Genomic DNA, 442772 nt, shown 5'->3' on the forward strand with positions numbered 1-442772 from the left:
CCCATTGGCTGGCGAGCATCACCGTGCCCGTCACCGCAGCCAGCGCGAAGCCGGCCAGCGCCACCCCCAGCGCGAGCTTCGCGAGTGGCCGCACTGGCAGGCTCGGCTGTGCGCCCCACACCCGCATCTCGAAGAGCACGAGGTTGCCCAGGAGCAGCGCGACACCGACGAGGTGCAGCGTCTCCAGCGCGGGGTACGCCCAGGGGTGTGTGGCGATCCAGTTCATGCCCGGGCATTGTGAGGTCGACGTGACCCCGACTCCTAGAATCGCGCCCATGCACATTCACATCCTCGGCATCTGCGGCACCTTCATGGGCGGACTCGCCGCCCTCGCGCGCGAAGCCGGCCACACCGTCACCGGCTGCGATGCCGGCGTGTACCCCCCGATGAGCGACCAGCTGCGCGCCCTCGGCATCGAGCTCATCGAGGGCTACGGTGCCGACCAGCTCAAGCTCAACCCCGACCTCTACGTGATCGGCAACGTGGTCTCGCGCGGCAACCCGCTTGTCGAAGCCATCCTCGATGCCGGCGCGCGCTACACGAGCGGCCCGCAATGGCTGTCCGACAACGTGCTGCAAGGCCGCCACGTGCTGGCCGTGGCCGGCACGCACGGCAAGACCACCACCACCTCGATGCTCGCGTGGATGCTCGACAAGGCCGGCCTCGAACCCGGCTTCCTCGTCGGCGGCGTGCCGCAGAACTTCGGCGTGTCTGCCCGACTGGGCCAAGGCAAGACCTTCGTCATCGAGGCCGACGAGTACGACACCGCCTTCTTCGACAAGCGCAGCAAGTTCGTCCACTACCGCCCGCGCACCGCGATCCTCAACAACCTCGAGTACGACCACGCCGACATCTTCCCCGACGTGGCCGCCATCGAGACCCAGTTCCACCACCTCGTGCGCACCGTGCCGCCCTCGGGCCGGCTCGTCGTCAACGCGCGTGAAGAGTCGCTGCAGCGTGTGCTGGAGCGCGGCTGCTGGAGCGAGGTGGTGCGCTTCGGCACCCGCAAGGAAACGCCGGGCGCCTTGCGTGCGCGCGGTGAGCCGCACGCCTTCGACGTGCTGCGCGGCAGCCTGAAGATCGCGCGCGTCGACTGGCAACTGCTGGGCGAGCACAACCAGCTCAACGCGCTCGCCGCCATCGCCGCCGCCGAACACGTCGGCGTGTCACCCGAGGTCGCGGGTGCTGCGCTCGCAAGCTTCGAAAACGTGCGCCGCCGCCTCGAGCTGCGTGGCGAAGCGGGCAATGTGAAGGTCTACGACGACTTCGCCCACCACCCCACCGCCATCCGCACCACCATCAACGGCCTGCGCCGCAAGGTGGGTGCCGACCGCATCCTCGCCGTCTTCGAGCCGCGCTCGAACACGATGAAGCTCGGCGCGATGAAGGCGCAGCTGCCGTGGGCGCTGGAAGAGGCCGACCTCTCGTTCTGCCACCAGGCCAACTTGGGCTGGGACGCGCGCGAAGCCCTGGCGCCGATGGGCGACAAGGCCATCGTGGCCGACACCATCGAGGCGCTCGTCACCGCCGTGCGGCGCGCCGCGAAGCCCGGCGATCACGTGCTCTGCATGAGCAACGGCGGCTTCGGCGGCATCCACCAGAAACTGCTGACGGCTCTCAGCTCCTGATCATCGAGGCGCGCAGCGCTTCGGTGAGTTGCGACAACGAATCCTGCAAGTGCGCACGGCTCTCGACGGACAGTTTGCCGTTGCCCGACGCCCGCTTGATCTGTGTCTGCAGCTCCACCGCTTGCATCCGCATCAGGCTCAGCGCATCGGGCGGCAGCGATGCCGAGCCGCGCACCAGCAGATTCTGCACACGCTTCAAGTGCTCGCGCTGCAGGTTGCGGCGCAGGCGGTCGATCTCGCGGCCGGTCTTGAGTTCGCTCCACACCGCGCCTTGCAGGGTGTCGTACACCTCGGCGAGCGAGATGATGTTGCGCTTGTTCGCGTTGGGCACGTAGGACGGCAGGTCGAGCAGGCGCGAGGCCGTGCCCGGGTTGAGCAGCCGGTCCATCGCCACCGTCTGCACCTGCAGAACGGCGGCGGGGATGTTCACCGGGCCGCCACGGTCCCACTCGTTGTAGTCGGGCGAGAGGCTCGCCACGAACTCGGGCTTGAAGCGGAAGCTGTCGGCATTGAACACCCCATCGGCGAGGAACTTGAGCGCCTCGCGCTGCTTGGCCGGCTCCACCGGCACGTAGGCGGCGCGGCGCGTGGTGCCCGGCAGGTCGCGCACGGTGTACATCCCGCCCACGTACTTGCCGACGAGTTCGCTTGCCCGGCTCAGCTGGCGGAAGCCACTCAGGAGGATGCGCCGCTGCCGCACCGCCTCGTCGCCCGGCTGCGCGCCGCGCTCCTGCACCCGCTGCCACAGCTCGCGCGAGAGCTGCAGCCGCCGCACGTAGTACGCCAGCGGGTCGTCGCCGAGGTCGAAGCGGTTGACGAGCGGGTCGATGCCGTCATTGCCGGGCAGGCCGCCGGCATCGGCATCGTCGGCATAGGCGAGCAGCGGGTCGGTGCTGCGCGACGCGATGCGGGCCAGCTCGGCCGCTTCATCGGCCGGCGCGATCGGCTTGTAGGCGTATTCGATCGCCCAGTAGTCGTAGGGCCCGAGCGTGGTGTTGTTGAGTGCGCCCTGCTTCTCTCCGCGCAGCGCCACGTTGTAGGCGTTGTAGTCCATCACCGAGCCCGAGATACCGTTCTTCTCGGTGAAGTCCTTGTCCTGCAGCTTGTCGCGCGGCACGACCGTCGAGCCCTTGAAGTTGTGCTTGAGGCCGAGCGTGTGGCCGACCTCGTGCATCACGGTGTCCTTGATGACGGCCTGCACGAAGGCCTCGGCCTCGGGGCTGTCGGGGGCGATGTCGCCGCGCGCCTCGAGCACGTCGAGCGCGAAATTCATCTCCGCGGCGTTCTCGCGGGCGTAGTCGCAATAGGCGTCGTGGGCGTGGCCCGCTGCACCCGCACCCGCGCCCCCACCCGTGCCCACGTCTTCGACGACGAAGCGCCGCGCGCCGCGGCCGAACACGTCGCTCATGCCAATGTCGGCATCGATGATCTCGCCGGTGCGCGGGTCGGCGTGGTGCGGGCCGACGGCGAAGCCCACGTCGGCACCGACGAACCAGCGGATGGACGCGTGCCGCGCGTCCATGTTGTCCCACTCGGCATCGTCGGGCTGGTGGCGAACGACAATGGCGTCCTTGAAGCCGATCTTCTCGAAGGCCTTGTTCCACTCGAGCACACCAGCCTCGACCGCCTTGCGGTACTTGGGCGGGATGTTCTTGTCGAGCCAGTAGACGATGGGCTGCTTGGGATCCGACAGCGCGGCGCTCGGGTCACGCTTCTCCAGGCGCCAGCGGCTCAGGTGGTGCACCCGCGGGTTGGCCTTGAGGTCGTTGCCGAGGTCGGTGACGCCGGTGAAGAAGTGGCCCAGGCGTGGGTCGGTCCTGCGTGCCGGCATCGGCTCTTGCGGCAGCTTGGTGAAGCTGTAGACGAAGGCCACGAACATGCTGCGCGCATCGGGCACGGTCGATGGCGGGTTGGGCCCAGGCGTGGGGCTGGGCAGGGCCGGCGGCGCCGGGATGCGCGGGGTGGCGAAATGCACGCGGGCGTTGACCGTGGTCATCTCGTCGCTCACGCGCGTCTTCTCGAAGAAGGAATTGCCGCGGTCGAGCGAATACGGCAGGCGGAACGCCGACTCGATGCGCGTCGAATAACCGGGGATGTCGGTCAGCAGGAAGCCGGCATCGATCAGCACCGACTTGCGCTGCGGATGCGGGGCGCTCACGATCGCGGCCGAGCCGAGCAGGCTGTGCGAGAAGCCCTGCTCCACCGCCGGCTTCATGGCGGTGGTGCTGCTGACGAAGGCGGTGTTGAGCGCGATCAGCTGCATCTGGCTGGTGCCGATCTTGCGGAAGGTGGCCAGCCACGATGGGCCCATCTGGCTCGCATACAAACCACGCTCGCCGACCGAGCCGGCCACGTTCACCGAGAGCAAGAAGGGCTGGTCGAGCCGCTCGGCAGGGATCTCGAGCCAGATCTTGTCGTCCTTGCGCCAGATGGGCACGAAGCCCGACTGTTGCGTGGCGCCCTTGATCACCTCGTCAAAGGGCTTGGGCGCGCCAGGCTCGGGCCGTGCGGCCGGTGCACCGGCCACGCCGGAGGCCGCCCCCGATGCGGCCGCCGCGGCGGCTGGCGCTGCAGGCGCCGCGCCGGCCACGGGCGCCGGGACGGCACGGGTGTTGGCTTTCTCCGGCGACGTGGGCTTGCCGGTGCCGTTGGCCGAGGGGGCGGGCGTGGCGCAGGCCTGCAGCATCAATGAAATCGCGAGAACGAGCCCGAGCGGGCGAACGGCAAGACCGGCAGGAGAAACGTTCACGAAGAATCCTTGCGAAACGAAGTCGGGAAGCGAAATCGGGAAAGGCAATCCAGCACAGGGCAGGCGCGGGTCAGTTTAGGCGTGCCAAGCACCCGCGGCACCGGGTGAGATTGCGGAGTCGGGCACACTGCGGGGCCCCTTCTTGTGTCCGTCGTCTCACTCTCGCGACTCGCTTCGAGCAGCCCGACGAGGCCTGGTTCCCATGACCCCGACCCATCTGTTGTATCTGCACGGTTTTCGCTCGTCGCCGCAGTCGGCCAAGGCCACGCGCATGGCGGCCTGGGTGCGCGAACACGCACCGCGCCTGACCTGGTGGTGCCCGCAACTGCCGCCCTCGCCACACGAAGCAGTGCGCATGCTCGAGCACGGCGTGAGCCGCTGGCCGCGCGAGCGCATGGCCGTCGTCGGCAGCTCGCTGGGCGGCTTCTACGCCACGGTGATGGCCGAACGCCTGGGCTGCAAGGCCGTGCTCCTCAACCCAGCCGTCGACCCGGCACGCGACCTCGCCCGCCACATCGGCGAGACCACCGCCTGGCACAGCGACGATCGCTTCTTCTTCCGCCCTGAGTACGTCGACGAATTGCGAGACATGACGCCCGGCCGGCTCGCCGACCCGACGCGCTATTTCGCCGTCATCGCCACCGGCGACGAGGTGCTGAGCTGGCGCGAGATGAGCGAGCGTTACCGCGGCGGCCACCTGCGCATCGTCGAGGGCAGCGACCATGCGCTGTCGGATTTCGACGAGCACCTGCCGCATCTACTGCACTTCCTCGAACTCGGCCCCTCCCCTTGACCGACGACAATCCAGGCCATGTACGCACTGTTTGATGACGCCGGGAAGTTCCACGCCGGCCGCGTGATGTCCGAAGCCGACACCTCGATGCAGATCGAGCTCGACTCCGGCAAGCGCGTGAAAGTGAAATCCGCCAACGTGCTGCTCAAGTTCGAGCAGCCGTCTCCGGCCGAGCTGCTGGCCGAAGGGCAGCGCCTCGCGCAGGACATCGACCTCGACCTCGCCTGGGAATTCGCACCCGACAGCGACTTCGGCTTCGCCGACCTGGCACGCGACTACTTCAACGACAAGGCGAGCGCGGCGCAGCAGGCCGCGGCACTCTTCCGCCTGTTCGAAGCGCCGCACTACTTCCGCCGCCTCGGCAAGGGCCAGTTCAAGAAGGCGCCGGAAGAAATCGTGAAAGCCGCGCTGCTCGGCATCGAGCGCAAGAAGCAGCTGGCTGCGCAGATCGACGCCTGGGCGCAGGAGCTCGTGGCCGGCCAGTGCCCGGCGCCGGTGCGCGAGCAGCTCTACAAGATCCTGTTCAAGCCCGACAAGAACGCGGCCGAGTACAAGGCGGTGGTCGAAGCGGCAAAGCTCTCGCACACCGCCCCGCTCGACCTGCTGAAGGCCGCGGGCGCCATCGACTCCCCGTACCAGTTCCACTGGAAGCGCTTCCTGTTCGAGAACTTCCCGAAGGGCACCGCCTTCCCCGCGCTCAGCGCGCCGGAGATCAAGGACAAGCTGCCCGTGGCCGGCGTGCAGGCCTTCTCGATCGACGACTCGCAGACCACCGAGATCGACGATGCCCTCTCGGTGCAGGGCCTGGGCACCGGCACCGTGGTGTTCGGCATCCACATCGCCGCGCCGGGCCTTGCGATCACGCCCGAAGGCGCGGTCGACAAGGTGGCGCGCGACCGCCTGTCGACCGTCTACATGCCGGGCTACAAGCTCACGATGCTGCCCGACGACGTGGTGCAGGCCTACACGCTCCTGGAAGGGCGCGAGTGCCCGGCGGTGTCGCTCTATGTGAGCTATGACGAGGTCACGCTCGCGGTGAAAGGCAGCGAGACGAAGCTGGAGCGTGTGCCCATCGTGACCAACCTGCGCCACGACCAGCTCGACGCAGTGATCACCGAAGCCTCGCTCACCGGGGAGGCACCGGCCGACTACGCGCACGCGGCGGAGCTGGCCTTCGCCTTCCGCCTCGCGCGGCACCTGAAGGCCGCACGCGAGGTGGTGCGCGGCAAGCCTGAAAACTTCAATCGCCCCGACTACAACTTCCGCCTTCAGGGCAACGACGGCCGCGAGCCGCAGGGCGACGAGACCGTGCTGATCAGCACCCGCACCCGCGGCGCTCCGCTCGACCTGATCGTGGCCGAGGCCATGATCCTCGCCAACAGCACCTGGGGCGGCTGGCTCCACGAGCTGGGCGTGCCCGGCATCTACCGCAGCCAGGCCAGCATGGCGCCGGGGGTCAAGGTGCGCATGGGCACCAAGGCCGCACCGCACGCTGGCATGGGTGTCGCGCAATACACCTGGGCGACCTCGCCGCTGCGCCGCTATGTCGACCTCGTGAACCAGTGGCAGATCATCGCGTGCGCCCGCCACGGCCGCACCGCCGCACTCGCCGCGCCGTTCAAGCCGAAGGATGCGGCGCTCTTTTCCATCATCTCGAGCTTCGACGCCGCCTACACCGCCTACAACGGCTTCCAGTCGGGCCTCGAGCGCTACTGGACGTTGCGCTACCTGGCCCAGCACGACCTGCAGGAACTCGACGCCGCGGTCATGAAAGACGGCCTGGTGCGCGCCGAGACGCTGCCGCTCGTCTTCAAGGCCGTGGGCGCCGAGCGGCTGCCGCGTGGCGCGCTGGTGCGCGTGCGCATCACCGGCACCGACCTGCTCACGCTCGACGTGCATGCGAGCGTGCTGCAGCGCCTCGACGACCCGTCGACCACGGCCGATGACGCGGTGGTCGAAGACGCCGAGATCGAGGAAGCCGAAACCGCCGGCCCGCTCACCCTGGCGATCGATGTGCAAGGGGATGCAACCGAGGAAGCAGCCGGCGCCAGCGCGGTAGCATCGTCGCCCTCGGTTTAACGGTTCTTCATGGCCAAGTTTTCGGTCCTCCAGGTTTCACTCGGTGTCTCGGTCGTCGTGCACGTCGGGTTGCTGGCGTGGCCGGCTGTCGACCCGGAAGGTTTCACCCGCGCGTTCCAGGACACGCCGCTCGAGGTGATCCTCGTCAACTCGCGCTCGACTGAAGCGCCGACCAAGGCGCAGGCCCTCGCACAGCGCAACCTGGCCGGCGGTGGCGACGTCGACCGTGGCCGCGCCACCTCGCCGCTGCCGAGCGCGGCCGTGACCGAGATCGGCGATGCCGCCGAAGACACCCGCAAGCAGATCGAGCAGCTGCAGGAAGAACAGCAGCAGCGCCTGGCCATGGTGCGGCGCGAGCTGGCGGCCATGCCCCAGCCCGACCCCAAGCGTGCCGGCACCCCGCAGGAGCGTTCGCAGGAAGAGCACCGCAAGCAGCTGCTGCAGTTGCTGGCCGAGATCGAAAAGCGCATCAACGAAGAAAACGCCCGGCCGAGAAAGCGCTACATCAGCCCCTCGACCCGCGAAGAGGTCTACGCGATCTACTACGACCAGCTGCGCCGCAAGATCGAAGACCGTGGCACGCGCAACTTCCCGGAGCACCAGGGCAAGAAGCTGTACGGCGAGCTGGTGATGATCATCACCGTCGACTCGGCCGGCCGCATCGTCGAGACCGAGGTCGTGCGCAGCTCGCAGAACAAGCTGCTCGACAAACGCGCCATCTCCATCGTGCAGGCCGCCGCGCCCTTCGGTTCCTTCACGACGGCGATGAAGAAGCAGGCCGACCAGCTGGTGGTGCACACCCGTTTCCGCTTCTCGCGCGAAGACGGTTTTGAAACCTCGGTCGCCGCACCCGTCAAGCAGTGAGCCCTCCAGATCGTTACGTCGTCGCCGGCAACCCGGTCGAACACAGCCAGTCGCCCTTCATCCACGCCCAGTTCGCCCAGGCGACCGGGCAAGCCGTGGCCTACGACCGGCTGCTGTGCCCGCTCGATGGCTTCGAGGCCACGGTGCAGGCCTTTGCCGAAAGCGGCGGGCGCGGCTGCAACGTGACGGTGCCGTTCAAGATCGACGCCTACCGCCTGGCCGCGCGCCGAAGCCGGCGCGCCACGCTGGCCCAGGCCGCCAACGTGCTGCGCTTCGACGCCGAGGGCTGGTACGCCGACAACAGCGACGGCATCGGCCTCGTGCGCGACATCGAGCGCAACGCCGGCATCGTCCTGAAGGGCCGACGTGTGCTGCTGGTCGGCGCGGGTGGGGCCGCCGCGGGCGCGCTCGGGCCGCTGATCGAAGCCGGCCCGCAGGAGATCGTGGTCGCCAACCGCAGTGTCGACAAGGCCGAGGCGCTGGTGCAGCGGCATGCCGAGCTGGCGCATGCCCACGGCGTGACGCTCTTCGCCCGCTCCCTGCAGGCGGCCGGCAAGGCTTTCGATGTCGTGATCAACGCCACCGCGACCAGCCTGAATGGCGCGGCCATCCCGGTTCCTGCCAGCGTGCTGAGCCGCGGCGGCCTGGCGCTCGACATGATGTACGGCCCGGCCACCCAGGGCTTTCTGCAATGGGCCGAGCAGCACGGCGCCAAGGCGCGCGACGGCCTGGGCATGCTGGTCGAGCAGGCGGCCGAAGCCTTCCACATCTGGCGCGGCATCAACCCCGAGACAGCGCCGGTGCTCGCGGCGCTGCGCGCCCGACTGGCGTCCTCATGAGCGGCGTCGTGCGGCATCTGTTGCGTGTGATCGGCCTGGTGGTGGTGTGCGGCGTGTCGCTGCAGGTCTACTTTCTCGCGCGCATCGGGATGATGAGCGTCGTCGATCCGCAGTCCACCACCTTCCAGCGCTCGGAGATTCGCCGCATCGTGGCCACGCAGCACCAGCTGCTGTGGAGCCAGCGGTGGGTGGATGACGAGCGCATCTCCGACCACCTCAAGCGTGCGGTGATCGCCTCGGAAGACGCAGGCTTCACCGAGCACAGCGGCGTCGAATGGGAGGCGCTGGAAAAGGCGTGGGAGAAAAACCTGCGCGCCGAAGCGCAGGCCGAGCGTGTCAATGAACGCCAGGCGAAGCAGGCGGCGCGCAGCAACCGCCCGCCACCCGAGAAGCCCAAGGCCACGCCCAAGATCGTCGGCGGCTCCACCATCACCCAGCAGCTGGCGAAGAACCTCTTCCTCAGTGGCGAGCGCAACTTCCTGCGCAAGGGCCAGGAGTTCGTCATCACCTTCATGCTCGAAGGCACGCTCTCCAAGCGGCGCATCCTCGAGATCTATCTCAACAACGTGGAGTGGGGCGAAGGCCTCTTCGGCGCGCATGCCGCGGCGCGCCACTACTTCCACGTCGATGCCGACAAGCTCGGCGCCTACCCTGCGGCGCGGCTTGCGGTCATGCTGCCCGCACCCAAACGCTTCGAGAAACGGCCCAACTCGGCCTATGTGATGGGCCGCGCCAGCACCGTCGTCGCCCGCATGGGCGCAGTGGAATTGCCCTGAGCCCGCGGGCCCCGGCTTCCTAGAATCCCGCACATGGGCTCCCAACTCAGCGCCGAAGTGGCCAGCACGGCCGCGCGCCTCATCGTCGAAGAAGGCATGGAGTACGGCCCGGCCAAGCGCCGCGCGGCCAAGCTGCTCGGCCGAGGCAGCGTGCGCTCGGTCGACCTTCCGGGCAACGACGAGGTGGAAGACGAGGTGCGCTCGTACATCGAACTCTTCTGCGCCGACACCCAGCCGGGCGAGCTGCTCGCGCTGCGCAAGGTTGCGCTCCTGTGGATGGAGCGCCTGCAGGACATGCGGCCCTATTTGACCGGCGCCGTCTGGCGCGGCACGGCCACCCGGCTCTCCAGCGTGCACCTGCAACTCTATTGCGACGACTCCAAGCAGGCCGAGCTGACGCTCATCGACAAGCGGGTCGACTACGACGTGGGCACGATCGGCGGCCCGCGGGGCGAGCCGATCGACGTGCTGACCGTCAGCACCATGAGCCCCGAGTTGGGCGAAGCCGTGACCGTGCACATGAGCATCCTTGACCACGACGACGTGCGCGGCGCGCTGAAGTCCGATGCGCGAGGCCAGTCCGAGCGGGGCGACCTGGCGGCGCTGCGCCGCCTGCTGGAAGCGAGCGCGCCATGAACCGACGCCATGCCCTTCTGACCGGCGGTGTGGCATTGGCCGGTGCGGCGGCCGGCGCCGGCTGGGCCTGGTGGCGCCACCGCGAGACCGCGGCCGACGCAGGCGCCGAGCAAGCCCTCTGGCAAGAGCGCTTCGAGCGCCCGGAAGGCGGCGAGCTGATGATGTCGGCCCTGCGCGGCCAGCCCTTGGTGCTGAACTTCTGGGCCACCTGGTGCGCACCGTGCGTCAAGGAAATGCCTCTGCTCGACGCTTTCTACAAAGAGCACAAAGCCAAAGGCTGGCAGGTGGTCGGTCTCGCGATCGACAGCCCGACCCCGGTCCGCGAGTTTCTGGGCAAGCTGCCGATCACCTTTCCGATCGGCTTGGCCGGGCTGAACGGCGTGGACCTGAATCGAGCCCTGGGCAACCCGAGCGGTGCGTTGCCGTTCAGCGTGGCGTTCGACCGCCAGGGAATGGTCATCTTCCGCAAACTGGGCCTGCTCAAGCCCGAAGACCTGGCGCAATGGGCCGAAAAGTTCGCCTCCGGGCAATAAATTGCCTTCGTGCGCGGATCAGCACTCAAAAACGCGTAAAGTTCGGCCTTCGCTTTTGAAGCGAGCCCGGCTTCATGCAAATCCTCGTCCTTCACGGCCCGAATCTCAACCTGCTCGGCACGCGCGAGCCGGCGGTCTATGGCTCAACGACTTTGGATCAGATCAACGCAGAACTTGCGAAGATCGCCGCCGATGCTGGCGCCAAGCTGGAAAGCTTCCAGAGCAACCACGAAGGCGCCCTGATCGACCGTGTGCAAGCCGCGCGGCTCGACGGCACTGACTTCGTGATCATCAACCCCGGCGCCTTCACGCACACGAGCGTGGCGCTGCGTGATGCGTTCGCGGGTGTCGCCATCCCGTTCATCGAAGTGCACCTGTCGAATGTGCACCGTCGCGAGCCGTTCCGCCACCATTCTTATTTTTCCGATCTCGCTGAAGGCGTGATCGTCGGGCTGGGCGCCGATGGATACCGCCTGGCCCTGGGCCATGCGCTCAAGCGCGGCCCGAAGGCCTAGACCAAGGCCCACACCGGCGCGTCGCCCTCGACGGTGACCGACGCCGCCTCATAACGACAGGAGTTGGAGAACACATGGACCTGCGCAAACTGAAGACGCTGATCGACCTGGTGTCTGAATCGAACATCTCCGAGCTTGAGATCACCGAAGCCGACGGCAAGGTGCGCATCGTCAAGAGCGACCCGGCCGCTGCCGTGGCCGCTCAGCCGGTGGTCTACCAGGCCGCGCCGCCGCAAGTGGCTGCCGCGCCTGTGGCGACCCCGGCGGCACCTGTGGTGGCTGCCGCGCCCGAAGCCCCGGCCGCACCGACCGGCCACATCGTCAAGTCGCCGATGGTCGGCACCTTCTACGGGGCGGCCAGCCCAGGCGCCAAGCCCTTCGCCACCGTCGGCACGGTGGTCAAGGAAGGCGACCCGATTTGCATCATCGAAGCGATGAAGATCATGAACGAGATCGAAGCCGACAAGGCCGGCACGGTCACGCAGGTGCTGGCGCAGAACGGCCAGGCCGTGGAATTCGGGCAGCCCTTGTTCGTCATCGAATAAGGCGCGGCTCATGTTCAAGAAAATTCTCATCGCCAACCGGGGCGAGATCGCACTGCGAATCCAGCGCGCGTGCCGCGAGATGGGCGTCAAGTCGGTCGTCGTCTATTCCGAAGCCGACCGCGACGCCAAGTACGTGAAGCTCGCCGACGAGGCCGTGTGCATCGGCCCGGCCGCGTCATCCCACAGTTATCTCAACATGCCGGCGATCATCTCGACGGCCGAAGTGACCGACGCCGAGGCCATCCACCCCGGCTACGGCTTCCTGTCGGAGAACGCCGACTTCGCCGAGCGCGTGGAGCAAAGCGGCTTCACTTTCATCGGCCCGACGCCCGAGTCCATCCGCATCATGGGCGACAAGGTCTCGGCCAAGCAGGCCATGATCAAGTCGGGCGTGCCGTGCGTGCCCGGCTCCGAAGGTGCACTGCCCGATGACCCGAAGGAGATCGTGAAGATCGGCCGCGCGGTCGGTTACCCGGTGATCATCAAGGCCGCCGGTGGCGGCGGTGGCCGCGGCATGCGCGTGGTGCACACCGAAGCCGCGCTGCTGCACGCGGTGCAGACCACCAAGGCCGAAGCGGGTGCCGCCTTCGGCAACCCGGCGGTCTACATGGAGAAGTTCCTAGAGAACCCGCGCCACATCGAGATCCAGGTGCTCGCCGACGAGCACAAGAACGCCGTGTGGCTCGGCGAGCGCGACTGCTCCATGCAGCGCCGCCACCAGAAGATCATCGAGGAAGCGCCGGCGCCGGGCATCCCGCGTCGCGTGATCGAGCGCATCGGCGAGCGCTGCGCTGCCGCCTGCAAGAAGATCGGCTACCGCGGTGCCGGCACCTTCGAGTTCCTCTACGAGAACGGCGAGTTCTACTTCATCGAGATGAACACCCGCGTGCAGGTGGAGCACCCGGTGACCGAACTCGTGACCGGCGTCGACATCGTGCAGATGCAGATCCGCGTGGCGGCCGGCGAGAAGCTGCCCTTCACGCAACGCCAGATCGAGATGCGCGGCCACGCCATCGAGTGCCGCGTGAACGCCGAGGACCCGTACAAGTTCACCCCGTCGCCAGGACGCATCACGACCTGGCACGCGCCGGGCGGGCCTGGCGTGCGCGTGGACTCGCATGCGTACACCAACTACTTCGTGCCGCCCAACTACGACTCGATGATCGGCAAGATCATCACGCACGGCGACACGCGCGACCAGGCCTTGGCGCGCATGCGCATTGCGCTGTCGGAGACGGTGGTCGAAGGCATCCTCACCAACATTCCGCTTCACCGTGAGTTGATGGCCGATGCCAAGTTCATCGAGGGTGGAACCAGCATCCATTACCTCGAGGGCTGGATGGCTCAACACAAGCGCTGAGCCATGCTGGAGCTGTTGCTCGTCGTGCCTGAAGCGCTGGTGGAGCCGGTTTCCGATGCGCTGATGGACGAACTCGAGGCGCTCTCGGTGTCGGTGGAAGACGCCGACGCCGACACCGCCCTCGAGCAGGCACTCTTCGGCGAGCCTGGCATGCCGGCGCCGCGCGGTGGCTGGCAACGCTCGGTGGTGAAGGCGCTGTTCGAGCGCGAAGAGACCGCCACCGAAGCGGCCACGCTGCTGCTCGCACAAGAGTGGGCACAAGACGTCCACGTGCAGTCGCTGCAGGCCGTGCCTGACCAGGACTGGGTGCGCCTGACGCAATCGCAATTCGCCCCCGTTCCGATCACGCCGGACTTCTGGATCGTGCCGAGCTGGCACGAGCCTCCCGCGCAGGCGACGACGCTCATCCGCCTCGACCCCGGCCTCGCCTTCGGCACCGGCACGCACCCCACCACCCGCATGTGCCTGCGCTGGACCGCACAGCACGCCGCACCCTGGCCACGCGTGCTCGACTACGGCTGCGGCTCGGGCATCCTCGCCATCGGTGCGGCACTTCACGGCGCACAGCAGGTCGACGCGGTCGACATTGATCCGGCCGCCGTGGTGTCGACGAAGGCCAACGCGAGCGCCAACAGCGTGACGGTCAACGCCGGTCTGCCCGAGGCGGCGAGCGGCGAGTACGAGCTCGTGCTCGCCAACATCCTCGCCACGCCCCTCAAGCTGCTGGCCCCGTTGCTGTGTGGCCATGTGCGGCCCGGCGGCCACCTCGTGCTGGCCGGCATCCTCGAGCGGCAGGCCGACGAGTTGAAAGAGGCCTATGCCCCCTGGTGCGCACTCGAGGTCAGTGACACCGAGGATGGGTGGATCCTGATGACGGCCCAACGGCGCGTGTGATGCGGCATGGCATGATTTCGCCATGAGCCTGGCCACGCGTTGCATCTCCTGCGGCACCGTCTTTAGAGTCGTTCAAGACCAGCTCAAGGTTTCCGAAGGCTGGGTGCGCTGCGGCCGCTGCAACGAGGTCTTCAACGCGATAGAAGGCTTGTTCGACCTGGAGCGCGACGCGCCGCCCAACTGGAAGCCGCCCCCTGCTCCGCCTGCCCCACCGGCCGCCTCCGTCGCCGCCTCGTACGACCCGCAGTCCGAGCCGCCCGACGACGACGATGTCTTTCAGCTGAGTGACAACGACCGCATCCACTCGCGCTTCTTCCAGCCCGAGCAGGCCGATGTCGACCTGACTCCGGCGCAAGCGGTCAAGCGCCGCGACAAGCGCGACTTCGCCGAAGCACGCTTCAACGAAGCCCTGCTCGACGAGCAACCGCTCGAGTCCGAGACCCGGCGCAAAGGCGGCGGCACCGGCATTCCACGTTCGTCGGTGAAGGCGGCGCGTGCGCAGCTCGAAGCCGCACGCCGTGGGCCGGGCTTCGTGCAACAGGCCAAGCAGCGCGCGCGCTGGCGCAGCCCGGGCATGCGCGCGCTGCTGGGCCTGCTGTTCCTATTGCTGGCCGCCACGCTGGTCGGCCAGGCCGGCTACCACTTCCGCGACCTTTGGGCGGCACGTTGGCCTGCCACCCGGCCCGCCTTGGCGCTCGGCTGCCAATGGCTCGACTGCCAGTTGCAGCCGCCGCGCCGCATCGACGACGTGGTGGTCGAGAGCAGCACCTTGTCGCCGGCCCCCGGGGGCAACGGCTACCGGCTGTCGCTCGTGTTGCGCAACCGCGGCGCGATGACGCTTGCCATGCCCTCGATCGACCTCAAGCTCACCGACTCGACGGAGCAGCTGCTCGCGCGCAGAGCGCTTGCGCCCAGCGACTTCCGCGTCAACCCGCCGGTGCTGGCACCGGGCAGCGAGTCCAACCTGCAGCTGATCTTTTCCTCATCGGACCCGCGCCGCGTCAACGGCTACACCGTCGAAGCCTTCTACCCCTGACGGCGACTGGGCCCGCATCATTCCTTCCACGGAGTTCTTCCATGTCTGCACTCATCTGCGGTTCGCTCGCCTTCGACACCATCACAACCTTCCCGGGGCGCTTTGCCGAGCAGATCCTGCCGGAGCAGGTGCACATCCTGAACGTGTCGTTCCTCGTGCCCACACTGCGCCGCGAGTTCGGTGGCTGCGCCGGCAACATCGCCTACACGCTGCGCCAGCTCGGCGGTGAGCCGCTCGTGATGGCCGCCGTGGGCGCCGACGGGCAGGACTATTTGGCGCGTCTCAAGACCTGGGGTGCAAGCACGGAGTTCGTTTGCACAGTGACGGAGACCTACACCGCGCAGGCCATCATCATCACCGACCAGGACAACAACCAGATCACCGCCTTTCACCCGGGTGCAATGCAGTCGGCCCACCTCACTGCGGTGCCTGCGGGGCGCCCGGACATCGCCATCGGCATCGTCGCACCTGACGGGCGCGACGCAATGCTGCAGCACGCCGAGCAGTTCTCGAAGGCCGGTGTGCCCTTCATCTTCGATCCGGGCCAGGGCCTGCCGATGTTCAACGGCGAAGAACTCAACGCCTTCGTGCAGCAGGCCACCTGGGTGGCCGTCAACGACTATGAAGGCCGCATGCTGTGCGAGCGCACCGGCAAGTCGCTCGAGGCGCTGTCGAACTCGCATCTGAAAGGCGTGATCGTGACCCTCGGTGCCGACGGCTGCGAGGTCTGGCAGAAGGGCCAGCGCACGCACGTGGCCGGCGTGAAGGCATCCGAGGTCGTCGACCCGACGGGCTGCGGCGACGCCTTCCGCGGCGCCCTGCTCTACGGCCTGGAGCGCGGCTGGGAACTCACCCGCTGCGTCGAACTCGGCAACCGCATCGGTGCGCTGAAGATCGCCTGCCGCGGTGGGCAGAACCACGTCATCGACCGGGCAGCGCTCGGCCTCTGACGCAGCGAAGCGTCTCTCACTCGCGGCGCTGGCCTTCGGTCAGTGTGTCGAGCTGGAAGCGGCCGCTGCCGTCCATCAGCCACACGTCCAGATAACGCACACCGCCGCTGATGCGCGCAGGCACCGGCAAGGGCTGCGCGCGCTTGATCATCTCGCGCACAGCGGCCGTGACATCCGGGGCATGCGACGGCTCGCGGATCATGTTGACCTCCACCACCTGGCCTTGCCCGTCGATCACCGTCTCGACCACGGCCACTGCATGCAGCAGCGGAGGCAGCTTGCCGCGGTAGATGCGGTCGGGGTAGGCGTCATAGAGGTGGCGCGCGCCGTCCTGGCGATAGGTCTTGGCATCGGCCGCTTGAGAGGGCTTCACCGCTGCGACCTGCACCGGCTCCGACATGAAGGCGTTCTGAGCCTGCGCCGAGAACGCGACCACCAGCGCCGCGAGCGCGGCCACTGCATGGGTTGGCTGGATCGACTTCATCACTCACCTCCGAACGAAGCTGTCGTTCAAAAAGTGTAGGAAGCCGGTCTGGCGGCGTGCTGTGAGGAAATCACATTGCTGCGCCGCGTCTCATCTCGGTGGATGAAGGTTCGTGACGCAAGTCTCGGCCATAAAAAAACCCGGCCGGAGCCGGGTTTCGTCGAGAGACCTAGTCGCCTCAGGGCTTGGCGCCCGTCGGGAAAGGCCATGCAGCAGCGGGGCTGAGCGCAGTCTTGGCCGCCGGTGCTGCAGCGGGCTTCGCAGCAGCAGGGGCAGCAGGTGCGGCAGCGGCCTTCTTCGCAGCAGGCTTCTTCGCAGCCTTCTTCGCAGCAGGCTTCTTGGCCGCAGGCTTCTTCGCAGCCTTCTTCGCAGCAGGCTTCTTGGCAGCGGCCTTCTTGGCAGCCGGCTTCTTCGCAGCAGCCTTCTTGGCAGCCGGCTTCTTCGCAGCAGCCTTCTTGGCAGCCGGCTTCTTCGCCGCGGCCTTCTTGGCTGCCGGCTTCTTGGCGGCGACCTTCTTGGCTGCCGGCTTCTTGGCGGCGGCCTTCTTGGCTGCCGGCTTCTTCGCTGCAGCCTTCTTCGCTGCCGGCTTCTTCGCTGCGGCCTTCTTCGCCGCGGGCTTCTTGGCTGCGGCCTTTTTGGCGGCAGGTTTCTTTGCAGTTGCCATTACATTTCTCCTTGATCAAGTTGAAAAAGCACTGCGTTGCCCCGACGACGTGTCGACACTCCGCAGCTATTCACCGTCCGAAAGTCTGCCCAGGAGGGGCGCCCCGATCCGGTGAATGGGGTTGCGACGCACTGCTCACCGCTTCTGTGTCGGTGAATCGAATGCATCGCGAATCTTGATCTGCCACAAACGACCTGCTGCGCTTTGCCGCTCAGTGAAACGTCAATCCCACGAGAGCGCGCCACCCGATTGGTACTCGATGACGCGCGTCTCGAAGAAGTTGCGTTCCTTCTTCAGGTCAATCATTTCGCTCATCCATGGGAACGGGTTTTCCTCGTTCGGGAAGAGCTCTTCCAAACCGATCTGCGTTGCACGCCGGTTGGCGATGTAGCGCAGATAACCTTTGAACATCGATGCGTTGAGGCCAAGCACGCCGCGCGGCATGGTGTCTTCAGCGTAGCGATATTCCAACTCAACTGCTTTCATGAAAAGAGCCCGGATTTCCGCCTTGAATTCGGCCGTCCACAAATGCGGGTTCTCCAACTTGATCTGGTTGATGAGGTCGATGCCGAAGTTGCAGTGCATCGACTCGTCTCGCAGGATGTACTGGTACTGCTCGGCGGCGCCGGTCATCTTGTTCTGGCGGCCGAGCGCGAGGATCTGCGTGAAGCCGACGTAGAAGAAGAGGCCTTCCATCAGGCAGGCGAAGACGATCAGCGACTTGAGCAGCGTCTGGTCGTTGGCCGGCGTGCCGGTGTGGAAGTTGGCGTCCATGATCGCGTTGATGAACGGGATCAGGAACTCGTCCTTGTCGCGGATCGACTTGACTTCGTTGTAGGCGTTGAAGATCTCGCTCTCGTCGAGACCCAGCGACTCCACGATGTATTGATACGCGTGGGTGTGGATCGCCTCTTCGAAGGCCTGGCGCAGCAGGAACTGGCGGCACTCGGGCGCCGTGATGTGCCGGTAGGTGCCGAGCACGATGTTGTTGGCGGCCAGCGAATCGGCGGTGACGAAGAAGCCGAGGTTGCGCTTGATGATGCGACGCTCGTCTTCGGTCAGGCCGTTCGGGTCTTTCCAGGTCGCGATGTCGCGCGACATGTTCACTTCCTGCGGCATCCAGTGATTGGCGCAGGTGGCGAGGTACTTCTCCCAGGCCCACTTGTACTTGAAGGGGACGAGCTGGTTGACGTCGGTCTTGCCGTTGATGATGCGCTTGTCGGCGGCCTTCACCCGATGGGTGTCGGTGGTGCTCGTCGAAGCGGTGGAGACAGGTGCAATGGACTCTGCGAAGACCGGAGACGACACGGCCGCACGCGCTTGAACGGGGAGGCTCTGCGCGGGGTTCGTCTTGTGATTGCTCGAGGGCTTAAGGTCTTCTTCCCAAACCAACATGGTGGATTTCCTGTGCGGTTGAATTATCGGAGTGTTGTGTCTAAACACCAAGCACTTATTGACATTGCGGCCGCTTCGCTGTTGCTGTGTCGCATCGAAATTCGATGCTGCACAGCAACTCGCAAAGCGTTGATGAACTCGACGCGAGATGCATCGCGTCGCTCATCACGTCACTGACAAGCCTCGCACGTCGGGTCATCGATCGCACAGAACTTCACGTCGGTCGCGGGCTCCGCATCGACGCTCAATGCAGCCGGCATTGCAGCGACTGGTGCCGCAATCATCGACGACGAAGCACCACTCGACACCGCATTCAGCTGGCCCGCCTTCACCGTCGACTTCTCGGTCTGCGAAGCGCTGATCGTGCGCAGGTAGTAGGTGGTCTTGAGGCCACGCACCCAGGCGAGCTTGTAGGTCTCGTCGAGCTTCTTGCCCGAAGCGCCGGCCATGTAGATGTTGAGCGACTGGGCCTGGTCGATCCACTTCTGGCGGCGTGCCGCAGCTTCCACCAGCCACTGCGTCTCGACCTCGAAGGCGGTGGCGTAGAGGTCCTTCAGATCCTCAGGCACGCGGTCGATGCGGCGCAGCGAACCGTCGAAGTGCTTGAGGTCCATGACCATCACGTCGTCCCAGAGGTTGAGCTTCTTCAGGTCGCGCACGAGGTACTCGTTGACGACGGTGAACTCGCCCGACAGGTTGGACTTGACCGAGAGGTTGCCGAAGCTCGGCTCGATCGAGGCGCTGACGCCGATGATGTTGGAGATGGTCGCGGTCGGGGCGATGGCCACGCAGTTGGAGTTGCGCATGCCGTGCTCGCTGATGCGGCCGCGCAGCAGGCTCCAGTCGAGGCTGGTGCTGCGGTCGACGTCGACGTAGCCACCGCGTTGCTCGGCCAGCAGTTCGAGCGAGTCGATCGGCAGGATGCCGCGGTCCCACAGCGAGCCGCGGTAGCTGGAGTAGCGGCCCCGCTCCTGCGCCAGCTCGGTCGAGGCCCAGTAGGCGTAGTAGCAGACGGCTTCCATCGAACGGTCGGCGAACTCCACCGCCTCTTGCGAGGCGTAGGGCGTGCGCAACTCGTACAGCGCGTCCTGGAAGCCCATGATCCCCAGGCCCACCGGGCGGTGGCGCAGGTTGGAGTCGCGGGCCTTCTTGACGGCGTAGTAGTTGATGTCGATCACGTTGTCGAGCATGCGCATCGCGGTCGCGACCGTCTTCTTCAGCTTGGCGTGGTCGATGACCTTGCGACCGTCAGGCCCGTCCTTCAGGTGATGGACGAGGTTGACCGATCCCAGGTTGCAGACGGCGATCTCGCTCTCGTTGGTGTTGAGCGTGATCTCGGTGCAAAGGTTGCTGCTGTGCACCACGCCCACATGCTGCTGAGGCGAGCGCACGTTGCAGGCGTCCTTGAAGGTGATCCAGGGATGGCCCGTCTCGAACAGCATCGAGAGCATGCGGCGCCACAGGTCCTTGGCAGGCATCTTCTTGAAGAGCTTGATCTCGCCACGCGCAGCCTTGGCCTCGTAGGCGGTGTAGGCCTCTTCGAAGGCCTTGCCGAACTTGTCGTGCAGGTCGGGGCAGGTGGACGGCGAGAAGAGCGTCCAGTCGCCACCTTCCATCACGCGGCGCATGAACAGGTCGGGAATCCAGTTCGCCGTGTTCATGTCGTGGGTGCGGCGGCGGTCGTCGCCGGTGTTCTTGCGCAGCTCCAGGAACTCCTCGATGTCGAGGTGCCAGCTTTCGAGATACGCGCAGACGGCGCCCTTGCGCTTGCCGCCCTGGTTCACCGCCACGGCGGTGTCGTTGACCACCTTCAGGAAGGGCACGACGCCCTGGCTCTTGCCGTTGGTGCCCTTGATGTGCGAGCCGAGCGCGCGCACGTTGGTCCAGTCGTTGCCCAGGCCGCCGGCGAACTTGGAGAGCAGCGCGTTTTCTTTCAGCGCTTCATAGATGCCGTCGAGGTCGTCGGCCACGGTCGTGAGGTAGCAGCTTGACAGCTGCGAGCGGTGCGTGCCCGAGTTGAAGAGCGTCGGCGTGCTCGACATGAAGTCGAAGGTCGACAGCACTTCGTAGAACTCGATGGCGCGGGCTTCGCGGTCGATCTCGTTCAGCGCCAGGCCCATCGCGACGCGCATGTAGAACGCCTGCGGCATCTCGATGCGCATATCGTTCACGTGCAAGAAGTAGCGGTCGTACAGAGTCTGCAGGCCGAGGTAGTCGAACTGCAGGTCGCGGTCGGCCTTGAGCGCAGCACCCAGCTTGGCCAGGTCGTACTGCATCAGCTTCTCGTCGAGCAGCTCGGCCTGCACGCCCTTCTTGATGAAGGTCGGGAAGTACTCGGCGTAACGGGTCTGCATTTCGGACTGCAGCAGCTCCTCGCCGATGATTTCCTTGCGGATGGTGTGCAGCAGCAGGCGCGCGGTGGCGCGGGTGTAGCCGGGGTCCTTCTCGATCAGGGTGCGGGCGGCCAGGATGGCGGCCTTGTGCACTTCGTCCATCGGCACGCCGTCGTACAGGTTGCGCTTGGTCTCGGCCAGGATGGGGTCGGGCTTCACGTCGGCACCGAGGCCTTCGCAGGCGGACTCGACCAGCGTCTGCAGGCGGCCCATGTCGAGCGGCACACGCTGGCCGCCGTCGGTCACGAAGAGCGCGGGCTCGGCGGCCACGGCCGGCACGCCCTGCTTGGCACGCTCCTGCGAACGGCGCTCGCGGTACAGCACGTAGGCACGCGCCACTTCATGGTGTCCGCCGCGCATGAGACCGAGTTCGACGTGGTCTTGCACGTCTTCAATATGGAAGGTGCCACCACCCGGACGCGAACGCAGCAGCGCACGCACCACCGACTCGGTCAGTCCGTCGACCGTCTCGCGCACGCTGGCCGAGGCCGCGCCCTGCGTGCCATGCACCGCCAGGAAGGCCTTCATCAGCGCCACCGCGATCTTGTTGGGCTCGAACGAGACCACAGCGCCATTGCGGCGAATGATCTGGTAGCCCTGGTAAGCCGACACCGGCGCGCCCGCGGTCGCGGTGCCGGTGCGGGGTGCGGAGGGGGTGCTGGCCGATGGGGTGGAGACGGTTTGCATGGTGTTTCCTGTCGTCATGTCGGTTCGATGGAGTTCGGTCTCATTCGTGCGCTCGGCGCAGGCTTGTGGCCTCAGCAGCAAAAGCTGCGGCCGACCTCGTGGAGACGGGGGCGCGGGAACGTGGAACGAGAAGAGCAGGTAAGAACGAGGTGCGCTACTTCGAGCGCCTTGCATTGCTGGCCCTTGCACTTTGCCGGTCGTGATGCACCGCTGCGTTGCGCAGCAGGCCCTGTGAACGGGGCAATGGTGGTGGGCATGGAGCGTGTGTTTCTGGAACAGAAGGATAACACGAAGGGACACTATATCTAGGGCTCCGACCACCTTCAAGCACTAGGGATAGCGTCTTACCCTAAGAGGGGAAACACAGCTGTTCGGGGCATCCGGCAGGCCTCGCGCCGCGATTGCGCGCAAGCGCCCATGCCTGCACCTTCTGCGATTGCGCATCGCGCATTGATGCGGCATGCAGGCGTGTTTGGTCGTGCATGGCGCGCAGCGCAAGGCTGCGCTTCACGCACCTCCTCAAATCGAAGGAGACGTGTCGTCGGGAAAGTACGGAGCGGGCCAGCCGAGCTGCGACTTCAGACGCGCCCAGTCGAAACCCGGCCCCGGATCCTGCTTGCGGCCAGGTGCCACGTGCTCGTGGCCGACCACCCACCGCAGCGGGTAGTCGCGCGCCAGCCGCTGCAAGAGCATGGCCAGCACGTCGTACTGCGCCGGCTCGAACGTCTCGCCTTCCAGCCCTTCGAGCTCAATGCCGATCGAGTAGTCGTTGCAGTTCTCGCGCCCGCGCCACACCGAGCGGCCGGCATGCCAGGCGCGGTCTTCGCACGAGACGAACTGCAGCAGTTCACCATCGCGGCGCAGCACGAAATGCGACGACACCTCCAGGCCACGGATCTGCTGAAAGTACGGGTGGGCGTCCCAGTCGAGTCGGTTGGTGAAGAGGCGCTCGATCTCGTCGCCGCCATAGACCCCCGGCGGCAGGCTGATCGAATGGATCAACGCCAGGTCGATGTCGACACCCGCTGGCCGCGGGCCGAAGTTGGGGGACGGGCAAGCCCGGGCCTCGCCGAGCCAACCCTTGCGGGCGGGCTGCGAGGGCGTCGTCATGTGTCGTCGCCGCGCTCGGTCTCGGGCGCTTCGGGCTCGCCACCGACGTGCACACCGAGGCGCGCCATGCGATAGCGCATCTGCCGCAGCGACAGACCCAGGCTTGCGCCCGCAGCGGTGCGGTTGTAGCGGTAGCGCTCGAGCGCGCGCTCGAGCACGTCGCGCTCGACCTCGTCGAGGTAGGCCGCCAGGTCGGTGGGGAGCGGCGCGGGTGCGGGCGCCTGCGCCGGCATCGGCGCGGCTGGCGCAGCGGCGATGGACGCGACCGCCGACGACGACACCGCATCCGGCATGTCCAGCGACAGGTCGAGCACGCCGAGATCGGACACGTCGATGTCTTCGCCCCCCGAGAAAGCCACGGCGCGGTGCAGCAGGTTCTCGAGCTCCCGCACGTTGCCGGGGAAGCTGTACCGCGCGAGCTGGGCGAGCGCCTCGCGCGTGAGCCGCGGCGGCGGCCACACCCCGGCGTCGCGCGAGATGCGCTCGAGCACACGATCGCAGATCGCGGGCAGGTCTTCGAGCCGCTCGCGCAGTGGCGGCACACGGATCTGGATGACGTTGAGACGGTAGTAAAGATCTTGCCGGAAGCGGCTGGCCTGCACCTCCGCGCCCAGGTCCTTGTGGGTGGCGCTCAGCAGCCGCACGTTGACGGCCTGCTCGCTGACCGCGCCGACAGGGCGCACCGAGCGCTCCTGAATCGCGCGCAGAAGCTTGCTCTGCATCGCCAGCGGCAGGTCGCCGATCTCGTCGAGGAAGAGCGTGCCGCCGTTTGCAGCCTGGAAGAAGCCTTCACGGTCGTCGGCCGCGCCGGTGAAAGCGCCTTTGCGGTAGCCGAAGAACTCGGCTTCCAGCAGATGCTCGGGGATGGCGCTGCAGTTGACGGCGATGAAGGGCTGCGCCGCACGCGGGCTGACCTCGTGGATGGACCGTGCCACCAGTTCCTTGCCGGTGCCCGACTCGCCGCTGACCAGCACCGGCGCCATGCTGCGGGCCACCTTGTCGACCAGCGCGCGCACCTGCTGCATCGCTGCCGACTGCCCGGCCATCCGGTTCATGGCCTGGCTCGCGGGAGGCGCTGGCGGCGCAGCCTCGAGCGCCACGGCGCGCGGCTCGCCCCCAGAGGCGGCACCGTGGCTCGACGGCAGGCTCGACGGCACCACGGTCGGTGACGCGGCCGGTGAACGCCCCAGCGCCGACGCGACGACAGCGCGAAACTGCTTCAAGTCGACCGGCTTCGTGAGGTAGTCATAGGCGCCAGCCTTGAGCGCCTCGACCGCGTTCTCGGCGGAGCCGTACGCGGTGATCACGATCGCCTTCTCGCGCCGGCCGGCCTCTTCCAGGCGGCGCAGCAGATCGAGCCCGGTGCCATCGGGCAGGCGCATGTCGGTGATGACGGCGCTGTAGGTGCGGTCCTTCAGGTGCAGCCAGGCGTCTTCGACCGTGCCCGCGGTTTCGACGTCATACCCCTCGCGCAGCAAGGTCAGCTCGTACAGCGTGCGCAAGTCCGGCTCGTCGTCGACGACCAGCAGGCTGAAATGCGAAGGGGATGATGTCATGAGGACAATTGCAATCGTGCTTCGGCGGCAACGTTCTCTGGCAGGGCTTGGCGGCGCATCGCGACGGAGAACTCGTTGCGGTTGCTTTCGACGGCGCTGCGCAGCCGGTAGTCGATGCGGGCGCCGTAGCGCTCGCACAGTTCGCGGCAAATATACAAGCCCAGCCCGGTGCCTCGGCTGCGTGTGGAGAAGAAGGGCTCGAAGAGATAGCGTTCGACTTCGGGCGGGATGGGGTCGCCGTCGCTGGCGACGCTCAGGACGGCATGGGTTTCATCGCGCACGTACAGCCGCAGCATCACCGCCCCCGGCCGCTTGGTGGCGTGCCGGCAGCCGTTGTCGAGCAGGTTGACCAGCACGCGCCGCAGATGGTCGGCATCGAACACCACGCCCACCGGCTCGTCGGGCAGCTTGACCTGCAGCACGCTCTGGTCGCCCAGCACCACCCCATTGGTGCGCGCCCATTCCGAGCACACCGAGGCGATCAGCGACACGGCATCGATCGGGCCGGTGGCGTGCACGTCGCTCGGCGCCACTTCCATCACGTCGTCGACGATGCGTTTGAGCCGCTCGACGTTGTCGGTCACCATGCGGGTGAGCTGGCGCTGCGACGGCGTCGTGGCGTCTTCGGCCATCAAGGCATTGGCCTGAGAGATGGCCGCCAACGGGTTGCGGATCTCGTGTGCGATGCCGGCGGAAATACGGCCCATCGCCGCGAGCTTCTCCTGCCGGGTGCGGGCCTGCATGCTGCGCACGTCTTCGAGGAACAGCACGCACAGCTCCTCGCTGGCCTGAGGCTCGCGGCGGCGGGTGAAGCGCATGCGCACGCGCAGGGTGCGCGCGAGAGCACTTTCGAAGCCGAGCACCACGTCGCGGCCAGCCTCCGGCCAGGCGGCTTCGGCGAACGCCCGCTCCACCGCTTCGACAAGGCTGCGCCAGGCTTCGACATTGCGCAGCTGGAACGGCGCTTCGCGACACATGCCTTCTGGGGCCAGCAACAGCCGGGCCGCCGGGTTGGCAGCGCGCACGCGTCCGCGCCGGTCGACCACCAGCACGCCTTCCTGCATCTCCTCGATCACCAAGCGGTTGAGCTGCGCCTGCTGGCGCGCGAGTTCCAGGCTGCCCTTGGCCGTCAACTCTTCGCGCGCGAGGCGGCCTGCAAGCTCACCGGCCAAGAGGGTGATGACGAAGAAGCCACTGCCAGCCAGGCCGGCTTGCGTCATCAGCAGCGTGACCTCGCCACCCGACACCACGCCCCATGCGGCGATCCCGAGCAGCGCGAGCGTCACGATCGACGCCGTCGCCAGCGCCATCGTGCGCGGGGTGAGCACGCCGGCCATCAGCACCGGCAGCACGAGGAGCGCGACGTAGTTCAGCGTGGCCGCGGGCGACAGCACATGCAGCGCGATGAAGCACACGATGTCGACACCGATGGTCGCGAGCCACTGCGGGCTGCCCATCTTCGACAGCGCCTTGGGCGCCGCAGACCGCCGCAGCCGCGGCAGCAACCAGGTCGTCACCGACAGCGCCGCATACAGGATGCTCACCGCCAGAACGGCGAGCGACGGCCGCACCGCGAAGAACCCCGTCACCGCCACCGTGGCGATCAGCGCCAGGCCGAGGGCCGCACGCGCCGCAATGAACGCGCCATAGATGCGCTGGAACGCCGTCTGGCCCGAGCCGATGATGCGCCGGGCCTGGCGGGTCAGGAAGCGGGAATCGCCTTCGTTGCCGCGCATCGCGGCCCAGTTGCCGTCGTAGCGCGATTCATCCTCGGCCGACGGGACCTCACCGCGCATCTGCGTGTCGCCATCGACGCCGAGCGCGCCGAACCACGACTCGTCCACCGGCCTTGGCTTGGGTGTGCTCGCCATGCGGCGCCGCTCGGCAGCTCGCCGTTCGCCACTGCGCGAGGTGTTGGCCATCAGTCGCCCCGTGATCGCTCGAACAGGCTGCGGTGGGCCTCGCTGCAAAACACGCCACCGCGCCCGGGAAGCGACTCGCTGCGCGGCAGGTGCACGCCACACTGTGCGCAGCTGACCATGTCTTCAGGGATGGCGGGAGGCGGCGGGGCGGCATCGGGCCGCGGCGGCAGCTTCGGCTTGCGCAGGGAGCGCATCAACCAGATGGTTCCGAGCACCACGGCCAGCAGCAGGATGAATTTCATGGGCGCCTCAGGCGACAGGCCGTTTCAACAGCACTTCGAGCACGAAGCGCGACCCGGCATAGGCCAGCAGCAGCAGCACCACACCCGCATACAAACCCCTCACGGCCCGGCGCCCGCGCCAGCCGAACGCCTGCCGGCCCGTCAGCAGGCCGGCGAACACGAGCCAGGCAAGCACCGAGAAGACCGATTTGTGGTCCCAGCGCCAGGGGCTCGAGAACCACCAACCGAGCACCAAGGTCGCCGTCAGGAGAGCAAAGCCTGCCGTGACGAACTGGAATGTGAGGCGCTCCAGGCGCAGCAGTGGCATGCCCGCACCGGCCACGGTCTTGAGCCGCAGCTGCCGCTCGGCCCGGTCGAGCATGGCCGCATGCAGCACCGCCGCGCCGAAAAGGCCATACGAGGCGATGCCCAGCACCCAGTGCAAGGGCGCCCAGTTCGACGCCGCCTGCGGCCGGAATTCCCCCGGGAACACCATCGCCAGCGCCACCGCGATCAGGCCGAGGCCGGCAAGCGTGCGCCGCACACCCGGCAGCGGCACCCATCGACTCTCGACTGCGTAGACCGCCACCACGAGCCATAGCGTGGCCGACAGCGCCGGCGCAAACCCGAAGCGAGCGCCCGACACCGTGCTGCCGATCCCGGCCATGTCGACGGCGGTCGCCACGCCGTGCGCAAGCCAACCCACGAACAGCAGGCGGTGCGCCCACGGGCCGGTCGACTCGTCGCGCCACAGCACTGCGGCGGCGTACGCCGCGAGGGCCAAGACACTCGGCACCCACAACACGAACATGGCTGGAACGTTGGCCGCTTCCGAGGAGCCCGACGATAAAATCATCGGCACAGTGTACTTTCGGGTGCCCGGTTCTCGCGTACCCAACTCCCCCATGGCATCAGCCCTCACCGACCGCCTGAGTCGTCTTGTCAAGACGATGCGCGGACAGGCCCGCATCACCGAAAGCAACGTGCAGGACATGCTGCGCGAAGTGCGCATGGCCCTGCTCGAGGCCGACGTCGCCCTGCCCGTGGTGCGCGATTTCATCGCCCGCGTGAAGGAGAAGGCGCTCGGCGCCGAGGTCGTGGGCTCGCTCACGCCGGGGCAGGCGCTGGTGGGCATCGTCAACAAGGAACTCGCCGCCACGATGGGCGAGGTCGACCCGGCGACGGGCGCGGTGAAGCCCCCCGCCGACATCAACCTCGCGGCTCAGCCGCCCGCGGTGATCCTGATGGCCGGCCTGCAAGGTGCGGGCAAGACCACCACGACGGCCAAGCTGGCCAAGCACCTGATCGAGAAGCGCAAGAAGAAGGTGCTGACCGTCTCGGCCGACGTCTACCGCCCCGCCGCCATCGAGCAGCTCAAGACGGTGAGCAAGCAGGCGGGCGCCGAGTGGTTCCCGTCCACCGCCACCGACAAGCCGGTGGCCATCGCCACCGCCGCGCTCGATCACGCGCGCCGGCACTACTTCGACGTGCTGCTGGTCGACACCGCCGGCCGGCTGGCGATCGACGAAGCACTGATGAAGGAGATCGCCGAGTTGCATGCCGCGGTGAAGCCGGTCGAGACGCTCTTCGTCGTCGACGCCATGCAGGGCCAGGACGCAATCAATACCGCGAAAGCCTTCAAGGAGGCGCTGCCGCTCACCGGCATCGTGCTCACCAAGACCGACGGCGACTCGCGCGGTGGCGCGGCCCTCTCGGTGCGGCAGATCACGGGGGCGCCGATCAAGTTCGCCGGGGTCAGCGAGAAGATCGACGGCCTCGAAGTCTTCGACGCACAGCGCCACGCCGGCCGCGTGCTCGGCATGGGCGACATCGTGGCGCTCGTCGAAGAAGTGCAGAAGGGCGTCGACGTCGCTGCCGCCCAGAAGCTTGCTGACAAGCTCAAGTCGGGCGACAACTTCGACCTCAATGACTTCCTCGCCCAGATCAGCCAGATGAAGAAGATGGGCGGCCTCTCCGGCCTCATGGACAAGCTGCCCACCCAGATGACCGGCGGCAAGGCCGCCAACATCGGCCAGGCCGACATGGACCGTGCCGAGCGCGACGTGCGCCGCATGGAAGGCATCATCAATTCCATGACACCGCTCGAGCGCCGCAAGCCTGAGCTGCTCAAGGCCACCCGCAAGCGCCGTATCGCCGCCGGTGCCGGCGTGCAGGTGCAAGACGTCAACCGCCTGCTCAATCAGTTCGACCAGATGCAGGGGATGATGAAGAAGATGAAGGGCGGCGGCCTCATGAAGATGATGAAGCGCATGGGCGGCATGAAGGGCATGGGCGGCCCCGGCGGCCTGCGCTGATCCTTCGCGGCCCGTGGCAGCGCTGGTGCGGCGCAGCATCGGCGAGTTGACCGCTTCCGGCCGGCCAGATATGGTCAGTGTTCGCGAACACGGGTTAGTGATGACATGGACATGCTGTTGATCGTCGGCGGGCTGCTGTTGCTTGCAGCGCTGGGGTGGGTGTTGTGGCAGAAGCGCGCCAAGCGCGCTGACGACAACAAGTCCCGCCGCAACAACAAGGTGCGCTCGATGGAAGGCTTGGACACCCTGATGTCCTGGCATCCGCAGGCCACCCGCGTGATGACCACACCTGAGCGCAAGGCCTATGCCGCGCTGAGGGCCGGGCTGCCCGAGCACATCATCCTGGCGCAGGTGCCACTGGCCCGCTTTCTCAAGGTGCCGACACGGCACTCCTATTCCGAATGGCTGCGCCGCGTGGGCGTGCTGTGCGGCGATCTGGTGGTGTGCGACAGCGTCTCTCAGGTGATCGCGATCGTCGACATCCGTGCCCCGGAAGCCCAGGAGAACGAAAGCACCCGTCAGCGCCACGCGCGCATGGACCGCGTGCTGAAGGCCGCCGAGATTCCGCTGCATGTGTGGCGCGAAGATGCGATCCCCAACGCGACCGGGGCTCGCAACGCGATTCTCGGCATGCCGGTCGAAGCGCCCACCACGGCACCGGCGGCCGCTGCAACGATGCGGCCCGTGGCCGTCGCCCCGAGCCGCGCGCCTGCCGTCGAACGCATCCCGGCGGCAGCGGTCGTCGACGACGACGGCATGGAGCAGCACGATCCGCCGTCGTCGACCTGGTTTGATGAAATGGACTCCGCAGCGGCACCGCTGCCGCCCACGCCGCAGCGCGGCGGTGGGCCCTCGATCCGCTGATCAGTTCAAGGATCAGCTCAACAGAGCCTGCGCGAACTCGCGCGCGTCGAAGGTCTGCAGGTCTTCGAGCTTCTCGCCCACACCGATGAAGTAGACCGGAATCGGCCGCTCGCGCGCAATCGCGGCGAGCACGCCGCCCTTGGCCGTGCCGTCGAGCTTGGTGACGATGAGGCCGGTGAGTTGCAAGGCGTCGTCAAAGGCCTTCACCTGCGAGAGGGCGTTCTGGCCCGTGTTGCCGTCGACCACGAGCAGCACCTCGTGCGGCGCATCGGCCTGCGCCTTGCCGATCACCCGCTTGATCTTCTTGAGCTCGTCCATCAGATGGGCCTGGGTGGTGAGGCGGCCGGCGGTGTCGGCGATCACCACGTCGCAGCCACGCGACTTGCCGGCGACCACGGCATCGAAGCTCACGGCGGCCGGGTCGCCGCTCTCCTGGCTCACGATGTCGACGGCCCGCCGCGCGCCGGGCAGGTCGGCCCGCTGGGCCCACACGGCGAGCTGCTCGCGCGCCGCGGCGCGAAAGGTGTCGGCCGCCGCGAGCAGCACCTTCTGCCCGCTGTCAGCCAGGTGGCGCGTGAGCTTGCCGATGCTGGTGGTCTTGCCGGCGCCGTTCACGCCCACGACCATCATCACGGTCGGCTGGTGGCGGCCGACCTCGAGGCCCTTCTCCAGCGGCTTGAGCAGATCGGAGATGGCATCGGCGAGCAGCCCCTTGACCTCCGAAGGGTCGGTGGCGCGCTCGTCTTTCACACGGCGCTTGAGGTCGTTCAACAGGAACTCTGTCGCTTTGACGCCGGCATCGGCCATCAGCAGGGCCTCTTCAAGATCGTCGTAGAGCGCGTCGTCGATCTGCGTGCCGGTGAAGACGCGGGTGATGCTCGTGCCGGTCTTGCGCAAGCCGCCGCGCAGCTTGTCGAGCCAGCTGGCGCGCTCTTCTGGCGCAGGCGCTGGAGGCACCGCGGGCGCGACAGCAGGAGGCTCGGCAACGGGAGCAGGTGCAGGCGCCGTGCCGCGCAGCCTGTCGAGCCAGCTCGCGCGTTCTGCGGCAGGAGGCGTCTCGATCGCAGGGGCGGCGGGTGCAGGCGACGGTTCCTCCGCAGCCGGCGGCTTTTTCTTGAAGAAGCTGAACATGGGGTGGGAGTGTGCGCAGGTGACAGAGGCCCTGCGAGTGATGGCTATAATGCGCGGCTCAGGCGCTTTAGCTCAGTCGGTTAGAGCGACGGAATCATAATCCGCAGGTCCGGGGTTCGAATCCCTGAAGCGCCACCAAATCAGTTCTACCCTGCGGCTCCCGGTCATGACGGCCTGGAGCCGTTGTCTTTGGTGGGCCTGGCTCCCACAATCCACTTCTCCACAGCCACTGGATCTACACCATGTACCGCTGTCTTGCCGTTGCCACTGCTGCAATCGCCTTCGCCCTGCCCGCTGCCGCACAAGTGCAGCGCAATTTCCCTCAGAACGCCTTGCGCGGCGTCATCACCTTCGGCGCGCCGCCGCAGGTCCTGCTCAACGGCAAGCCGGCCCAGCTGGCGCCGGGCGCGCGCATCCGCGGTCTCGACAACATGCTGGTCATGTCGGGCGGGGCGATGAACTTGAAGGCGACGGTCAACTACACCTTCGAGAACACCACCGGCCTCATCAAAGACGTGTGGCTGCTGCGCCCCGAAGAAATCGCGCGCAAGCCCTGGCCCGAGACGCTGGCCGAGGCGCAAACATGGCAGTTTGACCCGGCCGCGCAGGCCTGGGTCAAGCCCTGAGGGAGGCTCGCCATGCAGGGCCCAACCCCGAAGAAGGTTTTCATCAAGACCTTCGGCTGCCAGATGAACGAGTACGACTCGGACAAGATGGCCGACGTGCTGCACGCCGCCGAAGGCTACGAGTCGACGGATGACGTCGAGCAGGCCGATCTCATCCTCTTCAACACCTGCTCGGTGCGCGAGAAGGCGCAGGAGAAGGTGTTCAGCGACCTCGGTCGCGTGAAACACCTGAAAGCCAAGGGCACGCTGATCGGCGTGGGAGGCTGTGTCGCCAGCCAGGAAGGTGCGGCCATCATCGAGCGCGCGCCCTACGTCGACGTGGTGTTCGGCCCGCAGACGCTGCACCGCCTGCCGCAGATGCTCGCGCAGCGCCGGCACGAACGCCGCCCGCAGGTCGACATCAGCTTCCCCGAGATCGAGAAGTTCGACAACCTGCCGCCGGCGCGTGTCGAGGGTGCGACCGCCTTCGTCTCGATCATGGAAGGCTGCTCCAAGTACTGCAGCTACTGCGTGGTGCCCTACACCCGCGGCGAAGAAGTGTCGCGCCCGTTCGACGACGTGCTGGTCGAAGTGGCCGGCCTCGCCGACCAGGGCGTGAAGGAAGTGACGCTGCTCGGCCAGAACGTCAATGCCTACCGCGGCAAGATGGGCGACACCAGCGAGATCGCCGACTTCGCGCTGCTCATCGAGTACGTGGCCGAAATCCCCGGCATCGAGCGCATCCGCTACACCACGAGCCATCCCAACGAGTTCTCGCAGCGCCTGATCGACGCCTATGGCCGCGTGCCGCAGCTCGTGAACCATGTGCACCTGCCGGTGCAGCACGGCAGCGACCGCATCCTGATGGCGATGAAGCGCGGCTACACCGCGATGGAGTTCAAGAGCACGGTGCGCAAGCTGCGCGCGGTGCGGCCGAACATCAGCCTGTCGAGCGACTTCATCGTCGGCTTCCCTGGCGAGACCGAAGACGACTTCGCCAAGATGATGAAGTTGATCGACGACATCGGCTTCGACAGCAGCTTCAGCTTCGTCTTCAGCCCGCGCCCCGGCACGCCGGCCGCCGCGCTGCACGACGACACGCCGCAAGAGGTCAAGCTCAAACGCCTGCAGCACCTACAGGCGGTGATCGAAGCCAACCAGCGCCGCATCGGGCAAGCCATGGTCGGAACGGTGCAGAAGATCCTGGTCGAAGGCCCATCGCGCAAAGATGCGAATGAACTGATGGGCCGCACCGAGTGCAACCGCATCGTCAACTTCAAGGGCCAGCCGCGCCTGATCGGACAGCTGATCGACGTCACCATCACCGAGGCCTACCCGCACTCGCTGCGGGCCGAAGTGGCCACGCGTGAGAGCGCGGCGCTGGCTGGAAGTCTGAGCGAAGCCTAGCGGTGCTCCTTCCAGCCGGCCCACCACAGGGCCAGGGCGCAGACGATCACCATCGCGCCGTAGGTGCTCATCTTGCCGTCCTGCCCGTGCCACAGCAGCCCGGCAACGAGGACCAGTGCTGAGGCTGGCACTGCCCACGCCGCCATGCGCCAGCCGGACACGCCTTTGAGCTCTCGCCACCAGAAGACCTTGGCTGCCCATGCCGCCACGATGCCCACCCCCACCGCCGGTGCGAGGAAGTTCAAGAAATGCCACAGCGCGTCCAAGGCGCCCATTGCGTCACGCTCCAGGTCTGACGGGCGACAACCCGCGAAATTGACCGGAATTTTATAATTCGACAACATGAGCGTTTTCACCCTCGGCCTGAACCACACCACGGCCCCGCTTGACTTGCGGGGCCGGTTTGCGTTCACGCTCGAGCAGCTCGCGCCCACGCTGCAGGAGTTCCGACAGCGCGTCACGGGCAAAACCGGCGGCCCCGAGGTCGCCTTGCTCTCCACCTGCAACCGCACCGAGCTGTACTGCGCAGCCGAAACTGGCCTCGTCACCTCGGCGGTGGATTGGCTGGCCGCGCGCGGCGGCGTGGCCAGCCAGGAGCTGATGCATCACGCCTACGTGCTCGAAGGTGGCGCGGCGGCGCGCCATGCCTTCCGCGTGGCCAGCGGCCTCGATTCGATGGTGCTCGGCGAGCCGCAGATCCTTGGCCAGATGAAGCAGGCAGTGCGCGAAGCGAGCACGGCCGGCACGCTGGGCACCACGCTGCACCAGATGTTCCAGCGCTCCTTCGCCGTCGCGAAGGACGTGCGCACCTCCACCGAGATCGGCGCCCACTCCATCAGCATGGCCGCCGCCGCGGTGCGCCTGGCCTCGCAGCTCTTCGAAGACCTGCGCGACACGAAGGTGCTGTTCGTCGGCGCCGGCGAAATGATCGAACTCGTGGCGACGCATTTCGCGGCCCGCCAGCCCAAGGCGATGGCAGTGGCCAACCGCACGCTCGAGCGTGGCGAGAAGCTCGCCGGCCGCTTCGGCGCCGAGGCGCTGCGACTGGCCGATCTGCCCTCGCGCCTGGCGGAATTCGACGCCGTGATTTCCTGCACTGCGAGTTCGCTGCCCATCATCGGCCTGGGTGCCGTCGAGCGCGCGCTGAAGGCCCGCAAGCACCGCCCGATGTTCATGGTCGACCTGGCCGTGCCGCGTGACGTGGAGCCCGAAGTCTCGCGCCTGTCCGACGTCTACCTCTACACCGTCGACGACCTCTCGGCGCTGGTGCAAAGCGCGGGCGAGAAACGCCAGGCTGCGGTGCAGCAGGCCGAGGCCATCATCGAAAGCGGCGTGCAGAGCTTCGTGCATTGGCTCGGCCAGCGGGATGCCGTGCCGCTGATCCAGGCACTCCACGCGCAGGCCAACGACTGGCGTGCCGCCGAGATCGCCCGAGCGCGCAAGCTGCTCGCCAAGGGCGAAGACATCGACGCCGTCCTGGAGGCACTCTCCCGCGGCCTCACCCAGAAGATGCTGCACGGCGCGCTCGCTGAACTGCATGCGGCCGACGACACGCACCGCCCTGCCCTCGCGCAGACGGTGTCGCGCCTCTTCCTGCGCGGCAGCAGCCACGACCCGCTCGACGACAACAAGCGTTAGCGACGCTGCGCCCACCGCCCTGGTGGAGCGCCTGCCTGCCCGCGCATGCCGGGCGCACCGCTCCGACCACCCCCGTATCCGGAGCCTCCATGAAAGACACCCTGCGCCAGCAATTCGAACGCCTCGCGATGCGGCTCGCCGAGTTGAACGCCACGCTGGCCGACCCGACGATCGCGAGCGACATGAATCGCTTTCGCAGCCTCACGCGCGAGCATGCCGAGGTCGAATCGCTGGTGCAGCGCTTCCGCCACTACGAGCAGCGCGAGCGCGATCTCGCGTCTGCGCGCGAGATGCTCGCAGACCCCGAGATGGCCGAGATGGCGCAGGAAGAAATCGCCGGCGCCGAAGCCGACCTGACTCGCTTGCACGGCGAGCTGCAGACGGCACTGCTGCCGCGCGACCCGGACGATGGCCGCAATGCGTTCATCGAAATCCGCGCCGGCACCGGCGGCGACGAGTCGGCGCTCTTCGCGGCCGATCTGCTGCGCATGTACCTGCGCTATGCCGAGCGGCAAGGGTGGCGCAGCGAGGTGATGTCGCAGAACACTTCCGACCTCGGCGGCTACAAGGAAGTCGTGCTGCGCATGGAAGGCGACGATGTCTATGCCAGGCTCAAATTCGAATCAGGCGGACACCGCGTGCAGCGCGTGCCGGCCACCGAAGCGCAGGGTCGCATCCACACGAGCGCCTGCACGGTCGCGGTGATGCCCGAGGCCGACGCGGCCGAAGAGATCCAGCTCAACCCGGCCGACCTGCGCATCGACACCTTCCGGGCCAGCGGTGCAGGGGGCCAGCACGTGAACAAGACCGACAGCGCGATCCGCGTCACTCACCTACCCACCGGCTTGGTCGCCGAATGCCAGGACGACCGCTCTCAGCACCGCAACAAGGCCAAGGCATTGGCCGTGCTCGCCGCGCGCCTGCGCGAGAAGGACCGCAGCGAACGTGCCGCCAAGGAAGCCGCCACCCGCAAGGGCCTGATCGGCAGCGGCGACCGCAGCGACCGCATCCGCACCTACAACTTCCCGCAGGGCCGGCTCACCGACCACCGCATCAACCTCACGCTCTACAAGCTCGGCGCCATCATGGAAGGTGAGCTCGACGACGTGATCGGCGCGCTGCAGGCCGCCCGCGCCGCCGAGCAGCTGGCCGAGCTGGAAGGGCGCAGCCTGTGAGCCGAATCGCCGCCGCACTGACCCGTGCCCGCGAGATGGGACTCGATCGTCTCGACGCGCAGCTGCTCGTCGGGCACGTGTTGCAGCGCCCGCGCAGTTGGCTGCTGGCACACGACGACACCCTGCTGACCGAGGCGGAACAGACGCATGTCGAGCACCTGATGCAACGCCGCGCAGCCGGCGAACCGCTCGCCTACCTGACGGGCGAAAAGGAGTTCCACGGTCTGACGCTGCAGGTCACCCCGGCCGTGTTGATCCCACGGCCCGACACCGAAACCTTGGTGGACTGGGCGCTGTCTGTCTTGAACTCGGGCCCGCAAGTGCCCCGGGTGCTTGATCTGGGCACGGGCAGCGGTGCCATCGCCTTGGCGCTCAAGCACCGGCACCCAGCGGCCATCGTCACGGCCGTCGATGCCAGCGAGGACGCGCTGCGCGTGGCGGCAGGCAATGCGCAACGCCTGGGCCTCGACATCCGCTTTCGGCTCGGCGACTGGTGGCAAGGCCTCGAAGGCGAGCGTTTCGACCTCGTCGTGAGCAACCCGCCCTACATCGCGCTCGGCGACGAGCACCTCCCGGCACTGCGCCACGAGCCCACGCTGGCGCTCACCTCCGGCGCCGACGGCCTGGACGCCCTGCGCACGATCGTCGACGGAGCTCCTCATCACCTGACGAGCGCCGGCTGGCTGCTGGTGGAGCACGGGCACGACCAAGCGCAGGCCATGGGTGAGCTGCTGCTGGCTGCCGGTTTTGGCGACGTCCAGACATGCAAAGACCTTGCCGGCATCGGCCGTTGCAGCGGTGGACAGTGGCCCCAACGAGACACTCCCTGACCCACTGTTGCGGCATTGCTGCACACCCCCCAGCCTGAGCCTCCACCAAAAGGCGTAAGAGGCTACCAAGCCTCCAGCAACGGGCGTAGCATGACTTTCATTCCAGCCTGTTCGTCTCTCGACCTCATGCGCTCGCCCCACTTCCACTGGCTCGCCATGTTGACCCTGTGCCTCGGGGCGGCAGGCGCGCACGCCAGTGACGCGACACCGCAAAGCCAGGCGCAAGCCTGGGAAGGGCTCAAGGCCCGCCTGGCCATCGGCACCGCCGCGCCAGCACGCAATGACCCGAGCGTCAGCGATGCGGAGCCGCACAAGATCAACACCCTCAGCCTGATGGGCGACTACTACCTGAGTCGCCCCTGGCTCGGCAAGACTGGCGGGTGGCGCGCGACCAGCGGGGTGCTGCTGGGCGCACGCAGTTCCGTCTGGAGCAGCCCTTCACTGCTCGACCGGCGCATTGCCGGTGACGGCAACGACGCCGGCACCCAGCCCTACCTGGGGTTGGGTTACACCGGCTGGTCAAGCAAGGGAGGCTGGGGCCTGTCGGCCGACGTGGGCCTCATGGGGCTGTCGCGCTCGACCACACGTTTCGGCAGATCCGCCCCCTCGTCGAGCCTCGACGACACGGTGCGCGACCTGCGGTTTGCGCCGCTCCTGCAACTCGGCGTTTCCTATTCGTTCTGAGTGGCGTGGGCTTGTGGGCCCGCAGGCTCCGAGCCGAGCGGTTTGCCGTATAACCTCGCCTATCCCCATTTGATTTCCCCGGCAGCCTGCCGGCACACCACCACCATGAGCGACGTTCAACAACGCATCGACGACCTCGTCAAATCCAACCGCGTGGTGCTCTTCATGAAGGGCACGGCGCAATTTCCCCAGTGCGGTTTCTCGGGCCGCGCAGTGCAGATCCTCAAGTCCTGCGGCGTCAACGACCTCAAGACCTTCAACGTGCTGGAAGACGAGGGCGTGCGCCAGGGCATCAAGGAATACGCCAACTGGCCGACCATTCCGCAGCTGTACGTCAACGGCGAATTCGTCGGCGGCTCCGACATCATGATGGAGATGTACCAGGCCGGCGAACTGCAGCAGGTCCTGGGTACCCAGGCCTGAGCTTGGCCACATCTCCTGCCCCCGGACGTGTGGTCGTCGCCATCACCGGCGCCACCGGCGCGGTGTATGGGCAGAGGCTTCTGCAGCGCCTGAAGGCTGCTGGCCGCGAGACACACCTCGTCGTCAGCCCGGCCGGCGTCTTGAACGCCCACCACGAGCTGGGCCTGGACCGCAAGGCGCTCGAGGCGCTCGCCCACACCGCCTACAACCCGGCCGACGTGGGTGCGGCCATCGCAAGCGGCTCGTTCCCGGTGGAGAGCATGGTGGTGGCGCCGTGCTCGATGAAGACGCTCGCCTCCATCGCGCACGGCCTGTCGGACAACCTCATCAGCCGCGCCGCCGACGTCACGCTCAAGGAGCGGCGCCGCCTGGTGCTGCTGGCCCGCGAGACGCCGTACAACCTGGCGCACCTGCGCAACATGACGGCCGTGACCGAGATGGGCGGCATCGTGTTCCCGCCGCTGCCGGCGTTCTATCACCGGCCCGCGACGCTCGATGACGTGGTCGACGACTCGGTGGAGCGCGTGCTGGCCCTGCTCGGCGTCACCGAAGCGCAACCCAAGGCGTGGGCCGGGCTTTGAGCGGCGGCGTCAGGCCGGCTTGAAGGCCCAGGCCTTGCGGGCGCCGAAGACGAGGTTCGGATACTCCGGCCGCCCGCGGCTGCCGTTGTAGCGGCCAAGCGCCATGTAGAGGTCGCCGCGCTCGCGGTCGAGATAGTGGCGCAGGATCACGCAGCCGAATCGCAGGTTGGTCTGCATGTGGAAGAGGCGCGCCGCGTCGCCGTCACCGATCAGCCGCGCCCAGAAGGGCATCACCTGCATGTAGCCGCGTGCGCCAACGCGGCTGATCGCGTACTTTCGAAAGCCGCTTTCGACCTGGATCACGCCGAGCACCAACGACGCCTCGAGGCCCGCGCGGATGCTCTCGTACCAGACGGTCTCCAGAAACTCGACGCGCGCCACATGCTCGGCCTTGCGCTTCTTCAGCCGGTTGCTCATCTCGCCCAGCCACTTCAGGTAGGCAAGACGATCTTCGATGTTGTCGAACACCGGCTTGGGCGGCGCGCTGTTGGCGATCGCCGCCGACAAGGCGGAGCGCACGGCGTCGGCCATCGGCTCCTCGACCTGCGCGCCGGCCCGCGCCACGGGAGGAATGAGCGCCAGTGCCGGCAAGGCTGCTGCGGCGAGCAGCTGCCGCCGGCACAGCCCATGCGTCACGCTCATGCCGCGAGCCGGCCTTTCAAGAAGGCACCCACATCGGCGGCCGCGACAACCGTGGCCTGCGCGTCGCGACGGCCCTGGTATTCCACCTTGCCTTCCTTCAGGCCACGGTCGGACAGCACCACGCGATGCGGCACGCCGATCAGTTCCCAGTCGGCAAACATCGCGCCCGGGCGCTCGCCGCGGTCGTCGAGCATCACATCGACACCCTGCGCTTGCAGTTCGTCGTGCAGACGATCGGCGGCGGCCTTGACCTCGGCCGAGCGGTCGTAGCCGATGGGGCAAAGCACCACGCTGAACGGCGCCATCGACACCGGCCAGACGATTCCGCGCTCATCGTGGCTTTGCTCGATGGCAGCACCCAGCAGGCGCGTGACGCCGATGCCGTAGCAGCCCATCTCGAGCAGTTGCGGCTTGCCGTTCTCGTCGAGGTAGCTGGCGTTCATCGCCTTCGAATACTTGGTGCCAAGGTAGAACACGTGGCCGACCTCGATGCCGCGCTGCATGGCGAGCTTGCCCTTGCCGTCGGGCGAGGGGTCGCCTTCGACCACGTTGCGGATGTCGGCCACCACAGCGGGCTCGGGCAGATCGCGGCCCCAGTTGGCGCCGGTGTAGTGGAAGTCCGCTTCGTTGGCCCCGCAAACGAAGTCACTCATCGCGGCCACCGTGCGGTCGGCGATCACGCGCACCGGCTTCTTCAGGCCGATCGGCCCCAGGTAGCCGGGCTTGCAGCCGAAGTGATCGTCGATCTCGGCGGCCGTCGCAAAGCGATAACCTTCCTTCAGGCCCTCGATCTTGCCGGCCTTCACCTCGTTGAGGCTGTGGTCGCCGCGTACCAGCAGCAGCCAGACGGTGGTCTTCAGCGTTTCGCCGTGCTCGTTCTTCTCGTCGGTGGCAAGCACCAGCGATTTCACCGTTTGCGAGAGTGGGAGCTTGAGCAGCGCGGCCACGTCTTCGCAGGTGCTCTTGCCCGGCGTCGGCGTCTTCGTCAGCGCCTGCGTCGCCGCACCGCGCTGAGCGATCAGCGGCAGGGCTTCGGCCAGTTCGACGTTGGCGGCGTAGTCGGAATCGGGGCAGTAGGCGATGGCGTCTTCGCCGGTGTCGGCAATCACCTGGAATTCATGCGATCGGTCTCCGCCGATGGCCCCGGTGTCGGCGGCCACAGCGCGGAAGACCAGGCCCATGCGCTCGAAGATGCGCACGTAGGCGGCGTACATAGCCTCATAGCTCTTGCCCGCGGCTTCGACGTCCCGGTCGAAGGAATACGCGTCCTTCATCGTGAACTCGCGCCCGCGCATCACGCCGAAGCGCGGGCGGCGCTCGTCGCGGAACTTCGTCTGGATGTGATAAAAATTCTTCGGCAGCATGCGGTAGCTGCGCAGCTCCTGGCGAGCGATGTCGGTGATGACCTCTTCGGAGGTCGGCTGGATGATGAAGTCGCGCTCATGCCGGTCTTTCACCCGCAGCAGCTCGGGGCCCATCTTCTGGAAGCGGCCGGTTTCTTCCCACAACTCGGCGGGTTGCACGACCGGCATCAGAAGCTCGACGGCACCGGCCCGGTTCATTTCCTCGCGGATGATGTTTTCCACTTTGCGGATGACCCGCAAACCCATCGGCATGTAGTTGTAGATACCCGCGCCAAGCCGTTTGATCAGGCCGGCGCGCATCATCAGCTTGTGGCTCGTGACCTCGGCGTCGGCGGGCGCTTCCTTGAGCGTGGAAATGAAAAACTGAGAAGCTTTCATGAGCGGGGAGAACCGGGGGAGAAGGAGAGGTTTGCACGGCAGGGCTGGGGAAACCCGCGGGGTCACTTCCCGCAACGCCAGTGCAATAATGAATTCAATTAAAGAATTTGAGGTTGATTATGCTCGACCGAGAAGGGTTCAGACCCAACGTCGGCATCATCCTGCTCAATACGAAGAACCAGGTTTTCTGGGGCAAGCGCATCCGCACCCACTCCTGGCAGTTCCCGCAAGGGGGCATCAAATACGGCGAGACGCCTGAGCAGGCGATGTTCCGCGAGCTCCACGAAGAAGTGGGGCTGACGCCCGAGCACGTTCGCATCGTTGCACGCACCCGCGACTGGCTTCGCTACGAAGTCCCGGAGCACTTCATCCGCCGCGACGCCCGCGGGCACTATCGCGGGCAGAAGCAGATCTGGTTCCTGTTGCAGCTGATGGGCCGCGACAGCGACATGAACCTGCGCGCCACCGATCACCCCGAATTCGACGCCTGGCGCTGGAACGACTATTGGGTGCCGCTCGATCTGGTGATCGAGTTCAAGCGCGACGTCTATCAGATGGCGTTGACGGAGCTTGCGCGTTTTCTGCCTCGCAACAACCACCACAACCGCTACTTGCGCTCGGGCATGCGCCCGCATCATCGCGACGATGCGGGCAATACCAACACGGCACCACTCGACGAGAACGGGCCGCCGGAGCCGGCGTCTTCCTGACGTTCAGGCCAGGACCAGGTTGTCGCGGTGGATCATCTCGGGTTCGCCGGTGAACCCGAGCAGACGCTCGAACTCGCTCGACGGCTTGCGTGCGATCAGGCGGGCTTCTGAGCTGGCGTAGTTCGCCAAGCCGCGGGCGACCTCGTTTCCCGACTTGTCGCGCACGGCGATTACGTCGCCCCGCACGAACTCACCCTGCACCTCGACCATGCCGATCGGCAACAGGCTCTTGCCCTCATCGCGCAGCTTGGCGACCGCACCATCGTCGATCACGACAGCACCGCGGAATTGCAGGTGGTCGGCCATCCATTGCTTGCGCGCCGCCAGCTTGGCGGTTGATGCCGTGAGCGCGGTGCCAATGGCTTCACCAGCAGCGAGACGCACCAGCACATCGGGCTCACGCCCCCATGCGATGACGGTCGACGCACCACTGCTCGCGGCCCGTTTGGCGGCGAGCACCTTGGTGATCATGCCACCGCGTCCGATGCTCGAACCCGCACCTCCGGCCATTCGCTCAAGCTCCGGCGTGCCGGCTTCAGCCTCATGGATGAAGCGCGCGTTGGGGTCTTTGCGCGGGTCGGCCGAATACAGGCCCTTTTGGTCGGTGAGGATGATCAGTGCATCAGCCTCTACGAGGTTGGCCACCAGTGCGCCCAGGGTGTCGTTGTCGCCGAACTTGATCTCGTCGTTGACGACCGTGTCGTTCTCGTTGATGACCGGCACGACCTTCAAGCGCAGCAGCGTCAGCAACGTCGAACGTGCATTGAGGTAGCGCTCGCGGTCGGCGAGGTCGGCATGCGTGAGCAGCACCTGCGCACTGCCCATGTCGTAGTGGCGCAGCTGGGTTTCGTAGATCTGGGCCAGTCCCATCTGCCCAACGGCCGCCGCCGCCTGCAACTCGTGGATCTCCTTGGGGCGCGCAGACCAGCCCAGGCGCTTCATGCCTTCGGCGACCGCACCGCTGGACACCATCACCACTTCGCGCCCCTGGGCCGCGAGCGCGGCCATCTGACGGCACCAGTTGCCGATGGCCTGCGCATCCAGACCGCGACCTTCGTTGGTCACCAGACTGGAGCCGACCTTGATGACGATGCGCTTGGCGTTCTTCAGGGCGTCTGTCATGGCGATGGCTCGAGGTCGCGCGTGGGATCGGCGAAACGTGGGTCCGGATCGTCCGGCACCACGTTCTTCAGCTTGGACACATGCTGATAGACAGCCTGCACCAGATGCTCGCAACCTTCACGCGTCAAGGCAGAGATCTGGAATACCGGACCCTTCCACTTGAAGCGCTTCACGAAGTCCTTGACCCGCTGCTCGCGCTCTTCGGTGGGCACCATGTCGAGCTTGTTGAGCACCAGCCAGCGTGGCTTCTCGTAGAGCGCTTGGTCGTACTTCTTGAGTTCGGCCACGATGCTCTTGGCCTGAGCAACCGGGTCGATGCTGTCATCGAAGGGAGCCATGTCGACCACGTGCAGCAGCAGGTGCGTGCGCTGCAAATGGCGAAGGAACAGGTGGCCAAGACCCGCACCTTCCGACGCTCCTTCGATCAACCCCGGCACATCGGCCACCACGAAGCTTTGCTCAGCGGCCACTCGCACCACGCCGAGGTTGGGATGCAGGGTGGTGAACGGGTAGTCGGCAATCTTGGGCCGCGCGTTGGAGACGGCCGCAATCAGCGTCGACTTGCCGGCGTTCGGCATGCCCAAGAGGCCCACGTCCGCCAGCACCCGCAACTCGAGCTTGAGCTTGCGATGCTCGCCGGGCCAGCCGGGCGTCTTTTGTCGCGGGGCGCGGTTGGTGCTGGTCTTGAAATGAAGGTTGCCGAAGCCGCCGTCGCCGCCTTTGGCCAACAGGACCTTTTCGTCCGGCACCAGCAACTCGGCGATCACGTTCCCCGTGTCGAGGTCGGTGATGATGGTGCCCATTGGCATGCGCAGCACGATGTCTTCTGCTGCGGCGCCGTATTGGTCGGATCCTCGACCGTTTTCCCCGTTACGAGCCTCGTGACGACGCGCGTAACGAAAGTCGATCAGCGTGTTGAGGTTGCGATCGCCAACGGCGAAAACGCTGCCGCCACGTCCTCCGTCACCGCCATTCGGCCCGCCGAAGGGGAGGAACTTCTCTCGGCGGAAGCTCATGCAGCCATTGCCGCCATTGCCGGCCGCCACGTCGATGGTGGCTTCGTCAACGAATTTCATGACTGAACGATCTCGGTCTATCTACACAGGCACCGAAGGTAACGGAGCGCTGCGACGGGCGCAAAGTTGCGCAAAAACAAAAGCCCCGGCGAACCGGGGCTCATGTGAGCCTAGCCTGACGGAGAGGTCTCAGCCCAACTCTTTCACGCTCACCGTCTGGCGGTTGCGCGGGCCTTTGACGGCGAAGCTGACCTCGCCATCGACCAGCGCGAAAAGCGTATGGTCCTTGCCGGTGCCAACGTTCGCGCCGGCGTGGAACTTGGTGCCGCGCTGACGAACGATGATCGAGCCGGCCGGAACCGCTTGGCCCCCAAACACCTTGACGCCGAGCATCTTCGGCTGGGAATCACGGCCGTTCCGGGTGGAACCGCCGCCTTTTTTCTGTGCCATGGTTCGACTCCTTTCAGGCGTTCACTGCACTGATCTCAAGCTCGGTGAAGGTCTGGCGATGACCTTGCCGCTTTTGATAGTGCTTGCGGCGACGCATCTTGAAGATGCGCACCTTGTCGTGTTTGCCTTGTGCCACAACGGTGGCCTTGACGCTCGCGCCGGAAACCAAGGGAGTCCCGACCTTCAGATCCGCGCCGCTGCCGACTGCAAGAACTTGGTCGATCGTGATCTCTTGGCCAACGTCCGCAGCAATCTGTTCTACCTTGATCTTTTCGCCCGCAGCAACCTTGTATTGTTTGCCGCCGGTTTTTATGACCGCGTACATATCAGCCCTTTCATGAATTGCCCGGCACACAACGCAGGGCACCTCACGCAAAACGTGAAGCCTTCTAGTGTACCACTTTCCGGGGCGGTCATCGACTCGGCGTGACATCGAAGGCAGGCAGTAGCAACGCGCAAGCCGGCGGCCGGCCGACAAAGCGGTCTTTCTATAATCGCGGCACATTCTGAGCGCCGCTGTGCAACCCAATCTTCTAACCGCTTCGACTCCGGTCACCGACCCCATCCGCCTGATGGCGCCCGAGATGAAAGAGGTCGACGAGGTCATCCAGCAGCGGCTGGCCTCGGACGTTGTGCTCGTCAACCAGATCTCTCACTACATCATCAGCGCGGGAGGCAAGCGCATCCGCCCCATGTTGGTGTTGCTCTTCGCCAACGCACTGGGATTCTGCGGGAGGGAGCGGTTTGAACTGGCCGCCGTGGTCGAGTTCATCCACACGGCAACCTTGTTGCATGACGACGTGGTCGACGAATCCGCGCTGCGCCGGGGGCGCGCAACCGCCAATGCGCTGTTCGGCAACTCTGCCAGCGTTTTGGTGGGTGACTTCCTCTATTCGAGGGCGTTCCAGATGATGGTGTCGGTCGATCGTCTGCGCGTGCTGGACGTCCTGGCGGATGCCACCAATATCATTGCAGAAGGGGAAGTCCTGCAACTGATGAACATGCACGACCCGGATCTTGCGGTGGACGACTACCTCAAGGTCATTCGCTTCAAGACGGCCAAGTTGTTTGAGGCCAGTGCGCGGCTCGGCGCCGTTCTCGCCGACGCAGATCCCACAACCGAAGAAGCTTGTGCCGCATATGGGCGCCATCTCGGCACCGCATTCCAACTGGTCGACGATCTGCTCGACTACGAGGGCTCCACCAGCGAACTTGGCAAAAACGTCGGCGACGATCTGCGCGAGGGCAAGCCGACTCTCCCGTTGTTGATTGCCATGGAACGGGCTTCTGACACAGACCGACTCCTTATCCGCCATGCAATCGAGCAAGGAGAGGTAAGCCGTTTGCCACAGATCGTGGCAATCGTTCGCGCAACAGGAGCGCTCGACGCGACGCGGGACGCCGCACGTTCAGAAGCAGAGAAGGCGCGCCTCAACTTGTCGTCACTGCCCAAGACGAACTACCGAGAAGCTCTGCTAGAATTTTGTGCTCGGTCGGTTGAGCGTTCGTCTTGATCCGACCGAACCAAGTGGGCCTTCTCGAGGCCCTTTCTTCGGGGTGTAGCTTAGCCTGGTAGAGCGCTACGTTCGGGACGTAGAGGCCGGAGGTTCGAATCCTCTCACCCCGACCAGATCTCACGGCTCGGAAGCAAATTGTTGCAGCGCTCATCGCAGCGACTCGTGACTTCTTGCCGCAGCTTCGTAGCACTCAGGTTTACAGCCCCAGGTAGATCGGCGATCATCAATTGATGTTGCCATCGTGACGTAACGCACACCTCTACTTGTGGATACCCTTGCCGAAGCTCCTCAATCCGCACTGTCTGGTGTCGCGCGGGTGCTTGTGCATGCGGGCAAGCTGAATGCCAAGGCCGCAGAAGACCTCGTCAAGTCGTCCAAGGAGAAGAAGTCCAGCTTTTTGTCGGCAGTCCTGGCTGCGGGCGCGCTGACCCCGGCTGAGCTTGCGCATACCCTTTCCAGTGCTCTGGCCCTGCCGCTGCTGGACCTCAATGCGGTCGATCCGCAGCGCCTTCCACGCGCGATCATCGATGCGAAGTTGGCTGCGCAGTACCAGATCGTGGTTCTGGGAAAGCGCGGCAACCGCCTCTTCATCGGCGGTGCCGACCCGACGGATCAGGAAGCCGGCGAACGCATCAAGTTCGCCACTCAACTGTCCCCTGAGTGGGTCATCGTCGAGCACGACAAACTTTCGAAGATCCTGGAGGGCGCAGGGGTCAGTGCCACCGAGTCCCTCGATAACATCGTCGGCGGGGATTTCGAGTTCGACGTATCCGATGACGACGTCACCGCGAGCACCGAAACCCAAGAGGTCACGGCGGACGTCGAAGATGCACCTGTCGTGCGCTTCCTGCAGAAGATGCTGATCGATGCGATCAATGCCCGCGCGTCCGACCTGCATTTCGAGCCCTACGAGTATCACTATCGCGTTCGCTTTCGTATTGACGGTGAACTGCGCGAGATCACCCAGCCACCGATCGCCATCAAGGACAAGTTGGCCTCACGCATCAAAGTGATCTCGAGGCTCGACATTGCGGAGAAACGCGTCCCTCAAGACGGGCGCATGAAGCTGAAGTTCGGCAACAAGGCGATCGACTTCCGCGTCAGCACCCTGCCCACCCTCTTTGGCGAGAAGATCGTCATCCGTATCCTGGATCCGTCGAGCGCGAAACTTGGCATCGAAGCGCTGGGTTACGAAAAGATCGAGAAAGAGCGGCTGCTGGCGTGCATTTCACGGCCCTACGGCATGATTCTCGTGACGGGCCCGACCGGCAGCGGCAAGACCGTTTCGCTCTATACCTGCCTCAACATCCTCAACCAGCCTGGTGTCAACATTTCGACGGTCGAAGATCCGGCGGAAATCAACCTGCCTGGTATTAACCAGGTGAACGTCAACGACAAGGCCGGTTTGACCTTCTCGGCTGCCTTGAAGTCCTTTTTGCGCCAGGATCCGGACATCATCATGGTCGGCGAAATTCGTGACCTTGAGACCGCCGACATCGCGATCAAGGCGGCACAAACTGGACACATGGTGATGTCGACGTTGCATACCAACGACGCTCCGACGACCCTGACCCGCTTGCTGAACATGGGCGTGGCACCGTTCAACATTGCATCCAGCGTGCTTCTGATCACAGCGCAGCGCCTGGCCAGGCGCCTGTGCGAGGCGTGCAAGGCACCGGCCGAATACCCTCGCGAAGCGTTGCTCAAAGCGGGCTACACGGAAGATGCGTTGGATGGCAGCTGGCGACCCTATCGCGCGGTCGGGTGTTCAGCCTGTAGCAACGGCTACAAGGGTCGGGTCGGCATTTACCAAGTGATGCCGGTCAGTGAAGAAATTCAGCGCATCATCCTGTCAGAAGGAACTGCGATGGACATTGCGCAACAAGCTGCGAGTGACGGCGTTCGCGATCTGCGACAGTCCGGGCTGGTCAAGGTGCGCGCAGGCTTCACGACACTCGAAGAGGTCATCTCAGTGACCAACGAATAAGCCGCACGCGTCACGCTTTCGGCAACCGATCACTTTTCAAAGGGACGAGGACTGAAGTCTCCTCGCAAGAACCATGGCAACTGCAGCAGCAACCGCGGCACGCAACGTCAAGGAATTTGTCTTCGAATGGGAAGGCAAGGACAAGAACGGCAAGGTGGTCCGTGGTGAGATCCGCGCGGGCGGTGAGGCGATGGTCAGCGCAAGCCTGCGCCGCCAGGGAATCCTGATCACCAAGGTCAAGAAGCGCCGCACGACCGGCGGCAAGGCGATCAAGCAGAAGGACATCGCCATCTTCACGCGCCAGCTGTCGACCATGATGCGTGCGGGTGTACCGCTCCTGCAGGCCTTCGACATCGTCGCACGGGGCAGCACCAACGCGAAGTTGACCAAGCTGCTCATCGACATCCGCAGCGATGTCGAGACCGGCACGAGCCTGTCGTCGGCGTTCCGCAAGCATCCGCTGTACTTCGACGCGCTGTACTGCAACCTCGTCGAGGCTGGCGAAGCTGGCGGTATTCTCGACACGCTGCTGGATCGCTTGGCCATCTATCAAGAGAAGACGATGGCCATCAAGAACAAGATCAAGTCCGCCTTGATCTATCCGGTGGCCGTGATGGTCGTGGCCTTCGTCGTGCTGGCGATCATCATGCTGTTCGTGATTCCCGTGTTCAAGGACGTCTTCAAGTCTTTCGGCGCAGATCTGCCAGCTCCAACGCTGTTCGTGATCGGCATGTCGGAAATATTTACCAAGTACTGGTGGGCCATCTTCGGTTTCCTGGGCGGTGGCATCTACTTCTTCCTCGAGTCCTGGAAACGTTCTGAGAAGATGCAGCGCACCATGGATCGTCTTCTGCTGAAGGTCCCGGTGTTCGGCGACTTGGTCAACAAATCCTCGGTGGCCCGTTGGACCCGAACGCTCTCCACGATGTTCGCGGCCGGCGTTCCACTGGTGGAGGCGCTGGATTCCGTTGGAGGCGCTTCCGGCAACGCCGTCTTCAAGGATGCGACTGACCAGATCCAAAAGGACGTGTCCACCGGCGCCAGCCTGACGGCATCGATGCAAACCACTGGCGTGTTCCCCACCATGGTGATCCAGATGTGCGCAATTGGCGAGGAATCCGGTTCGCTGGATGCCATGCTGGGCAAGGCCGCAGAGTTCTACGAGGATGAAGTCGATGAGGCCGTCAAAGGTCTGTCGTCGCTGATGGAGCCCTTCATCATCGTCATCCTGGGCGCTTTAATTGGCGGGATCGTGGTGTCCATGTACCTGCCCATCTTCAAGCTCGGTGCAGTGGTCTGACGGCGTGACCGCCCCTGCTTTCGACGCTGGACTCATCCTTTCGCCATGGGTGCTCGGGCTCCTGGGCCTGTGCATCGGCAGCTTTCTGAACGTCGTCATCCACCGGCTGCCGATCATGCTGGATCGAAGCTGGTGGCGCGACATCGCCGACCAGCTCACTGATCCGGAGGCCTATCAGCGAGTCTTTGGCGCGAAGGCTCCATCCGAAAAGGAGCATTTCGGGAAATCGCTTACCGAGGCATTGGCAGCACAGCCGGCCCTCAAGCTGACCCACCCTCGCTCACGCTGCCCGGCATGCGGCCACCAGATCGCCTGGTACGAGAACCTTCCGGTGCTGAGCTACCTCGTCTTGAAAGGCCGCTGCGCCGCCTGCAAGACAAGCATCTCCCCACGCTACCCCTTCGTCGAATGCCTCACCGCAGCGCTCTTCGCGGCGGTCGCCTGGCGATTCGGCCCGACGCTCACGGCGCTCGCGTGGTGCGCCGCTGTGGCGGTTCTCGTCGCCTTGTCCGGCATCGACTGGGACACGACGCTGCTGCCCGACGTCCTCACCTACCCTCTGTTGTGGGCCGGGTTGCTGTGCAGCCTGCTTGGGTTGACCGTCCCGCTGCCGCACGCCGTGTGGGGTGCCATCGCAGGCTACCTCTCGCTGTGGTCCGTCTACTGGCTCTTCAAGCTCACCACCGGCAAGGAGGGCATGGGCTACGGGGATTTCAAGCTGCTCGCGGCCCTGGGTGCATGGCTGGGTTGGCAGATGATCCTGCCGATCGTGCTCAGCGCTTCGGTCATCGGCGCCATCGTCGGCATCGGCATGAAGCTCTCAAGCGGCCTGCGCGAGGGGCGCTACGTGCCGTTCGGGCCCTTTCTAGCAGGCGGCGGCATCGCGGTGATGCTGGCCGGCCCGCAGCGGGTGCTCGGGTGGCTGGGCTGGGCCTGAGGGCACCGCTCACCGGCAGGCACGTGAGATGCACACCCGGCGTGGCTTGCACATCGGCCTGACAGGCGGCATCGGCAGCGGCAAGAGCACCGTCGCCCGGGCCCTCGTTGCACGCGGCGCGGTGTTGATCGACACCGACGCCATCGCCCGGTCGCTCGCCTCACCCGGTGGCGCCGCCATCGAGGCCATTCGCGCCGAATTCGGCGACAGCGCCATCGATGCTTCCGGCGCCCTCGACCGCGCGCGCATGCGTGAACTGGTCTTCACCGATGCACAAGCGAAGGGTCGCCTCGAAGCGATCCTGCACCCGATGATCGGCCTCGAATGCAATCGCCAGGCTCTGGCCGCAGCAGGGAAGACCACCGTTTTCGACGTCCCCCTCCTGGTCGAGTCATCACACTGGCGCACCCGTGTCGACCGTGTGCTGGTCGTTGACTGCGCCATCGAAACGCAGGTCACCCGCGTGATGAACCGCTCCGGCTGGTCACGCGACGCGGTGCTCGCGGTCATCTCCCAGCAGGCCAGCCGTGAACGGCGCCGAGCCTGCGCCGATGCGGTCATTCACAACGACGGCCTCACCCTCGACGAACTTGCGGCGCAAGTGGACTTGCTGCTGGCGCAGTGGAGCCCTGTGGAACAATCCCGCGGGTCGAGCGGAGCGCGTCCAACTTGATCCTCTACGAGTACCCCTTCAACGAAAGCATCCGCACCATGCTGCGGCTCGAACACCTGTTCGACCGCCTGGGCCGCCTGATGCCGCGTGACGAGACCGTCGATCACCACTACGCGCTGGCCACGCTCTTCGAGATCATGGACGTCGCCTCGCGTGCCGACCTCAAGTCCGATCTGCTGAAAGACCTCGAACGGCAGAAGAGCCAGCTCAACAGCTTCCGCGGGAACCCGTCGATCTCCGATGATCGCCTCGACAAGGTCATTGCGACCATCGACCACGCCTTCAACGGCCTCAATCAGCTCCCCGGCAAGGCTGGCCACGCGCTGACCAGCAACGAATGGCTGATGAGCGTGCGCAGTCGCATCAGCATCCCTGGCGGAACTTGCGAGTTCGACCTGCCCGCCTACTACGCATGGCAGCAGCAGGAACCGGCCCGGCGCCGTGCCGACCTCAAGCAGTGGGTCACGACGCTCATGCCACTTGCAGAGGCGTTGAAGGTCCTGCTGAGCCTGCTGCGCGACGCGGGCACGCCGCACAAAGTCGTCACCCAGGGCGGCCAGTTTCAGCAAAGCCTCCCCGCGGGCCGCGTGTTCAACTTGCTGCGCCTGCGCATCGACCCGGCGGCCCAGCTGATCCCGGAGATCAGCGGCCATCGCCTGATGGTGCTCGTGCGCCTCATGCGGCAGGACGCCGAAGGCCGCTTGAAGCCCGCGGGCGTCGACACCAGTTTCGAACTCACACTCTGCTCCTGAGGTTCGAGATGAGTTCCACCCCGACGCCCCCGCCGGCGAAACGCCGCATCGTCACCTGCCCCACCTGCGGGGGCGAAAGCGTCTATGCCCCCGAGAACGCCTTCAGGCCGTTTTGCAGCGAACGCTGCAAGAACGTCGACTTCGGCGCCTGGGCCAGCGAAAGCTACCGCGTGCCCGCCAAGCCGCCCGCGCCCGGTGAATCGGCGGGCGACGCGTCAGACGACGCCCACTGAAGGCGGCTGTAGATAGCCGCTAGCTCCTGAATTCGCAGCCAAGGGGCCGCAACCACTTAGCGTGTCCGCTGCCTTGGCGCCCCGAACGCCGGTGCCGCTTACTCTCGAATTCAAGGCATTCTGCGCCGCTTCGTTTCGAACTCGATGCGTCACAGGACGTCACCGCCCACAGCGGCTACTTTTTACGCAGCCAATCCGGAAAAATCTATTCCTGGCTGCTGAAGCGAACTTAGGTGGGGAATTGAGGGGGATAGAAACAGGTTGTCCACTGAATTTCGCCATGCTTGTCCACAAAGACCTCGGATCGGTCTCAGTAGAATGGCTCGCCCAACGCAAAACGCCAAGGCTGGAACCTTGGCGTGTTGCGCCCAGAACCATTCGGCTCTAGGGGATGGGGCCTTTGCAGACCTCCGAGTCAAGCCTTGGAATTATATGCAGCGGCTGGGCAAACAGAGTCTTCTAGCTTTCCCGAAAGGCTAAGACTGTTGCTATGCCACGCATTTCCGCCAACAAGCTGGGCGAATACCTCGTCACGACCAGCCCGACTCGGCGCCGCCGAATCATCCTCGACCAAAAACAACCCAGCCAGGCCGTGGTGCCCCTTTATCGCCTGGCAGACGAGCCGCTGGCCGCTTTCTTCGCCGGCGGCGGCGATCAGACCGAGCTGGACCGCGCGGTTGTCCGGTTGAAGTCGGACACCAGTGGGACCACCTGGGCCATAGACGACCGGCGCAGAACGGCCGAAGCCCTTGAAGCCATCCTCGGCTTGGCGCACAAGCTGCCCAAGGACGGTATTGCGTACACCCCGGGGCAAGAACACCCGCCCCAGCTGCAGATCAAGGGCCTGAACATTTCGGTCGCCCCCCATTTCCTGCTGCGATTCGAGCATCGGGGCGTTCCCTGCGTCGGGGCGCTCAAGTTCCACTACCCCAAGTCCGCCGACCTCGCACTTGAGCAAAAGGGCGGTGAGTATGTCGCTACCCTGCTGCACCAGTGGTTGACCCTTCATGGCCCGCGGAACCACAAGCCGATGCCCAGCCACTGCCTGTCGATCGACGTGTTCCGGGGCGCGGTGGTGGCGGCGCCCAACGCATCGACGCGGCGTATGGCTGACATTGCCGCCGCCTGCGAAGAGATTGCTGCGCACTGGCAGCAGCTCTAGCCGGACTAGCGGCGCCACGCGCAATCGTGGCGCCTCATCATTTCCGGCCGAGTGGGCGCCACATCTTTCTTGCCACCAGTCGGCGAACGGCGTAGCACCGCTTTCTGATTCACGACTGCAAAGGCCTCGGTGAGCATCGAGCTCTCCACATGCTGGCTCGAGGAGAGGCTTTGGCTCGTCATACCGGTTGGCGCCTGATGCAGCGCCGCTCACCTCTGAACTTAATGCGACTGAAGCCGTAGTCCCTGAAATCTTGCTGCGTTGAGCAACTCCACCCGCAGGATCCACGGCCAGTCACCACGTTGCCCAATCCTTGTGCGAGATAGTCGCCTCTCGTTCGGCGAGCTTTTCCTCGGCATCGCGAAGCCTATCCTCCGCGTCTTCTAAGGCGGCACGTCGACCGTCGCTGTACCCATAAAGCTTGACCGCCGCAACGACGGCGTTGACCTGCTCTTCAGCGCCAGCAACCTCATTGGACAAGTCGCGCCAGATGGTGTCCTTCGGGAAGTCGTGTGTTTCCATCCAAATTTCTATGGAAGCGCTTCAAGAAATGCCTTCGCCTGGTTCGTATTCACGGAATGAACGTACCAAGCAATCCCGGCCTGTTGAGCAGGATTGCTTGTTGCAGCGAACGCTTCAACGAATTCGTTATACCGGGCTGATTCAACCTGCATGTCGGAATGAGCGAGGTCGATGTTGAAAGCGGTAATGCTCGCCGAAGGTCCCATGGTCTTCGCAGCGTTCAATGAGAATCCTGATTTGGCGGCAGTCACCTCAACTTGCGCGAGGCAGTCCTGAAGAAGCAGCGCATCTGTGCCCGAAATAATGATGTCGTCAACATACACGCTGACATTCAGGCCAGACGTCTTTGCAAAGCGACAGAGCAGAGTTCCGAGCGCGCTATCAAAGAGCGCAAGCGAAGCAAGAAGAGGCGACTGCACAAAGCCGTAGGGCAAGATGAATCGCTGTGGAATGGCAGTCGGATGGTTAACCACGCTGTCTCGGGCCATCTCACGCGCTCGCAAATAGCTAAACCGGGACTTCAGGCTTCTCGTCACCCGCGAACGATTCACACTGCCGAAAAAATCTTCAATATCGACTCGTGCAAAGACGGTGGCGTCAAGGTGAGCCCGAAGTGCTGCGACATGCCCGCCTGATCGCAGGTGGTAGAAAAACTTTGGCGGCTTCCATACCTCTTGGATTGCCGCCTTTATCAGAAGGCCCTTGGCTCGGGCTTCGGTCGTCGGCTCAAAGACCCATCTGCCCGCTTTGAGTTCAAAGCGGTTAGACCAAGACGGCGGGGCGACCATGATAGTTAGAAGCCATGTTCACGAGTGCAGCTACGAGGCGCATTGCTGCGCTCACGAAGTTAATGCACGCGAGAACTAGGCGGTAGTTGCGAAACTTGTTCATCAAATACCCTCCGTATTACTCGCTCTGGCTTGCCTAGCGCGATGCGCATGGAACCTTTTACCAAAACAGCATGGCCAACATATTGCGAACAATAGGTTAGCTAAATCACAGAGTGACAGAGTGACGGAGTAGACGTGCAAGCCGCCTATTGCCAGAGCGCTGTCACTGTATCACTCGACCTCCAACCGATCGACATGTTCCGTGGCGCGGTGGTGGCGGCGGCGCCAACGCATCGACGCGCCGCATGGCCGACATTTCCGCCGCCTGCGAAGAGATCGCGCGCACTGGCAGCAGCTCTAGCCTGCTTGGCGAGGCGCCGCTGGACTTCAAAGCGCCTCGCCATCCCCCCAAGACTCCCGGTGATGCCTTTCTCGCCACCAGTCGGCGAGTGGCGCAGCGCGGCCATTCCGTAGCAGCCCCAGGGCTTCGATCTGTCGAACCGCCGAGATGGGGCGAGCCTGCCCATTGATGACCGCGCCATTGCAGTAGAGCGCTGCCAGCAGGGCGCGCCCGTGGCCTAGCTGGAGCGACACCACCTCCGACACGTTCCTGAGTTCGAGAATGTTGACGGCGGGTGCGTCGCCGAGCCTCTTGGCACACAGAACGCATTGACTCAGGTACACACACTTGCCAGCACGCTCATCTGTGCGGACGAGACTCCACGGCGACTCACGCGTACTTGGACGCCGCGCTTCGTTCCCATGCTGAAGCGGCTTGCCGAGACGGCTACGCAAGGCGAACAAAGTGGCAAGTGAACGTCGTTCATGACCACCGTCGATACTGTTTAAATGTACAGTATCGTATTCCTCGGGTAACCCGAAGGCAACACCAGCAACGCCCAGTCTCAACGCTGTAGTTAGGCGAGTTCAGAAGTCAGTGGCGAAAATTCGAGAGTCAACGAACTCCGACAGCGGCGCCACCCTCTTGAAAGCGCTCCGCGCACCCCTATAATTCCGCTGCTAGCACTCGGCGGCGCTGAGTGCTAACCAGATTGCCAGCCCGGTTTGCGGCATGGCTTTCAGCAAAGTACATGAGCACAAACTTGCGTGCTCATCCCATTCAGAACTCGGCTTTGAGTCCTCAAGGAGATGCTATGAAACTTCGTCCGTTGCACGATCGCGTGATCGTCAAGCGCCTGGAAAACGAAACCAAGACCGCCTCGGGCATCGTGATCCCCGACAACGCCGCCGAGAAACCCGACCAGGGTGAAGTGCTGGCTGTCGGCCCCGGCAAGCGCAACGACAAGGGCGACTTCGTGGCCCTGAACATCAAGGTGGGCGACCGCGTCCTGTTCGGCAAGTACAGCGGCCAGACCGTCAAGGTCGACGGCGATGAGCTCCTGGTGATGCGCGAAGAAGACCTCTTCGCCGTGGTCGAGAAGTAATCACTTCTCCCTGCACCTTCCAATCAACTGAATTCGGAGAGATACAAACATGGCAGCAAAAGACGTGGTCTTCGGCGGTGAAGCCCGTGCCCGCATGGTCGAAGGCGTGAACATCCTCGCCAACGCCGTCAAGGTGACCCTGGGCCCCAAAGGCCGCAACGTGGTGCTCGAGCGCTCGTTCGGCGCCCCCACCGTGACCAAGGACGGTGTGTCGGTCGCCAAGGAAATCGAGCTGAAGGACAAGCTCCAGAACATGGGCGCCCAGATGGTCAAGGAAGTCGCTTCCAAGACCAGCGACAACGCCGGTGACGGCACCACCACCGCCACCGTGCTGGCCCAGGCCATCGTGCGCGAAGGCATGAAGTACGTGGCCGCCGGCATGAACCCGATGGACCTGAAGCGCGGCATCGACAAGGCGGTCACCGCCCTGGTCGAGCAGCTGAAGAAGGCTTCGAAGGCCACCACCACCAGCAAGGAAATCGCGCAAGTCGGCTCGATCTCGGCCAACAGCGATGAGTCGATCGGCAAGATCATCGCCGACGCGATGGACAAGGTCGGCAAGGAAGGCGTGATCACCGTCGAAGACGGCAAGTCGCTCGACAGCGAACTCGAAGTCGTCGAAGGCATGCAGTTCGACCGCGGCTACCTGTCGCCCTACTTCATCAACAACCCCGAGAAGCAGGCCGCCCTGCTCGACAACCCCTTCGTCCTGCTCTACGACAAAAAGGTCAGCAACATCCGTGACCTGCTGCCCACCCTGGAGCAAGTCGCCAAGGCTGGCCGTCCGCTGCTGATCATTGCGGAAGAAGTCGAAGGCGAAGCGCTGGCGACCCTCGTCGTCAACACCATCCGCGGCATCCTGAAGGTCGTGGCCGTGAAGGCCCCTGGCTTCGGCGACCGCCGCAAGGCCATGCTGGAAGACATCGCCATCCTGACCGGCGGCAAGGTCATCGCTGAAGAAGTCGGCCTGACGCTCGAGAAGGTCACGCTGGCCGACCTCGGCCAAGCCAAGCGCGTCGAAGTGGGCAAGGAAAACACCACCATCATCGACGGCGCCGGCGCCGCTGGCGACATCGAAGCCCGCGTCAAGCAGATCCGCGTGCAGATCGAAGAAGCCACCAGCGACTACGACCGCGAGAAGCTGCAAGAGCGCGTGGCCAAGCTGGCCGGCGGCGTGGCCGTCATCAAGGTCGGTGCTGCCACCGAAGTCGAGATGAAGGAAAAGAAGGCCCGCGTGGAAGACGCCCTGCACGCCACCCGCGCTGCAGTGGAAGAAGGCATCGTCGCCGGTGGCGGCGTGGCCCTGCTGCGTGCCCGCCAGTCGGCCGGCACCATCAAGGGTGACAACGCCGACCAGGAAGCCGGCGTCAAGCTGATCCTGAAGGCCATCGAAGCCCCGCTGCGCGAGATCGTGGCCAACGCCGGTGGCGAGCCGAGCGTGGTGATCAACGCCGTGCTGAACGGCAAGGGCAACTACGGCTTCAACGCCGCCAACGACACCTACGGCGACATGATCGAGATGGGCATTCTCGACCCGACCAAGGTGACCCGCACCGCGCTGCAAAACGCCGCGTCGGTCGCTTCGCTGATGCTGACCACCGAGTGCATGGTCGCCGAGTCCCCGAAGGACGACGCGCCGGCTGCCGGCGGTGGCATGGGCGGCATGGGTGGCATGGGCGGCATGGGCATGGACATGTAAGACGTCCAGGCTCGGCGCCTGCTCCTCAAGAGCAACGCCTCCTGCAAAGGGCTGCTTCGGCAGCCCTTTTTTCTTCGCGCTCGGGGGCCAACACCGGCTGCAAGCGCGGGCGTCGCTCAGGCACCGCGCAGGCTTCGCGCGGCACGCACAGGTCGACGCGGCGCAGGTTGGCCACACGGTCGTAGGGCGCAGTTTCGAAACAAGGCGCGCAACCCGGCGCACTGGCCTGCACCAGCAGGTCCGGCGAGACGTCGCCACGCGGCTGGCGGAAGCGGAAGAGATAGCGCCCCTGCCCGTCGGTGATCGCGTGGCCCAGTTGCTCGCGCAGCCCGGTGCCCCGATAGGCGCCCCCGGCCTCTTCGCTCGCGCTGCGGTGGTAGCGCTCGAAGTGCAGCAGCACCGACGCGGCAGGGACGGTGTCGCACGGCTGCCGCAAAAGTTGGTCGCGCAGGTGGGCGATGGCACCAAGCTCGGCGTGGGTGAGGATCGTGGCGCCCGCTTCCATCGCGTGGGCCTGGAAGGGCACGCGTCCCACCGACGCCTGCAGCATCCTGACCGCCGCCTCCTGATCGGCGCCGCAACGGTCGGCTTCGTCGAGCCGCGATTCGAAGCGCAAGCCCACCGCTGCCGTGGGCAGGCCGCTCGGCAACACCAGCGGCGTGAGGTCGCCATGCAGCCCGGCCGTCGTTCGCCAGCGCTGCGGATAGAGCTTGCCGAGCACCGCCTCCAGCGCCGGATAACGCGCGCACACCGCCGGCACGTCGACCGGTGCGTCGAGCACCAGGTAGTCGTCGCGGCGTGGGTTGAAGGGCATGGCCGCGTCATGGGCCGTCACCTCGCCATACACCACGTGCTCGCACCGGCTGATGGGCAGGGAGCAGTCGAGCACGAGGTCGTCGTACGCGTCATCGAGCCCCCCGTCGTTTGAGGCGATCTCCACCCGCAGCAGCCCCGATTCCACGCTCGGCAGGCCCAGGCGCAGCTGCGACTCGCGCCAGGCCTCGCGGGTCGGGCGGTGCTGCACGCGCAGCGTCCAGTGCGCGCCCGTCACATGCAGGCGCTGGCCCACGATGCCGTCGTGCACGCCGTTGCCCACGTCCGCCCCGTCGATGACGACACGCTGCGCGTAGGCGGCGTCGCGGGCCCGCACCTGCACCGTCCAGCTGCCTTGCATGGTGATGGCCATGTCCGAATTCTCCTGAAGTGGACTGAAGACCCGAGGGGATGCCCCGGGGCCGCCACCATGTTCCGGGCACGACGCGGCCCGTGTCCTTGAAGCGCCCTGAAACATCCTGAATCCGCGCCCCGGGGAACAGCCCGGTTTGACAAGCCCCCCTCGGGCCGCAAAATGAGCCATGTCCGTCCCCCCGCTTCTCCAGCGCTTCGTCGACGACGAACTCCACCGCTCCGCGGACCTCATCTCCAGGACCTGCAGCGCCACGCTGGAGCAGCTGCGCCAGCCGCGCGACCACCTGCTGACGAGCAGCGAGCGGCAGCACTATTTCGAGCTGGTGCAGGTGCTGCAACAGCAGCAGGGCGTCTACCAGAAGGCCTTCGTCGAAGCCCTGCGCCGCCTGGTGCTGGCCGAGATGGGCCCGGCCACGCAAGCCGAGGCGGACAGCTTCCGCATGAGCGGGCTGCAGCTGATGGACGAGACCCGGGTCGAATCCGACATCGAGATCTCACGCGCCATCCAGCAGATCGACAGCGCCGCCGAGTGGGAGCTGCGCGAGTTGCAGACCTTCACCTCCACGCTGCGCGGGCAGGGGCACGTGACGGCCGAGTCCAACCCGCTGCGGCCGCAATCGTTCGCCCGGGCCCTGTGGGAAGCCGGGTCCGCCTTGCCCATCACCGGAGTCCAGCAGAGCATCCTGCTCCGGGTGTCGGCCACCGTGATCGGCGGGCTGCTGCGCACGGCCTTCGCCGCGGCCAGCACGCGGCTCGAATCGCAAGGCATCGAGCCCGGCATCTACCGCACCGTGGTGATCGCCCCCGGTGCCGGCCGCGACGCCCCGCCCGAGATGGATGTGACGCGCCCCGGCGCGCTCGATGGCCTGATGCGCAGCATGCCCGGTGGGGGTGCCGACACCGGCAGCAGCCCGGTCACCGGCGAAGCCAAGCGGCGCGCTTTGCCCACCACCACGCCCGCGCTCGAGCAGGCCTTGATGCGTGTCGAAGAACTACTGCGCCGCATGCCCACCGGCGACGCAGCCGCCATCGCTGCCTCGCCGCCGCCCCTGCGCCTGGCCCACCACCGCGCCGCGCTGATGGCCACCGCGGGCGAGACGGTCGACCGGCAGATCATCGAGCTGCTGTCGCGCCTCTTCGAGACGATCCTCTCCGACCGCAGCCTCTCCACGCCCCTTCAGGGCGTGATCGCCCGGCTGCAGGTGTCGGCCCTGCGCATTGCACTGCTCGACCCGAGCATGCTCGACGCCTACGACCACCCGGTGTGGCAGCTGCTCGACCGCATCGTCACCGCTGCAAGCGCCTACCCGCACCCCTACGACACACGCCTCATCGCGCTGCAGGAGTTCTGCGACAAGCTCGTGCAACAGATGAGCGCCGCGCCGCAGCAAGACAGCGCCCTCTACCGCCACAGCCTGGGCCGGCTCGATGCCTTCCTCGCCGACCAGCTGCGCCGCCAACGGCGCGAGGCCGAGCCCAGCGTCGAGACCCTCATGCGCGCCGAGCAGGCCGAAGCGCTGCAGCGCACGCTGGCCGGGCGCCTGGTCGAGCAGATGGCCCACGTGCCCGCGAGCCCCACGCTGCGCCGCTTCATCACCGGCACCTGGTCGCACGTGCTCACGCAGTCGGTGCAGCAGCATGGCGACCAGAGCCCGCAGACCACCGGCTACCTGAAGACCGTCGACGAGCTGCTCTGGAGCCTGAAGCTGCCCGACCACCCCAAGAGCCGCCAGCGCCTGCTGGAGCTGCTGCCGGGGCTGCTGCAGCGCCTGCGCGACGGCATGGCGCTGGTGCAGTTGCCGCCGGCCGAGCAGCAGGCGGTGTTCGACGAGCTGATGAAGGTCCATTCCGACGCATTGCGGCCGGGAGCGCGCCCCGCGCCGGCGGGTGGCAAGTCCGACGACCAGCTCACCCCGGAAGAGATCGTCCAGCGCATGCGCGAGGAAGAGCATCCGGAAGCCCTGCCCGAGCCCGACCCGCTCGACGGCTCGGCCTTCAGTGATTCGCTGATCGACCTCGCGTCGATGGAAACCGTGCCCGCCGCGCTGATGGACAGCGCCGAGCCGGGTTCATCGGCCGACGAAGCCAAGCAGTGGGTGCAACGCATGGCCCCAGGCGAGCGCTACCGCATCTTCCTGCATGGCGCATGGACCTGTGTGCAGCTGCTGTGGCGCAGCGACCAGGGCCACTTCTTCCTTTTCGCCGGTGAGCTGCCGCAGCAGACGCATTCGGTGAGCCTGCGGGCATTGGAGCGGCTGCGCGCCGAGAAGCTGTTGCGCCCGCTGCACGAGCAACCGCTGATCCAGCGTGCGGTCGACGGCCTGCTGCTCAACCTGGCCCGGCCGGTCGGGTGAGGTTCAGGCCGCGTGCACCCAGTCGTGAAGCACGCAGGCCGCGTCGCCCACGCCTGATTTCTTGAGCGCCGAGAAGAGCGACATGCTCACATCGGCCTCGTCGGTCGACAGCTCGCCCAGCACCGACTGCGCAGTTTCGAGAGCCTCGTTCGCCTCGCGGCGGTTGAGCTTGTCGGCCTTGGTCAGGAGCACCAGCAGCTTGACCGAACCGTTGCCCACCCGCGAGGCCACGAACTCCAGCAACTGGCGATCGAGGTCGGTGAAGCCGAGTCGCGAGTCGACCATCAGCACCACGCCGGTGAGGCTGCGGCGCAGCTCCAGGTAATCGGCCATGACCTTCTGCCAGCGCCGCTTCGCATCCTTGGCCACCGCGGCGTAGCCATAGCCCGGCAAGTCGGCGAACAAGGCGTCGGGGGCCGTCTTCGGGCCCAGCTCGAAGAGGTTGATGTGCTGCGTGCGGCCCGGCGTCTTCGAGGCGAAGGCGAGCTGCTTCTGCTGCGTCAGCGTGTTGATGGCGGTCGACTTGCCGGCATTCGAGCGGCCGACGAAGGCGATCTCGGGCAGCTCGGTGGCAGGCAGCTGGTGCAGCTGGCTCGCGGTGGTGAGGAAACGCGCGGTGTGCGTCCAGGCCAGTGCGGCCTTCTCGGCGTCCTCGGGTGTGTCGACCGAAGGGTTGGAATTGTTTTGTTCGGTCATGGAGGGGCCCAAAGCCCGGCATTGTAAAATCCCTGGGTTTTGCATCAAAAGACCGAGCCCATGAAGCCCTTCGCCACCTTGACCTCCTTGCTGATTGCTTGCGCTGCGGGTGCCTTCTTCGCACCTGCGATGGCCGCCACCCCGGCCGCCCCCGCCAAGCCCGATCCCGCCAAGGGCCAAGAGCTGTCCACCAAGGTCTGTGGCGCCTGCCACACCGCCGATGGCTCGCGTGGCGCTCCTGCCAACCCCATCCTCCAGGGCCAGCACCCGGAGTACATCGTCAAGCAGCTCGCCGAGTTCAAGGAAGGCAAGCGCGCCAACCCCGTCATGCAGGGCATGGCCGCGCCGCTGTCGGACGCCGACATGAAGAACGTGGCCGCCTTCTACGCTGGCGTGCAACCCAAGCCCGGCTTCGCCAAGAGCAAGGACACCGTCGCCCTGGGCGAGAAGATCTACCGCGGCGGCATCGCCGAGCGCAACGTGCCGGCCTGTTCGGGCTGCCACGGCCCCACCGGCTCGGGCGTGCCCTCGCAGTACCCGCGCCTGCGCGGCCAGCATGCCGACTACACCGAAGCACAGCTCAAGGCCTTCCGCGACGGTGGCCGCAAGAACAGCCCCATCATGACCGGCGTGGTCGCCAAGATGAACGACAAGGAGCTGAAGGCCGTGTCGGACTACATCGCCGGCATGCGCTGAACGCAGCGTCTGCACAAGTACGAGGCCGGTCACTGACCGGCCTTTTTGTTTGCGCTGCCGATTGCCGCGCCGCAGCACCTGTGCCTATAGTGTGGCCACCGACACTCCTGTCTGCGCCATGCCCTACATCCGCCGCGGCCCCGACGGTTCCATCGAAAGCCTGCACCGCCACGACCATGGCGGCATGGAGTTCCTTCCCGAAGGCCACAGCGACCTGATGGCCTTCGTGGGGCACAACATGCAGACCAACAGCGAATTCGGCCGGCTCGACGCCGACTTCGTGCGTGTGATCGAAGACGTGATCGACACGCTCATCGTCAAGAACATCATCAACATCACCGACCTGCCGGGCGAAGCCCAAGCCAAGCTCTTCGCCCGCAAGAGCTTCCGCGAGCGGGTGTCGCGCAACTCGCTGCGCCTCTTCTCCGACACCCAGTTCGGCACCGTCATCGACGACACCAACTTCAGCGATCTCTGAGCAACCCGCCTGCCTGCACCTGATGTGAACCAGTTGTAAGCTCGACCGCTCCAAAAGCGACCGAGCTGCATCTGCACAGGAGCTGTCATGCATTTCCATCCCGATCGAGGCTTCCAACACAAGGCCGCCTCCGAGATCACCCCGCGCGACGTCTACGAGCGCCGCCGCGAGCTGCTCAAGCTGATCGCCGTCGGCGGCGGCAGCATGGCGCTGGCCGCCTGGGCGGCACGCGATGCCCAGGCTCAGACCGCGCGCCCCAACAAGCTGGCCGCCCTGCCCGCCACGCGCAGCACCATTGCCGGCGGCGTGACGATGGACAAGCTCACGCCCTACAACGACGTCATCAGCTACAACAATTTCTACGAGTTCGGCACCGGCAAGGGCGATCCGGTGCAAAACGCCGGCAAGCTCAAGACGCGCCCGTGGACGGTGGCCGTTGAAGGCGCGGTGAAGAAGCCCAAGGTCTACGACCTCGACGAGCTGCTCAAGCTCGCCCCGATGGAAGAGCGCATCTACCGCCTGCGCTGCGTCGAAGGCTGGTCGATGGTGATTCCGTGGGTGGGCTATTCGCTGTCGGAACTCATCAAGCGCGTCGAGCCCACCGGCAACGCGAAGTTCGTGGAATTCACGACGCTCGCCGACGATAAGCAGATGCCTTACCTCGGCTCGCACGTGCTCGACTGGCCCTATGTGGAAGGCCTGCGCCTCGATGAGGCGATGAACCCGCTCACCTTGATGGCCTTCGGCCTCTACGGCGAGGTGCTGCCCAACCAGAACGGTGCACCGCTGCGCATCGCCGTGCCCTGGAAGTACGGCTTCAAGAGCGGCAAGTCCATCGTCAAGATCCGCTTCACCGAGAAGCAGCCCAACACCTCGTGGAACCTCGCCGCCGCGCAGGAGTACGGCTTCTATTCCAACGTGAACCCGAAGGTCGACCACCCGCGCTGGAGCCAGGCCACCGAGCGGCGGATCGGCGAAGACGGCGTGTTCGCGAAGAAGCGGCCCACGTTGATGTTCAACGGCTACGAGCCGCAGGTGGGGCAGCTCTACGCCGGCATGAACCTGGTCAAGAACTACTGACCCGCGCATGCCGGCCAGTCGTTCCCCGTGGCTGCACCCCGCAGCCAAGCCGCTGCTGTTCGTCGTCTGCGCGCTGCCCTTCGCGTGGTTGCTCTACGGTGCGTTTGCCGACACGCTCGGCCCCAACCCCGCCGAGGCGCTGATCCGCGGCACCGGCGACTGGACGCTGCGCTTCCTCTGCCTCACGCTGGCCATCACGCCGCTGCGGGTGATGACGAAGCAACCGGCACTTGCGCGTTTTCGCCGCATGCTGGGGCTCTACGCCTTCTTCTACGCCGTGCTGCACTTCCTGTCGTATGGCTGGCTCGACATGGGCTTCGACCTCGACGCGATCGTGCGCGACATTCCCAAGCGACCGTTCGCGCTGGTCGGCTTCCTCGCGCTGCTGCTGATGGCGCCGCTGGCGGCCACCTCGTTCAACCGCGCGATCAAGGCGCTGGGCGCCAAGCGCTGGCAGTGGCTGCACAAGCTCGTCTACGCGGTCGTGCTGCTGGGCCTGCTGCACTTCTTCTGGATGCGCGCCTCGAAGAACAACCTGGCCGAAGTGTTCGTCTACGCTGTGGTCATCGCCCTGCTCCTGGGCTGGCGCATCGTGCATGCGCTCGGGCGCAAAAAAGCGGGCTGAGCCGCAGCCCCAGCCCGCAACCGCGCACTCCTCGCTTGCTCAGTACTTCCGGTTCGGGAACTCCTTGGCCGCCACCTCGGCCGGGAACACGCCCTCGATCGTCTTGATCCACCGCGGCAGCGGCTCGCCGGCCGCGGCCTTTTTCGCCGCTTCCATGAGCTGCGGGCCGAGCAGCGGGCTGCACTCCACGCTCACGTTCATCTTGCCGGCGATCATGGCCTCGAAGGCACCCTTCACGGCATCGACGCCGATGACGAGGATGTCCTTGCCTGGCTTGAGCCCGGCTTCCTCGATGGCCTGGATGGCGCCGATGGCCATGTCGTCGTTGTGCGCGTAGAGCACGTTGATCTTCTTCGCGTCGGCCTTGAGAAAGGCTTCCATCACCTCCTTGCCCTTGGCGCGGGTGAAGTCGCCGGTCTGCGAGCGGATGATCTTGTAGCGCGGGTTGGTCTTGATGACCTCCTCGAAGCCCTTCTTGCGGTCGTTGGCCGGGTCGGAGCCCACCGTGCCCTGCAGCTCGACGATGTTGACGTCGCCCTGCGTCGACTTGGTGTGGTCGAGCAGCCAGCGCGCCGCGCGCCGCCCCTCCTCCACGAAGTCGGAGCCGACGAAGGTGGTCCAGGTGGAGGTGTCTTTCACCTCCACGTTGCGGCTTTCCAGGATCACCGGGATCTTGGCGCGCTTGGCCTCCATCAGCACCGTGTCCCAGCCGGTGGTGACGAGCGGCGCGAGGATGATCACGTCGACCTTCTGCGCGATGAAGCTGCGCAGCGCCTTGATCTGGTTCTCCTGCTTCTGCTGCGCGTCCGAGAACTTGAGCTCCACGCCGGCGTCCTTGGCCGCCTGCTTGATGGACTCGGTGTTGGCCGTGCGCCATTCGCTCTCGGCCCCCGTCTGGGCGAAGCCGATCACCAGTTTCTTGGCCGCAAACGACACGCCAGGCGTGCTCAGGGCCAGGGTGGCCGCCATCGCCAGCAGCGTGCGGCGATTCGGGGTCAATGTCTCCATTCCAGTCTCCTTCTGTCGTCTTGGGGATGAACACCTCATCCGGGGTACCACACCACGCGCGGGTCGTCGGGTGAACGCTCAAAGGACCACGCCGCCTCGACCATGCGCGCGAGGTCGTATCGGGGCCGCCACTCGAGCAGCAGCCTCGCCTTGCGGTTGTCGAGCCATGTCGAGTGGTAGGGCGTGCGGATGGGCACGAGCGGCAGGCCGCGTGTGCGCGCGAGGTAGTCGCCCAGCTCGCCGTAGTCGACGGGCTCGTCCATGCACACATGCATCAGCTGCTGGTGCGCGCGTGGATTGTCGAGCGCCAGCAGCAGGGCCGACACGAGATCGTCCACGTGCACGAAGTTGCGCTTCACCGGCCGGCCTTCGGCATCGAGCATCACCGGCACCGCGCCGGTCTCCCGATAACGCAGCGCATCGGCATCGCCGACGAGCTCGCACCAGCGAGGCCCGCCGAACACGTCGTCACCGAAGGACAGTTGGTACTTGAAGTCGTCCTTCTCCATGATCCACGGCGCGCGCAGGCAGCAGCCGTTGAGGCCGTACTGAATCTGGTACTGCTCCAGCATCACCTCCTCCAGCACCTTCGAGAGCGCATAACAGCCGGGGTAGGCGCTGTGCGCGACCTCCTCGGTGACAGGGGCACTGCGGGGGTAGAAGAAGTGGCCGATGGCCGCATCGCCGCCCACCAGCACGAACTGCTTCAGGCTCGCGCTGGTGCGCGCCGCCTCCAGCAGCCAGAACATGCCCTTCACCGCCACGTCCATCACCTCGTCGGGCGTTTCCTTGGAGGTGGCGAGGTGCAGCACGTGGGTCACATCCTCCATCGCGCGGTTCACGTCGGCGCGCTCCTGCATCGCGCCCTTCACCACCTCCAGCCGCGGCTTCGGCGGCAGCGTGCGCTTGTGGCACAACGCACGCACGCGAAAGTGGGTGAAGGCCGGGTCGGCGAGCAGGCGCGCGATGAAGGCCTGGCCGACCTTGCCGGCCGCGCCGGTGACGAGCAGCAGCGATTCAGCATGCGCCATGGTTCAGATCCTCTCGCCGGTGACGCGGTCGAAGACGCTGGCCCGCGCGGTGTCGACCACCATGCGCACGGTGTCGCCCGGCAGCACCGGCGAGTTCGGGTGCGTGCGCGCGACCATGCGCACGCCGGCCCAGTCGAAGAAGAGCATGGTGTCGGTGCCGGTGGGCTCGACCACGTCGACACGGCATTCGAACTGCGCCGCATCGCCCTGCCCCGCCTCGGCCGGCGCGAGGTGCTCGGGCCGCAGCCCCAGCACCACCTCGCCGCCCAGCCGGTCGGCATGGCGTCCGTTGGCGCGCGGGAGCGGGAAGAAGGCGCGCTCACCGCCCTGCTCGCCCACGTGCACGCCCAGCGCATCGCCCTGCTGGATGAGCGTGGCCGGCAGGAAGTTCATCGCCGGCGAGCCGATGAAGTCGGCCACGAACATGTTGGCCGGCGTGTCGTAGACCGTCTTCGGGTCGGCGCATTGCTGCAGCACGCCGTCGCGCATCACCGCGATGCGGCTCGCGAGCGTCATCGCCTCGATCTGGTCGTGCGTCACGTACACGGCCGAGGTGCCCAGGCGCTGGTGCAGGCGCTTGATCTCGGTGCGCATCTCCAGGCGCAGCTTGGCGTCGAGGTTCGACAGCGGCTCGTCGAAGAGGAAGATGGAGGGGTCACGCACCATCGCGCGGCCCATCGCCACGCGCTGCCGCTGCCCGCCCGAGAGCTGGCCGGGCTTGCGGTCGAGCAGCTGCTCGATCTGCAGCAGCGAGGCCACGCGCTTGAGCGCTGCGTCGCGCTCGGCCTTGGCGGTGCCGCGCATCTTCAAGCCGAAGGTGATGTTGCGCTCGACCGTCATGTTCGGGTACAGCGCATACGACTGGAACACCATCGCGATGTCGCGGTCCTTGGGGTGCACGTCGTTGACGCTCTTGCGGTCGATGCGGATGTCACCCTCGGTGATGGGCTCCAGGCCCGCGATGAGGTTGAGCAGCGTCGACTTGCCGCAGCCCGAGGGCCCGACCAGCACGAGGAATTCGCCGTCGTCGACGGTGAGCGACACGTCTTTCACGATGGGCTGCCGCCCGAACGACTTCGACACGTTCACGAGTTCCAGAGACGCCACGTTCAGCCCTTCACGGCGCCCGCGGTGAGCCCGCGGACGAAATACTTGCCAGCCAGGAAATAGACCACCAGCGTGGGCAGCCCGGTGATCACCGCCGCGGCCATGTCGACGTCGTAGCGCTTGGTGGCCTGCGAGGTCTTCACGAGGTTGTTGAGCGCGACCGTGATGGTCTGGCCCGGCCCGTCGGTGAGCGTGGCGGCGAAGAGGAAGTCGTTCCAGATCTGCGTGAACTGCCAGATCACCGTCACCACGAAGATGGGTGCCGAGATCGGCAGCAGGATGTGCCAGAACACGCCGAAGAAGCCCGCGCCGTCGATGGTCGCGGCCTTCACGAGTTCGCGCGGCAGCGTCACGTAGTAGTTGCGGAAGAAGAGCGTGGTGAACCCGAGCCCGTAAACGATGTAGGCCGTCATCACGCCCCAGCCGGTGCTGCTGCCCATGCCCACCGCACCCAGCAGTTGCGCGAGCGGCAGGATCACCGCCTGGAACGGGATGAAGCAGCTGAAGAGCAGGAGGCCGAAGAGCAGATTGGCGCCGCGGAAGGGCCACATCGTGAGCGCGTAGCCGTTGATGGCGCCGATGAGCGTGGAGATCACCACCGCCGGCAGCACCACCGCAAGCGAGTTGGCGAAGTAGGGCTTCATGCCGCCGCAGTTGACGCTGATGCACACCTCACTCCAGGTCATGCGCCAGGTGTCCCACTGCAGCATCCTCGGCAGCGCGAAGAGGGAACTCTCGCGCATTTCCTCGGGCGGCTTGAACGAGGTGGCGAGCATCACGTAGAGCGGCGCCAGGTAGTAGGCGGCGAAGAGCAGCAGCAGTGCGTAGAGGCCATAGCGGCCGAGCCGGCCCGAAGCTGTCGCGGCGTAGGCGGAGCGGAACTCAGTCATGGCGCCTCCCCGGCCGCAGCTCCGAGTAGAGGTAGGGCACCACGATGGCCATCACCGTGCACAGCATCATCACCGCCGTGGCCGAGCCCACCGCGATGTTGTTGCGCTGGAAGCTCATCGCATACATGAAGATCGACGGCAGGTCGGTCGCGTAGCCCGGGCCGCCGTTGGTCATCGCGATCACGAGGTCGAAGCTCTTCACCGCCAGGTGCGCGAGCACCACGATGGCCGAGAAGAACGCCGGCCGGATCGACGGGATGATGATGCCCCAGTAGATCTGCGGCATGGAGGCGCCGTCCATGTAGGCCGCCTTCACCACGTCTTGATCCACACCGCGCAGCGCCGCGAGGAACATCGCCATGATGAGCCCCGAGGTCTGCCACACACCGGCGATGACGATGGTGTAGATCGCGTAGTCGGGGTCGATGATCCAGTCGAACTTGAAGCTCGTGAAGCCGAGCAGGTGCACCGAGCGTTCGAGCCCGAGGCCGGGGTTGAGCATCCACTTCCACACCGTGCCGGTGACGATGAAGCTGAGCGCCATCGGGTACAGGAAGATCGCGCGCAGCGTGCCCTCGAAGCGGATGCGCTGGTCGAGCAGCACCGCGAGCAGGAGGCCGAGCGCCAGGTTGAGCACCATGAAGAGCCCGCCGAAGATCAGCAGGTTGCGGATCGACACGCCCCAGCGCTCCATCTGCCACAGCCGCGTGTAGGCATCGAAGCCGATCAGCTCGTAGACCGGCATCATGCGAGAGCCGGTGAACGACATGTAGACCGTCCACGCGATGAAGCCGTAGACGAAGACGAGCGTCACCGCCGCGGTGGGCGCCATGATCAGCGCCGACAGGTTGTGCTGCAGCCAGCGGCGTGCGGGCGCCATGCCCGGCCGCTGCCGGGCGCCGACCTCGCCCGCGGCCAGCGGCCGGTGCCGGCTCACGCTCCACGGTGGTGTCGACACGGCGTGTGTCACTCCCGCGCGAGCTTGACCGCATCGGCGAGGCGACGAGCCGCTTCAGCCGAACTCATGTCGGAGTTGAAGTGCTTGGTGACCACATCGGTCATCGCACCCTTCACCGCCATCGGCACCGCCATGTCGTGGATGGCCGAGGGCGCAAACCCGCCCGACTTCACCGTCTTGGCCATGTGCTCGCTCGCGGCGAGCGCGCAGCTGTCGAACTTGTCGAGCTTCATGTCGGTGCGCACCGGGATCGAACCCTTGGCGAGGTTGAAGTTCTCCTGGAAGCGCGGCTCCATCAAGAGCCTGGCAAAGAGCTTCTGGCCGGCCAGGCGCTCGGCGTCCTTGCTCTTGAACATCGCGAAGCTGTCGACGATGAAGAGGAAGGCGTTGTCGGTGCCGGGCGGGTTGGCGCAGACGTAGTCCTTCCCCGCCTGCTTGCCGGCCGCCGTCATGTCGCCCTTGACCCAGTCGCCCATGATCTGGAAGCCGGCCGTGCCGTTCATGATCATCGCGGTGGCGAGGTTCCAGTCGCGGCCTGAGAAGTTGGGGTCGACGTAGCCGCGCAGCTTGCGCATGCGATCGAACACCTTCTGCATCGTCTCGCCGCCGAGCGCCTTCGGGTCGAGCTCGACCAGCGCCTTCTGGTGGAAGGCCGGGCCGCCCACGCTGATGACGATCACCTCCCACAGCGACGCGTCCTGCCAAGCCTGGCCGCCGTGCGCGAGCGGCGTGATGCCGGCGGCCTTCAGCTTGGCCGCGGCGGTGTCGAACTGCTCCCAGGTGGCGGGCATCGTGATGCCCACCTTCTTCAGCACCGCCGGGTTGGCGTACATCCAGTCGAGCCGGTGCACGTTGACCGGTGCCGCCACCCACTGGCCCTTGTACTTCATGGTCGCCGCCACCGACTTCGGCAGCGCCTGCTCCCACTTGCCGGCCGCGGCCACGTCGTCGATCGGCTGCAGCACACCGAGCGCGCCCCACTCCTGGATCAGCGGGCCCTTGAGCTGCACCGACGACGGTGCATCGCCACCCAGCACACGCGCGCGCAGCTTGGTCAGCGCCTCTTCGCTGCTGCCGCCGCCCACCGGCGTGTCGATCCACTTGCCGCCTTGCGATTCCATGTCGTCCTTGAGCGACTTCATCGCCTTGGCCTGGCCGCCGGAGGTCATCCAGTGCAGCACTTCCACCGTGGGCGCGGCCTGTGCGGCAGTGCCGCTCAGGCACAGGCCCACGGCGCATGCCACACCCCGGAGCAGATTGCTTGCTTGCCTCATCGTGTTGTCTCCTCGCGCTTGTTGACGCGTCCAGTGGCTGGACTTAATGTGCGCGGCGCCGATGGTGCATTCGCACGGCGACGGTGTGAGCGTGGCGATGTAACGCCACTGGCGCGCCAGCCCGCGTTGCTACCCAGCGTTACAAAACCACGACGAGACGAGACAAGCCCGATGGAGCGCACGCCCCACATCCTGGTCGTCGACGACGACGTCGAGATCCAGAAGCTCACCAAGCGTCACCTGCAGGAGTTCGGCTTCCTCGTCACCGTGGCCGGCAACGGGCGCGAGATGTTCAAGGCGCTGAAGGAGTGGCGCATCGACCTCGTCGTGCTGGACGTGCTGATGCCCGGGCAGGACGGCTTTGCGCTGTGCCGCGAGCTGCGCACCACGACGCAGCTGCCGGTGATCATGGTGACGGCGCTGCGCGACGAGGCCGACCGCGTGATCGGCCTCGAGCTCGGCGCCGACGACTACCTCGTGAAGCCCTTCGGCCCGCGTGAACTGATGGCGCGCATCAAGGCCGTGCTGCGGCGCACGCAGAGCCCAAGCAAGAGCGCCACCGAGGGCGACGCGGCCATCATCGCCTACAGCTTCGCGGGCTGGCGGCTCCACATGGTCGAGCGCGAGCTGCAATCGCGAGACGGCACGGTGGTGCCGCTGTCCACGCGCGAGTTCGCGCTGCTCACCACCTTTGTCGAACACCCGCAGCGCCCGCTGAGCCGCGAGCAGCTCGCCGACATGGTGGCCGGCCGCGACAGCGGCCCCTTCGACCGCAGCATCGACATCCTCGTCTCGCGCCTGCGCCGCAAGGTGGAAGACGGCGGCAAGGAGCCCTCGCTCATCAAGACCGTGCGCGGCGAGGGCTACCAGCTTTGCGCCGAGGTGCAGCGCCACCACCGCCATGGGCAACCCGACACGGCGCTGGGCTGAGCTGCTGCCCGCCTCGCTGGGCGGGCGCATCCTCGCGCTGCAATTCGCGGGCGCGGCGGCCATCCTGGGTGTGGGCTCGCTGTGCGCCATCGAATGGGCCGCGCGCGAACGCGACGCTGCACGCGCCGACCTCGCCGGCTGGGCGGTGCACGACGCGATGATGCAGGCCCTCGATGGCCGCGCACCCTCGGGCGAGTTCGGCAGCTCGTCGGTCGTCGTGCGGCACGGCCCCGGGCCGCTGCCCGCCGACTTCACGGTGCAGCAGCGCCTGCCGGCGCCGCCCTCGCCACCGGCCACGCTCGTGCCGAGCGACGTGACCCTGTGGCTCAAAGCGGGGAGCCTCTCCGACCGGTCACGCGCGACGCTCGACGAAGCCCCCACCACACGCACCTACTTCACGCTGCTCTCGCGAGAGCTGGTCGCGCTCAACCGCGAGAGCCTGCTCGTCGTCACGCTGCCGCAAGGCCCCGGCGTGCTGCGCCGCGAGGTGTCGACGCTGCGCTTCGAGAGCCCGTCGCTGTGGCGCGACCGCCTGCCGCCGGTGAGCGTGCTGCTGAGCGCACTCGCGGCGCTCGGCGCGGTGTTCGTCGCACTCGGCGTGGCCTCGCGTGCGCTGGCACGACCCATCCACACACTCGCCAGTTCCATCGACGCGCGCGGCGAAGAGGTGCAGGTGCCGCCGCTGCCCGAGACCGGCCCGGTGGAGGCCCGCGCGATGGCCCGCGCCGACAACCGCCTGCGCACCCGCCTGGCCACGGTGCTGGCCGACCAGACGCGCATGCTCGCCGCCGTGTCGCACGACCTGCGCACGCCCAGCACGCGGCTGCGCCTGCGCGTCGAGCTGGTGGCCGAAGCCGAGTTGCGCGAGGCGCTGCTGCGCGACCTCGACGAGATGGACGAGATGCTCACCGAGGTGCTGGAGTTCCTCTCGCACGAGGTGCGCGAGGAAGCGGTGAAGTCGGTCGACCTCACCGCGCTGCTGCAATCGGTGTGCGACGACTACGCCGACCTCGGCCGCCCGGTCACCTTCTCCGAGCCGCCGCCGCTCACCTTCCACGGCGTGCCCACGCTCTTCGCGTCGACCCAGCAGACGCACGTGTTCCAGCATGCACGCAAGGTGCGCCAGAGCTGCCGGCCCACCGCGCTGCGGCGGGCGCTGTGCAACCTGATCGACAACGCGCTCAAGTACGGCCACCGCGCCGACGTGCAGCTCGATGCCGGCGGCGACGCGGTGCGCATCGCGGTGCACGACAACGGGCCGGGCATCCCGGAGGACGAGATGGAGAAGGTCTTCCTGCCGCTGTACCGGCTGGAGTCGTCGCGCCAGCGCAGCACCGGCGGCATCGGCCTGGGCCTGGCGATCGTCAAGGCGGTCGTCGCGGCGCACCACGGGCGCATCGAGCTGCGTAACCGGCCCGAGGGCGGGCTGGTCGTGAGCGTGGAGCTGCCGCGCTCGCTGGCCTGAGGTGTCGCGTCAGACGCCTTCCCAGGCGCCAGACTTTTCGGAGCGGAACATCGCGTCGATGATGCGCATGTTCTGCACGGCGTCGTCCACGCCGTAGGGCAGCGCCAGCTCGCCGCGGATCACCTTCGAGAACGCGTCGCCCTGCAGCGCGTACTGGTCGCAGGGCGGCAGCGTCTCGGGCTGCGCGGCGGCATCGGCGAGCCGGCTGCCGTCGTCGAGAAAGATCTGCACCGACTCGCCCTGCGGCGCGTTGAACGGGATGCGTAGCTCCAGGCGCTTCTTCGAGCCGAAGAGCTGCAGGCGCTGGAACGGCACGCTCTGCGTCGAGACCGAGAAGCTGAGCTGGCGCCCCGCACCGAAGTCGGCCAGCGCGCTCACGCTGCGGTCGACGCCGAAACGCGGGTCGCGGTCCACCAGCGCCATCACGCGCATGGGCTCGGCCTCGAAGAAGAAGCGACCCGCCACGATGGGGTAGCAGCCGATGTCGAGCAGCGCACCCCCGCCGATGTCGGGCAGGTTGCGGATGTTGGACGGGTCCTCGTTGAAGTACGAGAACGCGCCCTGCACCGAGCGCAGCTCACCCAGCACGCCGCTCCTCACGATCTCGCGCGCCCGCAGCCACTGCGGGTGGAAGCGCACCATGAAGGCTTCCATCACGTGCACATGGCCCGCCACCTCGCGCAGTTGCGCGGCCTCGTCGGCCGTGATGGCGATGGGCTTCTCGCACAGCACATGCTTGCCCGCACGCGCCGCGGCCAGCGTGAGCGGCACGTGCAGGTGGTTGGGCAAGGGGTTGTAGACGGCCTCGATCGACGGATCTTCCAGCAGCGCCTCGTAGCTGCCATAGGCGAGCGGGATGCCCAGCTCGTCGGCGGCGGCGCGGGCGGCGGCGTCGCTGCGCGACGCGATGGCGCGCACTTCGCACCACTGGCTTTTCTGAAGGCCGGGGATCACCTTGGCGGTGCCGATGCGTGCCGTGCTCAGCACGCCCCACTGGACTTTCTTCATGCGCCTGTCTCCGTCTGTGTTTTCGACGGCGCGCAGTATGCGCCCCGGCCGGTTTCAGGCCGGGTACGAAATCGTGACGGGAAGGGAGATCAGCGGCGACGGCCGCGGGCGGCAGCCCGCACGCTCGGCCGCGGCACGGCCGGCAGCGGCGTCATCGCCTCGGCGTTCATCTGCCACTCGGGCAGCAGGTGCTCGAGGTTGCGGGCCACGCGGGCGCTGGCTTCCACCAGCAGCATGTCGGGGGCGTCGTCGATGACCTTGGCACCGGCACGCACCACCACCTCGGCCGTGTCCACCCCCGACTCGGCGTGGCGAGGCGTGGTGCCGGCATAGCGCAAGACGTAGCGGCTCATGGGGTGGAGATGGGGTCGTGGGAGCGAAAGAAAACAGCCTGGCCATGATACGCGCCGACCCCTTTGCGCAGCATGACGCAGGGCAAAGCGGCGCGTCGACTATTGCGCAAGCCCCGCCCCCTGCGCGAGCGGCGGCAGGCCCATGTCGCGCGCCACGGCCAGGGCCAGCCTGACGATCGCGTCCGCCCGGTCGGCGTCGCGCGGCATCCCAAGTGTCGCCGTATCGGCCGCCAGCCGGCGAGCGAGCGCTCCCGTCACCGCCGGGCAGGCCATCGAGGTGCCGTCCATCACGCCGAAGCGGTCATGCGGAATGCACGAGATCACGCCGACGCCTGGCCCGGTGAGGTCGATCTCCGGGCCGGTGTTGGAGAAGTCGGCAATGAAACTCTGCTCCTTGCCGGTGGGCTCGGTGACCGTCTGCACCTGCATCGCGCCGGCCGGCCAGGCGCCCTTGAAGCCCAGCGCCGAGATCGACACCGCCAGCGGGTGCCGCGCCGGCCAGGCCACCGGCCCGCCCTCGTTGCCCGAGGCGATCACGCAGACCACGCCCTTGGCGCGCGCGGCCTTGATCGCCTCGCTCGTGGTCGGGTCGTCGGGGCCGCCGCCCAGGCTCAGGTTGAGCAGGTCGCAGCCATCGGCCACCGCACGGTCGATGGCCTTGGCGATGGCGAAGCTCGACGCGCCCTCGGCGCCCTTGCCGAACACGCGGTAGGCGCGCAGCGTGACTGCAGGCGAGACGCCGAGAAAGCCCCCCGCATTGCCATTCGCCGCGATGATGCCGGCCACGTGCGTGCCGTGCACATGGCTGTCGGACCAGTCGGCCGCGTCTTCGCCCGTCACCGCGTTCATGCCGCCCGCCACCGTGAGCGCCGCATGCGGGCCCACGCCGGTGTCGATCACGCCCACCGTCACGCCGCGGCCGTCGGCCGGCGCGCGCCGCGGGTAGGCCTTGGCCCGCGAGTCGATGAAGTCGAGCGCGATCGCCGGCACCTCGATCGTGCCGGCGCGCAGCGGCCAGTTGTGCAGCAGCACCGGCCAGCCGCTGTGGGCCGGGTACACGTAGACCCGCTCCAGCACCTTCACCGAGCGTGGGAACTCCAGGTTCAACTGGCCCCGCGCATTCGTCGTGCCCTGCGCGCCCCTGCCGGCGGCGAAGTCGCTGAAGGCGATCACGTCGACGTCGCGCAGCGCCTGCCCGGTCTCCTTCAGCACGACCTTGAGCGTGTGGCGCTCCAGCACGGTGCGCGTCGCAAACATCTGCACGGTCTCGATGAGGCGTGGCCGCGGCGCGCGGGCCTTGCGGTAGAACACCTCGGGCACCACGCGCAGCCCCGGCTGCTCGCGCTTGAGGCGCATCAGCGCCACGTCGGACATGGCCACCAGCTTCGCGCCATTGGCATGGATCGAATCGAGCACGGTGAAGCGGGCCACCCTCGGCGGCGGCGGCACCTCGAGGCGGCGCGGGCCATGCGCGGCCATCGTGGTGAGGAAGGTTTCGATGGCCGCGGTGTTGTGCGGCTCGTCGGTGGTGAAGCCGCGAGTGGGAAGCAAGACAAAACGCAGCATCAGGCTCATCCCTGCTCCTTGAACTGCAGGCCCTCGGCCGCCATCCATTCCTCGGCGGCACGAAACGCCGCCGACGTCACCGGCACGCCCGCATACGGCGCCACATGCAGCAGCACCTCGCGCAGCTCGGCCAGCGTGGCGCCGTTGTTCATCGCACCGCGCAAGTGGCCCTTGAGCTCATGCGTGTGGCCGAGCGCGGCGAGCATCGCGACCGTGCACAGGCTGCGCTCCTTGAGGGTGAGGCCCTCGCGCAGCCAGGTCGAGCCCCAAGCCTGGTCGTTGACGTGGTCTTGCAGCGGCCGTGTGAAGGCGGAAGCCTGCGAGAGCGCGCGGTCGACGAACGCGTCGCCCATCACTTCGCGGCGGCGCTGCTCGCCGGGCGATCGGGTCGAAGAGTGCATGAGTGTGGTCCCTGTGCAGTGTGCGAATGGCGGCATTGTGATCGCGCTTGTCATCCTCACGATGGACAAGCGAATGCGAGGGCGCGGCCTAGCATGGGTTTCACCCTGCCGAGCATGTGCAGGGGTCCTCACAAGCGTCACAGGAGACTCGCCGTGTACCCACCCACACATCCACGTTCGCGGGCGTCGCTCGCGCTGCCCTTCGTCCTGCCGGTCGCCATCGCCGTGCTCGCCGCCTGCGGTGGCGGCGGTGACGACCCCGCCCCCACCGCGCAGGAGCGTTGCGACGCCGTCGGCCGCACCGCGCTCACCGCCACCACGCTCACCACGGCCTATCGCGTGAGCGGCGCCGCGTCGGCCGGCAGCATCGGGCTGCCGGCGCACTGCGTCGTCACGGGCAGCACCAACGCACGCGTCGGCGTCGACGGCAAGAACTACGCGATCGGCTACCGCCTCACCCTGCCCGATGACTGGAATGGCCGCTTCCTCTTCATGGGCGGCGGCGGCAACGACGGCTCCATCGGCGCGGCCACCGGCACCAACGTCGGCCCGCTCGACGACCTGCGCCCCGCACTTGCCCGCGGCTACGCGGTGGTCAACACCGATGGCGGCCACACGGGCGGCTCGGCGGCCGACTTCGCCACCGACCCGCTGGCCAAGATCGACCACGCCTACAACGCCTTCGACAAGACCGCCGTCAACGCCAAGGCGCTGATCGCCGCGCGCTACGGTCGCGGGCCCGACAAGTCGTACTTCGTGGGCTGCTCCGGCGGCGGCCGGCAGGGGATGATGTTCACGCAGCGTTTCCCAAGCTACTTCGACGGCGTGGTGGTGCATGCACCGGCCATGCGCGTGTCGAGCGGCGCCACCGTGGCCGCGATGTGGAACAACCAGCAGCTCACCGCCATCGCCCCCGTCGAAGGCGGCTCGCCCATCCTCAGCAAGGCCTACAGCTCGGCCGACATGGCGCTCGTGTCGAACGCCATCCTCGCGCAGTGCGACACGCTCGACGGCGCCGCCGATGGCATGGTGCAGAACTGGAAGGCCTGCAACTTCAACCCCGCGGTGCTGCAATGCCCGGGCGCGAAAGACGCCACCTGCCTGTCGGCCCCGCAGGTGACCGCCCTGCAACGCCTCTTCGACGGCCCGCGCAACAGCGCCAACGTGAAGCTCTACGCCGGCCAGGTGGCCGACCCCGCGGTCGACCAGCCCGGCTGGCGCGCCTGGACACTCGGCAGCTCGACCACCGCCGTGCCCAACTCGGCCTACAACACGCTGATGGCCGACGCACTGCGCTGGGAGTTCTTCACCCCGTCGGACCCCACCTTCGTCGCGCTCAACTTCAACATCGACACCGACCCGCTGCGCATGGCGGCCTTCTCGTCGATCTACGACACCTACGCCGACGACCGCCTCACCGCCTACCAGGCACGCGGCGGCAAGCTGATGTTCGTGCACGGCCTGGCCGACCCGATCTTCAGCGCGCACGACACGGCCGACTACTTCGAGCGCCTGGCCGCCAACCACGGCGGGCTGACCGGCGTGCAGTCGTTCGCGCGCTTCTTCCCGGTGCCGGGCGAGAACCACTGCGCCGGAGGCCGCGCCACCGACCAGTTCGACGTGCTGACGCCGATGGTCAACTGGGTGGAAAACGGCGCGGCGCCCGAGTCGATCGCCGCGCGCGCCGCCGCGACGAACCCCTACTTCCCCAACCGCACGCGCCCGCTGTGCCCGTACCCGAAGTTCGCCAAGTACAGCGGCAGCGGCAGCCTTGAAGACGCCGCCAACTTCAGCTGCGCAGACTCGTGAGCCAGCGGGTGACGATGGCGAGCGTGTAGCGGCTCGCCACCTCGGCCACGAAGCGGTTGAAGTCCACGTGCGCACTGTCGTCGGCGCGGTCCGACACGGTGCGCACCACGGCGAAGGGCACGCCGAAGTCGTGGCACACCTGCGCGAGCGCGGCGCCTTCCATTTCGACCGCGAGCGCGTCGGGCAGGCGGGCACACAGCGCGTCGTTCTCGGCGCGTTCGGAGACGAAGCGGTCGCCGCTCACGACGAGACCGCGGTGCACCTGCGCCTGCGTGGCACCGAAGTCATTGAGCACCGCCCGCGAGGCGTCGGCGAGGTGATGCGACATCGCCGCATCGGTCTCGAAGCGGTCGCGCCCGTACAGCGGCACCTCGTGGCGTGGAAAGAGCGGCGAGGCGTCCATGTCGTGCTGGAGCAGCGTGTCGGCCACCACGATGTCGCCCACGTTCACGCCGGGCGCGAGGCCACCGGCCGTGCCGGTGAAGACGATGCGCGACACCTCGAACTCGCTCAAGAGCAGCGTGGCGGTCGTCGCCGCCGCCACCTTGCCGATGCGCGAGAGCACCACCACCACCTCATGGCCCGCCAGGTGCCCCACCCAGAACTCGCGGCCTGCGCGCAGCACCGGCCGCTCGTCGGGCATGGCCTCGAGCAGGGCCCGGAGTTCCTCGTGCATGGCGCCGACGATCGCGATCAGTGTCATTCAGCCATTGTCTGACACGCGTGTCGGAGAGCGCCTGCCCGCAAAGAAGCATTCGCCCGCTTAACGCTGTGCGCAGCGACGCCGAGCATGGATTCCAACTTCAGGAGCTTTCCATGCCGCATGAAAAATCTCTCTGGATCCAGCGCTTCGCGATGCGCCTGCTGGTGCTCGAGCCCACGGTGCAGACGGGGCAGCTGCCCGAGATCGCCGAGACCTTCTGGTACTACCGACGCCACCGCGAGCCGGAGGAATGCGCGCAGGCCCGCGCCGAGGGCCGCCTGCGCATGCCGGGCCGCCGCGACGCGTGGATCGAGGCGTGTGCCGCCGCCATCCGTGGGCTCGACCCCGAACTGAACTCGCAGGACACCTCTGCGCTCGCCGAGAGCCTGTGGGAAGAAGACTGGGCCCGCACCGTCGACCCCTACCTCATGGCGCAGGCGCTGTGGGAGCAGGCGCTGCTGCTGGCGAGCCAGAGCGATGGCGAGATGGCCCCGAGCCTTCACGCCGTGTTCCGCAACCCCGACCTGTGAGCCCGATGCACACGCTCTTGCACGCGCACGACGTGCCGCCCGACCCACCGGTCGCGCCGCCGCCGCCGCCGCCTCCACCGCTGGCCGACCCCCCGGTGGTCGACCCGCCCGTGCCCGGCCAGCAGTCGCCGGTGATCGACCCACCCAAGACGATCCAGTGACAATGCCCCATCGCCGCCCCCTGCGGCCGTGGAGTGCACCCGATGAGCATCGTCGTCTTCTGGCTCGAACCCGATGGCCGGCCGGCGCACCAGGAGTTTCCCGCCAAAGACCTGCTCCCTGCCCTCAAGCACAGCGAAGCCCTTCGCCGTGAAGGCAAGCGCCACGTGTGCATCTCGACCGCGCTGCCCGACAGCGTGGGCCAGGGCGGTGTGAACTCCGTCGAAGGCGGCAAGCTGCCCGACGGCCATGTGTACGACTTCAACAAGGCCCACCGCGGCGCAGGCCCAAAGCCTTCGAACTGACCGCGACATGGGTTGACGCCGCCGACACGATGCGCCCACAATCCGCCCCGCTCCGGGGTGTGCCGGGCCGCAAGGCCGAAGGCGCTGAGATGGAAAGCCAAACCCGAGAACTTGATCCGGTTCATACCGGCGTAAGAAGAGCGTAGACGAGCGGCCCGCGATGGGCCTCGAGGCCAAGTGGCTTCACCCCATCGCCCCAGGCCGCCCGCGGACCCTCCGGAGCACGACGTTCTAGTTGCTGCTGCCACCGGAGAGACCGCGATGACCTCACCCACTTTCGACCTTCATGAACGACTGGCGCTGGCGCGCCAGCCTTTCCCCGATTCACGCAAGGTCTATCTCGAAGGCCCGCTCACCGGCGTGCGCGTGCCCATGCGCGAGATCGCACTCAGCAACGGCGAGCGGGTGATCGTGCACGACACCTCCGGCCCCTGCACCGACCCGCAGGTGCCGTTCGACGTGCGCCAGGGCCTGCCCGCGCTGCGCACCGCATGGGTCGAGTCCCGTGGCGACACCGAGCCCTACGACGGCCGCTCGTATTCGGCCCGCGACGACGGCCAGCGCCACGAGCACGCCGACCCGCAGCTCGCCCGCCTGCACGCCGAAGCCGCCGCACTGCAACGCACGCCGCGGCGCGCGAAGAGCGGCGCCAACGTCACGCAGATGCACTACGCGCGCCGCGGCATCGTCACGCCCGAGATGGAGTTCGTCGCGATCCGCGAGAACGACCGCCGCGAGTGGACGCGCGAGTACCTGGGCGACCACGCCCGCGAGCAGCGCCTTGCGGGCGACCCGCTCGGCACGACCATGCCGCACGAGATCACGCCCGAGTTCGTGCGCGACGAGGTGGCACGCGGCCGCGCCATCATCCCGGCCAACATCAACCACCCGGAGCTGGAGCCGACCATCCTCGGCCGCCACTTCAAGGTGAAGGTCAACGCCAACATCGGCAACTCGGCGGTCACCTCGAGCATCGAAGAGGAAGTGGAAAAACTCGTGTGGTCGACCCGCTGGGGCGCCGACACGGTGATGGACTTGTCGACCGGCAAGAACATCCACACCACGCGCGACTGGATCCTGCGCAACTCGCCCGTGCCCATCGGCACCGTGCCGCTGTACCAGGCGCTGGAGAAGGTGGGCGGCGTGGCCGAAGAACTCTCGTGGGCCATCTTCCGCGACACACTGATCGAGCAGGCCGAGCAGGGCGTCGACTACTTCACCATCCACGCCGGCCTGCGCCTGCCCTTCATCCACCTCACGACGAAGCGCCGCACCGGCATCGTCTCGCGCGGCGGCTCCATCCTCGCCAAGTGGTGCATCACGCACCACCAGGAGAACTTCCTCTACACGCACTTCGACGAGATCTGCGAAATCATGAAGGCCTACGACGTGAGCTTCTCGCTCGGCGACGGCCTGCGCCCCGGCAGTGGGGCCGATGCGAACGACGAAGCACAGTTCGCCGAGCTGCGCACGCTCGGCGAGCTGACGCAGATCGCCTGGCAGCACGACGTGCAGACCATGATCGAAGGCCCGGGCCATGTGCCGATGCACCTCATCCAGGCCAACATGGACGAGCAGTTGAAACACTGCCACGAAGCGCCCTTCTACACGCTGGGCCCGCTCACCATCGACATCGCCCCCGGCTACGACCACATCGCCAGCGCCATCGGCGCCGCGATGATCGGCTGGATGGGCACCTCGATGCTCTGCTACGTGACGCCGAAGGAGCACCTCGGCCTGCCCGACCGCGACGATGTGAAGCAGGGTTTGATGGCGTACAAGATCGCGGCCCACGCGGCCGACGTGGCCAAGGGCCACCCGGGCGCGCGTGCACGCGACGACGCGATGAGCAAGGCGCGCTTCGAGTTCCGCTGGAACGACCAGTTCGCCCTCGGCCTCGACCCCGACACGGCGCGCGAGTACCACGACGAGACGCTGCCCAAGGACTCGTCGAAGCACGCGCACTTCTGCTCCATGTGCGGGCCGAAGTTCTGCTCGATGAAGATCACGCAGGACGTGCGTGACTACGCCGCGGCACGTGGCCTCGATGAAGGTGCTGCGCTCACACAGGGCCTCGCCGAGAAGTCGGCAGAGTTCAAGGCGAAGGGCGGCGAGATCTACATCCCGGTGCACCCGGTATGAGCCACATGCGCATTGCCATCGCCGGCGCGGGCGTGCTCGGCCGCCTGCTCGCCTGGCGGCTCGCGCGCATGGGCCACACCGTGCAGGTGGTCGACCCGGCCACGGGCCCGAATGCGCCGGCCCTCGGTGCGACGCTGTCGCAGCCAGTGGCGGCGGGCTACACCGCCGCCGGCTTGCTCAGCCCGCTGGCCGAACTCGACCACGCCGAACCGGAGCTCGCCGCGCTCGGCTGGCGCTCGATCGTGATGTGGCGCGACGTCGCCTCGTCCCTCGCGCCGCACGCCCCTCAGACGCTGCTGCGCGTGCAGGGCAGCCTGCTCGTCGCGCACAACGCCGACATGGGCTCGGCACTGCGTGTGATGGTCAAGCTGCGCAGCGCGTGCGAGGCCGACCCCAGCGCGTGGCCTGCACCCGAGATCGTGCCGGCCAGCGAGCTGCGTGTCATGGAGCCCGAGCTGCTGCCGGGCCTGAGCGCTTGGTGGCTGCCTGGCGAAGGCCAACTCGAACCGCGCCTGCTGCTCGACGCGCTGGCCGCTCAGGCGACCGGCGTGCAATGGCACTGGGGCCAGCGTGTGGCGCAAGTGCACGCGGGGTGCTTGCGACTGGACGACGACGAACGCATCGACTGCGACCTCGCCATCGACACCCGCGGCCTCGGCGCACGCGCCGATGTGCCCGGCCTGCGCGGCGTGCGCGGCGAACTCGTGTGGCTGCACGCGCCCGGCGTGCACCTGCGCCACCCGGTGCGCCTGCTGCACCCCCGCCACCGCGTGTACATCGTGCCGCGCGCCGGCCAGCACATCGTGGTGGGGGCGAGCGAGATCGAGAGCGAAGACCGCTCGCCCGTGAGCCTGCGCAGCGCGGTGGAGCTGATGGCCGCCGCGCACAGCGTGCTGCCCGGCCTCGCCGAAGCGCGCATCGTGCACCTCGACACCAACCTGCGCCCCGCCTGGCCCGACCACCAGCCACGCATCGAGGCCTCGCCCGGCCTCCTGCGCATCACCGGCCTCTACCGCCACGGCTGGCTGCTCGCGCCCGCGCTGGTCGAGGACGCGCTGTGCCAAGTGCTGCCGGAGCCCGCCCATGCCTGATCTCGTGTACCTCAACGGCGAAGCCAAGCCCTGGCGACCCGGCCTGAACCTGCTCGCGCTGCTGAAGACCGAACCGCTGGCCGCGGAGACTGGCAAGGTCGCCACCGCGCTCAACGGCGAGTTCGTGCCGCAGGCGCTACGCGCGCACACGCTGCTGCAACCGGGCGACCAGGTGACCGTCTTCACTGCCATCGTCGGAGGTTGAGGCCATGAACACCACGCCCTGGTCGGTCTACGACACCCCGCTCACCAGCCGCTTCTTCCTCGGCTCGGCCGGCTACCCGTCGCCTTCGGTGCTGCGCCGGTGCATCGAGGTCTCAGGCACGCAGGTCGTCACCGTCGGCCTGCGCCGCGCACTCGCGGGCGGTGGTGACAACGGCTTCGTCGCCGAGATCCTCGCGGCCCTGCGCGAGCGTGGCGGCCATTTGCTGCCCAACACCGCCGGCTGCCGCACCGCGCACGAAGCGATCCACCTCGCCCGCATGGCGCGCGAGTTGTACGACACGCCGTGGATCAAGCTCGAAGTGGTGGGCGACGAGCACACGCTGCAGCCCGACCCGTGGGAGCTGCTGCTCGCCGCCGAGACGCTGGCGAAGGAAGGCTTCTGCGTCTTCCCCTACTGCACCGACGACCTCGTGAGCTGCCGCCGCCTGCTCGATGCGGGCTGCCGCGTGCTCATGCCGTGGGGCGCGCCCATCGGCTCGGGCCAGGGCCTGCTCAACCCACAGGCGCTGCGCACGCTGCGCGAGCGCCTGCCCGAAGTGCCGCTGATCGTCGACGCCGGCCTCGGCACGCCGTCGCACGCCGTGCTCGCGCTCGAACTCGGGCTCGACGGCGTGCTGCTCAACTCGGCCGTCTCGCAATCGGGCGACCCGGTGCGAATGGCCGCGGCCTTCGCGCACGCGGTGCAGGCCGGCCGCCTGGCGCGCGAGGCCGGTGCGATGGCCACACAAGCGATGGCGGTCGCGACGACGCCGGTCACTGGCCGCCCCTTCCTGATCGACTGACCCCCGCATGTCAACGCCCATCGTCTGGAGCATCTCGGGGCAGGACAGCGGCGGCGGCGCAGGCCTGAGCGCCGACCAGCGCGCGGCCGACGCCGCCGAGGTGCACCTGTGCCCCATCGTCGCCCTACTCACGGCGCAGAGCAGCGTGGCCGTCGAGAGCGTGCACCCGGTGCCACCCGAGCAGCTGCATGCGCAGCTCGAAGCGCTGGCCCACGACCTGCCGCCCCGCGCCATCAAGACCGGCCTGCTCGGCAGCGTGGCCAACGTGCGCGTGGTCGCGCAATGGGTCGACCGGCTGCGCCAGCGCGGGCCGCTCGCGCTCGTCGTCGACCCGGTGCTGCGCGCGAGCACCGGCGAGAGCTTTGCCAACGTGGCGCTCGTCGAGGCCTACCGCCAGGAGCTGCTGCCGCGGGCGACCGTCGTCACGCCGAACCGGCGCGAAGCCGCGAGGCTGCTGCTGCGCCACGACCACGACGTGCCTGACCAAGCGCGTGCGCTGCGCGCGCTCGGCACCGAAGCTGCGTGCATCACAGGTGGCGATGCGGACGAGCCCATCGCGCGCGACCACTGGCACAGCGTGCACGCCACCGGCTGGCTCGCCCTGCCACGCCGCGCTGCACCGAATACGCACGGCACCGGCTGCACCTTCGCCACCGCGCTGGCCGCCGCCATCGCGCGCGGCTTCGTGCCCGCCGACGCCGCGGTGATCGCGAAGATGCTCACCACCTCGGGCCTGCGCGCCGATGCATCGAACCCCGGCCGCGGCGCCGGCCCGGTGCGCCCGCGCCACGGCTTCATCACCGACCGCAGCCTGTTGCCCACGCTCGACGACGGCGAGTTGCCGACGTTCGCGCCAGGCAGCACACCACCGGTGGAGGGCCTCTACGCGATCACCGACCACGCGGCGCACCTCGCCTCGCTGGTGAAACAAGGCGTGCGCACCGTGCAGCTGCGCCTGAAGCGCGCAGACGACGAGCCGGCAGCAGCCTGGCAAGCCCGCCTGCTCGACCAGATCACCCGCTCGCGTGCGGCAACGCTCGCGCATGGCGCCACCTTGATCGTCAACGACCACTGGCAAGAGGCCGCCGCGCTCGGCGTCGACTTCGTGCACCTGGGCCAGGAAGACCTGCTCGCGCTCGGGGCCGAAGAACGCGATTCGCTGATGCGGGCGCGCCGCGCCGGCCTGCGCCTGGGCGTCAGCTCGCACAGCCTGTGGGAGCTGGCCCGTGCGGCCGCCTGGCAACCCGACTACATCGCCTGCGGCCCGGTGTGGCCCACGCTCACCAAGGCCATGCCGTGGCGTCCGCAGGGCTTGCGCAACCTCGCCTGGTGGGCCGCCATGTCACCGGCCCCGGTGGTGGCGATCGGAGGCATGCTCGCGCCGGAGCAGCTGGCCGATGCGGCGGCCGCCGGGGCGGGCGCAGGCTGCGTCGTGCGGGGCCTGCAAGCGGGTGCGACGCACGGCGTGCACGAGTGGCTCGCGGCGTGGCAAGCCGGGTCGGCGCGCCGCACGCGGGCAGCGCCTGGCTGGCCCGCGCCGTCGTTGCCGGGGTGATCAGGCGGTCGCTCGCGACGCCGCCTCCACCTCCGCCCGCACCGCCGCTTCGCGCCCGCGGTAGCGCGGCGAGAAGTGAAACGGCACCACCTGCCTCGCCCCGAGCCATCGCGCAAACTCGCCGGCCTGGCGCGCGGTGAGGTGGTTCTTGCGCGCCGCGTGCTCACGGTCGGCGTCGAGAAAGACCGCCTCGATGTGCAACACGTCGCAGGGGCGCAGGATGCGGCCCAGGCGCTCGAGGTTGGCCTCGCTGCCCCGCAGGTCGGTCACGTAACCGATGCGGCGGCCGGGCACGGTGTCGAGCACGACCGAACGCAGCTCGCCCACGCTGCGCTGTGCACGGTGTTCGCCCGCGCGGTCGCGCCACAGCAGGTCGATCGGTGTGTCATCCGGTGCTCCGCCCAGCACCGCCTGCTTGAGCTCGCGCAGCCACGGGCCGGTCGTGAGCCCCATTGCGGCGATGCGGTCGGCTGCCACGCGCACCTGCGCCTTCTCGTCGAGCGCGAAGGCCAGCACCGGCATCTCGTGGTCGACGATCGCCGCGCGCACGCTGAAGAGCGGCTCGTCGACCAGCAGTGCCGGATCGCCGTGCGACGTGGCCGGCAGGTCCTCGCGCGCGAAACTCTGCCGGCTGTCGAAGCGCGCATGGCGGTGGCTGCCGTCTTCGTGCAGCGCATGCGCCTCGATCACCATCGGCACCTCGTAGCGGTGCACCACGTTCCAGGTGTAGGCCTGCAGCTTGTGGTGCACGCGGTCGACGAAACCCGGCCCGCCCCACAGCACCAGCCGCGGCATGCGGCCGAGGCCGAGCGCGAGCAGGTGGTCGAAGCCGGCGAAGTGGTCCATGTGCGCATGGCTCACGAAGGCACGCGACACGCGCAGCAGCACGCGCGGCGCGAGGCGCTCGATCTCGCCCAGGTCGAAGAGGAGCGCACGCCGGTGGTCGCGCAGGTCGGCCACCAGCCCCGGCTCGACGGCACTCGGGTCGACGAGCCGCAGGTCGAAGGTCGTGCGCATGACCCTCAGCTGAGGGCCATGCGCACCGGGATGCGCCGGCGCCCGAATCCCTTCCCGAGGCCGCCGGCAAAGCGCCCGGCGATCGGCGTGGCGCAGTGCGGGCAGGCGCCATCGGCCGTGAGCTCGTAGCGCGTGATGGCGTGCCAGTCGCGCTCGATCAGCGCGGCGTGGCAGCCCGGGCAGTGCGTGGTGCCGCCTGCGGTGTCGTGCACGTTGCCGGTGTAGACGTGGTGCAGGCCGTTGGCGAGCGCAATCTCCCGTGAGCGGGTCAGCGTCGCCTTGGGCGTGGGGCCGATGTCACCCATCTTGTAGTCGGGGTGGAAGGCGGTGAAGTGCAGCGGCACGTCAGGGCCCAGGTGATCGGCGATCCAGCGCGTCATCTGCTCGATCTCTTGCACGCTGTCGTTGAGGCCGGGGATCAAGAGCGTGGTGATCTCGAGCCAGCAATCGGTCTCGTGGTGGAGGTACTGCAGCGTGTCGAGCACCGGCGCGAGGTGCGAGCCGGTCTGCTGCTGGTAGAAGCTTTCGGTAAAGGCCTTGAGGTCGACGTTGGCCGCGTCCATCTTCGCGTAGAACTCGCGGCGCGGCTCGGCGTGCATGTAGCCCGCCGTCACGGCGACCGTCTTCACGCCCTGCGCGTGGCAGGCGTCGGCCGTGTCCATCGCGTACTCGGCAAAGATCACCGGGTCGTTGTAGGTGAAGGCGACGCTCAGCGCGCCGCTGTCTTTCGCGGCCGCGGCGATGCGCTCGGGCGAGGCCGTGTCCATCAGGCGGTCCATCTCGCGGCTCTTGGAGATGTCCCAGTTCTGGCAGAACTTGCAGGCGAGGTTGCAGCCGGCGGTGCCGAACGAGAGCACGGCCGAGCCAGGGTAGAAGTGGTTGAGCGGCTTCTTCTCGATCGGGTCGATGCAGAAGCCCGAGCTGCGGCCATACGTGGTGAGCCGCATCTCGTCGCCCTCGCGCTGGCGCACGAAGCACAGGCCGCGCTGGCCTTCGTGCAGCTTGCAGTCGCGCGGGCAGAGGTCGCACTGGATGCGCCCGTCGGCGAGCGCATGCCACCAGCGGCCGGGCACGTTGCTCGGGTCGTTCATCGCGCCTCCTCGAACTTGCGCACGCGGTAGCGCGAGAGCCTCACCTCGGGCGCCCAGAAGTCGGCCGCCAGGCCCGCCTTGCGCTTGAGCGAGGCGAGGAAGCTGCGCGCATCGGGCAGCTGTTCCCACACCTGCGGCAGGTAGGTGGCGCGGTGGCCTCGCCATTCGAAGATGACGCCGTGTTCGCCGGGCTCGAGGGCAGCAAGCGCCTCGGCCTCGGTCTGCACCTCGAGCGTCTCGGGACGGTCGAGCAACGACACCTCCACCCGCACGCTCAGCCATTCGTCGACGCGAAGAGGGGGAAAGCGCGGGTCGTGGAAGGCGGCAGCGACCGCGTTGGCCCGCACGTCGTCGAGAAGGGGCCGCGCCGCTTCCAGGCGGCCGATGCAGCCGCGCAACTCGCCGTCGTCGTCGTGCAGCGTCACGAAGGTCGCGCCCGGTTGAGCGAGCGCCGCCAGGTCGGGCAAACGCCCCTGCGGCGGCTCGACACCGAGGGCCTCGGCGATGGCGCTGCGCGCGTGTGCGATCAGGGTGGGGCCCAACGCGTCGGCATGCGCGTGCGGGTCGGTGTGTGCCTGCGACGCCGGCTGGTCGAACGCCACCGCGCCATAGCCGACCACCCGGTCGCGACCGGCCAGGCCTGCCTTCGCGTCGCCCGAGTTGCGCACGCCCAGCAGGCGCGGCACCAAGCCCTTGGCCCGCGCAAGCTGCAGCGCGCCATTGAGCGGCGCGGCGCCGCAGGCCTCATCGCCTTCGAGGTCGGTCGCGAAGTGCAGGATGCGCTCCACCGTCGCCCCGTCACGCGCCTGCGCTTGCGCATACGGCAGGTAATGCGAGAGGTCGGAGCTGACGACGATGAGCGTCTCGTCGCCGCCCCACAGGCGCTCCAGCACCTGCGCCACCTCGGAAGGGCTCGCGTCGCCGACCGCCAGCGGCACGAGGCGGAAGCCCTCACCCAGCACCTGCTGCAGGAAGGGCAGCTGCACCTCGAGCGAATGCTCCATCGCATGCGGCCGGTCGGCCAGCACCACCTGTGGCAGCTCGCGCAGCGCGGCGATGGCCTCGCGGTCGAGCGCCACCTCGCCGAGCGGGGTGTCGAAACTGGCGACCGTCGGCGCCGCCAGCCCGCGCACCGGCACGCGGTGCACTGGGCCGAGCAGCACCACGCGCGTGATCCGCCCGTGCCAGCGCGCCAGCTCGGCATAGGCGAGTGCCGCCACGTCGCCCGAATACACATAACCGGCATGCGGCACGACGATCAGCTTGGGCGCGCGCGCGGCACCCGGCGCCGTGCCGGCCGCCGCGAGGTGCGCGGCCAGCGCTGAGCGCAGGCTCGCGGCATCGCCGGGGTAGAAGGTTCCGGCCACGGCGGCGGGTCGAACGGTATGCATGGGTACAGCTCCTGCAAACCTCGGATGTGGGGCTGCGGCACCCACCATCAACCCCCGGCGCGGCCCGCGCAAGGATGACCCTGCGGCCGGCAGGGAGTCGGCCGCAAAATCGCCGTTCCCGCTGTCGATGCGCGCCGGGTCCATTCGTCGTGCAAGGGTCCACCCTTTCATTCCACGGAGATTTGCGCATGTCCAAGGTCAGAGTTGCCGCGTTCACCTTGTCCCTCGACGGCTACGGCGCCGGCCCGAACCAGAGCCTCGAGCACCCGCTCGGCGAGGGCGGCGAGGCGCTGCACCAGTGGTTCCACCGCACCCGCGTCTTCACCCAGATGACGGGCCAGGGCGAGGTCGTCGAAGACCTCAACGACCGTTTCGCCACCCGCAGCTTCGAGAACGTGGGCGCCTGGGTGCTCGGGCGCAACATGTTCGGCCCGGTGCGCGGACCCTGGCCCGACGACACCTGGAAGGGCTGGTGGGGCGACAACCCGCCGTACCACGTGCCGACCTTCGTGCTCACGCACCATGCGCGGGGGCCACTGGCGATGGAGGGCGGCACCACCTTCCACTTCGTGACCGGTGGCATCCACGAAGCGCTCGATCGCGCACGCGAGGCCGCACAGGGCAAGGACGTGCGCATCGGCGGCGGTGTCTCCACCGTGCGCCAGTACCTCGAAGCGGGGCTGATCGACGAGATGCACCTCGCCATCTCGCCCGTGCTGCTCGGCCGCGGCGAGGCCTTCTTCGCCGGCCTCGACCTCCTGAAACTGGGCTTTCGCTGCACCGAACAGGTGGCCGCCGAGAAGGCCTTGCACGTGGTGTTGAGCCGAGGCTGAAGGTCGCCGCACAATCGGCGCATGCCCGCCCTCAAGCAGGATGTCCGCTTTTGCACGGCCCCCGACGGCACGCGCATCGCCGTGGCCTCCGTCGGCTCGGGGCCGCCACTGGTGCGGGCCTCGCACTGGCTCAGCCATGTCGAACATGACCTCGCCAGCCCCGTGTGGCGGCCGTGGCTCACGGCGCTCTCTCGCCATCACACCTACCACCGCTATGACCAGCGCGGCTGCGGCCTGTCGGACCGCTCCTTCGCCGGCCTGTCGCTCGACGTGTGGGTCAGCGACCTCGAAGCGGTGGTCGACCACCTCGGGCTCGAACGCTTCCCGCTGATCGGCATGTCGCAGGGCGGTGCGGTGGCGATCAGCTACGCGCATCGCCACCCCGAGCGGGTGTCGCGGCTGGTGCTGGTGGGTGCCTATGCGCAGGGTGTGCTCCGGCGCGAAGGCGCGGAGCAGGCGCGCCTCGAAGCCGAAACCATGGTCAACATGATGCGGGTCGGCTGGGGCAGCGACAACGACGCCTTCCGCCAGGTGTTCACCAACCAGTTCATCCCCGGCGGCACGCCCGAGCAGCTGCGTTGGTGGACCGAGCTGCAGCGCCGCACGGCGAGCCCCGAAGGGGCCGCGCGCACGCTGGAGGTCTTCCACGACGTGGACGTGGTGCGCCTCGCGGCGTCGCTCGACGTGCCCACGCTCGTGATGCACGCGCGTGGCGATGCACGCGTGCCCTTCGACGAAGGCCGCCGGCTGGCAGCACTGATCCCCGGTGCCCGCTTCGTGGCGCTGGAGTCCGACAACCACGTGCTGCTCGAAGGCGAACCCGCATGGCCGCAGTTTCTCGACGAGCTGCAGGGCTTCCTCGCCGAAGACACCGAGCCTGCGCCCTCGAGCGCCGCCAGCCTCACCCCCGCCGAAGCCGCCGTGCTGGAGCTGCTGGCGCATGGCCTCTCCAACCAGGCCATCGCCACCCAGCTTGGCAAGACCGAGAAGACGGTACGCAACCAGCTCTCGGTGATCTTCGACAAGCTCGGCGTGAAGAGCCGCGCCGAAGCCATCGTGCACGCGCTGCGACACCCCTAGCCCTTGGGGGGTCGTGGGACAGATGCCCCACGCCTCGCGTCCGCAGTCCCGCCGCCGGGCCCTCAAACGGGACGATCGCCTCATGCCCGCCGAGGCCCCTGCGCGAATCATCGTCGGCACGTCATGTGACGCATCCACCGATTCAGGAGGTCTTATGCAAACCCACACATCCACCACCGACCCGCGCTACGCCAAGACCATCGAAGCCTCGAAGAAGGTGCGCTGGGAGATCGAACGCGACATCATCCGCGGCCGCCGCTTCGACCTGTCGCAGAAGTTCCTGCCCGATGGCCTGTCGATGATCGACGAGCTGGCCGACGTGCTCAGCGCGGAACAGCAGCGCTTCCTCGGCCAGGTGCAGGGCCGCACCTACGCCAACATGTTCGGCCTGGTCGAGCGTTTCATCTGCGCCAAGATCCTCGAGCTGAGCCGCGAGCACTGGCTGGGTGACCAGACGGCGCTCGAAGCGCTGGTGCGCTTCAGCGACGAGGAGCTGAAGCACCAGGCGCTCTTTCGCCGCGTCGAGGGCCTGGTGGCCGACGGCATGCCCGAAGGCTACGAGTTCGCGGTGTCGCCGAACGACGTGGCGAGCTTCGTGCTCGGCAAGGGCACCTGGGCCGTGCTCGCCCTCACCTGCCACATCGAGCTCTTCTCGCAGGCGCACTACCGCCAGAGCATCGACCCGGCCGAAGGCCTGTCCGAACTCTTCAAGGACATCTTCCTCTTCCATTGGAAGGAGGAATCGCAGCACGCCATCCTCGACGAGCTGGAGTGGCTGCGTGAAGACGCCAAGCTCGGCAGCGATGCCGAGCGCGACACCGCGGTGGGCGAGCTGATCGAACTCGTCGGCGGGGTCGACGGCATCCTGCAGGCCCAGGCCCAGGCCGACACGCGCTACTTCCTGCGCACGTTGAAGCTTGCCGAGTCGGGCCCGCTTGCCGAACGCGTGGGCGCCACCGTGCTCAAGGCCTACCGCTGGCAGTACATCGTCTCGGGCGCGCTGCACCCGCACTTCCAGAAGGTGCTGGGCACGCTGGTGAACGAGCCGCAGATGGGCCGCATCCAGGCCGCGCTGGCGCCGCTGGCCTACGCGGTGCCGGGCGAGAAGATGGCGAAGGCGGCTTAAGCGGGTGGCAAGGCGCGCACCACATCGCCAAGGCGAATTGCCCCGCCGGTGAGGATGCGCGCCGTCATGCCGCCGTGCCCGCGCATCGCGGCATAGGCGCCGGGGCCGACCTCTTCTTCCATGCGCGAGCACGGCGCGCACGGGCCGACGATCTGCAGCACCGCGTCGCCCACCTGCAGCTTGGCGTTCTTGAGCGCCAGCAGGTTGATGCCCGAGACGACGAGGTTGCGGCGCAGCGTCACCGGGTCGACCTCGGCGACGCGGGCCAGCCGCGCGATCACCGGCAGGTGCTCCAGCTGGATGAGCGTGACCTGGCGGGTGGAGAGCTCGGCCTCGCCGCGCTGGCCGAGCCGGTCGTCGGCGAGGCCGATGCCGGCCAGCGCCTGCGTCGCCTCGACGCGGCGTGCCGGGGCACGCGGGTGGCCGCGCACGACGATGGCTTCGATGCGGCCTTCGACATGCGGCGGTGCGTTCAGGTCGCGGATGGTTTTCATGGCCCGGGCATTGTCGTGGCCTTGCCGGAACCTCATGCCGGCGAGGACACTCCCAGGCACATGCACACCCCCTTCGCGATCAGCCGCCGCCATGGCCTGCGCCTGCTCACCGGCACGGCCAGCGCGCTCGCCCTGCCCTCGCTCGCATGGGCCGCCTTGCCGGCAATGACCGAAGGGCCGTTCTACCCCTCGGTGGAATGGCGCGCGCGCCAGCTCGACTGGGACGCCGACCTCACACGCGTCACCCGCGCGGCCGGTGCCGACGCACCGCGCGCATCCGGCGAGTGGCTGGACCTCGGCGGTGCCGTCGTCGACGCAAAAGGCCGCCCGATCGACGGCGCCGAAATCGAGATCTGGCAGTGCGACGTGCACGGCAGCTACCGCCACCCCCACGGCGCCGGCGACAAGGTCGACGAGGCCTTCCAGGGCTTCGGCGGCACCCGCAGCGATGGCCGCGGGCTCTACCGCTTCCGCACCATCAAGCCGGTGCCCTACCCTGGCCGCACGCCGCACATCCACGTGCGGGTGCGCCATGCCAGCTTCGGCGAGCTGACCTCGCAACTCTTCGTCGCGGGCGACCCCGGCAATGCACGCGACTTCCTCTACCGCAGCCTCTCGGCGGCAGAGCGGGCAGACTCCGAGATCCGGCTGGAGCGGGCGGCGGCCGGCTCGCCCACCCGCTGGGTCGCACAGCGTTCGCTGGTGGTGGGGCGCTAGCTTCGCGAACCCTTGGCCGCCGGGCGCCCGAGGTTGGCCGCGATGAGCGCCGCCGCCAGCGTGACCAGCCACGACACGTAGACCCACAGCAGGAAGGCCGGCAACACGGCGAACGCGCCGTACACCGCCTTGTAGGTGGGCAGCTTGAGCAGGTAGGCCGTGAAGCCGCGCTTGCACAGCTCGATGGCCGCACTGCCGAGCACGCCGCCCACGATGGCCTGCGGCCAGCCGACACGTGTGTTGGGCACGACGCGGAAGAGGACCGCCAGCGCGAGCGCGCCGAGCACCGCCGGAATGAAGTTCACCAGCACCTGCACCGAGGGCGGCAAGGCCTCGAGCCAGCCCATCGACATGCCCAGCACGTACGACGAAGCCCACAGGCTGACGCCCAGCACCGGCGGGCCGAGCAGCAGCATCACGAGGTAGAGGCCCACACGCTTGAGGAAGGGCCGGTTGCGCTTCACGCCCCAGATCTGGTTGAGCGCGTTTTCCACCGTCAGCAGCAGCGCGAGCGAGGTGGCGAGCAGGAACAGCGAGCCCACCCAGGTGAGCCCGCCCGCGTTGGCGGCGAACTGGTTGAGGTAGCGCAGCACCGGCTGGGCGATGTCGGCCGGCAGCAGGTTGCGCAGGAGCAGCGCGTCGATCGCGTCCTTGAATCGCTTGAAGAGCGACGGGTAGCGGATGAAGAGCGCGAAGCAGATCGCGAGGAACGGCACCACCGAGAGCACCGTCGTGAAGGTGAGGCTGCCGGCGATCTGCGGCAGCCGCTCCTTGCGCGCGCGCTGGAAGGTCTGGCGGAAGAACTGCAGCATCAGCGTGCGCGCGTCATTTCGAGAACGACTTGCGCGAGCCGTCTTCGAACACCGCGTCGTCGCGCTGCACCTTGCCGCTCTCGTCGAGCTCGCGCTCGCGCTGGATGCGGCCTCGCTCGTCGTGGTGGCGCTCGAGCCGCAGCTTGCCGTCGGAGTCGAAGCTCTTGTGCACGCCGAGTGGCCGCTCGTCGTAGCGGCCGACCAGGAGCCAGCGCCCTTCGAACGATGCACGCCCGTTGTCGTGATAGCGCGTGTCCTGCCGCAGCAGCTGCTCGCCGTTGCGCTCGTAGGCCTGCTTCGAGCGCAACTGGCCGTTCAGGTACCACTGCTGTTCGAGCACGAGCTCGCTGCCGCGATCGCCGGGCTTCCACTGCCGCTCGCGCGTGAGCGTGCCGCTCTCGTGGTACTCGCGCTCCAGCGTGGTGACGCGGCGCTTGTCGCGCATCACCCATTGGCGCTCGCGGCGCTGGGTGCCGTTGTCGGAGAAGCTGCGCTCGATGCCGCCTTCGGCGCTGCTCTCGACCTGCTCGCTCGGCTTGCCGTTGGCATGCAGGGTTTCGCTGCGGCGGCGCTCGCCGCGCTCGTGCACCAGGCTGCCCGTCACGCGGCCGTCTTCGGCGTGCAGCGTCACCGTGCCGGGGCCGCGCGGGTGGCCGCACCAGGTGGCATCGTCGGCGAAGGGCGCGAGCTGCGGCTCGGGTGCGCAGCGAAGCTGGCGCAGCTTGCCCTGCGACGTGAATTCGGCATAGGCCTGCTCGCGGCCGTCGTCGCCGTAGAAGGTGACACGCTGCAGGCTGCCCTTCGCATCCCAGCGCCGCGAGAGGCCGGCGTTGCTGCCGTTGCGCAGGTTTTCTTCCAGCACGAGCTGCTTGCCGTTGAACTCGCGTGCCACGCCGTCGCGGTTGCCGCGCTCGTTGCGGCTGTGCTCGCGCTTGACCTCGCCTTTGTCGTCGTAGAAGCGCACGAGGCCGATGAACTTGCCGTCGCGCAGCTCCTCCTCGCGCACGAGCCGGCCGGTGTCGCGGTCGCGGCAGCGCATCACGCCGGTCTTGCCGGCGGTGGTGTGGCCGTTGTTCGGGTTGACCGACTGGCCGCCGATGTCGCAGTCTTCGACGCGGGCGAGAGCGAGGCTGGGCAGGGCGCCCAGCGCCAGGAGCATGAGGTGAAGGCGTCGCATAGGCGAATGCTACGCAAGCGGCCGGTGCCTATAGTGGGCTTTCATCACACAACAGGGAGGAGACCCCATGCCAGCCATCGATGCGGACCTGCAGACTGCCTATGCCTACACCTTTCCCTACTACGAGATGGCGCGGCAGCGGTTCATCTCGTCTGAGGTGCAGCGCACGCCCGTCAACACCTTCGGCCACCGCCGCACGCTCGCGGACCACACGGCCCGCGCCGTCACCACCCCCAACAACGACACGCTGTATTCAAGCGCCTGGCTCGACCTGTCGGCCGGCCCGATCGAGCTGACGGTGCCGCGCATTCCCGCCGGCCGCTACTGGTCGATGCAGTTCATGGACGCCAGCACGAGCACCGTGGCCCTCCTGGGCTCGCGCGACGAGGGCGACGGCGACTTCAAGGTCTGGATCGCCCGCCACGGCGACACCACCGACGCCCCGGCCGGCATGCGGGTGCTGCGCCTGGCCACGCGCGACGTGTGGATGCTCGGCCGCATCGTGGTCGACGGCACGCATGACCTGCCTGCCGTGCAGGCGCTGCAGGATGGTCTGCGGCTGCGGGCGGTGAAGGCCGGCAGCGCACCGGCCGGCCCCGTGGCGCCCGCCGCGCCGCGCGGCTCGCCCACCGACGGCGGCAACTACCTCGCCGTGGTCAACGACATGCTGCAACGCAGCGGCGTGCCGGCGGCCGACCAGGAACGACTCAAGCGCTGGTCGGCCTTCGGCATCGGTGTCGGCAGCGGGGCTCCCACGCCCGAGCAGGGCGCGGCGTTGACGGCCGCACTGCCCGAGCTCAACGCCTCGCTGCGCAACGGGGCGCAGCGCGCCATGAACGCCAGAGTGGTTCAGCAGTGGAGCTATCCCGACCCCGCGATCGGCACCTTCGGCACCGACCACGCGCTGCGCGCGACCGTCGCCCTGGTCGGCCTGGCCGCCCTGCCGCCCAGCGAAGCGATCTACCTCGGCGCCGTGCCCAGCCACAGCGACAAGCCCTTCCACGGCAGCCAGCGCTACCGCGTGCGCGTGCCGGCGCAGGGCATCGACGCGAAGGCCTTCTGGTCGCTTTCGATGTACCAGGTCGAGCCCGATGGCCGGCTCTTTTTCGTCGACAACCCGATCAGGCGCTACGCGGTGGGCAACCGCACGCCCGGCCTCGTGAAGAACGCCGACGGTTCGCTCGACCTCTACGTGCAGCAGCAGGAGCCCACAGAGGCCACGCAGAAGGCCAACTGGCTGCCGGCACCGGCCGGCCTCTTCCGCATGACGCTGCGCGCCTACCTGCCGTCGGCGGCGATGCTCAAGGGCGAGGCGCCGCTGCCGGTGGTCGAAACGCTGCCGTGAGCGAAACGCTCACGCGTCGTTCGGGTTGGTGATCGCGCGCAGGCTCATGCGCCGGTAGGCCTCGATCAGCGCCTTGGCCTCGCCGCGCTTGGCCGAGAGCGTGAGGCGCATGGTCTCTTCGCCGAGCTGCCACACGAGGAAGGCGAGCGTGCCGACCTTCTTCGCATCGGCTTTCGGGAACACCCGCATGATCGCGGCCGCCAGCAGCGCGCCGGCCGCACGGCTCTCGGTGAGTTGCAGCTCGGCCAGCAGCTTGTCGGCCAGCATGCCGGCGTGCAGGTCGCGCATCACCGGGTTGCTGTCCATCATCTGCTCGTAGAGATCGAGCAGGCGGGAGAACGCGGCCGACAGGCCGGCCTTGTCGTGCACCTCCGCCAACTCGGCCTCGATGCTCGTGCGGCACTCCAGCGCGTACTTCTCGGCCAGCGTGCGGATCACGGCCCGCTTGTCGGGGAAGTACTGGTACAGCGAGCCGATCGAAATGCCGGCCGCCTGCGCCACCTCGCTCATCTTCAGCGGCTCGCTGCCCTTCTCTGCAATCAAGGCCTCGGCCACCGCGAGGATGCGGTCGAGGCGCTCCTGGCTGCGCGCCTGCAGCGGCTGGCGGCGGGCGGCGGGCAATTCGTCGGACGGCGGTGGAGACATGGCGTGAGAGGGTTCTGAAAAACGGGCTTGACAGACAAATGTGAGTATCTATCATCTTTGAACGTGAGTATTCCTCACATTCAAGGAGCGACCCATGACCTCACCCGATACACATCCCATCCTCGTCCTCGGCGCCACCGGCAAGACCGGCAGCCGCATTGCCGCACGCCTGCGCGAGATGGGCCTGCCCGTGCGCGCCGGCTCGCGCAGTGCCACACCGGCTTTCGATTGGGAGGCCCCGGACACCTGGGGTGCCGCGCTGCATGGCGTGCGGGCGGTGTACGTGAGCTACCAGCCCGACCTGGCCGTGCCCACCGCGCTGGCCACGGTGACCGCTTTCTTCACGCTGGCGCGCGAACTGGGCGTGAAGCAACTCGTGCTGCTGTCGGGCCGCGGCGAGCGCGAGGCCGAGCAGGCCGAAGACGCGCTGCGGGCGAGCGGCGCCGACTGGACCATCCTCCGCGCCGCCTGGTTTGCGCAGAACTTCAGCGAGGGCCTGATGCTCGAGCCGCTGCTCGAAGGCGAGCTGGCTTTGCCGGTGGCCGGCGTGCGCGAGCCCTTCATCGACGTGGACGACATCGCCGAGATCGCCGTGCAGGCGCTCACCACCGATCGCCATCGCCACCAGCTGTACGAGCTGACCGGCCCGCGCAGCATCACCTTCGCGCAGGCGGTGCAGGAGATCGCCCACGCGAGCGGCCAGCCGATGCGCTACACCACCGTGCCGAACGAGGCCTATCGCGCCGCGCTGGGCGCCGCACAGACGCCACCCGAGGTGACGGCCCTGGTGATGTACCTGTTCGAGACCGTGCTCGACGGCCGCAACGAACAGGTGACCGACGGCGTGCAGCGCGCGCTCGGCCGCCCTGCGCGCGACTTCAGCGAGTTCGCGCGCCAGGCCGCGGCGGCCGGCGCGTGGCAGACGCGCCTGGCCGCCTGAGGCCGGTCACTGCACCGCTGCCGCCACGCCCGTGCGCACCGTGGCGGTGGGCGTCGGGCCGACCTCGACGAAGGTGTCGTTGGCCACCGTGTACGCCGGCCAGGTGAGGCCCGACGGCCCGGCAATGCTCGGGTTGCCGGTGCGGGCGAAGTTCGTCCACATCGTCATCAACAGGTCGACGGTCGTCGCGTCGGCCGCGCCCCATTGCATCGAGGCATAGACATCGGCCGCGTCGCCGGCCGTGCCGGTGACGCCGTTGCCGTTCAGGTCACCGATGGGCGGCTTGGTGCCGTTGGGCAGGAGCACGAGGTTGAGGCTGTAGTTGCTCACGTGGCCCATCGGGAAGTTGAAGAGGTAGGGCAACTCGCCGCCGTGCGCGCTCAGCAAGCCCATCGCGCTCCAGCCGTCGGGCACACGGCTGAACTTGTAGACGTACTGCGGCGCCTGGTAGTTCGGCCGCTGCGTGAGGAAGATCGGCAGCGCCGCACGCAGCGTGCTGTAGTCGCCCGAGGTCACGCCCACCATCAGCGGCACCTCGCTCGGCAGGCCGTCGGCCACGTTCTGCGCGTAGGTCTTGGTGAGGTAGCGGTAGTCGACGTTGGGGCGGTAGGTCTCGCGCGGAATGCCGTTGTCGATGTCGGCCTGCACGATGGCCTGCCAGGGCAGCGCACGCGCCTGCTCCAGCGTGGTCACATTGTTGCGCGCGAAGAGTGCGGTGCCGATGGCCTCGTTCGCGGCAAGCGACGAGGCCGGCGTGCCGGTGGCCGGAATGGGCGAAGCGCCGCTCTGCACCACCGCCTTGTGGAAGAGGCCGGTGGCCATGGGCGAGTTCATCAGCGAGTAGGTCTTACCCCCGCCGCCCGACTGGCCGAAGATGGTCACGTTGCCCGGGTTGCCGCCGAAGGCCGCGATGTTGTCGCGCACCCATTGCAGCGCCATCACCAGGTCCATCTGGCCGTAGTTGCCTGAGCCGTTGTAGCCGCTCTCGGCGGTGAGCAGCGGGTGCGACAGGTAGCCGAAGGCGCCGAGCCGGTGGTTCACCGTGACCAGCACCACGCCCTTGGTGGTGAGGCTGTCGGGGTTGTTGTACTGCTTGGAGTTGCTGGTGAGGATGGCGAAGGCCCCGCCGTGGAACCACACCATCACCGGCAGGTTGGCCGCATTCTTCGGCGCGGTGACGTTGAGGTAGAGCGAGTCTTCGCTCATGCCACCTTCGCCGATGGATTCGAGCCGGATGTCCTGCGCCGACTGGTCGCGCCACGCGGTGGCATGGCGCAGGCCGCTCCAGGGCTGCGCCGCCTGCGGCGGGCGCCAGCGCAGGTCGCCCACCGGCGGGCGCGCGTAGGGGATGCCGAGGTACTGCCAGGTGGTGGCATTTGCTTCGAAGCCGCTCAGCTGGCCGCCGGTGGTCGTGACCACGTTGCGCGCGCTGGTCGAGCGGGTGAAGTGTTCGAGCGCGGCGGTGGTGGTGCGCGCGGTACGCGGGCGCGGGTCGAGGTCGGTGAAGACATTCGCACCGTTGAGCGCCGTGAGCAGCGGCGCGAGGCTCGTGCGGAAAGCGGCGCTGGCCTGGTCGAAGTTGATCGACGCGGCCTGCGCCGACACCACGCTGCGAACGGCATCGGTGATCTGGATGCCGTTGTTGAGGTCGCCGTCGGCGTCGAGCGTCTGCAGCAGGATCAGCTTGTTGGCCACCCGCTGGTCGGTGGCCGCCGCGGCGCCGCTCGTGATCGACAGCGGCGTGAGCGTGGCCGCCCCGCTGGCCGAGCCGAGCACGAGGTTGCCGATCGAGAAGGTGAGCGTCTCGCCCGCCTGGTAGTTGAAGCGGCCTTGCGCATCGGTGCTGCGCGCGCCGAGCGCGTCGCCCTGCACGTTGAGGCCGGCCACCGGGCTGTCGACGAAGGTGCCGGTCTGGGTGGGGGTGCCGTCGTCGTCACCCGAGCCGCAGGCGGCGACCGACATCAGCGCCGCCAAGGCCGAAGCCAGCACCGGCAGGCGCTTGCGTGTCTGGAACATGAATCACTCCTCGTGGGGTTGGTCGTGGTCGTCATCAGGGAAAGACCGTCGAGAGGCCGCTGCGCACCTGCGGCGTGGCGGCAAGCTCGGCGAAGCTGTCGTTCGCGGTCGTGTACGCCGGCCAGGCGAAGGCGGCCGTGCTCGGGTTGCCGGTGCGGGCGAAGTTGGCCCACATCGTCATCGTGGTGTCGATGACGGTGGCGTCGGTGGCGTCGAAGCCGGCCGAGGCGAAGACGTCGGCGCCGTCGCCGGCGGTGCCGGTCACGCCATTGCCGTTCAGGTCGCCCACCACCAGCCGCGCGCCGGTGGCCGGGTCGATCACCAGGTTGAGCAGGAAATGCGTGACCACGCTCTCGGGCGCGTTGAAGACATAGGTGAGCTCGCCGCCGTGGTAGGTCGTCACCCCACGCGCGCGCCAGCCGGCCGGCATGTGGGTGAAGAGCGCGGCGTAGTGGTTCGCGTCGCTGTGTGTCTTCATCCAGGGGAAGACCGTCTTCACCGTCTGGATGGGGTCGACGGTGTCGTTGGCATTGACGACGATCAGGAACGGCACGTCGTTGTGCTGCCGCGATTCGAAGCTCACCCGCTCGGTGGTGGGCAGGTAGCGGTTGTCGACGTTGGTGTATGGCGTGAGGGCCGCCGCCGCGGTGACCACCTCCGTCCAGGGGCGCGCGCGCATCTCGGCCAGCGTCGCGGCATTGAGGTTCGTGGCCAGCTGCGTGCCGATGGCCTCGGCCGCGGCGAGGCTGCGCGTGTCGGGGTAGAGCGTGCCGCTCTGGCTGATGGCCTTGTGGAAGAGCCCGCGTGCAGCCGGCGAGGCCATCAGCGACAGCACCTTCCGGCCACCGCCCGACTCGCCGAAGATGGTCACGTTGTTGGGGTCGCCGCCGAACTGCGCGATGTTGTCGCGCACCCATTGCAGCGCGGCGATCAGGTCCATCTGGCCGTAGTTGCCCGAGCCACCGTAGCCGCTCTCGGCGCTGAGGGCCGGGTGCGCGATGTAGCCGAAGGGGCCGAGGCGGTGGTTGACCGAGACCTGCACCACGCCCTTGGTGACGAGGGCCTGCGCATTGTTGAAGGGCTTGGTGTTGCTGGTGAGCGAGGTGAATCCACCGCCGTGGAACCACACCATCACCGGCAGGTTGCTCGCGGCCTTGGGCGCGGTGACGTTGAGGTAGAGGCAGTCTTCGCTCATGCCGCCTTCGCCGAAGCGCTCGAGCGCGGTCGTCTGCGCGGCCTGGTCGGCCCAGGCGACGGCGTGGCGCACGCCGCTCCACGGCTGCGGCGCCTGCGGCGGGCGCCAGCGCAAGTCACCGACGGGCGGCCGGGCGTAGGGGATGCCGAGGAACTGCCAGACGTTCGCGCTGGCCTCGTAGCCGCTGAGCTGGCCGCCGGTGGTGCCGACGACGTGGCGCGGCCGCGTCCAGCGGACGTGGTGCTCGAGCGCCGCGGTCGCGCTGCGTGCGCTGCGCGGGCGTGGGTCGAGGTCGGTGAACGCATTGGCGCCGTTCAGGGCGGCCAGCAGCGGGGCGAGGCTCGCGCGGAAGGTGGTGGTGCTCTGGGCGAAGTTGATCGACGCGGCCTGCGTGTTCACGGCGCTGCGGATCGCGGCGGTGATCTGGATGCCGTTGTTGAGGTCACCGTCGGCATCGAGCGTCTGCAGCAGCACGAGGCGGTTGTTCATCGCCGGCTCGGCCGCGGCCGTGGCGCTCATGCCGTCGACCGCGGCCACGAGCGTGTCGACGAAGTCTGGCGGCGGCGCAGGCTCGTCGTTGCCCGAGCCGCAGGCGGCGCCGGCAAGCGACAGGAGCACGGCGAGCGGCCAGCGGCCGCGGGTTCGTCGAAGCGGAAAGGAGGTCATCGGGGTCGTCCAGGGAGATGTCTGTTTTTTGAGGAGGAAGCGCCCCGCCCTGCGTCGGGGCGGGGCGCTGCACGATCAACGCGGGATGGGCGCGGTGCTCGCCTGCTGCAGGGCCTTCGCGTGGTCGGCCGGCAGCAGGTAACCCGCTGCGAGCGCACGGTCGGCCGCGGCCTTGTACTTGTTGTAGTAGTCGGCGTGCGTCGGGTAGAGCGTGCTCAGGCGCGAAGCGGTGAACGCCTCATGGCTGCCCGAGGTGGTGCAGGCAAAGAGGTCGAGGAACTCGAACGAGCCGGTGGTCGAGTTGTCGATGCCGTAGGTGGCGATGGGCACGTCGATCTCGGGCAGGCGCAGGCCGCCGAGGGCGTTGCCGTAGCTGTCGCGCTGGATGCGGTTGAGCAGCGAGCTGCGCGTGATGCGCGGCGCGGTGGGCGGCAGCGTGCCCTGCTTCATCCACTTCACGAGGTGGCTGTAGACGGCGTTCTGCACGCGGTAGAAGGGCATGCGGTTGGCCGGCTTCTCGCACGAGGCGGGCGGACGGGTGCTCACCGAATACACACCTTCGAGCATGTACTGGTCGGAGTGCGACGAACCGGCCACTTCCCAGTAGCGGATCTTGGCGCTGTCGGTGGCCTTGGAGGTGTCGGACTGCGAGTTCACGTCCATCTCCGACTGCAGCTGGAACACCGGGTGCGATGCATCGGAGCGGATCACCGTGCTCGACGGCGTGCCGCGCAGGTCGCCCGACGAGAGCTTGATGCCCGAGTTGCCGCGGCCGTGGATCACGAAGCCGTCGAACACACGCTCCAGCGGCTGGATCGCGTTGACGTAGGTGGTGAGCCGCAGCGCCGATTGCGAGTGGCCGGTGGCGACGATCTTCTGCGGCACGAGGCCGCCGAGCAGCACCTGGTACTGGTCGCGCACGGCCTTGGCGGCCTGCGAGAGGATGTCGTAGGAGATGTCGTCGTTGGGCAGGTTGCCGGCGGCGTAGCGCGTCGGGTTCTTCTCCTTCGACCCTTCGAGCCCGGTCTTCTGGTTGGTGAGGCCGACGTAGGCGTAGCCCTGGCGCAGGAATTCCTCCTTGGCCATGATCCAGTCGATGTCGAGCACGTAGCCGGAGCTGACGTTGAGCCACTCGACGATCACGATGCCGTTGAACTTCGTCGGGTCGGCCGGGCGGCGCACCAGCAGCGGCGTGTTGTACGGCGTGTTGCTGGAGTAGACGTAGGCGCTCCACTTGCCGTCGGAGCGCAGCGTGCTCGACGCGCGGTAGGTGCGCGCCAGCCCCGAGATGAAGAACTCGCGGTCGGTGTAGCCGGCGGCCGAGATCTGCGCGCTGCGGTCGAGGAAGTGGCCGCCGACGGGCGCGGCCTGGATGGCCGCCTGCGGCACGGCGGCCCACGCCGCAACGGCGCCGATCGCGAGCAAGGCCGCGGTCGCGGCCGATTTCAGGTGCCGGGCGAGCGTGAAAGCACGCCGCGCACCCGGTGCATGGGTGAGGTGGGTCATGAGAGTCTCCTGTAGGTTTTGAGATCGAAGGCGGAGGGTCGCCACGCGCCTTTTCGCGGTGGCGCAGCGCTTGTGCACACGCGTTCGAAATAGTCTAGGACGCAGGTCCCGACCCTGTTGCAGCCATCTGCGCGTTTGCCGGGATAGTCGCTAGGCAATCGGTACAAGAAGCCGATGCCGGGCGCTCACGCGCCCGCCGTCAGGCGTGCATCGGCCGCGAGGGCATGGGGTCGACCGTCACGTACTCGTGGCCGGAGAACATGCGGTTGGGCGGCAGCCCGTAGTGCTGCTTCCACATCTTCGAAAAATGCGCCGAATCGGCGAAGCCGGCAATGGCGGCCACCTGCGTCATGCTCACGCCGCGGTTCACGAAGGCGGCGGCGGCGTGCAGCTTGATGGTCTGCTCGTACTTGCGCAGCGAGATGCCGGCCTCGCGCTGGAAGAGGTGCACCAGCCAGTCTTTCGACAGGCACACCGACTCGGCCAGCTCGTCGAGCGAGCGGCGGCGGTTCTCGTGCAGCAGCTTCATCACCTGCCGCACGCGTGGGTCGACCGGCTTGGTGGGCGGCAGACGCTGCTCGGCCAGCGCCACCACCTTCGCATAGAGCCGGTCGGCGTCAGCCGGGCTCATGCGGCCGGCGCGGAAGTCGTGCAATGCCGGCAGCAGCGGCGCGAAGTGCTCGCGCGGCCACACCTGCACCGAGGCGTTCGCCTGGGCAAACGCGGGGTAGCTCGGGTGCACCGGCGAGACGTCGATGCAGGCCACGTCGGGCCGGCCCAGCACCCGCTTGCGCACGCCGGGGCCCAGCAGCGCCGAGGTGATGTTCACCGACTGGCCCGCGGCTTCGAGGGTGAAGGGCTCGTCGCTCAGGCCGACGTACAGCAGCACCGAGTGACGCTGGCTCGGGATCTCGGCCACCATGCCCGCGTACAGAAAGCCCTCGCGCTGCATGTGCATGCGGCCGTAGGACGAGGTCGACGGAGACGAGGGTGGGCGCCCGGCATGGGGCTCGAACTGCAAGTCCATGGAGGCGGGGCGGCCGTGCGGGCCGGTGGCATCAGGCGGAGGTGGCCGATGATTCGGCAGGCCCGCCCGGTCGGTCTTGTATCGAACGGTCGCCTTGCTCCGGGTTAACCCGGCACCGGCAACCCACGCAGGAAGTCGAGCAGCAGCGTGTTGACCTCGTCGGCGCGCTCGCGCTGGATCCAGTGCCCCGCCCCCGGCAGGATGTGGCAGCCACGCAGGCCGGGCAGCGTCTTCGGGTAGGCCTCGACCTGCGCCTTCGACGCCGGGAAACGTAGCACACCGTCGCGCTCGCCGGCGATGAAGAGCGACGGCTGGCGGATCGGGCAGCCGCGCCAGGGCATGGTCAGTTCCCAGTTGCGGCGCAGGTTGCGGTACCAGTTGAGCCCGCCTCGAAAACCGGCCCGCGTGAACTCGGCGGTGTAGTGATCGAGGTCGGCCTCGGTGAGCCAGGGCAGCGGCCCTTCGGGCGGCACGGTGTTGTCGAGCATGCCCTTGCCCGGCGCGAGCACCGAGAAGCCCTTGCCCTCGGGGCCGTCGCCCGAGGCGCTGTAGTACAGGCGGCGCAGCGAGTCGCGCACGTCGCGTTCCAGCTCGGCCTCGGCCACGCCGGGCGCCTGGAAATACTGCATGTAGAAGGTCTTGATGCCGCCCTTGTCGAGCGAGGTGAGGAGGTCGGTGCGACCCGGCGGCGCATAGGGCACGCTCATCGCCGCGACCGCGCGGAACATGTCGGGCCGCAGCAGCGCGCAGTGCCACGCCACCACTGCGCCCCAATCGTGGCCGACGACCACCGCCTGCTTCTCGCCGAGGGCCAGCACCAGCTCGGTGATGTCGCCCACCAGGTGGTGGATGGTGTATTGGTCCACCTCCGCCGGCGCCTCGGTGTCGCCGTAGCCACGCATGTCGGGCGCCACGGCGCGAAACCCTGCGGCGGCGACCGCCTCGATCTGGTGGCGCCACGAGTACCAGCTCTCGGGCCAGCCGTGGGTGAAGACCACCAACGGCCCGCTGCCCTTCTCGGCCACGCGCATGCGGATGCCGTTGATCTGGCGATGAGAGAAGGCGATCGTCATGCGCGGCTCCTGTGGAATGCGCGCACTCTAGGCCAAGGGCCTTGCCCCTCTTGTCACCTTGGCGGCTGCCCGCCCGCCTCCCGCCGACTGCCCTTCACTGCGCGCCACCGGCGAAGCCGAACAGCTCGGCCATCGCCTGCCGGTACTGCGCCTGCCCCACGGCGTTGGTGTTGTGGTGCGAGCCGCCTTCCACCAGCACGAAGCGCTTGGGCTCGCGCGCCTTGTCGTAGAGGGTGTGGCCGAGCTTCGAGGGGATCAGCGAATCGTTGCTGCCGTGCACCACGAGCAAGGGCGAGCCGACCTCCGCCACGCGCGCGGCCGAATCGAAGCGCTGCGTGATGAAGGGCGACACGGGCAGCCAGCCCCAGCGGAAGGTGCTCACCACGTCGGCGATGGAGGTGAAGCTGCCCTCGACGATGAGGCCGGCTTCGTCGCGCACGTCGGCCGCGAGCTGCACCGCGATCGCCCCGCCCAGCGAGTGGCCGAAGATGAAGCGGCGCGCCTGCGGGTGCTGCGCGGCCAGCCAGTCCCATGCGGCGCGGGCGTCTTCGGCGGCCATCTGCTCCGACGGCAGGCCCTTGCTGCTGCGGCCGAAACCGCGGTAGTCGACGCCCAGCACCGAAAAGCCCAGTTCGTGCATGCGGCGCATGCGCGGGGCGCTGCCGCGCACGTCGTAGCGGGCGCCGTGGAGGTAGAGCAGCACGGGGGCATTGGCATCGTCTTGCGGCAGCCACAGGCCGTGCAGCGTCACCGGCCGGCCGGCGTCATCGATCTTCGAATCGAAGGAGATCCACACGTCGTGCATGCCTTCGGCCGCGGCCAGGCCACCGGCCCAGGTGCGGTCGCTCGGCTGGAAGATCCAGCCGCGCTGGCGCTCGTCGAGCGTGGCGCAGCCCATCTGCAGGCCGAGCGCGAGGAGCACGACCGAGGCCAGGGCGGCGAGGCGGCGGAAGGAGAAGCGTGCAGGCATGTCGAGAGGGTGTCACGGCGAGAAAGACACGGGGCAGCGCTCGGACATCGCCGGCCGCGGCCGAGTTCCACGCCCGCTCGCGGAATCAGGGCAATTTCCACACACCGCCGTCGCCGACGACGAAGACCTGCTGCCCCTCGGCACGCCCGACCTCCCAGCCACCCGTGAATTCGCCGAAGGCCGGCAGCAGCAGCTGCTGCGCCTCGAGCACGAAGCACGGCAGGCGCAGCCGGTCGCGCCCGCGGCCGTGCAGCCGTACGACGGGGTGCAGGTGGCCGGCCAGCGCGAGCGCCCCGGGCACCGGCTGCGGGTGGTGGCAGGCGGCCAGCGGGCCGAGGCGCCAGGGTTCGTCGACCACCGAGATGCCGGCCCCGGCGGGCGGATCGCCGGCACGGCGGTCGTGGTTGCCGCGCACGAGCGTCACGCGCAGCGTGGAGAACTGCGCGCGCCACGCCGCAAGCGCCGATTGCACCGAGGGCGTGAGCGCTTCGGGTGCGTGGAGGAAGTCGCCGAGCACCACCAGCGCGTCGGGCTGGTGCCGGTGCAGGAGCGTGGTGAGCCGGTCGAGGTTGCCCTGCGTGGTGCCGGCCGGCACCGGGTGGCCATGCGCCCTGAAGGTGGCGGCCTTGCCGAGGTGCAGGTCGGCGATGAAGAGCGTGCGCCGCGCGGGCCACCACAACGCGCGCTCGGGCAGCAGCGAGAGCGTCTCACCCGCGCGTTCGAGGCTCAGGTGCGACCTCATCGCCGCCCCCGCCGCCGCGCGCGCGGCTGTGCCTTTTCGGGCGCCGCGCCGCTGAAGCCCAGGCGCTCGCGCACCTCGTCGACCGGCACCGCCTCGCCGCCACCGGCCGCCTTCTCCAGCTGCGCCACCATGCGCGAGATGCGGTCGGCGACGCTCTCGTTCGAGAGCTGCTCGCGGAAGCGCTCCACCATCAGCGGAAAGGCAAACGGCGTGGGCCGCGCCGGCTGCGTCAGCACCAGACGCTGCGTCGCCATGCGCGCGAGGCTCGCGCCCAGGCGGCCGATGTCGAGTTCCTGCGCGAGCACCTCGGCCTCGGCTTGCTGCAGCAGCCGGTTCGCTGGGTCGTACTTGCGAAACACCTCCCAGAAGAGCGACGACGAGGCCTGCAGCTGTTTGGCGCTGCGCTTCTCGCCGGGATAGCTCTGGTAGATGAGGCCCGAGACGCGTGCGATCTCGCGGAAGCGGCGGCGCGCGAGTTCACTGGCATTGAGACTCGCCAGCACCTCGTGCAGCAGCGTCTCGGTGTCTTGGGCCGGCTGCAGCACCTGCGGCAGCAGCTCGTCCCACGCCACGGCGTCGGCGCACAGCAGCTCCAGGCCGTAGTCGTTGAAGGCCATCGAGAAGGTGCGCGGGCTCTGCTGCGCCACGCGCCAGGCGATCAGGCTCGCCAGGCCCAGGTGCACATGGCGGCCGGCGAAGGGGTAGAGGAAGAGGTGCGCGCCTTCGCGCGTGGCGATGCGCTCGGCCAGCAGGGTGGCAGGTGTGGGCAGCGCCGACCAGTCGTGTTGCAGGTCGAGCAGCGGTTTCGCGCAGTGCAGCTCGGGGCTGTCGAAGCGGCCGGCGTCGGCGAGCGCGAGCTGCTGCACCACCGCGTCGGCCAAGGTTGTCGACAGCGGCATGCGCCCGCCGTTCCAGCGCGGCACCGCCGGCTTGCGGCCGGTGGCGCGGCGCACGAAGGCGGTCATCTCGTGCGTGCGCACGAGTTCGAGTTGTCGACCTGCAAAGAGAAACACGTCGCCGGGCTTCAGGCGCGCGACGAAGCTCTCCTCCACGCTGCCGAGCTTGGCACCGCCGAGGTACTGCACCGTCATGCTGGCGTCGCTCACGATGGTGCCGATGTTGGCGCGGTGGCGCCGCGCGAGACGCGCCTCGGGCACATGCCACACGCCGTGCTCGTCGGGCACCGCACGGCGGTAATCAGGGTACGCAGTGAGCGACGGGCCGCCCTGTTGCACGAAGGCGAGGCACCAGCCCCAGCTCTCGGGCGAGAGCTGCGCATAGGCCGCGGTGCTGCGCACCTCGTCGTAGAGATCGTCGGCGACGAAACCGCCGCCGAGCGCCACCGTCACCAGGTGCTGCACCAGCACGTCGAGCGGTTGCTGCGGCGAGTGGCGCGCCTCGATGTGCCCGGCCGCCACCGCGGCGCGTGCGGCGGCACCTTCCACCAGTTCGATGCTGTGCGTGGGCACGAGCGTGACGCGCGACGCCCGCCCCGGCGCATGGCCCGAGCGCCCAGCGCGCTGCAGCAGGCGCGCCACGCCCTTGGGCGAGCCGATCTGCAGCACCCGCTCGACCGGCAGGAAGTCGACGCCGAGGTCGAGGCTCGCGGTGCACACCACGGCGCGCAGCTCGCCGTTCTTCAAGCCGAGCTCGACCCACTCGCGCACCTCGCGGTCGAGCGAGCCGTGGTGCAGCGCGATGAGGCCCGCCCATTCGGGCCGCGCCTCCAGGATCGCGTGGTACCAGATCTCGGCCTGCGAGCGGGTGTTGGTGAAGACGAGCGTGCTGCCGCTCGCGGCAATCTCGTCGACCACCTGCGGCAGCATCGTGAGCCCCAGATGCCCGGCCCAGGGGAAGCGGTCGGCCCGCGGCGGCAGCAGCGAGTCGATGACGAGCGGCTTGTCGATGCGGCCCTGCACCAGCCGGCCACGCGGGTGGCCGAGCAGGGTGTGCATCGCCTCGCCGAGGTTGCCGAGCGTGGCCGACATGCCCCACACGCTCAACGCGGGCGACCACCGCCTCAGGCGCGCAAGCGCGAGCTGCACCTGCACGCCGCGCTTGTTGCCGAGCAGCTCGTGCCACTCGTCGACCACCACCAAGCGCACGCTCCCGAGCACCTCGCGTGCATCGGCCCGCGCGAGCAGCAGCGAGAGGCTCTCGGGCGTGGTGACGAGCGCGGTGGGCAGGCGGCGGTTCTGCGCGCTGCGCTCGCCCGCGGTGGTGTCGCCGCTGCGCGCGCCGACGGTCCACGGGGCGATGTCGGCCAGCGCGGGCAGCGGCTGCTCCAGCGAGCGCAGGGTGTCGGCGGCGAGCGCACGCATCGGCGTGATCCACAGCACCGTGAGGGGGTCGGCCTTCTTCGCGGGCGCCAGGTAGGCCATCAAGGCGCCGAGCCACACCGCGTAAGTCTTACCGGCGCCGGTGGTGGCGTGGAGCAGGCCCGACTCGCCGGCCGCGACGGCGCGCCACACCTCGCGCTGGAACTCGAACGGCGCCCAGCCGCGTGCGGCCATCCACGCCAGGAGGGCGTCTTCGACGGGGGTGCTGCGCGCGCTGTGCTTCATCTCTTGCACCGGGCTCAGGAGCAAGAGGCAGACCCGTCAGCCCGGCTGGCGCGGCGCGCGCTCCTGCACCGCGCGCTGCAGCGCCTCGATCAGGTCGTCGAGGCCGTAGGGCTTGCGAAGCTCCTGCACGTCGGCCCGGGTCTGGCGCGTGTTGTAGCCGGTGGCGACCACCGCCGCCATCGCCGGCACGTTGGCGCGGCACCAGTCGACCAGGTCCAGGCCCGAGAGCGTGCCGGGCATGACGACGTCGGTGAAGAGCACGTCGAAATCGGTGTGGGTGCCCAGCACCTCCTTCGCCTGGTCGGCCGAGGCGCAATGCGTGACCTCGTGGCCGGCCTCGCGCAGTGCCGGCACGACCACCGACGACACGAGCGAGTCGTCTTCGATCATCAGGATGCGCAGCGTGCGGCCCGCGTGACGAGACGCCGCCTCGGGCGTGACCACCGCCTCGGCCTGGTCGGTGATGGGCAGCAGCAGCGTCACGCGCGTGCCTTCGCCGGCGGTGCTCTCCAGGCGGGCGTCGCCGTTCGACTGGCGCGCGAAGGCCAGCACCTGCGCGAGCCCGAGGCCCGTGCCGGCACCGATCGGCTTGGTGGTGAAGTACGGGTCGAAGGCGCGTTCGAGCGTCTCGGGGCTCATGCCGGCGCCGTTGTCGCTGACCTGCAGGCACACATGGCGCGGGCCGGCAAGCGTGGCGCTTTCTTCGGGCGTGGCCAGCCGCGCGGTGAGGCGGATGGCGCCACCGTCGGGCATGGCATCGCGCGCGTTGAAGATGAGGTTGAGCAGGGCAAGCTCGAGCTGCGCCGGGTCGACCAGCACCGCCGGCAGCCCCGGCTCGATCTCGGCCGTGAGCTGCACCCGCTCGCCCACCGCCTTGCGCGTGAGTTCCTGCGTCTGCAGCACGAAGTTGGGCAGGTTCACCGGCTGCGGCTTGAGCGGTTGCGCCCGGCCGAAGGTCATCATCTGCTTCACGAGATCGGCCGCCTTGCCGGTGGCGCGCATGGCCGCTTCCAGGAAACGGCGATGCGGCACGTCGGCCGCGGTCTGGCGGTCGACCACGTGCAGGCCCGTGCTGATGGTCTGCAGCAGGTTGTTGAAGTCGTGCGCGAGCCCGCCGGTCAGGCGGCCGATGGCCTCGCGCTTCTGGCCTTCGAGCAGCGCGGTCTGGGCCGCACGCGCGTCGTTCACGGCCAGCTGCACTTCCTTCTGCAGAGTGAGCGTGGCCTCGTGCGAGCGCCGGCCGGCGAGTTCGAGCGCGCGGCTCACCTCGTCGAGCTCGAAGACGCCGGTGGTGAACGCGGCGGGCACTTCGTCGCGCCCGAGCTGCACGGCCGACTCGCGCAGCGTGACGATGGGCTTGCCGATCCTGCGCGCCACGAAGATCGCCAGGCCCAGGCCGATGAGCAGCAGCGCCCCGGCCGCGGCGAGCGTCTGCGCCGTGAGGCGCCGCGCCGACTGGGCGAGCGCCTCCTGCGGCAAGGCCAGCACCACGTTCCAGCCGTGGCGGTTGGCCGGCGACACATAGGTGAGCGAGGGCACCCCGTCGAGGGTGACCGTCTCGCCGAAGCTGCCCACGCCCGCCTTCGCTCGGCGCTGGATCTCCTCGCTGGCCTGGCGACCCACCCACTTCAGCGGGTCACGGTTGCGCGCGATGATGAAGTGCTGATCGTTGAGGACGGAGGCGAGGCTGTTGAGCGGCGTGGCCTTCTCGATCAGGCTTTGCACGACCGAGGGCGAGAAGGACACGCCCACGTTGTAGCGGGCCGACGTGCCGTCGAGCAAGGGCGCATAGGCCACCAGCACCGGCTCCTGCGTCAGGAGCCCGCGTGCCGAGAAGAACACCTTGGGCGCTTCGGTCACGAACGGCGCCTCGCCCCGATCACGCGGCTCGAAGCCTTGAAACGGCACCCGTGTGTTGAGGCGCTGCCGCTGGCGGTCGACCAGCACCACCCAGTTGCCGCTGCCCTTCACCGCTGCGCTGGCCTCGTCGTGGAAGCGCGCGAGCTGGTCGTCTTGCAGCGTGCGCGAGGCGCTCAGCGTGGTCGCGATGGCCACCCGCTTGTCGAGCTGGCCCTCCACCAATGAATTGAGGCTCTGGGCGAAACGCTCGATGTCCTGGCGCACATCTTCGGCCTCGCGCAGGTAGGTCGAGCGCGCCAGCAAGGAGAAGCCCGCCACCGCCGGCAACCAGACCGCGAGCACCAACAGCAGGAGAAACGTGCGAATGCTCAAGCGACGAGGGCGTGGGTGACGTAACCCGACACGCTATCAGAGTTTTTCGCGCCCAGCGCCCGCAGGGGCTCCGGGCCGGGGGTGTCAGCGCTGCGCGGCGCACCACGCCGCCATCGTGTCGGCGAGCGAGCCCAGCACCTGCGCATCGGTGCGGCCGCTGCGCATGCGCACATGGAAGGCGTGGTCGGCGTCCTCTTCCAGCGCGAGGGTCGCGTGCGGCAGGGGTGCGAGTACCTCGCGCAGCAGTGTGAGGTCGGCCAGCGCATCGCGCGTGCCTTGCAGGAAGAGCATCGGCACCTGCACCTGCGACAGGTGTGCAGCGCGTGTGACGCTCGGCTTGCCCGCAAGGTGCAGCGGGAAGCCGACGAACATGAGCCCGCGCACGCCCTCCAGCGGCAACGCAGCCTGGGCCTGCGAGCTCATGCGTCCCCCGAACGATTTGCCACCGGCAAAGAGCGGCAGCGCAGGCCACTGGCGGCGCGCCTCGGCCACCGCCGCCCGCACGGCGGCCTGCGCGACCGCCGGCGTGTCGGGCCGCCCGCGGCCTTCCTCCATGTAGGGAAACTGGAAGCGCAGCGTGGCGACCCGGCGCTGCGCCAGCTCGCCGGACAGGGCAGACATGAAGGCGTGGTCCATGCCGGCGCCCGCGCCATGCGCGAACACGTAGCCGGCGCTCGCATCGGCGGGCGTCATGCACAGCGCGGCCACCTTGCCGCTGTCGGGCACCTCGACGCTCAGGGGTTGGGGCACGGTCATGCGGCGAGCATCGCATGCAGACAAGACCCCGATGCGGCATCGGACGCGAAGGCCCCGATACGCTGCGCTCCGGCAGCCACTCGTGCGGGCTGCGGGAACGGCCGATGCAACGACGCGCTCTCCTCATCGCCACCAGTGCCTGGCCCTGGGCTGCGCGCGCCGACGACGCGGTCGCGGCGCGGCTTGCGGCCGGTGGCGTGGTGATCGCCTTCCGCCATGCGCTCGCGCCCGGCACCTTCGACCCGCCGGGTTTTCGCCTCGACGACTGCGGCACGCAGCGCAACCTCAACGACGAAGGGCGCGCCCACGCGCAGCGCATCGGCGCGTGGCTCCGCGAGCGACGGCTGTCGCCGGCGGCGGTGCGCAGCAGCCCCTGGTGCCGCTGCGTCGACACGGCCCGCCTCGCCTTCGACCGCGCCGACCCGTGGCTCCCGCTCGGCTCGCCCCGCGCGGGCAGCGAAGCGGTCCACGACGCAGCACTGCGCGAGTTGCGTGCGTCCCTCGCCGCCGTGGCCCGGTCGGAGCGCCGCTTCGAGGTGTGGGTCACGCACCAGTTCGTGTTGACGGCGCTGGTGGGCGGTCATGTGGCGTCGGGTGAAGGCCTGGTGTTGCAGGCGGGCGCCGGGCACCAGCCCACGCTCGTCGCGCGGCTGAGCGTGGCGTAGAACTCAGGCCAGCAGCTTGTAGAGATACGAGCGCGAGATGCCGAGCTGCTCGGCCGCGCGCTTCTTGTTGCCGCCGCATTCGTCGAGCACCCGGCGGGCGGCGGCGCGTTCGTGGTCCTTGAGGCGCGGCGCCGCCGGCGGCGCGGGCAACACCGGCGAGACCGGCCGGCGCACCGTGGCATGCGGTTCGCCACGCGCCGCATCGTTGCGGGTGAAGGCGTCGAGCGTCAGCAGCTCGTGCGACGAGAACACCAGCGCTTCCTCGATGCGGTGGCGCAGCTGCCGCAGGTTGCCGGGCCAGGGCTGGTCGGCGAGGTAGCGCGCCACGCCGGGCTCGACCTTGGGCACCGGCAGGCCGTTGCGGTCGCAGAAGGCTTTCACGAAATGCGCCAGCAGCGCGGGGATATCTTCCAGGCGCTGGCGCAGCGGCGGCACACGAAGCGTCACGCCGCTGATGCGGTAGAAGAGGTCGTGGCGGAACGCGCCGCTGTCGATCAACTCGTCGATGTCGCGGTGCGTGGCCGACACGAGCCGGAAGCTCATCTTCTTGCCCGCATGGCTGCCCAGGCGTTCGACCACCCGCTCTTCCAGCACCCGCAGCAGCTTGATCTGCACGTCCATCGGGATGTCGCCCACCTCGTCGAGAAAGAGCGTGCCGTCGTTGGCCATCTCGAACTTGCCGGCGCGGCCCTGCTTGGCGCTGCCGGTGAAGGCGCCCGCGGTGTGGCCGAAGAGTTCGCTCTCGATCAGGCTCGACGGCAGCGCCGCGAGGTTGAGGCTCACCATCTCGTGTGAACCCCGGCCCAGCTTGTGGATGGCCCGGGCCACGAGTTCCTTGCCGGTGCCGCTCTCGCCGAGGATGAGCACCGGCACGTCGAGCCGCGCCACGGTGGCCACCTCGTGCCGCAGGCGCTGCATTGCCTGGCTGTCGCCCACGAGTTCGGCGGTGGCTTCGCGCGTCTCCCGCAGGCCATCGAGTTCGCGCCGGTAGAACTCGAGCTGCGAGCGCAGCTGGTTCATCTCGGCCGCCATTTTCGACACCGCCTCGGCGTCGCGGAACATCACCTGCCCCACCGCGCCCACGATCTGCCCGTTCTTGCGGATCGGCCTTCGGTTGACGACCCGCATCACGCCTTCGCCGAAGCTCTGCGGCTTGCCGATCTCGGCCTTGCCCGACTCGATCACCGCGCGCAGCCGCGAATTCGGGATCGCCTCTTCGGCCGGCTTGCCGATGCCGCCGCCATACGAGAGCCCGAGGAACTTCTCGTGCACCGGGCTGATGTAGCGGATGGTGCCGTGGTGGTCGGCCACCGTGATGCCCTGGTAGGGGTCGTTGAGGATCTGCTCGAGGATGTCGAAGGCGAAGGGCACGGCCACCACGAAGTCGAGCAAGGTGCTGCCGTCGGTGCCGTGCGTGTCGACGGGGCGGACGATGGCGATCTCGGTGTCGTCGGCATGCAGCGCCACGCCGACGACCGGGCCGGTGGGCAGATGCGCCTCGAAAAGGCTGCGGTCCGGCGCAAGGTGCATGGCCGTGACGAGGGCCTCTTGCGCCGCGGCATCGGCGGCCAGCCCGAGCGCCGCCACCACCTCGCCGCGGCGGCGGGCCAGCACGCCGAGCGACCCGTCAACGCCGGAAGAGTGTTGTTCAGACATGCACAACGACACCTTGAAAGACACCGAGTGTAGTCAGCACAGACAAAATACCACCCCTCGAGGGGCTGGGTGCTTGGCACGTTCGGTGCACTACAGGCTCGCATGACCACTGCCCTCCCCCCCGGTCTTGGCCCGTACTTCGGCATCGACGTGCCGTTCATGGAACACATCGGCCTGAAGCCGGTGTCGCTGGACGAGACCTGCTGCAAGACGCAGCTCGCCTGGAACCCCGCGCTCGTGAACAGCCGCGGCGACATCCACGGCGGCACGCTGATGAGCGCCTTCGACTTCACGCTGAGCGCTGCCGCCCGCGCGCATGACCCCCTGCGCTACGGCGCGATCACCGTCGACCTGACCACGCATTTCCTCGAAGCCTCGCGCAGCGAGCTCACGGTGATCGGGCGCTGCATCAAGCGCGGCAAGTCGATGGCCTTCTGCGAAGGCGAGATCGTGAACCCCGAAGGCACCGTCGTCGCCGTGGCGCGCGGGGTCTTCAAACTCATCCTGAGAGAAAGAGCCACCCCTTGAAAAAGCTGTTGATCGCCAACCGAGGCGAGATCGCCCTGCGTGTGCAACGCGCCGCACGCGACCTCGGCATCGCCACCGTCGCGGTGTATTCGCAAGACGACGCGAACTCGCGCCACCGCCTGCTCGCCGACGAGGCCCATGCGCTGAACGCAAGCGGCCCCGCGGCCTACATCGACATCGCCGCGGTGGTCGCCGCCGCGAAGGCCAGCGGCTGCGACGCCGTGCACCCCGGTTACGGCTTCCTGAGCGAGCGCGCCGACTTCGCGCAAGCGTGTGCCGAGGCCGGCATCACCTTCGTCGGGCCGACGGTCGAGCAGCTCGCGCTCTTCGGCGACAAGGGCCGTGCGATCAAGCTCGCCATCGACTGCCAGGTGCCGGTGATGCCCTCGACCGCGGGCAACGCCTCGCTCGACACCATCACCCGCTTCTTCGACGAGCAAAGCGAGGCCGGCATCGTCATCAAGGCGGTCGGCGGCGGTGGTGGCCGTGGCATGCGCGTGGTGCGCCAGCGCGACGACCTTGCCGAGGCCTACGCCCGCTGCCGCTCCGAGGCGGCCAGCGCCTTCGGTGTCGACGCGGTGTACGCCGAGCGTCTCGTCGCCCGCGCCCGCCACATCGAAGTGCAGATCGCGGGCGACGGGAAGCAGGTCGTCGCACTCGGCGAACGCGACTGCACGCTGCAGCGCCGCTTCCAGAAGCTGATCGAGATCGCGCCGAGCCCGATGCTCAGCGCCGAGCTGCGCGAGCGCATCCTCGGCGCCGCCCGCAAGCTCGCGCAGAAGGTCGGCTACCAGAGCCTCGGCACCTTCGAATTCCTGGTCGAAGAGACGGCGGCCGGCGAGCAGACGGGCTTCGTCTTCATCGAGGCCAACCCGCGCCTGCAGGTCGAGCACACCATCACCGAGCAGGTCACCGGCATCGACCTCGTCGCGCTGCAGCTCGGCCTGGCAAGCGGCCGCGACCTGCACGACCTCGGCCTCGACCCCGCATGGCCGCCACCCTTGCGCGGCTTCGCGATCCAGGCCCGCATCAATGCCGAGGCGATGGATGCCACCGGCTTCGCCAAGCCGGCCCACGGCCGCCTCGAACGTTTCGACCCGCCCACCGGCCCGGACGTGCGCGTGGACACCCACGGCTACACCGGCTACGCGCCCTCGCCCAACTTCGACACGCTGCTCGCCAAGCTGATCGTCACCAGCACCACGCCGCGCTTCGGCGATGCGGTGCGGCGGCTGCAACGGGCGCTCGGCGAGTTCCGCATCGTCGGCGTGCCGACCAACCTCGACGTGCTGCGCGCGCTGGTGCAGCGTGACGACTTCGCGGTGCAGGACGTGCACACCCGTCACTTCGAAGCCATCGTGCCGGCGCTCGTGGCCTCGGCCGCCGAGATCGCCGCCGCCGAACACGCCCGCGACGCCCTGCTCGGCGACACGGTGCGCCACTCGGTGCCGCAAGCCCCTCGCGCCGCCGACCTCGACGAGACGGTGGGCGAAGGCGCGGTGGCCGTGCGCACGCCGCTCGCCGGCCGTCTGGTCGAACTCTCGGTGCAGGTCGACGACCTCGTGCTGCCCGGACAAACGATCGCCGTGCTCGACTCGATGAAGATGGAGCACACCATCTCCGCCGAGCAGGGCGGGCGGGTCATCGACCTGCGCCTCGCCGCCGGCGAGCAGGTGCAGGAACACCAGATCCTCATCGTGCTGGAGCCGGCCGATGCCGACGCGGCCGCGCAGAGCGCCGCGCAGTCGCACGACCTCGATGCGATCCGCCCCGACCTGCAGCGTGTACTCGACCGCCAGGCCTTCCTCTACGACGAGAACCGGCCCGAGGCCGTGCAACGCCGCCATGCGCGGGGCCAGCGCACCGCACGCGAGAACGTGGTCGACCTGTGCGACGCCGGCACCTTCGTCGAATACGGCGGCCTCGCCATCGCCGCGCAGGCCAGCCGCCGCAGCCTCGACGACCTGATCGCCAACACGCCGGCCGACGGCCTGGTAACCGGCATCGGCAACGTCAACGGCGCGCTCGTCGGCAAGGACCGCGCGCGCAGCGCCGTGATGGCCTACGACGCGACCGTGCTCGCCGGCACACAGGGCAAGCGCAACCACGTGAAGACCGATCGCCTGGTCGACGTGGCGCTGCGCGACGAACTGCCACTGGTGCTCTTCGCCGAAGGGGGCGGCGGGCGGCCGGGCGATGTCGACATCCCGTCGATCTCGGGCCTGATCCAGCCCTCGTTCGCCGCCTTTGCCGAATTGAGCGGCGAGGTGCCGGTAGTGGGCATCGTCTCGGGCCGCTGCTTTGCCGGCAATGCCGCCTTCCTCGGCTGCTGCGACGTGATCATTTCCGACAAGACCGCCAACATCGGCATGGCCGGCCCCGCGATGATCGAAGGCGGCGGGCTCGGCGTCTTCCGCCCCGAAGACGTGGGCCCGGCCGCGGTGCAGTACGCCAATGGCGTGATCGACATCCTGGTCGACAACGAAGCGCAGGCGGTGCGGGCGGCGAAGCACTACCTCTCGATGTTCCAGGGGCCGGTGAAGGAATGGACCGCCCCCGACGTGCGCGCGCTGCGCCACGTGGTGCCCGAGAACCGGCTGCGCGTCTACGACACGCGGCGTGCCATCGAAGGCATCGCCGACGTGGGCAGCGTGTTGATGCTGCGCGGCGGCTTCGGCGCCGGCATCCACACCGCGCTCGCCCGCATCGAAGGCCAGCCGGTGGGCATCATGGCCAACAACCCGCACCACCTGGGCGGTGCCATCGATGCCGACGCCGCCGACAAGGCCGCGCGCTTCATGCAGCTGTGCGACGCGCATGCCCTGCCCATCGTCTCGCTGATCGACACCCCGGGCTTCATGGTCGGCCCAGAGGTCGAGGCCAAGGCGCAGGTGCGGCACGTCTCGCGCATGTTCCTCGCAGGCGCGAAGCTGCGCGTCTCGCTGCTCGCGGTGGCGCTGCGCAAGGGCTACGGCCTCGGCGCGATGGCGATGGCCGGCGGCGGCTTCCGCTCGGCCAGCTTCAGCGTCTCGTGGCCCACCGGCGAGTTCGGCCCGATGGGGCTGGAAGGCGCGGTGCGCCTGGGCTTCAAGAAGGAGCTCGACGCGCTGCCCGACGGGCCCGAGCGGCGTGCGCTGTACGACAAGCTCGTGGCCGAGTCCTACCAGCGCGGCCACGCCATCAGCGTGGGCCACGCGGCCGAGGTCGACGCGGTGATCGACCCGGCGCAGACCCGCCAGTGGATCGCCCAGGGCATCGCCGCGAGCGCCTTGCGCGCGCAGCGGCCGCGCCGTGGCTTCGTGGACGCCTGGTGATGGCGAAGCCCGACATGTCTCGACTCGCCCTGCACGGCCTGCGTGTGCTCGAGGTCGGCACCGGCCCCGCGCTCGCCTACGCCGGCAAGCTCTTCGCCGACTTCGGCGCCGAGGTCATCAAGGCCGAAGCGCCCGAAGGCGATGCATGGCGCCAGATGCCGCCGCTCATGGGCGGCGAGAGCGCGCTCTTCGCCTGGCTCAACACCAACAAGCGCAGCATCGTGTGCCGCCCGAGCGCCACCGACACCGCGTGGCTGGCGCAACTCGCGCGCAGCTGCGACGTGGTGCTCGATGCCCGGGCCCTCACACAAGGCGTCGGCTTGCTCGCACAGCCCGTGTGGGCCGGCGCGCCCGGCGGGCACACGCCGATCTCGGTCGACATCACCTGGTTCGGCGAGAGCGGCCCCTATGCCCAGTTCACCGGCAGCGAAGCCGTATGCCGCGCCCTCTCGGGTGCGGCCCAGGCCAGCGGCCCGCTCGAGGGCCCGCCGCACCTGCCGCACGACGTGCAGACCGGCATCGTCGCCGGGCTCATCGCCTTCTCGGCCGCGGTCGGCGCCCTCATCGGCCAGAAGGACGGCAGCCGCCGCTACACCGTGAGCCTGCACGAAGCCGCCTTCGGCACGGTGGAGATGGAAGCCGGCATCGTGCAGGACAAGCGCCACCCCGGCCGCCTGGGCGTGAACCGCTTCTGCGCCACCCACCCCACCGGCATCTTCGAGACCGCCGACGGCTGGATCGGCATCTTCAGCCACACCCTGCCGCAGTGGATCACCCTGTGCGAGACGCTCGGCCGCCCCGAGTGGGCACGCGACCCGCGCTTCGCCAACGGCCAGCTGCGCATGGCGCATGCCGACGAGATCGATGCGTGGCTCATCGAGGCCTTCCGCAAAGAGACCGCGGCGCACTGGTTCCAGGTGCTCGGTGCACAGAAGTTCCCGGCCGTCTTCGTGCCGACGATGCAAGAGCTGCTGCAGCAGGCCGTGCACCGCGAGCGCGGCGCCTTCGTGCCGGTGAGCTTCGGCCCACGCGACGGCGAGCGCACCGTCGAAGGCCCGGGGGTGCCGCTGCGGCTCGACACCGCCGGCCCGCTGCCCGGCGGCCGTGCGCCCTCGCTCGGCGAGCACGATGCGCATTACCGCGGCGCCGCCCCGCAACGCAGCCCGCGGCGGCTCACCCCCGCGCCCAGGCAGCGCCTGCCGCTCGAAGGCATCCGCATCGTCGACCTCACGATGGGCTGGGCCGGGCCGCTGGCCTCGCGTACCGCGGCCGACCTGGGCGCCGAGGTGATCAAGGTCGAGAGCACCGTCTACCCCGACTGGTGGCGAGGCACGAACTTCACCGAAGAGTTCTACCGCGACCGCCTGTACGAGAAGAACAGCAACTTCAACCTGCTCAACCGCAACAAGCTCGGCGTGACGCTGGACCTCACCCACCCGGACGGCAAGTCGCTGCTGCTGCAACTCGTGGCCGGTGCCGACGCGGTGATCGAGAACTACTCGGCCGAGGTGCTGCCCAAGCTCGGGCTCGACTACGCCGCACTCAGCGCCATCAACGAACGGCTGGTGATGGTCTCGATGCCCGCCTTCGGACTGCACAACGTGTGGAGCGACACCCGCGCCTACGGCGGCACGCTGGAACAGGCGAGCGGCCTGCCGCTCTACACCGGCCACCCCGACGGCCCGCCGGCGATGACCTCGTACGCCTACGGCGACCCGACCGGCGGCTTCAACGCCGGCGCCGCGCTGCTGCTGGCCCTGTGGGCGCAGCAACGCACCGGCCAGGGCCGTCACCTCAACCTCTCTCAGGTGGAAGCCATGCTGCCCAACACCGCGCCCTACCTGCTGGAGCAGTCGGCGCATGGCGCGGTCTCGCCGCGCGAGAACAACCGCCACCCGATGCACGCGCCGCACGGTGTCTACCGCTGCGCGGGCGACGATGCCTGGCTGCTCGTCAGCGCCACGGGCGATGCTGCGTGGCAGTCGCTGTGCCGCGTGATCGGGCGGCCGGATCTCGCGGCCGACACGACGCTCGCGCACGCCGCCGGTCGGCGCGCCGCACACGACCGGCTCGACGACGCCATCGCCACCTGGGCGCGCACCCGCGACGCACACGACGCGATGCACACGCTGCAACATGCGGGCGTGGCCGCCGGTGTCGTCGAAGCCATGGCCGACGTGCTGCGCGACCCGCACCTGCGCCAGCGCGGCTTCTTCCAGCCGGTGGAGCGTGCCCACGTGGGGAGCTACCTCGCCACCACGCCCTACTTCCGCCCCGGCCCTGACGCCCTGCCCCTGCGCCGCGTGTCGCCCACGCTCGGCGAGCACACCCGAGACGTGCTGTCGCGCACGCTCGGCGTCAAGCCCGACCGCCTCGACATGCTCGATGCCCTGGGCATCACCGGCACCGCAGCACGGCCCAAGGCCGCCAAGGCCAGCCCCGACAACACCCCTCACCCCACCCTCGACCAGAAGGAGACAAGATGAAGCCCGCATCCCTCACCCGCCGCGTCGCCCTCGCCTCGGCGCTCGCCCTCGGCGCCAGCCTCGCCGCACCCGCTGTCGCGCAAGACAACTGGCCCAGCAAGCCGATCAAGATCATCGTGCCCTTCCCGGCGGGCTCGTTCACCGACACGGTGGCGCGCGTGATCTCCGACCACATGGGCAAGGCGCTCAACCAGACCGTGATCGTGGAGAACCTGGCTGGCGCGAATGGCGTGCTGGGCCTCTCGACCGCCGCGCGCCTGCCCGGCGACGGCTACACCTTCGTCATCACCAACTCCAGCAGCATCACCATCAATCCGCAGATCTACAAGAAGATCTCGTACAAGACCAGCGACTTCACGCCGGTGACGATGGTGCTCGACGCACCCTTCATCATCGTGGCCAACCCCGAGTGGGCGCAGAAGAACAACGTGCAGTCGCTGAAGGACGTGGTGGCCTACGCCAAGAAGAACCCCGGCAAGCTCAGCTACGGCTCTGCCGGCCCCGGCAACATCGGCCACCTGTCGATGGCCATGCTGTCCAACAAGGCCGACGTGAAGACCACGCACATCCCCTACAAGAGTGCGGCCGCCGCGCAGCTGGCCACGATGAGCGGCGAGATCGACGTGCTCTTCGACACCTGGGCCGGCGTGCAGCACATCAAGGCCGGCAAGCTCAAGCCGCTGGCCGTGACCGCCACCAAGCGCATGACACAACTGCCGGAGGTGCCCACCGTGGTGGAAGCGGGCTACGCCGACGTGGTGGTCACCTTCTGGACCGGCATGCTGGCCCCTGCCGGCACGCCCGCGCCCATCGTGAAGAAGGTGCACACGATCGCGCAGGCCGTGCTGAAGGACGAGAAGGCGCTGGCCGTGCTCGCCGCCAGCGGCGACCCGCTGATGTCGGACCCGGCCACCTTCGGCAAGCGCATCGAGCGCGAAGTGGCTTCGTGGGGTGCGGTCATTCAGCGCGAGGCTGTCTCACTCGAGTGAATCGGGCTATGGTGATGTGCATGAACAAGCACATCACCCTCCCCAGCGGCGAGCGCGTGGCGGCCCTCGGGCAGGGCACCTGGAACATCGGCGACGACCCCAAGCGCCGCGCCGACGAGATCGCCAGCCTGCGCCGTGGCCTGGACCTCGGCCTCACGCTGATCGACACCGCCGAGATGTATGGCGACGGCCGCTCCGAGCAGTTGATCGGCGAGGCCATCCGGGGCCGGCGCGACGAGGTCTTCCTCGTCAGCAAGGTCTATCCGCACAACGCCTCGAAGCGCGCGATGCCGACCTCGTGCGAAGCGAGCCTGAAGCGCCTCGGCACCGACCGCATCGACCTCTACCTGCTGCACTGGCCCGGCAGCGTGCCGCTGGCCGAGACGGTGCAGGCCTTCGAAGCGCTGCAGCGCGACGGCAAGATCCGCCACTGGGGCGTGAGCAACTTCGACACGAAGAAGATGGCATCGCTGCATGCGCTTGCCGGCGGCGCGGCGGTGCAGACCAACCAGGTGCTCTACCACCTGGGCGAGCGCGGCATCGAGTGGGAGCTCGCCCCCTGGCAACGCGAGCACCACATCCCGGTGATGGCCTACTCGCCCACCGACCAGGGGCGCCTGCTGCACGACGAGGGCCTCGCGGCGTTTGCGCTGCGCACGGGCCGCACGCCGGCCCAGGTGGCGCTCGCGTGGCTGCTCGCACGAGACGCCATCGTCATCCCCAAGACCCGTCACCCGGCGCGTGTGCAGGAAAACGCCGGCGCGCTCGACAAGCCCCTCACGGCCGACGAGCTGCACGAGCTCGATGCGCTCTTCCCGCCACCCGACGGGCCGAGCGCGCTCGCGATGCTCTAGGCCATCACTGCAGGCCGATCTCGATGTAGCCGGCCGTCGGCACCGAGCTCGCGCCCACCACCACCGACAGCGGGCCGCCCTGCATCAGGTAGAGCAAGCCGTTGTCGCTGATGCGAAAGCCACCGCGAATGCCCGTGGGCTGGTTGACGCCGAGTGCCGACAAGGTGGCCGCATCGGAGAAGTTGTTGCCGCTGGCGCGCAGGCCGGCGATGTCGTAGCTGGTGTCCGTCAGCGTCGTGGTCGCCCAGTTGCCCACGGTGCTGGCGCCGATGAAGGTGCCACCGGCCAGGCCGTTGGTCTCAGGCAGGCCGATGCGGAAGCTGGGCACGCCACCCGTCGGCGTTTCCGCACGCAGGTAGATCAGGAGGTTGCCGGAGCGGGCCACGCGGAAGCGGATGGTGTCGCCGTGGGCCGCATCGACACCCGTGATCTCGCTGCCGTTGAAGCTCAGCGTGTAGGTGTAGACCGAGGCCGTGGGGCAAGTCGCGATGGTGTAGATGAAGTTGTCGGTGCAGCTCTGCAGCGTGCCCGCCGAGAAGCGCGACGAGAAGATCCGTGAGGCATTGGGCGTGGCGTTGGGCTGGGTGCTGCTGAGGTTGACGCCGAAGCCGTTGAAGGTGTGCGTCAGATCGGCCATCGAGGTGACGTAGCGCCGCGCCGCCACGAAGCTCGTGATGCCGTTGCCGAAGTTGAAGCCGCCGACCACCAGGTCGGCGGCGGTGCGGAAGCGCTCGTTGCCGGTGATGGCATAGGTGCCGCTCGCGCCACCCGTGAAGACGCCCGACGTGTTGAGCCCGTTGCCCTGCATGCGGTAGGTGCCGCTGTCGAAGTTGACGGTGAACTCATACACCCGCCCGTTGGTGGCGTAGGCCTGGTAGGTGCCGTTGCGGGGGTCACCGAAACCAGGGCCGCCCCCCGACCCGCCATCGCCACCACCCCCGCAGCCCGCCAGCGCCAGCAGCGCGCACGCTGCCACCCATGTCATCCACTTCCGCACGCTCGACTCCTGTTGGTTGATTCCCGGTCGCGGAGTCTACGGGTACGACGCTTGCCGCATCCCCACACCCCCACCGCGTGGAAGGAGCCCGCCGATGCCTGCAGCCCTCACCCCTGCCGCCCAGCTCGCCCAGCATGCAAAGACGCCCTTCCCCGGCGCATCCCCCGAATACGACGCGGCCCGGCAAAAACTGCTGGAAGAAGAGATCGAGTTCCGCCGCCACATGACGCGCCTCACCGAGCAGCGGCGCGCGCTGCCGCCGGGCCCGGTCATCGCCAAGAACTACCGATTCAAGGACGAGCAGGGCTTCGAGGTCGGCCTGCGCGAACTCTTCGGCGACAAGACCACGCTCGTCACCTACTTCTGGATGTTCGGCCCGCAGCGCGACCGCCCCTGCCCGATGTGCACCAACTGGCTCGGCGCGGTGAATGGCAACGCGGCCGACATCAAGCAGCGCGTAGCGCTCAAGATCCTCGGCCGCTCGCCGGTGAGCCGGCAGTACGCCTTCGCCCAGGAGCGCGGCTGGCGCGACCTCAATTTCGTGCAGACGGTGGGCGACGACTACGCGAAGGATCTGGGCATCCTCACCCCCGACGGCAACGAGTACCCCGCGCTCGTCGTCTTCCAGCGCGACGGCGACGAGGTGCGCCTCTTCTGGGCCAGCGAGATGACCAAGGAGATGGCCGACCCCGGCCAGGACCCGCGCGACGCGCCCGACATCGCTTCCCTCTGGTCGATCCTCGACCTCACACCAGGCGGCCGCGGCACCGACTGGTACCCGAAGCTGCAGTACTGAGCCGCACCCCCACGGAGGTTCACATGCGCAAGACTGCCACCCGCCTCGCCCTCGCCTCATCGCTGGTCACCGCGCTCGCACCGACCCACGCCGCCTGGATCGGCTTCGACGACCTGCCCGTCGACGACTACCCCGACAGCTTCTGGGACGTTTACGTCAACCCCATCGACCCGCAGTCCTACGCCGCGCAGGGCGTCATCCTCGAGGGTGGCTGGCTGTGGCCGGGCGGCCCGCCATTGGGGCACTCGGTGCGGGTCTCCGATGACACCCGCATCACCTTCGCCACCACCGCGCTGCCCACCCACGTGAGCTTCCATGCAACCTGGTTGCCGGAAGACATCCTCGACATCCGGGCCACCGGCCCCGACGGCTACACCGCCACCTTCCACAGCTGGGGCTACGAGCACGGCCCGTCGGCCCCCGCGAACTTCGGCAACCAGCGCATCAGCTTCAGCGCGGCCAGTGGCATCGCGTCGCTGTCGTTCGGCGACTCCCGCTTCATGCGTTTCCCGCCGCTCATCGACAACCTCTACTTCGGCAACGTGGCCGCCGTGCCCGAGCCCGGGCCCTTGTTGCTGGCAGGCATCGGCGGGCTGGCGCTGTGGGCGCGTCGTCGTGCCACGCGAGCTCGACCCGCGTGAAGTACGAGATCACACGGCAAGAGGGCCCGCGCGTGGAAGCGGTCGGGGCGCACAGCGGCTACCGCGTGCGCCTGTCCACCGTGGCCCACTCGCCGGTGGCGATGTGGCCGGTGAGCGTGCACGTGCGCGGCTCGGAAAGCGAAGACGAGGTGGCGGTCGACGTGCCCACCTGCCACCACGCCAGCATGAGCGCCGCGCTCGACTTCGGCTACGACTGCGCAGTGCTGTGGATCGATGCGCTGAACGACCGCCTGTCGCGCTACTGACTACGCCTTCGCGCTCGGCCGCGCCGACACACGCGCGTGCCAGGCGTGCAGGTGCGGCGTGTCGGCGGGCATGTCGAGGCCGATGAATTTCGCGAAGTCGACGGTCGTGAGGCCGATGATGTCGGCCATCGTGTAAACGCTGCCGGTCACGAACTCGCGGCCTTCGAGTTCACGGTCGAACCATTGCAGCGCCTTCGCATAGCGCTCGCGGTTGGACTCGCCGTAGTCCTTGTACTGCGTGCCCAGGCGCGAGGTGAGCGGGTGCGTGTGCACCCAGACGGCGCCCACCGGCGTCATCACCGTCAACTCGAGTCGGCGGATCCACATGTCGACGTGCGCGCGCTCCAGCGCCGTGCGGCCGAAGAGCGGCGGCGTGGGGTGCAGCTCTTCGAGGTAGCGGCAGATCGCCACGCTCTCGCTCAGGTGCGTGCCGTCGTCGAGCTCCAGCACCGGCAGCTGGCCGAGGCTGTTCTTCTGCCTGAACTCGGGCGACTTGTGCGCACGGTCGCGGATCGACACGTCTTCGAGCGGCACGCTCACGCCCTTCTCGGCGAGGAAGATGCGCACACGGCGTGGGTTGGGGGCGGGGATGGGGGCGTTGTAGAGCTTCACGTTCTGTCTCCCGGTGTTGGTGTCAGGTGTGGGGCCGGCGCATGCTTGCAGCAAGCGCGCGCCGCCGCTGTCGCCGAGGCGATGCGCGACACCCGGGCAAGCCCCTACGCGCCGGGGTCGCCGAACGCCGCGACGAAGGCCTCGACGAACCGCGGCGAGCCGGTGAGCGTGAGCGTCACGCTGTGCCACGCGCGGCCGTCAGGGCCGGCTTCGACCTGCACCTGCAGGTCGTGGTCCCAGTCCATGCCGTCGTCGGCCGCGCCATGCGTGTGCGGAAACTCGCGCCACGCCCAGGCCAGCACCTCCTGCACCTCGGCCATCACAGCGGCGTGCTGCGCGGGCCCGGTCGAGGCCAGCGCTTCGAGCGTGGTGACGCCCTCGTCGTTGTCGCTGATGTCGAAGCTCAGGTAGTGCATGGGGTGAAACAGGTGGCAGGACAAGCTCGATTGCAGCAGAACCGAAACTGCGGCATCGTCGATGCTCCCACCATGAACCCGCCTGCGCTCCCCGACCTGCCGCGCGACGACGCGCTGCGCGCCCGCATCGAACGCCATCTGCGTGCCTTCGACGTGCAGGCAGCGCCCGCGGGCGGCACGCTTCCCACCGCCGCGGTGGCGCTCGCCATCGTCGACGAAGGGCTCGGGGCCGACCTGCGCGGCCTGCCCAAGCCCGCCGCGTGGAGCACGCAGGCCGCCCTCTTGCTCACGCGCCGCTCGGCGCAGCTGCGGCGCCACGCCGGCCAGTGGGCGCTGCCCGGAGGCCGCCTCGACGCGGGTGAAACCCCCGAGCAGGCCGCGCTGCGCGAGATGGCCGAAGAGGTGAACCTGGTGCTCGACGAACGCGCGGTGCTCGGCCGGCTCGACGATTTCGTCACCCGCTCGGGCTTCGTCATCACGCCGGTGGTGGTGTGGGCCGGTGCAGCGCGCGAGCTCGTGCCCAACCCGCACGAGGTGGCCAGCGTGCACCGCATCGCCGCGGCGGAATTCCTGCGCGCCGATGCGCCGCTGCTCGACCGCATCGACGAGAGCGAGCACGCCGTGCTGCGCATGCCGGTGGGCGACGATTGGATCGCCGCACCCACCGCCGCGCTGCTCTACCAGTTCCGCGAGGTGTGCCTGGAAGGCCGCGCCACGCGGGTGGCGCATTTCGAGCAGCCGCTGTTCGCCTGGAAGTAGCGCCTCAGACCTGCATCGGCGGCTGCATCAGGTCGGCGTCGAAATCCATCAGCACGCTGGCGAGCTCGAGCCGGCGCCACAGCGCCGGGCGCATCTGCATGATGGCTTCGGGCGTCTTGGCCTGGGCCACCCAGGCGCTGATCTCGGCATGCTGGTCGGCCGTGAGCAGGTGCAGGGCCAACATCTCGTCCAGTGTCTGCATGGGTCCACCTCCTGAGTCACCTACAGCAAATCTCGCGCCTGACGCATTTTGAGGTCGGAGGTGAAGCGGTGCGGATCGCCCTTTATTCCGCGCATTGCGCCGCGGCGGCCGCGTCAAAGTGCACCGCATGGGGCTCCTCGCCCCGCCGACCACCGGAGATGTGCAGTGTTCCGCGAACAAACCCGACTTCGTGACCAGATCGTGTTCCTGGAGGTTGCCGACGGCCACCACGTCGAGATGAATGCCTGGCGCTACCTCTGGGCCGCGCGCACCGCTCGCACGATCATCGAGCGCGAGCTGGGCGAAGTGCGCATGAGCGAGTTCGCGCTCCCGCAGCTGCCCACGCTGCAGACCACCGCCGAGAACATCTACTTCGAGAGCTACGGCTGCTTCGCCGACCTCGACGGCAGCGGCCACGCCGCCCTCGCGCAGCAGCTGGCCGACCAGCTGATCAAGCGCGTGCGCACGCCGGCCTGACGGCCGCTCAGCGCTGCGCGAGCAGCGTGCGAATGGCGCCTTCCGTGCGCTCGTACTCGCCCTCGCCGAAGCGCTTGTAGCGGATGCGCCCCCGCGCATCGACGAGATAGAACGCCGGCCAGTACTGGTTGCCATAGGCCTTCCAGGTGGCCCAGTCGTTGTCTTGCGCCACCGGATGGCGGATGCCCTGGCGCTTCATCGCCGACAGGAGCTTGTCGACGGGGTGCTCGAGCGGGAACTCGGGCGTGTGCACGCCGACGATGGTCAAGCCCTGCGGGGTGTAGCGCTCGGCCCAGGCGTTCACGTAGGGCATGGTGCGCTGGCAGTTGATGCAGCCGAAGGTCCAGAAGTCGACCAGCACCACGCGGCCGCGCAGGCCACGCATCGTGAGGGGCTCCGAATTGAGCCAGCGCTCGATGCCTGCGAACTCGGGCGCGGCGCCGAGGTCGGGCAGCTGCGAATTCGAGCCCCCGGCACGCACGGGCAGCGCCGCAGCGGCCAGCGTGTGGAGCAGGTGGCGGCGAGAGAGTCGAAGGGGCATCGCGTCTTCCTTTTGGTGCCGAAGCCGGCTGCATGGGTCGTGATGGAAGCGCGCGTCTTACAAGGTGGCCGCAAGAGCAATCGGCGTTCCACGTCGCCCACATAGGAATGGCTGGGTCGAGGTGGAGCCGCGGGCTATAAACAACCGGCCCCCACCACTTCGGAGACGTTCATGCCCACACCTTCCGCATCGTCCAAGCTGCGGCAAGTCACCGCGCCGCACGCGCCTTCGTCACCCGTCGTGCGGGCCATCGACGTGGGCTTCGGGCTCGTGAAGCTCACGGTGAACGACGACGACGGCGTGAACATCATCCACTTCCCGTCAATGGCCATCCCGGCCGACGCGAGTGCGGTGCGCAGCCTCGGCACCCGCCGCCGCGACACCTACGACGTGCCGGTCAACGGCGCTCTGTTCGAAGTGGGCCGCGATGTGGGCCTCGCGCAGGCCGGTGGCAGCTTCGGCCGCGACGTGACCGACGAGTTCTACCGCGGCACCATCTACGAGGCCCTCACCAAGGGTGCGCTGCGCTACATGGCCGATGCCGGCGACACCCGCATCGACCTGCTGGTGCTCGGTCTGCCCGTCAACCAGTACAACGACGCCAACCGCCGCGACTTCCTGCGCGCCCACTACGAGGGCGAGCTCGACGTGGGCGATGGCAAGAAGGTGACCGTGGCCAAGGTGATCGTGCAGGCCCAGCCGATGGGGGGCTACGCCGCCATCGGCGAAGAGCTCGACGAACTCAACGCCGTCATCACGCAGACGGGTGGCGCGCTCGAGCCGCTGGAAAGTGCCGACGACCTCGACGATCTCTCGGTGCTGATGGTCGACCCCGGCGAGCACACGCTCGACTGGCTGCTGATCCAGCAGGGCTCGATCAACCCGCGCGCGAGCGGCGCCGCCTCCGACGCCGGCCGGCACCGCGTGGTGCGTGCAGTGCAGGAGTCGCTCGCGGCCGACGTGGGCCGCCCGCTCGGCCCGGCGGTGATGCCGCGCATCAACGAAGCGCTGCGCGCCGGCAAGCCCGTCAAGCTCTCGGGCACGGCGCATGCGCTCGACCGCTTCGAGCCGGTGGTGATGAGCGTGGTGGAAGACTCGATCAACCGCATGGTCGACGGGCTGCGCGATGCGCACGAGATCATCGACCTCGTGGTGCTCGTGGGCGGCCACCCCGAGCGCTACCGCGACGTGCTGCAAAAGCGCTTCCCGGCCATCCCGGTGTTCGTGATGCCCGAGCCGATGGCGGCCAACGTGCGGGGTTTCCAGATGATCGGCGAAGCGCTCGCCGAGAGCTGAGCCGGCCCATGCGACTGGAAATCGACATCGACAGCGAGGTCTACCCCGAGCTCCACGCCGCCCTCTCCGCCCTCAAGAGCACCCGTGCCCGCGCCGAGCGCCTGCGCCAGCTGGCCGCCACCGGGTTGGTGGGGGAAAAGGTGCGCCTGCACGGCAGCGCCGCGATGGCCGCACCCGCGGTGGACGCACCTGCCGAGATCGTGACGCGCGCCGACGTCAAACCCTTGCCGCCGCAAGAGCCCGCGCTGCGCCCGCCCGATCGCCGCCGCAAGCGGCCGAGCCGCGAAGACGTGGAGCAGGTGATGCGCGAGCTGCCGGTGCTGATGGACGTGGTGGCCGACGTGCGGCCCTTGCCCATGCCGCACGACGACGAGCCGCAGCACACCGATCCTCACGACGAGCCCGCCCCCTGGGCCGCGATGAACGCCTACCCCGACGACCTCTCCACCGACGACGACGCCCCTGACGGCACGGCCCTTCCCGACGCTGCGCTGCACGTCACCGCCCTGTCGCACAAGCCGGCCACTCGCTCGCGCCTCATGCGCATGAAGGAGCGCGGCCTCTTCAAGAACGGCTGAGCCGCCCTCTGTGGGCGAAGGCTGACAGGCACGACTCCGCATCCCCTTCACGACGACGCGCGTCGCGGCGATGGAGCGCCGAAGCACCCGCTCCTAAGCTGGTGGCTCGTTCAATGAACTGAAGGAGATGTCCATGTTGAAGTCCAACACCCCCGAGAAGAAGTCTCATCCTGCCGCGACCGGCACTGGCGCCGTGATCGGCGGCGTGGCGGGCGGCGTGGCCGGCGGTGCCGCCGCTGGTGCTGCCATCGGCGGCATGACCGGCCCGGTGGGCGCGGCCGTCGGCGCTGCTGCAGGCGCGGTGGTGGGCGCTCTCTCGGGCAAGGCCGTGGCGCGTGCCGTCGACCCGGCCGCCGAAGACACCTACTGGCGCGACAACTACGCCGACCGCCCCTACGTCGACCGGGCCCTGGGCTACGACGACTACCAGCCGGCCTACGGCTACGGCGTCGACGCGTACAGCCGCTACCCGGGCCGCACCTTCGACGAAGTGGAGCCCGAACTCAGCCGGGGCTGGAGCGCCCGCCGCGGCACCTCGGGCCTGGAGTGGGACAACGCCAAGCACGCCTCGCGCGACGCCTGGCACCGCCTGAGCAACACGGTGGAAAACGTGATCCCGGGCGACTCGGACCGCGACGGCCACTGAGCGCGTTTTCGCTTAGCCATCCAAGGGCGCCTCGAGGCGCCCTTTTTCATGCCTGCCGTTTGCGCAGCCCGTCAAGCACGTCGAGCGTGGCCTTGACGCGCGGTGGCATCAGGCGCGACGACGGCATCACCAAATTGATCGGCATCGGCGCAGGCCGGTGGGCGGGCAGCACCTCCACCACACGGCCGCTCGAGAGTTCGTCGCTCACCATGTAGTCGGGGACTTGCGCAAGGCCCAGCCCGAGCACAGCAGCAGCCACCATGCCCTCGCCGTCGTTCACCTGGGCACGCGGCTCGGGGTGCAGCACGACCGCGCGGCGGCCCTGGCGCAATTGCCAGGGCCGGCTGCGCCCGCTGCTCGGCAGACGGAAGGTGACGGCCGCGTGGCGCGCAAGGTCGTCGATGCGCCAGGGCGTGCCGTGGGCCGCCAGATAGTCTGGGCTCGCGACGATCACCAGTTGCTGCCAGTCGATGCGGCGTGCGACGAGCGTTGAATCCTGCAGAGCCCCCACGCGGACCGCCATGTCGAGCCCTTCGCGCACGAGGTCGGCGTAGCCGTCTTGCAGGCGCACATCGAGCTTGAGATCGGGGTGCTGGCGCAGCAACTGGCCCAGCAGCGGCATCACGATGCGCCGACCGTAGGTGATGGGCAGGTCGATGCGCAGCGTGCCCGACGGCGCGGCCCGCACGCCGGCCGCTTCGGCCTGCAGATCTTCCACTTCGGCCAACACCCGCTCGCAGCGGCGGTAGAGACGCTCGCCATCGTCGGTGAGGCTGACGCGGCGTGTGGTGCGGTGGAACAGCTTGACACCGAGCTCGGCTTCCAGTCGCGCGATGCTCTTGGCCACGGTGGACGGCGAGCTGCCGAGGTCGCGCGCCGCCTCGGCGAAGCTGCCGCGGCGCGCGGCCTGTGCGAACGACAGGAACTTCTGAACACCGCTCATGCGACCCCACCTCGAAGCGATTGCCGAACTTTCGTCGGCAATGATACGGCGCTGCCGCATCTTCTCTTCAGGGCTGGCCAAGCCCACACTGCCTCCTGTCCCGGCGCCGGCGGACACCTTTCAACGTCATCGCAACACAGGAGAAACCATGAACGTGATCGAACAGACGCGCCCCGAGGCGAGCCCCATCCCAGGCGTCGCGCACAGCACCTTCGCCAGCCACCATCACGGTCTCACGCAGTTGTCGGTCTGGCGGCAGACCCTCAGCCCGGGTGCTGCCACGCCGCCTCACCGCCACGAATGCGACGAGGTCGTGCTCTGCCTGGGCGGCTGGGGCGAGGTGCACAGCGAAGACCGCGTGCAGCGCTTCGGCCCCGACAGCACCGTGGTACTGCCGGCAAACCGCGACCACCAGCTCTTCAATGTGGGCCCGCTGCCGCTCGAGATCATTGGCGTCTTCGCGGCCACCCCGGTGGCCACGTGCCTGCCTGACGGAACGCCGCTCGAGCTGCCTTGGACGAGTTGAAGCACGGGCTGTTCACTGCGCGACAGCGGCCCTCGCGTTTTGTGGTCATCATGGGTTTGGCCCCTTCATCAACGTTCTGCCAGAGGCAACACCCATGACTTCTTCGAACCGTCAGGCCGTCATCGTTTCCTATGCCCGCACCGGCCTCGCGAAGGCCGCGCGCGGCGGCTTCAACATCACGCCGAGCATGACCATGCTCGGCCATGCGATCAAGCACGCAGTCGACCGCTCGAAGGTCGACCCCAAGGAAGTGGAAGACGTGATCGCGGGCCAAGTGGCCGCCTCGGGCAACGTCGCGCGCAGCGCGGGCCTGCTCGCCGGCCTGCCGGTCACGACCAGTGGCATGACGCTCAACCGCGCCTGCTCGTCGGGCCTGAACGCGATCGCGGTCGCGGCCAACTACATCCTCCACGACGGCGCCAACATCATGGTGGCCGGCGGTGTGGACTCGATCAGCCACCAGGGCGGCGGTGGCGGCGGGCAGGACCCGACGCTCACCGACCTGCACCCCGCGATCTGGATGCCGATGATTGACACCGCCGACATCGTGGCGCAGCGCTACGGCATCAGCCGCGAGTACCAGGACGAATACTCGCTGCGCTCGCAGCAGCTGATGGCCGCCGCGCAGAAGGCCGGCAAGTTCAAGGACGAGATCATTTCGGTGAAGACGAAGATGAAGCTCGTCGACAAGGTCACCAAGGCCGAGACCATCGTCGATGCGGTGGTCGACCGCGACGAGTGCAACCGCCCCGACACCACGCTCGAAGGCTTGGCGAAGCTGGAGCCGGTGCGCGGGCCCGGCAAGTTCGTCACGGCGGGCAACGCGAGCCAACTCAGCGATGGCGCGGCCGCGGTGGTGCTGATGGAAGCGAAGGAAGCCGAGAAGCGCGGCCTGCAGCCGCTGGGTGCCTTCAAGGGCTGGGCCGTCGCCGGCTGCGAGCCTGACGAGATGGGCATCGGCCCGGTCTTCGCGATTCCGCGCCTGCTGGAGCGCCACGGGTTGAAGATCGACGACATCGACCTGTGGGAGCTGAACGAGGCCTTCGCCAGTCAGTGCCTCTACAGCCGCGACAAGCTCGGCATCAACCCCGACATCTACAACGTCAACGGTGGGTCGATTGCCATCGGCCACCCCTTCGGCATGACGGGTGCGCGCCTCACCGGCCATGTGCTGATGGAGGGCAAGCGCCGTGGCGCGAAGCATGTGGTGGTGTCGATGTGCATCGGCGGCGGCATGGGCGGCGCGGGGCTGTTCGAAGTGTTCTGAGCGTCTGCTCTGACCCATTCCACACAACAGGACGGAGACAAACCCATGACGATCACTAACAACGGTGCGGTCAGCGAGACCAGTGGCGCCGGCACCTTCACGGTCGAAGGCGACATCGGCATCCTCACCATCGACTACCCGCCGGTCAACGCGCTCTCGCAGGCCACACGCCAGGGCATCGTGTCGGGCATGCAGGCCGCGGCGGCCAACCCCGACGTGAAGGCGGTGGTGCTGATCTGCGCTGGCCGGACCTTCCTCGCCGGCGCCGACATCACCGAATTCGGAAAGCCGCCGAAAGCGCCGAGCCTGCGCGAGGCGCAGGACCTGATCGAGAACTCGTCCAAGCCGGTGATTGCCGCCATCCACGGCACCGCGCTCGGTGGCGGGCTCGAAGTAGCGATGTGCTGCCACTACCGCGTGGGCGTGGAAAGCGCCAAGTGCGGCCTGCCCGAGGTGCTGATCGGCGTGCTGCCCGGCGCCGGCGGCACGCAGCGCCTGCCGCGCCTCGTGGGCGTGGAGAAGGGCCTCGACATGATCGTCAACGGCACGCATGTGCCGGCGAAGGAATGTTTGGCGATGGGCCTGCTCGACGCGCTGGTGCCCGAAGGTGAGCTGCGGTCGAGTGCCATCGCGTTCGCGAAGAAGGTGCTCGCAGAGAACCGGCCCTTGCGCAAGGTGCGAGACCTGGACGACAAGATCGCTGCCGTGCGCGGCAAGCCGGAGATCTTCGCAGCGGTGCGCAAGGCCAACGCGAAGAAGTTCCGCGGCCTGCCGGCGCCCGAGGCCTGCATCCAGTGCGTGGAAGCGGCGGTCAACGGTTCCTTCGAAGACGGCCTCGCCACCGAGCGGCGCCTCTTCCAGCAGCTCGTGACCGGCACCGAGTCGATCGCGCAGCGTTATGCCTTCTTCGCGCAACGTGAAGCCGCCAAGATCCCCGGCATCCCGGCCGACACGCCGCTCGTCGACGTGAAGAAGGTGGGCATCATCGGCGCCGGCACCATGGGCGGTGGCATCGCGATGAACTTCGCCAACGTGGGCATTCCGGTCATCCTCGTCGAGACAGCCCAGGCCGCACTCGACCGCGGCCTCGGCGTCATCCGCAAGAACTACGAGAACTCCGCGAAGAAGGGCCGCTTCACGCAGGAGGAAGTGGAAAAGCGCATGGCCCTCCTCACCGGCACGCTGGAGATGGAGCAGCTCGCCGACTGCGACCTCGTGATCGAAGCCGTGTTCGAGAACATGGCGGTGAAGAAGGAGATCTTCGGCAAGCTCGACCGCATCGTGAAGCCGGGGGCCGTGCTCGCCACCAACACCTCGGCGCTCGACGTGAACGAGATCGCCTCGGCCGCCACCTCGCGGCCCGAAGCCGTCGTCGGCATGCACTTCTTCTCACCCGCCAACGTGATGAAGCTCTTGGAAGTGGTGCGCGGCGCGAAGACCTCCGACACGGCGCTTGCGACCGCCATGCACATCGGCAAAAAGATCGGCAAGGTGGCCGCCATCTCCGGCGTGTGCCCGGGTTTCATCGGCAACCGCATCCTCAGCGCCCGCGGCGCGCAGGCGCACGCCATGCTGATGGAAGGCGCGATGCCGTGGGACATCGACCAGGTGCTCTACGACTTCGGCATGCCGATGGGCCCGTACGCGATGAGCGACCTCGCCGGCCTGGACCTCGGCTGGAGCAAGGACAAGAGCAAGAGCTCGACCATCCGCGAAGTGCTGTGCGAGATGGACCGCCGTGGCCAGAAGACCGGCGCCGGCTACTACGACTACGACGAGAACCGCAACGCCAGGCCGAGCGAGGTGACGAAGAAGGTGATCCTCGACTTCATGGCGAAGGAAGGCCGCACGCCGCGCGAGATCGGCAAGGACGAGATCCTGGAGCGGTGCATCTATGCCATGGTCAACGAGGGCGCCAAGATCCTCGAAGAAGGCATTGCGCTCAGGGCATCCGACATCGACGTGGTGTGGCTCAACGGCTATGGTTGGCCGGTGTACCGCGGCGGGCCGATGTTCTATGCCGACACCGTGGGCCTCGACAACGTGGTCGCGAAGCTGAAGGAGTACGGCCCGCGCATGGGCGCCAACTTCAAGATCTCGCCGCTGCTCGAGAAGATGGCCGCCGACGGCAAGAAATTCGTGCGCACCTGAGACCACTAGGAGACAACGCAATGGACCTGAGCTATTCCCCCGAAGAGCTGGCCTTCCGCGACGAAGTGCGAACCTGGCTCGACACGAACCTGCCCGAAGACATTCGCGAGAAGGTGCGCGAGCACCGCGAGCTGAGCAAGGACGATGTCATGCGCTGGCACCGCATCCTCGCGAAGAAGGGCTGGTCGGTGCCGCACTGGCCCGAAGAATGGGGCGGCACCGGCTGGAACATCACGCAGCGCTACCTCTACCAGGAGCAATTCGGCCTCTCGGGCGCACCCGGCCTGCCGGCCTTCGGGCCCAACATGTGCGCCTCGGTGCTGATGCGCTTCGGCACAAAGGGGCAGAAGGACTACTTCCTGCCGCGCATCCGCGATGGGGTCGACTTCTGGGTGCAGGGCTATTCCGAGCCCGGCGCCGGCTCTGACCTCGCCGCGGTGAAGACACGCGCCGAGCGCAAGGGCGACCACTACGTCGTCAACGGCCAGAAGATCTGGACCACGCTCGGCCACTGGGGCGACTGGATCTTCTGCCTGGTGCGCACCGACCCCACCGCCGAGAAGCGGCAGGAGGGCATCAGCTTCCTGCTGATCGACATGAAGACACCGGGCATCACCGTGCGCCCGCTGATCCTGATGGACGGCGGCCACGAGGTGAACGAAGTCTTCTTCGACGACGTGAAGGTGCCGGTCGAGAACCTCGTGTTCGAAGAGAACAAGGGCTGGACGGTCGCGAAATACCTGCTCGGCCACGAGCGCATGGGCTCGGGCAACGTGGGCGGCAGCAAGCGCATGCTGGTCGAGCTGAAGGAGATCGCCGCGCGCGAGCTGAAGAACGGCAAGCCCCTCGTCGAAGACCTGCGCTTCCGCGACAAGCTCAGCCGCATCGAGATCGACCTGCAGGCGCTGGAGCTCACGTCGATGCGCTTCCTCGACAAGATGCGCCGCAGCGGCCAGCCACCGGGGGCCGACGTGTCGATGCTGAAGATCCGCGGCACCGAGATCGCGCAGGCCATCACGCTGCTCACCTCCGAAGCGCTGGGCCCGAACGCGCAGCCCTTCCGGGCGATCGACGGCGAAGAGCTCGACCCCGTCGCGACCAGCGTCACGCCGCGCTACTTCAACTACCGCAAGGTCAGCATCTACGCCGGCTCGAACGAAGTGCAACGCAACATCATCGCCAAGGCCACGCTGGGCCTGTGAGGAGACGAGAACATGAACTTCGAACTCACCGACGAACAACAGCAGCTGGCCGACTCGCTGCGCAAGTACCTCGGCAACGCCTACGACTTCGAGAAGCGCAAGGCCATCCTCAACTCACCGAGCGGCGTGAATGAGAAGGTGTGGGCCACCTTCGCCGAACTCGGCCTCACCGCGATGACGCTCCCCGAGGCCGATGGTGGCTTCGGCGGCGGTGCGGTCGACCTGATGGCCGTGATGCAGGCCTGTGGTGAAGCGCTGGTGGTCGAGCCCCTGCTCGACAACATCGGCCTCGCCGGCCGTCTGCTCGCCAAGGCCGGCAACGAGGCGCAGCGCAGCGCGTGGCTGCCGGGCTTGGCCGATGGCTCGGTGCAGTTGGCCTTCGCGAGCAGCGAGCCCGGCCACCGCTACGACCTCACGCCGCAGACCACCACCGCCACCAGCACCGCCGATGGCTGGCTGCTCAACGGCGAGAAGATCGTGGTGATCGGCGCGCCGACCGCCACGCGCCTCATCGTGTCGGCGAACAACGGCAACGGCACGAGCCTCTTCCTCGTCGACCCGCAGGCCGCGGGCGTCACGCTCAAGGCCTACCGCACGGTGGATGGCATTCGCGCCGCTGACATCCACTTCAGCCACGTGAAGCTCGGCGCCGATGCCCTGCTCGGCACCGCCGGTGAAGCGCTGCCGCTGGTCGAGGAAGCCGTCGACTTCGCGACCGCCCTGCTCTGCGCCGAGGCCGTGGGCGCGATGCAGTTCGCCTGCGACGCCACGCTCGAATACCTCAAGACGCGCAAGCAGTTCGGCGTGGCGATCGGCTCGTTCCAGGCGCTGCAGCACCGCATGGTCGACATGGTGGTGGCGACCGAAGAGGCGCGCTCGATGGCCATCCTCGCGGCGGCGAAGGCCGATGACGCCAGCCTCACGCCGACCGAGCGGGCCCGCGCCATTTCGGCGGCGAAGGTGAAGATCGCCGAAGCCGCGAAACTCGTGCGGGAAGAATCAGTGCAGCTGCACGGCGGCATGGGCATGACCGAGGAACTGAAGGTATCGCACACCTTCCGCCGGCTCACGATGGCTTCGCAGCGCTTCGGCGATGCGGACCACCACCTGGAACGCTATGCGGCCCTCGCATGACGTTCGGGCGCAAAGCCATTTCGGCACCCGGCCGATGGGCGACGCATGTACGATGGGCCGGCACGTGATGTGAAATCCTGACCGTCCTGACGACGCTTGTTCGTTGAGCACCGACAACCGCGGCCTTGGTCCGCGGTTTTTTCTTCTGGGAGCCCCAATGAAGAACATGCAAGAAGCAAGCGAGAAGATCTGCGAACTCAAGGGCAACCTGGTCGCACTCGAAGCCCTGGTGACAGCCATGATGAAGGTCATGCCACCCGAGGCGCAGGAAGAACTCAAGGGCGTGTTCGAGCAGCACGCCGAGGTCGCGCGCACGGTGCTGCTGCACGTGCCGATCTCGGAGCACTCGATCACCGCCTTCGAGGCCGACGTGGGTCGCACGGGGCGCTTCATCGACCGTGCCGAGGCCGCGGCACACACCGACTCGCCCGCAGGGTGCGACACGGTGCTGCTCACCGTGGCGCGTGTGCACACCTTCTCGGGCGCCACGCCACTCACGGCCGCCACCGGCTTCTTCTTCGAAGCGGCGGGCCGCCTCTACCTCGTGACCTGCCGGCACGTCTTCATCGACCCTGCCAGCGGCCACCACCCCGACCGGCTGGAGATCGAGCTGCACACCGACCGCTCCAACCTCACACAGGTGGCGCAGCTCTCGATGCCGCTCTATCGGAACGGTGTCGCGACCTGGCGCGAAACGCAAGACAGCGCCGGCATGGTCGACGTGGCCGCGCTCGAAATCGACCCGAGCACGCTGCCCGCCAACTGCGTGCTGCAGGCGTGGACACCCGCGCACATCGAGGCCAAGCCGTCGAACGTGCCAGTCGGCGCGTCGCTCGTGGTGATGGGGTTTCCGCTGGGCTTTCACGACACGCTGCACCATCTGCCGGTGATCCGGCAAGGGCAGGTCGCGTCATCGTTCGGCTTGCGCTTCCAGGGGCAGGGCTACTTCCTGACGGACGCACGAACGCACCGGGGCACCAGTGGCGCGCCAGTGTTGAGTCACCAGCACGGGGGCTGGAAGCTGCTGGGGGTTCACGCTGCGCGGCTCGACATGTCGGCACGCAGCCACAGCGACGACGAGTCGCTCGGGTTGAATTCGGCGTGGTACGCCGACGTGCTGGCCCGGTTGACGACGCACTGAGCGTGCGCCACGGGGATGGTCAGTCCATCCCCGCCGTCAACTGCTTGCACATGTTGAGCCCCACCTCCGTCAATCGGAGGCTGCCACCATTCCACTCCAGCCAGTTCAGCGCGACATAGTCTTCGATGTCGCCGTCGGGCACCTCGGCCGCCCGGCACCTGCGCAGCAGGTCCACGGTGGCGAGCAAGGTGTCTCTCAGGGCTTCACGGCGTGAGGGCGAGGGCAACGCACGAGGCGCATCCACGATGGCGTCCGTTCGTCGGGGCGAGGGTGGGCAGGGTCAGATGCCGCGGATGCGCGAGGCTTGCGGGCCCTTCTGGCCTTGGGTCACTTCGAATTCAACGCGCTGGTTCTCGAGCAGCGTCTTGAAGCCAGTGCCCTGGATTTCCTTGAAGTGGGCAAAGAGGTCTTTGCCGCCGTTGTCGGGGGCGATGAAGCCAAAGCCCTTGCTTTCGTTGAACCATTTCACGGTGCCGGTTTCGGTGGTCATGTCGTATTCCTTCAGTGGGGGAGAAAAGAGGCACCAGCTGTTGCTGGTGCGGGTGAGCAGAGTCTGGATCTGGGCGCTGAATTCTTGAGTCGTCATTCAGCCCGATCAGCGGCGCCCGAAACGGGCGGCGCCCGCGCCCGGCGGGGGTGCGCCCCGGCGGTCGAGGTGGCGGAACGTGATGCGGCCCTTGCTCAGGTCATAGGGCGACAACTCAAGCGACACGCTGTCGCCCGCGAGGATGCGGATGTGATGCTTGCGCATCTTGCCGCCGGTGTAGGCGATGAGCTGGTGTCCGTTTTCCAGCGTCACGCGAAAGCGCGAGTCCGGCAGGATTTCGTTCACGGTGCCGTTCATTTCAATCAGTTCTTCCTTGGCCATGTATTCCCTGTGCAAGGTTTCGAAGTGGTCGCACCACGGGCCGGGGCGCCGCGATACATCGGAGAGTGGCGTGCCCTCGAAGCGAGGACGGCCGGTGGTAGTGGAGGGGAGCGTGCGAGGCACGCCAGCGGCGGGTGAACTCGATCCCGCGGGTGGCTGGCAGGGGTAGATGCTGCGAGCCAGGGCTGCCAGAGGAGCCTGGGTTGCGCTGGGCAACGGGCTTGGCCAAGGAGGAAGATCACTCGGATCTCAGCGCTGCCCAGAGAACTCTTGGGGGGAGGGGCCTGGGCGCGTCGAGCCCGCATGTTACCTCGTATGGCCCTCGAGCGGTTGGCCGGGTCATTCCGGCCGCGATCGAAGCCGCAAGACCTGGGCGACTCGGCCACCAGTACATTGCCGCCATGAGACACAGCGAAAGACACAGGACGCACCGCACAGGCTGGCTGCGGGCCGCGGTATTGGGCGCCAATGACGGGATCGTCTCCACGGCAAGCCTCATCCTCGGCGTGGCCGCCACAGGTGCCGGCACCAAGGCCATCCTGGTGGCGGGCGTGGCGAGCCTCGTGGCCGGCGCCATGTCGATGGCGGCGGGTGAATACGTCTCGGTGAGTTCGCAGGCAGACACCGAGAACGCCGACCTGGCCCGTGAACGAACCGAGCTGGCCGAAGACCCCAAGCAGGAACACGCGGAGCTCACCAACATCTACCGCCAGCGCGGCCTCAGCGAAGCCCTCGCGTCAAGTGTTGCGACACAGTTGATGGCCCACGACGCACTGGGAGCGCATGCCCGTGACGAACTCGGAATTTCCGACACGCTCACGGCCAAACCCGTACAAGCCGCACTCGCTTCGGCAGCCACCTTCGCTGCGGGTGCACTGCTGCCCTTGCTCGTGGTGCTGCTGCTGCCGGCACCCGCGCTCATGTGGGGTGTCGCAACGAGCTCGCTTGTCTTTCTCGCCGGCCTCGGTGCCATTGCGGCGCGCGCTGGAGGCTCACCTGTCTTGCTGTCCGCGGGGCGTGTCACGTTCTGGGGGGCGCTCGCGATGGCGCTGACGGCGGGTGTCGGCGCCCTTTTCGGCGTCGCAGCCTGAGTTCTCGGGTCGCGCAGACAACGGCACGCCGATTGCTCAGACGGCCTCAACCAAGGAGACCATCACATGCTCAAGTGGGCCATCATCTTCTTCATCATCTCGCTCGTGGCCGGCCTGTTCGGCTTCACGGGTGTCGCCTCGGGGTCGCGCAAGATCGCCAAAGTGCTTTTCGCGATCGCGCTCGTCATCTTCCTGATCGTGCTGGTTTTCGGCGTGCTCCTCGGCACCCTGGTGTTCTAGGCTGCGAACTTGTGCACAGCCTCTGACGAGGCTGGGCTACGGAAGCCCGCGCGACGGCCGATAACGGATCTTGCGCAGTACCGATCCGCCCCATGTCCATCGTCCAGGTCTTCTACATCAGCCGTTGCGGCCCGACCGTCACACCCACCGACGTGCATCGCATCGTGGGGAGTTCGCAGGTGCGCAACCGGCGCCGGCAGGTGACGGGCCTGCTCGCCTACAGCGGGCGGCATTTCGTTCAGGTGGTGGAAGGCAGCGCGGCCGAGGTCGATGGCCTGCTCAACAGCCTCGTGGAAGATCCGCGGCATGAAGGCATGCGGGTGCTGCAGCGGCTCGACGGCGTGCCACGCCGGTTTGGCCATTGGGCGATGCACCTCGTCGACAGCGCCGCCCGTGCAGACGAGATCGAGCGGCTGTTTTCCGCGCCGCAGCCTCCCGACGAGGCCGACGCCCGCAACCTGCTCGACGCCCTCACCGCCGACGTGAGCTGGCAACGCGCCGACGACCTCGCGCCCTGCTGAGCGCCCGCACGCGCCTCGCGGCGCGCGGCGGCTCACAGCAGGTCGTAGCGGTCGAGGTTCATCACCTTGACCCACGCCCGCGCGAAGTCGCGCACCAGCACCTGCTGACCATCGTCAGCCGACGCATACACCTCCGACAACGCACGCAGCTGCGCGTTGGAGCCGAACACGAGGTCGACGGCGGTGGCCGTCCACTTCAGCTGACCACTCTTGCGGTCGCGGCCTTCGAGCACGCCGTCGCCGCTCTCGGCACGGGCCCACTGGGTGCGCATGTCGAGCAGGTTGACGAAGAAGTCGTTGCTCAGTGTGTCGCCCTTGGTGGTGAAGACGCCGTGCTTCGTGTGGCCGTGGTTGGCACCGAGCACACGCAGGCCGCCGATGAGCGCCGTCATCTCGGGGGCGCTCAGCGTGAGCAACTGCGCCTTGTCGATCAGCAGCTCGGCCACCGAGCCTTCGAGGCCCTGGCCCTTCTTCACGTAGTTGCGGAAACCGTCGGCGATGGGCTCCAGGTACTGCATGGCGTCGACATCGGTCTGGTCTTGCGACGCATCGGTGCGGCCTGGTGAGAACGGCACGGTGAGGTCGACACCGGCCTTCTTCGCGGCGGCTTCGACGGCCGCGGTGCCGGCCAGCACGATCATGTCGGCCATCGAGATCTTCTTGCCGCCCGTCTGGGCGTCATTGAACGCCTTGCGCACATCGTCAAGCTTGGCGAGCACACGGCCAAGCTCGGCGGGCTGGTTCACCTCCCACTCCTTCTGCGGCGCAAGGCGGATGCGTGCGCCGTTGGCGCCGCCGCGCTTGTCGCCACCGCGGAAGGTGGAGGCCGAGGCCCACGCCGTCGTCACGAGCTGCGAGATGCTGAGGCCGGAGGCGAGCACCTTGGCCTTGAGCTCAGTCACGTCTTCGTCGCTGACCAGCGGGTGGTCGACCTCGGGCACCGGGTCTTGCCACAGCAGCACTTCGTCCGGCACGAGCTTGCCGAGGTAGCGCGAGCGCGGTCCCATGTCACGGTGGGTCAGCTTGTACCAGGCGCGGGCGAAGGCGTCGGCGAGCTGGTCGGGGTTCTGCAGGAAGCGGCGCGAGATCTTCTCGTAGGCTGGGTCGACCCTGAGCGCCAGGTCGGCGGTGGTCATCATCGGCGCGTGGCGCTTCTTCGGGTCGTGTGCGTCGGGCACGGTGCCCGCACCGGCGCCGCCCTTGGGGCGCCACTGGTGGGCGCCGGCCGGGCTCTTGGTCAGCTCCCACTCATAGCCGAAGAGGGTCTCGAAGTAGCTGTTGTCCCACTTGGTCGGCGTGGGCGTCCACGCGCCTTCGATGCCGCTCGTGATGGTGTAGACGCCCATGCCGTTGCCGAAGGCGTTCTTCCAGCCGAGACCCATGTCTTCGATGGGCGCCGCTTCGGGGTCGTGAGCCACGTGCTTGGCCTCGCCGGCACCGTGCGCCTTGCCGAAGGTGTGGCCACCGGCGACGAGCGCGACCGTCTCTTCGTCGTTCATCGCCATGCGCTTGAAGGTCTCGCGGATGTCGCGGGCCGAGGCCAGCGGGTCGGGCTTGCCGTTGGGGCCTTCGGGGTTGACGTAGATGAGGCCCATCTGCACCGCGGCCAGCGGGTTGGCGAGGTCGCGGTCACCGGCGTAGCGCTCGTCGCCGAGCCAGGTGGTTTCGGGGCCCCAGTAGATGTCGGTCTCGGGCTCCCAGATGTCGGCGCGGCCGCCGGCGAAGCCGAAGGTCTTGAAGCCCATCGATTCGAGGGCGACGTTGCCGGCGAGGATCATCAGGTCGGCCCACGAGAGCTTCTTGCCGTACTTCTGCTTGATGGGCCACAGGAGGCGGCGCGCCTTGTCGAGGTTGCCGTTGTCGGGCCAGCTGTTGAGCGGGGCGAAGCGTTGCGCGCCGGTGCCGGCGCCGCCGCGTCCGTCTTGCACGCGGTAGGTGCCGGCCGAGTGCCAGGCCATGCGGATGAAGAAGGGGCCGTAGTGGCCGTAGTCGGCGGGCCACCAGTCCTGCGAGTCGGTCATCAGGGCGTTGAGGTCCTTGACGACGGCGTCGAGGTCGAGCGTCTTGAACTCGCGCGCGTACTTGAAGTCCTCGCCCATCGGGTTGGCCTTGGCCGAATGCAGGTGGAGGATGGCAAGGTTCAACTGATCGGGCCACCAGTCACGGTTGCCCTTGGCACCGGCGGCGGTGTGCTTGCGTGGCGGTTGTTGTGCAGCGCCCGAGAACGGGCATTTGGCTTCGGTCGACATGCTTGCCTCCTGTGTGAATGACGACTGCGGGGAGTGCGGGTGATGGTCGGCGCCCAGCCCGCAGTCGGTCAATTTGGAGAACGCAATGGCTTCCATAGGCCGTGGGTCAATGGCACCGATAGGTCGGTGTAGGCTTGCGCGCCATGCAGCCCACCCGCTCCTACCCCTTCCTGCTCATCACCCTGCTGGCGGCGCTCGCTGGCCCGTCGACGGCGGCCGAGCCGCCCGCCACATTTGCCGGGCTGTGGGAAGACTGCACCAGCTTCCCCGGCACCTGCTACGGCTACCGCCTGGCGCAGGACGGAGCGCGCGTCTGCGGATCGCTGACGGAGGCGCCGGCCGCCGGCAACGGTCCACGCAAGCACGGCCACATCCGCGGCGTGGTGCAAGGCAACCTGCTGACGCAGGTGGCGGTGTGCGGTGTCGAGTCGCGCAGCGCGTGCCCGACGGTGCTCATCGCCAACCGGCGCGGCCTGCTGCGCTGCGGCGAAGGCCTGGCCGAGACGGGTGGGCGGCGCTACACGTGTGAAGAGTGGGCCGGCCTCAAGCAGCCGAGCCCCTACCGGCCGGTGAGTGCGGAGGCGTTCGACCAGCGCTTCGGCGCGCCGCCGCCTTCGCTGTGCGACGTGCCGGTGACCCCGGAGGCCAACGCGCCAGCGCCGTCGAAGCAGTGAGCGGCGCGGCGGCGACTTCGTGCCAGCCGCTCAGGGGCCGGGCGCGGCGGCGAGGGCCTCGTCGAGCAGCTCAAGTGCGGCCATCGCAAAGCTCACCATGTTGGTCGCGCGGTCCGCGGTGCCGGTGCGCAGGAGCCGGTCGAGCATGACCGGGCCATCGACGGCCAGGCAGCTGTGGCCGGCCGGGTCGCCATACGGGTTGCCCTCTGGGCCGGCCGCGCCGGTTTCGGCGAGGCCCCAGCTGGCACGAAAGCGCTCGCGCTGGTGGCGCGCCATGAGCCTGGCATAGGGCACGGTGGACGAGCGCAGCCCGGCCATGTCGTCCGCCGTCAGCGTGGTGAAGCGGCGAAAGGCGCGGCGCGTGTAGACGACCGCGCCGCCGAGGTAGTAGCTGGAGGCGCCCGCCCGCGACAGCAGCGCCGCGGAGATGAGCCCACCGGCCGACGACTCGGCGATGGCGATGGTCTCGCCGCGTGCGACGAGCCGATCGCCGATGCGTTCGCCCAGGGCGAAGAGTTCGGCGAGGCCCATCGTGCGGGCAGAGACCTTACTTGGACGCCGCCGAAGCTGCAGGTGCGGCAGCCGCCGGGGCCGACGCCGCCGATGCCAGCTCGATCTTGGCAGCGGCCTTCAGCGCGTCGATCTGCTTGCGCATGTTCTGCTGCTGCAGCTGCTGGCTGAGCTGCGGCTTGACGGTCTCGAGCGCGGGCGCTTCGATCGGGCGCGAGTCGTCGAGCTGGATCACGTGGTAGCCGAACTGCGTCTTCACCGGCTCCTCGGTGATCTTGCCCTTCTCGAGCTTGGACAGCGCGGCGCTGAACTCGGGCACCATCTGCTGCGGGTTGAACCAGCCGAGGTCACCGCCGGTGGCCTTGGAGCCGGTGTCCTTGCTCTTTTCCTTGGCGAGCTTCTCGAAGGCCGCGGGCGTCTTCTTGAGCGTGGCGATGATGGCCTTCGCATCGGCCTCCTTCTCGACCAGGATGTGGCGCGCCTTGTATTCGGTGCCGGCCGTCGAGGCCTTGAGGCGGTCGTACTCGGCCTTCAGGGCTTCGTCGGTGACGGGGTTCTTCTTGATCCAGTCTTCGACGTAGGCGTTGGCCAGCGCCGACTGGCGCACGGTTTCCATCTGGTTCAGGTACTCGGGCGATTTGTCGAGGCCCTGCTTCACGGCCTCTTGCGCCACCACGGCCTGCAGCACGAGGCTGTCGACCAGGGCCTTGCGGGCTTCGGGCGGCACGGGCTGGCCGTTGGCGCGCTGCTTGATGACCTGGTCGACCTGCCCTTGCGAGATGGCGACACCGTTGACGGTGGCTTCGGCCGGGCCGGTGTCGGCAGCGGCGGGCTTGTCGTCTTTGCGGGCATTGCAGGCGCCGAGCGCCAGGAGGGAGGCAGCGCCGATCAGCAGGAGGCCGGATTTGAGGTTACGCATGGAAATGTCTCGGTCGTTGTAATGACCGCGGAGTATCGCAACTGTTGAAGGCGGCCGTTTCGGTGGGCCCGGCGGAACTCGCTTTCGGGTTTTCCGTCTGAAACGTGTCACGCTTCGGCACTTCTTCTTCACCCCACCCCATGAGAACCCCCATGAAACATTTCCTGCTGAGCACGCTGATCGCCGTGTCGGGCCTCGGCCTCGTGGCCGAAGGTGTGGAGGCCAAGCGGCTCGGCGGAGGCTCCACCTCGGGCTTCAAGCGGCAGACGCCCCCGCCGCAGCAGCCGAACCCTGCAACGCCCGCCACGCCCGCTGCCACGCCCAACGCCGCCGCGCCGGCGGCTGCCGCAGGCCCTGCCGCCGCCGCTGCCGCCGCACCCAAGCGCTCGTGGATGGGCCCGATCGCCGGGCTGGCCGCAGGCCTCGGCCTGGCCGCGCTCTTCAGCCACCTGGGCCTGGGCGCCGAGATGGCCAATTTCCTCATGATCGCCTTGCTGGCCGTCGCGGCCTTCTTCCTCATCCGCTTCCTGATGCGGCGGTTCGGGCCGGCACCGGCGCGCACACCAGCCCTCGCCACGCCGGGCGGCATGCAGTTCGCCGGCCACGGCGCCCCGGCCTTCGGCTCCGGCTCGGGAGCAGGTGCGCCCGTCCAGGCGGCGGTGCCGCAAGCCGCCGCAATGGGAAGCCTGCCGGCCGGGTTCGACGCACCCGCCTTCGTGCGCGTCGCCAAGCTGATCTTCATCCGCATGCAGGCGGCCAACGATGCGGCCAATCTCGACGACCTGCGCCAGTTCTCCACGCCGGAGATGTTTGCGGTGTTCCGTCTCGAGTTGCAGGACCGCAAGGGCGCCCCGCAGAAGACCGACGTGGTGCAGCTCGACGCCGAGGTGGTCGACTACGCCGAAGAGCGCGACCAGTACATCGTGAGCGTGCGATTCCACGGCATGGTCCGCGAAGAAGCGGAGCACGCGGCCGAACCCTTCGACGAGGTCTGGCACCTCGTCAAGCCGACCGACGGCAGCCGCGAGTGGGCCATCGCCGGCATCGCGCAGAGCACGGCCGCCGCTTGACGTTCTCCTCGGCCACCGGCGCCGTCCGCGGCCCCGGCAGCTGAGGTCGTCGTCGGCCGTTCAGGCTTCGACCGCGTCCTGCGCCGAAGCGGCCGACGCCAGACCGGCCGCGGAGGGCACTGCTGCCGCCCGCACGCAGTTGCGCCCGTCGTGCTTGGCCTGGTAGAGCGCGGCGTCAGCGCGTGCCAGCAAGGCTTCGAGGTGCTCGTCGTGCGGGCTCAGGCTCGCGATGCCAATGCTCGTGGTGACGGGGATCGGCAAGCCGTCGTCGCCGGCCACGTTCGAGCTCGCAATGGCCTCGCGCACCCGCTCGGCGACAACGAGCGCCCCGTCGAGATCGGTCTCGGGCAGCAGCACGATGAACTCTTCGCCACCCCATCGGCCGAAGCGGTCGATCTCGCGCAATTGCGTGCCGCACGCCGCGGCCACCTGCTGCAGCACACGGTCGCCAGCCTGGTGGCCGTGGGTGTCGTTCACGCGCTTGAAGTGGTCGATGTCGAGCAGCAGGGCGGCGATTGGCTTGCCGTGCCGGCGCGCGCGGCGCAGCTCCGCCTGCGCAGCCTCGCTCACCGCGCGGCGGTTCAGTGCCCCGGTCAGCGGGTCGGTCGTGGCCAGGGCTTCGAGCTGGTCGCGGGTCTGCTTGAGCGCACTCACGTCGGTCAGGCTGCACAGCCACGCCGGCTCTTCCTCGTGCACCACGGGCACGCAGCGCACCAGCAGCCACAGCGGCGAGCCGTCGGCGCGCAGCAGCGGGCGGTTGGCCATGGTGTCGACGTTGCTCAGCGTCTGCTCGGTGAGCGACTGGATCAGCTCACGCAACTGGCGATGGGCGCTTTCGGCCACGGTCTCGGGGTCGCCGTGCGCGGGAGCGTCGAACAGATGCATCAGCGCCTCGTTGGCCACGAGGATGGACATGTCGGACTGACGCATCACCGCCACCGGCGCGGGCGCGGCCTGCAGCACTTCTTCGGCGGCCTTGCGGCGCAGCTCGACCACGGCATGGCGGCGGCGCGACTCGGCGTAGGCCAGCAGACACAGCAGCACCACTACACCGCAGCCTTCCACCCACATGCCGCGCAGGGCCGTGAGACGCAGTTCGGCGCGGTCGACCATGAGGACGTAGCGCCAGGGTGTGGCCTCGATGTCGAACACGGCCGCCTCTTCGGCGCCCAGGTGGAGCCGGTTGTTGGCCGGCGCGGTGCTCAGCAAGGCCCAGCGCCCGGGCGCAGCGCCACGTGACTGGGCCACGTCGTCGAGCGTGGGCGCCTGGGGTGTCGACACGCCCACCAGCGTGGGATGGGCGATGACCCGCTCGTCCTCGTTCAGGATGAAGGCGGTGGCGATGCCGAGCGCGGGCCGCCGCAGGTATTGCGAGAGGTTGTCGAGCTGGAAGTCCATCGCGGCCACGCCGCGGTAGTGGCCGTCGGCATCGTCGATGGGAACGGCCAGCGTGCTGATGAGGCCGTTGCCCTTCGGGTCGTCGTAGGCCGCCGACCACGCGGGCAGGCGCCCCGGGTTGGAGGCGACAAGCCCGCTGCGGTAGGCCACGCCCTGCAGCATGTCCGTCGTGAAGAGCTGCAGGTCGTCCTGCGCGGGCGGATAGACGAGGTGAAAGCCCTGGCCCGAGAGGTAGTACACCGCCACCGCGGCCGCCTGCGTCGTCTTCGCGCGGATGAGCGCTGGGCTGAGCGAGAGTGAAATCTCGATCTCGCGCGCCAGATCGCTCCCGCGTGCGGGCATGGCGCCCACCAGGCTGAAGGCCGGCCAGTCGCGGTAGATGGAGTTGTTGAGGCGCGTCTCGCGGTGCACGGCTTGCGCATTCGGCATGAGCACGAAGGTGCCCGGCAGGTCGAGCCGCTGGACCATCTGCGACCGCCGCGCCTCGCTCATCTGGATGCCCGGCTGGCGGAAGAGCCCGTTGGCCACGCCCTGCAGCATGTAGACCGCATCGCGCGCCGAGCGGGTCGACAGACTCACCTCGCGGGCAGCGTCGCGGCCGGCGTCGACCATGCCCCGCCACAACTGGTCCTGCCGGGACGACCACGCCGCCTCGAACGCGCCGAGGGCCGACGCCGCCACGGCGAGGTATGCGACCCACAACCAACGAGCGCTGACGGACTTGAACAAAGGGGCCTCACGGCAACCCGCACCACTGCGTTCCCCGGAATGGGGCGTGGGGCTGCGTGCACCTTATCGGCGCATGGCGCGCCAATCTGTAGCACGGCGCAGGGTGGATCGAGACTTTGTTGGCAGCGCGCCCTGCCCTGCGCTCACCTCGCCAGCACCGGCCTCAGCGCCGCCCCCGTGTGGCTGGCCTTGACCTTCACGAGCGAGGCCGGGTCGGTGGCCGAGACCACCGTGCCACCGGCCGCGCCGCCTTCGGGGCCCATGTCGATCACCCAATCGGCCTCGGCGATCACGTCGAGGTCGTGCTCGATGACGACCACGCTGTGGCCGCCGTCGACCAGGCGGTGCAGCACGCGGATGAGCTTCTCCACGTCTGCCATGTGCAGGCCGACCGTGGGCTCGTCGAGCACGTAGAGCGTGTGTGGGGCCTTCTGGCCTCGCCGCGTGACATCGTCGCGCACCTTGGTGAGTTCGGTGACGAGCTTGATGCGTTGCGCTTCGCCGCCGCTCAGCGTGGGCGAGGGTTGGCCGAGCGTGAGGTAGCCGAGGCCCACGTCCTTCATCAGCTGCAGCGGATGGGCGATGTTGGGCATGGAGGCGAAGAACTCCACCGCCTCGTCGATCTCCATCTGCAGCACATCGCCGATGCTCTTGCCGCGCCAGGTGACGGCAAGCGTCTCGGGGTTGAAACGCGCGCCGTGGCACACGTCGCAGGGCACCTTCACGTCGGGCAGGAAGCTCATCTCGATGGTGCGCATGCCCTGCCCTTCGCAGGCCGGGCAGCGGCCTTCGCCGGTGTTGAAGCTGAAGCGATTCGGCGCATAGCCGCGAGCGCGTGATTCGAGCGTGTCGGCGAAGAGCTTGCGGATCACGTCCCAGAAACCGATGTAGGTCGCCGGGCAGGAGCGCGGCGTCTTGCCGATGGGCGTCTGGTCGACTTCGAGCACACGGTCGATCTGTTGCCAGCCATCGATGCCGTCGCAGCCTTGCCACTTCGGCTTGGCGCCACGGGTGTTGATGAACTGCAGGTTGGCGAGCAGCACGTCGCGCGCGAGCGTGCTCTTGCCGCTGCCGCTCACGCCGGTCACGGCGACGAGGCGGTGCAGCGGGAACGGCACGTCGACCTGCTGCAGGTTGTGCAGCGAGGCGTTGCGCAGCAGCAGCTGCGGCTGGTCAGCGCCGATCTCGCGGCGCGTTTGCAGCGGGTGCAGCAGCGGCTTGGCAAGGAAACGGCCGGTGATGGAATCGGCCTGCGACGAGATCTCGCTCACCGTGCCTTGTGCCACCAGCCGGCCGCCGCGTTTGCCGGCGCTCGGGCCGATGTCGATGATGTGGTCGGCGCGCCGGATGGTGTCTTCGTCGTGCTCCACCACCACCAGCGTGTTGCCCTTGTCGCCGAGCTTGTGCAGCGCGTTGAGCAGCACTTGGTTGTCGCGCGGGTGCAGGCCGATGGTCGGCTCGTCGAGCACGTAGCACACACCCTGCAGGTTGCTGCCGAGTTGTGCGGCCAGGCGGATGCGTTGTGCTTCGCCACCGCTCAGCGTGGGCGCCGCGCGGTCGAGCGTGAGATAGCCGAGGCCGACTTCTTCGAGAAACTCCAGGCGGTTCTTGATTTCGATGACGACATCGCGGGCGATCTCGGCATCACGGCCGGTGAGCTTCAGGTCTTCAATCCACTCGCGGCACTGGCTCACCGACCACTGCGCAATCCAGGCGATGGAGTGCTCCTCGAAGGTCACCGCGCGCGAAATGGGGTTGAGGCGCGTGCCGGCGCAGATCTCGCACGGCGCATCGACAACGCCTTCGACCTCGGCATCCTCGGCCGGGAAGCTTTGCTCGCGGCCCTGCTCGTCACGCTCGATCACCGAGTCGTCGTACGCCTTGCGCTGCTCCTTGGTCAAGGCGAGGCCGGTGCCCACGCAGCCGGGGCACCAGCCGTGCTTGCTGTTGTAGCTGAACATGCGCGGGTCGAGCTCGGGGTAGCTCGTGCCGCAGGTCGGGCAGGCGCGCTTGGTGGAGAAGACCTTCACGCCTCCGATGCGCTTGGTGGAGCTTCCCGCCATCAATGCGCCTTTGAGCCCATCGAGCGGCGTGAGCAGGTGCATCACGCCCTTGCCGAGGTCAAGCGCCTGCGTGAGCAGCGCGCGCAGCTCGGCTTCGTTGTTGACGCTCACCACCAGGTCGCCGACCGGCAGCTCCAGCGTGTGCTCCTTGAAGCGGTCGAGGCGGGGAAACGGGTCGACGGGCAGGAACTCGCCGTCCACACGCAGGTGCGAATGGCCGCGCTGCTTGGCCCACTTCGCGAGGTCGGTGTAGACGCCCTTGCGGTTGACGACCAGCGGCGCGAGAAGGCCCACGTGCTGACCCTTGTGGTCGCGCACGATCTGCGCGGCGATGCTCTCGGCGCTCTGCGGCTTGACCGGCGAGCCGTCCTTTACGCAGTGCTGGATGCCGAGCTTCACGTACAAGAGCCGCAGGAAGTGCCACACCTCGGTGGTGGTGGCCACCGTGCTCTTGCGGCCGCCACGCGAGAGGCGCTGTTCGATGGCGACGGTCGGCGGGATGCCGTAGACCGCATCCACCTCGGGCCGCCCCGCCGGCTGCACGATGCTGCGCGCATAGGCGTTGAGCGATTCGAGGTAGCGGCGCTGGCCTTCGTTGAAGAGGATGTCGAACGCGAGCGTGCTCTTGCCGCTGCCGCTCACGCCGGTGATCACGCTGAACTTGCCGCGCGGAATGCTGACGTCCATCGACTTCAGGTTGTGCTCGCGGGCGTTGACGATGCGGATCGATTCGTCGATTGGCTGGCGCAGCACCGTCTGCAGCGGGCGGCCTTCTTCCACACGCAGCGCGCCGTTGAGGCCGAGCGCGCGGTCGTAGGCGGCCAGGGCCTTGCCGGTGTGCGAGGTCGGGTGCTGCTTCACGTCATCGGGCGAACCCACGCACACCACCTCGCCACCGCCCTCACCGCCTTCGGGGCCGAGGTCGATCAGCCAGTCACTGGCGCGGATCACGTCGAGGTTGTGTTCGATCACGACCAGCGAGTGGCCTGCTTCCAGCAGCTTGCGGAAGGCGCGCATCAGCTTGGCGATGTCGTCGAAGTGCAGGCCGGTGGTGGGCTCGTCGAACATGAAGAGCGTGCCCTTCTTGGCCACCGCCTGCTTGCTCGCCGTGGCGCTCTGCGCGGCTTCGGCCAGAAATCCGGCGAGCTTGAGACGCTGCGCTTCACCACCGCTCAAGGTCGGCACCGGCTGGCCGAGCTTCACGTACTCGAGGCCCACATCGAGGATCGGCTGCAGCACGCGCAGGACCTCGCGGTCCTGCGCGAAGAGCTGCACCGCCTCGCTCACGGTCAGCTCCAGCACGTCGGCCACGCTCAGCTCGCGCATCGCCTCGCCGGGAAGGCGGCGGTCGATCTTCACCTCCAGCGTCTCGGCGCGGTAGCGCGTGCCGTCGCAGTCGGGGCAACGCAGGTAGATGTCGGAGAGGAACTGCATCTCCACATGCTCGAAGCCCGAGCCGCCGCAGGTCGGGCACCGCCCATCGCCGGCGTTGAAGCTGAACATCGCCGCCGTGTACCCACGCTGCTGCGCGAGCGGCGATTGCGCGAAGAGCTTGCGGATCTCGTCGAAGGCGCCGACGTAGCTCGCCGGGTTGGAGCGTGCGGTCTTGCCGATGGGCGACTGGTCGACGAAGACCGCATCGCTCAGCCAGTCGCCGCCCAGCAGGCGATCGTGCTCGCCGGGCGTTTCGGTCGCCTTGCCGAAATGCCGGGCGAGCGCGGGGTAGAGCACGTCTTGCATCAAGGTGCTCTTGCCGGAGCCGGAGACACCGGTCACGCACACAAGCCGCTGCAGCGGGAACTCGACCGTCACGTTCTTCAGGTTGTGGTCGCGCGCGCCTTCGAGGATGAGGCGCGGCGTGCTGTCGGTGACCAGCCGCTTCATTCCCATGCCGACTTGCTTGCGTGCGCCGAGGTAGGCGCCGGTCAGCGTGTCGGCGTCGCGGATGGCCTCGGGCGTGCCGTCGAACACGATCTGCCCGCCCCGCTCGCCGGGGCCCGGGCCCATGTCGATCAGGCGATCGGCCGCGAGCATCACCGCCGGGTCGTGTTCGACCACGACGAGCGTGTTGCCCGCGTTGCGCAGCCGGTGCATCGCTTCGACGATGCGGTCCATGTCGCGCGGGTGCAGGCCGATGCTGGGCTCATCGAGCACGAACATGGTGTTGACCAGCGAGGTGCCGAGCGCGGTGGTGAGGTTGATGCGCTGCACCTCGCCGCCGCTCAGCGTGCGGCTCTGGCGGTCGAGCGTGAGGTAGCCGAGGCCGACGTCGCACAGGTACTTCAAGCGCGTGCGGATCTCGTCGAGCAGCAGCTTCAGCGCGTCGTCGAGCATGCTGCTGGGCAGCGAGATGCCGTCGAAGAAGCGCCGGATGCGGTCGATGGGCATCAGCATCAGGTCGTGCACTGTGAGGCCTGGCAGCGACTCCAGCTGTTCACGCGACCAGTCGACACCATTGGGCATGAAGCGCTTCTCGGGTGCCAGCACGCCGTCGGCATCGGCCTTGGTGCCCATGCGCCACAAGAGCGCCTCGGTCTTGAGCCGCGCGCCGTTGCAGGTCGGGCAGGTCGTGTAGCTGCGGTACTTCGACAAGAGCACGCGAATGTGCATCTTGTAGGCCTTCGATTCGAGGTACTCGAAGAAGCGCTTGATGCCGTACCACTGCTTGTTCCACTGGCCCTTCCAGTTCGGCGAGCCGTTGATGACCCAATCGCGCTGCGCTTCCGTGAGCTGCGACCACGCGGTGTCTCGCGGGATGCCCGCGTCGGCGGCGTGGCGCAGCAGGTCGTCCTGCGACTCCTTCCAGGCTGGCGTCTGGATGGTCTTGATCGCGCCGGCACGCAGGGTCTTGCGGTGGTCGGGGATCACCAGGCCCCAGTCGACGCCGATCACCCGGCCGAAGCCGCGGCAGGACTCGCAGGCGCCCATCGCGCTGTTGAACGAGAAGAGCGCCGGCTGCGGGTCGGCATAGCGGATGTCGCTGTCGGGGCAGTGCAGGCCGGTGGAATAGCGCCACAGTTGCGGCTCGGCCCCTTCCTCGGCGCGCAGCACGTAGACGTTCACACGGCCACTGCCGCGTTTGAGCGCCATCTCGATCGCCTCGACCGCGCGCACCTTCTCCGTGCCTTGCAGTCGGAACCGATCGGCCACCACGTCGAGCACCTTGCGCGGCCCGGTGGGCGAGGCCACCTCGCGCTCGGCCTGCACTCGCGTGAAGCCGCTGGCCGCCAGCCACTGCTCGATCTCGGCAGGCGTGGTGTTGGCCGGCAGCTCGACCGGGAAGGTGACGACCAGGCGCGGGTCGCTTTCCTTCGTGCGCGCCATCAGCTCGGCGTAGATCGTCTCCGGCGAGTCGTGCCGCACGAGCTGCGCGGTCTTCTTGTCGAACAGCTCCGAGGCACGCGCGAAGAGCAGCTTCAGGTGATCGTTCAGCTCCGTCATCGTGCCCACGGTAGAGCGCGAGGTGCGCACCGGGTTGGTCTGGTCGATGGCGATGGCAGGTGGCACACCGTCGACCCGGTCGACCGCCGGCCGGTCCATCCGGTCGAGGAACTGGCGCGCGTAGGCGCTGAAGGTCTCGACGTAGCGTCGCTGCCCCTCGGCATACAGCGTGTCGAACACCAGGCTCGACTTGCCCGAGCCGCTGGGCCCGGTCACCACCGTCATTTCGCCGGTGCGGATGTCGAGGTCGAGGTTCTTGAGGTTGTGCTGGCGGGCGCCACGGATGCGGATGAGGCCTGAGGTCATGGGGATACGGGGCGCGCGCAGACGAGGAGGGGCGGAAATTCTAGGAGCCGGTGCTCACACGCTCCTGCCACAGGGCTTTGGCAGTTGCGCGACAGCAGCGCCCGACTCCCCCGCTTGGGGGAACACAGCGCACACCCGTGCACATCGGCCAGGAGCGCCGATAGACTCGCCGAGCTGCGTGCCCAGAGGGGGCTGCAACTCCACAACACGTCTCGATCGAGGGAGGTTTTCATGAGACTTTCGAAGTCAACGATTGCGTGCGCCAGCTCGGCGCTGGTGCTGGCCCTTCTGGCCGGTTGCGGCGGCGGTGGCAAGGGCCACGGCCCCTGCAGCGCGGCAGGCGGTTGCGGCAACAACGGGGGCGGCAACGGCGGCCCCAACGCCACCACGATCTCGGCGCAGCCGCAAAACCAGTCGGTGCTGACCGGCGCCACCGCCACCTTCACCGTCACGGCCACCGGCGCCGACCTGCAATACCAATGGCTGCGCAACGGCGAGGTGATCACCGGCGCCAACGCCGCCAGCTACACCACCCCGCCCGTGACCTACCTCGACAACGCCGCGCAGTACAGCGTGGTCGTCGCCGGCAAGCACGGCACGGTGGCGAGCACTGCGGCCTCGCTCACGCTCACGCTGAGCGCCGACCAGCAGATCCTCGAAGAGACCCTGCTGGCCACGGACGATTCGTCGTACCGCGTCCGCTGGAACCTCAACTACTCCGGCCCGCAGAACGCCGGCGTCAACTTCGCCTACTCGGAACGCAGCAACGTCAGCGCTTCGCCCCTGACCGCAGGGCCGCAGGTCGCCACGCCGACCCTGCCGTTCAACATGACCGCCAGCCTGCCGGTCATCGCCGCGCGCCCCACCCGCATCCTGAAAGACGGTGTCGTGCTGGTCGTGCCCGGCGTCCAGGAAGCGCGCCGCTACACCTACGTGGGCAGCGGCATCCGCACCGAGAGCCTGGCCAGTGATGGCACCACGGTCGCCTACTCGTTCATCCTGAGCGACTTCTCCAAGGTGGCGCTGAGCGGTGCGGTGGCGTCCACCCCGGCCGAGATGGCGCAGTGGTTCAACTCCTTCTGGTCCAACGCCGCCGTCCTGACCCCGGGCGCGCAATACCTGGCTGGTGCGGCATACACCAAGTACACGTCCATCAACGAAGGCGACCGCTACGACGCCTTCGACTGCACCACCGCCACGGTGACGGCCAACATCACCCCCTGCTTCAGCAACATCACGCTGCAGGCGGCGATGACCACGGGCATCCCCTCGAACGCCGACGCCCGCACCTACTACCTGGCCGATGGCGTGCTGACCACGGTGGGCGGTGTGCCGGTGTGGGTGGCAAACGCACCGCGCCCGGTGGCGGCCACGCTGACCTCCACGGTCACGTACCGCATCTACTTCGAGCTGAACGGCAACGTCTACACCGGCGCACTCACGCGTGACGGCGCGGTGGTCGGCGGCACCTACTACGTCGCCAACCCGACGGCACCGGCCGTCGAAGACCGCCTGGTCTTCTTCCCGTACCAGATCCGCCTCAACAAGGCGGCCCACGACAGCCTGAAGAACGCGCTCGCGCTCTGATCGCCGTCCGCCCGGCCGGCGCCCACCGGGTGCCGGCCGAGGCGTATCAGGGAATCCACTTCCCTGCCGCGTGGTGCATGTCACGCGCCGCCGACCACAATACGGCTCGATTTGAACCATCGTGCCACGTGGCCCCGCGGAACATGCCTGACACCCTGCAGCAACTGCTTTCCACCGGCGCCGACGGCGCCATCGCCATCTCGGCCCCGGGCCGCACGGCCCTCAGCTACCGCGATCTGCGCGCCCTTGTGCAGACCACGCTCGCGAGCCTCAACGCCCTGGGCGTGGGTCGCAACGACCGGGTGGGCATCGTGCTCAACAACGGCCCCGAGATGGCCACCTGCTACATGGCCTGTGCCTCGGGCACGACCAGCGCACCGCTCAACCCGGCCTACCGTGCCGACGAGTTCGAGTTCTACCTCTCCGACCTGAACGCCAAGGCGCTGATCGTCGAGCAAGGCAGCACCTCGCCGGCCATCGACGTGGCCAAGAAGCTCGGCGTGCGCGTGCTCGACCTCGTGGTGCCGGCCGGCGCCCCGGCGGGCCAGTTCACGCTGCAGCCGCGCGACGCCGGCTCGGCCACGTCGACCACGAACGGCGGCTACAGCCAGCCGGAAGACGTGGGCATGGTGTTGCACACCTCGGGCACCACCTCGCGGCCGAAGATCGTGCCGCTGTCGGTGGCCAACCTGTGCGCGTCGGCGAAGAACATCCGCACCACGCTGCAGTTCACTCCGAACGACGTGGGCCTGAACATCATGCCGCTCTTCCACATCCACGGCCTCATCGCCGGGGTGCTGGCGCCGCTGTCGGCCGGCTCGCAGGTCTTCTGCACGCCGGGCTTCAACGCGCTCAAGTTCTTCGCGTGGATGGACGAGGCCAAGCCCACCTGGTACACCGCCGTGCCCACCATGCACCAGGCCATCATCGGCCGCGCCAAGGGCAACCTCGACGTGATCGCGCGCCACCCGCTGCGCTTCCTGCGCTCGAGCTCGTCGTCGATGCCGCCGCAGGTCATCAAGGAGTTGGAAGAGATCTTCAAGGCCCCGCTGATCGAGGCCTACGGCATGACCGAGGCCACGCACCAGATGGCCTCGAACCCGCTGCCGCCGCTGCCGCGCAAGCCCGGCAGCGTGGGCCTGCCCGCGGGCCCCGAGGTGCAAATCATGGGTGAAGACGGCAAGCTCGTCGGCCCGGGCGAGATCGGCGAGATCGTCATCAAGGGCCCCAACGTGACGCTCGGCTACGAGAACAACCCCAAGGCCAACGCCGAGGGTTACTTGAACGGCTGGTTCCGCACCGGCGACCAGGGCACGAAAGACGCCGACGGCTACATCAGCCTCACCGGCCGCCTGAAGGAGATCATCAACCGCGGCGGCGAGAAGGTGAGCCCGCGCGAGGTCGACGAGATCCTGATGGACCACCCGGCCGTCAACCAGGTGGTCTGCTTCGGCATGCCCCACCCCAAGCTCGGCGAAGAAGTGGCCGCGGTGGTGGTGCTGAAGGAAGGCCAGACCGCTACCGAACGTGAATTGCAGGACTTCGTGGGCACACGCGCCGCGGAGTTCAAGGTGCCGAAGAAGATCCTCTTCATGGAAGAAATTCCCAAGGGGGCGACCGGCAAGCTGCAACGCATAGGCCTGGCCCAGAAGCTCGGCCTCTGACCCACCGACGGCGCCCGGTCCACGGCGTCACTCCGACACACGAAGAGGAACGCTGTGAAGACAACACTTTGCCTGACCCTCCTGGCCGCGGCCTGTGCCGTGGCGGCCCCGCCCGCCTTCGCCTGGGAACCCACCAAGCCCATCGAGTTCGTGGTGCCCGCGGGCACCGGCGGCGGCGCCGACCAGATGGCGCGCTTCATCCAGGGTGTGGCGGCGAAGAACAAGCTCACCGCGCAGCCCATCGTCGTCGTCAACAAGGCCGGCGGTGCCGGCGCCGAAGGCTTTCTCGACGTGAAGGGCGACAAGGGCAACGCGCACAAGATCGTCATCACGCTGTCGAACCTCTTCACCACGCCGCTGGCCACCGGCGTGCCCTTCAACTGGCGCGACCTCACGCCGGTGTCGATGCTGGCGCTCGACAACTTCATCCTGTGGGTGAACGCCGAGTCGCCCTACAAGACGCCGAAGGAATACCTCGCCGCCGTGAAGGCCCAGCCCGACAAGACCTTCAAGATGGGCGGCACCGGCTCCAAGCAGGAAGACCAGATCATCACCGTGCTGATGGAGAAGACCGCCGGCAAGAAGATGACCTACATCCCGCTCAAGGGCGGTGGCGACGTGGCGGTGCAGCTCGTGGGCAAGCACATCGACTCCACCGTCAACAACCCCATCGAAGCCGAGTCGCACTGGCGCTCGGGCGCGCTGCGCCCGCTGTGCGTGATGGACAAGAAGCCGCTAGCCTACCCCGCCAAGGTCACCGCCACCCAGTCGTGGCAGGACGTGCCCACCTGCACCTCGGCCGGCCTGCCGGTCGACTACCTGATGCTGCGCGGTGTGTTCATGCCGCCCGGCGTCACGCCCGACCAGGTGAAGTACTACGTCGACCTGTTCCAGAAAGTGCGTGCCTTGCCGGAGTGGAAGACCTTCATGGAAAAAGGCGCGTTCACGCAGACCGTCATGAGCGGCCCCGAGTTCGTCGACTGGCTCGGCAAGAACGAGCAACTGCACCGCGTGTTGATGAAGGAAGCCGGGTTCCTGGCCACGAACTGATCGCAAGCGCCAGCCGGCTTGGGCGGAAAGGGAGAAAGGGAACATGGATTCAGAACACCAAAAACCCGGCCCCAGCACCCGCGGCCCCGAGCTGGCGCTGGCCGGCTTCCTCATGGTGCTGGCCGGCTTCGTGATCGTCGACAGCGTGCGCACCGGCATCGGCTGGGGCGACGACGGGCCGAAGTCGGGCTACTTCCCCTTCCGCATCGGCCTGCTCCTGCTGGGCGCGAGCGGCTGGGTGTTCGTGACCACGCTGCTCAAGTGGCGCGAGACGCACCCGCTCTTCGCCGAGCGCTCGCAACTCGCCACCGTGATGGCGATGTTGATCCCGATGGTGGTGTACGTGGGCGGCATCGCCTTCCTCGGCCTCTACGTGTCGTCGCTGGTGCTCATCGGCTACTTCATGCGCCGCTACGGCAGGTTCGGCTGGCCACTTACCGCGGCGGTGTCGGTGGGGGTGCCGCTCGTGTTCTTCCTGGTCTTCGAACGCTGGTTCCTCGTGCCGCTGCCCAAGGGCCCGATCGAACGCCTCCTGGGCTTCTGACATGGAAGAACTCTCGAACCTGCTCAACGGCTTCGCGGTCGCGATGACCGTGCCCAACCTCGGCTACATGCTGATCGGCATCACGCTCGGCGTGCTGATCGGCGTGCTGCCCGGCCTGGGCGGCGCCAACGGCATCGCCATCCTGCTGCCGCTCACCTTCAGCATGAACCCCACGTCGGCCATCATCATGCTGTCGTGCATCTACTGGGGTGCGCTCTTCGGCGGGGCGATCACCTCCATCCTCTTCAACATCCCCGGCGAACCCTGGTCGGTGGCCACCACCTTCGACGGCTACCCGATGGCGCAGAAGGGCCAGGCGGCGCAGGCGTTGACGGCAGCCTTCACCTCGTCGTTCGTCGGCGCCCTCTTCGCCGTGCTGCTCATCACCTTCCTTGCACCGCTGCTCGCCAAGTTCGCTCTGAAGTTCGGCCCTGCCGAGTTCTTCGCGGTGCAGCTGCTCACCTTCTGCAGCTTCGTCGGCATGAGCAAGGAGCCGCCCGCGAAGGTGATCGCGGCCATGATGCTCGGCTTCGCGCTCGCCGCCGTCGGCATGGACACCGTGACCGGCCAGCTGCGCATGACCTACGGCCAGCCCGAGCTGCTCAAGGGCTTCGACTTCCTGATCGCGGTGATCGGCCTCTTCGGCATCGGCGAGATCCTGCTCACGATGGAAGAAGGCCTTGCGTTCAAGGGCAAGACGGCGCGCATCAACCTCAAGGTCGTGTTCGAGACCTGGGCCACGCTGCCTCGCTACTGGCTCACCTTCCTGCGCTCCACCGCCATCGGCTGCTGGATGGGCATCACGCCGGGCGGCGCCACGCCGGCGTCGTTCATGAGCTACGGCATGGCGCGGCGCATGTCGAAAGACCCGCAGGGCTTTGGCAAGGGCAACCTCGAAGGCGTGATCGCGCCCGAAACCGCGGCGCACGCGGCCGGCACCTCGGCGCTCCTGCCCATGCTCACGCTCGGCATCCCCGGCTCGCCCACCGCGGCGGTGCTGCTGGGTGGCCTGATGATCTGGGGCCTGCAACCCGGGCCCATGCTCTTCGTCGAGCACAAGGACTTCGTCTGGGGCCTGATCGCCTCGATGTACACCGGCAACATCGTCGGCCTGCTGGTCGTGCTCACCACCGTGCCCTTCTGGGCCGGCTTCCTGCGCATCCCGTTCTCCGTCATCGCGCCGGTGATCGTGGTCATCTGCGCGATCGGCGCCTACACGGTGCACAGTTCGATGTTCGACGTGATCATGATGATGGTGTTCGGCGTGCTCGGTTATCTCTTCAAGAAACTCAAATACCCGCTGGCCCCGCTGGTGCTGGCGCTCGTGCTCGGCGACATGGCCGAAGCGAGCTTCCGCCAGGCGATGCTGCTGTCGCAGGGCAGCCTGTCGATCTTCTGGGCCAACCCGCTCGTCGGCAGCATCGCCGGCCTCGCGGTCGCCCTGCTGCTGTGGCCGCTGCTCGGTTCGGCCCGCGGCTACTTCAAGCCCAAGGAGGCGGTGGCATGAAGATCGCCATCGTCGGCGCGGGGGCCATCGGCGGCTACCTCGGCGCGAAGCTGTCGCTGGCCGGTGAAGACGTCACCTTCATCGCTCGCAACAAGAACCTCGCGGCGATCAACGCCAACGGCTTCAAGCTGATCACCGAAGACGGCAGCGAGCAGCACGCCGCCACGGTGCGTGCCGTGCAGGCGATGGCCGACGCCGGCCCGCAGGACGCGGTGCTGCTCACGGTGAAGGCGCATCAGTTGAAGGACCTGCTGCCCGAGCTGCGCGCCCTCTTCGGGCCCGAGACGATGGTCGTCACGATGATCAACGGCCTGCCGTGGTGGTACTTCCACAAGCTTGCCGGCCCCTACGAAGGCCGCCAGCTGGAAAGCGTGGACCCGGGCGGCGTGATCGCGCAGCACATCGAGCCCGAGCGCGTGATCGGCAGCGTGGTCTACCCCGCGGCCGAGCTCGTGGCGCCCGGCGTGGTGAAGGTGATCGAAGGCAACCGCTTCACCTTGGGTGAGCCCGATGGCAGCCGCAGCCCGCGCATCGAGGCGCTGTCGCAGGCGATGATGAAAGCCGGCTTCAAGGCGCCGGTCAGCAAGGACATTCGCGGAGAGATCTGGGTGAAGCTGTGGGGCAACCTGAGCTTCAACCCGATCAGCGCGCTGACGCATGCCACGCTGCAGGACATCTGCCGAGATGCGGGCACCCGGGAGCTGGCGGCGAACATGATGCGCGAGGCGCAGACGCTCGGGGAGAAGCTCGGGGTGGAGTTCAAGATCTCGCTCGACAAGCGGATCGCGGGCGCCGAAGCGGTGGGGGCGCACAAGACGTCGATGCTGCAGGACGTCGAGGCGGGGCGTGCGCTCGAGCTGGAGGCGTTGGTGGGCAGCGTGCGGGAGTTGGGGCGCATCACGGGGACGGCGACGCCGACGATCGATGCGGTCTATGCGCTTGCTCGGTTGCTTGGGAAGACGCTTGTTGAGGCGAAGGGGCGGCTGGCTGTGCAGCCTGCGGCTTGATTCGTTTTTCACTGCGTGGCGGCATGCCGGGTCTCGGCCCGGCGGCCGAGTTACTTCTTTTGCTTCGCCAAAAGAAGTAACCAAGAAAAGGCGACCCGACGGTGGCGGTCCGGCCGGAGGCCGGACTGCTCTGCGGTGCTCGGTCTTGAGGGGTCGGGCAGAACTCGCTACGCGGCCGGTGGCCGCTGCGCTCAAACAGCTGCCCGAAGTCAGTTCACGAACGCGCTGACGCGCGCCCCCTCAAGCCCTGCGCTCCTCGACGCCACCCACGGGTAGCCTTACGGCTCGCTTCGCATCGCCTCCAAGGTAGGAGCGCCTTGCGCCCCACCCATCAAGCACGAGGCGAAGCGAGCCGAGAGTACGAGGCCCGCGAAGCGGGCGAGGGTATCCCGGGGCCCTTGAGAGCCGTCGAGCAGCGCAGGGCTTGGGGTGGCGTGCGAAGCACGCTTCGTCGTCTGACTTCGGGCAGCTGTTTGAACGTAGCGAGCGAAGCTCGCGGAGTGAGTTCTGCCCGACACCCCAAGACCGAGCAGCGCAGAGAAGTCGGCCCTAGGCCGACCGGCGAACGGGGTGCCTTTTCTTTTGGTTCCTTTTCTTTGGGCAAGCAAAGAAAAGGGACTCGCCCGCCGGGGCGAAATCCCGGCAAAGCCGCCACGCAGCGATCACCCGTAGAGATTCTTCAACACCCCAATCCCCTCAATCTCCACCTCGACCTCCGTCCCCGCCTTCATCGGCAGCACCCCCAGCGAGGTCCCGCACAAGATCACGTCCCCCGGCAGCAGCGTCATGTCGAACGACAACCGAGACACCAGCTCCGCGGGCGAAAAGATCATGTCGCTCAGCGGGAAGTTCTGCCGCTCCCGCCCGCCAACACGTGTGCGCAGCACCGCCTCCCGCCAATCGAAGTCGGTCTCCACAACCGGCCCGAACGCCCCAAACCCATCAAAACTCTTCGCCCGAGCCCACTGCGGAAAGCTCGGATCACGCCCAATCAGCTCCATCGCCGTCACATCATTGGCACAGCTGTAGCCGAAGATGCACGAGGGCGCCTCCGCCACGCTGACGCCGCGCGCCGTCTTGCCGATCACGATGGCCAGCTCGCCCTCATAGGCCACTCGCCCGTCGTACCCCCTCGGCACCGGAATCCCCTGCCCATGCGCAGCCGCACTCGACACGGCCTTCAGGAAGTACAGCGGCTCGGCCGGCACCGCCCACCCGTTCTTCTCGGCCGCGGCGTGGAAGTTGTTCCACAGCCCGACGATCTTGCCCGGCACGCAGGGCGTGAGCCATTCCACCTGCGCCAGCGGCACACGCTGGCCGGTGGGCGCCGAGTCGCCGAAGAGATCGCCCTCGTGCACCAGCACCTCGTCGCCCTGCAAAACGCCGAACGCCTCGGCGCCACCCGGCCCGCGAAACCGCATCCACTTCATCGCACACGCCTTTCGTGACCGAAACCGGAGGATTCTCAGGCGGCGAGCGCCAACTTTGCACCGGCACTTTCTCTGATCGCACGGGCGTTCACCGCACAACCTGTACGTAGTTGCACTGGTGGGAGGTCGCCATCACTGCATAACATCGCCCCCACTCTTACCGGAGGGTCTGATATGAACAAGCAATGGCTGACAGCCTTGTGGATGGTGGCAGCGGCGGTGGGCATCACCCCACCCGCGTGGGCGCAGATCAGGATCGGCCAGACGGCCGGCTTCAGCGGGGCGGTGGCCGCCTCGGTGAAGGAAGCAACCGACGGCGCCAAGCTCTATTTCGACGCCGTCAACGCGCGCGGCGGCATCAACGGCCAGCCGATCGAGCTGATCTCGCTCGACGACAAGTTCGACCCGAAGCTCGCCGCCGCCAACGCGAAGGAGCTGATCGACAAGGGCGTGATCTGCCTCTTCCTCAACCGGGGCACGCCGCACACGCAGGCGATCATGCCGCTGCTCACGGAGCACAAGATCCCGCTGATCGGCCCCTCGACCGGCGCGATGGTGCTGCACCAGCCGGTGCACCCGTGGCTCTTCAACGTGCGCGCCACCTACCAGCGCGAGGCCGAGCGCGCGATCTCCCACCTGAGCCTGATCGGCGTCGACCGCATCGCCATCGTGCAGGTCGACGACACCTTCGGCGCTGACGCGGTGCAAGGTGCGCTCAAGGGCCTGAGGTCGGTCAACAAGGAACCGCTGGCGCTCGAGAAGTACGACCGCGCCAAGCCCGACTTCACGGGCATCGCGCCGCGCGTGGTGGCGAAGGAGCCACAGGCGGTGATGCTCATCGGCTCGGGCACCGCCATCATCGACGGCATGAAGGCGCTGCGCGCCGCGGGCTCGAAGGCGCAGCTCGTCACCTTGTCGAACAACGCTTCGTCGGGCTTCGTGAAGGAACTGGGCCCGATCGCGCACGGCGTGGTGGTGAGCCAGGTCTTCCCCTACGAGCGCTCGATCGCCTCGCCCGTGGTGAAGGAAGCGATGGACCTGGCCAAGGCGAAAGGCCTGGAGCTGTCGCCCATCACGCTGGAAGGTTTCGTGTCGGCCAAGGTGGTGGTCGAAGGGCTGCGCCGCGCCGGCGCCGGGGCCACGCGCGACAAGCTGCGCCGCGCGCTCGAAGGCTTCAACCGCTTCGACCTCGGCGGGCTGGAGCTGAGCTACTCGCCCACCGACCACAGCGGGCTCGACTACGCCGACCTTTCCATCATCGGCCCCGACGGGCGATTCCGGCGCTGATCAGGCGGCGAAGAAGCGCTCGACCAGCGCGAACTGCTCCGGCACGTTGAGCGCCGGGGCATGCCCGCAGCCGGCAATGGTGGCCACCACCGCGCGCGGTCCGCGCTGGCGCATCTGCTCGGCCACTTCGGCCGAGAGCAGGTCGGAGCTTTCGCCGCGCAGGCACAGCACGGGGATGTCGAGGCTGTCCCAGGCTTCCCACTGCGTGTAGTCGTCGGGGTAGTGCTCGAACTGCTTCGCCATCGCGGGGTCGTAGTGCGGGGTCACGCGGCCGTCGGGCAGGCGGCGCACCGAGGTTTCGGTGAGGCGGCGCCACTGCGCATCGCTCAGCCAGCCATAGGGCTTGTAGATGGTGCGGAAGTAGGTCTCGAGTTCGCTCACGGTGTCGAACGCCGAGGGTGAACCGGCATACGCGCGGATGCGCTCGCTCGACACGCGCGTGATCTCGGGCCCCATGTCGTTGAGCACCAGACGCCGCAGCCGTCCGCGCAAGCTGGTGGCCGCCACGCGCAGGCCGATCGCGCCGCCCATCGAGGTGCCGAGCCAGTGGAAGCGCTCCACGCCGAGCTGGTTGACGAGCGAGGTGGCCAGGCGCGCGTAGAACGCGAGGCAGTACTCCTCCTTGGGGCTCGGGCTCCACTGGCTGAGGCCGCGCCCGAGGGTGTCGGGGCAGATCACGCGGTAGCGCTGCGACAGGTGCGCGGCGATGTCGTCCATGTCGCGCCCGGTGCGCGCGAGGCCGTGCCAGGCGATCACCGTCTCGTCGTGCCCCGCCCCCCACTCGGTGTAATGCAGCTCGCGGCCTTCGCAGGTGAGATAGCGGGAGGTGAACGGAGAAGAGAGGCTCATGATCGACGGCCCTTGGATCGCAGCGCCCTCAGCCGCCCCACCACGCCGGTGGGAAAGTGGTAGACCGAGAGCACGAAAAGCAGGCCCAGCCACAACAGCCAGCGGTCGGGCGAAACGAGTTGCGAGGCGACGGGCACACCCTCGACCGCACTCGCGCCGAGCTTGAGCAGGTCTTGCAGGTAGTTCTGCGCGATGACGAAGAGCACGCTGCCCACCACCGCGCCATACACCGTGCCCATGCCGCCGATCACGACGATGAGCAGGATGTCGAGCATGATCTCGAAGCTGAGCGAGGTGTCGGGGCCGTTGTAGCGCAGCCAGATCGCGAGCAGGCAGCCCGCGAGCGTCGCGAAGAGCGCCGACAGCACGTTGCTGAGCGTGCGGTACACCACCACGCGGTAGCCGATGGCCTCGGCGCGGAAGTCGTTCTCGCGGATCGCCTGCAGCACGCGGCCGAAGGGCGAGTTGACGATGCGCAGCATCACGAGCACCAGCACCACGGTCGCGACGAAGAGCAGGTAGTAGCTCAGGAAGCGGCCATCGATGCTGGCGCCGAAGAACGGCTCTTCGAGGTACTGCGTGCCGGGCTGCAGCGCTTCAGGCACCTTGAAGTTGAGGCCGTCTTCGCCACCGGTGAATTCCGAGAGTTGTGAGGCGAGCGAGAGAAACGCCGACGCCACGGCGAGCGTGATCATCGCGAAGAAGATCGCCTTCACCCGCAGGCTGAAGAGCCCGATCACCAGCGACAGCACCAGCGCCACCACCAGCGCCACACCCACTCCGAGCGCAAGCGCACCCCAGCCGGGGCCGAGCCGTGTGCTCGCAATCGCCACGCCATAGGCACCGATGCCGAAGAACATGGTGTGCGCGAAGCTCACGATGCCGGTGTAGCCGAGCAGCAGGTCGAAGCTCGCCACGAGCACGATGAAGACGAGGATCTTCGCGCCGACGTTGAGCGCCTTGGTGCTCGGGAAGAGAAACGGCGTGAGCGCGAGGCCCAGCACGATCACGACGAGGATCGCCGCGAGCCAGCGGTTGCGCGGCAGGTCGTGGGAGAGAAGTCTGGAGATCATCGGTTTGCTACCGGATAGAGACCTTGCGGGCGCCAGAGCAAGATCGCGACCATCAAGCCGATGTTGGAGAACATCGCTGCTTTCGGTGCGAGGAAGCCCACGTAGTTGGCGAGCAGGCCCACGAGCAGCGCGCCCACGAAGCACCCGAAGGTCGAGCCCAGCCCGCCGATGATGATGACGATGAAGATGAGCGTGTTGACTTGCGCGCCGATCTGCGGGATCACGTTCTGCTGGTACAGCCCCCACAGCACGCCACCGAGGCCGGCGAGTGCCGAGCCCGCGACGAACACGCCGACGAAGAGACGGCGGATGCGGTAGCCCAGGCTCTCGACCATCTCGCGGTCCTGCACGCCGGCACGGATGAGCAGGCCGAGCTTGGTGCGGTTGAGCGTGAAGAGCATCGCGAGCAGCACCACCGCGCCGATCACGACGGCGACGAGCCTGTATTTCTCGACCACCGCGTCGCCCCACAGGAGCGAGCCGCGCAGCGTGGTGGGCAGCGGCAGCGGGACCTGCTGCGGGCCCCACACGACCTTGATCAGCTCCTCGCCGATGATCATGCCGCCCATGGTCACGAGGATCTGCTTCAGGTGCTGGCCGTAGACCGGCCGCACCATCACGCGCTCGAAGGCCCAGCCAATGGCGGCGGTGACGCTCATCGCCGCCAGCATCGCGCAGAAGAGGACGGCGAGGTTCTGCAGCAGGCTGTCGGCGTCCGACCAGCCGATCATGGCGCCGAACACGCTCGTCGCCACGAAGGCGCCGAAGGCGATGAAGACGCCGTGGCCGAAGTTCAGCACGTCCATCAGGCCGAAGACAAGCGTGAGGCCCGAGGCGATGATGAAGACGATCATGCCCATCGCAAGGCCCGCCACGGTGAGCGTGAGCCACGACGACGGCGAGCCGATGGCGGGCAGTGCGAGCAGCGCGAGCAGCGGCACGAGCGCCAGCGGGATCCAGTCGAACGCGGCCTTCGGGATCGCGTCTGCCTGCGCGGGCGCCGCCGCGGCGGTGGTGGTGGTCGTCGTGTTCATTGGTGGGCTCCCAGCGACAGGCCGAGCAGCCGGTGTTGAAGGTCTTCGTCGTCGGCCAGTGCCTGCATCGCGCCGTGGTGCACCACGCGGCCGTCGTCCATCACGGCCACCCGGTCGCCGAGGGCCTTGGCCATCGCGAAGTTCTGCTCGACGAGCAGCACGGTGGTCTGCGTGCGCTTGAGCTCGCGCAGGGCCTCGATGAGGTTCTGCACGATGGCGGGCGCAAGGCCCTTGCTTGGCTCGTCGATGAGCAGGAGGCGGCGCGGCTCGACCATCGCGCGCGCGATGGCCAGCATCTGCTTCTGCCCGCCCGAGAGCTTGCCGGCGGGGTAGAGCCAGAACTTCTTCACCGCGGGGAAGAGGCCGAAGAGCCACTCCAGGCGCTGCGTGTCCATCTGCTCGGCGGTGCCGGCGTTGCGTGCGGCGAGCAGCAGGTTTTCCTTCACCGACAGGTCGCTGAAGATGCCCATGTTCTCGGGCACGTAGGCAATGCCCCGTTGCGCGATGTCGGGCGTGGGCTTGCCCGCGATGGGCTGGCCGTCGAAGGTGACCGTGCCTTGCGATGCGGCCCACAAACCCATGATGGTGCGCAGCGTGGTCGTCTTGCCGGCCCCATTGCGGCCGAGCAGCATGGTCACCTGGCCGGTGGGCACCTCGAGGTCGACACCGTGGAGGATGTGGTACTGGCCGATGTGCGTGTGCACGCCTTGCAGCTTCAGGAGCGCGCTCATGCGGCCTCCTTCGCAGCCATGCCGAGGTAGGCCTGCTGCACGACGGGCGAGGCGATCACCGTCGCCGGCTCGCCATCGGCCACGAGCTGGCCGTTGTGCAGCACGATGATGCGGTCGGCCAACTCGCGCACCACGTCCATCTTGTGCTCCACGAGCAGGATGGTCGCGTCGCGCCGCGCCTTCAGCATGCGGATGAGGTCGAGGATCACCGGCACCTCGTCGACGCTCATGCCAGCGGTGGGCTCGTCGAACATGAAGACCTGCGGGTCGAGCGCCATCAGCATCGCCACCTCGAGCTTGCGCTGGTCGCCGTGCGGCAGGCTGCTCGCGATGGCGTCGGCCTTGTCGCCGAGCTGCACCTGCTTCACGAGCTCGTGCGCACGGGCCAGCGTCTCCTTGCGGTCGAGCCACACCGACCAGAGGTTGAGCCCCTCGTGGCGGCGCGACTGCACGACCAGGCGCACGTTTTCCACCACCGTGAGGTTGGGGAAAAGCTGCGTGAGCTGGAAGGCGCGGCCGAGGCCGCGGTGCGTGCGGGTCGAGGCGGGCTCGGCGGTGATGTCGTGCCCCCCGAGCAGCACCTGCCCTTCGGTCGCGCGCAGCTGGCCGGAGATGAGGTTGAAGTAGGTGGTCTTGCCGGCGCCATTGGGGCCGACGATGGCGGTGAGCGTGCCCGGCTGGAAGGCACAGCTCACGTGGTCCACCGCCACGTGCCCGCCGAAGCGGACCGTGAGGTTGCGGGTCTCGAGCATGTCGTGTCGGTGCGCGCTCAGCGCTTGTTGCGGATCGGCACGTTCATCTCTTCCGGCTTGATCTCGCGCACGAGCTCAGGCACGCCCCAGGTGAAGGCCGGGTCCACCTTGATCTTGAAGTGGTACATCGACTGCATCGCCTGGTGGTCTTCCTTGCGGAAGGTCATCTTGCCCTTGGGCGTCTCGAAGCTCATGCCTTCCATCGTGGTGATGAGCTTGTCGGTGTTGGTGTTGCCCTGGGTCTTCTTCAAGGCTTCGACCAGCGCGATGCCGGCGCTCATGCCGCCCGCGGTGAAGAAGTCGGGTGGGGTCTGGAACTTCTTGTAGTGGTTCGCCACGAGCCACTCGTTGGCCGGGTTCTTCGGAATGCCGAAGTAGTAGTACGCCGCGCCTTCCATGCCGGGGAACTGCTTGTAGGCGGTCATGGCCGGCAGGATGTTGCCGCCGGTCGCGATCTCGATGTTGTAGCGCTTCAAGTCGAGGTCGGCGATCTTGAACGGGTTACCCGCGCCGGCCCAGATGATGAAGATGACCTTGCGGCCGGGCGCGTCCTTCAGCTTGTCGATGATGCGCTGCGCACCGGCGGTGAAGTCGGTGGTGGCGGCGGGGAGGTATTCCTCGTGGACGACCTTGGCGGTCTTGAGCGCGTCCTTGAAGGCCTTCACGCCGTCGCGGCCGAAGGCGTAGTCCTGGGCCAGGGTGGCAATGCTCACGTTGGCCTTGTCGAGCGCCACGGCGTTGGCGATGGCGTCCTGTGAGCTGTTGCGGCCGGTGCGGAAGATGTACTTGTTCCACTTGTCGCCGGTGATCGAGTCGGCCACCGCGGGCTCGACCAGCAGGATCTTCTTGTACTCCTCGGCCACGGGCAGCATGGCGAGCGCCACGCCCGAGCCGGTGGTGCCCACCGCGATGTCGGCCTTGTCGTCGCCGTAGGCGGTGGCGAGCAGGTTCTTGCCCACGTCGGGCTTGCCCTGGTCGTCTTTCTCGATCACCACCAGCTTCTTGCCGGCCACCGTCATCGTGCCACCGGTGGCGTATTCGAGGCCCATCATCAGGCCGGTGTGCGTCTGCTTGGCATAGGCCTCGAGCGGCCCGGTCTTGCCGTAGACGTGGGCGATGCGGACCTCGTTCTTGGACTGGGCCTGGACGAGCGGCGCGGTGAGCGCGAGCGCGGCAGCGGCGGCAACGGTCGTGAGGGCAACGCGGCGGGTGGCGAAGTGCATGGTGTCTCCTGGGTTCTCAGGCGGCGCAGCTGCCGCCCGTGCGAGCCGTTCTTGCGCAAAGCCTGTGCCCACAAGCACCAGATCAGGGCAAACACTAGGTTTACCTGGGAGACGCAGGGCGGCGCTGGACCGTCTTCGCCCAGATGCCGGACACGCGGCGCGAGCGTCGTGCCTGGCGCTTGGACACTGCCCAGAGTCCAGGCAGGCCTAGAGCTTCATTTCCAGACGCACCTGCCAGCTGATGTAGGAGTTGGTATCGGTCTCAGTGGTCTCACGCACCGTGCCCCCTTCGAAGCGGCTGCCGGTGAGGTAGTCGCGCGCGGCGAGGTTGCTGCCCGAGATGCGCAGCTGCAGGCCGGGGTTGAAGGCATACAGCATGAACGCATCCACCACCGTCTTCTTGCCCTGGATGACCCACTGCGTGTCGCTGATGCGGGTGGTGTAGCCGGGCTGCCAGCTCAGGTTGCCGCCGAGCGTGAGGCCCGTGCGGCGGAAGCGGTAGTCGGCGCCGAGATTGACGACGCCCGAGGCCTGCTGGTCGATGCGGTTGTCGGGGCCGGGCGTGCCTTTCACCTTCGAGCGGAAGACGCCGCCGTTGGCGCGCAGCTCGACACCGGGCGCGTCGGCCACCAGGTCGCTGAGGCGGAACTTGGCTTCGAGCTCCAGGCCCTGGGTGGTGGCGTCGCCGACGTTCTGCATGCGCGACACGTAGCGTGTGCCCTCCAGAGACGTCACGGTGCGGATGTACTGGCTGATCTCTCGGTGGAAGACACTGGCACTCAGGATGCCGCTGCCCGGGAGGTAGCGCTCGATGGCCACGTCGAGGCCGGTGGCCAGCTCGGGCTTCAGGTCGGGGTTGCCCGCCCTGTCCGGGCGCGTCTCGGAATTGGGCTGAGACTGCCGCGTGTACGGAATCAGGTTCTGCAGCGTCGGCGAGCGGTAGCTGCGTGTGAGGCTCATCCGCACCTGGTCGCGGCTCTTGGGGTCGAACTTCCACACCGTGTGCAGCAACGGGGTCCACACGCTGCTGCGGTTGTCGAACGGGGCCGCCAGGCCGTTGGCCTCGCCTTGCGTGCGGATGCTCTCCCAGCGGAGGCCCGCGTGCACCGCCCATTGCGGCGTGAGGTTCCATTCGTCCTGCGCGAACGCGGCCAAGCGCAGCGACCTGGCCGAGAAGTCGTCGCCCGAGACATCGGCCTCGCTGTGCTGCTCGTTGCGGCGGTTGTGCTCGACTTCGGCGCCGGCCACCAGCGCGTGGTCGTTGGGCAGCAGGGTGGTGAGCTTGGAGCCAAGCGTGGCGTTGGTATCTCGGGCGCTGTTGACGTCGTCGAAGTCGCTCGGCTGGGCGAGCGTGGGAGAGCCGTCGTTGTTGCGCAGGTAGCGCTGCGCGCGGCCACTCCACCGGCCTTGGCCGAGGCCGCCCTTGAGTTCGAGGCGGCCCACGCCCTCGAGGCCTCGGTTGAACTGACTGTTCAAGCGCAGCAGTTGGTAGCGGCCGGTGTTGTGGCCGGTGCTGGTGTCGTAGGGTTTCGCGACCAGGGGGGTCTGGTCGATGCGCGAGTTGCGCGTGTTGTCGGTTTCGCTGGCAATGAGCAAGGGCATCAGCACCAGCGACGTGCCCTTGTCGCCGCGCCACTGCAGGCGCCCGGTCGCATGCAGCGCAGTGCGCTCCTCGGTGGATTGCGTCGTCTCCACGCTTTCGCTTCGAATTGCCGCTTCGCGCACGGTGGTCGTCACGCTCTCGGTGTCGCGCTTGAACTTGAAGGCCGACAGCGAGAAGTTGTAGATCAGGTTGTCCACGCTGTCGTTGCGCGTCCACGAGAAGCCGGGGTGCACATGCCCCGTCTCCACGCCGAAGCCCACGCGCAAGTCGTTGAGCCGCTTCTTGAAGCCTTCTCGCGTGACGATGTTGATGGTGCCGGCAATCGCCCGCGCGCCGGTCTCGGCGGTGGGTGCGCGCAGGATCTCGATGCGCTCGATCTGCTCGGGCGTGAGCGTATCGATGGTGAGGCCCGGCGGCACACGCTCGCCGTCGATGAGGATCTGCGTGTAGCCGCTGCCGAGCCCACGCATGCGGATCGCCCCGCCCCGCCCCGGCGCGCCTTGCAGCGTGATGCCGGGCAGGCGCTTCAAGACCTCGCCCACGGTGCTGTCGCCGAAGCGCTCGATCTCCTCGCGCCCGATCACGATCTTGGCCGCGGTGGACTGGCGGCGCTCGCTCTGGTCGTTGTTGCGCGTGCCGGTGATCTCGACACGCTCGAGTTGCTGCGGCGCAGGCGCAGGCGCAGGCGCAGGCGCAGGCGAGGGTGCGGGTGGCGGTGGCGGCGTTTGTGCGTTGGCGGCGGCAGCGGCCACCGCGAGCGCGATCAAGGTGAGCGAAGAGGGAGCGTGAAGACCGTGGGCAGGCATGGGCAGCAGAGAACGAAAAGACCCTGAAGCATGCGCGGGATCACCGGCACCCGCATCGGGGAAGCCTCGCAGCCCACATTGCTGCGAGGTAAAGAAGGTGCGCCAGGCCGAACGGCAGCTAACTCGAGCCGAGCTTCTCGTACAGCGTGGCGCGCGAGATGCCCAAGAGCCGCGATGCGGCGAGCTTGTTGCCGCCGGTCGCTTCCAGGGCTTCGCGGATCGCCCGCTGCTCCAGCTCGGCGATGGCCTGCGGCAGCGGCTTGATCGCAGCCGTGGCGGCCGCCGCATCGGCCACGGGGGCGCGCGGCGCAGCAGCGGCGGGCAGCGGTGGCGGGCTCAATTGCGGCACACCGTCGACCAGGCTGCTGAAATGCGCCGCCGTGAGCACGGTGTCGTCGGTCATCAGCGTGGCCTGCTCCAGCACGTTGCGCAACTCGCGGATGTTGCCCGGCCACGCCTGGCGCGACAGCAGCTCCAGCGCATCGGGCGACAGGCCCTTGTGCGGCAAGCCGCTTCGGCGGGCGATGTCGTCGGCCAGCGCTTCGACCAGCGCTTCGAGATCAGGCAGGCGCTCGCGCAGCGCCGGCAGCCGGATGGGCAGCACGTTGAGGCGGTAGTAGAGGTCGGCGCGGAAGCTGCCCGCGGCCACCATCGCCGGCAGGTCGCGGCTCGTGGCCGCGATGATGCGCACGTCGACCCGCTCGACCTTGTTGCTGCCGAGCGGCTCGATCTCCTGCTCCTGCAGCACACGCAGCAGCTTGCTCTGCAGGGCGACCGGCATGTCGCCGATCTCGTCGAGGAAGAGCGTGCCGCCGTCGGCGAGCTTGAACTTGCCGTCGCGCCCCTTGCGGTCGGCGCCGGTGTAGGCGCCGGGGGCCACGCCGAAGAACTCGGCTTCGAGCAGCGTGTCGGGCACGGCGGCGATGTTGACGCCGACGAAGGCGCGTGAGGCGCGGGTGCTTGCCGCGTGGATGGCGTGGGCCAGCAGCTCCTTGCCGGTGCCCGTCTCGCCGAGCAGCAGCACGGTGCTGTCGGTCTGCGCCACGCGGCGCGCCTGGCGCTTGGTTTCCATCGCGACGGGGCTCGAGCCGATGAAGCTCGCGATGGTGTACTTCGGCCGGCGCTGCGCGGCGAGCTGCTGGCGCGCGTCGTCGAGCTCGCGCTGCAGGCGGCTGAACTTGGTCATCAGCGGCTGCATCGTCGTCTCGGGGTGGTCGAGCAGCACGAGGCCCAACGCGCCGATCACGCCGCCGTCGGCATCGCGCAGCGGCATGCGGCTCACGAGAAAGGTGCCGGCCTGGTTGGTGAGCAGGTCCACCAGCATGGGCTGGCCAGTCTCGATCACGTGGGCCATCAGCGTGTTGGGCACCACCTCTTCCACGAGGCGGCCCACGAAGTCGCCCTCTTCATGGCCGAGGCCGGGCAGGAAGCGCTTGTAGCCCTCGCTGATCCACACGATGCGGTGCTGGCGGTCGACCACCATCATGCCCATGGCGGCCTGCGCCAGCGTGTCGAACATGCTTTGCGCGGCGAGCTTGAGCACGCCGTCGGCATCGGCTGGAAGAGTGGTCGTCGTCATGGGCAGTGTCCGTGTGCTGGACACTTTACGCCCCGTGCAAGCGCTCAGCCCTCAGGGACTTCCTTGTTGGCAGCCACCGGCTCGACCACTGCAAACACACCGCTGCACCGCACCACGACCTTCTCGCCGACCCGCAACTCGCACTCGGCGAACGACAGCCGCGCCCCGTGCTTGCGCACCTGCACGTGCGCTTCCAGCCAGTCGCCCACCTTGGCCGCGCCGAGGAAATCGGTCGACAGGTTGACCGACACCATCGGCGCCGAGGGCTTGCGCGTGAGGTGCATGTTGCGGCCGAGCGCGCTGTCGGCCAGCGTGACCAGCATGCCGCCATGTGCGATGCCGCGCATGTTGGTGTGCTTCTGTGCGAGGCGCAGGCCGATGACCACGCCGCCGTTGGGCGCATCCTTCTGGTACAGCGGGCCGGCGTGCGTGAGCCAGGTGCCGCCGGGCACCAGCGGCACGAAACCATCTGGGATGTTGTCGTCGGGACTCATCAGAACCAGGCGTCCTGCATCGTGAGGGTCGAATCGTTGAGGCTGCGCAGCAACTCGTGCTGCGGCTTGCAGCGTGGCAGCTCCCAGTCGAAGAACCAGGCGCAGGTGTGCAGCTTGCCACGGTAGAAGTTGATTTCGTCGTCGCCCTTCGCGTCTTTCAGCGCGCGGGTGGCAACCAAGGCTTGCCGCAGCCACTGCCACGCCACGACCGTGTGGCCGAAGGCCTCGAGGAAGACGACCGAGTTGGCCAAGGCCAGTTCACCCTTCTCCTTCAGCAACGGCGCCAGCGCCTTCACCGTCTGCACGACGTTGGACCAGGCGATGGTCAGCGCATCGGCATTCGCGCTCAGGGTCTCGTAGGCCGAGGCGTCCTTGACCGTCGCGGCGATCTCGCGGCCCAGCAACTCGAGCGCGGCACCTTGCTGCATCACCACCTTGCGGCCCAGCAGGTCGATCGACTGGATGGCGTGCGTGCCCTCGTGGATCATGTTGAGGCGGTTGTCGCGGTAGAACTGCTCGACCGGGTATTCGCGCGTGTAGCCATAACCACCGTGGATCTGGATGGCGAGGCTGTTGGCTTCCAGGCACCACTGCGAGGGCCAGCTCTTGACGATGGGTGTGAGCAGCTCCAGCAACAGGCCGGCTTCTTCACGCTTGGTCTCGTCGGGGCCGGTCTTCTGCTCGTCGACCAGGCGTGCAGCGTAGAGGCCCAAGGACAGGCCGCCTTCCACATACGCCTTCTGCGCAATCAGCATGCGGCGGATGTCGGCGTGCGCTATCAGCTTGATCTGCGGTTCGTTGGGATCTTTGCTGCCGGCGCGGCGGCCTTGCGGCCGTTCACGCGCGTACTGCAGCGAGGCCAGGTAGCCGCGGTAGCCCAGCATCACCGCGCCCATGCCGACACCGATGCGCGCCTCGTTCATCATGTGGAACATCGCGGCGAGGCCCTGGTTGGGCTGGCCGATGAGCTCGCCGTAGCACTGGCCCTTCTCGCCGAAGGACAACATGGTCGAGGTGGTGCCGCGCCAGCCCATCTTGTGGATCAGGCCGGCGAGTGCCACGTCGTTGCGCGCGCCGAGCGAGCCGTCGTCGTTGACCATGAACTTCGGCACGATGAAGAGCGAGATGCCCTTCACCCCGGCCGGTGCGCCGGGCAGGCGTGCGAGCACGAGGTGGATGATGTTTTCGCTCAGCTCGTGGTCGCCGCCCGAGATGAAGATCTTGTTGCCGGTGAGGCGGTAGCTGCCATCGCCCTGCGGCACGGCGGCGGTGGTGATGTCCGAGAGGCTGGAGCCGGCTTGCGGCTCGGTGAGGCACATGGTGCCGAAGAAGCGGCCGCTGAGCATGTGCGGCAGGTAGCGCTTCTTCTGCGACTCGGTGCCGAAGCGGTTGATGACGTTGGCGTTGGCGATCGTCAGGCCGACGTAGGAGTTGGTCGCCGCATTCGCGCTCTTGAAGATGGCCGAGAAGGCCTGGCCCATCAGCACCGGCAGTTGCATGCCGCCAAGGTCGTAGTCCTGCGTCGGCGCGATGAAGCCGGCTTCGCAGTACGCCTGCAGCGCGTCTTTCACCTGCGGAATGATCTCGACGCGCTTCCCGTCGAACTCGGGCTCCTGCTCGTCGCTCTCGCGGTTGTGGGTGAAGAACTTGTCGGCGGCGATGGCCATCGCGGCGTCGAGCGCGGCGACGAAGGTCTCGCGGCTGTGGTCGGCGTGGCGCTCGCGCTGCGTCAGCGCTTCGGCATCGTTCACCTCGAAGATCTGGAAGTCGAGGTCGCGGCGGTTGAGGATGAGTTCGGCGGTCATGTTGTTCTAAAGGCTGATTGAAGAAGGGCCCGCAGCGAGAGGCATGCGGGCCCTTGGTCGAGAGCGTGGCGCGTCAGGCTGCGAGCAGCGTGTCGCTGAACTTGCCCAGGTGGTGGTCGACGTCACCGAAGGTCTGGTTGATGACCGTCAGTCGCTTGAAGAGGTGCGCGGCCATCAGCTCGTCGGTCACGCCCATGCCGCCGTGCATCTGCACTGCGCCCTGGCCCACCGTGCGGGCCGACTGGCCGATGTAGGCCTTGGCGGCCGACACGTGGCGGCGGCGCTCGGCCGCATCCTTCGAGTCGACCTTGACTGCGGCCAGCAGCGCCATCGCGCGGCCGTATTCGGCCGCCATCGCCATGTCGGCCATGCGGTGCTGCAGCACCTGGAACTTGCCAATCGGCATGTCGAACTGCTTGCGGTTCTTCAGGTACTCAAGCGTCTGCGCGTTGAGCGTGGCCATCACACCGACCGCTTCGGCGCACAGGGCGGCGATGCCACGGTCGAGCGCCCATTCGATCGCGGGCAGGGCCTGGTTGACCTGGCCCACGAGCGCGTCGGCACCGACCTTCACGTCCTTCAGGATCACGTCGGCAGCGCGCTGGCCGTCTTGCGTGCCGTAGGGGCGCAGGGTCAGGCCTGCGGCCTTGGCGTCGACCACGAAGAGCGAGATGCCGTTGGCATCGAAAGCAGAGCCCGAGGTGCGGGCCGAGACCAGCAGCTTGTTCGCCGACGCCGCAGCCAACACGACGGCTTTGTGGCCGCTCAGCGACCAGCCGTCGCCGTCCTTCTTCGCGGTGGTGGCCACGTGGTGGGTGTTGTAGCGCGCACCCGGCTCCTGATGGGCCAGCGTGGCGATCGTCGTGCCCTGGGTGATGCCGCCCAGCAGCGTGTCCTTCTGCGCGGCGTTGCCGATGTCGGCGATCAGGCTGCCGGCGATCACGATCGACGGGATGAAAGGCTCGAGCGCGAGTGCGGTGCCCAGCGTCTCGGCGATCAGCATCGTGTCGATCGCGTTGCCGCCGAGGCCACCCACTTCTTCAGGGAACGGCAGGGCCAGCAGGCCCAGCTCGGCGTAGGTGGACCAGGCTTCGGCGCTGTGGCCGAGCTCGCTCTTGGTGAGCGCGCGGCGATGCTCGAAGCCGTAGTCCTTGGCGAGGTAGCGCTTCAGGCTGTCCTGGATCGCGGTCTGTTCTTCGCTGAGATTGAAATCCATGGTGATTCCTTTCGTGTTCTGTGTTGCTTCAGAGGCCCAGGATCATCTGGCTGATGATGTTCTTCTGGACTTCGCTGGAGCCGCCATAGATGGTCGTCTTGCGGGTGTTGAAGTACGCACCCGAGAGCAGGGTCTCACGACCGGCAAAGAACTCGGTCAGCGGCTGCGGGTTGCCCGACAGGTCCTGCTGCTCGCGCAGCCAGGGCACGCCATAGGGGCCGAGCGCCATCATCGAGAGTTCGGTCAGCATCTGCTGGATCTCGGAGCCCTTGATCTTCAGCATCGAGGCCTCGGGGCCGGGCGCGTGGGACTTGCCCTCTTGCGACACGACCTTGAGGTTGGTGATCTCGAGCGCCATCAGCTCCATCTCGACCTGCGCAAGGCGATCGCGGAAGCGCACGTCTTCGATCAGCGGCTTGCCGTTGTCGCCGGGCACCTTGCGGGCCAGCGTCTTCAGGCGCTTGATGGCGACCTTCGAGCGGCCCACACCCGCGATGCCGGTGCGCTCATGGCCCAGCAGGAACTTGGCGTAGGTCCAGCCCTTGTTCTCTTCACCGATGCGGTTCTCGACCGGCACGCGCACGTTGTCGAACCAGACTTCGTTCACCTCGTGGCCGCCGTCGAGCATGATGATCGGCTTGACGGTGATGCCCGGGGTCTTCATGTCGACCAGCAGGAAGCTGATGCCTTCCTGCTTGCGGCCTTCGGTGCTGGTGCGCACGAGCACGAAGATCCAGTCGGCGTACTGACCGAGGGTGTTCCAGGTCTTCTGGCCGTTGACGATGTAGTGCTCGCCCTTCTCGTCGGTGCCGCGCACGGCGCGGGTCTTGAGCGAGGCCAGGTCGGAGCCGGCACCCGGCTCGCTGTAGCCCTGGCACCACCAGTCTTCACCCGACAGGATGCGCGGCAGGTAGTAGGCCTTCTGCGCGGCATTGCCGAAACGCATGATCACCGGCGCGACCATCTTGATGCTGAAGGCCAGCTGCATCGGCGTGCCGGCCTCGGCGCACTCTTCGTCGAAGATGTGCTTCTGCACGGCGTTCCAGCCCGTGCCGCCGAACTCCACCGGCCAGCTCGAGCCACCCCAGCCCTTCTTGTAGAGGATGTTCTGCCACTTGGTGATGTCTTCGGCCAGGTGACGCTCGCCGGACGCGCCGCGGTTGCGGATCTCCTGCGGCAGGTTTTCAGCGATGAAGCTGCGCACCTCCTCGCGGAATTTCTGTTCTTCTGGGCTGTATTCGAGATCCATGGAAAGTCTCCTGCGGCTGAGCCGTATTGCGGATGATCAAGAAAATGGATGCAGATTCTGCATCGCAAAACGCCAAAGTATAAATTGGAACTTCTACCAACAACGTTGCCCGCAACCCATCCTAAACCCTGTCACGAGTGCGACAACCCCGGGGAACACGCTCAACTTCCGTCGGGAATCACCTTGTTTACAGGGAACCCCTCAGCGGCTACGATGGTCGCCTTTGCAAAATAGTGTTCTGCATCGCGGAACCACAAACCACGCACTGACTGACTCCTCTCCGCGAGAAGCAGCGTGCGGCCATCGCTGTCCCTCCCGTGCCTTTCAGGAGCCAATCCCAATGAGCAATCAACCGACCTCCACCCAGTACGATGTTCGCGGCTCGGTGGCCGTGGTCACGCTGAACAACCCGCCGGTCAACGGTCTGGGATACGGCCTGCGCAGCGGCATCGTCGCCGGCCTCGACAAGGCCCTGGCCGACCCCAAGGTCACCGCCATCGTGCTGATCGGCAGCGACCGTGCGTTCTCGGGTGGTGCCGACGTGAAGGAATTCGGCACGGCCAACGCCGGCAAGTCGCCCAACCTGCCCGACGTGATCAAGGCACTGGAGAACTCCCCGAAGCCCGTGGTCGCCGCGATCGGTGGCATGGCCCTCGGTGGTGGCCTGGAGCTCGCAATGGGCGCGCACTTCCGCGTGGCCAAGGGTGACGCCAACCTCGGCCTGCCCGAAGTCAAGCTGGGCCTGCTGCCCGGTGCCGGCGGCACACAGCGCCTGCCGCGACTGATCGGCCTCGAAGCCGCCCTGAACATGATCGTCTCCGGCGCGCCGGTGCCGGCCAAGAAGTTCGAAGGTTCGCCGCTCATCGACGCCATCATCGAGGGCGACCTGCTGGATGGCGCCCTCAAGTTTGCGGAGAAGGCCGTCGCCGACAAGCTGCCGCTCAAGCGCGCACGCGACCTCAAGGTGAAGCCGGTCGCCCCGGGCACCGAAGCCTTCCTGCAGTTCGCCCGCAACACCGTCGGCGCCACCTCGAAGAACTTCCCCGCGCCGCTCAAGTGCGTGGAAGCCGTGGCCGCCGCCACCACCAAGCCCTTCGACGAAGGCCTGAAGTACGAGCGCGAGCTGTTCCAGGCGCTGATGCTCACCAACGAGTCGCGGGCGCTGCGCCACATCTTCAACGCCGAGCGTGCCGCGGCCAAGATCCCCGACGTGCCGGAAGACACCAAGCTGCGCGACATCAAGAAGGTCGGCATGATCGGCGCCGGCACGATGGGCGTGGGCATCACGATGAACTTCATCAACGTCGGCATCCCCGTGGTGCTGCTCGAGATGAAGCAGGAAGCGCTCGACAAGGGCCTCAAAACCATCCGCACCAACTACGAAAACTCCGCCAAGAAGGGCAAGATCACGCCGGCGCAGATCGAAGAGCGCATGGCCCTGATCACCCCGACGCTGACCTATGACGGCTTCAAGGACGTCGACCTCGTGATCGAGGCCGTGTTCGAGAGCATGGAAGTCAAGGAGCAGGTCTTCAAGACGCTCGACGAGGTGTGCAAGCCCGGCGCCATCCTCGCGTCCAACACCTCGGCGCTCAACCTCGACAAGATCGCTGCCTTCACCAAGCGCCCGCAAGACGTGGTGGGCCTGCACTTCTTCAGCCCGGCCAACGTGATGCGCCTGCTGGAAGTGGTGCGCGGCGAGAAGACCGCCAAGGACGTGCTGGCCACCTCGATGGCGCTCGCCAAGAAGATCAAGAAGATGCCGGTCGTGTCGGGCGTGTGCGACGGCTTCATCGGCAACCGCATCGTGGCCCGCTACGGCGCCGCCGCCAACGAAGCGCTGAACGCCGGTGCCTCGCCGCAACAGATCGACAAGGCGCTGGAGAAGTTCGGCTTGGCCATGGGCATCTACCGCATGGGCGACCTGGCCGGCCTCGACATCGGCTACGCCGGCCGCAAGCGCCGCAAGGAAGCCAACCCCGAGGCCTACATCCCCATCGTCGCCGACCGCCTGGCCGAGGCCGGCCGCTTCGGCCAGAAGACGGGCGCAGGCTTCTACAAGTACGAGCCGGGCAAGCGCGACGCGATCCCCGATCCGGCGGTCGACAAGATCATCGAAGACTTCCGCAAGGAGCGTGGCATGACGGCACGCAAGGTCAGCGATGAAGAAATCATCGAGCGCTGCATCTACGCGATGGTCAACGAAGGCGCCCGCATCGTCGAGGAAGGCATCGCCGCCCGCGCCTCCGACATCGACGTGGTCTACCTCAACGGCTACGGCTTCCCCGCTCACCGCGGCGGCCCGATGCTCTACGCCGACACCGTGGGCCTGGCCAACGTGGTGCGCGCGCTGCGCCGCATCGCCGCCGAGCCGGGCGCTGACGCCAAGTTCTGGGAGCCGGCTCCCCTGCTGGTGAAGCTCGCCGAAGAAGGCAAGACCTTCTCCTGAGCCGCCGCGACCACAGAACACACAAGGACCAAGGAACCATCATGACCGAAGCCGTCATCGTCTCCACCGCCCGTACTGGCCTGGCCAAGAGCTGGAAGGGTGCTTTCAACATGACCTACGGCGCCACGCTCGCCGCCCATTCGATCGAGCACGCCGTGAAGCGCTCGGGCCTCGACCCCGCTGAAATCGAGGACGTGTTCCTCGGCGGCTCGCTGTCCGAAGGCACCACCGGCGGCAACATCGCCCGCGTGGCTGCGCTGCGTGCCGGCCTGCCCGTCACCACCGCGGGTGTGACCATCAACCGCTTCTGCTCGTCGGGCCTGCAGGCCATCGCAATGGCGGCGCACAGCATCATCGTCGACGGCGTGCAGGTCGCCATCGGCGGCGGCGTGGAGTCGATCTCGTGCGTGCAGAACGAGACCAACCGCCACATGCGCGCCGACCCCGCCATGCTGGAGAAGAAGCCCGAGATCTACTGGAGCATGCTGCAGACCGCCGAGATGGTGGCCAAGCGCTACAACATCTCGAAGGAATCGCAAGACGAATACGGCGTGCGCAGCCAGCTGCGCGCTGCCGCAGCACTCGAAGCCGGCAAGTTCAAGGACGAGATCGCCCCGATGACCACCATCATGGGCGTCGTCGACAAGGCCACCGGCCGGCTCACGACGAAGGAAGTGACGATCGCCGCCGACGAAGGCATCCGCCCCGACACCACGCTCGAAGGCGTGGCGAAGATCCGCGCCGCCCTGCCGGGTGGCGTGGTGACGGCCGGCAACGCGAGCCAGTTCTCCGACGGTTCGTCGGCCTGCGTGCTGATGAACAGCAAGCTCGCCGAGAAGCGCGGCATCAAGCCGATGGGCATCTTCCGCGGCTTCGCGGTCGCCGGCTGCGAGCCCGATGAAATGGGCATCGGCCCGGTGTTCGCGATCCCCAAGCTGCTCAAGCAGACCGGCCTCAAGATCGACGACATCGGCCTGTGGGAGCTGAACGAAGCCTTCGCCTGCCAGGTGATCTACAGCCGCGACAAGCTGGGCATTCCTGACGACCGCCTGAACGTGAACGGCGGCGCCATCGCCGTGGGTCACCCCTACGGCGTGACCGGCTCGCGCCTGACCGGCCATGCGCTGATCGAAGGCAAGCGCCGTGGCGCGAAGTACGTCGTGGTCACGATGTGCATCGGCGGCGGCCAGGGTGCCGCGGGCCTGTTCGAAGTGGTCTGATGCCGGTTGCCGATCTCTTCAGCCTGAAGGGCAAGGTTGCCCTCGTCACCGGCGGCTCGCGTGGCCTGGGTCTCCAGGCCGCCGAGGCGCTCGGCGAAGCCGGTGCCAAGCTGATCCTCACGGCCCGCAAGGCCGATGAACTGGCGGCAGCGCAGGCGCACCTGAAGAGCCTGGGCATCGAAGCCCAGGTCATCGCCAACGATCTGTCGAAGTTCGACCAGATCCCCGGCCTCGTCGACCAGGCGCTGGCCGCCTGGGGCCAGATCGACATCCTGGTCAACAACGCCGGCGCCAACTGGGCCACCCCCGCCGAGGACTACCCCGACGAGGCCTGGCACAAGGTGATGAACCTGAACGTCAACGCGCCCTTCTTCCTCACCCGGGAGGTGGGCAAGCGCGCGATGATCCCGCGCAAGCAGGGCAAGGTCATCAACATCGCCTCGGTGGCGGGCCTCAAGGGCAACAGCCCCGGCGTCACCATGGTGGCCTACAACACCTCGAAAGCCGCATCCGTCAACATGGTGCGCGCGCTGGCCTCCGAATGGGGTCAGTACAACATCAACGTCAACGCGCTGTGCCCGGGCTTCTTCCCGACGAAGATGACCCATGGCCTGCTCGACAAGATCGGTGACAGCGTGGTCGCACGCGCACCGCTGCATCGCCTGGGAGGCGAAGAAGACTTGAAGGGACCGGTCGTGTTCCTCGCAAGCGAGGCCTCGCGCCACATCACCGGGCATGCGCTGCCGGTCGATGGTGGCAGCATCATCACCTGAGTGACCTGAGACGACAGACAGCATGACGACCAGCAAAGACACGTCGGCCCTTCAATTCAGCGGCACGAAAGCTGTCGCCCCGCAGCACGCGTTCGACGTACAGAAGCTCGATGCCTACATGCGCCAGCACGTGGCCGGCTTCAGCGGCGACCTCCATGTCGAGCAGTTCAAGGGCGGGCAGTCCAACCCGACCTTCAAGCTGACCGCCGGCGGCAAGAGCTACGTGATGCGCCGCAAGCCGCCCGGCGTGCTGCTGCCTTCCGCCCACGCCGTAGACCGTGAATACAAGGTCATCAGCGCGCTCGCCAAGACCGACGTGCCCGTTGCCAAGGCCTACGCGCTGTGCGAAGACCCGTCGGTGATCGGCACCGCCTTCTACATCATGGACTGCGTGGAAGGCCGCATCCTCTGGGACCCGCTGCTGCCCGACTACAACAACGCCCAGCGCGGCGAGCTCTACAGCGAGCTCAACCGCGTGATGGCCGCGCTGCACAGCGTCGACCCGAACGCCATCGGCCTCGGCGACTACGGCAAGCCCGGCAACTACATCGAGCGCCAGGTGGCCCGCTGGACCAAGCAGTACAAGGCCGCCGAGACCGAGACGATCGAAGCCGCCGACCGGCTGATCGAGTGGCTGCCCAAGTACATCCCCCAAGGCGATGAAGTGGCCATCGTCCACGGCGACTACCGCTTCGACAACGTGATCTTCCACCCCACCGAGCCGCGCATCCTCGCGGTGCTCGACTGGGAGCTGTCGACGCTCGGCCACCCGCTGGTCGACTTCGCCTACCACTGCATGACCTGGCGCATGGGCGGCGGGCAAGGCGGGCGCGGCATGGCCGGTGCCGACATCCAATCGCTCGGCATCCCGAGCGAAGCCGAGTACGTGAAGCTCTACCTGGAGCGCACCGGCCGTGAGAACGCCGTGTCGCCCGCCGAGTGGAACTACTACATGGTGTTCAACATGTTCCGCCTCGTCGGCATCCTGCAAGGCATTGCGCACCGCGCGGTGCAAGGCAATGCGTCGAGCGAACATGCCGTCGCGTCGGGCAAGCGTGCCCGCCCGTTGGCAGAACAGGCGTGGGCGCTCGCCCAAGAAATCGACGCCTCGCGCTAAGCTCGTTGAACCCTTTTTTGAGATGAGAGCGCCGCCATGTCGGACCGCCACCTTGCCCACTGGCCGCCCGGGCTGCCCAAGCACCTGACGCTGCCCGAGACCAGCGTCTTCCACAACGCCGAGGTCTCGGCCGCCCGCTTCCCGAACAAGCCCTTCATCGTCTTCTACGACACGCCGATCACCTTCGGCGAGTTCAAGGACGAGGCCGAGCGCATCGCCGGCCACCTGCAGCAGGTCTGCGGCGTGAAGGCCGGCGACCGCGTGCTGCTTTACATGCAGAACAGCCCGCAATGGGTGCTGGCCTTCTACGGCATCCTGCGCGCGAACGCGGTCGTCGTGCCGGTCAACCCGATGAACATGACGGAGGAGCTCAAGCACTACGTCAAGGACACCGGCGCCACCACCGCCTTCGTGCCGCAGGACCTGCATGCGCAGATGCAGCCGCTCGTGGGCGATGCCGGCCTGCAGCACCTGATCGTCGTCACCTACAGCGACTACTTGAAGCGCCCCACCGACCTCACGGTGCCGCCCTTCATCGCCGAGCCGCGCAAGACGTTCACAGACAAGGGCAGCGTCGCCTGGACCGACGTGCTCGCGAAGAACCTGCGCCCGGGCCCGCTCACCGCCGGCCCGGACGACCTGTGCGTGATGCCCTACACCTCGGGCACCACCGGCCACCCCAAAGGCTGCATGCACACGCACCGCAGCACCCAGAGCACGCTGGTGGGTGGGGTGCATTGGTTCAACCGCACGCAGGACGCGGTGTTCCTCTCGGTGCTGCCCTATTTCCACGTGACCGGCATGTCGGGCAGCATGAACGGGCCGATGTACATCGGCGCCACCATCGTCATCCTGCCCCGCTGGGACCGCGACGCCGCCGCCCAGCTGATGCAGCGCTACAAGGTCACGGTGTGGCAGGTCATCTCGACCATGATGATCGACTTCCTGTCGAACCCGAAACTCTCGCAATACGACCTGTCGAGCCTGCAAGGCATCCGCGGCGGCGGCGCGGCCATGCCCGAAGCCATCGCTGCCCGGTTGAAAGAACTCACCGGCCTCGATTACGTCGAAGGCTATGGCATGAGCGAAACCCTGGCAGCCACCCACATCAACCCGCCGCACCGCCCCAAGAAGCAGTGCCTGGGCATCCCCGTGTTCGACGTGGACGCACGGGTGGTCGACCCCGAGACCCTGCGCGAGCTGGGCGTGGGTGAAACCGGCGAGATCGTGGTGCACGCCCCGCAGGTGATGCGCGGCTACTGGAACAACGACAAAGCCACCCAGGAGACCTTCGCCGAGATCGACGGCAAACGTTTCCTGCGCACCGGCGATCTGGCCCAGGTCGACGCCGATGGCTACTTCTTCATGGTCGACCGCCTGAAGCGCATGATCAACGCGGCCGGCTTCAAGGTCTGGCCCGCGGAGGTGGAAGCGCTGATGTACCACCACCCCGCCATCCACGAAGCCTGCGTGATCGGCGTGCGCGATGCGCGGCGGGGCGAAACGGTCAAGGCCTTGGTCGTTCTCAAGCCAGAATACAAAGGGAAGGTGAGCGAACAGGAGATCATTTCCTGGTCGCACGACCACATGGCGGCTTACAAGAGCCCGCGCATTGTGGAATTTGTGGAGTCGCTGCCCAAGTCCGGATCGGGCAAGGTGCAGTGGCGCGAACTTCAAGAGCAAGAGGCCGCTCGCCACGCGGCCCAAGGTTAGTCCCCTCAACTTCTACCCGGAGACATCCAGGATGACCACCCCTTTGCAACGTCTGCGACGCGCTCTCGTACTGGCCACGGCCGGCGCCGCACTGGCTGCCCCGTTCGGCACTGCCCACGCGCAGGCCTTTCCCAGCGCCAAGCCTGTCACGCTGATCGTGCCTTGGCCGGCCGGCGGTTCCACCGACCGCCATCACCGCGCGCTCGCCGAGATCGCGAGCAAGTACCTCGGCCAGCAGATCATCATCGAGAACAAGCCCGGTGCCGGCGGCACCCTCGGCCCCAGCTCGATGGCGATGACCGCCAAGCCCGACGGCTACACGATCTCGCAGTACCCGATGGGCATGCTGCGCATTCCGCACATGAACAAGGTGCAGTGGAGCCCCATCAACGACTTCACCTTCATCATCGGTGTGTCGGGCTACACCTTCGGCTTCGTCGTGAAGAGCGATTCGCCGCACAAAACCTTCAAGGACTACATCGAAGCCGCGCGCAAGCAGCCGGGCAAGATCGACTACGGCTCCACCGGTATCGGCACCAGCCCGCACCTCCTGATGGAAGAGCTGGCCGACAAGGCCGGCGTGCAGCTCAACCACATCCCCTTCAAGGGCAACGCCGACCTGATGCAGGCGCTGATCGGGGGCCACGTGATGGCCGCGAGCGATGCTTCGGGCTGGGACAAGTTTGTCGACAACAACCAGATGCGCCTGCTCGTGACCTTCGGCGAGAACCGCACCAAGCGCTGGCCGAACGTGCCCACCGCCAAGGAACTGGGCTACGGCATCGTGTCGCAGTCGCCTTACGGCCTGGTCGGCCCCAAGGGCATGGACCCGGCGGTCGTGAAAACACTGCACGACGCCTTCAAGAAGGCGATGGACGACCCCAAGCATGCTGAAGTGCTGGCCACGCTCAACCAGGACCCGTGGTACCGCACGGGCGAGCAGTACAAGTCGTGGGCCATCGCGACCTACGCGAAAGACAAGCTGCTGATCGACCGCCTGGGCCTCGCCGTCAAGTAAGCCGCAACACCCCACCCGGCGCGGGAGGTCGCGCCGGGTGGACTCTCAGTTTTTGTTTAACCCAGAAAGAGACTTCCCATGAAAGTGCTGGTAGCCGTCAAGCGAGTGGTGGACTACAACGTGAAGGTGCGTGTGAAGAGTGACGGCAGCGGTGTGGACATCGCCAACGTCAAGATGAGCATGAACCCCTTCGACGAGATTGCGGTGGAAGAAGCCGTGCGTCTGAAGGAAAAAGGCGTGGTCACCGAAGTGATCGCCGTGTCGGCCGGCCCGGCCCAGTGCCAGGAGACCCTGCGCACCGCGATGGCCATCGGCGCCGACCGCGGCATCCTGGTCGAGACCGATGCCGAACTCCAGCCGCTCGCCGTGGCGAAGCTCCTCAAGGCCCTCGTCGACAAGGAACAACCCGGCCTCGTCATCCTCGGCAAGCAGGCCATCGACGACGACTGCAACCAGACCGGCCAGATGCTGGCGGCCTTGGCCGACCTGCCCCAAGCCACCTTCGCCAGCAAGGTCGAGCTCGCCGCCGACTCGGCCACCGTCACCCGTGAAGTCGACGGCGGCCTGGAGACCCTGAAGCTCAGCCTGCCCGCCGTCGTCACCACCGACCTGCGCCTGAACGAGCCGCGCTACGTGACGCTGCCCAACATCATGAAGGCCAAGAAGAAGCCGCTGGAGACCGTCAAGCCCGACGCGCTCGGCGTCGACGTCGCCCCCCGCATCAAGACCCTGAAGGTTGCCGAGCCCCCCAAGCGCAGCGCCGGCATCAAGGTGCCCGACGTCGCCACGCTGGTCGACAAGCTCAAGAACGTCTCCAAGGTCCTCTGAGAACAGGCAAGGAACTCACAACATGACCACCCTCGTCATTGCTGAACACGACAACAAGACCGTCAAGGGCGCGACCCTGAACACCGTCACCGCCGCCGCCGCCATTGGCGGCGACGTGCACGTGCTCATCGCCGGCAACGCCGCCGCCGACGCCGCCAAGGCCGCGGCCCAGATCGCCGGCGTCGCCAAGGTGATCCACGCCGACGGCGCCCAGCTCGACCACGGCCTGGCCGAGAACGTCGCGGCCCAAGTCCTCGCCATCGCGGGCAACTACAGCCACATCCTCTTCCCCGCCACCGCCAGCGGCAAGAACGTAGCCCCGCGCGTGGCCGCCAAACTCGACGTCGGCCAGATCAGCGACATCACCAAGGTCGTCGCCCCCGACACCTTCGAGCGCCCCATCTACGCCGGCAACGCCATTGCCACCGTGCAGAGCGCCGACAAGGTCAAGGTCATCACCGTGCGCACCACCGGCTTCGATGCCGCCGCCGCCACGGGGGGCAGCGCCCAGGTCGAAACCGCCGCCGCTGCCGCCGACTCCGGCAAGAGCAGCTTCCAGGGCAGCGAGATCGCCAAGAACGACCGGCCCGAGCTCACCGCCGCCAAGATCATCGTCTCCGGTGGCCGGGCGCTCGGCTCCAGCGACAAGTTCACCGAAGTGCTCACGCCGCTGGCCGACAAGCTCGGCGCCGCGCTGGGCGCGAGCCGCGCCGCGGTCGATGCGGGCTACGCCCCCAACGACTGGCAGGTCGGCCAGACCGGCAAGATCGTGGCGCCGCAGCTGTACATCGCCGCCGGCATCTCGGGGGCCATCCAGCACCTGGCCGGCATGAAGGACAGCAAGGTGATCGTGGCCATCAACAAAGACCCCGAGGCGCCGATCTTCTCGGTGGCTGACTACAGTCTCGAAGCCGACCTCTTCACCGCCGTGCCCGAGCTGGTGAAGGCGCTTTAAGCAGCGCGGCAATCACCAAAGCGACACGACGGAGCAAGCGATGCGAGCGCACCAGCGTCCACTTCGACAAGCTCCGTCTCTGTCGCTATAAAACCGGGTTCCACCCCACAGGAGACACGACATGAATGCACCGCTTGAATTTGCGTCACTCAAGAACCAGGTCTCCGAAGCAGAGTGGCAAACACGGGTGGACCTGGCCGCCGCCTACCGGCTGGTGGCCTTGTTCGGGTGGGACGACCTCGTCTTCACGCACATCTCGGCCCGCGTGCCCGGCGAGCCCGACAACTTCCTGATCAACCCCTACGGTCTCTTCTTCGAGGAGATCACCGCTTCCAGCCTGGTGAAGGTCGACCACCACGGCGAGAAGGTCAGCCCCTCGAAGTTCGACATCAACCCGGCCGGCTTCGTGATCCACAGCGCGATCCACGAGGCTCGCCCCGAGGTCAACTGCGTGCTGCACACGCACACGCTGCACGGCGTGGCGGTGTCGGCGCAGAAGCGCGGCCTTCTGCCGCTGTCGCAACACTCCACGCTGCCGCTGAACCAGATCGCGTACCACGACTACGAAGGCATCGCGCTGCGCGACGACGAGAAGCCGCGTCTGTGCGCGAATCTCGGCAAGGCCAACTGCCTGATCCTGCGCAACCACGGCCTCCTGACCTGCGGCCGCTCGGTGGCCGAAGCCTTCCAGGGCATGTACATGCTCGAAGCCGCATGCCGCATGCAGATCCTGGCGCAGTCGGGGGGCGTGGAGCTCAACCACATCCCGCAAGACGTGGTCGAGTTGAACATGCAGCAAGCACGCGATGCCTCGCGCGGCCAGGGCTCCAACCTCGTGTGGCCGGGCCTCCTGCGCCGGCTCGACCGCCGCAACCCGGGTTATGACGCGTAAAGAAGGCGACGCATAAAGGGAACAGAAAGAGTCCATGGCCATCCTGGTGCTGTCGAACCCTCTTCCGTCGGCACCGTTCGCCGCCGCTCTGCGCCAAGCCTCCGGGGGCATCCCGGTCTGGACCGAACAAGACAGTCCGCCGCCTGAAGCGGTGGAAGCCATCCTCGCGTGGCGCATGCGGCCGGGCATCCTGCCGCAGTACCCCAACCTGCGCGTGCTGTGCTCCACCGGCGCCGGTGCCGAGAAGCTGCTCGTCGACGACCTGCCCGAGCATGTGCCGGTCACGCGCGTGGTCGACCCGATGCAAGGCGTCGAGATCGCGCAGTACGTGGTCGCGACCACACTGCAGTTCACGCGCGACCTCAAGCTCTACGCCGAACAGCAGGCGCGCGCCGAATGGAAGCGCCACCCGGTGCGCACGGCGGTGCGCTGCCGTGTCGGGGTGATGGGCCTCGGCGCCGTGGGCCAAGCCATCGCGCGGGCCTTCCTGCCGCTCGGCTACCCGGTGGGGGGCTGGAGCCGCACGCCGCGTGAGGTGCCGGGCGTGGCCACCTTCGCAGGGATGGACGAGCTGCCCGAGTTCCTCTCGCAGGCCGACATCCTCGTCTGCGCACTGCCGCTCACCGACGAGACGCGCGGACTGCTGAACCACCACACGCTCGCGCAACTGCCGCGCGGCGCCTTCTTCGTCAACATCGGCCGGGGCGAGCAGGTGGTCGAGCCCGACCTGCGTGCGCTGCTCGACGGCGGCTACCTCGCCGGGGCCGCGCTCGACGTGTTCGAACGCGAGCCACCGCCACCCGACAACTGGGTGTGGTCGCACCCGCAGGTGGTGGCCACGCCGCACATCGCCGCGCAGGCCTCGTTCGACACCGTGGCCCAGCAGTGCGTCGATGCGCTGCGCCGCGCACGCGACGGGCTGCCCCAGCCGCTCGCCGTCGACCGACAACGCGGTTACTGACGCTCAACCCCACGACAAGACAGGAGACAAAGCCGATGACGATTTCCCACTCGACCTTGCGACGCACCCTCCTGGCCACCTTCGCCACGAGCGCCATGCTGGTGGCCGGCTGCGCCACCCCGGGCGCCAGCGACGGTGGCAAGACCCCCGGCACGATGAACGCCGCCGCGCTGCAGAAGCTCGACGAGCTCGTGACCCGCGACGCCGCCGCCGGCCGACTGCCGGGCGCGGTGATCGTGCTCTACCGCGACGGCAAGGTCGTGCACGAGCGCGCCATCGGCGTGCGCAACCCGCAGGCATCGTCGCCGATGACGGCGGATTCGATCTTCCGCATCTACTCGATGAGCAAGCCCATCGTCTCGGTGGGCACGATGATGCTGGTCGAAGACGGCAAGGTGCAGCTGCAGGCGCCGATCTCGCGCTACCTGCCCGAGTTCAAGGACCTGAAGCTCGGCGTCGAGAAGAAGGACGCAAGCGGCAACCCGGTGCTCGAGCTCGTGCCCTCGCCGCGCCAGCCCACCGTGCAGGACCTGGTGCGCCACACCTCGGGCCTGACCTACGGCGTGTTCGGCAAGTCGCTCGTGAAGAGCGAGTACCTCAAGGCCGGCGTCGAGGGCGTGAACCTCAGCAACACCGAGTTCGCGAAGCGCATCGCCACCATGCCGCTGGCCTACGTGCCCGGCACGACCTGGGAATACAGCCGCTCGACCGACGTGCTGGGCGCGCTGATCGAGCGTGTGTCGGGCCAGACGCTCGGCGCCTACCTGCAGCAGCGCATCCTCGGGCCCTTGGGCATGAAGGACAGCGGCTTCCACGTGCCCGCCGACAAGCTCGGCCGCATCGCCGAGCCCTACAAGGTCGACCCCGACAGCAAGCAGCCCGTCAACCTGATCGACATCACCAAGCCGCCGGTCTATGAATCGGGCGGCGGCGGCATGGTCTCCACCGCGGCCGACTACCTGCGCTTCTGCCGGATGATGTTGAACGGCGGCGAGCTCGACGGCGTGCGCATCCTCTCGCCCAAGACCGTGGCCTCCATGATGAGCGACCACCTGGGCGAAGACGTGATCCGCACGAGCCGCATCCCCGGCACCACCACCGGCTACCTGCCGGGCCCGGGCTACGGCTTCGGCCTGGGCTTCGCGGTGCGCCTGGCCCCCGGCGAATCGGCCAGCGCGAGCAGCGTGGGCGAATCCAACTGGGGCGGCTTCGGCGGCACCGCGTTCTGGATCGACCCGAAGGAAAAGCTCATTGCCATCTGGATGATGCAGGCACCGGGGCAGCGCGAGCACTACCGCGCGGTGTTCCGCAACATGGTCTACGGCGCGTTCTGAGGAGGCCCGCATGAAGCTCAAGACGCTCGCCCTCGGCTGTGCGCTGGCTGCCTCCTCGCTCGCCCACGCGCAAGGCATCTCGGACGACAAGGTGAAGATCGGCCTGATCCTCGACATGTCGGGCCTGTATTCCGACATCACCGGCCCCAACCTCGTCACCGCCGTGAAGATGGCCGTCGACGACTACGGCGGCAAGGTGCTCGGCAAGCCCATCGAGGTGCTGGCCGCCGACCACCAGAACAAGGCCGACATCGCGGCCAACAAGGCGCGCGAGTGGTACGACGTCGAGAAACTCGACGCCGTGCTTGACGTGGCCGCCAGCGCGCCCGCCCTCGCGGTCGCGACCGTCGCGAAGGAGAAGAACAAGATCGCCGTCTTCACCTCGCCCGGCGCCTCGCGCCTGACCAATGAAGCCTGCACGCCGGTCACCGTCCACTACACCTACGACACCTACGCGCTGGCCAACGTGACCGGCAAGGCGGTGGTGCAGAACGGCGGCGACACCTGGTTCTTCCTGGTCGCCGACTACGCCTTCGGCTCGGTGCTGGAGAAGGACACGTCGGACGTGGTGAAGGCCGGTGGCGGCAAGGTGCTGGGCTCGGTGCGCCACCCCTTGAGCGCGTCCGACTTCTCGTCGTACATGCTGAAGGCGCAGGGCTCGGGCGCGAAGATCATCGGCTTGGCCAATGCGGGCGGCGACACCATCAACGCCATCAAGGCGGCGAAGGAATTCGGCCTCACCGCCTCGGGCAAGCAGCAGCTCGCGGGCCTCCTGATGTTCATCAACGATGTGCACAGCCTGGGCCTGCCGGCCACGCAAGGGATGATGCTCAGCGCCGGCTGGTACTGGGACCTGAACCCCGAGACCCGTGCCTGGGCCAAGCGCTTCTTCGAGAAGACCAAGAAGATGCCCAACATGGCCCAGGCCGGCGCCTACTCGGCCACGCTGCACTACCTGAACGCGGTGAAGGCGGCCGGCACCGACGCCACCGAGCCGGTGATGGCGAAGATGAAGTCGATGCCCATCAACGACATGTTCGCGAAGAACGGCCGCATCCGCGAAGACGGGCGCATGGTGCACGACATGTACCTGTTCCAGGTGAAGAAGCCGTCCGAGTCGAAGTCGCCGTGGGACTACTACGCCCTCAAGGGCACGGTGCCGGCCGACCAGGCGTTCACACCGCTCGCATCGAGCGCTTGTCCCCTCGTCAAGAAATGAGCACCTCCACCCGCTGGAAAAAACGCCCCGAAGGTTCGACCTGGGGCGACTTCGGCCCCGACGACCAACTGGGCCGCCTGAATTTGCTCACCCCCGAGAAGGTGAAGCAGGGCGTGGCCGAAGTGAAGGAAGGCCTTGCCTTCGGCCTGAGCCTGCCGCTCGACTACCCCGGTGGCGCGAAGCTCAACCCGCGCCGCAAGCCGCCCGACCTGCGCCCCACCGACCTGAGCGGCGACCCGTTCATGAACATGCCGCTGCGCCGCTTCGACAAGCGCAACACCGACGTGGTCTGCGACGACCAGGTCAACATCACGCTGCAGTACTCCACGCAATGGGACACCTTCGCGCACGTCGGCTCGTGGTTCGATGCCGACGGCGATGGCGAGCCGGAGAAGGTCTACTACAACGGCTTCCGTGCGCATGAAGACGTGCTCGGCCCCGGCGACCTGAAGCTCGCGTCTTGCGGCTGTGGCGAAGGCGGCTCGTATGCGCTCAAGCTCGGCGTCGAGACCTTCGCGGTGAAGGCCATACAGGGCCGCGGCGTGCTCGTGAACCTGCACGCCCACATCGGCAACACGCGCGAGCGGGTCGGCTACGAGCAGCTCATGCGCATCCTCGACGCCGACAAGGTGGCGGTCGAGAAAGGCGACATGCTGCTCTTCTACACCGGCTTCGCCGACGTCATCCTCTCGATGAACAAAGGGCCCGACATGAAGGTGCTCAACAATGCGTGCGCCACGCTCGACGGCCGCGACGAGAAGCTCCTGCAATGGGTCACCGACAGCGGCGTGGCCGCGCTCATCGCCGACAACTACGCCGTCGAGGCCTACCCCGCGCGTGACACCGAAGGCGATGCCGAGCGCGCCGCCCTGCCCCTGCACGAACACTGCCTCTTCAAGCTGGGCGTGCCGCTGGGCGAACTGTGGTTCCTCACGGACCTCGCCACTTGGCTGCGCGCCCACAATCGTTCGCGTTTCCTGCTCACCGCCCCGCCGCTGCGGCTGCCGGGCGCGGTGGGGTCTCCCGTGACGGCCGTTGCCACCGTCTGATTTCTACCTCTCTCGCTCTCTGCCCATGGACCCGATCGCTGCCCCCTTCGAAAAAGACTTCGGCGTCATCGCCGACCGAGTGCGCGCCCACGCCAAGCGCGACCCGAACCACCTCGCCCTCGTCGACAAGACCGCAAGCGTCACCTACGCCCAGCTCGACGCGATGATGGACCGCGTGGCCGCCGCACTGAAGCGCGATGGCATCAAGCCGCAGCAGGCGATTGCGATCTGCGCGTATTCGTCGGTGCACTACGCGGCGATCTTCCTCGGCGCGCTGCGCGCCGGCGTGGTGGTGGCCCCGCTCGCCCCCGGTTCGACGCCCGAGCAGCTGCAAGGCATGCTGACCGACGCCGACGCGAAGATCCTCTTCACCGAAGAAGCGACGGGCGAAGCGGTGAAGGCCGCCGAAGAGCTCGGCATCCCGCGCGTCTCGCTCGACGGCTCGCCGGTCGGGAAGCAACTCGTCGATTGGGTCGCCCCTGCCGGCACCACCTTCAAGGAAGTGAAGCCGAAGCCCGACTGGGCCTTCAACATCATCTATTCCTCGGGCACCACCGGCACGCCCAAGGGCATCGTGCAGCCGCACAAGATGCGCTGGGCCCATGTGCGCCGCGGCGGCGATGCCTACCAATACGGGCCGGGCGGCACCACCATCCTCGCCACACCGCTGTATTCCAACACCACGCTCGTCGTCTTCTTCCCGACCATCGCCTGGGGCGGCACCGTGGTGCTGATGCCAAAGTTCGACGCCAAGGGCTACCTCGAACTGGCGCAGAAGCACCGCGTGACGCACACCATGCTCGTGCCGGTGCAGTACTCGCGCATCATGGCCGTGCCCGAGTTCGACTCGTTCGACCTCTCGAGCTTCAAGTTCAAGTTCTGCACCAGCGCGCCCTTCGGCGCCGCGCTCAAGGCCGACATCCTGAAACGCTGGCCGGGTGGCCTGGTCGAGTTCTACGGCATGACCGAAGGCGGCGGCACCTGCATCCTGGAAGCGCACACCTACCCGAACAAGCTGCACACCGTGGGCAAGCCCGCCGAGGGCCACGACATCCGCCTGATCGACGAGCACGGCAAGGTCGTGCCGCAAGGCGAGATGGGCGAGGTGGTGGGCAAGAGCGTCTCGATGATGACCGGCTACCACCAGCAGCCGGGCAAGACACGCGACGCCGAGTGGTACAGCCCCGAGGGCGAGCGCTTCATCCGCACCGGTGACGTGGGCCGCTTCGACGAAGACGGCTTCCTCACGCTGATGGACCGCAAGAAGGACATGATCATCAGCGGCGGCTTCAACATCTACCCGAGCGACCTCGAAGCGGTGATGCGCCAGCATGCCGCCGTGGCCGACGTGGCGGTGGTGGGCGTGCCCTCCGACGCCTGGGGCGAGACGCCGGTGGCCTACGTGGTCAAGAAGCCCGGCGAGCCCATCACCGAGCAGGCGCTGCAGGACTGGTTCGCGCACCAGGTCGGCAAGACGCAGCGGCTCTCGGCGGTGCACTACATCGACGAGCTGCCGCGCAGCGCCATCGGCAAGGTGCTCAAGCGCGAGCTGCGCGACAAGCATGTCGCGGAGTCCAAGCCGCACATCGTGGCTTGAACGTGCGCATCGATTCGCTGGACGAACTGGCCGGCCTCTACGGCGAGCCCAGCCCGCGGGCGACTCGTCAGCACCGATGAGATCTACCTGATCGAGCGCTACAAGGCCGCCCTCTGACGAGCCCCTGTGCGGGCAAGGCCCGTTGACGATCCATACACATATCTGTAGCCTTATCAGATATATCTGAAGATCGTTCCAAGGCGGGCCATGACAGACTCTTCCATCGACGCTCCGATCGTCGAGACCACCCTCGGCCGGGTGCGCGGCAGCGCACGTGCGGGCGGCGGCCTCTTCTTTCGCGGCATTCCCTACGCAGCCGACACCGCCGGCGCCCACCGTTTCCTGCCGCCGCAACCGGCCACGCCGTGGAGCGGTGTGCGCGAGGCCACGGCCTACGGCTCGAGCTGCCCGCAGATCGTCACGCCGCGCACGCGCATCTTCCAGTGGCTCGCGAGCGACGCACCGCTCGGCGAAGACTGCCTCGTGCTCAACGTCGACACGCCCGCGGCCGATGCGCGCAAGCGCCCGGTGATGGTCTACCTGCACGGCGGCGCGTTCGCGCTCGGCTCGGGCAGCTCGCAGGTGTACGACGGCGCCTCGCTCACGCAGCGTGAAGACGTGGTGCTCGTCACCGTCAACCACCGGCTCAACCTCTTCGGCTACCTCACGCCGCTGGCGAACAGCGACCCACGTTTCGCGGACGCCGGGAACGCCGGCATGCTCGACCTCGTGGCCGCGCTGCGCTGGGTGCGCGACAACATCGCGCGCTTCGGCGGCGACCCCGATTGCGTGACGATCTTCGGCCAGTCGGGCGGGGGCGCGAAGGTCGCGATCCTGATGGCGATGGCAGAAGCGCAAGGCCTGTTCCACCGCGCCATCGTGCAGAGCTCGTCGTCGGGCTTTCGCGTGCAGCCGCGCGAGGAATGCGAAGCGGCCACGCGCAAGCTGTTCCAGAAGCTCGAGCTGCCCGAGGGCGACTTCACCGCGCTGCAGGCGGTGCCGAGCGCGACGCTGCTGCATGCGATGCAGTCGGTGATCGGCGCCAGCGGCGGGCAAGACAGCTTCCGCCCGGTGATCGACGGCCGCACGCTCAAGCGCCACCCATTCCACCCCACTGCACCCGAGGTGTCGGCGAGCGTGCCGCTGATGATCGGCCACACGCGCACCGAAGCCACCTTCTTCCTCGCGGCCGACCCGAGCAACTTCACCGTCGACGGCGACGAGGCCCGCAAGCGCATCAAACGTTTCCTCCGCGTCGACGAGTCACAGGCCGAGGCCGTGCTCGCGGTCTACGAGCGCGAACACCCGAAGGCGCCCGGCAGCGAGTTGCTCGCCTACATCGCGAGCGACTACCTCTACCGCCTCAACAACATCACCGGCGCCGAGCAGAAGGTGAAGCAGGGCACCGCCCCGGTCTACGCCTACGAGTTCGCGTGGAAGAGCGCGGTGCTGGGCGGCAAGTTCATGTCGCCGCACACGGCTGAGATCCCGTTCGTGTTCGGCAATGTCGCGCTCGCCCACGCCTTCACTGGCGACGGGCCCGAGCTGCCGAAGCTCGAGCGACAGGTGATGAAGGCCTGGACGCAGTTCGCGCGCACCGGCAACCCGCAGCACGACGAGCTGCCAGCGTGGCCCACCTACTCGCTCGACGAGCGCGCGACGATGGTCTTCTCGGCCGACACGCAGGTCGTGAACGACCCGCGCGGCGCCGAACGCACGGCCATCGCCCAGATCCCCGCCTTCCACCCCGGCAGTTCGCTGTATGCGCGCTGAGCATCAACCATGACCACGCCGTCCCTGCCCCTCTCGCGCTACACCGTCCTCGACCTCACCATCGCACGCGCCGGCCCCACCGCCGTGCGCCTGCTCGCCGACTGGGGCGCGCGTGTGATCCGCATCGAGGCGCCGCCCAGGCAGTCGACGGGCAACATCACCGGCGCATTGCGCCGCAACGCCGACGAGCAGAACCTGCACCGCAACAAGCGCAGCCTGTGCATCGACCTCAAGCACCCGAAGGGCGTGGCGCTGTTGCACGATCTGGTGAAGAAGGCCGACGTGGTGGTGGAGAACTTCCGCGCCGACGTGAAGACACGGCTCGGCCTCGACTACGAGCAGCTGAAGGCCATCAACCCGCGCATCATCCTCGCGAGCATCTCCGGCTTCGGGCAAGACGGCCCGTACCGCGACCGCCCCGGCGTCGACCAGATCGTGCAGGGCCTCGCCGGCCTGATGTCGATCACCGGCGAGCCCGGCCACGGCCCCATGCGCGCCGGCATTGCGGTGAGCGACACCTCGGCCGGCATGTTCCTCGGCCAGGGCATCCTGCTGGCGCTGCTGCACCGCGAGCACACGGGCGAAGGCCAATGGGTGCACACCTCGCTGCTGGAAGCCATGCTCAACAAGCTCGACTTCCAGGGCGCACGCTACACCATGAGCGGCGAGGTGCCGCGCCAGCAAGGCAACTTCCACCCGACCGCGGTGCCGATGGGTGTGTTCGAGGCGGAAGACGGCCTCGTCAACGTGGCTGCGAGCACACAGAAGATGTGGGCCGCGATGTGCAAGGTGCTCAACGCCGACGACCTCTTCAACGACCCCGACTACGTGGACGTGCGCTCGCGCGTGAAACACCGCGAGCGCCTCAACGTCGACGTCAACACGCTCACCCGGCGCTTCCGCACCCAGGAGCTGGTCGAGAAGCTCAACGCCGTCGGCGTGCCCTGCGGCCCCATCAACGACATCGGCCAGGCCTTCAACGACCCGCAGACGCAGCACCTGCGCATGACGCGCCCCGCGAAGCACCCGGTGCTCGGCGAGGTGAAGCTCGTGCGCTCGCCGATCAACCTGTCGGGCTTCCCGCACCCCGAGGCCTTCCACCACGCCGCGCCCGATGCCGGCGAACACTCGCGCGAGCTGCTCGCCGAGCTGGGCTTCGACGCCGACACCATCGACAACCTGAAAGAACAAGGAGCCATCGCGTGAGCGCCCTCGTCAACCTGCCCCTGAAGACCGACAAACTCCTCGCCCAGGTGGAAGGCGGCATCGGCTGGCTCACCTTCAACAACCCCGAGCGCCGCAACGCGATCTCGCTGGAGATGTGGGCCGGCCTCGGCGACGCGCTGCGGGCCTTCCAGCACGATGACAACGTGCGCGTGGTCGTGATGAAGGGCGCAGGCGGCAAGGCCTTCGCCTCGGGCGCCGACATCTCCGAGTTCGGCGAGAAGCGCTCCAACGCCGAGCAGCGCAAGCAGTACGGCGAAGTGGCCGAGGCGGGCCGCGTGTGGCTCAACAAGCTCGACAAACCGCTGATCGCGATGATCCAGGGCTTCTGCATCGGCGGCGGCCTGGCCGTCTCGCTGAGCGCCGACGTGCGCATCGCAGCCGAGGGGTCCACCTTCGGCATCCCCGCCGCCAAGCTGGGCCTCGGCTACGACTACAGCGGCGTGGCGGCGCTGGCCCGCCTGGTCGGCCCTTCGTCGGCGCGCGACATCCTCTTCAGCGCTCGCTTCTTCGACGCGCAGGAAGCCCTGCGCATCGGCCTGCTCAACGCCGTGGTGCCCGAGGCCACGCTCGAAGAACACGTGCGCCAGTACGCCGGCACCATTGCACGCAACGCGCCGCTGACGATCCGTGCCGCCAAGGCGGCGGTCAACACCTTCGAGCGCTACTCGCGCACCGACGCCTCGCACGTGGCCGCGATGATCGACCAGTGCTTCAACAGCGAGGACTACATCGAGGGCCGCAAGGCCTTCATGGAAAAGCGCCCGCCGGAGTTCAAGGGCCGCTAGTCGCCCCGCGGGTGAACAACGAGAATCGGGCCATGACACCCGAGCTCTCGATTCACGACCACGTCGCCACCCTCACCCTGCGCCGGCCGCAGCAGGCCAACCGCCTCGCACCCGAAGACCTGGCGGCGCTGTCGGCGCACGTGGCCGCCGTCAATGCCAACGAGGCAGTGCTGGTGCTGCGCCTGCAGGCCGAAGGCAAGTACTTCTGCAGCGGCTACGACATCGGCCAGATCGGCAGCGCCCGCGGCGTGAGCTTCGACCAGATGGTCGATGCGATCGAAGACGCGCGCCCCGTCACCATTGCCGTGCTGCAAGGCGGCGTGTACGGCGGCGGCACCGACATGGCGCTCGCCTGCGACTTCCGCATCGGCTGCGACGCGGTCGACATGTTCATGCCGGCCGCGCGCCTGGGCCTGCACTTCTACCAGCGCGGCATGGAGCGCTACGTGAGCCGGCTCGGCATCAACATGGCCAAGCGCCTCTTCCTCACCGCCGAGCGCATCGGCGCGCGCGAGATGCACGCCTGCGGCTTTCTCACGCACCTCGTGCCGGCCTACGAACTCACGCACACCGCCGACCAGCTCACGCAGACGCTCGCGCAGATGGCGCCGCTCGCGCTGCTGGGCATGAAGAAGCACCTCACGCGCATCGCGCGCGGCACGCTCGACGCGACCGACCTGCAGCGCGACATCGCCCGCGCCGCCGAGTCCGACGACCTGAAGGAAGGTGCGGCCGCCTGGGCCGAGAAACGCACGCCGAACTTCAAGGGCCGGTGATGGGCGTGGCGCAGGTCGATACCACGCGCCACGATGGCCTCGACCGGCTGAAGGCCGGGCTCACGCTGCTGGTCGTCTTCCACCACACCGCCATCACCTACGGCGGCGCAGGCGGCTGGTTCTACCGCGAGCTGACGCAGAGCGACAGGCCGTCGTCCATCGTGCTCACCTTCTTCTGCGCCATCAACCAGGCCTGGTTCATGGGCCTCTTCTTCCTCATCGCGGGTTACTTCACGCCACGCGCCCTCGAGCACAAGAGCGCGGCCCGCTTTCTGGGCGACAAGCTCGTGCGGCTGGGCATTCCGCTGCTGGTGTTCGGCTGGCTGCTGGGGCCGGCGACCATCGCACTGGTGCAGAGCACGCTGCGCGAACGCGATTTCACGCAGGTGCTGGCCGCGCTGTGGCAGCGCGGTGTCTTCGAGCAGGGGCCACTGTGGTTTGCGACCGCCCTGCTGATCATGGCCCTCGCCTCGCTGCTGGTGCACCGCGTGGCGGGGTGGCCGCAGCGGGGCACACGACCCCCGCCGTCCGACCGGCAGCTGCTCGCGGCGGCGCTCGTGTGCGGCGCGGCGGCGTTCGCGTTGCGACTCGTGTGGCCGGTCGGCACCACTTGGTGGGGCCTGCAACTCGGCTACTTCGCGGGCTACACGATCCTCTACGTGGCCGGGAACCTGGCAGCCCAGCACGGCTGGCTGGACCGGATGCCCGAGCCGCAAGTGCGCAGATGGCGCCGCATCGCCTGGTGCACGGTGCCGCTGCTTGCACCCCTCGCCCTGTTGAAAGACGCAGTGCCGCTGTTCCAAGGCAACCCGATGGGCGGCTGGAACCTGCCCGGCCGTGCTCTACGCATTCTGGGAGCCGTTCGTCGCCTGGGGCGTGATCCTCGTGCTGCTCGCCCGTGCGCAGCGTGCGAACGTGGCCTCGTCACCCCTGTGGCAGCGCCTGTCGCGCCGCGCCTACGCGATGTATGTGATCCACCCACTGCCGGTGGTGGCCATCGCGCTCGCATGGCGCGGCGTGCAGGCCCCCGCGCTGCTGAAGTTTGCCGTCACCGGCAGCCTCGCCTGTGTCGCGTGCTACCTGATGGCGGGTCTGTTACTGCGCCTGCCCGGGGTGCGGCGGGTGCTGTAGCCGGGGCCGCGCGGGCTTGTCGATATCATCCCGGCGCCCGATTCCAGGCTCGCCCGAGCGCACCATGCCCGCCAAGAAGACCCCCGCCAACGCCCGCAAGCCCGCCCCCGCAGAAGGCGGGATGCGCGAAGAGCAGTTGGTGACCATCGCCGCCAGCCTCTTCGCGCAGAAGGGCTACGAAGGCACCTCGCTGCGCGACATCGCCGAGCAGGCGGGCATCACCAAGGCGGCGCTGTACTACTGGTTCCCCGAGAAGGAAGCGCTCTTCCAGCGCGTAGTGGCCGGGCGCATGGCGGCGCTCGTCGAGCGCGTGACGACGGCGGTCGCCGCCGTCTCCGACCCGCTGGAGAAGATCCGCGTCTTCCTGCTGTGCAGCGCCGAGCACATCGACCGCGACCGCGCGGGCTGGATCAGCTCGTCGAACACCTTCTGGTCGAATTTCGACCCCGAGCAGCGCCAGGCCGTGGTGCCCGAACGCGACCGCTTCGAGCGCCTGTTGCGCCAGTGCGTAAGCGACGCGGTGGCGCAAGGCGCGCTGCGCGACATCGACCCCGCCCTCGCCACGCGCTTGCTGCTCTCGGGCGTGAACTACCTGCCGCGCTGGCACAAGCCGGGCGGCCCGCTCAGCGCGGTGCAGGTGGTCGAGCAGTACCTCGACATGGTGCTGAACGGCCTGTCCAAACGCTGAGCAAACCTTGAGATGGGGCACCCATGAAACTCGTCGACTGCACCGAAGCACGCCACGCCGGCGCCATCCTCGACATCTTCAACGAGGCGATCGTCACCTCGACGGCGCTCTACGACTACAAGCCGCGTGCCCCCGAGTCGATGGTGGCGTGGTTCGCCACCAAGCGTGCCAACGGCTTCCCGGTGATCGGCTGCGAAGACGAGGCCGGCACGCTGCTCGGCTTTGCGAGCTACGGCACCTTCCGCGCCTGGCCGGCCTACAAGTACTCGGTCGAGCATTCCATCTACGTGCACAAGGACCACCGCGGCCAGGGCCTGGGCCGCACGCTGCTGCAGGCCATTGTCGACGCGGCACGCGAGCGCCAGGTGCACACGCTGATCGGCGGCATCGATGCCACCAACGCCGGCAGCATCGCCCTGCACGAGAGCATGGGCTTCGAGCACGCCGGCACCATCCGCCAGGCGGGCTTCAAGTTCGGCCGCTGGCTCGACCTCGCCTTCTACCAGCGCCTGCTCGACACGCCGGCGAACCCGGTCGATGGTTGACGGCCGCTGAGGCTTCGCGCGCGACACGGCCGGCCTGAAAAGCCGAGCTTGTCCTACAGATCGCGGCCGCTGCAACGCCTACCGTGGCGACTCGGGTTGTTGTCACCGAGGAGATCGTCATGGCACAAGCACTTCGTCTTTCCCGTTCCGCGTGGGTCACCCTCGCCGGCGCGCTCGCGGTCGCGGCGGCCGGTATCGCGCACCAGCTCATCCGCCACCGTGGCCGCACCGTGATTGCCGGCAACGCGGGCCGGCTCGTCGTCGACGACGGGGGCCAGGGCGGCGTGCCGGTGCTCTTCGTGCACTCGTATGCCGGCACCAGCGCGCACTGGGCGGCGCAGCTCGCGCACCTGCGGCGGCATCGGCGCGCCATCGCACTCAACCTGCGCGGGCACGGCGGCTCGGCCGCGCCAGCCGACCTCGACTACAGCATCCCGTCGCTCGCGCAAGACATCGCCGCCGCAGCCGATGCCTTGGGCCTGCAGCGCTTCGTGCTCGTCGGCCACAGCCTGGGTGGTGGGGCGGCCGCGGCTTACGCCGCCCAGCACCCTGAGCGCCTGGCCGGGCTGGTGCTCGTGGCGACCCCGGGCCCGACGCCCGTCGACATCTCACAGGAAGTGCTGAACGCGCTGGAGCAGGACTACCCCCGCGTCATGGCCGACTACTGGCCTTCGATGACGCAGGGTGCCCGCCCGCCGGTCAAGGCCATGCTCAACGCCGACATGCGCCGGCTGTCTCGCAAGGACTCCAAGGCCCTGATCGCGGCCGGCTTCGCCTACGACCCCTCGCCTGCGCTCGCGACCTTCCGCGGGCCCGCGCTGCTCATCGACACGGTGCATGGCGAAACGGCAAGCGCCCTGCACCTGCTCCTGCCGCAGGTGCCGCGCGAGCGGCTCACCGGCACCAGCCACTGGCCGCATCTCGACGACCCCGACACGGTCAACCGGCTGCTCGACCGTTTCCTCGCCAGCGTGCCGGCACAGCCGATGCCGAAGATGGCCGTGCCGGTCAGCCCACGCCGAGAAGCTTCTTCACTTCCTTCTTGAGGATCTTGCCGTTGGCATTGCGCGGCAAGGTCTCGTCGAGCACGAGGATGCGCACCGGCACCTTGAAGCGCGCCAGCCGCTCGGCCACGAAGGCGCGCAGCTCCTCTTCGCTGGCCTCGGCGCCCGCCTTGAGCGTGACGGCCGCGCCGGGCTCCTCGCCCAGCTGCTTGTGCGGCAGGCCGACCACGCTGGCGTCCATCACCGCCGGGTGCTCGTAGAGCACGCCTTCGACTTCGGTGCAGTAGATGTTCTCGCCGCCGCGGATGAGCATGTCTTTCTTGCGGTCGACGATGTAGAGCCAGCCCTCGTCGTCGAGGTAGGCGAGGTCGCCGGTCTTCACCCAGCCGTCGGTGAAGGTCTCGGCGCTGATCTCGGGCTTGTTCCAGTAGCCCTTCACCACGTGCGGGCCCTTGGCCCACAGCTCGCCCACCACGCCTGCGGGCAGGGTCTCGCCCTGCTCGCCCACGATGCGCAGCTCGCCGACCGGGATCGAGGGGCCGGCGCTGTCGGGCTTGCGCACGTAGTCTTCGCCGCTGTGGTGGGTGAAGGTGGCGCTGGTCTCGGTCATGCCCCAGCCGCTGCCGGGCGACGCGGCGGGAAACACCTGCTTGATGCGCCGCACGAGCTCGGCCGAAGCCGGCGCGCCGCCGTAGGCCACGCTCTCCAGCGTCGACAGGTTGTAGCGCTCGCGGTTCGGGTGCTCGAGGATCTGCCACGCGATGGTGGGCACGCCGCCGGCGACGGTGATCTGCTCGCGCTCGATGAGGTCCATCGCCTGCTCCACGTCCCAGCGGTGCATGGTGACGAGCTTGCTGCCGCCGTAAAGCGCGCCGGCCAGGATCGACTGGCAGCCGGTGGTGTGGAAGAACGGGATCGCCACGAGCGAGGCGCGCTGCAGCGTGCGCGCGGCGGGGTCGGGCACCGGCTCGCCCTTGCGGATGAACGCCCTCTGGCCCGAGAAGAGGCCGGCGAAGACGGTGGTGCCGGTGCAGCGCTGCGTGCCGAGCGCGCCCTTCTGCGCGCCGGTGGTGCCCGAGGTGTAGAAGATGGTGGCGTCGTCGTCGGGCAAGAGGCTGACGTCGGGCAGCGGCAGCTCGGGCAGGCGGCCCCAATCGTTGACGGCGCCGGTGATCTCTTCCAGGCGATGCACTCGGGCATCGGCGTGGGCGCGGGTGTCTCGCGTGACGTAGACGCGCGTCAGTGCCTTGCAGTTGCCGAGGTGACCGTCGGCCAGGCGATCGAGCCGCTCGCCGTCGAGGAAGACGACGTTGGCGCCCGAATCGTTGAGCGCGTATTCGAGCTCGGCGCCCTGCCCCCAGGCGTTGAGCGGCGTGACGATGGCGCCGGTGAGCGCCGCGCCGAAGAAGGCCGCTGGCCACTCCGGCAGGTTGCGCATCGCCACGGCCACGCGGTCGCCCTTCTTCACGCCATCGCGCAGCAGCGCGTGCGCGATGGCGAGCGCGGCGCGCGAGAAGCTCTCGAAGGTGGCGCGGTCGTCTTCGTAGACGAGGAAGGTCTTGCCGCCGTGCGAACGGCCGGCGAGGAAGATGTCGCGCAGCGTGGCTGGCGCGTTCTTCCACACGCGCGTGGGCACGCCGCGGATCGAGACCTCCTCGATCTCGAATTGCGTGCCTGGCGCCGTCATCAACGCGTGGGCCTCGGCCAGCGACATCACCGGCCAGGGTTTCGGTTCCGGTGACGTCGTCATCGCTCAGTACTTCTTCAGTTGGGCCAGCAGATCGGCGTGGTAGGTCGCGTCGCCGAAGAGTTCTTGCAGCACACGCGCGCGCTTCATGAAGAAGCCCATCTCGAACTCGTCGGTCATCCCGATGCCGCCGTGCATCTGCACGCCTTCCTGCACCGCGAGCGTAACCGTCGTGCCGGCCTTGGCCTTGGCGACCGAGGCGAGGCCGATGGCGGTGGGCGTGCCTTCGTCCAGCCCCTGCAGGGCCTTGAGCACCGCCGATCGGGTGAACTCGATCTCGCAGTAGAGGTGCGCAGCGCGATGCTGCAGCGCCTGGAACTCGCCGATGATCTTGTTGAACTGCTGGCGCTCCTTGAGGTAGTTCACCGTGCGGGTGAACACCTCGTCGGCGATGCCGAGCATCTCGGCCGACGCAGCCACACGGCCGGCGCTGAGCGCGGCATTGAGCGGCACGAGGCCTTCGCCGACCTTGCCGAGCACGGCGCTTTCGGGCACGGCGACCTTGTCGAAGGTGATGCGTGCGGCGTTGTGGGCATCGACCATCACCACCCGCTCGACCTTCACGCCGCTCGTCTTCGCATCGACGAGGAAGAGCGTCACGCCCGCGAGATCACCCTTCGCGCCGCCGGTGCGGGCCGCGACGATGAAGAGGTCGGCCACGTGGCCGTCGAGCACGAAGGTCTTGCTGCCGTCGAGCGTGTAGCCGCTGCCCGATTTCTCGGCCTTGAGCGCGGTGTTGCGCGGGTTGTGCTTGCTGTGCTCGTCGACGGCGACGGTTGCAATCAGCTCGCCCGAGGCGATCTTGGGCAGCGTGGCCTGCTTCTGTGCGTCGGTGCCGGCCGCGAGCAGCGCCGTGGCCGCGACCACGCTGGAGGCGAGGAAAGGCGAGGCCGTGAGGTTGCGGCCGATCTCCTCCATCACCACGCCGGCTTCCACGAGGCCGAGGCCCGTGCCGCCGAGGTCTTCGGGGATCAGGACGCCGGTGAAGCCCATCTCGGCGAACTGCTTCCACAGCCCGCGGTTGAAACCGTCGGCGCTTCGGGTGTCGCGCAGCTTGCGCAGTTCGGAAACAGGGGCGTTGTCGGCGAGGAAGGACTTTGCGCTGTCGCGCAGCATCCCTTGTTCTTCAGTGAGGACGAGTGCCATCGTGTTCAGGCTCCGGGAAGGTTCAGGATGCGTTTGGCGATGACGTTGAGCTGGACCTCGCTCGTGCCGCCTTCGATGGAGTTGCCTTTGGTGCGCAGCCACGCACGGGCCAGCGCACCTTCGCGCGAGCGCGGGCTTTCCCAATCGAGCGCATCGCTGCCGCCGGCCTGCATCATCAATTCGTGGCGGCGCTTGTTGAGCTCGGCGCCGTAGTACTTGAGCACCGAGCTGAAGGCCGGGTTGCCCTGGCCGGCGCGCGCCATGTCCATCGCGCGCTCCATCGTCAAACGGAACGCGGCCTCGTCGACTTCGAACTGCGCGATCTGGGCACGCAGCACCGGGTCGGCGACGCGACCTTGCGCATCGGCGCCCACCTGCTCCAGCGCGAACACGCCGAGCGGCTTGGCCGCGCCACGGTCGCCGATGCCGCCGATCATTTCGCGCTCGTGCGTGAGCAGGTACTTGGCCACGTCCCAGCCGGCGTTGAGCGTGCCCACGAGGTTCTTCTTCTCGACGCGCACGTTGTCGAAGAAGGTTTCGCAGAACGGCGACTTGCCCGAGATCAGCAGGATGGGCTTGGTCGTGACACCCGGCGTCGCCATGTCGAAAAGCACGAAGCTGATGCCGGTGTGCTTCTTCGCCTGCGGGTCGGTGCGCACGAGGCAGAAGATCCAGTCGGCCTTGTCGGCGTAGCTGGTCCAGATCTTCTGGCCGTTGACGATGAAGTGATCGCCCTTGTCTTCTGCCTTGGTCTGCAGCGAGGCCAGGTCGGAGCCGGCGTTGGGCTCCGAGTAGCCCTGGCACCAGCGGATCTCGCCGCGCGCGATGGGTGGCAGGAACTCGAGCTTCTGCTCGTGCGTGCCGAACTTCAGGAGCGCCGGGCCGAGCATCCAGATGCCGAAGCTCTGCACCGGGGCGCGGCAGTTCAGCGCGCGCATCTCCTGCGCGAGGATCTTGGCCTGCTCGCCCGTGAGGCCACCACCGCCGTATTCCTTGGGCCAGGTCGGCACCGTCCAGCCCTTGGCGGCCATGCGCTCCAGCCACACCTTCTGGGCGTCGGACGAGAACTTCCACTTGCGGCCGCCCCAGCAGACATCGTCTTCGCTGGTCACGGGCTTGCGCATCTCGGGCGGGCAGTTCTGCTCCAGCCAGGCGCGCGTTTCCTCGCGGAAGGATTTCAGCTCGGGCTTCTCTGCAGTCGCAGTCGTCATGCGTTGCTCCGATGGGATCAGATGGTCACGCCACCGTCGATGACGAGCGCCTGGCCCGTCATGAACGAGCCGGCCTTGGAGGCGAGGAACACGGCCGCGCCGGCGATCTCGTCGGGCTCGCCGATGCGGCGTAGCGGGGCGTTGGCGGTCGAGCGCTTCAAGGTCTCGGGGTTGTCCCACAGGGCCTTCGCGAAGTCGGTCTTGATGAGGCCCGGCGCAATGCAATTCACGCGGATGTTGTGCGGGCCGTACTCCACCGCGAGGTTGCGCGCGAGCTGGAAGTCGGCTGCCTTGGAGATGTTGTACGCACCGATCACCGGCGAGCCGCGCAGGCCGCCGATGCTCGACACGATGATGATCGCGCCGTCCTTGCGCTCGATCATCTGCGGCGCGGCGAAGTTGATCAGCCAGTGGTTGGCGATCACGTTGTTCTCGAGGATCTTGCGGAACTGGTCGTCTTCGATGCCGGCGAGCGGGCCGTAGTACGGGTTCGACGCGGCATTGCACACCACGATGTCGACCTTGCCGAACTGCTTCGTGGTCTCGTCGACGAGGTGCTTGAGGTCGTCCTTCGACGAGATGTTGGCCGGGATCGAGATCGCCGAGCCCGCACCGTGCGCCTTGTTGATCGCCGCGGCCACTTCGGCGCAGGGCTCGGGCTTGCGCGACGAGATCACGACCTTGGCGCCCTGTTCGGCCATGCGCTCGGCGATCGCCTTGCCGATGCCGCGCGACGAGCCGGTGATGACGGCGACCTTGCCTGTGAGATCGAACAACGACATGAGAGCTTCCTTGCTGGTTAAATGGAGGGGCTTCGAGGGTTGGGCCACGCAGGTGCGTGAGGCGACCAACCGACTTTTCTAAACCCTTGTCTCCGAGTGATGATTTGCCCTGTGAAACAGGGCCTTTTTCTGAGCCTCGGAAAACATACCAGATTGTTGGAAAGAGGACTATGAGCATTAGCTTTGACGGCCGTGTCGCGATCGTGACAGGCGCAGGTGGCGGCTTGGGCCGCGAGCACGCACTCGCGCTCGCCCAGCGTGGCGCGAAGGTGGTGGTGAACGACCTGGGCCCTGGCGCACAGACCGTGGCCGACGAGATCAAGGCTGCCGGCGGCCAGGCCATCGCGGTGTCGTGCTCGGTGACCGACTTCGACGCGGTGCAGGCCATGGTCAAGACGACGATGGACACCTGGGGCCGTGTCGACATCCTCGTCAACAACGCCGGCATCCTGCGCGACAAGAGCTTCTCGAAGATGGAAATGGCCGACTTCAAGCTCGTGGTCGACGTGCACCTCATGGGCGCCGTGTACTGCACCAAGGCAGTGTGGGACATCATGCGCGCCCAGAAGTACGGCCGCATCGTCAACACCACCTCGTCGTCGGGCCTCTTCGGGAACTTCGGCCAGTCGAACTACGGCGCCGCCAAGATGGCGCTCGTCGGCCTGATGCAGACGCTCTCGCTCGAAGGCGCCAAAGACAACGTGAAGGTCAACTGCCTGGCCCCGACCGCCGCCACCGCGATGACCGAAGGCCTGATGCCGCAGGTCGTGCTCGACAAGCTGGCACCCGCGGCCGTGACGCCCGGCCTGCTCTACCTCGTGAGCGAAGACGCGCCGACGCGCGTGATCCTCAACGCCGGCGCAGGCACCTTCGCCCGCAGCTACGTGACCATGACGCTCGGCACGCACATCGGCACCGGTGCCGATGCCGACGACCAGGTGGCCGCGCAGTTCGAAGCGATCTCGTCGCGCGACGATGAGGTCGTGCCGCAAAGCGGCAGCGAGCAAGGCCGCAACGAGGTGGGCAAGGCGATGGCGGCGTCGAGCTGATCTCGGGCGACCGCCCACGCAACCCCATGGGCAAGGGGTCTGACAGCGCGTAAACGCGACAGCCCCTAGACCGCGCTCTCCCTCAGAATTCGCGGCGCGCGTCGAGCGCATGCATAACATTCATTGAGGAGGGAGCAATGTCTCCAAGCACATGCGCCAGGTCGTACCACCTGGCTCTGTTGAGCGCTGCCGTGTTGACGGCATCTGCCTGCGGTGGAGGCGGCGGCAGTGGCGACTCGGCTGGGGCGGCCCCTCCGCCGCCTGCGCGGACGGAAGTTACCGGCGTCGTGCACCTGCCCGCCGCGACGTCCGCGCCGGCAACGGTCTGCTACGACAGCAACCAGGACGGCGACTGCGATGCCGGCGAACCCACCACCCTCACAAGTGGCACCGGCGCCTATCGTTTGACCGGGTTGCCATCGACACAAGGCGAGGGCGCCGCACTCCTCGCACAAGTGCCTGCCGGATCGGGCGCTGCGTACACATTGAAAGCTCCCGTCTCCCGGCCGGAGTTCATCACACCCATCACCACGCTCGTTCAGGTCGGCATCTCGCAAGGCATGGCGCGGCAGGCCGTCGAGACCGCCGTCGCCCGCCAACTCCAGGTCGATGTCAGCAGCCTCTACGGCGACCACCGCACGCTCTCCGCTGGCGTACAGCGCGCCTGGCACGAAACGCTGGCCGCCTTCATCGTGCATCAACTGCAGAACGGCACGCCCTTGCGTGTTGGGCCCTCGGCATCTGCGGGCACCGACTACTACGTCGACTCGTTCTACTACACAGACGCCACGAATCACTACCTGGGCTATTCGTACTCGACGGGGAGCGTCGACCCTGCAACGGGCCTTCAGTCGGAATACAGCTTCTCGCGGGAGGTCCGGGACTCACAACGGAGACCGATTTTCTCGTCCGACTTCCGGTGGGTGCTGACACCATCGGGCTGGATGCTGAACATGTTCGATGCGTTTGCGTACCCGCAGACGACGGGCAATCCCTTCGTCGCGCTGTCCCCCACGGGCCATCTCAGCATTGCATCGGCCCACGACGAAGACGTCGGCGGACAAACCGTCTCGGCCGCAGTGGCCCGCACCGCTGCCAGCACCAATGGAAACACCTTCGCCACCATCAACCTCCCGGCCGGCTTCGTCCCACCCGGCACGATGCCGGCCGGCGCACGACTGCGAACCCTTCGATATGCGCAAATGGCGAGTCCTGCCCAGTACCTGTCCGACTCTGACCGTGTACCGGTGAACCAGCCCAGCGTGGCCGCGCTCATCGCAGCCTACCCGCGACTAGCCTCAGGCACACCCGTGACGGAGCAAAACACCGCGCTCATCGGCAGCCGTGCGCGCGCGTGGGTGGATGCATGGGGCAGTGGCCAGAGTTGCTGGACCCAGTTCTCGACCAACGCCCTCGGCATCCGCACCTGTGTCGACGCCGACTTGCGCGCCACCTTCGACAGCGCCGGCAGCGCCATCCATTTCGAGCTGTGCGACCACGCGTTCGGCGGCCCGCCGAGCTCGGAGAACTGCAGGCCGGCGGGTTCGGCACCGCTGGTAGCGGGCATCTTGAGTGGCACTGTGCCGAGCCTTCGCGTCGACCCGATGCCGGAGGTCGCCGCCCCTTTCCTGGGCAACCAAGTGCTGACCGAGCATCAGGGGCGCATATACAAGGCGACGCCGCCTATGTCGGCCACGACCGTCCCGCCCATCTACACCATCACCCAGATGAACCGCAGAGCCTTCAGCGCGCTGGCCGACACGTTGCGCCTCGCTGCCCCGAACCCAAGCTTCACGGTGCCCTCGCCCTTCATGGGCGTGTGGCAGCTAAACGCGGGCACGCATAGCCGATGCGAAGCCGTGGTGGTGGATGCGGCCGGAGATCTCATCGGTGCGTGCCAGTCACCCGCGGGCGCCATGACCATCGGGACGGTACTCCAAAACGGCGTGGCGAGCTTCACCATCCCGAGCTACAACACCAGCTTCAGCGGCCAGTTCGCGCCGGCCAACGCCACAGGCAACTGGTCGCACAACGCCACGCTAACGGGCACCTGGAGCGCGACTAAGTACTAGTGGTGAGCACGGCGGCGCGAGGGCCTTCGGCGCCCGCCAACGCGAAGTTCACCAGCGCCCGCAGCTTGTGAGGTGCCACCGGCTTCAGCAGCAGCTGGAAATCGTGGTCGGCAGACTCGCTGTCGAGATCGCCAGCCAGGCTGCCGGTGATCATGATGGCGGGCAGGTCGCCATCGAAACGCCCCCGCACCGCCGTGATGGCCTCCACGCCGGTGTGGAGGCCGTCGAGGCGGTAGTCGGCAATCAGCAGGTCGGGCCGCACGGCATCCGCCTGCGCGGCCCAGTTTCGCACCCCCTGCAAGTTGCCGAAGGCCTGCACTTCTGCGCCCCAGCCTTCGAGCAGCGCTTTGAGGCCCGCGCGGATCGTGGCGTCGTCGTCCACCACCACGATCGTTCGGCCGACCAGCGCCCGCGCCGAGGCCGCCGGGCCGCACGGCTCGTGGAGCGCATGCGCCTGCGAGGCATCGCCCACCGGCAGATCGATCGTGAAGACCGAGCCACGGCCGGGCTCGGAGCGCAGGGCCAGCGGCGCGTCCATCAGCGAGGCCAGACGCCGCGCGATGGAAAGGCCGAGGCCCAGACCCTTGCGATCCTGCGGCACCTGCGCCTGGGTGTCGGCCACCTGGTAGAACTCTTCAAAGATGCGCTCGCGCTCGTTCTCAGGAATGCCGACGCCGGTGTCCCACACCTGCAGCCGCACCTGCTGGCCGCGGCGGCGGCAGCTCACGAGCACGCTGCCGTCATGGGTGTAGCGCACGGCGTTGGAGACGAGGTTGCGCAGGATGCGCTCGACGAGCACCGGGTCGGCGTGAAGCAACTTATCCCCGCCGCGAAAGCGCAGCGACAGGCCCTTGTCGAACGCCACCGGCTCGAAGTGCAGGCGCAGCTTGCGGAAGATCTCGCCCGCCGCAAAGTGCTCGGGTGACACGGTGACGGCGCCGCTGTCGATCTTGGTGATGTCGAGCAGCTCGGAGAAGAGCCCTTCGAGCGCATCGACCGAGCCGTTGATGCTGGCCACGAGGGGGGCGAGTTCCTTGTCGTGGCTGCGCTGGCTCAAGGCCTCGGCGAGGAGGCCCATCGCATGCAGCGGCTGGCGCAGGTCGTGGCTCGCGGCGGCGAAGAACTGGGTCTTGGCGCGGTTGGCCACCTCGGCCTCGTGCCGCGCCACGTCGGCCGCGCGGCGGGCTTCGTCGGCTGCGGCCTTCTCCTGGCCCATCTGCCACATCATGCCCTCGCCGAGCTTGCGGAAGTTCATCAGGTAGAAGCGCGACAGGAAGCCCGTGCCGCCCACGATCACGAGCAGGGTCAGCGCGATCAGGATGCTCGAGGCATCACCCCCCAGCGCGATGTGCGCGACCATCGGCATCAGAGAGCAGAAGAAGTGCGCCTCGAAGGCGTAGTACTTCATCGAGATGTGATACGAGTTGAGCACGCACAGCCCGTAGAGCACGAAGCCGAGCAGCATCTGCTCCTTCGCGCCGCCGTAGGGGAACAGCAGCCAGGCGGTGATGCCCCAGTACACACCCGACACCACGGCCAGCAGGAAGAAGCGGTTGTAGGAGCCTTCGGCCTTGCGTTGAGGGTCGGCGCGCCAGCGCTTCAGGTGGCGGATCGCCAACACGCGCGACACGACGAAGACCCCCAGGGCCGCGAGCCACGCGGCGAGCACGTTCGTGGGCAGCAGGGGCCAGAACCACGGCATCAGCACCACGGCCACGAAGATGTTGAGGGCCGTCATGCGCGGGAGGATCCAGAACGCACGGTCCACCCACGCCACTTCCATGCTGGCCTCGAATGCCCCGCGCACCTGCCCCTCCACAGGTCGCTGAACCGGACCCTCCGGCGTTTTCTTCACACGATCAACCCAACAGTTCCGGGTGCGCCACACGGGCGGCGCCCAACACCGCGCACCATGCCACCAAAGGCACATTGGCGGGGTGATCCACCGCACACATTGCGCAAAAAGGGCGCAGAGGATTCGCTCCCCTGCGCCCTTGTTCACACCCGCCGGCAGGCGGGCGCGAGAGCATCAGACCATCAGGCCGACTTCGGGGCGCGGTACTTGCCCATCTCCCAGCGGGCGATGGCGCGGTTGTGCACTTCGTCGGGGCCGTCGGCCAGGCGCATCGTGCGCATGCTGGCGTATTGCTTGGCGAGGCCAAAGTCTTCCGACACACCACCGGCGCCATGCGCCTGGATCGCGTCGTCGATGATCTTGAGCGCCATGCGCGGGGCGGCGACCTTGATCATCGCGATCTCGAGGCGGGCGACCTTGTTGCCGACCTTGTCCATCATGTCGGCCGCCTTCAGGCACAGGAGGCGCGTCATCTCGATGTCGATGCGGGCGGTGGCGATGCGCTCTTCCCACAGCGACTGGTCGATGATGCGCTTGCCGAAGGCCACGCGCGACTGCAGGCGCTTCATCATCTTCTCGAGCGCCACTTCGGCGCTGCCGATGGTGCGCATGCAGTGGTGGATGCGGCCCGGGCCGAGGCGGCCCTGCGCGATCTCGAAGCCGCGGCCTTCGCCGAGGAGCAGGTTCTCAAGCGGCACACGCACATCCTTGAACACCACTTCGGCGTGGCCGTGCGGTGCGTCGTCGAAGCCGAACACCGGCAGCATGCGCAGCACGGTGATGCCCGGGGTGTCCATCGGCACGAGGATCTGCGACTGCTGGGCGTGCGAGGGCGCGTCGGGGTTGCTCTTGCCCATCACGATGGCGATCTTGCAGCGCGGGTCGCCCACGCCGGACGACCACCACTTGCGGCCGTTGAGCACGTAGTGGTCGCCGTCGCGCTTGATCTCGAGCGCGATGTTGGTGGCGTCGGACGAGGCCACGGCGGGCTCGGTCATCAGGAAGGCCGAGCGGATCTTGCCGTCAAGTAGAGGCTCCATCCACATCTTCTTCTGCGCGTCGTTCGCATAACGCGCCAGCACTTCCATGTTGCCGGTGTCGGGCGCCGAGCAGTTGAAGACTTCAGAGGCGAAGCCCACCTTGCCCATCTCTTCCGCGCACATTGCGTACTCGAGGTTGGTGAGGCCGGCACCGCGGTAGGGGCTGTCTTCGGGCAGAGAATCTTTCGGCAGGAAGAGGTTCCACAGGCCTTCCTTCTTGGCGATGGCCTTGAGCTCCTCGACCACCGGCACGACCTGCCAGCGGTTGGTGCCGAAGCCCTTCATCTGCTCGTAGTAGGTGGGCACCGCGGGGTACACGTACTTGTTCATGAAGTCGACCACGCGGTCGCGCCAGTAGATCTGGCGTTCGGACATCGAGAAATTCATTCGCTTCTCTCCAAAGTGAGTTGTGGACTCGGGGCCGCCCCGTGGCACGCGTCGAGATTCTCTGGCAGACTGAATTTTCTAAGATCAATCTGTACCGCCACGGAGAACGCGGCCCCATGGGCGCGTTTATAGACGAGAGCACGACAGTCTCAAGTCTCGTCTGCGACATGCGTCGCACGGTGCCGGCGCATACCTGTCTTTCCAGATTCGCAACCGATCCCGCCATCGCCCATGACCGCCGAAAGCTCCAAGGAACTCAACATTCAATCACCACTGGCACCGTTCAAAGGGGAGAAACCCGAGGCGCCGAGTTGGTTCGACAAGGCCCTGAGACGCGAGCCCGCGCGCAGCTTCGTCGAGGTGAAGGGGGCGCGCATCGAAACGCTCACCTGGGGCGAGCTCGGCAAGCCCGGCCTCGTGCTCCTGCACGGCAACCGCGCGCATGCCGACTGGTACAGCTTCATCGCGCCCTTCTTCGCCGACGACTTCCGCGTGGTCGCGATGTCGTGGTCGGGCATGGGCGGCTCCGACTGGCGCGACAGCTATTCCATCGAGCTGCTGTCGGAAGAGGTGGCAGCCGTGGCCGAGGCTGCGGGCATGTTCGAGAGCAAGACCAAGCCGGTGGTCGTGGCGCATTCGTTCGGCGGCTTTCCCGCGCTGCGCTACAGCGCGCGCGCCGGCAAGGCAGTGGGCGGCCTCGTGCTGGTCGACTGCCCCGTCATGTCACCCGAGATGCGCAAAGCGCGCCGTGGCCCCGGCCCGGCCGGGCTGGAGCCTCGCCCCAACCGCGTCTACGAGACGCTGCCTTCGGCCCTGGCGCGCTTTCGCTTCGCGCCACCCCAGGTCTGCAAGAACCTCTACATCGCCGATCACATCGCACGCACGTCTTTAAAGAAGGCTCCGCTCGAAGGAGGCCAGGGCGAAGGCTGGACCTGGCGCTTCGATCCTTTCCAGTGGCGCGACATGCGGATGGAAAACCCGCTGCCCGACTTCCACGCGCTGCAGTGCCCAGTGGCCATCGTGTGGGGCGCGCAGTCGATGCTGTTCGACGCCGACATCCTGGCCTACATCGCCGGGCTGTCACCCGTTGGCACACCGCGCATCGAGATCCCCGCCGCACGCCACCACCTGATGGTCGACCAGCCGCTCGCCTTCGTCACCGCACTGCGCGGCCTGCTCTTCGGTTGGCCCGCGCGCACCGCGGCCCGCCCTGCGGAATAGCACGATCGAACAAGCACGCGCCAGAGTCCGGCAAAGCGCGGTGAGTTCCATCGCGCCTGTTCGCGTTTTCCCGGATTTCGAATCTTGGGTATGCATCCGCAATACCCCGTACACCGAGGGCAGCTAAGTGTTTGCCCTGCGAGACTTCGAATCTTCTTCAGTGGATGATTCGCCCGGCTTCGCAGCAAAAAGCTGCAAGAACACCAAGGCAGGCGAATGCAAACTGAATTCCGACACGCAGAAGAATGGGTATGGTGGCAGAACGCCATCGTGAGTGAGGAGCAGAGCTGATGCGCGGCTATGTGATCCGGCGCGTGCTGTCGCTGCTGCCGACCCTCTTCTTCGCCAGCCTCATCGTGTTCATCACGGTGCGGCTGATCCCCGGCGACATCATCGACATGATGCTGAGCCAGAACGACGTGGCGGCCGACAGCAAGAGCCGCGAACAGGTCGTGGCGGCCCTCGGCCTCGACAAGCCGATGTGGGAGCAGTACGTCACCTGGGTGTCGAACATCATCTTCCGCGGTGACCTCGGCAGCTCGCTGTGGCAGAACTCGCCCGTCACCGAATTCCTGAAGGCGCGCATGCCGGTGACCTTCGAACTCGGGCTGCTGGCGCTGATCGTCGGCCTCTTGATCGCCATTCCCATCGGCGTGTATTCGGCGATCCGCCAGGACACCGCGGGCGACTACGTCGGCCGCTCGTTCTCCATCCTCCTGCTCGCGGTGCCGAGCTTCTGGATCGGCACGATGGTGATGGTGTTCCCGTCGATCTGGTGGGGCTGGTCGCCCGAGGTGGAGTACGTGCCCTTCTTCACCGACCCGATCCAGAACCTCAAGCAGATGATCATCCCGGCGATCATCCTGGGCGCTGCGCTCTCGGCCATCACCATGCGCCTCACGCGCACCATGATGCTCGAGGTGCTGCGGCAGGATTACATCCGCACCGCCTGGGCCAAGGGCCTCTCCGAGCCGCTCGTCGTGATGCGGCACGCACTGCGCAACGCGCTGATCCCGGTCGTCACGTTGATCGGCCTGCAGGCGCCGCTGCTCATCGGCGGCGCGGTGATCATCGAACAGATCTTCGTGATCCCCGGCATGGGCCTGCTGCTGCTCGATGCGGTGAACCAGCGTGACTACCCCATCATCACCGGCGTCTTCCTCGTGGTCGGCGTGGCGGTGATGCTCATCAACCTGGTCGTGGACCTGAGCTATGGCCTGCTCGATCCCAAGGTGAGGTACCGCTGATGGCTGCCGTGATCGAAAACACTGTCGCGGCGGTGGCCGCCACGCCGCGCGCGCCCTCGCGCAACCTCGTCAAGCGCCTCTTCAAGCAGAAGCCGCTCGGCACCGCCGGTGGCCTGGTGCTGCTCTTCATGCTGGTGGTGGGCGTCTTCGCCGAGTTCTTCGCGCCCTACGGCTACAACGAGATCAACATGATCGAGCGCCTGCAGGCGCCGTCGTGGGCGCACTGGTTCGGCACCGACAACCTCGGCCGCGACGTGCTCTCGCGCTGCATCTACGGCGCGCGCCTGTCGGTGATCATCGGTTGCTCGGCGGCGCTGCTCTCCACCATCATCTCGATCATCATTGGCGTGACCAGCGGCTACTGGAGCGGCCGCTTCGACATGGTGATGCAGCGCTTCGTCGACGCGTGGATGAGCTTCCCCGGCCTCATCATCCTGATCGTCGTCGTCTCGGTGTTCGGCCCCGGCATGCCGCAGACCATCATCACGCTGGGCGTGCTGCTGGGCATCGACGGCTCGCGCATCGTGCGCAGCGCGGTGGTGGCCGTGCGCGAGAACATGTACGTGCACGCGGCGCAGTCGCTCGGCGCCTCGTCGCTGCGCATCCTGTGGAAGCACATCCTGCCCAACGTGATGCCGGTGGTGATCGTGATCTTCACGACGCGCGTGGGCACGGTGATCCTGGCCGAGTCGGGCCTGGCCTTCCTCGGGCTGGGTGTGCCGCCACCGGCTCCCACCTGGGGCGGCATGCTCTCCGGCAGCGGCCGCACCTACATGTTCCAGGGCCCGTGGCTGGCCCTGGCCCCGGGCCTGTGCCTGACCGTGATGGTCTACGCGACCAATGTGTTCGGCGATGCCCTGCGCGACCTGCTCGACCCGCGCATGCGTGGCTCGCGCTGATCGCCCCTCCGTTCTCTTCTTCGTCTCTCACTAGGAAGCTCATGCAACTCACGACCTTGGCGCGACAGCTGCGCGCCATCGCTTCTCTGGCAATCGCTCCTGCAGCCCTCTCGCTCGTTTCCCAGGCTGCCCTGGCCCAGGCCGAAAAGCCGCAATACGGCGGCCAACTCAACATCGGCAACGTCTACGTGACGGTCTCGCCGCTGTCGTCCGACCACGCCGACTGGGCGTGGAAGCACAACCAGGACACCGGCCTCGTCTACGAGCAGCTCTTCTCCGCCGACCTCACGAAGTCCAAGCGCAACGGCGGCAAGTACACCTTCAGCGCCGACGCCTGGCTGCCACCCGACGCGCTGCGCGGCGAGCTCGCCGAGAGCTGGAAGATGGAGCAGAACCCGATGCGCGTGGTGGTCAAGCTGCGCAAGGGCGTGATGTTCCCGGCCAGGCCCGGCGTGATGGAAGCACGCGAGCTGACTGCGGAAGACGTGGTCGCGAGCTACGACCGCCTCAACAAGAGCCCGAAGAAGATCCCCGGCTACTTCGAACACCTCACCAAGGTCGAGGCGAACGACAAGCACACCGTCACCTTCCACTTCAAGGAATACAACGCCGAGTGGGACTACCGCTTCGGCTGGGGCTACTACTCGGCCATCGTGCCGAAGGAAGTGGTGGCCGCCGGTGCCAAGGACTGGAAGAACCTCAACGGCACCGGGCCGTTCATGTTCGACAGCTACACGCAGAGCGCGTCGCTCACCTTCACGAAGAACCCGAACTACTGGGACAAGGAAAAGATCGGCGGCCAGGAATACAAGCTGCCCTTCGTCGACAAGATCACCTACCGCTACATCAAGGATGAAGCCACGTTCCTGACGGCGCTGCGCACCGGCAAGATCGACATGCTGGAAGCGGTGCGCTGGAGCGCGGTCGAAGAGCTGAAGCGCTCGGCCCCCCAGATCAAGTGGAACAAGTACCTGGCCAACGGCGGCAACTTCATTGCGCTGCGCATGGACACCAAGCCGCTGGACGACCTGCGCGTGCGCCGCGCCCTGAACATGGCGGTGGACAAGCAGGCCATCATCAAGGGCTACTTCGGCGGCAACGGCGAGATGCTCAACTACCCGATGCACGTCAACTACACCGGGTACTACGAGCCGCTCGAGAGCATGCCGCCCGAGATCAAGGAGCTCTACACCTACAACCCGGCCAAGGCCAAGCAGCTGCTCGCCGAGGCCGGCCTGCCCAAGGGCTTCAGCTTCAAGGTGCAGACCTCCAGCAGCAGCGTCGATGCCGACCTGCTGGCCATGATCGCGTCTTACCTGCAGAAGGTGGGCGTGACGATGGAGATCGAGACGCTCGACTACGGCGCGTATCTCTCGGCCATGACGACCAGGAAGAACGCCCCGGGCTACTTCATGTTCCTCGGCCACACCAACCCGACGACCGCGCTGCGCAAGAGCTTCGTCAAGGGCCAGATGTGGAACCCGTCGCAGTTCTACGACCCGACCATCGAGAAGATGATGGCCGAGGTGCTCGCCGAGCCGGATGAGCGCGTGCGCCAGGTCAAGGTGCGCCAGATGACGCGAATCATCCTCGCGCAGGCGCCCGCCATCTTCCTGCCTTCGCCCTACGTCTACACCGGCTGGTGGCCGTGGGTGAAGAACTACGGCGGCGAGCTGCGCGCCGGCGCCGAGCGCCCCGGCCCGATCCACGCCCGCATCTGGGTCGACCAGGAACTGAAGAAAAAAATGGGGAAGTGATTCGGAAGTAGTAGTCGACAGAGGCCCCAAGCGATAGATCAACCTCAACAGGAGACGTGCCCATGAAGACGTTCAGCAGTTGCTTGCATGCAGGCGCCCTCGCGGCCGCCATCGCCGTGGCGCCTGCCGCCGCCCTCGCCCAAGGCAAGCCGCAATACGGCGGCGAGCTGCGGCTGGGCACCGTCTACGTGGGCATCTCCGCCCTGTCGTGGGACCCGGCCGACTACAACTGGAAGATCAACCACGATGCTGGCGCCGAATACGAGGTGCTGTGGGCCGGTGACCTGTCGAAGTCGGTCAAGAACGGCGGCAAGCACCGCTTCGTGGCCGATGCCTGGCTGCCGAGCGACGCGATCCGCGGCGAGCTGGCAGAGAGCTGGAAGTGGACCGACCCGCTCACGCTCGAAATCAAGCTGCGCAAGGGCGTGATGTACCCCGAGAAGCCGGGCGTGATGAAGTCGCGCGAGTTCGTGGCCGACGACGTGGTCTACGCGGTCGAGCGCCAGCAGAAGAGCCCGAAGAAGATCCCCGAGTACCTCGACCACATCGCCAAGGTCACGGCGAAAGACAAGCACACCGTCGTCTTCAACTTCAAGCACTACAACGCCGAGTGGGACTACCGCTGGGGCTGGGGCTACTACTCGGCCATCGTGCCGAAGGAAGTGGTGGAAGCCGGTGCGTCGAACTGGAAGAACGTCAACGGCACCGGCCCCTTCCTGCTGCAGGACTTCCAGGCCGGCAACTCCAACACCTACGTCAAGAACCCCATCTACTGGGACAAGGAAAAGATAGGCGGCCAGGAGTACAAGCTTCCGTTCGTCGACAAGGTGACCTACCGCACCATCAAGGACGAGGCCACGCGCTACTCGCTCTTGCGCACCGGCAAGCTCGACATCCTCGAAGTCATCCGCGCGAGCGAAGTGGAAGACCTGAAGAAGCAGGCGCCGCAGCTCAAGTGGTCGCGCACGCTGGCGATGGCCGGCACCTACATGGCGATGCGCGTCGACACCAAGCCCTTCGACGACATCCGCGTCCGCCAGGCGATGAACATGGCGGTCGACCGCCAGGCCATCATCAAATCGATCTACAGCGGGCACGCCGAAGTGTTCGGCTTCCCGATGCACCCGGACTATGTGGGCTACTTCGAGCCGCTGAGCGCGATGCCCAAGGCCGTGCAAGACCTCTTCACCTACAACCCGACCAAGGCCAAGCAGCTGCTGGCCGAAGCCGGCTACCCCAACGGCTTCACCTTCAAGGTGCAATACAACTCGGTCAACGGCACGCATGCCGACCTGGTACAGATGCTCGCCGCCTACTACGACAAGATCGGCGTCAAGCTCGAGATCCAGCCGATGGAGTACCCGGCCTTCCTGTCGGCGATGACGACGCGCACCAACGCGCCGCTCTACCTGATGGACAACGGCCACACCAACCCGACGACGTCGATCCGCAAGAACTTCGTCAAGGGCCAGGTCTGGAACCCCTCGCAGTGGGACGACCCGGCCTTCGAGCGCCGCATGAACGAGGTGCTGGCCGAGCGTGACGAAGGCAAGCGCCAGATCGCCCTCAAGGTGATGACGCGCGAGATCCTCGAGAAGGCGCCCTACGTGTGGCTGCCCACCCCCTACAACCACGTGGCCTGGTGGCCGTGGGTGAAGAACTACGACGGCGAGCTGCGCGCAGGCGCGGTGCGCCCGTGGCCGATCTATTCCCGCATCTGGATCGACCAGGAAATGAAAAAGAAGATGGGCAAGTGATGCCGTCAAAGGAACGCAATTGACTGAACCCCTGCTCCAAGTCCGCAACCTCACCACGCGCTTTCGCACCGAGCGCGGTGAGGTGACTGCGGTCGACAACGTCTCCTTCGACGTCGCCCCTGGCGAGACGCTCGCCATCGTGGGCGAGTCGGGCTCGGGCAAGAGCGTCACGGCGCTTTCGATCCTGCGGCTCATTCCCAACCCGCCGGGGCGCATCGAGAGCGGCCAGATCCTCTTCGAAGGCAAGGACCTCGTGAAGATGAGCGACGAGGAGATCCGCGCGGTGCGCGGCGACCGCATCGCGATGATCTTCCAGGAGCCGATGACCTCGCTCAACCCGACCATCACGGTCGGCAAGCAGATCGCCGAGCCGATGAACTTGCACCGCGGCACCGCGTGGGAGGTGGCGCTGAAGACCGCGGGCGAACTCTTGGCCAAGGTGCGCATCCCCGATGCGGCCTCGAAGGGCAGCGCCTACCCGCACCAGTTCTCGGGCGGACAGCGCCAGCGCGCCATGATCGCGATGGCGCTCGCGTGCAAGCCGCGGCTCATCATTGCCGACGAGCCCACCACCGCGCTCGACGTGACGGTGCAGGCCCAGGTGCTCGACCTGCTGAAGGAGCTGTGCCGCGAAACCAACGCGTCGCTGATCCTCATCACCCACGACCTCGGCGTCGTCGCGCGTTATGCCGACCGTGTGGCGGTGATGTACGGCGGGCGGATCGTCGAGCAGTCGTCGGCCCGCAACATCTACAAGAACCCGAGCCACCCCTACACGCGTGGCCTGCTGGCTTCGGTGCCGCGCCTGGACGGTGATTCGTCGCAACGCCTGGTGCCCATCGAAGGCTCGCCGCCCGACCTCACGCGCCTGCCCCCCGGCTGCGCGTTTGCACCACGTTGCCGGCTGGCCACCGATGAATGCCGGCAGGTGCGCCCTGAGCTGCGCACGGTCGGCACCGACCACATCATGGCCTGCATCCGCGACGCCGCCGCCGTGTCGCCCGCCCGTTCGGAACCCGTCAACCCATGAGCACCACCCCCCTGTCCGCCAAGTCCGACCCGCTGCTGCGTGTCGAGGGCCTGAAGGTCCACTTCCCCGTGCACGCGGGCGCCGTGCTGCGCAAGCAGGTCGGCGCCGTGAAGGCGGTCGACGGCGTGTCGTTCACGCTCAACCGCGGCGAGACCCTCGGCCTGGTGGGCGAATCGGGCTGCGGCAAGTCAACCACGGGCCTGGCCATCCTGCGCATGCAGGACATCACAGAAGGCAAGGTGTTCTTCGAAGGCGAAGACATCACCGCGCAGGACAAGCGCACCGGGCGCTTCCGCCGCCGCATGCAGATGGTCTACCAGGACCCATATGGCTCGCTGAACCCGCGCATGACGGTGGCCGACATCGTGAGCGAGCCGCTGGAGGTCTACAACGTCGGCACCAAGGCCGAGCGCCGCGACCGTGTGGCGAATCTGCTCAAGACCGTGGGCCTGCTGCCCGACATGGCCGACCGCTACCCGCACGAGTTCTCGGGCGGCCAGCGCCAGCGCATCGCCATCGCCCGCGCCCTCGCGCTGGAGCCCAGCCTCATCATCTGCGACGAGCCGGTGTCGGCGCTCGACGTGTCGATCCAAGCGCAGGTGGTCAACGTGCTGGTCGAGCTGCAGCAGCGCCTGGGACTCTCCTACCTCTTCGTCGCGCACGACCTCGCGGTGGTGCGCCACATCAGCCACCGCATCGCGGTGATGTACCTCGGCCGCATCGTCGAGATCGCGTCTAAAGACGATCTCTACCAGCGCCCGATGCACCCCTACACCCGCGCGCTGATGTCGGCCGTGCCGGTGGCCGACCCCGAGATCGAGGCCACGCGCCCGCGCATCGTGGTCACGGGCGAAGTGCCCAGCGCCCTGCGCCCGCCCTCGGGCTGCCGCTTCCACCCCCGCTGCCCCGAGGCGATGGACGTCTGCAAGACCAAGGACCCGGCCCTGCTCGACAAGGGCGCCGGCCGTGCAGTGGCCTGCCACCTGCACGATGGCGTCGTGATGCAGATGCCGGAATCGCGAAAGATTGCCGCCTGACGTAGCGCACGGCAGAACAGGAGAAGGGGCTGGCGGATAATTCATGGCTGCACGCAAGCCCCCCTCCCGTCAACCGCCGATGTCCGCGACGCTCCCTGCCCAGACGCAGCGCTTTCAGGAAAAGCGCGAAGCCATCCTCAGCGCCGCCGCCAACCTGTTCAACCAGCACGGCGTGAAGGGCGCGACGCTGGCCGACATCGCCGCCAGCGTGGGGCTGGTCACCAACAGCGTGACCTACTACTACCGCAAGAAGGAAGACCTGGCGACCGCCTGCTTCCTGCGGGCAATCGAAGTCATCCGCCACGTGATCGACCAGGCCGCGCAGAAGAGCGGCATCGAGGCGCGGGTGCACGAGTTCTTCCGCCTGCAGGCCGCGCTCTTCGCCGACATCGACCACGGCGCCCATGCCCCGCTGATGACCTTCAACGACATGCGCGCGCTGCCGAGCCCGCATTTCGAGGTCGTCTCCGACGCCTACAACGACATGTTCCGCCGCCTGCGCGAGCTGCTGCGCACGCCGCAGACCGCGCAGCTCGGCCGTGCCGACCTCGCCGCGCGCACCTACATGGTGTTGTCGGTGGCGCACTGGGTGCGTGGCTGGATCGACCGCTACGAGACCGACGAATACGCCCACATCGCCGAGCGTGTGAGCGACATCGTCATCCACGGCAGCGCCGCGCCCGGCTCAGTGTGGGCCCCGTCGCAGGCCGAGCGCGAATGGCGCCTCACCGTCAACGACGACGCGACCGCCGAAGCCTTCCTGCGCGCCGCCTCCTTCCTCGTCAACGAGCAGGGCTACCGCGGCGCCTCGGTCGACATGATCTCGGCCAAGCTCAACGTGACCAAGGGTTCGTTCTACCACCACAACGACAACAAGGAAGACCTGATCTTCGACTGCTTCGAGCGCACCTTCGCCGTGATCCGCCGCGCGCTGAGCCTGGCCGACGGCATCGAGGGCAAGGGCTGGGACCGCGCCTGCGCGATCTCGCGGTCGCTCGCACGCTTCCAGCTGTCACCCGAAGGGCCGCTCCTGCGCCTGGGCGCGACCAGCGCCCTCTCCGACCCCGAGCGCCGCAGCGACGTGCGCCGCACCATGAGCCGCCTCACCGAGCGCCTGGCCGACGTGGTGGTCGACGGCATGATGGACGGCTCCATCCGCCCGCTGCACCCGGTGATTGCCGCGCAGGTCGCCAGCGGCCTCGTCAACTCGGCCGGCAGCCTCACGCACTGGGTGCCGAGCGCCACGCAAGACAACGTGGCCGAGCTCTACGTGCGGCCGATCTTCCTGGGCATCCTCTGCCCGCCGAGCGCCGTCGCCTGACCCGTGGCGACCAAGCCCGCGGTGCGCCGCGTCCCGCCGCCCCGCACGCTGGCGATCGATTCGATCTCCGAGCTGCAGGCCTTCCGCCAGACCATCATCAGGCGCTGGAAGTTGCCGCGCGTGCGCGTGACGCTGCGCGTACCCGGCCTGCGCTCCGCGCGCAACGAGCACTTCGAGCGTGTCATCAACCGCCAGCTCGGCCGTAGCGGCGGCTGGACGGCCCTGTGGACCGCGGTTGCATTCACCGGTCTGGCGATGGTCTTCCCCATCGAGCCGGCGGGTGTCGAATCGCTGTCGGCCCTCGGCGCCTGGGTGGCCGAGGTGGCGCTGGGCTGGGTGGTGGGCTGGGGCATCGGCAAGGGAAGCGCCGTGGCCATGGCGCACTGGCGCATCGTGCGCGCCTGTGGCCGCGTGCAGGCCGAGGCTCAGGCCACCCAGCTCAAGGCGCCGGGCTGAAGTATTTGCGGATCAGGGTGGGCGTCGCGTCGAGCTTGCCCGCATCCACGTTCGCGGTGAAACAGAGGGGGTGTGGTGCATGCGCCTTCTGCGACAGCGTGGCGTAGACCCACTCGCCTTTGGGTGGCCGCCACAAGGCCACCGCGGTCGGGTACAGACCATCGCGCTCGATCATCGGGTAGCGACGCACGATGCTCGCCGCGACCTCGGCGCCGTCGCGCTCGTCGAGCACGATGCCGTTGACGCCAGCCTTGAACGAGAGCTGTGCGGCGGTCACGCAGTTGTCGATCACCGTGTGGCCCCGTCGGTCCACCGGGGCGGGCGGCTGTGCGAGCGATGCCGCCGCGCAGGTGCACGAGATCGCTGCACTGCAGCAGCGGCTGGCGATGGAAAGGGCTGGCTTCATCTGGGGCCTCCACGCGTCGAGGACTGCCGGCGAACCGGCAATCCGCATTCCGGGAAGGCCTGTGGATATGGCCACGCTCCGTCAAAACACGTGCGACAGGCCCGCCTGGAACTGGATCTCGCTGGTGCCCGGGTACGACGGCGTGTTGACCGTGAGCGTGCCACCGTTGCGGTTGATCATCCGCGCCCAGGCGCCGTACAGCATGGTGCGCTTCGACAGCGGATATGTATAGCCCGTGGCCAGCATGCGTGCGTCGCGATTGAGCGCACGCTTGTCGTCGAGCGAAACCACGCTGGCCATCAGGCTGCCGCCGAAGAGCGGCGCGCTCGCACCGAGCAACCAGCTCGACCCTTCCGCGCCGGCCACCGGGGTGGGCGCGGCCTGAACGGTCGGGTTCATTTCGTCCATCACCGCATAGTTGCCGAAGAGCTTGACCACCCCGAAGTCGTAGCTCGCACCGACGATGGAGAACTTGGCGGTCACGTTCGACTGGAAGTTGCCCGAGGCGGGCGGCACCTCGTCGGCACTGCCTTGCCGCGCATGCGCTGCGCCGATCCACAGCGGGCCGCGCTGGTACTTCACCGCCAGGTTGACCTGCCGCCCCGCGGCGCTCGAGCCGTTGCGCTCGCCGAGGGCCAGCAGGCCCTGCACCGTGACACCGCCGAAGTTCGGCGAGCTGAGCTGCAGGCTGTTGTCGACGCGCGGGTTGGCGTGCTCCACGTTGCCGGAGTTGCCGACGAGGTTGTTGCCGAAGGGGTCGGAGGTGGAGAGCACGTCGAAGTACGGCGTGTACTGGCGGCCGAGCGTCAGGCGCCCGGCCGGGCTGTCGAGGCCCACGTAGACCTGGCGGCCGAAGATGCGGCCACCCTGGCCGATGACGCCGGTGTCGGCCTGCAGGCCGCTTTCCATCACGAAGACGGCCCTCAACCCACCGCCGAGGTCTTCGCCCCCGCGCAAGCCCCAGCGGCTGCCGTTGCTGCCGCCGCTGTCGGCGTACCAGCGGTGGCCGCCCACGACGGTGCCGCCGGAGATGAGGCGTGTCTGGTAGGCGATGGCCATGTCCATGCGGCCGTAGAGCGTCACGCCGGGGGCGGTTTGTGCGTGCACGCCGCCAGCGGCCAGCGCGCAGGCGAGCGCGATCTTGGTTTTCATAAGAGGTCTCCTCAGGTGTTGTTGGAATTCAGGGCCGCACGGTCACCGTGACACGCCGCTTCGAGGGCTCGTGCATGGGCGCCTCGTGGGCGAGCGGCGCGGGGTTGCCTTGCCACTTCACCTGCAGCGTGTCGGCGCGCACCCCCATGCGGCGCAGCGCTTCGGCGGTCATCTCGGCGCGTGCCTTCGCGAGCGCGAGCGTTTCCTTGTAGACGCGGCCCGAGGCCTCGACACCCTGGGTGTCGGCGTACCCCGTGACGATCACGCGCTTCGCCTTGCTCGCCTGCGCCAGCAGCGTCGCGTTCTCGATCGTCAGTTCGACGCTCTGGTAGACGAGGAAGTCGCTGTCGTAGTCGAAGATGAGGTGGAACTGCTTCTCTTCGAACGGCGGCTGCGGCAGCTTGCGCGGCACCGAGAGCGGCGCGATCACGAGCGGCGGCAACACGCTCGGCTTGCTGGGCCACCCTTCGGCCGGGATGATCACCTCGGGGCACGGCTCCTGCAGCACCGAGATGCGCACGGGTTGCAGCACGACACCGCCGCAGATGTCTTTCTCGTTCGAAGGCACACCCTCGACCAGCATCAAGCGGCCGGCAAGCGGCTTGTCGGGGCTGTTGCTCACGTCGAAGCGTTCGCTCGTCTCGACCTGCGTGCCGAGCCAGCAGCCCGACTTGCGGCCGGCATCGGTGTCGCGATAGATCGGGCAGGTGACGAAGCGGCGGAAGTCCGACTGCGCGGTGGCCGCATCGGCCACGAGCAGCGCCGCGACGAAGAAGAGGAAGGTATTCGTCTTCATCACAGCACACTCATCAGGTTGGTGAGATCGTCGATCTCCTGCTCGGAGAGGCGGATCTGGTAGCGCCGGTTGTAGATCTCGACGATCTCGCGCAGGGTCTTCGCCGAGCCGTTGGCGAAATACGGCGCACGCGCCGCGAGGCCGCGCATCGATTGCATCGTGATCTTCCCGATGTCCTCGCAGCGGCCGGTGGTGAGCGCGTAGCCCGGGTCCTGCGTGTAGACCACACGCCCGAGGAAGGGGTGCGGCTTGACGTTGGCGTTGCAGGTCAGCTTGAAGAGCGGCAGCTCGGGCGAGGGCTTCGCCCACGGTTCGTTCGTCGTGCCGAGGTCCACCTGGCCGGGTGCGACGTCGATGCCGACGTTGACCATGTTGTGGCACATCGCGCAGGAGTTGAGCACGGGGCTTCCGAAGCCCATCGAGTTGATGCCGGTCGAGCCCGAGATCAGGAACATGCGCTTGACGAAAAGCTCGGCCCCGCGCGCCACCGACTCGCGGAACTTCTGCTGCTCGGCATTCGCGGCAGGCGCCGAGGTCTTCCACGGCAGGAACTCCTTCCAGATCGGGTTGCGCTGCGCGTTCTGCAGCACGCCGGCGCGCGACTTCTCGAGCACCTCGGGCCCCCCCATCGCGCCGCCGTCGGTGAGCGGCCCGCCCCACTTGTCGTGGCTCTGCGCCGAGAACACCTGCTGCTCGAAGTCGAGGATCTGCTTCACCTGCTCGGGCGTCGGGTTGCCGTTCATCTGCAGGTGGCTGCGCACCGCATCCTGCAGTTGAAGCGGCAGCGTGAGCGCGCGGGCGTCCGACAGCAGGTTGCCGCTCATGTACTCGCCCGTGAGCGGATCTCGCTTGAGCGGCAGGCCATTCTTCGGGTCGAAGGGGAAGCCCACCGCGAGCATGTACTTGAGGTTGGCCACCGGCCGCGGGCGCCGGTAGACCGAGACCGTCGGGTTGTCACTCTTCAGGCCGTGCTGTGCATGCAGGTTGCAGCCGGTCGGGTCGCGCACGACCTCGAGCGAGAACTCGGCCTTGATCGGCTTGCCGTCATCGCCGCGCGGCGGCCACGGGCGGGCGATGCGAAAGAGCCCGCGACTGAGCAGCAACGAGTGCGACGCCTCCTGGCCTTGCGGCAGGTGCGGGCAATTGGCGCCATCGACGGGGGCGAAGAGCGGGTCCTGGCCTTTCGTCGCGTTCCATCGTTCTCGGATGGTGGCCACCGACAGGCCCATCGCATCGGCCGGCTGGTGGCAAGTGGCGCACGCGCGGCCGTTCCCGCCCAGCGGCGTGAAGAAGGCGTGGCCCTTGGTGTCGATCGGCCCCTTCGCATTGAGCGTCGTGGCCGCACCGGCGTCGTTCGGGTAGCGCAGTTCCTTCGCCAGCTGCCGCCCTTCGTTGACCGGGAACCAGCGTTCGCCGCCTGCGTAGTCCACGGCCTGCGCCGCGGCCGCCGTGCACAGCAGCAGGCCGCCGGCGGCGGACCACCATCGTGTGAGTCCCATGATCCTCGTCTCCATCGTCAGATCACTCCCTGATCCCGCAAGGCCTGGAGCTTCTCGGCCGAATAGCCGAGCAGCTGGCCGTAGACCGCGTTGTTGTGTTCGCCGAGCCCGGGCGGCGGTGCGTCGAAGCCGACTTGCGACGCCGACATGCGGATCGGCAAGCCGCCGGCATGCACCTCGCCCACGTCGCCGTGCACCGGGTGCGCGAGCCTCACCGTCTCGCCACGGCGCAGCAGGCGCGGATCGCGCATCGCCTCGGCGGGGTTGCGCACCGGCGCGGCCGGCACGCCCTGCGCTTCGAGCGCCCGCACCACGTCATCGGTGGCGTTGCGTGTGGTCCACGCTTCGATGAGCGCATAGAGCTCAGGCGAATTGGCGACACGCTGGTCGCGGCTCGCAAAGCGGGTGTCGGTGATGAGATCGCCCTGCCCCATCGCCGCAAAGAGCCCCGCGGTGAACGCGTCGGTGGGCGCGCAGATCGACACATGGCCGTCGGCACAGGCAAATACGCCAAAGGCACCCAGCCGCGGCACCGCGTTGCCGGTGCGCGCCGCCTGCCCGGTGCGTTGCATGGCGTCGAAAGGCTCGCAGGCCACGAGCGCACTGAGCGCGCCCAGCAGCGACACGTCGACCTGCTGGCCACGGCCCGTCGCACGCGCCTGCATCAGCGCGGCCAGCGTGCCGATGGTGGCGAAGAGCGGCGCCGCCAGGTCGCCGAACGGCACGCCCACGCGCACCGGCGGATCGCCCGGGTGGCCCGAGGTGAGCATCAGCCCGCTCAAGGCCTGCACGATGGTGTCCATCGCCTTGTTCTGCGAGGAGCCCTGCGCATCGGCACCGAAGCCGCTGATGCTGGTGTAGACGAGGCGCGGGTTGAGCGCGCTGGCCTGCGCGTAGCCGATACCGATGCGGTCGGCGGTGCCGGCGCTGAAGTTCTCGACGATGGCATCGGCCTTCTGCACGAGGTCGGCGAACACCGCTCCGGCTGCGGGGTGCTTGAGGTCGAGCGTCACCGCCCACTTGTTGCGGCCCCGCTCAAGCATGGCGAGCGAGACATCGTCATCGCGGTCACGCACGGCCTTCAGGCCATCGGCCCCGAGGTAGGGCGAGTTGCCGCGCGCGGTGTCGGGCGAGCGTGGGTTCTCGATCTTGATGACACGTGCGCCGAGCCCTGCGAGCAGCAAGGTGCAATACGGGCCGGCCAGCGCGGTCGTGAAGTCGAGAATGGTGACGCCTTCGAGGGGAGTGTTCATGCGAGTCGCTCCTCGAGGAACCGCACCATCGCCTGGTGCTCGCGCGCATCGTCCCAGCCACGCGAGTCGACCATGTCGGCTTCGAGCAGATGCGTCGGGATGCCCGCCGCTTCGAGCGCCCGCTGGATGAAGAGGGTGCCGGCGGCAGAGGGCCGGCTGCCCTTGGGCATCAGGAGCACCGCGCCGTCGATGCGGTTGCGCTTCGCCTCCTCGACGACCCACTCCGGCGCATACGGCGGGTTGTGCAGCACCTCGTTCATCGTGACCACGCGGCTCGCGAGTGCGCGCATGGGGTCATCGAGCCCGTAGCGGATGTACCAGTCGGGCCCGAAGGGCAGGTACATCGACCACACGAAGACCGCGCCGTGCGATTGTTCGAAGTTCGTATAGAACGCGGTGTTGTGCCATAGGCCCGCGCCGATCCACATGAGGCGGCGGCGCTCGCCCTCGTACACCGCCACGCCATCGGCCACCCGCTGCTTGACCTCGTCGCGGAAGCGCTGCGCGTGCTGCAGCGCCCACGCGCTGCCGCGGTGCCACTGCGCGGCCATGGTGTTCGTCATCTGCTCGTTGATGCGCACCGGGCATTTCGGCGCCTGGGCGATGAGCTGGCGCACCTCGTCGAAACATTCCTCCTGCGCGTTCACGCGTTCGAGGAAGGCGCGGAACTCGTCCTCGTCGAAGGTCTTGCCGGTGATGGCCTCCAGGCGGTGCGCGAGCTGCCAGAGCTGCTCGGTCATCAGGTCGAGGCGGTGCGGCTCCGAGAGCTCGTCCCAGCGCTCGCGCGAGAGCTCCCACCAGCGTGGCGGCAGCACCGCGCTGCCCGGCGCCTCGAGCGTCACGAGCTCGGCATCGAAGGCCCGCGCCCATTCCTCGAACACGCGCGACATGCAATCGCAGGTAAGGCGTGCGCACAGCAGCGCGGGCTTGGGCAGGCCGCCCCAGGGCGCACGCTCGCCCAGGTCGACGAGCGTCGTGGCCAGGCCTACGCTGCAGTAGCGGCACAGGCTTTCGTCGTAACCGAGGGCGTTGAGCCCGTCGAGGTATTCGTGCGACAGCCGCTTGGCCGCCACCACCGCCGACCACCACTGGTTGGTGACCACCGGCACGCCCATCACGTGAAAGAGGTCGTGCGGCGCGTCGGCATTGATGATGGCGTAGGGCAAGCGCCGCTCGAACACGTCGCGCCGCAGTTCGGCGAACCAGGTCTTCTGTCGCTCGGAGGCGGCGGCGGTGCAGCTCAGTTGTTTGTCGTGGGACATCAGGGGGTTCGCAAGGCGAGCGACTGCACGAAGTCGCGCAGTTGCCGGGCATCGGGCTGCGCCGTGCGCAGCACGAGGAAAGGAAGGCCGCGCCGTTCGAGCTCGGCGCGGTGCGAGGGGAAATCCCAGCCGTGCACGTCGTCGGGCGCGGGCAGGTGGAAGAGCACGGCGTCGATCGAGATCTCGTCGAGCGCACGCAGGAACCAGGCTTCGCGTGCCGGGCGCGGGTGGAGGCGCGGGCACGGCACCTCGGTCTGGTAGTGCTGCGCCAGCGCATGCAAGGCGTCGCCGTCCTCGGCCACGAGCGACCCCGCGCTGCGCGTGCCCCAGGGGTCGTCTTCGGCCACGATCACGGCGCCCGCCGCATCGACCGCGCGGTGCAGCGCCGCGTGGTCGAGCGGCACGCCCTTGACCAGGAGGCGCGGGCCGGCGGGCGGTCGATGGCCCGGGTAGAGGCGCAGCGCCGCCGGCAGCAGCTCGGCGTAGCGCTGCGGCGCCATGAAGCGAGCCGCGCCGTTGAGCACCTGCGCCATCTCGCCGCGCCATTCGCAGGGCAAGGCCTGGCGCATGTGCTGCAGGCCCTGCTGCGCGCGGCGCACTGCGTTCACGCTGCGGATGGCCGCCTGCAGGCGCGCCTCGCCGAGCGGCTGGCCGGTGAGGCGGGCGAGCGCCTCGGCCAGCGCCTGCGTGCGGGCCAGGCCGTAGCGGCGCTGCGCCTCGCCCTGCGTGTGCGGCAGGTCGTAGAGCAGCAGCGTGGGCATCTGCGGTGCGCGGCCCAGCCGCACCAGCTCGTGCAGCGAGAGGTAGAGCTTGTGATGCGGCTCGGTGGACCGCGGGATGACGAGCGCGCGCAGGAACGCGAGCTCGCCGCGCAAGGCCTGCTCGCAGATAGCGCGCACGTCGGGGTCGTAGAAGGTCTCGAGCCATTCGTCGGCCAGCGGCGTGGGGCCCTCGCGGCCCGTCACCTGCACCGGCATCGCCCCCGCGGCCACGACCAGCTCCACCGGCACGGTGTGGCCCACCACCCCGATGACCGGGCAGCCGGACGCAGCCGCGGCGCGCGCCGCGCCCAGCCGGTCGGCATAGGCCGCGGCGAGCGCGAGCCAGGCGTCATGAGGTGTGAGGTTCATGCGGCGAGGGGCTTGGCGAGCGAGTGGTGGAGGAAGGCCTGGAGGCGCTCCGTGCTCGGCGCACCGAACACCTGGCGGGCCGCGCCCTGCTCGACGATGCACCCGCGCTCCATGAACACCACGCGGTGCGCGGCTTCGCGGGCAAAGGCCATCTCGTGCGTGACGACGACCATCGTCATGCCCTGCTTCGCCAGGTCGGTGACCACGGCGAGCACCTCGCCCACGAGCTCGGGGTCGAGCGCGCTGGTGGGCTCGTCGAAGAGCATGAGCCGCGGCCGCATCGCGAGCGCACGCGCGATGGCCACACGCTGCTGCTGGCCGCCCGAGAGATGCCGGGGGTAGGCCGCCGCCTTGGCCTTGAGGCCCACGCGATCGAGCAGCTCGACCGCATGCGCGGTGGCTGCCTCGCGCGCTTCGCCACGCACGCTCAACGGGCCGAGCGTGAGGTTCTCCAGCACCGTCATGTGCGGGAAGAGGTTGAACTGCTGGAACACCATGCCGATGCGCCCGCGCTGGCGCGCCACCTCGGCGGCGCCGAGCGGCACGAGGCGCGTGCCGCGGTGCCGGAACCCGAGCAGCTCGCCGTCGAGGTAGATCGCCCCGGCGTCGATGGCTTCGAGCTGGTGGGCACAGCGCACGAGCGTCGACTTGCCCGAGCCCGAGGGACCGATGAGTGCCAGCACCTCGCCTTCGTGCACGTCGAGGTTCACACCGTCGAGCACGCGCGGGCCGCCATAGGCCTTGACCACGCCTCGCAGCTGGAGCACTGCAGGGCCGCTCATCGCGCCACCCCCACACGCTGGCCACGCGAATAGCGCCGCTCCAGCCAGCCCAGCAGCAGGTAGAGCAACGAGAACATCGAGAGGTACCAGATCACGCCCACGATCAGCAGCGGGATCACCTCGAAGTTGCGGCTGTAGATGGCCTGCACCGAGAAGAGCAGGTCGGCCATCGCGATCACGCTCACGAGCGAGGTGCCCTTCAACATGCCGATCACCTGGCTGCCGGTGGGCGGCACGATGAAACGCATGGCCTGCGGCAGCACCACGCGCCAGAAGATCTGCGTGGGCGTGAGGCCGATGGCGCGGGCCGCATCGCGCTGGCCGTTGTCGACCGACAAGATGCCGGCGCGCATGATCTCGCTCATGTACGCACCTTCGTTCAGCGCAAGGCCGAGCAAGGCGGCGGTGACCGGCGTGATGAGCGTGTTGGTGTCGACGCTGGCCCAGGTGGGGCCGAACGGCAGGCCGAGCTCGATGCGCGGCAAGAGGTACGCGAGGTTGTACCAAAAGATGAGCTGGATCAGCAGCGGCGTGCCGCGGAAGAGCCACACGTACACCGAGGCCAGCCAGCGCCCCGGCAGGAAAGGGCCGAGCTTGAGCAGCGCCGTGGCACCGCCGAGCACGATGCCCGCGCCCATGCCGGCGAGCGTGAGCAAGAGGCTGGTCAGCAAGCCTTGCAGCACGGTGGGCGCCATGAGGTACTTGAGCACCGTGGGCCAGCCGAAGCCCGGGGTCTTGATCGCGAACCACACCAGTTCGAACACCACGAAGGCGAGCGCCACCGTGGCCAGCCCATAGCGCAGCCCTGGCCTGCGGCTCGCACGTGCCGCGTCGTCCGCCGGATTCAGCGTCATCGCCTGCATGTCACTGCCCGACGTTGAGCTTCGGCGCATCGAGCCGCACGGCCGAGATGCCCCACTTCTGCATGATGCGGTCGTACTCGCCGTTCTTCCACAGCACCTGCATCGCTTCCAGGATCACCGGCCCGAGCCCGCCCGACTTGCTGACGACGAGGCCGAGCAGGTCGACGCCTTGCGCCTGCGTGGTGTCGGCGAACACGCCGAAGCGGCCTGGCGTCGCCTGGATGGTGAAGAGCGCGGCGGTCATCGTGAGGCCCGCCAGGTCGGCGCGACGCGACTGCACCGCGAGCACCGACGGGTTGTGGTCGGTGAAGGTGAGCACGGTGGGCGGCTTGGCGCCGCTCGCCACGCAGCGCTCGCCGAGTCGCTTCACCGCGTCTTCGATCACGGTGCCCGACACGAGCGCGACCGACATGCCGCACATCTGTTGCGACGACTCGACCTTCTTGCCGCCGTCGGTGAGGTAGAGGAAGGACGGGCGCGTCTGTGTCCACACCACGAAGTCGAAGCGGGTCTCGCGCTCCTTCGTGTCCTTGATCGGGCCCATCGACAGGTGGTAGCGGCCGGCTTCCACGCCGGCCAGCATCGCGGGCAGCCCGCTCGCGAGGTGCTGCTCGATCTTCACGCCGAGCACGGGCTCGAGGGCGCGGGCGAAGTCGGTGTCGATGCCGGTGAAGGTCTTGCCGTCGGTGGTGATGCGGTAGGGCGGGTGCGAGTCGCCCACGAAGCGCAGCACGCCGTCCTTGCGGATGGACTCGGGCAGCTTGTCGCGCAGGGTCTGCGCCTGCGTGGCGCCGCACGCGGCCAGCAGCACCGCGACGAGGAGATGTTGGAGGGTCTTCATGCTCGGCTCCTCGTCAGAAGATGTGGACGATGCCGAGGTCGTAGCTCTTGCGCTCGGGGCCGACCTCGGGCTTCAGGCCGTTGAAGTCGGTGTAGAGGTAAGTGCGGCGCGAGAGGTCGTGCTTGTAGCCGAGGCCGAGCTGGTGGTCCTTGCCGGTCTGGCCGTCGAACTTCTTGAAGTTGTAGCCAAACTTGAGCTGGCCGCTGGGCAGTGGCGCCGTGGCGGTGAGGCCCACCGCCTTGATCGCGCGGCCCGCCGGTGCGGGGCCGGTGCGGTCGCCATCGACACCAGCCGGGGAGCGGCTGCGCGCGAACGACAGCGCCGGCTTCACCACGCCGAAGTCGTAGCCACCGGCCACCTGCGAGAAGCGCGAGCCGACGGTGTTGCGCTCGTAGCCGGTGAAGAGCATCAGACCGTTCTTGTCGTACTGCAGCGCGAGGCTGTACGGGTGCACCGCGTACTGCCCTTCCGGCGCGGTGATCGAGGCCGCGGCGAGCACGCCGGCAATGCGCGGCGAGTCGTAGAAGACCGCGTTGCCCCAGCGCACCGAGCCGGCGCCCGCCCCCTGGAGCGGGTCGGAAAAATACGAGGCCATCTGATTCAGGTTGATGGAGGCCACCGTCTTCAACGCCCAGGGGTCGAAGTAGCCCGCGTACCACTGCATGGCCGTCATGGCGCGGCCCAGGCGCACCGTGCCCCAGGGGCTTCTCAAGCCGACCGTGGTCTCGCCCTGCCAGATGGGCCGCGAGCTGCGCTCGGGCAGGCCGGTGTCGGGGTCGAAGCGCATCTCCATGCGGAACTGCGCCGCCCAGCCGCCGCCGAGGTCTTCGAGGCCGAACCACCCGAGGCGGTTGCCGCCTTGCGGGTCGATGGCCCACACATGGTCGGCGCGCCGTGTGACGGCAACGTCGAGCGAGCCATAGAGGGTGACGCTGGCGGGGGCCTGCGCACAGGCATTCGCGCAGGCTAGCGCCGCGGCGGCTGCCGCGAGGTGAGGGTGATGCATGGGAGTCTCCTGGCTGTAGGTTTTCTAGAAGCTGTGCCGGATGCCGGTTTTCAGCACGAGCTGGGTGTTGTCGTTCGAGCGGAACGACGCCGCGGGCGCACCGATGCCCGGGGTACTGCTGTACGCGGTGCCGGTGCTGCCTTCGCTCTTCACGTGCGAGGCGATGCCGTAGAACTCGGTGCGGCGGCTGAAGTTGTAGGCAAAGCCGGCGCCGAGTTGCTGCAGCTTGCCGTCCACGTTGGCCACGTTCTTCGTCTTCGAGTGACCGGCCATCACGCCCAGCGACAGCGGTTGCGTGAGCTTGTAGAGCACGCCGCCTTGCAGCATGTCGTTGCGCGAGCGGGTGTCGGCGCCGACGTAGGCTTTCGACTGCGTCCAGTTCAGCACCAGCTTGGCCTCTGCGGTCGCGTCCCAGTTGACGCTGGCGCTGGCGATCTTGTTGCCCGAGGCGGCGGGGCTGAAGTTGTCGCGCAGGTAGGCCGCACCCACCCACAGGCTGCGGTCGCGGTAGACCAGCGCGGCCGAGGCCATCTTGTCGGTCTTGTTCTCGCTGCCCAGGCCCCACATCGCACCGGCCGTCACGGGGCCGAGGCTGTGCTGCCACTTGATGGTGTTGTCGTAGCGCACGCCGCCGAGGTGGTTGTCGACCGAGGTGCCCGCACCGGCACTCGCACCCGCGAGCCCACCGATCAGGAAGGCACCCATGTCGAGCGGCATCGGCGAGCCGGCGTAGAGGAAGTCGTACTGCCGGCCGAGCGTGAGCGTGCCCACCGTCTTGCTCGCGAGGCCCACGAAGCTCTGGCGGCCCCACATGCGCCCGCCCTGCCCGATCGTGCCGTCGTCGGCGTTGAAGCCGTGCTCGATGGTGAACACGGCGGCGAGGTCGTTGCCCAGGCTTTCGCGGCCGCGGAAGCCGAGCCGGTTCGACAGCTTGCTGCCCGAGCCGACGAACCAGCGGTCGTTCCCCTGGATGTTGTCGACCCACGTCACGCCGACGTCGATCGAGCCATAGAGCACGACGCTGGAGGCGTCTTGCGCCTGCGCGGTGGCCAGCGCGGCCAACGATGCCAGCGCGACGATGGTTGTCTTCATGGGTCTCCTCGTTCTTTTCTTGGAATGAATCAGGCCGGCGTGAAGCGCAACGGCACGCGCCACGGGCCGATCTCGGGAAAGGGCGTCATCACGATGTCGCCGGCCAGCTCGAAGTGGCGTGTGCGCGAGAGCAGCTCTTCGAGGGCCACCTGCAGTTCCACACGCGCGAGCGACGCCCCCGCGCAGTAGTGCGGGCCGCGGCCGAAGGCGAGGTGCTCGCGGATGTTGGCGCGGTGCAGCTGGAAACTGGCCGGGTCGGGGAAGACGTCTTCGTCACGGTTGGCACTCGCGTAGAGCAGCGCGATGGGTTCGTCTTTCGCGATCACACGCCCGCGGAACTCGACGTCTTCGGTGGCCGTGCGGGCGAAGCCGCGGTAAGGCGTGTAGAGCCGCAGGAACTCCTCCACCGCCGCCGGGACGAGCGAGAGATCGCTGCGCAACTGCTGCTGCAACTCAGGGTGCCGCGACAGGTGCACCGCCATCGCCCCCACCATCACCATCGGCGCCACGATGCCCACCACGAGCACCTGGCGCACCATGCCCACGACCATGTCGTCGGGCAGCGGCTCGCCGTCGTGGCGCGCGGCCAGCAGGGCGCTCGTCGGGTCGAACGCGGGGTCGAGCCGCGACTGCTTGCGCAAGTCGATGAGCGCTCGGGCCATGTCGTAGAGCGCGAGGCTGGTCTCGCGCATGACCTCCTCCTGCGCCGACTGGACCGCCCGGATGAACGCCGGCCCGGCCTGCGACAGCGCCTGCTCCAGATGTGGTGGCAGGTTCATCCAATGGCCGAACACGCGCACCGGCAGGTGGCTGCCGAAGGCTTCGCAGATGTCGGCTTCGCCACTCGTGATCATCGGGTCGAGCAGCTCGACGGCGTAGCGGCGCACCATGGGTTCCAGCTTCGCCACGCGCTCGGGGGTGAGCAGCGGATTGAGCACGGCGCGATAGGGCGTGTGCTCCGGCGGGTCGAGGTGCAAAGGCGGGCGGCGGCCGGTGAAGGCGACCTTGGGCACGACGTTCTGCTTCGAGGTGACGAAGGTGCCGGGCTCGGACAAGGCACGCGCCACGTCGTCGTACTTCGTGAGTGCCCAGAAGCCGCCGTAGGCATCGCTGTGCGCGACTGGGCAGCGCGCGCGCAGCTCGGCGTACTGCGCGTGGGCGCTGTCGAAGGTCTCTCGCACGAGCGGGTCGAAATCCGAATGGACGGGGCAGCGCGACGACATGGATCAGGACTCCGCGGTGAAGCCCACGGTTTTGATGAGAGAGCGCCACTCCTGGCTGTCGGCCTTCAGCATCTCGGCCAGCTGCTGCGGCGTGGAATGCACGGCCTCCAGGCCGAACTGGCGAATGCCCTCGGCCACTTCGGGGGCCGACAGCGCCATGCGCAGATAGGCGGCCGCGCGGGAGACCATGGCCGCCCGCGTGCGGGCCGGCACGAAGAAGCCATACCACTCGCGTGCGGTGATCGGATGGCCGAGCTGGCGGTAGGTCGGCACGTCTTTCACGAACGGGCTGCGCTGGTCACCCGAGACGGCGAGCAGGCGAACCTGCCCCGAGGCGAGGTGCGGCAGGAACGCGCCCACCGGCGACGACATGGCGGCCAGCGTGCCGCCGCGCAGGTCTTGCAGGCCTTGCGTCGAGCCGCGATACGGGATGTGGCGCAAGGGCGCGTTGGTGAGCTTGGCCAGCACCACCACGATCAGGTGCGGGATCGAGCCCGACGCGGGCGAGCCGTAGCTGGCCTGGTCGGGGTTGGCCTTGGCCCAGGCCAGGAAGTCCTTCAAGGTCTTCACGCTCAGCGGTACCGCCGGCCCGATGCCCAGCGCGTGGTTGGAATAGGCCGCGAGCGACACCGGCGCCAGGTCGTCCTGCGGCTTGTAGGGCAGCTTGGCGTAGGTGTACGGGTAGATGGAGAGCAGCGACGAAGGCGTGAGCAACAGCGTGCTGCCGTCGTCGGGTGCGTCCCTCAGCGCGGTGATGGCCAACTGGCCGCCCGCGCCGGGCCGGTTCTCGACGATCACCTTGCTGGCGTAGCCGCCCGTCAGCTTGTCGGCAAGGCGGCGGGCCATCAGGTCGCCCGACCCTCCGGCGGGCGCACCGAGCAGGATCTTTGCAAGGGACAACTGCTCGGCCGCACCGGCCAGCATGCCCCAGGGCATGAGCCCGGCACCGCCCGCCAGCAGGAAATGACGTCGAGTCACCACCGCTTGTCTCCGTGAAATAGTTATTGGTGTGAAAGACTACGCGGCCTTTGGTATAAGTCAAAGACAGACTTTTTTATCAACCGATAGGGTGTGCTTATGGCCAATCCCAGCTATCCGATGACCGCCCGTGTGGAGCAGTTGCGCCTGCGCGACCTGCTGCTGCTTGAGCACATCGCCCAGCAGGGCAGCCTGCGCAAGGTGGCCGAGGCGCTGCACGTCACGCAGCCGGCGGTGACGCAGGCCTTGCAGGGCCTGGAGCAGGCCTTCGGGGTGGCGCTGGTCGACCGGGGCCGGCGCGGGGTGTCACTCACGCCCGCGGGCGAGGCGGCTCTGGCCCGGCTGAGGGTGGCACGTCGCGAAGTCGGCGCCGCCATCGAAGCGGCCCTGGCGCCGCAGCGGCCGCGCCTGCGCCTGGGCACGTCCCCCATGGCGGCGCTCGACATCGTCCCGCAGGCCCTGGCGCAGCTGCGGCGGGCCCTGCCAGAGGCGCATGTGGTGTTGACGCAGACGAGCGTGCCCCGGCTATGGGCAGCGCTGGGCGACGGCGAGCTCGATGCCATCGCCTCCAGCCGCCCCGTGCTCGGCCCGGGTGAGCGGCCGCCGCCGGGCGTGGTGGTGGAAGGTGTGGGCACCGAGCGGATGGTGGTGGCTGCCGCCGAGAAGCACCCGCTGTCCTGCACACAGCCCACGGTGCCCCAACTGGCGCAACACCGCTGGGTGCTGCCGCCGGTCGGGTCTCAGGCGGTGGCGATGCTCGACGAATGGTTCTCACGCGCCGGGTTGCCCCGGCCCCAGGTCAGCATCACCTCGGACTCGTTCGCCACCAACCTGCGCCTGGCGGCCGAAGGCGACCTCCTCACCGTCGCCCCGGAAACCGCGGTGCGGAACCATGCGTCCGCCCTTGGTCTAAGGGTAATCGCCACTCCGTGGCCTCACCTTCCCGGTGAGTTGGTGTTTGCATACCGGACGTCAAGCTTGGACAATCCAGTCTTCTCGGCGCTGCGCGGATGCTTTGTTTCACCCTAGGCGTGCGCATCGTCCGAGATCGCAGGACAATACAGGGTTTGCGTTTTCAACCAATTGAGGAAGTTACTTTGGCAAAAGACGTCGTCAAAACCAAGATCCAGGCCGATGGGCTGCGTTACAAGGTCAAGGAAGGCGGCTCGCCGTTCGCGAGTGCGGGTGACTTCCAGGCCGGGACCATGTCGTGCTTCCTGTGCGGCAAGCATCGCCCCCGCAACACCCTGAAGACCCGCCGCTTGCTGGGCAAGGCGCAACACGTGTGCGCCCCGTCCTGCAAGGAGGCCGAAGAAGCGGCACGCGCAAAGCTGTCGCCCTCCTCCTCGTCGTCCACCACGACGGCCGCCGCCTGATTGGCCTACCGGGGCTCTTCCAAGAGCCCCGGTTGCGCTGACAGGAAGGCCAGCAGCCGGCACTCGGCCACCGTCAGGCCCCGGCAGCGTTTCAACGCCCCGCCCCCCAAGGCCTCGACGCCACGCTGCGTCGCGACCGCCATCACCCCCGGGTGCACATACGACTTGCGGCACACCGCGAGCGTGTTGCCCAGGAGCCCGGCCACTTCGCGCAAGACCTCGTTCGCCCGCTTGCGGCTCACCGGCCCGGTGACCGGCAAGGCGCACAGCCGCGCCAGCGCATGCACGCTGGCGTGCCAGGTGCGGAAGTCCTTGGCGGTGAAGTCGGCGCCGCTCAAGGCCTTGATGTACTCGTTGACGTCGGCCGAGCCCACGCAGCGCGTCTCGCCGTTGTCGTCTTCGTACTGAAAGAGCTCCTGCCCCGGCATCGCCTGGCAGGCGCGCACGATGCGCGCCACCTGCGGGTCTTCGAGCGTGAGCTCGTGCCACACGCCGCTCTTGCCGCGAAAGCGCAGATGCAGCCGCGCGCCCTTCACGGCCGCGTGCCGGTTGCGCAGGGTGGTGAGGCCGAAGGAGCCGTTCTCGCGGGCGTATTCGTCGTTGCCGATGCGCACGAGCGTGGTGTCGAGCAGGCGCACGAGGGCCGCAAGCACCGACACGCGGCTGCCCACCGGCGCTGCGAGGTCGCGCTTCACCTTGGCGCGGATGCGCGGCAAGGCCTGCCCGAACTCGCGCATGCGCTCGAACTTGTGCGCGTCACGCGCCTCGCGCCAGTCGGGGTGGTAGCGGTACTGCTTGCGGCCGCGCGCATCGCGCCCCGTCGCTTGCAGGTGGCCTTGCGGCAAGGGGCAGATCCACACCTCTTCGTAGGCCGGCGGGATGGCCAGCTGGCGGATGCGCTGCAGTTCCTTCGCGTTGCGCAGCAGCCGGCCCTTCGGGTCGCGGTAACGAAAGCCATCGCCCTCGCGCAGGCGGCGAATGCCCGGCATGGTGTCGCTGACGTAGAGCAGCCCTGCGGGCGCCTCGGGCTCGAAGGGGTTGGCCACCGCTCTCATCGTGCGGGCCTCATCGTGCCGCCTTCGGATCGAAGCCCATTGCCTTCATCGGCTTCACGAGGCTCTGCTTGGCCTTCGCGTAGCCGTCCCACGGCGTGTTGCCGGTGGCCAGGCGCTCGGCCACGTTCTGCACCGTCCAGTGCGCGCCGCTCGTGAGGCCCGCCAGTTCGTCCCACGTCACCGGCACCGAGACGCCGAGCCCTGGCCGCGCCCGCACCGACCACGCACACACCGTCGTCGCCCCGAGCCCGTTGCGCAGGTAGTCGATGAAGATGCGCCCGACGCGGTTCTTCGGCCCGCTCTTGGCGACGAAGCGATCCGGGATCACCGAGGCCATGTGCGCCACGATGGCCTGCGAAAAGTCTTTGACCGTGTCCCAATCGTACTTGGGTGCGAGCGGCACCACCACGTGCAGGCCCTTGCCGCCGCTTGTCTTCAGGAAGCCGACGAGGCCGATCTCCTGCAGCAGTGCGTGCATGAGCTGCGCGGCTTCCTGGACCTGCGGCCAGCCCACGCCCTCGCCGGGGTCGAGGTCGAACACCATGCGGTCGGGCCGGTCCATCGCGCGGGTGGTCGCGTTCCAGGTGTGGAACTCGATCACGTTCATCTGCGCGGCCGACAGCAGCGCGAGCGGCGTGCCGATGGCCAGCAGCGGGTCGTGCGACGGATACAGCGCCCGGTCGAGGATCTCGATGTTCGGGAAGCCCTTCTTCTCGGCGTGCTTCTGGAAGAAGAACTGCCCCTCCACACCGTCGGGTGCGCGCAGCAGCGACACCGGCCGCTGCTTCAGGTGCGGCAGCATCAGCTCGGCCACCGAGGCGTAGAACTCGATGAGCTGGCCCTTGGTGACGCCGCTGCTCTTGTCGACCACCCGCTCGGGGTGCGTGACGCGAAAGTCCTTCGGCAGCGCCTTGCTCGCGGGTGCTTTCTCCATGTGCTTGGCGACTTCCTGGGTGATGCGCTCGGGCGGCTTGTCGCTGCGCAGACCATGGAACACCGCTTGGCGCACGTGGCCGCTCTTGGTCCACTCGGCAAACGCGACCTCAGCGATGAGCTTGGGCTTCACCCAATGCGGCTTCACGAGCTTGACGGTGCCCACGCGCGTGGGCCCGTCGGTGTAGGGGCTCGTCGTCACCTCGATCGCATCGAGCTGCTTGCGCAGCGCGACCAGCGTCTTGTCGTCGAAACCGGTGCCCACGTTCCCGGCATAGCGGAGCTTGCCCTCGGCATCGTGCACGCCGAGCAGCAGCGCGCCGATCCCCATGCGTGAGCCCTTCGGATCGGTGAAGCCGCCAATGACGAACTCCTGCCGCTGGCCGAGTTTGAGCTTGACCCAGTCGGTCGAGCGGCGCGAGTGGTAGGTGGCCGACGCACGCTTGCCGATCAGGCCTTCGAGTCCGGCATCGCGGGCCGAGGCGAGCAACTCGCGGGGATCGGCGTCGAACGACGCGCTGAACTGCACCGTGCCGGCGGCGTGCCCCGCAAGAAGCGATTGCAGGCGCTCGCGCCGCTCGCTCAAGGGCCGCTCGCGCAGGTCCTCGCCATCGTGAAACGGCAGGTCGAACACGTAGTACTGGATGTCCTGCGTGCGCTGCGAATCGAAGGCGTTCTGCAGCAGCTGAAAGTCGGGCGTGCCCTTGGGGCCCGCGACGACGATCTCGCCGTCGAGCCAGCCCCAGCCGATGCCGAGCGCACGGATCGCCTTCACGAGCGTGGGCAAGCGGTGCGACCAGTCGTGCCCGTTGCGGGTGAAGCAGCGCACGTCGTCGCCCTCGATGCGCGTGACGATGCGGTAGCCGTCGAACTTGATCTCGTAGAGCCAGTCGTCGCCGGGCGGGATGTCGTCGACCAGCGTGGCCAGCTGCGGCGTGAGCGACAGCGGCAACTCGGCCTTGGCCTTGCGCTTCGCACCCCGGGCCTTGGCAGGCGACTTGGCCGGCGCCTTCGCCGCCACCGAGCGCTTCTTCGTGCCGGCCAGCACGCTGTCGGGCAGCGCCTCGATCACGTCGAACTCGCTCGCCGCCCGCGCCTCGTCGTCATGCTCCTTGATGAGCAGCCACGGCACCTGGCGTTCGTTCTCCCGCGACTTCATGCGCACGAGCGTGAAGCCGCCGTGCAGCTTCTCGCCCCTGAGCTCGAACTTGAGCTTGCCCTCGCGGTAGCCCTTGTGCGGGTCGCCGAGCGGCACCCAGGTGCCGCGGTCCCACACGATCACCGAGCCCGCGCCGTAGTGGCCTTCGGGGATCGTGCCCTCGAAGCCGCCATACGACAGCGGGTGGTCTTCCACCTGCACCGCCATGCGCTTGTCATGCGGGTCGAGGCTCGGGCCCTTGGGCACGGCCCAGCTCTTGAGCGTGCCTTCGAGCTCGAGGCGGAAGTCGTAGTGCAGCCGCCGCGCCGCGTGCTTCTGGATCACGAAGCTCAGCTCGTCACCCGACGCCATCACCTCGCCCGCCGGTTCCGGCGTGGCGCCGAAGTTGCGCTTGCGCTGGTAGGTGGCGAGACTGCCGGTGCCCATGGTCTGTCCTCAGGCGGCCTTCTTCTTTCTGGAGGCGGCCTTGTGCTTGGGCTCGCCGCGATCCTTCAGGCTTTGCTGCAGGAGCGCCGTGAGGTCGACCACGTCGGCGCCCTTGGGAAGCGGCTGTTCCTCCGGCTCGAGCACCGTCTCGGTCTCTCCGGACTCGACCTTGCGCTCCACCAAGGCCATCACCTGCTCCTTGAAACGGTCGGCAAATTGCGTCGGGTCGAACCCGACCGTCATGTCGTCGATCAGCTGGCCCGCCATCTCGAGCTCGCGCTCGGTGATGCCGTTGGCCTTCACACCCTCCTTCGGCAGGGCCAGGTCCTCCCAGGTGCGGATCTCGTCGCTCCAGCGCAAGAGGTTCAGCACCAGCGCCGGCCCGGCCGGCACGAGCGCGGCCAGGTGCTGCTTGGTGTGGATCACCACGCGCGCGAGGCCCACCCGCTCGCTCTTGAGCAGGGCCTCGCGCAGCAGCGCATAGACCTTCTGGCCCTTGGCCACGGGGGCGAGGTAGTAGGGCCGGTCGAGGTAGACGAACGGGATCTCGTTCATCGAGACGAAAGCCTCGATCTCGATCGCCTGGGTGGAGCGCGGGTACACCGCCTCGATCTCCTCGTCGCTGAGCAGCACGTACTTCTCGTTCTCGTACTCGATGCCCTTGACGATGTTTTCCTTGGTGATTTCACGGCCGGTGCGCTTGTTGATGCGCTTGTAGCCGACCGGGTCCATGCTGCGTTTGTCGAGCCAGTCGAAGTCGACCCCGCTTTCGGTGGACGCCGAATGCAGGCTCACGGGGATGTGCACCAGCCCGAAGCTGATGGCGCCTTTCCACAGTGATCGCGATGCGGTTGCCATGCGCGCAAGGCTACGAGGCGCGCCCACGCCCGCACCAGTCCGCAACACCCGATTCCGCTGTGGGAAAGCACCTACCGACCGGTAATTTTTGCAAGCTGGACTGCAGCACAGGGACTTTGCCCACTCCTCCAGAATTGGCACACATTCGTCTCGATTGGGAGCTGCCGCATTGGGCATTGAAGCAGGGCTGTTGAAGGAGTTGCGCGAGAAGACCCGCACCGAGCACACGCGCATCGAGTCGGTGCTGCGGCTCACGCACCCCATGAGCGCAGCCCGTTATGCAGGCGTCATGGCGGGATTTCATGAATTCCTCTGGCGCTGGGAGCCACGTGTCGCCGCCGCCCTGCCCGCCCACCTGCGCGACTGGTCGGCCAAGCGCAAGCGCAGTGGCTTCGCCGCCGACGACCTGCGCCAGCTCGGCGCGCCGCACACCCCGCATCTGGCCCACGCCGCCGAGCGTGCGGTGCGCAGCATCCCGATGGCCGACGTGGCCGGTGCGCTCGGCTCCATGTACGTCATCGAAGGCTCCGCCCTTGGCGGCCAGGTCATCACGCCCCTGCTGCGCCAGCACCTGGGCCTCACGCCATCCACCGGGGCCAGCTACTTCCACGGCCACGGGCCTGCCACCGCCGCGATGTGGCGCGACTTCCGCGAGGTCATCGCCCGCGAGCTGGGCGACGACGCGGCCGCAGCCCGCAGCGCCTGCCACAGCGCACAACGCACCTTCGCCGCCCTGTGCGAGCTGTTCGAAGAGGTGCCCGCATGAGCGAGCCACTCAGCTCGCTCGACCTCGCACAGTGCGCGCGCGAGCCGATCCGCGTGCCCGGGGCGATCCAGCCGCACGGGTGGATGGTCTCGCTCGACGCCCTCACGCGCGCCCTCGTCGCCTTCAGCGAAAACTGGAGCGGGCTGCTGGGGCCATCGCCCGACCTCAACCGGCGCATCGAAGAGGTCTTCGCCCACCTCGACTTCGAGGTGGCCGACCTCGCGCGCAACGACGGCTCGTCGTCGCTCGGCCACATGAGCGTGGGCGGACGCACGCTGCATGCGAGCGCCCATCTGCGCGACGGCCTGCTCCACGTCGAACTCGAAGCGCAGGCCGACGAGCCGGGCGCGCGGGCGCCCATCTACATGCTCACGCGTCAGCTGCTGCCGCGCATGCAGGAGGCGCAGACGGTCGAGGCGCTGTGCCAGCTGGCCGCAGCGGCGATGAAGCAGCTCACCGGTTTCGGCCGCTGCCTCATCTACTCGTTCGATGCCGACGGCCACGGCGCCGTGCTGTCCGAGGAGATCGACGCCGGCTACGACTCCTACATCGGCCACCACTTCCCCGGCTCCGACATCCCGCCGCAGGCACGCGAGCTCTACAAGGTCAACCGCTTCCGCCTGATCGCCGACGCGAACTACACGCCGGTGCCGGTGCAGGTGGTCTCGCCCGAGTGGGCCGACAAGCCACTCGACATGTCGCTGCTGCAACTGCGCAGCGTCTCGCCGGTGCACCTGGAATACATGCGCAACATGGGCACGCTGGCGTCGAGTTCGGTCTCGATCATCGTGCGCGGTGAGCTGTGGGGCCTGATCTCGGTCCACGACCACGCGCCTCGCCAGCTCGACTACGCCACCCGCATCGCCTGCGAGCACCTGGGGCAACTGCTCTCGCTGCAGATCGAAGCCAAGGAAGACAACGCGCGCATCTCACAGGAGGCCGAGCTGCGCCAGCTCACGCTCGCCCTGGTGGCGCACCTGGCCGACAGCGATGCCACCTTGCAGCGCCTGGTCGACCACCCCAGCCTGCTGCTGCGCATCGCCCGCGCGAGCGGTGCCGCGGTGGTGCTCAACGACGAGTGCTGGACGGTGGGCGACGTGCCCGACGACGCCAGCCTGCAGCAGCTCGTCGAATGGCTCGCCCCGCGAACGACCGACGCCTTCCACACCGCGCGGCTGCCTGCCCTGTGCCCGCCGATGGTGGACCACACCCGCATCGCCTCGGGCCTGCTCGCGCTCTCGATCTCGCAGGTGCACCGGCAGTACATCCTCTGGTTCCGGCCCGAAGTGGTGCAGGAGATCCACTGGGCCGGCGACCCGCGCAAGAACGTCGACTCCAAGGGCGATGGCCGCCTGCACCCGCGCCGCAGCTTCGCCACCTGGCGCGAAGAGCTGCGGGGTCGCTCGCTCGACTGGACGCCCGGTGAGCTGGGCGCGGCGCTCGAGTTGCGGCAGGCGCTGATCGGCATCGTGCTGCGCCGCGCGGAAGAGCTGGCCGAAGTGGCCAGCGAGCTCGGGCGCGTCAACAAGGAGCTCGAAGCCTTTTCGTACACCGTGTCGCACGACCTGCGCGCGCCCATGCGCCACATCGCCGGCTACGTCGACCTGGTGCTCGACGGCGAACAACTCGGCGACCGCTCCAAGCGCTACCTCTCGCACGTGAAGGACGCGGCGGCCTACGCGGGCGAGCTGGTCGACGCGCTGCTCGAGTTCTCGCGCATGGGCCGCTCGGCGCTGCGCCGTGTCGACATCAACCTCGCCGCGCTGGTCGGCGACCTCGTGCGCGAGTTCGACACGCCGCAGCCGGGGCGCATCCGCTGGCACGTCGAAGGTCCCTTCGCCACGCTCTGGGGCGACGCACTGCTGATGCAGGTGGCCGTGCGCAACCTCATCGGCAATGCCGTCAAGTACAGCCGCACGCGCGAGACGCCCGAGATCACCCTGCGCGCCGTGAGCACGCCCGACGGCGACGGCCTCGCGGTCATCGACAACGGCGTGGGCTTCGACATGAAGTACATGAACAAGCTCTTCGGCGTCTTCCAGCGGCTGCACCAGGTCGAGGAATTCGAAGGCACCGGCATCGGCCTGGCCAGCGTGCGCCGCATCGTCGAGCGACACGGTGGCACGGTCGACGCCAAAGCCGCACCCGACCGCGGCGCCACCTTCACCCTGCTGCTGCCGCGCCGCGAGGCGCTGCTCGCCGTTTCCACTGCCCGTTGAACCACATGCTCAAACCCATCCTCCTCGTCGAAGACGACCCCCGCGACCTCGAACTGACCCTGGTGGCACTCGAACGCAGCCAGCTGGCCAACGAAGTCATCGTGGTGCGCGACGGCGCCGAGGCCCTCGACTACCTCAACCGCGAAGGCAGCCACCGCGAGCGCTCGGAAGGCAACCCCGCGGTGATCCTGCTCGACCTGAAGCTGCCCAAGGTGAACGGCCTGGAAGTGCTCAAGAGCGTGCGCGCCACTGAGGGCCTGCGCAGCGTGCCAGTGGTGATGCTGACCTCGTCGCACGAAGAGTCCGACGTGCTGCGCAGCTACGAGCTGGGCGTGAACGCGTATGTGGTGAAGCCGGTGGAGTTCAAGCAGTTCGTCTCCGCCATCGCCGACCTGGGCGTGTTCTGGGCGGTGCTGAACGAACCGCCGCCGGGCTCGCTGAAGGTGGGCCGCCGGAATGAGTGACGCGCAGGACCGCCGCCTGAGCGTGCTGCTGCTGGAAGACTCGGCCTTCGATGCCGAGATCCTGCAGGAGTGGCTCAAGCGCGCCTACCCGCACGTGCGCGTGACCTGGGTCGATGACGAGCCCAACTTCCTGGCCTCGCTCGACCGCTACCGCTACGACGTGATCCTCTCCGACTACCAGCTGCCGCGCTATTCGGGCGGCGAGGCGCTCGACCTCGTGCGGCAGCGGGATCCACACATCCCGTTCATCTTCGTCTCGGGCGTGATCGGCGAAGACAACGCGGTCGACATGCTCAAGCGCGGCGCGACCGACTACGTGATCAAGAACCGCCTGTCGCGCCTGCCGATGGCGATCGACCGCGCGCTCGAGGAAGTGCGCCTGCGCGAGGCGCGCGAAGCGGTGGAGGCGCAGCTGCGTGACGCCGACGCGCTCTACGCCCGCGTGGTGGACTCGCTGCGCAACTACGCGGTGATCCTGCTCGACGGCGCGGGCATCGTGCGCTCGTGGAACCTCGCCGCGCAGGCCATCTTCGGCCACCGCCGCGAAGACACGCTCGGCCGCTCGATCGACCTCGTCTACACCCCCGAAGACCGCGAGCACGGCGTGTGGCGCCGCGAGCTGGAAACCGCCTTCGCCCTCGGCCATGCGCAGAACGACCGCTGGCTGGTGCGTGCCGACGGCAGCCGCATGCGCGGCGAAGGCGTGGTCACCGCGCTCTACAACACCCAGGGCGACCACACCGGCTTCTCGATGCTCGTGCACGACGCCACCGCCGCGTGGCGCGATGCGCAGGCGCTGCGCGAGGCGAAGGAAGAAGCCGAGCGCGCCAACCGCGCAAAAGACCGTTTCCTCGCGGTGCTGTCGCACGAGCTGCGCACGCCGCTTGCGCCGATTGCCGCGGCGGCGCAGCTGCTGGAGCGCAACGCGACCGTGCCCGACAAGCTCGCGCACCTCCTGCCCATGATCCGGCGCAACGTGGCCCTCGAAGCACGCCTGATCGACGACCTGCTCGACCTCACCGCCATCGGCGCCGGCAAGGTCAACCTGCGCCTGCAGCCGGTTGACGTGCACAAGCTCATCCACGCGGTGGCCGAGATGCTCGAAGGCGACGTGCAGCGCAGCGGCCTCGCGCTCGACCTACACCTCGACGCGCCCGAGAGCGTGGTGCAAGGCGACGAGGCGCGCATCCAGCAGGTGCTGTGGAACATCGTGCGCAACGCGGTGAAGTTCACCCCGAGCGGCGGGCGGGTGGAAGTGCGCTCGCGGCTCGTCGGACGCGAGCTGGAGGTGAGCTGCACCGACACCGGCATCGGCATCCACACCGATGCGCTGCCGCGCATCTTCCTCGCGTTCGAGCAGGCCGATGCCGACGTGTCGCGCCGCTTCGGCGGCCTGGGCCTCGGCCTGGCGATCGCGCACGGGCTGGTGGCGCGCCACCACGGCAGCCTGAGCGCGCACAGCGACGGGCGCGACAAGGGGGCGGTGTTCACGCTGCGGCTGCCCACCACGCAGGCCAGCAGCGCGCAGGCCGAAACGCCGCTGGCCCACGACGGTGCGGCGCGGCCGCCAGACTCGGTGCACGTGCTGCTGGTGGAAGACAACCGCGACGCGGCCGATGCGCTCGGCCTCTCGCTGCACGACCTGGGCTACCGCGTGACGCACGCGTACAGCTGCGACGAAGCAATGACGCTCGCCAACGCCCAGGACGGCTTCGACGTGGTGGTGACCGACCTCGGCCTGCCCGATGGCAGTGGCATCGAGATCGGGCGCCAGCTGCACGGCCGGCTGCCGGTGATCGCACTCAGCGGCTACGGCACGCAGGGCGACATGAAGCAGTCGAGCGAGGCGGGCTTCGTGGCGCACCTGGTGAAGCCGGTGGCCACCGCCGCGGTGCACGCTGCGGTGCAGGCCGCGCTCGAGGCGCGCCAGCCGATCAGGCGGCCCTGATCACGCGGCCATCAGCTTGGGCAGCGCCATCGGCTTGACGAACGACGGCGGCGGCTCGCTGCGCGTGGCGTCATCGAGCGGGCGCGGCTTCTCGACGCCGTAACCCTGCACGTAGTCGACGCCCAGGCCGCGCAGCATCTCGATGGTGACGTCGTTCTGCACGAACTCGGCCACGGTGCGCAGGCCCATGCGGTGGGCGACGTTGTGAATGGCCTCGACCATCGCGAAGTCGACGGCGTCCTTGGCCATGTCCTTCACGAAGGCACCGTCGATCTTCACGTAGTCGACCGGCAGTCGCTTGAGGTAGGTGAACGAGGACATGCCGGCACCGAAGTCGTCGAGCGCGAAGCGGCAGCCCAGCTCGCGCAGGCGGTTGATCATCTGCACCGCCACGTCGAAGCTGGCGACGGCCGCGGTCTCGGTGATCTCGAAGCAGATCAGCTCGGGCGAGACGCGGTGGATGGCCAGCTGCTCGCGCACGAAGTCGACGAGCGTGGGGTCGGCCATCGAGGCACCCGAAAGGTTGATCGAGAAGCGCGCCGGCAGCGTGGAGTGGCGTGCGAAGCCGGCGTGCATGGCCAGCGCCTTCGAAATGACCCAGCGGTCGATCTGTGGCATCAGGCCGTAGCGTTCGGCGGCGGGAATGAAGGCGATGGGGGCGACGATCTTGCCTTCGTCGTCGCGCAGGCGGATCAGCACCTCCACGCTTTCGTGGCCACCGGCGCCTTCCTGGATGGAGGCGATGCGCTGCGCGTAGAGCACGAAGCGGTCTTCGGTCAACGCCTTCTGCAGGCGCGAGTACCAGTCGAGTTCGTCGTTGCGGGTGGCGACCGCGGTGTCGGCTTCGTCATACACGTGCACGCGGTTGCGGCCGGCTTCCTTGGCCACGTAGCACGACGAGTCGGCCACGCGCAGCAGGTCGGAGCGGGTGTACTGGTGCGCCTTGAAGGGCACCACGCCCACGCTCACCGTGAGCTGGAAGGAGCGGCCCTCCCATGAGAACTGCAGCTCGCTGATGCGCCGGCGCATGGCCTCGGCCACGCGCAGTGCGGGCTCCATCGGGCAGGCTTCCAGGAGGACTGCGAACTCGTCACCGCCCAGGCGGGCGAGCGTGTCCTGCTTGCGGATCTCCTGCATCAGGAGCGCGGTGACCTGCTTCAGGAGCTGGTCGCCGGCCACGTGGCCGCAGGTGTCGTTCACCACCTTGAACTGGTCGAGGTCGAGGAACATGACCACGCCGGTCTCGTCGAGGTCTTGCGTGGTGATGGCGGCGTCGAGGCGCACCTCGAAGGCGGCGCGGTTGAGCAGGCCGGTGAGCAGGTCGTGGCTCGCCTGGTACGACATCTCGGCGGCGAGCTTCTTGGCCGGGCTCACGTCATGCAGCACCAGCACCGCGCCCACGGCCATGCCGTTGCGGTTGAGGATGGGGGCGGCCGAGTCTTCGATGGAGCGGTGTGCGCCATCGCGCTGCACCAGCACCGAGTCGCGCGCGGGGCGCGGCTGGGCGCCGGGGCGGGCGAATTCGTTGAGGCCGAGACCGAGCCGCTCGCGGGTGTGGGTGTGGGTGAGGCAGATCACCTCCGACACCGGCTTGCCGATGGCTTGGGCGGCGGGCCAGCCCGTCATCGCTTCGGCGGCGGGGTTGAGGTAGGTGATGCGGCCGAGGTGGTTGGTGGTGGCCACGCCGTCGACGATCGAGCGCAGCGTGACCTCGAGCATCTCCTTCTCGTGGTACACGCGCAGCTCGGCCTGCTCCTTCTGCATCACGGTGCGGCGCAGGCGCAGCGACTGGCGCGACAGCACCCAGGTCATGAAGAGGATCAGCAGCGCCCCGAACGCGGCGGTGGCGAGTGTCTTGGTGCGCAGCGCGTAGTAGCCCGCCATCGAGGTCGACGCCGGCACGGCGACGACTGCATAGAGGTCATGGCCGGGGATCGGCGTGACGGACCTGAAGCGCACGATGCCGTCGATGGCGCTGGCGGCGGGCTTCATGCTGCGGTCGGTGCGGTCGACGGCTCGTACGATCTGGTCGCCGTCGACCTGGTCACCCGCACTCTGGCGGTCGTCGCTGCGGCGCGATCGGAAGATGCCGTCGGCCCCGACCACGCCCACGGCGTTGCCCGGGCTGTCGTTGACGGTGAAGCCTTCGGTGAGCAACGCGGCATCGAAGGCCAGCAGCACCGCGCCGGCGAACTTGCCGTTGGGGTGCTGCAGTTGCTTGCCGCCCGGCACCAGCCAGCGCTTGAGCACGTCGGAATACACCGGCTGGGCGATGGCGAGGTCGGTGCGTGTCCACGAGCCCTGGAAGTGCTGGCGGTCGGCCACATGCTTGGCCCCGGCCGGCACCGCGCCTTGCGCTTCGGTCATGCCGAGCACCTGGCCGGTCTGGTCGGCCAGCGCCATCGACAGGCGGCCGGCCGGCACCAGCAGACCGTTCTTTTCCATCGCCACCAGGTCGGCGCCGCCGCCGCTCTCCTGGTAGTGCTTGACGAGCGACGCGGTCTGGTTGAGCTGGTCGAAGAGGCGCTGCACGCGGTCGCTCAGGCGCTGCGACGCGGCGTCGACCTCGCTGTAGGCGAGTTGCACGCTGGTGGCGTAGGCCCGCTCGAGCATCCACCACGTGCCACCGCCCAATGCGGCCAGCAACGCACCGGCCACGCTGGCGGCGGTGACGTAGAGGCGTGCGGTGGCAGGCAGGGCCCGCCAGTGGGCATGGACGCGTTGAAACATGGCGCGGGGCGCGTAGGAGTTCAACGGGGATATCGGGTCGGCCACCCGCGGCCTTGAGCCGGGCAGTGGCGACTGGGCCACGGCTCAGGCGCAAAGCTCTGCAAAGCGTGACGAGGTTGGCACAGCTACCTTCCAACGGGGGCCTTGACGCCCCACATCGGTGCTGGCAAACGGAACGCCGCAGGCCGGCTCAGGCCTTGGCGCGGTACGCCTCGCGCAGCTTCTGCTTGTAGAGCTTGCCGTTGTCGAGGCGCGGCAGGTCGTCGACGAAATCGACGCTCTTCGGGCATTTGAAATGGGCCAACTGGCTGCGGCAGTGCTCGATGAGCGCCTGCGCGAGCGCGGGCGATGGTGCGTGACCTGCCTGCAGCGTCGCCACTGCCTTCACCTCTTCGCCCCACTCTTCGTTGGGCACGCCGATCACGCCGGCGTCGGCCACGGCCGGGTGCGTGAGCAGCACGGCTTCGACTTCGGCCGGGTAGATGTTCACGCCGCCCGAGATGATGAGGTGGGCGCTGCGGTCGGTGAGGAAGAGGAAGCCGTCGTCGTCGAGATAGCCCATGTCGCCCAGCGTGTAGTGCGAGCCCTCGTAGGCCTTGGCGGTCTTGGCGGGGTCCTTGTAGTAGCTGAAGCGGCCTTCGTCGGGCGCACGCAGGTACACGGTGCCCACCTCGCCCGCGGGCATCTCGCGGCCGTCTTCCCCCAAGATGCGGATGTGCCCGGGCTCGGGCTGGCCCACCGTGCCGGGTTTGGCGAGCCAGGTGTGCGAGTCCACCATGCAGCCCATGCCTTCGGTGGCGGCGTAGTACTCGTGCACGATGGGGCCGATCCATTCGATGAGGCGGCGCTTCACCGTGACCGGGCATGGGGCGGCGCCGTGCAGCACGTAGCGCATCGAGCCCAGGTCGTGCCGTGTGCGCACGGCCTCGGGCAGCGCCAGCAGGCGGTGGAACATGGTCGGCACCATGTGCGTGTGCGTGACGCGATGCTGCTCGATGAGCGCAAGCGCACGCTCGGCGTTCCAGCCGTCCATCATCACCACGGCCGCACCGAACATGTTGGGCACGGCGAGCGAGAACGTGAGCGGCGCGGCGTGGTACAGCGGCCCGGTGCACAGGTGCACGCTTTCACCGGGCGTGTAGGCCGCGGCCTCGCTGGTGGGGCTGCCGGCCACGGCGCCGCGGTTCACGCCCTTGGGGCGGCCCGTCGTGCCCGAGGTGTAGAGCATCGAGGTGCCAAGCTGAGGGTCGGCGATGTCGTCGGTGGCCTGGCCGGCCAACGCGGCTTCGTAGTCGTCGTAGCCCGGCACGCTGCCGCCCATCGCGAAGCGTGTGCAGTGCGTCTTCTCGCGCAACTCCTGTGCGATGTCGGCGAAACGCGCGTCGAAGAACAGGGCCTTCGCATCGGAGTCGTTGACGATGTACGCGGCCTCGTCGGCCGTGAGATGCCAGTTGACCGGCGTGATGCGCAGGCCCGCGCGGCGCGAGGCCCAGAACACCTCGGCGAATTCGACGCGGTTGCTGCACAAAAGCGCAATGCCGTCGCCCGCATGCAGGCCGCGCGCACGCAGCGCACGCACGAGCTGGTTGCAGCGGGCGTTGAGTTCGGCAAAGCTGCGCGAGCCGTGCTCGCTCACGATCGCGAGTGCATTCGGCAAGAGCCTGGCCCACAGGGCGACCGACATGCCGCGGGTCATGGACACCGCCAACGCTTGCTGCAGCAAGGCGGCGTCGACGGGAGAAACAACTGCGTTCATGCGATGAGTCACTCCTGGTGAAGACTCATTCTTTGCCTCGACGACCCTCCACCTTCATCGGGGCATACCCTGGAAAAAAAATGGGGCCGAAGCCCCATTGCAAGCATGCAGCCGGACTCTCACCCCGGCACCGCCTAGAAAACCCTTCAGAAGCTGTGGCTCAGGCCCGCCTGGATCGCACGGCTGGTGCCGTTGGCCACCGGCGAATAGCCTGCGAGGAAGCTGTACGAGCCACCGTTGTTGTTCTTGATCTGCACCGCGTTGGCATACACCGCGGTGCGCTTGGACAGGTGATATGAATAGCCCAGGCCGACCTGCTTGGGGTCGACGTTGGCAATGCCCTTGTCGTTCTTCTCCTGGTATGACGCCTTGATGGTGTGGGCGCCGATGGCCCACGAGAAGCCGACCAGCCAGTCGTCGACCTGGCGGTCGAGTTCGGTCGGGTTGCCGGCGAGGCCGAAACGGTCCATCACCTGCGACTGGTAGAAGAACATCGGCTTGAAGCCGCCGAACGCGTAGGACACACCGACCGACCACACCGTGAGGTTGTTGTCTGCGGCGGTCGATGCCGCGGTCACGGCCCCCGGGACGCCCGCGGTCGTCGAGCTGCCGATCAGCGGCCCCTTCGTCTGGCCCCACGCACCGCTCACCAGCAGCGGGCCACTGCGATAGCCGGAGCCCACGCCGGTGAAGCGTGCGCCGGTGCCTTCGCCGGCCGCGACCTGCGCGTAGGCGTAAAGGCCCGGCACCCAGGTCGCGGGGATGTAGTAGCCAACCATGTTGCTCGCGCGCACGAGCGGGGGCGGTGCCACGAACTGCGTGTAGAACACCTGGAAGTTCACCGCGCTGGCCACGCCGGCGCTGAAGAACGGGTCCATGTAGGTGGTGGGCACGAAGGTCGTGGTGTAGTCGCGGCCGAAGCGCACCTCGCCGAACGGCGAATGCAGGCTCACGGTGGACTTGCGGTTCCAGTTCAGGCTGCTGGGCGTGCCAGTGGCGGGGCTGTTGGTGGCCGGCGTGTTGCCCGTGTTGGTGTTGGAGCCCAGACCCGTGTCACTGCTGGCCTGTGACTCCATCACGAAGCTTGCGAAGTAGCCGCCACCCAGGTCTTCGCGGCCGGTGAAGCCGAGCTTGGTGACGTACATGCCGCCGTCTCGCACCTGCCAGATGGCTTCCTTGCCGGTGGCGCTGGCGCGTGTCACGTTGCCGTCGACCCCGCCGTACACCACCAAACCCGGCGTGGGAGGCACCTGCGCCATCACACTCGAACATGCCGCCCATGCGGCCAGGGCCACCACCGATCGCTTCATCACGTTTGTCTCCAGTCCTTGTTCGTCCTGTCTTGCGGGGCAAGACAGGTGCTTCACCAACCTGTGATCCCGGACGTTTGGTGCCATCTTGGGCGGGCACCTTAGTAGACAAATAGTCTACAAATCGACCCTGGTGCTCAAGCGAGGGGAATCCCTCCACTGCAGTGCATCAAGCAGAACAAGCCGGCGGACGCCGCTTCAGCCCCTGGGAGAGAGGCTCTTCTTCGCCGTCTTTGCAGCGGCCTTCTTCGGGTTCTTCCGGGGCATGCGCGAAGACTTGTTGTCGCTTGAGGACAACGGCGCGGGTTTGCCCTTGCCGAAGCGGCGCGCCACCGCGGCCCAGCCACCGAGCACGAACTCCGACCAGACATCTGCGCTCAAGTCGGGCGCAAAGCCGAAGCGTCGCAAGCCGCGCGCCGCCGCGGCCGGCGCGTTGATGGTGATGATGGCGATCACCTGCGCCACCTCGGGCGGCACGTCGTAGGTGCGGATCGATTTCTCGACAAAGAACTTCGTGCTCTCCATGCGCTCGTTGCGGTCGCGCTCCTGCAGCAGCTCGATGGCCGAACGGTCGCTGAAGAGTTCGCGCAGGATGGCGCCGCGCTCGTGCAGGTACTCGAAGGACTGGCGTGTCGACACGCGCACCACGCGCTCGAACGGCGCATCGGGCGCGAAGGCCGCGAGGCCACGACCGCGCAGCACGCTGAACTCACGCTCGAGCAGCGCCTTGAGCAACTCGTCGCGGCTCGAGAAGTGGCGGTAGATGAGCGCCTTGCTGATGCCGGCTGCCACCGCCACTTCGTCGAGCGAACAATGCGCAAGCCCGCGGCCGAGGATCAGGCCGGTGGCGCTGTCCAGGATCTGCGTGCGCCGTTCCTGCGCCGTGAGGCGCGGCTTCGGCGCCGCAGGTGCAGCCGGGGTGCGCGGCATGGGCGAGCTCAGGCGGGGCGGCCGGTCGCCTGCAGCAGCTCGATCAGGTGGCCGTCGGGGTCTTTCGCGAACCCGACCACCGCATTGCCCAGGCCCGGCACGGGCGCAGGCTCACGCACCACCTCCAGGCCGTCGTCGCGAAAGCGCTGCGCGGTGGCCTGTGGGTCGGGTACGTAGAAGACGAGCTTGATGCCGTTGCTGCCGTAGTGGCGCTCGGAGCCGTCGGTCCAGTGCATGAGCACGATCGCCGAGCCACGGCCGCCTTCGAGGCCCAGCACGATCTCGTCCATGTAGGGCAGCTTGAAGGTCTGCAGTTGCTTCATGCCGAGCACGCGCTGGTAGAAATCGGCCGAGCGCTGCAGGTCACGCACGCCGATGCCGATGGCCCCCAGCGTGGCACGCGCGGCGGTGGAAGTCTCGGTGCTCATGGGTGTCTCCCGTGGTGGTTGTGAAGTCGGGCGGCAATCTAGCACCGGCACCAAAGCCGGGCGTTGCGTCCAGCCGAACGAGATGTTTTGCACGGTCGGCGGACACGCGTTCACGCGGCTGTCACAAGAGCACCCATGTGCACTCCCTCATCTCGGTGGAAGAGGGCACAACACGGCTTTTTCTGACATCCGTTACACGCCTGAGATGTCTATGCTTTCGCCATGGATGACATCGCCGCCTCGCTGAACAAGCTGAGCCTCTTGCAGATGGTCTGCGCATGGACGTTCGTCGCCTGCTACGCACTGGCGCTCGGCGGCATGCTCGAGGCCCGCGGCAGCCGGCGCGCAGCGGGCATCGCGGTGCTGGCGGCGGTGCTCTTCTGCGCGCTCGGCGAGAACTGGGTGCACGGCGCGCTGCTGGTGACGTTCGCCGTGGCCGGCATGGGCCTCTTCGTGGCAATGGCCTGGGTGCTCGCGCGCCTTGCGGGCTGGTTCGTCCACCGCGGCACTCCGGTGCAGCCGGCGGCGCCGGCACCCGTGCAGGCCAAGCCGCAGCCGATCGGCGTCATGCTGCGCGCCCTGTGGCGCTGGGAGGCCTGAGAAGGCCCCACCGATTCTTCGTTAGACAAGAAAAAAGGGCAGGTGCCACGCACCTGCCCTTTTGCTTGAAGCCGAAGCGATTACTTCTTGGCTTCTTCCTTCTTCTCGGCCTTCTTTTCAGCCTTCTTCTCGGCCTTCTTGGCGCCGCTGGCAGCGGGCTTGGCTTCGCTGGCCTTCATCGGGGCAGCACCAGCGTGGGAAGCGGCCTGGGCGCCCACGGCGGTCAGGGCGAAAGCGGCGACGATCAGGGAAGAGAGAAGCTTGCTCATAGGTATTTCCTTGGGTGGTTGAAACGAACACTGGCTCGCCATTCCGCAACGGACCTCTGCGAACAGGGCTCGCCGTGTCGGAATCAGCCCCACGCCAATGAACCGGATGAAGCTGACACCTGCCACAACGGCAGGTGCCCGGTTTCGTTGACAGGGCCGGCGCGCATTCTGCGACCAATCGTGATGCGGTTGCTACCATCCGCGCTCCCTTCTGTGGCCCCCATGCGACTGATCGACACCGCCCGCCATGCTCTCTGGCTCCTGGCGCCTCTCGTGGGTGCCTCCGCAGGGGTTGCATTTGCAGCGCCCTACCGGCCGGCCTCCGACGACACCCTGCTGGAAACCCTGAGCACCCGCGCCACCGACCCCCGCGCGCGCGAGATGCGGGAGTTGCGCACCAGCCTCTCGCGCAACCCGACCGATGCCGAGCTGGCCGTGCGACTGGCCCGCCGCTACTACGAGGAAGTGGCCGCCGAAGGCGACCCGCGCTACATCGGCTACGCGCAGGCCGCGCTCGCGCCGTGGTGGAAGGAGCCCGCGCCACCGCCGGCCGTGCGCGTGATGCGTGCGGTGCTGCGGCAGTTCAACCACGACTTCGACGGCGCCTTGGCCGACCTCTCGGCCGCCGCGGCGCAAGACCCCACGCTCGCCGAGGCCTGGGGCTGGCAGGCCGCCATCCATCTCGTGCGGGCCGACTACCCCGCGGCACGAACGGCGTGCGAGCGTGTCGCGGCCTTGGTCACCCCGCTGATCGGCGTGGCGTGCAAGGCCAGCGTCGATTCGGTGAGCGGCCACGCCGACGCCGCCGCGCGCGCCCTGCAGGAGGCCCTCGCCGCGCACCCCGCGGCACCCGCCGACGAGCAGCTGTGGGTGCTGACCCGCCTGGCCGAAACCGAGGAGCGCCGCGGGCGCTACGCCGAAGCCGAAGCGGCCTATCGCCGTGGGCTGGCGCTCGGGCTCACCGACGGCTACCTGCTGGCCGCGTACGCCGATTTCCTGCTTGACCGCCAGCGCCCCACCGAAGTGCTGACCCTGCTCGACGGCAAGGGCCGTTCCGACCTGCTGCTGCTGCGCCTGGTGCTGGCCGCCAAGGTGCTGAACCATCCCTCGCGCAAGGCGTGGCAAGGCGACCTGGCGGCCCGCTTCGACGCGGCCCGGCTGCGCGGCGACGCCACGCACGAGAAGGAAGAGTCGCGCTTCGTGCTGGCCGTACTCGGCGACGCGAAACGCGCGCTCGAACTCGCCCGCCGCAACTACACCGTGCAGCGCGAGCCGGCCGATGCGCGCGCCCTGCTCGAGGCCGCCATTGCCGCCCGCGAGCCCGCTGCCGCCGAGCCGGTGTTGCAGTGGATGGCCCATTCGCACGTCGAAAGCACCGCGCTGCAATCGCTCGCCACACGACTGAAGGACATGCGATGAGGCGCCTCCTGCGCTGGTGCAGCGCGCTGCTCCTGCTGGCCGCTGCCGGCCTCGTGCACGCGCACAAGCCGTCCGACAGCTACCTCATGATCCGCACGGAGCCCAGCGGCATCAGCGGCCAATGGGACATCGCCCTGCGCGACCTCGATTTCGCGATCGGCCTCGACGGCAATGGCGACGGCCGCATCACCTGGGGCGAGACGCGCGCCCGGCACCCCGAGATCGCCGCCTACGCGCTGGCCCGCCTCAAGCTGCAGGCCGATGGGCAGGCCTGCCAGCTCGAGGTACCGGACCAGCTCGTGGACACCCACACCGACGGCGCCTACAGCGTGCTGCAGCTCGCCATCCGCTGCCCGGTGGCAACACCCACCACGCTGACGATCGACTACCGCCTCTTCGCCGACCTCGACCCGCAGCACCGCGGCCTGCTCAACCTGCACACCGCGGCCGGCGCGCGCAGCGCCGTGTTCGGCCCCGAGGCGCCGCAGCAGAGCTTCGAGCTCGCGAAGATCACCCGCTGGTCGCAGTTCGTCGACTACGCGCGCGAAGGCGTGTGGCACATCTGGATCGGCTTCGACCACATCCTCTTTCTCGTCTCGCTGCTGCTGCCCGCGGTGCTGCTGTGGCGCAAGCCACGCTGGGAGCCGGCGAAGAGCTTCCGCAGCGCCTTCTGGGACGTGGCCAAGATCGTCACCGCCTTCACCGTGGCGCACTCGATCACGCTCTCGCTCGCCACGCTCGGCTGGATTTCGCTGCCCTCGCGCTGGGTCGAGTCGGCGATTGCGGCCTCGGTGGTGCTGGCGGCGCTCAACAACCTGCGGCCGGTGGTCGAGGGCCGGCGCTGGCTGGTGGCCTTCTGCTTCGGGCTGATCCACGGCTTCGGCTTTGCGAGCGTGCTGCAGGACCTCGGCCTGCCGGCCGATGCGCTGCTGCTCGCCCTCGTGGGGTTCAACCTCGGTGTCGAAGCGGGGCAGCTCGCGATCGTCGCGCTCTTCCTGCCGGTGGCGTTTGCGCTGCGCCGGCATTGGGTCTATCGCCGGCTCATTTTCCAGGGCGGCTCGGTGCTCATCGCGCTGCTCGCCGGGGTGTGGCTGGTGGAGCGGGTGGGCAACCTCAAGCTGCTGCCGTTCTAACGCACCGCATTCAACGCTTTCGCTTGAACCAGAGCGCGCCCGGCCGGGTGAAGACCAGCACCATCGCGCTCACGTCGAGCAGCGACGACACCGCATAGGCGATCTTCTCGGTGAGCGTGAGCACCGCGCCCTCCTCTCCCGGCACCAGCAGCAGCGCCAGCGACACGAGCGTGAGAACCAGGTAGAAGATGCGCGCCCAGTTGTGGCCGCGGTAGATCATCACGTTGAGCCAGGCCGACAGGGCCAGCGCGCCGAAAGTGATGCCGGCCACCACTGCGTCGACCGCCGGCGCGTGCTCCGACGTGTCGCCCCGCGTGCCCAGTTCGTAGACCGAGAGCGCGCAGCCGAGCGTGAAACTCAGCCACAGCAGCACCGACGCCCAGCGCACCTGCGCCGGGCGTTCGGTCACGAGGCGCTCGGCCTCCGGGTCCCGCAGCGTGGCGGTGGGGGGTGCGTATCGGGTGTCTTCCTGCATGCGGCCGACGATACACAAACCTCAACCCTGACGGCTCAGCCGCGCCTGGCGTTGAGCCACGCGATGATGTCGCGCTCGACCTCCTCGCGGTTGGTCTCGTTCAGGATCTCGTGCCGCGCCCCAGGGTAGAACTTGTGCTGCACGTCGGTGAGGCCGTAGCGCTGGTAGTTGGCCAGCAGGATCTTGAGGCCGGCGGTGTTGCCGCCCACCGGGTCCTGGTCGCCCGAGACCACATAGATCGGCATGCCCTTCGGGATGCGCGCTTCGTTGGCCGGGTTCCAGATGTCGCGCAGGCCGGTGAAGAAGTCGGCCACGAGTTCGTTGCTGAACGCGAAGCCGCAGGTCGGGTCGTCGGTGTATTTCTTCACTTCGGCCGCGTCGCGGCTCAGCCATTCGAAGCCGGGCTTGCCGGTGAAGGGCTTGTTGAACGACTCGAACACCGAGGCAAACACCGGCGAGGGGCCGAGCGGGTCTTTCTTCGCCAGGTCGCGCACCGCGGCCACCGTCTGGTCGGCGTTGGCGAGCACGCCGTTGCTGCCCGAGAGCACCACGCCGGCCACGGCGTTGCCGTAGCGCTGCACGTAGTCCTGCGCGATGAACGAGCCCATGCTGTGACCGAGCAGGAAGACCTTGAGGCCCGGATGCTGCTGCTTGATGTGGTCGGTGAGCGCTTTCTCGTCGCTCACGAACTTGTTCCACGCGTCGGGGCCGGCGTCGCCCAGCGCCTTGGTGCGCACGCGGGTGTTGGCATGGCCGCGGTGGTCGTCGGCATAGACGAGCCAGCCGTCGCGGTTGAGGTGCTTCGCGACACGGTCATAACGGGCGCTGTGCTCGGCCGCGCCGTGGATGACCTGCACCACGCCCTTGGGCGTGCCGCTCACCGCCAGCCAGCGGCGCACGAAGAGCGGCGTGCCATCCGACATCGGCAAGGTGAAGGTCGGCTCGGGGGCCGAGCGCAGCGTGCCGCAGCCGGGCAGGCCGAGCGCGCCAAGGCTGGCCAGGGCGATGAGGTGGTGGCGGCGGGACTGGATCATCGGATGGTCTCCTGTGGTGGACGGCCTCTGCGGCGCATGAATATGAAAACGCAACCGAAACGAAAGAATTTGCGCTCGATACGCGCCTGGTTGCTTTTCGCTTTTCATCGGAAGCGCTCGTTTCTATGCGAAGCGCCCGCCGGCCACAAGAGGAATGACATCTGCTTGACGTTCTGGCGAAGAGACCGTGTAAGCCCTCTCCACCCCCAGATCGGTGCGCTGGATACTCCGATCTGCACAAGCATGCATTTTTCAGGGACATGGACAAACTGCTGCTCAGCTACGCCCACCTGATGGCCACCTGCCTCGCGCTCGGGCTCATCCTCACGACCGACCTGCGGCTCCTGGCCAAGATGGCGCGCTATCGCTGCATCATCCGGCCGCCGCGGCGCTTCGAGCGGCAGGTGATCGCCATCGCGCTCATCGTGCTGTGCGTGTCGGGGGCGGGCTCGATCCTGCTGGGCCAGGCGGCCTCACCCAACTATTTCGACAACCCGAAACTGCAGGCCAAGATGCTGCTGGTGGCGCTGCTCTGCGTGAATGCCTTCGTGCTCCATCGCATCACCTTCCCGCGCCTGGCCAGGCCGCACCGCGTGTCGGGCTGGACCTGGCGCGACCACCTGAGCGTGGCGCTGCCGGTGGCCTTGTCGAACACGCTCTGGCTGTACTGCGCCTTTCTCGGCGTGGCGCGCAGCTGGAACCACAGCCGCTCGATGGCCGAGGTGCTGCTGCCGGCGCTGGTGCTGTACCTGCTGGCGGCAGCCGGCATCCTCGCGGCGCTGCGTGTGGCGGCGCGCGACGAGCCGCAGACGCCGCCCGACTGGATCGACTCCATGAAGGCGCGCCTGAGCGACCACGCGCCGCTCGGTGGTTATCGCGCGGCGTTCGAAGACTCGCAGCAGCCCGGGGCGGGCTGACGGGGAGAGCTTTCGCTCAGGCCGAGCGACGCGGGCGCTGCTTCTCCGCCAGCCGCTGCGCATCGGCCCGCTTGGCCCGCGTGGCATCGCGGCGATACGTGGCTTCAGCGTCTTCACGCAGCTTGATCGCACGCGCCAAGGCATCTTCGAACCGCTGCACGGTGTAGGTGTTCTCGTTGCCGATGTAGATCGTGCTGCGGCGGGGCACCATGCCATAGCGCGGCAAGGACACCGACAGGTTGCACTCGCGCACCTTGGCCCCGGGGCGTTGCCGCACGATGGGCCCGGAGATGCCGACGGGCAGGTCGGTGGTCTTGTTCTCGCTCGGCTTGCGTTGCAGGCGCGAGGGTGCAGGCAGTTTCGCAATGCGCTTGAGCAACTCTTCGGTGGCCGCCTTCAGCGAGGCTGCGGCGCCGCTGCCATCGGTGGTGCCGTCAGAGAAGAGCTTGGTGCCGCCGTAGCGGAGTTGCCAGCCGTGCGTGGCACGGTGATCGATGCGCTGAATGCCCTGGGGGACTTTGAAGCGCTTGCCCGAAAAGATAACGACGTCTCTGGTTTTCATGAGGTTCCAAATGCTTCTTAGGTGAACCTCCCTGCGCTGGCTAGTGTAGGGAGGGCCGCAGCCCTTGGCAGCACCAATCCGATCAAATGCCCTGCCATGCTCGGGTCATTGCCTGCGCACACCGTTTGCCGCAGACACGACGCAGTCGACCAACGCTAGTGACCACACTCATTCCACGAGGCAGCAACAGGCGTCGAGCGGGAGCCCCGACCCCCTATGGAGTGCACAACGCGGCACAGGTTCACTGCAATCGCGAACCGAGAACGGTTTTGTGACCGATTGCAAACCCGCGCCGGCTACAGGATCAGCAGCGCGCGGAAATCGTTGACGTTGGTGTAGGTCGGGCCCGTCACCACCAGATCGTTCAACCCCGAGAAGAAACTCCACGCATCGTGCGACGCGAGGTACTCGTCGGGCTTGCGGCCCAGGGCCATCGCCCGCGCCAGTGTGTCGGGCGTGACGATCGCGCCGGCATTGCTTTCGATGCCGTCGATGCCATCGGTGTCGCCTGCCAGCACCCACACCCCGGGCTCGCCCTGCAGCGCGACCGCACAGCCGAGCAGGAACTCGGTGGCCCGGCCACCGCGGCCGCGCGCATTCTTGTCGACGGTGACGGTGGTCTCGCCGCCGCTCAGGATGACGCAGGGCTTGGCAAAGGGCTCATGGCGACGCGCCACCGCACGCGCGAGCGCCGCATGCACCTTGCCGACCTCGCGCGACTCGCCCTCGATCTCGTCGCTCAGCACATGCGCGGCAATGCCGGCCGCGCGTGCCGCCTGCGCGGCCGCCTGCAGGCTGGCCTGCGGCGTGGCGATCATGGCCAGCGTGTTGCGCGCGAGCCGCTCGTCACCGGGCTTGGGCGTTTCGAACGCGCCGGTGCGCAGTCCGGCCGCGGCCGCGGGTGGCACCTCGATGCGATAACGCTGCAGGATGCCGAGCGCCTCGCGGCAGGTGCTGGGGTCGGCCACCGTGGGGCCGCTCGCGATCACGCTCGGGTCGTCGCCCGGCACGTCGGAGATGAGCAGCGATACCACCTGCGCCGGGGCACACATCGCCGCCAGCCGGCCGCCCTTGATCGCCGACAGGTGCTTGCGCACGCAGTTCATCTCGGTGATGTTGGCGCCGCTCTTGAGCAGGGCCTGGTTGATGCGCTGCTTGTCTTCGAGCGTCAGCCCTTCGGCCGGCATGCTGAGCAGCGCCGAGCCGCCACCCGAGATGAGGCACAGCACCAGGTCGTCGGCGGTGAGGCCCTGCGTGAGGGCCGCGATGCGGCGCGCCGCCTGCGCACCCGCTTCATCGGGCACTGGGTGCGCCGCCTCGACGACCTCGATGCGGCCGGGCTGCGCCTTGTAGGCCGGCGGCACATGGTCGTAGCGCGTGACCACCAGCCCCGACAAAGGTTCGTCGGCCGGCCACAGCGCGTCGACGGCCGCAGCCATCGCCCCACCCGCCTTGCCCGCACCGATCACGACCGTGCGGCCTTTCGGCGGCGGCGGCAGGTGCGGCGCGATCACACGCTCGGGCTGCGCCGCGGCGATGGCGGCGTCGAACAGCGAGCGGAGGAACGCGCGAGGGTCGAGGCTCATGCGGAGATTCTGAACCTCATCAGGCGTCGGGCATCACCGGGTGATCGGCCATCAGCTCCAGGGCTTTCACGAGCGCCGAATGGTCGAGTTCGCCGCCACCGTGCGCGGCCACGGCCTGCATCAGTTGCGCCGCACCCGCCGTCTGCGGCAGCGCAACGCCCAGCGTGCGTGCGCCCTGCAGCGCAAGGTTCAGATCCTTCTGGTGCAGCCCGATGCGAAAGCCCGGGTTGAACGTGCGCTTGATCATGCGCTCGCCATGCACCTCGAGGATCCGGCTGGCCGCGAAGCCTCCCATCAGCGCCTGGCGGACCTTGGCCGGATCGGCGCCCGCCTTGCTGGCGAAGACGAGCGCCTCGCTCACGGCGGCGATGTTGAGCGCCACGATGATCTGGTTGGCCACCTTCGTCGTCTGGCCGTCGCCCACGCCGCCGACGAGCGTGATGTTCTTGCCCATCTTCTCGAAGAGCGGCTTCACGCGTTCGAAGGCACTCTCCTTGCCACCGCACATGATGGTGAGCGAGGCGGCCTTGGCGCCGACTTCGCCGCCCGACACCGGCGCGTCCACATAGTCGCAGCCCAGCGCTTCGATCTTCTTGGCGAACGCCTTCGTCTCCATCGGCGAGATCGAGCTCATGTCGACGACGACCTTGCCCTTGGAAAGACCCGCGGCCACGCCCTTCTCGCCGAACAGGACCTTCTCCACGTCAGGCGTGTCGGGCAGCATCAGGATCACGACCTCGGCCGATTGCGCGACCGTCGCCGCATCGGGGCAGCTGATCGCCTTCTCGGCGATCTCGGCCGGCGCCTTGCTGCGCGTGTGCACGAAGAGCTCGTGGCCCGCGGCGATGAGATGGCCGCACATGGGCGCGCCCATGATGCCCAGGCCGATGAATCCAACTTTCATTTCACAGTCCTCGAAATCAGATCAGTAGGAGCCCGAGCCGGCATCGCCCGGCGTCCGGCCCGCCTTCATCTTGCCGACCACGGCCTGCGCCCCGGCGGCCATGAGCCGCGCATCGGAGCCGACGGTCACGAACTGGAAGCCCTTGGCGATGCGCGCCAGCGCTGCCTCGGGTGCGCCGTTGTGGATGCCGGCGACCACCCCGTGGTGCTTGGCCCGCGCGAGGATGTGGTCGATGGCCTGCGCGGCCTTCGGGTCGACCTCGTCGAAGGTGGGCTTGCAGCCGAGCGCGAGCGACAGGTCCGACGGGCCGATGTAGATGGCATCGAGACCTTCCACGCTCAGGATGTCGTCGAGGTTGTCTAGCGCCTGTGCCGTCTCGATCATCGCGAAGCGCACGATGGTGTCGTTGGCGTATTGCGGGTAGTCGGCGCCGCCGTACAGCAGCGCACGGATCGGCCCGAAGCTGCGCGTGCCCCGGGGCGCGTAGCTGGTGTAGGCCACGAGCTTCTGCGCGTCTTCACGCGTGCTCACCATCGGGCAGATCACGCCGTAGGCGCCGGCGTCGAGCGTCTTCATCAGGATGCCGGGCTCGAGCCAGGGCACCCGCACCACGGGCACGGTGGGCGTGGTGGAGATGGCCTGCAGCATGCCGACCATCGCCTGGTAGTCGACCACGCCGTGCTGGAGGTCGATGGTGAGCGTGTCCCAGCCCTGGTGGGCCATGGTCTCGGCCGAGAAGCTGTTGGGGATGGCGAGCCAGCCATTGACGGCCGCTTCGCCGTTCTTCCACATCGTGCGCAGGCGGTTCTCTCTCATGGGTGTCCTTGTGGGTTGTCTCGTGTGTTCGTGATGAAGCGGCTCAGTCGATCGTGACCTTGCCTTCGGCCACCACCTTGGCCCATTTGGCGCGCTCGCGCTCGAAGAAGGGGCCGAAGTCGGCCGGGGCGATCACCGCCACTTCGGCGCCTTGCGAGGCCAGGCGCTGCTGGATCTCGGGCGACTGGATGATGCGCGCCAACTCGGCAGCCACGCGCGATACCACCGCGGGTGGCGTGGACGCCGGCATCAGCACGCCCTGCCAGGTGCCCGACTCGAAACCCGCGACGCCCTGCTCGGCGATCGTCGGCACATCGGGCAGGAGCGGCACGCGCGTCTTCTTCGACACGCCCAGCACCTTCAGCTTGCCCGACTGCACGAAGGGCAGCGTGGCCAGCATGCCGTTCATCACCACATGCGTCTGGCCGGCGACCGTGTCGGCCACCGCCTGCGAGCCGCCCTTGTACGGGATGTACTCCCACTTGGCCTTGGTCGCTTTCTCGACCGCCACACCCGCGAGGTGCGGGGCGCTGCCCATCGCGGTGACGGCGAAGTCGATCTTCTCCTTCTGCGAGAGCGCGACAAGCTCCTTCAGGTTGCCGGCCTTCACCGACGGGTTCACCACCAGCAGGTGCGGCGAGTACGCCAGCATGCTCACGCCCTTTAGGTCCTTCGACGGATCGAACGGGAGCTTCAGATAGACCGAGGGCGAGATGGCCAGAGCGCCCACGTCGCACAGCAGCAGCGTGTGGCCGTCGGTGCTCTTGGCGACGAAGTCGGTGCCGGTGTTGCCGTTGGCGCCAGGCTTGTTCTCGACGATGACGGTCTGCTTGAGCGCCTCCGACAGCGGCTGGCTGACGGCGCGGGCAATGATGTCGGACGAGCCGCCGGGCGGGTACGGCACCACGATGCGCAGCGGCTTGTCGGGCCAGGCCTGGGCCAGTGCGCCGGTGGACGAGGCCGCGAACAACGCAGCGACCCAGAGTTGCTTGAGCATGGACGTCTCCTTCGGATGAGCGGCAATGTCGCCTTTGTTGTATGTCATCGTACAACTAGGGTCGATTTGCCGCAATCCGTAGTGCCCACAAGGCCCCTTCCGGAGCCCGCACATGTGCGAGCGCGGGCCCGCGGCGTGCGTGCGATTCAGCCGCTGGCGGCCATCGCGGCCGCGCGGCGACGGCGCTCGCGGCTGTTGGTGAGATGGGTGCGCATCGCCGCGCGCGCCGCTTCGGCGTCTTGCGTGGCGATGGCTTCGAAGATGCTCTCGTGCTCGCGGTGCACGCGCCGCAGGTACTCGAGGCGCTCGGCGTCTTCGGAGCGCTCGGGCTGCAGGCGTACCCGCGGAATGGCGGTGATGCCGAGCGCGCCGATCAGGTCGGCATAGCGCGGGTTCTGCGTGGCCTTCGCCAGCTCGGAGTGGAAGGTGAAGTCGGCCGCCACCGCATCGCGGCCCGCCTCGACCGCGGCGCCGAACTCGTCGAGCGCCTGGCGCATCACCGTGAGGTTGGCCTCGGTGCGGCGTTGCGCAGCGAGGGCCGCCGCCTCGGTCTCGACACCGATGCGCAGCTCCAGCACCGCGATCACGTCGCGCAGCGTGGCCAGCTGCTCGGGGCCGATGCGGAAGGCGCTCGCATCGCCGAGGCCGACCACGAAGGTGCCGATGCCGTGGCGCGTCTGCACCACGCCCGAGGCCTGCAGCTTCGACAAGGCCTCGCGCACCACGGTGCGGCTCACGCCGAAGGTTTCCATGATGGCCGCCTCGGTCGGCAGCTTGGCGCCGATCTCGAGCGCACCGCCGCGCACCTGCTCGGTCAGGGCGTCGACGAGATCCATCGCCAGGTTGCGAGGTTTGGAGCGCTTGCTGGCCGCGGCGGGCAGGTTCATTCGGAAGGCGGAGCTGGTTGTATGACGACAGAAATGTAGCGCGGCCCGGCACGCGGTGGTGCCGGGCCGACCCTCAGAACGCCCTCACACCGATGCCGTCACCGGCGACACGTAGGCGATCAGCCGCCCCATGTTCGACACCCAGTTGGCGGTGGAGATGCCCAGCGGCTGCTCCTTCACCACATAGGGGTCGATGCGCGGCGGGTCGGCCGCGTCGTAGGGCGAGGTGTCGTACACATCGCCCACGTGCTTGCTCATGTACTCGTTGCCCAGGTGCGGTGTCGACGGGCCGTTGCCCTTGTATGCGTTGGTGACCTGCGGCAGGCGGGTGAGCCAGTGGTTCTTGGTACCGAGATCGTCGACCACCGCCTGCGCCTGTGCTTCGGTCACCGCTGGCGTCGTCATCACCGCGCCTTCGTAGAGGTCAGCGAAGTCGACCTCGCGGATGGAGTAGTACTTCGGCAGCGCACGCGGCTTCTTGTTGTGCAGCGGCGAGCGGGCCACGAGGTCGGTGATCTGCGCATCGGTCATCGCGTTGAGCTGCTCGTAGGTCGCGCGCATGCCGGCGATGTTGATGTTGCGACCTTGCGAGTAGTGGCTCAGCGTGTTGCGGTGGTCGTGGTTGAAGTAGTAGGCGCCGTTCCAGATGTTGGAGCCATAGCGGTGCACGAAGCGGCCGACGTTGGTGCCGAGCTCGATGTAGGTCGGGTGCGTGCGGCCGGCGAGCAGCGGGTTGTCGGCGATCTGCTGGGGCGTGAGCTTGCAGGTCTCCAGCCAGTCGAGCGCCTCGGGCACACGCGCGAGGTACTTGCGGTCGCCGGTGAGGCGGAAGTAGTTGAAGAGCTGCTGCACGTTGGTCTGCGTGGTGTGCGTCGCGAGGCCGCGAGGCTCGTAGCTGCGCGCTGCGGCGGGTGCACCGGCGGGACGGCCGTTGCGATCGGTCGCCAGGTGCTGCAGGCCCCAGCCGGCCTGCGGGCCGGGCTGCTGCAGGCGGCGCAGGCACTCCATGGCGCGGTGGATGAAAGGCACGAGGTGCGTCGCGCCCAGGCCCACCACGCACATCAGCAGGAACTTGATGTTCTCGCCGGCCACGTCGTCGTTGAAGGTGACCATGGTGGTGTAGTCGCCGTCTTCCATGCCGGCCCACGAGCCCGGCGGCAGCTGCTGCGGGTTGGGCTGCGGCGTCGAGGAGATCGCGTTCGGGTTCACCGGCCAGCGCTGCGGCCAGCCGCCATCGGCCACGCCGCCCTTGAACTGCGCCGCCAGCACGAAGCCGATCGCCTTCAGCACCGGCACCAGGAAGCGCGGGTCGCGCTTCTCGAGGTACATGCGCAGCAGGAACTGCGACGACACCGCGGTGCCTGCATCGTCGAAGGTCGCGTTGCCGTAGTAGTGCTGGAACTCTTCCAGGCGCCAGCCATTGGCGCCGATGGTCGTGTACCACTGGCGCAGCGAGCGTTCGCCCGCGAAGTCGTAGATGTAGTTCCAGCCGCCGGCCGGATGCTGCGCTTCGACCAGCGCACGCGCGGTGCGGTGGGCGGCCTCGTAGAAGTATTCCGACCCGGTCGCGTGGTACGCGTCGAGGAACGCATGGCCCGCGGTCGGCGTGCCGGGCGGCTGGATCCAGCACATCGTGCGCTTGGCCTCCATCTCGCCCCACACGGTGGAGAAATCGGGCAGGTACTGCCACACATAGCCGCCGCGGTACGACACGGTCTCGTTCATGAACTTCGCGGCGCGTTTCATCGCGTCGAGCGCCGCGGCGTGGGTGCCGGTGGCGGGTGGCGTGGGGGTGGCTGGCGCCTGCAGGGCTTCAGCGCGCTCGCCATCGGTGGCGGCCACCGTCTGGGCTGCGTCCTCGCCACCGCCGCAGGCGGTCAGCGCCACCGGCGCCAGGCTGGACATCACGAACATCCTTCGTTGCATGGGTTGTCTCCTCTGTGGGTTGAACTTCTGTTGTCAGTCATCGTATGACTGAGCGGCGGAGTGTGCGATTCATCACGACTCCCCGCCAAGAGGTGACCCCTCCAAGCACCGGGGCATCCCGAGGAATCAGGGTTAGCCCGCTGTCACGGGACTCGTCCATCTAGGAGGATCGCGCTGTTGTACGACAACCTACAACACCAGCCGGTGGCGTGTCTGGCGTTGCCGCTGGCCTGGCCTCGATGGCCTCCGATGAGTTTTTGACGCCCGACTTCAACCGACCGCCATGCCCGCTGCCGCTACGCCCCTGCGCTTTTCCCGTTTGCTGATGACCGGCGCGGCCGGAGGCCTGGGCCGCGAGTTGCGGGGGCGACTGAAGGCCTATTGCGACACGCTGCGCCTGTCCGACATCACCGACCTCGGCACGGCCGCCGCCGGCGAGGAGCTGCGCCCCGCCCGGCTGGAAGACCGCGAGGCGATGCTCGCGCTGCTGGAAGGCGTCGACGCGGTGGTGCACCTGGGCGGCGTCTCGACCGAGCAGCCCTTCGACCTCATCCTGCAGGCCAACATCGTTGGCACCTACAACCTCTACGAAGCCGCGCGCAAGCAGGGCGTGAAGCGCATCGTCTTCGCCAGCTCCAACCACGTGACCGGCTTCTACCGCCAGGACGAGGTGATCGACGCCAACGCCCCGCTGCGCCCCGACGGCCACTACGGCATCTCCAAGGCCTACGGCGAGAACCTCTCGCGCTACTACTGGGACCGCTTCGGCATCGAGACCGTGTGCCTGCGCATCGGCTCCTCCTTCCCGGAGCCGAAAGACCGCCGCATGCTGGCCACCTGGATGAGCTATGACGACCTCGAGCGCCTGGTGATGGCGAGCCTCACCGCCCCGGTGGTGGGCCATTCGATCGTCTACGGCATGAGCGACAACGCCACCTCCTGGTGGGACAACACGCTGGCCCGCCACATCGGCTACCGCCCGCAGGACAGCAGCGACACCTTCCGTGCCGCCGTCGAAGCGCGTCACCCCACGCTCGACCCGAGCGACCCCGCGGTCATCTACCAAGGCGGAGCGTTCACGCGCACCGGCCCGTTCGAATGAGCACCACAAACCCCTGAGCCCACTTTCCACCAGGAGACATGAGATGAAGAAACTGATCGCACTGGCCGCGCTGGTCGCCCTCGGTGCCGCGAACGCTACCGAATTCCGCTCGTCCGACATCCACCCCGAGGACTACCCGACCGTGCTGGCCGTGCGCCACATGGGCGAGACCATCGCCAAGGCGACCAACGGCAAACACACGGTGAAGGTGTTCGCCAAGTCGGCCCTCGGCGCCGAGAAGGACACCATCGAGCAGACCAAGCTCGGCGCACTCGCGATGACGCGCGTGAACGTGGCGCCGATGAACAACATCTGCCCGGCCACCATGGTGCCGACCATGCCCTTTCTCTTCCGCTCCACGGAGCACATGCGCAAGGTGCTCGACGGCGCCATCGGCGACGAGATCCTGAAGGACTGCGAAGCACAAGGTTTCATCGGCCTCGCCTTCTACGACTCGGGCTCGCGCTCGATCTACTCGGTGAAGAAGCCGGTCAAGAGCATCGCCGACACCAAGGGCATGAAGATCCGCGTGCAGCAGAGCGACCTGTGGGTGGCGCTGATGGGCGCGATGGGTGCGAATGCGACCCCGATGCCCTTCGGCGAGGTCTACACCGCGCTCAAGACCGGCCTGGTGGATGCCGCCGAGAACAACTACCCCAGCTACGAGAGCAGCCGCCACTTCGAAGTCGCCAAGTACTTCAACAAGACCGAGCACTCGATGGCGCCCGAGATCCTGCTTTTCTCCAAGCGCGTGTGGGACACCCTGCCGCCCAACGAGCAGAAGATCATCCGCGACGCCGCCAAGGAGTCGGTGGTCTACATGCGCAAGCTGTGGGACGAGCGCGAGGCCAAGTCACTCGCCACGGTGAAGGCCGGTGGTGCCGAGATCATCGAGGTGGACAAGGCCTCGTTCCAGTCGGCCATGAAGCCGGTGTACGACAAGTTCCTCACCGACCCGAAGCTTCAGGCCATGGTCAAGCGCATCGGCGAAGTGAAGTGACCGGCTGATCGCGACGACGAAGAGAAAAGCTCCCCTCCATGTACACCCGCCTCTGCGCCGCCATCGCGCGGCTGTGCCTGCGCCTGGGCGTGGCCGGCCTCGTGCTGCTGATCATCGCCGTGCTCTACCAGGTGATCGGCCGCTACATCTTCAACGACACCCCCACCTGGGCCGAGAGCTCGGCCGTGCTGCTGGTGCTCTACGTGACCATGCTCGGCATGGCGGTGGGCGTGCGCGATGCGGGGCACATCGGGCTGGAGAGCTTTCTCGCGCTCGCGCCCGAGTGGCTGCGGCTCAAGATGGAACTCCTGATCCACGTGCTGGTGCTCATCTTCGGCTTGCTGATGGCGTGGAACTGCGGGCTGCTCGCCGAGAGCGTCTCGGGCTACAAGATCCCGACGCTCGGGGTCTCGGAGGCCTTCAAGTACGCCCCGCCCGCGCTGGCCGGCGTGCTCGTCGCGATGTTCTCGGTGGAGCACATCATTGCGCTCGTCCGTGGTGAAGAGGTGGTCCCGTCATGGCATTGACCATCCTCTGCGTCAGCTTCCTGGTACTGCTGCTGCTCGGAGTACCGGTGGCGTTTTCCATCGGGCTCTCGTCGCTCGCGACCATCCTGTACGAAGGCCTGCCGCTCGCGGTCGGCTTCCAGCAAATGATCTCGGGGATGAACCCGTTCTCGTTCCTCGCGATCCCGTTCTTCATCTTCGCCGGCGAAATCATGATGTACGGCGGCATCGCCGACAAGATCATCGACTTCGCGAAAGCCGTGGCCGGCCATGTGCGCGGCGGCCTGGGCATGAGCAATGTGCTGGCCTGCACGCTCTTCGGTGGCGTGAGCGGCTCGCCGGTGGCCGACGTGTCGGCGATGGGCGCGGTGCTGATCCCTCAGATGAAGAAGGAAGGCTACGACGCCGACTACGCGGTCAACGTGACCACGCACGCGTCGCTGGTGGGCGCGCTGATGCCCACCTCGCACAACCTCATCATCTTCACGCTCGCAGCCAGTGGCAAGGTGAGCATCGCAGCACTCATCCTCGCGGGCATCGTGCCGGCGATCATCCTCACGGTGTGCAACCTGGCGGCGGCGTATTTCGTGGCCGTGAAGCGCGGTTACCCCGCGGGCAAGTTCCCCGGCTGGGCGATCGTGGGGCAGTCGTTTGCGCTGTCGCTGCCGGGGCTGCTCGTGGTGGTGATCATCATCGCGGGCATCTTGTCCGGCGCGTTCACCGCCACCGAGTCGGCGTCTGTCGCGGTGGTGTGGGCGCTCTTCCTCGCCGCCCTGGTCTACAAGCGCCTCACGCGCGAGCAGTTCCTGAAGGCTGCCGCGAAGGCGGTGAAGACCACCGGCACCGTGCTGCTGCTGATCGGCATCAGCTCGATGTTCGGCTACCTGATCGGCCTCTACGGCGTGGCCGAGCTGACGGGCAAGGCACTCGCTTCGATGACGAGCTCGCCGTGGGTGATCTTCCTCTGGGTGAACATCATCCTCTTCGTGCTGGGCACATTCCTCGACATGGCGGCGACGATCCTCATCTGCACGCCGATCTTCCTGCCCATCTGCCAGCAGTACGGCATGACGACCGAGCAGTTCGGCATCGTGATGCTGATCAACTGCGCGCTCGGCCTCAACACACCGCCGGTGGGCACCACGCAGTTCGTGGGCTGCACCATCGGCGAGGTCTCGGTGGGCACGGTGATGAAGACGATCTGGCCCTTCTACGGCGCGCTGATCTTCGCGCTGATGCTCGTGACCTACGTGCCGGGCTTCGCGATGTGGCTGCCCAACCTGATCCTCAAGTGAGCACGTCATGGGCACGGTGATCTACGTCAGCAACGCCGACAGCGGCGACATCTCGGTGTTGTCGCTGGACGAATCGACCGGCGCCCTCACCACGCTGCAGACCGCCGAGGTCGGCGGCACGGTGATGCCGCTGGCCATCAGCCCCGACCAGCGCTTCCTCTACGCGGCACGCCGCAGCGAGCCAATCGCGGTCGTGGCCTTCGGCATCGACCGCGAGAGTGGCCGCTTGGCCAAGATCGGCGAGGCGCCGCTGCCCGACAGCATGGCCTACCTGTCCACCGACGAGACGGGCCGCTGGCTCTTCAGCGCCTCGTACGGCGGCAACATCGTGGCGGTCAACCCGATCGGCGCCGATGGCAGGCCGAGACCCTCGACGCAGCAAATCCCGACCGCTCCGAAGGCGCACTGCATCCGCGCTCTGCCCGGCAACCGGCATGTGCTCGCCACGTCGCTCGGCGGTGGTCATGTGCTGCAGTTCCGCTTCGACGCCGACACCGGCGTGCTCTCGCCCAACGAGCCTTACCCGCTTGCGATGCGCCCGGAAGCCGGCCCACGCCACCTTGCCCTCCATCCGAGCGCAGCGTTCGCCGTGCTGCTCAACGAACTCGATGCGAGCCTCGACGTGCTGGCCCTCGACCGCACGCGCGGCACGCTCACCCCCCAGCAGACGCTGAACACGCTGCCACCCGGCTTCAGCGGCGAGCCCTGGGCCTCGGAGCTGCGCTTCACGCCCGACGGCCGATTCCTCTACACCAGCGAGCGCCGCTCGAGCACGCTCGCCACCTTCGCGGTCGACGCCACGAGCGGCGATCTCACGCCGCTCGGCCACACCCCAACCCAGGCCCAACCGCGCGGCTTCGCCATCACACCATCGGGCCGCTTCCTCATCGCCGCGGGGCAGGTGTCGCACCGGCTCAGCGTCTACCGCATCGACACCGCCACCGGCGCGCTCACACCCACCGCCGAGCACGCCGCGGGGCGCAACCCGAACTGGGTCGAAGCCCTGTCGCTCACCTGAGGCCACGGCCGTGAAGCACCACCCCCGCACCCGACTCGCGCCGCAGGCGGCGCGCGCCTTGAACCGGCACGGCTGAGCGCCGCGCCGCCCTCCCCTCCTTGTCTTCAGCACCCCGGGCGCGATGGCTCCAGCGCCCGGGCGGGGCAGACCTTTGCCCAAAACGTCCAACGGGCCACTCACAACACCCATGTCGAGGAAATTTCAGATGAACGCACCCACCTTCAGGATCGGCCTGCTGGCCGCCGCCGTGCTGCTGGCCGCCGGCGGCGCGCAGGCGCAATCGAGCGTCGTGCTCTATGGCCTGGTCGACCTCGCCGTCGACCACTACAAGGCCGGCAGCGCCTCGGGCGCCGGCAACGTGTGGAAGATGAACGACGGCGTCGTCAACGGCCTCAACGGCTCGCGCTGGGGCGTGCGCGTGAGCGAAGACCTGGGCGGCGGCCTGAAGGCCAATGCGGTGCTGGAAAGCGGCCTCAGCGCCGACACCGGCGCCCTCGGCCAGGGAGGCCTGGCCTTCGGCCGGCAGGTGTTCGTCGGCCTGTCGCAGGCCTCGCTCGGCGAGCTGCGCGTGGGCCGCCAGTACATCCTGTCCGACTCGGTGATGGGCCTCACCAACCCCTACGGCAACGGCTCGGTGGCCAACCAGGGCACCGCCAGCACCAACGCCGGCCGCAACCTGCCCTTCTGGCTGAATGCCCCGCGCGCCAACAATGTGGTCCAGCTCGCCACGCCCAACCTCGGCGGCTTCACCGGCACGCTGCAAGTGGCGCCGGGCGAAGGCAGCGCCGACCGCTTTCACGGCGTGAAGCTCGGCTTCGGCAGCGGCCCCTTCAACATCGCCGCCTCCTACGAGTGGAACAAGTCGCGCACCACCGGAGAGGACACCAACAAGTCCTTCACCTTCGGCGCCAACTACAACTTCGGCCCGGTGAAGCTGCTCGGCGGCATCCAGATGAACCAGGACCTGGCCCTCGGCGCCGGCAACGGCGCCTTCACCGGCAACAACCTGCTCGTGACCTACAGCGGCCCGGCCTTCACTGCGTACGAGATCAATGGCTACAGCATCGGCGTGCAGGTGCCGGTCGACCGCTTCACCTTCGGCGCCAACTACTCGGGCGTGAAGTACGAGAACGCCGCCGGAGCAAACGCCACGCTCGGCAAGGCCGCGCTGATGGGCTGGTACACCCTGTCGAAGAGCACGTTCCTCTACTCGGGCGTATCGTTCTCGACGGGCGACCTGAAGGACTACATCGCCGAGAACCGCGTCTTCCAGGCGGGCATCCGCATGGCCTGGTAAGACGACCCCGCGCCGGCCTCCGCCCCGGGCCGGCGCTCATCAGAAGGAGACTTTCATGCACCGCCGCCACCTGCTGCTCGCCTCTCTCGCGCTGCTTCATGCCCCGCTCGCCCTCGCGCAAGACGCGTGGCCCGCCAAGCCCATCCGCATCGTCGTGCCCTTCGCGGCCGGCGGCACGAGTGACGTGCTCGCGCGCCTCATCGGCGACAAGCTGCAGGCCGCGCTCAAGCAGACGGTGCTGGTGGAAAACAAGGCCGGCGCCGGCGGCGTGATCGGTGCCGACGCGGTGGCCAAGTCGCCGGCCGATGGCTACACGCTGCTGCTGGGCACCATTGCCAGCCACGCCATCAACCCGGCGCTGCAGCCCAAGATGCCCTACAACGCGCTCACCGATTTCTCGCAGGTCATCCTGCTCGGCAGCATTTCCAACGTGCTGCTGGTCGGCGCGACGCAGCCCTACAAGAACGTGGCCGACGTGATCGCCGCCGCGAAGAAGTCGCCGGGCAGCCTCAGCTTCGCCTCGGCCGGGCAAGGCAGCTCGCAGCACATGTCGGGCGAACTCTTCAAGCTGCTGGCCGGCGCCGACGTGACACACGTGCCCTACAAGGGCAGCGCCCCGGCCATTCAAGACGTGATCGGCGGCCAGGTGCCGATGAGCTTCGAGACGGTGACGGTCGCCGCACCGCACATCCAGTCGGGCAAGGTGCGTGCGCTGGCCGTGACCTCGTCCAAGCGAAGCGCAGCGCTGCCTGACACGCCCACGCTGCAGGAAGCCGGCGTCGCGGGCTTCGACGTGGCGAGCTGGCAGGCCTTCTATGCGCCGGCCGGCACGCCACCCGCCATCGTCAACAAGCTCAACACCGAAATCGAGAAGATCCTCGTGATGCCCGACGTGAAGGCGCGGCTCGACGGCCTGGGCCTCGTGCACACCGCCAACACGCCCGAGCAGTTCGCCGCCTTCAGCAAGGCCGAGATTGCGAAATGGACGCGCGTGGCCAAGGAAGGCAAGGTCAAACTCGATTGAGGTTGCCATGAGATCCCCGCTCCTCATCACCATGCACGGCCACGACAACGTGGCCATCGTCGCCAACGACGGCGGCCTGCCGGCGGGCACGGTGCTGCCCTCGGGCCTGGTGCTCGTCGACAAGGTGCCGCAGGGCCACAAGGTCGCGCTCGTCGACCTCAAGGCCGGCGACGAGGTGCGCCGATACGACGTGCCCATCGGCCGCGCGGCCAAAGACATACCCGCCGGCAGCTGGGTGCACGAGCGCTTGCTGCAGATGCCCGAAGCACGCTCGCTCGAAGGTCTGCCCAAGGCGACGGTGAAGCCGGCCCCGGCCGAGCCGCTCGCGGGCTACACCTTCGAGGGCTACCGCAACGCCGACGGTTCGGTGGGCACGCGCAACATCCTCGGCATCACGACCACCGTGCAGTGCGTGGCCGGCGTGCTCGATTTCGCGGTCCAGCGCATCAAGGCCGAGCTGTTGCCGAAGTACCCGAACGTCGACGACGTGGTCGGCCTGGAGCACACCTACGGGTGCGGCGTGGCGATCGACGCGCCCGATGCGGTGATCCCCATCCGCACGCTGCGCAACATCAGCCGCAACCCCAACTTCGGCGGCGAGGTGATGGTGGTGAGCCTGGGCTGCGAGAAGCTGCAGCCCGAACGACTGCTGCCACCCGGCACGTTTGCCATCGTCGACGAGCGTGCGGAAGCCGAGCCGCTTGACGTGGTGTGCCTGCAAGACGAAGCACACATCGGCTTCATGTCCATGATCGACGACATCATGGCCACCGCCGAGCGCCACCTGCAGAAGCTCAACGCACGACAGCGCGAGACGGTGCCGGCCAGCGAACTCGTGGTCGGCGTGCAATGCGGCGGCAGCGATGCCTTCAGCGGCGTGACCGCCAACCCGGCGGTTGGCTTTTGCACCGACCTACTGGTGCGTGCCGGTGCGACGGTGATGTTCAGCGAGAACACCGAGGTGCGCGACGGCATCGCCCAGCTCACCTCGCGCGCCGCCACGCCCGAAGTGGCCGACGCGATGATCCGCGAGATGGCCTGGTACGACGCCTACCTGAAGCGCGGTAGCGTCGACCGCAGCGCCAACACCACGCCGGGCAACAAGGCCGGTGGCCTGTCCAACATCGTCGAGAAGGCGATGGGCTCCATCGTCAAGAGTGGCAGCTCGCCGATCAGCGGCGTGTTGTCTCCCGGCGAGAAGCTCACCCAGAAGGGCCTCGTCTACGCCGCCACACCCGCGAGCGATTTCATCTGCGGCACGCTGCAGCTCGCCGCCGGCATGAACCTGCACGTCTTCACCACCGGCCGCGGCACGCCTTACGGCCTGGCCGAATGCCCGGTGATCAAAGTCGCCACGCGCAGCGAGCTCGCGCGCCGCTGGCACGACCTGATGGACGTGAACGCCGGCCGCATCGCCGATGGCGAGGCGAGCATCGAAGACCTGGGCTGGGAGCTTTTCCACCTCATGCTCGACGTGGCGAGCGGCCGCAAGAAGACCTGGGCCGAGCGGTGGAAGCTTCACAACGCGCTGGTGCTCTTCAACCCGGCGCCGGTGACCTAGGGGTGCGAACGCCCGTCAGGGCTTCCAATGGCCTGGCCGGGATGCTAACGCGACGGATACGTCTCAGGGCCGTGCTTGGCCACGAGCCGCTGCAGCGTGCCGATGGCACGGCTCGTCCATGGCTGGCCGGTCGTCTTTTCCAGAAAGAGATTGGGGCTGCCCGGGCTGGCACCGAGTTTCCAGCTGATGGCGAGCGCGTTGCCATCCTTGAGCGCGAGGATGCGCACGTTGCCCTGCGCGTTGTCGAGCGGGAGCTCGCCGTCCAGCGCCGTGTTGCGCTGGCAGGCGAACGAGAGCACAAACTCGTAGACCTCGTCTCGGTCGTAGTCGTCGAACTCCTGCGCACTGGCAAGCGGCACCAGCTCGTCAAGCGAGCGCACGCAGGCGGGCTCCGCGAGATCGCACGAGGCCGCAAGCAGCTTGAGCGCCTTGCGCAAGACACGCTCGGCCGCGACGAGCGACGCCGCTTCGAACACCAGGGTGCCGTTGGTCTGGAACGATTGCGCGTGACGCCCACCCGCGCCGGTGAAGGCCTCTTCGAGCTGCGCCTTCGTCGGTGCGCCGGGCCGGCCGAGGTTCACGTTGCGCAGGAAGGCAGCGAACTTCACGGCAGGTCGCGGTGGTGCTGAGGCAAACGTGGGTCGGCCATCGCCCACGAGAGTTTGTCCATGAGCCAGATCTCGTGCGTGGGCGGGAAGCGCTCGGGCTCGTCGAGCGTGGCGGTCGTGAGCTCGATCTCGTGCAGCGCGTCGTCGTGCTGGTAGGCGATGGGGGTGCCGCAGCGGGAGCAGAAGCTGCGCTGCACGGGCGGTGTGGAGCGGCGTGTCGTCAGCGCGCCGCTCAGCAAGGCGTAGCGATCGACGGGGAAGACGACCCACGCCACCGGCGAGGCGCCGCTCGCCAGCCGGCAGCTGCGGCAGTGGCAGGTGCTGCTGCTCGTCGGCGCACCGATGACGCGGTAACGCACCGCGCCGCACAGGCAGCCGCCGAAGCTTTCGATCTCGGCCATGTGGCAGGCCTCAGCCGATCTCGACCGCCGTGCTCAATGGCACCACGCGCCGCAGCGCATCGGCCACCGGCGAATGCCGCTCGGCCCAGTCGACCAGCTCGCGCAGCTGTGCCGCGGAGGCACCCTCGGCCGCCAGGCGCACCTTGACGCGCACCGCCAGCGGCCCGGGTGGCATGTCATCGGCCAAGCCCAGCATGCCGCGATCGTTGGAATCGCTGTCGACGGTGACCTCGAGCCGCGTGAGCGCGATGCCGCTCTGCGCAGCCCGCAGCGCGATCATCGACGCATTGCAATTGGCCAGCGCCGCGCGCAGCAGCCAGCCGGGTGTCGGCGCGCCGCCGCCACCGCCCACGGCTTTGGGCATCTCGCTCACGAGCGTGGCCCCGTTCGGGCCGGCAGTCTCGAAGCGCAGGCCACCTTGCCATGTGGCCACCGCGGTGGAATCGGTCGTGGGGCCGAGCTCGGGGTGCTGCTCGAAATGCCGGATGACGCCACCCAGGGCTTCGCGGATCGGTTCGGGGGTCATGCTTCGCTCCTGTCTTGTGCCTCTGCTTCGACCGGGCACTCCCAGCCGTCGTAGTCGCCATCGTGCCGCCGCGCCGCATCGAAGAGCGCCAGGGTCACCTTGTCGATCTCGTCGTAGGCGGGCACGTCGATGCGCCACACCTGGGCGCAGTGGCTGCGTTCGCCTTCCACATCGTCCCGGGCCACACGGAGTTGAAAGCCCTGGGTGGCCACCTCGGCCACATACGCGCGCATGCGCTCGTCGCTCGAGAAGTAGGCCCAGTGGTCGATCTCGCGCGCGATCGTGAGCGTGTCGCCATGCCGTTCGAGCGCGGCACAAACCTGGCGGTTCTCCATGCACTGGCGATCCTCCTCGCCCGGTGACAGGAAGTTGAAGTACACCGACCAGTCGGCATCGGGCCGTGTACCGCACGAGAACTCGTACTCGTCGTCGATGCCGTCCATCGCCTGCTGCACCCTCGCGTCCCAGCCTTGCGCGTTGGCGATGTAGAAGTAGAAGTCGCGACAGGCGTTCGTGGTGCAGCGGCCGACGTAGCCCACGCCTTCGTTGCACAGCGCCTGCTGCAAGGCGTCTTCGACTCGCACCAGCGCATCGAACTCCTCCCGGCTCGACAGGCCATCGGGCCGCGGGTCGTTCATGTGGAGCCGCACATAGGCCATGTGCGGCAAATGGGCCAGCGGCGCCGACTCGGCAATGCCGAGGTCCACGAAGGTGGAGGCTGGCTTGTTGTCCACACGCAGTGGATAGAAGTCCCAGTGCTCGGTCACGACACCTCCTCGTCGATTTGCGGCGCAGTTTAGAACGCCGCTCCACCGAGGAGGCCGATCACCTCACCAGGCAGGGCCGCTTGGGGTCGAACTTCCAGTTGGGGATCAGGTACTGCATCGCGATCGCGTCGTCGCGCGCACCCAGGCCGTGCCGCTGGTAGAGCGCATGCGCCTTCTCCACCTCGGCCATGTCGAGCTCGATGCCGAGGCCCGGTTTCTTCGGCACCTGCACATGGCCACCCACGATCCTGAGCGGGTCTTTGGTGAGGCGCTGGCCGTCCTGCCAGATCCAGTGCGTGTCGATCGCGGTCACGCGGCCCGGAGCGGCGGCGCCCACGTGGGTGAACATCGCCAGCGACACATCGAAATGGTTGTTCGAATGCGAGCCCCAGGTGAGGCCCCAGTCGCGGCAGGTCTGCGCCACGCGCACCGAGCCGGCCATGGTCCAGAAGTGCGGGTCGGCGAGCGGGATGTCGACCGACTGCAGGCTCAAGGCGTGCGTCAGTTGCCGCCAGTCGGTCGCGACCATGTTGGTGGCGGTCGGCAGACCCGTGGCGCGGCGAAACTCGGCCATCACCTCGCGGCCCGAGAAGCCGTCTTCCGCGCCGCAGGGGTCTTCGGCGTAAGCCAGCACGCCGCGCATGTCGCGCATCAGGCGGATCGCGTCCTTCAAGAGCCAGCCGCCGTTGGGGTCGAGCGTGACGCGGGCTTCAGGGAAGCGCTCGTGCAGCGCGGTCACGGCTTCGACTTCGGCCTCGCCGGCGAGCACGCCGCCCTTGAGCTTGAAGTCGTTGAAGCCGTAGCGCGCACGGGCCGCTTCGGCCAGGCGCACGATGGCCGCGGGTGACATCGCGGCCTCGTGGCGCAGGCGCTGCCAGTCGTCGGCATCGGCCGGCTCGTCGCCTGGCGCGGTGTAGGGCAGGTCGGTCTTGGTGCGGTCGCCGACGAAGAAGAGGTAGCCCAGCATCTCGACCGATTCGCGCTGCTGGCCTTCACCGAGAAGCGCGGCCACCGGCAGGTCGAGGTGCTGGCCGAGCAGGTCGAGCAGTGCCGACTCGATGGCCGTGACGACGTGGATGGTGGTGCGCAGGTCGAAGGTCTGCAGGCCGCGGCCTCCGGCATCGCGGTCGGCGAAGCGCTCGCGCACGAGGCGCAGCAGGCGCTGCACGTCGCCGACCGGCTGGCCGACGATGAGCGGCGACGACTCTTCGAGCGTCTGGCGGATCTTCTCGCCGCCTGGCACTTCGCCCACGCCGGTGCGGCCGGCGTTGTCGGTGAGCATGACGAGGTTGCGGGTGAAGAACGGCGCATGCGCGCCGCTCAGGTTGAGCAGCATGCCGTCGCGGCCGGCGACGGGGATGACGCGCATCTGCGTGACACGCGGGGTGTCGCTTCGCTCCGTGCGGGGGGTGTCTTGCTTCATGGTTCAGTCGGCGGTGATCTTGCGGGTCTCGATCAGCTTCTTCCAGCGTGCGGATTCGCCAGTCTGGAAGACGGCGAACTGCTCGGGCGTGTTGGCCACGACCTCGATGCCGATCTTGGCGAAGTCGGCCTTGACCGCCGCGTCGTTGAGCGAGGAGACGAGGGCCGCGTGCAGCTTGGCCTTCACGTCGCCCGGCAGGCCCTTGGGCGCGGCGATGCCCTGCCATGAGTACACGTCGGCGCCCTTCACGCCGCTCTCGGCGAGCGTGGGCACATTGGGCAGCACCGACGAACGTTTGTCGCCGGTGATGGCGAGTGCGCGCAGCTTGCCGCTCTGGATGTGCTGCAGCACCGCGTTGACGTTCTGGAACGAGGCCTGCACCTGGCCGCCCAGCAGGTCCTGGATGGCCGGTGCGCCGCCCTTGTAGGGCACGTGCGAGCCGCTGGTCCCGGTCTGCAACCAGAAGAGTTCGGCGGTGAGGTGGTCGGACGAGCCATTGCCTGAGGAGGCGAAGCTCATCCTGCCGGGCTCATTCTTCAACTCGGCGATCACGTCGGCGACGCTCTTGAGCGGCGAAGCGGCGGGCACGACCAGCACGTTGGGCGCCTGCACGGCCACCGTCAGCAGGTCGAAGTCGAGGCCAGCGTCGTAGGGCACGCCCTTGATCAGGTGAGGTGCGATGACGAAGGGGCCGAGCGAGGACACGAGCACGGTGTAGCCGTCGGCCGGCGAGCGTTTCACCTGACCTGTGCCGATGGTGCCGGTCGCCCCAGGCTTGTTGTCGACGATGACGTTGGTGCCGAGCTTTTCCTGCAGCTTGGGGGCAAGCACACGGGCGAGCGAGTCGGTCGAGCCGCCCGGCGGGAAGGGCACGAGCAGGGTGATGGGCTTGTCGGGCCAGGCATGGGCGGGCGCGGCGGCCAGGGCGGCCAGCGAAAGGCAGAGGGTGGCGAGCAATGACTTCATCGGCGGGTCTCCTGTCGAACGTCACCTTGAGCGCACCGACGGCTGGTAGCGCTTTCACAGGACTATGGTAGCGCTACCGTTTGGATGAACGAGCATCCGATTTCGAGGGTTAACCCGAGCCAACTCAGCTGCTGCCGCGCTCGATGACCTGGAAGCCCAGGTCGATCACCTTGTCGGCCACCGCCCGGCCTGCCGCGCGCTCCACGATGAAACGCGCCGCCTGGCAGCCGATGCCGGTGCCGTCGATGCGCACGGTGCTGAGCGCGGGGTGGGTGTCGCCGGCAAAGGCGAGGTCGCCGAAACCGACGACGGAGAGACGCTCGGGCACGGCGAGGCCCCGTGCCGCCGCTTCGGTCAGCACGCCGAGCGCGAGCAAGTCGGAGCTGCAGAAGACGCCGTCGACCTCGGGTGATCGGGCGAGCAGTTGCGCGAGGCCCTGGCGGCCGCTGCGCAAGGTGGTGGGGGCGGGCACGCGCATCACCGGGATCTCGGCCGTCAGCCCCAGAGCCCTGGCCTCGGCGATGAAGCCGCGGTTGCGGCGCTCGGCGCGCTCGTCGTCGCCGCTCAGGAGCGCGAGGTGCGTGCGCCCTTTCGCATGCAGGTGGCGCACCACGGCGGCGGCGGCATCGGTGTGCGAGAAGCCGACGAGCATGTCGATGGGGGTGGGCGTCAAGTCCCAGGTCTCGACGACGGGGATGCCGCTCGCGAGCAGCCGCTTGCGCCCTTCGGCCGAATGCATGATGCCGGTGAGCACGATGCCGTCGGGGCGGCGGCCGATGATGGCATCGAGCAGCGCGTCTTCGCGAGAGGCGGTGTAGCCGCTCTGGCCAAGCATCAGTTGGTAGCCCGCCGCGTCGAGTTCATGGGTGAGGGACTGCACCATCTCCATGAACACCGGGCCGGCGATGGTGGGCACCACGGCGGCGACCAGGCGGCTGCGCGACGAGGCCAAGCCACCGGCCATGCGGTTGGGCACGTAGCCGGTGCGCGAGACGGCATCGCGCACACGCTCGAGCGTTTCCTTCGCGACCTGCTCGGGGGTGTTGAGGGCGCGTGAAGCGGTGATGGGCGAGACGCCCGCCAAGCGCGCCACGTCGCCCAGGGTGATGGCGCCGGCCCCTCGGCGGCGCCTGGGCGTGTGCGGTGGGATCGGGGCCTCGCTCATGACGGTCAGTGTAGCGATGGCAACGCTACCAACCGTGGCGTGCTGAGCGGGCGCGGAGCCGGGGTGACGTGCTCCGCTCATGTCCCCCGACAAAGGCCGCTCCCGCGGTCTTTGTCTCCTCCTTTACTTCGCTGCGCACGTCACCCCGACTCCGCGCGGGCGAGGCCCTGGCATCGGTCAGCGTGCGAGGCGGATGCCGGTGAACTGCCAGGTGGCACTGGTGGGGAAGAAGTTGCGGTAGCTCGTGCGCAGGTGCGTGGGTGGCGTGGCGAGCGAGCCGCCGCGCAACACCATCTGGTTCACCATGAACTTGCCGTTGTACTCACCGACGGCGCCGGCACTGGCGCGAAAATCGGGGTACGGGAGGTAGGCGCTCGAGGTCCATTGCCAGGCGTGGCTGGTGAGCTGGTGCAGCTCGGGGCAGGTGGCGGCGGCGTGCTCCCACTCCGCTTCGGTGGGCAGGCGTGCACCGGCCCATCGGGCGTAGGCGTCGGCTTCGTAGTAACTCAGGTGCAGCACGGGCTCGTGGGCCTGCAGCTCGCGCAGACCCGAGAGGCCGAAGGCTTGCCAGCCATTCGCGGCACGCTGCCAGTAGAGCGGGTGCTCGCGCGACTGCGCCTTCACCCAGTCCCACCCTTCCGAGAGCCACAGGGCTGGCTCGCGATAACCACCCGCTTCGATGAAACCGGCGTATTCGGCATTGCTGACGAGGCGCGACGCCACCTCATAGCGCTGCAAGTAGGCCGAGTGGCGCGGGCCTTCGTTGTCAAAGGCGAAACCCGCGCCGTCGTGGCCGATCTGCACCACGCCTTCTTCGAACGCGTGCCATTGCAGTGGCGATGCGGGCGCGCTCGCACTCATCTCGGCTTCTCGGTACGCGGGCTTCAGCGGGTTGCACGAGAAGAGGTGCAGCACGTCGGTGAGCAGCAGCTCCTGGTGCTGCTGCTCGTGGTGCAGCCCCAGCTCCACCAGACGCAGCGCCTCCTGCGGCAAGCGCGGCATGAGCGTGAGCACCCGTCGGTCGACGGCCGCGCGGTAGGCGCGCACCTCGTCGAGCGAAGGCCGGGTGAGCAGGCCGCGCTGCGGCCGCGGGTGCTTGACGCCCACGGCGTTGTAGTAGGAGTTGAAGAGCACGCGGTATGCGGCGGCGTGCGGCGCGAAGCCGGGCTCGAAGCGTTCGAGCACGAAGGTCTCGAAGAACCAGGTCGTGTGCGCGAGGTGCCACTTGGCGGGGCTCGCGTCGGGCATCGACTGCGCGCACGCGTCTTCGGCCGACAGCGGCGCGGCCAGCGCTTCGGTGTGCGAGCGCACCGCCCGGTAGGCGGTGGCCAGGGTGTCCGCGTCGAGTTCGTTCATGGCGTGGCGAGCACCACCGCGAACCAGCGCCGCTCGTCGGTCCACGCCACGCTGTGGTGGAAGCCGGCCGCGTGCAGCAGGTGGGCGAAGCCTTCGATGTCGTACTTGTAGCTGCTCTCGGTGTGGATGCGTTCGCCCGGGGCGAAGTGCCGGCCGCCGCCGGGCCAGTGCACGTCGACGTCGGTCTTGGCTTCGAGGTGCATCTCGATGCGCGAGGCCTCGTGGTTGAAGAAGGCGCGATGCCGCCACTGGTGCAGGTGGAAGTCGCTGCCCACGAGCCGGTTCACATGGTCGAGCGCGTTGAGGTTGAAGGCGGCGGTGACGCCCGCTGCGTCGTCGTAGGCGGGTTCCAGCACCGACACCTCCTTGCGCAGGTCCACGCCGATCAGCAGCGCGCCGTCGTGATCGATCAGGCGGCGCATGCGCACCAGCACGTCGAGCGCCTGCGGTCTGTCGAAATTACCGATCGACGAGCCGGGGTAGTAGACGAGCCGGTGCGCGCGCGGCAAGTCTTCCGGCAAGACGATCTCCTGCGTGAGGTCGCCGCCCACGGCGTGCACCTGCAACTGCGGCATCTCGTCGCGCAGCCGCTGTGCGGCCTCGGTGAGGAACTCGGCCGAGATGTCGACCGCCACGTAGCGCGACGCCCCGATGGCACGGCAGAGCACCCGCGCCTTCTCGCAATTGCCAGCGCCCGGCTCGATGACGATGCGCCCCGGGCCCACGCGCCGCGCAATCTCCGCCGCATGGCGCGCCAGGATCGCCTGCTCGGTGCGCGTCGGGTAGTACTCGGGCAAGCGCGTGATCTGCTCGAAGAGCCGCGAGCCCTTCGAGTCGTAGAAGTACTTGGGCGAAATGCTGGGCTGCGGCCGGCTCAGGCCTTCGATGATCTCGTGCGTGGGTTGGGCGGGCATGCTCTCTCCTCGTGTGCGGCCTGCGGGACTTCCAGCAGGCCATGGTCGTCGGAGGCATCGCACCCGCACAAGCACCCTGCCACGCCCTGACAGCGCATCTGAGCCTGGTGGTCGACACATCCCCGACACGGCAACCCTGCGACCTGACCGCCGCAGTGTGGGCCGCGGCCTTCATGTCGTGTTGTGAGCAGGGTTTCTTACGCCGGGGTTCGGCAAGTGACATGCCACTGCGGGGTTTCCCGCACCCGCCGGCGCGCGCTGCAGCGGCGCGCCTGCAGCTCAGGCCCAGCTCGGTTTACGACGCTCGGTGCCGCGTGGCGCGTAGGGCCAGTAGAGCGACTGCACCTGCTCGTAGCCCATCTCCAGGTGCTTCTTGGTAATGCGCGTCACGCCCTTGGCGACCTGCAGGTATTCGATCCAGAAGGTGCAGATGATCCACGCGTTGACGACAAGCCGCTCCACGGCCTCGTCGGGCACCTTGAGCCGGCCGTGCTGGATGGCGTGTTGCAGCAACCGGCGGCCCGCCTCGTGAGACGCTTCCGACAGCAGCTTGTTGCGCTCGCGCAGCTCGGGCGCCAGGCCATAGAGCGACTGGGCGTCGCGGTAGAAGAAGCGCCACTCCCAGGCGAACTTGAAGAAGTCCATGATGCTGTCTTCGTTGGCCTTGTCCTGCTCGATGTGCTCCATCTGCCGGCGGGCCATCTCGCCCAGGGCCAGCTCGAACTGGTCGAAGAGCGCCAGCACGATCTGGTCCTTCTTCTTGAAGTAGTAGTAGAGGTTGCCTTCGTTGATGCCCACGGTGGCCGCGATCTCGGCGGTGGTGACGGCGCCCGGCCCCTTCTCGTTGAAGAGGCGGCGGCAGGTTTCAAGCACGCGCTCGCGGGTCGTGATCGGGGCTTTGCTCATGCCACGATTGTCGCCACAAACCCGACGCACTCACCCGGGCAAGCACGGATGGGAGGCGTAAGGTATGCACCTTAGAGTGACCCGATGAACACGTCCTCCTTCCGCCCCGTGGCGGTCATCACCGGCGCGGGCAGCGGCATCGGCCGCAGCCTGGCGCTGCGCCTGGCCCGGCGCGGCCACGACCTCGCGCTGTGCGAGATCAACGCCCTTCGGCTGGGCGAGGTCGCGCGCGAAGCGCGTGCGCTCGGCGCACGCGTCAGCGAGCACGTGGTCGACGTGGCCGATGCCCGCGCCGTGGCCGCGCTGCCCGCTGCGGTGGAAGCCGAGCACACCCGCGTGAGCGCCGTGTTCAACAACGCCGGGGTGTCGGCCTACGGCGACTTCCGCCAGCAGCCGGTGGCCGACTTCGAGTGGGTGATCGGCATCAACTTCTGGGGCGTGGTCAACATGTCGCGCGCCTTCCTGCCGCTCCTGCTGCGCGAGAAGGCCGCGCAGCTCGTCAACGTGTCGAGCGTGTTCGGCTTCGTCGGCGTGCCGGGGCAGACGGCCTATTGCGCGAGCAAGTTCGCGGTGCGCGGCTTCACCGAAGCGCTGCGCCACGAGCTCGAAGCGACCGGCGTGCGTGTGGTGCAGGTGCACCCGGGCGGCATCAAGACCCACATCGCACACGACATGCGCCACCTCGAGAGCGTCGACGCCACCGCGCGCAAGGCCCTGGCCGACGGCTTCGTGCAGAACGCACGCACCACCGCCGACGAAGCCGCCGAGTGCATCCTCGCGGGTCTGGACAAGGGCCTCGTGCGCATCCGCATCGGGGCCGATGCCCGCTTCCTCGACCGGCTGGCGCGGCTGATGCCGGTGCGCTATTGGGGGTTGCTCAAGAAGCGCGCCCAGCGCGCCGCCGCCGAGCGGCAGGCGGCCGCAGCCTCGTAGTCAGAGCCTGCGCGCGACGATGAAGAGACGGCGAAACGGGAACACCGTGGTGCCGTCGGCCCGCATCGGATAGGCCAAGGCCACCCGCGCCGCGTAGTCGCGCTCGAAGGCCTCGCGCTCGGCCGGGTCGTCGAGGGCATTGAGGAAGGTCGAGAGCCAGGTGCCCTTGGTCCATTCTTTCACCGGGTCGGGGCCAGTGAGCACCTGGTGGTATTCGGTTTCCCACAGGTCGATGTCCCGCGCCAGCGGGGCCAACAGGTCGTAGTACCACGCTGGATCCTCCACCGGCTTCTTCTCGCGCAGCAAGGGCTCGAGGCGTGCGCCCCACGGGCCAGAGCGCACCGCATCGGCAATCGAAGTGTGCGACGGTGCTGCGAAGTTGCGCGGCATCTGCACCGCGAGCACGCCGCCGGAAACGAGCTGCTGCATCAGGTGGGTGAAGAGCGCCGTGTGGTCGTGCAGCCAGTGCAGCGCGGCGTTGGAATAGATCAGGTCGGCCGGTGCGTCGGCCTTCCAGCCCGCCAGGTCTTGGTGCTGCCAGCGCAGGTTGGGCAAGGGGTCGCCCGCCTGCTCGAGCATCGCCGCCGACGCGTCGACGCCGATCACCTGGGCCATCGGCCAGCGCTCGGCCATCAGCCGGCTCAACTGGCCAGCGCCGCAACCGAGGTCGTACACGGTGCGTGGTGCCTCAAGCGACACACGGGCCAGCAGCTCCAGCGCGGGACGCAGGCGCGGCTGCTCGAACTTCAGGTACTGCGACGGGTTCCAGCTCATGCGGCGGATGGTGCGCCTGCCGCGCCGGCCTGTAAACCGCGGACGCTAGTTCCCGCGCTCGACGATCGCCTTCATCTGCACCGTGAGCGACTTGCGGCCTGCCACGTTGGTGCTGCGCCAGGCCGTGAGCGCGAGTTCGAGAAATGCAGTTTCCGCAGCGGTGGGTGCGGCACTCTTGCGCGGCTCGTCGAGCCAGTTCACGTGCCGGCCGCACATCACCTCGATCTGCCGCGCGAGCTTGTCGCCGATGGGGCGAGACGACTTGATCTGGCTCCACATGCTGGGCGAGATCTGCAGCTTGGCAGCGAAGGCCTGCTCGAGCCCTTTGGGCGATGCGCCCGCCGCGACGGCCTGCTCGGCATGTTCTTGAAAGAGCGCGAGCACGTTGTGCCGGCGCGTAAGGGTGATGTTCGCCACGAGGTCGTGTGTGTGCGGATGCAACGATGTCGAACGACATTGTCGCAGGGGGTTGACGAGTCGGGTAAAGAGTCTTTACAGTCCGCTTCCTCGCTCGCAAGAGCATCCGTTTTCAATCAAGGCTGCATCGTGACAACCCGCAAGCACATCGACCGCAACACGCAAGGAAGCGCCCAGCGCGACCTGCATGCGTTCGCCTGTGCATTCGGGGGCATCGCGATGACGTCGCTGGGTGATGCGCGGCTTGATCGCAGCGAGCCCATCACGACACCGGGAAAGGGAGGCGCCTAGGCGCACACCCTTCACGCTCTGCACCGCAGAGGCCCGGTTTCCGAAAGGAACCGGGCCTTTTGCTTTGCTGGACCCACCTTGGCGCATCGGCGCCCAGGTCGCGGCTCTCCGGAGCCGCAGCTCTTTAACAATTTGCCGCAGGACATGCGCCGGTACTGGCCGGAAAGCGTCCTGCACGAAGCGCGGAAGGCGAGCCCTCGTTCCACGGGGGCCGCCGACCGCCTCACTTCGGCTGTGCCCATGCACTCCGCAGTCCGCAAACCTGGTGTGGGCGGCTCGGGATGTGCATGGCGGCGTCGACCCCTGGACCCAGGTCGCACGCCAGCCCCTGTGCAGCGAGACACCGACGCCTGACGAGGCGCTCGCGTGTGGACACAGCCGAAGTGGGATTCGTATTGAACAGGAGCCTGCGTGGAGCTCACGCTTCGCAGGCGGAAATCGGCCGCAACGATTGGGCGGCGCCGGAACCCGTGACCGGATGGACTTTTTGCCGAGATAGCTCAGTCGGTAGAGCGGCGCGTTGAAAGCGCGTGCGTCGGGGGATCGAAGCCCTCTCTCGGCACCAGTTGCATACCTCGTTAGCTCAGTGGATGAGAGCGCCTGCCGACGAAGCAGGAGGTCGCACGTTCGAATCGTGCACGAGGTGCCATCTTTCATCTCGACGTAGCCAAGTGGTCGAAGGCATCTGCCTGCAAAGCAGACGGCGACAGCCCGCACCCGTTCGCTCTGGGCGGCGATAGCCGACCAGGACGTCGCTACGCGACGGGCCGAAGGCCGAGGGCAAAGCCCGAGCAATCGGGTCGTCGAGTCCATTCTTCTTTCTCGGTGTGGCGCAGTTGGCAGCGCGCGTGCTTTGGGAGCATGAGGCCGTCCGTTCGATCCGGACCACCGAGACCAGCTTTTTCAGAACGTGCGTTGAGGAGTGACCGTAGCTCAAGGGTAGAGCCCCGGCTTGTGGCGTCGGTGGTGTCGGTTCGAGTCCGACCGGTCACCCCTCAGCGCATGTGATTCATTCCTCAACCCCCCTCGTGGCGAAATAGGCAGACGCACCGGTCTCAGAAACCGGGGCCGCAAGGCATGTCCGTTCGACTCGGACCGAGGGGACCAACAAACGGGGCGTAGTCGAGAGGCCTCAGACAGCCGGCTTTGACCCGGTGTTACGCAGGTTCGAATCCTGCCGCCCCTGCCACTCAACCATCGAAACACTGGCTGCAAAAAGGAGGCCACCCATGCACCAAGACAACCACAGCCATGTGCTGCAACTCGACCTCCAGGGCACGCCCCAAGCGTGGATCTCGCTCGAACAGGCCGCCTTGCACGTGGCCACGGGCTCGGTCGCATGGGTGGATGGCGATGGGCCGCTCGCCACCTTGCGCGGCGGCTTCAACGTCATCCGCCAGCGCCAATCGCTGATCGAGGTGCACCCGATCGTCGCCCTGCGCGGTGCGTCGCGCATCAACCTGCACGACATCGTGCCGGCGATCACGAAGCACAAGCTCTTTCGCCGCGACCGCCACACCTGCGCCTACTGCGGCGAGGTGTTTGGCGACCGCGACCTGCAGTGCGAACACATCCAGCCCGAGTCGCGTGGTGGCGCCTGGAGCTGGATGAACCTCGTCACCGCCTGCGCTTACTGCAATGGCCGCAAGGCCGACCGCACGCCGGAGGAAGCCGGCATGCCCTTGCTGTACCTGCCTTACGTGCCGAGCCGCTTCGAGAACTTCCTGCTCGAAGGCCGCCGCATCCGTGCCGACGTGCACGAGTGGCTGGCCGCACGCCTGCCCAAGGGATCGCGTCTGCACGCTTGAGTGTGCGGGGGCGGTCCCGCCTCCACTCACTCAACCGAAAGACGCATCATGAAGAACGAACAACTCCCAGCGCTCGACCTCAAGGTCAAGCAGCCGCCCGTGCTCTTCGGCAAGACGCAGGCGTTGATCGCGAAGCTGGCCGATCGCCTGGGCGGCCCGCTGGTCACCTACTGGAACGGCCCACGCGGCTCGGTGTGCAGCAACGACGTGATCGCGCTGCACCACGTGCTCGCGAAGCTCGGCCGCCACTCCGTGCTGTACCTCTTCCTCAAGTCGGACGGTGGCAGCGGCCAGACCTCGCTGCGCATCGTGAACCTGCTGCGCCAGCACTGCGATCGCCTCGTGGCGCTCATGCCGCTGGAATGCGCGTCCGCCGCGACGATGGTGGCGCTCGGCGCCGACGGCATCCAGATGGGCCCGACCGCCTACCTGACCGCTGTCGACACCTCGCTCAACCACCCGCTGTCGCCGGTCGACCGTGACAACGACCGCGTGAGCGTGAGCCTGAACGAGCTGCAGCGCGTGATCCGCCTGTGGCGCGAGCAGGAGGGCGAGCATCCGGAGAACGCGTACAAGTCGCTGTTCCAGTACGTACACCCGCTCGTGATCGGCGCGGTGGACCGTGCGGAGTCACTGTCGATCATGCTGTGCCGCGAACTGCTGGCCTATCACGTCACCGACGCCGAGAAGGCCGAGGCGATCGCGACGGCGCTGAACGGCAAGTACCCGTCGCACAGCTACCCCATCCTGCTCGACGAAGCGGTGAAGATGGGCCTCAAGGCCGAGCGCATGCCGCTGGAAGTCAACGCGATGCTGCTGCAGCTCAACAGCTTCTACAGCGAGATGGGCCAGAAGGCGACGACCGACTTCGACGAGACGCATGCCCACAGCAATGAGATCCTGAACATCTGGGAGTCGACCGGTGCACAGGTCTACTACCAGCAGGACAAGGACTGGTTCTACCGCGCCGAAGAGCGCCGCTGGATCACGCTGAACGACAACAGCGGCTGGCGTCGCATCGAGCGCGTGGTCAAGCGCATCGTGCGTTCGGAACTCCACGTCGCGTAACGCAACCCGCCCCGGGCCACCGACCCGGGGCGTTCACGAATCTTCTGCGAACGGCGAACTGCTCACAGGCAGAGGTTCGGGCAAAGCCCTGCCTCGCCGGTGTGTCGCTGCCGGAGTGATCTGTCGTGGCGGCACATGCCGCACGCCGGTCGCAGGGGAAATAGGCCATCGAATCGGTCGCACTGCGCCGGGTTCGACCCCCGGGTGGCCTGCCAACTGGATAGCTCAGTCGGGTAGAGCAGCACATTTCCAATGTGTGGGTCGCGGGTTCGACTCCCGTTCCAAAACTCCAGAAACCGGTCGCAAGACCACCGCCGAACGTGGGGCCGCAAGGCCTCATCAGCGGCGGCAGCCCGCACGTGGGGCACGCGGGGTTCGCGTGCACGGCAAGCCGAGGCGCTCGACTGGGAGGCGAGCACCGACGCGCACCGTGTCACCCGGGCCCAGGCATCCACCGTCCGCTGCCGTCCCTGTAACGGCACCCTATTCAAAAACACACGCAAGACTAAAAGGAGAACACCCATGGAATTCAAGCGTGTCACTGTCAAGAAGAACGAGCGCGGCCTCCTGCTGCGCAATGGCGATTTCGAGCGCGTGCTGCAACCGGGCACGCACTGGCTCGCGTCCGGCCTCGACCGTCTTCGCGTCGAGACCTTCTCGATCGAACAACCGGCCTTCACCCACCCGCTGTCCGACTACCTGCTGGCGAAGGAGCCCGAGGTGGTCGAGGCGGAGTTCGTGCGCGTCGAACTCACTGAAACGCAGGTCGGCCTGCGCTCGGAGAATGGCGTGCTGGTCGAGGTGCTGGCGCCGGCGACCCGGCTCCTGTACTGGAAGGGCCTCACCGACGTGGACGTGGAGGTGATCGACATCACCGACACCGCCGAGCTGCCGGCCGCCCTGGTGCAGCGCCTCACGCAAACGCAGTTGCGATCGCGTGCGGTCGCCGGCCTCACCGGCGTGCTCACCGTGCAGGTGCCCGAACACGCCGTGGGCGTGCTGACCGTCGACGGCAAGGTCGAGCGCCTGCTGCCGCCGGGCCCGCATGGTTTCTGGAAGTTCAACCGCACGATCTCGGTCGAGCTGGTCGACCTGCGGCTGCAGGCCCTCGACGTCACCGGCCAGGAAATCCTGACCCGCGACAAGGTGGGCCTGCGCCTGAACCTGTCGGCGACTTGGCGTTACGCCAACGCCGATGCGGTGCTGACCGCCTACACCCAGCTCGCCAAGCCCGCGGAGCACCTGTACCGCGAGCTGCAGTTCGGCCTGCGCGCGGCCGTCGGCACGCGCACGCTAGATGAGCTGCTGGAGAACAAGTCGGTGATCGACGAGGTCGTCTCGGCCCACGTGCGCGCCAAGCTCTCGGTCTACGGGCTCGAGATCGACGGCGTGGGCGTGAAGGACATCGTGCTGCCGGGCGAGATGAAGACCATCCTCGCCCAGGTGGTTGAGGCCGGCAAGGCGGCCGAGGCCAACGTGATCCGCCGCCGCGAGGAAACCGCGGCCACGCGCTCCCTGCTCAACACGGCCAAGGTGATGGAGGACAACCCCACCGCCCTGCGCCTGAAGGAGCTCGAGACGCTGGAACGCGTGGCCGAGCGCATCGACAAGATCTCGGTGTTCGGAGGCCTGGACCAGGTGCTGAACGGCCTGGTGAAGCTCCGCTGAACCGCACCTGCCTCTGAGAGATCAGAGGCAGGTGCTACAAGGAATACACATCATGGAAGAACCCACTCACATCCACGAAGACGTCCCCGGCGGCGTGCCGCTGAAGATGTGGACGCACGGCGTGCCCGTCGAAGACGAAGCCAAGCGCCAGCTCTCGAATGCGGCCCGCCTGCCCATCGTCTTCAAGCACATCGCCGCCATGCCCGACGTGCACCTGGGCATCGGTGCGACCGTCGGCTCGGTGATCCCGACCGTCAAGGCGATCATTCCGGCCGCCGTCGGTGTCGACATCGGCTGCGGCATGATCGCCTGCAAGACCACGCTCACCGCCGAAGACCTGCCCGACAACCTGGGCCCGCTGCGCTCGGCCATCGAGCGCGCCGTGCCGCACGGTCGTCAACCTGGATCGCGCGACCCCGGCGCGTGGCAGAAGCCGCCCGGCTCGGTGAACACCGCCTGGGCGCAGCTCGAGCCCGAATTCACCGAGCTCTGCCGCGACTACCCAAAGATCGCCAAGACCAACCACATCCAGCACCTGGGCACGCTCGGCACCGGCAACCACTTCATCGAGGTCTGCCTCGACGAGCAGAAGTTCGTCTGGTTCATGCTGCACTCGGGCTCGCGCGGCGTGGGCAACTTCATCGGCACGATGTTCATCGAGCTGGCGAAGCAAGACGCCATGCGCCACCAGGCCAACCTGCCCGACCGCGACCTCGCCTACTTCGAGGAAGGCAGCCGCTACTTCGGCGACTACGTGCGGGCGGTGGGCTGGGCGCAGAAGTTCGCCGCGATCAACCGCGAGGTGATGATGAAGCGCGTGATCGAAGCCGCGAAGACGGTGATCCGCAAGAACTTCCAGTCGCACATCGAGGCAGTGAACTGCCACCACAACTACGTGCAGAAGGAACGCCACTTCGGCGAAGACGTGTACGTCACCCGCAAGGGCGCGGTGAGCGCGAAAGCCGGCCAGCTGGGCATCATCCCCGGCAGCATGGGCGCGCGCAGCTACATCGTGCGCGGCAAGGGCAACGCCGACTCGTTCGAGAGCTGCTCGCACGGCGCCGGCCGTGTGATGAGCCGTGGCGAGGCCAAGCGCCGCTTCACGCTGGCCGACCACCGCAGCGCGACCGAAGGGGTCGAATGCCGCAAGGACAAGGACGTCATCGACGAGACGCCCGCGGCCTACAAGGACATCGACGCCGTGATGGAAGCGCAGCGCGAGCTGGTCGACGTGGTGCACACGCTGAAGCAGGTGGTGTGCGTGAAGGGCTGAGCCCTGCGGGGGACAAGGTCCGGGGGTCTTGCGAAGGCGGGTAAGCTCGCGCGCGACATGCACGCCCGCCCTGCCCGCCCCCTGCGCCACCGGCTGATCCTGCTGGCCGCGGTGGGCCTGCTGCCGGTGTCGCTGCTCGGCGCCTGGGGCATCTGGAACGCCATCCAGACGCAGCGGCAGAACCTCGAACGCTCCACGCTCGAGCTGTCGCGCGCGCTGGCGAGTGCGGTGGAGTCGGAGATCGACGCCACGCTGCGCTCGCTGGCCGCGATGGCGCGCTCGCGGCCGCTGGCCGAGGGCAATGTCGCCGCGTTCTACGAAGTCGCCCAGAGCGAGGCGGCGGCCCGCCCCGCGTGGGCGGCGGTCGTGCTCACCAACGGGCAGGGTGAGGTGCTCTTCAACACGGGCGAGGCTTACGGCAGCCGCGAGCTGAGAGTGGTCGACCCGCAGAGCCTCGCGCAGGTCATCCGCACGGGCCAGCCCGTGGTGGGGGCCCTCACCTTCGGACCGCGCCAGTCGGGCGCGTTTGCCGTGCGCTGGCCCATCGTGGTCAACGGCCAGCTCGGCTACGTGCTCACGGCGGCCGTGAGGCCCGAGCCCATCCTCGACGTGCTGCAGAAACAGAGCGTGCCGCCGGGGTGGGTGATCGCGGTGTTCGACAGCGCGCAGAACCGCGTCGCACGCACACGCGAACACCAGAGCCGCGGGCCCTCGCCTTCGCTCAAGGCCCTGCTCGCGCGCGAGGTCAGCAGCGGCAGCGGCCTCACCCAATCGCTCGAAGGCGATGACGTCTACACCGGCTTCACCCGGCTGCGCGACCTGGGCTGGACAGTCGCAGTCGGTGCGCCCACCGCAGGGCCCGACCAGGCCCTGGCCACGAGCCTCGCCTGGTACGTGGCAGGCGCGCTGGCCACGGTGCTGCTGTGCATGGCGCTCGCTCGGCGCATTGCCGACCGCATCACCGAAGACATCCACGCCGTGCGCGACAGCGCCGTGCTGCTGGGCGAAGGCCAGCCCGTCGCCGAAACGCACAGCGAGATCGACGAGATCGACCAGATGGCCCGCGCGCTGCGACAGGCCTCGCAACGCCTGAGCGAGACCACCGAGTCGATGCGCCAGGCGCTGAGCCAGGCCACGGCCGCCGCCCAGGCGAAGGACCAGTTCCTCGCAGTGCTGGGCCATGAGCTGCGCAACCCGCTCGCCCCCATGCTCACCGCGCTGCACCTGCTCAACCGCAAGTGCGACGAGAGCACGTCGCGCGAGCGCGAGATCATGGGCCGGCAGGTGGCCCACATGCGCCGCCTGGTCGACGACCTGCTCGACGTCTCGCGCATCACGCGCGGCAAGCTCGAGATCCGCCGCGAACCGGTCAACCTCTTCAGCGTGGTCGAGCGGGCCGTCGAGGCGGTGCAGCCGGCGGTGGAGGCCAGGCACAGCCGCGGAGTCTTCGTCGAGCTGCCGTCACGCCCGCTGTGGGTGGAAGGCGACGAAACCCGCCTCGTGCAAGCCGTGACGAACCTGTTGACGAACGCCTTGCGCTTCGGCGGCGAGAGCACGATTGCACTCTCGGTGAGCCTGGACGAGATGCACCGGCGCGCACGCCTGTGCGTGGAAGACCAAGGCGAAGGCATGCAGGCCGAAACGCTAGAGCGTGTGTTCGAGCCTTTCTATCAAGCACCGCAGACCTCGGAGCGCGCCACCGGCGGGCTGGGCCTGGGGCTTGCGATCGTGCGCAACATCGTGCAGCTGCACGGCGGTGAGGTGAAAGCCCACAGCGAAGGCCTGCAGCGAGGCAGCCGCTTCACCATCGAGCTGCCGACGATCGAGCCGCCGCTGTCGGCCGACACCGCGCCGCAGCGTGTCGCCACTCATGGCGCCGGGCGTGTGCTCGTGGTCGACGACAACACCGATGCGCTCGACACCGCCGCCGAGTTGCTGCGCGACGCCGGCCACGAAGTGCAGACCGCGGGGCACCCGCGCGAAGCGCTGGCCGCGTTTGCGAGCCTGCAGCCCGAGGTGGTGGTGCTCGACATCGGTCTGCCCGAGATGGACGGCTACCAGCTCGCGCAGGCCCTGCGCAATGCAAGCCCCGATTGGCGCGGCCGCTTCATCGCGTTGACGGGCTATGGCCAGGAGCCCGACAAGGCCCGCGCCGCGGCAGCCGGGTTTTCGGTGCACCTCACCAAGCCGGCCGATCCTTCGGCCCTGCTGCATTCGGTCGACATGCTGCTCGCCAGGCCGGCCACCGGCGTGTGAGCACGCCGAAGTGCGTTCAGCCCCCGCGCAGGTAGTGAACCATCGTGTACAGCGCCGACACGCTCAGGCCCAGCACGACGCAGGTCACAGCCATCAGCCGAGCCATGCTGGCACCCTGCGGTCGCTGCCGGCGGTGCGCTGACCCAGACACCTGCTGCAGACTGCCGAAGCCCGACAGCGAGGAATACCCGGTGGAGCGTCCAAAGTCGGTGGGCCGCTCGTCGGACGGCTCATGTGCCCAGTCGAAGACCTGGGTCGGCTTGAAATCGGGAGGGCGGCGCATGGTGAAATTCTGTAACTCCACCGCGGAGCTCTCAACACCGCGCCTGCGGGGACGGCACCCGCCGGACCGAGGGGGGGAAGGGGGCGTGAGATGAGCTCCGCTCCGGGTCAACCCGGAACGTCCATCGAATGCTGGTCGGCCCGCATCCGAGGGCGTGTGCAAGGTGTCGGCTACCGCGACAGCTGCGCACGCGAGGCCGACAGGCTGGGCGTGAAGGGGTGGGTGCGCAACCGGCTCGATGGTTCCGTCGAAGTGCTCATGCTGGGGTCACCCGCACAACTGCGGAACCTGGCGGAATGGCTGCACCGCGGGCCGCCCGCAGCGCGCGTCGACGAGGTCAGCGTGACGCCGCTCCCGCCACCGTTTCCCGACTGCGAGCGCTTCGAACGCAAGCCCACCGCGTGAGGCGGCACCTGCGCAGCGGCTGCGCCAAAGGTCGGGTCTACAGGCGAACGCGGCCGGCTTACTCGACCGTAACGCTCTTCGCCAGGTTGCGAGGCTTGTCCACGTCAGTCCCGCGCGCACACGCCGTGTGATACGCCAGCAGCTGCAGCGGCACCACGTGCAGGATCGGTGACAGCACGCCGTAGTGCTCGGGCATGCGGATCACGAGCAGGCCCTCGCCGCTTTCGATGTGCGTGTCGGCATCGGCGAAGACGAAGAGCTCGCCGCCACGCGCGCGCACTTCCTGCAGGTTGCTCTTGAGCTTCTCGAGCAGCGCATCGTTGGGCGCGACCGTGACCACCGGCATCTCGGCGGTCACCAGCGCCAGTGGCCCGTGCTTCAGCTCGCCCGCCGGGTAGGCCTCGGCGTGGATGTAGCTGATCTCCTTCAGCTTGAGTGCGCCTTCGAGCGCGATGGGGTAGTGCAGGCCGCGGCCGAGGAAGAGTGCGTTTTCCTTGCGGGCAAAGATCTCCGACCAGGCGATGACCTGCGGTTCCAGCGCCAGCACCGCCTGCACGGCCACCGGCAGGTGCCTCAGCGCCTTGAGGTGCGCCAGCTCCTGCTGCTCGCTCAGGTGCCCACGCACTTGCGCGAGGGCGAGCGTCAGCAGAAAGAGGCCGACGAGCTGCGTGCTGAAAGCCTTGGTCGACGCGACACCGATCTCGGCGCCGGCGCGGGTGATGTAGGCCAGCTCGCATTCGCGCACCATCGCGCTGGTCGCCACGTTGCAGATGGTCAGCGTGTGCTTCATGCCGAGGCTGCGCGCATGCTTGAGCGCGGCGAGCGTGTCGGCGGTCTCACCGCTCTGCGTGATGGTGACGACGAGCGTGCGCGGGTTGGGCACGCTGTCGCGGTAGCGGTATTCGCTGGCGATCTCGACGCTGGTGGGAATCTTCGCGATGCTCTCCAGCCAGTACTTGGCGACCGAGCCGCTGTAGTAGCTGGTGCCGCAGGCGAGGATGAGCACGCTGTCGACATCCTTGAACACCCGGTAGGCCCCGTCGCCGAAGAGTTCTGGCGTGATGGCTTCCACCGCGTCGAGCGTGTCGGCAATGGCGCGCGGCTGCTCGAAGATCTCTTTCTGCATGTAGTGGCGATAGGGCCCGAGCTCGGCCGCGCCGGTGTGCACGTGCACCGTGCGCACCTCGCGCTCGACGGTCTTGAACATCACGCCACCATGCGAGCGCGCGGTGATCCACACCTTGCCGAGCTGCAGGTCGACCACGTCGCCTTCTTCGAGGTAGGCGATCTGGTCGGTGACGCCCGCCAGCGCCATGGCGTCGGAGGCGAGGAAGAAATCGCCCTTGCGCTCACCAACACCGACGCCCAGCACCAGCGGCGAACCTTCGCGCGCGCCGATCACCCGGTGCGGCTCGTCGCGGCAGAACACCGCGATCGCATACGCACCGCGCAGGCGAAGCGTGGCCTGCTGCACGGCAGCGAGCAGGTCGCCTTCGTAGAGGTGGTCGACGAGGTGGGCGATGACCTCGGTGTCGGTCTGGCTGTCGAACACGTAGCCGCGCGTCTTGAGTTCGTTGCGCAGCTCGTCGTGGTTTTCGATGATGCCGTTGTGGACGAGGGCGATGCGGCCGACGGCCGTGACGCCGCTCTGGTCGGTGCCCTGCTTGTTTTGCGGGCCGGGCGAGAAATGAGGGTGCGCGTTGTGCTCGGCGGGCGCGCCGTGGGTGGCCCAGCGGGTGTGGGCGATGCCGGTGCCGCTGTCGATCTTGTCTTCGGCCACGCGCGCGTCGAGCTCGGCGACACGAGCGGTACTGCGCGCGCGCCTCAGCTCGCCGCCCTGGTGCACGGCCACGCCGCAGGAGTCATAGCCCCGGTACTCCAGCCGTTTCAGGCCCTCGATGAGGATGGGGACGATGTTCTTGGTGCTGACGGCGCCGACGATGCCACACATGGTGCGCTTCCGAAAAGAATGAGATGGCTGGAATGGTAGGAAGGTGCTGTTGGCCGTTGCTTGCGATTTTCACGCATCAACGAAATAATCTTCCGCACCCATTCGAAGTTGAATCATGATTCCATTCTCTTCTTTCAGATGAAAGAAACTGTCTCTCTCGACGAGACCGATGTGCGGCTGTTGGAACTGCTGCAGCGTGACGCCTCCTTGTCCAACCAGGACCTGGCCGCCGCCGCCCACACGTCGCCGGCCACCTGCCTGCGCCGGGTGCGGCGCCTGGTGGATGCAGGGGTGATCGAACGGCGAGTGGCCCTCCTCTCCAGCGAGCGGCTCGGCGCCGGCTTGACTGTGCTGGCCGAGGTGACGCTCGACCGCCAGGGTGCCGAGCACTTGGCCGCCTTCGAGGCCCGTGCCGTGGCCGACACCGCCGTGCAGCAGTGCTACCGCGTCTCGCCGGGGCCCGATTTCATGCTGGTGATGCAGGTGCCCGACATGGCGGGCTACCACACGCTGGTGCAGCGCCTCTTCACGCAAGACGCCAACGTGCGCAATGTGAAGGCCTTCTTCAGCGTGCACCGCGCGAAGTTCGAGCCGGCCATCGTGTTGCCGGCCGCGCCTACGCGGTCCTGAGCACGACCAGGCCCTTGAGGTACTCGCCTTCGGGGAAGGTGACCGTCATCGGGTGGTCGGGCGCCGCGCCGGTGCGCGCGTAGACGAGCCCATCGACGTTCGCGTCGAGCCCCGCGCCGGCCACGATCTTGTGGAAGAGATCGGCGCTGATGCCGCCGGAGCACGAATAGGTGAAGAGCAGGCCGCCCACTTCCAGCAGCTGGAAGGCGAGGCGGTTGATGTCCTTGTAGGCACGAGCCGCGCGCTCGGCGTGGCTCACGGTCGGCGCGAACTTGGGCGGGTCGAGCACGATGGCGTCGAAACGCTCGCCGCGCTTGAGCGCGTCGCGCAGGGTCTGGTTCACGTCGGCATCGAGCGCGGTGTGGTGCGACACGTCGAAGCCGTTGAGCGCGACGTGACGCGTGGCACGTGCGAGCGCGGGGGCCGACGAGTCGACGCTCGTCACCTGCGTGGCGCCACCCACGAGCGCCGCCACGCTGAAGCCGCCGGTGTAGCTGTAGCAGTTGAGCACGCGCTGGCAGCCGAAGTGGCGCACGGTGTCGGCGAAGAGCTTGCGGCTGTCGCGCTGGTCGAGGTAATAGCCGGTCTTGTGGCCCTCGGCCACGTCGAGCGTGAGCTGCCAGTCGTGTTCGCGGATGGTGAGCTCGGTCTCGCCGTCACCACGCAGCCAGCCGGTCACCTCGGGGAGGCCTTCGAGGCCGCGGCTACTGGCGTCGCTGCGCTCGTAGAGCTTGGTGAGGCCCGTGACGGTGAGCAGGTGATCGGCGAGCGTCTTCTTCCAGCGCTCGGCACCGGCACTCAGGAACTGCGCGCACAGCGTGTCGCCATAACGGTCGACGATGAGCCCCGGCAGGCCGTCGGCCTCGCCATGGATGAGCCGCATCGCGTCGCTCGCAATCGGCAGGCGCGCGCGGATGTCGATGGCCTTGCGGATGCGTCGCTCGAAGAAGGCGGCGTCGATGCGCTCGGCCTCGTCGAAGCTCCACGCCCGCACGCGAATCTGCGACTGGGGGCTGAAGGCAGCCCACGCGAGGAACTTGCCATCGCGGGCGTTCACCCGCACGGTCTCGCCGGGGTCGGCCTTGCCGGAGTGGATGCTGCTCTCGAAGACCCAGGGGTGGCGCTTCTGCAGCGAACGCTCCTTGCCTTCTCGCAGGGTGATGGTTTTCATGGGCGCGATTGTCGCGCCCGATGGCCGTGGCCATCTTCAGTGCTTCACGTTCATCGTGATCACCGCGCCCAGGACCTTGGTGCCCTCGGTGTCGTAGGCCGCCACCGGCACCTCGATGTTGCCGGGCTTCGACCAATCGACCCCGTCGGCCTCGGTCACCACGCGGATGTCGGTCTTGGCCTTGGCCAGGTACTGCACCGTCATCGCGATGGGCAGCCAGCGCGCGCCCTGGGGGATGGACACGTCGGTGCAGGTGCCAGCCACCAGCTCGGCGCCATTGCACAGCGCGATGGCGTGCACGGTGCCGATGTGGTTGTGCACCTTGCGCTGGTTGCGGATGCGCACCTCGGCAAAGCCCTTTCGCAGGTCGACGAACTGCGGCTCGATGCTGGCGAAATACGGCGCCACGTTGCCAATGGCGGCCGAGAAGCTCTCGGGGCCGAGTTGCTGGTAGAGGGCGAGGTTCTGGCTCATTTCGGTGACTCCGTGGTGAAGTGGATGGACGCGGCGTGGTGGAGAAAGCGCGCCACGACCGCGAGTTCGTCTTGGGTGAAGCCCTTGGTGAGCTGGGCGTTGACGCGTGCCAAGACGGGCTTGGCTTGCGCGACCACCGCCCTGCCCTTGTCGGTCAGGTACAGCCGGGTGGACCGGCCGTCCTGCTCGCAGGGCTGGCGCTGGATCAACCCGTTGTCTTCCATGCGGCCGACGAGGCCAGTGATGGCCGAGTTCTTGAGCTGCAGCTGCGCCGTCAGGTCCTTCAGCTGGCAGCCCTCTTGCGACTGGATGGCGAAGAGCGCCACCACCTGCGTGCCCGACACCTCCAGCTCGGCGCTGAAGACCTGGTCGGCCGAGCGGAACAGGTTCTGGCGCGCCTGCGCTACCAGATGGAAAAGGCGCGGCTTCATCAGCCGCGGTTCGATTTACTTCGCATACGAACTATATTAGTACGCATGCGAAGTAAATGCAAGGAAGCGTCCGCTGAAGGGGAAGCAACAGAACGGAGGTCAGCGCTTCTTTGCTCTGGGGTGAGCGGCGTCGTACACCTTGGCAAGGTGCTGGAAGTCGAGCTTGGTGTAGACCTGGGTGGTCGTGATGTTGGCGTGGCCCAGCAGTTCCTGCACAGCACGTAAATCGCCGCTCGACTGCAGCAGGTGAGACGCGAACGAGTGCCGCAGCATGTGCGGGTGCACGTGGGTGGGCAGGCCCGCCTGCAGCGCGCGGGTCTTCAGACGCGAACGCACCTGGCTCGCGGTAAGGCGGGTGCCGCGCTGGCTGACGAAGAGGGCCGGCTCGCCATGCGCGGCCATCCCGGCACGTTGTTCGAGCCACGCCCGCAAGGCCGAGAGCGCCGGCCCGCCGACCGGCACGCTGCGACGCTTGCCGCCCTTGCCGAGCACGTGGGCCGTGGCATCCAAGGCGTCGATCCAGCCCGCGGCCGTGCCGCTCGGCTGCACGTCGAGTGCCACCAGCTCGCCCACACGCAAGCCGCAGCCGTAGAGCAGTTCCACAATGCAGTGGTCGCGCGCGGCCAGCGCCGGGTCGCTGTGTTCATCGGCCTGCTCGGCCAGCGCCACCGCGTGGTCGACCGACAAGGCCTTGGGCAAGGGCTTGGCCGCCTTGGGCGCGCGCACGCCTTCCACCGGGTTCAGCGTGACGAGCCCTTCACGCCCAGCCCAGCGGTAGAACCCGCGCCAGGCCGACAGGATCAGCGCGATGCTGCGTGAGGCCAACCCCTGCGCATGCAACTGCGCGGCCCAACGGCGCACGTGGTGCACCTGTGCCACACGGGGCGAAGCCAGCTTGGCCTCGTCCGCAAACGTCTGCAAGCGCTGCAGCGCATCTCGATAAAGCGCAAGCGTGCGCTGCGCGAGCCTGCGCTCGACTTCGAGGTGAACGAGATGCCGACGCAGGTCGTCGTCGAGACCGGCGGCGTCGTGCATGAACGCTAGACGACCGGCAGCAGCCGCGCGAGCCCGGCACTCGCGATCTCGCCGATGCGCACGAGGAACTCGGTGCCCATGTCGGCGCTGTAGCGCGTGGGATCGGGCGAGGCCAGCACCAGGAGGCCGAAGGCCTCGGCAGCGCCGCCGTGATGCAGCGGGATCAGCGCCATCGAGGCCACCGAGCGCGGGTCTTCGAGCCACGAGGCGGCTTCGAAGCCCGCGTTGACGCCGCAGTACGGCAGGCTAAGGCTCGACGCAAAACTCCGCGCGTCATCGCTCACCGGCTTGGCGAAGCCCAGCATGCTGAAGGCTTCGGCCGCGCCCCACACGCGGATGGCCGCCTGCGGGATCATGAACTGGTGCTTCAGCTCGCGCACCAGCACGTCGGGCAGGTCACCCGGGTTCTGCGTGAGCATGATGGCACGCGTCCACTTGTGCAGCTTGTCCGCGATGGCCACGTTCTCCTGGCCGTGGCGGATCATCTCGACGATGCGCTGCTCCAGACCCTTGTGTTTCTCGCGGAGCATTTCCATCTGCCGCTCCTGCAGCGAGACGGCGCGCTGCCCGTGCGGGCTCATGATCTGGATGGATGCCAGCAGCTCGGCATGCCGCTCGAAGAACCCCGGCGTGTTGGCGAGGTAGTTGGCGATGTCCTGCTCGGTGATGCCTTGGATGCTCACAGCGAAATTTCTCCTTCGAAAACGGTGACGGCCGGGCCGGTCATCAGCACGTGCGAATCGCCCCCTTGCCATTCAATGGTGAGGCGGCCGCCACGCGCATCGACGTCGACGCGCTTGTCGAGCAGGCCAAGGCGGATGCCCGCCACGACCGCCGCGCAGGCGCCGGTGCCGCAGGCGAGCGTCTCGCCGGCCCCGCGCTCGTAGACGCGCAGGCGGATGTGGCTACGGCTCACGACCTGCATGAAGCCGGCGTTGACCTTGCGCGGGAAGTGCGGATCGGCTTCGATCAGCGGGCCGTGCACTTCGACGGGTGCATGGTCCACGCTGTCGACCACCTGCACGGCGTGGGGGTTGCCCATCGAGAGCACAGCCACGTCGTCGATGACGCCATCGCCCACGTCGAGCGGCCAGAGTTCGATATCGCCGTGGCGGCGCGGGCTGAGGCCTTGCGGGTCGAACGGGACTTGCGGCAGCTCGAAGATCGGCGCACCCATGTCGACGGTCACGCGCCCGTCGTCCTGCAGGCGCAACTCGAGCAGGGTGTTCATGGTGTCGACGCGGATCACCTTCTTGTCGGTGAGGCCGCGGTCGCGCACGAAGCGCACGAAGCAGCGGGCGCCGTTGCCGCACTGCTCGACTTCATCGCCGCTGCCACCGTTGAAGATGCGGTAGCGGAAGTCCACACCCGGCGTGCGGCTCTTCTCGACGACGAGGATCTGGTCGGCGCCGATGCCGAAGCGGCGATCGCCAAGCTGGCGGTACTGCTCGGGCGTGAGATCGAGCGGCTGTTGCGTGGCGTCGAGCACGACGAAGTCGTTGCCCGCGCCTTGCATCTTGGTGAACCGGAGTTGCATCCCGCGATTATCCGGCCGCTTTGCGAAAAGCCCTCGTCAATACAACGATGGTTCGCCCGCCGGCCGGGTCTTGAAGCGCTTGTGCACCCACAGGTACTGCGCCGGGTTGCGGCGGATCTCGCTTTCGATCCAGCGGTTCATCGCGGCGGTGTCGGCCACCGCGTCGTCCGTCGGAAAGTTTTGAAGCGGCTCACCGAAGCGGACCTTGTAGCCCTGTCCGCCCGGCAGCATCTCCGCAACCACCGGCTGCACCACCATGTCGAGGGCACGCGCCATGCGCGAGGGCGCGAGCAGCGTCGCGGCCGGCACGCCGAAGAACGGCACGAAGGCGGCGTCGCGCTCGCCGAAATCCATGTCGGGCAGGTTGAAGAACGCGTGGCCCTTGCGGATCGCGCGGATGAGCGGCAGCGCCTTGTCGCTGCGCGGAAAGATCTCCGCCTTGTCACCGAAACGCAGCCGGCCCTTGCGGATGATGTCGTCCATCACCGGGTTGCTCTGCGCCTGGTACATCGAGCAGGCGTACTGGTTCTGGAACAGCAGCACGGCGACGCCGGCCACATCGAGCCCCATGAAGTGCGGGACCAGCCACATCACCGGACGCGGGCTGCGTTCGGCAAGCGTCACGTCGCCCTCGACGTGGATCATCGACTTGAGCCGCTCGGCGGGCGCGAACCACAAGAGGCTGCGCTCCAGGATGCTGCGGCCGAGCCAGCGGAAATGCTCGCGCGCCAGGCGCTCGCGTTCCGCGGCCGACAGTTCGGGAAAGCACAGCTCGAGGTTGCGCAACGCCACCTTGCGGCGCGCACCGGCCAGCGCGTAGAGCAGGCGGCCGGTGCCGTTGCCGACCGCAGCCAGCAGCGGCAAGGGCAGCAGGTGCAGACACCACATCACGCCCAGCAGCGCGCGGGCCCCCAGGGTTTCGGCGCGGCTGCTCATGCGGACACCTCGTCCGCGGCGGCCTGCGCGCGCGGCGTCTTGTAGCGGTGGTAGCCCCACAGGTACTGTTGCGGGCACTGGCGGATCAGGCCTTCCATCGCCCGGTTGATGGCCTCGGCCGCCGCTTGTCCGTCTTGGGGCAGCGGCTCGGGAAAGGGGAAGAAGCGCTGCACGTAGCCCGCGCCGCGCGGGAGACGCTCCACCCAGGTCAGCAGCAGCTCGGCGCCCGTCTGCTGAACCAGCCGCGTGGCCAGCGTCATCGTGTAGGCCTCGCGGCCGAAGAAGGGCGCCCACACGCCCATGCCTTCGGGCGGCACTTGGTCGGGCAACAGACCGACCATCTCGCCCTTGCGCAGGGCCCGGATCATCTGTCGCACGCCCGACAGCGAAGCCGGCGCCGCATACAGCTGCGGCCGCTCGCGCGAGGTCTTGACCAGTTCGCGCAGCCAGGGCTTGCGTGCCGGGCGGTAGAGCACGGTGATCGGGCGGGTGGCGCCGAAGCGTTCGGCAATCGCCTGCGCCGCGACCTCGAAGCAGCCCATGTGGGGCGTCAGCAGCAACACGCCCTTGCCGCGGGCCAGCGCAGCCCCCAGCAAGGCCTCGCCTTCGAATCGCACGCGCGGGAGGATCGGCTCGTCCGGCTTGCGCATCCAGAGAAAGGGCAACTCCATGACCATGCGCCCCGCCGAGGCGATGGCCGGCTTCCATTGGGCCGGGCTCAACCCGGCCTGGGCCGCGTTGGCCGCCATGCGGCGCCTATAGGTCGGCGACAGCAGATAGGTGACCCAGCCCAGAAAGGCGCCCAGGGCGTGAAGCAATGCGAGCGGGAGACTCGCAAACCAGTGGAAGAGCGTGAGCATCTGCTTCTTATAATCAGCGCCAATCGCCGAGTTACTGAACTACTTGCGGGGCGATTCAAAAATCCTGCTAAAGCGTTCGCCGCTCTCTGAAACCCAGCCCGGCAACGCAATGTGTGCAACCCACTGGAGTTTAAAGAGTGTCCAACGATTTCCTCTTCACCTCGGAATCCGTCTCCGAAGGCCACCCCGACAAGGTGGCTGACCAGATCTCCGACGCCATCCTCGACGCCATCTTCAAGCAGGACCCGCGCTCGCGCGTGGCCGCCGAGACGCTGACCAACACCGGCCTCGTGGTGCTGGCGGGCGAGATCACCACCAACGCCCACGTCGACTACATCCAGATCGCGCGCGACACCATCAAGCGCATCGGCTACGACAACACCGAGTACGGCATCGACTACAAGGGCTGCGCGGTGCTCGTGGCCTACGACAAGCAGTCGAACGACATCGCCCAGGGCGTCGACCACGCCTCCGACGACCACCTCAACATCGGCGCCGGCGACCAGGGCCTGATGTTCGGCTACGCCTGCGACGAGACGCCCGAGCTGATGCCCGCGCCGATCTACTACGCGCACCGCCTCGTCGAGCGCCAGGCCCAGCTTCGCAAAGACGGCCGCCTGCCCTTCCTGCGCCCCGACGCCAAGAGCCAGGTCACGATGCGCTACGTGGACGGCAAGCCGCACAGCATCGACACCGTGGTGCTCTCTACCCAGCACTCGCCTGACCAGAGTGAAACCCAGCACAAGATGAAGGCCTCGTTCACCGAAGCCATCATCGAAGAGATCATCAAGCCGGTGCTGCCCAAGGAGTGGCTGAAGGAAACCCGCTACCTGATCAACCCGACCGGCCGCTTCGTCATCGGCGGCCCGCAGGGTGACTGCGGCCTGACCGGCCGCAAGATCATCGTCGACACCTATGGCGGCGCCTGCCCGCATGGCGGTGGCGCGTTCTCGGGCAAGGACCCGTCGAAGGTCGACCGTTCGGCCGCCTACGCCGCCCGCTACGTCGCGAAGAACATCGTCAAGGCGGGCCTCGCCAAGCAGTGCCAGATCCAGGTTGCCTACGCGATCGGCGTGGCCAAGCCGATGAACGTGACGGTCTACACCGAAGGCACCGGCGTGATCCCCGACGACAAGATCGCCGCGCTCGTCAACGAGCACTTCGACCTGCGCCCGAAGGGCATCATCCAGATGCTCGACCTGCTGCGCCCGATCTACGAGAAGACCGCTGCCTACGGCCACTTCGGCCGCGAGGAGCCGGAGTTCTCGTGGGAGAAGACGGACAAGGCGGCCGCGCTGCGTGCCGCAGCCGGCCTCAAGTAAGGCCGGGAATCGACCGAAAGCAAAAGGGCCGCTCATGCGGCCCTTTTCTTTTGCAGTGCAGCGCACAAGCCACCCGAGCAGCGCACCCCAGCAAGGGGGATGGGCCCTCAAAGAGCACGTCCATACACTTTTACGGCAGTCCCGCGAGTCGTCCGTGCCCCAGCCTCCCTTGATCCCCTACACCGAGTTGCCGCTCGACGGCCTCGACGCCGGGCGTGTCGAAGCGCTGTGGATGTTCGTCGCCAGCGGCCCCGACCTGCAGCGGGTGCTACCCGATGGCCGCACCGACATCGTGATCCGCTTCCGCCTGGAAGACGACGGAGAGACTCTCTCGCGCCCGCGCATCGTGATCGCCGGCCCCACGCTTCACGTGCGCGACGTGCCGGCCCAGGCGCGCACCGGCCTGATGGGTCTGCGCTTCACCCTGGGGTGGGCGGGCGCCTGCCTCGGCGTGTCGCCCAAGCTGCTGCGCGACCGTGAACTTCTGCACGAAGACGCCGAAGCACTGATCTCTGCACATGCCGAACGCCTGAAGCGCTGCCGCTCGCTGACTGAGTTGAAGCGCCAGCTGGTGTCGACCGGGCAAGAGCTGCTGCTAGCCGCGCGCACGACGCCCGGCCAACTGCTCGCCGTCGAAGCCGTCCGGCTGCTGCGCAGCGCGCCGGAGCGCCCCGACCTCAAGCTGCTGTGCCGGCAGCTCGGCGTCTCCGAGCGAGCCTTGCGGCGCGAAGTCATCGAAGCCGTGGGCGTGCCGCTGCGCAGCCTCGCGAGCATCGTGCGCTTCCATCGCGCCATGATGCTCATGCGCGAGCCGGGCGCGCGCCCGAGCGTGGTCGCGGCCGAGGCCGGCTACAGCGACCAGGCGCACATGAACCGCGAGTTCCAGCGATACGGCCGTTTCACACCCGCAGTGCCGATGCAGGTGCCGCTCATCGGACGCGGCGCACCGCCGAGCGGTGCAGGCCGAAACGTTCAAGACCGCTGCGATTCCCGTCCCTAGGATTGCCACCGATACATCGCTGTCACGCAAACGAGAGTGCAAGGGAGGCACTCGCCGGGCAGGTCGAGATCGGCTCGCAAGAGGGCCGTCCGATGCCAACCCGGTGAGTGCAAGATTAGAGAGGTGGGGAGAAGCGGCGAGGGCTTGTCGGCCGGTACCGGCAAGTCCTCGCTGGGCTTCGCGAACACCCTCCCAGACGCCTCGGACGTGTCGGGCCTCTCAGGCCTTGCCGGCCGCCTGCATCGGCCAGTGCAGCACCACGGACGTCCCGCCTCCCGGCCCCTGCTCCACCCGAAGCGACGCCCCGATGCTCGCCGCGCGCGACTGCATGTTGGCCACGCCGTGCCCTGCACCTTCACGCTGCGCCGGCAGGCCCACGCCGTTATCGGTCAGCGAGAGCTGGATCACCTCGCCACCGTTGGCATCGACCACCTGGGCTTGGACGGTCACCTCGCTTGCGCGAGCGTGCTTGAGGACATTCGTGAACCCTTCGAGCAGGATGCGCTGTACCTGCAGCACCGATTGCGGAGACAGCTGGGGCAAGGTCGGCAGCTGCGACACATCCCACCGCACTTGCACGCCGGCGGCCGCCAAGCGCGGCTGCAGTCGGTAGCGCAGCGTGGCCAACACGGCCACCAGATCGCCGTGCACCGGCTGCAGCGAGTCGACGGCCATGCGCATCTCATCGAGCGCCTGCTTCACATGCTCTTCGAGCACTGCCGGGTCGGTGTTGCGTTGGCCGACCATGCTCAACAGACCGACCAGCTGCGAGCCGACGCCGTCGTGGATCTCCCGCATGATGCGCTGGCGTTCGGTGAGCACCGCCTGCTCCTGCTGCTGCTTCTGCAGATCGCCGAAGGCTTGGTGCAATTGCTGCTCGCGCTCGGCCACGCGCTGGGCAAGGTTTGCATTGAGTGCGCGGTAGTCAGCCACGGAGCGGCTGTAGCGCTCGGCTACCAAGCCGGCCATGATCAGCACGAAGAGAAAGATCGCGTGCGGCGTGAGGTTGTTGCGCAGCCCGGTCGAGTGGCTGAAGCGCACGAAGCTCAGGTCATAGATGCCGGCCCCCACCGCGATGACGGCCGCCACCACGAGCAGCCAGCCGAAACGACCTCGCCCTTGCAAAGCGGCCCGCACGATGATCGACAGCGTGGTCAGCCCGACGGGGACGAGCACGGCGAGCCCCAGGGTGTAGAGCATCGGCATCGCGAGGGCGAACGACGCGATCGACAGCGCCGACGCCAACCCCATCGCGATGTAGATAGCACGCCCCGTCCAGGCCGGCGCCGCGCCCAGCGCGAGCAGCGCGAAGCGGCAGATCAGCGCCAGGTGGCACACATACGCCACCGCAGCGATGGCGCCCCACAGGGGCCACCACATCGGCACGTCGGCCCAGACCTGGTCGAGGTTGCGCACCACACCCAGAAAGGCCGCGGCACTGAAGCAGCCGTAGAGCGCATCGCGCTGGCGCCACCACAGCACACCGGCCAGGCCGCCCATCACGGTGAGGCTCACCGCAAAGATGACCGACGAGAAATGCCGCCAGCGGCGCTGCTCGGCATACATCGGCTCCACCGCCGCCTGCGTGCCGTAGAGCACGAGCGAGAGCCCGCCCCACCGCTGGCGCTGGATGGTCACGTCGACCCGCAGTTCGTTCGCCCTATCGGCGCGCAGCAGGGCCGCCGGCACGCTCACCAGGTACGGCGTCTTCGCCGCATTGAACACCGGCTCGCCAAGCGTGCCGAGGCGCTGCACCGTCACGCCGTTGACCTGCACCAGCACCTGGTTGCCCACCCGCGAGAAGAGCAGCGCCATCGGCTCGTCGTGTGTGCGCGGTGGCAAGGCGAGGCGATAGGTGGCGCTGCCGTCACGGCCGGGGAAGTCGATGTCCCAGCGGCGCGCGAGGTCGACCTCGCCCTCGCGTGGCGGCAGCCCGTCGGGGCGCAGTGTGGCCTGGGCGCGGTCCAGCGTGATCACCGCCTCGGCGCTTGGTGCCGCCGTGGCGCACAGCGCCAAGCACAGGCCCAGCAACGCAAACGCGATGCGGATCATCAGCTGCGCAGGAGCCCCAGCTGCCGCGCTTCGAACACGGCCTCGGTCTTGTTGTGCACGTCGAGCTTGCCGTAGATGTTGCGCACGTGGGTCTGGATGGTGCTGACCGACAGGCCCATCTGTTGCGCGATCTCGGGGTAGATGAAACCGCGGGCGATGAGGTCGAGCACTTCCGATTCGCGCTTCGACAAGGCGACGGGCGCGCCCACTCGCGGCGCCGTCGGCGGTGCGCTCGCCTGCCAGCGCACCAGCAGCTGCCGCGCGATGATGGGCGACATCGGCGAGCCGCCACCGTGCAGGCTCAGCACATGGGCGGCCAGGTCGGACTCGGTGCCGTCTTTCAGCAGATAGCCGCCCGCGCCCGCCTCGAAGGCCTGGAGCATGTTGGCCTCGTCGGCAAACATCGTGATCACCATCACCGCGCACGCCGGCTGCATGCGCCGCGCCTGGCGGATCACTTCGAGGCCGGGCGTGTCGGGCAGGCCCAGGTCGACGAGCAGCACGTCGACCGCGTTTTCGGCGAACCAGGCGAGCAGCTCCTGCGCGGTGCCAGCCGCGTGCAGCAGGCGCAACGTGGGCTCGGCGGCGATGACGCGCTGGAAGCGCTCGCGCACGCGGGCATCGTCTTCGACCAGGGCTACGGTGATGGGGTCCATGAGGCCCGGATGTTCTCACGAGCCCCCGAGGAGGAGCGCCCTATGACCTCCTCAGAACATGGGAGGACCGAGAGCCCTCCCTACGCTTCGGGGAAGCGCGCGGCACCGGCCTCCAGCGGCAGGCGCAGCGCGTTGGTGAGGTAGGCGACGGTGCGGTAGAAGCCGCACAGCAGCAGAAGCTCCAGGCAGGCCGGCTCTCCGAAGCGAGCGCTCAGCGCGGCCCACAGCGCGTCGTCGACATCGCATCCGCCGTGCAATGCGTCGCACAGGCGGATCAGCAGCCGGTCTTCGTCGCTCCAGCACGGGTCGTCGGCGCTCCCGTGCACGGTCGAGGCGAGCTGGGCGGCGTCGAGCCCCGCCTTGGCGGCGAAGCCACGCACATGCACGCCCCACTCGTACTCCGAGCCGCACAACGCCGTGGTGCGGTGGATGACGAGCTCGCGCTGGCGCAGCGTGAGGTGGCCCCGGTCGAGCAGGCTGCCGGCGAAGAATTTGCCGAACAGCCGCGGGTCACGCGCCAGCGTGGTGAAGAGCACGAGCGGCGGCATGCCGGGCGGCATGATCCGGTCGAGGGCGCCCTGCACCTCGGGCGGAAAGGGCGGCGTTGCCGGGGCGACGCGGGCCATGGCGACAGTCATCGGGAGCTCCTTGCTTCAAAGTCCGTAGCACCCACTCTAGCCCCGGCACTACGAAAAGTAAAGCAAGAAGTCCGACCGCGATCAGCTGCGGTTGATCGACACCCCGCCATCGGCCAACAGGGCCGTGCCGGTCACGAACGACGACGCATCGCTCGCGAGGAAAAGTGCTGCCTGCGCAATCTCTTCCGGCGCGGCGATGCGCTTGAGTGCGAAGAGACTCGACAGCGCCGCGCGCGCTTCCGGCGTGCCGACGAGCGGCGCGGCCATCGGCGTGTCGGTGCCGCCGGGCAGCAGCGCGTTGGCGCGAACTCGCTGCGCACCGAACTCCGCCGCCGTGACCTGCGCCAGCGCGATCAGCCCCGCCTTGGCCGCCGCATACGCCGCCATGCCGGGGAAGCCGACGGTGTGGCCGACGAAGCTCGACGTGAAGATCAGCGAGCCGCCCCCGCGCTTCACCATCGCAGGCACCTGGTGCCGCGCACCGAGAAAGGCGCTGGTGAGATTGGCATCGAGCGTGTGCTGCCACGCCTCGCGCGTGATCTGCGGCATCGGGGCCACCTCGCCCAGCGTGCCGGCGTTGTTGAACGCAATGTCGAGCCCGCCATAACGTTGCACCGCCAGCTCGACGAGGGCCTGCGCATAGGCCTCGTCGCGCACGTCGCCCGCCAGCGCCACCGCCTCGCCGCCATCGGTCACGATGCGGTCGACCAGCGCGTTCAGCTCGGCCTGCCGCCGTGCCGCCACCACGAGCTTCGCGCCTTCGCGGGCGAAGAGCCGCGCTGTCGCATGGCCGATGCCCGAGCTTGCGCCGGTCACGAGCGCCACCTTGTCTTGCAATGCCTTCATCGGAGTTCCTTGTGCGTTGAGAAGCCCGCAGTGTCGAGAGCTGCAAGCCTGCTGACATGCCATTTCCGGACCTGTACATCCGCGCACCACCGACGACAGAATCGGCCGCATGCCCGCCACGATCACCATCGACGACCTGCGCCGCTACGCCGTCGCCCGCACGCTCTTTGCGCCCACCACGCTCGCGCGGGCCATCCAGAAACTCGGCTTCGTGCAGGCCGACCCGATCCGTGCGCCGGCTCGCGCGCAAGACCTCACGCTGCGCCACCGTGTGAAGGGCTACGTCGCCGGGGATCTCGAGCGCCGCTATGCACGCCTGCCGATCGAGGAGGACTGCCTCGTCAACTACGGCTTCCTGCCGCGCGAGCACTTGGCGTTGATGCACCCGCGCGTGGCCGCGCACCCGTGGAAGCCGACGACGAAACGCCAGGCCAACGAGGTGCTGGCCTTCGTGCGCGAGCGTGGCCAGGTGCACCCGCGCGAGGTCGACGAGCATTTCGCCCACGGCCGCGTCACCAACTACTGGGGCGGCTCGTCGAGCGCGAGCACCAAGCTGCTCGACGGCATGCACTACCGCGGCCTGCTGCGTGTGGCGCGGCGCGAGAACGGCACCCGCATCTACGAGGTGGCCGCGCATCCGCAAGGCGACGAGAGTCCGGCCGGCCGCACGCTGCGCGCCGCCGCGCTGATCGAGCTCATCGTGCGCAAGTACGCCCCGTTGCCGGCCGCGAGCCTCACCTACCTCACGCGGCTGCTCGGCTACGGTGCGCCTCATCTGAAGACGCAGACGCAAACCGCGATGCGCCTCGCACGCGAGCACCTCGCGAGCCTGCAGCTCGACGGCACCACCTGGTACTGGCCGGCCGACGAGAACCCGCGCTCGGCCCGCCATGCGCCCGACAACGAAGTGCGTCTGCTCGCCCCTTTCGACCCCATCGTGTGGGACCGCCGCCGCTTCGAGCTGCTGTGGGGCTGGACGTACAAGTTCGAGGCTTACACCCCCGCGGCTCAGCGCCGGCTCGGTTACTACGCGCTGCCGCTGCTGTGGGGCGAGCGGGTCGTCGGATGGGGCACCTTGGCCGTGGCCGATGCACAGCTGTCGCACACGCTCGGCTTCGCCGCCAAGCCTCCGCGCGACGCCGGCTTCCGCCGCGAGCTGGAGGCTGAACTCGCGCGCATGCGCAGCTTCCTTCGCCTCGAAGGCTGAAGCCGACGAGCTTCAGCGCCGCTCGTCTCGGTAGACCTGCGACAGCAGCCGCTCGAATGCAAGCGCCTGCCCGGGCGGTGTCGGGCGCAGCACCCCTTCGGCCTGCAACACGCCCAGCAGCTTCATCGGCGCCTCGCGCTTGTCGCCCACGATCTCCACGTGGCCGGCGTTCACCAGCACGCGCTTCACGCGCGGCCCGCTTTCCACGGCGGGGTGGCGCTGCTCGTCGAGCGAGAAGATGTCGTCGCTCTCGACACAACGGCCGGCCTCGGTGCGGCGGCAGGCGTTGCGCTCGTCGGTGTCGATCTTCAAGTGGTCGAACACGGGCGCGGCCAGCGGGCCGGGCTCGCGGATGAAGCGCGACGAGAAGGTGATGTCGGCCCACTTCGGCCCGGTCGTCACGTAGCAGCTGAAGGGCAGCAGTCCGAGCGTGAGCGGGTACAGCCAGGTGCGACCGCAGGGCCGCGCGGCCTCGATGCCGGCAAACGGGCCCGAAACCGTCACCAAGCGCAGGCCCAGCGGACGTGCCGGCAAGGGTTCGGCGAGCGTGTCGGTGAGCGACCGACGTGCGATGAGCGCGCCCTGGCTGTGGCCGATCACCGTGACCTGCGGCACGCGCGAGCGCGCGGCGAGTTGCGTGAGGGCGCTGCGCAGTTCGGCCGCGCTGTCCGCGAGCTTGGCCCGGTCGTCATACGTGAAGCAGGCGGCCTGCTGGCCGTGGAAAGCGAGAACCTGCGCCAGCCCCCGGAACTGCCCCGACGAGCCGAAGCAGCCGTGCACCAGCACGTGCACCGGCTGGCTCGCGTCGATGTGCAAGCGGCGATCGGGGTTGTCGGTGCAGGGGCCCAGGCCCGGGATGTCGAGCGTGGTGTCGGGCGTGGGCAGGCGCCCAGGCTCCAGGTCAGCGGCGACGAAGGTGTCGGGCGTGGCACAGGCGGCCAGGCCGCACAGCATCGCGACAGCGGCAAGACGTTTCATGCGGACGGGCTCCTCATGCAGGTTCGATGCGCTCGCCGACGCGGCGTGCGGCGCCACTGGCCACCAACTCCGACGCCAGCAGCTCGCCCCAGGCAGCGGGCGATCTCGACTCGGCCTGCCCGGAACTCTGCCAGACGCTCGCGAAGTAGCGCGTGCGTTCCACCCACTCGACAAGCTCAGGCAGCGTCTGCCCGCGCACTTCCATCAAGTGGAAGCTGATCAGGACCTTCGCCGCATAACGCGCGTGCCGCTGCGGGTCGTTGACGAACGAGGCGAGCCGCGTGCGGGCGCGCGCAAGCGCCGCAGGCACGTCGGTGAAGGGCCGGCCGTGGCCCGGCACCACGACGGACACGGGCAGGCGTTCGATCATGTCGAGCACCGTGGCCACGTCGTCGAACGCCGACTCGCCTTCCAGCTCGGGGAAGACCACGCCGAAGCCGTTCTCCCACAAGGCATCGGCCGAGATCAGCAGGCCCGACGCGGCGTCGAAGAGCACCACCGACTCCGGGTCGTGCCCCGGGGCGGCAATCACCTCGAATTGCCGCCCGCCCGCCCGCACCGGCTCGCCCGGCACGAGCGTGCCGTGCAGCTCGAAGCGCTCGCAGTGCTGGCCGGTGGGGGCATAGCTCAAGGTTTCTTCGTCCCAGCGGCGCACCGCGTCGGCATGGCCGGGCGGCGTGAGCACCTCAGCCCCGAAGGCCCGCTGCAGCGCCGCGTTGCCGCCACAGTGGTCGGAGTGCAGGTGCGTGTTGACGATGCGCGCCAGCGGCCGGCCCTGCAGCGCGTGGCGCACCAGCGCTTCGGTCTGCGCCGCATGCGAGACGTGGCCGCTGTCCACCAGCACGGCGCCCGGCTCGTCGCCACGCGCGTGGATGAGCACGTTGTTCGACGACAGCCAGCCGCGCTCGAAGACCGTGATGCCGGCCAGGGCCGGATGCGCTTGCAGGTCGACAGAGGTCGAGTCGAGGCTCATGGATGATGCTCCGGCAAGGGCAGTGCCCGCTGGCACGCGGCCAGCACGACACCGAGCGCCAGCACGCCTGCCGAGACGGCCAGGCCCGCGCGCAGGCCACCGGCCCCGTCGGCCAGCCAGCCCACGAGGCTCGGGCCCACGATCTGCCCAGCGGCGAAGACGATGGTGAAGGCGGCTATGCCGGCCGGCCACGCGGCCGCAGCGAGGTTGTGCCGCACGAGCGCGGTGGTCGACGCCACCACTGAGAGGAACACCCCGCCGAAGAGCACCCCCGAGGCGAACACCGCCAGCACGTGCGTGCTCAGCACCGGCAGCACCGTGGCCACGGCGAGGATCGCATTGAGCACCGCCATCGGGCGCCCGCTGCGGTGCCGTTGCAGCAGCCCGGCCCAGAGGAACGACGACGCGATCACGCCCACGCCGAGCAGGCCGTAAAAGAGCGTGACGACGCCGTGGCTCATCTGCTGCTCGCGCAGCAGCGTGACCACGAAGGTCATGTAGCCGATGTAGCCGAGGCCGAAGAGGAAGTACGACGCCAAGCCGAAGCCGAGGCTCGCCCATCGAAACGGTGCGTGCCGGGCCGACGATGCCACTGTCGTCGTGAGGCCTCGCGTGGCGCGCGCGGCGATGGCGGTGGCGAACAACGCCACCGCGCCGAGCGCCACCCAGGCCCAGCGCCAGCCGTGCCCGTCGGGCAGTGCCACCAGCGGCGGCACGAGCAGGGCCGAGGCGATGATGCCGGCGCCGGTGCCGCCGTAGTAGATGCCGAGCACGAGGCCCGCGGGCGCGCCGGTCAGGCGCGCTGCGAGCAGGCCACCCGAGACGAAGGTCGCCGCGCTGGCCACGCCGGTCAACAGCCGCAACATGTACAGCACGGCGTCGCCACGGCCGAGGCCGTGCGCGGCGAGCAGAGCAGCAGCCGACACACTGCCCGCGATCAACAGCGGCCGTGCGCCCCAGCGGGCCAGCGCGCGTGGCATCAGCAGCGCGCCCAGCAGGTAGCCGGCCGCGTTGGCAGTGTTCATCGCCCCCGCGGTGAGGTAGCTCCAGGCGAGGTCGGCGCGCATCGGCGGCAGCAGCAGCGCATAGGAGAAGCGCGCCAGGCCCAGCGACACCGCCGCGCCCAGCGCCAGCGCGGCGGCGATGGCCAGGGGTGCCAAGGGGCGGGTCTGCATGCGTGTCAACGGGCCGCGAGCAGCGCCTGCGCCACTTGCGCAAACCCTTGCCCACGCTCGCCCACCGTGAGATAGGCCGGCCAGGTGTGCAGCTGATCGCGGAAGTGCACGAGGTTGGCCACGCCCACGCTCAGGGGGAAGTGGGCAAACATCAGCTGGTCGTTGGTGGAGTCGCCCACGTAGACCCAGCGCTCGTGCTCGGGGTCGAGATCGCGCTGCAGGAGCCGCTGCACGATCCAGCGTGCCCCCGACAGCTTGGTGTGCTCGCCGAACCAGCCGTTGATGTGGATCGAACTCACGGTGGCCGTCATGCCCTCTTCCTGCATCAGCGCCACCACCTGCTCGATGCGCGGCGGGTCGAGCTGCGCGAACTCGCTGTGGTCGACGGCGATGTCGGTGACACGACCGGCGCTGTCTTGCGCGAGCGTGGCTCCCGGCACCTCGCGCAGCACGCGCGCGGCCACCTCGCGCAGGCGGCGCGTGTTGTGCTCGCGTGTGGCGGCGTCTTGGGCGTATTCGATGCGCAGCTCGGGGCCTTCGCGAAAGAGCGCCACCGCGCCGTTCTCGGCCACGATGGCGGCGATCGGCCACTGGCGCGCGAAGGGCTCGCTCCAGCCCATCGGCCGGCCGGTGATGGCGATGACCGGGATGCCGGCGGCCTGCAGGTCGTGCAGTGCGCGCAGGGCATCGGCCGTGATGGCGCCTGTGGTGGTGAGCGTGTCGTCGATGTCGGTCAGCACACCCAGCACCGAGCGGGCCCGCTCCGCGGGCAGCTCGGGCCAGGGGCGGGAAGGAATGGGGTTCATCGTGCCAAGTCTCGCCCATCACGATCGGGCTCGCGATCGACCGCGACGCCGGCATTGCGCAGCAGCACCGTGGCGGCCTCGCGCGCCGAGACGGCCACCTGCGGATCGCCGCCGCGCACCATCGACACCGCCACCGCGCCCTCGAACAGCACGACGATCTGCTCGGCCAGCCGCTCGGGTCCGTCGACCGCCAGCTCGCGCAGCAACTCGACCACCTGCGCGAGCCGGCGTGCCTTGTGGCCCGACGCCACCGCCACCGCGGGGTGCTGCCGCTCCCCGCTCAGCTCGGCCACTGCGTTGACGAAGGCGCAGCCGCGAAAGCGCTGGTTGCCGAACCATTTCTCCAGGCCATCGAAGAGGCCGAGAATCTGCTGGACGGGTGTCCCTTCGGCCGTGATCGCCTGGCCGGTGCGGCGCGACAGGTAGGCAGCCACCAGCTCGTCCTTGCTCGGGTAATGCTTGTAGAGCGTGCGTTTGCTGATGCCGGCTTCGTTCGCCACCGCGTCGACGCCGACCGCCTGGATGCCCTGGCCGTAGAACAGCCGGTCGGCCGCCTCCAGGATGCGGTCTTTCATCGGCACCGGCGACACGCCGGTTTTCATGCGGGCACCGGCAAGGGCGTGCGCGGCTCAGGCGGCCGCGGTGGGCGCGCCAGGGCGAACGCGCACTGCACGAGACCTGCCACGAGGCCGATGCCCACGCCGATCTGCCAGGCCAGCGTGTACGAGCCGAGCGCGTCGTAGATCAACCCGCCACCATAGGCGCCGACGAAGCTGCCGATCTGGTGGCTCATGAAGGCCACGCCGCCCAGCATGGCCTGCCAGCGCACGCCGAAGGTCTCGCTGATCGAGCCGGCCACGAGCGGCCCGACGCCCAGCCACAGGAACCCCATGATCGCGGCGAAGAGCAGCGTGCTGCCCGGCGTGGGCGCGGTCATGAAGTACCACGCGATGCCGATTGAGCGCAGCACGTAGATGCCGCCCAGCAGCAGGAGCTTGTTCCAGCGCCCGCCGGCCCAGCCGAAGAAGAGGCTGCCCAGCACGTTGAAGCCACCGATCACGCCGAGTGCCTGCGCCGAGAGCATCGGGTCCATGCCGCAGAGCGCGAGATACGACGGCAGGTGCGTGGTGAGGAAGATGAGCTGCATGCCGCAGACGAAATACGCCGCCGTCATCACGACGAAAGGCGGATGGCGCAGCGCGCCCTTCACCATGTCGCCTGCGCTCTTCTCGTCACCGCCCGGCGAGGGCGGCACCGGCATGGCATCGGCCTTGCCGGCATACCAGGCCGCCGGCAGGATGACGAGCGAGAGCACGATGAAGCCATAGAGCCCCACGCGCCATCCCGAGGCCTGCGCCAGCGCCTGCCCGAGCGGCGCGGCCATCAGCGCGCCCAGCGAACCGGCCGCCGAGACGATGCCCAGCACCGAGCTGCGCACCGCCGCCGACACCGCACGCGAGGCCACCGCCATCGCAAACGCCGGCCCGGTGAGCGCCATCGAGGCGCCGATCGCCACGCCCGCGCCGAGCAGCACGCTAACGAAGCCCTGCGCCGTGGCCAGCAGCACCAGCCCCACGATGTAGAGCAGCGAACCCGCGAGCATCAGCCGCTTGTAGCCGAGCCGCACAGCCACCGCGCCGGCCCAGGGTTGCAGGAAGCCCCAGGCGAGGTTCTGCACGGCCACCGCAAGCGTGAAATCGGAGACCGAGATGCCCACGTCTTTCGTGAGCGGCGGCATGAAGATGCCCAGGCTCTGCCGCAGGCCCATGCTGAGGCTCAACATCAGCGAAGCGCCGATCAGGATCGGCAGCGCCGGCCCCAGCGCGCGAAGGTGGGTCATGGGTGTGTCTCCGGTGGTTGCCGCCGAAGAGTACACCGATCGGTTTACCTCCGGATGTCGCGAGGGCGTCATCCTGGTGCAGGGCCAAACCAAGGGAAAACCCTGGCGTATTCAGTCGACTGTTGCCGCCGCCGCGAGCGCCCCACCATGCCCCTCATTGCAACTGTTCGAGGAGCCTTCATGCGCGTCTCCATCGTGGGCTGGTCCCACCTTCCGTTCGGCCGTCTCGATGGCCTCTCGCTCGAAGACCTCATCACCCGCGCCGCGCGCGAGGCGATGGCGCATGCCGGCGTGGACGCCGCTCAGGTCGACGGCATCTGGCTCGGCAACCTCAACGGCGGCTTCACGCCCGATGTGTTCGCCTCTTCGCTCGCGCTGCAGGCCGACGACGCGCTGCGCTGGAAACCCGCCACACGGCTGGAGAACGCCTGCGCCTCCGGCTCGGCCGCGGTGTATGCGGCGTGCGACGCGATCGAGGCCGGTCGCGCACGCGTGGCGCTGGTGATCGGCGCCGAGAAGATGACGGCCGTGTCGGGCGCCGACACCACCCGCATCCTCGGCCAGTGCGCCTATTCGGCGGAAGTCGATGCACCGGCCGGCGGCTTCCCCGGCATCTTCGCGACGCTCGCCCAGGCCTACTTCGCGCGGCACGGCGACCACTCGGGCACGCTCGCGCGCATCGCCTCCAAGAACCACGCCAACGGCGTGGCCAACCCCTGGGCCCACATGCGGCGCGACCTCGGCTTCGAGTTCTGCAACACCGTGAGCGAGAAGAACCCGCTCATCGCCGCGCCGCTGCGCAAGACCGACTGTTCGCTCGTCTCCGACGGGGCCGCGGCGCTGGTGCTGGTCGACGACACGCTCGCGCGCGACTTCGCTCGCGCGGTGTCGATGCGCGCGCGGGCGCAGGTCAACGACTACCTGCCGCTCGCCCGCCGCGACACGGTCAGCTTCGAAGGCCCGCGCCGTGCCTGGGAGCAGGCCCTCGACGCGGCGCGCTGCGGCGTGCACGACCTCTCGCTCGCCGAGGTGCACGACTGCTTCACGATCGCCGAACTGCTGAGCTACGAGGCGATGGGCCTCGCCCCCACCGGCCAGGGCCACCGCCTGCTGGAAGAAGGCGTGGTGATGCGAGGCGGGCGCCTGCCCGTCAACGCCTCGGGCGGCCTCAAGGCCAAGGGCCACCCCATCGGCGCCACCGGCGTGTCGATGCACGTGGTCTCGGCCATGCAACTGTGCGACGAGGCGGGCGACCTGCAGGTGCCGGGCGCCACGCTGGCCGGCGTGTTCAACATGGGCGGTGCGGCGGTGGCCAGCTACGTGAGCATCCTGGAGCGCACGCGCTGAACGCCTTGCACCCGTGACAGAGCACCGGATCGCGATGGTCCGGGCGGTGTCATTTGCGCCACCCTGCACTACAATCCCGCCACTTTCCGAGGAGCGTTGCAAGGCACCTTCTGTCACCAGAGCGTGTGCCCCAGGCTCGGAAACTCATCTGCAACCGCGCTCACCCGCACGACAGTCCTCGTGGGTGAGTGGTGAACGTCCCCCTTCCCCTGAGTGCCGCGTGCGGGTTTCCTTATTGACCGGAGCCCGACATGAACGCTGTCCTCAAACCCACCCAAGACCACGCCGTCCGCGACCTCTCGCTTGCCGACTGGGGCCGCAAGGAAATCAAGATCGCCGAGAGCGAGATGCCGGCGCTGATGGCCATCCGTGCCGAATACGCCAAGACCCAGCCGCTCAAGGGCGCGCGCGTCACCGGCTCGCTGCACATGACCATCCAGACCGCCGTGCTGGTCGAGACGCTGCAAGCGCTCGGCGCCGAAGTGCGCTGGGCCTCGTGCAACATCTTCTCGACGCAAGACCACGCCGCCGCCGCACTCGTGGCCGCCGGCACGCCGGTGTTTGCCCACAAGGGCGAGACGCTCACCGAGTACTGGGACTTCACCCACCGCATCTTCGACTTCGGCCCCAAAGGCTCGGCTGGCGAAGGCCCGAACATGATCCTCGACGACGGCGGCGATGCCACGCTGCTGATGATCCTCGGCAAGAAGGCCGAGAAAGACCCGTCGGTCATCGCCAACCCGACCAGCGAAGAAGAGACCTGCCTCTTCGCCTCGATCAAGGCCAAGCTGGCCGAAGACCCGAGCTGGTACACCCGCAAGTCGGCCCAGATCATCGGCGTGACCGAAGAGACCACCACCGGCGTGCACCGCCTGAAGGAGATGAGCGCCAAGGGCACCCTGCCCTTCCGCGCCATCAACGTGAACGACAGCGTCACCAAGAGCAAGTTCGACAACCTCTATGGCTGCCGTGAGTCGCTGGTCGACGGCATCAAGCGCGCCACCGACGTGATGGTCGCCGGCAAGATCGCCGTCGTGGCCGGCTACGGCGACGTGGGCAAGGGCTCGGCACAAGCGCTGCGTGCCCTGAGCGCGCAGGTGTGGGTCACCGAGATCGACCCCATCAACGCACTGCAGGCCGCGATGGAAGGCTACCGCGTGGTCACGATGGACTGGGCCGCCGACAAGGGCGACATCTTCGTCACCACCACCGGCAACAAGGACGTCATCACCCACGACCACATGAAGGCGATGAAGAACAACGCCATCGTGTGCAACATCGGCCACTTCGACAACGAGATCCAGGTCGCGTCGCTCGAGAAGTACGAGTGGGAAGAGATCAAGCCGCAGGTCGACCACGTGATCTTCCCGGACGGCAAGCGCATCATCCTGCTGGCCAAGGGCCGCTTGGTGAACCTCGGCTGCGGCACGGGCCACCCGAGCTACGTGATGTCGTCGAGCTTCGCCAACCAGACCATCGCGCAGATCGAGCTCTTCACGCACCCTGACTCGTATGACATCGGCAAGGTCTACGTGCTGCCCAAGCACCTCGACGAGAAGGTCGCCCGCCTCCAGCTCACCACGCTGAATGCGCAGCTGACCGAGCTGACCGACGAGCAGGCCGCCTACATCGGCGTGCCGAAGCAGGGCCCGTACAAGCCCGACACCTACCGCTACTGATCACGATGCGCGCCGACCAGTTGATCCTGCAACGGGGCCTCGTGCCCACCCGGTCGGCCGCGCAGCGCCTGATCGAGCGCAACGCCGTGCGCTGGCTCGGCCCCAAGGGCTGGGCCGTGGTGAACAAGGCCGGGCTCGACGTGCCCGAAGACTGCGAGATGGAGATCACCGACGACGCGGAGCTGCGCTTCGTGTCGCGCGGTGGGCTCAAGCTCGAAGGTGCGCTGAAGCACTGCAAGCTGAGCGTCGAGGGCAAGACCTGCCTCGACCTCGGCCAGAGCACCGGCGGCTTCACCGATGCGTTGCTGCAAGGTGGCGCGGCGAAGGTGGTCGGCCTCGACGTGGGCCACGGCCAGTTGCACCCGAAGCTTGCGGCCGACGCGCGTGTCACGAGCTACGAAGGCATCAATGCACGCGATGTGGCAGGCAGTGCCTTTGCAGCAGAGCATGCCCAGCACAGCTTCGACTTCGTCACCGCCGACCTGTCGTTCATCACCTCCACCCACGTGCTGCCGACGATGGTGACCTACCTGAAGCCCGGTGGCGACCTGCTGCTGCTGGTCAAGCCGCAGTTCGAGTTGCAGCCCGCGCAGATCGGCAAGGGCGGCATCGTGAAAGACCCGGCGCACTTCGTCGAAGTCGAGAACCGCCTGTGGCAGGCCTGCAAGGGGCAGGGCCTCAAGGTGCAGCAGTACTTCCAGAGCCCCATCCAGGGCGGCAACGGCAACACCGAATTCTTTGTGTGGGCAAAGCAGCCCGCCTGACAAGGACAAGAAGATGAGCAGACTTCCGATCAGCCTGGAATTCTTCCCTCCCAAGACACCCGAAGGCGTCGAGAAGCTGGCCGCCGTGCGCCAGAAGCTGTACGCGCTCAAGCCGCAGTTCTGTTCGGTCACCTACGGTGCGGGCGGCTCCACGCAAGACGGCACGCTCGCCGCCGTGCAGGCCATCCTCGCCGAGGGCGTGGACGCCGCCTCGCACTTCACCTGCATCGGGGCCAACCGCGAGTCGGTGCTGGCCAAGATCGAGCAATTCAAGGCGGCGGGCATCAAGCGCATCGTCGCGCTCAGAGGCGACCTGCCGAGCGGCTATGGCGGCTTCGGGGAATTCCGCTATGCGTCTGACCTGATCGCGTTCATCCGCGAAGCAACCGGCCGCCACTTCCACATCGAAGTGGCCTCGTATCCCGAGATGCACCCGCAGGCCCGCTCGCCGCAAGACGACCTCAACGCCTACCTCGCCAAGGTGCGCGCGGGGGCCAACTCGTCGATCACGCAGTTCTTCTTCAACCCCGACGCGTACTTCCGCTTCGTCGACGACGCCCGCAAGGTCGGCGCCGACATCCCGGTGGTGCCCGGCATCATGCCGATCACCAACTCGGCCGGCATCATCCGCTTCGCCGACAACTCCGGCGCCGAGATCCCGCGCTGGATCCGTCTGCGCCTGCAGTCGTATGGCGACGACGTCGACTCGATCAAGGCCTTCGGCCTCGACGTGGTGACCGCGCTGTGCGAGAAGCTCATCGCGGGCGGCGTACCCGGGCTGCACCTGTACACGATGAACCAGTCGGTGGCGCCGCTCGAGATCTGCCGGCGGCTCGGGCTTCAAGCCTGAGGGCGAAGGGCCTCAGGCGAGGCCGGCCTTGTCGAGCCCGAACGCCTTGTCGTGCGAGCCCGGCACGCCGCGGAAACCCACGTTGATGCGGTTCCAGCCGTTGATCGCCATCACGAGGAAGCTCAGGTCCGACAGTTCCTTCTCCGACAGCTGCGTGCGCACCTTGTCGTAGACGTCGTCGCCGACACCGTGCGGCCCGAGCGTGGTGAGCGCTTCGGTCCAGGCCAGCGCGGCGCGCTCGCGCGGTGAGAAGAGCGTCGACTCGCGCCAGATCGCGAGGTGGTGCAGGCGCAGCGGGCGCTCGCCGTGGATCGTGGCCTGCTTCACGTGCATGTCGACGCAGAAGCCGCAGCCGTTGATCTGCGAGGCGCGGATCTCGATCAGGTGCTGGATCGTCGCCTCGATCGAGCCGCCCTTGGCAGCGGTGCTGAACTCGAGAAACTTCTTGAAGAGCTCGGGCGATTGCTGCATGTAGTTGATGCGCTGGGACATTTATCACTCCTGTGGGTTGATGGAAACAGCTTCCATACCCACAAGACGTGCGACCCGCTCAACTTGTGACAGCAGCCGCGATGCGCGCCAGCTTGTCGGGGTTGCGCTGCACGCGGATGCGCACGATGCGCTCGCCATCGGTCTCGTAGGTCTGCGCCGACTCGAGCGCGCCGTCGATGAAACGCAGGATGCCCCACTCGCCGTTGAGGCGCACGAGTTGAACCTGCTGGCGATCGTGCAGCTTGCGGTGCGCCGCGTAGAAAAGCTGCGCGATGCGCTGCCCGCCCAGCAGCGGCTTCGGGAACGCGAGCACCTTGCCTCCGCCATCGCTGATCAGCTCAGCCTCTTCGCCGAGCATCGAGCGCAGGGCGCCGAAGTCACCCTGCGTCATCGCATGCGCAAACTGAGTCAGCAATCGTTGGTGCGTGTCGGGCGTCACGCGGTAGCGCGGCCGCTCCTCGGTGAGCTGCTTCTTCGCGCGGCTCACCAGCTGGCGGCACGCCGGCTCGGCCTTGCCGACCATGCGGGCGACCTCGGGGTAGTCGACGTCGAACACCTCGCGCAAGAGAAACGCCGCGCGCGCTTCGGGCGACAGCCGCTCCAGCAGCATGAGAAAGGCGACCGAGAGGTCGTCGGCACGCTCCAGCAGGTCCTGCGGGCTGTCGGCCGATTCGGTGACGTCACTGAGAAAGGGCTCGGGCAACCACTGCCCGCTGTAGTGCTCCCGCGCCACCTTGGTGGCCCGCAGCCGGTCGATCGCGAGCCGCGTGGTCACGGTCACGAGCCAGGCTTCGCCGTTGTCGGGCGGTGCGGCCTGCGCGTCGTGCCAGCGCAGCCACGCGTCCTGCACCACTTCTTCGGCCTCGGCCACGCTGCCGAGCATGCGGTAGGCGATGCCTTGCAGGCGTGGGCGCAGCCGGGCAAAGCGGCGGGTCGGGTCGTCGTCTGGAGAGTTTTGCATCAGAGAAGGATGTCGTGGCTCGGTGACAGGGCGGGTGGCAGCTCGGTGTCGCCGAGCAGCTGGCGAAGTTCGATCTCGATCTGCCGGCTCATCTGCGAGATGGGCACGTCGTTGGCGCCTCCTTCGAAGGGATTCTCCGTACTCTCGCCCACCAGATCGAGCGCAAGGTACATCCATCCGACGAGCATCGCAAACGGCACCGTGGCCCAGACCATGTGGCCGGCGAGCGGCGCGCCCACCATCTCGTTGAGGCGGTCGAACTCGCGCACCAGGCACCACGGCAGGAGCGCCGCGAAGCTCCACACGAAGCAGCGGTTGATGGCGGCGTATTGGCGCGGATAGGGGAAGTTTTTCAGGCGCTCGGCGCGGCCCTGCTGGTCGAGCAGGTCTTTGAGCGTCTTCTGCATCTCGGTGTGGTGCAGCACGGCAAGTTGCTGCGCGGTGTAGAGCTCGCGCAGGGCCGCGCTCTGCTGCGCAATGAGCTGCAGCGCGCCCGGGGCAGCACCGTCCGTGTCGGGCTGGAAGCGAGCCAGCTCGTCGCTCAGCGGCGTGTCGGCCTCCGGCACGCGGAAGTGCCGCTCCCGGTACTCCGCATTGGCGCCGCGGTGCGCCGCCTCCCAGCGCCGCGGCGTGCGCAACTGGTAGCGCAGCACGGTGAGCCAGGCCAGGTGGCGCATCACCAGCCGCCGTGTGTGGCCGGGCTGCGTGGGGAAGTCGCGGCAGAGGAGGCCCCAGTAGCGGCTCAGCCCAACGAGGGTTCCCCACACCTGCTGCGCTTCCAGCGTGCGCTGGTAGGTCTGCGCATTCTTGAATCCGACGATGAACGAGGCGGCAGTGCCGAGCAAAACCGCCACCGGCCAGGGCACCGCGGCCCAGCCCTGCCCGAGCAGGCGGTACAGCACCACCGGCACCAGCGCAAACACGAGCAGCAGGTAGAGCCGGCGGCGCGTCCAGACCAGGAGTTCGGGCAACGAGTAGGAGGCGGCGACTTTCATGGCGGGTCCAGTGGGCGGCGCCATGCACCGCTTCATGGCCTAGACGTTTCTGCCCTGCGTCTTGTGACATCGATGGTCTCTTGACCTGTCGCAAACCGGCGCCCCGTGCTCGATTGATGCACCGCAACAAACTTGGGCCTCAGGGGTATTGAAATGACTACCGAGGATCTCTCCCTCAGCAGACGACAGACACACCATGAACACCCGAAGCACCCTCATCGCCGCCGCCCTTGCCGCCGCTACCGTGGCTGCACCGCTCTCAGCACAAGCCCAGGAAGGCCCGTTCCTCGTGCGCCTGCGCGCCGTCAACCTCGACAGCGCCAACAAGGACAGCACCGGCCTCGACCTCACCGTCAACAACAAGGTGATCCCCGAGCTCGACGTGAGCTACTTCTTCACGCCGCAGATCGCCGCCGAGCTCATCCTCACCTACCCGCAGAAGCACACGCTGAAGGCCGGAGGTACCGAGATCGGCTCGCTCAAGCACCTGCCCCCCACGCTCACCGTGCAGTACCACTTCACGCAGCTCGGCGCCTTCAAACCCTACCTCGGCGCCGGCGTGAACTACACGCGCTTCTCCGCGGTGAAGCTGCCGGCCGGTGTGGACATCGAGCGCAACAGCTTCGGCCTCGCGGTGCAGGCCGGTCTGGACTTCGCCGTGGCGAAGAACGTCTACCTGAACTTCGACGTGAAGAAGGTGCAGATCCGCACCGACGTCAGCTCGGGCGGCGCCAAGATCGGCACCTTCAAGGTCGACCCGCTGCTGGTCGGCGTGGGCGTGGGCTACCGCTTCTGACGCACGACCGCACTCCCCGCAGGTGACGCGGGGACCTGAGATCATCGGGGCCCGTCCTTTCGGCTGCGCCCCGCTTTGATCCCGTCCACCGCTCCCACCCCTGCCCTGCACACGCTCGCCAACGGCCTGCGCATCGTCGCCATCCCGATGCCTTGGCGGCAGACGGTGAGCCTGAGCGTCTTCGTGCGCACCGGCAGCCTGCACGAAACGCGGCTGCAGAACGGCATCAGCCACGTGGTCGAGCACATGGCCTTCAAGGGCACGCAAAGCCGCGACTGCCAGCGCATCAACCTCGACGCCGAACGCCTGGGCGCCGAGGTCAACGCGCACACCGACAAGGACCACACCGCCTTCCACATCGAGGGCCTGCCGGGCGACCTGCCGACCTTCGTGGCGCAGATCGCCGACATCGTGCGCCACAGCACCTTCCCCGCCGACGAGCTGGAGCGCGAGCGCCAGGTGATCCAGCATGAGTTCACCGAGTTCGAGGAAGACCCGGTCAACATCGCCTTCGATCTCTTCGACAAGGCCTGCTACGGCGACCAGCACCCCGCCGGCCGCCCGGTGATCGGCAACCGCGCCAACATCAAGCGCTTCACGCGCGACGACCTGCTCGCCTACGTGCAGCAGCAGTACACCGCCTGCAACACCATCGTGGCCGCGGCCGGCCCGGTCGACGAGGCCGCGCTCGTCGCGGCCACCGAGTGCGCCTTCGGCGACATGCCCCGCGGCGAGCCCAACACCGTGCCGACGCCCGAGTGGCACGGCGGGGTGAAGCTGCGGCGGCTGTCGGGCAGCGCGCAATGCCAGATCGTGCTCGGCTTCGCCGCGCCGCCGCTGGCCGACGACGCGCACCTCGCCGACGTGCTGGCCGCCGCGCTGCTGGGCGAAGGCATGAGCTCGCCACTGCTCGACGAGATCCGCGAGCGGCGCGGCCTCGCCTACCAAGTGGGTTGCTCGGCCGACGTGTACCCGCTCGCGAGCCAGTTCGTGATCGACGGCGCCACCGAGCCGGCGCAGGCCGAAGCCTTCATCACCGAAGTGGCGCGCCTGCTGCGCCAGCATGCCGAGCACATCGACGACGACGGTCTCGCGCGGGCGCGCAACCAGATCAGCGTGCGGGCGCTGCGGGCTCTGGAACAGCCGGCCAAGCGCATGGAAGTGGCCGCGCAGGAGCTCTTCACCTTCGGCCGCCTGCGCGAGCCGGGGGAGTGGCTGGCGCGTCTGCAGGCGGTCGAGGCAACTCAAGTGCAGCGGGTGTTTCAGCGCATGCTCGCAAGCCGCGCGGCCGTGGGCCTGGCGGGCAGCGTGCCGGCGAAGCTGAAGGAACGCGCAGCCGGGCTGTATTCGGTGTGAGCGGGCACCGTGTGATCAACCGGGCGTGATCAACCGGGTGTGAGCAGTGCCGTGCGGGCCGCGCGGTGCTCGGCCCGCGCCGCGCTCGGTGGGTGGCCGATGATGCGTTTGAAGGCGCGGCTGAACGAGGCCTCGGAGTCGTAGCCCAGCCGCTCGGCCGCCGTCGCGACACGCATGCCTTCCTGCGCGATCCAGCGCCGCGCCTGGAACATCTTCAGCTTCGTCACATAACGCGCCGGCGTTTCGCCGACGGTGGTGGTGAAGGCTTCGGCGAAGCGCGAACGCGAGGCGCCCATCAGCGCCGCCAACTCGTGCACCGGCCAGTCGCGCTCCGGCTCGGCGTGGATGGCGGCGAGCACCTTGCCGATCGACGGGCAGCGCACCGCGGCGATCCAGCCGCTCGCGTCGCTGCAGGCACATTCGACCCACGCGCGGATGATGCTCGCCGCCAGCACGTCGGCCAAGCGCGCGAGGATGCCGCAGGCGCCGATGCGGTCCAGTGCCACTTCACGCTCCATCGCGTCGAGCAGTGCCGGCACGGCCGGGTCGCGCTGGGCCAGTTCACCGGCGCGCATCACCTGCGGCATCATCGCCACGAGCGGGTGCAGCGGGTCGAGGTTGAAGCGCAGCGCGCCGCAGAACATCACGTCGGGCTTGGCCGTCTCTTCACGCTCATCGCGCACGAGGTAGAGGTTGTCGGCGACCTTGCGCCGGTTCATCGTGTCGATGTCGACCGGCGGCACCTCGGGCGCGCTGGCCAGCACATGGGCACTGCCGCGCGGCAGCAGCACCGCGTCGCCCGGGTTCAGCCGCAGCCAGTCGGTGCTCGGGGTGCGCAGCCAGCACGCCCCACCCGAGACGAAATGGAAGCGCGCCGAGCGCTGCGCCGGGAAGCTGATGGCCCACGGGCCGTGCAGGACGCACCGGCCGTACTCCACGCCTTCGAGGCGCAGGTTCAGGAGGATCTCGGTCAGCGTGTCGGGCACGCCAGGAGGCTCGGGAGGCCTGGACGAATGAGCAAGCATCTCGGCATTTCTGGCATGGAAACGCCGGAATGCTACGCCTAAGCTGGCCGCTCGTGTTGTCCAACCGCCTTGTCCCCCATGTCTGCCACCTGCCCCGACTGCGTCGCCCTGCCCGGCGACGCCCCCGCTTCCGCCACACCCTCCGACGCCCGCTGGCCCGCCATCGGCGCCCTGGGCCTGGGCGTGTTCGGCCTCGTCACCGCCGAATTCCTGCCGGCCAGTCTGCTCACGGCCATGGCCGCCGACCTGCACGTGAGCGATGGCGCGGCCGGCCAGGCGGTCACCGCCACCGCGCTGGTCGGTGCGGTCGCCGCCCCTTCGATTCCGCTGCTCACGCGCCGCTTCGACCGCAAGCAGGTGATGTTGGCGCTGACCCTGCTGCTGGTGCTGTCGAACCTGATCGCCGCCACGGCCGGCAGCCTCGCCACGCTGCTCGTCGCACGCGTGATGCTCGGCGTCGCACTGGGCGGGTTCTGGTCGATGGCCGCCGCACTCGCGATGCGGCTCGTGCCGGAACACCTCTTCGCGCGCGCGATGTCGGTCATCCTCACCGGCGTGTCGGTCGCGACCGTCTGCGCGGCACCCATCGGCGCGTGGATGGGCGACCTGTGGGGTTGGCGCAGCGCCTTCGTCGCCGCCGGGGTGGTGAGCGTCGTCACGCTCGTGGCCCAGTTCGTCACGCTGCCCGCCCTGCCCCCGCGCGACAACCCGAGCCTGCGCGTGCTCGGCGAGCTGCTCACGCGGCCCAGCGTGCGCGTGGCCCTGCTCGCGGTGCTGCTCGTGATCTCGGGCCATTTCGCCGGCTTCACCTACATCCGCCCGCTGATGGAGCAGGTGACGCACCTGCCGGTGAGCGCGATCACCGCCGTGCTGCTCGGCTACGGCATCGGCGGCTTCTTCGGCAATTTCGCCGGTGGTGCGCTCGCGGGGCGCAGCGAGCGCCACGCCATCGTCGCGGGCGGTGCGCTGATCGTGGTGCTCGCGGCTAGCCTTCTGGTGGCCGGCCACTCGTCGACGGTGACGGCGATCGCCGTCGCGCTGTGGGGCTTTGCGTTCGGCGCCTTCCCGGTCGGCTTCCAGACCTGGATCGTGCGGGCCGCGCCCGACCAGGCGGAAGGTGCGGGCGGCTTGCTCGTCGCTGCGTTCCAGATCGCCATCGCGAGCGGGGCGATCGGCGGCGGCCTGCTGGTCGACCACGTGGGCGCACTCGGCGGCCCTGGCTTCGCGGTCGCGGCCATCACGCTCGGCACGCTGCTCACGCTGCGCCACGGCCCACGCCCGGTGCGCATCTGAGGAGGACACGATGACCACGCTCAACCGCCGCATCGTGCTCGCATCCCGGCCCAAGGGCCGGCCGCAGCTGGGCGACTTCCGACTCGAGACACAGTCCGTTCCCACGCCTGCCGAAGGCCAGGTGCTGCTGCGCACGCTGTGGCTCTCGCTCGACCCGTACATGCGCAACCTGATGGACGAGGTTGGCCCCGGCTACGCGCCCTCGATCGAGATCGGCGCGCCCCTAGTCGGCGGCACGGTGAGCCGCGTCGTGGCCTCGCGCCACCCGCAGTTCCAGGAAGGGCAACTCGTGCTCGCCAACGCCGGCTGGCAGGACCACGCCCTCAGCGACGGCAGCGACCTGCAAACGATCGACGATCTCGCCCAGCCTTCACACGCCCTCGGCGGCCTGGGCATGCCGGGCTTCACCGCCCACGTGGGCCTGCTCGACATCGGCCAGCCACGCCCCGGCGAGACCGTGGTCGTCGCGGCCGCCACCGGCGCCGTCGGCGCGATGGTCGGCCAGATCGCCAGGCTGAAAGGCGCGCGCGTCGTCGGCATCGCGGGCGGCGCCGAGAAGGTGCGCCACGCGGTGGAGGTGCTCGGCTTCGATGCCTGCCTCGACCGCCACGACCCGCGCCTCGCCGCCCACCTCGCCGAGGCGTGCCCTCACGGCATCGACGTCTATTTCGAGAACGTCGGCGGCGAGGTGCTCGATGCGGTGCTGCCGCTGCTCAACGTCAACGCACGGATCCCGGTCTGCGGCTTCATCGCGCACTACAACGACGACGGTGCGCCGGCCTCACCCGACCGGCGCGCCCAGCTGCTGGCCACCGTGCTGCAAAAGCGCGTGCGCATGCAGGGCTTCATCATCCTCGACCACTACGGTGAGCGCTTCGACGCCTTCCAGCGCGAGATGCGCGAGTGGGTGCAGGCGGGCCGCGTCAAGCTGCACGAAGCACGCGTCGAGGGCCTGGAGCAGGCCCCCGCGGCGCTCGCCGCCCTGCTCGACGGCCGCCACCTCGGCAAGCTGGTCGTGCACGTGGCCGATTGACCCGACGTCCGAGGGCCGAGCTCAGATCCGGGTCTCGCCGCCGAGCTGCTGGCGCAGGCGCTCTTCCTGAGCCTGAAGCTCGGGCGTGAAGGCCTCGCCGAAATCGGCGGCCTCGAAGAACGGGCGGATTTCGATCTCGGAGTCGCTCTCCATCGGGTTGGGGCAACGCTTGACCCACTCGACGGCCTCGGCCATGTCCTTCACTTCCCACACCCAGTAGCCGGCGATCAGCTCCTTGGTCTCGGCGAAGGGGCCGTCGACCACCGAGCGATCCTTGCCCGAGAAACGCACGCGCTTGCCGCGCGAGCTCGGGTGCAAGCCATCGCCGCCTTTCATGATGCCGGCCTTCACCAGTTCTTCGTTGTAGTTGCCCATCGCGGCCATCAGCTCGGTGCTCGGCATCTTGCCGGCTTCGGATTCAGGGCTGGCCTTCACGATCACCATCACGCGCATGTCGTTCTCCTTGCTTGGGTTGAGCGAGCCGGGTTCGAAAAATGGGTGGCTCTGATCACACGACGGCTGGGCGCGTCTGAAATCGACAAGCGCCCGCCGAAAAATCTTCAGGTGGCGATCTCGTCGTAGCCGCGGCCGACGAATTCGATCAGGCAGAAGCCATTGCCGAACGGGTCGGAAAACATCGCCAGCTTGCCCCAGCGGGCCTCTTGCACCGGCTTCTCCTGCAACGCCCCGGCCGTCAGCGCCTGCCGCACGGCAGCGTTGATGTCGGGCACCACGATGTCGACGTGCACCGGGCACCAATGGCGGCTGTAGCTGCGCACCTGCGTGTCACCCGGCACCGGCGACGTTCCCGCAGCCTTCTGCAACAGGTAGATCGGCACGGGCCCACCGAGCAGTTCCAGCACCTCGCCGCCGATCCGACGGCCGGGCCGCAGGCCGAACGCATTGCAATAGAAGGCTTCGGCGCGCGGCAGGTCGGGCACGTCGATGTTGACCAGCATGTCCATGCAAACACCTCCGGGGTCGATGCCGGGCGCGTGCTCAGCTACGCTGCCACATCACACCGTCTTCGGTGAGCATCACGTCGACCAGCAGGTCATCGGGCTCGGCGCGCAGCAGCGGCAGGAAGCCATGCGCATAGCCCACGCCGATGGTGAGCGGGCGTGGGTTCAGGCTCTCGATGGTGCGGTCGTAGAAGCCGCCGCCGTAGCCCAGGCGCACGCCGCCCGGGCCGTAGCCCACGCAGGGCAGCACCAGCAGGCCGGGCCGGAATTCATCGGTGCCCTTGGGCTTGGGGATGTCGTGCGCGTCGAGCTCCATCTCGCAGCCGGGGAACCACACGTGGAAGCGCAGCTCGCCGGTGAGCTTGTCGGTGACGGGCAGGCCGATGCGGCGCGGCGAGCCTTCGGGCCCGCCTTCGCTCCAGCGGTAGAGCGCCGGCAGCGGGTCGAACTCGCCCTTGATCGGCCAGTAGGCGCCGATCGTCGATTCCTTGCGGCTCACGAGCCAGGCGCGCAGCACCTGCTGCAGTTGCACGGCACGCTCCAGGCGGTCGGGCAGCGCCTGGCGGGCGGCGATGAGCTTGGCGCGCAGGGCGCGGCGGTCTTCGGGGGTCATGCGCAATCTCCGGAACCTTGGGGCCGACGAGGCCGCCGGCATTGTGCAGGAGCCGTCCACAGCAGGCCCTCGCTCACGCGCGGAATTGCCTTTGCGCAAACAACCACGCGAGGCGCGACGCATCGGGCCCGCGGCTGTCGCTGTAGGGCTTCTTCGCGGCGCCGCCGCTCCAGGCATGTCCGAGCGTGTCGACCTCCACCAGCGCCGCCACGTCACGGCCGCGGCGCTTGTGCTCGGTGATCGTCATCGGGTGGCGCTGGCCGCGCTGCACCCTCCGCGATTCGCTCGCGGTGGCGCCGGCCGCATCGGCCCACAGGTTGACGGTGGCACTCGCATTGCGCGACGAGACCACGCGGTCGTGCTCGCCGTGGATCACCATCAGCGGCGGCAGCGCCTCGCTCACCGCGAGGGGCGTGAGGAGCTGCCGCCCGCGCATCGCGCGCACCGCCGCGGCGCTCGTGTCGGCCGAGCCCGGCGCCACGCCCGAGTGCATCACCACCGCCTTGAAACGCGCCGGGTGGCGCGTGGCCAGCAGTGCGGCCATGCTCGCGCCGGCCGACAGGCCGCACACGGCCACGCGTGTCACATCGGCCGGGTAGAAAAGGGCCACCTGGTCGATGGCCTTCAGGATCAGCGCCGCCTCGCTGTAGGCCCGCCCCGAGCGGGTCTCGAACCAGTTCCAGCAGCCTTGCGGGTTGGCCACGCGGTCCTGCTCGGGGTAGAGCACGAGAAAGCGCTCGCGGTCGGCCACGCGGTTCATGCGGGTGCTGACGGCGAAGTTGCGCGCGTCCTGCCCGCAGCCGTGCAGCATCACCATCACCGGCACCCGCTCGGCGTAGTGCAGGCCTGGTGGCCGGTAGAGATGAAATCGCAGCAGCCCCGACAGGCCGACGGCCACGCCGGGCAGCCAGTCGCCGGGGCCCGGCGGTGGCTTGCGTGACGCGGCCGCGGCCTGGGTCACCTGGCCGATCTGCTGCCGACTTGCCTTCAGCCCGGCATGGAGCCCGGCGCGTGTCCACACGCCCAGGCTGCGCTCGAACGACTTCGCCCAGGCGCTCGCCAGCGTGCGTTTGGCCACGCAGCGGCCTCCCGTGCGAGCGTCGGTTCCGTCGGTGGCGGGCGTTTACTGGGTCGCGTCCTTGGCGGCGTCCTTCGCGTTCTCGCGGTGGTGCTTGGCCTTGGCCTTGTGGACCTTCGCCTTGGCCTTGTGCACCGTCTTCTCCGGCTGGTCGGACACGGCGCCCTTGGCGTTCTCGGCGCCCTGCTTGGCCGTCTCGGCGGTGGCCTTGCCGGTTTCCTTCACGGCGGTGCCGACCTGCGCGAACGCGGTGCCGGCAGCCAACAATGCGGCGAGGGCGAGGGTCAGTTGCTTCTTCATGACATTCTCCTGATGGACCTGCGCGCCGATCCCCATGACCTGCGCTGCACGGCCTGCATGCTGCCTGTTGCGGTGCGCAACGGGCGTCAGCCGGGGCAGGCGTGGGATGTAGGACGGCGCCGCGAACCGGCCATGCCATCCCCTGCGTTTTGGCAAACTGCCGTCATGCCCCATCCGAGCGACTCCGACCGCCGCAAGAAGCGCGACGCGCTGCTTCGCAGCCAGGACGAAGCCATCGCCGAGCACCTGGCCCAGGCGATGAAATCGGGTGAACTGCAAAGCGCCGAGAGCTACGGCAAGCCCCTCGCCGATCACGACGACTACCTGCGCACGCCGGCCGAATTCCGCCTGCCGTTCAAGATCCTGAAGAACGCGGGCGTGACGCCGCCCGAGATCGATCTCTTCCACAAGCGTGCCGAGCTGCGCCGCCAGCTGGAGACGGCCTCCACCGACAGCGAGCGCGAGGTGCTCAAGCGCCGGCTCGGCGACCTGGAGATTGCCATTGCGCTGCGCCTGGAGGGCATGCGCCTGAGCGGGCGACTGTGAGGCGACGCGGCGGCGCTTTGCGCGCCAGCCGCGGCAGGCTCACTGCGGCGCCAGCACGCGCTGCACCATGCGCCGCGCGAGCGGCGCGACAAAGAGCACGATCGGGAAGGCGATGAGCCAGGTGGTCAGCCACGCCCCGACCCAGAGGCCCGCGAAGCCCTCGACGAGGCCTACGTTGCGCAGGGTGGAGATGCCCGCCACCACGAGGGACATCAGGCCCGAGAGCACGAGGCCGAAGAGATAGGGTTCGAACTTTCTGGGAATCATGGCAAGGTCCTTTCGATCAAGACAGCAGTGACAAACAAGCCCACGCCGAACACGGTGTGGGTGGCGAAACTCTTCAGGCAGTTCTTCAGCGGCGCCGCCGTCTTCGACGACGCGATGCCCGCGCCCATCGCCGGCTGCATCACCAGCAGCGGCATGGCGACGGTGACCACGCCGAAGGCGAGCGCCGGCCACAGCGTTGGCTGATGCAGCCACGCCGTGCCGGACATGGCCACGAGCAACGCGGCGAAGGCGAGCCCCACGCCGTAGTGCACCGCCCAGCCGAGCGCGGCCTCGTGCCGCACCGGCGCCGACTTCGCGATGCCGTCGTGCCACCAGCGCCCCTGCGCCACATGCCCGACCCAGCGGCCCACGAGCGCGAAGCTGAGCGAGGGCACGCCGAGCCGCTTCAGGCCCCACAGCCACACGTCCATCACGGCGGTGGCGCCGAGGCCGACGAGGGCGATGCGGGCGGTGTCGTGCAGCAGCGGGTTCATGGCGGTTCTCCGGTTGACATGGCGAGGTGTTGAGGGGACTATAGAAGTTCAAGTCAACTTGAAGTCAAGAGGTTTTTTGCATGGACATCGCCGAAGTCGCCAAACGCTCGGGCGTGCCCGCCTCCACGCTGCGCTACTACGAAGAGAAAGGGCTCATCGCCTCGGTGGGCCGCCAGGGGCTGCGCCGACTTTTTGCGCCGGAGGTGATCGACCAGCTGGCGCTCATCGCGCTCGGCCAGGCCGCGGGTTTCTCGCTCGACGACATCGGCGCCATGTTTTCCGCCGACGGCAAGCCCAACATCAATCGCAAGATGCTCGACGCCAAGGCCGACGAACTCGACGCAACGATCAAGCGCCTCAAGGCCATGAGCAACGGCCTGCGCCACGCGGCCGTGTGCCCCGCGCGCAACCACGCGGAATGCCCCACCTTCCGCCGCCTGCTGCGTGCAGCGGCGGCAGGGTCATTCGAGAAGCGCCAGAAGCGATCGGCCGCCTAAACTCGCGCGCATGAACCTCAACATCGTCGTCTACTCCAAGTCGGCCTGCCCCCAATGCGACCAGGCCAAGATGCTGCTCAAGACCAAGTCGATCGACTTCAAGGAAGTCAAGATCGATGACGAAGCCGAGCGCCTGGCCTTCTTCGAGAAGTGCGGGCCTTCGGTGCGGCAGATGCCGCAGATCTTCATCAACGAGCAGCGCGTCGGCGGCCTGGCCGGCCTGCAAGCCGCGCTCACGCAACTCGGGCGCTGACCCGCACCCGGGCGTGCCTCACCCGATGCGGCTCGACCCCTACCTCTCGTTCGCAGGCTATGCGTTCTCGCTCACGCAAGACGACCTGCTGAAGCAGCGTGGCACGCCGCTCAAGGCCGGCCGCAACGAGGTCGGCCTGAACGAGTTGGACTACGGCGACGTGGTCCTGCGCTTCCAGGACGGCGGCCGGCTGGAAGAGATCACCGCCGCCGCGCCGGTGCTGCACCTGGGCGCGATCGCCATCCCGTTCGACCACCTGCGCCCCTTCGTGCTCACGCACGACGAGCAGGTGTTCTGGCGCGCTCGTTTCATGGTCAGCCCGACCCTCGGCCTGGCCTTCGACCCCACCGAGCCGGCGTGGGTCACGGCGCTCGCCAAGCACTGCCTTCCCGAGTGGGAAAAGCTCTGAGCAACTCCTGACAGAACGTTGTCAGGACCCCCTCCCTACAGTCTCCCTACCGCATCGATCCACACGATCGCATCGCGGTTTCGCTGGCCTCCGCAGCCGGAGGCCCATCACGGTAAACAGGGAGATCACACATGAAAAAAATCTGGTCGGTGGCTGCGGTCGCCGTGTTCCTGTCTGCGTGCGGCGGCGGTGGTGCTGGTGACACCACTGCCAATCCGGACGCCTCGCGAGAGCAAGCTCAAAGCGCAGCGCAGCAAGCCTCGCTGGTGGCCACACCGGGCAATCTCGAACTCCGATTGACGAGTGGGCAGAGCGCCGTCGGCGAGCTGGCGTTGCAATATGTCGGCTCGTCAGCCGCCCACACCCGGCTCGTGATCGAAGGCGAGCTGCCCGCGGTCTTTGCGCCCAAACCGGTGATCGAGTCGCTGGGGGACGGGCGCTTCACGGTGAAGCTCAGCACCGCGGCGGGGCTGGCCGACGGCAGCTACAGCGGCACGCTGCAATTCGCCGGCTGTCACGACCCGAAGTGCAGGAACGCCCGCAAGACGGCGCGCGTGGCGGTGCCCTACAGCATCACCGTCTCGGCCGCGAGCGACTGGCAGATGCACCAGGGCAATGCCGCACACACCGGCTACGTGCCGGTGACGCTCGACCCGGCGCGCTTCCAGTACGCCTGGGATTGGCGGCGCCCGGCGAGTGGCGTGATCGGCGCGATCAACGCGGTGGTAAGTGAAGGCGGCAAGGTGTTCGTCACCGACGACGACTACTTCAGCGCCGTCTCGATCCGCGCCCTGAACGAGGCCGACGGCTCGACGGCGTGGACACGCGACTTCGGCACCAAGCCCGGTCTCAACCCGCCGGCGGTGGCCAACGGCATGGTCTACGCGGCGACGATGGGCCACTCCGACACCTACCTGCACGCCTTCCGCGCCGCCGATGGTCAGCCGGTGTTCCAGTCGGCCTTCGACTCGCAGTGGGGCCATGTGCTCGCGCCGACGCTCGCCGATCGCCGCGCCTACACCAACGGCGGTTACTACGGCGGTGGCGTCTACTCGTTCGACGCCACCTCGGGCAGCCGCCTGTGGTCGCAGACCGCGGGCGACGACGACATGAGCACGCCGGCCGTCGACAGCCGCTACGTCTACCACTACAGCGGCCTCGGGCTCGAGGTGTACGGCAAGGTCGACGGCAACCTCGTCGCGTCGATCCCCGACCCGTATGGCCCGGGCTGGGGCTACTCGTACCACGGCTCGCCCATCCTCGGCTCGGCCGACCACGTGATCGCCTTCAGCGGCGGCGCATTCAGCGGGCGGGCGTCGTCGAGCGTGGAGCCCTACGACAGCCGCCGCCTGGTGAACTTCTCGGTGGAGAACCGCAACACGCGGTGGATCAGTGCCCGTGCCTACCTCACGACGCCTGCACTCGCCAAGGGCGTGGTCTACGCGGGCCGCAATGCGCCGAAGTCGCTCGATGCCATCAGCGAAGCCACCGGCGAAGTGCTGTGGTCGTGGGCCGGCACGGCGAGCGACAGCGAGTTCCACCGCAACGTGGTCGTCACCGACAACCTGCTCTTCGTCAGCACCGACCGCGCCGTGCACGCCATCGACCTCACCACGCACCAGTCGGTGTGGTCGTATCCGTCGCCGGGCATGATCAGCCTGTCGGCGAGCGGCATGCTCTACATCGTGGAAGGCGCGCGCGAGCCCACCGGCCGCCTCATCGCGATCCGCGTGCGCTGAAGTTTTCTCCAGCCATTTGCAGTGGCCTTCAAGGCGCCCCTCGGGGCGCCTTTTTTGCGTCACGAGACGCGGTAGTGCAGCGCGACGATTTCCGACTCGGGCAGCCGCCGCTGGCCGAGCAGCGTCATCGGCCGCGACACGCCTGATGCAAACGCCGGCACACCCGCGCCCAGCACCACGTTGCCGATGAGCAGGTGCAACTCGTCGACGAGGCCGGCGGCGTAGAGGTCCTGCCAGACCTGGGTGCCGCCATACATCAACAGGTCGCGCGTCTCGCTGGCCTTGAGTTGCGCGATGCGCGCGCGTGAATCGGCGCGTCGCACCACCTCGGCGTCGTGCCACGGGTCGTCGCCGTCGAGTTTCAACGTGTCGCTGACAACGAGCCTGCGCACCGAGCGGGTGAGCGAGGCGATTTCGCGCTGCACCGGCGCAGCATTCGTGTCGCGCTCGACCTGCGGCCAGTAGCCCTGGAACATGCCGAAGGTCGTGCGGCCGAAGAGAAGCGTGCCGGCGCGCCGCAGCAGTTCGACGTTGTGCCGGTCGAAGGCCGAGCCGCCCATGGGCAATCGGCTGAGGTCGCCACCGGGGCCGGCAAGGTGGCCGTCGAGCGAGATGAGTTGGCTGACGATGAGTTGGGCCATGGGGGGATCACCTTGTCTCTGTGGTTGTGACATCCACTGAGAGACACGGCGAGGCCCAAACTCATCGGTACTTCAGACAATTTCTTCCTGCAGCCTGAAACGGCGATACAGCGCCGGGTCGAGAAAGCTGTGCAGCCCGGCGATGCGCCCGCCACGCAGCGCCAGCAGCGTGATCGCGCCGAGCCGGAATCGGTCATCGCCATCGGCCTTCTGGTAGCAGGCGAAACCCGGCTGGCCGTTGGCCCACAGCGGCCGCATGCGCCAGGGCGTGGCGAAGACACGCTCGGCGATGAACTCTTGCACGTCGGCCAGCCCGTCGAACCATGAGGGCAGCGGCGGCATGGTGAAGCGCACGTCGTCGGTGAAGAGGCGCACGAGTTCCTTCACGTCGCGCGCGTCCCAGGCGGTGAGGAAGGCGCCGAGCAGCTGCCGCAAGCCCTCGTCGCCCAGCGATTGCAGCTCGACCGCCTGCGAGACCGCGGGCATGCGCTCCTTCACCGTCTTCTGCGCACGTTGCAGGGCGCTGTTGACCGAGGCGACCGTGCCGCCCAGCATTTCGGCGGTTTCCGCCGCCGAGAACTCCAGCACGTCGCGCAGCAGCAGCACCGCGCGCTGCGTGCCGGGCAGGTGCTGCAAGGCCGCCACGAAGGCCAGCGCCACGCTCTCACGGCGCGCGAGCGACACGGCCGGGTCGTCGGGCGGCTCGCCCTGCCACGGCGCCTCGTCGTCCGAGAGCGGCTCCAGCCACACCGGGCCCATCACCATCTCGCCCAGCTCGGCCGTCGTGTGAAGTGACGGGCCGTGGTCGGGCGACTCGCGCCGCCACGGCCGCTGCGAGATGAGGCGCAGGCAGACGTGGGTGCTGATCTGGTAGAGCCAGGTACCGAGCGCGCTGCGCCCCTCGAACGACGCGAGGCCGCGCCAGGCGGCGAGCAGCGTCTCCTGCAGCGCATCGTCGGCATCGTGCGGCGAGCCGAGCATGCGATAGCAGTGGCTGTGCAGGCGGCGACGGTGCGGTGCCAGGAGCCGATCGAAGGCGGCCGCGTCACCCCCGCGTGCCAGCGTGAGCAGTTGGGTGTTGTCGAAGGGCAAGCTCATGCGTCCCCCAGAAGGTTGATCCACTGCACGACCTCGCGCGAGCCCACGGGCGCGGGTCAGAAATCCAGTTCAAGGCTGAGCACCTGGCCTCGCACGATGCGTGCGCCCGCAGTGGCCTGCCCATAACAACCGAAGCTCACCGGCCCGCCGGGAAGGCGCTCGGCCGAGAGTGCGGCGAGGGCGGCCAGCACACGCGCGTCGGTGTCGCCCGTCGCCGGGTCGACATTGGGCACCACGCAGCGCACGCATCGCGAGCTGATGTCGAGGCGCCCGCCCGGCCAGGCGAGCGAGCGCAGATGGTCTTCGGCAAAGGGCGGCAGCAACGACTCGGGGCCGTCGAGCACGAGGTTGGGCCGGTAGCGCAGCACGCCGGCGGCCGGGCCCCCGTCACGCCGCAACTGCGCTGCGGCGTCGTCGCATGAAGCACGGCTCACCACGTGCAGCCGGTTCGCTTCGCCTCGGCCCACCGCCTCGTCGCTCAAGCGCACCAGCCGCACCGGCGCGCCGGCCACGGCGGAGACCCAGGCGCTGGACGCGTGGCCGGCGTCGTGCCCTTCGTGCCGGTCGAGCCGCGCGGCGGCCTCGTTCCAGATGCGGAACGAGCAGGCTGCCAAGCCCGCGTCCGGGACGGTGAGCGTCGGTTGGCCAGGCGCTTCGAGCCGCAGCCCATCGGGCAGCAGCGTCGGCGAAATCAACACCAGGCGCGGGTAGGTGCCCTGCCACGTGACCTCGCCCTCGGCATTGACGATGGCCCAGCGGCGGTCACCCTCCGCCCCGCCCCAGCGGTCGATGTGCAGCGCGTCGACAGGCATCGCCCCGCAGGCCTTGACCGGGTAGAGGTAGGCCGCGGCGACGTGCACGGCGTCGAGAGAGGTGCTTGGCATCGCGCAAGCGTAGCGCCTCTCCCGACACGGGCTCACCAGGCCATGCGCAGGCCGGCCTGGAAGACGCGGTTCTCGGCGATGTAGTCCTTCAGGTCGCCAGTCGAGAACGAGATGCCCGAGTAGAGGAAGGTGCTCTTCGACAGCGCGTACCAGCCCATGAAGGCCGCCTTGCCGAGCGTGGCGCTGCGGCCGGCGGCGTTTTCGTACTTCACGCCGGTGTAGTTGGCGCCCAGCGTGAGCTGGCCCAACGGCACCTGCACACCGAGCGTGTAGCCGTTGATCTCATCGGCGGTGAAGGTGGTGGGGGCGTCGTAGGTGACGATCAGGTTGGTGCCGGTGAAGGCGCCGTTGCCTGCGCCCAGCGCGAGGTCGCTGTTCAGCTGGATGCCGCCGAGCAGCTTCACCGCGCCGAAGTTGTAGTTGGCGCCGAAGGTGAACGACTTGTTGGTGTCGTCGCCGGTGGTGCGCGACTTGTTCCACTCGTATGACGCGGCGATGTTGAACGGGCCATTGCCGTAGCCGAGGCGCACGCCGTGGAAACGATCGGAGGTGCCCTCGCCCGGGGCCAGTTGGGCCGCGGCCACGAAGCCGGCGAGGTTCGGCGTGGCGTACTGGACCACGTTGTTGGCGCGCGGTGCGTTCAGCCACAGCGGCAGGTTGCGGCCGGCGTTGGTGCTGGCCGTGCCGGGGTTGTTGACGGCGGCATTGCCATACGGGTTGGTCATGCCCATGACCGAGTCCGACAGGATGTACTGGCGGCCCATGCGCAGCTCGCCGAGCGTCGGTTGCGAGAGACCGACGAACACCTGCCGGCCGAAGGCAAGGCCACCCTGCCCCAGCGCGCCGGTGTCGGCATTGAGGCCGCCTTCGAGCACCGCATTGGCCTTCAGGCCGCCGCCCAGGTCTTCGACCACGCGCACGCCCCAGCGCGAACCGTTGAGGCCGTTGACCACGCCGTCGTTCAGCTTCCACACATTGCCGGCGCCCGAGGCGCTGCCGGCCTTGTAGTGGTCGACGGCCAGGTCGATCAGGCCGTAGAGCGTGACGCTCGATTGCGCCTGGGCGGTGCCGGCGGTCAGCAGCGCGGCGGCGGCCAGGGCGGCGGGTTTGAGAGCTGTCTTCATGGAGTCTCCTCGTGGATGTGTCAGGCGGCCCGTGTTGAAAAACTCGGGCAAAAGCTCGCCCGACCCGGGCGCTGGGACCATGTCGCCCGGGGTGGTGGAAGGGGTGACGTGGGACCTTGTGGCGGTGCGAATCTCAGCCGCGCACGCGGCGCAAGCGAAGCTGGTTGGGCTGCGGCGCGGCGCGCCTCAGCACGTCATCGGCCAGCCACTGGGCCGAGCGCTCCGCGCGCTCGCAGACCATCGGCAATGGCATCTGCACGTAGTCGTCGTTGAAGACTTCGAAGCTGTAGTCGCCGTCGTAGCCGAGCGCATCGAGCCTTCGCACCATCTCCACCACGGCCGCGGTGTGCACGCCTTCGCCGGGGAAGACGCGGAAGGTGCGCGCGGTGGCCATGCGTTCCTCGAAGGTGCGGGCCTCCTGCCACATGAAGTCGGAGAGCTGCACGAGGAAGATCTTCTGCGGGTCGATCTCGTCGATGCCGTCGAGCGGTGTCTTCGCGGCCAGTGCATGGAAGGAGTCGAAACACAGGCCGAGGTTGGGGCAGTCGGCGCGGCAGACCACGTCCCACGCGGTGGTGTATTCGTTGACCGTGCGGCCCCACGACAGGCCTTCGTAGGCGATGCGGATGCCGTGCGGGATGGCCAGCATGGCGAGCTTGCGCAGGTCGCGGGCGATGTGGTCGAGCTCGGTGCTGGCGTGCGTCGAGGTGGAGGAGCAGGCGAGAAGCACGTCGCAGCCAAGCGCGGCACACATCTCCAGCATCGTTTTCGCGATGTCGAGCTTGTAGTGGTGCAGGTGGCCGGAGAGGCCTTCGAAGTCGCGCAGCACCTGGAAGCCGGTGCCGCGCAGGCCGCTCGCCTTCACCGCGGCCACCGCGGCGCGCCAGCCCTGTGGGTGGCCGACGAGGTCGTTGGCCTTGAGCATCACCTGGTCGAATCCGGCGGCGCGCATCGCGTCGAGCTTGGCCTCCAGCGGCCCGGCGAGGCTGATGGTGTCCATGCCGAAGCCCTGGATGCTCATGGCGCGGCTCCGCTCTGCACCAGCTCGAAGGCGACGCCGCCGAGGTAGGTCTTGGTGAGCGCGCCGCGGCGTTCGGTGTGGGCTGCATCGGTCTCGACGAACTCCATGCCGAGAGCACGCAGCGTGCGCACCGCCGCCAGCACGTCGGGCACGCCGAGGCCGATGCGCTGGAACTGCTCGGTCGGCGACTCCGCATCGAGCGGCGGCTCCACCAGCTGCAGCATGAAGCCGTTCGCCGGCTCGGTGGCGGGAGCCTGCAGCAGCTTGCCGGCGGGCATGATGCCGAAGCGTTGTTCGTCGGGGATCAGCGTGGTGCCGAGCAGCTCGGCGTAGAACTCGATCCAGTCGCTGCTGCGGCCGAAGCCGATGTACTGCACGACGCCGAAGAAGTGCAGGCCGTCGAGGCCCTTGGGTTGCTGCTCGGCCCCCACGATGGGCACGAAGTCCACGTCGTAGATCGAGAACTCGCGGTAGCGGTCGACGAAGTGGATGCGGCTGCCACCCACGCCGTGGATCGCGGGGATGTTGAGCTCCATCGCTTGCGGGTGGGTGGGGGCGTCCCAGCCGCCGCGGTCGAGCACCAGGCGGTGCACCTGGTTGGCGTTGCGCACGCGCAAGGCGATGGCGCTGAGCGTGGGCGTGGCGGGCGCGGTTTGCGGCGCATCGGCACCGGCGGTCGGGTGCGCGTTGACGACGATGTTGAGCCCGCCCTGCCGGTACAGCATCACCTCACGCGAGCGGTGCCGCGCGACGGGGCGAAAGCCCATCATCTCCAGCACCTGGCCCAGCGCCTGCGGCGCGGAGGTGGCGTATTCGACGAACTCGATGCCGTTGAGCCCTAGCGGGTTGTGTTCGTCGCTGAACGAGGCCTGCAGCGGCTCTCGCGCGCGAACGGGGTCGAGGAGCAGGTCGCTCATGCATGCCTCCTAGTACTGCAGGCGGGCGACGGCGCGCAGGTGCTCGGGCGTCGTCGTCGGGAAACCGAAGAACTCGAGATAGGGCGGGATCATCTCGAACAGCATGTCGGTGCCGACCTGCACGCGGCAGCCGCGTGCCTTCGCGGCTTGCAGGAAGGCCGTCATCTCGGTCTTCATCACGACCTCGCCGACGAAGGTGCCGGGCGCGAGCCGCGCCACGTCGACGGGCAGCGGGTCGCCGGGGTTCATGCCCAGCGGTGTGGCGTTGACGACGAGGTCGAAGCCCTCGGGATCGCGTGCGCCGGTGCTGGCCTCCACCGACGGGAAGTGCGTGTGCAGGCGCTGCGCAAGCTCATCGGCCGATGAGGCGTTGACATCGAAGAGCGCGATGTGCGCGGCCTTTGCTGCGGCGAGCGACGCCGCGATCGCCGACCCCACACCGCCGCAGCCCACCACCAGCGCGCGCGCGCCCGCAAGTCGCAGCCCCTTGCGCTCGATGCCGCGCACGAAGCCGGTGCCGTCGAACTGGTCTCCGACGAGCTTTCCATCACGCAGCCGCTTCACCGCATTGCATGCGCCCGACACCCGCACGGCGGCCGTCGCCTCATCGAGCAGATCCACCACGCTCACCTTGTGCGGCATGGTGATCAGCGCGCCGCGCAGGTTCTCGAGTTGGAAAAGCCCCTTGAGCGCCGACGCGAAGGCTTCGGGCCGGCAGCCCATCGGCACGACCACGGCGTTGATGCCGGCCGATTCGAAGTACGGGTTGTAGACCAGCGGCGCCTTGAAGGCGTGCGTGGGGAAGCCGAGGTGGGCGATGACCTCGGTGCTGCCGTCGATCACGATGAAGGGCTCCGTGAGTGGCTTACTTCCGCGCGGCCTCGATGTCGGCCAGCACGGCCTTCACCGTCGCCTCGCCCACGCTGGCGGTGTGCTTGGCGATCACCGGCTTGATCTTGTCGCGCAGCTTGGCCATCTCGGCGGGCGGCAGCTCGTTGACCTGCATGCCGGCCTTCTTCAGCGCATCGAGGATGCCGGCTGCCGCATTGCGCGACTGCTCACGCTGGAACTTCGCCGACTCCACCGCGGCGTCTTGCAGGATCTTGCGGTCGGCCGCGGAGAGCGAGTCCCAGAACTTCTTGCTCACCACCACCGACTGCGGGTTGTACTGGTGGTTCGTGAGCGTCATGTACTTCTGCACTTCGTTGAGCTTGGCGCCCTGGATGGTGGCGACCGGGTTCTCCTGCCCGTCGACGGCCTTCTGCTCCAGCGCGGCGTAGAGCTCGGGGAACGGCAGCGGCGTCGGGTTCGCCCCCAGCGCATTCACCCAGTCGATGTTGATCGGGTTCGGGATCACGCGCAGCTTGAGGCCCGCGATGTCTTCCACCTTGGTGATGGGCCGCTTGCTGTTGGTGAGCTGGCGAAAGCCCAGCTCGTAGTACGTGAGGCCGATGAGGCCCTTCTCTTCGAGCTTGGCGTGCAGCTGCGTGCCCACCGGGCCATCGACCACCGCCGCCACTTCCTTCGGGTTGGAGAAGAGGAAGGGGAAGTCGTAGACGGCGAAGTCCTTCACGATGCTCGCGAAGATGCCCGAGTTCATCGAGGCCATCTCCAAGGTGCCGCCTTGCAGCGCCGAGAGGTTGGCCTGGTCGCTGCCGAGCGCGCCGCCCGGGAACACGTTCACTTTCAGCTTGCCGCCCGACTTCGCCTCCACCAGCTCGGCGAACTTCTCCATGCCCTGCACGATGGGGTGGCCCTTGGCGTTCTGGTTCGCGAACTTGATGGTGCGGGTCTGCGCTTGTGCGGCGCCGAGTGTGGCCACGGCGGCGAAGGCGACGAGGCTCTTGAGCAGCATGCGTTTCATGGGGTGTCTCCGTAGGGGGTTGTTTGTGGGTCAGCCGTAGAACCAGCGGGCCGGCACCGTCACGAGCGCCGGGAAGAAGACCATCAGGAACATGACGGCGAACTGCGCCAGCATGAAAGGCCACACGCCCTTGGTGACCTGGTCCATGCTGACCTTGCCGACGCCGGCCACCGTGCTGAGGACGGTGCCCACCGGGGGGGTGATGAGGCCGATGGCGTTGTTGATGACGAAGAGCACGCCGAAGTAGACGGGGTCGATGCCGGCTGCCTTCACGAGCGGCATGAACACCGGCGTGAGGATGAGGATGGTCGGCGTCATGTCCATCGCCGTGCCCACGAGCATGGTGATCACCATGAGCATCACCAGCAGCAGCGTGGGCTGGTCAAGCAGCGGCTTGAGCAGGCTCGTGAGTTCGGCCGGCAGATTGGCCACCGTGATCATCCAGGCCGACACCATCGCCGCCGCGACGAGGAACATGATCACCGCCGTGGTCTGCGCCGCCGCGAGGAAGAGGCCGTAGAGCTGCGACAGCTTGAGTTCGCGGTAGACGACGGTCGAGACGAAGAGCGCGTACACCGCGGCGACGACGGCAGCCTCGGTGGGCGTGAACACCCCGAACTTGAGCCCGACCACCACGATGGCCGGCAGCACGAGCGCGAAGGTTGCGTCGCGCAAGGCGCGCAGCACCTCCGCGCGGCTGGCGCGCGGGGCGGGCTGGATCTTCTCCTTGCGCACCAGCACCCACCAGGTGAGCCACAGCGCCGCGCCCAGCAGCACGCCGGGCGCGATGCCCGCCATGAAGAGCTTGGAGATCGACACGTTGGCCGCCACGCCGAACACCACGAAGGCGATGCTGGGCGGGATGACCGGCGCGATGATGCTGGCCGACGACAGCAGGCCCGCCGATCGCGCGGTGTCGTAGCCCGCGCGATTCATCATCGGCAGCAGCAGCGCGGCGAGGGCGGCCGCATCGGCGACCGCCGAGCCCGAGAGCGCGGCCATGATGACCGCCGCCATGATGCCCACGTAGCCCAGGCCGCCGCGCACATGGCCCACCAGCGTCATCGCGAAGTTGACGATGCGGCGCGAGAGCCCGCCGGCGTTCATGATCTCGCCGGCCAGCATGAAGAAGGGCACGGCCAGCAGCGGGAAGCTGTTGGCGCCCTCGATGGTGTTCTGCGCGAGGATCTGGGCATCGAACATGTCGAGGTGCCACATGAGCGCGGCGCCGCACACGAGCAGCGAGAACGAGATCGGCACACCGAGCGCCATGGCGCCGAGCAGCGCGCCGAGGAAGATGGCGATGGTCATGGCTGCCCCTTGTCGGCAGGCTGGCCGTGCGGCATGTCGTCGGACTCGGCCACGCCGATCAGTTCACGCTCGGGCAATCGCCCCGTGACGAGCCGCAGAAGTTCGATCAGGATGAGGGCGCCGGCCAGCACTGCAAACACCACGCCGCTCGCATACAGCCAGGCCATCGGCACCTCCATCACGGCGCTGGTGGTCTCGAGGTTGATGACCGTCTGCTGCCAGCTGCCACGCCCCATCAGCCAGCAGACGTAGAGCATCAGCCCGTGCGCCGCCGCGAAGCACACCTTCTTGCCTGCCAATGGCAGGCGCGACACCAAGGCGTCGGTGCCCAGGTGCGCATGCTTGCGCACGGCCACGATGGCGCCGAGGAAGGTCATCCACACGAAGAGCCATCGCGAGAGCTCTTCCGACACGGTGATGCCCGAGTTGAAGCCGTAGCGCAGCACCACGTTGCCGAACACCATCAGCACCATCAGCGCCAGGCAGGCCACCATCAGCATGCCGAAAAGGCGGCACATCCCGTCGATCGATCTGTCGAGCATCGTTTGTCTCCGGTCGCGAGTTTGTACGAACTGGTTAGTTTTATTGCTGGTGAAAACACCTAAGCCTCCGCTCTCGCGGAAGCCGAGACAAGGAAAGGGAAATCAGCCCTTGCGCACGAAGCGCACGATCATCTCGACCACGTTTTCGCGGCGCTCGGCGATGTAGGCCGGCGAGGCCATGTCGAGCTTGAAGATGAGGCCGAAGGTGTGGCGGTTGGAGACGTTGAAGAAGCTCAGCGCCGAGATCGACGCGTGGATGTCGATCGGGTTCAGCCCCCTGCGGAAGAGGCCGGCCTTCACGCCGCGCTCGTAGAGGTTCTTGATCGCGGCGATCGCCGGGACGTTGAGCTCCTGGATGCGCGGGCTCTGCGCCAGGTATTCGCCGCGGTGGATGTTCTCCGACATCACGAGGCGGATGTAGTTCTCGTGGTGCAGGTGGTGGTCGAAGGTGAAGGCGACCAGGCGGCGCAGGCCTTCCTCGGGCTCCAGGTCCTGCAGGTGCAGCTCGGCCTCCACGTCGCGCACGCGCCTGTAGGCCTCTTCGAGCACGGCAAGGTAGAGGCCCTCCTTGCTGCCGAAGTAGTAATAGATCATGCGCTTGGACGTGTTGGTCGCCGCGGCGATCTCGTCGATGCGCGCGCCGGCCAGGCCCTTCTCGCCGAACTCGGCTTCGGCCACTTCGAGGATGTTGGCCTTGGTGCGCTCCGGGTCGTTGGTGCGCGTCGGGGCGGCTTTCTTCGAGGCCGGCCGCGCAGCGCGCGAACGCTGTACTGGTTCGTTCATTCCGGCAGTTTAAGCGCCGGAATGCCCTGCCCCGCATCAGGCCGCCTTGGCTTCCTTGGCCCATTCGGCCGCGGTGCGGAAGGCCGCCATGTACGAGCGCCACCCGAGCCCCTGCACGGTGCCTTTGACCGCCGACGAGATGATCGAGTGGTGCCGCCACACTTCGCGCGCCGCGATGTTCGACATGTGCACCTCGATCACCGGGAAGGGCATGGCCTTGATCGCGTCGTGCAGCGACACGCCGTGTTGCGTGAGGCCCGCCGGGTTCAGCAGCGCGCCGGCCGCGAGGTCGATGTTCTCGTGGAACTTGTCGACCAGCGCGCCCTCGTGGTTCGACTGGAAGGTCTCGATGTCGACCTCCAGCTCGCGCGCCAGCGCGCTGAGCTTCTCGTTGATCTCGGCCAGCGTCGTCGTGCCGTAGATGTGCGGCTCGCGGCGGCCGAAGAGGTTGAGGTTGGGGCCGTGCAGCACCAGGATCTTCGGCCGACTCATGGCTTGCCCTTCGCCAGTTCGGCCTGGTAGAGCTTGACGATCGCCGGGTCGTAGCTGGCGGCGAAGCGCTCGGTCACCGGCTTGGCGATCGCGCCCATGCGCGCCTGCTCGGCCGGGCTCACCTCGTTGTACTGCATGCCCTTCGCCTGCAGCTCGGCCACCGCCTTCTGGGCCGCCGCGCGGCTCACCTGCCGCTGGTAGCTGCGCGCTTCGTTGGCTGCGTCGTGCAGGATCTTCTGCTCCACCGGTGAGAGCCTGTCCCAGAACTTCTTGCTGACGAGCAGGATGTTGGCCGCGTACACGTGCTGCGTGGCGCTCACGAACTTGTTCACCTCGAAGAACTTGTTCGACAGGATCACGGCGAACGGGTTCTCCTGGCCATCGACGGCCTTCGCTTCGAGCGCGCCGTAGAGCTCGGCAAACGGCATCGGCACCGGGTTCGCCTTGAAGGCCTTGAAGGTCTCGAGGAACACCGGGTTGGGGATCACGCGCAGCTTCAGGCCGTCGAGGTCTTCGGCCTTGGTGATGGGCCGCTTGCTGTTGGTGACGTTGCGAAAGCCCAGGTCCCAGTAGCCGAGGCTCACGAGGCCTTTCTCGGGCAACCTGGCCAGCAGCGCCTGGCCGAAGGGGCCGTCGAGCAGCGCATCGGCCTGCGCGTAGCTGCTCACCGCGAAGGGGAAGTCGATGAGGCCGAACTCCTTCACGATGCCCGCGAGCGAGGTGGTCGCCGGGGCCGACATCTCCTGCACGCCGCCTTGCAGCGCCGACTGCTGCTGCAACTCGTTGCCGAGTTGCGACGACGGGAACTCCTGCACCTTGAGCTTGCCGCCGCTCTTCGCGGACACGAGCTCGGCGAAGCGCTTGGTGCCCAGGCTCACGGGGTGGTCGGGGTTGTTGAGGTGGCCGAACTTGATCGTGCGGTCCTGGATGTCCTGTGCGCCGGCGGCGGTGAAGCTCAGCGCAAGCGCGGCAAGGGTGAAGAGGCGTTTCACGGGCGAAGTCTCCTGTCGAGGCGGCCTTCGACGAGGCCGATGCGCGGCATGATGGAGCCCCAGGCTGAACGCCATTCCGAACTGGAATTGCATTCCGAATCATGAGAAAGCACGAAGCACCACCACCGCCGGCCGGCACGCTGGAGCGGGCGTTCCGCATCCTCGAACTGCTGGCCCAGCAACCCGAGGGCCTCGCGCTCGCGGCGATGGCCGACGAGCTGGCGCTGCCGCGCAGCGCCTGCCATCGCCTGCTGACGGAGATGGTCCGCTGCGGCTACGTGCGGCAGGTCACGAGCCGCGGCGACTACGCGCTCACCACCAAGCTGCCGGCAATGGGCCTGAGCTTTCTCGGTGGCTCGGGCGTGGTCGACATCGCGCAGCCCATCATCGACCGCCTGGCCGAATTGAGCGGTGAGCTGGTGCGGCTCGCGCTGGTGGACGGCGACCGCCTCACCTTCGTCGCCAAGGCACAAGGTGCCCGCACCGGCCTGCGCTACGACCCCGACATGGGCATCGACGTGCGCCTCTCGTGCAGCGCCGGTGGCCACGCCTGGCTGATGACGCTCACCGAAGAGCGCGCCGCCGAACTCGTGTCCTTGCAGGGCTTCGGCTCGCCCAAGGAATTCGGCCCCAAGGCCCCGACCACCTTCAAGGCCTTGTGGAAGACGCTCGACGAGGACCGCAAGCGCGGCTTCAGCACCATCGTCGAGATGTACGCGCCGGGCATGACGGCCATGGCCGCGCCGGTGCGGCGGCGCGGACAGGAGGCCCTTGGCGTGATCACCATCGCGGGGCCGCTGCTGCGGCTCACGCCGCAGCGCATGGCGCAACTCGGCCCGGCGCTGATGGAGGCCGCGAACGAGCTGGCCATGGCCAGCGCCAGCTCGCCGCTCTTCAGTCAGAAAGGCAGGATGGCCTGAGGGCCTGCGCTACTTCTTCGCGCCTGCCTTGTTGACTTCGGCCGCCGCCTTGAAGAGCGCCTTCAGCGCCTTCTTGTCGAGCGTGTCGCCCTCGCGGAAGTCGATCGCGCGGCGCACGTTGCCGTCGAGGCTGGAGTTGAAGAGCCCGGCCGGGTCGGGCACCGAGGCGCCCTTCGCGAAGGTGGTCTTCACCGCGGCCTTGTAGCTCTCGCCGGTGCAGAGGATGCCGTTCGACGACCACACCGGGTTGTTCCACTTCCACTCTTCCACCACGTCGGGCACCGCTTCCTTGATCAGCGCACGGATCTGCGAAAGCGTCTCGCCGCGCCAGCCGCCGAGCTCGGCGATGCGCCGGTCGATGTGATGGGCGGCTTCATCGTTGCCCGTCGCCGCTGCGCTCTTCTTCACTGTGGCCATGCCTGGGTCTCCATACAAGCCGGGAAAGCACATCGCGCCCTCACCGGCGCGACTGGATCATCTTCCAACCGTTGCCCGACGGGTCGCGAAACCCCGCGTCCACCGTGCCGAAGCGCTCGATCGGCTCCTGCGTGAACTCGACGCCCTGGCCCAGCATGCGGTCGTAGGCGCCGCGGCAGTTGTCGACCTCGAGCACCAGCGGCGGCATCGCACCCTTGGCCACCACCTCGCGCAAGGCCTGCGCGGTGGCCTCGTCATGCACCGGCGGGCCGGGCACGAAGAGGCCGAGCTGGAAGGCCGGCTGGTCGGGGTGCTGCACCGTCAGCCAGCGATAGGGGCCGTTGCGCACGTCGGTGTGCACCTTGAAGCCGAGCTTGTCGACATAGAACGAGAGCGCCTCGTCCTGGTCATGCACATACAAACCCACCACTTGAACTTGTGTCATGGAAGCTCCTTGTTGTTGAGGGTTCCCGTTATAGGTTCGGCCTCGCGGCGGCGCTTCTCCGAAACTGCTGTCGTGAGATGCGGCCGCTGCGCAGCGCTCACCACGCAGTGCGGCACGCGGCCCAGGTCTTGCGCGTCGGCACGGGCACGCTCGCGCACCGCGCTCGGGCTTTCGCCGGTGATGTCGCGGAAGGTGCGGCCAAAGGTGCCGAGGCTCTCCCAGCCGGTCTGGAAGGCGATGTCGATGATGGGCTGGTCGGTGTCGCGCAGGAGCGCCGTCGCGCGCTCGATGCGCCGGGTGAGCAGGTAGCGGTGCGGTGGCACGCCGAAGGCCTGCTTGAACTGGCGCGCGAAGTGGGCCGCCGACACGCCGCTCACCTCGGCCAGCCGTTCGACGGGCCAGGCCTCGTGCGAGGCGGCATCCATGCGGTCTTTCGCGCGCAGCAGGCGGCGGAGCAGTTGCGGGTCTTGTCCGATGGAAGTCGCCACGCTACATCGCCTTGCCACCGGCGCTCGGCGAGCCGCCGTTCCAACCGGGGATCGCGGCCGCCTGCTTGAGCCACGCGGCGAGCTGCTGTTCGTCGGGGATGCCGTCTTCGCGGATGTCGAGGTAGCGCGTTTCAGGCGTCTTCGAGGTGCCCGGCGGCATGGGCTCGAGCGAGGTGCCGCGGAAGAAAGTCACCTTCACATACTGGTTGAAGCAGTGGTAGCTGACGAACCAGCCCTGCCCCTCGACGCCATAGAACGGCGAGTTCCACTTCACCGCCTTGCGCACGCCGGGCACGGTGCGCTCGATCAGCGCGTCGAGCTTCTTGCCGATGGCGCGCTTCCAGTCGGGCATCGCGTCGATGTAGGCCTGCACGGGCGCGTCGCCATCGCCTTTGGCGATCTGCGGGTTGCCGCCGGAGAGCAGCTTCGGGGACGTCTTGGCGGGCGTGGCAGAGGGCATCTCGGCTCCCTGGGGTGAGCGTCGGCGTACTGTAGAGGCGAACGCAAGGTCTCCCCACCTCGCCTAGCATCCACCCATGCAGCCCAACACCCCCAGCGCCACCTTCGGCCCGGTCACCGTCTACTTCGGCGAGAAGTCCGGCAAGTACCCTGATGGCAACCAGGTCATCGTGCACGGCGGCGACACCGTCGTCGCGTTCGACACGCCCAAGGTCGCCAACCGCCTGGGCGCCGCGGTGTTCGACGATGCGGTCGACATGGTGATCCTCGGCCACGTCCACGAAGACCACATGTGCGGCCTGCACCGGCTGCCGCGGGCCCCGGTGCATGTGCACGAGGCCGACGTGGACGCCGCCCGCAGCTGGGAGGGCCTGCGCCGCCACTTCGGCTACCCGGCCCCGGCACTCGATGCGTTTCGCGCGAAGCTCGATGACGAATTCACCTACATGCCACGGCCCGACGCACTGGCCTACGCCGACGGCGCCGAGTGGGACCTCGGCGGCGGTGTGCGCGTGCGCGCGGTGCACCTGCCGGGGCACACCGCCGGCCACTGCGCGCTCATCGTCGAGCCGCACGGCATCGCCTTCATCGGCGACATGGACCTCTCGAGCTTCGGGCCCTATTACGGCGACGCCACCTCCAACCTCGGCCTGTTTCGCCAATCGCTCGCGCGCCTGCCCGAGCTGGATGCGAAGGTCTGGATCACCTCGCACCACAAGGGCGTCTACACCGAGCGCGGCGCGTTCGACGACGCGCTGCGGGCCTACACCGCGCGCCTCGACGAGCGCGAAGCCGGCCTGATCGAGCGACTGCGCGCGGGGCCGCTCAGCCTCGACGAGCTCGTGGCGCACGGCTTCCTGTATCCGGCGGGGTTCAACCCTTCGCCGTCGGCCCAGGCCATCGAGCGCTGGTCGATCACGCAACATCTCGACGAGCTGATCGCCGCGGGACGGGTGACGCGCGACGGCGAGCGACACCGGCTCTGCGCCTGAGCGCAAGCGGCGACCATGACCACGCCCCTCGTCTGCGATGCGGCCCGCACCGCGCAACTGCTCGACTTCCATGCACTGATGGACGCCGTCGCGCAGGCCGCCATCGAGATCGAAGAAGGCACCCTGCTCAGCCCGCCGCGTATGGTGGTGCCGTTCGGCCAAGGCGGCGTGATGCTCAGCATGCCGGCCACCGCCCCCGACATCGCCGTGCACAAGCTCGTGAACGTGCAACGCGCCAATGCACAGCACGGGCTGCCCACGATCCACGGCATCGTGACGACGTGCGACGCCGCCACCGGCCAGCCGCTGTGCCTGCTCGACGGCCCCGAAGTCACCGGCCGCCGCACCGCCGCGGTGACGCTGCTCGCGCTGCGCGCGCTGCTCGGCCGCGCGCCGCAGCAGGTGCTGCTGATTGGTGCAGGTGCGCAGTCGCGTCACCACCAACTCGCCTTGCAGACGGTCTTTCCGCAAGCGCATGTGCAGGTGCGCGGGCGCGATGCAGTGAGGGCCGAGGTGCCCGACGAGGTCGATGCGGTGATCACGCTCACCACCAGCACCGAGCCGGTGTACGACGAGCCGGCCCGCGCCGGCCGCGTCGTCATCGGGGTAGGGGCCTTCAAGCCCGAGATGGCCGAGATCGGCAAGCGCACGCTGGACGGCAGCGATCTCTATGCCGACGACCCACTCGGTGCGCGACACGAGGCCGGCGACCTGCTGCGGGCCGGGGTCGACTGGTCGCGGGTGAAGTCGCTCGGCAGCTTGCTGAAAGAAGCGCCCGACCGTCACCGCCCGGCGGTCTTCAAGAGCGTGGGCACTGCCGCGTGGGACCTCGCCGCCGCTCGCACGGCACTGCGTGCGTTGAGGTCAACGATCTAGAACTCAACCCTGGCGATTCTTGCGAAAAGCGAGATGGCCTGTTGCGCTGCAGCAGCTTGGTCGACACCAGGGCTCTCCCTAGGATGCGGCACCAAGACGCGGTCGCCGGTCGGTGACCGCCGCTGCTGAAAGTCGAAGCCCCATGGCTGCATCGACTGTCTGCACGCGCCCGCCTGGCGAGGGGGTCTGCCTCACTGATCGGAGAAGTATTCGCATGCGATCCAAAGTCCAACACCTCGCGCTCACCACCATCGCGCTGGCCGCCAGCGCCGCCGCATCGGCCCAGACGACCGCCGCACCCTCCAGCACCGTCACGATCTACGGCGTGGCCGACGCCTTCGTGCAATACGCCGACGGCGCCAACCGCCTGACCCGCGTGCAGAGCGGCGGCCTCGCCGGCTCGCGCCTCGGCTTCCGCGGCAACGAAGACCTCGGTGGCGGCCTGCGCGCCATCTTCACGCTCGAGCACGGCATCAACCTCGACGACGGCACCAACGGCCAGGGCGCCTTCTGGGGCCGCCAGGCTTTCGTGGGCCTGAGCGACAGCAGCATCGGCTCGGTCACGCTCGGCCGCCAGTACGGCAGCCTCTACCCGCTGACCAGCGACTTCAGCGAATTCGCCAACGGCGTGTACGGCCCGAGCACCGCGGTGATCGGCGGCTTCGGTGGCTACGAGCCGGTGCGCGGCAGCGCCAACTCGGCCACCGCCAACGGCGGCCCGTCGCGCGTCAACAACTCGGTGAAGGCGGAGAGCGCCTCCTTCGGCGGCGTGAAGGTCGGCGCCCTGTGGGGCCTCGGTGAAGCCGCCGGCAGCACCACCGGCACCCGCGTGGCCGATGCCTGGGTGCGCTACACCGGCGGCCCGCTCGACGCGATGCTCTCCTTCGTCGACGACAAGATCGACGCCAGCGGCTTCAGCGTGCGCACGATCTCCGGCGCCGCGGCCTACTCGTTCGGCGCAGCGCGCGTGACCGGCGGTTATCTGTCGGTCGACGACCGCAGCACCACCGATGCCGATGGCCAAGGCTACTGGGTCGGCGCCGACTACCGCTTCGGCCAGCACCAGGTGAAAGCCCAATGGGTGGAGAACAAGGCCGAGAACGTGAACACCGGCAAGACGCAGGCGCTCGGCGTCGGCTACCAGTTCGACTTCTCGCGCCGCACCGCGCTCTACACCTCGCTCACGCGCTTCAAGAACGAAGGCACCGCCGGCTACGCCAACCGCTGGGCCACGACCCTGCCGGCGAGCCTCACCAGCGCCGACGAACGCAACATCACCGAGCTCGCCCTCGGCATCCGCCACAGCTTCTGATGGCGTGATGTGCGCATGACCGTTTGAACACAAGGTCTCCTCAGGCCTTTTGAGCCCGCCGCGGAAACGCGGCGGGCTTTTTTGCGTGTGGGCGTGGCTGCTCGGCGACGCTGAGTCCGGGTTGGCCCGCTTAGGGAGAGACCCAGTTGGACGGCCAGCCGGTGGCGGTGGCAATGGGTCAGATCATCCGCTGCAAGTGCGCCAAGGCCTGTGAGTGGATCGAAGCGACCATGCGCTACGCATACATGACGATTCATTCCACTCATTTCGAAGGTTAGCGCGCGCCACACTAAACTCGTCTGACACAAACCCGGGATGGAGGCATAGATGTCAGAACGCACCGCCACATACGAAGGCGATTTCGTGACTGTCGCCAGCTGCACGACACCGACCGAGGCGCACCTGCTGAAGGAGACCTTGATCGCGGCCGGCTTGAAAGCCGAAGTCGCCGATGCGAACTTCATTCAAGCCAACCCCTGGATGAGCAACGCTGCTGGAGGCGTCAGAGTCTTGGTTCCCGCCGCGCTTGCAGGGGAAGCAAAGGCAACGGTGGACGCGTTCAATGCCGGCGCATATCAACTTGATGCGAATCACGGTGCACCCGAACAAGGCGACGACGGATCTTCTGTTGCAGACGCGAAGCTGCGCGCATTCCAGATATTCCGTCACCCGGACCGAAAACCGGCGGTCGTGGCGGTCAAGCAAGGCTTCAGCTGGGCCGCGTTCCTCATCGGGCCCTTGTGGTTCCTGCTGAACGGGATGATGCTGACGTTTCTGCTGTCTCTGAGCGTCACGTGGGGCGCGCCTCTGATGATCCGTTCGCTCGCAGGCTCCTACTCTTCGGGCACGCAGGCGCTGGCCGTTACAGCCTTCCTCGCCATCTGGGTGCTGACGGGCTTCGTCGCCAACTTCCTTCTCGGCGAGGAATTGAAGCGCAAAGGCTACGTGCCTGGGCCCTTGCTGCGAGCCAGGTCCGCAGGCGAAGCGATCAATGCCTCGCACACGGCCGCTTGACTTCTCAAGTCATACCTTTCAAGGAGCTCGCATGACTTCATTCACCGGAGGCTGCCTCTGTGGCCAGGTTCGCTACGAGATCGCAGCCGATGCTGGCCCGTCCCGCGTTTGCTGGTGCCGCGACTGCCAGCGCATCGCCTCCAACGGCACCGTCAACGTCATCTTCCCGAGCGACGCCATCCAGGTTTCCGGCTCGCCCGCCAAGCACGACAAGACCGCCGACAGCGGCAACACGGTGACGCGTCGTTTCTGCGCTCACTGCGGCACGCAGCTGTTCTCCGATTCGACGGGTCGGCCAGGGCTGACGGTGGTGAGGGTCGGCACGCTCGACGAACCGTCGGCCGTCAAGCCGACCACCAACATCTGGGTCGGCAGTGCGCCAAGTTGGGCTTGCGTCGATCCATCGCTCGAGCAATTCGACGGCCCGCCGGTCGTGGCGCCGCAGGCGAAGACGTGACATGAACCGCGACCAACTCGAGTCCACCTTCGACCAGCAGGCCGGCACCTACGACCAGCAGTGGGCGAAGCTCGCCCCGTTCCGAGACGGGATTCACCTGCTGATGGCGTCGGTCTTCAGCCGCCTTCCGCGCGACGCCCGCATGCTGTGCGTGGGCGCAGGCACCGGCGCCGAGATCCACTTCCTGGCCGAGCGCTTTCCGGCCTGGACCTTCGTGGCGGTGGAGCCTTCTTCGGGCATGGTCGATACCGCCCGGGCACGTGCGGGGCAGCACGGCTACCTCGACCGCTGCACCTTTCACACCGGCTATCTCGACTCCCTCCCCGCGGGCGGGCCGTTCGACTGCGCCAGCTCGTTGCTGGTGTCGCAGTTCCTGCTCGACCGCGATGAACGAAGAGACTTCTTCCGTGTGATCGCCACTCGCCTCAAACCGGGCGGCATCCTGGCCTCGTCCGACCTGAGCGCCGACACGGAAGGCCCGCACTACGCCAGCCTGCTGGAAGTGTGGCTGCGCACCATGGCGGCGGCCGACCTCTCGCCCGAGCGCGTGCAGCAGATGCGCGATGCCTACAAGCGAGACGTCGCGATCCTGCCGGGTGCCTCGGTCGAGGCGCTCATTACATCCGCAGGCTTCGACGCGCCGGTGCAGTTCTATCAAGCCGGCCTCATCCACGCCTGGTATTGCCAGCGTCTGCAGACCGACGCTTGAGCCGCAGACGTGACGCCACGCAAGCACCTCACCCTGCTGCTGCAAGCCATCGGCGTGTGGTTCATTTTCTGGCTCATCGGCCTGCCGGCCTACTACCAGCAGTACGCCACGGTCACGATGGCGGTCGCCAGCGTCTTGCTGTCGGTCGCCATCTCGCTGGCCGCAATCGCCGTGCTGCGAGGGGTGGACGATGACGCCCGAAAACCGAGAGCCTTCTGGCTGTCGGTCTACTACACCGCCCCGTTCGCCGCGCTGGATGCGCTTTACTGCGGCTGGTATCTGGGCCACGGCCCAGGCTTCCTCGGCAGGTACTGGTATCTCACGGTCTTCTATGTCACGCCGTGGCTCACCTTCATTCCCACCGCGGTGCTGCTGCGCCGACAAAGCACTTCCGCACGCCCGTAGCGGCGCTGGCGTTTGGCCACATCGAGGTCAAGCCGATGCCCCCCTCCTGAGGAGGTAGCGCCCGGTCGTCCAGCAGGTAGCATCCTTGCGGACAGACCACGCCGCTTGTCCAAGTCAACAACCGGGAGGAGCCTCATGAAACGCAACCCAGGCACCCCAAGCGTCACCCGTCTTCTGGCCCTCGCTCTTGCGTTCTCGTTTGGCCCCGCCATTGCAAGCCCGGATCCTTTGCTGGTGGGATGCTGGCGCAGTCAGCAGGTCGAGGTCACGATGTCCGACAAGACGCTGCGGAACACGAATGGTGATTGCGTCATCCAGTACACCGCCACGCAGGCGCTCTCCCGTTGCCAAGCAGACCCCGGGCAAACCGAGAATCTCTCAAGCTACGAAGTCATCGGCCCCGGGCAACTTCGCGTCACGCCGCTGGACCCGGTCACCTCCAAGCCCAAAGCGGCTCCGGCCACGATGGCCTATCGGATCGAAGGCGACTGGTTGCTTTTCGATCGACCGTTCCCATCGCCGGCCGCGACGCAGGCCAAGCAACCGATCAGAATTCGCTCCATCTCGGTTCGTGTGCCAGCCGATGGCACCACACGCTGCGAGCCGCGGGGAGAAACCGGCGTGCGCATTGGCCGGACGCCGAAAAGCTCTCTCTCCGTGAGCGCCCCTCCCGGTTGGCGGCCCTTGCTGCTGGACCCCGCAACCGACAAGCGCCTCGGGCCTGCCGTGAATTCGAGCCTCTTCCTCGGAGCATTCACGCCGATGAACGCAACGGCCGAGCGGCCCGAGACGAACCAGCTGGTCATCGTCCTTGATGACACCCGGCACGGACCGTTGCCTGTGAAAGACGAGAGATTCGAATCGGTCAAGCGGCAGTTTTCCAGTGAGTTCACGAAGGGCCAGATCACCTGCGACGAGCCCGACCGGATATGCGCGTCTATTCGACAACCCGATGGCGGCCATGCCTACACGGAGTTGCTGAACCTCAAGGGGCGGGTCGCGATCATCACCGGCGCTGTCGCCCAGGAGGTGCCTGGTGCCAGCGCCCTTCTTGAGAAGGCCGTGCAAGGGTTCGTCGAAAAGCTTCGCGAAGAGAATCGGAACTGAGGCCTGATTCCGTACCGATCGAAGGTCAGCAAGGACGACACATGACCGCGGCTCGCTGCAATTTACTCGGAATCGTTCTTTCTCCGACGAACCCATGATGACGACTTCCACCTTGCTCGTGTTTGCCGGTGCGGCACTTCTGATGGCACTCACACCGGGGCCGAACATGATCTATCTCGTCTCTCGGTCGCTATGCCAGGGGCGCGCCGCCGGCATCACATCGTGGCTTGGCGTGGTGGTGGGGTTTACCGTTCACATGGTGTGTGCGGCCGTGGGCCTCACGGCACTCTTTCTGGCGGTGCCCCTGGGTTATGAGTTGCTCAAGTTTGCTGGCGCCTTGTACCTGCTCTGGCTGGCCTGGCAGGCTGTACGCCCCGGCGCACGCTCGCCATTCGAGGCGCGAGACCTCCCGCCGGAGCCTGCGCGAAAGCTGTTCGTCATGGGGCTCCTGACCAGCATCCTCAACCCGAAGGTCGCCATCTTCTATCTCTCAGTCTTGCCGCAGTTCATCTCGCCCCAGGCCGGCTCCGTGCTCGCGCAGAGCCTTCTCCTCGGCGGCACGCAGATCGTCATCGGATCTTCCGTGAATCTTGCGGTCACTCTTTCTGCCGCTGGCATTGCAAGCTGGTTCGCCAGGAATCGGTTCTGGCTTGCCGTGCAGCGGTATGTCATGGGCCTGGTTCTCGGCGCGCTCGCCTTCAGGCTCTTGTCTCAGCAACGCAGCGGCACCTGACCGTTCCTTTTCAGCCACACCACACCCAGCATGAGCTCGAACCCCTACGCACCTCCCACCGCCAATGTCGAAGACGTCGCACCGCGCCCAGCCGAAGCCTCACCCGCGCTGTGGAACCCCAGCGCCGCCGCGAAATGGAGCCTGCTCTTCAGCCCCATCTTCGGCGCGGCGGTGCAGATGAAGAACTGGCAGGCCCTGGGTGAGCCGGAGAAGGCGGCGCAGTCGAAGCAATGGCTGATCGCGAGCATCGCCTTCTTCGCGGTGCTCTTCGTGCTGGGGATCGTGCTGCCCGAATCGCGCAGCGTGGACCTCGCCTTCCGCGGCGCGGGCATCGGCCTGCTGGTGGCGTGGTACATGCTCAGCGCCAAGCTGCAGGTCGCCCATGTGGCGGGCCGCTTCGGCACCACGTATCCGCGCAAGGGCTGGGGCAAACCGATCCTCTATGCGCTGCTGAGCTTCGTCGCCTTCCTCGCGGCGGTCTTCGTGCTCGCGTTCGTGGTCGGGCTCTTCCAGGGCGAGGCCTGAACATCAAAGCCTTTCCCTCGGCCGCGCAGGCCGCCCTGCTGCTGCTCGCGGGGTTTCTTTTCCAGTACGTGATCGGCGCCGCGTTCTACGACGCGCGGCACACGCTCGGCCTGAGCCATGAGCAGGTGGCCACGCTGACGATGCTCTTGTCGAACGGCGTCATCGTGGCGGTGGTGACGCAGCTTCTCGGCATCGGCTACCGCGAGTTGCTGCACCCGGGCAAGGCCTCGATGCCCGCGACCTTCTTCCTGCTGGTGCCGCCGATCCTGCTGCTCCTGCCGCTGGTGGTGCTGCTCGACGTGGCGCTCATCGACGCGCTCGAGTTCATGCTGCCCGTCTCGTCCTGGGAGCAAGAGGCGTTCTCGGGCATGACGGCGCTGACCTTGCCCGCCGTCATCGCGACCTGCGTGCTCGCACCGCTCTTCGAGGAGATGCTGTTTCGCGGCATCCTGCTGCGGGCGTTTCTGGAGCTCTACCCACGCGGTGTGGCCATCGGCTATTCGGCACTCTATTTCGGCGCGGCCCACCTCAACGTCTACCAGTTCTTCCTGGCCTTCTTCCTCGGCCTCCTGCTCGGCTGGCTGTACGAACGCTCGCGTTCGCTCATCCCGTGCATCGCGCTGCACGCCGCAGTCAACACCGCAGTGGTGCTGACGGGTGGGGTGGACCTGTCGGCCACCCCTTGGCTCGCCTGGCTCTTGTCGGCGGCGGCGGCCTTGGCAGGGGCGATCGCCTTGCGCAGCCTGCTCCCCACCGATCACGCCAGCAGGTGACGGGCATGGTGGGCGAAATGCTCGCCCAGGAAGCTCGCGATGAAGTAGTAGCTGTGGTCGTGGCCCGGCTGCAGGCGCAGCGTGAGCGGGTGGCCGGCCGCCGCGCAGGCCGCCTGCAGCAACTCGGGGCGCAGCTGGGTGGCGAGGAATTCGTCGGCCTCGCCCTGGTCGACGAGCAGCGCTAGCCGCTCGGTCGCCGTCTTCACGAGTTCCACCGCATCCCACGTGCGCCAGGCGTCGCGGTCGTCGCCGAGATAGGCCGTGAGCGCCTTCTGCCCCCACGGCACCTGCGTGGGCGCCACGATGGGTGAGAAGGCCGACACGCTCCGGTAGCGCCCCGGGTGGCGCAGCGCCGTGACGAGCGCGCCGTGCCCGCCCATCGAGTGGCCGAAGATGCCGCGCCCGCTCGACGCCGGAAAGTGCCGCTCCACCAGCGCCGGCAGCTCCTCGGCCACGTAGTCCTGCATGCGGTAGTGCGCGGCCCACGGTGCCTGCGTGGCGTTGAGGTAGAAGCCCGCGCCCTGCCCCAGGTCGTAGGCCGGGTCGTCGGGCACCGCCTCGCCGCGCGGGCTGGTGTCGGGGGCGACGACGATGAGCCCGTGCTGCGCCGCATGCGCCTGCGCGCCGGCCTTGGTGATGAAGTTCTGTTCGGTGCAGGTCAGGCCCGAGAGCCAGTAGAGCACCGCGCACGGCTCGCCGCGCAGCGCCGCGGGCGGCAGGTAGACGGCGAACTTCATCTCGCAGCCGAGCACGGGCGAGGCGTGTTTCCACACCTCCTGCCGGCCGCCGAAGCTCGCGTGCTGCTCGACGCGCTCCATCAGAAATGAACCACCGAGCGGATCGACTTGCCTTCGTGCATCAGGTCGAAGGCTTCGTTGATGCCAGTGAGCGGCATGGTGTGGGTGACGAAGGGCGCCAGCTCGATGGTGCCGGCCATCGCGTCTTCCACCATGCCGGGCAGCTGGCTGCGGCCCTTCACGCCGCCGAAGGCGGTGCCCAGCCAGCGCCGGCCGGTGACGAGCTGGAAGGGCCGGGTGGAGATCTCCTGCCCCGCGCCGGCCACGCCGATGATGACCGACTGCCCCCAACCGCGGTGCGCGCATTCGAGCGCCGCACGCATCACGTTGACGTTACCGATGCATTCGAAGGAATGGTCGACACCCCAGCCCGTCATCTCGACGATCACCTGCTGGATGGGTTTGTCGAAGTCTTTCGGGTTCACGCAGTCGGTGGCGCCGAAGGTGCGGGCGAGGTCGAACTTCGACGGGTTGGTGTCGATCGCGATGATGCGGCCGGCCTTCGCCATCTTCGCGCCCTGCACCACCGCGAGGCCGATGCCGCCGAGGCCGAAAACGGCCACGCTGTCTCCCGGCTGCACCTTGGCGGTGTTCTTGACCGCGCCGAGGCCGGTGGTCACGCCGCAGCCCAGGAGACACACCTGCTCGGGGTTGGCCTTCGGGTTGATCTTCGCGAGCGACACCTCGGCCACCACGGTGTACTCGCTGAACGTCGAACAGCCCATGTAGTGGTAGAGCGGCTTGCCCTCGAAGGAGAGGCGCGAGCTGCCGTCGGGCATCACGCCCTTGCCCTGCGTGGCCCGCACCGCCACGCACAGGTTGGTCTTGCCGCTCTTGCAGAAGAGGCACTGCCCGCACTCCGCGGTGTAGAGCGGGATCACATGGTCGCCGGGCGCCACGCTCGTCACGCCCTCGCCCACCTCGACCACGATGCCCGCGCCTTCGTGGCCCAGCACCACCGGGAAGAGGCCCTCGGGATCGTCGCCCGAGAGCGTGAACGCATCGGTGTGGCAGACGCCGGTGTGGGTGATCCTGACGAGCACTTCGCCCGCTTTCGGCGGGGCGACGTCGATCTCGACGATCTGCAAGGGCTGGCCTGCTGCAAAGGCCACGGCGGCGCGTGATTTCATGTGGGTCTCCAGAAAGATTCATCTTATCCAGCCCACCCGACAATCAACCCCATGCCGCGCATCACCGTTCTCACGCCCGCTGCCGCCGAGGCCCCACCGGCCCCGCCGTCCGTGCAGCGCCCGCGCGGCGTGCCGGCCGACCCGCAGAAATTCAAGCTGACGGTGGGCCCGAGCGTCATCGACGGCCAGGGCGTATTTGCCGCCGAGCCCATCCCGGCGCGGCGCAAGATCGGCGAGGTGCGCGGCGAGCCGGTGAGCCAGCAGGAAGCCGCGGCGCGCAGCCGCGGCCAGATGCGCATCATGATGATCGCGGTGTCGGCGCGCCGGGCGATCGATGCCTCGCAGTCGACCGATGCGCTGCGCTTCATCAACCATTCGTGCCGGCCCAACACCGCGCTCAAGGTCAACCAGGGCCGCGTGGAGTTCTATGCCCTGCGCAACATCGCCCCCGGCGACGAGCTGACGGTGAACTATGGGGAGACGCACCACCGCGGCCGCTTGAGCTGCCGGTGCGGGGTGGCGGGGTGCGCCGGCGTGTTGTGAGCCTGCGTGCGGAGTCCGGGTGCGATGGGTGAAAACCCTCGCCGCAGTGGGAACGCCGTTTGCTCGACGAGCTGACCAAGCGCAACCGAGTCGCCCTGATTGGCGGGGCACCTATGCAAGAACACTCCGAGACCCCCATCCCGCGGGCCGCCACCGGCATCGAAGGCCTGGACCTCGTCCTCCACGGCGGCCTGGTCGACGGCCGCATCTACCTCCTCGAAGGCAACCCCGGCGCAGGCAAGACGACGCTCGCCCTGCAATACCTGCTGGAAGGCGTGCGTCACGGCGAACGCTGTCTCTACATCACGCTGTCGGAGACCCGCCACGAGCTGATCGACAACGCCCGCTCGCACGGCTGGTCGCTCGACGGCATCGAGATCCTGGAGCTGCTGGCCGACAACATGCAGGTCGACGGCGAAGGCGAGCTGACCATGTACCACCCGTCGGAGGTGGAGCTGGGCGCCACCACCCGCCGCGCGCTGGCCAAGGTCGAGGAACTCAAGCCTCGCCGCGTGGTGCTCGACTCGCTGTCGGAGCTGCGGCTGCTGGCGCAGAGTTCGCTGCGCTACCGGCGGCAGATCCTGGGCATCAAGCAGTTCCTGGGCGCCTACAGCTGCAGCGTGCTGCTGCTGGACGACCGCACCGGCGAGGGCTCGGACATGCAGCTGCAAAGCATCGCCCACGGCGTGATCTCGCTCGACTCGCAGACACCGGCCTACGGTCGCACTTTGCGGCAACTGCGGGTGGTGAAGTTTCGCGGCAGCGATTTCCGAAGCGGCGTGCACGACTTCATCATCGGCAAGGGCGGGATCACCGTCTTCCCGCGCCTGTCGGCCGCCGAGCACGGCGCGAGCTTCACCCGCGAGAAGGTGCCCAGCGGCGTGCCGAGCCTCGACGCGCTGATGGGCGGGGGCATCGACCGCGGCACCACCACGCTGCTCGTCGGCCCGCCGGGATCGGGCAAATCGACCATCGCGCTGCAGTACGCGCATGCCGCCACGCTGCGCGGCGACCACGCAGCCATCTTCAGCTTCGAGGAGGCCCAGGCCATCCTGTTCGACCGGGCCCGAGGGCTGGGCATGCCGGTCAACGAGGGGCCGGGGCCCGGCCAGATCGCAGTGCGTCAGATCGACCCCGCCGAGATCTCGCCGGGAGAGTTTGCCCAGCGGGTCCGGCACGCGGTGGAGTCCGACCAGGCCCGCGTGGTCGTCATCGACAGCCTCAACGGCTACCTCAACGCCCTGCCGGAAGACAAGTTCCTCACCGCGCAGCTGCACGAGCTGCTGGCCTACCTCAACAACCATGGCGTGGTGACCTTCCTCGTGGCGGCACAGAGCGGCATGCTCGGGCCCGCGATGCGCTCGCCCATCGATGCGAGCTACCTGGCCGACTCGGTGGTGGTGCTGCGCATGTACGAGCACGACGGCAGCGTGAGGAAGGCCATCTCGGTGGTCAAGAAGCGCAGCGGCCGCCATGAAGACTCGATCCGGCGCATGTGGTTCGACAGCGACGGCGTGCACCTGAGCGAGCCGCTGATGCATCTGCGCGGCGTGCTCACCGGCGTTCCCACCGAACTGCAACCCGGGTCTGGCGACAAGCCGGTGCCGCGCGGGCTCGATGCCCTCTGACGACACCCGCCTCGACGAGCGCGTGCTGGTCGTGCCCGTGACACGGCGCGACGGCGACGTCACCCAGGGCCTGCTGCAAGGCCAGGGCATCGCGTGCTGCATCTGCGACAGCATCCCGGCGCTCATTGCCGAGATGGAGCGCGGCGCGGGAGCCCTGCTCTTCACCGAAGCCACGCTGTCGCGGCCGGACATGCCCACCTTGTCGAGCGCGCTCGACCGCCAGCCCGCGTGGTCGCACCTGCCGGTGGTGGTGCTGATCCGCAACGCCGGCAGTTCGCCGGCCGGCAACCGCATGCTGGAGTTGCTCGACAACGTGACCGTGCTCGACCGGCCGGTGTCCACCCGCTCGATGATCAGCGCGGTGCAGTCGGCCCTGCGCGACCGCCGCAACCAGTACCGCATCCGCGACCAGATCGAGCAGCAGAAACGTGCGGAGCAGGCGCTCATGCTGGCCGACCGGCGCAAGGACGAGTTCCTCGCCACGCTGGCGCACGAGTTGCGCAACCCGCTCGCGCCCATCCGCACCGGGCTGCAGATCCTCTCGAAGACGCCGGGCGCCGACGCGCAGACACGCCGCCTCTACGAGATCATGGAGCGGCAGATGGTGCAGATGGTCAAGCTCATCGACGAGCTGCTCGAGATCTCGCGCATTTCCACCGGCAAGGTGGTGCTGCACAAGGAACGCACCGACATGCGCAACGTGATCCGCGTGGCACTCGAAGGCAGCCAGCCGATGGTCGACGCGGCAAAGCACACGCTCGTGGTGACGCTCACCGAGCAGCCGGTGTGGGTGTACGGCGACCCGGCACGGCTCGCGCAGGTGGTGAGCAACCTCGTGAACAACGCCGCCAAGTACACGCCCGACCGCGGCCACATCGCCGTGCGCATGCGGCACGACGACGGGCAAGTGAAGGTGATCGTCGAAGACAACGGCGTGGGCATCCCGGAAGACATGCTCCACCAGGTGTTCGACATGTTCGCGCAGGTCAACCGCACGCTCGACCGCGCGCAGGGCGGGCTCGGCATCGGCCTCGCGCTGGTGCGCCGGCTGATGGAGCTGCACGGTGGCTCGGTGCAGGCGCACAGCGCGGGCGCCGACCGGGGCTCGTGCTTCACCCTGACCATGCCGGCGCTCGAACGTGTGGGAGCCGACGACGCCCGCACCGAAGGCGCGGGTGACGGCGCGCATGCCGAGAAGCGCCTGCGCGTGCTGGTGATCGACGACAACCGCGATGCGGCCGAGACGCTCTCGATGCTGCTCGAAGCGCACGGCCACGACACGCACCGCGCCTACAACGGCCGCACCGGCCTCGACGAGGCCTCAGATTTCATGCCGCAGGCGGTGTTCTGCGACATCGAGATGCCGGGCATGAACGGCTATGAGGTCGCCGCCGCCCTGCGGCGCGACCCGCGCCACGCGCCGGCCCTGCTGATCGCCGTCACCGGCCGCGGCGCCCGCGAAGACCAGCGCCGCTCGCTCGACGCGGGCTTCGACGCGCACCTCACGAAGCCGGTCGGCTACGACGCGGTGCGGCAGGTGCTCTCGCGGCTGTGACCTGTGCGGCCTGGATGACGTCGACCGCCACCTGAAGGGCCGGCGTCATGCGGGTGGTGTTCCACGCGGCGACGGTGGCCACGGTGTCGATGCGCTCCACGAGCGGGCGCAGCGTGACGTTTTCCGGCGCGAGCGCGCGCATGTCGGACGGCACGAGCGCAATGCCCTGGTTGCAGCCCACGAAGGCGACCTGCGTGGTCACGCTGCGCACCTCGCGCAGGATGCGCGGCGAGAAGCCCTGCGCCTGGCAGGCGGCGACGATGCTGTCGAAGTAGACCGGGCTCAGCCGCCGCTCGAACATCACGAACACCTCGTCAACCAGCGACGCGAGCTTGATGCTGCGGCGCCGGGCCATCGGGTGCGAGCTCGGCAGCGCCACCGAGAGGCGGTCGCGCGCCATCGGCAGCGTCTCGATCGCCTCGTGCGGGTCGGGCTGGATGCGCGCGAACGCGAGGTCGATGTCACCGGCGTGCAGCGCGGGCAGGGCTTCGGCGCTGTCGATCTCGCGCACCGAGATGCTGAGGTCGGGGCGCTGGGCGCGCAGCCGCTCCAGCAGCGGCGGCACCACTTCGAGCAGCGCCGACGAGATGGCGCCGATGGTGAGCGTGCCCGACTGGCCGCTCACCGCCTCGCGCACCGCCACTTCCAGGTGCTCCAGCTGGTCGGCGAACTTGCGAACCGCCGGCAGGATGGCCCGCCCCACATGCGTGAGTTGCGCGCCGCGCCGCGAGCGCTCGAAGAGCTTCACCTTCAACGCCTGCTCCAGCACCTGGATCTGCTCGGTGAGCGGTGGCTGCGACATGCCCAGCCGCCGAGCGGCACGCCCGAAGTTCTGCTCTTCGGCCACCGCAAGAAAGAGCCACAGGTGTCGCACGAGACGGAAATTGATCATAGGTTTGGCGTATGGAAACCTTCCTGAGGAACGAATTTACAGAAGGATCCGGCGGCCCGACAGTGGGCAGGCCATGAACACACGAACCGCCCTCCCTGCCTTCACCGCGCTGCCTGCTTCCGGCCTGGGCATCGCGCTTGCGCTGGCCGGCTCCATCGGTTTCTCGGGCAAGGCCATCCTCGCCAAGCTCATGTACCAGCACGGCGTCGACGCGGTGACGGTGGTCGCGTGGCGCATGCTGATCGCCCTGCCGATGTTCCTCGCCATGGCACTGTGGGCCGGGCGCGGCCAGCCGGGGCTCACGCGGCGCGACCTGCTGGCAGTGCTGGGGCTCGGCTTCTCGGGCTACTACGCGTCGAGCATGCTCGACTTCTATGGGCTGATGTTCATCAGCGCGAGCCTGGAGCGGCTCATCCTGTACCTCGGCCCGACCATCGTGATGGTGCTCTCGGTGCTGTGGGTCAAGCGGCCGGTCACGCGGCGCCAGTGGGTGGCGGCAGCGGTGAGCTACGGCGGCACGGCCCTCGTCTTCGGCCGCGAGTGGCACGCCGAAGGCCGGCACATCGCGCTCGGCGCGGCGCTGGTGTTTGCCAGCGCGGTGAGCTATTCGATCTACCTCATTGCGAGCGGCGAGACCGTGCAGCGTGTGGGCGCGCTGCGGCTCACCGGGCTCGCGTCGAGCGTGGCCTGCGTCTTGTGCCTGCTGCACTTCGTGGCCGTGCGGCCGCTCGCAGCGCTGGCGGTGCCCGAGCCGGTGCTGTGGTGGTCGGCGCTCAACGCGGTGGCCTGCACCGTGGCGCCCATCCTGATGGTGATGATGGCCATCGAGCGCATCGGCTCGGCTCTGGCCGCGCAGGTCGGCATGGTCGGCCCGGTGTCGACCATCGCGATGGGCGTGTGGGTGCTGAACGAGCCCTTCACGCTCACGCTGCTGGTCGGCACGGTGCTCGTGCTGGCCGGGGTGACGCTGGCGTCGTCGAAGCGAGCCTGAGCTGCGGCGAGTACGCGGGCGCGAGGCCACCCCGCTACGATCGCGCGATGCTCACCGCCGCCCAGACCTTCGCGTTCCTCCTCGCCGCGGTGCTGCTCACCGCGACGCCGGGGCCCGACAACCTGATGGTGCTGAGCATCGGCATGTCGCGCGGGCGGCGCCCGGGCATCGCCTTCGGCCTCGGCTGCGCCATCGGTTGCCTGAGCCACACCCTGCTCGCGGTGGTGGGGGTGAGCGCCCTGGTGGCCGCGTCGCCCACCGCCTTCACGCTGCTCAAGTGGCTCGGCGGGGGCTACCTCGTGTGGCTGGGCATCGGTGCGCTGCGCAGCGCCGGCATTGGCCGCGTGGGCGCGGCGGCGGCAGAGCCGGCGTCGCTGACGCGGCTTTTCCTGAAGGGCCTCCTGGCCAATGCCATCAACCCGAAGGTGGTGCTCTTCTTCCTGTCGTTCCTGCCGCAGTTCGTGGTGCCGGCGCAAGGCCGGGTGGAAGGGCAACTCGCGTTGCTGGGCCTCGTCTTCACGCTGCAGGCGGCGCTGCTCTTCAGCCTGCTCGGCTACTTCTCGGGCAGCGTGGGCGCCTGGCTGAACCGCACCCCGCGCGCCGGGCAGTGGCTCGACCGCCTGGCCGGCACCGTGTTCATCGCGCTGGGCCTGCGGCTGGTGTCGGGCCGCTAGGTCCCGCCACGCAGAACGGCGGGCAAGCCGTTTGCCGCACCCACCCTGTTCGCTTCGCCATGAAGCGGACAGGAGGTTGCCCATGCCCCGCCGATCCGTCCTGCTCGTCTTTCGCGGCATCGACGCGACGAGCCGCGCCACCGCTGCGCTCGGTGTGCTGCTCGTGGCGGGCGTGCTGCTGGCGGGCGGGCTGTCGATCTGGCGGCTGCGGCAGGCGGCCGAACTTTCGGCGCAGCAACATGTCGACAACCGGGCCGTGGCCATCTCGGCCCATGCCTCGCAGGCGCTCGACGCCGCCCGCTACGTGCTCGACACCCTGGCCACCGAGATCGCCGCCAGCGCGCCGCGCGACGCGGCCGACCTGCGCAGCGCGCTCGGCGACCGCCCGACGCACGAGCGGCTGCGCGCCCGCACCGAAAGCCTGTCGGGCCTCGACGTGATCTCGATCTTCGATGCCGAGGGGGAGCTGGTCGCGTTTTCGCGGCAGTTCCCGGCGCCGGCGATCCAGATCCGTGACCGCGAGGCCTTCCAGGTGGCGCGCGCCGGTTACAGCAAAGCCTTCATCGCGGCGCCGGTGCAGAACCGCGCGCGCGGCGACTGGACCTTCTACCTCGCGCGGCGTCTCGAGAGCCGCTCGGGCGACTTCCTCGGCGTGGTGCTGGTGGGGCTGGCCAGTCGCTACTTCTCGCGCTTCTACGACCAGGTGCGCGGGCAGCGCGCCTTCGGGTCCTCCACGAGCCAGGGCCACCCGGTGACGGTGACGCTGCTGCGCGACGACGGGGTGGTGCTGGTGCGCGCGCCGGCCGAAGACGGCCTGCTGGGCCACCGCCTGCGCCCCGAAGGCCACTACCGCCAGCTCGGCAGCGACCGCCTGCCCCTGCCCGGCACCCCCGACTACCCGGTGGCCACGCCGTGGGACGCCGACCCCCACGCGCCGTGGCGCAGCCTCGCCAGCTTCGACTGGGCCGAGGGGCACCCGGTGGTGGCGGCGGTGGTGGTCGACAACGACGTCTTCCTCGGCGAGTGGCAAACGCAGAGCATCATGATCGGCCTGCTGGTGGGCCTCGTGGCGGTGTGCCTGGCGGCAGTCTTCCGGTCGCTGTCGCACTCCTTGCAGCGGCGCGAGCAGCACATGGTGGAAAACCAGCGCCTGCGGGTGCAGGCCGAGAGCGCCAACAAGGCGAAGAGCGAATTCCTTGCGACCATGAGCCACGAGATCCGCACGCCGATGCACGGCATCCTCGGCACGGCCGACCTGCTCGCGCGGACTCCGCTCACCCCGCACCAGGCGCAGCTCACGCGCACGCTGATGTCGTCGGGGCACAACCTGCTCGGCATCATCAACGACATCCTCGACCTCTCGAAGATCGAGGCCGACGAGCTGCGTTTCTTCCCGAGCGCCTTCTCGCCCGCAGAGGTGCTGCACGAGGTGCGCGACCTCTTCATGGGCTATGCCTCGAAGAAGGGCCTGGCGCTCGACGCCTTGCCCTCGACCGGCGTGGCCGCGGCCGTGGAAGGCGACCTGAACCGCGTGCGGCAGGTGCTCGTCAACCTCACCAGCAACGCGATCAAGTTCACCGACCGCGGCCATGTGCACCTGTCGGTCAGCCAGCGCGGGCGGGTGGGCACCGACCGCGTGCTCGTGCGCTTCCAGGTGGAAGACACCGGCAGCGGCGTGGCGGCGGAAGCGCGCGAGACGCTCTTCCAGCCCTTCACCCAGGCCGACGGGTCGGTGGCCCGCAAGTTCGGTGGCACCGGGCTCGGGTTGGCGATCTCGCAGCGGCTCGTGCAGCTGATGGGTGGCACCATCGACTTCGTCAGCACGCCCGGGCAGGGCAGCACCTTCTGGTTCGAGCTGCCGCTCCAGGTGGCCGCCGAAGGCGCGGTGCACCCGCAGCCGATCGGGCAGCAGGTGCATGAGCGTTTCGCCAACAGCGGCGCGACGCCGCTCACCGAGACGCAAGGGGCCGAACACGAGGGCTGCCACATCCTCGTCGTCGAAGACGACCCGGTGAACGCCATGATCGCCGAGGCCCAGCTCGCCCGCCTGGGCTGCTCGTGCGACATCGCCATCGACGGCAAGGAAGGGCTGCAGCGCCTGCGCAGCCGCCACTACGACCTGGTGCTGATGGACTGCATGCTGCCCGGCATGTCGGGCTACGCGGCATCGGCCGCCTGGCGTGCCGAGGAAGAAGCGAGCGGGCGCCCGCGCGTGCCCATCGTCGCGCTCACGGCCAACGTGCTGTCGAGCAACGCGGCGCAGTGCCAGCAGGCCGGCATGGACGACTACCTCACCAAGCCCTGCACGATCGAGAAACTCGGCGCGATGCTCGGCCGCTGGTTGCAGAAGGTGGCGTGACCGGCGCGCCTATAGTGGCCGGGCGCCTTGCTTCCGCAGGGCACGGAGCACACCCATGACGATCGCCACTCTCGCCACCTGGCACGACCTGGTCTCGACCCGCAACGTGAAGGGGCTCGACGCCTTGCTCGCCGATGGCGTGGTCTTCCACTCGCCCGTGGTCCACACCCCGCAGCTCGGCAAGGCGATCACCACGCAGTACCTCGCGGCGGCCTTCCACGTCTTCTTCAACGAGACCTTCCGCTACGTGCGCGAGATCGCCGGCCCGCGCGACGCGGTGCTCGAGTTCCAGGTCGAGATCGACGGCATCGCGGTCAACGGCGTCGACATGATCAAGTGGGACGACGACGGCCGCATCGTCGAGTTCAAGGTGATGATCCGCCCGCTCAAGGCGATCAACCTGATTCACCAGCAGATGGGCGCGATGCTGAAGAAGACCACGCCCTGAGCAGGGCGCCGCGGGCGCGGCCGCTTGACGCCATACCGATTGGTATGTACCGTGCCATACCAATCGGTATGGACCTTCACGGCATGGAACGCGGCGCATGATCGAACTGGCCACCGGCCCCCGGCGAAAGCTGCTCGACGCGGCACTGCATGTGATCCGCGCGCAGGGCTATGCGGGCAGCTCGGTCGATGACATCTGCCGCGAGGCGGGCGTCACCAAGGGCAGCTTCTTCCACCACTTCAAGGGCAAGGACGACCTGGCCATTGCCGCCACCGAGCACTGGACGGGCCTGACCGGCAATCTCTTCGAGGCCGCGCCCTTCCACCAGAAGGCCGACCCGCGCGACCGTGTGCTCGCCTACATCGACTTCCGCGCCGCGCTGATCGAGGGCGAGCTGCCCGACTTCACCTGCCTGCTCGGCACGATGGTGCAGGAGACCTACGCCACGCACCCCGACATCCGCGACGCGTGCAACCGCGCCATCCTCTTCCATGCCCGCACCGTCGAGGCTGACCTGATCGAGGCCAAGCGCCTTCATGCGCCGAAGGCGAAGTGGGTACCACTCGACGTGGCGCTCTTCGCGCAGGCGGCCATCCAGGGCGCTTTCATCCTCGCCAAGGCGCAGGACGACGCCGCGGCCGCCCGACGCGCCATCGCGCACCTGCGCCAGTACGTGGCCTCGCTGCTGCCCGCTGCGGCACGCACGTTGCCACGCTCCACCACCCCTCCATCACGAAGGAGATGACATGCCCGCCAAGAACACGATCTGCCTCTGGTACGAACGCAACGCCCTGGAGGCCGCGACCTTCTACGCCAAGACCTTCCCCGACACCCGCGTGGGCGCGGTGCACCGCGCCCCGGGCGACTTCCCCGACGGCAAGCAGGGCGACGAGCTCACCGTCGAGTTCACCGTGATGGGCGTTCCCTGCCTGGGCCTCAACGGCGGCCCGGCCTTCAAGCAGACCGAAGCCTTCTCGTTCCAGGTGAGCACCGAAGACCAGGCCGAGACCGACCGCCTGTGGCACGCCATCGTCGACAACGGCGGCGAGGAAAGCGCCTGCGGCTGGTGCAAGGACAAATGGGGCGTCTCATGGCAGATCACGCCGCGCGTGCTGATGGAAGCCATCGCCCACCCCGACCCCAAGGCCGCGAAGCGGGCCTTCGACGCGATGATGACGATGAAGAAGATCGACATCGCCACCATCGAGGCCGCGCTCAAGGGCTGAGCGTGCGCGTCGAGCGACCTTGCGTTTTCGCAAGGTCGCGGGTGGGTGCATCTGCCACAAGCGGCACATGCACCGAACCGACACCCCACCCGACTTCGACTGCGATTGCCACCGCCGCGCCACGCTGGAGCGGGTCTGGGAAGACCTCTGGGTCAAGCGCGGCCCGAAGCCGGCGCACGGGCGACTGCTCGCCATCCTGAGCGTGGGCCTGCCGTCGGCGATCGACCGCCTGACGCGCCACCTCGATCGCATCGCCGGGCGCAGCTTCCATGGCCGTTGGCAGCGTCTCTTCGCGCAGGGGCATTCGCTCGTGCCCTGGTTGTGCATGCTGCCGGCGATCCTCTTCACGATGCTCGGCCCAACGCCGCGCTGGCGCGGCCTGCCGGTGGCGGCCGCCGCGGCGGCGGGCCTTTTGGCCTACCTCGCCTGCGTGCGGCTGTGGCCGGGCCGCAGGTCGCAGGGCCAGGGGCTGCTGGGCCTGCAATGGCTGGTGCTGGCGGTGCTGAGCGGGCTGCTGTGGTGGCAGTCGGGGCCGGCGTCGCTCGAAGCCGACGCGGCGCCGTACCGGCATGTCTTCGCGCCCATCCTGCTCGTGCTGCTGCTGGTGGCGGCGCTCGCCTTCCCGCTTGCGAACTGGGTGCTGAAGGGCCTGGGCGCCGAGCATGCAGCGCGGCTCGCCGGGCTGCTGGCCTGGACCGAGCTCTTCGACACTCCGCGGCGGCCCGAGCCCTCGTTGCGCCGCTTCCTGCACGGGCTCGTCAATGCACCGCTGTACAACCCGCTGCACCTGCTGCTGTTGCCGGCGCTGCCGGTGGTGCTCGTGCCGCGGCACTACGCCCAGCCGGCGTATGCGGCGCTGTGGCTCGCCATCTCGTGGCTCATCCTCACCTTCGCGGGCATGTACGACCGGCTGAACCTGGCGGTGCGTGTGGTGAAGCAGATGTTCCTCATCGGCGGCCAGGGCGTGGTGTCGGTCACCATCATCGGCCTGGCCCTCTTGCGCCTGGCCGGCGTCGACTACGTGAGCACGCTGCTCGACACCGCCTCGGCGCGGGTGGTCTCGCTCTACATCGTGGCGGCCTACAGCGCGTTCTGGCTGTACGAGTACTGGATCAACCGGGCGCTCACCGAGCGGCTGCTGCCGCTGCTCGACGACACCGTGCCGGCCGGCGAGCGCCGCGCATGGGTGCCGTACCGCGTGCACCGGGAGGCGGTGGCGAGCCGGGTGCGGGCCGAGGGGCGCGCGATCGAGGTGTTTGCCGGCGGGCGCTTCGTGGTCACCGGGGCCTACCTCGACCCCGACTCCCAGACCGTGTGCGGCCAATGGCAACCGTACGAACGCGACGACCTCTTCCAGCGCCTGGCCGACACCGCCTTGCGCGCCAACGATCCCGACGAGACCTACCGCACCCACATGGCCGTGGCCGAGGTGGACAAGCGCTGCAAGCTCTACTTCAACCTGCTCAACATCGGCCTGCTGGCGCTCGCGCTCGGCGTGGCCTTCGGCCTGCACCGCGTGGGCAAGCAGCTGCAACGACCCGGTGCGCAGGGGCAGGCGCTGGTGGGCCAGGCCCTGGCGATGCAGCCGGTGGACCTGCGCACGCTCGTGGTCACCGGCAACGCGGCCCGCCGCCCGAAGATCGCGCTCGCGGTGTCGGGGGGCGGCACGCGCGCCGCGCTGTACGCCGCTTCGGTGCTGCGTGGCCTGGCGCAGCTCGGCCGTGCCGGCGATGTCGTGCTGATCAGCGGAGTCTCCGGCGGTGGCGCCGCCCTGACCTACTTCGCGATCCACCAGGCGGAGCTCGTGGCCGCAACGCCACGGCCCTGCGGCCCGGCCGAGCTGGAGCGGCTGGCGGCGCAACCGGAGCCCGAGGCAGGCGAAGACCCCTGGTGCCGCTTCATCGAGGTGATGGCCCGGCCCTACATCGACGACGTGCTGCGCGGCGTGGCGGAGCTGCAGGTGCTGGGCGCCAAGACCACCGGGCACCTGCTGCAGGAGAGCCTGGCGCGGGGGCTGGACGCGCACGCTCCCGCGCCCACGGCCCTCAGCGGCATCCGCGACCTCGGGCTCATCCTCAACGCAACGCTCGCCGGCCATCCGGCAACGCCCGACGACGCGCTCGCGCCCTGCCCCGCCGGCCAGGCGCCGGGTGCGCCGGCATCGGCATCGTCACGGGCCACCGAGCCGTGGCGCAGCAGCGCCTCCGGCGGCATCGTGGCCTTCACCAACCTGCGCAACCTCGGCGCCTTCCCGGTCGCGCGTCGTGCCATGGCCTGCGCGCCCGACGAGCGCCTGCCTTACCTGCTGGTGGGCGGTGAAGGCACCAGGCTGACGGCCGCTGCCGCGCTGGCGGCGAACTTCCCGCCGGTGTTCCCCAACGCGGGGGTCGACGTGGAGCACGCCGGTGCAGTGCGCCGCTACTGGGTCACCGACGGCGGCGCGGCCGAGAACCGCGGTGTCGTCTCACTGCTGTATGCCCTGCGCAGCCTGGTCGACGATTGCGCCGACCCACCGTCATGCCACAACGCAATGCCCGACCTGCAAGTGCTCGTCGTGGACGCTTCGGCGCTGTCGTTCGACTACCAGCCCGACCGCGGCGTGGGCGCCATGCTGGGCGCCTCGGCCAAGTTCTCGGGCCAGCTGATGCTGGAGCTGGCCGACGGCACCGCGCGCGCCTACGACGCGCTGGGCCCGGGCCGGCTCGCCGTGAGCTACCTGCCGATGCCGGTGCTGCTGCGCTCGCGCGGTGGGCTGGGCACGCACTGGATGATGCCGGCGCAGGTGACGCTGCGCGACGACGCAGCGCTCAGCCGCAGCGATGCGCGTGTCCTCTCGCGACCCGACCGCTGGCAGACGATGGCACTGCTGACCTGCCTGCACGACACGCCGCCCGCGCCGCCGTCGCAAGGACCGTGCGCCGCGCTGAAGGCCGGCGCCCTCGGGGAGCGTCTCGCGGCCGACCCCCACACACCCGCCTGGCAGGCGCTGGTGCGACAACTCGCGATCAGGCCTTGACCCCACCGCTTCGATGGGGCCGGCCGAGCGAATGCCGGCCCGTGTTGGAATCCGCAGCTGCCCCAACACACGCTGGAGACCCGACGATGGCCAACGACCGAATCTTCTCGATGGCGTTTGCGAAGGTCTACGCGCTCTACGTGCAGAAGGCCGAGCGCAAGGGCCGCACGGAGGCGGAAGTCGACCAGGTCATCTGCTGGCTCACCGGCTACGACGCCGCGGGCCTGAAGCGGCAGATCGAACGCGGCACCGACTTCCGGTCGTTCTTCGACGAGGCCCCCGCGCTCCACCCGAACCGTGCGCTCATCCAGGGCGTCGTCTGCGGCGTGCGGGTGGAAACCATCGACGACCCGCTGATGCAGAAGATCCGCTACCTCGACAAACTGGTGGACGAGCTGGCCAAGGGCCGGCCGATGGAGAAGATCCTGAGGCCGTGAGGCCAGCCTCGCTGCATCAGCGCGGAGGCTCGCCCGCCACCTCGGCCCTGGCCGAGGTCGTGCCGTCGGTGAGGGGAATGCGCAGCGAGAACTCCGCCCCCTTGCCCTCGCCTTCGCTGCGCACTTCCACCGTGCCGCGGTGCAGGTTGACGATCTCCTTCACGACCGACAGGCCGATGCCCAGGCCCGCGCCACGCGCCGAACTCGCGCCATCGGCCTGCGTGAAGACATCGAAGATGGTGGGCAGCAGGTTCTTCGCGATGCCCCGTCCGGTGTCTTTCACCGTCACCACGAAGTGGGTCTGGTCGGCGCTGGCCGTGACCCACACCCGCCCGCCGGCCGGCGTGAACTTGAGCGCGTTGGCCACCAGGTTGCCGAAGACCTGCTGCATGCGGCCCGCATCGACCTCGGCCTCCAGCGGCTGCTCGGGCAGCACCGCGCTCAGCGACACGCCCGCGGCCTCGGCCTTGGGGCGCGCATCCGCCACGACCTCCTGGATGAGCGACTGCAACACCACCCGCTGGTACTGCACGCTGAGCTTGCCCACACGGGCGCGGGTGAGGTCGACCAGGTCTTCGACCAGGCGCGTGAGGAAGTCGACCTGGCGGTCGAGGATTTTCAGCAAGCCCTCGTGGCGGGGCGCGAGCTCGCCCGGCGCCTGCAGGATCTCGAGCACGTTGCGAATGGGGGCCAGCGGGCCGCGCAACTCGTGGGCGACGGCGGCGATGAAGGTGTTGCGCTCGGCCTGCTCGCCATTGCGCTCCTCCAGCACGTTCTCGAGGTACTTCATGCGCGTGCGCAGGTGGGTCGCGTCGCGGAAGATCTTGATGAAGCCGACGAGGCGTCCTTCGTCATCGTGCCGCGCATAGGTGAGGCCACTGGCCCAGAAGCGCGAGCCGTCGCGGCGCGGGTGCCAGCGCTCGTCTTGCGAGCAGCCCATCGCGCGGGCGGCGTTCAGCTCGTGCTGGGGCATGCCGCCATCGCGGTCTTCCGGGGTGAAGACGCTGCTGAAGGGGCGGCCGATCACGTCGTCGGGCTGCAGCGCGGTGATGTGCGTGGCGCCCGGGCTCCAGCCGGTGATGAAGCCTTCGGCGTCGGCAAAGATCACGCCGTGCCCCTCGGCCTCGTGCAGCAGGCGCAGGAAGCCCTGGGCATCGTCCTCGCGTATGGCGGGCATGGCGTCCCTCCTCTGTGCGGCGTCGGCGCACCGTGCGCCGATCGATTGCGCCGCAGTGTGAACGGCCGCCCACCGCGCCGGCATCGGCGCCGGCGAGAGGCGTTCGTAGGAAGAAACCGCGTGCTGAGGAGGGTCAGCCGAGCCGTCGGTCGGTGGCGGCGTCGAACACGTGCAGGTCCTGCGCGTCCCACGCGATGTGGACCGCGTCGCCCACCCGCTGCGGCACCCGCCCGCCGGTCCGCAGCACCAGCGGGCCGATGGCGGTGTCGACAAAGGCGTAGGTGTCGGGGCCGGTGGGCTCCAGCAGCGTCAGCCGTCCGGCGAGCCCCGCGTCGGCAAGCCGCACGCACTCGGGCCGCACGCCGAGCACGCAGCCGCTCTTCGGTGCCGCGGCCCGCAGCGCCTGCTGCTGCTCGGGCGTGAGCGCGATGGCCTGGCCGTTCACGCTCAGGCCCTCGGCCGCCACCCCGGCGTTCACCATGTTCATTGCGGGCGAGCCGATGAACTCGGCGACGAACTTCGTCGCGGGCCGGCTGTAGATGTCGTCGGGTGTGCCGAACTGCTGCACGGTGCCGTCCTTCATCACCGCGATGCGGTCGCCGAGCGTCATGGCTTCGACCTGGTCGTGCGTGACGTAGACGGTGGTCGTGCGTGTGCGCTGGTGCAGGAGCTTGATCTCGGCGCGCATCTCCACGCGCAGCTTGGCGTCGAGGTTGGAGAGCGGCTCGTCGAAGAGGAAGAGCTTGGGGTTGCGCGCAAGCGCACGCCCCATCGCCACGCGCTGGCGCTGGCCGCCGGAGAGCTGCGCGGGCTTGCGGTCGAGCAGGTGCTCGATCTGCAGCATCTTGGCGACACGCGCCACGGCGGCTTCGCGCTCGGCCTTGCCGACCTTGCGCATCTCGAGCGCGAAGCTGATGTTCTGCGCCACGTTCATGTTGGGGTAGAGCGCGTAGCTCTGGAACACCATCGCGATGTCGCGGTCGCGCGGCAGCTGGTGCGTCACGTCGCGCCCGGCGATCTGGATGTTGCCGGAGGTGGCCGTGTCCAGGCCCGCGATGATCGAGAGCAGCGTCGATTTGCCGCAACCCGAAGGCCCGACGAGGATGAGGAATTCGCCCTCGTCGATTTCGAGGTCGATGCCTTTGAGGATGTCGACCGGCCCGTAGCTCTTGCGGACCTGCTTGATGGAAAGTGCACCCATGTCAGTTCATTAACCCTTGACTGCGCCAGCCGTGAGGCCCCGCACGAAGTACTTGCCTGCCAACACGTAGATGGCGAGCGTCGGCAGCGCGGCGATCATGGCGGCGGCCATGTCCACGTTGTATTCCTTGACGCTGCTGCTGGTGTTGGCCATGTTGTTGAGGCCCACCGTCACCGGCTTGGCATCGCCCGCGGAGAACACCACGCCGAAGAGGAAGTCGTTCCAGATGGCGGTGAACTGCCAGATCAGCGTGACGACGAGGATGGGCGTCGACAGCGGCAGCACGATGCGCCAGAAGATGCGCCAGAAGCCCGCGCCGTCGAGCATGGCCGCGCGGATCAGCTCGTCGGGCAGCGCCACGTAGTAGTTGCGGAAGAAGAGCGTGGTGGTCGCGAGACCCACCAGCACGTGCACGATGACGAGGCCCCAGATCGAGTCGGCGAGGTTGAACCAGCCGAGCACCTGCGACATCGGCAGCAGCACCACCTGCAGCGGCATGAACGCACCGAAGAGCATCAACCCGAACATCAGCTCGCTGCCCTTGAAGCGCCACTTGGCGAACACGTAGCCGTTGACCGCACCGAGCGCGGTCGAGATGAGCACCGCCGGCACGACCATCAGGATCGAGTTGAAGAAGAAAGGCTTCAGGCCGCCGCAGTCGGTGCCGGTGCAGGCTTCGGACCAGGCCTTGCGCCAGGCGCTGAAGTCGAGGCCGTTCGGCAGGTCGAGGAGGCTGCCGCCGCGCACCTGGGCCATGTCCTTCAGCGACGTGGCGACCATCACGTAGAGCGGCACCAGGAAGAAGGCCGCGAAGAGCAGCAGCACCGACCAGATGGCGATGCGGTGGAGGGTGGCGGGCTTCATCGACGCGCCCCCCGCAGCTCGGAATACAGATACGGCACGACGATCGCCGCCACCGTGCACAGCATGATGGTGGCCGAGGCCGCACCGAGGCCGATCTGGCCGCGCGAGAAGCTCATCGCATACATGAAGGTCGCGGGCATGTCGGTCGCGAAGCCAGGGCCACCCGCGGTGAGGGCCATCACGAGGTCGAAGCTCTTGATGGAGATGTGCGCGAGCACCAGCAGCGTGCTGAAGAAGACGGGCCGCAGGCTCGGGATCACGATGCGCCAGTAGATGCGCGGCAGCGTGGCGCCGTCGATCTGCGCGGCCTTGAGGATGGAATCATCGATGCCGCGCAGGCCGGCGAGAAAGAGCGCCATCACGAAGCCGGCGCTCTGCCACACGCCGGCGATCACGATGGTGTAGATCGCCATGTCGGGGTTGACGAGCCAGTCGAACGTGAAGCTCTCGAAGCCCCAGCCGCGCACCAGGTGCTCGAGGCCGAGGCCGGGGTTCAGGATCCACTTCCACGCCGTGCCGGTGACGATGAAGCTCAGCGCCATCGGGTAGAGGTAGACGGTGCGCAGCACACCTTCGGCGCGGATCTTCTGGTCGAGCAGGATCGCGAGGAAGAGGCCGAGGGCCAGGCCCACGCCGATGAAGAGCGCGCTGAAGATGCCGAGGTTGACGAGCGCCACGTGCCAACGCTCGCTCTCGAAGAGCGACACGTACTGCGCGAGGCCCACCCATTCGTAGTTGGGCAGGAGGCGCGAGGCCGAGAACGACAGCACGCCGTTCCAGGCGATCAGGCCGTAGATGAACGCGAACGACAGCGCGAAGCCGGGCGCAACGGCCAGCTTGGGCATCCAGCGCGACAGGCGTGAGGCAAAACCGGGACTCATCGGACTACCAGTGGGAGATGAAAAAGCGCGGGCTGCGCGGTAACGCAGCCCGCCAAGAACAAGCTTCTGACTTGCTCCTCTTCGCTCAAACGATTACTTGGTCTTGGCCGCGGCCACCAGACGGTCCATCGCCTGCTCGGGCGTCATGGAGTCGGTGTTCCAGAACTGCGAGACCACGTCCTTGATGGCGCCTTCGGCCGCAGACGACACGGCCATGCCGTGGGCGATCGACGGCACCAGCGTGTTGCTCTTGGCTGTGGCCACGAAGTCCTTGCTGCTGAGCTTGGCGCAGTCGTCGAACTTGGCCATGTCCATGTTCAGGCGTGCCGGGATCGAGCCCTTGTTCAGGTTGAAGGTCTCCTGGAACTCGGGCGACATGATGGCGGCGGCCATGTCCTTCTGCGCCTGCAGGTTGGCGGTGTTCTTGATCTTGAACATCGCGAAGCTGTCGATGTTGAAGGTGAACGCGTTGGCCGTGCCGGGGGCAGCGGCGCAGAGGAAGTCCTTGCCCGGTGCCTTGCCGGCGGCGATGAACTCGCCCTTGGCCCAGTCGCCCATCAGCTGCATGCCAGCTTCGCCGCGGATGACCATCGCGGTGGCGAGGTTCCAGTCGCGGCCGGGGGCGTTCTTGTCGGTGTAGCCCTTCACCTTGCGGAAGGTGGTGAGCACCTTCTGCATGGTGGCGCCCTTCAGGCTGCCGGCGTCGAGCTGCACGAGCGCCTTGCGGTAGAAGTCGGCACCGCCCACGCCGAGTGCGACCGACTCGAAGGTGGTGAAGTCCTGCCAGTTCTGGCCGCCATGCGCGACCGGGATCACGCCGGCCTTCTTGAGCGCCTCGGCGGTGACGAAGAACTCGTCCCAGTTGGTCGGCATCTTGGCGTTGGCCTTCTTCAGCACCTCGGGGTTGGCCCACAGCCAGTTGACGCGGTGCACGTTGACCGGCACGGCGACGTAGTGGCCCTTGTGCTTCATCACGTCGGAGACGACCTTGGGCAGCAGCGCGTCCCAGTTGTTGGCCTTGGCCACGTCGTCGAGGTTGGCGAGCACGCCTTCGTTGCCCCACTCCTGGATCGAGGGGCCCTTGATCTGCGCGGCAGCCGGGGCGTTGCCCGAGACCACGCGCGACTTGAGCACGGTCATGGCGGAGTCACCGCCGCCGCCGGCCACCGCGAAGTCCTTCCAGCTGTGGCCCTTGCCCTGCAGCGTGGCCTTCAGGGCCGATGCGGCCTTGGCCTCGCCGCCGGAGGTCCAGTAGTGCAGCACTTCCACTTCGCCGGCGCGCGCCGAGAGAGAAGCACAGAGCAGGGTGGCGGCAGCAGCAACGTGCAGCGCGCGTGTGGTCAAGCGGGTGGGGGTCATTCGCAAGTCTCCGTCGTGTGTTGTGTCGGGGGAGATCGGGTCGGGGCTGCAGCACTCGAAGGCGATCGGGGCCAAACATTAACGTTTAATTAACTGCTTGAACCTCGGGCTTACCCTTGGTTTTTGCCTCGTGCGAAGCACCCGAACGCCGGAAACGGTGTGCTTTTCCAGCAACTCATGGTTAACACCAAATTAATCTTGTTAATGTTTCTGAAAACAATGCGCGCCGGAGCCAGGGCCCGCCAGCCCACGACCAATGGCTTCGCTCTTTTCCCAAAACCACCACCTGGAGACATTCCAAATGACAGCCCTCCGTCCCCTTGCGCCCACCGCGCTGGCGCTGGCCGCCGCCCTGGCCACGACCCTTGCTGCCGGCTCGGCCCACGCCGTCGATTTCGGCGGTTATTTCCGCGCCGGCCCTGGCGCCACCAAGAAAGACGCTTCGCGCGCCTGCTACGGCCTGAACGGCCCCGGCCTCAAGTACCGCCTCGGCAACGAGTGCGACTTCTACGGTGAATTCCTGCTGAGCCACACCGGCAAGGTGGACGAGGTGGAATACAAGGCCCACCTGATGACCAACCTCTACAACGGTGGCACCGACACCGAAGACGAGAAGGTCGGCATCAACCAGATGTACGTGGAAGGCAAGGGCTTCGACATCGCCCCCAACACCAGCTTCTGGATCGGCAAGCGCTTCTACCAGCGCGCCGACGTGCACATCGTCGACACCTTCTACACCAACCTGTCCGGCGTGGGCGCAGGTGCCGACGGCATCGTCGACATCGCCGGGGGCAAGCTCAACTTCGCCTTCTTCCGCACCGACAACGACAACCGCCCCGGCTCGCGCCTGAACCTGACGCTGGCCGGCCTGGACGTGAACCCGGGCGGCAAGCTGACGGCCGTCGGCACCTTCACCAAGGGCCATTTCAGCGCCACGCCGGCATCGCCCTTCGTGCCGTTCGATCCGGGCACACCCACCACGCCGGAAACGCCTTCGCGCCCCGCCGTCGCCGCTGAAGCCGCGGGCACCAATGGCTTCGGCCTGAGCCTGCAACACACGCAGGCCATCGGCGCCACCGCCACCAACAACCTGTGGCTGCAATACGCGCAAGGTTCGGCCGGTCTCGACGGCAACTTCGGCGACCTGAACGCACCGTCGGCAGCGCGCGGCATGCGCATCGTGGAAAGCTTCAACTGGCAGGCGGGCCCCTTCGGCGGCCAGGCGCAGGCGATGTTCCAGCAGGACAAGGCGGAAGGCGGCGCGAAGACCGACTCGGCCACCGTCGGCGGCCGCGTGTCGTATGCCATGAGCAAGCACCTGAAGCTGCTGGCCGAGGCGGCCTACTCGCAGAAGAAGCCTGACGGCTCGGCGACGCAGAAGCTGAGCAAGCTGACCGTGGGCCCGGCGCTGTCGACCGGCCCGGGCTTCTTCAACCGCCCTGAGCTGCGCCTGTACGTGACCTCGGCCAAGTGGAACCAGGCCGCCAACGCCGCAGCGGGTTCTGGTGGCGTGACCGGCATCGGCGACGGGAAGACGAGTGGCACAAGCTTCGGCGCACAAGTCGAAGTCTGGTTCTAAGCCTCAAGCGAAGTCACCGTCTCGGGGCAAACACCCCGAGGCGGTGAACACCGCGGCTTTACCATCCCGGGCGATCGACCACGACCGCCCGATGAAGCTCCTGCTCGCCGAAGACGACACCATCCTCGCTGATGCCCTCACCGCCAACCTCAAGGGCTGCGGCTTCGAGGTCGAGGTGGCCGAGAACGGCGCCGTCGCCGAGTACCTGCTGCTCAAGCACGACTTCGACCTCGGCGTGCTCGACCTCGGCCTGCCACTGGTCGACGGCCTCACCGTGCTGAAGAAGGTGCGCGCCGCCAAGCCGGCCCTGCCAATGATGGTGCTCACCGCCTGGGATGGCATGGAGCAGCGCGTGGCCGGGCTGAACGCCGGTGCCGACGACTACCTCACCAAACCCTTCGACTTCCCCGAGCTCGAAGCGCGCATCCGCGCGCTGCTGCGCCGTGCCCACGGGGCGACGGCCGCCGCCGTGCCTCAACAGGCCGGCCTGCTGCGCTTCGACCGCGAAGCCCGCCGCGCGAGCATCGACAAGACCCCGCTCGACCTCTCGCCGCGCGAGTGGACGCTGCTCGACCTCCTGCTCACGCAGCGCGACAAGGTCGTCACGAAGGAGCAGATCGTGCAAGGCTGGACGGGCGACACCAGCGAGCAGACGCCCGGCGCCATCGAGGTCTACATCCACCGGCTACGGCGCAAGCTCGAAGGCTCGAAGGTGTCGATCCGCACGGTGCGCGGCCTGGGCTACCTGCTCGAAACCGAGACTTAAGTGACACGCTGGAAAGCCTGGTTCACCCCGGGCACCCGCTCGCTGCACCGCCACCTGCTGTTGTGGCTGCTGCTGCCGCAGCTCGTGCTGTGGATGGCCGCGGCCATCTTCACCTACAAGCTTGCCGAGCGTTATGCCAACCAGGCCATCGATGCGAGCCTGTCCACCGCCTCACGCGCGCTCGCGCGGCAGGTGAAGCCGAGCGGCAGCGGCCTCTACATCGACTTCCCGCGTGCCGCACAAGACGTGATCGAGGCCGACCCCGACGACCGCCTCTACTACAAGGTGAGTTCGCCACCGGGCGAGTTCATCCTCGGCAACAGCCAGATGCCGGCGCCCACCGGCATTCCCAACCCGCAGCTCAACCAGCCCTACCTCTACGACGGCACGCTGCACGACCGCCACAACGACAAGACCGGCGCGCGCGTCGGCACGCCCAGCGCCGAGGGGGGGCGCGACATCGCCGTGCGCGTCGTTGCGCTCTACCTCGCCTACGGCGAGCCGGGCAAGCCGCAGACGCTGCTGGTGCAGGTGGCGAAAAGCCGCACCAGCCGCGAAGAGCTGGCGCGGCAGATCCTGATCGACACCGCCCTGCCCCTGTCGCTGCTGATCGTGCTGATGTCGGTGATCGTGTGGGGCGGCATCCGTGGCGGCCTCGCGCCGCTGGCGCGGCTGCGCAGTCTGGTGGAGGCCCGCGCCACCAACGACCTTGCCCCGATCAAGCTCGAAGCCGCACCCGAAGAAGTGAAGAGCCTTGCGCTCGCGCTCAACACCCTGCTGGCCGAAGTGCGCGAAAGCGTGCACGCGCAGAACCGTTTCATCAGCGATGCAGCGCACCAGCTGCGCACGCCGCTCGCGGGCCTGAAGAGCCAGACCGAACTCGCGCTGGCGAGCACCACCGTCGCCACCGACCCCGAGCTGCGCGCACGCCTGAAGCTCGTGCACGAGAGCGCCACGCGCAGCGCGCACCTGGTGAGCCAGCTGCTCGCGCTCGCCCGCGCCGAGCCCGAGGCGGCCGCCGCGCAATCGCGCACCCGCTTCGACCTGCAGCGCCTGGCGCGCGAGGTGGCCGCCGAGCAGGTGCCGCGTGCGCTCGCCGCCGGCATCGACCTCGGCAGCGAAGACGGCGAGACGCCGCTGCCGGTGACGGGCAACGCGATGCTGATCCGCGAGGCACTGGTGAACCTCGTCGACAACGCCATCCGCTACGCCGGCCGCGGCGCGAGCGTGACCGTGAGCGCGCAGGCGCAAGGGCATGACGCCGTGCTGACGGTGGAAGACACCGGCCCCGGCGTGCCCGAGAGCGAACACGAGCGCATCTTCCAGCGCTTCGTGCGTGCCACGCACGAGGGCAACGGCTGCGGCTTGGGCCTGGCGATCGTGAAGGAGATCGTGGAGCGCAGCCATGGCCACGTCGCGCTGCAATCGGTGAAGCCGCATGGGCTGCGGGTGGTGGTGCGCTTCCCGCTGGCGAGCGGCCTGTCAGGAGCCGGCAAGAGCGGCTGACGCAGCGCGAGCCTTTGGGCACACTGCCCCGCATGGCCTCCTCGAACGAATTCGCCGCCCACTGCCTGGAGTTGCTGAGCCCGCTCGGGCCGGCGCGCTCGCGCCGCATGTTCGGCGGCCACGGCTTCTACGTCGACGACCTCTTCATCGGCATCGCCGCCGCGGAGCGGCTTTACCTGAAGGTGGACGACGATTCCCGGCCCCGCTTCGAAGCGGCCGGCTGCGAACCCTTCGATTTCGACACGAAAGACGGCAAGCGCGTGGTGCTCGGCTTCTGGTCGGCACCCGACGACGCGCTGGAATCGCCGGTGCTGATGCAGCCCTGGGCGCGCATGGCGGTGCAGGCGGCGCTCAAGGCGCTGAACTCGAAGAAGCCGGCGGCCAGGAAGGCGGCACCCGCCAAGGCCGCCGCCCGGAAGACGAAGCTCAGCCCAGCGCCGGCTCCGGCCGCCAGAACGACAGCCGCCCCAGCGAAGAAGACGATCGCGCGGAAGCGCTGAGCCGCTTCGCGAAGGTGGGGCAGGCCCGCGGCGGCACGAGGAGCTGGAAGCTCGTCTCGCCCCAGCCTTCGATCACCCACTCGCTGCCCGAGTCGAGTGCGATGCTGTCGCCGGCCGCCAGCCACAGGTCTTCGGCCGGCTCGTCGGCTGCGCCATCGCGGGTGAGCCACAGGCGGCCCTGCGTGACGCGCAGCTCGCGGGCGCCCGGGCCGATGTCCAGGCGCAGGGCCTCGCCGGCGGGCATGGCCCACTCGGCAGGCCCGGACTGTTGCGAAATTGTCATCGTTGCTTGGCTCATGATGTGGCTCCTTGCGATTCGATAGCTGGAGAATAGGCAGCTCCGGCACCCCGGTCCAATGATATGGGCACAAGCCATTGATGCGTTTAGATCATGAATAACCTGCGCCGCCGCCCACTCGCCGTGGGCCCCATCCGCACCTTCGAGGCCGTGGCCCGGCACCTGAGCTTTCGTGCCGCCGCCGATGAGCTGAGCCTCACCCAGTCGGCGGTGAGCCGGCAGATCCAGTCGCTGGAAGAAGACCTGGGGGCGACGCTGTTCACCCGCGGCACCCGCAAGGTCGAGCTGACGAGCGACGGCGCGATCTTCCTGCGCGCACTCGCGCCCAGCCTCACGCGCATCGACGGGGCCGTGCAGCAGATCCGCCAGGCGCAGGGCCGCCGCGTGGTCAGCGTGAACACCTTCGCCTCGTTCGCCTCGATGTGGCTGATCCCGCAGATGGAAGCCTTCCAGCGCGAGCACCCCGAGATCGACATCCGCGTGCAGGCGACCGACCAGCTCGCCAACCCGCTCGACCCCGAGTTCGACCTGATCCTGCGCTACACCGGCCGCCACAACGCCCCCGGCGACGCGCAGCGCCTCTTCGGCGAGGTGATCACGCCGGTGATCAGCCCCTGGCTCGCCGAGCAGATCCGCCAGGGCGCCTCGCCGCCGCTGTCCAAGCCCGAAGACCTCGCGCACTACACCGTGACCGAGGAGGACGACCCGCGCCCCACCGCCGAATTCCTGAGCTGGCGCTACTGGCTGGCGCAGCAGGGGGCGGCCAAGGTGGTGCCGCGGCGCTGGCTCTACCTCAACTACACCTACCAGCACATCCAGGCGGCAATGGCCGGCCAGGGTGTGGCGCTCGCGCGGCTCGGGCTCGTGGCCGAACAGCTGCAACGCGGCGACCTGGTCGAGCCCTTCGGTCCCAAGGGCCGCGTGGCCACCCCGCAGACCTACTGGCTCATCACCACGCCGCAAGCGCGCGCGCGCCAGGAGGTCGACGAGTTCTGCCGCTGGGTGGAGCAGCGCGCCGCGCAGACGCGGGCCGCGCTGGGCGAGCGTTAGGCGACGCCTCGCTCGGTGACGACGCACGCGAGCGGCTGGTCGTGCGGCTCGGGCGTGAAGTCGGCATCGGCGACGAGCCCCACCGACCACGCCACGCCCACCGCCGTCACGTGCGGATGCGCCGCCAGCCAGCGGTCGAAATAGCCGCCGCCGTAGCCGAGGCGGTAGCCGCTTGCCGTGAAGCCCACGCAGGGCACGAGCACCACGTCGGGCACCACCTCGGCGCCATCGCTGGTGGCGATGCCGCACTCGTCTTTCAGGCGTGGCGCCTGGCCGTCCCACAGGCGGTAGTGCATCTGCCGAGCCTCGCGCCGTGCAAAAGGCAACGCCAGCGGGAAGGTGGTGTCGCCCTTGTCGTCGATCCAGAGGCTTGCTGCGTTAAATTCCGATCGCATCGCCCAGTACAGGCCCAGGCACTCGGGCTCCAGGCGGTCGATGACCTGCCTCAACTCCCGCGCAATGGCCTCGGTGGCCGCTGAAACTTCTGCCGATGCGGCGAATCGTTCACGGGCAGCCAGCAGCTGCGCACGCAGCGCGGGGCGGGTGAGTCGGGTGGAAGCAGACACGATGAAGGGCGGCCGGACGTGGCGGTAGAAGTGTTGAAAGCAGTATTGGAGCCTGGCTTGCGGGCCACGCGCCTGATGGTCGCGGGCCTGGGCCTGGCCCTCATGGGCCCGGCCGGGGCGCTGGCGCAGACCGGCAACGACGCGATCGTCGCCGCTCGCGACGCCTTCGGCAAACGCGACAGCGTGAAGCTCGCCCAGATGCGCAGTGCGGCGGTGCTCGAGCGCCACCCGCTCGCGATGTGGGCCGACTACTGGCAGCTCAACAGCCGCCTCTACGCCGCGTCGATCGACGAGGTCGAATCGTTCTACCGCCGCTGGAGCGGCACCTACGTCGAAGACCGGCTGCGCAACGACTGGCTGCTCGAACTCGGCCGCCGCCGCGAGTGGAAGGCGCTCGCCGCCGACTACCCGCGTTTCCGCATGAACGACGACCGCGAGGTCATCTGCTACGCCCTGCTGGCCGACCATTTCGAGGGCAAGGACGTGCGCCAGGCCGGCCGTGCCGCCTGGTTTGCGCAGCGCGAAGGCGACGACGGCTGCAACCTGCTCGCCAGCACGCTCTATGAAGCCAAGCAGCTGAAGGACGACGAGGTGTGGCGCCGTGCGCGCCTCGCGGTCGATGCCAACAAGCCGCGCGCGGTGCGTCAGGCCGCCGCCCTCATCGGCCAGAAGGCGGGCGACGACGCCGGCACGCTGCTCGACAAGCCCGAGCGCTACCTCCACAGCGCGAGCCCGCGCAGCCGCACCGAGCGCGAGCTGGTCACGCTCGCCCTGATGCGGTGGGCCGCGAACGACCCCGATGCCGCCGCCGCCGCGCTGCGCGGCAAGTGGGAAGCGCTGCTGCCGCCCGAACTCGGCGCCTGGGCCTGGGCGGCCGTGGCCAAGCAGGCGGCGATCAAGCTTTTGCCCGATGCCTCCGACCACTACCAGCGCGCCGCGCTGCTGGCCGGCAAGGCCGCGGTCGAGATCGACTGGGCCGACGAGACGCTCGCCTGGAAGGCCCGCGCCGCACTGCGTGCCAATGGCGGCAAGCCACGCTGGCAGCAGGTGGTGCAGGCCATCAACGCCATGGGCACCAGCGAGCAGCGCGAGCAGGCCTGGGTCTACTGGAAGGCGCGCGCCCTGCAGGCGATGGCCAAGGACTCGAGCGATCCGCAGGCGATGAGTTCACAGGCGCAGGAGATGCTCGACACGATTGCCGGCCAGTTGAGCTTCTACGGCGCGCTCGCCTCCGAAGACCTGGGCCGCCCGATCACCCTGCCCGAGCCGCCCCTGCCCCTCACCGACGCCGAACGCCAGGCCGCGGCACGCGAGCCCGGCCTGCAGCGCGCGCTGCAGCTCATCGCCATCGGCCTGCGCAACGAAGGCGTGCGCGAGTGGAACTTCACCCTGCGCGGCATGGACGACCGCGCCCTGCTCGCCGCGGCGCAGCTCGCCTGCGACCGCGAGGTGTGGGACCGCTGCATCAACACCAGCGACCGCACACGCGGCGAGATCCACCTCGCGCAGCGTTTCCCCACGCCCTTCCGGCGCGAGGTGCAGGCGCGCGCGCGTGAGATCGGCCTCGACCCGGCCTACGTGTACGGCCTCATCCGCCAGGAGTCGCGCTTCGTCATGGACGCACGCTCCGGCGTCGGCGCCTCGGGCCTGATGCAGATCATGCCGGCCACCGCCCGCTGGACGGCCAAGAAGATCGGCGTGCCCTTCACGCAAGACATGATCACCGACCGCGACACCAACCTGAAGCTCGGCACGCAGTACCTGCGCCTGGTGCTCGAAGACTTCGAGGGCTCGGAGCTGCTCGCCGCCGCGGCCTACAACGCCGGCCCGAGTCGCCCGCGCCGCTGGCGCGAAGGCCCGGTGCTCGAAGCGGCCATCTGGGCCGAGAACGTGCCCTTCAACGAGACGCGCGACTACGTGAAGAAGGTGCTCTCGAACGCCATCTTCTACTCGGCCCTGCTCAACACACCCAGCGGCCAGGTCGCGTCGGCGCATGCCCCATCGCTCAAGGCCCGCCTGGGCCGCATGGTCGGGCCACGCCTGGCCGCGGCCCCGTCCAGCAACGGAGATTTGCCTTGAAGCCGGTGCTGGTGCTGGGCGGCAGCGGCTTTGTCGGCCGCACGCTGTGCGAGCAACTCATCCACGACGGCGACGGCGCCGCCCGCATCACCGTGCCGAGCCGCCGCCCGGCACATGCCAAGGCGCTCGGCATGCTGCCCGGCCTGGAGCTGCTGCCGGCCAAAAGCTTCGACGAGCCCGAACTCGTGCGGCTGCTGCGCGGCAAGTACGCGGTGGTCAACCTCATCGCCACCCTGCACGGCAGCGAGGCCGCCTTCCGCCAGGTGCACGTGGAGCTGCCGCGCCGGCTGGCGCGTGCCTGCGCGATCGCCGGCGTGCGCCGCGTGGTGCACGTGAGTTCGCTGGGTGCGGCCACCGATGCGCCGTCGCGCTACCAGCGCAGCAAGGCCGAGGGCGAGGCGGTGCTGCGCGCGGCCACCAACCTCGACCTCACGGTGCTGCGCCCCTCGGTGATCTTCGGTGCCGACGACCGCTTCCTCAACCTCTTCGCACGGCTGCAGGCGCTCTTCCCGCTGATGCCGCTGGCGTGCGCCGACGCGCGCTTCCAGCCGGTGTGGGTCAACGACGTGGCCCAGGCCATCGTGCGGGTGCTGCACTCGCCGCAAACCATCGGCGCCACCTACGAAGCGGTCGGCCCCAAGACCTACAGCCTGAAGGAGCTGGTGCAGCGGGCCGGCGCCTGGGCGGGCCACCCGCGGCCCGTGCTGCCGCTGCCCGCGGCGCTCGGGCGGCTGCAGGCCGGCCTGCTGGAACTCCTGCCCGGCGAGCCCCTGATGTCGCGCGACAACCTCGACTCGATGGCCGTGCCCAACGTCGCCACCGGCCGGCTGCCGACCCTGGAGGCGCTGGGCATCCGCCCGACGGCGCTCGAAGCGGTGATGCCGCAGGTGCTGTCGCGCCGCGGCGAGCCGGCCCGCCTCGACGGCTGGCGGCGCGAGGCCCGACGCGGCTGAACCGCCCGGCGCCGCCGCCGATGACGCGGCGGCATCACGGCCATGCGGCGTTGTCATCGACGGGCCTGCGCGGCTGCCCTAGCATGTCGGGCCCCCTTCGACACGACCCCAAGGACGCCCATGGCACTGCAACTCATCATCGGCAACAAGAACTACTCGTCGTGGTCCATGCGCCCCTGGGTGCTGATGACGGAAGCCGGCATCCCCTTCGAAGAAAAGCGGATGCGCCTGGACTACACCGCCGCCGATTCGGCCTTCAAGAAAGAGATCGTCAACATCAACCCCGCCGGCCGCGTGCCCGTGCTGGTGGACGACGGGCTCGCCATCTGGGACTCGCTGGCCATCGCCGAATACCTGCACGAGAAATTCCCCGAGAAGAAGCTCTGGCCGGCGGATGCCAAGACCCGCGCCCGCGCGCGCAGCGTGGTCGCCGAGATGCACTCCGGCTTCAGCGCCCTGCGCACGCACTTCGGCATGAACATCGAAGCGCAGCTGCAGCACGTGGGCCCGCGGGTGCTGGCCGAACAGCCGCAGACCCGTGCCGACCTCGACCGCATCGTGCAGATGTGGAGCGACCTGCTCGCCTCCTCGGGCGGGCCGATGCTCTTCGGCACCTTCAGCATCGCCGACGCCTTCTACGCGCCGGTGGTCAAGCGCATCGTCACCTACGGTCTGCCCGTGCCGCCGGTGGTGCAGGCCTACATCGATCGCGTGCAGGCGCTCAAGAGCGTGGCTGCCTGGACGAAAGACGCCCTGGCCGAGCACGACTTCCTCGAGGGCAACGAGGACTACCGCGCCTCCCGATAGCGAGGGCTGCGAACCTACACTGCCGGCCATGAAAACCTACATGGTCGGCGGCGCGGTGCGCGATGCCCTGCTCGGGCTGCCGGTGAACGACCACGACTGGGTCGCCGTCGGCGCCACGCCCGAGGAGATGGTGGCCGCGGGCTATACGCCGGTCGGCAAGGACTTCCCGGTCTTCCTGCACCCGCAGACGAAAGAAGAAGTGGCGCTTGCGCGCACCGAGCGGAAGTCGGCGCCGGGCTATCGCGGCTTCACCGTCCACGCCGACCCGGGCGTCACGCTCGAAGAAGACCTGATGCGGCGCGACCTCACCATCAACGCGATGGCGCGGGACGTTGACGGCACGCTCGTCGACCCGTACCACGGCCAGCGCGACCTCGAGGCCAAGGTGTTGCGCCACGTGTCGGCGGCGTTCGCCGAAGACCCGGTGCGCATCCTGCGGCTGGCGCGTTTCGCCGCGCGCTTCGCCGACTTCAGCGTGGCCGACGAGACCACCGCGTTGATGCGGCAGATGGTGGACGCCGGCGAGGTCGACGCGCTCGTGCCCGAGCGTGTGTGGCAGGAGCTCTCGCGCGGGCTGATGGAGCACAAGCCTTCGCGCATGTTCGAAGTGCTGCGCAGCTGCGGCGCGCTCGCCAGGCTGCTGCCCGAGGTCGACCGCCTGTGGGGCGTGCCGCAACCCGAGGCGCACCACCCCGAGGTCGACACCGGCGTGCACCTGATGCTGGTGCTCGACATGGCGGCGCAGCTCAACGCGCCGCTCACCGTGCGCTTCGCCTGCCTGGGCCACGACCTGGGCAAGGGCACCACGCGCGCCGACGAACTGCCGCGCCACATCGCACACGAAGCGCGCAGCGTGAAGCTCGTCGAAGCGGTGTGCGAGCGCCTGCGCGTGCCCACCGACTGCCGCGAACTCGCGGTGACCGTGGCCCGCGAGCACGGCAACGTGCACCGCAGCGGCGAGCTCAACGCCGCCGCGGTGATGCGCCTGCTGGAGCGCTGCGACGCGTGGCGGCGCCCCCAACGGTTTGCCGAGCTGCTGCTCGCCTGCGAATGCGACGCACGGGGCCGCACGGGCTTGGAAAACGCGCCCTACCCACAGCGAGCGCGCCTGCAGCGGGCGCTCGATGCGGCGTTGGCGGTGGACACGGCGGCGGTGTCGGCCGACGCGCTCGCGCGCGGCTGGAAAGGACCGGCCATCGGCGACGCGATCCGCAACGCACGGCAGGCGGCGGTGGCGGCGGCACTCGCCGGCTGAGCGCTCAGAGTCCCCGGCAGCGCTCGCCGAAGTTGGCTTGAAAGCGCTCGAAGTCGCCCTTCTCGCCCGCCGTCATGCTGTCGAAGCGCTTCTTGCGCTCGGCCACGATGCGCCCCATCTCGCGGCACTGCTCCAGCGTCATGCTGGCCTGGGCGCGCTCCTGCTGCTGGGCCACACGCTGGTCGCGCGCTTCGAGGCGGCGACGGCGTTCGTCTTCGCGCGCCTGCCGGTGGGCTTCGCTTTCCTCTTCGCTGCACTTGCGGCGGTATTCCTCGTGCAACTCGCGCTGGGTGTCGTAGCCCACGCCGCGGGCGCCCGCGGTGCGCATCGCGTCGTTGAGCGAGGCGCATTCGGCGCTCATGCGGGTCAGGTGTTCCAGTGCCTTCTGCAGGCGCGATGACGAGCCTGAATGCCGGGAGTAGTCGGGCCGCGCGGGCTCGGGCCCGAAGGTGGTGATGCGGGTACTGCCCTGGCCCGGGCAAGGCTTGTCGGAGTAGTAGGCCCGGCCACCGTCGGTGCAGCGAACCAGCGACTGGGCCTGGACGGCCGCCCCCGACACCAGCAGAAACACAGCCGCGGCGCCCGGCAACAGGCCGCGAAGGTACGAACGTGAACGCATGAAATCCTCTCCCGGCGCGCAATATAGCGGCGCTCCGTGAGAGGGTGGCGGTAGGAATCCACGCTCGGCACGCCCCTTGATCAGCGGCAGACGGCCCCGGGCGCCAGCACGCTCTGCTTGCCGCAGTGGGCCACCACGGCGGCGGACTTCACGCTGTCGGTGATGCGCTCGATGAGGAAGCTGATCTCGCCCAGGGCCGCGCCGTCGTAGCCAGCGATCCAGCCGCGGTGGGCCTGGCTGCGCGAGGCGGCGCCGTATTGCGAGGCGACGAGGTGCTTGTCGGCCGTCTTGAGACCGTCGGCCACGGCAGCGCGGTGGCGTTGGAGGGTCGCGCGGTGAACGCGCAGGGCCTCGGTGTCGCGGGCGATCATGAGGGGCAGCATGGCAGTGGCGTAGGCGTCCCAGGCGGCGCGGCAGCCGGCGTCGCAGCCGATGTTTTCCCATTCCATCTTCGGTTTGGCCACGGCCACCTGCAGGGGCTTGCGGCGCACCTTGGCCGCGGCGTCGTCGGCCTCGCGCCAGAGTTTCTGGTGCGACTGCAAGCGCGCGGGCTGGGCCTCGGTGTAGGCCCGGCCGGCCTCGGCGGCGGCGCGCACCACGGGCGTGTCGTCGACCATCGCCTGCGCCTGGTTGGTGAAGCGGGGGTCGGCATTGAGCGGCGCATTCATCTTCTGCGACATCGCCATCAGCTCCTGCGGCGACATCTGGCGCATGCGGTCCTGCACTTCTTTCGCGTAGGCCGGGTCGCGCTGCATGCGGGCCATGTCGATGCCGACGCTGGCCAGCCCCTTGTCCAGGTTGTCGGCCACCACCGCACCCTGCGCCTGGCCGTCTTGCGCGGTGGCGAGCAGCACCTGCTCCATCGCGCGCTGGTGCGCGGCGATGTCGGCCTTCAGCGCCAGGAGGCCGGGGTGGACGAGCCGCCCGGTCTTGTCGACCCAGGTGGCGGCCTCCTCGGCGGTGGCCGGCAGGTCGGGCACACGCTGGAAGAGCGAGGCGATGGACGGCGGCGCGTCGGCGGCGCGGGCGCCGGTGACGGCGAAGAGGGCCGCGAGCGCGGCGACCGAAACGATGCGAAGGGTGCGGGGCATGGCGAAAGCTCCTCTGGGATGCCCGGCAGTGTCGCGAGCGAGCGCGCGGGCCACATCGCCCAAAGGAGCCATTGGCCCCGAGGGCCGGTGGGTCAGATCAGCCGGGCCAGGCCGGCTGCCACCAGGCTCAGCAGCACGCTGCTGGTGACGGGCAGGAAGAAGTCGCGCCCGAAGAGCTTGAAGCGGAAGTCGCCCGGGAGCCGGCCGAGGCCGATCTTCTCCAGCCAGCGGTGCAGGCCCTGGAAGATCAGCAGCGCGAAGAAGATGAGGAGCAGCCAGCGGATCACAGGCGGTGCGTCCGGTCACCCTCGGCGAAACCGAGCGGGGCCTGCATGAACGCGGCATCGCAGCCGCGTGCGAAAGCGATCACCTTGAAGAGCTCGCCCATCTCGTGCTCGTGCAGCAGCTTCTGCGCATGGGCGACGGTGGGGATGTCGGCGCCCTGCAGCAGATCCATGAGCCCGCAGTTGAGCAGGAAGCGCGCCTGCGAGGTGTAGCCCAGCACCTCGAGGCCGGCGTCCTGCGCGGCCAGGGCGATGCCGGTGAAGTTGACGTGGGCGGTGATGTCTTTCTCGCCCACGTCGGCGAGCGGGTCGGTATCGGCCTGGTGCGCGCGGTGGCACATCAGCGTGCCGCCGTGGCGCTGCGGGTGGTAGTACTCGGCCTCGGGGAAGCCGTAGTCGATGAGGAAGATGGCGCCACGTTGCAGGCGGTCGGCAAGCGTCGCGATGAAGGCTTCAGCCTGCGGGTGGACCTCGGTGACGGTGCCGGGGAGATACGGGCCCTCGTGCGGCGGGCGCAGCGCCGTCAGCCGGTCGGCCCAGACGAACCGCTCTCCCTCGACCGCGACGCACCGCTCCTGCCACTGCGCCCCGTCGAAATGCAGCAGCTGCACCGGCATCGCATCGAGCACCTCGTTGCCCACCACCACGCCGCTGAACGAAGCCGGCAGCGCGTCGGCCCATTGCACCGTCTCGCCGAAACGGGCCAGCCGCTCGCGCTGGCGCTCGCGCAGGCTGCCCGAGAGATCGACGATGGTGTAGCGGCCGACCCGCTCGCCCAGCTCGCCCAAAAGCTGCTCGGCGAGCGCCCCCGAGCCGGCGCCGAACTCCCACAGGTCGCTGCTGCCGCAGGCGATGAGCGCCTGCGCCACCTGCTTCGCCAGCGCACGGCCGAAGAGTGGCGAGAGTTCGGGCGCGGTGACGAAGTCGCTGCCCGACTGCGGCAGGAGGCCGAACTTGCGGCTGCCGTGCGCGTAGTAGCCAAGGCCCGGCGCGTAGAGCGCCATCGCCATGAAGCGGTCGAACGGCAGAGAGCCGCCTTCGCGCACCACCGCCTGGCGGATGAGGCGAACCAGGGGCGAAGCGGCATCGGAGGTCATCGGGCCATTGTAGGAAGCGCTTCTGCCACCGACGTGCGGCCCCGGTTGAGCCACCACTGTGCGACGACCAGGTGCGGCACCCAGCAGAGCCAGGCGATCACCGGGTAGGCCTGCTCGAACGGCACGCCGCTGGCCAGGAACAGCGGGATGTAGATGCGCAGGCTCACCGCCGCCAGCGTGAGCGCATGGTTGCGCAGCATCCAGCGCCGGTGCTGCGCCCGCTCGCCCTGGCGGATGGCCCGGTAGCCGCGCCATCCGGTGTAGAGCCACACCACGGCCAGGCTGGCGAAGCCGAGTTGCGCGACCCAGCCGCCTTGTGCGATGCGCGACAGCAAGAGCCCCGACACCCCGCCCACCACGATGCCGGCCAGGAGGTAGGTGCGGCCGATCCAGCGGTGCAGCCGGGGGCGCCGTGTGCGCAGGCGGGTCGAGAACTGCCACGGCCCGAGCAGCAGCGCGAGGCCGGCCGCGAACGCATGGGTGTGGATGACGATCGGGTTCAGGCGGTACACCTGCTGCATCGCCTCGCCGACCGACGCGCCGGCCGGCTGCAAGCCATACGCGATGAAGGCATAGGCCGCGACGGCCGTCGCCATCAACGCGAGCATCGCTTCGGTGCCGCGCCTCGAGAACGTGGAGAGTGTCATGGTGGACCTCCTGGGAACTCACAGTTGGAACTCGTAGCGCAGCGCGAGCAGGCCACTCGTCTGGCGCGTGCGCTGGGTGATGGGGCTGTCGGCGGCGTCGCCGGTGAGGCGGTGTACGCGCAGCAGCGCTTGCAGGTGCCAGGCGCGGCTGAAGGCCATGTCGAAGTCGAACACGAGCTGCTGGCTCTTGAGGCCGGAACCCGCGTCAAAGCGGGCGTAGCCGCTGGCCGCCGACTGCTGCGGTGTCACGCCGAAGTAGGCCTGCGTGTGGCGGCGGTCGGCCCAGGTGACGCCGGGCGTGATGGTGAGCTTCGCGTGGCGGTGCAACTGCCAGGGCAGCGCGAGCCCTGCCTCCATGAGCGTGCCGCGATGGCTGGACACGGCCTGCCGCAGCGCGCCGGTCAGTGACACCGGACCGAGCGCGACCGAACCCGACGCGGAGACAAGGGCCGTCATCTTCACCTCGCCCATGCCGCGCAGGTCGGCGCTGCCCGGGCGCAGGCCGGCGGGGGTGAGCTTGCGCTCGTCGTCGTCGACACGGCCGGGGTCGACCGAGAGGCCGAGGCTGGCGGTGCCGGCCGTGGTCTGCCACGGGGTCCACACCAGGCCGCGGCTGCCGAAGGCCACGCTCGCCGCATTGGGGCCCACCCCGGGCCGCCAGTAGACCTCGCCGCCCAGCACCGGCTGCACCCGCGTGTGGCGGCTGCCTTCGTATTCGGGCACGGCGGCGGCGCCCATCAACACACCGCCCGACCAGCCCGGCGCGGGGCCCACCCAGCCGGGCGGCGGGCCGTCTTGTGCATGGGCCAGGGGTGCAAGCACGGCGCACGACAGCGCCGCAGCGGCGGGAAGCATTTTCACGATCGGTCAACCTCAGCGAGTGGCGAGGCGACCAGTGTCGAGATGCGGCGGGGTTCGTGTCTGGCGCCGATCCGCGAACGGTGCGGCCGGGGTGCCGAAGCGTCGGAAAGCGGCGGCGAGCGTCACATCGCCTTGAAGCGATGCGCGAAGAGCCGGCTCACGCCGAGGCGTGTGGGGTGGTCGCGCAGGCCCAGCCACAGGCGGCCGTCTTCGCTGCGCTCCACCTGCGCGATGCAGCGCGCCTGCACCACGAGGCTCCGGTGCACCTGCCAGAAGCGCTCGGCGTCGAGCCGCTGCAGCAGCTCGCGCAGCGTCATGCGGATCAACGCTTCGCGCTCGCGGGTGACGACGCGCAGGTACTTGTCGGCCACCTCGAAATACAGCACGTCGTCGATGGGGATGAGGTGCGTGACCGCGCCCACGGCCGCATTGATCACCGACAGCGGTGCCGCGCTCGCTGCGGGCTGCAGCGCCTGCGCCACCCGTTGCAGCGCACCGCCGAGCGCCTCGCCGCTGGCCCCATCGAGCAGCGCGAGCCGCTCCTGCAAACGCTGCACCGCGCGCTGCAGGCGCTCGGTGCTCACCGGCTTGAGCAGGTAGTCGATGGCCCCGTGCTCGAAGGCCTGCACCGCGTACTGGCCATAGGCGGTGACGAACACGAGCTGCGGCAGCGGCACGCCCTCGGGCCAGTCTTCGACGATGGCCTCGGCCGCATCGAGCCCCGAGGCGGCGGGCATGTGGATGTCGAGAAAGATCACGCGCGGCAGGTGTTCGAGCGCGAGCGCGATGGCCGCCGCGCCGTTGTCGGCCACCGGCAGCAGGTCGATGCCCGGCCACAGCGTGGCGAGTTGCTGCTGAAGGCGGCGCGCGAGCACCGGCTCATCTTCGACCACGAGCACGGGGATGGTCATGCGGGGCTCGCCTGAGGAATCCGCACCGTTGCACGCACACCGTGCGGGGCATGGTCGGCGAGCGTCAGGCCGGCCTCGTCGCCGAAGGCGTAAGCCAGCCGCTGCCGCAGGTTGGCCAGGCCGATGCGGCCGGCGGCGAACGGGTCGTCCACCGACAGGCCCTGGCCGTCGTCCACCACCTCGATGAGCACCTGGGCGCCGTCGCGCCGCGCGCTGACATGGATGCTGCCGCCCTCGGGCCGGGCATCGAGGCCGTGGCGCACCGCGTTTTCCACCAGCGGCTGCAAGGTGAGTGGCGGCAGGCGGCAGCCCTGCAGTTCGGCGGGCAGGTGCAGCGTGTGGCGCAGGCGCGGCCCCATGCGGATGGCCATCAGGTTCAGGTACTGCTCGAGCAGGTTGAACTCCTGCTGCAAGGTGACGAGCGGCTGCTCGCCCGTCTGCATGCTGGCGTGCAGCAGCTCGCTCAACGCTTCGAGCATCGCCTGCGCACGCGCGGGCTCGGTGTCGATGAGGGCATGCGCGTTGGCCAGCGTGTTGAAGAGCATGTGCGGCTCGATCTGCTGCTGCAGCAGCTGCAGGCGGGCACTCGCCGCGCGCACGTCGGCGTTTTCGGCGCGCAGGCGCTCCGATTCGATGTGGTCGCGCTGGGTAATGAGGTGCACCGCCACCAGCGAGGCGACGATGGTGGTGAAGGCCACCAGCGCCATCGCCGGCTCCAGCGGATGGGCGAGGCCCGACGAGACGCCCAGCAGCGCGCCCGCCAGCAGCCGCCCCATCGTGTGGCCGACCGGAATGGCCACGAGGGTCACCCCGCCCAGCGCCAGCCACCGCGGTGGCCGCTCCCACCACGAGGTGAGGCGCGGCCATTCGATGAGCCCGAAGATGCACAGGCCGATGCACTGCGAGAACACCAGATGGCTCCCCAGCGCCTCGAGCTGCTGCTGCGAGCTGCTCTCGGGCGTCATCGCCACCACGATCAGCCACAGCGTGACGGCAACCACGGTGTTGAGCACGAGCACGATGCCGAGGTCGCGCAGGAACACGCGGCGGCGGCCTCGTGGTGGCGGCAGCGGCCGCGCGCTCGAGACGGCAGCGGTCTCGTGGGGGGTGGTCGTCGTCATGGTGTCGGAAGGAGTCGCCAGTCTACGCAGCCGCATCGCCACGCCGGCGGCAAAAGTGGCGAACGGCACGGTGGTGGCGCCGAAACGCCGCTGCGGGGTGCCGAACGGGCCCTGCAAGAGCCCGACAGCGGGTCGAAAAAGGCCCCGCCGATACACTGTCGGCCTCCGTTGTCACCCCCCCCATCACCATGTCTGAACGCCCGGTCGTGCTCGTCACCGGCGCGGCCCGCCGCCTGGGCCGCGAGATCGCGCTCGACCTGGCCGCGCACGGCTTCGATGTGGCCGTGCACTACCACCGCTCGGAGGGCGACGCTGCGGAGACCGTGGCGCAAGCGCGGCGGGCGGGCGCATTCGCCGAAAGCGTCCAGGCCGACCTGGCCGACGAGGCGAGTTGCCGCGCGCTCGTGCCGCAGGTGGTCGAACGTTTCGGGCGGCTCGATGCGGTCGTCAACAACGCCTCGACCTTCGAGTACGACAACGCCGAGAACTTCAGCCTCGCGTCGATGGAGAAACACTGGCGAGCCAACACCGCCCCGGCGGTGCTGCTCGCGCAGGCCCTGCACCGGCACCTGGCCGGCACGAACCGGCTGGGCTGCGTGGTCAACCTGCTCGACCAGAAGCTGTGGAACCTCAACCCCGACTATTTCTCGTACACGCTGTCGAAGGCCGCGCTGCAGACGGCCACGGTGATGCTGGCGCAGGCGCTGGCCCCGAGCGTGCGGGTGTGCGGCGTGGCACCGGGGGTCACGCTGCTGTCGGGTGCGATGACGGCCGACGAGTTTGCGGCCTCGCACCAGCTCACGCCGCTGGGGCGTTCGTCCACGCCGGGCGACATCGCCCGCACCGTGCGCTTCCTGATCGAATCGCCGGCCATCACGGGCACGACGCTGCTGGTCGATGGCGGGCAGCACCTGCAGGCCCAAGCCCGCGATGTGATGTTCCTCGCCAACCCCGACAAGAAAGCCTGACATGCAAAGCCTGCTCGGCCACAACGACCTGCGCGACTGCCGCCGCCTCTTCCTGCGCAACTACGAGGTGTGGATCAACATCGGCGTGCACGACTTCGAGAAGCGCGGCGAGCAGCGCGTGCTGATCAACGTCGACCTGTACATCCCGCTCACCGTGTCGACGCCGCGGAACGACGAGCTCGACGAGGTGGTCGACTACGACTTCATGCGCCGCAGCATCGCGGTGCGCATCAAGCAGGGCCACGTGCATCTGCAGGAAACGCTGTGCGACGACGTGCTCAAACTCATGCTCGCGCACCCACGAGTGAAGGCTGCACGCGTGTCGACGGAGAAGCCCGACGTCTACCCCGATTGCGACGCGGTGGGCTGTGAAGTGTTTGGAATCAAGGAAGTGATGTGATGAGTGCCGTGATCGACAGCAAAGACGAGGCGAAGCTCGCCTTCGAAACCAACAAGCTCAGCAAGCGCCTGCATCGCCAGGTGGGCCAGGCCATCACCGACTTCAACATGATCGAAGACGGCGACAAGGTGATGGTGTGCCTGTCGGGTGGGAAGGACAGCTACACGCTGCTCGACATCCTTCTCAACATGCAGCAGCGCGCGCCGATCCGCTTCGAGCTCGTCGCCGTCAACCTCGACCAGAAGCAGCCGGGCTTTCCCGAGCACATCCTGCCCGAGTACCTGAAGGCACGCGGCGTGCCCTTCCACATCGAGAACCAGGACACCTACTCCATCGTCAAGCGCCTCATCCCCGAGGGCAAGACCATGTGCAGCCTGTGCTCGCGCCTGCGCCGGGGCATCCTCTACCGGGTGGCGGGCGAACTCGGCGCGACCAAGATCGCGCTCGGCCACCACCGCGACGACATGATCCAGACGCTCTTCATGAACATGTTCTTCGGCAGCAAGATGAAGGGCATGCCACCGAAACTCGTGAGCGACGACGGCAAGAACATCATCATCCGCCCGCTCGCCTACGTGGCCGAGACCGACATCGAGCGCTGGTCGGCGCACCGGCAGTTCCCCATCATTCCCTGCTCGCTGTGCGGCAACCAGGAGAACCTGCAGCGGGTGCAGATCAAGGCCATGCTGCGCGACTGGGACAAGCGCTTCCCCGGCCGCATCGACAACCTCTTCACCGCGATGGGCAACATCGTGCCTTCGCACATGATGGACCGGAACCTCTACCCTTTCACCACGCTCAAAACCACTGGCGTGGCCGACCCGGGCGGCGACATCGCGTTCGACGACGACGAGTCGTGCGCCACGCCTGCCACACCGGGTGAGTCGGTGATCAAGTTCGCGGAGTAGGAGCGAGACAGCCCATGCGCATCACGGCCCTGGCAACCCTGGCATTGGCCGCCGCCCTCGGCGGCTGTGCCGCCATGAACACGGTGGACAGCGAGGTCTCCACGTACAGCCAGTGGCCTGCGGCGCGCAAGCCGGCCACCTTTGCCTTCGAGCGGCTGCCCTCGCAGCAGGCACGGCCCCAGGAACAGTCGGAACTCGAAGCCGCCGCCCGCCCCGCCCTGCTGGGCGCAGGCTTCCAGGAAGTCAACGACCTCAAGACCGCCGACACCACCGTTCAGGTCGCCGCCCGCGTTTCGCGCACCGATCGCGGCTTCTACGACGACCCCTTCTTCTGGCGCGGGAGCCTCTTCTATTCGCGCTACGGCCGGCCGTACTGGGGCCCCGGCTTCGGGATGATGTACGACAGCCCGCGCTACGACCGCGAGGTGGTGGTGCTGATCCGCGACCGGCAGACCGCGCAGCCGCTCTACGAAGCGCGCGCCGCCAGCGACGGCCTGAGTTCCGGCAACACCCAGCTGCTGGCCGCGATGTTCAAGGCGGCGCTGAAAGACTTTCCGCAGACCGGCATCAACCCGCGGCGCGTGAGCGTGCAGCTCACCCCCTGATCGCGGCCCGCCCCCTCAGGGCGCCTTGCGCCCATCGGCCGCCAGCGAGCGGGCGTCTTCTTCCCAGCCCTTGAAGCGCTTCACCGCCGACGCCCGCTGCTCGCGACTCGCACTGTTGTGCAACTGGGCGGCGAGCTTGCAGTTGTAGGCCAGCAGCTTCTGCTGGTACTCGAGGTAGTGCGGGCGCGGCGAGCGCTGCACATGGGCCACGACGACGCGCAACGACGCCAGCGTCTGATCGGGCGAGATCGCCTTGTCGTTCGCAATGCGCCGCAGCATGGCCAGCGCCTCCTGCTGGCGCAGCATGCGTTCCTCCAGCCACAGCTCGGGGTTGAAGGGCGACGCGGCGATGCCTCGCCGCAGCGCCTCGAGCTGGGCCTCGTCGAGGCTGCCGTAGAACATCTCGGCGCGGTCCAACGCACGCTTCACCGAGGCCTCGAAACGCTCGGTGGGGTCGGGCTGCAGGAAGTCGTTGCGGAACTCGCGGTTCACCTTGGCGTACTTGCGCTCGATGTGCTGGACCTGTGCCGGCGTCAAGCTGCGCACCAGGTCAACGGCCATCGGCAGCGCCTTGTCGAGCATCGGGTCGACGCGCGACAGCGCCTCCTGGTATGAGCGGCACACCAGCTCGGGCGTGACCGGCCCTGCCGCATGGCCCTGCAGGCGCACGAGGAACTGCGCGTAGTCGTCGAGCTGGGTCTGGCGGTGCCAGCGGAACCAGGCTTCGAGCGTGTCGCGAACCTTGGGGATCTGCGCCTCGCTGAAGTCGGCGTACCCGTCGAGCCACCAGTAGCTCAGCTCCGGGCCCTGGCTGTACGCGAAGCGCACCGCCGTGCACCCCGACAACAGGGTGCCGACGGCGAAGCACACGCCGATAATCCAGGACTTCAGCAGAGGAAAACGTTGCATGGCACTCGACATCGTGATCATGGCCGCGGGCAAGGGCACCCGCATGAAATCCAGCCTGCCCAAGGTGCTGCACAAGCTGGCCGGGCGCTCGCTATTGCAGCACGTGTTGAACACCGCCACACGGCTGTCGGCCGATCGCATCATCACGATCACGGGCCACGAGGCGGAGGTCGTCGAAGCGGCCGTGAAGGCATCGAACCTGCGCTTCGTGCGCCAGGAGCCACAACTCGGCACCGGCCATGCCGTGCAACAGGCGGTGCCTTCGCTGCAAGAGTCCGGCACCACGCTGATCCTCAACGGCGACGTGCCGCTCATCACCGAGCGCACCGCACGTGCGCTGATCGAAGCCTGCGGCGGCACGAAGCTCGCGCTGCTCACCATCGACCTGGCCGACCCGACCGGCTACGGCCGCATCGTGCGCCAGGGTGACAGCGTGCGTGCCATCGTCGAGCACAAGGACGCCACCGCCGAGCAGCGCCAGATCCGCGAGATCTACACCGGCATGATGGCCGTGCCCACCGCCGCACTCAAGCGCTGGCTCTCGAACCTCAAGAACGACAACGTGCAGGGCGAGTACTACCTGACCGACATCGTCGCGATGGCCGTGGCCGACGGCACGCCGGTGGTGGCCGCGCAGCCGCTGACCGAAGCCGAGGTGCTGGGCGTCAACAGCCCGGTGCAACTCGCCGACCTGGAACGCCGCCACCAGCGCGCACAGGCCGAGCACCTCATGAACGACGGCGTGCGCCTGGCCGACCCGGCGCGCTTCGACCTCCGAGGCGATCTGCACTGCGGCACCGACGTCGAGATCGACATCAACTGCATCTTCGAAGGCACCGTGCACCTCGGCAGCGGCACGCGCATCGGCGCGCACTGCGTGATTCGCAACGCGCGCATCGCCGACAACGTGACGATCCACCCCTTTACCCATATTGACGGCGACAAGGACGGCGCAAGCGTCGGCGCCGGCTCGCTGATCGGCCCCTTCGCCCGCCTGCGCCCGGGCGCACAGCTCGCCGAAGAGGTGCACATCGGCAACTTCGTCGAGGTGAAGAACTCGACACTCGCCAAGGGCGCCAAGGCCAACCACCTCGCCTACCTGGGCGACGCGACGGTCGGCGAACGTGTGAACTACGGCGCCGGCAGCATCACCGCCAACTACGACGGCGCCAACAAGCACCGCACCGTGATCGGCAACGACGTGCACGTGGGCAGCAACTGCGTGCTGGTCGCACCCGTCACGCTCGGCGACGGCGCCACCATCGGCGGCGGCTCCACCATCAGCAAGCCGGTGCCGGCGGGGCAGCTGGCGGTGGCGCGTGGCAAGCAGACCGTCATCGCCGGCTGGGTGCGGCCGGTGAAGAAGAAGGGCTGAGGCCCCCGCGTTCAGGAGCGGCGGATCGCGACGAGCTCGATCAGTTCGCGCGACGCCTCGAAGACGCGCGGGGCAAGATTGGTGGCGGCCTTGACGGTCGACTCCATGCGGACCACGCGGCGAAGCTGCGGCGAGTACCAGACCTGCGCCGACACCTTCGACGGGGTGGAGATGTTGCGGCTCTTGTCGGTGGCCGCCCAACCCCAGACTTCGATCGGCACCACCGGCAGCGCGCCCATGGGCGTCTGCAAGGTGACCATCGCGCCGGCTTCCGCCTTCAGCGAATAGGCCATGTTCGACGCGGCGCCGTTCCCGCGGTGCGAGCTGCTCCACGTGGTGCCCGGCTGGAGCGACTCGCGCCCCCAACCGCCGGGCGGCATCATCGCGTCCAGGTCGCCGGCCTGCACCACCGTGACCTCCAGCGGCTCGCCCGTGGGCTTCTCGACGCGCCCGCCCTGATCGAAGCGCACGCGGGTTGCCTCGACCCGGTCCACGCGAAGGACGACCGAACGACGGTTGCCGGTGGATTTGTCGTGCACGACGTATTCGATTTCGTCGCCCGCCTTCAGGGGCTGCAGCAGGGACGCCGGCACCGCGTCATACACCGCCGCGTTGGTTGGGCCCAGCACCGCCGTCTGGGGTTTGGCCGATCGCCAGGAACACCCCGCGAGCAAAGCGGACACGACGACGCCGGCCACCACGGCCTTGGACAAGTTCAGCATGGAGATCTCCCTGGAAAGCGTTTTTCGACTGATCGGTGCACGCGCGTGCACAGGCGAATTATGGCGAGGGCCCAGGGAGACTTTCAGGCCTGTGCCGTGACCCAGTGCGCGAAGTCGGGCGCGGCGAGCGGCTCGCCGACGAGCATGCCTTGCAGCTCGTCGCAATCGAGGCGAGCGAGAAAGGTGCGCTGCGCGTCGGTCTCCACGCCTTCGGCAATCACGACAAGCCCCAGGCCGCGCGCCATCTGCACGATGGCCCGTGCGATCGCGGCCGAGTCGTTGTCGGTCGGAAGGCCCAGCACGAAGGAACGGTCGATCTTCATCTTGTCGATCGGCAACTCCTTCAAGTGCGCGAGCGACGAGTAGCCGGTGCCGAAGTCGTCGACCGAGATGCGGATGCCCAGCGCCTTCAGCTCGGAGAGCTTGCGCTTCACCTCGGGCAGGTCGTCCATCAGCATTCGCTCGGTCAGTTCGAGTTCGAGCAGTTCGCCCGCCACGCCCTCTTCGGCCAGCATCTGCTCGATGAGCGCCGTGAACCCGCTGGTCTGGAACTGCACGGTGGAGAGGTTCACGGCCACCGGCACGCACAGGCCTTCTTCGTGCCAGCGGCGGACGCGGCGCATCGCCTCGCGCAGCACCCATTGGCCGATGGGCAGCATGAGGCGCTGCTGCTCGGCCAGCGGGATGAAGGTGTCGGGCATCAGGAGGCCACGCTCGGGGTGGTTCCAGCGGATCAGCGCCTCGGCGCCGACCAGCACGCCATCGCGCGCACGCACCTGCGGCTGGAAGTGCAGCACGAACTCGCCGCGTGCGAGCGCCTGCGACATCTGGCTCTCGAGCACCAGCGCGTCGTAGGCACTGCTCGCCATCGCGGGCGTGAAGAACTGGTAGTTGGCGCGGCCGCGCGACTTCGCGAGGTACATCGCGGTATCGGCGTGCTTGATGAGGTCGTCGGCCGTCTCGCCGTCGTGCGGGAACATCGAGATGCCGATCGACGGCGTGACCGAGATCAGGCGGCCATCGGCGTTCACCGGCACTTCGATGCGTGCGAGCAGCTTGTGGGCCACTTCTTCCACGTCCATGCGCTGCAGCGTGCGGGGCAGCAGCACGATGAACTCGTCGCCGCCGAAACGGGCCACCACGTCGGTGCCGCGCAGGCTCTCGGTGATGCGGCGGGCGATGGTCTGCAGCAGCGTGTCGCCCACCAGGTGGCCGAGCGAGTCGTTGACGCGCTTGAAGTGGTCGAGGTCGATGAAGAGCAGGGCCACCTGCGAATCGTCGCGGCGCGCCGCGGCGATCATGTGGCCCAGGTGCTCCATCAGGCTCAGGCGGTTGGGCAGGCCGGTGAGCGAGTCGTTGTGCGCGAGGCGGCGGATGTGCTCCTGCGCCGCATGGCGGTCGCGGATGTCGCGCACGATGCTCATGCGCAGGCGCTCGCCGTGGCGCTCGATGGTGCGCACGATGAACTCGACCGGGATGCGCCGGCCATCGCGGTGCAGGATCACGCTCTCGTAGGCCGTCTCGCCGAGCGCTTCCATCACGGCCGACACCTTGGCCATCTGGTCGGCGGGCAGGAAGTCGAACACGTGGCGGCCGAGGATCTCTTCCAGCGGGTAGCCCACCAGCTCGCATAAGGGCTCGTTGGCGTCGGTGAGGTAGCCGTTCTTGTGGAAGAGGATGCCTTCCACGCTCGCTTGCATGAACTTGCCGAGCCGCTCTTCCGATTCGCGCACCGATTGTTCGGCCAGGCGGTGCTTGGTGATGTCGGTCACGAGCACGAAGGCGGCGAGCAAGGTGCCGTCGGTGGCGAGGTGGGGAATGAGGTTGACCTCCAGCCAGTGGCGCTTGCCTTCTGGCGTGCGCAACTCGCGCTCGTAGGCCGCCGGCTTGTGCTCGCGCAGCACGTAGTCGACGTAGGGCTGGATCACCTCGGCGGCCGCATCGCCCACGATCTCGGCGAAGGTGCGGCCGATCACCGAGTGCTCGTCGAAACCGAAGGTCTGTGCGTAAAGCTTGTTGGCGTACAGGCAGCGGAAGCTCTGTGCCTCGTAGTACGAGATCAGCACCGGCACGTTGTCGGCCAGCAGCTGGAACTGCTCGGCCCGCGAGCGCGACGAGATCTCGGCACGGCGGCTGTCGCTCACGTCGTGCAGCACGCAGACGTAGCAGCCCTGCGCTTCGAGCCAGGTGACCTGCAGGTCGAGCCAGGCTTCGCGGTGGCGCTGGTGGCCGGGCAGCGGCATGCGCACGCTCAGGCGGAAGTCGCGCCGCGCCGCCAGCTGGGTGGTGAGGGCCACGCCGGAATCGGCGCTCAGCAGCGACGGCAGCGAGGCCGATTCGTCAACGACGCCCATCTGCTCGCGAAAGCCCCGGTTGGCGTGCAGCACCGTGCCGTCGGGCGTGACCCAGGCCAGCATGCAGGGCAGGCTGTCCGCGTCGGGCAGGTCGCTGTCGCGCAGGAACGGGCGGAGGCTCATGGCGGGCCATGATAGCCGTCACCCCCTGTTTTTCACCCTCGGAGAGACGCTCAGCCTAGGGGGTGGCGAGCGCCTTCTGCAGCACCTCGCGCGCGAGGCAGAGGTCGTCCCAGGACTTGGCCTTGTCCTCCGGGTTGCGCAGCAGGTAGGCCGGGTGGTACGTCACGATGAGGGGCACGCCCTGATACTGGTGCACACGGCCCCGGAGGCGGCCGATGGGCTCGTCGCTGCGCAAGAGGCTCTGCACCGCGAAGCGCCCCATCGCGAGGATGATGCGCGGCTGCACCAGCGCGATCTGGCGGATGAGATACGGCTCGCACTGCGCGAGCTCTTCGGGCTCGGGGTTGCGGTTGCCGGGCGGGCGGCACTTCACCGTGTTGGCGATGAAGACCTGCTCGGCCGCAGCGGCCTCGCCGCGGGTCAGGCCGACGGCGCGCAGCATGTTGTCGAGCAGCTGGCCCGACTTGCCGACGAAGGGCTCGCCCTGCCGGTCTTCCTGCTCGCCCGGCGCTTCGCCGACGATCATCCAGTGCGCACGCTCGTGGCCGACGCCGAACACGGTGTTGGTGCGGCCACCGCACAGCTTGCAGGCGGTGCAGGCGGAAACGGCGGCGCGCAGCGCGGGCCAGTCCATCGTCTCGGTGCCCAGCGGGCGCGAGCCGGGCACGGCCCTAGGCGGCGGCGCGAGCGGCTGCGACCGAGGAGACGGCGCAGGGGCAGCCGCCGGCCCGGCCACAACCGCCGCTTCGGCCTTCGCCTCGACGGGGGCTGGCGCGTCCTCGGACCCGGCACGGTTCCACACGCGGATGCCCATCTCGGCCAGCATCGCGACCTGGCGTTCAGTCCACCCCACGCGCGGCCTCCAGTGAAAGGCTCATCACGATCGCGTCTTCGCGACCGTTCGGGTATTCCTCGCGCGAGGCCGGGTAGTAGCCTCGGCGCAGGCCGATGTGGCGAAAGCCGTAGCGCTCGTAGATGCTGCGCGCACGCAGGTTGCTGCCACGCACCTCGAGCCAGATCTGATGGGCACCCCGGCTGCGACCCAAGGTGCACAGCTCGTCGAGCATGAAGCGGGCGTGGCCCTGGCCCTGCGCCGCGGGCGCGACGGTGATGTTGAGCAGGTGCAGCTCGTCGACGCCTTCCATCGCGATGAAGTAGCCCAGCAGCTCGCCGTGACTGCCATGCAGCACCTGGGCCGGGTAGCCTGCGGCCAGCGAGTCGATGAAGTTGCCGCGCGTCCACGGGAAGGGGTAGGCCTGCAGCTCGATGGCGAGCACCGCGTCGAGCTGCTTGACGGTCATGGGCAGCAGCAGGCGTTCGTCGCGCAGCACCGCGCTCATGTCGCGACCTCTTTCGCGGCGCGCGCGGCTTCGCGCTCCTGCGTGGTCTGCGCCACCTTGTCGCGCAGGTACACCGGCAGCGCGTGTGTGGCATCGACCGTCCGGCCCTCGGCCAGCAGCTGTGCGGCGACCTCGATGAGCGCTGCGGCACGCGAGCGCTCCCGCGGCACCGTGGCAGCCGCGCCGAGCGCCAACCGCTCGCCGAAGGCATCGAGTGCCGAGCCGGCCACGAGGGTCGGCGGAGCCGACTGCCATGCCGCGTTCAAGGCCTCGACGCTGTAAAGCGCAGGCGCTGACAGCACCGTCCAGCGGCCCGACTCCCAACGGTAGGCGCCGGCATAGACCTCGTCCATGCGCGCATCCATCGCCACCCACAGCTCGGCCGGCGCGTCATCGGCGAGCTGCGTGCGCGCGTCCTGCGCCACGATCAGCAGGCTGTCGACCGGCACCACCGGCTTGCTCGCACCGAAGGCCAACCCCTGCGCCACCGAACACGCGGTGCGCAGGCCGGTGAACGCCCCGGGGCCGCAGCCGAACGCAATGGCGTCGAGTTCCTGCAAGGTGGAACCGGCATCGGCCAGCATGGCCAGCAATTCGGGCAACAGTCGCGCCGACGCCTTTGCACCGCCCGCCTCGTCGCGCGCGCGCCGCCCCTGCGGCGTGAGCAGGGCGAGGCTCATCGCGTCGGTCGAGGTGTCGAAAGCCAGCAGGCGGGTCATGGGAGGAGTCTACCGGGCGACCTTTCCTCGACGGGGCCCATGCGATCATCTCCCCATGCTGATACGCGACATCGTGCGCGGCCTCGCCGCGGCCGGCCTGGTCTGCCTGGCCTCGCATGCCACCGCCGCCCCGATCGTGGGCCTGCCGCCCGAAGTCGACTCCGCCCTGACGCGCGCCGGTGTGCCGCGCGAGGCGATGGTGGTGGTCGCGCAGGAGGTCGGTGCCTCCGAGCCGCGCCTCGTCTGGCAGCCGCAGCTGCCGGTGAACCCGGCGTCGCTGATGAAGCTCGTGACCACCAGCGCCGCGCTCGACCTGCTCGGCCCCGCGTGGGCCTGGAACACGCCGGTGTGGATCCAGGGCACCACGCTCAACGGCGTGCTCGAAGGCAACCTCGTCATCAAGGGCTCGGGCGACCCGAAGTTCGTGCAGGAGCGCCTGTGGCAGGTGCTGCGCCGCGTGCAGCAACTGGGCGTGCGCGAGATCCGGGGCGACATCGTGCTCGACCGCAGCGCCTTCAGCCTGCCACCGCACAACCCGGGCGCCTTCGACGCCAAGCCCTACAGCCCGCAGAACACCGGCCCCGATGCGCTGCTGCTCAACTACAAGTCGGTGCAGCTGACCTTCACGCCCGACCCCGCACGCGGCGTGGCCGTCGTCTCGAGCGAGCCGCCGCTGGCCGGCGTGCGCATCGACCTCACCGTGCCGCTGTCGCCCCACGGCGTTTGCAACGACTGGCGCGAGGCGCTGCGCCCCGACTTCACCGACCCGCTGCGCATCCGCTTCAGCGGCCACTACCCGGTGGCCTGCGCCGAGCAGTTCTGGCAGGTCGCCTATGCCGACCCCGCGAGCTACAACGCCCGCGTGCTCGCCGGTCTCTGGCGCGAAATGGGCGGCAAGCTCATCGGTCGGGTTCGCGACGGGCAGGCGCCGGCCGACGCGCCGAGCTTCCAGGTGGCCTCACCCGCCCTGGCGGAAGTGGTGCGCGACATCAACAAGTTCAGCAACAACGTGATGGCGCAGCAGCTCTTTCTCACGCTGCCCGTCGCGCAGCGCGGCGGACCGGGCACGCCCGAGCAAGCGCGCGACCTGATGCGCAGCTGGCTGGCCGAACGTTTCGGCGACGCGGCGCGCGGTGCGGTGGTCGACAACGGCTCGGGCCTGTCGCGCGATGCGCGCCTGAGCGCCCACCTGCTCGCCCGGCTGCTGCAGGCGATGTATGCCGGGCCGTCGATGCCGGAGCTGATGAGTTCGCTGCCGGTGATCGGCGTCGATGGCACGCTGCGCCGCGCGCGCAACGGCGCCACCGGGCGGGCACATCTCAAGACCGGCTCGCTCAACGGCGTGGCCGGCATCGCCGGCTACGTGCTCAGCAGCGGTGGCCGGCGCTATGTGGTGGTGGCGGTCATCAACCACGCCAACGCCAACCTTGCACGGCCCGCGCTGGAGGCGATGGTGCAGTGGACGGCCAACGACTTCACGCCGCCCGTGCCGCCGCAGCCCTTCGTCGTGCCGCCGGCCGAGCCCGCCGCATCGGCTGTGCCACCGGTTGTGCCAGCGCCGTCCCCGGCCACGCCAGCGGCGCCGGCCTCGGCTCCGGCGTCCGCCGCCCAACCCGGTTGAACAATGGACCACCTGTCGCTTGAATGGCTGGGCTACGTCGCCGCCACGCTCACCACCGGCTCCTTCGCCCTGCAGGCCTGGCACACCTTCCGCACGCGCGACGTGAGCGGCATCTCGCTCGGCATGTACAGCGCCTTCACGGTAGGCGTGGCGCTGTGGCTGGCCTACGGGGTCGTGTTGCGCTCGTGGCCGATCGGCATCGCCAACGCGGTGACGCTGGCGCTCGCGCTGAGCATCCTCGCGATGAAGGTGACGATCGAGACACGCCGGCGGCGGCCCCGTCCGCCGCGGGGCTGACACGCAGGAAGGATCAGAAGGGGTTGTTGCGGGCGCGGTAGACCGCAGCCGATCCCAAGCGGGACTGTGCGTTCGCGCCGGGCTGCAGCGAGCCAGCCCAGAGCCAGTCAGCGCCGTAGCTGGTCGGAGAGCTTGTCGCGACACTGTTTTCGTCGCAGCTCGTCAATGCAGTGGCCCCGCAGATGGCGTCAGCGACATTGACCAAGCCGTAGCTCCCCGGGGAGCGCACCATCAACAGCACCAACTCGTCCCCCAGCACAAGGCCGACGGAGTGGCCACCGCCGCGCACGTCCTGCAGACGGCGGCGCAGGGCGTCGTTGAAACTGCGGGTCAGGTTGCTGAGCAGCACCTGCTCGGTCAATGAGCGGCCACGGCCGTACGGCGTGTAGGCGACGTCAGGGATCGTCGAGACGATTACACGCGCACCGCGGTCGGTGATGCGCACCACTTCCGTCCCCACCGCAGTGCCCGCCGCCGTTGCAGCAGCGAGAGGATCTGCAGCACTCGCTGCGGCCACCACATCGTGGGTGCCGACCATGATCGCCACGAGGTCCTGAGCGTTGAAGCCCGTGGTGGTCAGGTAGTTGGTGATGCGGGCATTCATCATCGTGACCGTGCTACTGACCTGCGCAAACGTGAAGGCACGTGCCGTGGTGGCGTGGGTCAGGCAGTCGGCGAACTGATAGCCATAGTCGTTGGCCAGCACCTGCACCCAAATCGGATTGCGGGTGCAGTCGCGTGTGTTCGCGATCGGAAGGCCCGTCGTGGCATCACGTTCAACACCGTTGACGGTGTACTTGCGGCCATCGCTCGGGAAACCAGCATCCGGCTCGATCAGACCCGACTCGTCACCGAACACGACGATGCGGTCGGGCACGAACTTCTCGATCTGGTCCCCACCTCCGCACGACGCGAGCAGGGACAGGGCGGCACTCGCCAGGGTCACACGCAGCAGGTTCAGCTTAGCCAACGACAACTTCATGAAGTCTCCAAAGACGAGGGTCAGGCGGCCGCGGCACGCTGCAGCCGGTCGCGCACGCCGTCCCACTCCGGGGTGTCAGGCGGCGTTTCGACCCAGATGAGATGCGCGCCCTGGTCGTCCAGTTCACGCAAGGTGGAAAAGAGTTGGTGGGCGGCCGGCACCGCCTCGGTGGGCATGGCCCGGTAGAGCAGACCGCGCGCCGCGCTACGCGGAACGGTGCGGCAATATACCGCCAGCTTCAAAGACGTCGGATGGCCCGGTGCATCGAGCACCTGCAGCGCCTGGCGCAGCATCTCGGCCGGCATCAGCCGCAACTTCGCGCGCGGCGCGTAGTGCGCCTCGAGCGTGCCCGAGGCCTTGGGCGCCGCCTCGTCGCGGTCGAGCACCGGCTCACCGGCGATCGCCTCCAGGCGCGCACGCGTGATCACGCCGGGCCTGAGCAGCACCGGCCGGCCGCGCGAGCAGTCGACGATGGTCGACTCGATGCCGCCTTCGCAGGGGCCACCGTCGAGCACGAGCAGGTCCTCGCCCAGCTCTTCGACCACATGACGCGCGAGCGTGGGGCTGATGCGGCCGAAGCGGTTGGCGCTGGGCGCGGCCACGCCTTTGATACCCAGCCGCTGGGCTTCCTTCAACAGCGCCTGTGCCACCGGATGCCGCGGGCAGCGCAGGCCGACGGTCGGCTGTCCGCCGGCCGCCGCACCGGCCACCTCGGGGCGGCGCGGCACGATCACGGTGAGCGGGCCGGGCCACAAGGCCTCGGTCAGGCGCTGAGCGACGGGCGGCCACTGCGCCGCGAAGGCCAACGCGTCCGCCGGCGAGGCCACGTGCACGATCAGCGGGTGGTCAGCCGGCCGCCCCTTGGCTTCGAAGATGCGGGCGACGGCGGCATCGTCGTCGGCGCGGGCGCCCAAGCCGTAGACCGTCTCGGTGGGCAGGCCCACCAGTTCACCTGCAGCGAGCGCCTGCGCGGCACGCGCCACGGCATCGGCATCACGACCGTCGAGCAGCATGCGACAAAGCCCCCGCGCCGATCACCAGGCCGGCAGGCCCAGCAGCGACGCAGCCTTGAGCGCCGTGGCCCGCGCAGCCTCGGCCGTCGCCGCGGTCACGGTGAGGTGGCCCATCTTGCGGCCACGGCGTGCGCTGGTCTTGCCGTAGAGGTGCAGGTGCACGCCGGGCAGGGCCAGCAGCGTGTCCCACGGCGGCGTGGTTTCAAGCTCGCCGTGGCGAAACCACAGGTCACCAAGCAGGTTGAGCATCACGGCGGGCGAGTGCAGGCGTGGCTCGCACAGCGGCGCATGGGTCAGCGTGCGCACCTGCAGGTCGAATTGCGACAGGTCGCAGGCGTCGATCGTGTAGTGGCCGGAGTTGTGCGGCCGCGGCGCCATCTCGTTGGCGACCAGCGTGCCGTCCTTCAGCACGAAGAACTCGACGCACAGCACACCCACGTACCCGAGCGTCTCGGCGATCTTGCCAGCCGCCGCGACGGCCTGCTCTTGCACGGCCGGCGTGACGTCAGGCGCGGGCACTTGCGTGACCGCGAGGATGCCGTCGCGGTGCAGGTTCTGCTGCAGCGGGAAGTGCACCCATTCACCCGACGCACCACGCGCCACGATCACGCTCACCTCATAGGCCAGCGGAAGCATCTTTTCGAGCACGCAGCCAACTTGCTTCAACTCCGCCCAGGCGCGGACGAGTTCGTCGCGCGTGGCCACACGGACCTGGCCCTTGCCGTCGTAGCCGAGGCGGGCGGTCTTCAGCACGCCGGGCAGCAGGTCGTCGGGCACAGCGGCGAGTTGAGCCGCGGTCTCGATCACCGCGTGCGGTGCGCAGGGCACGCCGCAGGCGACGAAGTGCGCTTTCTCTGCCGCGCGGTCCTGGCAGGTGGCCACGGCGTCGCCGCTGGGCGCGACGGGGCACGACTCACCGAGGCGGCACAGGGCCGCGGCCGGCACGTTCTCGAATTCGGTGGTGACGGCAGCCGAGACACGGGCCAGCTCTGCGAGGCCGGCTTCGTCGAGGTAGTCGGTGCGCACATGGTGGTGCGACACCAGGCCCGCGGGGCTCGCGGCATCGGGGTCGAGCACAGCGGTGGCGTAGCCCATCTGCTGCGCCGCATGCACGAACATGCGGCCGAGTTGGCCGCCCCCCATCACGCCCAGCGTGGCGCCGGGGGGGATGAACTTCGGGTTCATTTCAGCTCGCCGGTCATCGCGCGTGCCGCCTCGGTCTGGCGCGCGCGATACGCCTCCAGCTTCTCGCGCAACGGGGGCTGCTCATTGGCCAGCATCGCCACGGCGAAGAGCGCCGCATTCGCCGCACCCGCCGTGCCGATCGCAAACGTGGCGACCGGAATGCCCTTGGGCATCTGCACGATGGAATGAAGCGAGTCCACGCCTTGCAGATGGCGGCTTGCCACCGGCACACCGAGCACCGGCACCGTGGTCTTTGCGGCCAGCATGCCCGGCAGGTGGGCGGCGCCGCCAGCCCCGGCGATGATGGCCTTCAGCCCGCGCGAGGCCGCAGCCTCGGCATAGGCGAACATGTCGTCGGGCATGCGGTGGGCCGACACCACCCGTGCTTCGAAGGGGACACCGAACTCGGCGAGAATCTCGGTCGCGAGGCGCAGGGTCTCCCAGTCGCTGCTGGACCCCATCACCACGCCGACCACGGGGGCGCTGCTCAAGGCTCGCTCCAAGTGCTCAAAGAACCTTGAATTGTAGGCGGGCAGGCTTCACCTGCCCTGGCCGACCCACTGGCGCACCACCCATGGACATCACCCTCCAGAACTTCGAAGCCGACCTCATCCAAGCCTCGATGCAGCAACCCGTGCTGCTCGACATCTGGGCGCCGTGGTGCGGCCCGTGCAAGTCGCTGACGCCGGTGCTCGAGAAGCTGGAAGTGGCCTACGCCGGCCGCTTCAAGCTTGCGAAATGCAACGCCGACGAGCAGCCCGAGATCTCGGGCCAGCTGTCGCAGATGTTCGGGGTGCGCAGCATTCCGTTCTGCGTGCTGTTCAAGGACGGCCAGCCGGTCGATGGGTTCGTGGGTGCCCTGCCCGAAGCCCAGCTGCGCGAATTCCTCGACCGCCACGTGCCGAGTGCCGAGGAGATGGCCGCCGATGAAGACGTGGCGGCTGCCGAGGAACTGATGGCCGAGGGCGACACCGAAAGCGCGCTCGAGAAGCTGCAGGAAGCGGTGGCCATCGACCCCGCGAACGACGCGGCCCGCTACGACTACCTGCGCGCCCTGCTGCTCGCCAACCGCGTGGCCGATGCCCGCCGCGCCTTCGAGCCGGTGGCCAGCAAGGTGATGCTCGACGCGCGCCTGGCGGCCGCGGGCCACTGGATCGACGCCGGCGAAAAAGCCGCGTCCGCCCGCAGCCCCGAGGCGCTGGCCGCCGCCATCGCCGCCAACCGCCGCGATTTCGAGGCCCGCTTCGAACTCGCGCAGACCCATTTCGCCGCGCAACGTTTCACCGAAGCGATGGATGAGCTGCTCGAGATCGTGATGCGCGACAAGGCCTGGAACGGCGAACTCGCGCGCAAGACCTACGTCGCCATCCTCGAGCTGATGAGCAAGCCGGCCCCGAAGAGCACCGAAGCGGCGGCACCCAAGAGCACGCTCGAAGTCGCCGCCAAGGTGAACACCGCGCCGGCCGACCCGGTCGTCGACCAGTACCGGCGCAAGCTCAGCATGGCGCTCTTCTGAGCGTGGCGTGACGCCTCGGGCAACCCGAGGCTCAGCTGGCCAGCGTGGCCACCGCCTTCTCGATCGCGGCAATCGACATCGCCTGCTCGCGCTCGTGCGCCTGCCAGTCGGCCGCTGCCTGCTCGCGATGATGGGCGGCCACGTCGGCCTGGCCGAGTTGCGCAAAGACCTGCGCCAGCCGGTGGTGCGCGGCGGCGCGGTCGTCGGCATCACGGTCGTGGGCGACCGACACCTGCGCCGCCACCGCGTCCTTGCGGGCCTGCTCGGTCTGCCCGAGCTGCAGGCGGCACCACGCCAGGTCGGCGCCGAGCGACGCGCGCATGCGGTCGAGCCCTTGCAGCAAGCCGTCGCTGAAATGCGCTTCGTAGAGCGAGACCGCCTCGGCCCACTGGCCTTGCAACGTGCACACCCGCGCGCGATGCAGCGGCACCAGCGCATCGAGTGACGCAATCCCGATCAACGCGTCGAGGTTGGTGGCCGATTGCAGGCTCAGCTCCGCACGGCGCAGCATCGCCACGTCGTGCTCCCCGGTCATCACCGCGTGGCGCGACTGGTCGGCCAGCAGGCCCGCCATGTTGTACATGATGGCGCTGAGCATGGTCTCGTCGCCCTCGGCGCTGGCGTGCAGGCGCGACTTGGCGTACCAGGGCTGCGCCGAATCGAACCGCCCGCCGAAGTGATAGGCCAGCGCCACCACGAGGCAGGCGCGGGCCCGGGCGCTGTGGTTGTCGGCGTCGGCGAGTTGCAGGGCTTCGGCGACGTGCCGGCCCATCGCGTCGAGGTCGTAGGCGGTGTAGTCCATGTGCGCGAGCCACGCCGCGGCCAGCGCGTTCAGGCGGCGGTCGCGCGACGCACCGCTCACGGCATACGCCCGCTTGATCTTGTCGTGCGCGGTCTGGCCGAGGTCGCTGAAGTAACTGGTGAGCCCCTCGGCGAGGCTGATCCACGCATTCACCCGCGGGTGCGGGCTGAGGCCGTACTGCGCCTGCAGGCTGGCAATGATGCTGCGCGCTTCGTTGAGCTGGCCTTGGCGCGCCAGCAATGCCGCACGTTCGGCACGCAGGCAGTCGGCCTCGGAGGGCATGGCGGCAGCCGCGATGGCCGCATCCAGATGACTCAGGAGGCGCGACTTCATCAGCTCAACCCGTGAGGCGCTGCAAGGCCTCGCGGTATTTGTCGGCGGTCTTGGCGATCACCTCCGGCGGCAGGCTGGGCGCCGGCGCCTTCTTGTTCCACGGCGCGCCGTTGACGCGTGCCTGCTCCAGCCAGTCGCGCACGAACTGCTTGTCGTAGCTCGGCGGGTTGCGGCCTTCGCGGAACGCCGCTTCATAACCCTCGATGGGCCAGAAGCGCGAGGAGTCGGGCGTGAGCACCTCGTCCATCAGCGTGAGCGTGCCGTCGGCATCGAGGCCGAACTCGAACTTGGTGTCCGCGATGATGATGCCCTTCTTCAAGGCGATCTCGGCGGCGGTGGTGTAGAGCTTGATCGCGGTCGTGCGCACCTTCTCGGCCAACTCCGCACCGATGATCCCCTGCATGCGCTCAAAGGAGATGTTCTCGTCGTGGTCGCCCATCTCGGCCTTGGTGGCCGGGGTGAAGATCGGCTCGGGCAGGCGGCTCGCGTTCTTGAGCCCGGCAGGCAGCTTCACGCCGCACACCGACTGCGAGGCCTGGTACTCGGCCCAGCCGCTGCCGGCCAGGTAGCCGCGCACCACCGCCTCGACGGGCAACGGCTTCAAGCGCTTGACGAGCATCGAGCGACCACGCACCTGCTCACGCTCGGCCGCGGTCACGACCGAGGTGGGGTCGTCACCGGTGAGGTGGTTGGGCACGATGCCTTGCAGGTGCGCGAACCAGAAGAGCGCCATCTCGGTGAGCAGGGCGCCCTTGCCTGGAATCGGCTCGCCCATGATCACGTCGAACGCGCTCAGGCGGTCGCTCGCGACCATGAGGATGCGGTCGTCACCGACCGCGTAGTTGTCACGCACCTTGCCGCGCGCGAGGAGCGGCAGCGATGTCAGCGTCGACGTGAGCAGCGCCTGCGCCATCAGACGACCGTCTGGGCCAGTTCGCCCTTGGCGTAGCGCTGGGCGATCTGATCGAGGCTCTGCGCCTTGATCTTGCCGGCCTGGCCTTCGCAGCCGAACTGCTGGTAGCGCGCCTTGCACACGGCCTTGGCCGCTTCGCGCGCGGGCTTGAGCCACTCACGGGCATCGAACTTGTCGGGGTTCTCGGCCAGGAACTTGCGCACCGCGCCGGTCATCGCGAGGCGGATGTCGGTGTCGATGTTGATCTTGCGCACGCCGAACTTGATGGCTTCCTGGATCTCTTCGATCGGCACGCCGTAGGTCTCTTTGATCTTGCCGCCGTACTGGTTGATGATGGCCAGCAATTCGGGCGGCACCGACGACGAGCCGTGCATCACGAGGTGGGTGTTGGGAATGCGCTTGTGGATCTCTTTCACGCGCGAGATCGCGAGGATGTCGCCGGTGGGCTTGCGCGAGAACTTGTAGGCACCGTGGCTGGTGCCGATGGCGATCGCCAGCGCGTCGAGCTGCGTCTCGCGCACGAAGACGGCGGCTTCTTCGGGGTCGGTCAGCATCTGGCTGTGGTCGAGCTTGCCTTCGGCGCCGATGCCGTCTTCTTCACCCGCATCGCCGGTCTCGAGGTTGCCGAGGCAGCCGAGTTCGCCTTCGACCGTCACGCCGGACTTGTGCGCCATCTGCACGACCTTGCGGGTCACGTCGACGTTGTAGTTGAAGTCGGCCGGGGTCTTGCCGTCTTCGCGCAGCGAGCCGTCCATCATCACCGAGCCGAAGCCGAGGTTGATGGCGCCTTCGCACACCTTGGGCGAGGTGCCGTGGTCCTGGTGCATCACGAGCGGGATGTGCGGATACGCCTCGGTGGCCGCCTGGATCAGGTGCTTGATGAAGGGCTCGCCCGCGTACTTGCGTGCACCGGCACTGGCTTGCAGGATGACCGGGGCGCCCACTTCATCGGCGGCGGCCATCACGGCCTGCACCTGCTCGAGGTTGTTGACGTTGAAAGCCGGGATGCCGTAGCCGTTTTCAGCGGCATGGTCCAGGAGCTGGCGCATTGAGACGAGTGGCATGGTCGGAGTCCGGAAGTGATGAAACCTGCGACCGGGTGGGCAGTGTGCGCACGTCCCCGGTGAAACAGCGCTGTAACCGCTGCGAAACCTGGGGATTGTAGCGGCGGCCCCTCGGTGAAAACCCTTCGCCCGGGGCCGTCTCCCATGTCTGGGGGACCCAATGTTTGGGGCTTGCGCGACGCAAATGTCGGGCCTCGAGAACCCACGAATTGAAGGGCGATGGCGCCGCTTTTCGCACTTCAGTCGGGCAGGCCGCCGCCGACACTGGGCTTCCGGTTTCCGACGGAAGACACGCTCATGGCACGACTCGACCTCACTGCCCTCACGCTGCACATCACCGCGTCTGCCTTGCAGCACCCGGATGAGCTCGCGGCCCACGTCGCCCAGGTGGCGCAGGTCAGCCGCAGCACGGCCCGCAAGGCGCTGCAGCGGCTGGTGCAGCTCGGGTGGCTTCGGCGTGAAGGCACGGTGCGCCAGCCGCGCTTCCAGCCCGGCTTGCTGCGCCAGGTGGTGCAGCGCTATCCGCTCGCCGGTCTGGAGGAAGACCTGCCCTGGGCCCGCCACTTCGCGCCCTTTTTCGATCTGCCGCCCGAAGTGCGCCGCATCACGCAGCACATCTTCGGCGAGTTGCTCAACAACGCCATCGACCACAGTGGCGGTGAGAACGTGACCGTCTCGCTGCGCCAGACGCCAAGCCATGTGCAACTGCTGGTCTCGGACGACGGTTGTGGTGTCTTCGACCAGCTTGCGCGCACCTTCTCGCTCGACGACCCCGCCCTTGCGATGCTCGAAGTCAGCAAGGGCAAGTTGACGAGCCAACCCCAACGCCATGCCGGCCGCGGTCTCTTCTTCACCTCGCGTCTGGCCGACGTGTTCGACCTGCACGCCAACGACACCGCTTTCCAGCACCGCCTGTGGGACGGCGGCTGGCACCCCGGCCGCGCGATGAAACGCCGCGGCACTTCGGTCTATGCCGCGATCGCGCTCGACACGACGCGCAAGCTCGACGACGTGCTGCAGGCCTACAGCCTCGACGGCACCGGCTACGGTTTCGAGCGCACCACCGTGCCGCTGCGACTGCTCGCCACGCCGCTCGCCGGTCTCGATTCACGCGCGCAGGCCCGTCGTGTGGCCGCCCGCCTGCAGCAGTTCCGCCGCGCTGAGATGGATTTCGACGGCGTCGAGAACATCGGCCACAGCTTCGCCGACGAACTCTTCCGCGTGCTCCCGATGGACGGCGTGCAGATGGTGCCGACCAACATGTCACCGAAGGTCGAAGCGCTCGTGCTCAGCGTGCGCAACGGCGCGTAGGGCCGCCTAACCGATCCGCTCGGCGCGATAACCGGCGGCCGTCATGGCCGCGAGGATCTCCGCAATGTGCTCCACACCCCGCGTGTGGACCACCACCTCGATCTGCACCCGCTCGACCGACACCGAGCTGAACGCGCGCTGGTGCTGCACCTCGTCGATGTTGGCACCCAGCTTGCCCAGCAGGAGGCACACGTCGGCCAGCGCCCCGGGCACGTCGCGGATGTCGAGCCGCAGCCGCGCGAGTCGGCCCGCCCGCACCATGCCGCGCTCTATGATCTCGGCCAGCACCAGCGGCTCGATGTTGCCGCCGCACAGCACGAGCCCGACCTTGCGGCCCTCGAAGCGCCCGCGGTGCTTCATCAGCGCGGCCAGGCCCACGGCCCCGGCACCTTCGACCACCGTCTTCTCGATCTCCAGCAGCAAGACAATCGCCTGCTCGATGTCGTCTTCGTCGACGAGGAGCACATCGTCCACATGCTGCTCGATCAAGGGCAGCGTGAGCACGCCCGGCGCTTTCACACCGATGCCGTCGGCGATGGTGGCGTGCTGCACTTCGCGGTGGCCGCCGTGCTTGGCATTCCACGCCGCCGGGAAGCGCTCGCTCTGCACCCCCACGATCTCGAGGCCCGGCTTCAAGGCGCGCGCTGCCGTGGCCATGCCGCCAATCAGGCCGCCGCCGCCGATGGCCACCACGAGCGTGTCGATCTGCGGCTGCTGCGCCAGCATCTCCAGCGCCACCGTGCCCTGCCCGGCAATCACGGCCGCATCGTCGAAGGGGTGGATCAGCGTGAGCTGGCGTTCGCGCGCGAGCAGCAAGCCATGTGCCCGCGCGTCGTCGAAGGTGTCGCCATGCAGCACCACCTCGGCCCCGAATCGGCGTGTGTTGGCCACCTTCACCGGCGTGGCGAAACGCGGCATCACGATGGTCGCGGGAATGCCCAGGCGCTGCGCGTGGTAGGCCACGCCTTGCGCATGGTTGCCGGCCGACACCGCGAGCACACCCCGTGCGCGCTCGTCATCGCTCAGCTGCGAGATCTTGTTGAGCGCCCCCCGCTCCTTGAACGAGGCGGTGAACTGAAGGTTCTCGAATTTGAGGAACACCTCGCAGCCCGCGAGTTCGCCCAAGGTGCGCGAAGGCAAGCAGGGTGTTTCGAGCACATGGCCGTGCAATCGGCGTGCCGCAGCACGGATCTCGTCGAGCGTGATGGGCGTTTCCATTCCGCGATTGTGGCCTCGGTGACGAAACCTTTGTACTCGCGATAAGGTCGTTCACGACATGAAGAAGTCCTCACGCCTCGCCGCGATCGCGGCCCTCACCCTTCCCGCTCTCAGCAGCGCCCAAGTCACCATGAAGCCCGATGGCGAGTTCCGCTCGCTGTGGACGCTGGCGTCGAGCGTGAGCGGCGGCAACACTGAAGCCAGCAGCATCACGCTGACCGGCGAAGCGGTGAAGCAGACCGACCACAGCAAGTGGCTCTCGCTCGGCCGCGTGTACTACGCCCGCGACTCCGAGAAGACGAGCGCCTCCAACGTGGCACTCGGCACGCAGTACGACCAGGACCTCTTCAACAACGACTACTTCGCGGTCGCCAAGCTCGACTATTTTCGCGACCGGCCAGCCAACATCGTCTCGCGCGTGTCGGCCTACGGTGGCCTCGGCCGCCACCTGATCCGCAACGACACCAACACCTGGGATGTGTTCGGCGGCTTCGGCTACAGCGAAGACCGCTACATCAATCCGGCCGACGTGGCTGGGGAGATGCGCTTGCGCTACGGGCGCACCGAAGGTGTGCTGAGCGAGAGCTCGAACCACAAGCTCACGCCGAGCACGACCTTCAAGCAGAAGCTGGAGTACTACCCGGACCTGCGCAACACAGGGGAGTACCGGGCGGTGTTCGACACCGGGCTATCGGTCGCGATGACAGCGACGTGGCAACTCACGACGGGCGTGCTGTACCGCTACAACAGCGCACCGGGCCGCAACCTCAAGCACTACGACGTGATGTTCCTCACCGGCATCTCGATGAGGTTCGACTGAATCAGCCGACCAGGCACACCTTCAGCATGTTGGTGCCGCCGGGGTAGCCCATCGGCTCACCACAGGTGATCGCATAGGTGTCGCCGGGCTTCAGCACGCCGGCTTCGACCAGCATGCTCTCTGCATGCTTCAGCGCCTCGTCGCGGTCGGAGTGGCTCGACATCAAGAGCGGCCGCACGTTCCGATAAAGGCACATGCGCCGCTGGCTGCCCACCTGCGAGGTCAGGCCGAAGATCGGCACGTGGATCTTGTGGCGGCTCATCCACAGCGCCGTCGAGCCCGACTCGGTAAGCGCGACGATGGCCTTGCAGCCCAGGTGGTGCGCGGTGAAGAGCGCGCCCATCGCGATCGACTGGTCGATGCGGCCGAACTTCTTGTCGGTGAAGCTCGCATCGAGCGAGATCTCTTCCGCGTTCTCGGCCTCGACGCAGATGTTGGCCATCATCTCGACCGTCTCGACCGGGTACTTGCCGGCCGCCGTCTCGGCGCTCAGCATCACGGCATCGGTGCCGTCGAGCACGGCGTTGGCCACGTCGCTCACCTCGGCGCGCGTGGGCACCGGGTTCACGATCATCGACTCCATCATCTGCGTGGCGGTGATCACCACGCGGTCGAGCTCGCGCGCCATCTTGATCATGCGTTTCTGCAGCGCGGGCACGGCCGCGTTGCCGACCTCCACCGCGAGGTCGCCGCGCGCGACCATGATGCCGTCGCTCGCCTTGATGATCGACTCGAGCACCGGGATCGCTTCGCTGCGCTCGATCTTCGCGATCAGCGCCGGCTTGTGGCGATAGGGCTCGCCGGCCACGTTGGCCAGTTGGCGCGCCATTTCCATGTCGGTGGCGTTCTTGGGGAAACTCACCGCCAGGTACTCGCACTGGAAGCTCATCGCGGTCTTGATGTCTTCCATGTCCTTGCCGGTCAACGCGGGCGCGGTGAGGCCGCCACCGGCCTTGTTGATGCCCTTGTTGTTCGAAAGCTCACCGCCGATCACGACCGTGGTGTGCACCTCGGCACCCTTCACCGCATCGACGGTGAGCTTCAGCAGGCCGTCGTTCAGCAGCAGCGTGTCGCCGGGGCGCACGTCGCGCGGCAGCTCCTTGTAGTCGAGGCCCACGCGCTCGTTGTTGCCGAGTTCGGTAGTCGCGCCGTCGAGGATGAACTTCTGCCCCGGCTCGATGATGGTCTTGCCACCCTCGAACTTGCCGACGCGGATCTTCGGGCCCTGCAGGTCGGCCATGATGGCCACTTCCTTGCCCACCGCCTTGGCCGCCTCGCGCACGAGCGCGGCGCGCTCGATGTGGTCTTGCGCCTTGCCGTGCGAGAAGTTGAGCCGCACCACGTCGACCCCGGCCCGGATCATTCGCTGCAACACCTCGGGGGTGCTGGACGCGGGGCCGAGGGTGGCGACGATCTTGGTAGCGGGCATGCAGGGTCTCCGTTCTTCTTACAGTGAGCAGTGAATCAGGCGGCGCGCTTTTGCAGGATCTCGAAGGCGGGCAGCGTCTTGCCTTCCAGCACTTCGAGGAAGGCGCCACCGCCGGTGGAGATGTAGCCCACGTCCTTCTCGATGCCGTACTTCGCGATCGCAGCCAGCGTGTCGCCGCCACCCGCGATGCTGAAGGCGCTCGACTCGGCGATGGCCCGTGCGAGCGTCTCGGTGCCCTTGGCGAAGGCGTCGAACTCGAACACGCCGACCGGGCCGTTCCAGACGATCGTGCCGGCCTTCTTCAGCATGTCGGCGAGCTGGGCCGCAGTCTTCGGGCCGATGTCGAGGATGAGGTCGTCGGCTGCCACGTCGGTGGCGGCCTTGACGGTGGCGGGCGCGTCCGCGGCGAAGGTCTTGGCCGTCACCACGTCGACCGGGATCGGCACTGCGGCGCCGCGTGCCTTCATCGCCTCGATCACCGCTTTGGCGTCGTTCACGAGGTCGGCCTCGGCGAGCGACTTGCCGATGGGCAGGCCCGCCGCGAGCAGGAAGGTGTTGGCAATGCCGCCGCCGACGATGAGCTGGTCGACGTTCTTCGCGAGCGATTGCAGGATGGTCAGCTTGGTGCTCACCTTGCTGCCAGCGACGATGGCCACCAGCGGGCGCTTCGGGTTGGCCAGCGCCTTGGAGATCGCATCGATCTCGGCGGCGAGCAGCGGGCCGGCGCAGGCGATCTTGGCGAACTGCGCGATGCCGTAGGTCGAAGCCTCGGCGCGGTGCGCGGTGCCGAAGGCGTCGTGCACGAAGATGTCGCACAGCGCGGCCATCTTCTTCGCGAGTTCTTCGTTGTTCTTCTTCTCGCCCTTGTTGAGGCGGCAGTTCTCGAGCATGACGAGCTCGCCCGGTGCGACCTGCACGCCGTCGACCCAGTTGGGCACCACCTTGATCTCGCGGCCCATCAACTCGCCCATGCGCTTGGCGACCGGGGCCAGCGAGTCTTCGGGCTTGAACTCGCCTTCGGTCGGGCGGCCCAGGTGCGAGGTCACCATCACGGCCGCACCTGCCTTCAAAGCCATCTCGATGCAGGGGATGGACGCGCGGATGCGCGTGTCTTCGGTGATGTTGCCGGCATCGTCTTGGGGGACGTTGAGGTCGGCGCGGATGAACACACGTTGGCCGGTCGCCTTGCCTTGAGCGGCGAGGTCTTCGAAGCGGAGGACTTTCATGGTGCGGGGCGTGATGACAAGAATTTCAGCCCGCTATTGGACACCATGTACTCCCCTGTAACTCACCACCCCAGGCCGAGTTTCAGGGGAATCAGCACCGCCATGCCCGTGACGATGGTGCCGAGGATGCCGCGGCGCCAGAAGTAGTAGGCCGTGGCCGCTGCCGCCGCGTACAGGCGTGCGTCTTTCCAGGTCTCGATGAGTTCGCCGTGGGCCATCACGATCTCGGGCACGACGACAGCGGCGAGCGCCGCCAGTGGGGCAAAGCGCAGGCCACGCTTGACCCAGTCGGGCAGCACGAGCTCCTTTTCGGAGATGAGGAAGAAGCCGCGCGTGACGATCGTGATGACGGTCAGGCCTGCGATGGTGATGAGGGCGTAGCCGTTGTTCATATGGCCGGCCTCGCGCGATCGAGCGCCGCTCGCAGGCGGCGGCCGGCATCGCCTCCGCCTTCGATCATCAGGCCGATGCACACGGCGGCGGCGATCGCGACCACGATGTGCAGGCGGAACGGCAGCGAGAACGCGGCCACGGCCGCGGCACCCGCCACGATCGCCGCCAGCGAGGTGGCACGGTCTGAGACCAGTGAATAGGTGAGGCCGAGCAGCGCCAACACGCCCGCAAACCCCAGGCCCCAGTGCGTGGGGATCACGTCCGCCAGCAGGATGCCGGCCACCGCGGGCACCTGCCAGCTGAACCAGTTCGCCGTCGACGCGCCGAGGAAGTATTCGACCTGGCCTTCGTCGTCGCGCGCTTCCGGGAATTTCTTCATGAAGAGCACGTAGGTGAGGTCCCCGCTGAAATAGCCGAGCAGCAGCCGGTCACGCAGGCGGTACTGCATGAAATAGGGGCGCCACTGGGCGCTGAAGATCACGAAGCGCAGGTTGATGCACAAGGCCGTGGCCCACACGATCCACACCGGCGTGCCGACCATCATCAGCGGCAGTGCGGCCAGCTGGGCACTGCCGGCGTAGACCACGAAGGTCATCAAGAGCGCGAGAGGGATCGACAAGCCGCCCTTGACCATGGCCACGCCGGTCACCAGGCCCCAGGCCGCGATGCCCAGGCTCACGGCGCTCATCTCGCGCGCGCCAGCGCGGAACTGTCGGTGGCGCAGCACGTCTTGAAGGGAAAGCATGGCCGCGATTGTCCCGCGTTACGGGTTTCCCCGGGGGTCAGGGGTCAAACCCGACGGTGCGATCAGTCGTGGGCCTTCGGGGTCTTGGTCGACACCGGCTTGGCCGCCTTCTTGTCGACGACCACGGCCTCGGCCGGCACGTCGGCGGTGGGCTCCGACTTGGCGTCGGCCGTCTTGGCCTCGGCGCCCTTGGGCCGGGGCCCGAGCTGCGGCGCCACGGCCTCGATCTTGTTCTCGCGCATGTAGTCGTTCATGTCGCGCCAGCCGGCGAACACCGACGCCTTGTCGGCCTTCTTGTTCAGCGCGTAGCAGTCTTCGATCGCACGCCCGGCGTGGCGGCAGGCGCCACCGATGGCCCGGCCTTCGGCTTCCCGGGCCGCGGCCACCTTCTCGGCGGAATCGCCGAAGAGGTCGCAGCCCACGAGGGAGACGGCGGCCAGCGCAAGGGAGAGGAAGGTGAGGCGTCGCATGACAGACAGATCGGAGAAGAGTCGTGGCCCGATTGTCGACAGCGGTCCGCGCAAGGGTGGCGGACAAAAGCGGGGCTTGTGCCCCGCTTTTCTGCCGCCTCAGACCATCGCCAGCAGGCGCTGCACCCGTTCCTCGGTCGAGGGGTGGGTGGAGAAGAGGCCGCGCAGGCCGCCGCCGGAGAGCGGGTTCATGATCATCATCTGCGCCGTCTCGGGGTGGCGCTCGGCCGCTTCCATCGGCAGGCCCTGGGCGTGGCGGTGGATCTTCTGCAGGGCGCTGGCCAAGGCGGCCGGGTCGCCGGAGATCTCGGCACCGCCGCGGTCGGCTTCGAACTCGCGGGCGCGGCTGATCGCCATCTGGATCAGGCTCGCGGCCAGCGGGGCCAGCAGCATCACCAGGAGACCCACGATGGGGTTGTGCGGGCGGCCTTCGTTGTCGCGGCCGCCGAAGAACATGGCGAAGTTGGCCAGCATCGAGATCGCACCGGCCATGGTGGCGCTCACCGTGCTGATGAGGATGTCGCGGTGCTTCACGTGCGCCAGCTCGTGCGCCATCACGCCGCGCAGCTCGCGCTCGGAGAGCACGCGCAGGATGCCGGTGGTGGCGGCCACCGCGGCGTTCTGCGGGTTGCGGCCGGTGGCAAAGGCGTTGGGCGCGTCTTCCTGAATCAGGTAGACGCGCGGCATCGGCAGCTGAGCGCGCTCGGCCAACTCGCGCACCATGCGGTAGAAGCCGGGCGCGGTCGACTCGTCGACTTCCTGCGCGTTGTACATGCGCAGCACCAGCTTGTCCGAAAACCAGTAGCTGAAGAAGTTCATGCCCAGCGCCAGCACGAGCGCGAACATCATGCCGGCGCGGCCGCCCACAAGCGCACCGATGGCCATGAACAGCGCCGTGATGGCCGCCATCAGCACCGCGGTCTTCAACAGATTGAACATGCGTGAATCTCCAACAGGGGAATCGTCCAGCCCCTCAGGTGCGGCTGGCGCCGCAAAGTTCAACCGCCAGGGGCGCTGAAGCGCTGGCCGGCCCGCACGGGCTGGGCCTGCAGGAACTGTCGGGCGCTCACGCGCTTGCCACCCGGGCGTTGCAGCTCGAGCAGTTCAAGGGCACCGGCCCCACAGGCGACCGTGATGTGTTCGTCAGTGACCGCCAACACCCGGCCGGGCTCGCCGGTGCCGGCGGTGACGCGGGCGAGCCAAAGCTTCACCGTTTCACGGTCGAGCTGGGTGCTGGCGCCGGGGAAGGGGTCGAAGGCGCGGATGCGCCGCTCGAGCGTGCTTGCTGGGAGCGACCAGTCGATGGCGGCCTCGGCCTTCTCGATCTTGTGCGCGTAGGTCACGCCTTCGGCCGGCTGCGGCGTGCGGGTCAGACCGCCGCAGGCCGCCAGTTCCAGCGCTTCGACGATCAGCCGGCCGCCAAGCGCGGCCAGGCGGTCGTGCAGGCGGGCCGTGGTGTCGTCGGGCCGGATGTCGACGGCCTCGATCAGCAGCATGTCGCCGGTGTCGAGGCCCGCGTCCATCTGCATGATGGTGATGCCGGTGCGCGCGTCGCCCGCTTCGATGGCCCGGTGGATGGGTGCGGCGCCGCGCCAGCGCGGCAGGAGCGAGGCGTGGATGTTCAGGCAGCCACGGGCCGGCAGGTCGAGCACCCATTGCGGAAGGATCAGGCCGTAGGCGGCCACCACCATCACGTCAGGGCGGGCGGCGTGCAGCGTCGCTTGCGCGCTGGCGGCGTCTTCGGGGTACTTGCCGTCCAGACGCAAGCTGCGCGGCTGGACGACCGGGATGTTGCGCGAGACCGCCAGCGCCTTGACCGGCGACGGCGTGAGCTTCATGCCGCGGCCGGCCGGGCGGTCGGGCTGGGTGAGCACCAGCGGCACCTCGAAACCGGCCGCCAGCAGGCGCTCGAGCGCCGCCGCTGCGAATTCTGGCGTGCCGGCGAAGGCGACTCTCATCCCACCGTTCACGGGCGCTGCTCGTCCCGCGTCTTCTTGAGCATCTTGGTCTTGATGCGGTCGCGCTTGAGCGGGCTCAGGTACTCGACGAACACCTTGCCCATCAGGTGGTCCATCTCATGTTGAACGCACACCGACAGCAGCCCTTCGGCATCGAATTCGTAACTTTCACCCGCGCGGTTGAGCGAGCGCACGCGCACACGGGCGTGGCGGGGCACCTTGTCATAGACGGTGGGCACCGACAGGCAGCCCTCGTCACCGAGCGTCATCTCTTCGCTACGCTGCACCAGTTCGGGGTTGATGAGCACCCGCGGCTGATCGCGGCCCTCGGAGGTGTCGATGACGATCACCCGCTCGTGCACATCGACCTGCGTGGCCGCGAGGCCCACGCCGTCCGCGGCGTACATGGTCTCCAGCATGTCGTCGACCAACTGGCGGATGCGGTCGTCGACCTGCGCCACCGGCTTGGCGACGGTGTGCAGGCGGGGGTCGGGGTAACGAAGAATGTCGAGCTTGGGCATGGAAAGCGACAGAAATTCAACAACTAAGGGGCCACCCTAGGGTCGCCGGAGCGTGTGGACGGCATGCAACGCCGGCACCCGTGACAGGCAACACAACAAAGGTATCGGCGGGTGACTTTCGTTGCGATATCAAGGGTTTAGAGGCAGAATCTGCGAAACTGAATGAAGATTTTCGCCGAAGCGCGGGCACCTTGCCGCACTCGGCTCAGTAACCGCACAGCCCAGCATTGTGCTGTCTGACGCGCCCCGGAGACTTACGTTCATGACCCGAAGCACCCGTCCTGCCCTGGCCTTGTTCCGGGCTTCTGCGATCACCGTGGCGCTCGGCATCGGCCTTGGCGCGGCATGGGCCGCAGAACCCAACTTCCCGATCACCAGCAAGCAGCGCAGCACGGCCCAGCAGGTCGCCCAAGCCGGCGTGCCGCTCTCCGAGTTGGCCGACAACGCGCCCGACGTTTACACCGTCAAGTCCGGCGACACGCTCTGGGACATCTCCCGCATGTACCTCAAGAGCCCGTGGCGCTGGCCGGAACTGTGGGGCATGAACCTGGAGCAGATCCGCAATCCGCACCTGATCTTCCCGGGGCAGATCCTGTCGCTGGTGAAGGCCAACGGCCGGGCCACGCTGCAAGTGGGGCAGGTCGGGCCGGATGGCACGGTGCGGCTGTCGCCTCGGGTTCGTAGCAGCGATCTCAACAAGGACGGCATCCCGCCCATTCCCTTGCATCTGATCGAGCCCTTCCTCAACGAAGCGGTCATCTTCGAGAGCAACCAGCTGGCCAGCGCACCGCGGGTGGTGAGCACGCAGGAAGGCCGTGTTTTGCTGTCCCGCGGTGACTTGGCTTATGTGCGCGGCGACGTCGGCAACAACCGCAACTTCCGTGTCTTCCGTGAGCCTCGGCCGCTGAAAGATCCGACCACCGGCGAGGTTCTCGGATACGAGGCGTTCTATCTCGGCACCACCGAGTTCACGCGCAAAGGGTCGAGCAACACCGGCGAGATCGTGCCTGACACATTTACCGTCACGAGCATCCGCCAGGAGATCCGCGTTGGCGACAAGCTGGCGCCGGTGCCGCCAAGAGAGATCGTCAATTACATCCCCCGCGCACCACAAAATGCGATCGCGGGCCAGATCGCCTCGGTCTACGGCGACAGTGTGAATGCCGGCCAGAACCAGATCGTTACCCTGAACAAGGGAAGCCTGGACGGGCTGGAAAATGGCCACGTGCTCGCCTTGTGGCGCGACGGCGTGCGCATCCGGGACACCACCGACGAAGACCGCACACGCATCAAGTTGCCGGACGAACGTCATGGTTATCTGTTCGTCTTCCGTGTGTTCAACCGGATGTCTTACGCACTGATCGTGTCGGTCAGAGAGCCGGTCACAATCGGCGACCGCTTCACTCAGCCCTGAGCACGGCGCGCGCGCCGCTCAAGGCGCCCCTCATGGACCGAGAGGAAGTCGCCGCATGGTTGCGGCTGTTGGAAACGCCTCAGGTCGGACGCGAGTTCGCGCGCCGGCTGCTGGCCGCATTCGGATCCCCTGAGGCGGCGCTGAGCGCCCCCCAGGCCGCTCGACGTGAAGTCGTGCCGACCGAACCCGCGAAGGCGCTGGAGCAGGAGCCCGACAACTTCCCGGCGCTGTTGGAAGCCACCTGGCGTTGGCTCTCGGATGAGAGCACCGGGCCGCGTCATGTACTGGCCCTCGGCGACCCCGCTTACCCGGCGTCGTTGCTGCAGACAGCTGATCCACCACTTCTCTTGTATGTGCAAGGCGACTTGGCCCTGCTCGGCGCACCTGGCATCGGCGTGGTGGGCAGCCGGCATCCGACACCCCAAGGCAAGGACAACGCGCTCGCGTTTTCCACTCATCTCAGCCAAGCCGGCTGGACCATCGTCTCGGGCCTGGCACTCGGCATCGATGGCGCGGCTCACGAAGGCGGTTTGGCGGGGCCAGGCCGGACGATCGCCGTGGTCGGCACGGGCCTCGATCGGGTCTATCCCCGTCGGCACCTGGAGCTCGCTCGACGCATCGCACAGCACGGCGCGATCGTCAGCGAGTACTCCATCGGCACGCCACCGTTGCCTCCGAACTTTCCTCTGCGCAATCGCATCATCGCGGGCCTGACCCGGGGGACATTGGTCGTCGAGGCAGCGCTGCAGTCCGGCTCACTGATCACCGCCCGCCTGGCAAGCGAGGCCGGCCGCGAAGTCTTCGCGATTCCGGGCTCGATCCACTCACCGCAATCGCGCGGCTGTCATGCCTTGCTCAAACAGGGCGCCAAGCTGGTCGAAAGCGCGGCCGACGTGCTCGAGGAATTCCCGTCAAAGGCCGCCCAGACATCCGCCTCCGCTCCTTCCGCAAGCAACAGCACGCCCACAACCGATCCGCTGCTCGATGCTCTGGGCTTCGACCCCGTCAGCCTCGACGCCCTCATCGCCAGGACGGGTTGGCCGGCACCCGAACTCAGCGCGAAGCTGCTCGAACTCGAGTTGATCGGCGACGTGGCCCGTTTGCCCGGACAGCTCTTCCAGCGAGTAAGCGCGGGCTGACAGGCGCGGGGAATCCGCACTCGGAGCGGTGCATTTATTCCGCTTCCACTCGAAGCGCACTGGGTTATCATGAATTCATGTTCGACGTGCTCGTCTACCTGTACGAAAACTACTGGCGGCCGGATGCCTGTCCTGACCATGCCCAGCTGACCCGCAAGCTGTCGGCCATGGGCTTCGAATCCGACGAGATCGAAGAAGCCCTCACCTGGCTCGACGGATTGGCGACCGCCGCGGAGTCCTATGTCGGCGAACAATTGCCCGACAGCCTGCGCGTCTATTCCGTGGCTGAGCAAGAGCATCTGGGCGAAGACTCGATCGGCTTTGTGAGCTTCCTCGAATCGGCCGGGGTGCTGCCCCCTTCGATGCGCGAGATGGTGATCGACCGCGCCACGGCCATCCCCGGCGGACCGGTGGATCTGGAAGATCTGAAGATCATCGTGCTGATGGTCTTCTGGAGCCTGGGCGAAGAGCCCGATGCGCTGATCCTCGACGAATTGTTCGTGGCTGAAGAAGACCGATTGATTCACTGACGTCTGCGACAACACCCATGAAAAAGCCGCCTTCGAGGCGGCTTTTTCAATGTCCGGATCAAGGGCTAGTTCAGCAAACGACTCGGGTCGACATCGAGCTTGGCCAGCGCGCTGCGGGTGGCACGCACTGTCAGCGATTCATCCTGTGCCGGCACCAGAAGGCCGGCTTGCAGAAAAGCGGCCAAGCGGTTCTGCTGGAAGAGGATGCCCCGCCCGTGGGGCGATACGAAGAGCGTCAGCTGACGACGCAGTCCCTGCCACACCAACTGCACCGCCTCGTTTCGGTTGCGGTAGTCGAGCATGTACCAGCCCCCCACCTGCAACTCCTTGGCCCAGGCCAGCATGGCAGGTGTGGCCATCGAGCCGCCCTCGCCCACCACCTCCAACTCGGCGCTTTCGTGGCCGGACAGGTCGAGCACCATGGATTCGTCGATCTCGATGTCGTCGGATTCGGGCAGCAGTTCTTCGAGCGTCTCCAGCCGGGCCATCAGCTCTTCGAGGCGCTCCGGCGCGATCGTCGCGGTCTTCGCGGTGAAGGCCGCGGCCAGCGAGTTGTTGAGCTTCTGGATGTGCTCGTCCTGCTTGTCGGCTGGGATGTTGGCGTGGTCCATGCCTTCGCGCAGCGTCTTCAGCAAGGGCGGCAAGCGGCGGATGACCTCCGCGCGCTCCTCGCGCGACACCTTCGCACTGGCCGACCAAATCAGGTCGGCTGCCACGCGCTTCATGGCCTTGGTTTCGTTGCCCTGCGGCCCATGTTTGACCGCGGTCATCGCCATCACGTCGGCCCACACATGGAAGAGGAACTCGCGCACCCCTTCCTGAACCGGCACCTCGTTGAGCATCTTGCGCAACTCGATGGTGTACTGGATCGCAAGCGTCTCGCGCTGCTCCACCTGCTGCGCCAGCGAGACGCCCTTGCGGGTCATCTCGTTCTCGTTCTTGAAATAGTGCTCGAGGAATTTCTCGAACTCGGTGAGCACGGTCTGGAACACACGCCGGCCGGTGTCGGGGTAGGCCTCGACGACCTGCACCACGCGCTTGATTTCTTTTTCGAGCGTGTCAGCGACGGCACGGCTCGTGGAATCGAAACCCATCACACAGGCGCCCATTCGGTCGATGAGTCGGCGTGCGGGGTGGTCGACGGTGGCGAAGAAATCAGGCTCGCTCACCGCGACGCGAAGCACCGGCATCTGCAGCCGCGCGAACCAGACACGCACCACGGCCGGAATGCGCTCTTCCATCAGGATGCTCTGGAACAGCAGCGCGACGATTTCGATCGTGGCGCGCTCAACCTGGGTCGACGCCGCCTGCTTGAGCGCCTGCTTGCGCTGATGCAGCTCTTCAAGCAGCGCAGGCGTGCTGACCGGCCCTTCGGGCGCACGGCTGCCGTCGGCCTGCACAGCCCCGCTCGTTGTGACGAGTCTGCGCTGGATGCCCTGCTGCGCCTCGTTGATCGCCGCCTTCAGGCCTGCCGAAGGCTGGTGCGGCATCTGCGCCGTGCCAGCGAAATCGGGCACCTGGCGACCGATCAGCCGGTTGAGACGGCCGAGCACGGCTTCGGCGTGGTCGGAACCGCGCGCGAAACCGCCGGCACGCGTCATCAGGCGGGTTTCTTCGCCCACCGTCCCGAGCCGGCCATGGGCGCTGGTCCCGGACACCGGCGCCGGTGCGCTGGGTGCGCCACCGCCGGTGACAGGTGCGCCATACGAGTTGCGTGTGCGCCGGATGAACGGCCGCAGGTCGATCTCGGGCAAGACGCGCTGCTGGATCAGCCAGCGATTCGTCTCGTGGTAAGCCTCTTCCGCAAAGTGCGCGAACTCTTCGTGCAACACCGCCTGCAGCGTGCGCCAGGCATCTTGGCTGAGCGATGCACCGCGCCATGCGCTCGTGAAGATGCGGGCCAGCACGTGCGGGCGCAACACGTCGTTGGCATCGAGTTCGTCGCGCTTCTCGAGCGCCGACATGCGCGAG

428 protein-coding genes, 9 tRNA genes and 2 riboswitches (2 of these 439 cut by a window edge) are annotated in these 442772 nt (G+C 68.1%); of the genes, 219 read left to right on the plus strand and 218 right to left on the minus strand.

Annotated elements, in window-relative coordinates:
- A protein-coding gene (locus RXV79_RS21305; protein ID WP_316700104.1) for a hypothetical protein crosses the window boundary here: on the minus strand, positions 1–226 show its 5' portion. It extends 191 nt beyond the left edge of the window; only the first 226 of its 417 coding nucleotides appear in the window; it begins with the start codon at positions 224–226; its stop codon lies off the left edge, out of view.
- 49 nt (positions 227–275) lie between these two features.
- Here RXV79_RS21305 and mpl point away from each other — a divergent pair, with 49 nt between their 5' ends.
- Entirely contained in the window at positions 276–1628 is a 1353-nt protein-coding gene (gene mpl / locus RXV79_RS21310; protein WP_316700105.1) for a UDP-N-acetylmuramate:L-alanyl-gamma-D-glutamyl-meso-diaminopimelate ligase, read from the plus strand.
- On the opposite strand, the gene RXV79_RS21315 is transcribed toward mpl, so the two are convergent.
- Complete coding sequence (locus tag RXV79_RS21315) at positions 1618–4377, minus strand: zinc-dependent metalloprotease (RefSeq protein WP_316700106.1); 2760 nt, start codon at positions 4375–4377, stop codon at positions 1618–1620. The two genes, mpl and RXV79_RS21315, sit on opposite strands and share 11 nt — an antisense overlap.
- Before the next feature lie 202 nt (positions 4378–4579).
- On the opposite strand from RXV79_RS21315, the gene RXV79_RS21320 reads away from it, so the two are divergent.
- The 13 genes from RXV79_RS21320 (at position 4580) to RXV79_RS21380 (ending at position 16197) form a co-directional block, all read left to right on the plus strand.
- Positions 4580–5170: a YqiA/YcfP family alpha/beta fold hydrolase gene (locus tag RXV79_RS21320; RefSeq protein ID WP_316700107.1), complete on the plus strand. Its 591-nt coding sequence runs from the start codon at positions 4580–4582 to the stop codon at positions 5168–5170.
- A gap of 18 nt (positions 5171–5188) precedes the next feature.
- Positions 5189–7249 carry a ribonuclease catalytic domain-containing protein gene (locus RXV79_RS21325; RefSeq protein WP_316700108.1) on the plus strand — a complete coding sequence of 687 codons (2061 nt, stop codon included), beginning with the start codon at positions 5189–5191 and terminating at the stop codon, positions 7247–7249.
- A gap of 9 nt (positions 7250–7258) precedes the next feature.
- Positions 7259–8113 (plus strand): energy transducer TonB, encoded by an 855-nt coding sequence (locus tag RXV79_RS21330; RefSeq protein WP_316700109.1) that lies wholly within the window; start codon positions 7259–7261, stop codon positions 8111–8113.
- Positions 8110–8952, plus strand: coding sequence for a shikimate dehydrogenase (aroE, locus tag RXV79_RS21335; protein WP_316700110.1), 843 nt, complete (start codon positions 8110–8112; stop codon positions 8950–8952). The genes RXV79_RS21330 and aroE overlap by 4 nt, the downstream gene beginning before the upstream one ends.
- Positions 8949–9728: a transglycosylase domain-containing protein gene (locus tag RXV79_RS21340; RefSeq protein ID WP_316700111.1), complete on the plus strand. Its 780-nt coding sequence runs from the start codon at positions 8949–8951 to the stop codon at positions 9726–9728. Before aroE ends, RXV79_RS21340 begins: the two co-directional genes overlap by 4 nt.
- Positions 9729–9761: 33 nt before the next feature.
- Entirely contained in the window at positions 9762–10364 is a 603-nt protein-coding gene (locus tag RXV79_RS21345; RefSeq protein WP_316700112.1) for a hypothetical protein, read from the plus strand.
- Entirely contained in the window at positions 10361–10897 is a 537-nt protein-coding gene (locus RXV79_RS21350; protein ID WP_413816638.1) for a TlpA disulfide reductase family protein, read from the plus strand. The genes RXV79_RS21345 and RXV79_RS21350 overlap by 4 nt, the downstream gene beginning before the upstream one ends.
- 74 nt (positions 10898–10971) lie before the next feature.
- Positions 10972–11412, plus strand: a complete 441-nt coding sequence (gene aroQ / locus RXV79_RS21355; protein WP_316700114.1) for a type II 3-dehydroquinate dehydratase — start codon at positions 10972–10974, stop codon at positions 11410–11412.
- Between the two features lie 74 nt (positions 11413–11486).
- Entirely contained in the window at positions 11487–11957 is a 471-nt protein-coding gene (gene accB, locus RXV79_RS21360) for an acetyl-CoA carboxylase biotin carboxyl carrier protein (RefSeq protein WP_316700115.1), read from the plus strand.
- Between the two features lie 10 nt (positions 11958–11967).
- On the plus strand, positions 11968–13317 hold the full coding sequence (gene accC / locus RXV79_RS21365; protein WP_316700116.1) for an acetyl-CoA carboxylase biotin carboxylase subunit: 1350 nt from the start codon (positions 11968–11970) through the stop codon (positions 13315–13317).
- A 3-nt stretch (positions 13318–13320) separates the two neighbouring features.
- Positions 13321–14211, plus strand: coding sequence for a 50S ribosomal protein L11 methyltransferase (prmA, locus tag RXV79_RS21370; protein WP_316700117.1), 891 nt, complete (start codon positions 13321–13323; stop codon positions 14209–14211).
- Between the two features lie 22 nt (positions 14212–14233).
- Positions 14234–15247 carry a zinc-ribbon and DUF3426 domain-containing protein gene (locus RXV79_RS21375; protein WP_316700118.1) on the plus strand — a complete coding sequence of 338 codons (1014 nt, stop codon included), beginning with the start codon at positions 14234–14236 and terminating at the stop codon, positions 15245–15247.
- A gap of 41 nt (positions 15248–15288) precedes the next feature.
- A complete protein-coding gene (locus tag RXV79_RS21380) occupies positions 15289–16197 on the plus strand; it encodes a carbohydrate kinase family protein (protein ID WP_316700119.1) in 909 nt (302 codons plus the stop codon).
- Between the two features lie 16 nt (positions 16198–16213).
- Here the strand turns inward: RXV79_RS21380 and RXV79_RS21385 are convergent, their stop codons facing one another.
- The 9 genes from RXV79_RS21385 to RXV79_RS21425 form a co-directional block, all read right to left on the minus strand.
- Positions 16214–16681 (minus strand): hypothetical protein, encoded by a 468-nt coding sequence (locus tag RXV79_RS21385; protein ID WP_316700120.1) that lies wholly within the window; start codon positions 16679–16681, stop codon positions 16214–16216.
- A 178-nt stretch (positions 16682–16859) separates the two neighbouring features.
- On the minus strand, positions 16860–17345 hold the full coding sequence (locus RXV79_RS21390; protein WP_296727682.1) for a histone H1-like DNA-binding protein: 486 nt from the start codon (positions 17343–17345) through the stop codon (positions 16860–16862).
- A gap of 222 nt (positions 17346–17567) precedes the next feature.
- A complete protein-coding gene (locus RXV79_RS21395) occupies positions 17568–18740 on the minus strand; it encodes a ribonucleotide-diphosphate reductase subunit beta (protein WP_316700121.1) in 1173 nt (390 codons plus the stop codon).
- A 170-nt stretch (positions 18741–18910) separates the two neighbouring features.
- Positions 18911–21820 (minus strand): ribonucleoside-diphosphate reductase subunit alpha, encoded by a 2910-nt coding sequence (locus tag RXV79_RS21400; protein WP_316700122.1) that lies wholly within the window; start codon positions 21818–21820, stop codon positions 18911–18913.
- Between the two features lie 519 nt (positions 21821–22339).
- Positions 22340–22930 (minus strand): 1,6-anhydro-N-acetylmuramyl-L-alanine amidase AmpD, encoded by a 591-nt coding sequence (gene ampD / locus RXV79_RS21405; protein WP_316700123.1) that lies wholly within the window; start codon positions 22928–22930, stop codon positions 22340–22342.
- Complete coding sequence (locus tag RXV79_RS21410) at positions 22927–24486, minus strand: sigma-54-dependent transcriptional regulator (protein ID WP_316700124.1); 1560 nt, start codon at positions 24484–24486, stop codon at positions 22927–22929. The genes ampD and RXV79_RS21410 overlap by 4 nt, the downstream gene beginning before the upstream one ends.
- Positions 24483–26408 carry a sensor histidine kinase gene (locus tag RXV79_RS21415; protein ID WP_316700125.1) on the minus strand — a complete coding sequence of 642 codons (1926 nt, stop codon included), beginning with the start codon at positions 26406–26408 and terminating at the stop codon, positions 24483–24485. Before RXV79_RS21415 ends, RXV79_RS21410 begins: the two co-directional genes overlap by 4 nt.
- On the minus strand, positions 26408–26650 hold the full coding sequence (locus tag RXV79_RS21420) for a PP0621 family protein (protein ID WP_296727662.1): 243 nt from the start codon (positions 26648–26650) through the stop codon (positions 26408–26410). The genes RXV79_RS21415 and RXV79_RS21420 overlap by 1 nt, the downstream gene beginning before the upstream one ends.
- A 7-nt stretch (positions 26651–26657) precedes the next feature.
- The gene (locus RXV79_RS21425) at positions 26658–27440 is read right to left on the minus strand and encodes a cytochrome C assembly family protein (protein WP_316700126.1); all 783 of its coding nucleotides are present in this window, start codon (positions 27438–27440) and stop codon (positions 26658–26660) included.
- Between the two features lie 94 nt (positions 27441–27534).
- Between RXV79_RS21425 and ffh the strand changes: the two genes are divergently transcribed.
- Positions 27535–28944: a signal recognition particle protein gene (gene ffh / locus RXV79_RS21430; protein ID WP_316700127.1), complete on the plus strand. Its 1410-nt coding sequence runs from the start codon at positions 27535–27537 to the stop codon at positions 28942–28944.
- A gap of 105 nt (positions 28945–29049) precedes the next feature.
- On the plus strand, positions 29050–29808 hold the full coding sequence (locus RXV79_RS21435) for a DUF2726 domain-containing protein (RefSeq protein WP_316700128.1): 759 nt from the start codon (positions 29050–29052) through the stop codon (positions 29806–29808).
- A gap of 12 nt (positions 29809–29820) precedes the next feature.
- On the opposite strand, the gene ftsY is transcribed toward RXV79_RS21435, so the two are convergent.
- On the minus strand, positions 29821–30939 hold the full coding sequence (gene ftsY / locus RXV79_RS21440; protein WP_316700129.1) for a signal recognition particle-docking protein FtsY: 1119 nt from the start codon (positions 30937–30939) through the stop codon (positions 29821–29823).
- 61 nt (positions 30940–31000) lie between these two features.
- On the opposite strand from ftsY, the gene RXV79_RS21445 reads away from it, so the two are divergent.
- The 3 genes from RXV79_RS21445 to miaB all read left to right on the plus strand — a co-directional run bounded on the left by RXV79_RS21445 (position 31001) and on the right by miaB (position 32951).
- Positions 31001–31077, plus strand: a tRNA-Met gene (locus RXV79_RS21445).
- 104 nt (positions 31078–31181) lie between these two features.
- On the plus strand, positions 31182–31565 hold the full coding sequence (locus RXV79_RS21450) for a hypothetical protein (protein WP_316700130.1): 384 nt from the start codon (positions 31182–31184) through the stop codon (positions 31563–31565).
- Between the two features lie 12 nt (positions 31566–31577).
- On the plus strand, positions 31578–32951 hold the full coding sequence (miaB, locus tag RXV79_RS21455) for a tRNA (N6-isopentenyl adenosine(37)-C2)-methylthiotransferase MiaB (protein WP_316700131.1): 1374 nt from the start codon (positions 31578–31580) through the stop codon (positions 32949–32951).
- Here the strand turns inward: miaB and RXV79_RS21460 are convergent.
- Entirely contained in the window at positions 32948–33226 is a 279-nt protein-coding gene (locus RXV79_RS21460; protein ID WP_316700132.1) for a hypothetical protein, read from the minus strand. The two genes, miaB and RXV79_RS21460, sit on opposite strands and share 4 nt — an antisense overlap.
- Before the next feature lie 67 nt (positions 33227–33293).
- Between RXV79_RS21460 and hemA the strand changes: the two genes are divergently transcribed.
- The 6 genes from hemA (at position 33294) to RXV79_RS21490 (ending at position 38282) form a co-directional block, all read left to right on the plus strand.
- Positions 33294–34589: a glutamyl-tRNA reductase gene (gene hemA, locus RXV79_RS21465; protein WP_316700133.1), complete on the plus strand. Its 1296-nt coding sequence runs from the start codon at positions 33294–33296 to the stop codon at positions 34587–34589.
- An 89-nt stretch (positions 34590–34678) separates the two neighbouring features.
- On the plus strand, positions 34679–35764 hold the full coding sequence (prfA, locus tag RXV79_RS21470; protein WP_316700134.1) for a peptide chain release factor 1: 1086 nt from the start codon (positions 34679–34681) through the stop codon (positions 35762–35764).
- Positions 35761–36594: a peptide chain release factor N(5)-glutamine methyltransferase gene (gene prmC, locus RXV79_RS21475; protein WP_316700135.1), complete on the plus strand. Its 834-nt coding sequence runs from the start codon at positions 35761–35763 to the stop codon at positions 36592–36594. Before prfA ends, prmC begins: the two co-directional genes overlap by 4 nt.
- 90 nt (positions 36595–36684) lie before the next feature.
- Positions 36685–37278, plus strand: coding sequence for a hypothetical protein (locus tag RXV79_RS21480; RefSeq protein ID WP_316700136.1), 594 nt, complete (start codon positions 36685–36687; stop codon positions 37276–37278).
- A gap of 105 nt (positions 37279–37383) precedes the next feature.
- Positions 37384–37701: a Grx4 family monothiol glutaredoxin gene (gene grxD, locus RXV79_RS21485; protein WP_316700137.1), complete on the plus strand. Its 318-nt coding sequence runs from the start codon at positions 37384–37386 to the stop codon at positions 37699–37701.
- Complete coding sequence (locus RXV79_RS21490) at positions 37698–38282, plus strand: UbiX family flavin prenyltransferase (protein ID WP_316704180.1); 585 nt, start codon at positions 37698–37700, stop codon at positions 38280–38282. The genes grxD and RXV79_RS21490 overlap by 4 nt, the downstream gene beginning before the upstream one ends.
- A gap of 9 nt (positions 38283–38291) precedes the next feature.
- Here RXV79_RS21490 and RXV79_RS21495 read toward each other — a convergent pair whose 3' ends face one another.
- The gene (locus tag RXV79_RS21495) at positions 38292–38924 is read right to left on the minus strand and encodes a lytic transglycosylase domain-containing protein (protein WP_316700138.1); all 633 of its coding nucleotides are present in this window, start codon (positions 38922–38924) and stop codon (positions 38292–38294) included.
- The gene (locus tag RXV79_RS21500) at positions 38921–40666 is read right to left on the minus strand and encodes a proline--tRNA ligase (protein ID WP_316700139.1); all 1746 of its coding nucleotides are present in this window, start codon (positions 40664–40666) and stop codon (positions 38921–38923) included. Before RXV79_RS21500 ends, RXV79_RS21495 begins: the two co-directional genes overlap by 4 nt.
- A 119-nt stretch (positions 40667–40785) precedes the next feature.
- Between RXV79_RS21500 and RXV79_RS21505 the strand changes: the two genes are divergently transcribed.
- Complete coding sequence (locus tag RXV79_RS21505; RefSeq protein ID WP_296727616.1) at positions 40786–41376, plus strand: RNA pyrophosphohydrolase; 591 nt, start codon at positions 40786–40788, stop codon at positions 41374–41376.
- Positions 41377–41379: 3 nt separating this feature from the next.
- Here RXV79_RS21505 and proB read toward each other — a convergent pair whose 3' ends face one another.
- The 4 genes from proB to rplU all read right to left on the minus strand — a co-directional run bounded on the left by proB (position 41380) and on the right by rplU (position 44289).
- Positions 41380–42498 (minus strand): glutamate 5-kinase, encoded by a 1119-nt coding sequence (gene proB, locus RXV79_RS21510; protein WP_316700140.1) that lies wholly within the window; start codon positions 42496–42498, stop codon positions 41380–41382.
- Positions 42495–43574, minus strand: a complete 1080-nt coding sequence (gene cgtA / locus RXV79_RS21515) for an Obg family GTPase CgtA (RefSeq protein WP_316700141.1) — start codon at positions 43572–43574, stop codon at positions 42495–42497. Before cgtA ends, proB begins: the two co-directional genes overlap by 4 nt.
- Before the next feature lie 129 nt (positions 43575–43703).
- Positions 43704–43964: a 50S ribosomal protein L27 gene (gene rpmA, locus RXV79_RS21520; RefSeq protein ID WP_201811306.1), complete on the minus strand. Its 261-nt coding sequence runs from the start codon at positions 43962–43964 to the stop codon at positions 43704–43706.
- Between the two features lie 13 nt (positions 43965–43977).
- On the minus strand, positions 43978–44289 hold the full coding sequence (rplU, locus tag RXV79_RS21525; protein WP_296727604.1) for a 50S ribosomal protein L21: 312 nt from the start codon (positions 44287–44289) through the stop codon (positions 43978–43980).
- 247 nt (positions 44290–44536) lie between these two features.
- Here rplU and ispB point away from each other — a divergent pair, with 247 nt between their 5' ends.
- The 9 genes from ispB (at position 44537) to RXV79_RS21570 (ending at position 52525) form a co-directional block, all read left to right on the plus strand.
- The gene (gene ispB / locus RXV79_RS21530; protein WP_316700142.1) at positions 44537–45478 is read left to right on the plus strand and encodes an octaprenyl diphosphate synthase; all 942 of its coding nucleotides are present in this window, start codon (positions 44537–44539) and stop codon (positions 45476–45478) included.
- Positions 45479–45517: 39 nt separating this feature from the next.
- Positions 45518–45594, plus strand: a tRNA-Pro gene (locus RXV79_RS21535).
- Positions 45595–45746: 152 nt separating this feature from the next.
- A complete protein-coding gene (gene pilB / locus RXV79_RS21540) occupies positions 45747–47468 on the plus strand; it encodes a type IV-A pilus assembly ATPase PilB (RefSeq protein ID WP_316700143.1) in 1722 nt (573 codons plus the stop codon).
- Between the two features lie 73 nt (positions 47469–47541).
- Positions 47542–48768 (plus strand): type II secretion system F family protein, encoded by a 1227-nt coding sequence (locus RXV79_RS21545; RefSeq protein WP_316700144.1) that lies wholly within the window; start codon positions 47542–47544, stop codon positions 48766–48768.
- Positions 48769–48772: 4 nt separating this feature from the next.
- Entirely contained in the window at positions 48773–49705 is a 933-nt protein-coding gene (locus tag RXV79_RS21550) for a prepilin peptidase (RefSeq protein ID WP_316700145.1), read from the plus strand.
- Positions 49706–49733: 28 nt separating this feature from the next.
- Positions 49734–50378, plus strand: a complete 645-nt coding sequence (gene coaE, locus RXV79_RS21555) for a dephospho-CoA kinase (RefSeq protein ID WP_316700146.1) — start codon at positions 49734–49736, stop codon at positions 50376–50378.
- A complete protein-coding gene (gene zapD / locus RXV79_RS21560; RefSeq protein WP_316700147.1) occupies positions 50375–51130 on the plus strand; it encodes a cell division protein ZapD in 756 nt (251 codons plus the stop codon). Before coaE ends, zapD begins: the two co-directional genes overlap by 4 nt.
- An 8-nt stretch (positions 51131–51138) precedes the next feature.
- Positions 51139–51363, plus strand: a complete 225-nt coding sequence (locus RXV79_RS21565; RefSeq protein WP_316700148.1) for a DNA gyrase inhibitor YacG — start codon at positions 51139–51141, stop codon at positions 51361–51363.
- Positions 51364–51853: 490 nt separating this feature from the next.
- Positions 51854–52525, plus strand: a complete 672-nt coding sequence (locus tag RXV79_RS21570) for a hypothetical protein (protein WP_316700149.1) — start codon at positions 51854–51856, stop codon at positions 52523–52525.
- Positions 52526–52819: 294 nt separating this feature from the next.
- Here the strand turns inward: RXV79_RS21570 and RXV79_RS21575 are convergent, their stop codons facing one another.
- On the minus strand, positions 52820–53047 hold the full coding sequence (locus RXV79_RS21575; protein WP_316700150.1) for a hypothetical protein: 228 nt from the start codon (positions 53045–53047) through the stop codon (positions 52820–52822).
- A gap of 8 nt (positions 53048–53055) precedes the next feature.
- Positions 53056–53835 (minus strand): reverse transcriptase domain-containing protein, encoded by a 780-nt coding sequence (locus tag RXV79_RS21580; RefSeq protein WP_316700151.1) that lies wholly within the window; start codon positions 53833–53835, stop codon positions 53056–53058.
- A gap of 1196 nt (positions 53836–55031) precedes the next feature.
- On the opposite strand from RXV79_RS21580, the gene groES reads away from it, so the two are divergent.
- Both groES and groL read left to right on the plus strand, forming a co-directional pair.
- Entirely contained in the window at positions 55032–55322 is a 291-nt protein-coding gene (groES, locus tag RXV79_RS21585) for a co-chaperone GroES (RefSeq protein WP_009856121.1), read from the plus strand.
- 49 nt (positions 55323–55371) lie between these two features.
- Positions 55372–57021 (plus strand): chaperonin GroEL, encoded by a 1650-nt coding sequence (gene groL, locus RXV79_RS21590; protein ID WP_316700152.1) that lies wholly within the window; start codon positions 55372–55374, stop codon positions 57019–57021.
- A gap of 25 nt (positions 57022–57046) precedes the next feature.
- Here groL and RXV79_RS21595 read toward each other — a convergent pair whose 3' ends face one another.
- A complete protein-coding gene (locus RXV79_RS21595; RefSeq protein ID WP_316700153.1) occupies positions 57047–58207 on the minus strand; it encodes a hypothetical protein in 1161 nt (386 codons plus the stop codon).
- A 169-nt stretch (positions 58208–58376) separates the two neighbouring features.
- Between RXV79_RS21595 and RXV79_RS21600 the strand changes: the two genes are divergently transcribed.
- A complete protein-coding gene (locus tag RXV79_RS21600) occupies positions 58377–60563 on the plus strand; it encodes a DUF1631 family protein (protein ID WP_316700154.1) in 2187 nt (728 codons plus the stop codon).
- A 3-nt stretch (positions 60564–60566) separates the two neighbouring features.
- On the opposite strand, the gene yihA is transcribed toward RXV79_RS21600, so the two are convergent.
- Positions 60567–61259, minus strand: coding sequence for a ribosome biogenesis GTP-binding protein YihA/YsxC (gene yihA / locus RXV79_RS21605; RefSeq protein ID WP_316700155.1), 693 nt, complete (start codon positions 61257–61259; stop codon positions 60567–60569).
- Positions 61260–61319: 60 nt separating this feature from the next.
- Here yihA and RXV79_RS21610 point away from each other — a divergent pair, with 60 nt between their 5' ends.
- From RXV79_RS21610 to RXV79_RS21625, 4 genes are all read left to right on the plus strand, one after another.
- Positions 61320–61955 carry a c-type cytochrome gene (locus RXV79_RS21610; RefSeq protein ID WP_316700156.1) on the plus strand — a complete coding sequence of 212 codons (636 nt, stop codon included), beginning with the start codon at positions 61320–61322 and terminating at the stop codon, positions 61953–61955.
- Positions 61956–62073: 118 nt separating this feature from the next.
- Complete coding sequence (locus RXV79_RS21615; protein WP_296727560.1) at positions 62074–62433, plus strand: hypothetical protein; 360 nt, start codon at positions 62074–62076, stop codon at positions 62431–62433.
- A gap of 87 nt (positions 62434–62520) precedes the next feature.
- Complete coding sequence (gene msrP, locus RXV79_RS21620; RefSeq protein ID WP_316700157.1) at positions 62521–63513, plus strand: protein-methionine-sulfoxide reductase catalytic subunit MsrP; 993 nt, start codon at positions 62521–62523, stop codon at positions 63511–63513.
- A 7-nt stretch (positions 63514–63520) separates the two neighbouring features.
- Positions 63521–64138, plus strand: coding sequence for a protein-methionine-sulfoxide reductase heme-binding subunit MsrQ (locus tag RXV79_RS21625; RefSeq protein ID WP_316700158.1), 618 nt, complete (start codon positions 63521–63523; stop codon positions 64136–64138).
- A gap of 39 nt (positions 64139–64177) precedes the next feature.
- On the opposite strand, the gene RXV79_RS21630 is transcribed toward RXV79_RS21625, so the two are convergent.
- From RXV79_RS21630 to RXV79_RS21655, 6 genes are all read right to left on the minus strand, one after another.
- A complete protein-coding gene (locus tag RXV79_RS21630) occupies positions 64178–65137 on the minus strand; it encodes an ABC transporter substrate-binding protein (protein ID WP_413816708.1) in 960 nt (319 codons plus the stop codon).
- 44 nt (positions 65138–65181) lie between these two features.
- Complete coding sequence (locus tag RXV79_RS21635) at positions 65182–66177, minus strand: NAD-dependent epimerase/dehydratase family protein (protein WP_316700159.1); 996 nt, start codon at positions 66175–66177, stop codon at positions 65182–65184.
- Positions 66178–66180: 3 nt separating this feature from the next.
- The gene (locus RXV79_RS21640) at positions 66181–67284 is read right to left on the minus strand and encodes an ABC transporter ATP-binding protein (protein WP_316700160.1); all 1104 of its coding nucleotides are present in this window, start codon (positions 67282–67284) and stop codon (positions 66181–66183) included.
- A 2-nt stretch (positions 67285–67286) separates the two neighbouring features.
- Entirely contained in the window at positions 67287–68174 is an 888-nt protein-coding gene (locus RXV79_RS21645) for a carbohydrate ABC transporter permease (protein WP_316700161.1), read from the minus strand.
- Positions 68167–69054 (minus strand): carbohydrate ABC transporter permease, encoded by an 888-nt coding sequence (locus tag RXV79_RS21650; RefSeq protein WP_316704185.1) that lies wholly within the window; start codon positions 69052–69054, stop codon positions 68167–68169. Before RXV79_RS21650 ends, RXV79_RS21645 begins: the two co-directional genes overlap by 8 nt.
- Positions 69055–69140: 86 nt before the next feature.
- Positions 69141–70406 carry an ABC transporter substrate-binding protein gene (locus RXV79_RS21655; RefSeq protein ID WP_316700162.1) on the minus strand — a complete coding sequence of 422 codons (1266 nt, stop codon included), beginning with the start codon at positions 70404–70406 and terminating at the stop codon, positions 69141–69143.
- Positions 70407–70577: 171 nt separating this feature from the next.
- Here RXV79_RS21655 and RXV79_RS21660 point away from each other — a divergent pair, with 171 nt between their 5' ends.
- Both RXV79_RS21660 and RXV79_RS21665 read left to right on the plus strand, forming a co-directional pair.
- On the plus strand, positions 70578–71336 hold the full coding sequence (locus RXV79_RS21660; protein ID WP_316700163.1) for a response regulator: 759 nt from the start codon (positions 70578–70580) through the stop codon (positions 71334–71336).
- The gene (locus tag RXV79_RS21665) at positions 71308–72801 is read left to right on the plus strand and encodes an ATP-binding protein (protein ID WP_316700164.1); all 1494 of its coding nucleotides are present in this window, start codon (positions 71308–71310) and stop codon (positions 72799–72801) included. The genes RXV79_RS21660 and RXV79_RS21665 overlap by 29 nt, the downstream gene beginning before the upstream one ends.
- 9 nt (positions 72802–72810) lie before the next feature.
- Here the strand turns inward: RXV79_RS21665 and RXV79_RS21670 are convergent, their stop codons facing one another.
- The 4 genes from RXV79_RS21670 to RXV79_RS21685 all read right to left on the minus strand — a co-directional run bounded on the left by RXV79_RS21670 (position 72811) and on the right by RXV79_RS21685 (position 76129).
- Positions 72811–73809, minus strand: a complete 999-nt coding sequence (locus tag RXV79_RS21670) for a Gfo/Idh/MocA family protein (RefSeq protein ID WP_316700165.1) — start codon at positions 73807–73809, stop codon at positions 72811–72813.
- A gap of 89 nt (positions 73810–73898) precedes the next feature.
- Positions 73899–74162 (minus strand): hypothetical protein, encoded by a 264-nt coding sequence (locus tag RXV79_RS21675; RefSeq protein ID WP_316700166.1) that lies wholly within the window; start codon positions 74160–74162, stop codon positions 73899–73901.
- A 99-nt stretch (positions 74163–74261) separates the two neighbouring features.
- Positions 74262–75737 (minus strand): S8 family serine peptidase, encoded by a 1476-nt coding sequence (locus RXV79_RS21680; RefSeq protein ID WP_316700167.1) that lies wholly within the window; start codon positions 75735–75737, stop codon positions 74262–74264.
- Entirely contained in the window at positions 75734–76129 is a 396-nt protein-coding gene (locus RXV79_RS21685) for a carboxymuconolactone decarboxylase family protein (protein WP_316700168.1), read from the minus strand. The genes RXV79_RS21680 and RXV79_RS21685 overlap by 4 nt, the downstream gene beginning before the upstream one ends.
- Before the next feature lie 153 nt (positions 76130–76282).
- Here RXV79_RS21685 and RXV79_RS21690 point away from each other — a divergent pair, with 153 nt between their 5' ends.
- The gene (locus tag RXV79_RS21690) at positions 76283–77938 is read left to right on the plus strand and encodes a tannase/feruloyl esterase family alpha/beta hydrolase (protein WP_316700169.1); all 1656 of its coding nucleotides are present in this window, start codon (positions 76283–76285) and stop codon (positions 77936–77938) included.
- On the opposite strand, the gene RXV79_RS21695 is transcribed toward RXV79_RS21690, so the two are convergent.
- A complete protein-coding gene (locus RXV79_RS21695; protein ID WP_316700170.1) occupies positions 77919–78641 on the minus strand; it encodes a 5'-methylthioadenosine/adenosylhomocysteine nucleosidase in 723 nt (240 codons plus the stop codon). The two genes, RXV79_RS21690 and RXV79_RS21695, sit on opposite strands and share 20 nt — an antisense overlap.
- Before the next feature lie 113 nt (positions 78642–78754).
- On the opposite strand from RXV79_RS21695, the gene RXV79_RS21700 reads away from it, so the two are divergent.
- From RXV79_RS21700 to RXV79_RS21735, 8 genes are all read left to right on the plus strand, one after another.
- On the plus strand, positions 78755–79171 hold the full coding sequence (locus RXV79_RS21700) for a hypothetical protein (protein ID WP_316700171.1): 417 nt from the start codon (positions 78755–78757) through the stop codon (positions 79169–79171).
- Positions 79172–79176: 5 nt separating this feature from the next.
- A complete protein-coding gene (locus RXV79_RS21705) occupies positions 79177–79332 on the plus strand; it encodes a hypothetical protein (RefSeq protein WP_316700172.1) in 156 nt (51 codons plus the stop codon).
- A gap of 42 nt (positions 79333–79374) precedes the next feature.
- Positions 79375–79635 (plus strand): hypothetical protein, encoded by a 261-nt coding sequence (locus RXV79_RS21710; RefSeq protein ID WP_316700173.1) that lies wholly within the window; start codon positions 79375–79377, stop codon positions 79633–79635.
- 43 nt (positions 79636–79678) lie between these two features.
- Positions 79679–79790: riboswitch (TPP riboswitch) on the plus strand.
- 106 nt (positions 79791–79896) lie between these two features.
- Entirely contained in the window at positions 79897–81777 is a 1881-nt protein-coding gene (thiC, locus tag RXV79_RS21715; RefSeq protein WP_316700174.1) for a phosphomethylpyrimidine synthase ThiC, read from the plus strand.
- Positions 81778–81782: 5 nt separating this feature from the next.
- Positions 81783–82868 (plus strand): FAD-dependent oxidoreductase, encoded by a 1086-nt coding sequence (locus RXV79_RS21720; protein ID WP_316700175.1) that lies wholly within the window; start codon positions 81783–81785, stop codon positions 82866–82868.
- A complete protein-coding gene (gene thiS, locus RXV79_RS21725) occupies positions 82861–83073 on the plus strand; it encodes a sulfur carrier protein ThiS (protein ID WP_316700176.1) in 213 nt (70 codons plus the stop codon). The genes RXV79_RS21720 and thiS overlap by 8 nt, the downstream gene beginning before the upstream one ends.
- Positions 83074–83077: 4 nt before the next feature.
- A complete protein-coding gene (locus tag RXV79_RS21730; protein WP_316700177.1) occupies positions 83078–83875 on the plus strand; it encodes a thiazole synthase in 798 nt (265 codons plus the stop codon).
- Positions 83876–83882: 7 nt separating this feature from the next.
- Positions 83883–85430 (plus strand): PfkB family carbohydrate kinase, encoded by a 1548-nt coding sequence (locus tag RXV79_RS21735; RefSeq protein WP_316700178.1) that lies wholly within the window; start codon positions 83883–83885, stop codon positions 85428–85430.
- On the opposite strand, the gene RXV79_RS21740 is transcribed toward RXV79_RS21735, so the two are convergent.
- The 3 genes from RXV79_RS21740 to amrB are packed head-to-tail and all read right to left on the minus strand — an operon-like array spanning position 85431 to position 88929.
- Complete coding sequence (locus RXV79_RS21740) at positions 85431–86447, minus strand: ribonuclease Z (RefSeq protein WP_316700179.1); 1017 nt, start codon at positions 86445–86447, stop codon at positions 85431–85433.
- 5 nt (positions 86448–86452) lie between these two features.
- Complete coding sequence (gene amrS, locus RXV79_RS21745; RefSeq protein ID WP_316700180.1) at positions 86453–87538, minus strand: AmmeMemoRadiSam system radical SAM enzyme; 1086 nt, start codon at positions 87536–87538, stop codon at positions 86453–86455.
- On the minus strand, positions 87535–88929 hold the full coding sequence (gene amrB, locus RXV79_RS21750) for an AmmeMemoRadiSam system protein B (protein WP_316700181.1): 1395 nt from the start codon (positions 88927–88929) through the stop codon (positions 87535–87537). The genes amrS and amrB overlap by 4 nt, the downstream gene beginning before the upstream one ends.
- Before the next feature lie 188 nt (positions 88930–89117).
- Here amrB and RXV79_RS21755 point away from each other — a divergent pair, with 188 nt between their 5' ends.
- From RXV79_RS21755 to RXV79_RS21765, 3 genes are all read left to right on the plus strand, one after another.
- Complete coding sequence (locus RXV79_RS21755; RefSeq protein ID WP_316700182.1) at positions 89118–89762, plus strand: dihydrofolate reductase family protein; 645 nt, start codon at positions 89118–89120, stop codon at positions 89760–89762.
- Positions 89763–89783: 21 nt separating this feature from the next.
- Positions 89784–90842 (plus strand): alpha/beta fold hydrolase, encoded by a 1059-nt coding sequence (locus RXV79_RS21760; RefSeq protein WP_316700183.1) that lies wholly within the window; start codon positions 89784–89786, stop codon positions 90840–90842.
- A 154-nt stretch (positions 90843–90996) separates the two neighbouring features.
- Positions 90997–91968, plus strand: coding sequence for a hypothetical protein (locus RXV79_RS21765; protein ID WP_316700184.1), 972 nt, complete (start codon positions 90997–90999; stop codon positions 91966–91968).
- Here the strand turns inward: RXV79_RS21765 and RXV79_RS21770 are convergent.
- Positions 91965–92462 carry an MOSC domain-containing protein gene (locus RXV79_RS21770; RefSeq protein ID WP_316700185.1) on the minus strand — a complete coding sequence of 166 codons (498 nt, stop codon included), beginning with the start codon at positions 92460–92462 and terminating at the stop codon, positions 91965–91967. The genes RXV79_RS21765 and RXV79_RS21770 overlap by 4 nt on opposite strands.
- 60 nt (positions 92463–92522) lie before the next feature.
- Here RXV79_RS21770 and RXV79_RS21775 point away from each other — a divergent pair, with 60 nt between their 5' ends.
- Positions 92523–93179, plus strand: coding sequence for a dioxygenase family protein (locus RXV79_RS21775; RefSeq protein WP_316700186.1), 657 nt, complete (start codon positions 92523–92525; stop codon positions 93177–93179).
- Here the strand turns inward: RXV79_RS21775 and RXV79_RS21780 are convergent.
- Entirely contained in the window at positions 93176–93991 is an 816-nt protein-coding gene (locus RXV79_RS21780; RefSeq protein ID WP_316700187.1) for a YihY family inner membrane protein, read from the minus strand. The two genes, RXV79_RS21775 and RXV79_RS21780, sit on opposite strands and share 4 nt — an antisense overlap.
- Positions 93992–94004: 13 nt before the next feature.
- A complete protein-coding gene (locus tag RXV79_RS21785) occupies positions 94005–95168 on the minus strand; it encodes a toxin-antitoxin system YwqK family antitoxin (RefSeq protein WP_316700188.1) in 1164 nt (387 codons plus the stop codon).
- 67 nt (positions 95169–95235) lie between these two features.
- On the opposite strand from RXV79_RS21785, the gene RXV79_RS21790 reads away from it, so the two are divergent.
- Entirely contained in the window at positions 95236–96513 is a 1278-nt protein-coding gene (locus RXV79_RS21790) for a DUF1254 domain-containing protein (protein ID WP_316700189.1), read from the plus strand.
- Between the two features lie 9 nt (positions 96514–96522).
- On the opposite strand, the gene RXV79_RS21795 is transcribed toward RXV79_RS21790, so the two are convergent.
- Positions 96523–97158, minus strand: a complete 636-nt coding sequence (locus RXV79_RS21795) for a TetR/AcrR family transcriptional regulator (RefSeq protein WP_316700190.1) — start codon at positions 97156–97158, stop codon at positions 96523–96525.
- Between the two features lie 94 nt (positions 97159–97252).
- On the opposite strand from RXV79_RS21795, the gene RXV79_RS21800 reads away from it, so the two are divergent.
- A complete protein-coding gene (locus RXV79_RS21800) occupies positions 97253–98098 on the plus strand; it encodes an NAD(P)H-binding protein (protein ID WP_316700191.1) in 846 nt (281 codons plus the stop codon).
- Positions 98099–98104: 6 nt separating this feature from the next.
- On the opposite strand, the gene RXV79_RS21805 is transcribed toward RXV79_RS21800, so the two are convergent.
- The 10 genes from RXV79_RS21805 to RXV79_RS21850 all read right to left on the minus strand — a co-directional run bounded on the left by RXV79_RS21805 (position 98105) and on the right by RXV79_RS21850 (position 112845).
- Positions 98105–100114, minus strand: a complete 2010-nt coding sequence (locus tag RXV79_RS21805) for a carboxylesterase/lipase family protein (RefSeq protein ID WP_316700192.1) — start codon at positions 100112–100114, stop codon at positions 98105–98107.
- A gap of 34 nt (positions 100115–100148) precedes the next feature.
- Entirely contained in the window at positions 100149–101975 is a 1827-nt protein-coding gene (locus tag RXV79_RS21810) for a carboxylesterase/lipase family protein (protein WP_316700193.1), read from the minus strand.
- A 75-nt stretch (positions 101976–102050) separates the two neighbouring features.
- Positions 102051–103481, minus strand: coding sequence for an alpha/beta hydrolase domain-containing protein (locus tag RXV79_RS21815; RefSeq protein ID WP_316700194.1), 1431 nt, complete (start codon positions 103479–103481; stop codon positions 102051–102053).
- A 199-nt stretch (positions 103482–103680) separates the two neighbouring features.
- Positions 103681–104508: a helix-turn-helix domain-containing protein gene (locus RXV79_RS21820; protein ID WP_316700195.1), complete on the minus strand. Its 828-nt coding sequence runs from the start codon at positions 104506–104508 to the stop codon at positions 103681–103683.
- Positions 104509–104612: 104 nt separating this feature from the next.
- On the minus strand, positions 104613–105581 hold the full coding sequence (locus RXV79_RS21825; protein ID WP_316700196.1) for an alpha/beta fold hydrolase: 969 nt from the start codon (positions 105579–105581) through the stop codon (positions 104613–104615).
- A 94-nt stretch (positions 105582–105675) separates the two neighbouring features.
- Positions 105676–106551: an alpha/beta hydrolase gene (locus RXV79_RS21830; protein ID WP_316700197.1), complete on the minus strand. Its 876-nt coding sequence runs from the start codon at positions 106549–106551 to the stop codon at positions 105676–105678.
- 85 nt (positions 106552–106636) lie between these two features.
- A complete protein-coding gene (pdeM, locus tag RXV79_RS21835) occupies positions 106637–107293 on the minus strand; it encodes a ligase-associated DNA damage response endonuclease PdeM (protein WP_316700198.1) in 657 nt (218 codons plus the stop codon).
- Entirely contained in the window at positions 107290–109857 is a 2568-nt protein-coding gene (locus RXV79_RS21840; RefSeq protein ID WP_316700199.1) for a ligase-associated DNA damage response DEXH box helicase, read from the minus strand. Before RXV79_RS21840 ends, pdeM begins: the two co-directional genes overlap by 4 nt.
- A gap of 36 nt (positions 109858–109893) precedes the next feature.
- Positions 109894–112089: a hybrid sensor histidine kinase/response regulator gene (locus RXV79_RS21845; protein WP_316700200.1), complete on the minus strand. Its 2196-nt coding sequence runs from the start codon at positions 112087–112089 to the stop codon at positions 109894–109896.
- An 84-nt stretch (positions 112090–112173) separates the two neighbouring features.
- On the minus strand, positions 112174–112845 hold the full coding sequence (locus RXV79_RS21850) for an alpha/beta hydrolase family protein (protein ID WP_316700201.1): 672 nt from the start codon (positions 112843–112845) through the stop codon (positions 112174–112176).
- 104 nt (positions 112846–112949) lie between these two features.
- Here RXV79_RS21850 and RXV79_RS21855 point away from each other — a divergent pair, with 104 nt between their 5' ends.
- Positions 112950–113510, plus strand: coding sequence for a histidine phosphatase family protein (locus tag RXV79_RS21855; protein WP_316700202.1), 561 nt, complete (start codon positions 112950–112952; stop codon positions 113508–113510).
- 3 nt (positions 113511–113513) lie between these two features.
- Here the strand turns inward: RXV79_RS21855 and RXV79_RS21860 are convergent, their stop codons facing one another.
- Positions 113514–115166 (minus strand): sigma-54 interaction domain-containing protein, encoded by a 1653-nt coding sequence (locus tag RXV79_RS21860; RefSeq protein ID WP_316700203.1) that lies wholly within the window; start codon positions 115164–115166, stop codon positions 113514–113516.
- A gap of 102 nt (positions 115167–115268) precedes the next feature.
- On the opposite strand from RXV79_RS21860, the gene RXV79_RS21865 reads away from it, so the two are divergent.
- The 5 genes from RXV79_RS21865 to RXV79_RS21885 are packed head-to-tail and all read left to right on the plus strand — an operon-like array spanning position 115269 to position 123337.
- Positions 115269–115694 (plus strand): PaaI family thioesterase, encoded by a 426-nt coding sequence (locus RXV79_RS21865; protein ID WP_316700204.1) that lies wholly within the window; start codon positions 115269–115271, stop codon positions 115692–115694.
- Positions 115691–119008 (plus strand): acetyl-CoA carboxylase family protein, encoded by a 3318-nt coding sequence (locus RXV79_RS21870; RefSeq protein WP_316700205.1) that lies wholly within the window; start codon positions 115691–115693, stop codon positions 119006–119008. The genes RXV79_RS21865 and RXV79_RS21870 overlap by 4 nt, the downstream gene beginning before the upstream one ends.
- A gap of 14 nt (positions 119009–119022) precedes the next feature.
- Positions 119023–121494, plus strand: coding sequence for a CaiB/BaiF CoA transferase family protein (locus RXV79_RS21875; RefSeq protein WP_316700206.1), 2472 nt, complete (start codon positions 119023–119025; stop codon positions 121492–121494).
- Complete coding sequence (locus RXV79_RS21880) at positions 121491–122483, plus strand: Bug family tripartite tricarboxylate transporter substrate binding protein (RefSeq protein ID WP_316700207.1); 993 nt, start codon at positions 121491–121493, stop codon at positions 122481–122483. Before RXV79_RS21875 ends, RXV79_RS21880 begins: the two co-directional genes overlap by 4 nt.
- A 14-nt stretch (positions 122484–122497) precedes the next feature.
- Positions 122498–123337 carry an aldo/keto reductase gene (locus RXV79_RS21885; protein ID WP_316700208.1) on the plus strand — a complete coding sequence of 280 codons (840 nt, stop codon included), beginning with the start codon at positions 122498–122500 and terminating at the stop codon, positions 123335–123337.
- Positions 123338–123341: 4 nt separating this feature from the next.
- On the opposite strand, the gene RXV79_RS21890 is transcribed toward RXV79_RS21885, so the two are convergent.
- Positions 123342–124334: a hypothetical protein gene (locus tag RXV79_RS21890; RefSeq protein ID WP_316700209.1), complete on the minus strand. Its 993-nt coding sequence runs from the start codon at positions 124332–124334 to the stop codon at positions 123342–123344.
- A 94-nt stretch (positions 124335–124428) separates the two neighbouring features.
- Here RXV79_RS21890 and RXV79_RS21895 point away from each other — a divergent pair, with 94 nt between their 5' ends.
- The 3 genes from RXV79_RS21895 to RXV79_RS21905 are packed head-to-tail and all read left to right on the plus strand — an operon-like array spanning position 124429 to position 126037.
- Positions 124429–125130, plus strand: a complete 702-nt coding sequence (locus tag RXV79_RS21895) for a DUF899 family protein (protein ID WP_316700210.1) — start codon at positions 124429–124431, stop codon at positions 125128–125130.
- Between the two features lie 23 nt (positions 125131–125153).
- Positions 125154–125771 (plus strand): PEP-CTERM sorting domain-containing protein, encoded by a 618-nt coding sequence (locus RXV79_RS21900; protein ID WP_316700211.1) that lies wholly within the window; start codon positions 125154–125156, stop codon positions 125769–125771.
- Positions 125768–126037: a hypothetical protein gene (locus RXV79_RS21905; protein WP_316700212.1), complete on the plus strand. Its 270-nt coding sequence runs from the start codon at positions 125768–125770 to the stop codon at positions 126035–126037. Before RXV79_RS21900 ends, RXV79_RS21905 begins: the two co-directional genes overlap by 4 nt.
- Here RXV79_RS21905 and RXV79_RS21910 read toward each other — a convergent pair whose 3' ends face one another.
- On the minus strand, positions 126038–126649 hold the full coding sequence (locus RXV79_RS21910; protein WP_316700213.1) for a glutathione S-transferase family protein: 612 nt from the start codon (positions 126647–126649) through the stop codon (positions 126038–126040). It abuts the gene before it with no gap.
- A gap of 104 nt (positions 126650–126753) precedes the next feature.
- Positions 126754–127089: a hypothetical protein gene (locus tag RXV79_RS21915; protein WP_316700214.1), complete on the minus strand. Its 336-nt coding sequence runs from the start codon at positions 127087–127089 to the stop codon at positions 126754–126756.
- Between the two features lie 48 nt (positions 127090–127137).
- On the opposite strand from RXV79_RS21915, the gene RXV79_RS21920 reads away from it, so the two are divergent.
- Positions 127138–127824 (plus strand): NUDIX hydrolase, encoded by a 687-nt coding sequence (locus tag RXV79_RS21920; RefSeq protein WP_316700215.1) that lies wholly within the window; start codon positions 127138–127140, stop codon positions 127822–127824.
- Between the two features lie 4 nt (positions 127825–127828).
- Here RXV79_RS21920 and RXV79_RS21925 read toward each other — a convergent pair whose 3' ends face one another.
- Positions 127829–128026, minus strand: a complete 198-nt coding sequence (locus RXV79_RS21925) for a hypothetical protein (RefSeq protein ID WP_257825994.1) — start codon at positions 128024–128026, stop codon at positions 127829–127831.
- Between the two features lie 165 nt (positions 128027–128191).
- On the opposite strand from RXV79_RS21925, the gene RXV79_RS21930 reads away from it, so the two are divergent.
- Entirely contained in the window at positions 128192–128503 is a 312-nt protein-coding gene (locus RXV79_RS21930; protein ID WP_316700216.1) for a hypothetical protein, read from the plus strand.
- A 7-nt stretch (positions 128504–128510) separates the two neighbouring features.
- Here the strand turns inward: RXV79_RS21930 and RXV79_RS21935 are convergent, their stop codons facing one another.
- The gene (locus RXV79_RS21935) at positions 128511–129044 is read right to left on the minus strand and encodes a thioredoxin family protein (RefSeq protein ID WP_316700217.1); all 534 of its coding nucleotides are present in this window, start codon (positions 129042–129044) and stop codon (positions 128511–128513) included.
- A 171-nt stretch (positions 129045–129215) separates the two neighbouring features.
- On the opposite strand from RXV79_RS21935, the gene RXV79_RS21940 reads away from it, so the two are divergent.
- The 3 genes from RXV79_RS21940 (at position 129216) to RXV79_RS21950 (ending at position 131564) form a co-directional block, all read left to right on the plus strand.
- Positions 129216–130340: a ParM/StbA family protein gene (locus tag RXV79_RS21940; protein WP_316700218.1), complete on the plus strand. Its 1125-nt coding sequence runs from the start codon at positions 129216–129218 to the stop codon at positions 130338–130340.
- An 8-nt stretch (positions 130341–130348) separates the two neighbouring features.
- The gene (locus RXV79_RS21945) at positions 130349–130918 is read left to right on the plus strand and encodes a hypothetical protein (RefSeq protein ID WP_316700219.1); all 570 of its coding nucleotides are present in this window, start codon (positions 130349–130351) and stop codon (positions 130916–130918) included.
- 133 nt (positions 130919–131051) lie between these two features.
- The gene (locus tag RXV79_RS21950) at positions 131052–131564 is read left to right on the plus strand and encodes a glycine zipper domain-containing protein (protein WP_316700220.1); all 513 of its coding nucleotides are present in this window, start codon (positions 131052–131054) and stop codon (positions 131562–131564) included.
- 46 nt (positions 131565–131610) lie between these two features.
- Here the strand turns inward: RXV79_RS21950 and RXV79_RS21955 are convergent, their stop codons facing one another.
- Entirely contained in the window at positions 131611–132507 is an 897-nt protein-coding gene (locus RXV79_RS21955; protein WP_316700221.1) for a LysR family transcriptional regulator, read from the minus strand.
- Between the two features lie 148 nt (positions 132508–132655).
- Here RXV79_RS21955 and RXV79_RS21960 point away from each other — a divergent pair, with 148 nt between their 5' ends.
- The 6 genes from RXV79_RS21960 to RXV79_RS21985 all read left to right on the plus strand — a co-directional run bounded on the left by RXV79_RS21960 (position 132656) and on the right by RXV79_RS21985 (position 139928).
- Positions 132656–133033, plus strand: a complete 378-nt coding sequence (locus tag RXV79_RS21960; RefSeq protein WP_316700222.1) for a cupin domain-containing protein — start codon at positions 132656–132658, stop codon at positions 133031–133033.
- A gap of 94 nt (positions 133034–133127) precedes the next feature.
- Positions 133128–134300 (plus strand): acetyl-CoA C-acyltransferase, encoded by a 1173-nt coding sequence (locus RXV79_RS21965; protein ID WP_316700223.1) that lies wholly within the window; start codon positions 133128–133130, stop codon positions 134298–134300.
- A 45-nt stretch (positions 134301–134345) separates the two neighbouring features.
- On the plus strand, positions 134346–136451 hold the full coding sequence (locus RXV79_RS21970; protein ID WP_316700224.1) for a 3-hydroxyacyl-CoA dehydrogenase NAD-binding domain-containing protein: 2106 nt from the start codon (positions 134346–134348) through the stop codon (positions 136449–136451).
- A gap of 20 nt (positions 136452–136471) precedes the next feature.
- The gene (locus tag RXV79_RS21975) at positions 136472–137653 is read left to right on the plus strand and encodes an acyl-CoA dehydrogenase family protein (RefSeq protein ID WP_316700225.1); all 1182 of its coding nucleotides are present in this window, start codon (positions 136472–136474) and stop codon (positions 137651–137653) included.
- 12 nt (positions 137654–137665) lie between these two features.
- Positions 137666–138787 (plus strand): acyl-CoA dehydrogenase family protein, encoded by a 1122-nt coding sequence (locus tag RXV79_RS21980; protein ID WP_316700226.1) that lies wholly within the window; start codon positions 137666–137668, stop codon positions 138785–138787.
- A gap of 166 nt (positions 138788–138953) precedes the next feature.
- Entirely contained in the window at positions 138954–139928 is a 975-nt protein-coding gene (locus RXV79_RS21985) for a S1 family peptidase (protein ID WP_316700227.1), read from the plus strand.
- Positions 139929–139947: 19 nt separating this feature from the next.
- Here RXV79_RS21985 and RXV79_RS21990 read toward each other — a convergent pair whose 3' ends face one another.
- From RXV79_RS21990 to infA, 3 genes are all read right to left on the minus strand, one after another.
- Positions 139948–140115 carry a hypothetical protein gene (locus tag RXV79_RS21990; RefSeq protein ID WP_316700228.1) on the minus strand — a complete coding sequence of 56 codons (168 nt, stop codon included), beginning with the start codon at positions 140113–140115 and terminating at the stop codon, positions 139948–139950.
- Positions 140116–140208: 93 nt separating this feature from the next.
- On the minus strand, positions 140209–140418 hold the full coding sequence (locus tag RXV79_RS21995) for a transcription antiterminator/RNA stability regulator CspE (RefSeq protein ID WP_296729915.1): 210 nt from the start codon (positions 140416–140418) through the stop codon (positions 140209–140211).
- Between the two features lie 105 nt (positions 140419–140523).
- A complete protein-coding gene (infA, locus tag RXV79_RS22000) occupies positions 140524–140796 on the minus strand; it encodes a translation initiation factor IF-1 (protein ID WP_316700229.1) in 273 nt (90 codons plus the stop codon).
- Between the two features lie 401 nt (positions 140797–141197).
- On the opposite strand from infA, the gene RXV79_RS22005 reads away from it, so the two are divergent.
- The 3 genes from RXV79_RS22005 (at position 141198) to RXV79_RS22015 (ending at position 142648) form a co-directional block, all read left to right on the plus strand.
- Positions 141198–141887 (plus strand): VIT1/CCC1 transporter family protein, encoded by a 690-nt coding sequence (locus RXV79_RS22005; RefSeq protein WP_316700230.1) that lies wholly within the window; start codon positions 141198–141200, stop codon positions 141885–141887.
- Between the two features lie 66 nt (positions 141888–141953).
- Complete coding sequence (locus RXV79_RS22010; RefSeq protein WP_316700231.1) at positions 141954–142127, plus strand: DUF1328 domain-containing protein; 174 nt, start codon at positions 141954–141956, stop codon at positions 142125–142127.
- A gap of 92 nt (positions 142128–142219) precedes the next feature.
- On the plus strand, positions 142220–142648 hold the full coding sequence (locus RXV79_RS22015) for a BLUF domain-containing protein (RefSeq protein WP_316700232.1): 429 nt from the start codon (positions 142220–142222) through the stop codon (positions 142646–142648).
- 32 nt (positions 142649–142680) lie between these two features.
- Here the strand turns inward: RXV79_RS22015 and katG are convergent, their stop codons facing one another.
- Entirely contained in the window at positions 142681–144897 is a 2217-nt protein-coding gene (katG, locus tag RXV79_RS22020) for a catalase/peroxidase HPI (RefSeq protein WP_316700233.1), read from the minus strand.
- Positions 144898–145040: 143 nt separating this feature from the next.
- Here katG and RXV79_RS22025 point away from each other — a divergent pair, with 143 nt between their 5' ends.
- Positions 145041–145571: a hypothetical protein gene (locus RXV79_RS22025; protein WP_316700234.1), complete on the plus strand. Its 531-nt coding sequence runs from the start codon at positions 145041–145043 to the stop codon at positions 145569–145571.
- A 30-nt stretch (positions 145572–145601) separates the two neighbouring features.
- On the opposite strand, the gene RXV79_RS22030 is transcribed toward RXV79_RS22025, so the two are convergent.
- Positions 145602–146102, minus strand: a complete 501-nt coding sequence (locus RXV79_RS22030) for a CinA family protein (protein ID WP_316700235.1) — start codon at positions 146100–146102, stop codon at positions 145602–145604.
- Between the two features lie 16 nt (positions 146103–146118).
- Positions 146119–147000 (minus strand): foldase protein PrsA, encoded by an 882-nt coding sequence (locus RXV79_RS22035; protein ID WP_316700236.1) that lies wholly within the window; start codon positions 146998–147000, stop codon positions 146119–146121.
- A gap of 152 nt (positions 147001–147152) precedes the next feature.
- On the opposite strand from RXV79_RS22035, the gene RXV79_RS22040 reads away from it, so the two are divergent.
- Positions 147153–148070: a Tim44 domain-containing protein gene (locus RXV79_RS22040; protein ID WP_316700237.1), complete on the plus strand. Its 918-nt coding sequence runs from the start codon at positions 147153–147155 to the stop codon at positions 148068–148070.
- Between the two features lie 60 nt (positions 148071–148130).
- On the opposite strand, the gene RXV79_RS22045 is transcribed toward RXV79_RS22040, so the two are convergent.
- On the minus strand, positions 148131–150197 hold the full coding sequence (locus RXV79_RS22045) for a sensor domain-containing diguanylate cyclase (RefSeq protein WP_316700238.1): 2067 nt from the start codon (positions 150195–150197) through the stop codon (positions 148131–148133).
- A gap of 143 nt (positions 150198–150340) precedes the next feature.
- Positions 150341–156007 carry an excinuclease ABC subunit UvrA gene (uvrA, locus tag RXV79_RS22050; protein ID WP_316700239.1) on the minus strand — a complete coding sequence of 1889 codons (5667 nt, stop codon included), beginning with the start codon at positions 156005–156007 and terminating at the stop codon, positions 150341–150343.
- Positions 156008–156238: 231 nt separating this feature from the next.
- Here uvrA and RXV79_RS22055 point away from each other — a divergent pair, with 231 nt between their 5' ends.
- The 6 genes from RXV79_RS22055 (at position 156239) to RXV79_RS22080 (ending at position 163366) form a co-directional block, all read left to right on the plus strand.
- On the plus strand, positions 156239–157594 hold the full coding sequence (locus RXV79_RS22055) for a hypothetical protein (protein ID WP_316700240.1): 1356 nt from the start codon (positions 156239–156241) through the stop codon (positions 157592–157594).
- A 143-nt stretch (positions 157595–157737) separates the two neighbouring features.
- Positions 157738–159258 (plus strand): acyl--CoA ligase, encoded by a 1521-nt coding sequence (locus RXV79_RS22060; protein ID WP_316700241.1) that lies wholly within the window; start codon positions 157738–157740, stop codon positions 159256–159258.
- A gap of 54 nt (positions 159259–159312) precedes the next feature.
- Entirely contained in the window at positions 159313–160308 is a 996-nt protein-coding gene (locus tag RXV79_RS22065; RefSeq protein ID WP_316700242.1) for a Bug family tripartite tricarboxylate transporter substrate binding protein, read from the plus strand.
- Between the two features lie 43 nt (positions 160309–160351).
- Complete coding sequence (locus tag RXV79_RS22070) at positions 160352–160852, plus strand: tripartite tricarboxylate transporter TctB family protein (protein ID WP_316700243.1); 501 nt, start codon at positions 160352–160354, stop codon at positions 160850–160852.
- Between the two features lies 1 nt (position 160853).
- On the plus strand, positions 160854–162359 hold the full coding sequence (locus RXV79_RS22075) for a tripartite tricarboxylate transporter permease (protein ID WP_316700244.1): 1506 nt from the start codon (positions 160854–160856) through the stop codon (positions 162357–162359).
- A complete protein-coding gene (locus RXV79_RS22080) occupies positions 162356–163366 on the plus strand; it encodes a 2-dehydropantoate 2-reductase (RefSeq protein ID WP_316700245.1) in 1011 nt (336 codons plus the stop codon). The genes RXV79_RS22075 and RXV79_RS22080 overlap by 4 nt, the downstream gene beginning before the upstream one ends.
- Positions 163367–164028: 662 nt before the next feature.
- Here RXV79_RS22080 and RXV79_RS22085 read toward each other — a convergent pair.
- Positions 164029–164796 (minus strand): fumarylacetoacetate hydrolase family protein, encoded by a 768-nt coding sequence (locus tag RXV79_RS22085; protein ID WP_316700246.1) that lies wholly within the window; start codon positions 164794–164796, stop codon positions 164029–164031.
- 174 nt (positions 164797–164970) lie between these two features.
- Here RXV79_RS22085 and RXV79_RS22090 point away from each other — a divergent pair, with 174 nt between their 5' ends.
- Positions 164971–166083 carry an ABC transporter substrate-binding protein gene (locus RXV79_RS22090; RefSeq protein WP_316700247.1) on the plus strand — a complete coding sequence of 371 codons (1113 nt, stop codon included), beginning with the start codon at positions 164971–164973 and terminating at the stop codon, positions 166081–166083.
- Here the strand turns inward: RXV79_RS22090 and RXV79_RS22095 are convergent, their stop codons facing one another.
- The 12 genes from RXV79_RS22095 to RXV79_RS22150 all read right to left on the minus strand — a co-directional run bounded on the left by RXV79_RS22095 (position 166084) and on the right by RXV79_RS22150 (position 180497).
- Positions 166084–166932: an alpha/beta fold hydrolase gene (locus RXV79_RS22095; protein ID WP_316700248.1), complete on the minus strand. Its 849-nt coding sequence runs from the start codon at positions 166930–166932 to the stop codon at positions 166084–166086. It lies immediately after the preceding gene.
- Positions 166929–168005: a branched-chain amino acid ABC transporter permease gene (locus RXV79_RS22100; protein WP_316700249.1), complete on the minus strand. Its 1077-nt coding sequence runs from the start codon at positions 168003–168005 to the stop codon at positions 166929–166931. The genes RXV79_RS22095 and RXV79_RS22100 overlap by 4 nt, the downstream gene beginning before the upstream one ends.
- Complete coding sequence (locus RXV79_RS22105) at positions 168002–169039, minus strand: branched-chain amino acid ABC transporter permease (RefSeq protein ID WP_316700250.1); 1038 nt, start codon at positions 169037–169039, stop codon at positions 168002–168004. Before RXV79_RS22105 ends, RXV79_RS22100 begins: the two co-directional genes overlap by 4 nt.
- On the minus strand, positions 169036–169770 hold the full coding sequence (locus RXV79_RS22110; RefSeq protein WP_316700251.1) for an ABC transporter ATP-binding protein: 735 nt from the start codon (positions 169768–169770) through the stop codon (positions 169036–169038). Before RXV79_RS22110 ends, RXV79_RS22105 begins: the two co-directional genes overlap by 4 nt.
- Positions 169767–170522, minus strand: a complete 756-nt coding sequence (locus RXV79_RS22115) for an ABC transporter ATP-binding protein (protein WP_316700252.1) — start codon at positions 170520–170522, stop codon at positions 169767–169769. The genes RXV79_RS22110 and RXV79_RS22115 overlap by 4 nt, the downstream gene beginning before the upstream one ends.
- 17 nt (positions 170523–170539) lie before the next feature.
- Positions 170540–171745, minus strand: coding sequence for a substrate-binding domain-containing protein (locus RXV79_RS22120; protein ID WP_316700253.1), 1206 nt, complete (start codon positions 171743–171745; stop codon positions 170540–170542).
- A gap of 207 nt (positions 171746–171952) precedes the next feature.
- Positions 171953–174115 (minus strand): TonB-dependent receptor plug domain-containing protein, encoded by a 2163-nt coding sequence (locus RXV79_RS22125; RefSeq protein WP_316700254.1) that lies wholly within the window; start codon positions 174113–174115, stop codon positions 171953–171955.
- Between the two features lie 157 nt (positions 174116–174272).
- Entirely contained in the window at positions 174273–175733 is a 1461-nt protein-coding gene (locus RXV79_RS22130) for a sigma-54 interaction domain-containing protein (protein WP_316700255.1), read from the minus strand.
- Between the two features lie 44 nt (positions 175734–175777).
- Complete coding sequence (locus tag RXV79_RS22135; protein ID WP_316700256.1) at positions 175778–176227, minus strand: PaaI family thioesterase; 450 nt, start codon at positions 176225–176227, stop codon at positions 175778–175780.
- Complete coding sequence (locus RXV79_RS22140; protein ID WP_316700257.1) at positions 176227–178032, minus strand: acyl-CoA dehydrogenase; 1806 nt, start codon at positions 178030–178032, stop codon at positions 176227–176229. Before RXV79_RS22140 ends, RXV79_RS22135 begins: the two co-directional genes overlap by 1 nt.
- A 73-nt stretch (positions 178033–178105) precedes the next feature.
- Positions 178106–179248, minus strand: a complete 1143-nt coding sequence (locus RXV79_RS22145; protein WP_316700258.1) for an acyl-CoA dehydrogenase family protein — start codon at positions 179246–179248, stop codon at positions 178106–178108.
- 28 nt (positions 179249–179276) lie between these two features.
- Positions 179277–180497: an acyl-CoA dehydrogenase family protein gene (locus RXV79_RS22150; RefSeq protein WP_316700259.1), complete on the minus strand. Its 1221-nt coding sequence runs from the start codon at positions 180495–180497 to the stop codon at positions 179277–179279.
- A 340-nt stretch (positions 180498–180837) separates the two neighbouring features.
- Here RXV79_RS22150 and RXV79_RS22155 point away from each other — a divergent pair, with 340 nt between their 5' ends.
- The 22 genes from RXV79_RS22155 to RXV79_RS22260 all read left to right on the plus strand — a co-directional run bounded on the left by RXV79_RS22155 (position 180838) and on the right by RXV79_RS22260 (position 205593).
- Positions 180838–182946 (plus strand): 3-hydroxyacyl-CoA dehydrogenase NAD-binding domain-containing protein, encoded by a 2109-nt coding sequence (locus RXV79_RS22155; RefSeq protein WP_316700260.1) that lies wholly within the window; start codon positions 180838–180840, stop codon positions 182944–182946.
- A 41-nt stretch (positions 182947–182987) separates the two neighbouring features.
- Entirely contained in the window at positions 182988–184166 is a 1179-nt protein-coding gene (locus RXV79_RS22160) for an acetyl-CoA C-acyltransferase (protein ID WP_257826079.1), read from the plus strand.
- The gene (locus tag RXV79_RS22165; protein ID WP_316700261.1) at positions 184166–184939 is read left to right on the plus strand and encodes an SDR family oxidoreductase; all 774 of its coding nucleotides are present in this window, start codon (positions 184166–184168) and stop codon (positions 184937–184939) included. Before RXV79_RS22160 ends, RXV79_RS22165 begins: the two co-directional genes overlap by 1 nt.
- 22 nt (positions 184940–184961) lie before the next feature.
- Complete coding sequence (locus tag RXV79_RS22170) at positions 184962–186056, plus strand: phosphotransferase (protein ID WP_316700262.1); 1095 nt, start codon at positions 184962–184964, stop codon at positions 186054–186056.
- Between the two features lie 36 nt (positions 186057–186092).
- Positions 186093–187769, plus strand: a complete 1677-nt coding sequence (locus RXV79_RS22175; protein WP_316700263.1) for a long-chain fatty acid--CoA ligase — start codon at positions 186093–186095, stop codon at positions 187767–187769.
- Between the two features lie 31 nt (positions 187770–187800).
- Entirely contained in the window at positions 187801–188787 is a 987-nt protein-coding gene (locus RXV79_RS22180) for a tripartite tricarboxylate transporter substrate binding protein (RefSeq protein WP_316700264.1), read from the plus strand.
- Positions 188788–188865: 78 nt separating this feature from the next.
- Entirely contained in the window at positions 188866–189615 is a 750-nt protein-coding gene (locus RXV79_RS22185) for an electron transfer flavoprotein subunit beta/FixA family protein (RefSeq protein ID WP_316700265.1), read from the plus strand.
- 22 nt (positions 189616–189637) lie between these two features.
- The gene (locus tag RXV79_RS22190; RefSeq protein ID WP_316700266.1) at positions 189638–190570 is read left to right on the plus strand and encodes an electron transfer flavoprotein subunit alpha/FixB family protein; all 933 of its coding nucleotides are present in this window, start codon (positions 189638–189640) and stop codon (positions 190568–190570) included.
- A gap of 121 nt (positions 190571–190691) precedes the next feature.
- A complete protein-coding gene (locus RXV79_RS22195) occupies positions 190692–191462 on the plus strand; it encodes a class II aldolase/adducin family protein (RefSeq protein WP_316700267.1) in 771 nt (256 codons plus the stop codon).
- 34 nt (positions 191463–191496) lie between these two features.
- A complete protein-coding gene (locus RXV79_RS22200) occupies positions 191497–192423 on the plus strand; it encodes a 2-hydroxyacid dehydrogenase (RefSeq protein ID WP_316700268.1) in 927 nt (308 codons plus the stop codon).
- A 35-nt stretch (positions 192424–192458) separates the two neighbouring features.
- Positions 192459–193757 carry a serine hydrolase domain-containing protein gene (locus RXV79_RS22205; RefSeq protein ID WP_316700269.1) on the plus strand — a complete coding sequence of 433 codons (1299 nt, stop codon included), beginning with the start codon at positions 192459–192461 and terminating at the stop codon, positions 193755–193757.
- A gap of 10 nt (positions 193758–193767) precedes the next feature.
- Positions 193768–194976: an ABC transporter substrate-binding protein gene (locus tag RXV79_RS22210; protein WP_316700270.1), complete on the plus strand. Its 1209-nt coding sequence runs from the start codon at positions 193768–193770 to the stop codon at positions 194974–194976.
- The gene (locus RXV79_RS22215; protein ID WP_316700271.1) at positions 194973–196025 is read left to right on the plus strand and encodes a cyclase family protein; all 1053 of its coding nucleotides are present in this window, start codon (positions 194973–194975) and stop codon (positions 196023–196025) included. Before RXV79_RS22210 ends, RXV79_RS22215 begins: the two co-directional genes overlap by 4 nt.
- Positions 196026–196050: 25 nt before the next feature.
- A complete protein-coding gene (locus tag RXV79_RS22220) occupies positions 196051–197622 on the plus strand; it encodes a class I adenylate-forming enzyme family protein (protein WP_316700272.1) in 1572 nt (523 codons plus the stop codon).
- 207 nt (positions 197623–197829) lie between these two features.
- On the plus strand, positions 197830–199395 hold the full coding sequence (locus tag RXV79_RS22225; RefSeq protein ID WP_316700273.1) for a carboxylesterase/lipase family protein: 1566 nt from the start codon (positions 197830–197832) through the stop codon (positions 199393–199395).
- 9 nt (positions 199396–199404) lie between these two features.
- Entirely contained in the window at positions 199405–200601 is a 1197-nt protein-coding gene (locus RXV79_RS22230) for a CaiB/BaiF CoA transferase family protein (RefSeq protein WP_316700274.1), read from the plus strand.
- On the plus strand, positions 200598–201407 hold the full coding sequence (locus RXV79_RS22235) for an enoyl-CoA hydratase (protein WP_316700275.1): 810 nt from the start codon (positions 200598–200600) through the stop codon (positions 201405–201407). Before RXV79_RS22230 ends, RXV79_RS22235 begins: the two co-directional genes overlap by 4 nt.
- Positions 201408–201439: 32 nt before the next feature.
- The gene (locus RXV79_RS22240; RefSeq protein ID WP_316700276.1) at positions 201440–202183 is read left to right on the plus strand and encodes an enoyl-CoA hydratase/isomerase family protein; all 744 of its coding nucleotides are present in this window, start codon (positions 201440–201442) and stop codon (positions 202181–202183) included.
- A 5-nt stretch (positions 202184–202188) separates the two neighbouring features.
- Entirely contained in the window at positions 202189–203457 is a 1269-nt protein-coding gene (locus RXV79_RS22245; RefSeq protein ID WP_316700277.1) for an acyltransferase family protein, read from the plus strand.
- Entirely contained in the window at positions 203379–204002 is a 624-nt protein-coding gene (locus RXV79_RS22250; RefSeq protein WP_316700278.1) for a TetR/AcrR family transcriptional regulator, read from the plus strand. The genes RXV79_RS22245 and RXV79_RS22250 overlap by 79 nt, the downstream gene beginning before the upstream one ends.
- A gap of 23 nt (positions 204003–204025) precedes the next feature.
- Positions 204026–204547, plus strand: coding sequence for a GNAT family N-acetyltransferase (locus RXV79_RS22255; RefSeq protein WP_316700279.1), 522 nt, complete (start codon positions 204026–204028; stop codon positions 204545–204547).
- Between the two features lie 119 nt (positions 204548–204666).
- Positions 204667–205593 (plus strand): alpha/beta fold hydrolase, encoded by a 927-nt coding sequence (locus RXV79_RS22260; protein WP_316700280.1) that lies wholly within the window; start codon positions 204667–204669, stop codon positions 205591–205593.
- On the opposite strand, the gene RXV79_RS22265 is transcribed toward RXV79_RS22260, so the two are convergent.
- From RXV79_RS22265 to RXV79_RS22280, 4 genes are read right to left on the minus strand one after another with little or no spacing between them, the layout of a single operon-like run.
- Positions 205556–207301, minus strand: a complete 1746-nt coding sequence (locus tag RXV79_RS22265) for a class I adenylate-forming enzyme family protein (RefSeq protein ID WP_316700281.1) — start codon at positions 207299–207301, stop codon at positions 205556–205558. The genes RXV79_RS22260 and RXV79_RS22265 overlap by 38 nt on opposite strands.
- A 3-nt stretch (positions 207302–207304) precedes the next feature.
- Complete coding sequence (locus RXV79_RS22270) at positions 207305–208444, minus strand: acyl-CoA dehydrogenase family protein (protein ID WP_316700282.1); 1140 nt, start codon at positions 208442–208444, stop codon at positions 207305–207307.
- A gap of 5 nt (positions 208445–208449) precedes the next feature.
- Positions 208450–209655, minus strand: coding sequence for an acyl-CoA dehydrogenase family protein (locus tag RXV79_RS22275; protein ID WP_316700283.1), 1206 nt, complete (start codon positions 209653–209655; stop codon positions 208450–208452).
- 17 nt (positions 209656–209672) lie between these two features.
- Positions 209673–210437 (minus strand): SDR family oxidoreductase, encoded by a 765-nt coding sequence (locus RXV79_RS22280; RefSeq protein WP_316700284.1) that lies wholly within the window; start codon positions 210435–210437, stop codon positions 209673–209675.
- A 170-nt stretch (positions 210438–210607) separates the two neighbouring features.
- Here RXV79_RS22280 and RXV79_RS22285 point away from each other — a divergent pair, with 170 nt between their 5' ends.
- Both RXV79_RS22285 and RXV79_RS22290 read left to right on the plus strand, forming a co-directional pair.
- Entirely contained in the window at positions 210608–211486 is an 879-nt protein-coding gene (locus RXV79_RS22285) for an SDR family NAD(P)-dependent oxidoreductase (RefSeq protein ID WP_316700285.1), read from the plus strand.
- A 287-nt stretch (positions 211487–211773) separates the two neighbouring features.
- Positions 211774–213558, plus strand: a complete 1785-nt coding sequence (locus RXV79_RS22290; protein ID WP_316700286.1) for a hypothetical protein — start codon at positions 211774–211776, stop codon at positions 213556–213558.
- On the opposite strand, the gene RXV79_RS22295 is transcribed toward RXV79_RS22290, so the two are convergent.
- Positions 213548–215365: a hybrid sensor histidine kinase/response regulator gene (locus RXV79_RS22295; RefSeq protein ID WP_316700287.1), complete on the minus strand. Its 1818-nt coding sequence runs from the start codon at positions 215363–215365 to the stop codon at positions 213548–213550. The two genes, RXV79_RS22290 and RXV79_RS22295, sit on opposite strands and share 11 nt — an antisense overlap.
- Before the next feature lie 230 nt (positions 215366–215595).
- The gene (locus RXV79_RS22300) at positions 215596–216840 is read right to left on the minus strand and encodes an acyl-CoA dehydrogenase family protein (RefSeq protein WP_316700288.1); all 1245 of its coding nucleotides are present in this window, start codon (positions 216838–216840) and stop codon (positions 215596–215598) included.
- A 231-nt stretch (positions 216841–217071) separates the two neighbouring features.
- Between RXV79_RS22300 and RXV79_RS22305 the strand changes: the two genes are divergently transcribed.
- From RXV79_RS22305 to RXV79_RS22345, 9 genes are all read left to right on the plus strand, one after another.
- Entirely contained in the window at positions 217072–218061 is a 990-nt protein-coding gene (locus RXV79_RS22305; protein ID WP_316700289.1) for an alpha/beta fold hydrolase, read from the plus strand.
- Between the two features lie 290 nt (positions 218062–218351).
- Positions 218352–219308 (plus strand): ABC transporter permease, encoded by a 957-nt coding sequence (locus tag RXV79_RS22310; RefSeq protein ID WP_316700290.1) that lies wholly within the window; start codon positions 218352–218354, stop codon positions 219306–219308.
- Positions 219308–220207, plus strand: a complete 900-nt coding sequence (locus tag RXV79_RS22315; RefSeq protein WP_316700291.1) for an ABC transporter permease — start codon at positions 219308–219310, stop codon at positions 220205–220207. The genes RXV79_RS22310 and RXV79_RS22315 overlap by 1 nt, the downstream gene beginning before the upstream one ends.
- 41 nt (positions 220208–220248) lie before the next feature.
- Positions 220249–221964, plus strand: a complete 1716-nt coding sequence (locus RXV79_RS22320; protein WP_316700292.1) for an ABC transporter substrate-binding protein — start codon at positions 220249–220251, stop codon at positions 221962–221964.
- A 62-nt stretch (positions 221965–222026) separates the two neighbouring features.
- On the plus strand, positions 222027–223721 hold the full coding sequence (locus RXV79_RS22325; protein ID WP_316700293.1) for an ABC transporter substrate-binding protein: 1695 nt from the start codon (positions 222027–222029) through the stop codon (positions 223719–223721).
- A 19-nt stretch (positions 223722–223740) separates the two neighbouring features.
- Positions 223741–224751 carry an ABC transporter ATP-binding protein gene (locus tag RXV79_RS22330; protein WP_316700294.1) on the plus strand — a complete coding sequence of 337 codons (1011 nt, stop codon included), beginning with the start codon at positions 223741–223743 and terminating at the stop codon, positions 224749–224751.
- Positions 224748–225788 (plus strand): ABC transporter ATP-binding protein, encoded by a 1041-nt coding sequence (locus RXV79_RS22335; RefSeq protein WP_316700295.1) that lies wholly within the window; start codon positions 224748–224750, stop codon positions 225786–225788. The genes RXV79_RS22330 and RXV79_RS22335 overlap by 4 nt, the downstream gene beginning before the upstream one ends.
- Positions 225789–225867: 79 nt before the next feature.
- Complete coding sequence (locus tag RXV79_RS22340; RefSeq protein ID WP_316700296.1) at positions 225868–227109, plus strand: TetR/AcrR family transcriptional regulator; 1242 nt, start codon at positions 225868–225870, stop codon at positions 227107–227109.
- Positions 227110–227112: 3 nt separating this feature from the next.
- Positions 227113–227565 carry a hypothetical protein gene (locus tag RXV79_RS22345; RefSeq protein ID WP_316700297.1) on the plus strand — a complete coding sequence of 151 codons (453 nt, stop codon included), beginning with the start codon at positions 227113–227115 and terminating at the stop codon, positions 227563–227565.
- Here the strand turns inward: RXV79_RS22345 and RXV79_RS22350 are convergent.
- From RXV79_RS22350 to RXV79_RS22415, 14 genes are all read right to left on the minus strand, one after another.
- Positions 227549–227971 carry a hypothetical protein gene (locus RXV79_RS22350; RefSeq protein ID WP_316700298.1) on the minus strand — a complete coding sequence of 141 codons (423 nt, stop codon included), beginning with the start codon at positions 227969–227971 and terminating at the stop codon, positions 227549–227551. The two genes, RXV79_RS22345 and RXV79_RS22350, sit on opposite strands and share 17 nt — an antisense overlap.
- A gap of 81 nt (positions 227972–228052) precedes the next feature.
- Entirely contained in the window at positions 228053–229123 is a 1071-nt protein-coding gene (locus RXV79_RS22355) for a porin (RefSeq protein ID WP_316700299.1), read from the minus strand.
- A 28-nt stretch (positions 229124–229151) separates the two neighbouring features.
- Positions 229152–229919, minus strand: coding sequence for an OmpA family protein (locus RXV79_RS22360; protein WP_316700300.1), 768 nt, complete (start codon positions 229917–229919; stop codon positions 229152–229154).
- Positions 229919–231418 (minus strand): hypothetical protein, encoded by a 1500-nt coding sequence (locus tag RXV79_RS22365; RefSeq protein WP_316700301.1) that lies wholly within the window; start codon positions 231416–231418, stop codon positions 229919–229921. Before RXV79_RS22365 ends, RXV79_RS22360 begins: the two co-directional genes overlap by 1 nt.
- Before the next feature lie 17 nt (positions 231419–231435).
- Positions 231436–232671, minus strand: coding sequence for a CaiB/BaiF CoA transferase family protein (locus RXV79_RS22370; RefSeq protein ID WP_316700302.1), 1236 nt, complete (start codon positions 232669–232671; stop codon positions 231436–231438).
- Positions 232668–233933: a 2-hydroxyacyl-CoA dehydratase subunit D gene (locus tag RXV79_RS22375; RefSeq protein WP_316700303.1), complete on the minus strand. Its 1266-nt coding sequence runs from the start codon at positions 233931–233933 to the stop codon at positions 232668–232670. The genes RXV79_RS22370 and RXV79_RS22375 overlap by 4 nt, the downstream gene beginning before the upstream one ends.
- Positions 233933–235063: a 2-hydroxyacyl-CoA dehydratase subunit D gene (locus tag RXV79_RS22380; RefSeq protein WP_316700304.1), complete on the minus strand. Its 1131-nt coding sequence runs from the start codon at positions 235061–235063 to the stop codon at positions 233933–233935. Before RXV79_RS22380 ends, RXV79_RS22375 begins: the two co-directional genes overlap by 1 nt.
- Positions 235060–235845, minus strand: a complete 786-nt coding sequence (locus tag RXV79_RS22385; RefSeq protein ID WP_316700305.1) for an amino acid ABC transporter ATP-binding protein — start codon at positions 235843–235845, stop codon at positions 235060–235062. The genes RXV79_RS22380 and RXV79_RS22385 overlap by 4 nt, the downstream gene beginning before the upstream one ends.
- The gene (locus tag RXV79_RS22390) at positions 235842–236699 is read right to left on the minus strand and encodes an amino acid ABC transporter permease (RefSeq protein WP_316700306.1); all 858 of its coding nucleotides are present in this window, start codon (positions 236697–236699) and stop codon (positions 235842–235844) included. The genes RXV79_RS22385 and RXV79_RS22390 overlap by 4 nt, the downstream gene beginning before the upstream one ends.
- 10 nt (positions 236700–236709) lie before the next feature.
- Complete coding sequence (locus RXV79_RS22395; RefSeq protein ID WP_316700307.1) at positions 236710–237549, minus strand: transporter substrate-binding domain-containing protein; 840 nt, start codon at positions 237547–237549, stop codon at positions 236710–236712.
- 13 nt (positions 237550–237562) lie between these two features.
- Positions 237563–238555, minus strand: a complete 993-nt coding sequence (locus tag RXV79_RS22400; protein ID WP_316700308.1) for a porin — start codon at positions 238553–238555, stop codon at positions 237563–237565.
- Positions 238556–238579: 24 nt separating this feature from the next.
- Complete coding sequence (locus tag RXV79_RS22405) at positions 238580–239647, minus strand: porin (protein WP_316700309.1); 1068 nt, start codon at positions 239645–239647, stop codon at positions 238580–238582.
- Between the two features lie 29 nt (positions 239648–239676).
- Complete coding sequence (locus RXV79_RS22410) at positions 239677–240870, minus strand: cytochrome P450 (RefSeq protein WP_316700310.1); 1194 nt, start codon at positions 240868–240870, stop codon at positions 239677–239679.
- A gap of 3 nt (positions 240871–240873) precedes the next feature.
- Positions 240874–241851, minus strand: coding sequence for a tripartite tricarboxylate transporter substrate-binding protein (locus RXV79_RS22415; RefSeq protein WP_316700311.1), 978 nt, complete (start codon positions 241849–241851; stop codon positions 240874–240876).
- A 96-nt stretch (positions 241852–241947) separates the two neighbouring features.
- Between RXV79_RS22415 and RXV79_RS22420 the strand changes: the two genes are divergently transcribed.
- The gene (locus RXV79_RS22420) at positions 241948–242877 is read left to right on the plus strand and encodes a LysR family transcriptional regulator (RefSeq protein WP_316700312.1); all 930 of its coding nucleotides are present in this window, start codon (positions 241948–241950) and stop codon (positions 242875–242877) included.
- Between the two features lie 2 nt (positions 242878–242879).
- Positions 242880–243224, plus strand: coding sequence for a hypothetical protein (locus tag RXV79_RS22425; RefSeq protein WP_316700313.1), 345 nt, complete (start codon positions 242880–242882; stop codon positions 243222–243224).
- A 5-nt stretch (positions 243225–243229) separates the two neighbouring features.
- On the opposite strand, the gene RXV79_RS22430 is transcribed toward RXV79_RS22425, so the two are convergent.
- Genes RXV79_RS22430 through RXV79_RS22440 form a run of 3 tightly spaced genes read right to left on the minus strand, consistent with a single transcriptional unit; the run spans position 243230 to position 247655 of the window.
- Positions 243230–244279 (minus strand): DNA topoisomerase IB, encoded by a 1050-nt coding sequence (locus tag RXV79_RS22430; RefSeq protein ID WP_316700314.1) that lies wholly within the window; start codon positions 244277–244279, stop codon positions 243230–243232.
- A gap of 10 nt (positions 244280–244289) precedes the next feature.
- A complete protein-coding gene (gene ligD / locus RXV79_RS22435) occupies positions 244290–246797 on the minus strand; it encodes a DNA ligase D (RefSeq protein ID WP_316700315.1) in 2508 nt (835 codons plus the stop codon).
- A 9-nt stretch (positions 246798–246806) separates the two neighbouring features.
- A complete protein-coding gene (locus tag RXV79_RS22440) occupies positions 246807–247655 on the minus strand; it encodes a non-homologous end joining protein Ku (RefSeq protein WP_316700316.1) in 849 nt (282 codons plus the stop codon).
- 169 nt (positions 247656–247824) lie between these two features.
- Between RXV79_RS22440 and RXV79_RS22445 the strand changes: the two genes are divergently transcribed.
- The 4 genes from RXV79_RS22445 to RXV79_RS22460 are packed head-to-tail and all read left to right on the plus strand — an operon-like array spanning position 247825 to position 253052.
- On the plus strand, positions 247825–248421 hold the full coding sequence (locus RXV79_RS22445; protein ID WP_316700317.1) for a biliverdin-producing heme oxygenase: 597 nt from the start codon (positions 247825–247827) through the stop codon (positions 248419–248421).
- The gene (locus tag RXV79_RS22450; RefSeq protein WP_316700318.1) at positions 248418–250640 is read left to right on the plus strand and encodes an ATP-binding protein; all 2223 of its coding nucleotides are present in this window, start codon (positions 248418–248420) and stop codon (positions 250638–250640) included. The genes RXV79_RS22445 and RXV79_RS22450 overlap by 4 nt, the downstream gene beginning before the upstream one ends.
- A 5-nt stretch (positions 250641–250645) precedes the next feature.
- Positions 250646–251104, plus strand: a complete 459-nt coding sequence (locus RXV79_RS22455; protein ID WP_316700319.1) for a response regulator — start codon at positions 250646–250648, stop codon at positions 251102–251104.
- Positions 251097–253052, plus strand: coding sequence for a hybrid sensor histidine kinase/response regulator (locus RXV79_RS22460; protein ID WP_316700320.1), 1956 nt, complete (start codon positions 251097–251099; stop codon positions 253050–253052). Before RXV79_RS22455 ends, RXV79_RS22460 begins: the two co-directional genes overlap by 8 nt.
- Here RXV79_RS22460 and RXV79_RS22465 read toward each other — a convergent pair whose 3' ends face one another.
- From RXV79_RS22465 to RXV79_RS22485, 5 genes are all read right to left on the minus strand, one after another.
- A complete protein-coding gene (locus RXV79_RS22465; RefSeq protein ID WP_316700321.1) occupies positions 253053–255782 on the minus strand; it encodes an EAL domain-containing protein in 2730 nt (909 codons plus the stop codon).
- A 190-nt stretch (positions 255783–255972) separates the two neighbouring features.
- Positions 255973–257538, minus strand: a complete 1566-nt coding sequence (locus RXV79_RS22470) for an AMP-binding protein (protein WP_316700322.1) — start codon at positions 257536–257538, stop codon at positions 255973–255975.
- 146 nt (positions 257539–257684) lie between these two features.
- Positions 257685–258848, minus strand: a complete 1164-nt coding sequence (locus RXV79_RS22475; protein WP_316704188.1) for a porin — start codon at positions 258846–258848, stop codon at positions 257685–257687.
- Between the two features lie 198 nt (positions 258849–259046).
- On the minus strand, positions 259047–259778 hold the full coding sequence (locus tag RXV79_RS22480) for a TetR/AcrR family transcriptional regulator (protein WP_316700323.1): 732 nt from the start codon (positions 259776–259778) through the stop codon (positions 259047–259049).
- A gap of 8 nt (positions 259779–259786) precedes the next feature.
- A complete protein-coding gene (locus RXV79_RS22485; RefSeq protein WP_316700324.1) occupies positions 259787–260206 on the minus strand; it encodes a VOC family protein in 420 nt (139 codons plus the stop codon).
- Positions 260207–260428: 222 nt separating this feature from the next.
- Between RXV79_RS22485 and RXV79_RS22490 the strand changes: the two genes are divergently transcribed.
- Entirely contained in the window at positions 260429–260806 is a 378-nt protein-coding gene (locus RXV79_RS22490) for a hypothetical protein (RefSeq protein ID WP_316700325.1), read from the plus strand.
- Positions 260807–260886: 80 nt separating this feature from the next.
- Here the strand turns inward: RXV79_RS22490 and RXV79_RS22495 are convergent, their stop codons facing one another.
- Complete coding sequence (locus RXV79_RS22495; RefSeq protein ID WP_316700326.1) at positions 260887–261075, minus strand: hypothetical protein; 189 nt, start codon at positions 261073–261075, stop codon at positions 260887–260889.
- A 222-nt stretch (positions 261076–261297) separates the two neighbouring features.
- Between RXV79_RS22495 and RXV79_RS22500 the strand changes: the two genes are divergently transcribed.
- Positions 261298–262494 carry a hypothetical protein gene (locus RXV79_RS22500; RefSeq protein ID WP_316700327.1) on the plus strand — a complete coding sequence of 399 codons (1197 nt, stop codon included), beginning with the start codon at positions 261298–261300 and terminating at the stop codon, positions 262492–262494.
- Positions 262491–263627 (plus strand): HupE/UreJ family protein, encoded by a 1137-nt coding sequence (locus RXV79_RS22505; protein ID WP_316700328.1) that lies wholly within the window; start codon positions 262491–262493, stop codon positions 263625–263627. Before RXV79_RS22500 ends, RXV79_RS22505 begins: the two co-directional genes overlap by 4 nt.
- Before the next feature lie 10 nt (positions 263628–263637).
- Here the strand turns inward: RXV79_RS22505 and RXV79_RS22510 are convergent, their stop codons facing one another.
- Together RXV79_RS22510 and RXV79_RS22515 are read right to left on the minus strand one after the other, a co-directional pair.
- Complete coding sequence (locus RXV79_RS22510) at positions 263638–264102, minus strand: hypothetical protein (RefSeq protein WP_316700329.1); 465 nt, start codon at positions 264100–264102, stop codon at positions 263638–263640.
- A gap of 35 nt (positions 264103–264137) precedes the next feature.
- The gene (locus RXV79_RS22515) at positions 264138–265136 is read right to left on the minus strand and encodes an alpha/beta hydrolase (protein WP_316700330.1); all 999 of its coding nucleotides are present in this window, start codon (positions 265134–265136) and stop codon (positions 264138–264140) included.
- A gap of 260 nt (positions 265137–265396) precedes the next feature.
- Here RXV79_RS22515 and RXV79_RS22520 point away from each other — a divergent pair, with 260 nt between their 5' ends.
- Entirely contained in the window at positions 265397–266053 is a 657-nt protein-coding gene (locus RXV79_RS22520; RefSeq protein ID WP_316700331.1) for a hypothetical protein, read from the plus strand.
- A 16-nt stretch (positions 266054–266069) separates the two neighbouring features.
- Here the strand turns inward: RXV79_RS22520 and RXV79_RS22525 are convergent, their stop codons facing one another.
- The 7 genes from RXV79_RS22525 to RXV79_RS22555 form a co-directional block, all read right to left on the minus strand.
- Entirely contained in the window at positions 266070–266615 is a 546-nt protein-coding gene (locus tag RXV79_RS22525; protein WP_296727075.1) for a hypothetical protein, read from the minus strand.
- 296 nt (positions 266616–266911) lie between these two features.
- The gene (locus tag RXV79_RS22530) at positions 266912–268201 is read right to left on the minus strand and encodes a glycerate kinase type-2 family protein (RefSeq protein ID WP_316700332.1); all 1290 of its coding nucleotides are present in this window, start codon (positions 268199–268201) and stop codon (positions 266912–266914) included.
- A 19-nt stretch (positions 268202–268220) separates the two neighbouring features.
- A complete protein-coding gene (locus RXV79_RS22535) occupies positions 268221–269105 on the minus strand; it encodes a 2-hydroxy-3-oxopropionate reductase (protein WP_316700333.1) in 885 nt (294 codons plus the stop codon).
- 21 nt (positions 269106–269126) lie between these two features.
- Positions 269127–269921, minus strand: a complete 795-nt coding sequence (locus RXV79_RS22540) for an HpcH/HpaI aldolase family protein (protein WP_316700334.1) — start codon at positions 269919–269921, stop codon at positions 269127–269129.
- A 43-nt stretch (positions 269922–269964) separates the two neighbouring features.
- Positions 269965–270918, minus strand: coding sequence for a Bug family tripartite tricarboxylate transporter substrate binding protein (locus RXV79_RS22545; RefSeq protein ID WP_316700335.1), 954 nt, complete (start codon positions 270916–270918; stop codon positions 269965–269967).
- Positions 270919–271064: 146 nt separating this feature from the next.
- On the minus strand, positions 271065–271805 hold the full coding sequence (locus RXV79_RS22550) for a FadR/GntR family transcriptional regulator (protein WP_316700336.1): 741 nt from the start codon (positions 271803–271805) through the stop codon (positions 271065–271067).
- Positions 271806–271889: 84 nt separating this feature from the next.
- The gene (locus RXV79_RS22555; protein WP_316700337.1) at positions 271890–273731 is read right to left on the minus strand and encodes a pectate lyase; all 1842 of its coding nucleotides are present in this window, start codon (positions 273729–273731) and stop codon (positions 271890–271892) included.
- Positions 273732–274014: 283 nt separating this feature from the next.
- Here RXV79_RS22555 and RXV79_RS22560 point away from each other — a divergent pair, with 283 nt between their 5' ends.
- From RXV79_RS22560 to garD, 8 genes are all read left to right on the plus strand, one after another.
- Complete coding sequence (locus RXV79_RS22560; protein WP_316700338.1) at positions 274015–274833, plus strand: NAD-dependent epimerase/dehydratase family protein; 819 nt, start codon at positions 274015–274017, stop codon at positions 274831–274833.
- Positions 274834–274876: 43 nt separating this feature from the next.
- Positions 274877–275833 carry a TRAP transporter substrate-binding protein gene (locus RXV79_RS22565; RefSeq protein WP_316700339.1) on the plus strand — a complete coding sequence of 319 codons (957 nt, stop codon included), beginning with the start codon at positions 274877–274879 and terminating at the stop codon, positions 275831–275833.
- 38 nt (positions 275834–275871) lie between these two features.
- Positions 275872–276360, plus strand: a complete 489-nt coding sequence (locus RXV79_RS22570; protein ID WP_316700340.1) for a TRAP transporter small permease — start codon at positions 275872–275874, stop codon at positions 276358–276360.
- Positions 276351–277634 carry a TRAP transporter large permease gene (locus RXV79_RS22575; RefSeq protein WP_296727044.1) on the plus strand — a complete coding sequence of 428 codons (1284 nt, stop codon included), beginning with the start codon at positions 276351–276353 and terminating at the stop codon, positions 277632–277634. Before RXV79_RS22570 ends, RXV79_RS22575 begins: the two co-directional genes overlap by 10 nt.
- A gap of 7 nt (positions 277635–277641) precedes the next feature.
- Entirely contained in the window at positions 277642–278652 is a 1011-nt protein-coding gene (locus RXV79_RS22580) for a lactonase family protein (RefSeq protein ID WP_316700341.1), read from the plus strand.
- A gap of 205 nt (positions 278653–278857) precedes the next feature.
- A complete protein-coding gene (locus RXV79_RS22585; RefSeq protein ID WP_316700342.1) occupies positions 278858–279949 on the plus strand; it encodes a porin in 1092 nt (363 codons plus the stop codon).
- Positions 279950–280004: 55 nt separating this feature from the next.
- Positions 280005–280973: a tripartite tricarboxylate transporter substrate binding protein gene (locus tag RXV79_RS22590; protein WP_316700343.1), complete on the plus strand. Its 969-nt coding sequence runs from the start codon at positions 280005–280007 to the stop codon at positions 280971–280973.
- Positions 280974–280980: 7 nt separating this feature from the next.
- The gene (gene garD, locus RXV79_RS22595) at positions 280981–282534 is read left to right on the plus strand and encodes a galactarate dehydratase (protein WP_316700344.1); all 1554 of its coding nucleotides are present in this window, start codon (positions 280981–280983) and stop codon (positions 282532–282534) included.
- 44 nt (positions 282535–282578) lie between these two features.
- On the opposite strand, the gene RXV79_RS22600 is transcribed toward garD, so the two are convergent.
- From RXV79_RS22600 to RXV79_RS22645, 10 genes are all read right to left on the minus strand, one after another.
- A complete protein-coding gene (locus RXV79_RS22600; protein WP_316700345.1) occupies positions 282579–283142 on the minus strand; it encodes a DUF1697 domain-containing protein in 564 nt (187 codons plus the stop codon).
- The gene (locus tag RXV79_RS22605; RefSeq protein WP_316700346.1) at positions 283139–283543 is read right to left on the minus strand and encodes a GFA family protein; all 405 of its coding nucleotides are present in this window, start codon (positions 283541–283543) and stop codon (positions 283139–283141) included. The genes RXV79_RS22600 and RXV79_RS22605 overlap by 4 nt, the downstream gene beginning before the upstream one ends.
- 10 nt (positions 283544–283553) lie before the next feature.
- Complete coding sequence (locus RXV79_RS22610; protein ID WP_316700347.1) at positions 283554–284069, minus strand: OsmC family protein; 516 nt, start codon at positions 284067–284069, stop codon at positions 283554–283556.
- The gene (locus RXV79_RS22615) at positions 284066–284836 is read right to left on the minus strand and encodes a DUF695 domain-containing protein (protein WP_316700348.1); all 771 of its coding nucleotides are present in this window, start codon (positions 284834–284836) and stop codon (positions 284066–284068) included. The genes RXV79_RS22610 and RXV79_RS22615 overlap by 4 nt, the downstream gene beginning before the upstream one ends.
- Before the next feature lie 58 nt (positions 284837–284894).
- Positions 284895–286259 (minus strand): glucarate dehydratase, encoded by a 1365-nt coding sequence (gene gudD, locus RXV79_RS22620; protein ID WP_316700349.1) that lies wholly within the window; start codon positions 286257–286259, stop codon positions 284895–284897.
- 3 nt (positions 286260–286262) lie between these two features.
- Entirely contained in the window at positions 286263–287225 is a 963-nt protein-coding gene (locus RXV79_RS22625) for a Bug family tripartite tricarboxylate transporter substrate binding protein (RefSeq protein WP_316700350.1), read from the minus strand.
- 124 nt (positions 287226–287349) lie between these two features.
- Positions 287350–288390, minus strand: coding sequence for a LacI family DNA-binding transcriptional regulator (locus tag RXV79_RS22630; protein WP_316700351.1), 1041 nt, complete (start codon positions 288388–288390; stop codon positions 287350–287352).
- Between the two features lie 177 nt (positions 288391–288567).
- Complete coding sequence (gene egtB / locus RXV79_RS22635) at positions 288568–289746, minus strand: ergothioneine biosynthesis protein EgtB (RefSeq protein ID WP_316700352.1); 1179 nt, start codon at positions 289744–289746, stop codon at positions 288568–288570.
- Positions 289743–290660 (minus strand): L-histidine N(alpha)-methyltransferase, encoded by a 918-nt coding sequence (gene egtD, locus RXV79_RS22640; RefSeq protein WP_316700353.1) that lies wholly within the window; start codon positions 290658–290660, stop codon positions 289743–289745. The genes egtB and egtD overlap by 4 nt, the downstream gene beginning before the upstream one ends.
- Before the next feature lie 279 nt (positions 290661–290939).
- Entirely contained in the window at positions 290940–291566 is a 627-nt protein-coding gene (locus RXV79_RS22645) for a TetR/AcrR family transcriptional regulator (RefSeq protein ID WP_316700354.1), read from the minus strand.
- Positions 291567–291650: 84 nt separating this feature from the next.
- On the opposite strand from RXV79_RS22645, the gene RXV79_RS22650 reads away from it, so the two are divergent.
- On the plus strand, positions 291651–292499 hold the full coding sequence (locus RXV79_RS22650) for an SDR family NAD(P)-dependent oxidoreductase (RefSeq protein WP_316700355.1): 849 nt from the start codon (positions 291651–291653) through the stop codon (positions 292497–292499).
- Here the strand turns inward: RXV79_RS22650 and RXV79_RS22655 are convergent, their stop codons facing one another.
- A complete protein-coding gene (locus tag RXV79_RS22655; RefSeq protein WP_316700356.1) occupies positions 292500–293273 on the minus strand; it encodes a methyltransferase domain-containing protein in 774 nt (257 codons plus the stop codon).
- Positions 293274–293318: 45 nt separating this feature from the next.
- Entirely contained in the window at positions 293319–293690 is a 372-nt protein-coding gene (locus RXV79_RS22660; protein ID WP_316700357.1) for a hypothetical protein, read from the minus strand.
- A gap of 129 nt (positions 293691–293819) precedes the next feature.
- Here RXV79_RS22660 and RXV79_RS22665 point away from each other — a divergent pair, with 129 nt between their 5' ends.
- From RXV79_RS22665 to RXV79_RS22725, 13 genes are all read left to right on the plus strand, one after another.
- Positions 293820–293981 carry a hypothetical protein gene (locus tag RXV79_RS22665; protein WP_316700358.1) on the plus strand — a complete coding sequence of 54 codons (162 nt, stop codon included), beginning with the start codon at positions 293820–293822 and terminating at the stop codon, positions 293979–293981.
- A gap of 489 nt (positions 293982–294470) precedes the next feature.
- Positions 294471–294546: transfer RNA gene (locus RXV79_RS22670), tRNA-Phe, on the plus strand.
- A gap of 7 nt (positions 294547–294553) precedes the next feature.
- Positions 294554–294630: transfer RNA gene (locus RXV79_RS22675), tRNA-Arg, on the plus strand.
- A gap of 8 nt (positions 294631–294638) precedes the next feature.
- Positions 294639–294793, plus strand: a tRNA-Cys gene (locus RXV79_RS22680).
- Positions 294794–294802: 9 nt separating this feature from the next.
- Positions 294803–294878: transfer RNA gene (locus RXV79_RS22685), tRNA-Pro, on the plus strand.
- Between the two features lie 25 nt (positions 294879–294903).
- A tRNA-His gene (locus RXV79_RS22690) sits at positions 294904–294974 on the plus strand.
- 29 nt (positions 294975–295003) lie between these two features.
- Positions 295004–295088 (plus strand) — tRNA-Leu (locus RXV79_RS22695).
- Positions 295089–295093: 5 nt separating this feature from the next.
- Positions 295094–295170, plus strand: a tRNA-Gln gene (locus RXV79_RS22700).
- A gap of 40 nt (positions 295171–295210) precedes the next feature.
- Positions 295211–295789 carry an HNH endonuclease gene (locus RXV79_RS22705; protein ID WP_316700359.1) on the plus strand — a complete coding sequence of 193 codons (579 nt, stop codon included), beginning with the start codon at positions 295211–295213 and terminating at the stop codon, positions 295787–295789.
- A gap of 48 nt (positions 295790–295837) precedes the next feature.
- Complete coding sequence (locus RXV79_RS22710; protein WP_316700360.1) at positions 295838–296857, plus strand: hypothetical protein; 1020 nt, start codon at positions 295838–295840, stop codon at positions 296855–296857.
- 522 nt (positions 296858–297379) lie between these two features.
- Positions 297380–298525 carry a slipin family protein gene (locus RXV79_RS22715; protein ID WP_316700361.1) on the plus strand — a complete coding sequence of 382 codons (1146 nt, stop codon included), beginning with the start codon at positions 297380–297382 and terminating at the stop codon, positions 298523–298525.
- 52 nt (positions 298526–298577) lie between these two features.
- Positions 298578–299798: an RtcB family protein gene (locus tag RXV79_RS22720; protein ID WP_316700362.1), complete on the plus strand. Its 1221-nt coding sequence runs from the start codon at positions 298578–298580 to the stop codon at positions 299796–299798.
- Positions 299799–299855: 57 nt separating this feature from the next.
- The gene (locus tag RXV79_RS22725) at positions 299856–302054 is read left to right on the plus strand and encodes an ATP-binding protein (RefSeq protein WP_316700363.1); all 2199 of its coding nucleotides are present in this window, start codon (positions 299856–299858) and stop codon (positions 302052–302054) included.
- A gap of 16 nt (positions 302055–302070) precedes the next feature.
- On the opposite strand, the gene RXV79_RS22730 is transcribed toward RXV79_RS22725, so the two are convergent.
- Positions 302071–302337, minus strand: a complete 267-nt coding sequence (locus RXV79_RS22730) for a hypothetical protein (RefSeq protein WP_316700364.1) — start codon at positions 302335–302337, stop codon at positions 302071–302073.
- A gap of 90 nt (positions 302338–302427) precedes the next feature.
- Between RXV79_RS22730 and RXV79_RS22735 the strand changes: the two genes are divergently transcribed.
- Positions 302428–302742: an acylphosphatase gene (locus RXV79_RS22735; RefSeq protein WP_316700365.1), complete on the plus strand. Its 315-nt coding sequence runs from the start codon at positions 302428–302430 to the stop codon at positions 302740–302742.
- A gap of 58 nt (positions 302743–302800) precedes the next feature.
- On the opposite strand, the gene glmS is transcribed toward RXV79_RS22735, so the two are convergent.
- The gene (glmS, locus tag RXV79_RS22740) at positions 302801–304693 is read right to left on the minus strand and encodes a glutamine--fructose-6-phosphate transaminase (isomerizing) (RefSeq protein ID WP_316700366.1); all 1893 of its coding nucleotides are present in this window, start codon (positions 304691–304693) and stop codon (positions 302801–302803) included.
- Between the two features lie 138 nt (positions 304694–304831).
- On the opposite strand from glmS, the gene RXV79_RS22745 reads away from it, so the two are divergent.
- A complete protein-coding gene (locus tag RXV79_RS22745) occupies positions 304832–305323 on the plus strand; it encodes an Lrp/AsnC family transcriptional regulator (protein ID WP_316700367.1) in 492 nt (163 codons plus the stop codon).
- Here RXV79_RS22745 and RXV79_RS22750 read toward each other — a convergent pair.
- The 8 genes from RXV79_RS22750 to RXV79_RS22785 all read right to left on the minus strand — a co-directional run bounded on the left by RXV79_RS22750 (position 305310) and on the right by RXV79_RS22785 (position 311767).
- The gene (locus RXV79_RS22750; protein ID WP_316700368.1) at positions 305310–306494 is read right to left on the minus strand and encodes a class I SAM-dependent rRNA methyltransferase; all 1185 of its coding nucleotides are present in this window, start codon (positions 306492–306494) and stop codon (positions 305310–305312) included. The genes RXV79_RS22745 and RXV79_RS22750 overlap by 14 nt on opposite strands.
- Positions 306495–306530: 36 nt before the next feature.
- On the minus strand, positions 306531–306968 hold the full coding sequence (locus RXV79_RS22755) for a hotdog fold domain-containing protein (RefSeq protein ID WP_316700369.1): 438 nt from the start codon (positions 306966–306968) through the stop codon (positions 306531–306533).
- Positions 306965–307399 (minus strand): MarR family winged helix-turn-helix transcriptional regulator, encoded by a 435-nt coding sequence (locus RXV79_RS22760; RefSeq protein ID WP_316700370.1) that lies wholly within the window; start codon positions 307397–307399, stop codon positions 306965–306967. Before RXV79_RS22760 ends, RXV79_RS22755 begins: the two co-directional genes overlap by 4 nt.
- Before the next feature lie 99 nt (positions 307400–307498).
- Positions 307499–308434 (minus strand): tyrosine recombinase XerC, encoded by a 936-nt coding sequence (xerC, locus tag RXV79_RS22765; protein WP_316700371.1) that lies wholly within the window; start codon positions 308432–308434, stop codon positions 307499–307501.
- A gap of 5 nt (positions 308435–308439) precedes the next feature.
- Complete coding sequence (locus RXV79_RS22770; protein ID WP_316700372.1) at positions 308440–309117, minus strand: DUF484 family protein; 678 nt, start codon at positions 309115–309117, stop codon at positions 308440–308442.
- A complete protein-coding gene (gene dapF, locus RXV79_RS22775; RefSeq protein WP_316700373.1) occupies positions 309114–309971 on the minus strand; it encodes a diaminopimelate epimerase in 858 nt (285 codons plus the stop codon). The genes RXV79_RS22770 and dapF overlap by 4 nt, the downstream gene beginning before the upstream one ends.
- Positions 309972–310007: 36 nt before the next feature.
- Positions 310008–310907, minus strand: coding sequence for a lysophospholipid acyltransferase family protein (locus RXV79_RS22780; RefSeq protein ID WP_316700374.1), 900 nt, complete (start codon positions 310905–310907; stop codon positions 310008–310010).
- Positions 310904–311767: a lysophospholipid acyltransferase family protein gene (locus tag RXV79_RS22785; protein ID WP_316700375.1), complete on the minus strand. Its 864-nt coding sequence runs from the start codon at positions 311765–311767 to the stop codon at positions 310904–310906. Before RXV79_RS22785 ends, RXV79_RS22780 begins: the two co-directional genes overlap by 4 nt.
- A 137-nt stretch (positions 311768–311904) precedes the next feature.
- Between RXV79_RS22785 and metK the strand changes: the two genes are divergently transcribed.
- Together metK and RXV79_RS22795 are read left to right on the plus strand one after the other, a co-directional pair.
- Complete coding sequence (gene metK / locus RXV79_RS22790; protein ID WP_316700376.1) at positions 311905–313089, plus strand: methionine adenosyltransferase; 1185 nt, start codon at positions 311905–311907, stop codon at positions 313087–313089.
- Between the two features lie 154 nt (positions 313090–313243).
- The gene (locus tag RXV79_RS22795; RefSeq protein ID WP_316700377.1) at positions 313244–314089 is read left to right on the plus strand and encodes a helix-turn-helix domain-containing protein; all 846 of its coding nucleotides are present in this window, start codon (positions 313244–313246) and stop codon (positions 314087–314089) included.
- Between the two features lie 219 nt (positions 314090–314308).
- On the opposite strand, the gene RXV79_RS22800 is transcribed toward RXV79_RS22795, so the two are convergent.
- The 4 genes from RXV79_RS22800 to RXV79_RS22815 form a co-directional block, all read right to left on the minus strand.
- Positions 314309–316141 (minus strand): sensor histidine kinase, encoded by a 1833-nt coding sequence (locus tag RXV79_RS22800; RefSeq protein ID WP_316700378.1) that lies wholly within the window; start codon positions 316139–316141, stop codon positions 314309–314311.
- Positions 316141–316797 (minus strand): response regulator transcription factor, encoded by a 657-nt coding sequence (locus tag RXV79_RS22805; RefSeq protein ID WP_316700379.1) that lies wholly within the window; start codon positions 316795–316797, stop codon positions 316141–316143. The genes RXV79_RS22800 and RXV79_RS22805 overlap by 1 nt, the downstream gene beginning before the upstream one ends.
- A gap of 80 nt (positions 316798–316877) precedes the next feature.
- Positions 316878–317435 (minus strand): carboxymuconolactone decarboxylase family protein, encoded by a 558-nt coding sequence (locus tag RXV79_RS22810; protein WP_316700380.1) that lies wholly within the window; start codon positions 317433–317435, stop codon positions 316878–316880.
- A gap of 81 nt (positions 317436–317516) precedes the next feature.
- The gene (locus RXV79_RS22815; RefSeq protein ID WP_316700381.1) at positions 317517–318281 is read right to left on the minus strand and encodes an SDR family oxidoreductase; all 765 of its coding nucleotides are present in this window, start codon (positions 318279–318281) and stop codon (positions 317517–317519) included.
- Positions 318282–318390: 109 nt separating this feature from the next.
- Between RXV79_RS22815 and RXV79_RS22820 the strand changes: the two genes are divergently transcribed.
- Positions 318391–319488, plus strand: a complete 1098-nt coding sequence (locus RXV79_RS22820; RefSeq protein WP_316700382.1) for a DNA glycosylase AlkZ-like family protein — start codon at positions 318391–318393, stop codon at positions 319486–319488.
- Between the two features lie 12 nt (positions 319489–319500).
- On the opposite strand, the gene RXV79_RS22825 is transcribed toward RXV79_RS22820, so the two are convergent.
- The 6 genes from RXV79_RS22825 to RXV79_RS22850 are packed head-to-tail and all read right to left on the minus strand — an operon-like array spanning position 319501 to position 325260.
- Entirely contained in the window at positions 319501–320466 is a 966-nt protein-coding gene (locus RXV79_RS22825) for an esterase/lipase family protein (RefSeq protein WP_316700383.1), read from the minus strand.
- Between the two features lie 13 nt (positions 320467–320479).
- Positions 320480–321439 (minus strand): MBL fold metallo-hydrolase, encoded by a 960-nt coding sequence (locus RXV79_RS22830; RefSeq protein ID WP_316700384.1) that lies wholly within the window; start codon positions 321437–321439, stop codon positions 320480–320482.
- Complete coding sequence (locus tag RXV79_RS22835) at positions 321436–322614, minus strand: YbfB/YjiJ family MFS transporter (protein WP_316700385.1); 1179 nt, start codon at positions 322612–322614, stop codon at positions 321436–321438. The genes RXV79_RS22830 and RXV79_RS22835 overlap by 4 nt, the downstream gene beginning before the upstream one ends.
- Before the next feature lie 5 nt (positions 322615–322619).
- Complete coding sequence (locus RXV79_RS22840; protein WP_316700386.1) at positions 322620–323420, minus strand: HAD-IIB family hydrolase; 801 nt, start codon at positions 323418–323420, stop codon at positions 322620–322622.
- A complete protein-coding gene (locus tag RXV79_RS22845; protein ID WP_316700387.1) occupies positions 323417–324022 on the minus strand; it encodes a TetR/AcrR family transcriptional regulator in 606 nt (201 codons plus the stop codon). Before RXV79_RS22845 ends, RXV79_RS22840 begins: the two co-directional genes overlap by 4 nt.
- Entirely contained in the window at positions 324019–325260 is a 1242-nt protein-coding gene (locus RXV79_RS22850; protein ID WP_316700388.1) for an MFS transporter, read from the minus strand. Before RXV79_RS22850 ends, RXV79_RS22845 begins: the two co-directional genes overlap by 4 nt.
- 180 nt (positions 325261–325440) lie before the next feature.
- On the opposite strand from RXV79_RS22850, the gene RXV79_RS22855 reads away from it, so the two are divergent.
- The 4 genes from RXV79_RS22855 to metF all read left to right on the plus strand — a co-directional run bounded on the left by RXV79_RS22855 (position 325441) and on the right by metF (position 329900).
- Positions 325441–326607 (plus strand): acetyl-CoA acetyltransferase, encoded by a 1167-nt coding sequence (locus RXV79_RS22855; protein ID WP_316700389.1) that lies wholly within the window; start codon positions 325441–325443, stop codon positions 326605–326607.
- 82 nt (positions 326608–326689) lie between these two features.
- Positions 326690–326776: riboswitch (S-adenosyl-L-homocysteine riboswitch) on the plus strand.
- A gap of 82 nt (positions 326777–326858) precedes the next feature.
- Positions 326859–328286, plus strand: a complete 1428-nt coding sequence (gene ahcY, locus RXV79_RS22860) for an adenosylhomocysteinase (protein WP_316700390.1) — start codon at positions 326859–326861, stop codon at positions 328284–328286.
- A gap of 5 nt (positions 328287–328291) precedes the next feature.
- Positions 328292–329050 (plus strand): TlyA family RNA methyltransferase, encoded by a 759-nt coding sequence (locus tag RXV79_RS22865; protein ID WP_316700391.1) that lies wholly within the window; start codon positions 328292–328294, stop codon positions 329048–329050.
- A gap of 13 nt (positions 329051–329063) precedes the next feature.
- Positions 329064–329900: a methylenetetrahydrofolate reductase [NAD(P)H] gene (gene metF / locus RXV79_RS22870; RefSeq protein WP_316700392.1), complete on the plus strand. Its 837-nt coding sequence runs from the start codon at positions 329064–329066 to the stop codon at positions 329898–329900.
- Between the two features lie 12 nt (positions 329901–329912).
- On the opposite strand, the gene RXV79_RS22875 is transcribed toward metF, so the two are convergent.
- The 3 genes from RXV79_RS22875 to RXV79_RS22885 are packed head-to-tail and all read right to left on the minus strand — an operon-like array spanning position 329913 to position 332348.
- Positions 329913–330392, minus strand: coding sequence for a carboxymuconolactone decarboxylase family protein (locus tag RXV79_RS22875; protein WP_316700393.1), 480 nt, complete (start codon positions 330390–330392; stop codon positions 329913–329915).
- Positions 330393–330450: 58 nt separating this feature from the next.
- Positions 330451–331353, minus strand: coding sequence for an RNA polymerase sigma-70 factor (locus tag RXV79_RS22880; protein ID WP_316700394.1), 903 nt, complete (start codon positions 331351–331353; stop codon positions 330451–330453).
- Positions 331353–332348 (minus strand): bestrophin family protein, encoded by a 996-nt coding sequence (locus RXV79_RS22885; RefSeq protein ID WP_316700395.1) that lies wholly within the window; start codon positions 332346–332348, stop codon positions 331353–331355. Before RXV79_RS22885 ends, RXV79_RS22880 begins: the two co-directional genes overlap by 1 nt.
- A 196-nt stretch (positions 332349–332544) precedes the next feature.
- Here RXV79_RS22885 and RXV79_RS22890 point away from each other — a divergent pair, with 196 nt between their 5' ends.
- On the plus strand, positions 332545–333144 hold the full coding sequence (locus RXV79_RS22890) for an OmpW/AlkL family protein (RefSeq protein WP_316700396.1): 600 nt from the start codon (positions 332545–332547) through the stop codon (positions 333142–333144).
- A 75-nt stretch (positions 333145–333219) separates the two neighbouring features.
- On the plus strand, positions 333220–334500 hold the full coding sequence (locus RXV79_RS22895; RefSeq protein WP_316700397.1) for a M16 family metallopeptidase: 1281 nt from the start codon (positions 333220–333222) through the stop codon (positions 334498–334500).
- Between the two features lie 29 nt (positions 334501–334529).
- Here RXV79_RS22895 and RXV79_RS22900 read toward each other — a convergent pair whose 3' ends face one another.
- Positions 334530–335525, minus strand: a complete 996-nt coding sequence (locus RXV79_RS22900; protein ID WP_413816639.1) for an AraC family transcriptional regulator — start codon at positions 335523–335525, stop codon at positions 334530–334532.
- Between the two features lie 78 nt (positions 335526–335603).
- Here RXV79_RS22900 and RXV79_RS22905 point away from each other — a divergent pair, with 78 nt between their 5' ends.
- Together RXV79_RS22905 and RXV79_RS22910 are read left to right on the plus strand one after the other, a co-directional pair.
- A complete protein-coding gene (locus RXV79_RS22905) occupies positions 335604–336818 on the plus strand; it encodes an MFS transporter (RefSeq protein WP_316700399.1) in 1215 nt (404 codons plus the stop codon).
- Positions 336819–336828: 10 nt separating this feature from the next.
- Positions 336829–337851, plus strand: a complete 1023-nt coding sequence (locus RXV79_RS22910) for an NADP-dependent oxidoreductase (protein ID WP_316700400.1) — start codon at positions 336829–336831, stop codon at positions 337849–337851.
- A gap of 21 nt (positions 337852–337872) precedes the next feature.
- Here the strand turns inward: RXV79_RS22910 and RXV79_RS22915 are convergent, their stop codons facing one another.
- The 5 genes from RXV79_RS22915 to RXV79_RS22935 all read right to left on the minus strand — a co-directional run bounded on the left by RXV79_RS22915 (position 337873) and on the right by RXV79_RS22935 (position 340804).
- Entirely contained in the window at positions 337873–338304 is a 432-nt protein-coding gene (locus tag RXV79_RS22915; protein ID WP_316700401.1) for a YciI family protein, read from the minus strand.
- 107 nt (positions 338305–338411) lie between these two features.
- Positions 338412–338816, minus strand: a complete 405-nt coding sequence (locus RXV79_RS22920) for a VOC family protein (protein ID WP_316700402.1) — start codon at positions 338814–338816, stop codon at positions 338412–338414.
- 34 nt (positions 338817–338850) lie between these two features.
- Positions 338851–339426: a 5-formyltetrahydrofolate cyclo-ligase gene (locus RXV79_RS22925; protein ID WP_316700403.1), complete on the minus strand. Its 576-nt coding sequence runs from the start codon at positions 339424–339426 to the stop codon at positions 338851–338853.
- A gap of 73 nt (positions 339427–339499) precedes the next feature.
- Positions 339500–340504 carry an extracellular catalytic domain type 1 short-chain-length polyhydroxyalkanoate depolymerase gene (locus RXV79_RS22930; protein WP_316700404.1) on the minus strand — a complete coding sequence of 335 codons (1005 nt, stop codon included), beginning with the start codon at positions 340502–340504 and terminating at the stop codon, positions 339500–339502.
- A gap of 45 nt (positions 340505–340549) precedes the next feature.
- The gene (locus RXV79_RS22935) at positions 340550–340804 is read right to left on the minus strand and encodes a hypothetical protein (protein WP_316700405.1); all 255 of its coding nucleotides are present in this window, start codon (positions 340802–340804) and stop codon (positions 340550–340552) included.
- Positions 340805–340969: 165 nt separating this feature from the next.
- On the opposite strand from RXV79_RS22935, the gene RXV79_RS22940 reads away from it, so the two are divergent.
- The gene (locus tag RXV79_RS22940) at positions 340970–341350 is read left to right on the plus strand and encodes a DnaJ family domain-containing protein (protein ID WP_316700406.1); all 381 of its coding nucleotides are present in this window, start codon (positions 340970–340972) and stop codon (positions 341348–341350) included.
- Positions 341351–341389: 39 nt separating this feature from the next.
- Here the strand turns inward: RXV79_RS22940 and RXV79_RS22945 are convergent, their stop codons facing one another.
- Both RXV79_RS22945 and RXV79_RS22950 read right to left on the minus strand, forming a co-directional pair.
- Positions 341390–341617 (minus strand): DUF2798 domain-containing protein, encoded by a 228-nt coding sequence (locus RXV79_RS22945; protein ID WP_316700407.1) that lies wholly within the window; start codon positions 341615–341617, stop codon positions 341390–341392.
- Complete coding sequence (locus RXV79_RS22950; RefSeq protein ID WP_316700408.1) at positions 341614–342111, minus strand: DUF2938 domain-containing protein; 498 nt, start codon at positions 342109–342111, stop codon at positions 341614–341616. The genes RXV79_RS22945 and RXV79_RS22950 overlap by 4 nt, the downstream gene beginning before the upstream one ends.
- Before the next feature lie 80 nt (positions 342112–342191).
- Between RXV79_RS22950 and RXV79_RS22955 the strand changes: the two genes are divergently transcribed.
- The 4 genes from RXV79_RS22955 to RXV79_RS22970 all read left to right on the plus strand — a co-directional run bounded on the left by RXV79_RS22955 (position 342192) and on the right by RXV79_RS22970 (position 345009).
- The gene (locus tag RXV79_RS22955; protein ID WP_316700409.1) at positions 342192–342608 is read left to right on the plus strand and encodes a helix-turn-helix domain-containing protein; all 417 of its coding nucleotides are present in this window, start codon (positions 342192–342194) and stop codon (positions 342606–342608) included.
- A 10-nt stretch (positions 342609–342618) separates the two neighbouring features.
- A complete protein-coding gene (locus RXV79_RS22960) occupies positions 342619–342861 on the plus strand; it encodes a glutaredoxin family protein (RefSeq protein WP_296726797.1) in 243 nt (80 codons plus the stop codon).
- Between the two features lie 25 nt (positions 342862–342886).
- Entirely contained in the window at positions 342887–343270 is a 384-nt protein-coding gene (locus tag RXV79_RS22965; protein WP_316700410.1) for a hypothetical protein, read from the plus strand.
- A gap of 131 nt (positions 343271–343401) precedes the next feature.
- Positions 343402–345009 carry an outer membrane protein assembly factor BamB family protein gene (locus RXV79_RS22970; protein ID WP_316700411.1) on the plus strand — a complete coding sequence of 536 codons (1608 nt, stop codon included), beginning with the start codon at positions 343402–343404 and terminating at the stop codon, positions 345007–345009.
- A gap of 59 nt (positions 345010–345068) precedes the next feature.
- On the opposite strand, the gene RXV79_RS22975 is transcribed toward RXV79_RS22970, so the two are convergent.
- The 13 genes from RXV79_RS22975 to RXV79_RS23035 all read right to left on the minus strand — a co-directional run bounded on the left by RXV79_RS22975 (position 345069) and on the right by RXV79_RS23035 (position 356678).
- On the minus strand, positions 345069–345650 hold the full coding sequence (locus RXV79_RS22975; protein ID WP_316700412.1) for a dihydrofolate reductase family protein: 582 nt from the start codon (positions 345648–345650) through the stop codon (positions 345069–345071).
- Between the two features lie 72 nt (positions 345651–345722).
- A complete protein-coding gene (locus RXV79_RS22980; RefSeq protein ID WP_316700413.1) occupies positions 345723–346748 on the minus strand; it encodes an RNA polymerase subunit sigma-70 in 1026 nt (341 codons plus the stop codon).
- Between the two features lie 56 nt (positions 346749–346804).
- Positions 346805–347632, minus strand: coding sequence for an MOSC domain-containing protein (locus tag RXV79_RS22985; protein ID WP_316700414.1), 828 nt, complete (start codon positions 347630–347632; stop codon positions 346805–346807).
- Positions 347633–347664: 32 nt separating this feature from the next.
- Positions 347665–348756 (minus strand): porin, encoded by a 1092-nt coding sequence (locus RXV79_RS22990; RefSeq protein WP_316700415.1) that lies wholly within the window; start codon positions 348754–348756, stop codon positions 347665–347667.
- A 133-nt stretch (positions 348757–348889) separates the two neighbouring features.
- Positions 348890–349777, minus strand: coding sequence for a sugar phosphate isomerase/epimerase family protein (locus tag RXV79_RS22995; protein ID WP_316700416.1), 888 nt, complete (start codon positions 349775–349777; stop codon positions 348890–348892).
- Complete coding sequence (locus RXV79_RS23000) at positions 349774–350694, minus strand: VOC family protein (RefSeq protein ID WP_316700417.1); 921 nt, start codon at positions 350692–350694, stop codon at positions 349774–349776. Before RXV79_RS23000 ends, RXV79_RS22995 begins: the two co-directional genes overlap by 4 nt.
- A gap of 9 nt (positions 350695–350703) precedes the next feature.
- Positions 350704–351537 (minus strand): shikimate dehydrogenase family protein, encoded by an 834-nt coding sequence (locus tag RXV79_RS23005; protein WP_316700418.1) that lies wholly within the window; start codon positions 351535–351537, stop codon positions 350704–350706.
- Positions 351538–351559: 22 nt separating this feature from the next.
- Positions 351560–352558, minus strand: a complete 999-nt coding sequence (locus RXV79_RS23010) for a TRAP transporter substrate-binding protein (RefSeq protein WP_316700419.1) — start codon at positions 352556–352558, stop codon at positions 351560–351562.
- Positions 352559–352588: 30 nt separating this feature from the next.
- Positions 352589–353869: a TRAP transporter large permease subunit gene (locus tag RXV79_RS23015; protein ID WP_316700420.1), complete on the minus strand. Its 1281-nt coding sequence runs from the start codon at positions 353867–353869 to the stop codon at positions 352589–352591.
- Positions 353866–354411: a TRAP transporter small permease gene (locus tag RXV79_RS23020; protein ID WP_316700421.1), complete on the minus strand. Its 546-nt coding sequence runs from the start codon at positions 354409–354411 to the stop codon at positions 353866–353868. The genes RXV79_RS23015 and RXV79_RS23020 overlap by 4 nt, the downstream gene beginning before the upstream one ends.
- A gap of 102 nt (positions 354412–354513) precedes the next feature.
- Complete coding sequence (locus RXV79_RS23025; protein ID WP_316700422.1) at positions 354514–355194, minus strand: TetR/AcrR family transcriptional regulator; 681 nt, start codon at positions 355192–355194, stop codon at positions 354514–354516.
- A gap of 36 nt (positions 355195–355230) precedes the next feature.
- Complete coding sequence (locus RXV79_RS23030; protein WP_316700423.1) at positions 355231–355686, minus strand: type II 3-dehydroquinate dehydratase; 456 nt, start codon at positions 355684–355686, stop codon at positions 355231–355233.
- Complete coding sequence (locus RXV79_RS23035; protein ID WP_413816640.1) at positions 355683–356678, minus strand: TRAP transporter substrate-binding protein; 996 nt, start codon at positions 356676–356678, stop codon at positions 355683–355685. Before RXV79_RS23035 ends, RXV79_RS23030 begins: the two co-directional genes overlap by 4 nt.
- 101 nt (positions 356679–356779) lie before the next feature.
- Between RXV79_RS23035 and RXV79_RS23040 the strand changes: the two genes are divergently transcribed.
- Complete coding sequence (locus RXV79_RS23040; RefSeq protein WP_316700424.1) at positions 356780–357598, plus strand: IclR family transcriptional regulator; 819 nt, start codon at positions 356780–356782, stop codon at positions 357596–357598.
- Between the two features lie 9 nt (positions 357599–357607).
- On the opposite strand, the gene RXV79_RS23045 is transcribed toward RXV79_RS23040, so the two are convergent.
- Genes RXV79_RS23045 through RXV79_RS23060 form a run of 4 tightly spaced genes read right to left on the minus strand, consistent with a single transcriptional unit; the run spans position 357608 to position 359408 of the window.
- The gene (locus RXV79_RS23045) at positions 357608–358015 is read right to left on the minus strand and encodes a DUF1801 domain-containing protein (protein WP_316700426.1); all 408 of its coding nucleotides are present in this window, start codon (positions 358013–358015) and stop codon (positions 357608–357610) included.
- A gap of 40 nt (positions 358016–358055) precedes the next feature.
- On the minus strand, positions 358056–358460 hold the full coding sequence (locus tag RXV79_RS23050; RefSeq protein ID WP_316700427.1) for a VOC family protein: 405 nt from the start codon (positions 358458–358460) through the stop codon (positions 358056–358058).
- A complete protein-coding gene (locus tag RXV79_RS23055; RefSeq protein WP_316700428.1) occupies positions 358457–358948 on the minus strand; it encodes a helix-turn-helix domain-containing protein in 492 nt (163 codons plus the stop codon). Before RXV79_RS23055 ends, RXV79_RS23050 begins: the two co-directional genes overlap by 4 nt.
- Before the next feature lies 1 nt (position 358949).
- Positions 358950–359408, minus strand: a complete 459-nt coding sequence (locus tag RXV79_RS23060; RefSeq protein WP_316700429.1) for a DUF1801 domain-containing protein — start codon at positions 359406–359408, stop codon at positions 358950–358952.
- 76 nt (positions 359409–359484) lie between these two features.
- On the opposite strand from RXV79_RS23060, the gene RXV79_RS23065 reads away from it, so the two are divergent.
- The 11 genes from RXV79_RS23065 (at position 359485) to RXV79_RS23115 (ending at position 368310) form a co-directional block, all read left to right on the plus strand.
- Positions 359485–360399, plus strand: coding sequence for an MBL fold metallo-hydrolase (locus tag RXV79_RS23065; RefSeq protein WP_316700430.1), 915 nt, complete (start codon positions 359485–359487; stop codon positions 360397–360399).
- Positions 360400–360414: 15 nt separating this feature from the next.
- Positions 360415–361275: a delta(1)-pyrroline-2-carboxylate reductase family protein gene (locus RXV79_RS23070; RefSeq protein ID WP_316700431.1), complete on the plus strand. Its 861-nt coding sequence runs from the start codon at positions 360415–360417 to the stop codon at positions 361273–361275.
- 214 nt (positions 361276–361489) lie between these two features.
- Entirely contained in the window at positions 361490–362587 is a 1098-nt protein-coding gene (locus RXV79_RS23075) for a porin (protein ID WP_316700432.1), read from the plus strand.
- Positions 362588–362914: 327 nt separating this feature from the next.
- The gene (locus tag RXV79_RS23080; RefSeq protein ID WP_316700433.1) at positions 362915–363601 is read left to right on the plus strand and encodes a DUF2628 domain-containing protein; all 687 of its coding nucleotides are present in this window, start codon (positions 362915–362917) and stop codon (positions 363599–363601) included.
- A 31-nt stretch (positions 363602–363632) separates the two neighbouring features.
- Complete coding sequence (locus RXV79_RS23085; RefSeq protein ID WP_316700434.1) at positions 363633–364058, plus strand: GFA family protein; 426 nt, start codon at positions 363633–363635, stop codon at positions 364056–364058.
- A 1-nt stretch (position 364059) separates the two neighbouring features.
- The gene (locus tag RXV79_RS23090) at positions 364060–364767 is read left to right on the plus strand and encodes a class I SAM-dependent methyltransferase (protein WP_316700435.1); all 708 of its coding nucleotides are present in this window, start codon (positions 364060–364062) and stop codon (positions 364765–364767) included.
- 9 nt (positions 364768–364776) lie between these two features.
- Positions 364777–365172, plus strand: coding sequence for a hypothetical protein (locus RXV79_RS23095; RefSeq protein WP_316700436.1), 396 nt, complete (start codon positions 364777–364779; stop codon positions 365170–365172).
- Positions 365173–365307: 135 nt separating this feature from the next.
- Positions 365308–366279, plus strand: a complete 972-nt coding sequence (locus tag RXV79_RS23100; RefSeq protein WP_316700437.1) for a hypothetical protein — start codon at positions 365308–365310, stop codon at positions 366277–366279.
- A gap of 94 nt (positions 366280–366373) precedes the next feature.
- Entirely contained in the window at positions 366374–367012 is a 639-nt protein-coding gene (locus RXV79_RS23105) for a LysE family translocator (RefSeq protein ID WP_316700438.1), read from the plus strand.
- Between the two features lie 30 nt (positions 367013–367042).
- Entirely contained in the window at positions 367043–367537 is a 495-nt protein-coding gene (locus RXV79_RS23110; protein WP_316700439.1) for a hypothetical protein, read from the plus strand.
- Between the two features lie 68 nt (positions 367538–367605).
- Positions 367606–368310 (plus strand): CPBP family intramembrane glutamic endopeptidase, encoded by a 705-nt coding sequence (locus RXV79_RS23115; protein ID WP_316700440.1) that lies wholly within the window; start codon positions 367606–367608, stop codon positions 368308–368310.
- On the opposite strand, the gene fghA is transcribed toward RXV79_RS23115, so the two are convergent.
- Both fghA and RXV79_RS23125 read right to left on the minus strand, forming a co-directional pair.
- Positions 368295–369128, minus strand: coding sequence for an S-formylglutathione hydrolase (gene fghA / locus RXV79_RS23120; RefSeq protein WP_316700441.1), 834 nt, complete (start codon positions 369126–369128; stop codon positions 368295–368297). The two genes, RXV79_RS23115 and fghA, sit on opposite strands and share 16 nt — an antisense overlap.
- Positions 369128–370237 (minus strand): S-(hydroxymethyl)glutathione dehydrogenase/class III alcohol dehydrogenase, encoded by a 1110-nt coding sequence (locus RXV79_RS23125; protein ID WP_316700442.1) that lies wholly within the window; start codon positions 370235–370237, stop codon positions 369128–369130. Before RXV79_RS23125 ends, fghA begins: the two co-directional genes overlap by 1 nt.
- A gap of 51 nt (positions 370238–370288) precedes the next feature.
- Between RXV79_RS23125 and RXV79_RS23130 the strand changes: the two genes are divergently transcribed.
- From RXV79_RS23130 to RXV79_RS23140, 3 genes are all read left to right on the plus strand, one after another.
- Entirely contained in the window at positions 370289–370780 is a 492-nt protein-coding gene (locus RXV79_RS23130; protein WP_316700443.1) for an SET domain-containing protein, read from the plus strand.
- 113 nt (positions 370781–370893) lie between these two features.
- The gene (locus RXV79_RS23135; protein WP_316700444.1) at positions 370894–372408 is read left to right on the plus strand and encodes a DUF7125 family protein; all 1515 of its coding nucleotides are present in this window, start codon (positions 370894–370896) and stop codon (positions 372406–372408) included.
- Positions 372398–373963, plus strand: a complete 1566-nt coding sequence (locus tag RXV79_RS23140; RefSeq protein WP_316700445.1) for a hybrid sensor histidine kinase/response regulator — start codon at positions 372398–372400, stop codon at positions 373961–373963. The genes RXV79_RS23135 and RXV79_RS23140 overlap by 11 nt, the downstream gene beginning before the upstream one ends.
- Here RXV79_RS23140 and RXV79_RS23145 read toward each other — a convergent pair.
- Positions 373911–374855 carry a LysR substrate-binding domain-containing protein gene (locus tag RXV79_RS23145; protein ID WP_316700446.1) on the minus strand — a complete coding sequence of 315 codons (945 nt, stop codon included), beginning with the start codon at positions 374853–374855 and terminating at the stop codon, positions 373911–373913. The two genes, RXV79_RS23140 and RXV79_RS23145, sit on opposite strands and share 53 nt — an antisense overlap.
- A 73-nt stretch (positions 374856–374928) precedes the next feature.
- Here RXV79_RS23145 and RXV79_RS23150 point away from each other — a divergent pair, with 73 nt between their 5' ends.
- From RXV79_RS23150 to RXV79_RS23185, 8 genes are all read left to right on the plus strand, one after another.
- On the plus strand, positions 374929–375846 hold the full coding sequence (locus tag RXV79_RS23150) for a DMT family transporter (RefSeq protein ID WP_316700447.1): 918 nt from the start codon (positions 374929–374931) through the stop codon (positions 375844–375846).
- A 47-nt stretch (positions 375847–375893) separates the two neighbouring features.
- Positions 375894–376520 (plus strand): LysE family translocator, encoded by a 627-nt coding sequence (locus tag RXV79_RS23155; protein ID WP_316700448.1) that lies wholly within the window; start codon positions 375894–375896, stop codon positions 376518–376520.
- An 82-nt stretch (positions 376521–376602) separates the two neighbouring features.
- Complete coding sequence (locus tag RXV79_RS23160) at positions 376603–378879, plus strand: hybrid sensor histidine kinase/response regulator (protein WP_316700449.1); 2277 nt, start codon at positions 376603–376605, stop codon at positions 378877–378879.
- A gap of 55 nt (positions 378880–378934) precedes the next feature.
- Entirely contained in the window at positions 378935–379327 is a 393-nt protein-coding gene (locus tag RXV79_RS23165) for a nuclear transport factor 2 family protein (RefSeq protein WP_316700450.1), read from the plus strand.
- 97 nt (positions 379328–379424) lie between these two features.
- Positions 379425–380072: a TetR/AcrR family transcriptional regulator gene (locus tag RXV79_RS23170; RefSeq protein ID WP_316700451.1), complete on the plus strand. Its 648-nt coding sequence runs from the start codon at positions 379425–379427 to the stop codon at positions 380070–380072.
- Position 380073: 1 nt separating this feature from the next.
- On the plus strand, positions 380074–380553 hold the full coding sequence (locus RXV79_RS23175) for a VOC family protein (protein WP_316700452.1): 480 nt from the start codon (positions 380074–380076) through the stop codon (positions 380551–380553).
- A gap of 67 nt (positions 380554–380620) precedes the next feature.
- Complete coding sequence (locus RXV79_RS23180) at positions 380621–383569, plus strand: hypothetical protein (protein WP_316700453.1); 2949 nt, start codon at positions 380621–380623, stop codon at positions 383567–383569.
- Between the two features lie 86 nt (positions 383570–383655).
- Positions 383656–384006 (plus strand): DUF2200 domain-containing protein, encoded by a 351-nt coding sequence (locus RXV79_RS23185; protein WP_316700454.1) that lies wholly within the window; start codon positions 383656–383658, stop codon positions 384004–384006.
- 16 nt (positions 384007–384022) lie between these two features.
- On the opposite strand, the gene RXV79_RS23190 is transcribed toward RXV79_RS23185, so the two are convergent.
- From RXV79_RS23190 to RXV79_RS23210, 5 genes are all read right to left on the minus strand, one after another.
- Positions 384023–385183 (minus strand): PAS domain-containing sensor histidine kinase, encoded by a 1161-nt coding sequence (locus tag RXV79_RS23190; RefSeq protein ID WP_316700455.1) that lies wholly within the window; start codon positions 385181–385183, stop codon positions 384023–384025.
- 133 nt (positions 385184–385316) lie between these two features.
- Positions 385317–386384 (minus strand): ABC transporter ATP-binding protein, encoded by a 1068-nt coding sequence (locus RXV79_RS23195; protein WP_316700456.1) that lies wholly within the window; start codon positions 386382–386384, stop codon positions 385317–385319.
- 9 nt (positions 386385–386393) lie between these two features.
- Positions 386394–387248, minus strand: coding sequence for a carbohydrate ABC transporter permease (locus tag RXV79_RS23200; protein WP_316700457.1), 855 nt, complete (start codon positions 387246–387248; stop codon positions 386394–386396).
- The gene (locus tag RXV79_RS23205; protein ID WP_316700458.1) at positions 387245–388129 is read right to left on the minus strand and encodes a carbohydrate ABC transporter permease; all 885 of its coding nucleotides are present in this window, start codon (positions 388127–388129) and stop codon (positions 387245–387247) included. Before RXV79_RS23205 ends, RXV79_RS23200 begins: the two co-directional genes overlap by 4 nt.
- A 93-nt stretch (positions 388130–388222) precedes the next feature.
- Positions 388223–389488: an ABC transporter substrate-binding protein gene (locus RXV79_RS23210; protein ID WP_316700459.1), complete on the minus strand. Its 1266-nt coding sequence runs from the start codon at positions 389486–389488 to the stop codon at positions 388223–388225.
- A gap of 301 nt (positions 389489–389789) precedes the next feature.
- Here RXV79_RS23210 and RXV79_RS23215 point away from each other — a divergent pair, with 301 nt between their 5' ends.
- The 4 genes from RXV79_RS23215 to RXV79_RS23230 all read left to right on the plus strand — a co-directional run bounded on the left by RXV79_RS23215 (position 389790) and on the right by RXV79_RS23230 (position 393839).
- The gene (locus RXV79_RS23215; RefSeq protein WP_316700460.1) at positions 389790–391067 is read left to right on the plus strand and encodes a maltoporin; all 1278 of its coding nucleotides are present in this window, start codon (positions 389790–389792) and stop codon (positions 391065–391067) included.
- Positions 391068–391158: 91 nt separating this feature from the next.
- Positions 391159–391833 (plus strand): response regulator transcription factor, encoded by a 675-nt coding sequence (locus RXV79_RS23220; RefSeq protein WP_316700461.1) that lies wholly within the window; start codon positions 391159–391161, stop codon positions 391831–391833.
- A complete protein-coding gene (locus RXV79_RS23225; protein WP_316700462.1) occupies positions 391834–393339 on the plus strand; it encodes a sensor histidine kinase in 1506 nt (501 codons plus the stop codon). It abuts the gene before it with no gap.
- A 32-nt stretch (positions 393340–393371) separates the two neighbouring features.
- Complete coding sequence (locus RXV79_RS23230; RefSeq protein ID WP_316700463.1) at positions 393372–393839, plus strand: TfoX/Sxy family protein; 468 nt, start codon at positions 393372–393374, stop codon at positions 393837–393839.
- Here RXV79_RS23230 and RXV79_RS23235 read toward each other — a convergent pair.
- Positions 393766–394137, minus strand: a complete 372-nt coding sequence (locus RXV79_RS23235) for a DUF2917 domain-containing protein (protein ID WP_316700464.1) — start codon at positions 394135–394137, stop codon at positions 393766–393768. The two genes, RXV79_RS23230 and RXV79_RS23235, sit on opposite strands and share 74 nt — an antisense overlap.
- Before the next feature lie 93 nt (positions 394138–394230).
- Between RXV79_RS23235 and RXV79_RS23240 the strand changes: the two genes are divergently transcribed.
- On the plus strand, positions 394231–395187 hold the full coding sequence (locus RXV79_RS23240; RefSeq protein WP_316700465.1) for a LysR family transcriptional regulator: 957 nt from the start codon (positions 394231–394233) through the stop codon (positions 395185–395187).
- Here RXV79_RS23240 and RXV79_RS23245 read toward each other — a convergent pair.
- Positions 395184–395753, minus strand: coding sequence for a 5-formyltetrahydrofolate cyclo-ligase (locus tag RXV79_RS23245; RefSeq protein ID WP_316700466.1), 570 nt, complete (start codon positions 395751–395753; stop codon positions 395184–395186). The genes RXV79_RS23240 and RXV79_RS23245 overlap by 4 nt on opposite strands.
- A 75-nt stretch (positions 395754–395828) precedes the next feature.
- On the opposite strand from RXV79_RS23245, the gene RXV79_RS23250 reads away from it, so the two are divergent.
- The 4 genes from RXV79_RS23250 to RXV79_RS23265 all read left to right on the plus strand — a co-directional run bounded on the left by RXV79_RS23250 (position 395829) and on the right by RXV79_RS23265 (position 400847).
- Positions 395829–397832, plus strand: a complete 2004-nt coding sequence (locus tag RXV79_RS23250) for a lytic transglycosylase domain-containing protein (RefSeq protein WP_413816709.1) — start codon at positions 395829–395831, stop codon at positions 397830–397832.
- Positions 397829–398785 (plus strand): complex I NDUFA9 subunit family protein, encoded by a 957-nt coding sequence (locus tag RXV79_RS23255; protein ID WP_413816641.1) that lies wholly within the window; start codon positions 397829–397831, stop codon positions 398783–398785. The genes RXV79_RS23250 and RXV79_RS23255 overlap by 4 nt, the downstream gene beginning before the upstream one ends.
- Before the next feature lie 120 nt (positions 398786–398905).
- The gene (locus RXV79_RS23260; RefSeq protein WP_316700468.1) at positions 398906–399592 is read left to right on the plus strand and encodes a glutathione S-transferase family protein; all 687 of its coding nucleotides are present in this window, start codon (positions 398906–398908) and stop codon (positions 399590–399592) included.
- Between the two features lie 28 nt (positions 399593–399620).
- On the plus strand, positions 399621–400847 hold the full coding sequence (locus RXV79_RS23265; protein WP_316700469.1) for a multifunctional CCA addition/repair protein: 1227 nt from the start codon (positions 399621–399623) through the stop codon (positions 400845–400847).
- Positions 400848–400851: 4 nt separating this feature from the next.
- Here RXV79_RS23265 and RXV79_RS23270 read toward each other — a convergent pair whose 3' ends face one another.
- The 8 genes from RXV79_RS23270 to RXV79_RS23305 all read right to left on the minus strand — a co-directional run bounded on the left by RXV79_RS23270 (position 400852) and on the right by RXV79_RS23305 (position 407478).
- Positions 400852–401466, minus strand: a complete 615-nt coding sequence (locus RXV79_RS23270) for a hypothetical protein (RefSeq protein WP_316700470.1) — start codon at positions 401464–401466, stop codon at positions 400852–400854.
- 80 nt (positions 401467–401546) lie between these two features.
- Positions 401547–402557 (minus strand): hypothetical protein, encoded by a 1011-nt coding sequence (locus RXV79_RS23275; RefSeq protein WP_316700471.1) that lies wholly within the window; start codon positions 402555–402557, stop codon positions 401547–401549.
- A 92-nt stretch (positions 402558–402649) separates the two neighbouring features.
- A complete protein-coding gene (locus RXV79_RS23280; RefSeq protein ID WP_316700472.1) occupies positions 402650–402844 on the minus strand; it encodes a DUF2905 domain-containing protein in 195 nt (64 codons plus the stop codon).
- Complete coding sequence (locus RXV79_RS23285; RefSeq protein ID WP_316700473.1) at positions 402841–403938, minus strand: class I SAM-dependent methyltransferase; 1098 nt, start codon at positions 403936–403938, stop codon at positions 402841–402843. Before RXV79_RS23285 ends, RXV79_RS23280 begins: the two co-directional genes overlap by 4 nt.
- The gene (locus RXV79_RS23290) at positions 403935–404585 is read right to left on the minus strand and encodes a DUF2306 domain-containing protein (RefSeq protein WP_316700474.1); all 651 of its coding nucleotides are present in this window, start codon (positions 404583–404585) and stop codon (positions 403935–403937) included. Before RXV79_RS23290 ends, RXV79_RS23285 begins: the two co-directional genes overlap by 4 nt.
- Positions 404586–404603: 18 nt before the next feature.
- Complete coding sequence (locus RXV79_RS23295; RefSeq protein ID WP_316704192.1) at positions 404604–405440, minus strand: MipA/OmpV family protein; 837 nt, start codon at positions 405438–405440, stop codon at positions 404604–404606.
- Positions 405441–405568: 128 nt separating this feature from the next.
- Complete coding sequence (locus RXV79_RS23300; RefSeq protein WP_316700475.1) at positions 405569–406357, minus strand: LytR/AlgR family response regulator transcription factor; 789 nt, start codon at positions 406355–406357, stop codon at positions 405569–405571.
- The gene (locus RXV79_RS23305; RefSeq protein ID WP_316700476.1) at positions 406354–407478 is read right to left on the minus strand and encodes a sensor histidine kinase; all 1125 of its coding nucleotides are present in this window, start codon (positions 407476–407478) and stop codon (positions 406354–406356) included. Before RXV79_RS23305 ends, RXV79_RS23300 begins: the two co-directional genes overlap by 4 nt.
- Positions 407479–407666: 188 nt before the next feature.
- Here RXV79_RS23305 and RXV79_RS23310 point away from each other — a divergent pair, with 188 nt between their 5' ends.
- Genes RXV79_RS23310 through RXV79_RS23325 form a run of 4 tightly spaced genes read left to right on the plus strand, consistent with a single transcriptional unit; the run spans position 407667 to position 410359 of the window.
- Positions 407667–408446 (plus strand): SDR family oxidoreductase, encoded by a 780-nt coding sequence (locus RXV79_RS23310; protein WP_316700477.1) that lies wholly within the window; start codon positions 407667–407669, stop codon positions 408444–408446.
- 1 nt (position 408447) lies between these two features.
- The gene (locus RXV79_RS23315; protein ID WP_316700478.1) at positions 408448–408846 is read left to right on the plus strand and encodes a dihydroneopterin aldolase; all 399 of its coding nucleotides are present in this window, start codon (positions 408448–408450) and stop codon (positions 408844–408846) included.
- Entirely contained in the window at positions 408846–409754 is a 909-nt protein-coding gene (gene ttcA / locus RXV79_RS23320; protein WP_316700479.1) for a tRNA 2-thiocytidine(32) synthetase TtcA, read from the plus strand. Before RXV79_RS23315 ends, ttcA begins: the two co-directional genes overlap by 1 nt.
- A gap of 14 nt (positions 409755–409768) precedes the next feature.
- Positions 409769–410359 carry a DUF4136 domain-containing protein gene (locus tag RXV79_RS23325; protein ID WP_316700480.1) on the plus strand — a complete coding sequence of 197 codons (591 nt, stop codon included), beginning with the start codon at positions 409769–409771 and terminating at the stop codon, positions 410357–410359.
- A 15-nt stretch (positions 410360–410374) separates the two neighbouring features.
- Here the strand turns inward: RXV79_RS23325 and RXV79_RS23330 are convergent, their stop codons facing one another.
- Positions 410375–411268: a DUF6279 family lipoprotein gene (locus RXV79_RS23330; protein ID WP_316700481.1), complete on the minus strand. Its 894-nt coding sequence runs from the start codon at positions 411266–411268 to the stop codon at positions 410375–410377.
- On the opposite strand from RXV79_RS23330, the gene glmU reads away from it, so the two are divergent.
- Entirely contained in the window at positions 411267–412643 is a 1377-nt protein-coding gene (gene glmU / locus RXV79_RS23335; RefSeq protein WP_316700482.1) for a bifunctional UDP-N-acetylglucosamine diphosphorylase/glucosamine-1-phosphate N-acetyltransferase GlmU, read from the plus strand. The two genes, RXV79_RS23330 and glmU, sit on opposite strands and share 2 nt — an antisense overlap.
- Before the next feature lie 11 nt (positions 412644–412654).
- On the opposite strand, the gene RXV79_RS23340 is transcribed toward glmU, so the two are convergent.
- The 5 genes from RXV79_RS23340 to tsaB form a co-directional block, all read right to left on the minus strand.
- Complete coding sequence (locus RXV79_RS23340; protein WP_316700483.1) at positions 412655–413365, minus strand: hypothetical protein; 711 nt, start codon at positions 413363–413365, stop codon at positions 412655–412657.
- Between the two features lie 83 nt (positions 413366–413448).
- On the minus strand, positions 413449–415842 hold the full coding sequence (locus RXV79_RS23345) for an EAL domain-containing protein (RefSeq protein ID WP_316700484.1): 2394 nt from the start codon (positions 415840–415842) through the stop codon (positions 413449–413451).
- 55 nt (positions 415843–415897) lie between these two features.
- Positions 415898–416695, minus strand: coding sequence for a uracil-DNA glycosylase (locus tag RXV79_RS23350; RefSeq protein WP_316700485.1), 798 nt, complete (start codon positions 416693–416695; stop codon positions 415898–415900).
- On the minus strand, positions 416682–417182 hold the full coding sequence (gene rimI / locus RXV79_RS23355) for a ribosomal protein S18-alanine N-acetyltransferase (protein ID WP_316700486.1): 501 nt from the start codon (positions 417180–417182) through the stop codon (positions 416682–416684). The genes RXV79_RS23350 and rimI overlap by 14 nt, the downstream gene beginning before the upstream one ends.
- Positions 417179–417901, minus strand: a complete 723-nt coding sequence (gene tsaB, locus RXV79_RS23360) for a tRNA (adenosine(37)-N6)-threonylcarbamoyltransferase complex dimerization subunit type 1 TsaB (protein ID WP_316700487.1) — start codon at positions 417899–417901, stop codon at positions 417179–417181. Before tsaB ends, rimI begins: the two co-directional genes overlap by 4 nt.
- Positions 417902–417956: 55 nt before the next feature.
- Here tsaB and dacB point away from each other — a divergent pair, with 55 nt between their 5' ends.
- Together dacB and RXV79_RS23370 are read left to right on the plus strand one after the other, a co-directional pair.
- On the plus strand, positions 417957–419522 hold the full coding sequence (gene dacB / locus RXV79_RS23365) for a D-alanyl-D-alanine carboxypeptidase/D-alanyl-D-alanine endopeptidase (protein WP_316700488.1): 1566 nt from the start codon (positions 417957–417959) through the stop codon (positions 419520–419522).
- A 3-nt stretch (positions 419523–419525) separates the two neighbouring features.
- Positions 419526–419819, plus strand: coding sequence for a SemiSWEET transporter (locus tag RXV79_RS23370; protein ID WP_316700489.1), 294 nt, complete (start codon positions 419526–419528; stop codon positions 419817–419819).
- Between the two features lie 13 nt (positions 419820–419832).
- Here the strand turns inward: RXV79_RS23370 and RXV79_RS23375 are convergent, their stop codons facing one another.
- The 4 genes from RXV79_RS23375 to purE are packed head-to-tail and all read right to left on the minus strand — an operon-like array spanning position 419833 to position 423460.
- Positions 419833–420801: a hypothetical protein gene (locus RXV79_RS23375; RefSeq protein WP_316700490.1), complete on the minus strand. Its 969-nt coding sequence runs from the start codon at positions 420799–420801 to the stop codon at positions 419833–419835.
- 20 nt (positions 420802–420821) lie between these two features.
- Complete coding sequence (locus RXV79_RS23380; RefSeq protein ID WP_316700491.1) at positions 420822–421814, minus strand: L-threonylcarbamoyladenylate synthase; 993 nt, start codon at positions 421812–421814, stop codon at positions 420822–420824.
- A 21-nt stretch (positions 421815–421835) separates the two neighbouring features.
- Positions 421836–422999, minus strand: a complete 1164-nt coding sequence (locus RXV79_RS23385; RefSeq protein ID WP_316700492.1) for a 5-(carboxyamino)imidazole ribonucleotide synthase — start codon at positions 422997–422999, stop codon at positions 421836–421838.
- Entirely contained in the window at positions 422996–423460 is a 465-nt protein-coding gene (gene purE / locus RXV79_RS23390) for a 5-(carboxyamino)imidazole ribonucleotide mutase (protein ID WP_316704193.1), read from the minus strand. Before purE ends, RXV79_RS23385 begins: the two co-directional genes overlap by 4 nt.
- Positions 423461–423573: 113 nt before the next feature.
- Here purE and RXV79_RS23395 point away from each other — a divergent pair, with 113 nt between their 5' ends.
- Positions 423574–424515 carry a tetratricopeptide repeat protein gene (locus tag RXV79_RS23395; protein WP_316700493.1) on the plus strand — a complete coding sequence of 314 codons (942 nt, stop codon included), beginning with the start codon at positions 423574–423576 and terminating at the stop codon, positions 424513–424515.
- Between the two features lie 31 nt (positions 424516–424546).
- Here the strand turns inward: RXV79_RS23395 and RXV79_RS23400 are convergent, their stop codons facing one another.
- The 3 genes from RXV79_RS23400 to fba are packed head-to-tail and all read right to left on the minus strand — an operon-like array spanning position 424547 to position 427627.
- Positions 424547–425650 (minus strand): hypothetical protein, encoded by a 1104-nt coding sequence (locus RXV79_RS23400; protein WP_316700494.1) that lies wholly within the window; start codon positions 425648–425650, stop codon positions 424547–424549.
- 4 nt (positions 425651–425654) lie between these two features.
- On the minus strand, positions 425655–426563 hold the full coding sequence (locus RXV79_RS23405; protein WP_316700495.1) for a phosphoribosylaminoimidazolesuccinocarboxamide synthase: 909 nt from the start codon (positions 426561–426563) through the stop codon (positions 425655–425657).
- Positions 426563–427627, minus strand: a complete 1065-nt coding sequence (gene fba / locus RXV79_RS23410; RefSeq protein ID WP_316700496.1) for a class II fructose-bisphosphate aldolase — start codon at positions 427625–427627, stop codon at positions 426563–426565. The genes RXV79_RS23405 and fba overlap by 1 nt, the downstream gene beginning before the upstream one ends.
- Positions 427628–427924: 297 nt before the next feature.
- Here fba and RXV79_RS23415 point away from each other — a divergent pair, with 297 nt between their 5' ends.
- Positions 427925–428938: an STAS-like domain-containing protein gene (locus RXV79_RS23415; protein ID WP_316700497.1), complete on the plus strand. Its 1014-nt coding sequence runs from the start codon at positions 427925–427927 to the stop codon at positions 428936–428938.
- A gap of 6 nt (positions 428939–428944) precedes the next feature.
- Here RXV79_RS23415 and RXV79_RS23420 read toward each other — a convergent pair whose 3' ends face one another.
- Entirely contained in the window at positions 428945–430156 is a 1212-nt protein-coding gene (locus tag RXV79_RS23420) for a threonine ammonia-lyase (protein WP_316700498.1), read from the minus strand.
- Between the two features lie 58 nt (positions 430157–430214).
- Here RXV79_RS23420 and RXV79_RS23425 point away from each other — a divergent pair, with 58 nt between their 5' ends.
- A complete protein-coding gene (locus RXV79_RS23425) occupies positions 430215–430976 on the plus strand; it encodes a DUF481 domain-containing protein (RefSeq protein ID WP_316700499.1) in 762 nt (253 codons plus the stop codon).
- A 1-nt stretch (position 430977) separates the two neighbouring features.
- On the opposite strand, the gene pyk is transcribed toward RXV79_RS23425, so the two are convergent.
- The 8 genes from pyk to def all read right to left on the minus strand — a co-directional run bounded on the left by pyk (position 430978) and on the right by def (position 437718).
- A complete protein-coding gene (pyk, locus tag RXV79_RS23430; RefSeq protein WP_316700500.1) occupies positions 430978–432405 on the minus strand; it encodes a pyruvate kinase in 1428 nt (475 codons plus the stop codon).
- A 35-nt stretch (positions 432406–432440) separates the two neighbouring features.
- A complete protein-coding gene (locus tag RXV79_RS23435) occupies positions 432441–433631 on the minus strand; it encodes a phosphoglycerate kinase (RefSeq protein ID WP_316700501.1) in 1191 nt (396 codons plus the stop codon).
- A gap of 62 nt (positions 433632–433693) precedes the next feature.
- Complete coding sequence (locus RXV79_RS23440; RefSeq protein ID WP_316700502.1) at positions 433694–434023, minus strand: AzlD domain-containing protein; 330 nt, start codon at positions 434021–434023, stop codon at positions 433694–433696.
- Positions 434020–434769, minus strand: a complete 750-nt coding sequence (locus tag RXV79_RS23445) for an AzlC family ABC transporter permease (protein ID WP_316700503.1) — start codon at positions 434767–434769, stop codon at positions 434020–434022. Before RXV79_RS23445 ends, RXV79_RS23440 begins: the two co-directional genes overlap by 4 nt.
- Before the next feature lie 62 nt (positions 434770–434831).
- Entirely contained in the window at positions 434832–435239 is a 408-nt protein-coding gene (locus RXV79_RS23450) for a hypothetical protein (RefSeq protein ID WP_316700504.1), read from the minus strand.
- 99 nt (positions 435240–435338) lie between these two features.
- Positions 435339–436178, minus strand: a complete 840-nt coding sequence (gene htpX, locus RXV79_RS23455; RefSeq protein WP_316700505.1) for a zinc metalloprotease HtpX — start codon at positions 436176–436178, stop codon at positions 435339–435341.
- Positions 436179–436237: 59 nt separating this feature from the next.
- Positions 436238–437197, minus strand: coding sequence for a methionyl-tRNA formyltransferase (gene fmt / locus RXV79_RS23460; RefSeq protein WP_316700506.1), 960 nt, complete (start codon positions 437195–437197; stop codon positions 436238–436240).
- 8 nt (positions 437198–437205) lie between these two features.
- Positions 437206–437718, minus strand: a complete 513-nt coding sequence (def, locus tag RXV79_RS23465) for a peptide deformylase (RefSeq protein WP_316700507.1) — start codon at positions 437716–437718, stop codon at positions 437206–437208.
- A gap of 262 nt (positions 437719–437980) precedes the next feature.
- On the opposite strand from def, the gene RXV79_RS23470 reads away from it, so the two are divergent.
- From RXV79_RS23470 to RXV79_RS23480, 3 genes are all read left to right on the plus strand, one after another.
- Entirely contained in the window at positions 437981–439132 is a 1152-nt protein-coding gene (locus RXV79_RS23470) for a LysM peptidoglycan-binding domain-containing protein (protein WP_316700508.1), read from the plus strand.
- 32 nt (positions 439133–439164) lie between these two features.
- Positions 439165–440271, plus strand: a complete 1107-nt coding sequence (dprA, locus tag RXV79_RS23475; RefSeq protein ID WP_316700509.1) for a DNA-processing protein DprA — start codon at positions 439165–439167, stop codon at positions 440269–440271.
- A gap of 77 nt (positions 440272–440348) precedes the next feature.
- The gene (locus RXV79_RS23480; RefSeq protein WP_296726537.1) at positions 440349–440801 is read left to right on the plus strand and encodes a Smg family protein; all 453 of its coding nucleotides are present in this window, start codon (positions 440349–440351) and stop codon (positions 440799–440801) included.
- Between the two features lie 65 nt (positions 440802–440866).
- On the opposite strand, the gene RXV79_RS23485 is transcribed toward RXV79_RS23480, so the two are convergent.
- Positions 440867–442772, minus strand: partial view of a DUF1631 family protein gene (locus RXV79_RS23485; RefSeq protein ID WP_316700510.1) — the 3' portion only. 404 nt of this gene lie beyond the right edge of the window; only the last 1906 of its 2310 coding nucleotides appear in the window; its start codon lies off the right edge, out of view; its stop codon occupies positions 440867–440869.

This window comes from Piscinibacter gummiphilus, assembly GCF_032681285.1.
Classification (GTDB): domain Bacteria; phylum Pseudomonadota; class Gammaproteobacteria; order Burkholderiales; family Burkholderiaceae_C; genus Rhizobacter; species Rhizobacter gummiphilus_A.

What these genes read in the sequence shown, in the direction of transcription:
- miaB (WP_316700131.1), top strand. Translation starts at nt 31,578, where the DNA reads ATGCAGGGCCCAACCCCGAAGAAGGTTTTCATCAAGACCTTCGGCTGC.
- cgtA (WP_316700141.1), bottom strand. Translation starts at nt 43,574, where the DNA reads ATGAAATTCGTTGACGAAGCCACCATCGACGTGGCGGCCGGCAATGGC.
- RXV79_RS22590 (WP_316700343.1), top strand. Translation starts at nt 280,005, where the DNA reads ATGCACCGCCGCCACCTGCTGCTCGCCTCTCTCGCGCTGCTTCATGCC.
- RXV79_RS21345 (WP_316700112.1), top strand. Translation starts at nt 9,762, where the DNA reads ATGGGCTCCCAACTCAGCGCCGAAGTGGCCAGCACGGCCGCGCGCCTC.
- RXV79_RS21460 (WP_316700132.1), bottom strand. Translation starts at nt 33,226, where the DNA reads ATGGGCGCCTTGGACGCGCTGTGGCATTTCTTGAACTTCCTCGCACCG.
- aroQ (WP_316700114.1), top strand. Translation starts at nt 10,972, where the DNA reads ATGCAAATCCTCGTCCTTCACGGCCCGAATCTCAACCTGCTCGGCACG.
- RXV79_RS23130 (WP_316700443.1), top strand. Translation starts at nt 370,289, where the DNA reads ATGCCGCGCATCACCGTTCTCACGCCCGCTGCCGCCGAGGCCCCACCG.
- thiC (WP_316700174.1), top strand. Translation starts at nt 79,897, where the DNA reads ATGACCTCACCCACTTTCGACCTTCATGAACGACTGGCGCTGGCGCGC.
- RXV79_RS21785 (WP_316700188.1), bottom strand. Translation starts at nt 95,168, where the DNA reads ATGCGACGCCTTCACCTCATGCTCCTGGCGCTGGGCGCCCTGCCCAGC.
- RXV79_RS22355 (WP_316700299.1), bottom strand. Translation starts at nt 229,123, where the DNA reads ATGAAAACCAAGATCGCGCTCGCCTGCGCGCTGGCCGCTGGCGGCGTG.
- RXV79_RS22030 (WP_316700235.1), bottom strand. Translation starts at nt 146,102, where the DNA reads ATGGGCCTCGCCGAACTCTTCGCCCTGGGCGAACGCATCGGCGATCGG.
- RXV79_RS23265 (WP_316700469.1), top strand. Translation starts at nt 399,621, where the DNA reads ATGAAAACCTACATGGTCGGCGGCGCGGTGCGCGATGCCCTGCTCGGG.
- egtD (WP_316700353.1), bottom strand. Translation starts at nt 290,660, where the DNA reads ATGCCCGCCCAACCCACGCACGAGATCATCGAAGGCCTGAGCCGGCCG.
- RXV79_RS22230 (WP_316700274.1), top strand. Translation starts at nt 199,405, where the DNA reads ATGACCACGCCGTCCCTGCCCCTCTCGCGCTACACCGTCCTCGACCTC.
- RXV79_RS22565 (WP_316700339.1), top strand. Translation starts at nt 274,877, where the DNA reads ATGAAGAAACTGATCGCACTGGCCGCGCTGGTCGCCCTCGGTGCCGCG.
- RXV79_RS22570 (WP_316700340.1), top strand. Translation starts at nt 275,872, where the DNA reads ATGTACACCCGCCTCTGCGCCGCCATCGCGCGGCTGTGCCTGCGCCTG.
- RXV79_RS23240 (WP_316700465.1), top strand. Translation starts at nt 394,231, where the DNA reads ATGAATAACCTGCGCCGCCGCCCACTCGCCGTGGGCCCCATCCGCACC.
- RXV79_RS22060 (WP_316700241.1), top strand. Translation starts at nt 157,738, where the DNA reads ATGCCTGACACCCTGCAGCAACTGCTTTCCACCGGCGCCGACGGCGCC.
- RXV79_RS23260 (WP_316700468.1), top strand. Translation starts at nt 398,906, where the DNA reads ATGGCACTGCAACTCATCATCGGCAACAAGAACTACTCGTCGTGGTCC.
- RXV79_RS23190 (WP_316700455.1), bottom strand. Translation starts at nt 385,183, where the DNA reads ATGCCCGCCATACGCGAGGACGATGCCCAGGGCTTCCTGCGCCTGCTG.
- RXV79_RS23300 (WP_316700475.1), bottom strand. Translation starts at nt 406,357, where the DNA reads ATGACCATCCCCGTGCTCGTGGTCGAAGATGAGCCGGTGCTCGCGCGC.
- RXV79_RS21720 (WP_316700175.1), top strand. Translation starts at nt 81,783, where the DNA reads ATGCGCATTGCCATCGCCGGCGCGGGCGTGCTCGGCCGCCTGCTCGCC.
- RXV79_RS23420 (WP_316700498.1), bottom strand. Translation starts at nt 430,156, where the DNA reads ATGGAAACGCCCATCACGCTCGACGAGATCCGTGCTGCGGCACGCCGA.
- RXV79_RS23170 (WP_316700451.1), top strand. Translation starts at nt 379,425, where the DNA reads ATGATCGAACTGGCCACCGGCCCCCGGCGAAAGCTGCTCGACGCGGCA.
- RXV79_RS21675 (WP_316700166.1), bottom strand. Translation starts at nt 74,162, where the DNA reads ATGAGCCGCTACGTCTTGCGCTATGCCGGCACCACGCCTCGCCACGCC.
- RXV79_RS21615 (WP_296727560.1), top strand. Translation starts at nt 62,074, where the DNA reads ATGCCCTACATCCGCCGCGGCCCCGACGGTTCCATCGAAAGCCTGCAC.
- RXV79_RS23205 (WP_316700458.1), bottom strand. Translation starts at nt 388,129, where the DNA reads ATGAGTCCCGGTTTTGCCTCACGCCTGTCGCGCTGGATGCCCAAGCTG.
- RXV79_RS21660 (WP_316700163.1), top strand. Translation starts at nt 70,578, where the DNA reads ATGGAGCGCACGCCCCACATCCTGGTCGTCGACGACGACGTCGAGATC.
- RXV79_RS23375 (WP_316700490.1), bottom strand. Translation starts at nt 420,801, where the DNA reads ATGAAGTTGTCGTTGGCTAAGCTGAACCTGCTGCGTGTGACCCTGGCG.
- ahcY (WP_316700390.1), top strand. Translation starts at nt 326,859, where the DNA reads ATGAACGCTGTCCTCAAACCCACCCAAGACCACGCCGTCCGCGACCTC.
- glmU (WP_316700482.1), top strand. Translation starts at nt 411,267, where the DNA reads ATGGCACTCGACATCGTGATCATGGCCGCGGGCAAGGGCACCCGCATG.
- dprA (WP_316700509.1), top strand. Translation starts at nt 439,165, where the DNA reads ATGGACCGAGAGGAAGTCGCCGCATGGTTGCGGCTGTTGGAAACGCCT.
- RXV79_RS23195 (WP_316700456.1), bottom strand. Translation starts at nt 386,384, where the DNA reads ATGGGTGCACTTTCCATCAAGCAGGTCCGCAAGAGCTACGGGCCGGTC.
- RXV79_RS22205 (WP_316700269.1), top strand. Translation starts at nt 192,459, where the DNA reads ATGACGATTTCCCACTCGACCTTGCGACGCACCCTCCTGGCCACCTTC.
- hemA (WP_316700133.1), top strand. Translation starts at nt 33,294, where the DNA reads ATGAGCGTTTTCACCCTCGGCCTGAACCACACCACGGCCCCGCTTGAC.
- RXV79_RS21320 (WP_316700107.1), top strand. Translation starts at nt 4,580, where the DNA reads ATGACCCCGACCCATCTGTTGTATCTGCACGGTTTTCGCTCGTCGCCG.
- RXV79_RS21840 (WP_316700199.1), bottom strand. Translation starts at nt 109,857, where the DNA reads ATGAAGCACAGCGCGCGCAGCACCCCCGTCGAAGACGCCCTCCTGGCG.
- RXV79_RS23425 (WP_316700499.1), top strand. Translation starts at nt 430,215, where the DNA reads ATGAAGAAGTCCTCACGCCTCGCCGCGATCGCGGCCCTCACCCTTCCC.
- RXV79_RS22630 (WP_316700351.1), bottom strand. Translation starts at nt 288,390, where the DNA reads ATGAGCGAGGCCCCGATCCCACCGCACACGCCCAGGCGCCGCCGAGGG.
- RXV79_RS21860 (WP_316700203.1), bottom strand. Translation starts at nt 115,166, where the DNA reads ATGTCTGAACAACACTCTTCCGGCGTTGACGGGTCGCTCGGCGTGCTG.
- RXV79_RS23180 (WP_316700453.1), top strand. Translation starts at nt 380,621, where the DNA reads ATGCACCGAACCGACACCCCACCCGACTTCGACTGCGATTGCCACCGC.
- RXV79_RS22520 (WP_316700331.1), top strand. Translation starts at nt 265,397, where the DNA reads ATGGACAAACTGCTGCTCAGCTACGCCCACCTGATGGCCACCTGCCTC.
- RXV79_RS21635 (WP_316700159.1), bottom strand. Translation starts at nt 66,177, where the DNA reads ATGGCGCATGCTGAATCGCTGCTGCTCGTCACCGGCGCGGCCGGCAAG.
- RXV79_RS22095 (WP_316700248.1), bottom strand. Translation starts at nt 166,932, where the DNA reads ATGAGCCTCTCTTCTCCGTTCACCTCCCGCTATCTCACCTGCGAAGGC.
- RXV79_RS22920 (WP_316700402.1), bottom strand. Translation starts at nt 338,816, where the DNA reads ATGGACATGCTGGTCAACATCGACGTGCCCGACCTGCCGCGCGCCGAA.
- RXV79_RS21500 (WP_316700139.1), bottom strand. Translation starts at nt 40,666, where the DNA reads ATGAAAGCTTCTCAGTTTTTCATTTCCACGCTCAAGGAAGCGCCCGCC.
- RXV79_RS22190 (WP_316700266.1), top strand. Translation starts at nt 189,638, where the DNA reads ATGACCACCCTCGTCATTGCTGAACACGACAACAAGACCGTCAAGGGC.
- RXV79_RS22380 (WP_316700304.1), bottom strand. Translation starts at nt 235,063, where the DNA reads ATGAACCTCACACCTCATGACGCCTGGCTCGCGCTCGCCGCGGCCTAT.
- RXV79_RS22625 (WP_316700350.1), bottom strand. Translation starts at nt 287,225, where the DNA reads ATGAAGTCATTGCTCGCCACCCTCTGCCTTTCGCTGGCCGCCCTGGCC.
- RXV79_RS21920 (WP_316700215.1), top strand. Translation starts at nt 127,138, where the DNA reads ATGAACCCGCCTGCGCTCCCCGACCTGCCGCGCGACGACGCGCTGCGC.
- RXV79_RS21760 (WP_316700183.1), top strand. Translation starts at nt 89,784, where the DNA reads ATGCCCGCCCTCAAGCAGGATGTCCGCTTTTGCACGGCCCCCGACGGC.
- RXV79_RS23010 (WP_316700419.1), bottom strand. Translation starts at nt 352,558, where the DNA reads ATGAAACGCATGCTGCTCAAGAGCCTCGTCGCCTTCGCCGCCGTGGCC.
- RXV79_RS23470 (WP_316700508.1), top strand. Translation starts at nt 437,981, where the DNA reads ATGACCCGAAGCACCCGTCCTGCCCTGGCCTTGTTCCGGGCTTCTGCG.
- RXV79_RS22300 (WP_316700288.1), bottom strand. Translation starts at nt 216,840, where the DNA reads ATGAATTTCTCGATGTCCGAACGCCAGATCTACTGGCGCGACCGCGTG.
- RXV79_RS22495 (WP_316700326.1), bottom strand. Translation starts at nt 261,075, where the DNA reads ATGAGCAAGCTTCTCTCTTCCCTGATCGTCGCCGCTTTCGCCCTGACC.
- RXV79_RS22980 (WP_316700413.1), bottom strand. Translation starts at nt 346,748, where the DNA reads ATGAGCTTGCCCTTCGACAACACCCAACTGCTCACGCTGGCACGCGGG.
- RXV79_RS21805 (WP_316700192.1), bottom strand. Translation starts at nt 100,114, where the DNA reads ATGTTCCAGACACGCAAGCGCCTGCCGGTGCTGGCTTCGGCCTTGGCG.
- accC (WP_316700116.1), top strand. Translation starts at nt 11,968, where the DNA reads ATGTTCAAGAAAATTCTCATCGCCAACCGGGGCGAGATCGCACTGCGA.
- RXV79_RS22280 (WP_316700284.1), bottom strand. Translation starts at nt 210,437, where the DNA reads ATGTCGTTGTTCGATCTCACAGGCAAGGTCGCCGTCATCACCGGCTCG.
- coaE (WP_316700146.1), top strand. Translation starts at nt 49,734, where the DNA reads ATGCACACCCGGCGTGGCTTGCACATCGGCCTGACAGGCGGCATCGGC.
- RXV79_RS21395 (WP_316700121.1), bottom strand. Translation starts at nt 18,740, where the DNA reads ATGTTGGTTTGGGAAGAAGACCTTAAGCCCTCGAGCAATCACAAGACG.
- RXV79_RS22945 (WP_316700407.1), bottom strand. Translation starts at nt 341,617, where the DNA reads ATGATTCCCAGAAAGTTCGAACCCTATCTCTTCGGCCTCGTGCTCTCG.
- RXV79_RS22940 (WP_316700406.1), top strand. Translation starts at nt 340,970, where the DNA reads ATGCCCCATCCGAGCGACTCCGACCGCCGCAAGAAGCGCGACGCGCTG.
- RXV79_RS22780 (WP_316700374.1), bottom strand. Translation starts at nt 310,907, where the DNA reads ATGAGCAGCCGCGCCGAAACCCTGGGGGCCCGCGCGCTGCTGGGCGTG.
- dapF (WP_316700373.1), bottom strand. Translation starts at nt 309,971, where the DNA reads ATGCAACTCCGGTTCACCAAGATGCAAGGCGCGGGCAACGACTTCGTC.
- RXV79_RS21375 (WP_316700118.1), top strand. Translation starts at nt 14,234, where the DNA reads ATGAGCCTGGCCACGCGTTGCATCTCCTGCGGCACCGTCTTTAGAGTC.
- RXV79_RS23315 (WP_316700478.1), top strand. Translation starts at nt 408,448, where the DNA reads ATGCAAAGCCTGCTCGGCCACAACGACCTGCGCGACTGCCGCCGCCTC.
- RXV79_RS22055 (WP_316700240.1), top strand. Translation starts at nt 156,239, where the DNA reads ATGAGACTTTCGAAGTCAACGATTGCGTGCGCCAGCTCGGCGCTGGTG.
- RXV79_RS21945 (WP_316700219.1), top strand. Translation starts at nt 130,349, where the DNA reads ATGCGACTGGAAATCGACATCGACAGCGAGGTCTACCCCGAGCTCCAC.
- xerC (WP_316700371.1), bottom strand. Translation starts at nt 308,434, where the DNA reads ATGCACGACGCCGCCGGTCTCGACGACGACCTGCGTCGGCATCTCGTT.
- RXV79_RS23310 (WP_316700477.1), top strand. Translation starts at nt 407,667, where the DNA reads ATGTCTGAACGCCCGGTCGTGCTCGTCACCGGCGCGGCCCGCCGCCTG.
- amrB (WP_316700181.1), bottom strand. Translation starts at nt 88,929, where the DNA reads ATGCATACCGTTCGACCCGCCGCCGTGGCCGGAACCTTCTACCCCGGC.
- RXV79_RS22485 (WP_316700324.1), bottom strand. Translation starts at nt 260,206, where the DNA reads ATGAGCACCGAGACTTCCACCGCCGCGCGTGCCACGCTGGGGGCCATC.
- ftsY (WP_316700129.1), bottom strand. Translation starts at nt 30,939, where the DNA reads ATGTTCAGCTTCTTCAAGAAAAAGCCGCCGGCTGCGGAGGAACCGTCG.
- RXV79_RS21385 (WP_316700120.1), bottom strand. Translation starts at nt 16,681, where the DNA reads ATGAAGTCGATCCAGCCAACCCATGCAGTGGCCGCGCTCGCGGCGCTG.
- RXV79_RS22900 (WP_413816639.1), bottom strand. Translation starts at nt 335,525, where the DNA reads ATGCTTGCTCATTCGTCCAGGCCTCCCGAGCCTCCTGGCGTGCCCGAC.
- RXV79_RS21980 (WP_316700226.1), top strand. Translation starts at nt 137,666, where the DNA reads ATGAACTTCGAACTCACCGACGAACAACAGCAGCTGGCCGACTCGCTG.
- RXV79_RS22580 (WP_316700341.1), top strand. Translation starts at nt 277,642, where the DNA reads ATGGGCACGGTGATCTACGTCAGCAACGCCGACAGCGGCGACATCTCG.
- RXV79_RS22785 (WP_316700375.1), bottom strand. Translation starts at nt 311,767, where the DNA reads ATGCTCACGCTCTTCCACTGGTTTGCGAGTCTCCCGCTCGCATTGCTT.
- RXV79_RS21960 (WP_316700222.1), top strand. Translation starts at nt 132,656, where the DNA reads ATGAACGTGATCGAACAGACGCGCCCCGAGGCGAGCCCCATCCCAGGC.
- RXV79_RS21770 (WP_316700185.1), bottom strand. Translation starts at nt 92,462, where the DNA reads ATGAAAACCATCCGCGACCTGAACGCACCGCCGCATGTCGAAGGCCGC.
- dacB (WP_316700488.1), top strand. Translation starts at nt 417,957, where the DNA reads ATGCTGATACGCGACATCGTGCGCGGCCTCGCCGCGGCCGGCCTGGTC.
- RXV79_RS23020 (WP_316700421.1), bottom strand. Translation starts at nt 354,411, where the DNA reads ATGCTCGACAGATCGATCGACGGGATGTGCCGCCTTTTCGGCATGCTG.
- RXV79_RS22910 (WP_316700400.1), top strand. Translation starts at nt 336,829, where the DNA reads ATGACCACGCTCAACCGCCGCATCGTGCTCGCATCCCGGCCCAAGGGC.
- RXV79_RS22215 (WP_316700271.1), top strand. Translation starts at nt 194,973, where the DNA reads ATGAGCACCTCCACCCGCTGGAAAAAACGCCCCGAAGGTTCGACCTGG.
- htpX (WP_316700505.1), bottom strand. Translation starts at nt 436,178, where the DNA reads ATGTTCAATCTGTTGAAGACCGCGGTGCTGATGGCGGCCATCACGGCG.
- RXV79_RS22905 (WP_316700399.1), top strand. Translation starts at nt 335,604, where the DNA reads ATGTCTGCCACCTGCCCCGACTGCGTCGCCCTGCCCGGCGACGCCCCC.
- RXV79_RS21940 (WP_316700218.1), top strand. Translation starts at nt 129,216, where the DNA reads ATGCCCACACCTTCCGCATCGTCCAAGCTGCGGCAAGTCACCGCGCCG.
- RXV79_RS22320 (WP_316700292.1), top strand. Translation starts at nt 220,249, where the DNA reads ATGCAACTCACGACCTTGGCGCGACAGCTGCGCGCCATCGCTTCTCTG.
- RXV79_RS21650 (WP_316704185.1), bottom strand. Translation starts at nt 69,054, where the DNA reads ATGGCGCCCGCACGCCGCTGGCTGCAGCACAACCTGTCGGCGCTGATC.
- RXV79_RS22835 (WP_316700385.1), bottom strand. Translation starts at nt 322,614, where the DNA reads ATGCAGACCCGCCCCTTGGCACCCCTGGCCATCGCCGCCGCGCTGGCG.
- RXV79_RS21985 (WP_316700227.1), top strand. Translation starts at nt 138,954, where the DNA reads ATGCAAGAAGCAAGCGAGAAGATCTGCGAACTCAAGGGCAACCTGGTC.
- RXV79_RS21340 (WP_316700111.1), top strand. Translation starts at nt 8,949, where the DNA reads ATGAGCGGCGTCGTGCGGCATCTGTTGCGTGTGATCGGCCTGGTGGTG.
- RXV79_RS22975 (WP_316700412.1), bottom strand. Translation starts at nt 345,650, where the DNA reads ATGGCCCAACTCATCGTCAGCCAACTCATCTCGCTCGACGGCCACCTT.
- RXV79_RS23105 (WP_316700438.1), top strand. Translation starts at nt 366,374, where the DNA reads ATGATGACGACTTCCACCTTGCTCGTGTTTGCCGGTGCGGCACTTCTG.
- RXV79_RS22825 (WP_316700383.1), bottom strand. Translation starts at nt 320,466, where the DNA reads ATGAAACGTCTTGCCGCTGTCGCGATGCTGTGCGGCCTGGCCGCCTGT.
- RXV79_RS22960 (WP_296726797.1), top strand. Translation starts at nt 342,619, where the DNA reads ATGAACCTCAACATCGTCGTCTACTCCAAGTCGGCCTGCCCCCAATGC.
- RXV79_RS21435 (WP_316700128.1), top strand. Translation starts at nt 29,050, where the DNA reads ATGGACATGCTGTTGATCGTCGGCGGGCTGCTGTTGCTTGCAGCGCTG.
- RXV79_RS22755 (WP_316700369.1), bottom strand. Translation starts at nt 306,968, where the DNA reads ATGAGCCAGAACCTCGCCCTCTACCAGCAACTCGGCCCCGAGAGCTTC.
- RXV79_RS23400 (WP_316700494.1), bottom strand. Translation starts at nt 425,650, where the DNA reads ATGAAGTCGCGCCTCCTGAGTCATCTGGATGCGGCCATCGCGGCTGCC.
- RXV79_RS23325 (WP_316700480.1), top strand. Translation starts at nt 409,769, where the DNA reads ATGCGCATCACGGCCCTGGCAACCCTGGCATTGGCCGCCGCCCTCGGC.
- RXV79_RS22160 (WP_257826079.1), top strand. Translation starts at nt 182,988, where the DNA reads ATGACCGAAGCCGTCATCGTCTCCACCGCCCGTACTGGCCTGGCCAAG.
- RXV79_RS22440 (WP_316700316.1), bottom strand. Translation starts at nt 247,655, where the DNA reads ATGGCAACCGCATCGCGATCACTGTGGAAAGGCGCCATCAGCTTCGGG.
- RXV79_RS22550 (WP_316700336.1), bottom strand. Translation starts at nt 271,805, where the DNA reads ATGAACCTGCCCGCCGCGGCCAGCAAGCGCTCCAAACCTCGCAACCTG.
- RXV79_RS22335 (WP_316700295.1), top strand. Translation starts at nt 224,748, where the DNA reads ATGAGCACCACCCCCCTGTCCGCCAAGTCCGACCCGCTGCTGCGTGTC.
- RXV79_RS22395 (WP_316700307.1), bottom strand. Translation starts at nt 237,549, where the DNA reads ATGAAGACCCTCCAACATCTCCTCGTCGCGGTGCTGCTGGCCGCGTGC.
- RXV79_RS23200 (WP_316700457.1), bottom strand. Translation starts at nt 387,248, where the DNA reads ATGAAGCCCGCCACCCTCCACCGCATCGCCATCTGGTCGGTGCTGCTG.
- RXV79_RS21880 (WP_316700207.1), top strand. Translation starts at nt 121,491, where the DNA reads ATGAAGCCCGCATCCCTCACCCGCCGCGTCGCCCTCGCCTCGGCGCTC.
- gudD (WP_316700349.1), bottom strand. Translation starts at nt 286,259, where the DNA reads ATGAAGCAAGACACCCCCCGCACGGAGCGAAGCGACACCCCGCGTGTC.
- RXV79_RS21705 (WP_316700172.1), top strand. Translation starts at nt 79,177, where the DNA reads ATGCACACGCTCTTGCACGCGCACGACGTGCCGCCCGACCCACCGGTC.
- RXV79_RS22360 (WP_316700300.1), bottom strand. Translation starts at nt 229,919, where the DNA reads ATGAAGACGAATACCTTCCTCTTCTTCGTCGCGGCGCTGCTCGTGGCC.
- RXV79_RS23405 (WP_316700495.1), bottom strand. Translation starts at nt 426,563, where the DNA reads ATGGCGCAGGCGCTGCTCACGTCGACGCTGACATCGCTGCCGCTCCTC.
- RXV79_RS23075 (WP_316700432.1), top strand. Translation starts at nt 361,490, where the DNA reads ATGCGATCCAAAGTCCAACACCTCGCGCTCACCACCATCGCGCTGGCC.
- RXV79_RS21970 (WP_316700224.1), top strand. Translation starts at nt 134,346, where the DNA reads ATGACGATCACTAACAACGGTGCGGTCAGCGAGACCAGTGGCGCCGGC.
- RXV79_RS22325 (WP_316700293.1), top strand. Translation starts at nt 222,027, where the DNA reads ATGAAGACGTTCAGCAGTTGCTTGCATGCAGGCGCCCTCGCGGCCGCC.
- ispB (WP_316700142.1), top strand. Translation starts at nt 44,537, where the DNA reads ATGGCGCCCGAGATGAAAGAGGTCGACGAGGTCATCCAGCAGCGGCTG.
- RXV79_RS22890 (WP_316700396.1), top strand. Translation starts at nt 332,545, where the DNA reads ATGAACACCCGAAGCACCCTCATCGCCGCCGCCCTTGCCGCCGCTACC.
- ampD (WP_316700123.1), bottom strand. Translation starts at nt 22,930, where the DNA reads ATGACGACGCCCTCGCAGCCCGCCCGCAAGGGTTGGCTCGGCGAGGCC.
- ligD (WP_316700315.1), bottom strand. Translation starts at nt 246,797, where the DNA reads ATGGGCACCGGCAGTCTCGCCACCTACCAGCGCAAGCGCAACTTCGGC.
- RXV79_RS21895 (WP_316700210.1), top strand. Translation starts at nt 124,429, where the DNA reads ATGCCTGCAGCCCTCACCCCTGCCGCCCAGCTCGCCCAGCATGCAAAG.
- uvrA (WP_316700239.1), bottom strand. Translation starts at nt 156,007, where the DNA reads ATGACCTCAGGCCTCATCCGCATCCGTGGCGCCCGCCAGCACAACCTC.
- RXV79_RS21450 (WP_316700130.1), top strand. Translation starts at nt 31,182, where the DNA reads ATGTACCGCTGTCTTGCCGTTGCCACTGCTGCAATCGCCTTCGCCCTG.
- RXV79_RS21410 (WP_316700124.1), bottom strand. Translation starts at nt 24,486, where the DNA reads ATGACATCATCCCCTTCGCATTTCAGCCTGCTGGTCGTCGACGACGAG.
- RXV79_RS23330 (WP_316700481.1), bottom strand. Translation starts at nt 411,268, where the DNA reads ATGCAACGTTTTCCTCTGCTGAAGTCCTGGATTATCGGCGTGTGCTTC.
- RXV79_RS21955 (WP_316700221.1), bottom strand. Translation starts at nt 132,507, where the DNA reads ATGAGCGGTGTTCAGAAGTTCCTGTCGTTCGCACAGGCCGCGCGCCGC.
- rpmA (WP_201811306.1), bottom strand. Translation starts at nt 43,964, where the DNA reads ATGGCACAGAAAAAAGGCGGCGGTTCCACCCGGAACGGCCGTGATTCC.
- RXV79_RS21655 (WP_316700162.1), bottom strand. Translation starts at nt 70,406, where the DNA reads ATGAGGCAAGCAAGCAATCTGCTCCGGGGTGTGGCATGCGCCGTGGGC.
- fmt (WP_316700506.1), bottom strand. Translation starts at nt 437,197, where the DNA reads ATGAGAGTCGCCTTCGCCGGCACGCCAGAATTCGCAGCGGCGGCGCTC.
- RXV79_RS22285 (WP_316700285.1), top strand. Translation starts at nt 210,608, where the DNA reads ATGAGCATTAGCTTTGACGGCCGTGTCGCGATCGTGACAGGCGCAGGT.
- RXV79_RS22310 (WP_316700290.1), top strand. Translation starts at nt 218,352, where the DNA reads ATGCGCGGCTATGTGATCCGGCGCGTGCTGTCGCTGCTGCCGACCCTC.
- RXV79_RS21330 (WP_316700109.1), top strand. Translation starts at nt 7,259, where the DNA reads ATGGCCAAGTTTTCGGTCCTCCAGGTTTCACTCGGTGTCTCGGTCGTC.
- RXV79_RS22315 (WP_316700291.1), top strand. Translation starts at nt 219,308, where the DNA reads ATGGCTGCCGTGATCGAAAACACTGTCGCGGCGGTGGCCGCCACGCCG.
- RXV79_RS22220 (WP_316700272.1), top strand. Translation starts at nt 196,051, where the DNA reads ATGGACCCGATCGCTGCCCCCTTCGAAAAAGACTTCGGCGTCATCGCC.
- RXV79_RS22150 (WP_316700259.1), bottom strand. Translation starts at nt 180,497, where the DNA reads ATGGATCTCGAATACAGCCCAGAAGAACAGAAATTCCGCGAGGAGGTG.
- RXV79_RS21625 (WP_316700158.1), top strand. Translation starts at nt 63,521, where the DNA reads ATGCCGGCCAGTCGTTCCCCGTGGCTGCACCCCGCAGCCAAGCCGCTG.
- RXV79_RS22645 (WP_316700354.1), bottom strand. Translation starts at nt 291,566, where the DNA reads ATGAGCAAAGCCCCGATCACGACCCGCGAGCGCGTGCTTGAAACCTGC.
- RXV79_RS21700 (WP_316700171.1), top strand. Translation starts at nt 78,755, where the DNA reads ATGCCGCATGAAAAATCTCTCTGGATCCAGCGCTTCGCGATGCGCCTG.
- RXV79_RS21480 (WP_316700136.1), top strand. Translation starts at nt 36,685, where the DNA reads ATGACTTTCATTCCAGCCTGTTCGTCTCTCGACCTCATGCGCTCGCCC.
- RXV79_RS21900 (WP_316700211.1), top strand. Translation starts at nt 125,154, where the DNA reads ATGCGCAAGACTGCCACCCGCCTCGCCCTCGCCTCATCGCTGGTCACC.
- RXV79_RS21765 (WP_316700184.1), top strand. Translation starts at nt 90,997, where the DNA reads ATGCAAACCCACACATCCACCACCGACCCGCGCTACGCCAAGACCATC.
- RXV79_RS22650 (WP_316700355.1), top strand. Translation starts at nt 291,651, where the DNA reads ATGAACACGTCCTCCTTCCGCCCCGTGGCGGTCATCACCGGCGCGGGC.
- RXV79_RS23110 (WP_316700439.1), top strand. Translation starts at nt 367,043, where the DNA reads ATGAGCTCGAACCCCTACGCACCTCCCACCGCCAATGTCGAAGACGTC.
- RXV79_RS23370 (WP_316700489.1), top strand. Translation starts at nt 419,526, where the DNA reads ATGGACCACCTGTCGCTTGAATGGCTGGGCTACGTCGCCGCCACGCTC.
- RXV79_RS22710 (WP_316700360.1), top strand. Translation starts at nt 295,838, where the DNA reads ATGAAGAACGAACAACTCCCAGCGCTCGACCTCAAGGTCAAGCAGCCG.
- RXV79_RS23340 (WP_316700483.1), bottom strand. Translation starts at nt 413,365, where the DNA reads ATGCTGAACTTGTCCAAGGCCGTGGTGGCCGGCGTCGTCGTGTCCGCT.
- RXV79_RS21570 (WP_316700149.1), top strand. Translation starts at nt 51,854, where the DNA reads ATGCCACGCATTTCCGCCAACAAGCTGGGCGAATACCTCGTCACGACC.
- RXV79_RS22090 (WP_316700247.1), top strand. Translation starts at nt 164,971, where the DNA reads ATGAACAAGCAATGGCTGACAGCCTTGTGGATGGTGGCAGCGGCGGTG.
- katG (WP_316700233.1), bottom strand. Translation starts at nt 144,897, where the DNA reads ATGTCGACCGAAGCCAAATGCCCGTTCTCGGGCGCTGCACAACAACCG.
- RXV79_RS22585 (WP_316700342.1), top strand. Translation starts at nt 278,858, where the DNA reads ATGAACGCACCCACCTTCAGGATCGGCCTGCTGGCCGCCGCCGTGCTG.
- RXV79_RS23235 (WP_316700464.1), bottom strand. Translation starts at nt 394,137, where the DNA reads ATGAGCCAAGCAACGATGACAATTTCGCAACAGTCCGGGCCTGCCGAG.
- RXV79_RS22735 (WP_316700365.1), top strand. Translation starts at nt 302,428, where the DNA reads ATGAGCTCCGCTCCGGGTCAACCCGGAACGTCCATCGAATGCTGGTCG.
- RXV79_RS22075 (WP_316700244.1), top strand. Translation starts at nt 160,854, where the DNA reads ATGGAAGAACTCTCGAACCTGCTCAACGGCTTCGCGGTCGCGATGACC.
- RXV79_RS21885 (WP_316700208.1), top strand. Translation starts at nt 122,498, where the DNA reads ATGTGCATGAACAAGCACATCACCCTCCCCAGCGGCGAGCGCGTGGCG.
- RXV79_RS23220 (WP_316700461.1), top strand. Translation starts at nt 391,159, where the DNA reads ATGAAGCTCCTGCTCGCCGAAGACGACACCATCCTCGCTGATGCCCTC.
- RXV79_RS22270 (WP_316700282.1), bottom strand. Translation starts at nt 208,444, where the DNA reads ATGGCACTCGTCCTCACTGAAGAACAAGGGATGCTGCGCGACAGCGCA.
- RXV79_RS21865 (WP_316700204.1), top strand. Translation starts at nt 115,269, where the DNA reads ATGACCACTGCCCTCCCCCCCGGTCTTGGCCCGTACTTCGGCATCGAC.
- RXV79_RS22575 (WP_296727044.1), top strand. Translation starts at nt 276,351, where the DNA reads ATGGCATTGACCATCCTCTGCGTCAGCTTCCTGGTACTGCTGCTGCTC.
- RXV79_RS22510 (WP_316700329.1), bottom strand. Translation starts at nt 264,102, where the DNA reads ATGCAGGAAGACACCCGATACGCACCCCCCACCGCCACGCTGCGGGAC.
- RXV79_RS22725 (WP_316700363.1), top strand. Translation starts at nt 299,856, where the DNA reads ATGCACGCCCGCCCTGCCCGCCCCCTGCGCCACCGGCTGATCCTGCTG.
- RXV79_RS22410 (WP_316700310.1), bottom strand. Translation starts at nt 240,870, where the DNA reads ATGTCGTCGCGCTGCCCCGTCCATTCGGATTTCGACCCGCTCGTGCGA.
- RXV79_RS22800 (WP_316700378.1), bottom strand. Translation starts at nt 316,141, where the DNA reads ATGATCCGCATCGCGTTTGCGTTGCTGGGCCTGTGCTTGGCGCTGTGC.
- RXV79_RS21935 (WP_316700217.1), bottom strand. Translation starts at nt 129,044, where the DNA reads ATGCCCCTTCGACTCTCTCGCCGCCACCTGCTCCACACGCTGGCCGCT.
- RXV79_RS23450 (WP_316700504.1), bottom strand. Translation starts at nt 435,239, where the DNA reads ATGCGACGCCTCACCTTCCTCTCCCTTGCGCTGGCCGCCGTCTCCCTC.
- RXV79_RS22350 (WP_316700298.1), bottom strand. Translation starts at nt 227,971, where the DNA reads ATGAAGCCAGCCCTTTCCATCGCCAGCCGCTGCTGCAGTGCAGCGATC.
- RXV79_RS22500 (WP_316700327.1), top strand. Translation starts at nt 261,298, where the DNA reads ATGCGACTGATCGACACCGCCCGCCATGCTCTCTGGCTCCTGGCGCCT.
- RXV79_RS21965 (WP_316700223.1), top strand. Translation starts at nt 133,128, where the DNA reads ATGACTTCTTCGAACCGTCAGGCCGTCATCGTTTCCTATGCCCGCACC.
- RXV79_RS22040 (WP_316700237.1), top strand. Translation starts at nt 147,153, where the DNA reads ATGAAACATTTCCTGCTGAGCACGCTGATCGCCGTGTCGGGCCTCGGC.
- RXV79_RS22815 (WP_316700381.1), bottom strand. Translation starts at nt 318,281, where the DNA reads ATGAAGGCATTGCAAGACAAGGTGGCGCTCGTGACCGGCGCAAGCTCG.
- RXV79_RS21390 (WP_296727682.1), bottom strand. Translation starts at nt 17,345, where the DNA reads ATGGCAACTGCAAAGAAACCTGCCGCCAAAAAGGCCGCAGCCAAGAAG.
- RXV79_RS22275 (WP_316700283.1), bottom strand. Translation starts at nt 209,655, where the DNA reads ATGACGACTGCGACTGCAGAGAAGCCCGAGCTGAAATCCTTCCGCGAG.
- RXV79_RS23210 (WP_316700459.1), bottom strand. Translation starts at nt 389,488, where the DNA reads ATGACCCCCACCCGCTTGACCACACGCGCGCTGCACGTTGCTGCTGCC.
- RXV79_RS22955 (WP_316700409.1), top strand. Translation starts at nt 342,192, where the DNA reads ATGGACATCGCCGAAGTCGCCAAACGCTCGGGCGTGCCCGCCTCCACG.
- thiS (WP_316700176.1), top strand. Translation starts at nt 82,861, where the DNA reads ATGCCTGATCTCGTGTACCTCAACGGCGAAGCCAAGCCCTGGCGACCC.
- RXV79_RS22450 (WP_316700318.1), top strand. Translation starts at nt 248,418, where the DNA reads ATGAGCGAGCCACTCAGCTCGCTCGACCTCGCACAGTGCGCGCGCGAG.
- RXV79_RS21950 (WP_316700220.1), top strand. Translation starts at nt 131,052, where the DNA reads ATGTTGAAGTCCAACACCCCCGAGAAGAAGTCTCATCCTGCCGCGACC.
- RXV79_RS21665 (WP_316700164.1), top strand. Translation starts at nt 71,308, where the DNA reads ATGGGCAACCCGACACGGCGCTGGGCTGAGCTGCTGCCCGCCTCGCTG.
- RXV79_RS23080 (WP_316700433.1), top strand. Translation starts at nt 362,915, where the DNA reads ATGTCAGAACGCACCGCCACATACGAAGGCGATTTCGTGACTGTCGCC.
- RXV79_RS21800 (WP_316700191.1), top strand. Translation starts at nt 97,253, where the DNA reads ATGACCTCACCCGATACACATCCCATCCTCGTCCTCGGCGCCACCGGC.
- RXV79_RS21855 (WP_316700202.1), top strand. Translation starts at nt 112,950, where the DNA reads ATGCAACGACGCGCTCTCCTCATCGCCACCAGTGCCTGGCCCTGGGCT.
- RXV79_RS23415 (WP_316700497.1), top strand. Translation starts at nt 427,925, where the DNA reads ATGGCACGACTCGACCTCACTGCCCTCACGCTGCACATCACCGCGTCT.
- RXV79_RS22935 (WP_316700405.1), bottom strand. Translation starts at nt 340,804, where the DNA reads ATGAAGAAGCAACTGACCCTCGCCCTCGCCGCATTGTTGGCTGCCGGC.
- RXV79_RS21685 (WP_316700168.1), bottom strand. Translation starts at nt 76,129, where the DNA reads ATGCACTCTTCGACCCGATCGCCCGGCGAGCAGCGCCGCCGCGAAGTG.
- RXV79_RS23250 (WP_413816709.1), top strand. Translation starts at nt 395,829, where the DNA reads ATGGTCGCGGGCCTGGGCCTGGCCCTCATGGGCCCGGCCGGGGCGCTG.
- RXV79_RS22545 (WP_316700335.1), bottom strand. Translation starts at nt 270,918, where the DNA reads ATGCTCAAGCAACTCTGGGTCGCTGCGTTGTTCGCGGCCTCGTCCACC.
- RXV79_RS22925 (WP_316700403.1), bottom strand. Translation starts at nt 339,426, where the DNA reads ATGACCCCCGAAGACCGCCGCGCCCTGCGCGCCAAGCTCATCGCCGCC.
- RXV79_RS22140 (WP_316700257.1), bottom strand. Translation starts at nt 178,032, where the DNA reads ATGACCGCCGAACTCATCCTCAACCGCCGCGACCTCGACTTCCAGATC.
- RXV79_RS22540 (WP_316700334.1), bottom strand. Translation starts at nt 269,921, where the DNA reads ATGAGAGAGAACCGCCTGCGCACGATGTGGAAGAACGGCGAAGCGGCC.
- RXV79_RS22505 (WP_316700328.1), top strand. Translation starts at nt 262,491, where the DNA reads ATGAGGCGCCTCCTGCGCTGGTGCAGCGCGCTGCTCCTGCTGGCCGCT.
- RXV79_RS23275 (WP_316700471.1), bottom strand. Translation starts at nt 402,557, where the DNA reads ATGCCCCGCACCCTTCGCATCGTTTCGGTCGCCGCGCTCGCGGCCCTC.
- RXV79_RS23440 (WP_316700502.1), bottom strand. Translation starts at nt 434,023, where the DNA reads ATGAACAACGGCTACGCCCTCATCACCATCGCAGGCCTGACCGTCATC.
- RXV79_RS22985 (WP_316700414.1), bottom strand. Translation starts at nt 347,632, where the DNA reads ATGCCAAGCACCTCTCTCGACGCCGTGCACGTCGCCGCGGCCTACCTC.
- RXV79_RS23025 (WP_316700422.1), bottom strand. Translation starts at nt 355,194, where the DNA reads ATGAACGAACCAGTACAGCGTTCGCGCGCTGCGCGGCCGGCCTCGAAG.
- RXV79_RS21830 (WP_316700197.1), bottom strand. Translation starts at nt 106,551, where the DNA reads ATGCCTGCACGCTTCTCCTTCCGCCGCCTCGCCGCCCTGGCCTCGGTC.
- RXV79_RS22745 (WP_316700367.1), top strand. Translation starts at nt 304,832, where the DNA reads ATGAAAGAAACTGTCTCTCTCGACGAGACCGATGTGCGGCTGTTGGAA.
- purE (WP_316704193.1), bottom strand. Translation starts at nt 423,460, where the DNA reads ATGGGGTCCAGCAGCGACTGGGAGACCCTGCGCCTCGCGACCGAGATT.
- RXV79_RS22165 (WP_316700261.1), top strand. Translation starts at nt 184,166, where the DNA reads ATGCCGGTTGCCGATCTCTTCAGCCTGAAGGGCAAGGTTGCCCTCGTC.
- RXV79_RS21730 (WP_316700177.1), top strand. Translation starts at nt 83,078, where the DNA reads ATGAACACCACGCCCTGGTCGGTCTACGACACCCCGCTCACCAGCCGC.
- RXV79_RS23295 (WP_316704192.1), bottom strand. Translation starts at nt 405,440, where the DNA reads ATGCTTCCCGCCGCTGCGGCGCTGTCGTGCGCCGTGCTTGCACCCCTG.
- RXV79_RS22115 (WP_316700252.1), bottom strand. Translation starts at nt 170,522, where the DNA reads ATGCTCGAGACCCGCAACCTCACGGTCCGCTTCGGCGGGCACGTGGCG.
- RXV79_RS23175 (WP_316700452.1), top strand. Translation starts at nt 380,074, where the DNA reads ATGCCCGCCAAGAACACGATCTGCCTCTGGTACGAACGCAACGCCCTG.
- RXV79_RS23380 (WP_316700491.1), bottom strand. Translation starts at nt 421,814, where the DNA reads ATGCTGCTCGACGGTCGTGATGCCGATGCCGTGGCGCGTGCCGCGCAG.
- RXV79_RS22885 (WP_316700395.1), bottom strand. Translation starts at nt 332,348, where the DNA reads ATGAAAGTCGCCGCCTCCTACTCGTTGCCCGAACTCCTGGTCTGGACG.
- RXV79_RS23290 (WP_316700474.1), bottom strand. Translation starts at nt 404,585, where the DNA reads ATGACACTCTCCACGTTCTCGAGGCGCGGCACCGAAGCGATGCTCGCG.
- RXV79_RS21820 (WP_316700195.1), bottom strand. Translation starts at nt 104,508, where the DNA reads ATGGACTTGCAGTTCGAGCCCCATGCCGGGCGCCCACCCTCGTCTCCG.
- RXV79_RS22265 (WP_316700281.1), bottom strand. Translation starts at nt 207,301, where the DNA reads ATGACGACGTCACCGGAACCGAAACCCTGGCCGGTGATGTCGCTGGCC.
- RXV79_RS21975 (WP_316700225.1), top strand. Translation starts at nt 136,472, where the DNA reads ATGGACCTGAGCTATTCCCCCGAAGAGCTGGCCTTCCGCGACGAAGTG.
- groL (WP_316700152.1), top strand. Translation starts at nt 55,372, where the DNA reads ATGGCAGCAAAAGACGTGGTCTTCGGCGGTGAAGCCCGTGCCCGCATG.
- RXV79_RS22015 (WP_316700232.1), top strand. Translation starts at nt 142,220, where the DNA reads ATGTCCATCGTCCAGGTCTTCTACATCAGCCGTTGCGGCCCGACCGTC.
- infA (WP_316700229.1), bottom strand. Translation starts at nt 140,796, where the DNA reads ATGGCCAAGGAAGAACTGATTGAAATGAACGGCACCGTGAACGAAATC.
- amrS (WP_316700180.1), bottom strand. Translation starts at nt 87,538, where the DNA reads ATGAACGACCCGAGCAACGTGCCCGGCCGCTGGTGGCATGCGCTCGCC.
- RXV79_RS21790 (WP_316700189.1), top strand. Translation starts at nt 95,236, where the DNA reads ATGCCAGCCATCGATGCGGACCTGCAGACTGCCTATGCCTACACCTTT.
- RXV79_RS22145 (WP_316700258.1), bottom strand. Translation starts at nt 179,248, where the DNA reads ATGGATTTCAATCTCAGCGAAGAACAGACCGCGATCCAGGACAGCCTG.
- RXV79_RS22525 (WP_296727075.1), bottom strand. Translation starts at nt 266,615, where the DNA reads ATGAAAACCAGAGACGTCGTTATCTTTTCGGGCAAGCGCTTCAAAGTC.
- RXV79_RS21735 (WP_316700178.1), top strand. Translation starts at nt 83,883, where the DNA reads ATGTCAACGCCCATCGTCTGGAGCATCTCGGGGCAGGACAGCGGCGGC.
- RXV79_RS23435 (WP_316700501.1), bottom strand. Translation starts at nt 433,631, where the DNA reads ATGAAAGTCCTCCGCTTCGAAGACCTCGCCGCTCAAGGCAAGGCGACC.
- RXV79_RS22830 (WP_316700384.1), bottom strand. Translation starts at nt 321,439, where the DNA reads ATGAGCCTCGACTCGACCTCTGTCGACCTGCAAGCGCATCCGGCCCTG.
- RXV79_RS22470 (WP_316700322.1), bottom strand. Translation starts at nt 257,538, where the DNA reads ATGAACGCAGTTGTTTCTCCCGTCGACGCCGCCTTGCTGCAGCAAGCG.
- RXV79_RS22515 (WP_316700330.1), bottom strand. Translation starts at nt 265,136, where the DNA reads ATGATCCAGTCCCGCCGCCACCACCTCATCGCCCTGGCCAGCCTTGGC.
- RXV79_RS22865 (WP_316700391.1), top strand. Translation starts at nt 328,292, where the DNA reads ATGCGCGCCGACCAGTTGATCCTGCAACGGGGCCTCGTGCCCACCCGG.
- rimI (WP_316700486.1), bottom strand. Translation starts at nt 417,182, where the DNA reads ATGAGCGCGGTGCTGCGCGACGAACGCCTGCTGCTGCCCATGACCGTC.
- RXV79_RS22850 (WP_316700388.1), bottom strand. Translation starts at nt 325,260, where the DNA reads ATGACCCACCTTCGCGCGCTGGGGCCGGCGCTGCCGATCCTGATCGGC.
- RXV79_RS22465 (WP_316700321.1), bottom strand. Translation starts at nt 255,782, where the DNA reads ATGTTTCAACGCGTCCATGCCCACTGGCGGGCCCTGCCTGCCACCGCA.
- RXV79_RS22750 (WP_316700368.1), bottom strand. Translation starts at nt 306,494, where the DNA reads ATGAAAACCATCACCCTGCGAGAAGGCAAGGAGCGTTCGCTGCAGAAG.
- RXV79_RS23215 (WP_316700460.1), top strand. Translation starts at nt 389,790, where the DNA reads ATGACAGCCCTCCGTCCCCTTGCGCCCACCGCGCTGGCGCTGGCCGCC.
- RXV79_RS22250 (WP_316700278.1), top strand. Translation starts at nt 203,379, where the DNA reads ATGCCCGCCAAGAAGACCCCCGCCAACGCCCGCAAGCCCGCCCCCGCA.
- RXV79_RS21595 (WP_316700153.1), bottom strand. Translation starts at nt 58,207, where the DNA reads ATGGCCATCACCATGCAAGGCAGCTGGACGGTGCAGGTGCGGGCCCGC.
- RXV79_RS23155 (WP_316700448.1), top strand. Translation starts at nt 375,894, where the DNA reads ATGCTCACCGCCGCCCAGACCTTCGCGTTCCTCCTCGCCGCGGTGCTG.
- yihA (WP_316700155.1), bottom strand. Translation starts at nt 61,259, where the DNA reads ATGACCGAACAAAACAATTCCAACCCTTCGGTCGACACACCCGAGGAC.
- metF (WP_316700392.1), top strand. Translation starts at nt 329,064, where the DNA reads ATGAGCAGACTTCCGATCAGCCTGGAATTCTTCCCTCCCAAGACACCC.
- RXV79_RS22530 (WP_316700332.1), bottom strand. Translation starts at nt 268,201, where the DNA reads ATGAGCCTCGACCCTCGCGCGTTCCTCCGCTCGCTGTTCGACGCCGCC.
- RXV79_RS22305 (WP_316700289.1), top strand. Translation starts at nt 217,072, where the DNA reads ATGACCGCCGAAAGCTCCAAGGAACTCAACATTCAATCACCACTGGCA.
- RXV79_RS21815 (WP_316700194.1), bottom strand. Translation starts at nt 103,481, where the DNA reads ATGACCCACCTCACCCATGCACCGGGTGCGCGGCGTGCTTTCACGCTC.
- prfA (WP_316700134.1), top strand. Translation starts at nt 34,679, where the DNA reads ATGAAAGACACCCTGCGCCAGCAATTCGAACGCCTCGCGATGCGGCTC.
- RXV79_RS23395 (WP_316700493.1), top strand. Translation starts at nt 423,574, where the DNA reads ATGGACATCACCCTCCAGAACTTCGAAGCCGACCTCATCCAAGCCTCG.
- RXV79_RS22535 (WP_316700333.1), bottom strand. Translation starts at nt 269,105, where the DNA reads ATGAAAGTTGGATTCATCGGCCTGGGCATCATGGGCGCGCCCATGTGC.
- RXV79_RS21755 (WP_316700182.1), top strand. Translation starts at nt 89,118, where the DNA reads ATGTCCAAGGTCAGAGTTGCCGCGTTCACCTTGTCCCTCGACGGCTAC.
- RXV79_RS22560 (WP_316700338.1), top strand. Translation starts at nt 274,015, where the DNA reads ATGCCCGCTGCCGCTACGCCCCTGCGCTTTTCCCGTTTGCTGATGACC.
- RXV79_RS23480 (WP_296726537.1), top strand. Translation starts at nt 440,349, where the DNA reads ATGTTCGACGTGCTCGTCTACCTGTACGAAAACTACTGGCGGCCGGAT.
- RXV79_RS22375 (WP_316700303.1), bottom strand. Translation starts at nt 233,933, where the DNA reads ATGTCCCACGACAAACAACTGAGCTGCACCGCCGCCGCCTCCGAGCGA.
- fghA (WP_316700441.1), bottom strand. Translation starts at nt 369,128, where the DNA reads ATGGAGCGCGTCGAGCAGCACGCGAGCTTCGGCGGCCGGCAGGAGGTG.
- RXV79_RS23070 (WP_316700431.1), top strand. Translation starts at nt 360,415, where the DNA reads ATGACCACGCCCCTCGTCTGCGATGCGGCCCGCACCGCGCAACTGCTC.
- RXV79_RS21565 (WP_316700148.1), top strand. Translation starts at nt 51,139, where the DNA reads ATGAGTTCCACCCCGACGCCCCCGCCGGCGAAACGCCGCATCGTCACC.
- RXV79_RS22225 (WP_316700273.1), top strand. Translation starts at nt 197,830, where the DNA reads ATGACAGACTCTTCCATCGACGCTCCGATCGTCGAGACCACCCTCGGC.
- RXV79_RS22170 (WP_316700262.1), top strand. Translation starts at nt 184,962, where the DNA reads ATGACGACCAGCAAAGACACGTCGGCCCTTCAATTCAGCGGCACGAAA.
- RXV79_RS22845 (WP_316700387.1), bottom strand. Translation starts at nt 324,022, where the DNA reads ATGAAAACCGGCGTGTCGCCGGTGCCGATGAAAGACCGCATCCTGGAG.
- RXV79_RS21780 (WP_316700187.1), bottom strand. Translation starts at nt 93,991, where the DNA reads ATGCTGCAGTTCTTCCGCCAGACCTTCCAGCGCGCGCGCAAGGAGCGG.
- RXV79_RS22155 (WP_316700260.1), top strand. Translation starts at nt 180,838, where the DNA reads ATGAGCAATCAACCGACCTCCACCCAGTACGATGTTCGCGGCTCGGTG.
- RXV79_RS23345 (WP_316700484.1), bottom strand. Translation starts at nt 415,842, where the DNA reads ATGAGCCTCCGCCCGTTCCTGCGCGACAGCGACCTGCCCGACGCGGAC.
- RXV79_RS23030 (WP_316700423.1), bottom strand. Translation starts at nt 355,686, where the DNA reads ATGAGTCGGCCGAAGATCCTGGTGCTGCACGGCCCCAACCTCAACCTC.
- RXV79_RS23270 (WP_316700470.1), bottom strand. Translation starts at nt 401,466, where the DNA reads ATGCGTTCACGTTCGTACCTTCGCGGCCTGTTGCCGGGCGCCGCGGCT.
- RXV79_RS23045 (WP_316700426.1), bottom strand. Translation starts at nt 358,015, where the DNA reads ATGGCCACAGTGAAGAAGAGCGCAGCGGCGACGGGCAACGATGAAGCC.
- RXV79_RS23150 (WP_316700447.1), top strand. Translation starts at nt 374,929, where the DNA reads ATGAACACACGAACCGCCCTCCCTGCCTTCACCGCGCTGCCTGCTTCC.
- RXV79_RS21580 (WP_316700151.1), bottom strand. Translation starts at nt 53,835, where the DNA reads ATGGTCGCCCCGCCGTCTTGGTCTAACCGCTTTGAACTCAAAGCGGGC.
- pdeM (WP_316700198.1), bottom strand. Translation starts at nt 107,293, where the DNA reads ATGAGGTCGCACCTGAGCCTCGAACGCGCGGGTGAGACGCTCTCGCTG.
- RXV79_RS22430 (WP_316700314.1), bottom strand. Translation starts at nt 244,279, where the DNA reads ATGAGAGCGGTGGCCAACCCCTTCGAGCCCGAGGCGCCCGCAGGGCTG.
- RXV79_RS21425 (WP_316700126.1), bottom strand. Translation starts at nt 27,440, where the DNA reads ATGTTCGTGTTGTGGGTGCCGAGTGTCTTGGCCCTCGCGGCGTACGCC.
- rplU (WP_296727604.1), bottom strand. Translation starts at nt 44,289, where the DNA reads ATGTACGCGGTCATAAAAACCGGCGGCAAACAATACAAGGTTGCTGCG.
- RXV79_RS22875 (WP_316700393.1), bottom strand. Translation starts at nt 330,392, where the DNA reads ATGTCCCAGCGCATCAACTACATGCAGCAATCGCCCGAGCTCTTCAAG.
- RXV79_RS23015 (WP_316700420.1), bottom strand. Translation starts at nt 353,869, where the DNA reads ATGACCATCGCCATCTTCCTCGGCGCGCTGCTCGGCGCCATGGCGCTC.
- RXV79_RS22880 (WP_316700394.1), bottom strand. Translation starts at nt 331,353, where the DNA reads ATGCAAAACTCTCCAGACGACGACCCGACCCGCCGCTTTGCCCGGCTG.
- RXV79_RS22605 (WP_316700346.1), bottom strand. Translation starts at nt 283,543, where the DNA reads ATGGCCGAGATCGAAAGCTTCGGCGGCTGCCTGTGCGGCGCGGTGCGT.
- RXV79_RS22730 (WP_316700364.1), bottom strand. Translation starts at nt 302,337, where the DNA reads ATGCGCCGCCCTCCCGATTTCAAGCCGACCCAGGTCTTCGACTGGGCA.
- RXV79_RS21610 (WP_316700156.1), top strand. Translation starts at nt 61,320, where the DNA reads ATGAAGCCCTTCGCCACCTTGACCTCCTTGCTGATTGCTTGCGCTGCG.
- RXV79_RS21695 (WP_316700170.1), bottom strand. Translation starts at nt 78,641, where the DNA reads ATGACACTGATCGCGATCGTCGGCGCCATGCACGAGGAACTCCGGGCC.
- RXV79_RS22455 (WP_316700319.1), top strand. Translation starts at nt 250,646, where the DNA reads ATGCTCAAACCCATCCTCCTCGTCGAAGACGACCCCCGCGACCTCGAA.
- RXV79_RS22340 (WP_316700296.1), top strand. Translation starts at nt 225,868, where the DNA reads ATGTCCGCGACGCTCCCTGCCCAGACGCAGCGCTTTCAGGAAAAGCGC.
- RXV79_RS22460 (WP_316700320.1), top strand. Translation starts at nt 251,097, where the DNA reads ATGAGTGACGCGCAGGACCGCCGCCTGAGCGTGCTGCTGCTGGAAGAC.
- RXV79_RS23285 (WP_316700473.1), bottom strand. Translation starts at nt 403,938, where the DNA reads ATGACCTCCGATGCCGCTTCGCCCCTGGTTCGCCTCATCCGCCAGGCG.
- RXV79_RS21775 (WP_316700186.1), top strand. Translation starts at nt 92,523, where the DNA reads ATGCACACCCCCTTCGCGATCAGCCGCCGCCATGGCCTGCGCCTGCTC.
- RXV79_RS22970 (WP_316700411.1), top strand. Translation starts at nt 343,402, where the DNA reads ATGAAAAAAATCTGGTCGGTGGCTGCGGTCGCCGTGTTCCTGTCTGCG.
- RXV79_RS21645 (WP_316700161.1), bottom strand. Translation starts at nt 68,174, where the DNA reads ATGACTGAGTTCCGCTCCGCCTACGCCGCGACAGCTTCGGGCCGGCTC.
- grxD (WP_316700137.1), top strand. Translation starts at nt 37,384, where the DNA reads ATGAGCGACGTTCAACAACGCATCGACGACCTCGTCAAATCCAACCGC.
- RXV79_RS21925 (WP_257825994.1), bottom strand. Translation starts at nt 128,026, where the DNA reads ATGCAGACACTGGACGAGATGTTGGCCCTGCACCTGCTCACGGCCGAC.
- proB (WP_316700140.1), bottom strand. Translation starts at nt 42,498, where the DNA reads ATGACAGACGCCCTGAAGAACGCCAAGCGCATCGTCATCAAGGTCGGC.
- RXV79_RS23230 (WP_316700463.1), top strand. Translation starts at nt 393,372, where the DNA reads ATGGCCTCCTCGAACGAATTCGCCGCCCACTGCCTGGAGTTGCTGAGC.
- RXV79_RS22070 (WP_316700243.1), top strand. Translation starts at nt 160,352, where the DNA reads ATGGATTCAGAACACCAAAAACCCGGCCCCAGCACCCGCGGCCCCGAG.
- RXV79_RS22110 (WP_316700251.1), bottom strand. Translation starts at nt 169,770, where the DNA reads ATGAGCGCGCTCCTGAAGCTGCAAGGCGTGCACACGCACATCGGCCAG.
- RXV79_RS23165 (WP_316700450.1), top strand. Translation starts at nt 378,935, where the DNA reads ATGACGATCGCCACTCTCGCCACCTGGCACGACCTGGTCTCGACCCGC.
- RXV79_RS22370 (WP_316700302.1), bottom strand. Translation starts at nt 232,671, where the DNA reads ATGAACACTCCCCTCGAAGGCGTCACCATTCTCGACTTCACGACCGCG.
- glmS (WP_316700366.1), bottom strand. Translation starts at nt 304,693, where the DNA reads ATGTGTGGCATCGTCGGCGCCGTCAGCACCAAGAACATCGTCCCCATC.
- RXV79_RS22405 (WP_316700309.1), bottom strand. Translation starts at nt 239,647, where the DNA reads ATGAAGACAACCATCGTCGCGCTGGCATCGTTGGCCGCGCTGGCCACC.
- RXV79_RS22240 (WP_316700276.1), top strand. Translation starts at nt 201,440, where the DNA reads ATGACACCCGAGCTCTCGATTCACGACCACGTCGCCACCCTCACCCTG.
- RXV79_RS22555 (WP_316700337.1), bottom strand. Translation starts at nt 273,731, where the DNA reads ATGCAACGAAGGATGTTCGTGATGTCCAGCCTGGCGCCGGTGGCGCTG.
- RXV79_RS23305 (WP_316700476.1), bottom strand. Translation starts at nt 407,478, where the DNA reads ATGACGACGACCACCCCCCACGAGACCGCTGCCGTCTCGAGCGCGCGG.
- mpl (WP_316700105.1), top strand. Translation starts at nt 276, where the DNA reads ATGCACATTCACATCCTCGGCATCTGCGGCACCTTCATGGGCGGACTC.
- RXV79_RS21380 (WP_316700119.1), top strand. Translation starts at nt 15,289, where the DNA reads ATGTCTGCACTCATCTGCGGTTCGCTCGCCTTCGACACCATCACAACC.
- RXV79_RS23040 (WP_316700424.1), top strand. Translation starts at nt 356,780, where the DNA reads ATGAGAAAGCACGAAGCACCACCACCGCCGGCCGGCACGCTGGAGCGG.
- RXV79_RS21995 (WP_296729915.1), bottom strand. Translation starts at nt 140,418, where the DNA reads ATGACCACCGAAACCGGCACCGTGAAATGGTTCAACGAAAGCAAGGGC.
- RXV79_RS21325 (WP_316700108.1), top strand. Translation starts at nt 5,189, where the DNA reads ATGTACGCACTGTTTGATGACGCCGGGAAGTTCCACGCCGGCCGCGTG.
- RXV79_RS23125 (WP_316700442.1), bottom strand. Translation starts at nt 370,237, where the DNA reads ATGAAATCACGCGCCGCCGTGGCCTTTGCAGCAGGCCAGCCCTTGCAG.
- RXV79_RS22950 (WP_316700408.1), bottom strand. Translation starts at nt 342,111, where the DNA reads ATGAACCCGCTGCTGCACGACACCGCCCGCATCGCCCTCGTCGGCCTC.
- RXV79_RS23145 (WP_316700446.1), bottom strand. Translation starts at nt 374,855, where the DNA reads ATGATCAATTTCCGTCTCGTGCGACACCTGTGGCTCTTTCTTGCGGTG.
- RXV79_RS23445 (WP_316700503.1), bottom strand. Translation starts at nt 434,769, where the DNA reads ATGCTTTCCCTTCAAGACGTGCTGCGCCACCGACAGTTCCGCGCTGGC.
- RXV79_RS22995 (WP_316700416.1), bottom strand. Translation starts at nt 349,777, where the DNA reads ATGAGCATCCAGGGCTTCGGCATGGACACCATCAGCCTCGCCGGGCCG.
- RXV79_RS22715 (WP_316700361.1), top strand. Translation starts at nt 297,380, where the DNA reads ATGGAATTCAAGCGTGTCACTGTCAAGAAGAACGAGCGCGGCCTCCTG.
- RXV79_RS22400 (WP_316700308.1), bottom strand. Translation starts at nt 238,555, where the DNA reads ATGCATCACCCTCACCTCGCGGCAGCCGCCGCGGCGCTAGCCTGCGCG.
- RXV79_RS22475 (WP_316704188.1), bottom strand. Translation starts at nt 258,848, where the DNA reads ATGAAGCGATCGGTGGTGGCCCTGGCCGCATGGGCGGCATGTTCGAGT.
- RXV79_RS22005 (WP_316700230.1), top strand. Translation starts at nt 141,198, where the DNA reads ATGAGACACAGCGAAAGACACAGGACGCACCGCACAGGCTGGCTGCGG.
- RXV79_RS23065 (WP_316700430.1), top strand. Translation starts at nt 359,485, where the DNA reads ATGCAGCCCAACACCCCCAGCGCCACCTTCGGCCCGGTCACCGTCTAC.
- RXV79_RS22080 (WP_316700245.1), top strand. Translation starts at nt 162,356, where the DNA reads ATGAAGATCGCCATCGTCGGCGCGGGGGCCATCGGCGGCTACCTCGGC.
- RXV79_RS21740 (WP_316700179.1), bottom strand. Translation starts at nt 86,447, where the DNA reads ATGCGCACGACCTTCGACCTGCGGCTCGTCGACCCGAGTGCCGTCGAG.
- RXV79_RS23050 (WP_316700427.1), bottom strand. Translation starts at nt 358,460, where the DNA reads ATGACACAAGTTCAAGTGGTGGGTTTGTATGTGCATGACCAGGACGAG.
- accB (WP_316700115.1), top strand. Translation starts at nt 11,487, where the DNA reads ATGGACCTGCGCAAACTGAAGACGCTGATCGACCTGGTGTCTGAATCG.
- RXV79_RS22720 (WP_316700362.1), top strand. Translation starts at nt 298,578, where the DNA reads ATGGAAGAACCCACTCACATCCACGAAGACGTCCCCGGCGGCGTGCCG.
- RXV79_RS23060 (WP_316700429.1), bottom strand. Translation starts at nt 359,408, where the DNA reads ATGCCCTCTGCCACGCCCGCCAAGACGTCCCCGAAGCTGCTCTCCGGC.
- egtB (WP_316700352.1), bottom strand. Translation starts at nt 289,746, where the DNA reads ATGAACGAACTCGACGCGGACACCCTGGCCACCGCCTACCGGGCGGTG.
- def (WP_316700507.1), bottom strand. Translation starts at nt 437,718, where the DNA reads ATGCCCAAGCTCGACATTCTTCGTTACCCCGACCCCCGCCTGCACACC.
- RXV79_RS22915 (WP_316700401.1), bottom strand. Translation starts at nt 338,304, where the DNA reads ATGCGCGTGATGGTGATCGTGAAGGCCAGCCCTGAATCCGAAGCCGGC.
- RXV79_RS22180 (WP_316700264.1), top strand. Translation starts at nt 187,801, where the DNA reads ATGACCACCCCTTTGCAACGTCTGCGACGCGCTCTCGTACTGGCCACG.
- RXV79_RS21400 (WP_316700122.1), bottom strand. Translation starts at nt 21,820, where the DNA reads ATGCAAACCGTCTCCACCCCATCGGCCAGCACCCCCTCCGCACCCCGC.
- msrP (WP_316700157.1), top strand. Translation starts at nt 62,521, where the DNA reads ATGCATTTCCATCCCGATCGAGGCTTCCAACACAAGGCCGCCTCCGAG.
- RXV79_RS22255 (WP_316700279.1), top strand. Translation starts at nt 204,026, where the DNA reads ATGAAACTCGTCGACTGCACCGAAGCACGCCACGCCGGCGCCATCCTC.
- RXV79_RS21415 (WP_316700125.1), bottom strand. Translation starts at nt 26,408, where the DNA reads ATGGCCAACACCTCGCGCAGTGGCGAACGGCGAGCTGCCGAGCGGCGC.
- RXV79_RS22085 (WP_316700246.1), bottom strand. Translation starts at nt 164,796, where the DNA reads ATGAAGTGGATGCGGTTTCGCGGGCCGGGTGGCGCCGAGGCGTTCGGC.
- RXV79_RS22105 (WP_316700250.1), bottom strand. Translation starts at nt 169,039, where the DNA reads ATGAACACGACGACCACCACCACCGCCGCGGCGGCGCCCGCGCAGGCA.
- RXV79_RS21505 (WP_296727616.1), top strand. Translation starts at nt 40,786, where the DNA reads ATGCTCGACCGAGAAGGGTTCAGACCCAACGTCGGCATCATCCTGCTC.
- RXV79_RS22120 (WP_316700253.1), bottom strand. Translation starts at nt 171,745, where the DNA reads ATGCACTTCGCCACCCGCCGCGTTGCCCTCACGACCGTTGCCGCCGCT.
- RXV79_RS22610 (WP_316700347.1), bottom strand. Translation starts at nt 284,069, where the DNA reads ATGACCCCCGAACCGATCCGCGAAGCCCTGGGTGGCGTCATCCGGCAT.
- RXV79_RS22490 (WP_316700325.1), top strand. Translation starts at nt 260,429, where the DNA reads ATGGATGACATCGCCGCCTCGCTGAACAAGCTGAGCCTCTTGCAGATG.
- RXV79_RS21420 (WP_296727662.1), bottom strand. Translation starts at nt 26,650, where the DNA reads ATGAAATTCATCCTGCTGCTGGCCGTGGTGCTCGGAACCATCTGGTTG.
- RXV79_RS22840 (WP_316700386.1), bottom strand. Translation starts at nt 323,420, where the DNA reads ATGAACCCCATTCCTTCCCGCCCCTGGCCCGAGCTGCCCGCGGAGCGG.
- RXV79_RS23100 (WP_316700437.1), top strand. Translation starts at nt 365,308, where the DNA reads ATGAAACGCAACCCAGGCACCCCAAGCGTCACCCGTCTTCTGGCCCTC.
- RXV79_RS22135 (WP_316700256.1), bottom strand. Translation starts at nt 176,227, where the DNA reads ATGAGTCCCGACGACAACATCCCAGATGGTTTCGTGCCGCTGGTGCCC.
- RXV79_RS23140 (WP_316700445.1), top strand. Translation starts at nt 372,398, where the DNA reads ATGCCCTCTGACGACACCCGCCTCGACGAGCGCGTGCTGGTCGTGCCC.
- RXV79_RS22260 (WP_316700280.1), top strand. Translation starts at nt 204,667, where the DNA reads ATGGCACAAGCACTTCGTCTTTCCCGTTCCGCGTGGGTCACCCTCGCC.
- RXV79_RS22965 (WP_316700410.1), top strand. Translation starts at nt 342,887, where the DNA reads ATGCGGCTCGACCCCTACCTCTCGTTCGCAGGCTATGCGTTCTCGCTC.
- RXV79_RS22655 (WP_316700356.1), bottom strand. Translation starts at nt 293,273, where the DNA reads ATGAGCTGGAACCCGTCGCAGTACCTGAAGTTCGAGCAGCCGCGCCTG.
- tsaB (WP_316700487.1), bottom strand. Translation starts at nt 417,901, where the DNA reads ATGACCCGCCTGCTGGCTTTCGACACCTCGACCGACGCGATGAGCCTC.
- RXV79_RS23160 (WP_316700449.1), top strand. Translation starts at nt 376,603, where the DNA reads ATGCCCCGCCGATCCGTCCTGCTCGTCTTTCGCGGCATCGACGCGACG.
- RXV79_RS22185 (WP_316700265.1), top strand. Translation starts at nt 188,866, where the DNA reads ATGAAAGTGCTGGTAGCCGTCAAGCGAGTGGTGGACTACAACGTGAAG.
- RXV79_RS21795 (WP_316700190.1), bottom strand. Translation starts at nt 97,158, where the DNA reads ATGTCTCCACCGCCGTCCGACGAATTGCCCGCCGCCCGCCGCCAGCCG.
- RXV79_RS21710 (WP_316700173.1), top strand. Translation starts at nt 79,375, where the DNA reads ATGAGCATCGTCGTCTTCTGGCTCGAACCCGATGGCCGGCCGGCGCAC.
- RXV79_RS22365 (WP_316700301.1), bottom strand. Translation starts at nt 231,418, where the DNA reads ATGGGACTCACACGATGGTGGTCCGCCGCCGGCGGCCTGCTGCTGTGC.
- RXV79_RS21810 (WP_316700193.1), bottom strand. Translation starts at nt 101,975, where the DNA reads ATGACCTCCTTTCCGCTTCGACGAACCCGCGGCCGCTGGCCGCTCGCC.
- RXV79_RS21600 (WP_316700154.1), top strand. Translation starts at nt 58,377, where the DNA reads ATGTCCGTCCCCCCGCTTCTCCAGCGCTTCGTCGACGACGAACTCCAC.
- RXV79_RS22035 (WP_316700236.1), bottom strand. Translation starts at nt 147,000, where the DNA reads ATGCGTAACCTCAAATCCGGCCTCCTGCTGATCGGCGCTGCCTCCCTC.
- RXV79_RS22760 (WP_316700370.1), bottom strand. Translation starts at nt 307,399, where the DNA reads ATGAAGCCGCGCCTTTTCCATCTGGTAGCGCAGGCGCGCCAGAACCTG.
- RXV79_RS23385 (WP_316700492.1), bottom strand. Translation starts at nt 422,999, where the DNA reads ATGAACCCGAAGTTCATCCCCCCCGGCGCCACGCTGGGCGTGATGGGG.
- RXV79_RS21575 (WP_316700150.1), bottom strand. Translation starts at nt 53,047, where the DNA reads ATGGAAACACACGACTTCCCGAAGGACACCATCTGGCGCGACTTGTCC.
- RXV79_RS22990 (WP_316700415.1), bottom strand. Translation starts at nt 348,756, where the DNA reads ATGAAGACAGCTCTCAAACCCGCCGCCCTGGCCGCCGCCGCGCTGCTG.
- RXV79_RS22010 (WP_316700231.1), top strand. Translation starts at nt 141,954, where the DNA reads ATGCTCAAGTGGGCCATCATCTTCTTCATCATCTCGCTCGTGGCCGGC.
- pyk (WP_316700500.1), bottom strand. Translation starts at nt 432,405, where the DNA reads ATGCCCGCTACCAAGATCGTCGCCACCCTCGGCCCCGCGTCCAGCACC.
- fba (WP_316700496.1), bottom strand. Translation starts at nt 427,627, where the DNA reads ATGCCACTCGTCTCAATGCGCCAGCTCCTGGACCATGCCGCTGAAAAC.
- RXV79_RS22210 (WP_316700270.1), top strand. Translation starts at nt 193,768, where the DNA reads ATGAAGCTCAAGACGCTCGCCCTCGGCTGTGCGCTGGCTGCCTCCTCG.
- RXV79_RS23185 (WP_316700454.1), top strand. Translation starts at nt 383,656, where the DNA reads ATGGCCAACGACCGAATCTTCTCGATGGCGTTTGCGAAGGTCTACGCG.
- RXV79_RS21875 (WP_316700206.1), top strand. Translation starts at nt 119,023, where the DNA reads ATGTCTCGACTCGCCCTGCACGGCCTGCGTGTGCTCGAGGTCGGCACC.
- ffh (WP_316700127.1), top strand. Translation starts at nt 27,535, where the DNA reads ATGGCATCAGCCCTCACCGACCGCCTGAGTCGTCTTGTCAAGACGATG.
- RXV79_RS22820 (WP_316700382.1), top strand. Translation starts at nt 318,391, where the DNA reads ATGCCCGCCACGATCACCATCGACGACCTGCGCCGCTACGCCGTCGCC.
- RXV79_RS22420 (WP_316700312.1), top strand. Translation starts at nt 241,948, where the DNA reads ATGGCCAATCCCAGCTATCCGATGACCGCCCGTGTGGAGCAGTTGCGC.
- RXV79_RS21825 (WP_316700196.1), bottom strand. Translation starts at nt 105,581, where the DNA reads ATGACGATCGCCTTCTCTCATCGCCAGATCAACGGCATCCGCATGCGC.
- RXV79_RS22805 (WP_316700379.1), bottom strand. Translation starts at nt 316,797, where the DNA reads ATGGACCCCATCACCGTAGCCCTGGTCGAAGACGATGCCCGCGTGCGC.
- RXV79_RS22200 (WP_316700268.1), top strand. Translation starts at nt 191,497, where the DNA reads ATGGCCATCCTGGTGCTGTCGAACCCTCTTCCGTCGGCACCGTTCGCC.
- RXV79_RS21680 (WP_316700167.1), bottom strand. Translation starts at nt 75,737, where the DNA reads ATGAGCCTGATGCTGCGTTTTGTCTTGCTTCCCACTCGCGGCTTCACC.
- garD (WP_316700344.1), top strand. Translation starts at nt 280,981, where the DNA reads ATGAGATCCCCGCTCCTCATCACCATGCACGGCCACGACAACGTGGCC.
- RXV79_RS22130 (WP_316700255.1), bottom strand. Translation starts at nt 175,733, where the DNA reads ATGACGACGACCACTCTTCCAGCCGATGCCGACGGCGTGCTCAAGCTC.
- RXV79_RS22810 (WP_316700380.1), bottom strand. Translation starts at nt 317,435, where the DNA reads ATGACTGTCGCCATGGCCCGCGTCGCCCCGGCAACGCCGCCCTTTCCG.
- groES (WP_009856121.1), top strand. Translation starts at nt 55,032, where the DNA reads ATGAAACTTCGTCCGTTGCACGATCGCGTGATCGTCAAGCGCCTGGAA.
- RXV79_RS23085 (WP_316700434.1), top strand. Translation starts at nt 363,633, where the DNA reads ATGACTTCATTCACCGGAGGCTGCCTCTGTGGCCAGGTTCGCTACGAG.
- RXV79_RS23090 (WP_316700435.1), top strand. Translation starts at nt 364,060, where the DNA reads ATGAACCGCGACCAACTCGAGTCCACCTTCGACCAGCAGGCCGGCACC.
- RXV79_RS22480 (WP_316700323.1), bottom strand. Translation starts at nt 259,778, where the DNA reads ATGCCGCGCACCCCGGCTGCACCTGCGGCGCCGAAGCCGCGCCTCACG.
- RXV79_RS21350 (WP_413816638.1), top strand. Translation starts at nt 10,361, where the DNA reads ATGAACCGACGCCATGCCCTTCTGACCGGCGGTGTGGCATTGGCCGGT.
- RXV79_RS22025 (WP_316700234.1), top strand. Translation starts at nt 145,041, where the DNA reads ATGCAGCCCACCCGCTCCTACCCCTTCCTGCTCATCACCCTGCTGGCG.
- prmA (WP_316700117.1), top strand. Translation starts at nt 13,321, where the DNA reads ATGCTGGAGCTGTTGCTCGTCGTGCCTGAAGCGCTGGTGGAGCCGGTT.
- RXV79_RS21670 (WP_316700165.1), bottom strand. Translation starts at nt 73,809, where the DNA reads ATGAAGAAAGTCCAGTGGGGCGTGCTGAGCACGGCACGCATCGGCACC.
- RXV79_RS22100 (WP_316700249.1), bottom strand. Translation starts at nt 168,005, where the DNA reads ATGATCTCCAGACTTCTCTCCCACGACCTGCCGCGCAACCGCTGGCTC.
- RXV79_RS21495 (WP_316700138.1), bottom strand. Translation starts at nt 38,924, where the DNA reads ATGAGCGTGACGCATGGGCTGTGCCGGCGGCAGCTGCTCGCCGCAGCA.
- RXV79_RS21850 (WP_316700201.1), bottom strand. Translation starts at nt 112,845, where the DNA reads ATGACCGTGCCCCAACCCCTGAGCGTCGAGGTGCCCGACAGCGGCAAG.
- RXV79_RS22385 (WP_316700305.1), bottom strand. Translation starts at nt 235,845, where the DNA reads ATGAGCGGCCCTGCAGTGCTCCAGCTGCGAGGCGTGGTCAAGGCCTAT.
- RXV79_RS21545 (WP_316700144.1), top strand. Translation starts at nt 47,542, where the DNA reads ATGGCAACTGCAGCAGCAACCGCGGCACGCAACGTCAAGGAATTTGTC.
- RXV79_RS23000 (WP_316700417.1), bottom strand. Translation starts at nt 350,694, where the DNA reads ATGAGCGACCTGCTCCTCGACCCCGTTCGCGCGCGAGAGCCGCTGCAG.
- RXV79_RS22855 (WP_316700389.1), top strand. Translation starts at nt 325,441, where the DNA reads ATGCGCGTCTCCATCGTGGGCTGGTCCCACCTTCCGTTCGGCCGTCTC.
- RXV79_RS22195 (WP_316700267.1), top strand. Translation starts at nt 190,692, where the DNA reads ATGAATGCACCGCTTGAATTTGCGTCACTCAAGAACCAGGTCTCCGAA.
- RXV79_RS22705 (WP_316700359.1), top strand. Translation starts at nt 295,211, where the DNA reads ATGCACCAAGACAACCACAGCCATGTGCTGCAACTCGACCTCCAGGGC.
- RXV79_RS22390 (WP_316700306.1), bottom strand. Translation starts at nt 236,699, where the DNA reads ATGACGCTGAATCCGGCGGACGACGCGGCACGTGCGAGCCGCAGGCCA.
- RXV79_RS23135 (WP_316700444.1), top strand. Translation starts at nt 370,894, where the DNA reads ATGCAAGAACACTCCGAGACCCCCATCCCGCGGGCCGCCACCGGCATC.
- ttcA (WP_316700479.1), top strand. Translation starts at nt 408,846, where the DNA reads ATGAGTGCCGTGATCGACAGCAAAGACGAGGCGAAGCTCGCCTTCGAA.
- RXV79_RS22175 (WP_316700263.1), top strand. Translation starts at nt 186,093, where the DNA reads ATGTCGGACCGCCACCTTGCCCACTGGCCGCCCGGGCTGCCCAAGCAC.